Source organism: Clostridium sp. CM042, assembly GCF_055080995.1.
Genome location: NZ_CM143646.1, coordinates 806,231 through 1,267,603 on the forward strand (window position 1 = coordinate 806,231; position 461,373 = coordinate 1,267,603).

At 31.4% G+C, this 461,373-nt stretch carries 404 protein-coding genes, 2 tRNA genes, 4 rRNA genes, 11 pseudogenes, 1 CRISPR repeat array, 5 riboswitches and 3 other annotated features (2 of these 430 only partly in view); of the genes and pseudogenes, 111 read left to right on the top strand and 310 right to left on the bottom strand.

Annotated features, from left to right (window positions below; translation table 11 throughout):
* The 46 genes and pseudogenes from spoIIAB to ACWJJ7_RS04075 form a co-directional block, all read right to left on the bottom strand.
* Window positions 1-273 carry the 5' portion of an anti-sigma F factor gene (gene spoIIAB, locus ACWJJ7_RS03850; protein ID WP_462964021.1) on the bottom strand. The gene continues 156 nt to the left of window position 1, outside the view, so 273 of the gene's 429 nt are visible here — the first part of the coding sequence; the start codon lies at window positions 271-273; its stop codon lies beyond the left edge, outside the window.
* Window positions 274-286: 13 nt separating this feature from the next.
* A complete protein-coding gene (gene spoIIAA / locus ACWJJ7_RS03855) occupies window positions 287-622 on the bottom strand; it encodes an anti-sigma F factor antagonist (protein WP_165413394.1) in 336 nt (111 codons plus the stop codon).
* A 244-nt stretch (window positions 623-866) separates the two neighbouring features.
* Window positions 867-2,168 carry an acetyl-CoA hydrolase/transferase family protein gene (locus tag ACWJJ7_RS03860; RefSeq protein ID WP_462964022.1) on the bottom strand — a complete coding sequence of 434 codons (1,302 nt, stop codon included), beginning with the start codon at window positions 2,166-2,168 and terminating at the stop codon, window positions 867-869.
* 491 nt (window positions 2,169-2,659) lie between these two features.
* Window positions 2,660-3,298 carry a nitroreductase family protein gene (locus ACWJJ7_RS03865; RefSeq protein WP_462964023.1) on the bottom strand — a complete coding sequence of 213 codons (639 nt, stop codon included), beginning with the start codon at window positions 3,296-3,298 and terminating at the stop codon, window positions 2,660-2,662.
* 67 nt (window positions 3,299-3,365) lie between these two features.
* Complete coding sequence (locus ACWJJ7_RS03870) at window positions 3,366-4,484, bottom strand: 4-hydroxybutyrate dehydrogenase (protein WP_462964024.1); 1,119 nt, start codon at window positions 4,482-4,484, stop codon at window positions 3,366-3,368.
* A gap of 81 nt (window positions 4,485-4,565) precedes the next feature.
* On the bottom strand, window positions 4,566-5,936 hold the full coding sequence (locus ACWJJ7_RS03875) for an aldehyde dehydrogenase family protein (RefSeq protein WP_462964025.1): 1,371 nt from the start codon (window positions 5,934-5,936) through the stop codon (window positions 4,566-4,568).
* An 87-nt stretch (window positions 5,937-6,023) separates the two neighbouring features.
* Window positions 6,024-7,496: an acetyl-CoA hydrolase/transferase family protein gene (locus ACWJJ7_RS03880; protein ID WP_462964936.1), complete on the bottom strand. Its 1,473-nt coding sequence runs from the start codon at window positions 7,494-7,496 to the stop codon at window positions 6,024-6,026.
* Between the two features lie 83 nt (window positions 7,497-7,579).
* Window positions 7,580-8,506 (bottom strand): DMT family transporter, encoded by a 927-nt coding sequence (locus tag ACWJJ7_RS03885; RefSeq protein WP_462964026.1) that lies wholly within the window; start codon window positions 8,504-8,506, stop codon window positions 7,580-7,582.
* Window positions 8,507-8,556: 50 nt separating this feature from the next.
* Window positions 8,557-8,748 (bottom strand): annotated as a pseudogene (locus ACWJJ7_RS03890) (4-hydroxybutyrate CoA-transferase); the annotation flags it as partial.
* Window positions 8,749-8,788: 40 nt separating this feature from the next.
* Window positions 8,789-9,076: a NifU family protein gene (locus ACWJJ7_RS03895; protein WP_462964027.1), complete on the bottom strand. Its 288-nt coding sequence runs from the start codon at window positions 9,074-9,076 to the stop codon at window positions 8,789-8,791.
* Between the two features lie 83 nt (window positions 9,077-9,159).
* Window positions 9,160-10,614, bottom strand: coding sequence for a 4-hydroxyphenylacetate 3-hydroxylase family protein (locus ACWJJ7_RS03900; protein WP_462964028.1), 1,455 nt, complete (start codon window positions 10,612-10,614; stop codon window positions 9,160-9,162).
* A gap of 297 nt (window positions 10,615-10,911) precedes the next feature.
* On the bottom strand, window positions 10,912-12,693 hold the full coding sequence (locus ACWJJ7_RS03905; protein WP_462964029.1) for a sigma 54-interacting transcriptional regulator: 1,782 nt from the start codon (window positions 12,691-12,693) through the stop codon (window positions 10,912-10,914).
* A gap of 133 nt (window positions 12,694-12,826) precedes the next feature.
* The gene (locus tag ACWJJ7_RS03910) at window positions 12,827-14,131 is read right to left on the bottom strand and encodes an acyl-CoA reductase (protein ID WP_462964030.1); all 1,305 of its coding nucleotides are present in this window, start codon (window positions 14,129-14,131) and stop codon (window positions 12,827-12,829) included.
* Complete coding sequence (locus tag ACWJJ7_RS03915; protein WP_462964031.1) at window positions 14,128-15,240, bottom strand: LuxE/PaaK family acyltransferase; 1,113 nt, start codon at window positions 15,238-15,240, stop codon at window positions 14,128-14,130. The genes ACWJJ7_RS03910 and ACWJJ7_RS03915 overlap by 4 nt, the downstream gene beginning before the upstream one ends.
* Window positions 15,241-15,265: 25 nt before the next feature.
* Window positions 15,266-16,585: an AMP-binding protein gene (locus ACWJJ7_RS03920; RefSeq protein ID WP_462964032.1), complete on the bottom strand. Its 1,320-nt coding sequence runs from the start codon at window positions 16,583-16,585 to the stop codon at window positions 15,266-15,268.
* A 154-nt stretch (window positions 16,586-16,739) separates the two neighbouring features.
* The gene (locus ACWJJ7_RS03925) at window positions 16,740-16,982 is read right to left on the bottom strand and encodes an acyl carrier protein (RefSeq protein ID WP_462964033.1); all 243 of its coding nucleotides are present in this window, start codon (window positions 16,980-16,982) and stop codon (window positions 16,740-16,742) included.
* Window positions 16,983-17,069: 87 nt separating this feature from the next.
* Entirely contained in the window at window positions 17,070-18,824 is a 1,755-nt protein-coding gene (locus ACWJJ7_RS03930; RefSeq protein ID WP_462964034.1) for an Eco57I restriction-modification methylase domain-containing protein, read from the bottom strand.
* Between the two features lie 27 nt (window positions 18,825-18,851).
* A complete protein-coding gene (locus ACWJJ7_RS03935) occupies window positions 18,852-19,712 on the bottom strand; it encodes a DMT family transporter (RefSeq protein WP_462964035.1) in 861 nt (286 codons plus the stop codon).
* Window positions 19,713-19,924: 212 nt separating this feature from the next.
* Window positions 19,925-20,476 (bottom strand): nitroreductase family protein, encoded by a 552-nt coding sequence (locus ACWJJ7_RS03940; protein WP_462964036.1) that lies wholly within the window; start codon window positions 20,474-20,476, stop codon window positions 19,925-19,927.
* A gap of 98 nt (window positions 20,477-20,574) precedes the next feature.
* Window positions 20,575-21,663, bottom strand: a complete 1,089-nt coding sequence (locus tag ACWJJ7_RS03945) for a glycosyltransferase (protein WP_462964037.1) — start codon at window positions 21,661-21,663, stop codon at window positions 20,575-20,577.
* A 47-nt stretch (window positions 21,664-21,710) separates the two neighbouring features.
* Window positions 21,711-22,430 carry a WecB/TagA/CpsF family glycosyltransferase gene (locus tag ACWJJ7_RS03950; RefSeq protein WP_462964038.1) on the bottom strand — a complete coding sequence of 240 codons (720 nt, stop codon included), beginning with the start codon at window positions 22,428-22,430 and terminating at the stop codon, window positions 21,711-21,713.
* Between the two features lie 29 nt (window positions 22,431-22,459).
* Window positions 22,460-23,101, bottom strand: coding sequence for a sugar transferase (locus tag ACWJJ7_RS03955; protein ID WP_462964039.1), 642 nt, complete (start codon window positions 23,099-23,101; stop codon window positions 22,460-22,462).
* Window positions 23,102-23,170: 69 nt separating this feature from the next.
* Entirely contained in the window at window positions 23,171-24,427 is a 1,257-nt protein-coding gene (locus ACWJJ7_RS03960) for an O-antigen ligase family protein (protein ID WP_462964040.1), read from the bottom strand.
* 106 nt (window positions 24,428-24,533) lie between these two features.
* Window positions 24,534-25,751, bottom strand: coding sequence for a glycosyltransferase family 4 protein (locus tag ACWJJ7_RS03965; protein ID WP_462964041.1), 1,218 nt, complete (start codon window positions 25,749-25,751; stop codon window positions 24,534-24,536).
* 13 nt (window positions 25,752-25,764) lie between these two features.
* Window positions 25,765-26,817, bottom strand: a complete 1,053-nt coding sequence (gene wecB, locus ACWJJ7_RS03970) for a non-hydrolyzing UDP-N-acetylglucosamine 2-epimerase (RefSeq protein WP_462964042.1) — start codon at window positions 26,815-26,817, stop codon at window positions 25,765-25,767.
* A gap of 71 nt (window positions 26,818-26,888) precedes the next feature.
* A complete protein-coding gene (locus tag ACWJJ7_RS03975) occupies window positions 26,889-28,232 on the bottom strand; it encodes a glycosyltransferase (RefSeq protein WP_462964043.1) in 1,344 nt (447 codons plus the stop codon).
* Between the two features lie 27 nt (window positions 28,233-28,259).
* The gene (locus tag ACWJJ7_RS03980) at window positions 28,260-29,735 is read right to left on the bottom strand and encodes an O-antigen ligase family protein (protein WP_462964044.1); all 1,476 of its coding nucleotides are present in this window, start codon (window positions 29,733-29,735) and stop codon (window positions 28,260-28,262) included.
* Between the two features lie 69 nt (window positions 29,736-29,804).
* Window positions 29,805-30,884: a glycosyltransferase gene (locus ACWJJ7_RS03985; RefSeq protein ID WP_462964045.1), complete on the bottom strand. Its 1,080-nt coding sequence runs from the start codon at window positions 30,882-30,884 to the stop codon at window positions 29,805-29,807.
* A gap of 84 nt (window positions 30,885-30,968) precedes the next feature.
* Window positions 30,969-32,702 (bottom strand): CDP-glycerol glycerophosphotransferase family protein, encoded by a 1,734-nt coding sequence (locus ACWJJ7_RS03990; protein ID WP_462964046.1) that lies wholly within the window; start codon window positions 32,700-32,702, stop codon window positions 30,969-30,971.
* A gap of 110 nt (window positions 32,703-32,812) precedes the next feature.
* On the bottom strand, window positions 32,813-34,228 hold the full coding sequence (locus tag ACWJJ7_RS03995; RefSeq protein ID WP_462964047.1) for a lipopolysaccharide biosynthesis protein: 1,416 nt from the start codon (window positions 34,226-34,228) through the stop codon (window positions 32,813-32,815).
* 96 nt (window positions 34,229-34,324) lie between these two features.
* Window positions 34,325-35,428 carry a LegC family aminotransferase gene (locus tag ACWJJ7_RS04000; RefSeq protein ID WP_462964048.1) on the bottom strand — a complete coding sequence of 368 codons (1,104 nt, stop codon included), beginning with the start codon at window positions 35,426-35,428 and terminating at the stop codon, window positions 34,325-34,327.
* Window positions 35,429-35,466: 38 nt separating this feature from the next.
* Window positions 35,467-36,459 carry an NAD-dependent 4,6-dehydratase LegB gene (locus ACWJJ7_RS04005; protein ID WP_462964049.1) on the bottom strand — a complete coding sequence of 331 codons (993 nt, stop codon included), beginning with the start codon at window positions 36,457-36,459 and terminating at the stop codon, window positions 35,467-35,469.
* Window positions 36,460-36,476: 17 nt separating this feature from the next.
* On the bottom strand, window positions 36,477-37,532 hold the full coding sequence (locus ACWJJ7_RS04010) for a nucleotidyltransferase family protein (RefSeq protein WP_462964050.1): 1,056 nt from the start codon (window positions 37,530-37,532) through the stop codon (window positions 36,477-36,479).
* Between the two features lie 4 nt (window positions 37,533-37,536).
* Window positions 37,537-38,178, bottom strand: coding sequence for an acetyltransferase (locus tag ACWJJ7_RS04015; protein WP_462964051.1), 642 nt, complete (start codon window positions 38,176-38,178; stop codon window positions 37,537-37,539).
* Between the two features lie 21 nt (window positions 38,179-38,199).
* Window positions 38,200-39,348 (bottom strand): UDP-N-acetylglucosamine 2-epimerase, encoded by a 1,149-nt coding sequence (gene neuC, locus ACWJJ7_RS04020; protein ID WP_462964052.1) that lies wholly within the window; start codon window positions 39,346-39,348, stop codon window positions 38,200-38,202.
* A gap of 89 nt (window positions 39,349-39,437) precedes the next feature.
* The gene (gene neuB, locus ACWJJ7_RS04025; RefSeq protein ID WP_462964053.1) at window positions 39,438-40,481 is read right to left on the bottom strand and encodes an N-acetylneuraminate synthase; all 1,044 of its coding nucleotides are present in this window, start codon (window positions 40,479-40,481) and stop codon (window positions 39,438-39,440) included.
* Complete coding sequence (locus ACWJJ7_RS04030) at window positions 40,474-41,178, bottom strand: acylneuraminate cytidylyltransferase family protein (protein WP_462964054.1); 705 nt, start codon at window positions 41,176-41,178, stop codon at window positions 40,474-40,476. Before ACWJJ7_RS04030 ends, neuB begins: the two co-directional genes overlap by 8 nt.
* A gap of 22 nt (window positions 41,179-41,200) precedes the next feature.
* The gene (locus ACWJJ7_RS04035) at window positions 41,201-41,941 is read right to left on the bottom strand and encodes an acyltransferase (RefSeq protein WP_462964055.1); all 741 of its coding nucleotides are present in this window, start codon (window positions 41,939-41,941) and stop codon (window positions 41,201-41,203) included.
* Between the two features lie 28 nt (window positions 41,942-41,969).
* Entirely contained in the window at window positions 41,970-43,064 is a 1,095-nt protein-coding gene (locus ACWJJ7_RS04040; RefSeq protein ID WP_462964056.1) for a Gfo/Idh/MocA family protein, read from the bottom strand.
* Between the two features lie 93 nt (window positions 43,065-43,157).
* Window positions 43,158-44,474 carry a nucleotide sugar dehydrogenase gene (locus ACWJJ7_RS04045; protein WP_462964057.1) on the bottom strand — a complete coding sequence of 439 codons (1,317 nt, stop codon included), beginning with the start codon at window positions 44,472-44,474 and terminating at the stop codon, window positions 43,158-43,160.
* Window positions 44,475-44,795: 321 nt separating this feature from the next.
* Window positions 44,796-45,707, bottom strand: a complete 912-nt coding sequence (gene galU / locus ACWJJ7_RS04050) for a UTP--glucose-1-phosphate uridylyltransferase GalU (RefSeq protein ID WP_462964058.1) — start codon at window positions 45,705-45,707, stop codon at window positions 44,796-44,798.
* Window positions 45,708-45,762: 55 nt separating this feature from the next.
* The gene (locus tag ACWJJ7_RS04055) at window positions 45,763-46,539 is read right to left on the bottom strand and encodes a tyrosine-protein phosphatase (RefSeq protein WP_462964059.1); all 777 of its coding nucleotides are present in this window, start codon (window positions 46,537-46,539) and stop codon (window positions 45,763-45,765) included.
* Window positions 46,540-46,560: 21 nt separating this feature from the next.
* A complete protein-coding gene (locus ACWJJ7_RS04060) occupies window positions 46,561-47,244 on the bottom strand; it encodes a CpsD/CapB family tyrosine-protein kinase (protein ID WP_462964060.1) in 684 nt (227 codons plus the stop codon).
* A gap of 12 nt (window positions 47,245-47,256) precedes the next feature.
* Window positions 47,257-47,928, bottom strand: a complete 672-nt coding sequence (locus ACWJJ7_RS04065; protein ID WP_462964061.1) for a YveK family protein — start codon at window positions 47,926-47,928, stop codon at window positions 47,257-47,259.
* The gene (locus ACWJJ7_RS04070) at window positions 47,928-48,998 is read right to left on the bottom strand and encodes a tetratricopeptide repeat protein (protein ID WP_462964062.1); all 1,071 of its coding nucleotides are present in this window, start codon (window positions 48,996-48,998) and stop codon (window positions 47,928-47,930) included. The genes ACWJJ7_RS04065 and ACWJJ7_RS04070 overlap by 1 nt, the downstream gene beginning before the upstream one ends.
* A 180-nt stretch (window positions 48,999-49,178) precedes the next feature.
* A complete protein-coding gene (locus tag ACWJJ7_RS04075; protein ID WP_462964063.1) occupies window positions 49,179-50,912 on the bottom strand; it encodes a phospho-sugar mutase in 1,734 nt (577 codons plus the stop codon).
* 397 nt (window positions 50,913-51,309) lie between these two features.
* On the opposite strand from ACWJJ7_RS04075, the gene ACWJJ7_RS04080 reads away from it, so the two are divergent.
* Window positions 51,310-52,800 (top strand): aminotransferase class I/II-fold pyridoxal phosphate-dependent enzyme, encoded by a 1,491-nt coding sequence (locus tag ACWJJ7_RS04080; protein WP_462964064.1) that lies wholly within the window; start codon window positions 51,310-51,312, stop codon window positions 52,798-52,800.
* 19 nt (window positions 52,801-52,819) lie between these two features.
* On the opposite strand, the gene ACWJJ7_RS04085 is transcribed toward ACWJJ7_RS04080, so the two are convergent.
* The 8 genes from ACWJJ7_RS04085 to ACWJJ7_RS04120 form a co-directional block, all read right to left on the bottom strand.
* Window positions 52,820-53,665, bottom strand: coding sequence for a hypothetical protein (locus tag ACWJJ7_RS04085; protein WP_462964065.1), 846 nt, complete (start codon window positions 53,663-53,665; stop codon window positions 52,820-52,822).
* Window positions 53,666-53,904: 239 nt separating this feature from the next.
* Window positions 53,905-54,918: an alpha-hydroxy-acid oxidizing protein gene (locus ACWJJ7_RS04090; protein ID WP_462964066.1), complete on the bottom strand. Its 1,014-nt coding sequence runs from the start codon at window positions 54,916-54,918 to the stop codon at window positions 53,905-53,907.
* Between the two features lie 16 nt (window positions 54,919-54,934).
* The gene (locus ACWJJ7_RS04095) at window positions 54,935-55,393 is read right to left on the bottom strand and encodes a 2-thiouracil desulfurase family protein (RefSeq protein ID WP_462964067.1); all 459 of its coding nucleotides are present in this window, start codon (window positions 55,391-55,393) and stop codon (window positions 54,935-54,937) included.
* 14 nt (window positions 55,394-55,407) lie between these two features.
* Window positions 55,408-57,774: an endonuclease MutS2 gene (locus ACWJJ7_RS04100; protein WP_462964068.1), complete on the bottom strand. Its 2,367-nt coding sequence runs from the start codon at window positions 57,772-57,774 to the stop codon at window positions 55,408-55,410.
* 61 nt (window positions 57,775-57,835) lie between these two features.
* Complete coding sequence (locus tag ACWJJ7_RS04105) at window positions 57,836-60,214, bottom strand: U32 family peptidase (RefSeq protein WP_462964069.1); 2,379 nt, start codon at window positions 60,212-60,214, stop codon at window positions 57,836-57,838.
* Window positions 60,215-60,561: 347 nt separating this feature from the next.
* A complete protein-coding gene (locus ACWJJ7_RS04110) occupies window positions 60,562-61,551 on the bottom strand; it encodes a glycosyltransferase family 4 protein (protein ID WP_462964070.1) in 990 nt (329 codons plus the stop codon).
* 262 nt (window positions 61,552-61,813) lie between these two features.
* Window positions 61,814-62,827, bottom strand: coding sequence for a WG repeat-containing protein (locus ACWJJ7_RS04115; protein ID WP_462964071.1), 1,014 nt, complete (start codon window positions 62,825-62,827; stop codon window positions 61,814-61,816).
* A 27-nt stretch (window positions 62,828-62,854) separates the two neighbouring features.
* Window positions 62,855-63,613, bottom strand: a complete 759-nt coding sequence (locus ACWJJ7_RS04120) for an exodeoxyribonuclease III (protein ID WP_462964072.1) — start codon at window positions 63,611-63,613, stop codon at window positions 62,855-62,857.
* Between the two features lie 278 nt (window positions 63,614-63,891).
* Here ACWJJ7_RS04120 and ACWJJ7_RS04125 point away from each other — a divergent pair, with 278 nt between their 5' ends.
* Window positions 63,892-64,245 (top strand): hypothetical protein, encoded by a 354-nt coding sequence (locus ACWJJ7_RS04125; protein ID WP_462964073.1) that lies wholly within the window; start codon window positions 63,892-63,894, stop codon window positions 64,243-64,245.
* Window positions 64,246-64,417: 172 nt separating this feature from the next.
* On the opposite strand, the gene ACWJJ7_RS04130 is transcribed toward ACWJJ7_RS04125, so the two are convergent.
* Complete coding sequence (locus ACWJJ7_RS04130; protein ID WP_462964074.1) at window positions 64,418-65,908, bottom strand: Na+/H+ antiporter NhaC family protein; 1,491 nt, start codon at window positions 65,906-65,908, stop codon at window positions 64,418-64,420.
* 217 nt (window positions 65,909-66,125) lie between these two features.
* On the opposite strand from ACWJJ7_RS04130, the gene ACWJJ7_RS04135 reads away from it, so the two are divergent.
* Complete coding sequence (locus ACWJJ7_RS04135; protein WP_462964075.1) at window positions 66,126-66,950, top strand: MBL fold metallo-hydrolase; 825 nt, start codon at window positions 66,126-66,128, stop codon at window positions 66,948-66,950.
* 111 nt (window positions 66,951-67,061) lie between these two features.
* Here the strand turns inward: ACWJJ7_RS04135 and ACWJJ7_RS04140 are convergent, their stop codons facing one another.
* The 12 genes from ACWJJ7_RS04140 to ACWJJ7_RS04195 all read right to left on the bottom strand — a co-directional run bounded on the left by ACWJJ7_RS04140 (window position 67,062) and on the right by ACWJJ7_RS04195 (window position 78,733).
* On the bottom strand, window positions 67,062-68,459 hold the full coding sequence (locus tag ACWJJ7_RS04140) for an NCS2 family permease (RefSeq protein ID WP_462964076.1): 1,398 nt from the start codon (window positions 68,457-68,459) through the stop codon (window positions 67,062-67,064).
* 110 nt (window positions 68,460-68,569) lie between these two features.
* Window positions 68,570-68,671: riboswitch (purine riboswitch) on the bottom strand.
* A 138-nt stretch (window positions 68,672-68,809) separates the two neighbouring features.
* Window positions 68,810-72,076, bottom strand: a complete 3,267-nt coding sequence (locus ACWJJ7_RS04145) for an SNF2 helicase associated domain-containing protein (protein ID WP_462964937.1) — start codon at window positions 72,074-72,076, stop codon at window positions 68,810-68,812.
* A 199-nt stretch (window positions 72,077-72,275) separates the two neighbouring features.
* Complete coding sequence (locus ACWJJ7_RS04150) at window positions 72,276-72,479, bottom strand: cold-shock protein (RefSeq protein WP_462964077.1); 204 nt, start codon at window positions 72,477-72,479, stop codon at window positions 72,276-72,278.
* 217 nt (window positions 72,480-72,696) lie between these two features.
* Window positions 72,697-72,771 (bottom strand) — tRNA-Gln (locus tag ACWJJ7_RS04155).
* A 16-nt stretch (window positions 72,772-72,787) separates the two neighbouring features.
* Window positions 72,788-72,862, bottom strand: a tRNA-Glu gene (locus tag ACWJJ7_RS04160).
* Window positions 72,863-73,016: 154 nt separating this feature from the next.
* Window positions 73,017-73,199: an alpha/beta-type small acid-soluble spore protein gene (locus ACWJJ7_RS04165; protein WP_165413598.1), complete on the bottom strand. Its 183-nt coding sequence runs from the start codon at window positions 73,197-73,199 to the stop codon at window positions 73,017-73,019.
* A gap of 214 nt (window positions 73,200-73,413) precedes the next feature.
* Window positions 73,414-75,171 (bottom strand): helicase-related protein, encoded by a 1,758-nt coding sequence (locus ACWJJ7_RS04170; protein ID WP_462964078.1) that lies wholly within the window; start codon window positions 75,169-75,171, stop codon window positions 73,414-73,416.
* Between the two features lie 123 nt (window positions 75,172-75,294).
* Window positions 75,295-76,050, bottom strand: coding sequence for an ABC transporter ATP-binding protein (locus ACWJJ7_RS04175; RefSeq protein WP_462964079.1), 756 nt, complete (start codon window positions 76,048-76,050; stop codon window positions 75,295-75,297).
* Entirely contained in the window at window positions 76,031-77,035 is a 1,005-nt protein-coding gene (locus tag ACWJJ7_RS04180; protein ID WP_462964080.1) for an ABC transporter substrate-binding protein, read from the bottom strand. Before ACWJJ7_RS04180 ends, ACWJJ7_RS04175 begins: the two co-directional genes overlap by 20 nt.
* Window positions 77,036-77,074: 39 nt before the next feature.
* A complete protein-coding gene (locus tag ACWJJ7_RS04185) occupies window positions 77,075-77,851 on the bottom strand; it encodes an ABC transporter permease (protein WP_462964081.1) in 777 nt (258 codons plus the stop codon).
* Window positions 77,823-78,113 carry an MTH1187 family thiamine-binding protein gene (locus ACWJJ7_RS04190; RefSeq protein ID WP_165413594.1) on the bottom strand — a complete coding sequence of 97 codons (291 nt, stop codon included), beginning with the start codon at window positions 78,111-78,113 and terminating at the stop codon, window positions 77,823-77,825. Before ACWJJ7_RS04190 ends, ACWJJ7_RS04185 begins: the two co-directional genes overlap by 29 nt.
* 112 nt (window positions 78,114-78,225) lie before the next feature.
* A riboswitch (TPP riboswitch) is annotated at window positions 78,226-78,335 on the bottom strand.
* A gap of 86 nt (window positions 78,336-78,421) precedes the next feature.
* Window positions 78,422-78,733, bottom strand: coding sequence for a hypothetical protein (locus ACWJJ7_RS04195; protein WP_165413590.1), 312 nt, complete (start codon window positions 78,731-78,733; stop codon window positions 78,422-78,424).
* 135 nt (window positions 78,734-78,868) lie between these two features.
* Here ACWJJ7_RS04195 and ACWJJ7_RS04200 point away from each other — a divergent pair, with 135 nt between their 5' ends.
* From ACWJJ7_RS04200 to ACWJJ7_RS04210, 3 genes are read left to right on the top strand one after another with little or no spacing between them, the layout of a single operon-like run.
* Window positions 78,869-79,879 (top strand): patatin-like phospholipase family protein, encoded by a 1,011-nt coding sequence (locus ACWJJ7_RS04200; RefSeq protein ID WP_165413593.1) that lies wholly within the window; start codon window positions 78,869-78,871, stop codon window positions 79,877-79,879.
* A gap of 56 nt (window positions 79,880-79,935) precedes the next feature.
* Window positions 79,936-80,151, top strand: coding sequence for a ParA family protein (locus ACWJJ7_RS04205; protein ID WP_165413592.1), 216 nt, complete (start codon window positions 79,936-79,938; stop codon window positions 80,149-80,151).
* A complete protein-coding gene (locus ACWJJ7_RS04210) occupies window positions 80,138-80,485 on the top strand; it encodes a hypothetical protein (RefSeq protein WP_462964082.1) in 348 nt (115 codons plus the stop codon). Before ACWJJ7_RS04205 ends, ACWJJ7_RS04210 begins: the two co-directional genes overlap by 14 nt.
* A gap of 375 nt (window positions 80,486-80,860) precedes the next feature.
* On the opposite strand, the pseudogene ACWJJ7_RS04215 reads toward ACWJJ7_RS04210, so the two are convergent.
* Together ACWJJ7_RS04215 and ACWJJ7_RS04220 are read right to left on the bottom strand one after the other, a co-directional pair.
* A pseudogene (locus ACWJJ7_RS04215) lies at window positions 80,861-81,400 on the bottom strand (alpha/beta hydrolase); the annotation flags it as partial.
* 1,032 nt (window positions 81,401-82,432) lie between these two features.
* Complete coding sequence (locus ACWJJ7_RS04220) at window positions 82,433-82,648, bottom strand: hypothetical protein (RefSeq protein WP_462964083.1); 216 nt, start codon at window positions 82,646-82,648, stop codon at window positions 82,433-82,435.
* 817 nt (window positions 82,649-83,465) lie between these two features.
* Between ACWJJ7_RS04220 and ACWJJ7_RS04225 the strand changes: the two genes are divergently transcribed.
* From ACWJJ7_RS04225 to ACWJJ7_RS04235, 3 genes are all read left to right on the top strand, one after another.
* Complete coding sequence (locus tag ACWJJ7_RS04225) at window positions 83,466-83,933, top strand: transposase (protein WP_462964938.1); 468 nt, start codon at window positions 83,466-83,468, stop codon at window positions 83,931-83,933.
* Window positions 83,934-84,024: 91 nt separating this feature from the next.
* Entirely contained in the window at window positions 84,025-84,285 is a 261-nt protein-coding gene (locus ACWJJ7_RS04230) for a hypothetical protein (protein ID WP_462964084.1), read from the top strand.
* Between the two features lie 414 nt (window positions 84,286-84,699).
* Complete coding sequence (locus tag ACWJJ7_RS04235) at window positions 84,700-85,560, top strand: SDR family oxidoreductase (protein WP_462964085.1); 861 nt, start codon at window positions 84,700-84,702, stop codon at window positions 85,558-85,560.
* Window positions 85,561-85,703: 143 nt separating this feature from the next.
* Here ACWJJ7_RS04235 and argH read toward each other — a convergent pair whose 3' ends face one another.
* The 3 genes and pseudogenes from argH to ACWJJ7_RS04250 all read right to left on the bottom strand — a co-directional run.
* Complete coding sequence (argH, locus tag ACWJJ7_RS04240) at window positions 85,704-87,017, bottom strand: argininosuccinate lyase (RefSeq protein WP_462964086.1); 1,314 nt, start codon at window positions 87,015-87,017, stop codon at window positions 85,704-85,706.
* 41 nt (window positions 87,018-87,058) lie between these two features.
* Window positions 87,059-88,261, bottom strand: a complete 1,203-nt coding sequence (locus tag ACWJJ7_RS04245) for an argininosuccinate synthase (RefSeq protein WP_462964087.1) — start codon at window positions 88,259-88,261, stop codon at window positions 87,059-87,061.
* Between the two features lie 66 nt (window positions 88,262-88,327).
* Window positions 88,328-88,465: pseudogene (locus ACWJJ7_RS04250) on the bottom strand (polar amino acid ABC transporter ATP-binding protein); the annotation flags it as partial.
* A 102-nt stretch (window positions 88,466-88,567) separates the two neighbouring features.
* Between ACWJJ7_RS04250 and ACWJJ7_RS04255 the strand changes: the two are divergent.
* The gene (locus ACWJJ7_RS04255; protein ID WP_462962964.1) at window positions 88,568-90,010 is read left to right on the top strand and encodes an IS4 family transposase; all 1,443 of its coding nucleotides are present in this window, start codon (window positions 88,568-88,570) and stop codon (window positions 90,008-90,010) included.
* Between the two features lie 155 nt (window positions 90,011-90,165).
* Here ACWJJ7_RS04255 and ACWJJ7_RS04260 read toward each other — a convergent pair whose 3' ends face one another.
* The 5 genes from ACWJJ7_RS04260 to ACWJJ7_RS04280 all read right to left on the bottom strand — a co-directional run bounded on the left by ACWJJ7_RS04260 (window position 90,166) and on the right by ACWJJ7_RS04280 (window position 96,977).
* The gene (locus tag ACWJJ7_RS04260; protein WP_462964088.1) at window positions 90,166-90,804 is read right to left on the bottom strand and encodes an amino acid ABC transporter ATP-binding protein; all 639 of its coding nucleotides are present in this window, start codon (window positions 90,802-90,804) and stop codon (window positions 90,166-90,168) included.
* A gap of 15 nt (window positions 90,805-90,819) precedes the next feature.
* Window positions 90,820-91,467 carry an amino acid ABC transporter permease gene (locus ACWJJ7_RS04265; protein WP_165414198.1) on the bottom strand — a complete coding sequence of 216 codons (648 nt, stop codon included), beginning with the start codon at window positions 91,465-91,467 and terminating at the stop codon, window positions 90,820-90,822.
* 15 nt (window positions 91,468-91,482) lie between these two features.
* Window positions 91,483-92,274 (bottom strand): ABC transporter substrate-binding protein, encoded by a 792-nt coding sequence (locus ACWJJ7_RS04270; RefSeq protein ID WP_165414199.1) that lies wholly within the window; start codon window positions 92,272-92,274, stop codon window positions 91,483-91,485.
* Window positions 92,275-92,619: 345 nt separating this feature from the next.
* Window positions 92,620-95,826, bottom strand: coding sequence for a carbamoyl-phosphate synthase large subunit (carB, locus tag ACWJJ7_RS04275; protein ID WP_462964089.1), 3,207 nt, complete (start codon window positions 95,824-95,826; stop codon window positions 92,620-92,622).
* Window positions 95,827-95,930: 104 nt separating this feature from the next.
* The gene (locus ACWJJ7_RS04280) at window positions 95,931-96,977 is read right to left on the bottom strand and encodes a carbamoyl phosphate synthase small subunit (protein ID WP_462964090.1); all 1,047 of its coding nucleotides are present in this window, start codon (window positions 96,975-96,977) and stop codon (window positions 95,931-95,933) included.
* 475 nt (window positions 96,978-97,452) lie between these two features.
* Here ACWJJ7_RS04280 and ACWJJ7_RS04285 point away from each other — a divergent pair, with 475 nt between their 5' ends.
* Window positions 97,453-98,334, top strand: coding sequence for an FUSC family protein (locus tag ACWJJ7_RS04285; RefSeq protein WP_462964091.1), 882 nt, complete (start codon window positions 97,453-97,455; stop codon window positions 98,332-98,334).
* A 103-nt stretch (window positions 98,335-98,437) separates the two neighbouring features.
* Here the strand turns inward: ACWJJ7_RS04285 and ACWJJ7_RS04290 are convergent, their stop codons facing one another.
* Window positions 98,438-99,295, bottom strand: a complete 858-nt coding sequence (locus ACWJJ7_RS04290; protein ID WP_462964092.1) for a DegV family protein — start codon at window positions 99,293-99,295, stop codon at window positions 98,438-98,440.
* Window positions 99,296-99,736: 441 nt separating this feature from the next.
* Between ACWJJ7_RS04290 and ACWJJ7_RS04295 the strand changes: the two genes are divergently transcribed.
* Window positions 99,737-100,582, top strand: coding sequence for a hypothetical protein (locus tag ACWJJ7_RS04295; protein WP_462964093.1), 846 nt, complete (start codon window positions 99,737-99,739; stop codon window positions 100,580-100,582).
* A gap of 36 nt (window positions 100,583-100,618) precedes the next feature.
* Here ACWJJ7_RS04295 and yfcE read toward each other — a convergent pair whose 3' ends face one another.
* Complete coding sequence (gene yfcE / locus ACWJJ7_RS04300) at window positions 100,619-101,161, bottom strand: phosphodiesterase (protein WP_462964939.1); 543 nt, start codon at window positions 101,159-101,161, stop codon at window positions 100,619-100,621.
* A gap of 25 nt (window positions 101,162-101,186) precedes the next feature.
* The gene (locus ACWJJ7_RS04305; RefSeq protein WP_462964094.1) at window positions 101,187-102,689 is read right to left on the bottom strand and encodes a LexA family protein; all 1,503 of its coding nucleotides are present in this window, start codon (window positions 102,687-102,689) and stop codon (window positions 101,187-101,189) included.
* Window positions 102,690-102,936: 247 nt separating this feature from the next.
* Between ACWJJ7_RS04305 and pdaA the strand changes: the two genes are divergently transcribed.
* The gene (pdaA, locus tag ACWJJ7_RS04310) at window positions 102,937-103,830 is read left to right on the top strand and encodes a delta-lactam-biosynthetic de-N-acetylase (RefSeq protein ID WP_462964095.1); all 894 of its coding nucleotides are present in this window, start codon (window positions 102,937-102,939) and stop codon (window positions 103,828-103,830) included.
* A 108-nt stretch (window positions 103,831-103,938) separates the two neighbouring features.
* On the opposite strand, the gene ACWJJ7_RS04315 is transcribed toward pdaA, so the two are convergent.
* Together ACWJJ7_RS04315 and ACWJJ7_RS04320 are read right to left on the bottom strand one after the other, a co-directional pair.
* Window positions 103,939-104,385: a GNAT family N-acetyltransferase gene (locus ACWJJ7_RS04315; protein WP_165414206.1), complete on the bottom strand. Its 447-nt coding sequence runs from the start codon at window positions 104,383-104,385 to the stop codon at window positions 103,939-103,941.
* 79 nt (window positions 104,386-104,464) lie between these two features.
* On the bottom strand, window positions 104,465-105,196 hold the full coding sequence (locus tag ACWJJ7_RS04320; protein WP_462964096.1) for a TraX family protein: 732 nt from the start codon (window positions 105,194-105,196) through the stop codon (window positions 104,465-104,467).
* Between the two features lie 242 nt (window positions 105,197-105,438).
* On the opposite strand from ACWJJ7_RS04320, the gene sigY reads away from it, so the two are divergent.
* The 4 genes from sigY (at window position 105,439) to ACWJJ7_RS04340 (ending at window position 108,107) form a co-directional block, all read left to right on the top strand.
* A complete protein-coding gene (gene sigY, locus ACWJJ7_RS04325; protein ID WP_462964097.1) occupies window positions 105,439-105,969 on the top strand; it encodes an RNA polymerase sigma factor SigY in 531 nt (176 codons plus the stop codon).
* Window positions 105,970-106,377 (top strand): hypothetical protein, encoded by a 408-nt coding sequence (locus ACWJJ7_RS04330; RefSeq protein WP_462964098.1) that lies wholly within the window; start codon window positions 105,970-105,972, stop codon window positions 106,375-106,377.
* Window positions 106,378-106,379: 2 nt separating this feature from the next.
* Window positions 106,380-106,583 (top strand): hypothetical protein, encoded by a 204-nt coding sequence (locus ACWJJ7_RS04335; protein WP_462964099.1) that lies wholly within the window; start codon window positions 106,380-106,382, stop codon window positions 106,581-106,583.
* A gap of 187 nt (window positions 106,584-106,770) precedes the next feature.
* Window positions 106,771-108,107 (top strand): IS3 family transposase gene (locus tag ACWJJ7_RS04340; RefSeq protein WP_462962368.1). Its coding sequence is split into 2 segments (ribosomal slippage): window positions 106,771-107,152 and window positions 107,152-108,107, totalling 1,338 coding nucleotides; the frame shifts between segments, so codons are not numbered across the junction.
* A 195-nt stretch (window positions 108,108-108,302) separates the two neighbouring features.
* Here ACWJJ7_RS04340 and ACWJJ7_RS04345 read toward each other — a convergent pair.
* The 9 genes from ACWJJ7_RS04345 to ACWJJ7_RS04385 form a co-directional block, all read right to left on the bottom strand.
* Entirely contained in the window at window positions 108,303-112,715 is a 4,413-nt protein-coding gene (locus ACWJJ7_RS04345) for a hypothetical protein (protein WP_462964100.1), read from the bottom strand.
* The gene (locus ACWJJ7_RS04350; RefSeq protein WP_462964101.1) at window positions 112,708-113,424 is read right to left on the bottom strand and encodes a DUF6063 family protein; all 717 of its coding nucleotides are present in this window, start codon (window positions 113,422-113,424) and stop codon (window positions 112,708-112,710) included. Before ACWJJ7_RS04350 ends, ACWJJ7_RS04345 begins: the two co-directional genes overlap by 8 nt.
* A gap of 12 nt (window positions 113,425-113,436) precedes the next feature.
* Window positions 113,437-115,053, bottom strand: coding sequence for a hypothetical protein (locus ACWJJ7_RS04355; protein ID WP_462964102.1), 1,617 nt, complete (start codon window positions 115,051-115,053; stop codon window positions 113,437-113,439).
* Between the two features lie 26 nt (window positions 115,054-115,079).
* A complete protein-coding gene (locus ACWJJ7_RS04360) occupies window positions 115,080-116,087 on the bottom strand; it encodes a Wadjet anti-phage system protein JetD domain-containing protein (RefSeq protein WP_462964103.1) in 1,008 nt (335 codons plus the stop codon).
* Window positions 116,084-116,833, bottom strand: a complete 750-nt coding sequence (locus tag ACWJJ7_RS04365; RefSeq protein ID WP_462964104.1) for a PD-(D/E)XK nuclease family protein — start codon at window positions 116,831-116,833, stop codon at window positions 116,084-116,086. The genes ACWJJ7_RS04360 and ACWJJ7_RS04365 overlap by 4 nt, the downstream gene beginning before the upstream one ends.
* On the bottom strand, window positions 116,827-119,055 hold the full coding sequence (locus ACWJJ7_RS04370) for an ATP-dependent helicase (protein WP_462964105.1): 2,229 nt from the start codon (window positions 119,053-119,055) through the stop codon (window positions 116,827-116,829). The genes ACWJJ7_RS04365 and ACWJJ7_RS04370 overlap by 7 nt, the downstream gene beginning before the upstream one ends.
* Window positions 119,036-121,120, bottom strand: coding sequence for a UvrD-helicase domain-containing protein (locus ACWJJ7_RS04375; RefSeq protein ID WP_462964106.1), 2,085 nt, complete (start codon window positions 121,118-121,120; stop codon window positions 119,036-119,038). Before ACWJJ7_RS04375 ends, ACWJJ7_RS04370 begins: the two co-directional genes overlap by 20 nt.
* A gap of 106 nt (window positions 121,121-121,226) precedes the next feature.
* Window positions 121,227-121,595: a hypothetical protein gene (locus tag ACWJJ7_RS04380; protein ID WP_462964107.1), complete on the bottom strand. Its 369-nt coding sequence runs from the start codon at window positions 121,593-121,595 to the stop codon at window positions 121,227-121,229.
* Between the two features lie 216 nt (window positions 121,596-121,811).
* Window positions 121,812-122,183, bottom strand: coding sequence for a GntR family transcriptional regulator (locus ACWJJ7_RS04385; RefSeq protein ID WP_165413506.1), 372 nt, complete (start codon window positions 122,181-122,183; stop codon window positions 121,812-121,814).
* A 272-nt stretch (window positions 122,184-122,455) separates the two neighbouring features.
* Between ACWJJ7_RS04385 and ACWJJ7_RS04390 the strand changes: the two genes are divergently transcribed.
* Both ACWJJ7_RS04390 and ACWJJ7_RS04395 read left to right on the top strand, forming a co-directional pair.
* Complete coding sequence (locus ACWJJ7_RS04390) at window positions 122,456-122,797, top strand: PadR family transcriptional regulator (RefSeq protein ID WP_165413505.1); 342 nt, start codon at window positions 122,456-122,458, stop codon at window positions 122,795-122,797.
* The gene (locus tag ACWJJ7_RS04395) at window positions 122,788-124,083 is read left to right on the top strand and encodes an FtsW/RodA/SpoVE family cell cycle protein (protein ID WP_462964108.1); all 1,296 of its coding nucleotides are present in this window, start codon (window positions 122,788-122,790) and stop codon (window positions 124,081-124,083) included. The genes ACWJJ7_RS04390 and ACWJJ7_RS04395 overlap by 10 nt, the downstream gene beginning before the upstream one ends.
* 150 nt (window positions 124,084-124,233) lie before the next feature.
* On the opposite strand, the gene ACWJJ7_RS04400 is transcribed toward ACWJJ7_RS04395, so the two are convergent.
* The 7 genes from ACWJJ7_RS04400 to ACWJJ7_RS04430 all read right to left on the bottom strand — a co-directional run bounded on the left by ACWJJ7_RS04400 (window position 124,234) and on the right by ACWJJ7_RS04430 (window position 130,225).
* The gene (locus ACWJJ7_RS04400; protein ID WP_462964109.1) at window positions 124,234-125,187 is read right to left on the bottom strand and encodes a DUF4097 family beta strand repeat-containing protein; all 954 of its coding nucleotides are present in this window, start codon (window positions 125,185-125,187) and stop codon (window positions 124,234-124,236) included.
* On the bottom strand, window positions 125,174-125,767 hold the full coding sequence (locus tag ACWJJ7_RS04405) for an HAAS signaling domain-containing protein (protein WP_462964110.1): 594 nt from the start codon (window positions 125,765-125,767) through the stop codon (window positions 125,174-125,176). Before ACWJJ7_RS04405 ends, ACWJJ7_RS04400 begins: the two co-directional genes overlap by 14 nt.
* An 11-nt stretch (window positions 125,768-125,778) precedes the next feature.
* The gene (locus tag ACWJJ7_RS04410) at window positions 125,779-126,096 is read right to left on the bottom strand and encodes a PadR family transcriptional regulator (RefSeq protein WP_165413501.1); all 318 of its coding nucleotides are present in this window, start codon (window positions 126,094-126,096) and stop codon (window positions 125,779-125,781) included.
* A gap of 639 nt (window positions 126,097-126,735) precedes the next feature.
* Complete coding sequence (locus ACWJJ7_RS04415) at window positions 126,736-127,857, bottom strand: DegT/DnrJ/EryC1/StrS family aminotransferase (RefSeq protein ID WP_462964111.1); 1,122 nt, start codon at window positions 127,855-127,857, stop codon at window positions 126,736-126,738.
* A 48-nt stretch (window positions 127,858-127,905) separates the two neighbouring features.
* Window positions 127,906-129,081, bottom strand: coding sequence for a DegT/DnrJ/EryC1/StrS family aminotransferase (locus ACWJJ7_RS04420; RefSeq protein ID WP_462964940.1), 1,176 nt, complete (start codon window positions 129,079-129,081; stop codon window positions 127,906-127,908).
* A gap of 222 nt (window positions 129,082-129,303) precedes the next feature.
* A complete protein-coding gene (locus ACWJJ7_RS04425; RefSeq protein WP_462964112.1) occupies window positions 129,304-129,786 on the bottom strand; it encodes a DMT family transporter in 483 nt (160 codons plus the stop codon).
* Window positions 129,787-129,802: 16 nt separating this feature from the next.
* The gene (locus ACWJJ7_RS04430; RefSeq protein ID WP_462964113.1) at window positions 129,803-130,225 is read right to left on the bottom strand and encodes a DMT family transporter; all 423 of its coding nucleotides are present in this window, start codon (window positions 130,223-130,225) and stop codon (window positions 129,803-129,805) included.
* Window positions 130,226-130,470: 245 nt separating this feature from the next.
* On the opposite strand from ACWJJ7_RS04430, the gene ACWJJ7_RS04435 reads away from it, so the two are divergent.
* Window positions 130,471-131,169: a cyclic nucleotide-binding domain-containing protein gene (locus ACWJJ7_RS04435; protein ID WP_462964114.1), complete on the top strand. Its 699-nt coding sequence runs from the start codon at window positions 130,471-130,473 to the stop codon at window positions 131,167-131,169.
* A 237-nt stretch (window positions 131,170-131,406) separates the two neighbouring features.
* Here the strand turns inward: ACWJJ7_RS04435 and ACWJJ7_RS04440 are convergent, their stop codons facing one another.
* Complete coding sequence (locus ACWJJ7_RS04440) at window positions 131,407-131,733, bottom strand: hypothetical protein (RefSeq protein WP_165413495.1); 327 nt, start codon at window positions 131,731-131,733, stop codon at window positions 131,407-131,409.
* 350 nt (window positions 131,734-132,083) lie between these two features.
* Between ACWJJ7_RS04440 and ACWJJ7_RS04445 the strand changes: the two genes are divergently transcribed.
* Window positions 132,084-133,109: an IS1595 family transposase gene (locus tag ACWJJ7_RS04445; protein ID WP_462964115.1), complete on the top strand. Its 1,026-nt coding sequence runs from the start codon at window positions 132,084-132,086 to the stop codon at window positions 133,107-133,109.
* Between the two features lie 15 nt (window positions 133,110-133,124).
* Window positions 133,125-133,730, top strand: coding sequence for a hypothetical protein (locus ACWJJ7_RS04450; RefSeq protein WP_462964116.1), 606 nt, complete (start codon window positions 133,125-133,127; stop codon window positions 133,728-133,730).
* A 183-nt stretch (window positions 133,731-133,913) separates the two neighbouring features.
* Here ACWJJ7_RS04450 and ACWJJ7_RS04455 read toward each other — a convergent pair whose 3' ends face one another.
* The 5 genes from ACWJJ7_RS04455 to ACWJJ7_RS04475 form a co-directional block, all read right to left on the bottom strand.
* A complete protein-coding gene (locus ACWJJ7_RS04455) occupies window positions 133,914-135,359 on the bottom strand; it encodes a DEAD/DEAH box helicase (protein ID WP_462964117.1) in 1,446 nt (481 codons plus the stop codon).
* A 344-nt stretch (window positions 135,360-135,703) separates the two neighbouring features.
* Window positions 135,704-136,075: a hypothetical protein gene (locus tag ACWJJ7_RS04460; RefSeq protein WP_462964118.1), complete on the bottom strand. Its 372-nt coding sequence runs from the start codon at window positions 136,073-136,075 to the stop codon at window positions 135,704-135,706.
* 430 nt (window positions 136,076-136,505) lie between these two features.
* The gene (locus ACWJJ7_RS04465; protein WP_462964119.1) at window positions 136,506-137,639 is read right to left on the bottom strand and encodes a glycerate kinase; all 1,134 of its coding nucleotides are present in this window, start codon (window positions 137,637-137,639) and stop codon (window positions 136,506-136,508) included.
* Between the two features lie 88 nt (window positions 137,640-137,727).
* Window positions 137,728-138,978 carry a GntP family permease gene (locus tag ACWJJ7_RS04470; RefSeq protein ID WP_462964120.1) on the bottom strand — a complete coding sequence of 417 codons (1,251 nt, stop codon included), beginning with the start codon at window positions 138,976-138,978 and terminating at the stop codon, window positions 137,728-137,730.
* Window positions 138,979-139,086: 108 nt separating this feature from the next.
* A complete protein-coding gene (locus ACWJJ7_RS04475; RefSeq protein WP_462964121.1) occupies window positions 139,087-140,148 on the bottom strand; it encodes a CdaR family transcriptional regulator in 1,062 nt (353 codons plus the stop codon).
* Window positions 140,149-140,334: 186 nt separating this feature from the next.
* Between ACWJJ7_RS04475 and ACWJJ7_RS04480 the strand changes: the two genes are divergently transcribed.
* The 5 genes from ACWJJ7_RS04480 to ACWJJ7_RS04500 all read left to right on the top strand — a co-directional run bounded on the left by ACWJJ7_RS04480 (window position 140,335) and on the right by ACWJJ7_RS04500 (window position 146,055).
* Complete coding sequence (locus tag ACWJJ7_RS04480) at window positions 140,335-140,796, top strand: DUF4342 domain-containing protein (RefSeq protein WP_462964122.1); 462 nt, start codon at window positions 140,335-140,337, stop codon at window positions 140,794-140,796.
* A 148-nt stretch (window positions 140,797-140,944) separates the two neighbouring features.
* A complete protein-coding gene (locus ACWJJ7_RS04485) occupies window positions 140,945-141,628 on the top strand; it encodes a response regulator transcription factor (protein WP_462964123.1) in 684 nt (227 codons plus the stop codon).
* A gap of 229 nt (window positions 141,629-141,857) precedes the next feature.
* Window positions 141,858-143,102, top strand: a complete 1,245-nt coding sequence (locus tag ACWJJ7_RS04490; RefSeq protein ID WP_462964124.1) for a HAMP domain-containing sensor histidine kinase — start codon at window positions 141,858-141,860, stop codon at window positions 143,100-143,102.
* Between the two features lie 931 nt (window positions 143,103-144,033).
* Window positions 144,034-144,996, top strand: a complete 963-nt coding sequence (gene uvsE / locus ACWJJ7_RS04495; protein WP_165413486.1) for a UV DNA damage repair endonuclease UvsE — start codon at window positions 144,034-144,036, stop codon at window positions 144,994-144,996.
* 158 nt (window positions 144,997-145,154) lie between these two features.
* Window positions 145,155-145,406, top strand: a binding site (T-box leader).
* Window positions 145,407-145,542: 136 nt separating this feature from the next.
* On the top strand, window positions 145,543-146,055 hold the full coding sequence (locus ACWJJ7_RS04500) for a tryptophan transporter (protein WP_165413485.1): 513 nt from the start codon (window positions 145,543-145,545) through the stop codon (window positions 146,053-146,055).
* 157 nt (window positions 146,056-146,212) lie between these two features.
* Here the strand turns inward: ACWJJ7_RS04500 and ACWJJ7_RS04505 are convergent, their stop codons facing one another.
* Complete coding sequence (locus tag ACWJJ7_RS04505; protein ID WP_165413484.1) at window positions 146,213-146,353, bottom strand: hypothetical protein; 141 nt, start codon at window positions 146,351-146,353, stop codon at window positions 146,213-146,215.
* A 111-nt stretch (window positions 146,354-146,464) separates the two neighbouring features.
* Window positions 146,465-146,587: riboswitch (cyclic di-AMP (ydaO/yuaA leader) on the top strand.
* A gap of 153 nt (window positions 146,588-146,740) precedes the next feature.
* Between ACWJJ7_RS04505 and ACWJJ7_RS04510 the strand changes: the two genes are divergently transcribed.
* Window positions 146,741-146,899 carry a hypothetical protein gene (locus ACWJJ7_RS04510; protein ID WP_462964125.1) on the top strand — a complete coding sequence of 53 codons (159 nt, stop codon included), beginning with the start codon at window positions 146,741-146,743 and terminating at the stop codon, window positions 146,897-146,899.
* Between the two features lie 294 nt (window positions 146,900-147,193).
* On the opposite strand, the gene ACWJJ7_RS04515 is transcribed toward ACWJJ7_RS04510, so the two are convergent.
* Window positions 147,194-148,733: ribosomal RNA gene (locus ACWJJ7_RS04515) — 16S ribosomal RNA — on the bottom strand.
* Window positions 148,734-149,170: 437 nt separating this feature from the next.
* Complete coding sequence (locus ACWJJ7_RS04520; protein ID WP_462964126.1) at window positions 149,171-149,401, bottom strand: glutaredoxin family protein; 231 nt, start codon at window positions 149,399-149,401, stop codon at window positions 149,171-149,173.
* A 302-nt stretch (window positions 149,402-149,703) separates the two neighbouring features.
* Between ACWJJ7_RS04520 and hydE the strand changes: the two genes are divergently transcribed.
* The gene (gene hydE / locus ACWJJ7_RS04525; protein ID WP_462964127.1) at window positions 149,704-150,747 is read left to right on the top strand and encodes a [FeFe] hydrogenase H-cluster radical SAM maturase HydE; all 1,044 of its coding nucleotides are present in this window, start codon (window positions 149,704-149,706) and stop codon (window positions 150,745-150,747) included.
* Window positions 150,748-150,781: 34 nt separating this feature from the next.
* Here hydE and ACWJJ7_RS04530 read toward each other — a convergent pair whose 3' ends face one another.
* The 4 genes from ACWJJ7_RS04530 to ACWJJ7_RS04545 all read right to left on the bottom strand — a co-directional run bounded on the left by ACWJJ7_RS04530 (window position 150,782) and on the right by ACWJJ7_RS04545 (window position 154,040).
* Window positions 150,782-150,916 (bottom strand): hypothetical protein, encoded by a 135-nt coding sequence (locus ACWJJ7_RS04530; protein WP_263492348.1) that lies wholly within the window; start codon window positions 150,914-150,916, stop codon window positions 150,782-150,784.
* Between the two features lie 84 nt (window positions 150,917-151,000).
* Entirely contained in the window at window positions 151,001-152,776 is a 1,776-nt protein-coding gene (locus ACWJJ7_RS04535) for a methyl-accepting chemotaxis protein (protein WP_462964128.1), read from the bottom strand.
* A 289-nt stretch (window positions 152,777-153,065) separates the two neighbouring features.
* A complete protein-coding gene (locus tag ACWJJ7_RS04540) occupies window positions 153,066-153,701 on the bottom strand; it encodes a flavodoxin family protein (protein WP_462964129.1) in 636 nt (211 codons plus the stop codon).
* Between the two features lie 42 nt (window positions 153,702-153,743).
* Window positions 153,744-154,040 (bottom strand): putative quinol monooxygenase, encoded by a 297-nt coding sequence (locus ACWJJ7_RS04545; RefSeq protein WP_462964130.1) that lies wholly within the window; start codon window positions 154,038-154,040, stop codon window positions 153,744-153,746.
* A 235-nt stretch (window positions 154,041-154,275) separates the two neighbouring features.
* Here ACWJJ7_RS04545 and ACWJJ7_RS04550 point away from each other — a divergent pair, with 235 nt between their 5' ends.
* Window positions 154,276-154,605 carry a winged helix-turn-helix transcriptional regulator gene (locus ACWJJ7_RS04550; RefSeq protein ID WP_462964131.1) on the top strand — a complete coding sequence of 110 codons (330 nt, stop codon included), beginning with the start codon at window positions 154,276-154,278 and terminating at the stop codon, window positions 154,603-154,605.
* 187 nt (window positions 154,606-154,792) lie between these two features.
* On the opposite strand, the gene ACWJJ7_RS04555 is transcribed toward ACWJJ7_RS04550, so the two are convergent.
* The 14 genes from ACWJJ7_RS04555 to ACWJJ7_RS04620 form a co-directional block, all read right to left on the bottom strand.
* Window positions 154,793-155,176 (bottom strand): FMN-binding protein, encoded by a 384-nt coding sequence (locus ACWJJ7_RS04555; protein WP_462964132.1) that lies wholly within the window; start codon window positions 155,174-155,176, stop codon window positions 154,793-154,795.
* A gap of 21 nt (window positions 155,177-155,197) precedes the next feature.
* Complete coding sequence (locus tag ACWJJ7_RS04560; RefSeq protein WP_462964133.1) at window positions 155,198-155,677, bottom strand: flavodoxin domain-containing protein; 480 nt, start codon at window positions 155,675-155,677, stop codon at window positions 155,198-155,200.
* Between the two features lie 15 nt (window positions 155,678-155,692).
* The gene (locus ACWJJ7_RS04565; RefSeq protein ID WP_165414333.1) at window positions 155,693-156,307 is read right to left on the bottom strand and encodes a TetR/AcrR family transcriptional regulator; all 615 of its coding nucleotides are present in this window, start codon (window positions 156,305-156,307) and stop codon (window positions 155,693-155,695) included.
* A gap of 252 nt (window positions 156,308-156,559) precedes the next feature.
* Complete coding sequence (locus ACWJJ7_RS04570; protein WP_462964134.1) at window positions 156,560-157,342, bottom strand: HAD family hydrolase; 783 nt, start codon at window positions 157,340-157,342, stop codon at window positions 156,560-156,562.
* Window positions 157,343-157,463: 121 nt separating this feature from the next.
* Window positions 157,464-159,344 (bottom strand): molecular chaperone HtpG, encoded by a 1,881-nt coding sequence (gene htpG, locus ACWJJ7_RS04575; RefSeq protein WP_462964135.1) that lies wholly within the window; start codon window positions 159,342-159,344, stop codon window positions 157,464-157,466.
* 210 nt (window positions 159,345-159,554) lie between these two features.
* Window positions 159,555-159,947 carry a bacteriohemerythrin gene (locus ACWJJ7_RS04580; RefSeq protein ID WP_165414336.1) on the bottom strand — a complete coding sequence of 131 codons (393 nt, stop codon included), beginning with the start codon at window positions 159,945-159,947 and terminating at the stop codon, window positions 159,555-159,557.
* A 232-nt stretch (window positions 159,948-160,179) separates the two neighbouring features.
* Window positions 160,180-160,689, bottom strand: coding sequence for a shikimate kinase (locus tag ACWJJ7_RS04585; RefSeq protein WP_462964136.1), 510 nt, complete (start codon window positions 160,687-160,689; stop codon window positions 160,180-160,182).
* 3 nt (window positions 160,690-160,692) lie between these two features.
* Window positions 160,693-161,517 (bottom strand): shikimate dehydrogenase, encoded by an 825-nt coding sequence (gene aroE / locus ACWJJ7_RS04590; protein ID WP_462964137.1) that lies wholly within the window; start codon window positions 161,515-161,517, stop codon window positions 160,693-160,695.
* A gap of 40 nt (window positions 161,518-161,557) precedes the next feature.
* Window positions 161,558-162,697: a prephenate dehydratase gene (gene pheA, locus ACWJJ7_RS04595; protein ID WP_462964138.1), complete on the bottom strand. Its 1,140-nt coding sequence runs from the start codon at window positions 162,695-162,697 to the stop codon at window positions 161,558-161,560.
* 25 nt (window positions 162,698-162,722) lie between these two features.
* The gene (gene aroC / locus ACWJJ7_RS04600; RefSeq protein WP_462964139.1) at window positions 162,723-163,793 is read right to left on the bottom strand and encodes a chorismate synthase; all 1,071 of its coding nucleotides are present in this window, start codon (window positions 163,791-163,793) and stop codon (window positions 162,723-162,725) included.
* Window positions 163,774-165,066, bottom strand: coding sequence for a 3-phosphoshikimate 1-carboxyvinyltransferase (gene aroA / locus ACWJJ7_RS04605; protein ID WP_165414341.1), 1,293 nt, complete (start codon window positions 165,064-165,066; stop codon window positions 163,774-163,776). Before aroA ends, aroC begins: the two co-directional genes overlap by 20 nt.
* A 26-nt stretch (window positions 165,067-165,092) precedes the next feature.
* Window positions 165,093-166,169 (bottom strand): 3-dehydroquinate synthase, encoded by a 1,077-nt coding sequence (gene aroB / locus ACWJJ7_RS04610; protein WP_462964140.1) that lies wholly within the window; start codon window positions 166,167-166,169, stop codon window positions 165,093-165,095.
* Window positions 166,170-166,189: 20 nt separating this feature from the next.
* Entirely contained in the window at window positions 166,190-167,218 is a 1,029-nt protein-coding gene (gene aroF / locus ACWJJ7_RS04615) for a 3-deoxy-7-phosphoheptulonate synthase (RefSeq protein ID WP_462964141.1), read from the bottom strand.
* 497 nt (window positions 167,219-167,715) lie between these two features.
* The gene (locus tag ACWJJ7_RS04620; protein ID WP_462964142.1) at window positions 167,716-168,285 is read right to left on the bottom strand and encodes a glycerol-3-phosphate responsive antiterminator; all 570 of its coding nucleotides are present in this window, start codon (window positions 168,283-168,285) and stop codon (window positions 167,716-167,718) included.
* A gap of 266 nt (window positions 168,286-168,551) precedes the next feature.
* On the opposite strand from ACWJJ7_RS04620, the gene ACWJJ7_RS04625 reads away from it, so the two are divergent.
* The 5 genes from ACWJJ7_RS04625 (at window position 168,552) to ACWJJ7_RS04645 (ending at window position 174,084) form a co-directional block, all read left to right on the top strand.
* Window positions 168,552-169,991, top strand: coding sequence for an FAD-dependent oxidoreductase (locus ACWJJ7_RS04625; protein WP_462964143.1), 1,440 nt, complete (start codon window positions 168,552-168,554; stop codon window positions 169,989-169,991).
* A 15-nt stretch (window positions 169,992-170,006) separates the two neighbouring features.
* Window positions 170,007-171,266 (top strand): NAD(P)/FAD-dependent oxidoreductase, encoded by a 1,260-nt coding sequence (locus ACWJJ7_RS04630; protein WP_462964144.1) that lies wholly within the window; start codon window positions 170,007-170,009, stop codon window positions 171,264-171,266.
* 6 nt (window positions 171,267-171,272) lie between these two features.
* Window positions 171,273-171,638, top strand: coding sequence for a DUF1667 domain-containing protein (locus ACWJJ7_RS04635; RefSeq protein ID WP_462964145.1), 366 nt, complete (start codon window positions 171,273-171,275; stop codon window positions 171,636-171,638).
* 142 nt (window positions 171,639-171,780) lie between these two features.
* Window positions 171,781-173,271, top strand: coding sequence for a glycerol kinase GlpK (glpK, locus tag ACWJJ7_RS04640; RefSeq protein WP_462964146.1), 1,491 nt, complete (start codon window positions 171,781-171,783; stop codon window positions 173,269-173,271).
* 105 nt (window positions 173,272-173,376) lie between these two features.
* Entirely contained in the window at window positions 173,377-174,084 is a 708-nt protein-coding gene (locus tag ACWJJ7_RS04645) for an MIP/aquaporin family protein (RefSeq protein WP_462964147.1), read from the top strand.
* 124 nt (window positions 174,085-174,208) lie between these two features.
* On the opposite strand, the gene ACWJJ7_RS04650 is transcribed toward ACWJJ7_RS04645, so the two are convergent.
* The 7 genes from ACWJJ7_RS04650 to ACWJJ7_RS04680 form a co-directional block, all read right to left on the bottom strand.
* Window positions 174,209-175,330 (bottom strand): aminotransferase, encoded by a 1,122-nt coding sequence (locus ACWJJ7_RS04650; RefSeq protein ID WP_462964148.1) that lies wholly within the window; start codon window positions 175,328-175,330, stop codon window positions 174,209-174,211.
* A gap of 23 nt (window positions 175,331-175,353) precedes the next feature.
* Window positions 175,354-176,775: an arginine-ornithine antiporter gene (gene arcD, locus ACWJJ7_RS04655; RefSeq protein ID WP_462964149.1), complete on the bottom strand. Its 1,422-nt coding sequence runs from the start codon at window positions 176,773-176,775 to the stop codon at window positions 175,354-175,356.
* Between the two features lie 95 nt (window positions 176,776-176,870).
* Window positions 176,871-177,869: an ornithine carbamoyltransferase gene (gene argF / locus ACWJJ7_RS04660; protein ID WP_462962040.1), complete on the bottom strand. Its 999-nt coding sequence runs from the start codon at window positions 177,867-177,869 to the stop codon at window positions 176,871-176,873.
* Window positions 177,870-177,896: 27 nt separating this feature from the next.
* A complete protein-coding gene (arcA, locus tag ACWJJ7_RS04665; RefSeq protein ID WP_462964150.1) occupies window positions 177,897-179,120 on the bottom strand; it encodes an arginine deiminase in 1,224 nt (407 codons plus the stop codon).
* A 508-nt stretch (window positions 179,121-179,628) separates the two neighbouring features.
* Window positions 179,629-180,210, bottom strand: coding sequence for a manganese catalase family protein (locus ACWJJ7_RS04670; RefSeq protein WP_462964151.1), 582 nt, complete (start codon window positions 180,208-180,210; stop codon window positions 179,629-179,631).
* 3 nt (window positions 180,211-180,213) lie between these two features.
* On the bottom strand, window positions 180,214-180,489 hold the full coding sequence (locus ACWJJ7_RS04675) for a spore coat protein CotJB (protein WP_462964152.1): 276 nt from the start codon (window positions 180,487-180,489) through the stop codon (window positions 180,214-180,216).
* The gene (locus ACWJJ7_RS04680; RefSeq protein WP_253198299.1) at window positions 180,479-180,733 is read right to left on the bottom strand and encodes a spore coat associated protein CotJA; all 255 of its coding nucleotides are present in this window, start codon (window positions 180,731-180,733) and stop codon (window positions 180,479-180,481) included. The genes ACWJJ7_RS04675 and ACWJJ7_RS04680 overlap by 11 nt, the downstream gene beginning before the upstream one ends.
* Before the next feature lie 221 nt (window positions 180,734-180,954).
* Between ACWJJ7_RS04680 and ACWJJ7_RS04685 the strand changes: the two genes are divergently transcribed.
* From ACWJJ7_RS04685 to ACWJJ7_RS04695, 3 genes are read left to right on the top strand one after another with little or no spacing between them, the layout of a single operon-like run.
* Window positions 180,955-181,596 carry a pentapeptide repeat-containing protein gene (locus tag ACWJJ7_RS04685; RefSeq protein ID WP_462964153.1) on the top strand — a complete coding sequence of 214 codons (642 nt, stop codon included), beginning with the start codon at window positions 180,955-180,957 and terminating at the stop codon, window positions 181,594-181,596.
* Window positions 181,597-181,653: 57 nt separating this feature from the next.
* Window positions 181,654-182,676 carry a metal-dependent hydrolase gene (locus tag ACWJJ7_RS04690; RefSeq protein WP_462964154.1) on the top strand — a complete coding sequence of 341 codons (1,023 nt, stop codon included), beginning with the start codon at window positions 181,654-181,656 and terminating at the stop codon, window positions 182,674-182,676.
* Window positions 182,677-182,716: 40 nt separating this feature from the next.
* Window positions 182,717-183,439, top strand: a complete 723-nt coding sequence (locus tag ACWJJ7_RS04695; protein ID WP_462964155.1) for a phosphatase — start codon at window positions 182,717-182,719, stop codon at window positions 183,437-183,439.
* A 320-nt stretch (window positions 183,440-183,759) separates the two neighbouring features.
* On the opposite strand, the gene ACWJJ7_RS04700 is transcribed toward ACWJJ7_RS04695, so the two are convergent.
* Entirely contained in the window at window positions 183,760-184,101 is a 342-nt protein-coding gene (locus tag ACWJJ7_RS04700; protein ID WP_462964156.1) for a hypothetical protein, read from the bottom strand.
* Between the two features lie 137 nt (window positions 184,102-184,238).
* On the opposite strand from ACWJJ7_RS04700, the gene ACWJJ7_RS04705 reads away from it, so the two are divergent.
* A complete protein-coding gene (locus tag ACWJJ7_RS04705; RefSeq protein WP_462964157.1) occupies window positions 184,239-184,715 on the top strand; it encodes a DsrE/DsrF/DrsH-like family protein in 477 nt (158 codons plus the stop codon).
* A 140-nt stretch (window positions 184,716-184,855) separates the two neighbouring features.
* Here the strand turns inward: ACWJJ7_RS04705 and ACWJJ7_RS04710 are convergent, their stop codons facing one another.
* Window positions 184,856-186,148 (bottom strand): Na+/H+ antiporter NhaC family protein, encoded by a 1,293-nt coding sequence (locus tag ACWJJ7_RS04710; protein WP_462964158.1) that lies wholly within the window; start codon window positions 186,146-186,148, stop codon window positions 184,856-184,858.
* Window positions 186,149-186,582: 434 nt separating this feature from the next.
* Between ACWJJ7_RS04710 and ACWJJ7_RS04715 the strand changes: the two genes are divergently transcribed.
* Window positions 186,583-187,260 carry a tetratricopeptide repeat protein gene (locus ACWJJ7_RS04715; RefSeq protein WP_462964159.1) on the top strand — a complete coding sequence of 226 codons (678 nt, stop codon included), beginning with the start codon at window positions 186,583-186,585 and terminating at the stop codon, window positions 187,258-187,260.
* 101 nt (window positions 187,261-187,361) lie between these two features.
* Here ACWJJ7_RS04715 and ACWJJ7_RS04720 read toward each other — a convergent pair whose 3' ends face one another.
* The 11 genes from ACWJJ7_RS04720 to ACWJJ7_RS04770 form a co-directional block, all read right to left on the bottom strand.
* Complete coding sequence (locus ACWJJ7_RS04720) at window positions 187,362-189,461, bottom strand: sodium-translocating pyrophosphatase (RefSeq protein WP_462964160.1); 2,100 nt, start codon at window positions 189,459-189,461, stop codon at window positions 187,362-187,364.
* Window positions 189,462-189,768: 307 nt separating this feature from the next.
* Window positions 189,769-191,463, bottom strand: a complete 1,695-nt coding sequence (locus tag ACWJJ7_RS04725; protein ID WP_462964161.1) for a glycoside hydrolase family 13 protein — start codon at window positions 191,461-191,463, stop codon at window positions 189,769-189,771.
* A 414-nt stretch (window positions 191,464-191,877) separates the two neighbouring features.
* On the bottom strand, window positions 191,878-192,717 hold the full coding sequence (larE, locus tag ACWJJ7_RS04730; RefSeq protein WP_462964162.1) for an ATP-dependent sacrificial sulfur transferase LarE: 840 nt from the start codon (window positions 192,715-192,717) through the stop codon (window positions 191,878-191,880).
* A gap of 113 nt (window positions 192,718-192,830) precedes the next feature.
* Window positions 192,831-194,033, bottom strand: coding sequence for a dicarboxylate/amino acid:cation symporter (locus tag ACWJJ7_RS04735; protein ID WP_462964941.1), 1,203 nt, complete (start codon window positions 194,031-194,033; stop codon window positions 192,831-192,833).
* A gap of 99 nt (window positions 194,034-194,132) precedes the next feature.
* Window positions 194,133-195,275 carry an SNIPE associated domain-containing protein gene (locus ACWJJ7_RS04740; RefSeq protein ID WP_462964163.1) on the bottom strand — a complete coding sequence of 381 codons (1,143 nt, stop codon included), beginning with the start codon at window positions 195,273-195,275 and terminating at the stop codon, window positions 194,133-194,135.
* Window positions 195,276-195,506: 231 nt separating this feature from the next.
* The gene (locus ACWJJ7_RS04745) at window positions 195,507-196,340 is read right to left on the bottom strand and encodes a carbohydrate ABC transporter permease (protein ID WP_462964164.1); all 834 of its coding nucleotides are present in this window, start codon (window positions 196,338-196,340) and stop codon (window positions 195,507-195,509) included.
* Window positions 196,340-197,266 (bottom strand): carbohydrate ABC transporter permease, encoded by a 927-nt coding sequence (locus ACWJJ7_RS04750; RefSeq protein ID WP_462964165.1) that lies wholly within the window; start codon window positions 197,264-197,266, stop codon window positions 196,340-196,342. The genes ACWJJ7_RS04745 and ACWJJ7_RS04750 overlap by 1 nt, the downstream gene beginning before the upstream one ends.
* 59 nt (window positions 197,267-197,325) lie before the next feature.
* Window positions 197,326-198,603, bottom strand: a complete 1,278-nt coding sequence (locus ACWJJ7_RS04755; RefSeq protein ID WP_462964166.1) for an ABC transporter substrate-binding protein — start codon at window positions 198,601-198,603, stop codon at window positions 197,326-197,328.
* A 250-nt stretch (window positions 198,604-198,853) separates the two neighbouring features.
* On the bottom strand, window positions 198,854-202,282 hold the full coding sequence (locus ACWJJ7_RS04760) for a pyruvate carboxylase (RefSeq protein WP_462964167.1): 3,429 nt from the start codon (window positions 202,280-202,282) through the stop codon (window positions 198,854-198,856).
* A 284-nt stretch (window positions 202,283-202,566) separates the two neighbouring features.
* Window positions 202,567-204,267, bottom strand: coding sequence for an ABC-ATPase domain-containing protein (locus tag ACWJJ7_RS04765; protein WP_462964168.1), 1,701 nt, complete (start codon window positions 204,265-204,267; stop codon window positions 202,567-202,569).
* Window positions 204,268-204,489: 222 nt separating this feature from the next.
* Window positions 204,490-204,804: a hypothetical protein gene (locus ACWJJ7_RS04770; RefSeq protein ID WP_462964169.1), complete on the bottom strand. Its 315-nt coding sequence runs from the start codon at window positions 204,802-204,804 to the stop codon at window positions 204,490-204,492.
* A 182-nt stretch (window positions 204,805-204,986) separates the two neighbouring features.
* On the opposite strand from ACWJJ7_RS04770, the gene ACWJJ7_RS04775 reads away from it, so the two are divergent.
* Entirely contained in the window at window positions 204,987-205,313 is a 327-nt protein-coding gene (locus ACWJJ7_RS04775; protein WP_462964170.1) for a DUF3784 domain-containing protein, read from the top strand.
* Window positions 205,314-205,668: 355 nt separating this feature from the next.
* Here ACWJJ7_RS04775 and ACWJJ7_RS04780 read toward each other — a convergent pair whose 3' ends face one another.
* The 8 genes from ACWJJ7_RS04780 to ACWJJ7_RS04815 are packed head-to-tail and all read right to left on the bottom strand — an operon-like array spanning window position 205,669 to window position 213,421.
* Window positions 205,669-207,378, bottom strand: coding sequence for a sulfate adenylyltransferase subunit 1 (locus ACWJJ7_RS04780; protein ID WP_462964171.1), 1,710 nt, complete (start codon window positions 207,376-207,378; stop codon window positions 205,669-205,671).
* Between the two features lie 17 nt (window positions 207,379-207,395).
* Window positions 207,396-208,196 (bottom strand): sulfate adenylyltransferase subunit CysD, encoded by an 801-nt coding sequence (gene cysD / locus ACWJJ7_RS04785; RefSeq protein ID WP_462964172.1) that lies wholly within the window; start codon window positions 208,194-208,196, stop codon window positions 207,396-207,398.
* Window positions 208,197-208,208: 12 nt separating this feature from the next.
* Window positions 208,209-208,523: a 4Fe-4S dicluster domain-containing protein gene (locus ACWJJ7_RS04790; RefSeq protein WP_462964173.1), complete on the bottom strand. Its 315-nt coding sequence runs from the start codon at window positions 208,521-208,523 to the stop codon at window positions 208,209-208,211.
* On the bottom strand, window positions 208,513-210,192 hold the full coding sequence (locus ACWJJ7_RS04795; protein WP_462964174.1) for an adenylyl-sulfate reductase subunit alpha: 1,680 nt from the start codon (window positions 210,190-210,192) through the stop codon (window positions 208,513-208,515). The genes ACWJJ7_RS04790 and ACWJJ7_RS04795 overlap by 11 nt, the downstream gene beginning before the upstream one ends.
* 14 nt (window positions 210,193-210,206) lie before the next feature.
* Entirely contained in the window at window positions 210,207-210,788 is a 582-nt protein-coding gene (cysC, locus tag ACWJJ7_RS04800; RefSeq protein ID WP_462964175.1) for an adenylyl-sulfate kinase, read from the bottom strand.
* 29 nt (window positions 210,789-210,817) lie between these two features.
* A complete protein-coding gene (locus ACWJJ7_RS04805) occupies window positions 210,818-211,594 on the bottom strand; it encodes an ABC transporter permease (RefSeq protein ID WP_462964942.1) in 777 nt (258 codons plus the stop codon).
* On the bottom strand, window positions 211,524-212,363 hold the full coding sequence (locus tag ACWJJ7_RS04810) for an ABC transporter ATP-binding protein (RefSeq protein WP_462964176.1): 840 nt from the start codon (window positions 212,361-212,363) through the stop codon (window positions 211,524-211,526). Before ACWJJ7_RS04810 ends, ACWJJ7_RS04805 begins: the two co-directional genes overlap by 71 nt.
* 14 nt (window positions 212,364-212,377) lie before the next feature.
* Complete coding sequence (locus tag ACWJJ7_RS04815) at window positions 212,378-213,421, bottom strand: aliphatic sulfonate ABC transporter substrate-binding protein (RefSeq protein ID WP_462964177.1); 1,044 nt, start codon at window positions 213,419-213,421, stop codon at window positions 212,378-212,380.
* A gap of 471 nt (window positions 213,422-213,892) precedes the next feature.
* On the opposite strand from ACWJJ7_RS04815, the gene ACWJJ7_RS04820 reads away from it, so the two are divergent.
* The 3 genes from ACWJJ7_RS04820 (at window position 213,893) to ACWJJ7_RS04830 (ending at window position 220,852) form a co-directional block, all read left to right on the top strand.
* The gene (locus tag ACWJJ7_RS04820) at window positions 213,893-214,609 is read left to right on the top strand and encodes an SGNH/GDSL hydrolase family protein (protein ID WP_462964178.1); all 717 of its coding nucleotides are present in this window, start codon (window positions 213,893-213,895) and stop codon (window positions 214,607-214,609) included.
* A 222-nt stretch (window positions 214,610-214,831) separates the two neighbouring features.
* Complete coding sequence (gene gltB, locus ACWJJ7_RS04825; protein ID WP_462964179.1) at window positions 214,832-219,352, top strand: glutamate synthase large subunit; 4,521 nt, start codon at window positions 214,832-214,834, stop codon at window positions 219,350-219,352.
* A 63-nt stretch (window positions 219,353-219,415) separates the two neighbouring features.
* Entirely contained in the window at window positions 219,416-220,852 is a 1,437-nt protein-coding gene (locus ACWJJ7_RS04830) for a glutamate synthase subunit beta (protein WP_462964180.1), read from the top strand.
* A gap of 155 nt (window positions 220,853-221,007) precedes the next feature.
* Here ACWJJ7_RS04830 and ACWJJ7_RS04835 read toward each other — a convergent pair whose 3' ends face one another.
* From ACWJJ7_RS04835 to ACWJJ7_RS04865, 7 genes are all read right to left on the bottom strand, one after another.
* Window positions 221,008-223,029: an alpha-amylase family glycosyl hydrolase gene (locus ACWJJ7_RS04835; RefSeq protein ID WP_462964181.1), complete on the bottom strand. Its 2,022-nt coding sequence runs from the start codon at window positions 223,027-223,029 to the stop codon at window positions 221,008-221,010.
* Window positions 223,030-223,217: 188 nt separating this feature from the next.
* Window positions 223,218-224,357: an O-antigen ligase family protein gene (locus ACWJJ7_RS04840; RefSeq protein WP_462964182.1), complete on the bottom strand. Its 1,140-nt coding sequence runs from the start codon at window positions 224,355-224,357 to the stop codon at window positions 223,218-223,220.
* A gap of 323 nt (window positions 224,358-224,680) precedes the next feature.
* Window positions 224,681-225,445, bottom strand: coding sequence for a heme ABC transporter ATP-binding protein (locus tag ACWJJ7_RS04845; RefSeq protein WP_462964183.1), 765 nt, complete (start codon window positions 225,443-225,445; stop codon window positions 224,681-224,683).
* Window positions 225,446-226,498, bottom strand: a complete 1,053-nt coding sequence (locus ACWJJ7_RS04850; protein ID WP_462964184.1) for a FecCD family ABC transporter permease — start codon at window positions 226,496-226,498, stop codon at window positions 225,446-225,448.
* Window positions 226,499-226,514: 16 nt separating this feature from the next.
* Window positions 226,515-227,462 carry an ABC transporter substrate-binding protein gene (locus ACWJJ7_RS04855; protein WP_462964185.1) on the bottom strand — a complete coding sequence of 316 codons (948 nt, stop codon included), beginning with the start codon at window positions 227,460-227,462 and terminating at the stop codon, window positions 226,515-226,517.
* A 34-nt stretch (window positions 227,463-227,496) separates the two neighbouring features.
* Entirely contained in the window at window positions 227,497-228,057 is a 561-nt protein-coding gene (gene cobU / locus ACWJJ7_RS04860) for a bifunctional adenosylcobinamide kinase/adenosylcobinamide-phosphate guanylyltransferase (protein ID WP_462964186.1), read from the bottom strand.
* A gap of 162 nt (window positions 228,058-228,219) precedes the next feature.
* Window positions 228,220-228,399: riboswitch (cobalamin riboswitch) on the bottom strand.
* Between the two features lie 77 nt (window positions 228,400-228,476).
* Window positions 228,477-230,549 (bottom strand): penicillin-binding transpeptidase domain-containing protein, encoded by a 2,073-nt coding sequence (locus tag ACWJJ7_RS04865; protein ID WP_462964187.1) that lies wholly within the window; start codon window positions 230,547-230,549, stop codon window positions 228,477-228,479.
* 246 nt (window positions 230,550-230,795) lie between these two features.
* Between ACWJJ7_RS04865 and msrB the strand changes: the two genes are divergently transcribed.
* Window positions 230,796-231,251, top strand: a complete 456-nt coding sequence (gene msrB, locus ACWJJ7_RS04870; protein WP_462964188.1) for a peptide-methionine (R)-S-oxide reductase MsrB — start codon at window positions 230,796-230,798, stop codon at window positions 231,249-231,251.
* A 46-nt stretch (window positions 231,252-231,297) separates the two neighbouring features.
* On the opposite strand, the gene ACWJJ7_RS04875 is transcribed toward msrB, so the two are convergent.
* The 7 genes from ACWJJ7_RS04875 to ACWJJ7_RS04905 all read right to left on the bottom strand — a co-directional run bounded on the left by ACWJJ7_RS04875 (window position 231,298) and on the right by ACWJJ7_RS04905 (window position 236,606).
* The gene (locus ACWJJ7_RS04875) at window positions 231,298-232,014 is read right to left on the bottom strand and encodes an FG-GAP-like repeat-containing protein (protein WP_462964189.1); all 717 of its coding nucleotides are present in this window, start codon (window positions 232,012-232,014) and stop codon (window positions 231,298-231,300) included.
* Between the two features lie 64 nt (window positions 232,015-232,078).
* Window positions 232,079-233,629 (bottom strand): hypothetical protein, encoded by a 1,551-nt coding sequence (locus ACWJJ7_RS04880; RefSeq protein WP_462964190.1) that lies wholly within the window; start codon window positions 233,627-233,629, stop codon window positions 232,079-232,081.
* Between the two features lie 157 nt (window positions 233,630-233,786).
* Window positions 233,787-234,335 (bottom strand): ParB N-terminal domain-containing protein, encoded by a 549-nt coding sequence (locus ACWJJ7_RS04885; RefSeq protein WP_462964191.1) that lies wholly within the window; start codon window positions 234,333-234,335, stop codon window positions 233,787-233,789.
* A 494-nt stretch (window positions 234,336-234,829) separates the two neighbouring features.
* Complete coding sequence (locus ACWJJ7_RS04890) at window positions 234,830-235,135, bottom strand: LiaF transmembrane domain-containing protein (protein WP_462964192.1); 306 nt, start codon at window positions 235,133-235,135, stop codon at window positions 234,830-234,832.
* Entirely contained in the window at window positions 235,128-235,658 is a 531-nt protein-coding gene (locus ACWJJ7_RS04895) for a hypothetical protein (RefSeq protein WP_462964193.1), read from the bottom strand. The genes ACWJJ7_RS04890 and ACWJJ7_RS04895 overlap by 8 nt, the downstream gene beginning before the upstream one ends.
* The gene (locus tag ACWJJ7_RS04900; protein ID WP_462964194.1) at window positions 235,639-236,097 is read right to left on the bottom strand and encodes a hypothetical protein; all 459 of its coding nucleotides are present in this window, start codon (window positions 236,095-236,097) and stop codon (window positions 235,639-235,641) included. Before ACWJJ7_RS04900 ends, ACWJJ7_RS04895 begins: the two co-directional genes overlap by 20 nt.
* Window positions 236,094-236,606, bottom strand: a complete 513-nt coding sequence (locus tag ACWJJ7_RS04905; protein ID WP_462964195.1) for an RNA polymerase sigma factor — start codon at window positions 236,604-236,606, stop codon at window positions 236,094-236,096. The genes ACWJJ7_RS04900 and ACWJJ7_RS04905 overlap by 4 nt, the downstream gene beginning before the upstream one ends.
* Window positions 236,607-236,934: 328 nt before the next feature.
* Here ACWJJ7_RS04905 and ACWJJ7_RS04910 point away from each other — a divergent pair, with 328 nt between their 5' ends.
* On the top strand, window positions 236,935-237,261 hold the full coding sequence (locus tag ACWJJ7_RS04910; RefSeq protein WP_462964196.1) for a hypothetical protein: 327 nt from the start codon (window positions 236,935-236,937) through the stop codon (window positions 237,259-237,261).
* A gap of 108 nt (window positions 237,262-237,369) precedes the next feature.
* Here the strand turns inward: ACWJJ7_RS04910 and ACWJJ7_RS04915 are convergent, their stop codons facing one another.
* The 4 genes from ACWJJ7_RS04915 to ACWJJ7_RS04930 form a co-directional block, all read right to left on the bottom strand.
* The gene (locus ACWJJ7_RS04915; protein WP_462964197.1) at window positions 237,370-238,269 is read right to left on the bottom strand and encodes a glycine betaine ABC transporter substrate-binding protein; all 900 of its coding nucleotides are present in this window, start codon (window positions 238,267-238,269) and stop codon (window positions 237,370-237,372) included.
* Window positions 238,270-238,335: 66 nt separating this feature from the next.
* Window positions 238,336-239,178: an ABC transporter permease gene (locus ACWJJ7_RS04920; protein WP_462964198.1), complete on the bottom strand. Its 843-nt coding sequence runs from the start codon at window positions 239,176-239,178 to the stop codon at window positions 238,336-238,338.
* The gene (locus ACWJJ7_RS04925) at window positions 239,147-240,364 is read right to left on the bottom strand and encodes a quaternary amine ABC transporter ATP-binding protein (RefSeq protein ID WP_462964199.1); all 1,218 of its coding nucleotides are present in this window, start codon (window positions 240,362-240,364) and stop codon (window positions 239,147-239,149) included. The genes ACWJJ7_RS04920 and ACWJJ7_RS04925 overlap by 32 nt, the downstream gene beginning before the upstream one ends.
* Window positions 240,365-240,636: 272 nt before the next feature.
* Complete coding sequence (locus ACWJJ7_RS04930; protein WP_462964200.1) at window positions 240,637-241,998, bottom strand: MATE family efflux transporter; 1,362 nt, start codon at window positions 241,996-241,998, stop codon at window positions 240,637-240,639.
* Between the two features lie 434 nt (window positions 241,999-242,432).
* On the opposite strand from ACWJJ7_RS04930, the gene greA reads away from it, so the two are divergent.
* Window positions 242,433-242,897, top strand: coding sequence for a transcription elongation factor GreA (gene greA, locus ACWJJ7_RS04935; RefSeq protein ID WP_462964201.1), 465 nt, complete (start codon window positions 242,433-242,435; stop codon window positions 242,895-242,897).
* A gap of 75 nt (window positions 242,898-242,972) precedes the next feature.
* On the opposite strand, the gene ACWJJ7_RS04940 is transcribed toward greA, so the two are convergent.
* The 9 genes from ACWJJ7_RS04940 to ACWJJ7_RS04980 form a co-directional block, all read right to left on the bottom strand.
* Complete coding sequence (locus tag ACWJJ7_RS04940; protein ID WP_462964202.1) at window positions 242,973-243,197, bottom strand: small, acid-soluble spore protein, alpha/beta type; 225 nt, start codon at window positions 243,195-243,197, stop codon at window positions 242,973-242,975.
* Between the two features lie 164 nt (window positions 243,198-243,361).
* A complete protein-coding gene (locus tag ACWJJ7_RS04945) occupies window positions 243,362-244,108 on the bottom strand; it encodes a hypothetical protein (RefSeq protein WP_462964203.1) in 747 nt (248 codons plus the stop codon).
* A 442-nt stretch (window positions 244,109-244,550) separates the two neighbouring features.
* Window positions 244,551-246,554: an oxidoreductase gene (locus tag ACWJJ7_RS04950; RefSeq protein ID WP_462964204.1), complete on the bottom strand. Its 2,004-nt coding sequence runs from the start codon at window positions 246,552-246,554 to the stop codon at window positions 244,551-244,553.
* A gap of 346 nt (window positions 246,555-246,900) precedes the next feature.
* A complete protein-coding gene (gene speE / locus ACWJJ7_RS04955) occupies window positions 246,901-247,773 on the bottom strand; it encodes a polyamine aminopropyltransferase (RefSeq protein ID WP_462964205.1) in 873 nt (290 codons plus the stop codon).
* 258 nt (window positions 247,774-248,031) lie between these two features.
* A complete protein-coding gene (brnQ, locus tag ACWJJ7_RS04960; RefSeq protein ID WP_462964206.1) occupies window positions 248,032-249,327 on the bottom strand; it encodes a branched-chain amino acid transport system II carrier protein in 1,296 nt (431 codons plus the stop codon).
* A 259-nt stretch (window positions 249,328-249,586) separates the two neighbouring features.
* Entirely contained in the window at window positions 249,587-250,405 is an 819-nt protein-coding gene (locus ACWJJ7_RS04965) for a MerR family transcriptional regulator (protein WP_462964207.1), read from the bottom strand.
* 138 nt (window positions 250,406-250,543) lie between these two features.
* Entirely contained in the window at window positions 250,544-251,848 is a 1,305-nt protein-coding gene (locus tag ACWJJ7_RS04970) for an MATE family efflux transporter (protein WP_462964208.1), read from the bottom strand.
* A gap of 227 nt (window positions 251,849-252,075) precedes the next feature.
* Entirely contained in the window at window positions 252,076-252,267 is a 192-nt protein-coding gene (locus ACWJJ7_RS04975) for a hypothetical protein (protein ID WP_462964209.1), read from the bottom strand.
* Window positions 252,268-252,363: 96 nt separating this feature from the next.
* Window positions 252,364-252,618 (bottom strand): hypothetical protein, encoded by a 255-nt coding sequence (locus ACWJJ7_RS04980; protein WP_462964210.1) that lies wholly within the window; start codon window positions 252,616-252,618, stop codon window positions 252,364-252,366.
* A gap of 151 nt (window positions 252,619-252,769) precedes the next feature.
* Here ACWJJ7_RS04980 and ACWJJ7_RS04985 point away from each other — a divergent pair, with 151 nt between their 5' ends.
* Window positions 252,770-253,060: a DUF503 domain-containing protein gene (locus tag ACWJJ7_RS04985; RefSeq protein ID WP_462964211.1), complete on the top strand. Its 291-nt coding sequence runs from the start codon at window positions 252,770-252,772 to the stop codon at window positions 253,058-253,060.
* Between the two features lie 160 nt (window positions 253,061-253,220).
* On the opposite strand, the gene thrB is transcribed toward ACWJJ7_RS04985, so the two are convergent.
* From thrB to ACWJJ7_RS05025, 8 genes are all read right to left on the bottom strand, one after another.
* On the bottom strand, window positions 253,221-254,102 hold the full coding sequence (thrB, locus tag ACWJJ7_RS04990) for a homoserine kinase (protein ID WP_462964212.1): 882 nt from the start codon (window positions 254,100-254,102) through the stop codon (window positions 253,221-253,223).
* Between the two features lie 220 nt (window positions 254,103-254,322).
* Window positions 254,323-255,987: a hypothetical protein gene (locus ACWJJ7_RS04995; RefSeq protein ID WP_462964213.1), complete on the bottom strand. Its 1,665-nt coding sequence runs from the start codon at window positions 255,985-255,987 to the stop codon at window positions 254,323-254,325.
* A gap of 2 nt (window positions 255,988-255,989) precedes the next feature.
* Entirely contained in the window at window positions 255,990-256,775 is a 786-nt protein-coding gene (locus ACWJJ7_RS05000; RefSeq protein ID WP_462964214.1) for an ABC transporter ATP-binding protein, read from the bottom strand.
* A gap of 217 nt (window positions 256,776-256,992) precedes the next feature.
* The gene (asrC, locus tag ACWJJ7_RS05005) at window positions 256,993-257,940 is read right to left on the bottom strand and encodes a sulfite reductase subunit C (RefSeq protein ID WP_462964215.1); all 948 of its coding nucleotides are present in this window, start codon (window positions 257,938-257,940) and stop codon (window positions 256,993-256,995) included.
* A 13-nt stretch (window positions 257,941-257,953) separates the two neighbouring features.
* Window positions 257,954-258,745 (bottom strand): anaerobic sulfite reductase subunit AsrB, encoded by a 792-nt coding sequence (gene asrB, locus ACWJJ7_RS05010; RefSeq protein WP_462964216.1) that lies wholly within the window; start codon window positions 258,743-258,745, stop codon window positions 257,954-257,956.
* Window positions 258,746-259,753, bottom strand: coding sequence for an anaerobic sulfite reductase subunit AsrA (asrA, locus tag ACWJJ7_RS05015; RefSeq protein WP_462964217.1), 1,008 nt, complete (start codon window positions 259,751-259,753; stop codon window positions 258,746-258,748).
* 148 nt (window positions 259,754-259,901) lie between these two features.
* The gene (locus ACWJJ7_RS05020; RefSeq protein WP_462964218.1) at window positions 259,902-260,588 is read right to left on the bottom strand and encodes a Crp/Fnr family transcriptional regulator; all 687 of its coding nucleotides are present in this window, start codon (window positions 260,586-260,588) and stop codon (window positions 259,902-259,904) included.
* A gap of 157 nt (window positions 260,589-260,745) precedes the next feature.
* The gene (locus ACWJJ7_RS05025) at window positions 260,746-261,513 is read right to left on the bottom strand and encodes a formate/nitrite transporter family protein (protein WP_462964219.1); all 768 of its coding nucleotides are present in this window, start codon (window positions 261,511-261,513) and stop codon (window positions 260,746-260,748) included.
* 100 nt (window positions 261,514-261,613) lie between these two features.
* Here ACWJJ7_RS05025 and ACWJJ7_RS05030 point away from each other — a divergent pair, with 100 nt between their 5' ends.
* On the top strand, window positions 261,614-261,784 hold the full coding sequence (locus ACWJJ7_RS05030; protein WP_462964220.1) for a thioredoxin domain-containing protein: 171 nt from the start codon (window positions 261,614-261,616) through the stop codon (window positions 261,782-261,784).
* On the opposite strand, the gene ACWJJ7_RS05035 is transcribed toward ACWJJ7_RS05030, so the two are convergent.
* Window positions 261,781-263,781 (bottom strand): methyl-accepting chemotaxis protein, encoded by a 2,001-nt coding sequence (locus tag ACWJJ7_RS05035; protein ID WP_462964943.1) that lies wholly within the window; start codon window positions 263,779-263,781, stop codon window positions 261,781-261,783. The genes ACWJJ7_RS05030 and ACWJJ7_RS05035 overlap by 4 nt on opposite strands.
* 323 nt (window positions 263,782-264,104) lie before the next feature.
* The gene (gene glpQ / locus ACWJJ7_RS05040) at window positions 264,105-265,199 is read right to left on the bottom strand and encodes a glycerophosphodiester phosphodiesterase (RefSeq protein ID WP_462964221.1); all 1,095 of its coding nucleotides are present in this window, start codon (window positions 265,197-265,199) and stop codon (window positions 264,105-264,107) included.
* 393 nt (window positions 265,200-265,592) lie between these two features.
* Between glpQ and ACWJJ7_RS05045 the strand changes: the two genes are divergently transcribed.
* The 5 genes from ACWJJ7_RS05045 (at window position 265,593) to ACWJJ7_RS05065 (ending at window position 271,799) form a co-directional block, all read left to right on the top strand.
* Window positions 265,593-267,032 carry an FAD-dependent oxidoreductase gene (locus ACWJJ7_RS05045; protein ID WP_462964143.1) on the top strand — a complete coding sequence of 480 codons (1,440 nt, stop codon included), beginning with the start codon at window positions 265,593-265,595 and terminating at the stop codon, window positions 267,030-267,032.
* A 15-nt stretch (window positions 267,033-267,047) separates the two neighbouring features.
* Entirely contained in the window at window positions 267,048-268,307 is a 1,260-nt protein-coding gene (locus ACWJJ7_RS05050) for an NAD(P)/FAD-dependent oxidoreductase (RefSeq protein ID WP_462964144.1), read from the top strand.
* Between the two features lie 6 nt (window positions 268,308-268,313).
* Window positions 268,314-268,682, top strand: a complete 369-nt coding sequence (locus tag ACWJJ7_RS05055; protein ID WP_462964222.1) for a DUF1667 domain-containing protein — start codon at window positions 268,314-268,316, stop codon at window positions 268,680-268,682.
* Window positions 268,683-268,721: 39 nt separating this feature from the next.
* On the top strand, window positions 268,722-270,074 hold the full coding sequence (pgtP, locus tag ACWJJ7_RS05060) for a phosphoglycerate transporter protein PgtP (protein ID WP_462964223.1): 1,353 nt from the start codon (window positions 268,722-268,724) through the stop codon (window positions 270,072-270,074).
* A gap of 666 nt (window positions 270,075-270,740) precedes the next feature.
* Window positions 270,741-271,799, top strand: coding sequence for an HD-GYP domain-containing protein (locus ACWJJ7_RS05065; protein WP_462964224.1), 1,059 nt, complete (start codon window positions 270,741-270,743; stop codon window positions 271,797-271,799).
* A 200-nt stretch (window positions 271,800-271,999) separates the two neighbouring features.
* Here the strand turns inward: ACWJJ7_RS05065 and ACWJJ7_RS05070 are convergent, their stop codons facing one another.
* From ACWJJ7_RS05070 to ACWJJ7_RS05090, 5 genes are all read right to left on the bottom strand, one after another.
* On the bottom strand, window positions 272,000-272,641 hold the full coding sequence (locus tag ACWJJ7_RS05070; RefSeq protein WP_462964225.1) for a cyclase family protein: 642 nt from the start codon (window positions 272,639-272,641) through the stop codon (window positions 272,000-272,002).
* 188 nt (window positions 272,642-272,829) lie between these two features.
* Complete coding sequence (locus ACWJJ7_RS05075; RefSeq protein ID WP_462964226.1) at window positions 272,830-273,573, bottom strand: hypothetical protein; 744 nt, start codon at window positions 273,571-273,573, stop codon at window positions 272,830-272,832.
* Window positions 273,573-274,448 (bottom strand): ATP-binding cassette domain-containing protein, encoded by an 876-nt coding sequence (locus ACWJJ7_RS05080; RefSeq protein ID WP_462964227.1) that lies wholly within the window; start codon window positions 274,446-274,448, stop codon window positions 273,573-273,575. Before ACWJJ7_RS05080 ends, ACWJJ7_RS05075 begins: the two co-directional genes overlap by 1 nt.
* 1 nt (window position 274,449) lies before the next feature.
* Complete coding sequence (locus ACWJJ7_RS05085) at window positions 274,450-274,812, bottom strand: GntR family transcriptional regulator (protein WP_216304564.1); 363 nt, start codon at window positions 274,810-274,812, stop codon at window positions 274,450-274,452.
* Window positions 274,813-275,032: 220 nt separating this feature from the next.
* Window positions 275,033-275,740, bottom strand: a complete 708-nt coding sequence (locus ACWJJ7_RS05090) for an LbetaH domain-containing protein (RefSeq protein ID WP_462964228.1) — start codon at window positions 275,738-275,740, stop codon at window positions 275,033-275,035.
* A gap of 277 nt (window positions 275,741-276,017) precedes the next feature.
* Here ACWJJ7_RS05090 and ACWJJ7_RS05095 point away from each other — a divergent pair, with 277 nt between their 5' ends.
* Together ACWJJ7_RS05095 and ACWJJ7_RS05100 are read left to right on the top strand one after the other, a co-directional pair.
* Window positions 276,018-276,575, top strand: a complete 558-nt coding sequence (locus ACWJJ7_RS05095; RefSeq protein ID WP_462964229.1) for a TetR/AcrR family transcriptional regulator — start codon at window positions 276,018-276,020, stop codon at window positions 276,573-276,575.
* A 49-nt stretch (window positions 276,576-276,624) separates the two neighbouring features.
* Window positions 276,625-277,788 carry an iron-containing alcohol dehydrogenase gene (locus ACWJJ7_RS05100; protein WP_462964230.1) on the top strand — a complete coding sequence of 388 codons (1,164 nt, stop codon included), beginning with the start codon at window positions 276,625-276,627 and terminating at the stop codon, window positions 277,786-277,788.
* Window positions 277,789-277,809: 21 nt separating this feature from the next.
* Here the strand turns inward: ACWJJ7_RS05100 and ACWJJ7_RS05105 are convergent, their stop codons facing one another.
* The 6 genes from ACWJJ7_RS05105 to ACWJJ7_RS05130 all read right to left on the bottom strand — a co-directional run bounded on the left by ACWJJ7_RS05105 (window position 277,810) and on the right by ACWJJ7_RS05130 (window position 285,082).
* Complete coding sequence (locus tag ACWJJ7_RS05105; protein ID WP_462964231.1) at window positions 277,810-278,055, bottom strand: hypothetical protein; 246 nt, start codon at window positions 278,053-278,055, stop codon at window positions 277,810-277,812.
* A gap of 41 nt (window positions 278,056-278,096) precedes the next feature.
* Window positions 278,097-278,213, bottom strand: a 5S ribosomal RNA gene (gene rrf, locus ACWJJ7_RS05110).
* A gap of 173 nt (window positions 278,214-278,386) precedes the next feature.
* A 23S ribosomal RNA gene (locus ACWJJ7_RS05115) occupies window positions 278,387-281,329 on the bottom strand.
* Between the two features lie 265 nt (window positions 281,330-281,594).
* Window positions 281,595-283,134: ribosomal RNA gene (locus tag ACWJJ7_RS05120) — 16S ribosomal RNA — on the bottom strand.
* The 16S, 23S and 5S rRNA genes sit together here, the layout of an rRNA operon.
* A 580-nt stretch (window positions 283,135-283,714) precedes the next feature.
* Entirely contained in the window at window positions 283,715-284,659 is a 945-nt protein-coding gene (locus ACWJJ7_RS05125) for a ribonuclease Z (RefSeq protein ID WP_462964232.1), read from the bottom strand.
* A 30-nt stretch (window positions 284,660-284,689) separates the two neighbouring features.
* Window positions 284,690-285,082, bottom strand: a complete 393-nt coding sequence (locus ACWJJ7_RS05130) for a hypothetical protein (RefSeq protein WP_462964233.1) — start codon at window positions 285,080-285,082, stop codon at window positions 284,690-284,692.
* Window positions 285,083-285,173: 91 nt separating this feature from the next.
* Between ACWJJ7_RS05130 and ACWJJ7_RS05135 the strand changes: the two genes are divergently transcribed.
* The gene (locus tag ACWJJ7_RS05135) at window positions 285,174-285,320 is read left to right on the top strand and encodes a hypothetical protein (RefSeq protein WP_462964234.1); all 147 of its coding nucleotides are present in this window, start codon (window positions 285,174-285,176) and stop codon (window positions 285,318-285,320) included.
* An 81-nt stretch (window positions 285,321-285,401) separates the two neighbouring features.
* Here ACWJJ7_RS05135 and ACWJJ7_RS05140 read toward each other — a convergent pair whose 3' ends face one another.
* The 4 genes from ACWJJ7_RS05140 to ACWJJ7_RS05155 form a co-directional block, all read right to left on the bottom strand.
* Window positions 285,402-286,019, bottom strand: a complete 618-nt coding sequence (locus ACWJJ7_RS05140; RefSeq protein ID WP_462964235.1) for a nitroreductase family protein — start codon at window positions 286,017-286,019, stop codon at window positions 285,402-285,404.
* Between the two features lie 359 nt (window positions 286,020-286,378).
* Window positions 286,379-287,242, bottom strand: coding sequence for an SDR family NAD(P)-dependent oxidoreductase (locus tag ACWJJ7_RS05145; protein WP_462964236.1), 864 nt, complete (start codon window positions 287,240-287,242; stop codon window positions 286,379-286,381).
* Window positions 287,243-287,269: 27 nt separating this feature from the next.
* Entirely contained in the window at window positions 287,270-288,064 is a 795-nt protein-coding gene (locus tag ACWJJ7_RS05150; RefSeq protein ID WP_462964237.1) for an acetoacetate decarboxylase family protein, read from the bottom strand.
* Between the two features lie 344 nt (window positions 288,065-288,408).
* Window positions 288,409-288,627, bottom strand: coding sequence for a hypothetical protein (locus ACWJJ7_RS05155; protein ID WP_462964238.1), 219 nt, complete (start codon window positions 288,625-288,627; stop codon window positions 288,409-288,411).
* A 216-nt stretch (window positions 288,628-288,843) separates the two neighbouring features.
* Here ACWJJ7_RS05155 and brnQ (ACWJJ7_RS05160) point away from each other — a divergent pair, with 216 nt between their 5' ends.
* Entirely contained in the window at window positions 288,844-290,154 is a 1,311-nt protein-coding gene (brnQ, locus tag ACWJJ7_RS05160) for a branched-chain amino acid transport system II carrier protein (protein WP_462964239.1), read from the top strand.
* Window positions 290,155-290,356: 202 nt separating this feature from the next.
* Here the strand turns inward: brnQ (ACWJJ7_RS05160) and ACWJJ7_RS05165 are convergent, their stop codons facing one another.
* The gene (locus ACWJJ7_RS05165) at window positions 290,357-290,980 is read right to left on the bottom strand and encodes a class I SAM-dependent DNA methyltransferase (protein ID WP_462964240.1); all 624 of its coding nucleotides are present in this window, start codon (window positions 290,978-290,980) and stop codon (window positions 290,357-290,359) included.
* Window positions 290,981-291,113: 133 nt separating this feature from the next.
* Window positions 291,114-291,242 (bottom strand): hypothetical protein, encoded by a 129-nt coding sequence (locus tag ACWJJ7_RS05170; RefSeq protein WP_462964241.1) that lies wholly within the window; start codon window positions 291,240-291,242, stop codon window positions 291,114-291,116.
* A 415-nt stretch (window positions 291,243-291,657) separates the two neighbouring features.
* Between ACWJJ7_RS05170 and ACWJJ7_RS05175 the strand changes: the two genes are divergently transcribed.
* Window positions 291,658-292,056: a (deoxy)nucleoside triphosphate pyrophosphohydrolase gene (locus tag ACWJJ7_RS05175; RefSeq protein WP_462964242.1), complete on the top strand. Its 399-nt coding sequence runs from the start codon at window positions 291,658-291,660 to the stop codon at window positions 292,054-292,056.
* Between the two features lie 10 nt (window positions 292,057-292,066).
* On the opposite strand, the gene ACWJJ7_RS05180 is transcribed toward ACWJJ7_RS05175, so the two are convergent.
* From ACWJJ7_RS05180 to ACWJJ7_RS05220, 9 genes and pseudogenes are all read right to left on the bottom strand, one after another.
* Entirely contained in the window at window positions 292,067-294,967 is a 2,901-nt protein-coding gene (locus tag ACWJJ7_RS05180; protein WP_462964243.1) for a DEAD/DEAH box helicase, read from the bottom strand.
* 1,094 nt (window positions 294,968-296,061) lie between these two features.
* Window positions 296,062-296,820 carry an IS30 family transposase gene (locus ACWJJ7_RS05185; protein WP_462964244.1) on the bottom strand — a complete coding sequence of 253 codons (759 nt, stop codon included), beginning with the start codon at window positions 296,818-296,820 and terminating at the stop codon, window positions 296,062-296,064.
* Between the two features lie 406 nt (window positions 296,821-297,226).
* Window positions 297,227-298,309: pseudogene (locus ACWJJ7_RS05190) on the bottom strand (ISNCY family transposase); the annotation flags it as partial.
* 320 nt (window positions 298,310-298,629) lie between these two features.
* Window positions 298,630-301,209 carry a CRISPR-associated endonuclease Cas3'' gene (locus tag ACWJJ7_RS05195; RefSeq protein ID WP_462964245.1) on the bottom strand — a complete coding sequence of 860 codons (2,580 nt, stop codon included), beginning with the start codon at window positions 301,207-301,209 and terminating at the stop codon, window positions 298,630-298,632.
* A gap of 298 nt (window positions 301,210-301,507) precedes the next feature.
* A pseudogene (locus tag ACWJJ7_RS05200) lies at window positions 301,508-302,652 on the bottom strand (IS3 family transposase).
* Window positions 302,653-302,745: 93 nt separating this feature from the next.
* A CRISPR array of direct repeats spans window positions 302,746-304,874; the repeat unit is 30 nt; unit sequence GTTTAAAAACATTACATGTTATCTCATTAC.
* A gap of 149 nt (window positions 304,875-305,023) precedes the next feature.
* A complete protein-coding gene (cas5b, locus tag ACWJJ7_RS05205; protein WP_462964246.1) occupies window positions 305,024-305,767 on the bottom strand; it encodes a type I-B CRISPR-associated protein Cas5b in 744 nt (247 codons plus the stop codon).
* Entirely contained in the window at window positions 305,767-306,813 is a 1,047-nt protein-coding gene (locus tag ACWJJ7_RS05210; RefSeq protein WP_462964247.1) for a type I CRISPR-associated protein Cas7, read from the bottom strand. The genes cas5b and ACWJJ7_RS05210 overlap by 1 nt, the downstream gene beginning before the upstream one ends.
* Window positions 306,814-306,829: 16 nt before the next feature.
* Window positions 306,830-308,560: a hypothetical protein gene (locus ACWJJ7_RS05215; protein WP_462964248.1), complete on the bottom strand. Its 1,731-nt coding sequence runs from the start codon at window positions 308,558-308,560 to the stop codon at window positions 306,830-306,832.
* Window positions 308,561-308,574: 14 nt separating this feature from the next.
* Window positions 308,575-309,321 carry a CRISPR-associated endoribonuclease Cas6 gene (locus ACWJJ7_RS05220; RefSeq protein ID WP_462964249.1) on the bottom strand — a complete coding sequence of 249 codons (747 nt, stop codon included), beginning with the start codon at window positions 309,319-309,321 and terminating at the stop codon, window positions 308,575-308,577.
* Window positions 309,322-309,706: 385 nt separating this feature from the next.
* Between ACWJJ7_RS05220 and ACWJJ7_RS05225 the strand changes: the two genes are divergently transcribed.
* Window positions 309,707-310,003, top strand: coding sequence for a hypothetical protein (locus ACWJJ7_RS05225; protein ID WP_462964250.1), 297 nt, complete (start codon window positions 309,707-309,709; stop codon window positions 310,001-310,003).
* Between the two features lie 160 nt (window positions 310,004-310,163).
* On the opposite strand, the gene ACWJJ7_RS05230 is transcribed toward ACWJJ7_RS05225, so the two are convergent.
* From ACWJJ7_RS05230 to ACWJJ7_RS05250, 5 genes are all read right to left on the bottom strand, one after another.
* On the bottom strand, window positions 310,164-310,295 hold the full coding sequence (locus ACWJJ7_RS05230; RefSeq protein ID WP_462964251.1) for a hypothetical protein: 132 nt from the start codon (window positions 310,293-310,295) through the stop codon (window positions 310,164-310,166).
* Window positions 310,296-310,426: 131 nt separating this feature from the next.
* A complete protein-coding gene (locus ACWJJ7_RS05235) occupies window positions 310,427-310,600 on the bottom strand; it encodes a hypothetical protein (RefSeq protein WP_462964252.1) in 174 nt (57 codons plus the stop codon).
* A 143-nt stretch (window positions 310,601-310,743) separates the two neighbouring features.
* On the bottom strand, window positions 310,744-310,959 hold the full coding sequence (locus ACWJJ7_RS05240; RefSeq protein WP_462964253.1) for a hypothetical protein: 216 nt from the start codon (window positions 310,957-310,959) through the stop codon (window positions 310,744-310,746).
* A gap of 329 nt (window positions 310,960-311,288) precedes the next feature.
* Window positions 311,289-311,864 carry a GNAT family N-acetyltransferase gene (locus ACWJJ7_RS05245; RefSeq protein ID WP_462964254.1) on the bottom strand — a complete coding sequence of 192 codons (576 nt, stop codon included), beginning with the start codon at window positions 311,862-311,864 and terminating at the stop codon, window positions 311,289-311,291.
* Between the two features lie 279 nt (window positions 311,865-312,143).
* Window positions 312,144-313,034 carry a hypothetical protein gene (locus ACWJJ7_RS05250; RefSeq protein WP_462964255.1) on the bottom strand — a complete coding sequence of 297 codons (891 nt, stop codon included), beginning with the start codon at window positions 313,032-313,034 and terminating at the stop codon, window positions 312,144-312,146.
* Window positions 313,035-313,190: 156 nt separating this feature from the next.
* On the opposite strand from ACWJJ7_RS05250, the gene ACWJJ7_RS05255 reads away from it, so the two are divergent.
* The gene (locus tag ACWJJ7_RS05255; protein WP_462964256.1) at window positions 313,191-313,637 is read left to right on the top strand and encodes a hypothetical protein; all 447 of its coding nucleotides are present in this window, start codon (window positions 313,191-313,193) and stop codon (window positions 313,635-313,637) included.
* Between the two features lie 331 nt (window positions 313,638-313,968).
* Here the strand turns inward: ACWJJ7_RS05255 and ACWJJ7_RS05260 are convergent, their stop codons facing one another.
* Both ACWJJ7_RS05260 and ACWJJ7_RS05265 read right to left on the bottom strand, forming a co-directional pair.
* Complete coding sequence (locus ACWJJ7_RS05260) at window positions 313,969-314,232, bottom strand: DnaD domain-containing protein (RefSeq protein WP_462964257.1); 264 nt, start codon at window positions 314,230-314,232, stop codon at window positions 313,969-313,971.
* Window positions 314,233-315,012 carry a chromosomal replication initiator DnaA gene (locus tag ACWJJ7_RS05265; protein WP_462964258.1) on the bottom strand — a complete coding sequence of 260 codons (780 nt, stop codon included), beginning with the start codon at window positions 315,010-315,012 and terminating at the stop codon, window positions 314,233-314,235.
* A gap of 359 nt (window positions 315,013-315,371) precedes the next feature.
* Between ACWJJ7_RS05265 and ACWJJ7_RS05270 the strand changes: the two genes are divergently transcribed.
* Window positions 315,372-315,818 carry a staygreen family protein gene (locus ACWJJ7_RS05270; RefSeq protein ID WP_462964259.1) on the top strand — a complete coding sequence of 149 codons (447 nt, stop codon included), beginning with the start codon at window positions 315,372-315,374 and terminating at the stop codon, window positions 315,816-315,818.
* A 199-nt stretch (window positions 315,819-316,017) separates the two neighbouring features.
* On the opposite strand, the gene ACWJJ7_RS05275 is transcribed toward ACWJJ7_RS05270, so the two are convergent.
* From ACWJJ7_RS05275 to ACWJJ7_RS05285, 3 genes are all read right to left on the bottom strand, one after another.
* Window positions 316,018-317,526: a 4Fe-4S dicluster domain-containing protein gene (locus ACWJJ7_RS05275; protein WP_462964260.1), complete on the bottom strand. Its 1,509-nt coding sequence runs from the start codon at window positions 317,524-317,526 to the stop codon at window positions 316,018-316,020.
* A 198-nt stretch (window positions 317,527-317,724) separates the two neighbouring features.
* Complete coding sequence (locus ACWJJ7_RS05280; protein ID WP_462964261.1) at window positions 317,725-318,135, bottom strand: peptide deformylase; 411 nt, start codon at window positions 318,133-318,135, stop codon at window positions 317,725-317,727.
* Window positions 318,136-318,284: 149 nt separating this feature from the next.
* Window positions 318,285-319,658 (bottom strand): DUF4317 domain-containing protein, encoded by a 1,374-nt coding sequence (locus ACWJJ7_RS05285; RefSeq protein WP_462964262.1) that lies wholly within the window; start codon window positions 319,656-319,658, stop codon window positions 318,285-318,287.
* Between the two features lie 473 nt (window positions 319,659-320,131).
* Between ACWJJ7_RS05285 and ACWJJ7_RS05290 the strand changes: the two genes are divergently transcribed.
* On the top strand, window positions 320,132-321,292 hold the full coding sequence (locus tag ACWJJ7_RS05290; protein ID WP_462964263.1) for a metallophosphoesterase: 1,161 nt from the start codon (window positions 320,132-320,134) through the stop codon (window positions 321,290-321,292).
* Between the two features lie 219 nt (window positions 321,293-321,511).
* The gene (gene fliB, locus ACWJJ7_RS05295) at window positions 321,512-322,732 is read left to right on the top strand and encodes a flagellin lysine-N-methylase (RefSeq protein ID WP_462964264.1); all 1,221 of its coding nucleotides are present in this window, start codon (window positions 321,512-321,514) and stop codon (window positions 322,730-322,732) included.
* Between the two features lie 226 nt (window positions 322,733-322,958).
* Here fliB and ACWJJ7_RS05300 read toward each other — a convergent pair whose 3' ends face one another.
* Entirely contained in the window at window positions 322,959-324,698 is a 1,740-nt protein-coding gene (locus ACWJJ7_RS05300; RefSeq protein ID WP_462964265.1) for an ABC-F family ATP-binding cassette domain-containing protein, read from the bottom strand.
* Window positions 324,699-325,269: 571 nt separating this feature from the next.
* Here ACWJJ7_RS05300 and ACWJJ7_RS05305 point away from each other — a divergent pair.
* A complete protein-coding gene (locus tag ACWJJ7_RS05305) occupies window positions 325,270-326,169 on the top strand; it encodes a hypothetical protein (protein ID WP_462964266.1) in 900 nt (299 codons plus the stop codon).
* Between the two features lie 111 nt (window positions 326,170-326,280).
* Here the strand turns inward: ACWJJ7_RS05305 and ACWJJ7_RS05310 are convergent, their stop codons facing one another.
* From ACWJJ7_RS05310 to ACWJJ7_RS05330, 5 genes are all read right to left on the bottom strand, one after another.
* On the bottom strand, window positions 326,281-326,487 hold the full coding sequence (locus tag ACWJJ7_RS05310; RefSeq protein ID WP_462964267.1) for a hypothetical protein: 207 nt from the start codon (window positions 326,485-326,487) through the stop codon (window positions 326,281-326,283).
* Between the two features lie 190 nt (window positions 326,488-326,677).
* Entirely contained in the window at window positions 326,678-326,848 is a 171-nt protein-coding gene (locus tag ACWJJ7_RS05315) for a hypothetical protein (protein ID WP_462964268.1), read from the bottom strand.
* 198 nt (window positions 326,849-327,046) lie between these two features.
* Entirely contained in the window at window positions 327,047-327,433 is a 387-nt protein-coding gene (gene gloA2, locus ACWJJ7_RS05320; RefSeq protein ID WP_462964269.1) for an SMU1112c/YaeR family gloxylase I-like metalloprotein, read from the bottom strand.
* Between the two features lie 695 nt (window positions 327,434-328,128).
* Entirely contained in the window at window positions 328,129-329,289 is a 1,161-nt protein-coding gene (locus tag ACWJJ7_RS05325; protein ID WP_462964270.1) for a cell wall hydrolase, read from the bottom strand.
* Between the two features lie 137 nt (window positions 329,290-329,426).
* The gene (locus tag ACWJJ7_RS05330; RefSeq protein ID WP_462964271.1) at window positions 329,427-329,570 is read right to left on the bottom strand and encodes a hypothetical protein; all 144 of its coding nucleotides are present in this window, start codon (window positions 329,568-329,570) and stop codon (window positions 329,427-329,429) included.
* A gap of 474 nt (window positions 329,571-330,044) precedes the next feature.
* Here ACWJJ7_RS05330 and ACWJJ7_RS05335 point away from each other — a divergent pair, with 474 nt between their 5' ends.
* Complete coding sequence (locus ACWJJ7_RS05335; RefSeq protein ID WP_462964272.1) at window positions 330,045-330,953, top strand: endonuclease I family protein; 909 nt, start codon at window positions 330,045-330,047, stop codon at window positions 330,951-330,953.
* A 176-nt stretch (window positions 330,954-331,129) separates the two neighbouring features.
* Here the strand turns inward: ACWJJ7_RS05335 and ACWJJ7_RS05340 are convergent, their stop codons facing one another.
* The 3 genes from ACWJJ7_RS05340 to ACWJJ7_RS05350 all read right to left on the bottom strand — a co-directional run bounded on the left by ACWJJ7_RS05340 (window position 331,130) and on the right by ACWJJ7_RS05350 (window position 334,144).
* Entirely contained in the window at window positions 331,130-332,104 is a 975-nt protein-coding gene (locus tag ACWJJ7_RS05340) for a TDT family transporter (protein WP_462964273.1), read from the bottom strand.
* A gap of 12 nt (window positions 332,105-332,116) precedes the next feature.
* Window positions 332,117-332,581 (bottom strand): C-GCAxxG-C-C family (seleno)protein, encoded by a 465-nt coding sequence (locus ACWJJ7_RS05345; RefSeq protein WP_462964274.1) that lies wholly within the window; start codon window positions 332,579-332,581, stop codon window positions 332,117-332,119.
* A gap of 114 nt (window positions 332,582-332,695) precedes the next feature.
* Complete coding sequence (locus ACWJJ7_RS05350) at window positions 332,696-334,144, bottom strand: amino acid permease (RefSeq protein ID WP_462964275.1); 1,449 nt, start codon at window positions 334,142-334,144, stop codon at window positions 332,696-332,698.
* 307 nt (window positions 334,145-334,451) lie between these two features.
* On the opposite strand from ACWJJ7_RS05350, the gene ACWJJ7_RS05355 reads away from it, so the two are divergent.
* Window positions 334,452-334,850: a hypothetical protein gene (locus tag ACWJJ7_RS05355; protein WP_462964276.1), complete on the top strand. Its 399-nt coding sequence runs from the start codon at window positions 334,452-334,454 to the stop codon at window positions 334,848-334,850.
* 29 nt (window positions 334,851-334,879) lie between these two features.
* Window positions 334,880-335,371 carry a hypothetical protein gene (locus ACWJJ7_RS05360; protein WP_462964277.1) on the top strand — a complete coding sequence of 164 codons (492 nt, stop codon included), beginning with the start codon at window positions 334,880-334,882 and terminating at the stop codon, window positions 335,369-335,371.
* A 294-nt stretch (window positions 335,372-335,665) separates the two neighbouring features.
* Here ACWJJ7_RS05360 and ACWJJ7_RS05365 read toward each other — a convergent pair whose 3' ends face one another.
* Both ACWJJ7_RS05365 and ACWJJ7_RS05370 read right to left on the bottom strand, forming a co-directional pair.
* Window positions 335,666-337,210, bottom strand: coding sequence for a M4 family metallopeptidase (locus tag ACWJJ7_RS05365; RefSeq protein WP_462964278.1), 1,545 nt, complete (start codon window positions 337,208-337,210; stop codon window positions 335,666-335,668).
* 198 nt (window positions 337,211-337,408) lie between these two features.
* On the bottom strand, window positions 337,409-338,749 hold the full coding sequence (locus ACWJJ7_RS05370; protein ID WP_462964279.1) for a radical SAM protein: 1,341 nt from the start codon (window positions 338,747-338,749) through the stop codon (window positions 337,409-337,411).
* 618 nt (window positions 338,750-339,367) lie between these two features.
* Between ACWJJ7_RS05370 and ACWJJ7_RS05375 the strand changes: the two genes are divergently transcribed.
* Together ACWJJ7_RS05375 and ACWJJ7_RS05380 are read left to right on the top strand one after the other, a co-directional pair.
* Window positions 339,368-339,766 (top strand): response regulator, encoded by a 399-nt coding sequence (locus ACWJJ7_RS05375; RefSeq protein WP_462964280.1) that lies wholly within the window; start codon window positions 339,368-339,370, stop codon window positions 339,764-339,766.
* Window positions 339,767-339,817: 51 nt separating this feature from the next.
* Window positions 339,818-340,066, top strand: coding sequence for a LytTR family transcriptional regulator DNA-binding domain-containing protein (locus tag ACWJJ7_RS05380; protein WP_462964281.1), 249 nt, complete (start codon window positions 339,818-339,820; stop codon window positions 340,064-340,066).
* A gap of 1,308 nt (window positions 340,067-341,374) precedes the next feature.
* On the opposite strand, the gene ACWJJ7_RS05385 is transcribed toward ACWJJ7_RS05380, so the two are convergent.
* Window positions 341,375-341,524, bottom strand: coding sequence for an AgrD family cyclic lactone autoinducer peptide (locus tag ACWJJ7_RS05385; RefSeq protein WP_462964282.1), 150 nt, complete (start codon window positions 341,522-341,524; stop codon window positions 341,375-341,377).
* Window positions 341,499-342,110 (bottom strand): accessory gene regulator B family protein, encoded by a 612-nt coding sequence (locus tag ACWJJ7_RS05390; RefSeq protein WP_462964283.1) that lies wholly within the window; start codon window positions 342,108-342,110, stop codon window positions 341,499-341,501. Before ACWJJ7_RS05390 ends, ACWJJ7_RS05385 begins: the two co-directional genes overlap by 26 nt.
* A gap of 248 nt (window positions 342,111-342,358) precedes the next feature.
* Between ACWJJ7_RS05390 and ACWJJ7_RS05395 the strand changes: the two genes are divergently transcribed.
* Window positions 342,359-343,300 carry a papain-like cysteine protease family protein gene (locus ACWJJ7_RS05395; RefSeq protein ID WP_462964284.1) on the top strand — a complete coding sequence of 314 codons (942 nt, stop codon included), beginning with the start codon at window positions 342,359-342,361 and terminating at the stop codon, window positions 343,298-343,300.
* 70 nt (window positions 343,301-343,370) lie between these two features.
* Window positions 343,371-344,003, top strand: a complete 633-nt coding sequence (locus tag ACWJJ7_RS05400; RefSeq protein ID WP_462964285.1) for a hypothetical protein — start codon at window positions 343,371-343,373, stop codon at window positions 344,001-344,003.
* 146 nt (window positions 344,004-344,149) lie between these two features.
* Here ACWJJ7_RS05400 and ACWJJ7_RS05405 read toward each other — a convergent pair whose 3' ends face one another.
* From ACWJJ7_RS05405 to ACWJJ7_RS05415, 3 genes are all read right to left on the bottom strand, one after another.
* Entirely contained in the window at window positions 344,150-344,308 is a 159-nt protein-coding gene (locus tag ACWJJ7_RS05405; RefSeq protein WP_462964286.1) for a hypothetical protein, read from the bottom strand.
* A 276-nt stretch (window positions 344,309-344,584) separates the two neighbouring features.
* Window positions 344,585-346,060, bottom strand: coding sequence for a sodium/proline symporter PutP (gene putP, locus ACWJJ7_RS05410; RefSeq protein ID WP_462964287.1), 1,476 nt, complete (start codon window positions 346,058-346,060; stop codon window positions 344,585-344,587).
* Window positions 346,061-346,204: 144 nt separating this feature from the next.
* Window positions 346,205-346,360: a hypothetical protein gene (locus tag ACWJJ7_RS05415; protein WP_462964288.1), complete on the bottom strand. Its 156-nt coding sequence runs from the start codon at window positions 346,358-346,360 to the stop codon at window positions 346,205-346,207.
* A gap of 303 nt (window positions 346,361-346,663) precedes the next feature.
* Window positions 346,664-346,918 (top strand) — a binding site (T-box leader).
* A 111-nt stretch (window positions 346,919-347,029) separates the two neighbouring features.
* On the opposite strand from ACWJJ7_RS05415, the gene brnQ (ACWJJ7_RS05420) reads away from it, so the two are divergent.
* A complete protein-coding gene (brnQ, locus tag ACWJJ7_RS05420; protein ID WP_462964944.1) occupies window positions 347,030-348,367 on the top strand; it encodes a branched-chain amino acid transport system II carrier protein in 1,338 nt (445 codons plus the stop codon).
* Between the two features lie 466 nt (window positions 348,368-348,833).
* Complete coding sequence (locus ACWJJ7_RS05425; RefSeq protein ID WP_462964289.1) at window positions 348,834-350,222, top strand: L,D-transpeptidase family protein; 1,389 nt, start codon at window positions 348,834-348,836, stop codon at window positions 350,220-350,222.
* Window positions 350,223-350,358: 136 nt separating this feature from the next.
* Here the strand turns inward: ACWJJ7_RS05425 and ACWJJ7_RS05430 are convergent, their stop codons facing one another.
* The 5 genes from ACWJJ7_RS05430 to dltA all read right to left on the bottom strand — a co-directional run bounded on the left by ACWJJ7_RS05430 (window position 350,359) and on the right by dltA (window position 356,393).
* Window positions 350,359-351,771, bottom strand: coding sequence for an alanine/glycine:cation symporter family protein (locus ACWJJ7_RS05430; protein ID WP_462964945.1), 1,413 nt, complete (start codon window positions 351,769-351,771; stop codon window positions 350,359-350,361).
* 553 nt (window positions 351,772-352,324) lie between these two features.
* Window positions 352,325-353,518 (bottom strand): D-alanyl-lipoteichoic acid biosynthesis protein DltD, encoded by a 1,194-nt coding sequence (gene dltD / locus ACWJJ7_RS05435; RefSeq protein WP_462964290.1) that lies wholly within the window; start codon window positions 353,516-353,518, stop codon window positions 352,325-352,327.
* Window positions 353,518-353,757, bottom strand: coding sequence for a phosphopantetheine-binding protein (locus ACWJJ7_RS05440; RefSeq protein ID WP_462964291.1), 240 nt, complete (start codon window positions 353,755-353,757; stop codon window positions 353,518-353,520). The genes dltD and ACWJJ7_RS05440 overlap by 1 nt, the downstream gene beginning before the upstream one ends.
* A gap of 14 nt (window positions 353,758-353,771) precedes the next feature.
* Window positions 353,772-354,917, bottom strand: coding sequence for a D-alanyl-lipoteichoic acid biosynthesis protein DltB (gene dltB / locus ACWJJ7_RS05445; protein WP_462964292.1), 1,146 nt, complete (start codon window positions 354,915-354,917; stop codon window positions 353,772-353,774).
* Entirely contained in the window at window positions 354,918-356,393 is a 1,476-nt protein-coding gene (gene dltA / locus ACWJJ7_RS05450; RefSeq protein WP_462964293.1) for a D-alanine--poly(phosphoribitol) ligase subunit DltA, read from the bottom strand.
* Window positions 356,394-356,854: 461 nt separating this feature from the next.
* Between dltA and ACWJJ7_RS05455 the strand changes: the two genes are divergently transcribed.
* The gene (locus ACWJJ7_RS05455; protein ID WP_462961899.1) at window positions 356,855-358,177 is read left to right on the top strand and encodes an IS3 family transposase; all 1,323 of its coding nucleotides are present in this window, start codon (window positions 356,855-356,857) and stop codon (window positions 358,175-358,177) included.
* 108 nt (window positions 358,178-358,285) lie between these two features.
* On the opposite strand, the gene ACWJJ7_RS05460 is transcribed toward ACWJJ7_RS05455, so the two are convergent.
* The 7 genes from ACWJJ7_RS05460 to ACWJJ7_RS05490 all read right to left on the bottom strand — a co-directional run bounded on the left by ACWJJ7_RS05460 (window position 358,286) and on the right by ACWJJ7_RS05490 (window position 364,613).
* Complete coding sequence (locus tag ACWJJ7_RS05460; RefSeq protein WP_462964294.1) at window positions 358,286-359,659, bottom strand: sensor histidine kinase; 1,374 nt, start codon at window positions 359,657-359,659, stop codon at window positions 358,286-358,288.
* Window positions 359,650-360,309 carry a response regulator transcription factor gene (locus ACWJJ7_RS05465; RefSeq protein WP_462964295.1) on the bottom strand — a complete coding sequence of 220 codons (660 nt, stop codon included), beginning with the start codon at window positions 360,307-360,309 and terminating at the stop codon, window positions 359,650-359,652. Before ACWJJ7_RS05465 ends, ACWJJ7_RS05460 begins: the two co-directional genes overlap by 10 nt.
* Before the next feature lie 117 nt (window positions 360,310-360,426).
* The gene (locus ACWJJ7_RS05470; protein WP_462964296.1) at window positions 360,427-360,930 is read right to left on the bottom strand and encodes a NisI/SpaI family lantibiotic immunity lipoprotein; all 504 of its coding nucleotides are present in this window, start codon (window positions 360,928-360,930) and stop codon (window positions 360,427-360,429) included.
* A gap of 12 nt (window positions 360,931-360,942) precedes the next feature.
* Entirely contained in the window at window positions 360,943-361,686 is a 744-nt protein-coding gene (locus ACWJJ7_RS05475; protein ID WP_462964297.1) for a lantibiotic immunity ABC transporter MutG family permease subunit, read from the bottom strand.
* A 1-nt stretch (window position 361,687) separates the two neighbouring features.
* The gene (locus tag ACWJJ7_RS05480; RefSeq protein WP_462964298.1) at window positions 361,688-362,413 is read right to left on the bottom strand and encodes a lantibiotic immunity ABC transporter MutE/EpiE family permease subunit; all 726 of its coding nucleotides are present in this window, start codon (window positions 362,411-362,413) and stop codon (window positions 361,688-361,690) included.
* Window positions 362,413-363,120, bottom strand: a complete 708-nt coding sequence (locus tag ACWJJ7_RS05485; protein ID WP_462964299.1) for a lantibiotic protection ABC transporter ATP-binding protein — start codon at window positions 363,118-363,120, stop codon at window positions 362,413-362,415. Before ACWJJ7_RS05485 ends, ACWJJ7_RS05480 begins: the two co-directional genes overlap by 1 nt.
* 215 nt (window positions 363,121-363,335) lie before the next feature.
* The gene (locus ACWJJ7_RS05490; protein ID WP_462964300.1) at window positions 363,336-364,613 is read right to left on the bottom strand and encodes a D-alanyl-D-alanine carboxypeptidase family protein; all 1,278 of its coding nucleotides are present in this window, start codon (window positions 364,611-364,613) and stop codon (window positions 363,336-363,338) included.
* Between the two features lie 353 nt (window positions 364,614-364,966).
* Here ACWJJ7_RS05490 and ACWJJ7_RS05495 point away from each other — a divergent pair, with 353 nt between their 5' ends.
* A complete protein-coding gene (locus ACWJJ7_RS05495; RefSeq protein WP_462964301.1) occupies window positions 364,967-365,143 on the top strand; it encodes an aspartyl-phosphate phosphatase Spo0E family protein in 177 nt (58 codons plus the stop codon).
* 38 nt (window positions 365,144-365,181) lie between these two features.
* Here the strand turns inward: ACWJJ7_RS05495 and ACWJJ7_RS05500 are convergent, their stop codons facing one another.
* Window positions 365,182-366,348 (bottom strand): amidohydrolase, encoded by a 1,167-nt coding sequence (locus tag ACWJJ7_RS05500; RefSeq protein ID WP_462964302.1) that lies wholly within the window; start codon window positions 366,346-366,348, stop codon window positions 365,182-365,184.
* A gap of 280 nt (window positions 366,349-366,628) precedes the next feature.
* On the opposite strand from ACWJJ7_RS05500, the gene ACWJJ7_RS05505 reads away from it, so the two are divergent.
* On the top strand, window positions 366,629-366,946 hold the full coding sequence (locus ACWJJ7_RS05505; protein WP_462964303.1) for a hypothetical protein: 318 nt from the start codon (window positions 366,629-366,631) through the stop codon (window positions 366,944-366,946).
* Between the two features lie 174 nt (window positions 366,947-367,120).
* On the opposite strand, the gene tlp is transcribed toward ACWJJ7_RS05505, so the two are convergent.
* Entirely contained in the window at window positions 367,121-367,348 is a 228-nt protein-coding gene (tlp, locus tag ACWJJ7_RS05510) for a small acid-soluble spore protein Tlp (RefSeq protein ID WP_462964304.1), read from the bottom strand.
* A gap of 201 nt (window positions 367,349-367,549) precedes the next feature.
* On the opposite strand from tlp, the gene ACWJJ7_RS05515 reads away from it, so the two are divergent.
* Window positions 367,550-368,608: an AI-2E family transporter gene (locus ACWJJ7_RS05515; protein ID WP_462964305.1), complete on the top strand. Its 1,059-nt coding sequence runs from the start codon at window positions 367,550-367,552 to the stop codon at window positions 368,606-368,608.
* Window positions 368,609-368,825: 217 nt separating this feature from the next.
* Here the strand turns inward: ACWJJ7_RS05515 and ACWJJ7_RS05520 are convergent, their stop codons facing one another.
* Complete coding sequence (locus tag ACWJJ7_RS05520; protein WP_462964306.1) at window positions 368,826-369,950, bottom strand: LysM peptidoglycan-binding domain-containing protein; 1,125 nt, start codon at window positions 369,948-369,950, stop codon at window positions 368,826-368,828.
* 1 nt (window position 369,951) lies between these two features.
* Window positions 369,952-370,068: riboswitch (cyclic di-AMP (ydaO/yuaA leader) on the bottom strand.
* 194 nt (window positions 370,069-370,262) lie between these two features.
* On the opposite strand from ACWJJ7_RS05520, the gene ACWJJ7_RS05525 reads away from it, so the two are divergent.
* Genes ACWJJ7_RS05525 through ACWJJ7_RS05535 form a run of 3 tightly spaced genes read left to right on the top strand, consistent with a single transcriptional unit; the run spans window position 370,263 to window position 373,189 of the window.
* Window positions 370,263-371,201: an acyl-CoA dehydratase activase-related protein gene (locus tag ACWJJ7_RS05525; protein WP_462964307.1), complete on the top strand. Its 939-nt coding sequence runs from the start codon at window positions 370,263-370,265 to the stop codon at window positions 371,199-371,201.
* Complete coding sequence (locus ACWJJ7_RS05530) at window positions 371,155-372,252, top strand: acyl-CoA dehydratase activase-related protein (RefSeq protein WP_462964308.1); 1,098 nt, start codon at window positions 371,155-371,157, stop codon at window positions 372,250-372,252. The genes ACWJJ7_RS05525 and ACWJJ7_RS05530 overlap by 47 nt, the downstream gene beginning before the upstream one ends.
* Entirely contained in the window at window positions 372,233-373,189 is a 957-nt protein-coding gene (locus ACWJJ7_RS05535; RefSeq protein WP_462964309.1) for an acyl-CoA dehydratase activase, read from the top strand. The genes ACWJJ7_RS05530 and ACWJJ7_RS05535 overlap by 20 nt, the downstream gene beginning before the upstream one ends.
* Window positions 373,190-373,299: 110 nt before the next feature.
* Here ACWJJ7_RS05535 and ACWJJ7_RS05540 read toward each other — a convergent pair whose 3' ends face one another.
* Entirely contained in the window at window positions 373,300-373,452 is a 153-nt protein-coding gene (locus ACWJJ7_RS05540) for a hypothetical protein (RefSeq protein WP_462964310.1), read from the bottom strand.
* Between the two features lie 390 nt (window positions 373,453-373,842).
* Between ACWJJ7_RS05540 and ACWJJ7_RS05545 the strand changes: the two genes are divergently transcribed.
* Window positions 373,843-374,577: a polysaccharide deacetylase family protein gene (locus ACWJJ7_RS05545; RefSeq protein WP_462964311.1), complete on the top strand. Its 735-nt coding sequence runs from the start codon at window positions 373,843-373,845 to the stop codon at window positions 374,575-374,577.
* 155 nt (window positions 374,578-374,732) lie between these two features.
* On the opposite strand, the gene pcp is transcribed toward ACWJJ7_RS05545, so the two are convergent.
* Window positions 374,733-375,374, bottom strand: coding sequence for a pyroglutamyl-peptidase I (pcp, locus tag ACWJJ7_RS05550; protein WP_462964312.1), 642 nt, complete (start codon window positions 375,372-375,374; stop codon window positions 374,733-374,735).
* Window positions 375,375-375,789: 415 nt separating this feature from the next.
* Between pcp and ACWJJ7_RS05555 the strand changes: the two genes are divergently transcribed.
* Window positions 375,790-376,551, top strand: coding sequence for a DeoR/GlpR family DNA-binding transcription regulator (locus ACWJJ7_RS05555; protein ID WP_462964313.1), 762 nt, complete (start codon window positions 375,790-375,792; stop codon window positions 376,549-376,551).
* Window positions 376,552-376,587: 36 nt separating this feature from the next.
* Here ACWJJ7_RS05555 and ACWJJ7_RS05560 read toward each other — a convergent pair whose 3' ends face one another.
* Window positions 376,588-378,192 carry a S41 family peptidase gene (locus ACWJJ7_RS05560; RefSeq protein ID WP_462964314.1) on the bottom strand — a complete coding sequence of 535 codons (1,605 nt, stop codon included), beginning with the start codon at window positions 378,190-378,192 and terminating at the stop codon, window positions 376,588-376,590.
* Window positions 378,193-378,558: 366 nt separating this feature from the next.
* On the opposite strand from ACWJJ7_RS05560, the gene ACWJJ7_RS05565 reads away from it, so the two are divergent.
* The 3 genes from ACWJJ7_RS05565 to ACWJJ7_RS05575 all read left to right on the top strand — a co-directional run bounded on the left by ACWJJ7_RS05565 (window position 378,559) and on the right by ACWJJ7_RS05575 (window position 381,895).
* Window positions 378,559-378,942, top strand: coding sequence for a BlaI/MecI/CopY family transcriptional regulator (locus ACWJJ7_RS05565; protein WP_165413950.1), 384 nt, complete (start codon window positions 378,559-378,561; stop codon window positions 378,940-378,942).
* Between the two features lie 5 nt (window positions 378,943-378,947).
* The gene (locus ACWJJ7_RS05570) at window positions 378,948-380,702 is read left to right on the top strand and encodes a M56 family metallopeptidase (RefSeq protein ID WP_462964315.1); all 1,755 of its coding nucleotides are present in this window, start codon (window positions 378,948-378,950) and stop codon (window positions 380,700-380,702) included.
* Window positions 380,703-380,800: 98 nt separating this feature from the next.
* On the top strand, window positions 380,801-381,895 hold the full coding sequence (locus tag ACWJJ7_RS05575) for a stage II sporulation protein P (RefSeq protein WP_165413948.1): 1,095 nt from the start codon (window positions 380,801-380,803) through the stop codon (window positions 381,893-381,895).
* 55 nt (window positions 381,896-381,950) lie between these two features.
* Here the strand turns inward: ACWJJ7_RS05575 and ACWJJ7_RS05580 are convergent, their stop codons facing one another.
* Both ACWJJ7_RS05580 and ACWJJ7_RS05585 read right to left on the bottom strand, forming a co-directional pair.
* Complete coding sequence (locus ACWJJ7_RS05580; RefSeq protein WP_462964316.1) at window positions 381,951-383,078, bottom strand: aminopeptidase; 1,128 nt, start codon at window positions 383,076-383,078, stop codon at window positions 381,951-381,953.
* Entirely contained in the window at window positions 383,079-383,210 is a 132-nt protein-coding gene (locus ACWJJ7_RS05585) for a hypothetical protein (RefSeq protein ID WP_462964317.1), read from the bottom strand. It lies immediately after the preceding gene.
* Window positions 383,211-383,396: 186 nt separating this feature from the next.
* Between ACWJJ7_RS05585 and ACWJJ7_RS05590 the strand changes: the two genes are divergently transcribed.
* The 4 genes from ACWJJ7_RS05590 (at window position 383,397) to ACWJJ7_RS05605 (ending at window position 389,890) form a co-directional block, all read left to right on the top strand.
* A complete protein-coding gene (locus tag ACWJJ7_RS05590) occupies window positions 383,397-384,116 on the top strand; it encodes a response regulator transcription factor (RefSeq protein WP_165413946.1) in 720 nt (239 codons plus the stop codon).
* Window positions 384,113-385,516, top strand: coding sequence for a sensor histidine kinase (locus ACWJJ7_RS05595; protein ID WP_462964318.1), 1,404 nt, complete (start codon window positions 384,113-384,115; stop codon window positions 385,514-385,516). Before ACWJJ7_RS05590 ends, ACWJJ7_RS05595 begins: the two co-directional genes overlap by 4 nt.
* Before the next feature lie 207 nt (window positions 385,517-385,723).
* Window positions 385,724-387,811, top strand: coding sequence for an ABC transporter ATP-binding protein/permease (locus ACWJJ7_RS05600; protein ID WP_165413944.1), 2,088 nt, complete (start codon window positions 385,724-385,726; stop codon window positions 387,809-387,811).
* A gap of 12 nt (window positions 387,812-387,823) precedes the next feature.
* On the top strand, window positions 387,824-389,890 hold the full coding sequence (locus tag ACWJJ7_RS05605; protein WP_462964319.1) for an ABC transporter ATP-binding protein/permease: 2,067 nt from the start codon (window positions 387,824-387,826) through the stop codon (window positions 389,888-389,890).
* Window positions 389,891-389,968: 78 nt separating this feature from the next.
* Here ACWJJ7_RS05605 and ACWJJ7_RS05610 read toward each other — a convergent pair whose 3' ends face one another.
* The 12 genes from ACWJJ7_RS05610 to ACWJJ7_RS05665 form a co-directional block, all read right to left on the bottom strand.
* Window positions 389,969-390,976 (bottom strand): leucine-rich repeat domain-containing protein, encoded by a 1,008-nt coding sequence (locus ACWJJ7_RS05610; protein WP_462964320.1) that lies wholly within the window; start codon window positions 390,974-390,976, stop codon window positions 389,969-389,971.
* Between the two features lie 228 nt (window positions 390,977-391,204).
* Window positions 391,205-391,858, bottom strand: coding sequence for a (Fe-S)-binding protein (locus ACWJJ7_RS05615; protein ID WP_462964321.1), 654 nt, complete (start codon window positions 391,856-391,858; stop codon window positions 391,205-391,207).
* A 338-nt stretch (window positions 391,859-392,196) separates the two neighbouring features.
* On the bottom strand, window positions 392,197-392,931 hold the full coding sequence (locus ACWJJ7_RS05620; protein ID WP_462964322.1) for a polymer-forming cytoskeletal protein: 735 nt from the start codon (window positions 392,929-392,931) through the stop codon (window positions 392,197-392,199).
* A 25-nt stretch (window positions 392,932-392,956) separates the two neighbouring features.
* Window positions 392,957-393,577 carry a YhbD family protein gene (locus ACWJJ7_RS05625; RefSeq protein WP_462964323.1) on the bottom strand — a complete coding sequence of 207 codons (621 nt, stop codon included), beginning with the start codon at window positions 393,575-393,577 and terminating at the stop codon, window positions 392,957-392,959.
* Between the two features lie 773 nt (window positions 393,578-394,350).
* Window positions 394,351-394,992 carry an ABC-2 transporter permease gene (locus ACWJJ7_RS05630; RefSeq protein ID WP_462964324.1) on the bottom strand — a complete coding sequence of 214 codons (642 nt, stop codon included), beginning with the start codon at window positions 394,990-394,992 and terminating at the stop codon, window positions 394,351-394,353.
* Window positions 394,982-395,848 carry an ABC transporter ATP-binding protein gene (locus ACWJJ7_RS05635; protein WP_462964325.1) on the bottom strand — a complete coding sequence of 289 codons (867 nt, stop codon included), beginning with the start codon at window positions 395,846-395,848 and terminating at the stop codon, window positions 394,982-394,984. Before ACWJJ7_RS05635 ends, ACWJJ7_RS05630 begins: the two co-directional genes overlap by 11 nt.
* The gene (locus ACWJJ7_RS05640; RefSeq protein WP_462964326.1) at window positions 395,841-396,227 is read right to left on the bottom strand and encodes a GntR family transcriptional regulator; all 387 of its coding nucleotides are present in this window, start codon (window positions 396,225-396,227) and stop codon (window positions 395,841-395,843) included. Before ACWJJ7_RS05640 ends, ACWJJ7_RS05635 begins: the two co-directional genes overlap by 8 nt.
* Before the next feature lie 492 nt (window positions 396,228-396,719).
* A complete protein-coding gene (locus ACWJJ7_RS05645; RefSeq protein WP_462964327.1) occupies window positions 396,720-397,010 on the bottom strand; it encodes a YciI family protein in 291 nt (96 codons plus the stop codon).
* Window positions 397,011-397,585: 575 nt separating this feature from the next.
* The gene (locus tag ACWJJ7_RS05650; RefSeq protein ID WP_462962964.1) at window positions 397,586-399,028 is read right to left on the bottom strand and encodes an IS4 family transposase; all 1,443 of its coding nucleotides are present in this window, start codon (window positions 399,026-399,028) and stop codon (window positions 397,586-397,588) included.
* A gap of 144 nt (window positions 399,029-399,172) precedes the next feature.
* A complete protein-coding gene (locus ACWJJ7_RS05655; RefSeq protein WP_462964328.1) occupies window positions 399,173-399,319 on the bottom strand; it encodes an ATP-binding protein in 147 nt (48 codons plus the stop codon).
* Between the two features lie 377 nt (window positions 399,320-399,696).
* Window positions 399,697-400,935, bottom strand: a complete 1,239-nt coding sequence (gene preA / locus ACWJJ7_RS05660) for an NAD-dependent dihydropyrimidine dehydrogenase subunit PreA (RefSeq protein WP_462964329.1) — start codon at window positions 400,933-400,935, stop codon at window positions 399,697-399,699.
* A gap of 3 nt (window positions 400,936-400,938) precedes the next feature.
* Entirely contained in the window at window positions 400,939-402,246 is a 1,308-nt protein-coding gene (locus ACWJJ7_RS05665; protein ID WP_462964330.1) for an FAD-dependent oxidoreductase, read from the bottom strand.
* A gap of 305 nt (window positions 402,247-402,551) precedes the next feature.
* On the opposite strand from ACWJJ7_RS05665, the gene ACWJJ7_RS05670 reads away from it, so the two are divergent.
* Window positions 402,552-403,499: an L-lactate dehydrogenase gene (locus ACWJJ7_RS05670; protein WP_462964331.1), complete on the top strand. Its 948-nt coding sequence runs from the start codon at window positions 402,552-402,554 to the stop codon at window positions 403,497-403,499.
* Window positions 403,500-403,596: 97 nt separating this feature from the next.
* On the opposite strand, the gene ACWJJ7_RS05675 is transcribed toward ACWJJ7_RS05670, so the two are convergent.
* The 5 genes from ACWJJ7_RS05675 to ACWJJ7_RS05695 form a co-directional block, all read right to left on the bottom strand.
* Entirely contained in the window at window positions 403,597-405,507 is a 1,911-nt protein-coding gene (locus ACWJJ7_RS05675) for an FtsX-like permease family protein (RefSeq protein WP_462964332.1), read from the bottom strand.
* Window positions 405,494-406,267, bottom strand: a complete 774-nt coding sequence (locus ACWJJ7_RS05680) for an ABC transporter ATP-binding protein (RefSeq protein ID WP_462964333.1) — start codon at window positions 406,265-406,267, stop codon at window positions 405,494-405,496. The genes ACWJJ7_RS05675 and ACWJJ7_RS05680 overlap by 14 nt, the downstream gene beginning before the upstream one ends.
* A 158-nt stretch (window positions 406,268-406,425) precedes the next feature.
* Window positions 406,426-407,295 (bottom strand): sensor histidine kinase, encoded by an 870-nt coding sequence (locus ACWJJ7_RS05685; RefSeq protein WP_462964334.1) that lies wholly within the window; start codon window positions 407,293-407,295, stop codon window positions 406,426-406,428.
* A gap of 146 nt (window positions 407,296-407,441) precedes the next feature.
* Window positions 407,442-408,116, bottom strand: coding sequence for a response regulator transcription factor (locus ACWJJ7_RS05690; protein ID WP_462964335.1), 675 nt, complete (start codon window positions 408,114-408,116; stop codon window positions 407,442-407,444).
* Window positions 408,117-408,266: 150 nt separating this feature from the next.
* Window positions 408,267-409,001, bottom strand: coding sequence for a Fic family protein (locus ACWJJ7_RS05695; RefSeq protein WP_462964336.1), 735 nt, complete (start codon window positions 408,999-409,001; stop codon window positions 408,267-408,269).
* Window positions 409,002-409,222: 221 nt separating this feature from the next.
* Here ACWJJ7_RS05695 and ACWJJ7_RS05700 point away from each other — a divergent pair.
* Window positions 409,223-409,729, top strand: a pseudogene (locus ACWJJ7_RS05700) (flavin reductase).
* 319 nt (window positions 409,730-410,048) lie between these two features.
* Here the strand turns inward: ACWJJ7_RS05700 and ACWJJ7_RS05705 are convergent.
* The 8 genes from ACWJJ7_RS05705 to ACWJJ7_RS05740 form a co-directional block, all read right to left on the bottom strand.
* Entirely contained in the window at window positions 410,049-410,540 is a 492-nt protein-coding gene (locus ACWJJ7_RS05705; protein WP_462964337.1) for a nucleoside recognition domain-containing protein, read from the bottom strand.
* On the bottom strand, window positions 410,541-411,188 hold the full coding sequence (locus tag ACWJJ7_RS05710; RefSeq protein ID WP_462964338.1) for a nucleoside recognition domain-containing protein: 648 nt from the start codon (window positions 411,186-411,188) through the stop codon (window positions 410,541-410,543).
* A 33-nt stretch (window positions 411,189-411,221) separates the two neighbouring features.
* Window positions 411,222-412,385 carry a M20 family metallopeptidase gene (locus tag ACWJJ7_RS05715; RefSeq protein WP_462964339.1) on the bottom strand — a complete coding sequence of 388 codons (1,164 nt, stop codon included), beginning with the start codon at window positions 412,383-412,385 and terminating at the stop codon, window positions 411,222-411,224.
* 328 nt (window positions 412,386-412,713) lie between these two features.
* Window positions 412,714-414,069: a hypothetical protein gene (locus tag ACWJJ7_RS05720; RefSeq protein WP_462964340.1), complete on the bottom strand. Its 1,356-nt coding sequence runs from the start codon at window positions 414,067-414,069 to the stop codon at window positions 412,714-412,716.
* 362 nt (window positions 414,070-414,431) lie between these two features.
* A complete protein-coding gene (locus tag ACWJJ7_RS05725) occupies window positions 414,432-415,190 on the bottom strand; it encodes an ABC transporter ATP-binding protein (protein ID WP_462964341.1) in 759 nt (252 codons plus the stop codon).
* A 3-nt stretch (window positions 415,191-415,193) separates the two neighbouring features.
* A complete protein-coding gene (locus tag ACWJJ7_RS05730) occupies window positions 415,194-417,512 on the bottom strand; it encodes an ABC transporter permease (RefSeq protein ID WP_462964342.1) in 2,319 nt (772 codons plus the stop codon).
* On the bottom strand, window positions 417,487-418,797 hold the full coding sequence (locus tag ACWJJ7_RS05735) for an MFS transporter (RefSeq protein ID WP_462964343.1): 1,311 nt from the start codon (window positions 418,795-418,797) through the stop codon (window positions 417,487-417,489). Before ACWJJ7_RS05735 ends, ACWJJ7_RS05730 begins: the two co-directional genes overlap by 26 nt.
* On the bottom strand, window positions 418,790-419,437 hold the full coding sequence (locus ACWJJ7_RS05740; protein WP_462964344.1) for a TetR/AcrR family transcriptional regulator: 648 nt from the start codon (window positions 419,435-419,437) through the stop codon (window positions 418,790-418,792). Before ACWJJ7_RS05740 ends, ACWJJ7_RS05735 begins: the two co-directional genes overlap by 8 nt.
* A gap of 325 nt (window positions 419,438-419,762) precedes the next feature.
* On the opposite strand from ACWJJ7_RS05740, the gene ku reads away from it, so the two are divergent.
* Window positions 419,763-420,581 carry a non-homologous end joining protein Ku gene (gene ku, locus ACWJJ7_RS05745; protein ID WP_462964345.1) on the top strand — a complete coding sequence of 273 codons (819 nt, stop codon included), beginning with the start codon at window positions 419,763-419,765 and terminating at the stop codon, window positions 420,579-420,581.
* A 32-nt stretch (window positions 420,582-420,613) separates the two neighbouring features.
* Window positions 420,614-421,516 (top strand): ATP-dependent DNA ligase, encoded by a 903-nt coding sequence (locus ACWJJ7_RS05750; RefSeq protein ID WP_462964346.1) that lies wholly within the window; start codon window positions 420,614-420,616, stop codon window positions 421,514-421,516.
* A gap of 57 nt (window positions 421,517-421,573) precedes the next feature.
* Here the strand turns inward: ACWJJ7_RS05750 and ACWJJ7_RS05755 are convergent, their stop codons facing one another.
* Complete coding sequence (locus ACWJJ7_RS05755; RefSeq protein WP_462964347.1) at window positions 421,574-421,714, bottom strand: hypothetical protein; 141 nt, start codon at window positions 421,712-421,714, stop codon at window positions 421,574-421,576.
* 296 nt (window positions 421,715-422,010) lie between these two features.
* Between ACWJJ7_RS05755 and ACWJJ7_RS05760 the strand changes: the two genes are divergently transcribed.
* From ACWJJ7_RS05760 to ACWJJ7_RS05770, 3 genes and pseudogenes are all read left to right on the top strand, one after another.
* Entirely contained in the window at window positions 422,011-422,499 is a 489-nt protein-coding gene (locus ACWJJ7_RS05760; RefSeq protein WP_462964348.1) for a spore coat protein, read from the top strand.
* Between the two features lie 228 nt (window positions 422,500-422,727).
* Window positions 422,728-422,919: a helix-turn-helix domain-containing protein gene (locus ACWJJ7_RS05765; protein ID WP_462964349.1), complete on the top strand. Its 192-nt coding sequence runs from the start codon at window positions 422,728-422,730 to the stop codon at window positions 422,917-422,919.
* Between the two features lie 31 nt (window positions 422,920-422,950).
* Window positions 422,951-423,217, top strand: a pseudogene (locus tag ACWJJ7_RS05770) (transposase); the annotation flags it as partial.
* 160 nt (window positions 423,218-423,377) lie between these two features.
* Here ACWJJ7_RS05770 and ltrA read toward each other — a convergent pair.
* Window positions 423,378-424,745 (bottom strand): annotated as a pseudogene (gene ltrA, locus ACWJJ7_RS05775) (group II intron reverse transcriptase/maturase).
* A 513-nt stretch (window positions 424,746-425,258) separates the two neighbouring features.
* Between ltrA and ACWJJ7_RS05780 the strand changes: the two are divergent.
* Window positions 425,259-426,320: an IS30 family transposase gene (locus ACWJJ7_RS05780; protein ID WP_462963737.1), complete on the top strand. Its 1,062-nt coding sequence runs from the start codon at window positions 425,259-425,261 to the stop codon at window positions 426,318-426,320.
* A 242-nt stretch (window positions 426,321-426,562) separates the two neighbouring features.
* Here the strand turns inward: ACWJJ7_RS05780 and ACWJJ7_RS05785 are convergent, their stop codons facing one another.
* The 7 genes from ACWJJ7_RS05785 to ACWJJ7_RS05815 all read right to left on the bottom strand — a co-directional run bounded on the left by ACWJJ7_RS05785 (window position 426,563) and on the right by ACWJJ7_RS05815 (window position 434,220).
* Complete coding sequence (locus ACWJJ7_RS05785) at window positions 426,563-426,841, bottom strand: hypothetical protein (protein WP_462964350.1); 279 nt, start codon at window positions 426,839-426,841, stop codon at window positions 426,563-426,565.
* 519 nt (window positions 426,842-427,360) lie between these two features.
* Window positions 427,361-427,699, bottom strand: a complete 339-nt coding sequence (locus ACWJJ7_RS05790) for a hypothetical protein (RefSeq protein ID WP_462964351.1) — start codon at window positions 427,697-427,699, stop codon at window positions 427,361-427,363.
* A gap of 478 nt (window positions 427,700-428,177) precedes the next feature.
* The gene (locus ACWJJ7_RS05795; protein ID WP_462964352.1) at window positions 428,178-430,154 is read right to left on the bottom strand and encodes an FtsX-like permease family protein; all 1,977 of its coding nucleotides are present in this window, start codon (window positions 430,152-430,154) and stop codon (window positions 428,178-428,180) included.
* Complete coding sequence (locus ACWJJ7_RS05800) at window positions 430,144-430,911, bottom strand: ABC transporter ATP-binding protein (RefSeq protein WP_462964353.1); 768 nt, start codon at window positions 430,909-430,911, stop codon at window positions 430,144-430,146. The genes ACWJJ7_RS05795 and ACWJJ7_RS05800 overlap by 11 nt, the downstream gene beginning before the upstream one ends.
* Window positions 430,912-431,042: 131 nt before the next feature.
* Window positions 431,043-431,903, bottom strand: a complete 861-nt coding sequence (locus ACWJJ7_RS05805; protein WP_462964354.1) for a sensor histidine kinase — start codon at window positions 431,901-431,903, stop codon at window positions 431,043-431,045.
* A gap of 152 nt (window positions 431,904-432,055) precedes the next feature.
* A complete protein-coding gene (locus ACWJJ7_RS05810) occupies window positions 432,056-432,727 on the bottom strand; it encodes a response regulator transcription factor (RefSeq protein WP_462964355.1) in 672 nt (223 codons plus the stop codon).
* Window positions 432,728-433,056: 329 nt separating this feature from the next.
* Window positions 433,057-434,220, bottom strand: a complete 1,164-nt coding sequence (locus ACWJJ7_RS05815) for a dicarboxylate/amino acid:cation symporter (protein WP_462964356.1) — start codon at window positions 434,218-434,220, stop codon at window positions 433,057-433,059.
* Between the two features lie 510 nt (window positions 434,221-434,730).
* Between ACWJJ7_RS05815 and ACWJJ7_RS05820 the strand changes: the two genes are divergently transcribed.
* Entirely contained in the window at window positions 434,731-435,513 is a 783-nt protein-coding gene (locus tag ACWJJ7_RS05820; RefSeq protein WP_462964357.1) for an NAD(P)H-dependent oxidoreductase, read from the top strand.
* Window positions 435,514-435,728: 215 nt separating this feature from the next.
* On the opposite strand, the gene thrS is transcribed toward ACWJJ7_RS05820, so the two are convergent.
* The gene (thrS, locus tag ACWJJ7_RS05825) at window positions 435,729-437,498 is read right to left on the bottom strand and encodes a threonine--tRNA ligase (RefSeq protein ID WP_462964358.1); all 1,770 of its coding nucleotides are present in this window, start codon (window positions 437,496-437,498) and stop codon (window positions 435,729-435,731) included.
* Window positions 437,499-437,537: 39 nt separating this feature from the next.
* Window positions 437,538-437,764, bottom strand: a binding site (T-box leader).
* Between the two features lie 121 nt (window positions 437,765-437,885).
* Window positions 437,886-438,035 carry a zinc ribbon domain-containing protein gene (locus tag ACWJJ7_RS05830; RefSeq protein WP_462964946.1) on the bottom strand — a complete coding sequence of 50 codons (150 nt, stop codon included), beginning with the start codon at window positions 438,033-438,035 and terminating at the stop codon, window positions 437,886-437,888.
* A 179-nt stretch (window positions 438,036-438,214) separates the two neighbouring features.
* On the opposite strand from ACWJJ7_RS05830, the gene ACWJJ7_RS05835 reads away from it, so the two are divergent.
* From ACWJJ7_RS05835 to pknB, 6 genes are all read left to right on the top strand, one after another.
* Window positions 438,215-439,882 carry a PTS transporter subunit IIBC gene (locus ACWJJ7_RS05835; protein ID WP_462964359.1) on the top strand — a complete coding sequence of 556 codons (1,668 nt, stop codon included), beginning with the start codon at window positions 438,215-438,217 and terminating at the stop codon, window positions 439,880-439,882.
* A 1-nt stretch (window position 439,883) separates the two neighbouring features.
* Window positions 439,884-440,693: an endonuclease/exonuclease/phosphatase family protein gene (locus ACWJJ7_RS05840; RefSeq protein ID WP_462964360.1), complete on the top strand. Its 810-nt coding sequence runs from the start codon at window positions 439,884-439,886 to the stop codon at window positions 440,691-440,693.
* 18 nt (window positions 440,694-440,711) lie between these two features.
* Window positions 440,712-441,599, top strand: coding sequence for a DUF4380 domain-containing protein (locus tag ACWJJ7_RS05845; protein WP_462964361.1), 888 nt, complete (start codon window positions 440,712-440,714; stop codon window positions 441,597-441,599).
* A 67-nt stretch (window positions 441,600-441,666) separates the two neighbouring features.
* Entirely contained in the window at window positions 441,667-442,314 is a 648-nt protein-coding gene (pgmB, locus tag ACWJJ7_RS05850; RefSeq protein WP_462964362.1) for a beta-phosphoglucomutase, read from the top strand.
* Window positions 442,315-442,337: 23 nt separating this feature from the next.
* On the top strand, window positions 442,338-444,635 hold the full coding sequence (locus tag ACWJJ7_RS05855) for a glycoside hydrolase family 65 protein (RefSeq protein ID WP_462964363.1): 2,298 nt from the start codon (window positions 442,338-442,340) through the stop codon (window positions 444,633-444,635).
* Window positions 444,636-444,886: 251 nt separating this feature from the next.
* Window positions 444,887-446,563 (top strand): Stk1 family PASTA domain-containing Ser/Thr kinase, encoded by a 1,677-nt coding sequence (pknB, locus tag ACWJJ7_RS05860; protein WP_462964364.1) that lies wholly within the window; start codon window positions 444,887-444,889, stop codon window positions 446,561-446,563.
* 84 nt (window positions 446,564-446,647) lie between these two features.
* Here the strand turns inward: pknB and ACWJJ7_RS05865 are convergent, their stop codons facing one another.
* Both ACWJJ7_RS05865 and ACWJJ7_RS05870 read right to left on the bottom strand, forming a co-directional pair.
* Complete coding sequence (locus tag ACWJJ7_RS05865; protein WP_462964366.1) at window positions 446,648-446,815, bottom strand: hypothetical protein; 168 nt, start codon at window positions 446,813-446,815, stop codon at window positions 446,648-446,650.
* 39 nt (window positions 446,816-446,854) lie between these two features.
* Window positions 446,855-448,582, bottom strand: coding sequence for an oleate hydratase (locus ACWJJ7_RS05870; protein WP_462964367.1), 1,728 nt, complete (start codon window positions 448,580-448,582; stop codon window positions 446,855-446,857).
* A gap of 204 nt (window positions 448,583-448,786) precedes the next feature.
* On the opposite strand from ACWJJ7_RS05870, the gene dhaS reads away from it, so the two are divergent.
* Window positions 448,787-449,341, top strand: coding sequence for a dihydroxyacetone kinase transcriptional activator DhaS (dhaS, locus tag ACWJJ7_RS05875; RefSeq protein WP_462964368.1), 555 nt, complete (start codon window positions 448,787-448,789; stop codon window positions 449,339-449,341).
* 237 nt (window positions 449,342-449,578) lie between these two features.
* Here dhaS and ACWJJ7_RS05880 read toward each other — a convergent pair whose 3' ends face one another.
* Window positions 449,579-451,237 (bottom strand): oleate hydratase, encoded by a 1,659-nt coding sequence (locus ACWJJ7_RS05880; RefSeq protein ID WP_462964369.1) that lies wholly within the window; start codon window positions 451,235-451,237, stop codon window positions 449,579-449,581.
* A 327-nt stretch (window positions 451,238-451,564) separates the two neighbouring features.
* Window positions 451,565-452,671, bottom strand: a complete 1,107-nt coding sequence (tnpB, locus tag ACWJJ7_RS05885) for an IS200/IS605 family element RNA-guided endonuclease TnpB (RefSeq protein ID WP_462964370.1) — start codon at window positions 452,669-452,671, stop codon at window positions 451,565-451,567.
* Window positions 452,672-452,766: 95 nt separating this feature from the next.
* Between tnpB and ACWJJ7_RS05890 the strand changes: the two genes are divergently transcribed.
* Both ACWJJ7_RS05890 and tnpA read left to right on the top strand, forming a co-directional pair.
* A complete protein-coding gene (locus ACWJJ7_RS05890) occupies window positions 452,767-452,940 on the top strand; it encodes a hypothetical protein (protein WP_462964371.1) in 174 nt (57 codons plus the stop codon).
* Window positions 452,941-452,946: 6 nt separating this feature from the next.
* Window positions 452,947-453,327: pseudogene (tnpA, locus tag ACWJJ7_RS05895) on the top strand (IS200/IS605 family transposase).
* Between the two features lie 115 nt (window positions 453,328-453,442).
* Here the strand turns inward: tnpA and ACWJJ7_RS05900 are convergent.
* The 8 genes from ACWJJ7_RS05900 to ACWJJ7_RS05935 all read right to left on the bottom strand — a co-directional run bounded on the left by ACWJJ7_RS05900 (window position 453,443) and on the right by ACWJJ7_RS05935 (window position 458,758).
* The gene (locus ACWJJ7_RS05900; protein ID WP_462964372.1) at window positions 453,443-453,808 is read right to left on the bottom strand and encodes a hypothetical protein; all 366 of its coding nucleotides are present in this window, start codon (window positions 453,806-453,808) and stop codon (window positions 453,443-453,445) included.
* 47 nt (window positions 453,809-453,855) lie between these two features.
* Window positions 453,856-454,458, bottom strand: coding sequence for a DUF6241 domain-containing protein (locus ACWJJ7_RS05905; protein WP_462964373.1), 603 nt, complete (start codon window positions 454,456-454,458; stop codon window positions 453,856-453,858).
* A gap of 503 nt (window positions 454,459-454,961) precedes the next feature.
* Window positions 454,962-455,270, bottom strand: a complete 309-nt coding sequence (locus ACWJJ7_RS05910; protein ID WP_462964374.1) for a nucleotidyltransferase domain-containing protein — start codon at window positions 455,268-455,270, stop codon at window positions 454,962-454,964.
* A gap of 1 nt (window position 455,271) precedes the next feature.
* Entirely contained in the window at window positions 455,272-455,709 is a 438-nt protein-coding gene (locus ACWJJ7_RS05915; RefSeq protein ID WP_462964375.1) for an HI0074 family nucleotidyltransferase substrate-binding subunit, read from the bottom strand.
* 215 nt (window positions 455,710-455,924) lie between these two features.
* Window positions 455,925-456,737 (bottom strand): DUF4037 domain-containing protein, encoded by an 813-nt coding sequence (locus tag ACWJJ7_RS05920; RefSeq protein WP_462964376.1) that lies wholly within the window; start codon window positions 456,735-456,737, stop codon window positions 455,925-455,927.
* A gap of 109 nt (window positions 456,738-456,846) precedes the next feature.
* Window positions 456,847-457,944, bottom strand: a complete 1,098-nt coding sequence (locus tag ACWJJ7_RS05925) for a radical SAM protein (RefSeq protein ID WP_462964377.1) — start codon at window positions 457,942-457,944, stop codon at window positions 456,847-456,849.
* A 213-nt stretch (window positions 457,945-458,157) separates the two neighbouring features.
* Window positions 458,158-458,313, bottom strand: a complete 156-nt coding sequence (locus tag ACWJJ7_RS05930) for a hypothetical protein (RefSeq protein ID WP_462964378.1) — start codon at window positions 458,311-458,313, stop codon at window positions 458,158-458,160.
* Window positions 458,314-458,338: 25 nt separating this feature from the next.
* Window positions 458,339-458,758: a hypothetical protein gene (locus ACWJJ7_RS05935; protein ID WP_462964379.1), complete on the bottom strand. Its 420-nt coding sequence runs from the start codon at window positions 458,756-458,758 to the stop codon at window positions 458,339-458,341.
* Between the two features lie 158 nt (window positions 458,759-458,916).
* Here ACWJJ7_RS05935 and ACWJJ7_RS05940 point away from each other — a divergent pair.
* The 3 genes and pseudogenes from ACWJJ7_RS05940 to ACWJJ7_RS05950 all read left to right on the top strand — a co-directional run.
* Window positions 458,917-459,309 (top strand): annotated as a pseudogene (locus ACWJJ7_RS05940) (phosphodiester glycosidase family protein); the annotation flags it as partial.
* Window positions 459,310-459,359: 50 nt separating this feature from the next.
* Entirely contained in the window at window positions 459,360-460,388 is a 1,029-nt protein-coding gene (locus ACWJJ7_RS05945; protein WP_462964380.1) for a hypothetical protein, read from the top strand.
* A 676-nt stretch (window positions 460,389-461,064) separates the two neighbouring features.
* Window positions 461,065-461,373, top strand: a pseudogene (locus ACWJJ7_RS05950) (ATP-binding cassette domain-containing protein) (its annotated part continues 117 nt past the right edge of the window); the annotation flags it as partial.

Genomic DNA, 461,373 nt, shown 5'->3' on the forward strand with positions numbered 1-461,373 from the left:
GAGCTCTAAATTGTCAATACCTTTTCCTACATCTTCTATTATTACTGTTAGTTCAGTTCCATTAATAAAAGCTTCTATAGTAATCATTTCCTCCTCATTATCATATCCATGAATAATTGCATTAGTAACTGCTTCAGATACCGCTGTTTTAACGTCGGTAATTTCATCGATTGTAGGATCTAATTGTGAAGCGAATGCTGCTACTGCTACTCTTGCAAAACTTTCATTCTGCGATTTACTTAAAAATTCAACTTTAATTCTATTGTGACACATACTAATCCCCCCACTAAATGTTGTTTACAGCTTGTTCAACATCATCATATGACATAATAATCTTAAACATTCCTGACAATTCGAATACTCTTTTTACTGAAGATTTAATATTAGTTACACATACTTTCCCATTTTTCATATGTAACTTTTTGTATCTTCCAATGACCACTCCAATACCGGAGCTGTCCATGAACGTCACATCTTTGAAATCCATAATTAATTTGTTGTAGCTATCTCGTTCTAAACGATCATCTATAATGTTCCTTACTTCTTCAGCACTGTGATGGTCTAGTTCTCCAAACATGTAAACTATCAATTTATCCTCGCTATTTTCAAAATTCAAATGCATTTTCTTCCCTCCAAATCATTTTAAATTAAAACATTTTTTCAGTATTGTGTAAATAATATACCTTTATTCTATATTCTATAACTTACATGATTTTCCTTCTTTTTTATGTAATATTCTTTCATTTTTTTATATTATACCCATTTTCACTAGCTACTACACTAAAATATGAAAATAAAAAGAAGCAGGATGTCTAAATATAAAGTCGCCTGCCTCTTTTTATCTTTAGTGATTATTACATGCTTTACTAAAACTTACAGTTAAATCTTTTTTCCCATTCCACAATAAGTGAAGGTCTAAAGTCTGGATGAGCAATATTTATGAGCGCTCTTGCTCTGGCTCTTAATGTTTTGCCTTTTAGCTCCGCAATACCATATTCAGTAATTACGTATTCTATTTCGTTTCTCAAAGTTGTAACCGCTGCTCCTTCATCAAGCAAAGGCGTAATTCTTGAAATCTTTCCTTTGCTTGCTGTAGAAGGCATTGCAATGATAGATTTACCGTCCTTTGCCATACTTGCACCTCTAATAAAGTCAACCTGTCCACCAGTCCCACTAAACTGAGTTAATCCTATAGTCTCTGCATTTACCTGCCCCATAAGATCTACTTGAATAGCAGAATTTATACAGACCATTTTACTATTTTTTGCAATTATAACCGGATCATTTACATAATCTACAGAATACATTTCAACCATTGGATTATTATCAACAAAGTCATAAAGTCTTTTAGTTCCCATAAGGAAAGTTACTACTATTTTCCCTGGATGAAGTGTCTTAGCGTTATTTGTTATAACTCCTGTTTCAACAAGTTCAACTACTCCGTCTGAAATCATTTCCGAATGTATACCTAAGTCCTTTTTATCCTTTAAAAACAAAAGTACTGCATCTGGAATAGCTCCTATTCCAAGTTGAAGTGTGGAACCATCCTGAACTAAAGAAGCACAATACTCTCCAATAGCTTTCTCAATATCTCCAATTTTAGGAGGATTAAGCTCTATTATTTCATGACTTACTTCTACAATATAATCAATATCAGAAATATGTATAAAAGAGTCTCCCATAGTTCTTGGCATTTTATTATTTACTTCTGCAATTACCATTTTTGCACATTCTGTTGCAGTCTTTGTATAATCAACAGATACACCAAAACTACAATAACCATGCTCATCTGGTGCTGAAACTTGAACAATTGCCACATCTACTGGTAGATAACCCTTTTTAAATAGCTCAGGTATTTTAGAAAAAAAACAAGGTGTAAAATCTGCTCTTCCGCAAGCAATAGCTTCCCTAGTGGCACTACCTGCAAATAAAGCATTGTGCTTGAAATGATTTTCCATTCCAGTTTTAGTATACCCAGCTTTTCCCATAGGTACCATGTGTATAATTTCAACATTTTCATAAGCCTTACTGTTAGCTACCATTGCAGCTATAATCTCTGTTGGCTCCGCACAAGCATGTCCTGTAACTACGCTGTTTCCAGACTTTATTTTTCCTGCCGCTTGCTGCGCCGTAATCACCTTTGATTTATAAATTTCTTCTAAGTTCATACCAATCACTCTCCTAAATTATAAAATCTTTGTTTTGACTATATATTAAATAATTTAATATCATAGTTTCAGTCACTAAGAAAACGTTGTCAGTAATAAGTTTATATCAACACATTTGTTAGTATTCCAATGAATTATTGTGATTTTTTTCACAAATGTTAGAAAACAAATTTACAGAAATTTATAGACTCCTGCATAATATATATCTCAATATTTATTTGTTCTTTCTGCAAATTAGAACTTATTCATTTTTATATCGATTCTAATTTGCTTTTCTCGCCAATTCTTTCCACTTATTATTCTTTTAGTATACTCTAATTATCTTAACTTGTATACCTAAAATAATTTCTACAATTATATTTGTAACCATATTTTCTAAGTATTAATTAAAACATGAAAACAAATACAAGCAGGACAATTAAATACAAACTCACCCTGCTTCTATTCACTAATTTATAGTAAAAATCTTTGGTATCATCAATAAGAGTTATTTAGAGTATAACTGTAATAACTTCATCTACAGGCTTTCTACGAGGGCTTTTATTTTCATCTTCTAAAGGTAATCCAATAGGAGTTAATGCCATTAATGAATACCCTTCTTTTTTAAAATTAAGCACATCTCCAATTTCTTTTGCAGCATAATTTGGACCTGTCATCCAGCATGTGCCATAGCCAAGACTAGCTGCAGCAAGTAATAAGTTTTCCATTGCTGCAGATGCTCCCTGTATTCCTGGTGCAGTATTAAAAAGTTCTTGTATAACATCTGCGCTTTCATTAATAGCCTTAAATTCTTCAAATCCTGTTGGTTTATAATTTCCGGCATATACTAGAATTAAGCAAGGAGCATTCCTAAATGCAATATGGTATTTTAAAGATTTAGTGAAAATTGCCTTAATATTTTCATCTATAATTTTAGCTGCTATTTCTGAATTTTTATCTTCCACGACTTTTACAATTTCATTTATCTTTTCTTTATTCCTAATTATTACAAAGTGCCAATTCTGAACATTTTTACCCGATGGAGCGTGAATAGCAGCTTTAATAATCTCCTCTAAATCAATCATAGGAATAACTTCGTCTTTAAATTTTCGTATACTGTATCTTTTATAAATAAAATCTAAATTTGACATACGATACCTCCTAATTTTATATTATATGATATATAAGGAGGGAGGTTTGACCCTCTCTCCTTATATTTTAATACAAAATCTTATAAATATCTCTAATTTCCTCTCTACTTAAAGGTACATAATTATTATTTAAAAGTCTTTCTTGTCCTACAACAACGCTATCTGCAAAACCTTCAATTTCTTCTACCTTCATACCATAGTCTTTCAGCGGTTTTCTAACTAGTAATTTATCAAGTACTCCGGCAAGTGCTTCAAATACATCTTCTCCTACATTTACATTTAAAATATCTGCAAGTATTTTTTTAATATCTTTAACTTTACCATTTGGTTTTTTCTTGTTATAAGTTCTAAATACTTCAACAAACATCTGGTAGTTTGCTTCTCCATGAGGCACATGGTATGTTCCACCAAGCGGATATGAAAGTGCATGAACAGCACCAACTCCTGTGTTTCCAAAAGCAATACCAGCATAATTACTAGCTATAACAAAGTCTTCGATTATTTCTTTTCTATATTCTTCACCTTTTTCAATTATCTGAACGTATCCTTTTAAAATTAATTCCATTGCTTTAACACTAAATAATTCCGTGTACGTGTTAGATTTTGGAGATACATAAGACTCAATTGCATGAATTAAAGCATCTATTGAACTAGCAACAAAAAATCTGTATGGTAGTCCTTTAACTAATTCTGGGATAAGAACTGCATGATCAGCTAATAATTCATCTGTAGCAAGACCCATTTTTGTATGTTCAGATTTAATTTCAGCTATAGATAAATTTGTAACTTCTGAGCCTGTCCCAGCAGTTGTAGGAACTATTATAAGCTCTTTATCCTTTATAAGTGGAACTTTTTTTTCAAATAAATCTAAGGCTGTATTTTCGCCCTTTATTACAAGAAGTTTTGCTATGTCTATAACACTACCGCCACCTATAGCAAAAATTCTTTTAAAAGTCTTTCCCTTAATAGTAGCTAATATCGCATCAATTATCTCATCTGAAGGTTCTCCAATTCCATATTTTTCTAGAAAAACTATTTCAGACTTAAGTTTTAGGCTTCCGAAAAAAGGATTATATATAAATTCATTTGATAATACAAAATCTCCATCACCTATATTAAAGGTTTCTGCAAATTCATTTGCAGTATCAAACTTATGAATTTGTGACTTAATTGAAAATAATTTCATTATTTTACCTCCGATTTTATTAATTATTTTAATTAGGATAATAGGTTTCAACTTAAATCATTGAAACCTATTAATTCTATATTATTCAGCCCAGATTTCCTCTGCAGTTGGAACCTTAGCATCCTTATTGAAATATCCTATTCTTGATATATTTATTAAATGGTAATACGTAAAGTTTTCAGATATCGAATTGTTTCCCCATGATCCACACCCAAGAGTTGTAGTTGGATTGAAGCCATTATTGAAACTTCCGCCTGCTCCTGTAGATGATGGTTGATTAACAACTAATCTACTTATTGGTAATGCTGTCCCCGCGAATTCTATATGAGCATCGTCATTTGAATGAATAGCTGCAGTATGTCCTGCGCCCTCATATAAAAGATTAGTATTAGCTATTTCCACGCCTTCTTCAAACGTATTATAAGTTAATGTTATCATAATTGGGAACATTTTTTCCTTACAAAGTACATCTAATGTTCCTGCTCCTTTAGCCTTTAATATAACTACTTTTGTAGCGGAAGGAACTACAACTCCTGCTAAATCAGCAATAACTTGAACTGATTGGCCAACGAGTTTACCGTTTATTGATCCATTTATAAACATAATACTTCTGAATTTCTCAATTGTTGCTTCATCTTCAATGTAGTATGCGCCATTATTAACAAATGCCTGCATTATTTCAGCATGTTTTTCAATTGGCGCAATAATAGATTGTTCTCCAGAACAAATGATACCATTATCAAATTTTCTTCCAGCGATAATATCCTTAGCTGCTTTATCATAATCATAATCTCTATCAATAATAACCTGAACATTTCCTGCTCCAACTCCAAAAGCTGGTTTTCCGCTTGAATAAGCAGCCCTTACCATTCCCATTCCACCAGTAGCTACCACTACATCAACAGCTGCCATTAATTCTCCTGTTAATTCAACAGATGGTTCTTCTATTATTTGAATCAAGTTTTCTGGTGCTCCGAGTTTCCTTAATTCATCATTCATTAATTTAACAGCATGTGCTGAGCAATTTTTAGATCTTGGATGTGGTGCAACAATAATTGCATTTCTTCCTTTTAATGCAAACATAGCATTACACATAGGTGTAACTATTGGATTTGTTGTTGGAGTAATAGCTCCTATAATTCCCTTTGGCTTAGCCACTAGTAATATTCCGTCTTTTCCTTCTTCTGTTCCAATGATATCTACAGATTTTTTACCTTTTAAGCTGTTCCATATAGTTCTTGATTTACCCATGTTCTTAGCTACCTTATCTTCATAAACTCCCATTCTTGTTTCAGTTACTGCTTCTTTTGCAAGTACCTCTGCATTATCAAATATAACTTTACCAATAACTCTAACTAAAGCATCCACCTGTTCTTGATTGTAGTTTGCAATACCCGCTTGAGCTTTCTTTGCCTTAGCTATCATTTCATTTATACATGTCTTGTTATCCATTTTTATTTTCCTCCTATTGTTTTATATATTTTTTGTATTAATTTACTACTAGGTTATCATTATTATTATCATTAAAGCAAATACATTCTATAAATCTTTTTTCATTGTGCCTGTTTCCGTAAATCTTATATGCCATAATAGTGCATCACATAATAGATGAGGAGTATGTTTTCCACTACACGATTGTGCTTTTTCAAGGTATTCTAAAAGTTGTAGTCTATAGTCAGGATGAGCACAATTATTAATAATTGCAAGCGCTCTTTCCTTTGGACTCTTTCCTCTTAAATCTGCGGTGCCTTGTTCTGTAACAATTACCATCACATTATGCTCTGTATGGTCCACATGAGAAACTATTGGAACTATTGAAGATATATCACCTTTTTTAGCTATAGATTCTGTTGTAAATATAGTTAGTGAAGCATTCCCAGCAAAATCACCAGAGCCTCCTATTCCATTCATCATTTTTGTACCCATAACATGAGTTGAATTAACATTACCATAAACATCAACCTCTAAAGCTGTATTCATAGCGATAACTCCAAGTCTTCGAATCACTTCTGGATTATTACTTATTTCTTGAGGTCTCAATATGATTTTATCTTTCAAACTGTCTAAGTCTCTTCTAAAAGCTTCCATTCCAGCCGGTGAAGGGCTTAATGCAGTAGCAGAAACCATTTTTGCTTTACCACATCTTATAAGATCAAGCATAGAATCCTGTATTACTTCTGTATAGCAAGTAAGATTTTTTAAGTTAGTTTCACAAAGTCCTGCAAGTACTGCATTCGCTACACTACCAACTCCTGATTGAAGTGGTAATAAATTTTCAGGTAGTCTCCCTTCTTTAACTTCATTTTCAAGAAAATCAATTAGATTTTTTGAAATTGCCTTAGAAGTTTCATCTATAGCTCCGAGAGGCCTTGTTTTATCAGACGTATTTGTCATAACAACCGCAGCAATTTTTTCAAGTTCACAAGGTATATAAGTTGTTCCAATCCTATCTCCCGGATGTGTTATTGGAATTGGTTTCCTAAATGGAGGATTTTCCAAAGTATAAATATCGGCAATACCTTCTAATGATAATGGCTGATTCTCATTAACCTCAATTATAACCATATCTGCATTTGCAACAAAAGTAGCTGCATTTCCAACTGCTGTTGTTGGTATTATATTTCCATCTTCCGTAATTGCTAAAGCTTCTATGATTGCAATATTAACCTTAGGCAAGAATCCATAATTTACAAATTGAGGCATACAGCTTAAATTCATATCAATATACTCAGTAAGTCCTTTATTAATGTTGTTTCTTAAATCACTATTAGTCTGATAAGGCATTCTTTTTGATATTATACCCGCCTTAGTCCAAGCTCCATCGATTTCTGCACCAACAGAAGCACCTGTATATAATGTGAGTTTCATTTTTTCACTAGTGCTTTGCACTCTTTGCGCAAGAGCTAAAGGAACATCTTTCGGGTAACCTGATGGAGTAAAGCCACTTACTCCAACCACCATTCCATTTTTTATGAGACTAGCTGCTTCTTCAGCCGAAACTACTTTTTTCATGATTTCATGATTTCTTATTCTTTCACTTAGCAAGACTCCACCTCCAAATTTGAAATAAATGTAGAACATTTATTTCAAATTATTTATTTGGTAACTACCTGAGCCACCTGAGTCATCTCAGAAGCTCTCTTAGATTTAAAGGCAATATATGAACTTACAATAATAAATCCAATTCCTATAACTATATTTGCCTTAAGCTCTTCTCCAAGTATCATTACAGCAAGCATGGTTGCTAAAGCAGGCTTTATTAAAAATACTAAGGACGCTGTAACTGCTGATGTTAATCTTATTGCTCCAAGGTAACATACATATCCAAGTGCCTTTATAAAAAGACCCATGTAAATAAGTACTAAAATTGCACTCCCATCAATTCCTTTAAAAATAGGTCTTCCTGTAGCTAAAAGTATTATTAGTACAAAGAATGCTCCAATATAGAATGCTATACAGTTAAATACATAACCACCGTATTTATGTATTCTAATTTTGCTGATTACTGTAAATAGTGACCAAGATATAGCTGCACCTAATGCAAGTGTTACTCCCAATAAATCTGACGATCCACCATTCATTCCTGCTGCTATCTTGGCCGGATTGAAAATTATAATAACACCTATAATACCTACCAAAAGAGATATTAATGTTGCCTTATTAACCTTTTCTTTTAAAAGTAAATAAGCGAAGGGTACTGTAAAAATTGCATTTGAACTAAATATAACTGCTGAAGTTGAAGCTAGGGTATATTTACCTGCAAATGATAGAAGAGCCATTGATATAGGTATACATAATGCACCATTTAATGCAAAGTATCCAAAATCATTTACACCAAGCTTTAGATTTTTAGCTTTGATATCCTTTACTGCTAGTGGTGTTAATAATATAGCACCGATCATGAATATTAGAAATGTAATTTGAAATGAATCCAGTCCATTTTTAACTAGCATTTTATTTGCAATTTCCTGTGTACTATATAGTAGCGCTGTTAGAATTATATACACATACCCTTTATTCATTTATTTTCTCCCCCTATAATTTTAGAATTTGGCTTGAACTTTTTTTTCTCAAGTATAAGTGTGGATCCATCATCAACTAAAGAGGCACAATTCTCTCCAATAGCTTTCTCAATATCTCCGATTTTAGGAGGTTGAAGTTCTATTATTTGATGACTTACTTCTACAATATAATCGTTTTCAGAAACATCTATTAAAGAGTATCCCATAGTTCTTGGCATTTTATTATTTACTTCAGCAATTAATTTTTCTTTATATAGCTCCTTAAATTCAAAAGTTACCTTCTTATAGTATTTTTTCTTTATTTAATATTTTTTTTGCTAAATCCCACATTTCATCACTAATGGGGTCAGCTATTATTACTTTTTTAATGTCTGGTATCCTTTTCAAAGATGCATCTATAACATTTTCAATAGTATCCTTTGCTGATGGGCAATTTGCACAACTGCCTAGTAGCCTAACCTCTATTGTACCATCTTCAATTTTTATAAGCTCTATATTTCCTTTATGCTCTGCTAAATAAGGTCTTATCTCTTTATCTAATACTTCTTCAACCTTTTCTTTATTTACCAAATTCTCACTCTCCCTTGGAAAACACCTTTCTTTTTAGTTGTTTCCCCTACCAACTATATTAATAGTTACATTTTTTATATGGATTATTCTTTTATCTTTGCTATTTTTTTTGCCATAATCTTTTTGGAAGGTAAGTTCCCCTGTCTCGCTATCATTATTCTCTGAGCTTGTGGCGATCCTGCACCGTGCATTGATTCTGTTCTATAACCTACGGCTGCAGTTCCAAGTGTTATATTTTCAATTAACCTTAATATTCTCATTCTGTTTTCAGTTGATACACTTGCTACACCCTTTAGATATTTATCTATATAATGACCAATCTCAGGGCTCTTAAAATCTTTTTCTGAAGGCATTGTAACCATAACTCCTCCAGCTATATCTTCTGCAAGTCTTGCTATTTCATAAGGAAACCTTGTTATATTTTGTTTACATACATTAGCAAGTAATAGGTCAACCATATAGTTTCCTGATTCTGTCTTCCACCCCTGTGATGAACAGGCTATACCACAGCAGTAAAGTGTCTCATTTAAGTGGGTCATTTCTATTAATTTATCCTTTATATGTGTTGCTTTATTTGCTCCATTGTAGTCAGCTGCAACTGCACATGCTCCAATTAGTACATCACCAACACCAACTTTACATCCACCATAGCTTTGTCTGTGATAGCCTGCAAATCTTTCCACAAGCATTCCAGCAAAATCTGTTTCTCCATTTAAAAATAATCTGTCATTTGGTACGAATACATCTTCAAATATTGTCAAAGTTTCATGTCCACCAAATTGGCTATTACCAGTATCTATATCTGAACCTTCTTCTGATTTTCTTGTATCACAAGATTGTCTTCCATAAATATGAATTAGCCCTTTTGCATCTGTTGGGATTGCAAAAGCGATAGCCCAATCTTTATCTTGTGGTGTCATAGCTATAGTAGGCATAACCACCATTTCTTGAGAATTTAACATTCCTGTTTGATGAGCTTTTGCACCTCTAACTACTACTCCGTCAGGTCTTCTCTCAACTACTCTTAAATATAAGTCAGGATCAGCCTGTTTACTTGGTGAGAGTCCTCTATCTCCTTTTGGATCCGTCATGGCACCATCTACAGTCAAATCGTTTTCTTGAACATAAGTTAAGAACTTCTTGAAATTTTCATGGTAACTTGTCCCATAAGCTTTATCTAGTTCAAAAGTTGTACTGAAAGTTGCATTAAATGCATCCATTCCCACACATCTTTGAAAACAGGATGCAGTTTTTTGCCCAAGTAGCCTCTGCATCTTAACCTTTTTAATTAAATCCTCACTACTTTGGTGCAAATGTGTAAATCTATTTACCTTTTCACCAGTTAAATTTGAAGTTGCAAGCATTAGATCTTCATATTCTGGAAGCTGAGCTAATTCGTAAGTCATTGCAACAGAATTTATTGATGGGCGTATCATTGGATTATCCACCCAATTAGTTACCTTTTCACCAAACATCCATATATTTAGGTTTAAATTTCTAAGACTTTCTAAGTATTGTTCCTTATTCATAAGTGCCATATAAATCATTCCTTTCTTATATATATAATTTTATTTTTATTCTTATTTATTATATAAGCAATTAAGATGCCAACTTCATTATGAAAATAAACATGATAAAAATATTTTTAATGTGCTTTAAAATTGGTCATACCAGTGATTATTTTATCAATAAAAAAATAATGATTAATCTCTGTTGCAAAAACTCAACAAATATTAATCACTACTATTGAAAATGTGTCTGTCGCTGGTTGTCTATCCTCGCTTTGATTGTTAAATAAATAACTATGCATAAATGCAACATGTTGCATTTATGCATCACTGTTTAGATTTACTGATTTTAACCATATACCTTTTTCGTTTTCTTACAAAAGTTGAAGCATCTATGCCCAATTCTTTTGCCGCCCCCCTCACATTAGCATGCTTTTCAAAGGCCTTATTCATCATTTGCAATTCAATTCTCTCTATTACGTCTTTTAACTGCATACTTTCAGTAGCTATATCTATCCGATCCCCTTCCAAATTCCCTATAATACTTCTTGGTAAATCACTCTTTATTATTCTATCACCCGTACTCATAACTACAACTCTTTCAACTATATTCTTAAGTTGGCGTACATTACCCGGCCATGTATATTCATAAAGATAATCCAGGGTTTCTGAACTAAAAGATTTATTTAAATTATATTTCAAGTTTAATTCGTCTAAGAAATGTTTAGTGAGCGGCATAATGTCCTCTTTTCTTTCTCTAAGTGGTGGGATATATATAGGTACTACATTTAGACGATAATATAAATCCTCTCTAAATAACTTGTTTTTTACCATATTTACAATGTCCCTATTAGTTGCGGCTATTACCCTAACATCTATTTTTATAGGTTTTATTCCACCTACTTTTTCTATCTCTCTCTCTTGGAGCACTTGCAAAAGTTTTACTTGCATATCTAAAGGTAGTTCTCCAACTTCATCCAAAAATATTGTTCCTCCAGAAGCTAACTCAAATAGTCCAATTTTGCCTTCCTTGTTAGCTCCTGTAAATGCGCCACGCGCATACCCAAAAAGCTGAGATTCGATAAGATTTGGGGGTATTGCACCACAATTTACTTTAATGAAAGATTTATTATACCTAATACTATTTTTATGTATAAACTTTGCAATTTCTTCTTTACCTACACCTGTTTCCCCAAGTAACAGTGCAGTAGTATCTACCTTTGCAATTCTTTTAGCTATGCTTATAGTCTCCAACATGTTATTATCCTCAGCTATTAAATTTGATACACCAATAAGCTGCATTCTCATTTCTTCTATTTCTGTAAAGTATTTTTTGTTTAATTCTTTATTTTTTTGAAGCTGTTCCTCCAGCTCATACAATTGGGTTATTTCACGTATATTTGTAACCACTAGTATAATTTCTCTATTTTCATTAAAAACTGGTGTGCTAGTAACCATAATCTTCTTTCCTGTACTAAATTCCTGCTGTATGTTATTTGTCGTACCACTTTTCAAAACCATAAGTGTCCCTGATTGTGATATGAATCCTTCTTTTACAATGTCTATCATGTTTCTGCCTATCATTTCCTCTCTATTAAGACCTGTAATTTTTTCGTAAGATTTATTAATTCTCAGTGTATTTCCCTCACCATCAGTTATATAAATGCCGTCATAAGATGATTCAATTACAGCTTCCAGTTCCTGGTTAGTCATGGTATTTTTCTTCAGTTCAATTATTTCTTTATTTATTTTATTAACAAGATTTGAAGTTATATCTGTCCGTGTTAGCATACCAATTAGTTTACCTTTATTATTAATAACAGGAAGCCTACCAACTTTATGTCTCCAAGCACTCACAATATTCTCATCCTCATTAATTGTGAGCACATTTTTCTTAGGTAATTCCATAATACATTTTGCTAACGGGTCATTATTCATATAAGATTTCATAAAATCTGTCTTAGTAATAAGATTGTATATGGATCCATCATCATCTAATATAGGTACACTATCAATTTTGTATTTTATACACAGTTCTAGTGCTTCACCAAGAGTATTCGTTTTCTTCAAAGAAATTATTTGCCGTGTCATAATATCCTTAACCTTCATTTGTATACCTCCAATCAATAAATTTGCTCTTATTACATCACCAAATTAATAACATAGCGTTATAAAAGCTTTTAATATCTGGCATTTTCTTCTCCACTATAAAATAAAATTTAAAATTCATAGAATTACTTACTTATATCATTCCCTTTATATTAAGAGAACACCACCTAACTAATTCACACATTATTAAACTGCCGTCCCAAGGAGAATCATAGAAATTCATGTACCCAATTTTCACAACTCTATCTACTCCCAAAGTCGTTACTCTATCTGCAAAATCTAAAGTCTTCTTACTATTCTTTGAAGCTATCCCAATGGTTTGTATGTTTTTAGTAATTAAAGGGCATACCTCCAGTATATCATCCACCTCTTTTATAAATATAGTTCGTCCTGTAATGGCCTCCTCAAGCTTTAATTCACTATCAATTAATATTGTATATTGAAGTCCCTTAGCTATGTAAGCTAGCTTATTGAGGCTTAATAGATATTCGCCTCTTTTATTAATTATTTTAGCAGCTATAGCCTCCTCTAAATCTAATTTAGTATATCTTTTAGTAATCTTCTCGAATTTTCGACTTAACATTTGGGCTATTTCTTCTACAGGTAGTTTACTTTTCTCTAAAAACAATACCTGAGGTGAAGAACATGATTTTTGATTAAATGCAATTATATCTGTAACCAGATTTTCTAAGTATTCTTCAAAGTCATCACTTTCGATAGCTGATCTATCAAAAACTGCAAAAGAATACTTAGGTCCAAAAATTAAATCCTTACAAGTAGTTTTTTTAGGTAAAAGAGAAATAGTATCTACTGCTATTTTATTACCCCAAACTATTCGTGCATCTGCCTTTAAAGACATCTGAGAATTAAGATACTTATCTTCACTATTAAAATAAATAAGGGCAATATTTTTCAATATAACCTTAGAAGAGTAAGTATTCCCCTCATACTCAACCTCAATCTCGTCCAAAAGTTTTAATAATTCATACACCGTGCTAACACTTTCTTTAGACACTCTTAGAATATTACCATTTTTGCATATTATACTCTGAAGCACTGAATAAATACCTAGGGTAGGCACATTCCCAGCCATCCAATGACACACTAAACCCTTTGGCTGTGCTTTGATGTATTTTTCATCCCCTACTTGCACAAAATTATTTAGGTATTCAATATTTCCTAAGTTAAGCTTTAACTGTTTTCCCATATTTATTTTCTTTAAATAAAAGCATAAGAATGGAACACCTTCCATTCTTAATATTTCTCTGTTTATTGCAATCCTCTTGCTATATTCATTTATAATAAGCATTATAACTTGCACCGGAAATTCATGAAGTTTATTGAAATTCTTATTTAAGCAAGTTTCTATTTCATGAAAGTCTTCAAATTTTAGCTCCTTCTCATAAAATTCTCCATTTAGCTCGTAACAATTTATCATTTCCCTACCTCCCTTTCTGCAAAGGTATCTCCACAGCCTCTAATTTCAGCCTTCTCTACTCGTGACTTAAATCTAAAATACTTACCTCGCCTACCACAAGGGCAATCATCTATGCCTATAAATTCTCCAATATCCTCAGTTAAAATAGCCTGTGATGGATAGCTAGATCCTAGAACACTCATAACCTCTATAATCCCTTCTTCACCAAATTTCACCTCTTCTAAAGTCTGTGTATTCCTTATAATAACCTCTGCAAAATTTGGTACATGTTTATGTCCATACTTACAATCAATAAAAACTACTCCTGACTGTTCCACCATTCCATAAAAATCTATAATGTTATCTGTACTTGTGTTAAATATCCGCGCAGCAGTCTCTGAAAACACTTCCTTTTCTACCTTTTCAGAAATAAGTTTTTTCCACCCCCCGCTATGTAACAGCTTTAACTTTGGCATGTCTAATTTTATTCCTTCCTGCTTTAATACTTTTAAAAATTTCGACCACAATATATAAGTAAATCCATAAACTAAAATTTCCTCATCTTTATATTTTTTTTCAAAGTCGCGAAGTCTATCTATATTTAATTTAAGTTCCTCTTTTTCTTTATCCATAATATAAAACATCTTACTAGCAAAAGTGCTTACCCCTCTAATAGCAGCACCACGTGCAGTCATACTATCTCCTCTTTTATTGCAGTCTTCATTATCTACAATAAGCATTGGTCTTCTCATTCTTCCTAGAAAACTTGTTAACGTACTTATTAACCCTTGCGTTTGTCTTGTTGAAGTCTTTTTATCTAAATATATTTTACTAGGAATTCCTGTGGTGGTAGCACTAGATTGTAACACCCTTATCACTTGCTCCACCTTACATATTCTGAGCTGAAAAGATTTAAACATATTTACAGGTATATATGGAACCTGTTCTAATGTTTTAATTTTATTGATGTCTACATTTAATTTATCATACATAGCTTTTATATTTAAATTTTTCGTGTTGCGGTTTATTTGAGATAATATAATCTTTAAAAGTAACTTTTCCTTCTTCACTTGCTCTATATTAAACTGCTCTCCAAGCACTAGTTCATCTATTAAATCTAAATCCTCCATTTATTTCACCCTCTTACTCTTTCTTTTACTTAAGTTCCTTGAGCTTTTTTATTAAAATCTTACCAGAAGAATTTTTGGGAAGTTCTTTTAAAAATTCTATATACCTTGGAGTTTTATATGATGGCAACTGATTTCTACAAAAATCTAATATGTGTTTAAAGTCAATATAATGGTTGTCTTCTATTAATACTACAAAGGCCTTTACTGCTTCTCCTAAAATATCATCTTCTACTCCAATAACTGCACATTCCACTACCTCTGTAATCTGTAATATTATGTCTTCTATTTCCTTAGGACTTATTCTAATACCACCACTTTTAATAATATTTTTATCTCTTGAAACTATATATATATATCCCTCATCATCAACTTTTGCTAAGTCTCCCGTATATAAGTATCCCTGCATTATAACTTTATCCGTTTCTTCCTTATCATTGAAATATCCTTTCATTATGTTTCCACCCTTAGCAACAACCTCACCCGTTTCTCCAGATTTGACTCGCTTTCCTTCACTATTTAAAACCAAAAGCTCCGTTCCTTTAATTCCACGTCCTATGGAATTCATCTTTTCATTAATTAAATCTGGCGGTAAATATGATAACCTCGCCGTAGCCTCAGTCTGACCATACATTATAAAAATGTCTACTCCTTTTAGAATATCTATAAGCTGTTTTATAAAATTCTCTGATAACATACCTCCAGCTTGAGTTATGTACCTTAATGTTGGAATCTTAGTATTCTTTATATCAGTCATTCTAAGCAGTATTTGGTAAGTGCTAGGGACCCCTGAAAAGCCTGTACAACTATACTTATTTATATCCTCAACAACCGTTTGCGGAAACATAAATTTATTGTTAATTACAAGGCTTCCGCCTACCCTAAAGTGTGTATGCAAAATTGAAGTCCCATAACAATAATAAAAAGGAAGTACCGTTTCCACTCTATCTCTCTCTGTAAGTTTCAGATATTCTATTATAGAATTTGTGTTATACATAAGATTATAATGAGTAAGCATTACTCCCTTAGCATTTCCTGTGGAACCAGAAGTAAAAAGTATTACAGCCACGTCTTCTTCTATATCTATATCATGACTGTAATTGTTTTCATGTTCGTAAGTAAAATCACACTCATTGCTATCTGTATAAATCTCAACATCTTTATAACCCAATTGCTGTATTTTTTCACTGAATTTATTTTGAGTGAAAATTAATTTAATATTAAGAGAATCTATAATATACTTTATCTCATTGCTACTTAAAGCTGGGTTTATAGGAACACAAATAGCTCCACATTTAATTATGCCAAAATAATTTTCAATAAAAAAATAAGAATTCTCTGAAACCAAAAGTACAGCATCCTTTTTAGAAAATTTCTTGTTTTTTATAAAAGAAGCTTTTTTTTTACATTTTCAAAAGTTTCCTTATAACTTATTTCATTTTTAAAAATTACAGAGGTTTTATTCAGTTTTGAGGAAAATTCAAAAATATAATCTGTGAATGTCATATCTGAACACCATATTTCCCAACTATCTTCTTAATATCACCTACGGTATACATTCTAGAGATATCCACTACATTTAAAGCTATGTCAAAAGATTCCTCTAAACTTGTTATAAGTTCTACATGACCTAAAGAATCCCAAAATTCTATTTCATCTGGTCCCAAATCATCATTTATATCATTAACATTTTTCAAATCAAATACATCACATAACACCTTGTTTAGTTTTTCCAAATTTGTCACAATAATTCCTCCTAAGTATTAATAAATTATTTAATATATATTAAATAAGCTTTACTATATTTATAGCAACTTTCATGCCAAAAAAGATTATACGTCGCCAAGTATAATCTTTTTTTCTTCTTCACTAAAGTGAAAATAATCATATAAATAATTTTCATCTTTTCCCTTAAAATCTATAATAATTGGAACACATAATTTCATTAAATTATTTGGATAATATTCATAAGCATCTTCGCCTAGTTTTTTTGCATAGGTCTTAAAATAAAATTCATAGATTTTACTATTTAATATATATAATAAAAAATCATAGGTAAACGGAACGTTTTCTTTTAATATCAATGCATATACATCTGCACTAAAATAACTTCCCTTGTCAAACGCAAATCTATTACTGCTTGCCTTAAAGGGAAAAACTATCTTTTCTCCTTCGAATATGTTTTGATTTCTGCCCCATTGAAGTTCATACCATTTTCTAATACCTCTTTGGCATTCTCTTCTTTTTAGTAGCTTTTCCTTCTGCAATTCAATATAAGATATAGCATTATTATAATCATGTGCGTTATGGATTAAATCTGAATATATTATGTAACTGTCTTGTCTTGAAACTTTATTTTTTTCTATGTAACTGCTCTTAATCCAAGGTTTTATTATATTTTTTTCAATATTTTCTCTTAGAGCAATATCATCGCTGACTACAAATGCTTTGTCACACCCAGTTATTACTCCCTGGTAACTATTACATATATTACTTAGGTGAGTAAAACTTCTTTGCTCAATTTTATTTATTATATTTCTATCTTTTTCATCTATTAGAATCCAACCTTTATCATTTAGTTGCCTTTTATTAAGAAGAAAACTACTAAATTCATTCCCACTTTTTAGAAATACACTGTTGTAAAATTCTTTTTTATGTTTATTTTTTACATTTGAAGGTTTTATAATTTCAATTTCACTATCCTCATTTTGATAATTCGTTATAAACATTATTACAGGGTCTATCCCTACGTTTTTAAATGGTCTTATCCCGTAAAAATCTATGATTTTGTCTATAGTGCATAGCTCTTTTAAAACCTTCCTCAAATCCTCACCACTAGGTGATTCTAAAAAGTATCTTGAAGTAATAAAAGTAAGCTTTCCATTCTCGCTTAGGTCTTCTAGTGCTTTTTTGAAAAAACAATAGGATAGATCCCCTTTATCTCTATATACTTCTTTATATCTAATTTTTAAATAAGATGCGTATTCGTTATCTATAGATTTTTTACCCACATAGGGTGGATTTCCTATGAATACGTCATATTTATGTTCACTTTCATATAATAAAAAATCCTTGTTAAAAACATTACTGGGTATGCTCCCCTGACTTAAATCATATAAATCTATAATCAGAATTTTCACAGCTATATCATCAATATCAAAGCCATACAAATTATGTGTTATTATATGTTCATCAATGCATTGAATATTTAAATTCAACCCATTTTTCTCATTTATTAATTTTAAATTATCCTTATATAAATTTCTAAGAAATTTAAAACAGCAAATTAATATATTGCCAGTTCCACAAGAGGGATCCACAATTTTTATGTACGGATTCTTTATTATCTGTTCTGCTTTTATGGTGTTTTCTACCATATAAGAAGTTATAGGTTCTGGAGTGTATACTGTGCCTTTTTCTTTATTATTTTTAATAAACTCATAATAAATTTCACCAAAACTTTTTTGCTGTATTCCTTCTATTTCCCTTTTATAATTTTTTAAAGCAGTTATTTTGAACATATCATCTATTGGACTTAAAATAATATTATGTAATTCACATATTTTCTGTTTTAACAAGTCAAGCATTTATTATCTCCATTCTATATAATTAAATTATTCTTTTGTTAATATCACGACCGACATAATAATCAATATACTTCCAATTACAATTCTAACTGATATAGATTCTCCTAAAATTAGTATTCCTAGTATTAACCCAACTATAGGCTCAATAGTACTAAAAATTGAAGCATTAGAAGGTCCTACTATTCTAACACCTTCTAAGAATGCCATTAAAGCCACCACTGTGGATATGAATGCTAATAATAAAATTGCCACAAGTGCATAAAAAGAAATATGCATGTTAAAATTACCAGTAGTGATTGCTGCTATAAACATAATAACAGCAGCTGAACACGATATATAAAAAGTTAAAACGTAACTGTTGATAGCTTTAATTTCTTTAAGAGATACTCCTAGCACATATATTGAATATAGCAGCGAAGCCATAGCTGCCAATATTATTCCTTTTAAATTAAAACTAACACTTCCCTTATCAATTAAAATATAAATACCTATTAAGGAAATAATTAAAGAGATGATTTTTCTAGCGTTTATTTTTTCTTTATAAAACATATAGGACAATAAAGTAATAATAGCAGGGTGCGTATATAAAATCATACTCGCCAATCCAACACTTATATAATTGTATGACATAAATAAACTACAAGACGTAAGTGAATATCCAAACATGCCTATGGTTAATACTAAAAATAATTGTTTTTTAGTTAATTTTAAAGATATGCCTTTATATTTTAAATAATATAATAGCATAATTGATGCAAAAAAAAATCTAAGCGCTAATGTGGTATATGTATTAGCCCCTCCTCTATATGACAATTTTGCGAGTATTGGCATAAACCCAAAAGCAATTGCAGATAAAACAATATATAAAATTCCTTTTGTTTTTTCCATGGTAATCCTCCTTGGTATGGTAAATCATCTTCTGCGAAGCTATGGTCTTAACATAAATAACAATTTAATAGCTACTAAAATTGTACCATCTTTATGTTAATTTTTCATCATTTAAATAATTTTTTTATAAATAATCGAAATATAACAAAATAAAAGCCCTATGTCTGCATTTGCAGGCATAGGGTAATTAAAAAAATCATCTAAATCATAATTTATTTAGTGTTTTCAGCATAAGCATTATCCCAAGTATTCAAGAATACAAAATCTTTTGCATCTTTTTTATCGTTATGATCTTTACACTCTGCAATTTCTCCGATAGGAGTCATTGCAACTACTTTGTAATTTTGTGGAATGGATAATGCTTTTTTTATAATATCTTCATCAATTGCAGCAATCCAACAAGTTCCATAACCCTCATTAGTAGCTGACAAAATAAAATGCTCCATAGCTATGGCACTATCCACTAAATAATACTCTCTGTTTTCAACTTCTCCTGAAGCATCTGGATCTGCTACTATAACCGCTGTCATTGGAGCATCTAATATTGATTGTGTTGCTGAATTGTCCTTATTCATTATAGATTTAGAAATTTGTTCTAGCTTGTTTTTTTCATCAACTAAAATAAATTTGTATGAAGTATTATTTTTCCATGAAGGCGACATCATAGCTGAATCAATCATTTTTGTTAACTTTTCTGTATTTACTGGGGTGTTCTTAAATTTTTTAATACTTTTTCTACTTTTAACTACATCATAAAATTCCATATAACACACTCCTTTAATTATAGTATGTGTAATCACTTCATAAATAATGTAGTTGTTTCACCTAAAGTTTTAAGGATAGAACTTGAAAAATATACTTATTATTTTTTTAGTATATTCTTATAAATTTCAAAATAATTTTCCCAAAACATCTCTATAGTAAAATTATTCACAACAAAGTTATATATCTTTTCACCCTTTACATTTAAATTACTCTTATCTAAATATGCTTCTTTCATAGCTTTATAAATATTTTCATTGTTTTGATTTTTTACTTTATACCCGCTATCTTTGCCTAGTATACTTTGTAAGTCTCCAACTTCGGTATAAATCATAGGTTTCTTTACAATTGCTGATTCTAAAACAGTTAATGGTGGTGCTCCGCCCTCGCTTAAAGAAGCTAAAACACTAACATCAGAGGCATTTATATAATCTATTGGATTAGAAACATTTCCGGTCATTATAACTTTATTTTCTAGTTTTAGTTCCACTATTAACTTCTCTAGTTCGGATTGTAGCTCACCATCACCAACTAAAAGCAATTTTACATCATGAAATTCAATAGTAAGTTTTCTAAACCCCACTATAACTTCTCTATGATTTTTTATAGGATGTAATCTCGCAACCATAACATATACAAAATCATTCTTCTTTAATTTCAAATTATTTCGTATATCTTCTGTTGGCGTCACAATACTAATTTTTTTTATATCTATACCATTGTTTACAACTGCTTTACTTCCTTGAATTTTTTTTTCTTCTAATAAAACCTTCAAATTATTTGATACACAAATATAATTATTAAAGCTCTTTAAACCCTTAATGCTCAGGGGAGTAAAAATAAAATATTTCACTTTATTATTAAGAAAATCATATCTAAAATCACTGTGAACTACAGCTACTGTAGGTACGTTTAATTTGCTTTTTAAAATCAAATGCATTAGGAATGGCTTTGCTCCATGGAAATTTACTAAACTTATCGAATTGCATCTTATAAAATTCACTAGCTCAATATTATTAAGCTTCTTACTAAAAAGTTTATAGCTAACATCCGTAACTCTAACCTTTGAGTAAAGTGGACCTTCTCCCAGGCAACCGACTATATTCTCAAATTTGTTATTGTATTTACTGCATATGTTTAATACGTGTTTTCCACCACCACCATTATCATTCCCTGATATGATATGCAAAACTTTAATATGGATCCTCTCCTTTACTTCTCTGATGTTAATAACAATTATTTACGTTTATACTTGTCCTTTATTACCATTAAAATAAATTTAGGTATAGATGATAATCTTTTAATTCTAAATGGTTCTTTCGCAACTCTGTATAACCATTCCATTCCTATATTTATCATCCATTTAGGTGCACGTTTAACATTACCAGCTATAATATCAAAACTTCCTCCAACTCCCATAAATACTTTACAAGGAAGTCTGTCCATATATTTTGCTATAAATACTTCTTGCCTTGGACATCCCATAGCAACAAATAAGACTTGTGGACTAACTTTTTCTATTTCTTTTAATAGTTCTTCACAATTGTCCATTTCGAAATATCCATCATGACTCCCTAAAATATTTAATTTGCAATATTTAGTTCGTAAATTAATATTGCACATATTCACTGTTTCTTGGGTGGATCCTAACAAATATATTCCTTGGTTTTCTTTTTCACATTTTTTTACTATACGATCCATTAGTTCTACACCAGCAATTTTTTCTTTCACTGGTTGCCTTACAATTTTAGAACATATTACTGTACCAATTCCGTCTGGAATAATGATTGAATTTTCACTAGTGAAATTTTCTAACAATAAATCATTTTGTAGCCCACTAAAAAGCACTTGTGGATTTCCTGAAACAATATGTACTTTTTCAAAATTGTTTATGTTTTTAAACAATTCCTCTATGGTATCATTAAAAATTTCGTATTGAAAAATTCTTGTTATCATAAATAAAACCCCTCCAAATTAACGACTTCTTAATAAGCCCCTTCTTTTTTAAACACAGATATCACTGTTAAGAAGATAATTTTTATGTCTAGTGCAACTGAAAAATTTTTAATGTAATCCAAATCATAAGTAACTGTTTTCCCTAGTTCAATTTCTCCTCTTCCACTAATCTGTGCAAGTCCAGTGATTCCTGGCAAAATCAGAAGTCTTTGATAGTAGCTTTCGGGATAATACTTAACTATCTCTGGTATTTCAGGCCTCGGACCTACAATGCTCATTTGTCCAAATAAAACATTAAAAAATTGTGGAATCTCATCTAAGCTGTTGCACCTTAAAAATTTTCCGACCTTTGTTATTCTAATGTCCGCCTTGTCTTGAAATATAAAATTCTCCAAATCATTCGGATCTATATTAAGTTCCACTTTGCTTTCAGCTTGAGCTATCATAGTTCTAAATTTATAAATATTAAAGTTTTTTCCATCTTTACCTACTCTGACTTGCTTAAATACAGTTGCTCCTTTTGACTCTAGTTTAATAGCAATAATGATAATTAAATATATAGGCAATAATATAATTATACCTATAAAAGATAATGTAATATCCATTAATCTCTTAAGTCCAAATTTAAGCTTCTTATTCTCAATATGTGCTTTTTTATCTATAGTTATCATATTGCGTTAACTCCTACTTTCTGATGAATATTTAAGCGTCCCCCTGTATTTCTAAATTTCTTCACCAACTTATATATTCAAATTATTTGTTGATGCATTTAATAAACTTTCAGCTGTAGCTACTATAAACCAAAAATATGTTGTAACTTTAGGTACAAAAAATAGATTGTCTGATAAATTCATAAAATAAAATGCTACCATCGATGCCAATGCACCCATATAAAATGCTTGTAAAAATTTGTCATCCGTTATGGTAATTAATTTTTTCAATCTAATAAGTACTGTTATTAAAATCACTAAAAAAGATGTTATTCCTATTATGCCCAATTCACTTTGAGTTTTTAAATAAGAACTATGTGTAGTATATCTCGTATACGAGTTGTAGCTTAAGCCTTTATACTTATTAATATATTCATTATATCTACTGATATAATTACCATTACCAACTCCTAGAATTGGATGCTCCTTAATCATCATTAGAGCCGTTTTCCACAATTTAATTCTAGCCACATTTTGTCCATTATTTGTTAAATCCTTAACTGTGCCAAGAACCGCCGGACTAAATAAAGCCAAAATACCTACCCCACCAAAAACTAGAATTAATTTTAAGCTATATAGCACACATAAAACCGCTGCACCGATACAAACTCCTAATAAAACATTTCTAGAATAAGTCATAAGTATATTAAGAAATATTAGAATTGATATTATTCCATACATACTCTTCAATTTTTTATTTTTTTCATAAATTGTTAGCATTACTACTGGAAAAATAATCAAAATAAGAAAGCCCGCATATGCATTAGGATTTTGCATTGTCGCAGCAATTTTACCTGCTCTATATCCATAAGAGTATTTCACAATAAATCTTTTATCTAATCCAATTATTGTAAAGTATTGTATTATACCAAAAATACTTAAGATTCCTGATGTGAATACATAGCATCTCAATAAGTTTTTCACTAATTTTTTTGTGTTAAATTCATACTTAATTATAAAAAATATAAATACATATGTTAAAAATCTTGCGCTTTCGCTTAATGCTAATCCCTTTTCTAATGCATAAAAGGTTGATAATAACATTATGCCTAATAATATCGCTATGCTAATACTTAAAGTACTACTAAAGAAGTCTCTAATTCCATAAAGAAACCTTCCCCTCGTATCCTTATTAAAAATCAACTTTATGAGATATAAGCACATAATTATTCCTAATAAAATATCTGAAACAGATATTCCTTTTAAATTTGTTCCCTCTTGAATCAGAGGCATTATCACTATATAAGCACACATTAAATAATATAAAATACTATACTTAGCTTTCATTTTTACACCTCTTTATAGACTAATAATATTATTTTTACACGATATTTCCCTCACTTCAAAAAATTCTTGTATTTGTAAGTAAGTGAAAGATTGTGTATTATAATTTTTATAAATTAATCAATATTTTTTCTAATTTTCTTGTTATATTCTCTCTAGCATAATTCTCCATAACATAAGCCCTTCCATTTTCACCTAACCTATTTCTAAGTTCCATGTTATTATATAACTTTAACACCGCTTCTGCAATTTCTTTTGAATTTTCTGGTTCCACTACAATTCCTGCATTTGCACTTTTTATTAGTTTCGCAGCTTCACCCTGTACTGGTAAAATAATAGGTATTTCTGAAGCTAAGGTCTCAAACATTTTTGAAGGTAGAGCACCTTTAAAAAGTTCTAACTTCTTTAAAGGAATTATTGCAGCATCCATAGACGCTACTATTTTAGGCATATTTACCTTTGGCTGAAGAGGTAAAAAGGTAACATTTTTTAATCCTTTTTCTTTTGCCATATTTACAAGGTCTTGTTTTTCTGGACCATCACCTACAAAAACAAATTGAATATTTTTTTCCTCTTTTACTATCTCTGCTGTATTTATTATAACTTGAAGTCCTTGTGCAAGTCCATGAATACCAGCGTAACATAGTGCAAATTTATTTTCTACTCCAATTTCACATCTAAAGCTTTCATCCCTATTTTCTTTTTTAAATAACTTTGTATCAACTCCATTAGTTAGCAGATGTACTTTGTTTTTATCAAACCCTCTACTGACTATATCATCAACTATTCCTTCCGTTTGACAAGTAACAGCTGATGAGCGTCTATAACAAAATTCTTCTAACCATACAGACATTTTAATGAATAACTTATTATGAAGTACACCTAATTTTATAGCTGATTCTGGCCATAAATCAGATATGTTAAAAACAAATTTAGCTTTTTTAAGCTTAGCTATTACATACCCTGAAAAGCCTAAAAACAGTGGTGGCGATTCCGTTATTACTACATCCTGCTTATCTATATGAATAGCTCCTTGAAATACAGAAGAAAAAGTAAAAGATAAATAATTTCTTAATTTTTCAGTAAAACTCTTAGATTTTGTAGCATAAATACTAGTTCTAATTATCTTTATACCTTCAATTTCTTCTAAAACTACCTTCTTACCTTTATACTCATCAAAAATCTCTCCTCTAGGGTAGTTAGGCATTGCTGTTAATATTGTAACTTCATGGCCAAATTCCTGTAACTTTTTAGCAAACTCAAAAATTCTATTTTGAGGTGCCCCCACCTCTGGGGGACAATATTGAGTTAAAAATAAAATACGCATGTTTTCCCCTCTATTATCTGTTTATAATTTTCAAAATTTTTTCTGCAGCATGACCATCTCCAAAAATATTTTGCTGAGATTTATTTGGAATAAAATTAATTATGCCCTCAAGAATCTTAGTTTTATCAGTTCCAACAATAATATTCCAACCATTTTCTACTGTTTCTACCCATTCTGTTTCTTCTCTCATAGTAATACAAGGCTTATTCATAAAGAAAGCTTCCTTTTGAACTCCACCACTATCTGTAACAATCTTTTTGCAGTGCATTTCTAAACTGATCATATCTAAATACCCAACTGGGTATATTATCTTTATATTATTATTAAAGTTCAAACCATAATCATCCATATATTTTTTTGTTCTTGGATGTAATGGTAATATTATTTTTTTGCCACTCTCATTTAATGCCTCCATAATATTCCTTAATCTATTTATATCATTAGTATTTTCCGCTCTATGTATTGTAGCTAAAATAAATTCTTCCTGGTATAAATTAAGTTTCTTCATAATCTTAGATTTCTCTTTTGAAATTTCAGAAAAATTAAGAGTCGCATCATACATTACATCCCCTACATTATGAACACCCTTAGTTATGCCCTCAACACTTAGGTTTTTAATGGCTGAAGTTGTAGGTGCAAACAGATATTTTGAAATATGATCTGTTAAGATTCTATTTTGTTCCTCCGGCATATTCATGTTAAAGCTTCTAAGTCCCGCTTCTATATGTGATACTGGAATAAGTAATTTACTTGCACAAAGTGCTCCAGCAAATGTTGAGTTCGTGTCCCCATAAACTAAAACCATATCTGGTTTTTCTTTTATATAAATTTCTTCAAGCTCTATTAACATCGTACCAGTTTGCATGCCGTGTCCACCTGAACCTACTTCTAAATTATAATTAGGCTTAGGTATTTTAAGTTCTTCAAAGAAAATTTTCGACATATTTTCATCATAATGTTGACCTGTATTTACTAAAATTTCCTCATGCTCATTTCTAATAATATTCGATACTGCAGCTGCTTTTATAAACTGTGGTCTTGCTCCTACGACTGTTAATATTTTCATATATACTCCTAACTTTTAATAAAGTTTTTTTAATAAAAGTTAGAATTCTCACTTCCTTTTCAAGGCATCATTTATAAACTTTCTATGATATTCATCAGTTCTCTAGTTAAATTTTCTCTGTTGTACTTTTTAACTTTTTCCCAATGAATACCTAACTTTTCCTGCGTACCTTTCCAAATGCCATAGGATTTATATATAACCTCTTTAATTTCATCTATATTTTCAGGATTACAACAAAATCCTGTGTTCGTATCAAGAATTAAATCTTTAGCAACACCATCCGGTACAATACTGATAACAACTCTTCCACTTCTTATGTATTCAAATATCTTTCCTGTATATACGCCTTTGCTACCTTCAAAAGCTCCTATAATTAGAAGCGCTGCTGAAGAGTTTTCTAATTCCTTTAAACTTTCTTTATGGGGCAAATATGATATAAATTCAATAACTTTATCATATTTTGCAATAAAAAGCATAATCTCTTCCTGGGCATCCTTGCCTATTTGTCCAACAAATCTAATGATAAGCTCTTCCTGTTTTATTTTTTTATCCTCAATAAGCCTATCTATAGCTATTAAGAAATTCTTTGGTGATATCTTCCCATATAGAGTTCCATTATAAGTTATAATATATTTGGGCGGTGTCCTATCTATATTATAATCATTAAAATCATCCTCATCATATCCATTAGTAATTATTTTAAATTTATCTGCTCTCTGATTTTTATATCTATCAATAAAATCATCTATTATAGGTTTACTTACAGATATTACAACATTCGCTTTTTCAATAACTGTCTTCTCCATCTTTTCATTTTTTCTCTTAGCATAGGTCGTGTAATCTGCGAATGGGTTAGTTACCCATTGGTCACGAAAGTCAGCAATCCATGCTATGTTAGATTTCTGCTTTAATTCACAAGCAATTAAATGATCAGTATATGGTGCTGAGGTAGAATATATTATATCAATTTTTTCTTCCTTAATTATTTTAAGCCCTAATTCTACCGCATCTTTTTTCCATGAAATTTTATCATCCGGTATGTACATATTTCTATAAATATTTAATAAGATTTTTTTTATTTTTCTCTTAACTTTAGATTTAAGTGTAATTTCAGAGGTTTTTTTTATTATATCCTCTTTATTTTCAACCTTCACAGTTTTGACATGGGTTATATTCCTATTAGCAATAGTATTGACAATAAAATTATCTCTTTGCATAGCCCTAAATACCTTTATTCCGTCCGTTGATTCAGCTTTCAAAGACTCATCCTTTATAGTGCTCTTTTCATTATTTACAGTAAGCACGTTTACGTTGTATCCAAATTTCTTTAGAAACTTAGCAAATTTTAAAGTTCTCTGAACCCCTGCACCTCCTAGTGGTGGGTAAACATAAGCTACAATTAATATGTTTTTCATTATTAACACCTCTCATTGTCCTAACTCTTAACTAACAGATTTCCCTTCTGAATATATCATTAATATCATCACTACAGTAAAAACAAAAGCAGGCACTACACTTATTGGATCTTTTGAGGCCATAAAGGATTGACCTGTAATATTCCCATAAACAAAGAGACATAAAAGCCCAATAATTCCTGGCCATTTAAATTCCTTGAAATCTTTCTTTTTATTTTTAATTATACCCAATACTGACTTTATTAAGCTACTTAGCCAAGCTAACATAAAAGTAAAAGTAAATACAACTCCAAATTCTGTAATTAAATTAAGAATTATATTATGAGCATCTATGTACATTTTTTTAGGATTCCCACCATATTGTAAATAGTAATATTTAAAGTGCCCTGGTCCCACACCAAAATAAAAGTGGTCATTTATCATTTCAAAAGCTAAAGCCCATATTGGTCTTCGACTTTTAGTTTGCTCTATTAATCTTTTAAGCACTCTGGCATTGTTGCTAACAAGGTCTTCTATACTGTTTATCTTTATGCCTGTTGCAATTTCTTCCACCTCCCACCTATGCATAACATTAAATGTCATGCAAGAAATCACAACTATAGAAATTAGTATATATTTTTTCCAATTCTTTATATCAACTATAATTACAATAAAAAAACACATAGCTAATGTTAGGAGAATGCCTCTTGATTTTTGAGTACTAAAATTAATTATTTGAATTAATAATAAGAATATATATATTTTATTATGTCTCCCTGATAGCTCTTTATTTATAGCATACAATAATATAAAAGGCATTACTATTATAGTATATCCAAGCATGAAATTGCTACCTAATACCCCATAGAGATGCTGATTATTGCCACGTACAATTAAATTATATAAAGTTACTATTATATCTGGTATTGATGATAACGTAACTCCCACACATAAATAGCGCAATATATCTTTGTAAAACTCTCTATCGCTTTTCTTATAGCAAAGCATACCTACGCTATAGATCATCATTGAAACTATGTTAAGTAGCACTAGCTTAAATGATTCTAAAACATGAATACTTCGCATAGAAGATATAGTCGCTAATAATAACAATATAATATAGAGTACACTTAGCCTGGTGTATTTAACCGTAAGCCTTGAAAAATCAAATCCTCCATCTTTAAATTCGCGAGCAATATTTGTTAAATATATAGCGAAGTAAGCGAAATATACCCCTTCACCTATCCCAGCTATATTTAACCTATTCATAATATACAATGCCATAGGTATTATGGGTATTGCTACCGCGTAAATTAAACTTGCGGTAACAAAATCTTTAAACATTAAAATCAAACTACAAATTACGAACAAGGTTACAAATATGCTACTTACGAACATGAGCACATTTGATGTACCCATTTTTATAAATAACCCTATTTCTATAACTGCATATAACCCTAGAATTATGTGAATATATTTCTTTAGATAATAGTAATACTCTTTAATCTCTTGCATTAATTGCATTTTTATCCTCCTACATAATTTCTGATATTTTCAAATGACAAGTACATTGCAAGCTAGAATATACCATTACTATCTACTAACCTTTTTAAGTGTTTTATATATATCATTCATAATTTTTGCATTGTCAAACCAATTATACTTCTCCTTGACTAATCTTCTTGCATTTTTTGAAAATTCCTTCATTTGCTCTTCATTTTCAATGATTTTCATAAGTTTTAACGTTATATCATGACTACTTTTTTGCTTGATTACAAAACCGTTATAGTTATTAAAAATTATCTCTTTTAACCCACCTACATTTGTAGCTATTATTGGCCGTCCACAAGCACAGGCCTCGACAGCTGAAACTCCAAAACTTTCACTTAAGGATGGCAGACATACTATATCCATCTTATTTATATATTCAGGTACTTTTTCATTATCTATTTTACCTGTAAATGTAACTTTAGAATTTAAATTTAATTTCTTTACTAAAGTTTCAAGCTCTAATTTTTGGGTACCATCTCCAACAATTAAAAGCCTTAACTCTTTGGTTCCGCTGTATTTACATATAAGCTCTGAAAATCCCTCAATAAGATAATTTAGTCCGTATATTTTTTCTAGGCCCTTAATAGCACCTATGGTAATATAACTACTATTTAATATGGGTGGGCTACATTTAAATTTATCTAAATCTACACCAAATGGGGTTACTACTACCTCTTTGTTGTAGTATTTTTTTGTTTCCTCAGCCATATTATAACTTGTAGAGCAAACTTTGTCCGCTCCTTTCAATATGTACTTAAGTAGCAATTCTTTAGCTTTATTATTTTTAGGGAACTCATACACATCGCTACCCCAAACAGATATTACAAATGGATGGAAATTGCACATTCTCCCATAAAGTCCATAGCTAGTAGCGTAGTGACTGTGTAATATATCTGGATTTATGTCTTTCACTAATTTTTTAATAGCTTTAATTAATAAAAAATAACTTAACTTATTTGTACCTATACTTCTTAACACATGCAAATTTACATTGTTTTCATACACATAATCTGTTTCTCTCATAGAAATTATATGAATCTCGCCTCCAAGTCTCGCAAAATATTGAACCCATTTTCTTGTATGTATACTATGCGCATCTGCTAAAAAACAAATTTTTCTCATAAATTCCCTCCTGTTCTTTTACACTATTTAAGTATAATTAAGAATCTTAGAAAGTTATCTTTAATTACTCATTCTTTATTGTTTCTAAAAATTTACATGAGAGTTTACTATAATATTTATTATTCTCTCTGTTACTTTTCCATCCAACTTATAGAAATTTTCATGGATATAATTTTGCATGTCGTGGTTTAGTGTCATATCCCCTATATTTATTTTAATCATACATTCTAAAAGCTCATTTTCATCCTTAACTCCAAAGGATACCCCCTCTTTAACAAACCCACCAGCATCATTATATTTAGGGAGTAATATACATATAGAAGGTTTATTCATAAGTGCAGCTTCTACAACTACTGTAGAATGTACGCTCACTACCAAACCACTCCATTTAATTAATTCATACAAATCTCCATCCTTCATTATTTTACAGTTTTTAATGTGGAACTTTTCCACCATATCTTCATAAAATTCAAAATTCAAATCTACAGGATGAAGTTTTATAATTAATTCATAATCTTCCTTCATTAAATTTAGTGCCTTAAATAGCATTAAAGTAGCCGGTTCAAGTAAATCCCTAAAATATTGAGTGGCATAAAGTATTTTCAGTGTTCCATTTTTTTTAGACTTTTTCAAATATCCATTTTGAACTAAATTGTCCGTTCTTACTTGCCCAACTACATTAACATTTTCCTTATTATATACATTTGTATGAGATATCAATAATTCTTTATACTTCCCCCCCCAGACAAATGTATTCCGTGGCACCAACAACTCTTTATACTTTGAATTAATTATGTAAGTAGATGAGGTTTCATTTATTATTCCATGTTGCACAGCATAAGCATCTATATTTAACTTATTTCCTGCGACTATAAAGCACCTTCCTCTGTCGCCCTCTCCTGCTACTAAACATTTTTTAATTTTCAACTTTTTAATAGTTTTTCCTGCCATTAATAGTTCATATAAATAAGAAAGATAACTCTTTCTTAAATCCTTCATCACAAACCCTAAAAGTATATTTTTAAGATCAAGTTCATTTAAGTGAAAATCTAACTTATCTAAATAACTTAAATTATCTACCAATAAGTTATTATTTACATTTTTCTTAGCTTTAAGCCTTTTGTATAAAATAAATAATTCAAATGGCACAAAATTTTCATGAAAATTTAGGGTCTTATCTATGATGTATTTATTGTTTAAGAGTTGAAAATTTAAAATATTATAAGTTTCTTTTAATTTATCTATAACTTTCCCTAATTGAGTGTCATAATAACCATTGGTATTGCCTTTAACTAAGTTTAAACTTGAAGCATGCGAAATAATTAAAAATGGCTCTTTATAATTTCTCTTATTCGTTAAAAAGTTTTTAAATATGAATTTGATATAACTCCCTATTCCCCTAATAAAACGTCTAGTTAACTTAGCTTTACTTATAGCTTGAATGTTTTTTTCACGAAGAATCCTCTCACATTTAAGGTTGAATACCTCTGCACAAACTTTTTCCATATAGTCATCATCTGTTTTCACTTCTAATTCTTCATTTGTTTTATACTGAGTATTTCTTATAACCATAATACAGAAAATCAAACCATTTAATTTTCTATAAATAGTGGGTCTACTAAATATATATAATGGTATATCATCATATAAATATAATTCTTCAAGCTTTAACCCGTTAACCTTTTGGTTTTCTAAATAAGTTAAATACTCAAAAGCTTCCTTTTCTACGTTTATATTTCCTATATATTCAAATAAATTCACAACTTTTCTACCTATTACTAGTTCTTTTTTTTGTGCTGTATAGATTAATTTAACCATTAAATCATCTCCTGCGGAGCTGCAATATCAACGACTTCAGAAGGAGATTTATACTCCCACTGAAGTGGGAGACTTTCCTTCTGAAATGTCGTTGAATCATCTCTTTTAACTTATTTTTGCATTAACTTTCCACTAATTTTTTTCATCTGATATCCTAGTACAATTAATGTTGCTATTAATATTCCATATCTCAAAACCCAATTGTTTTTCACTATAAAAAATATTATACTACTAAGTACTATGTATAAAATGCCATATGCAAAAGGTTTAAACGTATAAATCCTTACGTCTAATATGCGTAAAGATATATAATAATGATATAAAAACAATAAGATATACGATATTATTGTTGTCCATGCCCCTGCAACTGCACCGTATCTTGGAATTAAAATATAATTTAATACACCATTTGTTAAAGCTGCAATGAGGGTTCCTAAAGAAAGGAACTTTGTGTTTTTAGTATAGAATTCAATATTAGCTGGTATACTGTATAGAAATTGAAAATAATATCCTATTATGATTAATGGAACGTAATCTAACCCTTTGTAAAATTTTTTTGTACCCATTAGCTTTCCTATTTCAGGAGATATAAATATAAGTATGAAACCCATGACAGAAAATAACATAATATAATATTTAATTTTCAGCTTTATATCATCGTATTTTTTTTCTTTCATATTCTCATAAAACCAAGGTACCCAAGCCTTATTACACGCCAACCATACAATATACATTATCATTCCAATTTTATATGCAAAGGTATATATTCCTGCAGCGCTAGATCCTATCATACTATTTATCATAACCGTATCCACAGACTGCAAAATTACACCTGATAAAAGATGTACAATTGCTGGTATAGATATGGCTAAGCCATACTTCCAGTATTCGAAACTAATTAGTTTTTTCCCTTTTTTCATAGCAACTACATATAGAACTGCACCGTAAACTAAAGCTACAATAATTAAAGAACCAATCCTACCATAATACTTATCACTTTTAATATTACTTATGAGTATTATAGCCAGAATTGTGTTTATAATAGCACTACTTATTGATATAAGTAAATATTTCTTATATTTATATTCAGCATTTAATTTGGCATTAGAAAAATCTACGATAAATCCAAAAAAACCTTGGATAATAAGGAACATGACTAATATAGAATTTAAATTTATAATAGAAGATATTTGCTTTTTAAAAACAAATCCAATTATAAGCCACATAATAGCAAATAGTGTGACTAAAAAAAGTATAGATGAAGCATACTCATCATATCTTTCCTTAAAATCCACTTTAGCATTATTAACTGTAGCCAATAGCCCTAATGTAATTATAGTTGTAAAAACAGAAAGCCATGTGGTATATACCCCCGTTATTCCATAATCACTAGTACTAAGTAAACGCGTAAAAATAGGCATAGTTACAAAAGAAATGCCTTGAACAAAAAAGGTCCCTATAGTAAACCAAATTCCACTTTTCACCAATCTGCTTTTGTACAATTTCTTTATAAAATCTATATTCATATTAATCTCCTATCCACCTTAACAATATATCATAAACCTCCACTAAAGTGGCTTAATTATTGACTTTCACCCTTAAATTTAAATAAATAACAGCGTTTATTTATTTAATTCTTTTATTGTTTCACATACCTTTGCAATGTCTTCTTTTTTAAGTCCCACAGAACTTGGAAGATTTATTCCACGCTGATAAAGCTCATTTGTAACACTTAAATCCCCATGTGTACAAGTTTTATATGGAATCATAGCATGTATAGGCATAAAGAAGGGTCTTGCCTCTATTTTTGCCTCATTCAATTTTTGTATAAGCGCGTCGCGAGTTATACCATACTTTTCTTCAACTAGGATTGAGTATAGCCAGAAACAATTTTCTGCCTTCTCTTTTTCTATAGGTAAGGTAATTCCTTTAATTTCACTTAATAGTTCATTGTAATATGCTGCATTTTCTCTTTTAATTTTTAAATATTCTTTAATATTTTCAAGTTGAGCCACTCCAAATGCAGCCAAAAGATTTGGCATTCTAAAGTTATATCCTATCTCTGAATGATAGAATGCATTATTTTCAGTAACTACTTTTGTTTGAGTAGATAAAAATTTTGCTCGTGCGCCATGTTCTGAATTATTAGTTACAAGCATTCCACCTGCTCCAGTAGTTATAATTTTGTTCCCATTAAAACTAAAACATCCTATATCCCCTATGGTACCTGTCATTTTGCCATTAAAAGTAGAACCTAATGATTCAGTTGCATCTTCTATAACAAATAGATTATGTTTTTTAGCTATTTGCATTACCCTATCCATATCTACAGGATGGCCATAAATATGTACTGGCATTATAGCCTTTGTTTTAGGTGTTATTAATTCCTCTATCTTTTCTGCATCCATGACAAAGGTATCTCTACATACATCTACAAATACAGGCTGTGCTCCTACGTATTTTATAGTGTTAACTGGAGATATAAAAGTTAAAGATGGAACTATAACTTTATCTGCGTATCCTATTCCAAGGGTTACTAACGCTAATTGAAGTGCTGCTGTACCATTATTTGTAACAACTGCACTTTTGCTACCTACATATTCACTAAATTTTTCTTCAAATAAATTAACATAACTGCCTACTGAAGATACCCAATTGGTATCTATACAGTCCTTAACATATTTAAGTTCATTTCCTCTAATTTCTGGTATACATAAAGGTATCATAACAAAACCCTCCCACTTTTTTAAACATTATTCTTTCGCTAAACATTATATATGTCTGTCTTAAAGTATTGCATATTATCTTTTATCCAATCTACTGTCACTTCAAGACCTCTGTCTATAGTGTAATTAGGCTTCCAGAGCGTTAATTCCTTTATTTTAGTATTATCAGCCCATAATCTATTAACTTCACTGTTTTCAGGTCTTAACCTTTCATCATCACAAATAATTTTTACATCCTTACCTATTATACTTATTATTTTTTTAACTGTTTCTCCTATAGTAATCTCGTGATTTGAACCAGCATTTATAACCTCACCAATAGTTTTTTCACTTTCTGCTATTTTTATGAATGCCTCGGCAGTGTCTTTAACAAAGTTAAAGTCTCTAGTTGGAGTTAAGCTTCCAAGCTTAATTTCTGTTTTCCCTGCGAGTATCTGAGATATTATTGTTGGAATTACAGCCCTTGCAGATTGTCTTGGTCCATAAGTATTAAAGGGTCTAATAGTCGCTATAGGCATATTAAAACTTTTATAGTAACTTTCCGCCATTTTGTCTGCTCCTATTTTTGATGCTGAATATGGAGATTGACCCTGCATTGGGTGTTTTTCATCAATTGGTACATAAAGTGCTGTTCCATAGGTTTCACTAGTAGATGTGTGTACAATTTTTTCTACCCCATATTCTCTACAAGCTTCTAAAACATTAGTAGTACCTTCCACATTTGTTCTTACATAGGCCATAGGCGATAAATAAGAATACGGGATTGCAATGAGAGCTGCAAGATGAAATACTACTTCTTGTCCTTTGATAATTCTTTTCATTCCATCATATTCTCTTATGTCTCCAGTAACAACTTTAATACTTTCTTTTACTGACTTATCAAAAGTATCAATCCACCCCCAGTTATTAAATGAATTATATTGAGCAAGGGCCGTAACATCTGCTCCAAGTTCCACTAATCTTTCTGTTAAATGGCTTCCTATAAAACCTTCTGCACCTGTAACTAAAACTTTTTTCCCTTGCCAGTTCATTTCATCTACTCCTTTTATTATAGTTTAAAATATTTGTGAATATCTGTGTTGGCCTTTTTATAGTCTTCCATTCTCCCTATATCTTTCCAATATTCAGTTATCTCATAAATACCTGACGTGCAATTATTGTTAATTGCATCTCCTATTAAATCAGTCATATTATAGACTTCGTCTTCCTGTATGTATTTTATAATTTCAGGATTAACAGCATATACTCCACCATTAATGTGAAATTTATATGTAGGTTTCTCTTGTACAGCCTCTATAAGCATATTATCAGTAACTAAGACTCCATAAGGAACATTAATTTCATAATTTCTAACACCTACAGTTATATTAAAGTTGTTTTTCATATGATGATTTAAGAATTTTTCAAAATCGATTCCTGTTAATATATCTCCATTTATAACTATAAAAGGTTGGGTGAATTTTTCTTTAACTAATGCTATTGAGCCCGCTGTACCTAGTTTTTTAGTTTCTCTAATATATTCTATATTTACATCGAATTCTTTTCCATCTTTAAAGTATTCCTCTATTATTTTCCCTTTATAATTAAGAGAAATAATAAAGTTCATAAATCCATATTCTTTAAATTGCTCTATTATAAGCTCCAAGATAGGTTTGTCACCAACTGTTAGCATAGGTTTAGGCAATGTTTCGGTTAAGGGTTTTAACCGTGTTCCCACCCCTCCTGCTAAAATAAAAACATAATTTTGCTTTTTATCATAAGATAATATATCATCTAAAAAATATAAGTCTATGAGTTTTTTATTTTTATCAATAACAGGTACCTGTCTTATATTTTTCTTAAGCATATATTCTTTTGCTTTCTTTTTACTATACTCTTCTGTAACAAATTTAAAATCCTTAAAATATGTATTCTCTATATCCTCATTTATACTGTGGCCTTTAAGTATAGCACGACGTATATCTCCATCTGTAATAGTTCCCACTAATTCATTATTTCCATTTACAACTAAAGCTCCCCCAGTTAAGTTTTTATCTATAACCTTCATAGCTTCTTTTATAGTAGAATTCACTCCTATACAATAATTATCAATTGGAAATTTCATAATATCACCTGCACTTTATAATTTTCGATGGAATTCCTACAGCAACTACATTATCTACTATATTTTCAATAACCACAGCTCCTGCTCCAATAATTACATTATTCCCTATATGCACTGATTGAATTATAGAACTCCCCATACCTATATGGGTATTGCGCCCTATGCTAACCCCGCCAGCTAAACAAGCCTTAGGTGAAATATGTGTATTCCTTTGTAGCTTGCAATCATGTTCTATTACTGCACCGGTGTTTACTATGCAATTTTCTTCTATGTAAGCTCCCGGATTAATTATGGCTCCAGGCATTATACAAGTTCCTCCTGCAACATTTGCATAAGGTGAAACCATTGCATCCTTATGTATAAGTACCGGTATGTTAAACCCTATATCTTTTAAGTTATTATATATTTTTTCGCGAGCTATAATGTTTTCGAGTGCACCAACACATACAAAGGCATTTTTTACCCCAGTATTATATAATTCCTCTAAAATGCTATCATCACCTATTATAGGTATATCCAATACAAATTTCTCACCAATATAATCTTTATCAGTTACACCTACAATATCATATTTAGAAGCACTTTTTATAATGTCTATAATAACCTTACAATGGCCACCTGCACCTACAAGTACGATTTTCTCCATAACCTCACCCCTAACTATCAACTAATAAGTTATCATTTTTTGTATAAGTTCCCTATCTATCTTTATCTCACTTAAAATTTGTGCTATTTTACCACTTGCATTACCATCACCATAAGGGTTTGTGCAGTTTTCTAATTGCTTCTTAAAGTTCTCATCGTCTATTGATTTTTTAATGCCCGCTTTTACAGCTTCCTTTCCATAAGGTACGTCTATTATATTGAGGGCTCTTAGTCTTCCATCCTGCCTTGACCCTATGTTTACTACAGGCAGTTTAAAGCTAGGTGCTTCAATTATACCTGACGATGAATTTCCTATCATTACCTCCGCTATACTTAAAAAACTTAGGTATTCTACTTGACTTAAATTTCTAAATACTTTTAAAAATGGATATTTCGCTCTATACTCCTCAATAACCCTTATAATTTCGCGTCCTCCATTATCACTGTTAGGATATGAAACTATAGTTTGATATCCAAGTTCTACAACAGCATCTAATGTTTCTCTTACTTGCCATTCCACCATGTCCCTTTCTGTAGTTACTGGGTGCTGAGTCATTAAAAATATCTTATCATCTTTTAATTTAAATTTTTCTAGCATTTCTTCCCTTGATAAATATTGTGCTTTCACAATATAATCAAGTCCCGGCGCTCCTACTACAAAAATATTTTTTTCCTTTTCACCCAATTTAAGGATTCTTTGCATGCTGTCCTCATTTGCTGGAAAATGAATATGAGAAAGTTTAGTTATAGCGTGCCTTACAGATTCATCTACTGTTCCCGTTACTTCACCTCCATGAATGTGAGCCACAGGAATATTCATATGAATAGCTGCAGTTGCTGCCGCCAGCATTTCTCCTCTATCACCTAGTATTAATACTATATCCGGTTTTATTTTATCAAAGCTTTGAGCCATACCTATAATTGAAAGTCCTATAGATTTAGCCATTGCCGACCCTGTATCAGAAGCTAAAACAGTTTCAAATTTATCTGATACTACAAAGCCATCTTTTTCTATTTCATTTATAGTCATGCCAAATTCAGGACATAAATGCATTCCACAAACGATAAGCTTAAGATCCAGTGCTTCATGTTTTTCAATTTCTTTAAGAACATGATAAAATATACCATAATCTGCTCTCGTACCTGTTATAACTGCTATTCTTCTTTTCATATTTAATCCCCTATTCTATAAGTTCATATTCTATGTACGCATATTCTATGTACTCATGTTCCATGTGCTCGAAATGATTTAGCTAATTTTTATTCCACCATATTTAAGGCTATTTGCTCATCAATTTTTATATCTCTATTAGTTTTTCGCCCAATAATATCAATGTAGAATTTAGGCGAAAGTCCAGTTCCTGGTCTTTTGTAATCTAAGTCCGAGAATCCTATACTCTCCCCTGCTTTTATATATCTAACTGCAACTATACTTTTTCTCGCTGCCTTCATGGTATCTACTTCACTAAAATTATACATCTTAATTCCAGTTCCAAGTGCCATTTCTACATCTCTAATCGCTTTAACCATCTCTTTTAGCTCTATAGGGCTCAGAGATGCTTTATGATCAGGACCTTCCATGTTTTTATCTATTGTAAAATGCTTTTCTATTATATTTGCCCCCATAGCCACTGCTGCTATAGGCACTGTTATTCCTTTAGTGTGATCGGAGTATCCTGACACAATTTCAAAAGAATTTTTTATGGTATTCATTGCATTCAAGTTAACACTTTCTAATTTAGCTGGATAATTTGAAGTACAATGAAGCACTGCTATTTCTTTATTTCCCAGGAAATTTATTACATTTATTGCTTCTTCAATTTCTGAAAGTGTTGCCATGCCAGAAGACAAAATTATAGGTTTATTAAATCTTGCTATATGATCTAAAAATGGACTATTAGTTAAATCTCCCGAACTAATCTTAAAAGCCTCCACGCCTATAGATGCTAAAAAATCAGCACTTTCAAAATCAAAAGGTGTAGATAAAAACATAATTTCCTTATCTATACAGTATTCTTGTATTTCTATGAAACTTTCGTGCGATAGTTCTAGTTTCTTTAACATATTAAACTGTGAGTCAATTTTGCCTATGTTGTCCTTTTGATATTCAGCCATTTCTGCATATCCAGTAACTAATTTTTCTGTAATAAATGTTTGAAATTTTATGGCATCAGCCCCTGCAAATACAGCTTTATCCACCATCTCTTTTGCTATATTTACGTCTCCATTATGATTAACTCCAGCCTCTGCTATAATAAAAGTTGAATTTCCATCACCTATAACCTTTTTTCCTATCTTAAACATGTATACTCTCCTCTATTATCAGTTCTACAAGTCTTGCATCGAGCATTGTGTCAATATCTATAGAGCTTTCCTTGTTCATTACATAAGGGATTGTATTTTCATCAACAAACTTTTTTTTGTTAACTAACATATCATTTGAATTTATATATAGTGCACCATTAAATATATAAAAAGTAGGTAAGTCTTGCCTTCTTAGATTCGTCCCTTCAAAACTTATGACTTCTTTTAGCTTTTCATTCTCTATACTTCTCATAAGTACAGGATTTTCGTGGGCTTCACATACACTTACTAAAGAAGTACTATTGCTCTCAATAAGTTTTTCTATAGCTTCATCCATGTGCTTAAATGTTCTTAATGGAGACGTAGGTTGCAATAATATTACATAATCAAAACTTATATTATTTTTTTTGTAAAAATCTATTGAATGTATAACTACGTCTATCGATTTTGAAGTATCATTTGATAGTTCTTCTGGTCTTAGAAAAGGCACCTTAGCTCCATATTGCTGTGCTATCACCCTAATAACCTCACTATCTGTTGATACAATTATTTCATCTATATATTTAGATTTTTTTCCTGCGTCAATTGTATAAGCTATAAGTGGTTTACCACTTATATCCATAATATTTTTATTTGGTATACCTTTCGAACCACCTCTTGCTGGAATAATAGCTAGAAACTTCTTATTCTTATACATAATTATCACCTTTTACTTCCTCTTATTGATTTTTAAGCAATTGATCCTCTGGTACAGATCGAAGCACTTTAGCTGGATTACCAACTACAATTTTACCTGCTTCCACGTCTTTTGTAACCACACTACCTGCTGCCACAAAACCATCTTCATATATAGTAATACCTGGCAGGATAACTGCTCCTGCTCCAATTCTACCACCTTTTTTTATAGTTACCCCTTTGAATTTTCCAAATCTTTCTTTTGATCTGGCTGCATAATTATCATTAGAGGTTGTAACACAAGGCGCAATAAATACATAATCCTCAACTTCTGAATAAGCTGTTAAATATACATTAGTTTGTATTTTGCAACTAGAACCAACCTTGCAGAAATTTTCAATAGTCGCTGCACGGCCAATAATTGTTTTTGAACCTACAGTTACATTTTCTCTTATTACAGCAGTGTCAGCAATAAGTGTTTTCTCTCCAATTGCGCATCCACAATAAATAATCACTCCTGCCCCTATAATGCAACCTTCACTTATTTTAGCTGGAAGCAATTTTTCTTCACTTTTGAATATACTGTTTACTGATCTCATAGGTTGTTTACCTATTACCGTATTATCATCTATTCTAACATTGTCTGCTATAACAGTTCCTATGCAAATAACTACATTGCTTCCTACAACACAATTGTCTCCTAATAATACATTATCCTCTACTACCACAAAATGTCCCATTTTTACATTATTGCCAATTTTGCTTTTTTCTGAAACATAATTCATAAAAATACCCTCTTTTCATATAATATCTTCAAAAATATTTTTTCATTTCGAGTGTTGAGAAATCTCCCATTGGAAATTTAACTGGAAGACCTGTAAGTCTTGATTTATAAGCTGCAAGTATAATAGACATACCTTTTTTTCCTTCTTCGCCATTTATGAGCGGTTCCCTATGCATATTTATAGCATCTATCATATCTTTAAATAAGGGGGTATGTCCGAAGCCATATACTGAATCTGGATCTCCCTTTTGCTGCGTTAATATTTCCTGCTCAGTATCCTTATTATCAGCAAATCTCCAAGTTTCTATTGAATTAACTGCAATTCCTCCGATAGAAACAGTACCAGTTTCACCAAAGATGCTCAGTGTCTCTTCCAAGTTTTTAGGATATACACAAGCCGATCCTTCAACTATACCTATGGTTCCATTAATAAATCTTATAATTATTGCTCCAAAATCCTCACCTTCTATATCTCGAATGAAAGTCCCACACTGAGCATAAACCGTATCTATTTCTCCACCCATCATCCATTGTAATAAATCAATATTGTGAATACATTGATTCATTAAAGTACCACCATCCAGGTTCCATGTTCCTCTCCAAGGTGCTTGCGCGTAATATCCCATATTTCTATTCCAAAGAATTCTTGCTGTTACATTAACTAATTTTCCAAACCTGTTTTCTTCGACTGCAGCTCGTAGTTTTCTTATTGGCTCATTAAACCTATTTTGGTGACTAACACAAAGCTTTACATTATTTTCTCTTGAGCATTTAATCATTCTATCTGCATCTTGAGTAGATAATGCCATTGGTTTTTCAACAATTACATGTTTCCCAGTATTCATGCAATATATAGCTATTTCTGGATGATACCCACTTTCAGTAGCTATAGAAACCATATCAATATCAGCTTTCTCAAGCATTTCTTTATAATCTATATAAACTTTTACATCTGCATTTTCACCTATTGCTTCTATATACTCATCTCTTTTGGAATTAGCATTAACTTCTAACACATCGCAAACTGCTACAAGTTCAATTTCTGCTTTATTTTGTATTATAGCCTGCACGTGTTTATAGGCTATTCTTCCACATCCTATTATTGCAATTTTTAATTTTTTCATTTAAATCCCTCCTTGTAATGCCTCTTAAAGGTGACTTCCTAGAATTTTGGCATGCAATATTATAAAATAATTTACAATGCTTGCATGCCTTATTTAGAGTTTATTTATCTTTTCTCTATTATTTACAACATGCTTTGTAGCATTTCTAGTATCATATAGTAAACTAGCTTCTTCCACAATTTTTTCATAATTATAACAGCTATGATCTGTGGTTATTATTACTATATCCGCATTTTTTATTTCATATTCCCAAGTTACAGATACATATTCTTTACACTTGTGTATGAATTTTGGGATAAATGGATCATTTATAATTATATCAGCACCATTTTTTTCTAATTGATCAATAACCTTTAGTGTTGGTGATTCTCTCATATCATCTATGTCTTTCTTGTAAGCTGCACCCATAAGGAGAACTTTTGCTCCGTTTAGTGCCTTTTTCTTACCATTTAAAAGTTTCATAACATTTTCAAGCACAAATTCAGGCATATAATCGTTAATTATACCCGATGCTTCTATTAATTTTGTATGATAATCATACTCTTTTGCTTTCCACTCTAGATAGAATGGATCAAGTGGTATACAGTGTCCACCAATCCCTGGGCCTGGGTAGAATGCCATAAATCCATAAGGCTTAGTTTTAGCTGCATCTATTACTTCCCAAATATCTATATTCATCCTTTTACACAGAATAGCCATTTCATTAGCTAGAGCTATATTTACATTTCTAAAAGTATTTTCAAGGATTTTTTCCATTTCAGCCACTGCTGGAGAAGACACTTCCAATATTTCTCCCTCTAGCACACTTCTGTATAACATTCCTGCTACTTCAGTACAATTAGGAGTACATCCTCCAACTACCTTTGGGGTGTTTTTTGTATTAAACTGTTTATTCCCTGGATCAATTCTCTCTGGAGAAAATGCTAAGAAAAAATCTACTCCACATTCTAAACCTGATTCTTCAAGTATTGGTTTTAGTACTTCCTGCGTTGTTCCTGGGTATGTAGTACTTTCGAGTACTACTAACATCCCCCTATGTAAATACTTAGCTACATTTCTAGTTGATTCCACTACATATGATAAATCCGGTTGCTTATATAAATCTAGTGGCGTAGGGACTGCAATACACACTGTATCAACATCCTTAACAAAGCTAAAGTCTGTGGTAGCTTTAAGTTTTCCCTCGCATACTAATCTAACTAAATCTGACTCTACAATATCACCAATGTAATTATGTCCCTCATTTACCATTTGTACCTTTTGATCTTGAATATCAAACCCTATTACTTCATATCCTACTTTAGCCTTTTCTACAGCTAATGGCAATCCTACATAACCCAGGCCTACTACACCAAGTTTAGCTGTTCTATTTTTCAATTTTAATAATAACTCCTCTTTAAATTGAAACATTTTTTACCTCCTATAGCCTTAGATCATCTGACTTTGACAAATCTCTTATCAACAGCCTATGGCTACATTTTACCACATTATAAGTCCTACCCGAAATCTCTCAATATATTTTTTATAATAGTATATACTATATTTCATCATATAATATTTTACACCAAATATTTCTATTTGTTCAATTTATGAAAGTTTATTAACTATTTATTTATAATTTTTTTAAAATTAAATATTCTATATCTTAATAAATTTATTTGATGTATCTCCCATGCTGTATGTACAAAATAAAAAAAAGCCAGTTTACACTTGGCTTTTTACTAATATTCTCTATTTTAGATTATTACTACATTCATTGTAAATTTCTTTAAAAGTATCGTTATCCTTAATAGTTAGGAGATACTTCATAAATGCTTCTTTAAGATCATCTCTTTTAAGTGCATATTCTACATTTGCTTCTAAGAATCCTTCTTTATCTCCTACATCATATCTTCTACCCTGAAAATTATAAGCATACATATCTTCCTCTGATATTAATGTCTTTAGAGCATCTGTAAGTTGAATCTCTCCACCCTTACCAGGCTTTGTATTTTCTAAAATATCAAATATTCTAGGTGTTATGATATATCTTCCGAGTATTGCTATGTTTGATGGAGCTTCGGATGCGTTAGGCTTTTCAATAACATCTTTAACCCTATAAACTCTATCTTCTACTGAAGTTCCATTTACAATGCCATATTTGCAAACTTCACTTAATGGAACCTTTTGGACTCCTAAAATTGAAGTTTCATATTTGCCGTAGCAATCTATGAGTTGTTTTAGGCATGGCACTTCGCTATCCACCACATCATCGCCGAGCATTACAGCAAAAGGTTCATTCCCAACAAAAGTTTTTGCACAACCTATAGCATGGCCTAGTCCTTTAGGTTCTTTCTGACGTATGTAATAAATGTTTGCCATATTAGATATATCTCTAACCATTGTTAAGGTATCTTCCTTACCGTTCTTATCTAATTGTTGTTCAAGTTCAATCGACTTATCAAAATGATCTTCGATTGCTCTTTTATTTCTTCCTGTTATAATTAATATTTCCTCAATCCCAGACGCTACTGCTTCCTCTATAATATACTGTATTGTTGGCTTATCAACAATTGGCAACATCTCTTTAGGTTGTGCCTTTGTTGCTGGCAAAAATCTTGTGCCAAGTCCTGCTGCTGGAATTATAGCTTTTTTAACTCTCATAGTTTTTCTCCCCTCTAATAATATATTTCTATATTGCAATCTTATTTTTCAAAATTTATTTGAAAATATTGAAAAATGAAATTCTGCCTTTTCCTTTTTTAAGTTTTAATTCTAAGACCTCCAACGAGGAAACATTATTAATAATATTAGTTTGATTTTCAGTAATCCAGTTATATACAGCTTGATTCTTATGTTTTACAATTGCATAAGCTTCTTTTATCTTAGTTTTTCTACTAGTAATATTATGTCCGTCACTACCCATCACATGTATCATGTTCCTTTTTACAAATTCTTCAGCTGTTTTTTTAACTTCTTTACCATAATCACCTAATAAACTACCAGAATTTATTTGCATCAATACCCCTTGATTAATTAAATTAATAATCAAATCATGATTTTTCATTATCTTAAGATTTCTCTCTGGATGCGCTAAAATGGGCTTCGCCCCAAGTAACATTAATTCATAAAATACATCTTCAGTGTACAGAGGAAATTGCCCCATAGGGAGCTCAATAAGTAGATATTCTGAGTCGTTAATTCCCCAAATTTTCTTTTCTTTATAGAGTTTTGGCAAATTGGGATGCATATAAATTTCTAGTCCTGATAAAATTTTAATATTAAGATTTTCTTCTTTAGAGGCTAAAACTAATCTATCTATTTTTTCAATATATTCCTCGTGACTAAATTGAAATTCTTCAGTTATAAAATGAGGAGTAGCACAAATATATTCTACACCTTCACTATCTGCCGTTTTCAACATTTCAAGAGACATGTTGAGGCTCTTTGATCCATCATCAATAGCATACATTATATGACTATGAAAATCTATCATAAATTTACACCTTCTAAACCTTTAGTTTTCATTTCCATAATAGCCCTTATAATATTTTCCGTAATAACCACTTACAGATTGAGGAACTTTATTAAATACAACTCCCAGTATCTTTCCACCAACCTTATCAATCAATTGTTTTGCATCTACCAATGCATTTTTTTGAGCTTCACCATATGAAGCTACCAAAATCACACCATCTACTATTGTAGATATAATTTGTGCATCAGTTACTGCAAGAACTGGTGGCGCATCAATAAGAACCAAATCAAATTCACTTTTTAGCCCTTCAATAAAATCTCGCATTTTTTTACTTCCTAATAACTCTGCTGGATTTGGGGGAACCGGACCACTAGTTAATATAAAAAGATTATTAACAGTTGACTTAACAACACATTCCTCTTTTTTCACACCTTGAACTAATATATTTGTTAATCCTACAGAATTTGTAATTCCCATTTTCTTGTGAATTGAGGGTTTTCTAAAATCACAATCTACAAGGACAACATTTTTACCACTTTCAGCCATAGTTATAGCTAAATTTGACATTACTGTACTTTTACCTTCTCCAGCGCCAGATGAAGTAACTGCAATAACTTTATATTCTTTATCCAAGGAAGAGAATTGAATATTTGTTCTTAATGTTCTAAAAGCTTCTGATGTTCTGGATTTTGGATTTCTTAATGTTACTAATTTTTTTAACATATTCTCATCCTCCTATTTTTTATCTTGAGTTAAAGGAATAATACCTATAACTGGTAATCCCGTTAATTTTTCTATGTCCTCTTGACTTTTTACAGTGTTATCTAAATATTCAAATAAAAATGCTATTCCCAGTGACCCCATGAGTCCAATGAAAAATGCAATTGCCATATTTAACTTTGGATTAGGATTATCTGGCCTTGTAGGTTCTAATGCTTCATCTAAAAGTTGTACATTATCTGATTTTTTAACATCGTTACTTATAAATTTTAATGATTTAGCTAACTGATTAGCAATATTCATAGCTTCTTTGGGATCCTTAGATTTAACTTTTATAGTTAAAAATTCAGTATCTCCTTTAGGTTCTACTGCTACCATTTTTTGAAGCTCATCAGGTTCTATTTTTAAATTAAGTGATTTAATAACATGTTCTGAAACCTTTCTTGATTTAGCAAACTCACTATATGTTTTAACTAATTTTTGATACATAATTACATCATTATAATTATCCTGTGACGCCACAGATTTACTTTCTATTTTCCCAATTATTACCGATATATCAGCTTTATAAGTAGGCGTAATAACAAAATAGCTTAAAACTCCACTAAGCACCGTTGCTCCTATTGTAACTAGAATTACTAACCGTAACCTTTTTTTTATAATATTAAAATATTCCACTAACTCCATTATTTACCCTCCGCGAATTGATTTTCTAATTGCATTACAATTTCATCTTGTGGATCTATTTTTTTAGCTATATCTAAATGTATTCTTGCCTGCTGAAAGTTTTTAACATTTAAATAACACATAACAAGATTTGTACATATCTCTATAGACTTTGTAACCTCAAATGCTTTCCTAAAGTATTGGATAGCTACTTCGTAATTTTCAAGACAAGCATAGTTAATACCAAATTCATTTACTACCTCTATTAAATCATTATCAATTGCTTGTGCTTCGTTTAAATAATATATAGCCTTTTCATAATTTTGTAAATTCCTGTAAGCTACGGCAGTGTGATAAAATATATCTGCTCTATCGCCTAATTGTTCCATTAAAGGAATAAAAATTTCAAGTGCACCTTTAGGGTTAGTGGGCACTAACTCTTTTGCTTTTTGAAAATTTGTTATGGTCTCTAAATCGTTTTTAAGTTCAATAACCGCTTCCGTTTGTTCTCCACCATTAATAGCATAATTGCTTAGTGCTATTAATGCTAATTCATATTTACTTTCACTATTTAAAACTAGCGCCTCATATAAATATGGATTGCTGTAATTAGCGATTTGTTTAGCTTTTTCTACAAGTTTTAGTTGTTCATCCTTGAATACAATATTGGTAGATCTTAATTTATCAACTAACAAAAAAATCTTATCGTAATTATCGACATTTTCTTCTATAGTTAACAACCCTTTTAAGAAGATAAATGCTTCTTCATAATTTTCATTCTGAATTTCTTTAAATATAATGCCCTTAATAAATCCTATTGAATTTGGAATAGCATTTATAATTTGTTTATACTCTTTATTATATCTAAAAAGCTCATCTGCTCCTAAAACATAGAACATCCCTTCTATAAATAGATTAACTGGTATATCATCAAAATCTTCTTTATTCTTTACTTTTTGAATTATCTCATTAGTTCTCACTGGGAAATATATATCATCCAAAATCACAAAATCATTAATTTTGCTGTCCTTTTTTATTTCTAGAAAAAGAAGAACTGATAATTTTTCAGAAAAATATGTTTTAATATCCATGCTTACACCATCCTACTGATTTAAAAATTTATGCTACAAGTATTACTATTAATAATAATATACTGAGGTTGATTTGTAAACCATATAAAATCATAATAATGAAAATTATGGTTAAATATGAATTTAATTGTCACCTGTGATGATATAATATTAACGACTTTGAAATGTCGTTAAATCATTTTAATTTATGCCTGCTTCATCAACTATTGACATAACATTTTCTTTTAACTCAGTTATTTTTTTAGATGTATTCTCTAAGGAATTTCCTTTAACAGATAAATAAATTTTCATTTTTGGTTCAGTTCCAGAAGGCCTAACTACAAACCAAGAACCATCCTCTAAGACAAACTTTAATACATTTGATTTTGGCAATTCAATTATTTTCTCTTTATTTGTGATTAAATCCACTTCTAAACCAGTTCTATAATCCATTTTTTTTATAATTTTGTTATTACCTATTAAGCCGTTCATTGAATGTCTTAAATGTTCTATTATATTACCTATTTTTTCTGCGCCATCTTTTCCTGCAAGTTCTATTGAAACTAAACCTTCCTCGTAGTATCCATGTTCTTTATAAATATCCATCAAAGCATCATATAAACTCATACCTTTGTTTTTGTAGTAGAGTGTCATTTCACAAATTAGCATTGCAGCTATTACTGCATCTTTATCACGCACAAAATTTCCTGCTAAATAACCAAAGCTTTCTTCAAAACCAAATATAAATTCTTTTTCACCCGCATTTTCAAACTCTTTAATTTTTTCTCCAATATACTTAAATCCTGTGAGTACATCTAACACTTCAACATTATATTTTTTCCCAATACCCTCTACCATATTCGTAGTTACAATAGTTTTTATTACTACACCATTTTTAGGCAAACCATTAGTTTCACTTAATGATTTTAAAATATAATTACTTAATAATACACCTGTCTGATTCCCTGTAAGAACCTTATATTTTCCCTCTTTGTCTTTAACTACTACTCCAATCCTATCACAGTCAGGGTCTGTACCAAAAATAATGTCTGGATTAATGTCTTTTGCCATAATAAGCGCCAATCCAAATACCGTTGGTTCTTCTGGATTAGGATATGGTGCCGTGGGAAAATTTCCATCTGGCATTTCCTGTTCTTTTACAACAAATACATTATCATATCCTAATTCTTTTAAAACTCTTCTCACAGGCACGTTTCCAGAGCCATGAATAGGAGTATAAATTATTTTTAAATCCTTGGCATATTCCTTAACTAGGTCTTTTCTCATAGTTAAATTTTTAACCTTATCAATGTATGATAAATAAAGATTCTCTCCAATTATTGTTAGCATTCCATTGGTTTTTGCTTTATGAAAATCCATAGTTTTAACCTTAGAAAAATCTTTTATGCTGGCCGCACAATTTATAATTTGGCTTGCAGCTTCATCAGTGACTTGTCCACCATCATCCCCATAAACCTTATATCCATTGTACTCTTTAGGATTATGTGATGCTGTAATAACAATACCCGCTTTACTTTTTAGTGCTCGTACAGCATAAGATAAAATTGGAGTTGGTGTTAATGCTTCAAATAAATTAACAAAAATACCATTACCACAAAGAGTTTCTGCGGCAGCTGTTGCAAATTCCTTAGACATATTTCTTGAATCATACGCTATGCTAACTGATATATTTTCCTTATATCTTGAGTTCAAATAATCTGCTAACCCTTGAGTAGCTTTACCTATGGTATGTATATTCATTCTGTTTGTTCCCGCTCCAATTACACCTCTTAGTCCCCCTGTACCAAACTCTAAATCCTTGTAAAATCTATCTTCAATTTCTTTTTCATCTACTAACTGCATTAGCTCTTTCTTTAATTTCAAATCTATCAAATTAGAATTAATCCAACTTTTATATTTTTCTTTGTACGTCATATATTACCCTCCTTATATTCCTCTGAGGAAGAAAACAATTATTATCTTCCTTGCTACTCCTCCTAATCTATCTTTAGTCTATCACATTATACTATCAATACATTACAAATAAAAGGCATTTTTTACAAATAACCCACTGTTACATATTCTCAATAACTTTATTTTCTACTAAAAAGCTTAATTGCCTAGCATTTACGACATGATTATCTTTTATTTGAAGATTATAATTGCAATTATATATCTAATCATTTATAATTATAAATTGGCTGAATGAATATACTATAAAGAACCGTTTTAAAAATTTGGAACATTTAAATAAATAGACTATGCTAACATACTGACTCATTATTTATTTAAATGTTTTCTAATATAAATTCTTTTGAAAGGGGTGTATAGATTGTATAGATTAAATCAAAATGAAACTCCACTATTTGATGCTCTAATGGAATATGTAGACAGAGAAACCTTACCTTTTCACGTGCCTGGGCATAAAAAAGGAATAGGCGCTGATGAACAATTTAGAAATTTTATGGGGGAAAACCCTTTTAAAATTGACGTTACGGTTTTTAAACTTGTTGATAGTTTTCACCACCCAACTGGACCTATTAAAAAGGCGCAAGAATTAGCAGCGGATGCTTATGGTGCTGATGCATCATTTTTCTCAGTACATGGAACTTCTGGTGCTATTCAAGCTATGATTATGTCTGTAGTTGGATCTGGTGATAAAATAATTGTACCTAGAAATGTGCATAAATCCATAACCGGTGGTATCATTTTATCAGGTGCAGTGCCAGTTTATATGCAACCAGAACTAGATAAAAAAATAGGTGTTGCTCATGGGGTTTCTCCAGAGACAGTGAAAGAAACCTTAAAGAATAATCCTGATGCAAAAGCTGTGCTTATAATTAATCCAACATATTATGGAGTTTCCACTGATATTAAGAAAATTGCAGATATTGTTCATGAATACGATATTCCTTTTATAGTTGATGAAGCTCATGGCCCTCATCTTAATTTTAATAGCAAATTACCAATGTCAGCAATGGAAGCTGGTGCAGACATCTGTGCTCAAAGCACTCATAAAATTATAGGTTCATTAACTCAAAGTTCAATGCTACATGTTAATTCAAAGCGTGTTAACCCTGCTAGAGTTAAACAACTAATAAACTTAATGCACACAACGTCACCTTCCTACATACTAATGGCATCACTGGATTGTGCTAGGAGACAAATTGCATTAGAGGGAACTCAGCTTTTAGAAAAAACTATTGATTTATGTAATTATGTAAGAAGTGAAGTAAATAAAATCCCAGGATTTTATTGTTTTGGCGAAGAGGTCTTAGATGGTTTTGGTGCTTACGCTTTCGATCCAACTAAAATCACAATGACTTGTAGAGATTTAGGTATAACTGGTTATGACTTAGATATGATTCTCTCTAACAAATATCATATCCAAATGGAATTATCTGATCTTTATAACATATTAGCCGTTGGTTCCTTTGGAGATACAAAAGATGGAATGGATAAGTTATTACAAGCTCTAGTAGAAATAAGCAATGAATACTATGGCAAAGGCACACCAAAATCCGATTTTATTGATATTCCTAGTATTCCAGAGCAAGTTCAAATTCCACGTGAGGCTTTCAACAGTATAAATACTGCTGTAGAAATTAAAAATAGTGTTGGTATGATAAGCGGAGAATTCTTACTGGCTTATCCACCTGGTATTCCAGTGCTTTGCCCCGGTGAGAGAATAACTCAAGAGATTTTAGATTATGTTGAAAAATTAAAAAACACTGGATTGTATGTTCAAGGAACTGAAGACCCTGAAGTTGAATATATAAAAGTTGTCCGCGAAGAAGATGCTGTTTATATAACTGTTGACTAGAAGCAAAAAGAACTCCTAATTAGGAGTTCTTTTTGCTTCTATTGAATTTTACTCTATAATCAACATTTGCTTTTTCAATAGTGCCTAAGTACTTAAAATATTGAGTGTCTTGCATTTCACTTATTGTTTCACAGGTATTAACCAATTTAATAAAATACTCCATAACATGGCTTATCTTATTTAATTGTTGGGCTAATTTATGATTAAATCTAGTGAACATTTGTTTTCTCTTCTTTTCGGAAGTCCTTTTAATATTTGCATAGCATTCTCTTGCAGAATATACCAATCTTATCTTTTGTAAATTTATACTTAAGGCATCTCTATATGTTGGTAATAATTCTTCCAACATGTGTGCATTAAAATATCCTTTTTCTTTTTTAAATTCCTGAGCTTTACCAATAAGTTGTTTTAAAGCTTCATTATTTTTTTTTCTAATACCAGGCAATTCAATAACAATTTGTTTTACCTTTTCTGAGTCCACAATACCTTCTTTAGTTAACAAATCTAAACCCTCAGCCACTAACTTATAGTCCTTCCTATCCTTTTCAATTGTAGATTCATCTTGAAATGAATTTACTATGCAAGCTCTGTTTTCTACATTATAAAATATTTCTGAAAAATAAGCTAATTTCGCTAGTCTTTCTTGTAAAGATCTTTCAGTAGCAATTTCATTTTTTTCATTAATATAAAGATATCCCAAATTTTCTTTACGAAAACTTTTAAACAATTTCTTTGAAAATGTAATCTCTCTATATAATATATTATTATATTCTAGCGGGGTAGAGATCCTAACTACTTCACCTTTCTTTGTATATTGCTTTATATGCTCTAATATTTCTTTAGATGCTAGTGTGTATATTGGCATTTTTATTCCTCCTTTGTTTTCTCATTTACGATTCTAAGAGCTTTTACACATGTTTTTGCCAATTTAACGACATTTCAGAAGGAAAGTCTCCTACTTCTATAAGTGGGAGTATAAATCTCCTTCTGAAGTCGTCAATTCATCTTCTTCGAAGCTGTGCAGCTCCGCAGGAGATGATTTAATCTACTAATAGAAGTAGGGAATTAAAAAAGTCACAATATTTCAGTGACCTTTTAATAAATTTAATATAAAATTCTATTATTAACATTTTGTATGGATCTACACCCCGTGAGCACCATAGCTGATTTTAATTCACCTTTAAGGTAATCAATATAAGATTTTACACCTTCAGTCTTACCTCCAAATGATGCGCTCACAAATGGCCTACCAATAAGTACAGCATCTGCACCTAGTGCTAACATTTTAAGTATATCTGCTCCACTTCGAACTCCACCATCAGCTAAAATAATTACTTTACCCTTAACTTCCTCCGCAATTTCCGTAAGAACATCTGCTACACCCGGAGTTTGGTCTAATACTCTCCCACCATGGTTTGACACTACAATTGCGGCCACCCCTGCATCCACCGCAAGCTTTGCTTCGTCTGCTGTCATTATTCCCTTTAAAATAAATGGAAGCTTCGTTGATTCAACAATTTCTTTAATCTCTTCTACGGTTTTAGGCATAACTGGCTTGCCATGAAGCGCTAACGTAATAAGACCGCAAGCATCTATATCCATACCTATAGCAAATGCGCCTGCTTTTTCTGCTAATTTAATTTTTTCTATAACGTTTGCATTTTCCCAAGGTTTTATTATTGCAATGCCGTTTCCACCCTGTTTCTCTAATTCACAAAGATTAGTCGTGAAAAAAGAATCTACAGCAGTATCTCCCACCATTGGGATTATACCCCCCTTAAGGCATCCACTAATAACCCAAGATATATATTCTTCTTCACTAAATTTACCACCCATATTTAAAGTAGTTCCAGATACGGGAGCTGCGAATACAGGCATATCCATTTTTCTTCCAAATAGTTCTATAGAAGTATCAGGATTTTTTGCATCATGTATAGTTCTCATATTAAGTTTATAAGCTGCTAGTGACTCTATATTAATTTTAAAAGCATCTCCTGTTCCTTTTCCGCCCATTCCAGGTACTTCTCCAGCACAGGCAACTCCATTACATATAGGACAAACTCTACAGCTTTTGTTTAAATTTCCTCTAGCTTCTTTTAAAACATCTTTATAATTCATTTTATTTCCCCCTTAATTATAATTCTAAATCATCTAAATTTTCTTCTGTAAAAACTTTTATTCCCTTAGATATTAATAACTGTGCAGTAACTCCATTGCCGTTTCTTTTGGTTCCACTGAAAGTTCCATCGTATATTTTGTGAGTCCCACAAGAAGGACTTCGCGCTTTTAAAATAGCAATACTAGCTCCAACTGTTTGTGCAATTTCAAGAGTTTCATAAGCCCCTTTTATAAACTTTGCGGTTACATCATCATCTTCTGGTCCAAGAATTCTAGCTTTGCCTTCCAACACATCTCTACCATCGCCATTTACAATTTCATGAGGAGCCCTAGGGGTTTCTTGTCCCCCTAGTTGCTCTGGACAAACAGGTATTGCTTTTCCTTCTTTTAAGAGTTTAAGCACCCTTACATCTAAATTATTTCCGCCGTCATACTTACAATTAATGCCACATAAACAAGCACTTACAATAATCACGCCATAACCATCCTTTATTTTAGTTCTACTACAGTAACTCCACTACCGCCTTCACCATAATTCCCTAATCTATATGTTTTAACATGTCCATGTCTCTTTAACATATCTGTAATAGCTTTTCTTAAAACTCCCGTTCCCTTACCATGGATAATTGTTGCTTCTTTAAGTCCTCCTAAACAAGCTTCATCTAAATATTTATCAACAGTATAAATAGCCTCCTCCGAATCCATACCTCTTAAATCTACAGAGGTTGATACACTTCTTATATTTAGCTTCATCTCTCTCTTAATTATCTTTGCCTTTTTCTTATCTTCCTCGGTAAGCTTTGATTCTCGCAGATCACCCACTTTAACATTTATCTTCATAATACCAGCTTGAACCTGTACCTCACCTTTTTTATCAGGTTTTGAGATTACAATAACCTTTTGGTTAAGAGATGGTAGGTATACCTCCTGACCTTGCTTTACATTTTTTAATTTTTCTCCTAGTTCGTCATTGCTTTTTTCTACATGTCTCTCTAAGGTTTCAAGCTTATTTTTGATTTTCATTCTTTCCTCTTCAAGCTTTTGCCTTGCTTCAGACGAATATCCAAGTTTCTCCAGTTGTCTCATGTTTTTAAGAATTACATCTGATTCTTCCTTGGCATCTTTTATAAGTCTCTTTGCTTCCCTTTGAGCTTCATACATTGCATTTTCTCTAATGTTTTCAAGTTTATATAATTTTTCCTGATATTTATCTTTTAACTTACTAGCTTCTAGTTTCAGAGCTTCAGATTCCCTAGCATCGCGCTCTGCCTTTATGCTCTTTTCTTGCAAACTTTGAACTAATTCTTCAAACTCCAATGTATCTTTGGAAATATTCTCTTTTGCATTTTTAATAATATAATCTGGAAGACCTAGTCTCTTAGATATTTCAAAAGCATTTGATTTACCTGGCACTCCAATTATCAGTCTATAGGTTGGGCTTAACGTATCTACATTAAATTCTACAGAGGCATTTTCAACCCCTGTGGTTTTTAAAGCATATCCTTTTAATTCACTATAATGGGTAGTCGCAACTACTTTTGTACCTCTTGCTCTTAAATTTTCGAGAATTGAAACAGCAAGTGCTGCTCCCTCTGTAGGATCTGTTCCGGCCCCTAATTCATCAAATAGAGCTAGAGATTTTTTATCTGCTTTTTCAATTATATTTACTATATTTGTCATATGAGAAGAAAATGTAGATAAGCTTTGCTCTATGCTTTGCTCATCACCTATATCTGCGAAAATCTCATGAAAAAAGCTTACTATGGAACCTTCTCTAGCTGGAATTAAAATCCCACTCATAGCCATTAACTGAATTAAGCCTACAGTTTTTAAAGTTACTGTTTTACCCCCTGTATTAGGTCCCGTTATTACAAGTGAAGTAAATTCTCCTCCTAAATAAATATTACTAGGTACTACAACCGACGGATCTATCAAAGGGTGCCTTGCTTCAATTATATCTATTGCTCCCTCTTCATTAACCCTTGGAATAATAGCATTAATTTCTATTGCATACGCTGCCTTTGCAAAAATAAAATCTAATTCCCATACTATATTTGCATTGTTACCAACAATATTTATATTTTCATATATCTTATAGGATAATTCAGCCAAAATCCTCTCAACCTCAGCCTTTTCCTTTAACATAATTTCCTTAATTTCATTATTTAGATTCACTAAACTCATTGGCTCAATAAATAGTGTAGCCCCTGAGGAACTCTGGTCATGCACAATTCCTGGAACACTACCTTTATGTTCTGTTTTAACGGGAATTACGTATCTATCCCCTCTTATAGTATAAATACTTTCTTGAAGATATTTTGCATTTGATCTAACTAATGAAGTTACCTTATCTTTTACTGAAGCATTTTTCTCTTTTAGCGATTTTCTTAAGCTAAAAAGCAAACTACTAGCCCTATCAGAAATTTCTTCATCACTTATTATAGCTATAAAAATTTCATCTTCTAATTTTTTTATTGGAACAATTCCAATACATATATCTTCTAAAACTCTATAGGACCGCTCATCTGCTTCGTTACCAACATAATTTTGAAATAATCTAGCACACCTAAGCATTTGCGCTATACGCAAAAGTTGCGTTGGCATAAGTGACGCTGCTTTTGATGCCCTGATTATTGCAGATCGAACATCATATATGCCTTCAAACGGTGCACTTCCTTTTTTTGATAAAAGCAGGAGTGCCTCATTAGTTTCCTGTAAGTGTTCTTTTACTTCATAAATATTACTGTACGGCTCCAAAGCCTCTATAAGGTCTTTACCTGCCGTAGTGTGCGTGTATGCTTTAATTTTCTCTTTGATTTTATAGTATTCTAAAACCTTTAATGATTTTGTATTCATGCTTCACCGTCTTTCCTTTTTTAAAAAATTTAGAGTTCATTTTTATATTATATATCACTATTTATTCAACGCCTCTTTTATAGTGGCCTCTAGTATAGTTTTTAAATTCTCCTTGCCATTCTCTGTTAATATAATTTCTAAGAACCTCAATAGTTTCCTCATAATTTTCATGGATAAAATCTAATCTAAAAGATGAAATTTTGTTTTTTACAATTTCGTCCATGTTAGAAATCAAATTCACAGGCACATTATTATAAATATAACTTCTACAATATTTGTCAGTATTAATACTAAACTCTTCGCCTTTTCTATCCTTAAGTGTATAAGATCCTTTAATGCATTTCTCTGTGCAAGTTTTATTTTCGCTCTTTTTACCAAAAACACTTCCTATAGCACAGTATTCGCTTACCATAAGTTCATATTTTCCGTAAACCATAATTTGCAGTGGCAGTGAACTTTTAGATGCTATTTCTTTTATTTCTTTTTGGTTCAATTCAACACTAATACACGTTCCGCCCAAGTAATCCTTGTAAAAATCACTTGCATACCTATTAAAAATATTTAATTTATAATCTCCAATTATAGTGATTTTTTTATTAAATCTACTAATTATTCCTAAATTAGCGGTAATAATACCTTTAACTTTATTTGAATTATTTTCAATAAACTCACAAATAGTTTCAAACTCTTCCCTTATGATATTAGGGATTTTCAGATAAATATTTACATCATGCTTATTAAAGTCAATGTTACACCCTCTCATAAAAGGGTTTACAGCAATATTATCAAAACCCATTTCAACTACTGCTCTTAATTGCTCCTCACTGGTTACATATATAAGTGTCTCTGGTATAATGTTATCTTTCTTATTATTAGGATCTATATAATTCTTTTCACCCAGAAGGCTGATTTTTCTATCATAATTAATCTGTGCAGATTTCTTTTCTCTTTTATACTTTCCTATTATATAATTTTGAATACCACTCGTTAACTCTCGCCTCACTAAATTTAATGCAGCCATTGGCACAAAACCATCTTCAAAGCTTTCAAAATTCACTTCATTTATTTTGAAAGGCGTGTCTCCTGTTTTAGAAATATTTTGAATAATACGTTCTCTATCCAGTGGTTTATTTATTGCTTCTTGGACGAGCTCTCCCTTAATATAAAAGTTTTTCTTCATGTAACTAGCACTTATTTTTAGAGGCTTATTTACTCTAAAATCTATTGAAAGATTTAGTTCTAATTTTCGCTTAAATACATCTCTGTAGCTCTTTGAAAGCTCATTCATTAATTCCTCATCAGAAATCTTATATAAAAGGTCCCCAGCTTTAAATTTAGTTGGTTTTAATAAAACCCTATCGCCGATTACTGCATTTTGAATCTCCATTCCATCTTTAATAATTTTTGATATAGCAAACCCATCATCAAGGAACATTACACCATCTTTTAAGGCTACATTTTCTAAAAGAATTATTGACAAATCAGAAGCGACTTTTCCAATTGGAAGTCCAGAGTTTTTAGGAATGTTATATGCCATCATATCTTTTCCTGTATTACCATATAAATAAGCTTTTGAAAACCCTTCTCTATTAAATAATTGTGTTAAAACTTTAGTATCCTTATCTAACTTTTGTATTTTATTATTATAAATATTGTCGAGCACTCGTCTATATATTTCCACTGTGCCTGCAACATATTCTGGTTTTTTCATTCTTCCTTCTATTTTTAGTGAAGATGTTCCGCTTTGAGCTATATCTTTTAAGTTGTCTATTGTACAAGTATCTTTAGGACTTAAAATGTATGCTCTGCCTGACTCTTTAGAACTTTTATCTATCAGTGTATAAGGTAACCTACAAGGTTGAGCACATCTACCTCTATTTCCGCTCCTACCTCCAATAATGCTACTCATAAGACACTGTCCTGAATAACATATACATAAAGCTCCATGAACAAAAACTTCTGTTTCCACCTTTAATGTATTAGATATGTAATCAATTTCTTTTAAACTAAGCTCTCTTGAGAGAACTATCCTTTTGAATCCAATTTCTTTTAAAAATAAGGCACCTTCACCATTGTGAATTGTCATCTGCGTTGAAGCATGGAGCTCAAAATCTGGAAAATTATTTTTTATTAAATATATTAATCCTAAATCTTGAACAATTAAAGCATCTACTCCTACACTATATAAAAACCCTACATACTCCAAAATTTCTTTTAATTCATTATCTTTTACTAATGTATTTAACGTAACATATACTTTAACTCCATAAATATGGCAATAGTCTACTGCAAGAGCCATATTCTCATTATCAAAATTAAAAGCATTTGCTCTTGCTGAGAACTTACTTCCTCCTATATAAACTGCATCTGCCTGCATTTGTACTGCTGCGTATACGCTTTCCATACTTCCAGCAGGGGCTAGTAATTCAATCTTTTCCATTTGCATCTCTCCTAATAAGTGTTCTAAGTCTTATTATACAGTAAATGTTGTCATAAATTAAGAGATTTTAATATTTACATCGTTGCACCAAAACCTCCACTAGATTTTCAGTAGAGGTTTCAATACTTATTTAATTATTTTGAGATTTCAATTTGTGTATTATTATTAACTAATGATTTACTTTTCATTATAAATATAAATCCATATTGGATTAATGATTGCTTTAATAATTTTTATTGTTTAAGAAATTCAAAACCCTCTTAGAAAATAAATTTTAGAATTACTTAGCGATGTGAACGCATTGGAGTAATATATACTTTTCGTTATAGAATATTTAAGAAAAAATTTTAATCAAGAATTTCTAAATAGGTTTTATATAAATCATTTATTGATTTTTCAAAGTTATAATTTTCATGAACATAATTTTTCAGCATACTATCCTTACGTTTTTCAAATCCACTCTTTACTGCTTTTAATATACTGTTATTATCATATGGATCACAATATAGAGCCATATCTTTAAAATATTCTTTTGCACAACCTTCTTGCGACGATACTATATTACAACCACTTGCTGCTGCCTCCAGGGATGATAAGCCCGGCATTTCTGCAAAACCTGAGTTCACATGTACCCTTGCAAATCTATAGGCATTGTATACATTATAGCTATCCATAAAGCCTAAATGTATTACATTTTTAAAGTCAGTACATCGCTTAAGATACTCACCGTCATTTGCACTTCCTATTAAAACTAACTGCTTTCCGAGTTTATCACATATAGTGCATAAAGCTAGTTGATTTTTACTCGCGCATATTCTCCCCACACATAAAACATAATTATTTAAATTATATCTCTCTGTAAAATTATATAAAGGTATATCTTCGTTTTCAACTTCTACACCATTGTAGATAACTCTATATTCCGTATTCACATTAAATTCTTTCTGAATAAGATTCTTTTCTAATTCACTATTGCATAATACAACTTTACACTTTTTTAGAATTTCCTCCTTATAACTACTACACTTTTCGTATAGCTTCATACTTTCAATTTTGTTGTTTATCAAATGATATTTTTTCATATCCCAGTGCATGGGAGATATCACTAAGTTTTTTTTGTAAAAATGTGCAATTTTATAGTATCTGTATGTTTCCCCTGCAGTATCAATATTAAATAAATGTACTATATCATAATCGGAATAGTCATATATGCCACCATCATTTATATCTACGGTTACCCCTAATTTGCGTAGGTATTTCGCTGTTTTAATTACATTCATAGAATCACCTGCAAAATTTCTGTAATAATCTTGTCTAACACACAGTAGAACTTTCATTATGCATTTCCCCCTATAACTTGCTACTTTTCCATATAACTATGCTATATTATGTTTATTTATCACATTTCACTAAACATAATATAAACTTATATTTTCTATTCTTTTATTTATATACTATTAATTTATACAGTAAAAGTTCTATATAATTGTTTAAAATTTATTATTAAATTTATATAAAATAAATTCACTGAAAAGCAAATAGATGTGCTTAATATAATTAAGGCACCTATAATATCTATAGATGCCTCATCTTAAAATTTTATGATTGTAATTTCCAAACATATTCTCCTAATTTATTAATATATCCAATTCTTTTTCCTAATTCAACCCTTGCAATTCCACCAATAAATTCATATGCTTCTTCAAAACTTGGCTCTATAACTATTTCCCCTATGCAATCTATGTAACCCCACTTTTCTCCTATTTGAGCTGCCATTAACCCTTCACTCATAATATCTACATCTTCAAACTTAGTGGGTATTATAATGCTTCCATTTTTATCAATGCAACCATATTTTTCATTCTCACAAATTACAGCTATGCCTTCATAGAAACTATCTGCCCATTGAAACTTGGGTTTTATAATAAGCTCGCCGCCGCAATCTATATAGCCATATTTTTCTCTCATTTCAACTGGCGCTAATCCATCATTGAACTCTCCACAAACATTATATCGAAGAGGTATAATTATTTCTCCCTTATTGTTTATATAGCCATACTTCCCCTTAGTGCAAACAGGTGCCATCCCACCGTTAAATGCATGGGCATACTCATAAATTGCATCTATTATAACTTTGCCATCTTTATCAATATAAGCTATTCTACCGCCTATTTGCACTGCTGCCAATCCTTCACTAAAGTTGCCTGCATCTAAAAAGTTTACCGGCACTATTTCTGTACCTTCAGCATCTATATATCCCCACATATATCCATTCTTTACTGCAGCTCTTCCCTCCATAAAGAAGTTAGCTTCATCATATTTAGGCTCAACTATAATTTCACCGCTTAAATTAATATAGCCTTTCTTTCCTTCTAACTTTATTACTGCAAATCCTTCGCTAAACTGCTGAACTTCATCATACTTAGGTTCTATTACAACCTCTCCAGCCTTATTAATAAAGCCATACTTTTCCTCTATTCCAATTATCGCCAATTCGCCTTCAAACTCCTCAGCATAATTAAATTTACACTCTATAACTACATTGCCTTCCTTATCTATATACCCATATCTTTTTTTTGATTTCACAGGATATAATGTTTTCTCATTCTTCATAACTATAACTTCCTTTCTTATATATATCTACAAAATAATGCTTACAGGACAATGATCCGATCCTACAACATCATTTAAAATATCAGCTTCTTTTAATTCACTTAGTAACTCTTCAGTTACAAAAAAATAGTCAATTCTCCATCCTACATTTTTTTCTCTAGCCTTAAATCTATAACTCCACCAAGAATATTTGATTTCTGCCCCATGGAGATATCTAAAAGTATCAACATAACCATATGATATGAATTTATCCATCCAAGCTCTCTCTATCGGTAAGAACCCTGAATATTTTTCGTTTGCTTTTGGATTTTTAAGATCTATTTCTTTGTGTGCAGTATTGTAATCTCCACAAATAATTAACTTTTTTCCTTTTAGTTTAAGCGTCTCACAGTATGCGAGTAGTGCATCATAAAAGTCCATTTTATAATTTAATCTTTCTTCGTCTCTTTGTCCATTAGGAAAATATATGTTAAATAGAGTAAACTTTTCAAACTCAGTTATTAATATTCTACCTTCACTATCAAATCTTTCTATTCCAATACCGTACGTAACAGATATTGGTTTTTGCTTAGTATATGTAGCTACGCCACTATACCCCTTTTTCTCTGCACACGAAAAATATGAATAATAACCCTCTATATTTTTAAGCTCCTCAACTATTTGGTTTTCTTGGATTTTTGTTTCTTGAACACATAAAATATCTGGCTGTTCTTCATTAATCCATTCAATAAATCCTTTGTTTTTTATAGCTCTTATGCCATTTACATTCCATGAATAAATTTTCATAAAAACACCTTCCTTTCTACAGTTATTTCATACAAGTGCATTATCTATATAATTTTCACATATTCTATATTTAATATATCATATTATTGAATATTATTGAATTATTTATTTAGATATGCCTATCACAAGTATTATATCCTACATGGTAAAGGAGTCCAATTAAATTAATTGCTTCTACAAATTAAATTTCACTATATTTAAAAATTATCTTTTAGTAAAATTACTATCACCCTTATGGTTAAATTTGAATATTATTATATTGAAAGGGGGTTTTATACATGAATTCCAGAGAAAAATATGTTGGAAATAAAGAGGATTTTTACTTTTTCTTAAAGGATGAAGTTATAAGATTATTCAAGGACAAACTCAAAATAGAAGGAAACCGTGTTTTAATACCAGATAATGAAGACTTAGATTATGAATTTAAATTTGTTAGCAACGAAAATTATGGTGATTTCTCAATTAACGTTAAATGGGGACAAAAACCAGAAGAAAATAAAAGTTTTCTAAAAGATTTTCTAGAAGATCTTCAAGAAGATTCTCAAGAAGATTTTCAAGAAGCTCTTCAAGAAGATTCTCAAGGAGATTCAAACATGGTTATAGATAAATTTTTGACCATGAATGACTATTAAATTATGTATTAACTAATATGTTTTTACAAAACTTTCTTTTCCTCACTTTAACGACATTTCAGCTCTGCAGGAGATGATTTAAGCAATTTCATTATTTTTTTGATATATAATAAAGCACTATATTGTAAATTTACAATATAGTGCTTTATTATATATTATTTAAACTTTACATTTAAACAGATAATTTACCTTTATTTTCTGCCTTAATATTTTTCTTTAATCTAACATTGGGTTCAGTTGGCAATTTAAATAATGGTATAAATCTGTCTAGTCCTGTTAAAGTAAGTAGTAATAATGAACCTACTGCTACCATTGCCATAAAGTTATATTTTATTATGTCAAAAGGTACAAATTTGTGAAGTGGATAAACCGCTGAAGCTATACCCACATAAAAAGCTATATATACATGCCATGGGATAAGCTGTGACCCAAATACACCAAGTGCATCCCCGAAAGTAGCATTTCTTAAACGTAATGTATACATATCTTCTTCGCTACCCTCTACGTTATCTTCAAGTAAATTTTTAATTATTGGTCCAACTGTTACTATTTGTGCCATTTCATCTGCTAATGCAGCATTACCTAAAATTGACAACATTCCATTCCAAAACATAAGTTGGCGTACATTTTTTGAAATTTTAGAAACTAATCTTGATAACGGAGCAAATGCATCCATTTTACCCATGATACCTCCAAAGGCACCAACCCACATCATCATGACAATAACCCATGAACCTGCATCTGCGAAACCTATTTTCATTAATCCTAAAAATTGAGGTACAGATTCTACTGTTCCTGCTGTCAATCCAAGGATTAAAGATGTTATTATTCCAAGCCCTAAACATGCAAGTGTTGGAAGTCCTTTAATTGCTACTACAAGTACAACCAATAATGGAATTACCATATAATATGGAACCCCGGTTTTAACTTGATTTAAAAGTTCAACTGCTGAAGGTCTAGCTTTTTCAAGTGATACCCATACATCTTTTGGAATTTTATCTATTGCATCCGCTGCATTACCAATTACTGTTGGAAGTCCAAATCCAACGCTTACAGCATAGAAAATAATTGCAGTTATTCCTAAACATAAAAGTGACCAAACACCTTGATGTCTTATTCTGTCAATAACTTCAACTTTTTGAATACCTGAACTTACGACAGTTGTATCAGAAATAAGCCCTATATTGTCTCCAAAACAAGCTCCACCAGCAATTGCTGCTGTAGTAAGTAATATATTGCCTCCTACTATATGGTTTAGCCATAGAAAAATCGGAGCACAAGCTGCAAAAGTTCCCCATGAACTACCAGTTGCAACTGAAAGCACTGCTGTTACCAAAAATCCTGTTACAGCTACAGTTCTAGCTGTTAATCCAAGTGTTAATGAAAAATTAATTATTGATGCACCCACTCCTGTTGACATAAAAGCCTCTGCCATTGCATAAGCTGCCATCAATATAAAGAAAACCAATTGCATTTCTTTTACGTTATCCACCGCACCATCAACAATGTCATTAAATTTAAATTTACATACTAATGATGCTATTATAGCTGCGTAAATAGTTGCTATTGGTGCTGCAAGTAATGCATCCATTTTAGACATCATGAGTCCTGCCATTAAAAATACTGGTGATAATTTTAATAATGCCTTTAAAAAGTTCCTCATGTATAAGTCCCCCATTCAAATTTTGATTTCGTTTACACACATATGTATTCCTATTGCATGTACACACCTTCTTGTGTACATGCAACATTATATATTAAATATTATAATAATTCAATTATTTTTTACAATTTATTATCTTTCTATAAATCATAACCTATTATGGTATAATTGAGATAGAATTTTCTTAAATTCACTATAAAAAATTAAGAGGTATAAAATGAGCTTTAATAAATCCCCAAAAATCTTTAAATATATGTATGAATTACATCGTAGAAACTTTAAATTGTACTTTAGTCCCATTAGCGCGCCATTATATGAGCCTGTCCTAACAAATTCTATTCATTGGGTAGGTCACGCTACTGTAGTTATTAATTTAAATGGTAAGGTGTTAGTAACTGACCCCGTAACTAGTGTATATCTTGGTCAATTAAAAAGATTAGTTAAACCATCTTTAAACTTAGCCTCCATTAATATTGATTATATACTGCTGTCCCATGGTCATATGGATCATATGAATTACTCTACCCTAATGAGAATAAATAAAAGCGCTATAGTTATAGCTCCTAAAAATTTAAACACTCCTTTAAAAATTATAGGGTTTAAAAATATAATTCTTCTAAACAATAATGAAACATATAATGATAAACACATAAAAATAAGGGCTTTAAAAGCAAATCATGATGGTAGACGTTATCCTTGGGGAGCCGCAGCTGAGAGTAATTCCTATATAATTGAAAGTAGTTCAAAAAAGATTTTTTTTGCTGGTGATACTGCCTATACTGACACATATAAAAATTTAATAGCAGATGTTGCTATCATGCCTGTAGGCTGCTATAAACCTGATGAGTTTCAAGAAATGCATTGTACTCCGCAGCAAAGCTTTAAAATGTTTAAAATGACAAAAGCTAAAGTAATGATTCCAATTCATTATAAAACCTATATTTTAGCTCAGGATGAAGATGAGGTTACCTGTGATACTTTAAAAAGAATAAATGATGGAAGCATAAAAATTATTGATATCGGTCAAACTGTGAAATTATAATGATTTAAATAAAATAAATAACAGGCACTAGAACTTTCAAATAAGTCTAGACCTGTTATTTATATACAAGAAGTTATATTTATGATGATTTAATTAATTAACTATAATTTCTTAATCCGGGAGCAAGATAAATCTTAAAATAAATAACGCTGCAAGCACATAAACTATTGGATGAACTTCTTTCCTTCTTCCTGTACTAACCTTAAGTATAGGATAAAATATTATTCCCGCTGCTATACCATTAGCTATGCTATAGCTAAAAGGCATTATAGCCATAGTAAAAAAGGCTGGAAGTGCTTCTGTAAAATCATCAAAATCTAGTTTTGTAACTGCACCCATCATAAGGACTCCAACCATTATAAGTGCAGGTGCTGTTGCTTCTGGCGGCACTATACCAACTATACCTGCAAAGAATAAAGAGCATAGAAATAAAACCCCTACCACGCAAGATGTTAACCCAGTTCTTCCTCCTTCAGCTATGCCTGCAGTAGATTCAACATAAGTTGCCATAGTAGGTGTACCAATACATGCGCTTATAGTTGTTGCGATAGCATCTGATAACAGCGCTTTTTTCATATTTCTAACCTTTCCATTTTCATCTATCATCTGAGCTTTTTCTGCAGTTCCAACCAAAGTACCAATTGTATCAAATAAATCTACTAAACTAAAAGTTAAAACCACCATAATTATGCTAGTTATTGCCCCTATAACACCTGTTCCTCCAGCTCCTAAAAGACCCTTAAAATCAAAAGCCATAAAAGTTGGAGCAATTGACGGTGGTGTACTTAAAAGCTTTATTCCAGCTAAATTTGTTATACCCATAGGTATTCCAATTATTGTCGTTGCAACTATTCCAATAAGCATAGCTCCTCTTATATTTCTAGCCATTAAAATAGCCGTTATAGTTATACCAATAATTGTAAGAGCGGCATGTGGATTTGTGAATTTACCAAAACTTATAAGGGTTCCTGGGTTCGGAACTACTATGCTTCCAGTTTTAAACCCTATCAATGCAATAAATAATCCTATACCACCGCAAATAGCTATCTTGAGATTTACTGGTAGAGCATCTACTATTTTTTCACGTATAGAAGTAACCGTAATTATTATAAATAAAATTCCAGAAATAAATACAGCGGCTAAAGCCTGATTCCAAGTATAGCCGAGTGTTAAACATACACTATATGTAAAAAAAGCACATAACCCCATGCCCGGTGCAATTGCAAACGGTAAATTTGCATAAGCACCTATTAAAATAGTACCTATTCCAGAGCCTACACATACTGCTGTAAAAATTGCTCCTACCACAGGGTCATTTGTTGCTGTAAATGCTGCAGCACCATCACCCTTTATTCCAGGAAGATTCATACCACTAAACTTTAAAATATTAGGAATTACTAATATAGTATATGCCATAGTAATAAAGGTAGTAACACCCGCTAATATTTCAGTCCTAACGTTTGAATTATTTTCTTTGAGTTTAAAAAATGATTGCAAAAATGATTTCATGCCATTTCCTCCTATGTAAAATATAATATTGGAATTTATAAATCCTTATTAAGCAAAAAAAAATTGCCCATGGATAGGATTAATCCACGGGCATAATTTCAGTAAAATCTTTACTTATAGGATTAATCCATAGTTAGAAGGTTAATGGCCTTCTAGTAGAAACTCTTGAACCTTATTATCAAGATTATACGGATTATTATTATTATTCATTTTTCAAAAGAATAACATTTATTTCTACATAAGTCAACATTTTTTTCGTTTTTTCACTAAAAATCCCAATATTATTTTCCCATAGCAATATACTACTTAATAAATTTATTCAGTTAAAATACATTGCATGAGCTACATTATTAAACAAATAAATCTTCAATTTCATTTTGGCTCATCTGAGAAAGAAATAATTCTGCTCCTGTTTCATCATTAATAACGCTTTCAACAATTTCTTTTTTCTTTTGTTGCAACTCAAATATTTTTTCTTCTATAGTTCCTCTTGCTATTAATTTTATCACCTCTACTGTTTTCTTTTGCCCAATTCTATGAGCTCTATCTGTAGCTTGAGATTCCACAGCTGGGTTCCACCAAGGGTCAAAGTGTATTACCATATCTGCACCTGTAAGGTTTATACCTGTACCCCCTGCTTTTAGAGAAATTAAGAATACCTGTGTGTCTCCTTCATTAAAGGTTTTTACCATTTCTACTCTTTTTTCTGCCTTAGTAGAGCCATCTAAATACATGTACTTTATCTCTTTAGGCTCTAACCGCTTAGAAATGTTTTTAAGCACCCTAGTAAATTGAGAAAATATTAATATTCTATGACCTTCTTCTAAGCTATTTTCTAAAATTTCATCTAGAGCTTCCATTTTGCCGCTACCTCCAGTATAGCCCTCTATAAAAGTAGAAGGGTCGCAACATATCTGTCTTAGCCTTGTTAAAATTGACAATACTTTAAACTTGCTTTTATTAAACCCTTTCGCCTTAATATCTTCTTCTAGTTCTCCCTTTGCATCCTTTAAATAGGCTAAATACACCTTCTTCTGCTGCTCCGTCATTTCTACTGAAATTCTATGTTCTATTTTAGAAGGCAAATCTTTTGCAACCTCTAATTTAGTCCTTCTAAGTATAAATGGTTTTACATGATTATTTAGTTCTTGTAGCGCTTCATGACTTCCATCCTTCACAATTGGCGCTTCATATTTTTTTGAAAAAGCACTGTGATTTAAAAGATACCCTGGCATTATAAAGTCAAAGATTGACCAAAGCTCCGTAAGTGAATTTTCAATAGGCGTCCCTGTAAGTGCGAATTTACTTAGGGCATTTATACCTTTCACAGAATGTGCATTTTGCGAATTAAAATTTTTAATATACTGTGCCTCATCTAAAAAGCAATATCTAAATTTTATTTTTTGGTAGTCTTCAAGGTCACGCCGTATAAGTGCATATGATGTAATAACCACATCTGCATCATAAATGTTTTGCTTTTGCTGCTCCCTCTGACTTTTACTTCCTGTTACTACTATGCAATTTAGTGTTGGTGCAAATTTTTCTATTTCATCCTTCCAGTTGTATACAACCGACGTAGGGCATACTACCAGGGATGGTTGTTTATTTTCATTTTCTTCCACTTCTGATTGAATAAATGCTATGGCCTCAAGTGTTTTGCCGAGTCCCATTTCATCTGCTAGTATTCCTCCAAATCCACAACTTGCTAGCGTTTTTAACCACTTAAACCCTGCCTTTTGATAATCTCTCATTATACTATCTAAGGTTTTAGGAACTATTGCTTTCAATTCTTTAATATCTTTAACATTATTAACTAGTTCCCTAAATTTCTTATTTGTATCTACAAAATCCATTTGTTCTCGTTTTAATTTTTCTTCTATATATATAGCATTATATTTTGAAAGTAAAATCTTATTCTTTGAAATATCACTATCCTTTATATTTAGGTACTCTATCATTTGAGCAACCTTCAGTAAATTATTTGAATCTAACAATACAAAGCTGCCATTTTTAAGCCTATAATACTTTCTTTTTTCTCTTAAAGCTGAGAAAACATTACTAAGTTCAGTATTGTCTACCCCCTCAATGCTAAAGCTGAATTCTAAAAGATTATCCTTATTAAGCTTTATATTTGACTTATATCCAGCGTTTCCATGCACCTTAATCTTCTTAAATTCTTCAGAATAATAAACCTCTGCCACTTGCTGAAGCTTTTCCAGTCCTAAAACTAAAAACTCTAGGAGCTTTGCTTCATCTCGCATCTCAAACCCCTTATTTGTACTAACAAAACCAAATTCAAGAAATTGATTTATGATACCCATTTCCTTCTCTATGTCTCTTATAAGTACTCTTCCCTCTTGTGCTTTGTTTTCTTTACTATCAAAAGGATTTATCTCAACCTCTCCATACTTGAAAGTTATTAACACTTCTACATTTTTAGACTTTTTTTCAAAATGAACAAATGCCTTAAGCTCTTCTATATAAAATTCTTTTTGTAATGATGTGACTATGTCAACTCTATCACTTATCTTGTTTAAAGTTGGAAGTACAAATGACGCTATATCATCTTTTTCTTCCTCATAAAATTCTATACAATTATTATCCTCTTCTTTAAACCTATTATAAAAAGGTAAATATGCGTCCCTTTGAGCAATAGGTGGCTCATATATTTCACCTTTATAGAAAAAGAATTCCCCATCATTGCTTATTGCAATAGGCATATGTTCTTTTTGATGAAGTATAAATTTACTATGTTCTCTATTGATTTCGAATTCTAAGGGCATGGTTTTCTGCTTTATGTGTACATTAATAAACGTTTCTCCTTTTATTACCACAGTTAGATTTCTATTGTATAAGCATTTAAATAACCTTTTAACCATACTATCTGTAAAATAAGCTTTTTTACCAGATAGAAACTTTACCGCATTTCCCCTATATGTATTTGCAGCCCCAGCCACCGCTTCAAGTTCACTTGCCTCTTTGAAAAGTTCTATGATATTTAAATCATCTTCTTTAAATGAATGCAAATAGGGATTGTATGTAAATTTTTTTCCAAACTCCATAGACTCAAAACTTTTATTATAGCAAATAAAAAATTCTTTTATGTTTTTAACTACGTATTGCTTATCCTCTCCAACCTTTAGACTCACAAAAGATTTTCTATTATCACTATTAGAATCATGCTCATATTTTATATCCACATTTAGATATGATTTTGTCCTTTGATCACCATTTATACTTTTAGTTATTTGTTTAATTAAACCATTTGTTTTAGCCATTTTTTTCACTTTAATAATTTCGTCTTTCTCATAAAAATACTTTAATAATGTAGCCACTACATGCTTACACATGCTCGACTCACCATAATAACTATAACAATCATTACATTGACAATGATAACTTATAAAAGAATTAACATTATTAAAACTTATGTCTGCTTTATACTGAGTGAAATTTGTTGACTCCACATTTGAAGTTATCTTAGTTTCCTTGTAATCTTCTCGCTTCTTTATTTCTATATCAATATGCTTAACCTTATTACCTAAATAATACTTTCTTCCACTTTTATAAGAATCTTTATCACTGTATTCTCGTATAATCTCTTCATTAATATCAATCAAAAGTTTCACCCCATCGAGTTTTTTCTATTTTTTATATATTATAAATCCCAGAATGTGTTACCATTATATACTATACTCACGCCCATATTTTTAAAACAAATAAATTCAAAATACATTATTAAAAAAGCACACTCAAAGGATTAAATGAGTGTGCCGAAATATTTTCATTTATATTATTTCAAAATGATAAATTTTCTTAAAATTTTTGAACATTAATAGCTTGAGGGCCTTTAGGTGCATCTACAACATCAAATTGCACTTCTTCACCCTCATGTAAATCCTTTTTTGGCCCTTGTTCTTTTATTGCTAAATGATGAACAAATACATCCGCGCCTTCTTGAGCGGATATAAATCCATATCCTCTTTCAACATCATACCACTTTACTATACCTGTTTTCATATATTTTCCTCCTTGTCCTTCTCTGAAGTACAAAACAATTCAAAGTTTAAATATAGTATTAACTATAAATGTCTAACTAATACTTTTTAATATGACTAACTTCTTTATCTAACAATATAATTATTAATAGTATTTCAAGAAAAAAAATATACAAAAAATAACCCTAGCAAAATAAACTTTATGCTAGAATTATTCATATTCATCATTATAAAATATTTGGCTGAGATGGCAGGATTTGAACCTGCGGATGCCAGAGTCAGAGTCTAGTGCCTTACCGCTTGGCTACATCCCAATAAAAAAAGTGTTAATGGTGACTCCTAGGGGAATTGAACCCCTGATCCCACCGTGAGAGGGTGGTGTCTTAACCGCTTGACCAAGGAGCCTTATTAGTAATTAACACTACGAGATATAGTATACTTCATTATGTAGTATAAGTCAACTATATATATAATAAATTTCTAATTAATTATTTATTTGGATATGACTTAATAAAATATAGGGTATACAGCTTTGCTGCACACCCTATCTAATTTTAAATTATAAGTTTTTTTCGTATTGTTCTACCATTAATTTAACCATTTGTCCACCAACTGAACCACATTGTCTCGAAGTTAAATCTCCATTATAGTCCGTAAAGTTTACTCCTAATTGGTTTGCTGTTTCCATTTTGAATTTGTTTAATCCTGCTTTTGCTTCTGGTACTAAGCTCCTGTATGCCATACTATGTGCCTCCTTTAAGTTGATTTTTTTGTTGTACTAATATAATGTACATATTTAATATATTTTATAACAGCGTTTTGATGGGAACGAAGTAAAAAAGCACCTATAGTCCAAACACTTTTTTTAAAGTGTCCTGTCTATAGGTACCATTATAAATAATTGCTATACTTTTTTTTACTATTTTCTATAAGAATCATTGAGGTTATCATTTGTTTTATATACTTTTCAAAATTTTATTAATATCTTCACTGACTTTTATTCTATTCTCATATACCCATTGTTCATCAAAATTCAACTTAAAAACTTTTGAGAAGGAATAATAAATATTTATTTTTTGGTAGTAAAGCTCTAATTCATAAAGATCTTCTAATAGACGCAGTGGTTTTGAGATAACCTCTCTTTTAGCTATAAACAATTCATCCACATAGTTTAAAAATGCATTCATCATCTTATCATTAGATACATCAAAAGGAATTTTTAGCAGTCTCCACTGAACTTCTTCTTCCAATTTATAACTTTTTAAATTATCTAATACCACCAAATACTCGCTTATATCCATTTTTCTATAAAAAGGTGTTTTTTCTTCTTTTGTACTCCATAACGCTAATTTTTCTCTAAGAGAAAGAGAACTGATTTTTAATATAGCTTCACTTGGACCTATTACTCCTTCTTCTATAATTACATCACGCGCTTCTAAACTTTCTCTTATAAAATCCTGAGTATTGCCATAAGATGCTACATATCCAACCTCATATATCCCTTTTCTACCTGCCCTTCCCGCAATCTGTTTCACTTCTTGAGAAGTTAAATACCTTATCTCATTACCATCGAATTTTTTAATTTCCATAAATATTATTCTTTTTATAGGAAGATTAACTCCCATACCTATTGCATCAGTGGATATTAAAATTGTGCTTTCCTTGTTAATAAACTGATTGTACTGTTTTTTTCTAACTTCTGGCGGTAAATCTCCATAGATTAAACTTACTTTTATACCTAGGTTTGAGTAATGATAAGCTAGTTCTAACACTTTCTTCTTCGAGAATGTAACAAGTGCATCACCTTCCTCAATACTTTTATATACAAAAGATTTATCTTCCATCACAAGAGGAAGATCTCTTTTATACTCTATAATCTCGTACTCCTCATCGCAATCCTCTATTATTTTTACAAGTAGTTCTTTTGCATTCGTTGCGCCACAAATGTGTACCTCTTTACTTTTCAATCCTAAAACAGCTCTTGTCCAAGCATCTCCCCTCTGGTCGTTATCTATCATTTGAATTTCGTCTATAATACCAACTTCATATTCCTCATTTATATTTAATTTTTCTATAGTACAGCATACATGAGCCGCATCTTCAATGATTATCTCTTCTTCTCCAGTTGCAAGATTACATTTTACACCTTCTCTATTTAATCTCTCAAAATTCTCAAGTGCTAATATTCTTAAGGGAGAAAGATAAATTCCTTTTGTTGCCTCTTTGAGCCGCATCATTGCATTATAGGTTTTCCCAGTATTAGTTTCACCTAAATGGAGATAAAATTTTCTCTTAAATTTCCTTGATCCCTCATATTCATTTTTAGGATTAGATGGAAACACGCGATCAAACTCACTAGATATAATCTCAGGAATATGCTCCGTTATTAACACACTTATAATTCCTGATTTTAAATAGCTTTCACCCTTATTCTTTAAGATGTTCTCAAAATTAAAATTTGTATTATTTTTCTTGTTGTAGTCCTCAACAAGCCTTATTGATATATATTTAAGTAATGCTGAATAATTTTCATGAACTCTTTTATAGTCTTTAAAATTTTCTTTTTTAAACTCATTTAATTCCTTTAGTTTCTTTCTTACCGCAGCTTCATGTTCCCATAGTGCATTTGACTTAGTATGCTTTACTATTTCTTGAATCTGAGCAAACTGACTTTTTACTTTTTTAAAATTCCTGTCTAGTGCTCCCTGTTTCATTTTGTATCCTCCAATATTGAGTCGTTATCATAGTATTTTCTCACAACTACGCATTTCTCATACGTTCCTTAGGTACATAAAAATAAAACACCCAACTTAATTACTTTTAAGCTGGGTATTTTACTATAATGTTTGTAAAATGACTTTCTTTATTTCATTGAATTTTACTGATGTGACTATATCTTTTGTCTTATTTTTAGGTAAATCAACAATTATTTCTTTCTTTATAGTTGCTGGTTTATCTGATAATACATATATTCTATCAGATAAGAATATCGCTTCTTCAATATCATGAGTAATAAATATTATGGTAACTTTTAGCTCTTTAATCACGTCTATTAGCCAATAGTGCATCTTTGCCCTAGTAATTGCATCAAGTGCACCAAAAGGTTCATCCAATAGCATAATATCAGATGAAGACATATATGTTCTAAGTAATGCAGCCCTCTGCCTCATTCCTCCTGAAAGCTGAAAAGGATATTTATATTCGAAGCCAGCAAGTCCAAATGTTTTAAAATGACTAAGCGCCTGAGCTCTTGCCTCTTTTTTAGATTTTCCTTTTATAACAAGAGGTAGCGTAGTGTTATCTACAATATTTTTCCAGGTAAGTAGTAAGTCCTTCTGATGCATATAACTTACTTTTTTAAATCTACCACAGCATTCCTCTCCGTCAATTATAATTTTACCCGCATCTTGATGTAAAAGACCTGATATAATATTAAAAATTGTACTTTTACCACTTCCACTTGGGCCCAGTAAACTTATAAATTCATTCTCTCTTGCATAAAAAGAAACATCCTTTATTATATTCATACTTCCAAAAGTTTTTTTAATATTTTCTACTCTTAATTTTTCATTATTAGTTTGGTAAGTACTCATTAGTAAATGCCTCACTCGCCTTCATATCTTTTCCTATAAGCTTTTTATCTAAAAGAAATTTTGTGTAATTATTCCAAACTGATTCTTTCATTATGCCCCATTTTTGAGCTTCAGCTTTATATTGATCCTTTAAATATTTTTGACTTGCGACGGCAAGATCTTCATCTGTCTCCGGTGCATTTTTCAGTAAAACCTTAGCACTTTCCTCAGGTTTTTCCATGCTGTATTCATATCCTTTTGTAACTGCTTTTAAAAATTTCTTTGCCGTTTCGGGATCCGCTTTTAATTTGTTCTCATTAGCTATAATTACTGGAGTATAATAATCTAAATCTTTATTTAATTTTCCAATATCAATATAGTCAATAGGAATATTTTTAAGCTTTGCTTCTATTCCTGTCCATCCATAAAATACCCATTCAATATCAATATTTTTCTTAGTTACAGCAAAGAAATCTTCTGATCCTGCATCCACCATCTTTAGTTTCGAAAAATCTGCATTATCTTTTTCCATAACTGCCTTTAATATTGCATTTTCAGAAGGAGATCCCCATCCGCCATAGGTTTTGCCTTCAAAATCCTTAGGAGATTTAATGTTTTTTTCCTTAGGTGCCGCAAACCCAGAAGTATTATGCTGAATAATAGTGGCTATAGCTTTTATCGGAAGTGGATCTTTAGCAGTTCTAGCATAAGTTACATCTTCTTGATAGCTTACGCCAAAATCTCCTTTGCCCGCTGCAATTAAACTTGCAGTACTCCCCTGCGCTGGCTGAATAATTTGAACGTCAAGTCCTTCTTCTTTAAAATATCCATTATCTTTCGCTACATATAATCCAGTATGATTAGTGTTTGGTATCCAATCTAAAATAACAGTAACCTTTTTTAAAGTTTCTTCCTTCTTTACATCTTCTTTTTTCGCAGCACAACCCACAAATAAAACCGTAGTCATTGAAACTGTTAATAATAATGAAATTACTTTCTTTAGCATAATTTTACCTCCAAATAAAATAATATGTCCTATATAAATTTAGTCATTGTTATCCGCTTTATTTCTAGTCCAAGGAGTAAAAAAATATTGTATTAAGTATAAGAGTCCAAATAGTCCCATGCTTAGCATTACAATAATTATAATTACTGCAAGAACTTTATCAAGTGCATATGAATTTTTAGCTCTAATCATATATACCCCAAGACCCTTATCTCCTCCAAGCCATTCTCCAATAACTGCCCCCATAATACTATAGGTTGCTGCTATTCTAAGGCCCGAAAAAAAATTCACAGTAGAGGCTGGTAGCTTCACCATGGTGAAAATTTGAAACTTACTAGCCCCCATAGTCTTTAAAAGGTTTACCATATCCGCGTCTACTGACTCTAATCCATCAATCAAACTAACAACTATAGGGAAAAAGCACACTAACACTACTACAATAATCTTAGGTAATATTCCAAAACCAAACCATATTATGAAAAGTGGCGCTAGGGCAATAATTGGAACAGTCTGAGATACTACTAAAATTGGATATATGCATTTTTTAATAATTTTTACATTATCCATTAAGATAGCTAAAATTAGTGCAATCAAAATTGATATTGCGAATCCAATCAATGCTTCATATAAAGTCGCATAAATATGCTTAGTAATGCTTGGAACTATATTCACCAAGGTAATAATAATATCTTTTGGTGAAGGCAATATGTATTGTGGAACCTTCCACCTATCTACAGATATCTGCCATATAAAAAGAAATATCAATTGAAAAACTATAGGAATAAGCTTATTTTCTATATTTATATACTTTTTCATTCATAGTCACGCCTTCAGCTTTATAATCGATTTTCACTATAGAAACAACCCTAGATGCTCCATGCTCTACACAAATCTCTTGAGCCTTTTTTACTATATCTAAAAGCTCATCCATTTCGCCTTCCATAGTAGTTTCCATTGGCCCTACCTCATATTTCACTCCGCTAGCCTGAATATACTCTATAACCTTGTCCACTACCGGGTAAATCCTTTCCTCTGCCACCACTGGTATAACTTGAAGACTTACATTTACAACTGACATTTCAATTCCTCCTTAGAATATTATTAAAGTAAAATAAACCCTTTGCTCATATTTAAGCGAAGGGTTCTATAATCGTACAACTTTGCACCATTTATATAGTCATATTTGAAACTAAATTCAAATCATATTTTCCCTCCGCTGGCATTATCCAATTCAGGTTATAAGGGTCGAAACTTAACTGTTTCTTCTCAGACAAAAATATTGACTCCCCTAGTTTTTAATATTAAATTACTTTACACATATATATTACCTAAAATTTCTTATAATGTCAAACCATTAAAAAACGCATCTTTTAATCAGTGCGTTTTTCAATTCGTATTATCCTCAAACTTTTTAATATATTCCTTAAGTTCATCTATCTGTTTTTGCAAATCCTTATTACTATTCTTCGAATTACTATTCTTCGAATTACTATTTCCATTATCTCCAGATTGATTTCCATCCTGCGATTCAAGATTTTGAGTCTGAGCTGCAATTATCAAAATGCTTTGCGCCAAACCGGTTAAAAAATTGCCTAATGCATTTTGTTGGTTAACATTAAACTTAGAAGCAATTATAATCCCTATTATTGTTGCTAATATAGCCAATTCAGAAGGTGTGAATTCTTCTAACTTTTTCATACATTGCCTCTTTTATAAAATCACTATAATATATAGTATTCTTTTCATAGAAAAAAGTGTAACTAAATATTATTTTTTAAATCTATGACGTGAAGATATATTTATTCATATATTACTCATAAAGGAGTGGTATATATGAATATTTACAATAATAGAAAATTTGCAGATATTGTGTTCGAAGGTGGCGGAGTTAAGGGCATCGGTCTTGTAGGCGCCTTAAAAACATTTGAGAATGATGGATATAATTGGAAAAATATTTCAGGAAACTCTGCTGGATCTATTATAGCTGCACTAGTTGCAGTAGGGTACTCTGCTGATGAGATAAAAAAATTAATGCTACAGCTAGACTATACAAAAATTACTGATAAAAGTCATTTTAATATGCCTATATTCTCTGATGCTTACAATCTACTTTTAAAAAAAGGCATTTATAAAGGTGACTATATAAAAAATTGGATTGATGAAGTTTTATCGTATAAACTTAAGCTTGCAAATAGAAAAAAAGTAACCTTTGGAGATTTGATTATTCCAGGGGAAAAAGGTATTCTTCTAAATAATAACAAGTATAAAAGAAAATACAAACTGCATATTATAGCAACGGATATAAGCCGTGGAAAGATGCTAATACTACCAGAAGACATTGCGGAATACGGGATAAATCCTGATGAACTTGAAGTAAGTCTGGCAATAAGAATGAGCATCTCTATTCCCTATTTTTTTCACCCTGTAAACTTATATAATATAAATACTAATAAAAAGTCTCTCATTGTTGATGGCGGTGTTTTAAGCAATTACCCAGTTTGGCTTTTTGATGTGAATGGCGTTCCTCTCTGGCCAACCATCGGTTTTAAACTCGGAGGAAACAAAGAAATACGGGAACATAAAATCACAAATATCTTAAATTTCACTAGCTCAATTATTGAGACCATGCTAGAAGCACAAGATGATATTCATATAAGAGAAATGGATTTCTTGCGTACTGTAAAAATCGATACTCTTGATATTAAAACCACAGATTTTAATATTGGAAATAAAAAAATTATGGAGTTATATAATTCTGGTGAAGTTTGCGCAAAAGAATTTCTTAAAGATTGGGAAGATAATTATAAAAAGCATAGAATCTTTAGAAGTAATTCTTTCAAATAACAATCGTTGATAAAAACACTAATGGAAAACTTGAAATTATGGGAGTACTAATAACTATGTTTAACAGCAGAAAAACCATTGCTAAAAATATCAGAGGAAGTCTTATAGAAGTGTTTGGAGATAAGGTTTTTGATAGTGTTATTAGAGTTGATAGTAAAATAGAGTACAGTCAAGATGCTCAGTCACCAGTAATTTATTTTAATAATAAATGCGATTCTTTCAATGATTACATGAGCTTAAGTAAGGAGATTTTAAATTATGAGCAAAAATAATAACAGTGGAAGCAAAGGGATTTTAAGTGGGCTTAAAAATATTAATTCTAAAGAAGTTAAGAATGAAAATTCTTTAGAACTTAAGAATTTATATTCTTCGGAGGATAATAATGAGGAAGATACTTTATCTGTAAAAAGAAGCTTCGCACAAAAACCATCAACAGTAAGAAAGATTCAAGGATTAAAACCTATGTATGATAATATCAACATAACTTTTAATCAAATAGTAGATGAAGCAATTAACAAATCAATGGAGTTATTTCTTAAAAAACTCCATAAGGGTACAATGTTTATTAAGACGGTTTGTAATACGATAAATCAAATAATGTATTAAGGCACTGGAATGTTTATTTTTATATTCAATCGCAGTCAAAGGATAGTACACATTAGTTTTTCTCTTTAATGATTCACATGAAAACCTGATGTGGCACAAGCTCGTTCGCTGCTCCTAATATAGGTTTAAATAAAATGGAATTAGTAGCCAGTAATCTAGTCTAAATAAACTAACTTACCCAGATTATTAAGTTTTTTTGCTATTTTTCTGTGATATATTTATAATGAAAACGTGGTTTTTTTAATATTAGTATTATTTATAATACATTGAACGTAACAAATCAATATATTATGTTACATTCACTTTGATTTTCATAATTAAGGTTAGTAGGTAATTTAAGAATATTATGAATCTATAGAGAGTGATTTATTATAATTAACAACCATAAAATTTTAGATATTTTTCGATATTTGATTTTATATATTCGACATTGTGATGACCAGGGAATATATTGTTTTGAGATTTTATTCCTTTTTCTTTCAATACTTTATGTAAAATTGAACAGCCTTCATAAAATTCACCTTCATCCTTATCACCAGCATCAAGATAAATATCAATACTAGAAGAAATATTGTTGTTTTTTACAATGTATATTGGATCATATTTCTCCCATGCACCAATGTTTTTATAATATAGTTTAGCATCTTCTTCAAGTTTCAGTTCCAAAGCAGGCATATGTCCGCCTACTTTGGAAAACATATCTTGATGCCGGAATATATTATGAAGAGCTACATAACCACCAGCAGATGCCCCTCCTATGTATCTTCCTTTTCTATTTTTTATAGTGTTGAAAGTTTTATCGGTTAAGGGTATTATCTCTTTTATAAAGTAATCTTCGTACATCCCTAAATTTGTGATTCTATTATTATCTTCAGGATTAGGTACTTCTTTACATATTAAGGATGAATTTACCCCACCCCTCTTAGACGCCAATATATTCATTATTCATTATACTATTAATAATGAATATTCCATATAAAAAGTTGCTCAGCTTTAAACGATCAAAGGGCATTCAATATAATATATAATTATCTTGAATGCCCTTCTGTTACCGGCAAAGTCATATGGAGAAATTTCGGCAAACATCTTTACTAAATTTTTACTTACCGAAATATCTCCATTTGCGATTGTCGGTCACACCTTATCTTTTATTATGTAGTTAAAGAAGATTACGAATTAAGTCAACGATTAATTACTATATACAACCATATATATTTGCAATTAAAGTAACACATAACACACCGATGACATAAGTGAACTTTCTATAGGGGAACCAATTCAATAATAGAATAATAATATTACTGATTGTTAAAATTCTAATCTTTTTAATGCTCATTTTTTTAAACAATATTTTTTCAATGCTCATTTCAATCCCCTTTTAATAAACTCTCAATTTCCAACTATATACATTAGAATGTTTCTTAAGTTCTCTTTTGGTAATTTAGAATTATTAATTTTATTATTTTAAATACACAAAGCAGCAAAATTTCTATTAAACATATTATGATCACTCGTATAAAAAAGCCCAAAATATCGCCATGACTTAAATCAGCGAATATTCCCCAAATAATTGGAAATATAATTATGTTCCAATGTTCCTTCCATAATTTCATGTTTATCCCCCTACCATATATTTATTTAAGTATACCATTATTACCTTAAATTGGATATAAATAAAAATTAAAAATCATTTAATATAATTAGGATAGAAAGAAGTAAATGTCGTGAAATGGAAATCTTCACGACATTTTTCTACGCCTCTATAACTAGCCTATACCCTCATTGTTACATTTATGTATACAAGTATTTACTGTTTTCATGCTATTCGGGGTGTCTAATTGAGAATATACACTGCTTTTATGCATGATTTACAGCTTTATCCACGCTCCAAATTCCTTACGATCACCCTAATTATTTAGTCCCTAGTTTTAGAAAATTATGTACCAATTAAATGTTTTTTTTAGAATTGTTGTCTTTATTTTTATGTGATTTATATCTTGGAATATTAATACAAAACATGCTAATACAACAAAATAATATAATGCCCTGAGTCCAACTAGGCATTCCTTTACTCCTAGCATATACAAAGGATATTGAAGCAATAATAACTGCAACTACAGAAATAATTATTCCTGTTTTTGAACTTTTCGTAGTATTTTTCATTTGAATCCCTCCCTATACATAAAATGTAAATAAGCCTCTTAAATAGTTTAATACAAGTTATAATTTACTTATTTGCTTAATTATAACATATAAAATTTTTCAGGTTTTAAACCATAAAACCCATACAACATAATAAATGTTATATGGTATGGTCGTATATTTACAACCTAGGCTAACACCCTTAATACTTCTTTAGGGTCATTTAGTGATTGGGTATGAAGTTCATATCTCCTTTACTTTATTCTCATCTTAAAACGCTCTATATGGCGTATATTTGCTATTCTATTTTAGAATTTCTTAAGGAGAATTATTTAGTTAAATCATCTCCTGCGGAGCTGTAACATCTTCATAGAAGATGAATTAACGACTTCAGAAGGAGATTTAAACTTCCACTAAAGTTTTATTTTTGCTAGGGTAATTAACTTCAACTTATAGAAGTGGGAGACTTTCCTTCTGAAATGTCGTTAAATTTAACTTGATTGATTAACAATCCATATGAATCAACGGTTTACTTAGTAAACTGAATGTACATAACAATTAGGGTTAGCGCTAATATTTTCGATAAAATTCACGTTAAGGAATTGTTGGATCTAACCCAATATAATTCGTCGCAGTCAAAGGCTAGTCCACATCAGTTTTTCTCCTTCATGCTTCATACGAAAACCTGATGTGGCACAAGCTCTTTCTGGTGTTAGTATAATATTGTAGACACGGAAAGCCGAACACATTAAAATATAAATAAGATAAGGATGTGTTTATAAATAAATCACTAAATGCACTGGGGATAACTATTAGTTTAAAAAGAACACAAAGATTGATGAAAAAATTGGGGATAAGATCTTTAATAGTAAAAAAATATAGACCAACTTCATCTAAAGATAAAATAATAGGTCATGCTATGTCTAAATTCATTGATACTACATTAGCCCTACAGGCTGTTAAAAATGGTATACAGCTACAAAAACCAACTAAGCATCTAATACTTCATAGCGATTTGGGATGCCAATATACAAGCTCCGCTTTTAAAGAATATATAGAGAGCACTAAAATTATTAAACACTCATTTAGTGCCAAAGTTTGCCCATATGATAATGCTTGCATTGAATCATTTCATGCCTCATTGAAAAAAGAAGAAGTTTACCATGTTAAATATTTTGATTATGACGCTGCAAGATTAGGAATATTTGAATATATAGAAGCTTGGTACAATATAAAAAGGATACATAGTAGTATTGGATATATTACTCCTCAACAGTGTGAAGATTGGGCTAAAAAGGCTTCATAAAAAGTTCGACTTTTTATGTCTAAGATATTGACATAGATCCAATAAAATACCTAAAGAAAATGTCGGAACAGATGACTATAGCAACCTAATATTGCTGAACCATCACGTACATAAACTTGTTCATGTAGTTGTAGAAGACACAATTAATAAGTATATGGTAAATCTCACTCTTGATGAAAAGGCTCTTAATAAGATTAATTCACTTAGACATAAAGTCGGAAATTCTAAAATTCTTGATGGAACGCCGTATGAAGTGAAAGTTTCACGTACGGTGTGGACTGGGGAAAAGGTAGCGATAATTTCAAAGCCTTACCTATCAGTATCTTACTCACTGCATATTAATATTGTTTAAACAAAGTATAATTAGCAGTCAGTAAACTAGTCCAAAGCAAAAAAATATAATCCCCTATCCCAAGGGGTAACAAGTCCTGCGGTGATTCCGCAGGACTTGTTTTTTTCTTCAGCATATCATTAGTGTATAGGTTTCATTAACCAGCTAACGGTTTTCTCATAAAATAGCTAATCGTAAGTTTTTGACCAATGCTTAAATTTTTAATTCACTGTTTTAATAAAAACACGAGCTTTGTTATATAGAACACTATCGCATTTATTTTATTGAACAATACTAGGAATCTAAAAGTGCGCTAAGCTTAATAATAATAATTATCGTTTTTAAGCTTAGTTGTTTTTTTCTTTGTTCATAAATTTAGTCACAGTTCAAATTATGTGATATTATAATTATGAAGAAAAAAACGAGGTGAGTTCAATGAAAAAAGTATTATTAACCGGCTCTAATGGTTTCTTAGCATCAAGATATTATACATATTATAAAGATAAATACGATATAATTCCATTAGGACATACAGACTTAGATATAACAGACGAGAGGAAATCCTTAGAAATTATCCAGAAATTCAAACCTGATTACGTGATACATACTGCTGCCATCGCTGATACAGGTTTGTGTGAAAGAAATCCAGAACTTTCTTATGAAATAAATGTAAAAGGTTCAATTAACATTGCTAAAGCCTGTAGTTTAACAAAATCTAAATTAATATATTTAAGTTCCGAACAAATTTTTAATGGTAATTTTGAATCTGGACCATATAATGAAAATCACACTCCAACTCCAAATACCATTTATGGGAAACATAAACTTGAAGCTGAAAATGAATTAAAAGGAATTATTGATGAACTATGGATTTTAAGACTTACTTGGCTATTTGGATTCCCAGAAAAAAATTGCAGGGTAAATTCTAATATACTATGGAATGTTGTATCTGCTATTTTAAAGGATAAAAAAATGAAATTACCCTCAAATGAATTTAGAGGAATGACCTATGTTTATGATATAATAGCAAATTTTGATAAGATTTTTACTCTTCCATACGGAACTTATCACACTGGAAGCGAAAATAACTTAAGCACTTATGATATAGCTTTTCTCATATTAAAAGAAATTGGCTTAAATCATAAAGCAGGTAATTATTTAGAAAAAGATACCGAAAAATACAAAGAACATCCAAGGGACTTGCGAATAAGTAATAGTAAATTGAAGAATTATGATATTGTTATGCCTAAAACTGAAGATGGCATTAAAAAGTGCCTTAAAGATTTCAACTATTAATTATCTACTTTAGTAGCTTTATCTACTTTAGTAGCTTTATCTACTAAAGTAGATGACTCCACTAAAAAACACGTAACAGGTGGGATTCACCTGTTACGTGCCTTATATTTAAAAGGGGTATTTTATCACCTCTAAGGTGGTCCTTACATTTCTTTTTTTATACCTCGGCTTAATGTCTTTTCATAATCTATAAATTCATATACATCATTTTGGAATAAATCACTAAAACTTTTAAGTTCTTCTAAACTTAAATCTTCTATAGCCTTATGTTTTTTTTCACAATTTATAACTATAGCACCTATAACTCCATGGGCATCTCTAAAGGCTGCTCCTTTGCTTACAAGATAATCTGCAGCTTCCGTAGCATTTAGAAAACCTCTTTTAACTGCGTTATACATATTGTCTTTTTTAATTTTTAAAGTACTCAGCATTTCATTCATAACCTTTAGGCATTTTAAAACTGTGTCAACTGCATCAAAGAAAGGTTCTTTATCTTCCTGCATATCTTTATTATAGGCAAGTGGTATCCCTTTCATAGTGGTAAGGAGACTCATTAAATCTCCATATACTCTTCCAGTTTTCCCTCTTATTAGTTCTGCTGCATCTGGATTTCTTTTCTGTGGCATTATACTACTACCTGTGGAGAATTCATCGCTAATTTCAATAAAATTAAATTCTTTAGTACTCCATAAAATCAACTCTTCACTTAATCTACTAAGATGCATCATTATTATAGAAAAATGGGATAAAAGTTCTAATAAATAATCTCTATCACTTACTCCATCCATAAAATTATCTGCAGGTTTTTTAAACCCTAGCTCGCTTGTTGTAAAATTCCTATCTGTATCATAGGTTGTTCCTGCTAGCGCACAGCATCCAAGAGGATTTTCATCCATAATCTCTGTAGCACTTATAATTCTTTTCTTATCTCTACTTAGCATATTAAAGTACGCCATAATGTGCTGTTTAAAGGTTACCACCTGAGCTCTTTGCATATGTGTATAACCTGGCATTATAACCGCATTATCATTTCCAACTTTTTCAATAGTGTTTAAAATAAGGTCTAAATTATCAATAACTTCTAATGCTTTATATTTTGAATATAACCTCATATCCACTGCAACTTGATCATTTCGACTTCTAGCTGTATGGATCTTTTTACCTACATCCCCTACAAGTTTTGTAAGCTGTATTTCCATAAAACTGTGAATATCCTCATAATCACCTTCAATTTTTAGTTTTCCTTCTTGAATATCTGAAAGAATAGAATTCAGACCATTAACTATAGTCACGCTTTCCTCATTTGTTAAAATACTACATTTAGCAAGCATTTTAACATGAGCTATGCTGCCCATAATATCTTCATAATATAATCTTTTATCAAAGCTTAGAGAACTATTAAAGTCCTCCATAAGCTTGCTTTCTTTTTCCTTAAATCTTCCACCCCAAAGTTTCATATATTTCACCCACTCTTCCTTCGTAAATTTTGTAATTTTTCTTAGATACTATTTAAATTTTTATATGCTTTAATTTTGCTTGGTAATGAAAATAAGTTTATAAATCCCTCTGCATCCTTATGATCATATAAATCACTTGCTCCAAAGGAAGATATACCCGCGTCGTAAAGAGCATTAGGTGATTCTTTACCCGCTGACATGATATTTCCCTTATAAAGTTTTAGTTTAACAGTCCCTGTCACCGTTTCTTGAGTCTTATCTACAAATGCATCAAGGGCCTCCCTCATAGTACTAAACCAAAGACCATTATATACTAATTCCCCATATTTTTGTGATACTAAGTATTTAAAGTGGAGTGTATCCTTGTCTAAAGTTATTTCCTCTAGTTCTTTGTGTGCCGCATAAAGTACAGTACCACCAGGAGTTTCATATATGCCTCTTGATTTCATTCCCACAAGTCTATTCTCGACTATATCTATAACTCCTATTCCATTTTCTCCACCAATTTTATTTAATGTTGAAACAACATCTATTGGCTCGAGTTCAATGCCGTTAATTTTGGTCGCAATTCCCTTTTCAAAATATATCTCTACATAAGTAGGTTCATCTTTAGCTTTTTCTGGAGGTGTAACCATAAGATACATATCTCTTTTATGCTCATTATTTAATTCTTCAATATCTCCACCTTCATGACTTGCATGCCATAAGTTCTGATCTACTGAATAGATTTTTTCCTTGGTAACTGATATTTCTATGCCTCTAGCATTAGCATAATCTATAGCATCTTCTCTTGATTTTATATCCCAGATTCTCCAAGGAGCAATAACCTTTATAGAAGGATCAATAGCTGCTATCCCAACTTCAAATCTAACTTGATCATTTCCCTTTCCGGTACATCCGTGACATATATATTTTGCCCCTTCTTTATGAGCGATTTCAACAAGTTTTTTAGCTATTAATGGTCTTGCAAATGCTGTGCCCAACAAATATGTTCCTTCGTATGCAGCATTCGCTTTAACTCCTTTAAACACGTATTCTTTTATGAATTCATCTGTTACGTTCTCAATATATATTTTTTGCGCTCCTGAACTTAAAGCCTTTTTCTCAATTGCCTTCATATCATCTTCTTGCCCAACATTAATGCAAGCTGCTACAACGTCCATATCATAGTTTTCCTTAAGCCAAGCTATTATTATAGAAGTATCTAATCCTCCTGAATACGCTAAAACCACTTTTTCTTTCATTTTAATATCCCCTTTCGATTTTGTTTCTTTTATGTTTTAATATATTTTTTATTAAATAGGTTATGCCTAAAGTATTTTATTTAAAAATTCCTTAGTCCGTTGCTCTTTAGGATTATTAAAAAATTCTTTTGGCGTTCCCTCTTCTACTATTTTTCCTCCATCCATGAAAATTACTCTATCTGCCACTTCCTGGGCAAACCCCATAGCCATCAAGCTAAGAAAATCCTATAAAAATAAAGCCCCCCATTTGTAAAAATGTTATTATTTGAAAGATAATAAAAACACATCAATGGGGGTAAATTACAAATGATAAAAGAAAACTTAAAATTGGATAAAGATATAAAGCTTTTTGCAGATGAACTTAAAAGATGCTTTTCAAAAGAGGAGCTTGAAGAAATAGCGAGAGAAACGGGGTTTGTGAAAAGAAAAGGTAAAATTGAAGCATGGGAATTCGTTTGCTTATGCTGTTTTATGGATGCAGAGGTTGCAAATAACACACTTGTTACCTTATGTACAAAACTTAGTGCAAAAATAGGAATAGTTATTTCTAATCAAGCATTAGATCAACGTTTAAATGAAAGATGTGTAGAATTTTTAAAGAAGATTTTTGAGAACCTATTGCGCCAAACAATAACAAATAATACTTGTATACCAAGTGTATGGGATGAACATTTCAAACGAATAAGAATACTTGATTCTACTGCTTTTCAAGTGCCAGAAAGCTATAAAGATATTTATCCTGGATCTGGTGGCTGTTCTCAAGCTTCTGGTGTAAAAATACAACTAGAATATGAATTGAAATCTGGAAATCTGCTTAATATACAAGTAGGAGCGGGATCAGGAAGTGACAATACTTTTGGGAGCAAAATAAGAGATACTGTCAAAGCTGGCGATCTTATTTTAAGAGATCTTGGGTATTTCAACTTTGAAGATTTTTTGGATATAGAAGATAGAGAAGCTTTTTTCATATCAAGACTCAAACCTAATATAGCAGTATATATAGAAAATAAGGATATAGAGTACTATAAGAATGGCTCTCCTAAAAAATCAAGCCTTTTTAAAAGAATCTATATTTCTGACATAATGAAACAGATGGGCGAGGGAGACCGTTATGAAATTAAGGATGTTTATGTAGGTAAGGAAAAGAGCCTAAATACAAGGCTTATTTTGTATAAACTAACAAATGAGCAATTGAAAAAAAGAACAGAAAAATCTGTGAAGACTGCTAAAAAGAAGGGTATAGAAAAAAGTGATAATACTATTGAATTATTAGGGATATCTATTTATATAACGAATATTACAGAAGAAGTTTTAAGTGCAAAGCAGGTTCATGAGTTTTACAGTTTAAGGTGGCAGATCGAAATAATATTTAAAACTTGGAAATCCATATTTAGTATACAAGTTGTAAAGTTAGTTAAAATAGAACGGTTTCAATGTCAGCTTTATGGAAAACTTATTTTGCTACTCATAAGCTCTGCTGTAATGTTTAAAATGAGGACTTTATCTTTAGAAAATAACGGGCTTGAAGCTAGTGAAATTAAAACTTGTGAAATAGTTCATGAATATATTGATAGTCTATACTTTGAGCTTATCAAATTCCCTAATAAAATTTTCAACACCTTAAAATTCATATTTGAAAATGTAGTTAGGAATGGTATGAAATCTCATAAAAAAGATAAGAAAACCGTTTTTGATATCCTTGGAATTTGTTATAAACGAACATCAGCGCAGGCTAAAGTTGCAGCATAAACCAACTTAAAAAAATTGCGAATATTCCCACTATATAGTGGTTTTTTTGGCATGCCATGAAATTATTTGAATACTAATATGAACTTAAAATACACCATTCAAATTCACGAAAGAAAAATTAATGGTAAAATATTGTAGCTGGTGATAGTCCGATATTATTTAATGTGGCTTAGCTTGATGGCTATGTGGGCAAACCCCATTTCATGAGTTACGACAACCATAGTCATGCCTTCTTTTGCAAGTCCCTTCATTACTCCTAAAACCTCTCCAACGAGCTCTGGGTCTAAAGATGATGTAGGTTCATCAAAGAGCATTATGTCAGGTCTCATAGCTAACGCTCTCGCTATAGCCACTCTCTGTTTTTGTCCTCCTGATAACTTCGATGGGTAATCATCTACTTTTTCTTTAAGACCTACCTTTTCTATAATTCCCGTCGCTCTCTTTAAAACTTCTTCTCTCGCCTCATGCTTAACGGTAATTGGAGCCTCTATAACATTTTGTAATACAGTCATATGATGGAACAAATTAAAGTTTTGGAATACCATTCCTACTTTTTCAATGGTGTTTCTCATATGCCTTTTATTTTTAATATCCAGCTTTTCTCCTTCAATGAAAACTTCTCCCATATTAGGCTGTTCGAGATGATTTAAACACCTTAAAAATGTGCTTTTCCCTGAACCAGAAGGCCCTAGTATAACTAGTACTTCTCCTTTTTTAACTGTTACATTTAAATTTTCAAATACTGTTAACGAGCCAAATTTCTTAGTTAAATTTTTAGTTTCTATCATATACATTCTGTATCACCTCTACTAATATACTGACAGTCTTTTTTCATAATATGAAAATACTGTAGTGAAAATTGTTGTCATTAAAAGATACAAGCATCCTGTTATAAAGAAAGCTTCCATAGGTCTAAAGCTCGAAGCATATAAAAGCTGTGCTGATCTCATAATTTCAACCATTGCTATAGTTGACACTAAGGAGGTATCCTTAAGCATTGTTATAAACTCATTACCTACAGATGGAATAATTATTTTAAAGGTTTGAGGTAACACCACTCTTTTCATAGTATCAAAATAAGTGAACCCGAGTGACCTGCAGGCTTCAAATTGGCCCTTATCAATTGAAAGTATTCCACCCCTTATTATTTCTGCCATGTATGCTCCTGCATTTAAGCTAAGTCCTATTAACGCTGCCTGAAAAGATGTAAATTTGATACCTAAATAGGGCAAACCATAATAGAAAACAAATAATTGAAGCAGCATCGGTGTCCCTCTAAAGATCCAAGTATAAAAACCTGCTACAGTAGCCATTAACTTATTTTTTGAAAGCTTTAGTAGTGCTGTACCCATACCTATTAAACTTCCAAATACTAATGATATAAGAGTTAATTCCATAGTCATTAAACTTCCTTGTAATAATACCGGAAACATATCCTTTAAAACATTTATATCCATTCTTGTTCCTCCTAGCTATTTCTTATATGCGTCAAATCCAAACCATTTTTGCGAAAGCTTAGATAATGTTCCATCTGCTTCAAGTTCATTAAGTGCCTTTTGCACAGCTGTTCTTAATTCTTTATCTTCCTTTTTAAATCCAATTCCAATAGGTTCTTCACTAATTTTGTCAGTTAAAACCTCATACTCACCTGATTTTTTTGACACATAATATCCACCGACTTGAGCATCCATAATTACTGCATCTACTCTTCCTGATGATAATTCTTGGAAGGCTTCTGTAATTTTGTCATACTTTTTAACTTCTTTTAACCCTTTCATTGCAGAAGCTGCAGTATCTCCTGTAGACCCTAATTGACAAGCTGCCACCTTACCCTTTAAATCTTCCAATTTCTTTATTTTTGTATTTCCTTGTTTTATAGCCGCAACTTGTCCACCCATTACATAACTGTCTGAAAAATCTATACTTTCTTTTCTCTTATCCGTGATACTCATAGCTGAGAGTATTACATTAAATTTTGATGATGTAAGTGCCAAAAGTATTCCATTAAAATCTGTAGTAGTATACTCTGTTTCCACCCCTAATTTTTTCCCTATTTCATTTCCTAAATCCACATCAAATCCCACTAAATTATTTTTAGAATCTCTAAACTCCATCGGAGGATAAGAATCATCTAATCCTATAGTTAATTTGCCCGCTTTCTTAACCGCTTCTAAAGAATTAAGTTTTTCCTGTTTTTGACCACATCCCACAAGTAATACACCCGCTATAGTAACCGTTAATATAATTGACACGATCTTTTTCACTTTATCACTCCCCCATTTATAATTGCACTTATGAATATTTATGCATATACATGTATATCATTTATTTTTTCTTATTTTTTATTGTTTAGTTGTTTTTAACTCTTATTATTGGTTTTACTGGTTTGTTTTTATTTATTATATGTTAATTCTCATAATAATGCAATACTTTTTTCTTATTATTTTATTCATTTTATATAATATTTATACAAGATATAGAATAAACCCTTGCCAAACTAATTGATACTACTCATTTTTAGCAATATACACTTTTCGTTATAGCACAAACTAAAAAAACACGTAACAGGTGGTATTACCTGTTACGTGTTTTTTTATAACTATTTTTTTCTAATCTACAATATTAAATACTCCTAAATCTGCACACACAATATCTTTCTTCATAAGTTCTACAACTGCCTTTGCAGTATCCAATGAAGTAATAACCGAGATATTACTTTCAATAGCTGTTCTTCTAATTCTAAAACCATCTGTTTTCGAATCATTACCTTTAGTAGGGGTATTTATTACTAAATCAACCTGTCTGTCCTTTATTACATTAATGATATTAGGGGTTCCCTCTTTAATTTTTTTAACCTCTAAGGCATCAATTCCGTTGTCTTTTAATAACTTAGCTGTACCCTGCGTTGCTATAAATTTATAATTTAATTCACTAAATGCCTTTGCTACATACAAAAACTCTCCGTAATCCTGTGGATTTATTGTTGCCAAGATAACTCCTTTTTCTTTTTTAACCTTCATTCCAGATGCTACAAGCCCTTTATAGAGAGCTTCTTCGAAACTTCTTCCTATTCCAAGTACCTCTCCTGTGGATCTCATTTCTGGTCCAAGGCACACTTCAACCTCCGGAAGTTTTTGAGTTGAGAATACCGGGACCTTAACTGACACTAATTCTGGCTGCGTGTAAACTCCACTACCATACCCTAAATTTTTCAATTTTTCTCCTAGCATTACTCTTGTGGCAAGTTCTACTATTGGCACTTTACTAACCTTACTAATATACGGAACTGTACGGCTAGCTCTTGGATTAACCTCTATTATGTATAATTCATCTTTAAATTCTATAAACTGAATATTAATCATGCCTATTACTCCGAGTCCTATTGCTATCTTCCTCGTGTATTCTACTATTTTTTCTTTTATAGCAAGTGATATATTTTGGCTTGGATATATTGTAATACTATCTCCAGAGTGTACCCCTGCTCTCTCTAGATGCTCCATAATACCTGGTATTAATATTTCCTCACCGTCACAAATAGCATCAACTTCTATTTCTCTGCCCAATAAATATCTATCTATTAAAACAGGATTTTTCTTATCTTTCTCAAATGCATTCTTTAAATAATGCTCCAGTTCTTTTTCTGCATAAGTTATTTCCATTCCCTGTCCACCTAATACATATGATGGCCTAACCAAAGCCGGATAACCTATGTTTTCAGCCTCTTCTAATCCTTGTTTTAAATTCCAAACAGCTTTTCCCTTTGGTCTATTTATATTTAGTTCTTCAAGCAGTGCATCAAATTTTTCTCTATCCTCGGCTACATCCATCTGTTCAGGCTTAGTTCCATATATAGATATGTTTTTTTCCTTTAAGAATTTAGCAAGTTTAATAGCAGTTTGACCTCCAAATTGAAGTATAACCCCATCCGGATTTTCTTTTTCAACAATATTAAACACTTCTTCTTCTGTTAATGGTTCAAAATATAATTTATCCGAAATATTAAAGTCCGTACTAACCGTTTCCGGATTATTATTTACAATTATAGTTTCAATTCCTAGCTTTTTAAGAGCAATTACACTATGAACAGATGCGTAATCAAACTCAATACCCTGCCCTATTCTTATAGGGCCTGAACCTATTACCATAACCTTCTTTCTATTACTTACCTCAACTTCATCATATTCATCATAAGTTGAGTAATAATATGGTGATAAAGCCTCAAATTCTCCTCCACATGTATCTACCATCTTATAGACAGGTTTAACATTCCATATATTCCTCAGTTCGTAAATCACATTCGGATTCACCTCTAATAAATCCGCAATACCTTTATCCGAAAATCCCTTTTTCTTTAATAAAAGCAACCATTCTTTATTCATATCTTGCACTGACGTTTTTTTTATTTTTTCCTCTTCATCCACTATCCACTTAATTTTATTTACAAAGAATTTATCTATTCCTGTAATTTCCGAAACCTTTTCCACCATATAATCACGCCTAAGCATTTCAGCTAAATGAAATATTCTCTCATCATCAGGAGCCATCACTCTTTTCTTTAATTCTTTTAAACTTTTTTGCGCAAGGCCGTCGTATTGTAATGAATACTTTCCTATTTCTAAAGAGCGGATCCCTTTTAATAGAGCCGCTTCAAAATTGCTTCCAATTGACATTATTTCACCTGTAGCCATCATCTTTGTACCTAAAACTCTATCTGCACCCTGAAACTTATCAAAAGGCCACTTAGGAATTTTTACCACCACATAATCTAGTGAAGGTTCAAAACAAGCATATGTTTTTTGTGTTACTGCATTTTTTATCTCATCTAGTGCATATCCCAGCGCTATTTTCGCCGCCACTTTGGCAATGGGATATCCCGTAGCCTTTGAAGCTAGTGCAGAAGATCTACTTACCCTTGGATTAATTTCTATAACTGCATACTCAAAGCTCTTGGGATCAAGGGCAAGTTGCACATTGCAGCCGCCTTCTATACCTACGCTGTTTATAATATTTACGGATGCACTTCTAAGCATTTGGTATTCTTTATCCGAAAGGGTTTGACTTGGTGCTACAACAATACTATCTCCAGTGTGTATTCCCACAGGATCTATATTTTCCATATTACATATGGTAATGCAATTGCCATAGCTATCTCTCATAACTTCATATTCTATCTCTTTCCAACCTTTAATACTCTTTTCTAAAAGAACCTGCCCGATAGTACTTAATTGTAATCCCAATTCTAAAATTTCAATTAGTTCCTCCTCAGACTCAGCAATTCCACCTCCACTTCCTCCTAGAGTATATGCTGGTCTTACAATCACAGGATAATCTATTTCACTCGCAAAACTTACTCCACCTGCTATATCTGTAACAATTGCACTTTCTACAACCGGCTGATCAATTTTCTGCATAAGATTTCTAAAAAGTTCTCTATCTTCGCCTTTTTTTATTGCTCCTATCGAGGTTCCAATTACTCTCACATTATATTTTTCTAAAATTCCATTATCAAATAGTTCAACCGCTAAATTAAGTCCCGTTTGTCCCCCCATACCCGCAAGTAAACTGTCTGGCCTTTCCTTATCAATAACCTTTTCCAAAAATTCTATAGTTAAAGGTTCTATATAAACAATGTCCGCAACCTCTTTATCAGTCATTATAGTTGCCGGATTGCTATTGACAAGTACAACTTCTATGCCTTCCTCTTTTAATGCTTGACAAGCTTGTGTTCCAGAATAATCAAATTCCGCAGCTTGCCCTATTATTATCGGCCCTGACCCAACTACTAGTACTTTTTTAATTCTTTTATCTAATGGCATATAAATCCTCCTATACGTTATCTCGTCTTAGACTCTATTTATGTATCCTAATTTTCATCAATTCTTAACTTTTTCTTCTCAACTTTCACCTTTAAATATCTACCCTATATCAGTGACAGAAATTTATCAAAAATAATATCTATATCTTTAGGCCCCGGACAAGCCTCCGGATGGAACTGCACACTAAGTATTGGCAGCTTTTTATGTCTCATTCCTTCTATTGTTCCATCATTTACACTTACATGTGTAACCTCCATATCTTCTGGCAGTTCACTCACATAATATCCGTGGTTTTGCGATGTAATATAAACCTTATTTTCTTCTATATCTTTAACCGGATGATTGCACCCTCTATGACCAAACTTAAGTTTTTCAGTTTTCCCACCAAGAGCTAACGCCAAAAGTTGATGCCCTAGGCAAATTCCAGCTACAGGTTTTTTACCTATAATCTCTCCCAATGTCTTAATCACCTCTTGCAATTCCTCTGGATCCCCAGGTCCATTTGATAAAAATACTAGATCAGGGTTAACCTTTAATATTTCTTCCAGCTTAACGAAAGCAGGGAATATTGTTAATTTGCAATTTCTCGCAATAAACGAGCGAAGTATATTTTCCTTTATTCCAAAATCTATAATAGCCACATGTCGTCCTGTACCGTAAGTCGTGTAACACTCTTTCGTCGTAACTTTCATCACCGCATCGCTATTATTAAAACTCGCAAGTTTTTGATTTATTTCGCTTTTTGTAAGTTCCTTTGTAGCAATAATACCTTTCATATTTCCGTTATTTCTAAGTATTTTTGTTAATGCCCTTGTATCAATGCCTTCAAGTCCTATTATTTTGTTTTGTTTAAAGTATCCTTCCAAATCCATTTCGCATCTAAAGTTATTAGGATAATCACATTTTTCTCTAACAATGAACCCCTTTACCTTAGGAGACTTTGACTCTACATCTTCCAAATTAATTCCATAATTCCCGATGAGCGGATATGTCATAGTCACTATTTGTCCATAATAAGATGGGTCCGTTAAAATTTCTTCATATCCAGTCATACCCGTATTAAAAACCACTTCCCCAACACTTTCTTCTAAATACCCAAATATATTGCCTTCAAATATTATTCCATTCTCTAAAATCAACTTACCCTTCATTCTAAATCCTCCTACGTCAAATAAAAATATTTTTTCTAACAAAATAAAGGATAATAGAGAGATTATTTAAATAATCTCTCTATTATCCTTTTTAATATGTTAATGACATTTTTTAACGAAATAAAAAACATACTTACAGTTTTATTGTTAAAATCAATAACTGCATTACATCTAACTGAATTACATTTAATGGTATTAAATTCAAAATTGACAGAACAAAAAACACATGCCATAATTATCTATACTCCTTCCTAGCCTCACAGGACTAATTTAAAAGTGTACTTTACTTTTATTTGTAATTTTTATGATTTATAATTTCTTTCTATCTTAATTTAAATTTCATTATTTGTCAATGTATAAATGTAATTTTAAGTTGCAAGTTTATTCATACTTTATAATTTATTCTATATATCTATCACTATTTCTAATTCACTAAATTATATCTACCCTACAGAATAAAATAGGAGGCAACAATGTGCAAAAAATAGGAATGAGAAATATAAAAACTGCGATTTCAGTTTTTTTATGTATAATTATACTAAGAGCTTTTCATAATACATTTCCCTTTTATGCATGTATAGCTGCGGTAATAACAATGCAAAGCGCTGTACATGATTCCTTTACTACTGGCAAAAACAGAATGATTGGTACTATTGTAGGTGCAATTTGGGGATTAATATTCACACTTATAAGTCCTAACGATGTATTTCTTACTAGCATTGGAATAGTATTTGTAATTTATTCTTTGAATCTTCTTAATAGAAAAAAGTCTATTACCATTGCATGCGTGGTTTTTTTAGCTATAATGACGAATCTTAAACAAGGCACTCCTCTATTTTATAGTTTAAATAGAGTTGTAGAAACTTTTATCGGTATTTTTGTATCAGTTTCAGTAAACTATCTTATATTCCATCGTAAATACTTAGATAACTTACATAGGGATGCAGAAAATTTAACCCATAATATTTTTTTAATTTCTAAAGAGATGATTAATTTCAATACAGATATTAATCTTTCTAGTTTAAACATCCAAATATCCAAATTGGAAAAATCACTAGACTCATACTTAAGTGAAATACAAAGTGAGGATGTTAAAAACCACCATATACTTAAAATTAACAAAGTCATAGATACTTCGAAAACTGCTTATAATCACCTAGTTATACTAAAATCTTTAACCTTTACGCATTCTCATTCTAATTGCTATATCAACGAGAGTAACTGTATTAGAATAAATGAATTATTTAATGAAAATATATTTAGTTACCCGTACATTAGTAATGATATAAACATAGTATTTAACTTTCACCTTCAAAATTTAATTGAAACTTTAACTATTTCAAGAAAAATATACTAAAAAGACTACTTAAAAACATAACTTACTGAGTGTATTTCGTGTTTTATTCAAATTATTTTATAAGCAAAGTCGTACTACACATCACAATACGGCTTTACTTAATTTATAAATCTGTCTTTGTATAGTACACAATACCTAATGCACCAGGTCCAACATGAGTTCCTATTACAGGTCCAATTGGAGCTATGTCTATTTTTTTTCCTATACATTCTTCGACTTTTTTTGCAAAAGCCAGTGCTCCTTCAACATCATTTATGTGATGAATCATTACCTCTCCAAGTCCATGTTTTGTTATGTCCTCAGTGAATTTATCAATCATAGTTTGTATTGCACGTTTTTTAGTCCTTACTTTATTAAATAATTCTGTTTTTCCATCTACTACGGTAAGAATAGGTTTGATTTGAAAAATAGTACCTAACAGTGCACTTGCACCACCTATTCTGCCTCCTTTTTTTAGATACTCTAAATTATCAGGAATAAACAGAAACCTGCTTCTTTTTATATTGTTTTTTACTATATCAACTACTTCATTTATTGATTTTCCTTGTTGCGACGCAATCGCTGCTGTTAAGACTGCAAATCCTAATTGCATGCAATTGGATCTAGAATCAATAATCTCAATTAATGCATTTGGATAGTTTTCAAGAATCATACTCTTTGCAAGGCATGCATTTGAATAAGTTCCACTCATATCTGAAGAAAGGAAAACACCAACTACTTCATTATTATCTCTTACCTGATTTTCTATCATATTATACATTTCCACAAGCGATGGTTGTGATGAAGTAGGAATACTTAAGTTCTTATCTAGTTTTTCGTAAAAACTTTCATTTTCAATAAGAATTTCTTTGAATTCCTTATCTTCAAAAATAACACTTAATGAAACTATAGAAATATCATATTTCCTCAATAAATCCTCACTTATATATGAGGTACTATCAGTGACTATTTTTACCGCCATTATACATCCCTCACTTATTAATTGCTAATTGCTACTTGCTAATTGCTAATTGCTAATTGCTACTTGCTAATTGCTAATTGCTAATTGCTACTTGCTAATTGCTAATTGCTAATTGCTAATTGCTAATTGCTAATTATATTATACTACAGTCTTGCGCTAAACAAAATCAATCTTTATATTACATTTATAAACACAAATATTGTAATATATTTCACAAAATATTAAATTATTTTAAATTCCTACAAATAGCACTCAAATACCTCTTAATATGTTATAATTATAATGTAAAAAGTAGGTGGTGTAATTATTTAGTAAATTGTGTTAGTTGAAATAAATAATTTTTAAAATTAAAGCTTGAATTAATCAATATAAAATAAAGGGAGGTGCTGCAAAAATATAGGTTAACTGTGAATTTCCACCTATATTTGCAAGCGGGAAAATATGAATAAAGATGACCTAAAAAATAATGACAATAATAAAATTATAAATAATTTGTATTCAAACAAAAATATTCCAGAAAAACCTGACTCTAAAACCGACAATAGTGATGTGACTAAGTTAAAAGATGATGAGGAAAGTGAAAAATACATAAAAGAAATGCATGAGTTAGCAGACAAAAACGAGTTTAAGAACAATGTGGTTGTTTTAGGACTTGGTATAGTTATAGTATCTATAATTATATTTTCTATTTTTATGAACACTTCATTCATGAAACCCAAAACAGATGTAGCTACCATTAAATCAGTCCAAAAAAATCCCACTGCTACCCCCTCCACTAAAGCACCTGAAACTACTAAAGATGTTGAAACTACTAAAACAGAACCCATTAAACCTATCATAGCTTCAACAAAAATTTATGAATATTTAAATATAGAAGCAAATAGAACATCTGTCCTAAAAAAAGCAATTACTTTAAATAGTGGAAATCAAAAGGGTGTTACTGTATGTCTCTTATCAGAGATTTTGAGAATTAATTCCATCGCTATCCCTGCGAAAACAACAACTGTAAAGTCATTAATGGAGTCTTTAACTTCTATGGACTGGAAAAAGAATACTGACTTCACTAAATTAGAAAAAGGTGATATATGTTTCACTACAGATATGCCAGATAGTCCTGGTACGCCTTCCCATGCCTATGTATTTATGGGTTGGGTAAAAGATGGTAAAACTGATTATGCCTATGTATGTGATGGTCAACTTGAAGTATTTGATAGTATACTTCATAAACGAAATCTATCTGTTACAACTACAACAAAGGATCAATTTAGCTTTTTTCTTAGAAAATAAAAAATAATACCTCAGGGTGCCCTGAGGTATTATTTTTTATAATTTTATTTCTTTTATAACAGTGCCATCTAAATCTTTTATTTGAAATAAATCATCTTTGAGTATTGCATAAGAATTAGGGTTATTTTCCTTAGGTAAAGATACCGAGCCAGGATTTAAAATATATATTTTATTGTATTTTTTAGCTACAGGGACATGCGTGTGTCCAAATACCAAAACATCATTTTCGCTTAATTTGGGTAAATTATCCTCATTATATATGTGCCCATGAGTCAAAAATAATCTTCTATTATTGCATAATATTATAGAATAATCAGACATCATAGGATACTCTATAATCATTTGATCCACCTCACTATCACAGTTCCCTCTAACAGCTATTATTTTATCTTTATACTCATTCAAGAGGCTAGCTACTAATTGTGGATTGTAATCCTTTGGCAATTGATTTCTTGGGCCATGATATAACACATCTCCTAAAAGCACTATATAACTCGCTCCCTCTTCTTTATATCGCTCTATAGCCTTTTTAAGATAGTATAAAGAACCATGGATATCGGAAATAAAAAATATCTTCATCATAACTTAGCTCCTTTCAAATAGATTAATATTCATGCTTTATAATTCCTATAGCTACTCCTAAAATGTATGTATCTTCACTATCTACTACAATAGGCTGATATTTTTCATTCTCTGGCATAAGTAATATTCTATCTTTGTTTATAGAAAGTCTCTTTAAAGTTGCATTTCCTCCTATGTCAACTGCTACGATATCCTTATTATTTGCAGCTTGTTCCTGCCGTATTACTACATAATCTCCATTATTAATGTGAGCCCCAATCATACTGTCACCTTTAACCTTTAAAATGAATGGGTTTTTTACTCCCTTTAACCAATATTTTGGGATATAAAATTTACCTTCCATTTCAGAATTAATAAGCATAGGTTCGCCTGCCGCTATATCACTATACACGGGTAGCTCCAATAATTCTTCATTTATATACTCATAGTTGCCTTTTTCATCATTTACTATAATATCTGATATTCTACTATAATCCCGAATAAACTCATATGCTCTGTTATGTCTTATATCACAATACTTAAAGTTCTCCAACGAATTAATGTCCATGTTTTTGCTTGTTATATCATCACACTTTTTTTGGATCTTTTCTTGTGTTTTATAGTATTTTTTGAATGAATAGGACTTTACTTTTTCTCCTAGCGGTTTAGTATTAACTCTTTTGCCTTTCACCATCCATGAGTTAGTATTGTGCGGTCTATCCACATCAAGAAGAAACACCATGTTCGAATAAGATTTTTCATTAAATAATGCATTAATAAAATCCACTTGTATCTTAGTTAAATTATTACTTTTGTCAATTATTATATGAGAATACCTGCCAACTGTAGTAGTTTGTGCCATTCGCAGAGCATATATATTAATATCTTCATTGTCAACTAAATCCTCTGATTTAAGCTTTTCATTATACGTGATCATTAGTTCAAATATCGCTTTCCTAGCAGTTGAATTTTTAAGAATTCTTTGAGGTCCTTGTCCTTTTTCGCATTTTCTTCCTATTCTATTTACTTGCAAATACAAATCAGCTTTTAAGTAATTGCAACTTTTTATCCACTTTACTTCTTCTATAAAAAATTGAGCATAATCTGTATGTAATATTCTTAGTCTTGGATAAATATTTTTAATTTGTAATATACAATCTTTCATAATGCTATTTTTTTTATCATTATCGACAATTATTTTATTTTTTAATTTATGTTTGTTTTTATATTTAATAAAATATCTATGTAAAATACTTTCTAATGTAACCACATGAAAGTTTCTTTCACTATTAGAAAATAGACTTAAATAATCTAACCTAGTTTCTTCTTCTGCTCTGTTATATATTTTTTCAATATAATTTATGTCTTCATCCTTAGATGCCAACATTAATATTTTATCCTCTTCATATAAACAATAGTTATTTTTTAAATAAAGGCTTCTATAAATGGCTGCAGTCGTTTTACCGGAACCTTGAATTCCTCTAATTAAGCTATATCTTGAGGGTTTGCTATGAATCATTTTTTGTTGCTCTAAACTTAATTCCATTTAATCACCTCCACTGTGGACATACTAATAGTATACAATAATAATAACCTGAAAGTAAAATTTTTATGAAATTGTAAATTTAAAATGTCGTGCAAATATATTTATGGGAATATCAATAAAAATTACTAATTATGTACCTTTAGATTCAGGAATATCTACACACATTTACTGAGCATACTAAGTTATATATTAATTTATTAATTTATCTAAATAAAATAAACTAGAGGTGATTGTTCTGAAAGGAAAGATGTTAAGTATTATTGTTTCTTCAATGCTTTTTGTTAGTAGTTTTTCAAGTGTTGCTTATAGCAAAGATTTAAGCAATATTTCAATTAAAGACTCAAACAATGGATATTATAATAATCAAGATTCAAAAACACCTACCATAGTAAATTTTTTCAAAAGCGTCTTTAGTAATACTAAGCCCTCTACCGGATTAAGCACTAAAGAATATAATTGGTATTTCCAACCGCGTAATGACAATAATCCACCTGAAGGACCTAAAGAAACCAAAGAATTTATATCAAAGTATGGTTCTTATTATTTAGGCGATACATCAAAAAAGATATTATATTTAACTTTTGATGAGGGTTATGAGGCTGGATATACCGCTCCAATTTTAGATGTTTTAAAAAAGCATAATGTAAAAGCAGCATTTTTCGTTGTAAAACCTTATGTTACTTCTAACCCAGAATTAATTAAAAGAATGGTAGATGAAGGTCACTTAGTATGCAACCACAGTAATCACCATCCCTCAATGGCTTCTATAAAGGATGAAAAAAAATTCGATAAAGAATTATCTGATGTAGAAGAAGCATTCGAAAATATTACTCATAAAAAGATGTCTAAGTATTTTAGACCTCCAATGGGGAAATATAGTGAATTATCCTTACAATATACTCAAAACTACGGATATAAAACTGTATTTTGGAGTTTTGCTTATATGGATTGGCTTACTGGCAATCAACCATCACATGAAAGTGCAAAAAAACGTATTATGCAAAGAACCCACAACGGTGGAATTATGTTACTACATGCAGTGTCAAAAACCAATGCTGAAATATTAGATGATGTGATTACCGAATGGGAAAGCAAAGGCTATAAACTAAAAAGCTTAGATGAATTACCTGCTAAACATTAAAAACTTATATATTTTCTATAACTTAAATTAAACCCTATATATATAGATAGGGTTTAATTTATTTTTTATAAAAAGGACTATTAAGATGAGGCTGATGCTGAAATGTCGTTAAAGCTTTTTATATAACATTTCTATATGTGGAATGTTATCTTCCAAATATACCTCAGAAACCCTCACAAACCCTAAACTCGAATAAAAATTTATTAAATACTCTTGTGCTCCAATCCTAATTGCCTTCTCATTTAAATTATTCTCGATAAATCCTATTGCTCTTAGCATCATTTGTTTTGCTAAACCTTTACCACGATATTTTTTATCAGTTAAGACCCTTCCTATAGATATCTCATTATAAGAAACACCTTTTTCTAAAATCCTTAGGTAAACAATGATTTGTCCGTTTTCTTTTGCAAATAAATGATAAGATTTATTATCTTTACCATCACACTCCTCATAAATGCATTGCTGCTCTATAACAAAGACTTCACTTCTAAGTTTTAAAATTTCATATACTTCTTCACCACTTAGTTCATTAAATTTTTTTATTTCCCAGTTCATACTTCTTAACCCTCCTTTTCTTCATGTTATCTTTCTAATAATTTCTTTGTGTATTCATTATTGATATTATAATAATGTTTTACGCAAAGATTTTTATTAATCCTATTACTAATAAATGTACTGGATAAAAAGCATAAAAAAAGTATTTTAAATCTTTACCCTTCTTATCATTATACATAAATATAAAAATTAATGCTAATAGGGATAATGCTTGATTAAACCAAACTAGCTCTATTGTTGTTACTGAAAATTCGTACATATAGAATAATATTTGTGATGCATTAAATAATACATATACACCAATCTGAGATATAATTGTTTTAATCTTACTATCTCTAAAAACGTAAAATGCAAGAATCATAGCAACTCCATAAATTCCGTAATCCGCATGAAAAATTTCAGTTGTTAGTCCCATTGTTACTGCAAATATTATTTTACCAAATTTCGACTCATTTTTATCCCATTTATGGATTACTAGTAATCCATATGCTAATGTAAAGAAAATATTTAAATGTGGATCTGGACTTCCTATAAAAAATCTTACAAAATCAGAGAAACTATTTATACTAAACTGTTCCCCAAAAGCTAATGAAAATGGTATTTGTGATACAACTGCAAATATTAATAATCTTCGTAAATATTCAGAAAATGATTTTGTTTTAGAATATCCTACAACAATTAAATAAGCGAATATAGGAAATGATAATCTCCCTATCATTCTTAGAATTATAACCTCTGGGAAAAGTGCCGCCCCTACGTGGTCAATTAACATTAATAAAATTGCAATAACTTTTAACATGCTGGTTGTCATCAATACCTCCCATAATTAGGTTTTCATTTAATTGTATTTATAATATGATACCATTTATTTTATGTTTTTGCATTACTATGTTTTTAACACCAATAGTATTATTACTGTTAAAAAATCCTGAACTCTTTGAGCTCAGGATTTTTTACTTTTTAGGTCCTTTACTTAATCTTTATAGATTATAATAAATATAGTGAACTTATTAATCAATAATTGCGTTAAAGGATTGCTAGGAGTGATTATTATTGGATGAACTAGAACTTATTAATAAAGCTAAGGATGGAAATAAAAGCGCACTAAATTCTCTTTTAAAAGATAATTACAATATTTTAAAAGGTTATGTTATTAAAATGGTAGGCGATCCACACTTAGCACAGGATATTATTCAGGATGCATTGCTTAAAGCTGTGATTAATATAAACAAATTTGAGCCTAAAGCAAAGTTTTCTACTTGGCTCATAAAAATAGCTACTAATGTTTACAGAGATTATTTAAGAAAGAATAAATCATTTAAACTAGTAAAGGAAAGTTTGGCTGATAGATGCAAACAGGTGGAGGATATTGTAATATCAAATTATGAATATAAAGAGATAATGAAAATAATTTTAAAGTTACCCTATGAGAAAAGGGCTGTATTTATTTTAAAGCATTATTATGGTTACAAATATGAGGAAATATCAGAAATTTTAGGATGTCCCCTTGGAACAGTTAGGTCAAGGCTTCATAATACAGTGAAATATATAATAAGTGAAATTGAAAGGAAGGAGATTATGTAAATGAAGGATTCTGATAAAATTAAAAACTCTTTGATTGATGAATTTTATAATGAAGCTCATGAAAAGGTTGATAAAAATATAAAGTATAGTGACGAATATAAAGAATTTAAAAACGTCCTTAATTCCACAGCTAATAAAATGGATGTTTTAAATGAAGATATATTTGATTTTGATATAGATACCTTAAGCATAATAGAACAAGGAGAGTATATAAAAGAAACTAGAAATGCTAAAAAAGAATTCATACTGTTTATATTATCATCTTTTTTAATTCTTTCTGTATATGCTATAGCCATCATTTTCTTAGGTTATAAGATACTAATTATTTCACAGATCCTTATTATTACCATTGCCCCTTGGATAATAATACCTGCTTTGATAACTAAAAAAAGAGGAAGTGAAGGTTAATAGTGATTTTAAATAATAAACTAACTATAGTGCTTGCAATAGCTATTCCTATATTATTAATTCAAGGAGCTTGGGTATTTTGTGATGCAAGAAGGCGTAAAGAAAAATACTATTGGATTTGGGGGATTTTTGCACTTATTAATACTCCAGGTAATCTTCTTATTTATCTATTAGTAACACGAGTAATATTAAAAAATAAAAAATAAAAAATAAAAAAGTATATATTACTATTAATGCATTCACTTCGCTAAGAACTATTAATTTTATTTTTAATTAATCTGCTAAAAAACATAAACTCGCTGTAAAATGTACCCTATAGAGTAGACGATTTTAAAAAAACTACCCTATGGGGTTTTTCTATGTATAATGGAATAAAGGATTAGGGGTGAATAAATGAGCATTAAGAATTTTACAGAAAAAGAAGTGAAAGTGTTATCCAAAAATAAATATGTAACAAATGTTAGTATTAAAGGTATAACTTACACTGATGAATATAAACGCATTTTTGTAACAGAGAATGAAAAGGGCAAATCTATAAAAGAAATATTTAAAGAATATGGTTTTGATATAGACGTTCTTGGAAATGATCGAATTAGATCAGCAGCTTACAGATGGCGGACTGCATATAGAAAAAAAGGTGTAATAGGACTGAATGATACAAGGAAATCAATGTGCGGAAGATCAAGAGGGAAAGATCTTCCCATAGAAGAAAGATATAAACGTCTTAAGGTCCAAGTTAATTTACTTAAAGCTGAGAATGAATTACTAAAAAAAATCGACATCCTAGAAAGAAGGCTGGTAAAGAAAAAATAATATTAGTAGCAGAAGAAAAATATATTCTTATCAATTCACAAATTAAAAAATATAAACTCAGAAATATGCTTAGCCATTTATGCAGTGTGTCGGGGGTATCCCGTTCAGGCTACTACAACTATTTCTCAGTTAGTTCACAAGGAGTTAGGAATCAACGTGACGATCATGATCAAATAGTGCGAGATACTATCTTAAAAGCATATAACTTTAAAGGCCGCAAAAAAGGAGCTAGACAAATTAAAATGACGTTAGAAGGCGAATTTGGTATCGTTTACAATTTGAAACGTATCCGTAGGATAATGAAGAAATACCAAATTGTATGTCCTATTAGAAAAGCAAATCCTTATAAAAGGATGATGAAAGCCACCCTCGAACATGCTGTTTTACCAAATCTATTAAATAGAAACTTCAAGCAAAATATACCTGGCAAGGTATTGCTTACAGATATAACTTATTTGTTTTATGGAAAGGGTCATAGGGCGTATTTATCAACGATTAAGGATTCCTCTACAAATGAAATACTGGCATATAATGTGTCAGCTAATATTAAGATGGATATAGTCACTGATACTATACTAAAGCTAAAAAAGAATAGAAATATTAAAATATCTAAAGATGCATTTATTCACTCAGATCAAGGTTGTCATTATACAAGTCCAATCCTTCAAAATCTCGTTAAAAGTTGTGGACTAGGACAATCTATGTCAAGACGTGGAAACTGTTGGGATAACGCTCCACAGGAATCATTCTTCGGTCATTTCAAAGATGAGGCAAACATAAAAGAGTGTCAAACATTAGTAGAGTTAAAGAAAGAAATTAAAAAATATATGATCTATTATAATAGATATAGATATCAATGGGATTTGAAAAAGATGACTCCTGTTCAATACAGAAATCATCTTTATAATTCAATATAGTTTTTTCTAATTGTCCTTGACAAAGGGTACAGATTACTGTCGCTCAAACATATGTTTTTCTTAACGCATCTTAATTAAAAATAAAATAAGGAGTTCTAAAGCTTGCTTCAATGCATTATACGTAATATATACTTTTTTTGCGCATAAAAATCGGAATAAAAATAAAATGAACTTTTTGATATTGATTACGTTTCTTTAAAAAAGTTCCATTTGATCAATTTCTTCTGCATCAATTGCTACTTCTTCTAATTTAAACCTTGAAGCAACTATAGTTTCTATGTATTCTTCCCCTTTTATATGCTCTGATTTTAAATACTTTAACCCACTTTTAAGCTTTGATGGTACTAAATCCAGCACATATATATTGTCAAACCTATTTAATACAGATTCTCCTCCTAATCCAGACAAACAAATAAGTTGTGTATTACTCTTTTTAGCTATATCCATAAGAGGTTTTAATAAATGTTCTGCATTAGTTTGTGCAAAAGGGTTATCCATTATGATAACTTTTCCGTCTTCGTTTCTTGAAAATATATCTGTTTCATCTCTTCTCATGTAAGATAGCAGGCTTGATAATATTACAAATGCTGAAAGGAATCCTTCTCCCCCTGAGTTTAGTGCAATTTCATTCCACCCTAATTGAATTTGTCTATCCTCTTCTATTTTATACAGTTTAACTTCTATATTACTTATGGATACAACTTCATTGTAAAGATCACGGGTGTTAATGCTCTTTGATATTAAATCTTCTATATTTTCATTGTTTTGAAGTCTTTCTATTGCTTTTCTAGTAAGACCTTCTAAAAAGTCATTAACTCTTAATCTATAAAGCTCGCAGCTTGCATCCCACTCTGGAAGCTTTATACTGAGCATTTTCACATATTTATCTCTTATTTTTATTGAAGAGTTATTATCAATTTTACCTAAATTAGTATGTACTTCTAGCACATATTCATAAATACTTTGGGCTACATTATCTTTTTCTCTAGTTATTAAATCAATATCTGCTTGGAGTTTTGCCATTAATGCCATATGCGCATCTAGTGTTATATTTAAATTTTCTATTACTATATCTGGCTTATCTATACTTTTTTCAAAAGTTTCTAATGACTTTTTAAAGAAATCATCATTTAAAAATACTGGTTTTCGTGATACCCTGTTTATTTCATTACTGAGGGTAAGACTTTTCTTTGCTTCTTCTTCTAATGAATATCTATAGTCTCTTTGAAGCTCTCCTCTATATTTGTTAAGTCCTTGAATTTCAATATCAACTGCGAGCTCCTCTGTTATAACAAAATCCTTAAACTCTTCTAAAGTAGATAAATTGCTTTCAAGCTTTTCTACAGTTTTTACTGATAATATTTTCTCCTTTTTAACCTCTTCTAATTCATGACCTTTTTCAAAGGTTCTTTTATTAAAATCTCTATCCAATATTTCTTCTCTTGCCTTTGGATTTTCTTTGTTAAATTCATCTTTAATTCTTTTATAAAGATTTTCTATGTTAGTATCAATTTTAACAAAAGCTTTTTCTAATGTCTGGATGTTATAATTAATTTTATCTAAATCACCCTTAAGATTCTTTAATTCTCTTTTTATTTCTTCTTCTTTAAATCTATCATAAGTCACTTCTCTATATTCAATTTCATTTATAGAATATTCTTTACCTTTAGCTATTAGATCTTCTTCTTTTACTTTAAATCTTTCATTTGCATCTCGGAGACTTTCTTCTAAAAGCTGAATATCCGTGGATATTTCCCTGGTTAAGCTATCATATCTAGCTTCTAAGTCTTCTATATCCTTTTGCAAAATTTCACCTTGATTATATTGATTGTACTTATTGAAATTTTCATGAATTTTTTTAAGTTTTCCTAATAAATCTCTAAATCCATCTTGAAGATTTGACAGTGAACCTTCTAAGTCGATTTTATTTTTTTCTTTAATTTGTTTATCATTGTTAAGTCGTGCTATATTTTCAGAAAGCTCATCCAACTTTTTCTTATCAAAAGCATATTTTTCATAGCTTTTTACCAATAAATTAAAATCTTCTATTTCCCTTTTTAGCTTGGGTAATTCACATTCTTCTATATTTATTATTTTGTTTGTTTTTTGTAAAATTTTATTTGTATCAGTTATAGTATCGCGAAGCTTATTAAAAGTGTTTTCCTTTGAAATTAATTCTTCGCTTTTTAAACCTAAGTTCTTTTCTGTATTTTCATAAATTTCTTTATCCAAAACAGAAAACTGAACCGCACTTCTATTTGTTTCATAAAACTCAATATCACTTGTTTTTCGATCTAATATTCCCTCTAATGAAGTTATTTCACCTTGTTTTTCACTTAATAATTTTTTTAGTTCTTGCTCATTTATAAGATTATTATTAAAAGATACATAAAAAGTGATATCATTTAAATTGCATAAGCTATTAACTTTTTCACTAGACTTATTAGTTAAACTCTCCCTTTTTACTATAGGAATAGGATTTGACGTAAACACTCCAATATCTTCCTTATGAAGCTTTATTAAATCCTCCTTTTCCATAATTAAAGAATATGGAAGAAATGGATTATCCTCTATGAATTTTATATTTTCTGCTTCACTATAATTGTTTTTCTTAAGCCAATCCATACCATATATAATGTTTATATCTCTTTGGCGAAGCTTTTCTTCCATGTCCCTTGGAATTTCTAGAGTTCTCCCGGTTTGAAGTTTTTTCTCCTCTTGCTTTCGTTTGTTTAATTTAATAATGAATTTATTTTCTTCTTCTTTTAAAACTCTAATTTTACTATTAAACTCATTTATTATATATTCTTTATCAAAAAGCTTCATCTCATCTACATCTATGTATCTTATAATTTTCTTTCTATTTTCTATTTCTTTAAGCAACTTATTTTTCTCGATTTTCATATTGGATATTTCATTAATAATATTACTTATTTTTTTTGAAATATCATCTTTTTCTCTTTCTTTAATCTTAACCTCAATAGATTTCTCCTCATGTAACCTTTTACTCTTAGCAATATCCTTTTCTTTTTTATTTAAACTTTCACTATATAATAGCGTTTCCTTATTTATAAAATCATCATTACAATATCCCATTAAGTTTCTTTTAAAAGCTCTTTTATATCTGTTGTTGAAATTTTCTTCCTCGATAGAAAATGAATTTATATTACTTTGAAGCCCTCCCTTTACTATGCTCTCTTGTTGAAGCTCCTTATTAATTTCATCTATTCGCTTTTTTGATTCATCTATATTTATTTTTGTATTCTTTATATTTTCCTCGTTTTCTCCTAAAATTTTTGAAGTCGCCTTTTCTTTACCTTCATAATATTTCTTTAAAGTGAATCCTGTATTGTCTCTTTCTGGTTGTAAATCCTTACTCTTTTCCTTTGAAACTTCTATTTGATTTTCATATTTTTGAACATCTCTTGAGGCTTTAACATACTCCCCATATATCTTTGAGCACTCGAGTATCCTCTGCTCCTTTTGAAGAAAATTTGTTTTTTCATTAATATTTGAACCTTCTTCTGTAGCTATTTCTTTATCTACATTTATTTCCTTAGCCTTACCGCAAAGTTCATAAACCTCTGACGATATCTTTTCATATTTGATTTCCACAATATATGATTCTATTTGCGATATTTTAAACTCTAGTCCGTCTTTTTTATGCTCTGCAATGCTTAAACTATCTTCTAAATATTTTATAAGATTAGCTATTTTGTTTTCTAAACTTTTACTATGAGATCTATTGTCCATAAAATCTTCTGCCGCAACTAATATTTCCCTTGCACATAACTTAAACTCTTCTATAGCTTCTTTTTTTTCTATTTTAGACTGATTATATCCATACTGATATATGTACTTTTTAACTATTTCACTAAAATTCTTTATTTTATCCTCATCTTTATTAATCTTATCTTCTACAGCTTTAATAAACCACTTCTCCACAAGCCCTGATACATTTTTTGCTTCTTGAAAAAGTTCTGATAACCCTGATTCTTTCGTATTAATTTTTTTTATTATGCTTTCCCATTCTTTATTATTTATCTTATACTGCCTTAAATTATCAAAATATTTTTTACTCTGCACATGGGCAGTCATATCAAAGTAATTAAAGTTTATATTCTTATCTTTTTTGAGCTCCTCAAGTAACCCTTTAGTCGAAGTAAAACTCTTGATTTTCTTAATATTCTTTTCAATTTCAACTGCTGGAAAATTATAAATATCATATTTACTATTACCCCTATACTCGTGTATAAAAGTTATTATATCTAAATCCTCACCTGAATCGTCATCAGACGAAACCAATCTTTTTCTAATCATCATACCAATAAGCACATACCCCACACCGCCATCGAGCATCCACTCTGTTAAAATATAGCTTGGTGATGTTTTAGTAAAATAGCTTTTAAATGTTCTATCTTTTAAATCCCTATACCTCTTATTCACAAAAGGAGCCATCATTAGTTGAACCATTACAGACTTTCCCCCGCCATTTCTAAGACTCAAAAGGGTACTCTCTCCACCTAGTTCAAATATTTCATCATCTATCTTCATTGAGTTGTTATTATAACTAAAGTTTACAATCCTAAGGGCATTTATTTTACTCATTAATTTCACCCCCAAAAGCTTTAACTACTCTTTCATAGTTATTTTTATTTAATATGTTCCAATCCATAAAGTTATCAAGCTTTGCAGTTGTAATTATCATGTCATCCGCCTGCACATAATTTATAAGTCCTTGATTTTCTAAAAAATTAAGTATGGTGTATATAAACCCTTCCTTAGTAGTTTTAGAAGTAGTTTGCTTATCGGAACTTTTAAGTGCTTCAAAACGTTCTGAAATATTAGTATAGGCAATACCCGTTTTGCTTTGAAACTCTTCTAAATTTTCTTTTTCGGTACTCTCTTTTAATCTATTGCTTATTATATTCAATAACTCTCCACCCTTTAAAAAATCTCTACATTTACTTGTTCTACCCTTAGAACCATAGAACTCAACTAGCATAGTAAGTATTACAAACTGTGATAGGTAGTAGTCCTTGTCATTGCAATTAGACTTACAAAGTTCTTTTTTAAGCACACCCTTAGAGTATCCTAAAAAATCATTTTCCTCACTCGGTATAAGATATATAACTCCACTGTACTTTTCCACCCTGCAGTCACAATTTTCTCCTTGTCTTTTCACTAAATTCATTACCTGCTCACTTTCAGAATACATTCTAAAAAGATCTTTTTCCTTTTCTTCTGAAAGTTCTCCCATTTGAATTAAATAGTAAAATATTTTGTTACTAGTATTTATATCATCTATATTGTACATAACCTTACCTCACTACCTTTCTATCTCAAAACACACATCTGAGCATTTAACAGTTTTAACTATACCTTTATCACTTGGAAGTCCATAAAATTTAATTTTTTCTTTACTATTAATTATTTTGGAAATATAAATATTTTTAATATCTCTAAGCTCAATATTCTCGTACATTAAGTCTAAAATAGTTTCATTTAACTCAAATTCGAACTTTTCTTTTTCTGATATTGTTTCTTCTTTTTCTTGTTTTAGCTCTGCTATATCAATATGCTTATATTTTAAAAGTTCAATTATTATTTCCCTAAATATCTCAACGGTTGGTATTAAAACTTCTTTACTGCTAGGATCCTTTTTAATCTTTTCTGATATTTCTTTAAGGGATACTTCACCTTTTTCAGATGTAAATTCTAAAATAACTTTTAAGGAGCTTTTGTATTTCGCAAGTTTTAGTCTTGCTTTTTCTCTTTTTTCCTTAAGCCAATGACCTTCCTCAAAAGATAGCACTTCATCTTCTTCAATTTCTTTTACCTTTATAGTTTTCTGGTACTGTAAACACTTGTTAATGTTATAAAATTTATTAATCGGTGCTCTATATAGTGGTCTTAAAATAGAATCAATAGCCTCTAGCTTTGAACTGTCGCAAATAATCTTGTCATATATATCCGTTTCTATATTAAATCTCTTTATAAGTGACATAGAGGCCATTTCCTCTAGTTCTTTTGAGTAAACACTTTTAAAATCAAAATGAGTGTTTAATATCTTTTGCTGCTCCTCAATTGCGCGACCAAGATACTGCTCAATTATTCCTAAGAATTTTAGATTTTCAAGTTCCTTAACACTAAGCTTTTTAACGTTTATATCCCATTCTCTAATCTCTTGTATTTTAAGGTTAACCATATTTCTATATTCATTAAATTTCTTTCTTGTTGCATTTAAGGAATCCATATTACCTTCTAATAATTGTCTATATTCTTCCACAGAATAGTTAAGAGCATTTTGTCTAATTCTCCGCGTCGCATCATACATCTTCTGAAGCTGTATTCTAAGAAGATTAAATATATTTTTAATATCATCTACAGCCTTATCATAACTAGCTTTTTCAAGATGAATCTTAAATATCATTTCATGTATGGTGAGCTTCATATAGCTTTCAATTTCTAAAGTAGATAAAAGAAGTGAATACCCATCATCCGTTAAATAATATGAAGTTCTTTTTACTACATCATCAACATAAACTATCTTATTCCCAACAAAACTTATGTATATATCCGTATATTCCCCTTTTTCAAAGTCAAAACCTTTAAAATACATTGCCTTTCCTTCATCACACAACACTATGTTTACTATGAATTCGCCCAAGCCCTTACATTCTTCATAGCTTAGAGCTTTTTTAAAGCACTGCATATTGACATCATCAATAAAACTGCCTATACTATCCATAGTACAGTATTCATCCTTTAAGGACTCCTCCATTATATAAAGCATAACTGCAAAAATTAAATTTATGTACTCATGAGTTTCCTCAAACCCATAATTCTTCCATGCATTTTTAAACATACTGTTTTTACAAATAAGAGCATAAGCTCCAACTTTCTTCATTCTTATATCAAAATCTTTAAGAAAATCTACCCGCATTTTTAAAATTCCTCCTATTCACACTTCTAAAAATCCCCAATATTCAATATTTCCTGAGGAATATATTTATTTGAGCTAAGTATATTCATTATAACATCTCTATACTGCTGCGTAAATTCACTTAAAAATACTTCTCCTATATTTCTATTTTGACCTTCTTTTGTATTTGGTAAATTTATATTTTCTTTAATAAATTTATCTAGTATAAATTCATATCCTTTAACAAAAGGTTTTATATTAAAATCGTCTTTGAAAATTTCATATAATCCCTCATAGATTATTATTCCCTCATAATCCAAATCTCCAAGATATAAAATTTTATTATCCTTATGCAAAAGATAGGGCTCTACACATAATTCAAAGTCTTTAAATGTTTTATATATATTTTTTCCTCCACCATATATTAATGTAAAGATTTCCTCACTAAATATTGTGTTATTCCCTTTTATAAGGTGTTTTCTCATGCTATAAAATGTATCTTTGTTTTCAATTATTAAAATCTTTTGTGGTGAATTTTTGCTATAAGAATAATAGGGAAGAGGCTGCGTAGTGTCGTAAATGTTTAAAAACTCCTCCGCTAAGTTAAGATTTCTGAGTATCCTTTTTCCACCTTCTCTATTAAGGAATTTTTCTCTTCCCCAAATTTGAAAGCTTCTTTCATTAGCTGCTACTTCTGTACTTAATAAATATATTCGCTCATCAAGAAATCTACTCAAAGAAAGAATGAAGTTCCTATCTTCTTTATATTTATCAATGTTTTTCATATAATAAGTTTTATCGAGCTTAATATTAATGCCATATGATAATTCCTGTGTATACCTCGAATTATCTTGTTTCTCTTCTATAATGGTATATCTATTATATAGAGCTGGTTTCTTACCATTTAGTTTACTGCTTTTTATAGGTAGTATTACTGCTTCATTAATTAAGTTTGTTACTACATTTACTAGTTTTATATAATCTTCTATATTAAGATATTGTTGCAACTCATCAATACCTATTCTTTTTTTGTTAATCTCCCTTAAATTCTTCATTGTTTTCTCCCTACCTCATCGCAAATTTGGTTGCATCCACCAAATTCACAATATTTGCACTGCGTGCTATATAGTTCACTATTAAAATCCGAATTAAAATTATAATTATCCAATAAACGTGCTAGCTTCATAATTTTTTCTTCGTGAATTCTATGATTACTCTCTGAATAATTAATAGTAATGATATCATCTTTAAACTGAGGTTGCCAAAAATTCATACTTATATTTTCTAGGGGTATATCTTTATCAAATATTTTCAAAGAACTCTCACCTAATATATACATATAAACAATAGTTTGCATTCTTTTACATACTTCTTTATAGTCAAGTTTTCTATTTTCGGTCTTCCAGTCCCATATTTCTATTTTGTTATTCGGTTTAATAATTATCAAATCATACTTTGCCTGAATCTTTATGTTTTCTTTTCTCATTTTTATTTCATATTCAGTAAAATATGTATTTTCATCTAAAACAGCAAATTTTTCTTTTAAGGAATTGAACCAATTCATTAAATCCGTATTACTATTATCTATACCAACAGGGATATTTGAAAAATATCTTTCACAGATAAGATGAAAATCGAGTCCCATGTTCATATTTTCATAATAATCCTCATTATCTATTGAATCCTTTTTCCACCTAACATTATCTAAATACTTGATTTTGAATTTTAAAGGGCATTTATCAAAAGTGTTTAATAAATTTTGACTATAGTAAACGTGATTTAATTTTCTAATATCTAACATTTACCATCACCCCTTTGGCTGTTTATGTAGTTTTGAAGCACATAAAAGTACTCTGAAGGTTTACTTTCATTCCATTTACCTTCATTACACTTAGCTGCCATTAAAATCAAATATTCTTTAGCTCTTGTTATTCCTACGTATAAGAGCCTTATTTTTTCATTTATTATCTGTATTTTGGCTTCCCCAATTGGATCTTCGCAAATATTATTACCAAGAATTTTTGCAATTTCAGCTTTACAAAGAACTGTGGGATTTTTAAATTGTTGTTTTAAGTAATAGTACTCCCTAAATTTATCTGTTGTCATATATGGGTATTGGTAAGATGTGATGCTTAATATAAATACACAATCCCATTCCAGTCCTTTAGCCTTATGACAAGTAGAAACTGTTATTCTATCTGAGGAAGGTTCATATCCTTCTAGGTCATAAATAATGCCTGAAATATGATTTAATATACCGTTTTTTTCATCTAGCAACTGATCCACTATATACTTTAAGCAAAATTCACTATCATCTTTTGATAGAAGTCTAATATACGCTGCAACTGCATCTGCCATCGCTCTATCCTCAAGACTAAAATTTAAAACATCGCTAATATGCAAAATCAGTCTATCTAAATGTGTTTGTGGATATTGAAATATTATTTTAATCTGCTGCATGCACTTTATAAATTCTTGATACACCTTTGAATCTAATATTTCGCGAGGAATATCTTTCTGATCTATGACTCCACCACCTGGGTACATTAGCTTTTCTACTTTATAATCTTGTATGAAATCAAACAACCTTTCACTTTCTTCGTTGTTATCTTCTATAAAGACATTCTTCACTAAATCTTTGAATTTAAAACTATCATGTGGCTCTGAAATAAACTGCAATATATAACCTAATGTAAATGCAGCCTTACATCTTTTATCTGATTTATTTGACAATTCATCACACTCTATATTTATCTCTCTGAGTTTATCCGCTATTTCTTTAACTTGATTATTATACGGAACTAATATTGCACAGGTTTTATTAGGATATTTTTCTTTGAATTTCATTGTTAGCATAGTAGCTTTATTAATTTCATCCTGATTTGAACTACAAATTATAGTGCTTATTCCGTAATTGTCAACATCATGCTTTTTTATTTTAAAAAACTCTGGTACAGCTTTAATTTCTTGCTTTACTAATGCACACCTACATTTTTCTTCTCCATGATGATTATTGGTATGCTGAACTAATTCGTTTGCTAAATCAATAATATGTTTTGTACTACGGCCCGCCATATACATGTCAAACTTTTTATTTGCATTATCACAAAATTCTCTGAAAAATTTTGGATCCGAAGATGTAAATGTGCCTGTTATACTTTGATTAACATCCCCTACCCTAACTAAGTTTCCGTTTTTTTCAGAAATCAAACCCAATATTTTTCCCTGAATTAAATTAGAGTCTTGGCACTCATCTTCAAATACAAAGGTATATTTCACATTTAATTTTTCACGAAGCACATTATCAGTTTTTAAAAGCTTATATGCAAGAATTAACAAATCGTTATAATCTATATATCCCTCTTTTTTTAGAGTTTTAGTGTATGAATCATAAATTTCAGCTATATGCTTTAAAATACTGTCTTGGTTTAAATTTTTTACTTCATCTTTTAACTTTTCTGGAGAAATATCATTTATCTTTAACTCCCCAATAATTGTATCCACCGTCATGAAAAAATCATTCCACCAATCATTTTGCTTTCCTGCGTATTTATTTAGGGATTTATCTAATATCATAGCCTTAAATATATTTTCTCCACCGTTTCTTCTCCAATGCATAATGCACTTATTTAAATATAAGCTTTTATTTACATCATCTAATATTTTAAATTCTTCATTAACTCCCACTACATCTGGTCTATCTTTTAAAATCTTTAGCGCTAAACTATGAATAGTCATAACTTCATAATCATTACTTGCTGTTATCCCCTTATTTTGTAAAACCATTGAAATTCTATGTTTAAAGTTATTCACTGCACTATTCATAAAAGTAACTATAAGTATTTTCCCAGGTTTATGAATTTTATCTTTTATAAGTTCACATACTAGATTACATATTATGAAAGTTTTCCCTGCTCCTGGAACCGCTGGAACTGCCATGGTTCCTCCTCTATATTCCATTATAGGCAATTGATCATCCCTATAACTTATTTTTACCTCTTCATTACTCATATCCCCTATCATAATTTTCACCTCTTCCGCTTAAGATTTCTACAAGGATATCCGCAAATATACTTTGTTGTTCATATCCATTTAGAGAATACTCACTGCCATATATGTATAATTCACCCCTACATTTTCTTAAAAGGCCATCAACAACGGACATTAAAATTCTATATATATTATTGTTTTCTGTTTCCTGCGTATAGATATCATTAATATCCCAATTACTTCTTAACACATAATAATTTGATAATCCCTTTACATTTCTTGAGCACCACATATTACTGTTAATATCTGCCCATATCTGAACAACGCTACTTAAATTTGAAGTTAAATATGTATATGGTGATGTGAAAACTATACTATTCTCTTGTAATAGCATTTCTTGAATATCATTCAACGAATAAAAATCTTTTCCATCACGCCTTATAAATTCTATAAATCTCTCTTCGGATGACTTCCCTTTAAATTGTAATTTATCTAAAGTATTTACGAAGCTTTCGCAGTTTTCATATATACTTATATAGTCCCCTACATGTTGTTTAACTTTTGGTATAATTATAAACACTTCTAAGAATGCTTTTCTAAAAAATTCTCCTAGTGGTATATTGCGTTCCAACTTACTTTCTTTATAATCACCTATCCATTTTTTTAATTCATTATAATTACTTGCGACCTCACTGCCTACTCTATCTTGGACCGCTTTATTAATATCTTGCATCTCTCCACTCGCATTTACTAAATCAGAAAATAGCGAGCTCCTAATTATATCTAGCTGTAACATAAAAGAAAAAAAGTTTTTATAATCTTCACTTGTTAATCTTATGCTTGTATAAGAATTGCATAATACTGCTAATATAATTAATGGATGTAAATATTCATTGTCAATAAATCTATATTTTTTAGAAGTTTCCATGACTGATATACCTAATTCTTTTGTTTTTTTCTGTAGTTCATGAGAAATAACAAAATCATTAAATGGACATATTACAGCTATATCCTTAGGTTTAACTCCCTGATTTACTAGTTCTTCAATTTTAAATGATATTTTTTCAACCATTTCGCATCGAAGCTGTGAAGTCAAATCTATATAAACTGGTAGGTTGTCACTTATTTTCTCCTCTTCGTAATTATTATGTGCCCTGTTTTTTATTGCCCTCGAAAAATCAATAAATTCATCATTACAGCAAAAATGCTCATCTAAAGTAACTTCATCATATTCAATATTTAATTTTTCCTTTAGATAATCGTAATTAGCCCCATAATAACTACAAAATCCACCATTTGGGTTGTAAAACAAGTATGCCTTGTCTACGTTATTAATAAGCTTAAATATCAGCTGCATCTCTGCTGGTGAAGCCTGATCTATATCGTCTACTATAAGATATTTTATATTATTCATATTAAAGTATCTTGCATCTTTAAGTAAATACTTATTATACAGATAAAAACACAATCCATAATCTACAACACCACTTACCAATAATTTTGAGATATAATATTGAATTACTTCATCCAATTGATTATATGTTTCTTTTGCACAAAAGTCCTTTACCTCTAGTGAATTATATAGCCTAGTTCCTATTTCATTAAAAGGCACTAATGATAGTGCAGCATTATTTATGTTAGAAATCAGATCTGAGGCTATTTTAGAAGAAGTTGATGTAATATCTATAAAGTACCCTTTAGATGTTCTAAAATGCTCCACTAGTGCTTTCATAGCATAATTTGTAGCATCAAAAGATGCGAATTCAGGTTTCAACAAACTAATTTTTAATTCCTTGCAATTTTCTACTACATATGGCCAATAAAGTGATAGCTCTTTTCTAATAAATCCATAATAAGAGTTTTTTCGAGTCTCACTGGTCATATTAAAATCCATCTCTCTTGTCCATGTTATATTTTGATATTTATTCATAAATAAGCATAATATATTTGAACTTTTTATATTTTCATTTTCTATCATATTCTTATATTTAGAAACTGCCATAGTTGTTTTACCACTAGCAGATTTCCCTTTAACTAGGATGCATCGGTGGATAAAATTATTTTCATTTATTTTGTCGTAGGCTTCTGCATATTTCATAGTATCACCTCCATATAATCCATATTTTATATTTTACCATATTTATTATGAATTAAACAAAAGCAAAAATAAAAGAGAACATTTCTGTTCTCAATGTTTAATCTTTTTAATTTTTTGTAATAATAGACCAATCTCCATTATTGTCTTTTGAAATATTTATATTTACTATGTCATCTTTATTAAAATTAGACGTAAATTCTTTGCTACAAGTACTCTTGTTGTTTTTATCTTCAAATTCCACTTTATAAGTACAATTTTCTTGTACACCCATATCGAAATAACAATGCTGGTTAGTCTTAAGATGACTACCTATTATATTAGTTTTATCAACTCTATGAATTACTATATCACTAATAATTTCTGAACTTTTATTTCCTATAATTAGATTGTTTTTTGTGTCTTTTTCACCGCAAGCAGATATTGAGATTGTGATAATTATGCAACCCAGTAAGATTAAATGTGGTATTTTTTTCAATTTAAAACACTCCTTAAATTAAAATTAGAAACATCTCCACCATCTATTAATATATTTTTTCTGACATGTCGTTAAATCATCTCCTGCGGAGCTGCTCATCTTCGAAGAAGATAAATTAACGACTTCAGAAGGAGATTTATCTTCTTCGAAGTTTTCTCTTTGTTATATTATGTAACTTCCACCTATAGAAGTGGGAGACTTTCCTTCTGAAATGTGTTAAAACTGGCTATAAATTTCATTTAGTATATCTATTAACGTATCCTTATCAACACCTATATAATGTGCTTCTATAATTATTTTCTTCATATTTTCTTTTATTTCTCTCATCTTTTCTTCACTCATGATGGGTTTAAAATTTTCTACTACAAAGGTTCCCTTTCCTCTTAAAACTTCAATTGCCTTCATTCTTTCCAGCTCATTATACGCTTTGCTTATAGTATTAGGGTTAATTGTTATAAGCGATGCAAGTTCGCGTACAGAAGGTAGCTTATCTCCTGGTTTTAATATTCCTTTTATTATATTTTCCTTTATTCTCTCAATAATCTGTTCATAAATAGGTTTACCACTTCTGCTATCGATATTTATCAAGGTTTCACCTTCTCTCGGATAATTAACTCTTCACTGTGCGTACTTCGTGTACTATTTATTATAGTGTACTATTTGTTGTAGTGCAATATAAATATAATACTATATACTTATATTGTCAAGTACGAATAAAACTAAAGTAAAAAACAGTAAATAAAAATTTCAATACATATTGACATTTTGTAAATTAATGTTATTATTATACCTAGAGTAACTATGTATAGATTTGCTAGGTATAAATTATGCCATTAGCTCGATATAAAGGAGGCAGAAAAATGTCAATAAACAAGGAACTTTTAAAAGGAAGTACGGTAATTCTTATTCTAAAATTAATTAATAAAAAACCAATGTATGGCTATGAGATGATAAAAGAAATGGAAGAAAAATCAAAGGGTGTATTTACATTAAAGGAGGGGACACTTTATCCAATTCTTCATACCTTAGAGACAAAAGGATTGGTAGAATCATATTGGAGTGAGGGTTCTGGAAACCGCCCTAGAAAATACTACAGGATAATGGATGAAGGTAGATTATCTTTAAAGGAAAAAGAAGAGGAATGGGCAACTTTCCGTTCTACAGTTGATAAAATATTACAGGGGGCTATCTTATGGGCGTAGGAGATAATTCTAAAATTAGCGAATATATAGATTATGTATGTTCTTTTGTAAAATATAAAGAAGCTCATAAAGAAATACAAGAGGAGTTATCATCACACATTGAGGATATCGTAGATGAATATTCTGAAAAGGGAATATCACAAGAAGAATCAGTAAATAAAGCTGTTAATCGAATGGGGGATGGCATAACCGTAGGTAAACAGCTAAATATAGCACATAAGGGAACGCCAGATTGGATTACATTAATTTTAACTATATTACTCGTAAATACAGGCGTTGCATTGATGTATCTTATGCAATATAAAAGTTCATACAGAAGTAGTGATTATCTATTTAATCACAGCTTATTATATGCTGCTATTGGTACCATATGTATAGTAGTATTATATTTCTTTGACTATAGAAAACTTCAAAAGTATTCGAAACATATCTTTGTAGGCATGTGCTTATTATTTATCTTATCATTTTTTATAAGCAACCCTATAAATGGAAGTCTTTTTATTAGTGTAGGAAGATTCACATTTGATATTAAAGCAATTAGTTTATATGTATTTATAATTGCACTAGCAGGTATATTCAATAACTATGACTGGAATAAAAAAATGAATTTAATTAAAGCTGTAGGGTATTTAATTATTCCAATGCTTTTAATGCTGGCTGCTCTAGGATTAGGTTACTGTGGAATTTATTTTATTGCATTTATAGCTTTAGCACTTAAATCTAATATGAAAAAAAGATATGCAATTTACATTTTTGCATTTAATACTATTTGTTTACTATTTTTTTTTGTATCAGAACCATACAGAATAGCTAGATTTATGTGCTTTTTAAAACCCTTCTCTGACCCAGAAGGAGCTGGATACTTAGGTGTACAAATGTATAAGATAACACATACGTCTGGAATTTTTGGGCATGGATTTTCTGCAAATAAAGCACTATTACAACTACCTGTTATGGAATCAGATTTGGTGTTTAGTTATATAGTACACACCTTTGGTTGGCTAGGAGCTGCGGTTATTATTTCTATTATTGTTTCCTTCATATGTAGAATTCTACATATTTCAAAATATGTAAGAGATAATTATGGCAGATTACTTATTAGCGGACTAATTAGTATATTTATAGTTCAATTTGCAGCAAATATATTAATGAATGTAAATTTATTTCCTGTTATAGGAATTGCACTTCCTTTTATAAGCTATGGAGGTTCTTTATGCCTTGTTAATATGATGTCTATAGGTATCATTATGAGTGTGTATAGAAGGAGAAGTTTATCTAATTTATAAGTTCCCATTTTATAAATAGGATAAAAACTAATGAATGTAATTCAACTACTGTAAACTGCTCCCTGTCAAGTAGGCAGGGAGCAGTTCACTATTTGTATTACATTCATTAATTGTTATAACAAACATAATACATTGTTTATATCCATAGTTTTATTGACCCGAAGCATTAATAGTAGCATTACTTGAAGTTGTATTTATTTTTATTGTTTTATTTCCATTACCTATAGTACCTTTTATTTCATGTTTGTCAGCTTCTCCTGTTACCGTTATAGGAAAATCATTTTTAAGATTACCTGATGTACTGTCAAAATCTAATTTAAATTCCGACTTTTTAGGAAGTTTTAATTCTACATCTCCTGAAATAGTATCTATATTAATACCATTATCAAAGTTTTTATAATCAAGCTTGAAACAACCTGAAACTGATTTACCTAATATATCGCCTGTAATATTTTCTATTTTTGTATCCCCTGAAGTTGTCTTAAATTCATTCTTCTTACTTAATAAAGATTTTACATATACTTTACCAGAAGTACCTTGGAAATTTGTTTCATTAGCTGTTAATAAGTTTATCTTAGCATCTCCTGATACTGTATCAAATTTAAATTTATCCAACTGTATATTTCCTATAATAGCATTTCCTGATGTTGTATTTATTTTCAAATCCTTTTTATAGTTTTCTGGAACATATATATCCAAATATGTTTTTGTGTTTATATTTATAGACAAAATATTAACTGGATATTTAATTGAAACATCTAGATCATCCCCATTTAAATTTGCCTCTAAATATAGTGCTGATTTCTTTGAATTTGAATTACCATAAAAATGAACTTTTATTTTATCTTCTTTGGTAGTGATAATGTTAACGTCTGTGCTTACTGTTCCTACATTTATGGTTTTAATATTTCCTTTACTAAATTCCTTTGTAGCATCTATATTAAACTTATCATTAGATTTACTGTTCCCTTGTGTTATATCATTGTTAGATTTTATAACACCTACTTTATACTCAAGTACGTACCCTACTCCTCCTAGTATTATTGAACACATAACTACAATTATCAACCATTTTATAACCTTTTTTTCATTAAACTTTCTCATAGTCTTGCTCCTTTTTACCATTAATTAATTTAATATTTGTTTTCAAATATTTAATAGTCACTTTATATAGCCATTTGGTTAGATGTTTACAGCCTATAAACATTAAAGATCCTAAAGCACTAAGGCCTATACCAATTGCAATACTTATTATCCAATTTACATCCATGGATATATACTGTGGAAATATTGGTTTAAGAAATGTCCCTAAAACTACCCCCATTCCACTCATTGCGAACCCAAAAGCTGTTGCATACAATCCTATGAGCACTCCAACAATACCTATAAATGGCCCTAACAATATTATATTAAAAAAGCCTAATCCAACTGCTGCAATTACAGCTCTGCCAATGTCCCCTGAAGATTTTGTATTTTGCGCTTTCTCAATCATATAGTTTGCTCTTAACTGTTTTGCAATAGTTCTAATCTCTCCAAGAGATAGGGCTATGTCTTCTTCACTTCTTCCTTGTTCTGTGCCTATAGTAAAATATTCATCATAATCAGTTAAAATATCTTGTTTTTCTTCTTCAGGAACTTTAGGTAAATTTCTTGAAAGTTCTTTCATAAATTGATTTTTATTCATATACTCATCTCCTATTTCTGTTCTATTTTTAAAACTTTGCTCACTGTGATTACAAAATCTAACCACTCATCTTTTAGCTCTTCTTTTGTATTCTTACCAAGTGTTGTAATGCTATAATACTTCCTTGGTGGGCCTTCTTGTGATTCCTGAAGATAAGTAGTTACAAATCCATCACTTTTTAATCTCCTAAGCAAAGGATATATGGTTCCTTCAGATATATCTATATCTTGTGAAATTTCATTTACAAGCTCATATCCGTAGCAATCTCTACCATCAAGTACAGATAACACACATAATTCAAGAACGCCTTTTTTAAATTGTACATTCATTAATTCACCTTCTCTTAGATTATTTTCCTTTATTATATACTAGCACACACTATTATACATTGCAAGATACCGATTAAAGTTTGTTACCGTTTTATACTTAGTACATATTAAATTGTCTCATGCCTATATCACTTACCCATAAGTTCCATATACTATAATTAGTATATATAGTTTTTAAGGGGGTTATTATTATATTTAAAACAATAAATTTATGTCACCCCAGAAAAGCCTTAGTAGATAGAATTAATAATGCTATCTTCAAAGCAAAACTAAAAGATATTAAATTTAACACATATCCAGCCATAATAGGTTGTATAGTAGGATGTATATTGCTAAAACCAGATTACGTATATGCTAAAGACACTGTACAGGAAAGTACAGAAGTCATTAATTTTTTATCTAAACTAGGACCACCGACATTATTTACAGCAGTAGAAATTTATAAGGTAAGATCTTACATTAAAAATTTAAAATCACACTTACATGAACCGTCCACATCACCATAATTATTTAAAACAAAAGAACATTCCATAATTAGTCCAACTAATTATGGAATGTTCTCTTTACTCTATTTCAACCAAACTTTATTTATATTTTTGGTTTATGTAATGATTGATACTAAAGTGATAGGAGATTCCTTTACTTTTTATAGAATTTCTTAATAGTTTCACAAACAAATTCTACTTCTTCCTCAGTTATCTCTGGGTATATAGGAAGTGCAATGATATCATTTGCTATTCTTTCAGATACTGGGAAATCACCTTTTTTATATCCTAAGTATTCAAAACATTTTTGAAGATGAAGTGGTATTGGATAATAAATACTATTTCCTATTTCATTAACTTTTAGATATTCGCAAAGTTCATCTCTTCTTTCGGCTAATATGTTAAATACATAATACACCGGCTTTTGATTTCCTTTAATTTTAGGTATTTTAATAAACTCACAATCTTGTAATCTATCTATATATAATTTTGCAATATGATTTCTCTTCTGAATTGCTTCATTTATGTATTTCATTTTCACTTGTAATATAGCTGCTTGAATTGAATCTAGTCTTGAATTATATCCAATGTAATCATAATGATACTTCTTAGAAGCTCCATGAACCCTGTACATTTTAGTAATACGTGCTAAGTTTTCATCATTAGTTACTATCATACCAGCGTCGCCATAAGCTCCTAAAGTTTTGGTAGGAAAGAATGAGAAAACGCCAAAGTCTCCTATTGTACCTGCATGTCTAAATTCTGATCCATTCCCTTTCCATCTCATACCAAAAGATTCCGCGGAGTCTTCTAAAACCTTCAAATTATTTCTACTGGCTATATCCATAATTTTATCCATATTACTCATTTGTGAAAATAAATGAATTGGGATAATTCCTACAGTATCTTTCGTTATTTTTTCTTCTATTTTGCAATCATCTATACTAAAAGTTTCTTCATCAATATCTACAAATACCGGCTTTGCTTTATGCTTTGCAATGCAAGATGCAGAAGCTAAGAAAGTAAAAGGTGATGTTATTACTTCTTTTCCATCTTTAAGACCTAGTATGTCAGCAGCCATTACTAATGCATCTGTACCTGATGCAACACCAATTGCATATTTAGCTCCAGTAAATTCTTGAACTGCTTTCTCAAAGTCAGTTACCTCTGTTCCCAGCATTGATATTCCTCTTTCCATAACTCCTAGAACCGCATTGTCAAATTCCGACTTTTTATTAGTATATTCTCTTGTAGATGTATAAAATTTAACCTTCATAATAGGACCTCCTTTTATATAGTTGGCAATGTCAGTTAAATTTGAGCTTTATCCCATTATCTCTTCTACGCATCTTATTACTTTTTGCACCACATACTCTGCATCTTCTAACTTAAGTGTTGAGTATACTGGAAGTGTTATTTCATTTGCATATTGATTATATGCATTTGGATAATCCTTTATAGAATACCCAAGATTTTTATAAAGTGTAAACATTGGCAAAGGCGTAAAGTGAACATTTGTAGCTATGCTTATATCTGCAAGTTTTTGGATTACCTCATCTCTTTGCATCTCATTAATTCCTTTTACTCTTAAAGGATATAGATGATATGATGTCTCTCTATTTTCATCCTTTATAAAAGGAATAATCGCCCACTGTTTAGTTTCAAGAGCTTTGGTATACACATTAAAAATATCTCTTCTTTGCGCAAGCATTCCTTCATATCTTTGAAGTTGTGAAATCCCTATAGCTGCACTAATATCTGTCATATTACATTTCATCCCATCTGTTATGATATCATATTTCCAAGCTCCTGCTTTCATCTTAGCCAATGCATCCTTTGACTGACCTTGAAAAGACGTTATTTTAAACTCTCGCAATAAATCTTCCTTCCCTTTAAAATTATTATCATTGAAAACAATTGCTCCCCCTTCTGATGTTGTTAAATTCTTCACTGCATGGAACGAAAAAACATTAAAATCAGCTTGTGTGCCAACTTTGTTTCCTTTGTATATCGCTCCAAATGAGTGAGCTGAATCTGATATAAATATAATATCTTCTCTGTTTTTTCCCTTAAGCACTTCTTTTATAGCATCATAATCTACAGGAACCCCTGCAAAATCAACAGTGATTATAGCTTTCGTTTTAGGTGTAATTGTCATACCTAATTTTTGCTCATCTATTAAAAAGCTGCCTTCTTTAACATCTACAAAAGTTGGCTTAATTCCCCTATGGATTATTACACTAGCTGTAGCTGTATATGTATAAGGCGTTGTAATAACTTCGTCACCTTCGCAAATGTTATAAACCTTTAATATAAGTTCTAAGCCTGCACTTGCACTTGAAATTGCTACTGCATTATTAGAACCGCAATACTTAGCAACTTTATCTTCAAATTCCATAGCCTTAGTCCCACTTGTAATCCACCCTGAATCTAGAACCTCCATTACAAGCTTTTTTTCTGTATCAGTTATGTCTGGCGGTGAAAAAGGAATTTTCCTCATTTTCATGCATATCCTACCTTTCAAAATAAATTTTATTTTACTGTGATCACTTCTATATACCGAACTCATATGGTAAAAATTTACTAATTAATCTTTCTATAATTATACTATCATTACGTTACGTTATACACTAATTTTTTAAATATTATAACGACCTTTTAAAAATTATTATACATTACTACCAACAAAAAAACTAAGTGATTATGAATTTATCTTCCATAATCACTTAGTTTTCATTAAATCATCACTTTCGCAGCTACAATATTCAATCAATTCTTTCCTGTCAACATTAGAATTATATATTAATCCTAATAGAATTAATAACCCACCAATAATTTTCCCTTTTGAAATAAAACCCATTCTGAAATAATCAATAAGTATACCTGTAAAAAGCTGACCCACAAATATCAGCAGAGTAGTGTAAATAGTAGGAATTTTAGGAATTACAATGTTAGAACTTGCAACAACTATTACTCCTAGTAACCCACCTAAATAAGCCCATACTGGTATTTTAGTGTAATTACTAAATGATGTATTTACAGAGGTTTTCACTATAACTATAAGTAATATGGTACTTAATAAGCCTACAATATAGTTTATAAGAGTTCCTTGAAAAACCCCTATTTCTTTAGCTAGATGTGAATTTACAATCATGGATATTATAGTAATACAACCACATAAAATTGCTAAAATTATATATAACATATTTACCATCCCCCATTTAATATATTATCATTGTGACTAGCCCTAAAAATATTATAAAAAATCCGATAACTTTTTTCTTTTTAAACTTATAAATATTTAAACCAAATAGGCCATAATGGTCTATAAAGCAGGCTAATACTAATTGTCCAAAGATACCTAATGATAAAGTTAGAGAAGCCCCAAGTAAATTGAAACATAAATTATTTAAAAACACCATAAAAACTCCTATGAATCCACCACTGAACAAATATAATGGAATGTTTTTTGGCATCTTAAACTTTTCTTTTTTAAATATTAAAACAGTAATAACAGCAATAAGTCCAACTATGTGAATTATTAATATTGATACATATTGATCTGTATAATTTGCCAAAACCCCATTAAAAGTCACCATTATAGCAATTAATATACCTATAAATACCGCAGATGCTTTATACATTTAATTTCCTCCAATCTTTAATTTGTTCTTATGTACATTTTATAAGATTACCATAGAAATTCAGAGTTATATATGACAAATGGCATATTTTCATTAAATTTATTTATGCAAAATTAAAATAAACAATTATAATAATACTTATAAAAACTAAATAATAAATAATTATTTTCTCTAATAGAGCATTTTAAAACGATAACAAGTAATAATTGCTATTTCTCTTAGAGAACTTAAGGGAGGTACATTAAATGAAACGTATAAATAATCAAACTAAATTAGATAATTATATAAAAAAATATAATATTGAAAATTTCTTCGGAATAGATATGAAAAAATATATGGAGCTTCATGTTTTTGATAAAGGAAGCCACCTTGTCAAAACTAATGAACCAATAAATTATTTTTATTTTTTTGTAGAAGGAAAAGTAAAGGTATATACCATTCTAAAGAACGGTAAATCTCTACTTTTCAGATTAAATAAACCTTTAAATATAATTGGAGATGTGGAATTTATTGATTGTAATACAGCTAATTCAAATATTGAGGCAATAAATGAATGTTTGTGCATTGGAATATCTATGATTAATATAAGAAAATATGCTATTAATGATCCAATTTTTCTTAAGTGTATGTGTACAAGCCTTGGCAAAAAATTTATTAGCGCCTCTATTTCCAGTTCAATAAACATCCTCTATCCCCTAGAAAACAGATTGTCAAGTTATCTCCTCGCTATTGCGCCAGAAAACAATCAACATTCTAATTTAGATGCTGGGATAATAACTGATAAGTTTACAGAAATGGCAGATTTGCTTGGAACAAGCTATAGACATTTAATTAGAACCATAAATAAATTATGCAATGCAAAAATAATAAAGAAAGAAAAAAACACCATTTCCATTCTAAATATAAGTGCATTAGAAAAACTTGCAGGAGATTTATACGAATAAAGGGTATATATTTCTATAAGCTTGTTTACTTATATAAATATATACCCTTCTTGCATATATTCCTATAAGCTTATTTACTTATACAAATATATACCTTCTATTCCCGAATGGAGCTACACTGCTATAAATTATCAGCATCGAAGATGATGAACAGCTGTGCAGCAGATGATTAACAGCTGTGCAGCAGATGATTAACCTAACTTCAATTAGTTCATTATTATTTATAAAATAGCAATGCTATCTATTCCCATTCATTTTACCTTTTAGTGCTTTAACTCTCCCATTTACATAATTAATAAGCTCACGCATATTGTCTTTTATTTCAGTTGGGGCACTAGTAACCATGGTAATTATATCTAATTTATTACCTTTTATTTCTTTGGCAACTTCATAGGCTAAGCACTTATTTTTCATTTTCCAATAGGTAATGTTAAATTGATCTGCTTGGCGTTTATTATAATATCCTTTTTCAATACCAAACTGAAATAAGTCTGCTGCTGATTCTAATTCCTCTAAATCCTGAACATCTAAAGTCTCATTTACTAAATCTTGAAATGTTTTCATTATAGCTCTCCTTTTTAACAAGTAATATTATTGATTATTTATATAATACTTAATATCACCTAATTGTTTGTTTTTTAAAAGTCACCTTGACCAAATCTTTCCCACAACTTTTATATTTTAACACATATTAAAGAGTATTTAAATTGTATTTAAAAACAATTTTATAACTCTATGTTTAATCTATAACATTAAGATGTATATTATCGCTTCAAAAGATACCATTGTTTTATATATCTTTTTTATTTAAATGTTTTTAATATAAGGCTATGTTTTAAATCAATGTTGAAAATAGATATTTATTAGAAAAATAGGTTATAATATAGATAGAATAATGTTTAGGAGGTTGAATTATGCCAAATGTGAAGTCTATATTAAATGATATTGAAAAGTTGCCATTGCATCAGAAAGAACAAATACTTTCAACTTTAGAAGAAATTCTTGTCTTAGGTTCACAAGCAAGTCAAGTAGAAGAAGAAGTTAAAGAATTTAGATTTTCTAAGGGAAAAGTGTGTCCTCTTTGTGGCTCTGAAACTATATCAAGAAACGGTAGGTATAACTGTAAACAAAGATATATATGCAAATCTTGTAAGAAAACTTTTACTGACTTCACTAATTCTGCAACCTATAAAAGTAAGAAAACATTGGATAAGTGGCTTAAATACGCTAAGTGCATGGTTAATGGATATTCTATTAGAAAGAGTGCTAAAATCGTAGAAATTAACATAGCAACAAGTTTCTTTTGGAGACATAAAATTCTTGATTGTATAAGCACGTTTTTAGGCAAAGGACATGTTGAAGGTGTTGTTGAAGCAGATGAAGTATTCTTTGCTGAAAGTTTTAAGGGTACGAAACCTTCTAATATGCCAAGACACTCTCGTAAAAGAGGTAAACAAGTTAAGAAAAGGGGTATATCAAAGGAACAAGTCTGCATTGCTACTGCTATTGACAGACAAGGTAATTTAATCATGGAATTAGCATGTAAAGGTAGGATTACCTCTAAGGAATTAGAAAAATTATATGATGGATGTATAAGCAATGAGTCTATACTTTGTACTGATAGTCATAAAAGTTATATACAATTTGCAAATGATTTATCATTAGAACACAAACGTATAAAAAGAGGTAAGCATAAAGAAGGATTATACCATATTCAACATATCAATTCTTTACATAGTAATTTAAAGAAATGGATGAATAGGTTTAATGGTGTTGCAACAAAATACATCAGTAACTATATTAAGTGGTTCAAATGGCTTCAATTATTCGATACAGATAAAGAAATAATAAAGGCTAAAAACTTTATAGTTCAAAGTAATGTAACACATTCATATATCAAAGTAAAAGATTTAAAAAATAGAGAACCAATATATGTATAATGGGTGGTGTAAAAAATGGGAATAATTCTGTCACTTCAAGGTTGTATGGCTGTTGGCAAAACTACTGCTGTGAATTATATCAGAGAAAACGTTCCATATGCAAATGTAAACTATGAGTTGAATAGGGGTGTTATTGATGAAATTAAAAGGAGGAATTTAGATAAAAATAAATTCTCAGACTATATTGAAATTCAAAAATTATGGATAGATAAAGAAATAGTTCGTTGGGAAAACTCTCAAAAATATGAATGTTCACTAATGGATTTTGGTGCTGAGGAAATCGAGTTTTATACACTAAATTATCCAAAATCAATGGGGTTTGATTGGGATGTAGCCACTGATTTGAAAAGTGAATTAAATAAATTACATCAATGTTTGCCTAATCGTATATTATTCTTAGACGCAAGTAAAGATGTGCTAAGAACCCATAAAGAAAATGATACTACAAGAAATAGAAATTTTTTTGAACATCATTTAGCACATCTTTTACCATTGAAAAAGCAATGGTTTCAAAATAAAGAAAATGTGGATTTTTTGAATGTTAGTAATTTGAGTTCCGAAGAAGTTGCAATTGCAGTTAAAAAGTGGATTGATGATTATTTAAAACTGTTCAATTTCTAATATTATGAGCATAATCTGTAATTACAAAGAGTTCTAAATATATTTATACAAAAAATTATAGATGGACAATCCTATCTATAATTTTTTATCATATTTCAACACTATATTAAAACATAGCCTAATATAAAAATGAGGTGGATAATTATATTATCTGCCTCACTTTGTATCCTATGGTATTAATTACTATTTATTTGCTTTTTCCACCCTAATAGTTTTTCCCTTTATTGTCCCGTTTTTAAGGGCTTCTAATACTAACTTGCCTTTTCCACCCATGATATCTACATGAGAGAAACTATCTTGAATATCTATAATACCTATATCCTCAACACTAACACCCTCAATATTGCAAATAGTTCCTACAATATCTACATTTCTTATTTTTTTCCTTTTACCTGCACTGATATATATTTTCATTATATCGCTACTAAAATTAGATGCTTTAGTCTTTTTAATAATAGGTTTAGCATCATTTTTTTCATAAAATGCTTCCCTATACGGCTCAGACTCTTCCTTTGATGGAATTGGTTTTTTAGGTATCTCCATACCGATATAGTTTTCTATGTTTTGTAAAAATCTTTTCTCATGACGCGTTGTAAAAGTTATAGCTTTTCCCTTTTTGCCTGCACGTCCTGTTCTTCCTATTCTATGCACGTAATTTTCTTTTTCTAAGGGTAAATCATAATTTATAATATGAGTTATATCTTCCACATCAATACCTCTAGCAGCAACATCTGTAGCCACTAAAAATCTAAATTCACCTTTTTTAAATCTTTCCATAGCATCTAATCTATCATTTTGAAGCAACCCTCCATGTATCTTAATACATGAATAATGCCGATTTTTCATTTGATTAGTTATTGCATCAACATTTTCTTTTGTTCTACAAAATACTATACATGAATCTGGATTTTCAACATAAAGCGTTCTCTTAAGCAAACTGAGCTTCTTATCTTCCTCTACTTCATAGCAAACTTGATCAATTTTTTCAACGGTTAATTTTTCAGGGTTTATTTCTATATTAACAGGATTCACCATGTATTTCATGCAAATTGCTTCAATAGATTCTGGTATTGTAGCTGAAAATAACATAGTAACTCTATTTTTAGGAACAGCCTTAATAACCGCTTCTACTTGTTCTATAAATCCCATGCTAAGCATTTCATCTGCTTCGTCTAATATTAAATATTTTATCTTATCTAAGTTAATAGTTCCTCTTTCAATATGATCTAATGTTCGTCCTGGCGTACCTACTACTACGTGCACTCTTTGCTTTAACTGTTTCTTTTGCATTTCTATAGGTTGTTTACCAAAAACAGCTACCGCTCTAATTTTCTTATATCTACCTATTTGTGTTATATCCTGGCTCAATTGAAGAGCTAGTTCTCTAGTAGGTGTTAATACTAACGCTTGAGGCTCTGTTTCCTCTATATCTGCACTTTCACAAAGTGGAATAGCAAAAGCAGCTGTTTTTCCACTACCTGTTTGTGATTTTACTATGATATCATTACCTTTTAGGGCTATAGGTATTACTGCAGCTTGAACCTCTGAAGGATTTTTATATCCTAAATTATTAATTGCTTTTAATATTTCTTCACTAATATTAAATTCCTCAAATTTTATGTTACTCATTTTAACTTCCTCTCTTTTGTTTATATATAATTTTTAAGTATAACTTAAATACATTTTCAACTCATAAGTTTATATTATACCATGTTTAAGCTTATAATTTCTATTATAAGTTTTAATATTCGACAAATTTATTTATTTGCATACGACTAGTTTTAATGACATTTCAGAAGGAAAGCCTCCCACTTCTATAAGTGTGATTTCCGCGTTATAACAAAAATAAAACTTAGTGGTAGTATAAATCTCCTTCTGAAGTCGTTAATACTGCAGCTTCGCAGAAGATGATTTAATGAAAAAAAGAGATAATGAATTTCTTCATTATCTCTTTTTCTAATTACATAATTATTTTACTCACATGGATATATATAATTGGCTGCAGCACGAACATCTAATTCTTCAATGTCAATATCTTCTGGAAGTACAAACACTAGTTTACGTTTAATAATACCACATGCATTTTTATCACATTCATCGTCTTTACATAGCATTGTAATAAAACCTCTAAAAGCAAGTATTCTGTGACACTTATCATATATTATGCATGCAACAGCTACTTTTTTGCCAAAACATACGCCATTTACTTGTATTCTTACAGTTAATAATTTAGCACCATGTCTTTCCATATCTATTGGTTCTACATTAATAGAATGACATAGATCACATGAACAACTTTGGTCATTATTATTTATTGAACAATTTACTCTTTCATCTCTACTCATTTAATAAAACTCCTTTTTTGTATAAATTTCAAATGAGACGATACTCACTAATACCGATTTATAAGTTATCCATAATTTTTATGAATACATATATCACTAAAATATATTGTGTATATAAGTTTTGTGCGTTGATATATGTACTAATAAATCAGATTCATAGTTGAAATTGTCTTATTATAAATTTATAATTTGTTTTATCAATAAGCTAAATATAATCTATAACTCATATTTTATACTATACTATACTATATTCAATGGTGTAGCTATTTGTTAATCAAAGTCACAAATTTTTAAGGAAATTTTTTAAAAAAAATAACAAAATAGTAATTAATAAGCCCTTAAGGACTTATTAATTACTATTTTGTTATGGCAAAGCTTACTTATTAAGCAAAGCTTACTTATTAAGCAAAGCTTACTTGTTAAGATTAGCTTACTTATTAAGCAAAATAATTCTAGCTATATTTTCACTAGCTCTTTCAATATTTTTCGGACCTTTTTCAAGTGCCTTATCAATTGTTTCAGCTTCTGATAATATGCCTATTATTGAATTTATTCCATGTTCATATAAAGCCTCTGTTCCATCACCTATTCGTCCTGCAAATGCAATAACAGGTATATTATATCCTTTAGCTATTAAAGCCACTCCAAGAGGTGCTTTCCCATAAAGTGTTTGTCCATCTATGCTTCCTTCTCCAGTAAATACATAATCTGCATCTTGCATTTTCCCTTTGAGATTAGTATGCTCCATAACTAAATCTATCCCTCTTTTAAGTTCTGCGTAGAAGAAAGCAAGAAGTCCTGCACCTAGTCCCCCTGCCGCTCCTGCTCCAGGAATACTTTCAATATCTAAGCCTAACTGTTCTTTTATAATTTTTGCATAATGACTTAAATTATCATCTAAAATTTTAACCATTTCGCCTGTTGCACCCTTTTGTGGTCCAAAAATATAAGAAGCCCCATTTTTGCCTGTTAAAGGATTAGTAACATCACAGGCTACTTCGATCTTAGTACCTTTTAGTCTCTTATCTAGTCCATTTAAATCTATCTTATGAAGAAGATTTAAATATCCACCGCCTAAATTAATCTCTTCATTATCCTTTGTTAAGAGCCTTCCACCAAGTGCTTGTATCATTCCCGCACCGCCGTCATTTGTGGCACTACCGCCTATTCCTATAATCAGATGGTTAACTCCTGCATCAAGAGCCGCTTTAATTAATTCTCCCGTACCATAAGTTGTAGTCAAAAGAGGGTTTCTTTTTTTACTAGGCACAAGATGCAACCCACTGGCGCTAGCCATCTCAATTACTGCTGTTTTTTTATCTCCAAGTACTCCAAATGTAGCTAGAACTTCATCACCAAGTGGCCCTTTAACCAGCTTTTTGTATAGTTCACCTTCTGTTGCATCTACAAGAGACTGCACCGTTCCTTCTCCACCGTCAGCCATTGGAACCTTCACACATTCTGCATGTGGAATGATTTTTTTGATTCCTCTCTCCATTGCTTTTGCTGCTTCTTTTGCTGTCATACTTTCCTTAAATGAATCTGGTGCTAACACAAATTTCATATATATCTATCCTTTCCAAAGTGAATTACTAATTTAAGCCTGTGAGATATTCTTTATTATTAATTGTTACGATCAATTACTTAGAGTTCTATTTCATTATTCCAAATATTATAGTTGACACTAAAGTCATAGTTAACCCTACTAATGATTCATATGGTATAAGTTTTAATCTTTCCTTCATATCAATAAATATACTTCCACCTGTTGCATGAAAGAAACTTCCGTGTGGAAGATGATCTAAAACCGTTGCTCCACTATGAATCATTGCTGCCGCTGAAAGAGGTGAAATTCCCAGTTCTAATATAGTTCCACCAAATACTGTGCTTGCTACTGCAGTACCAGATGTAGTTGATGCTGTAGCCGCAGACATTAATATTCCCGCTATTGGCGCTAATGCATATGCAGGAAGGCCCGAAGCATTAAGTCCTTGAACAATTACGTCTTTTAACCCAGAATTAGCTATAATTCCTGCAAGAGTTCCTGTACCAATAAGTAAAATAGCTACTCCACTCATTTTTGTTAACCCAACAATTGAGTATTTATTTAAGTTTTTTATTTTTCCCATAGCAAGAGCACCGACGGCCCCTCCGATTGGTAATGCTATTAGTGGATCTATACTAATTTTGAATAAAGGTCTAAGAGAAAGTAATACTATAGCAACTAGTGGTCCAACAATTGCTGATGAAAAGCTTGGCTTTTGCTCAACTTCACTATCAACTTCACCTTTTCCAACAAAACTTCCTTTTTTAATTAGCTTTTTCGCTATTAAGCATGTAACAATAAGCCCAAATACTGCTGGCACTATACCTGCTGCCATAACTGATGTTAATGGCACTTTAAATGCATCCGCTGCTGCTATAGCATTAGGATTAGGAGACATAATATTTCCTGCTTTTCCCCCACCTATCATAGCAATAAGAATCGATGATTTAGATAAATTAGCACGAATGGCAATAGACATCGCTATTGGTGCTACTGTAATAACTGCTACATCTACAAAAACTCCTACAGATGTCAGTACTAAAGTTGCGAGTGCTAGTGCTACTAGAGAATTATTTTCTCCTATTTTATCTACAATAGTTTCTGCAATCTTTGCAGCAGCGCCAGATTCTATAAGGACTCCTGCTAAAACTCCGGCAGTAAGTATTCTAAGGATTGCTGGCATGATACCTTTTGCACCATCAATCATAAATACTACAGTGTTTGTTAGTCCTGCTCCACCCACTAGACCACCTATTAGTGCACCTAATATAAGGGCATATGCTGGATGAACTTTTTTAATTATTAAAAAAATTGCTAATATAAGTGCAATAATTGCGCCTAATGCGGTTACTTGCATATAAATTCCTCCTCTGTTGTTCTCTATCTATATAGTAAACGAATTCAAAAAAATAAACATTAGGCATTTGTTTAATAATCAAACTATAATTTTTATGCATCTGAACAATTATAGTTTGGATAAGATATATGCAGTATATAATTGGAACAAATCAATAAAATTTTTTGGGTTTTTTCCAGTAACTTCCTCGACCTTCTCTAACCTATAATTCAATGTATTTCTATGAATATGAAGTTCCTCAGAAATTTTATTTACTTGTCCATTCATATTTATATAAGTACTTAATGTTGAGAATAAGTTTAATTGATTCTCAGCTTCTAAATTCTCAATTATTTTTTGCATATCATTATTTCCTTTAAAACTTGATAACAATGAAATAAAGGCTATATCTTTGTATAAATAAATTTTTCTTTTGCTTTCAAGTTTTTTCCCAATTCCAAGTGCCTTCGTTGCTTGCTTAAATGATGTACCGAAAATATTTTCACTATATCCTACTCCTATTTGAAAGCAACACTCCTCTTCTTTGCATAAGAACCTTTCTAATCTCTTAGTAACAAACCTATCGTAATACATAAAAGTTACTATAGTTGATGGATTTAATTTCAAATAAAATTCATCATTTCTTAAAAAATTCATTAGTTTACTTTTTACTTTCCCAATGGAGTCCTCCCTAAAAGTTAAAACCACAGCTACCCGGGGAATAGATACATCAATTCCCAAAGAATCTCCTCTTTCTTTAAAATCCTGAGTATAGTCATCGTTTAGATAAATTAATTCATATAAAAACTCCTCTTTTAGCTGTTCATTAATTTTTCTTTGAAATAAAACATACTCCTGATTTACTAAAAGTTCCGCAGTTATTCTAACCAACTCAACAAAAGGGCGAACCTCCTTTGGCACACCTGAAATCCCTATAACGCCAATGATTTTGTCTTGAAAAATTATTGGCGTATTTACTCCTGGTTTTGTACATAATCCACCTTCTGAAATTTCAATCATCTTTTTATTAGAAATAGCTTCCATAGCTCCCTCATGCAACTCATAAAGTCTATTTTTATCTCCACTTCCAATAATCATTCCCTTATCATTCATTATATTTACGTTATATGGTATTACATTCATCATTCTATCCACTATACTTTGTGCTTGTTGCTCTGTCAGCGTAATCATATGTTTATCACTCCTTTCTTAAAATATACTGATATTAATATTTTACACCAATTTTCAATGTTATTCTAAAATTAAGATCTAAAATTTAAATTTCTAATGTAATTTTAATGTTCTACTAATAAATCTTTAATCCTCCAATCTTATAATGAAAACACAGAAAAGAAATAAAAACGAGGAGGAATTAAAATGTCAATAAATTTAGAACAAATTGATGAATTAAGAAAAAGAGCTAATGTAAGTTATGAGGAAGCTAAAAATGCTTTGGAGCAAAGTGCCGGAGACCTTATTGAAGCTTTAGTATATCTTGAAAATCAAAACAAGATTAGGTCGGAGGATACCCCTTGCAGTGAAAGCATTTTGTTTAAAGAGGTAAAAAAACTTATTAAAAAAGCCAATGAAACGAAATTAATAGTTAAAAAAAATGATGCTGTAGTATTAAATATATGTGTAACACTAGCCATTATATTAACTATAGCAGCTTTCCCCATAGTAATTGGAGCATTAATATTAGCCTTAGCAACTAATCATAAAATAAGAATTCAAAAGAAAAACAATGAAGATTCAGAAGCAAACAAGATTTTTGATAAGATGTCTGTTGCTGTTAATAAGGTAACTACAAAAATTACCGAAGAAATGAAAACTGAATAAGGAACACAAAAATAGCCTACGTTTTATCAATGTAGGTTATTTTTTAAATAGTAAAATTTAAAATATGGAGTTAATTGCCTGTAATTATATATGAAATAATATATAATAAAGCTATTAATATAATATATTTTGGAGGTAAAGTCTATATATGAGCGGGCAAAAGATTTTAATAATTGAGGATGAAATAAAAATAGCTCGGTTTCTTGAGTTAGAATTAAAATATGAGGGTTATATTGTTGAGCAATGTCATGACGGACGTGAGGGTTTAGATAAGGCCACTAATGAATTTTTTGATCTCGTAATCCTTGATGTTATGTTGCCTTCCTTAAATGGCCTTGAGGTATTAAGAAGACTTAGACAAGTGTCAGCAGTTCCTATTATAATGCTTACTGCGAAAGATGAAATAATGGATAAAGTTATGGGCCTTGACACAGGTGCCGATGACTATATGACTAAGCCTTTCGCTATTGAAGAATTACTTGCAAGAATAAGAACTGCATTAAAAAAGACACTTGTGTTCAATGAAAGCACAAATATATTATCTATTGGAGAATTGACCATAGACTTAGATCAACATATGGTTACCTTTAAAGATAACTCTATAGAACTAACTAAGACAGAATTTGATTTACTTAAATACCTAATTGAAAATAAAAATATTGTCCTTACAAGAAATAAGATTATAGATATCGTATGGGGATATGAATATATGGGTGATACTAATGTAGTAGATGTATACATTAGCTATTTAAGAAGTAAAATAGATGATAGATTCAGTAAGAAATTCATTTATACAGTGCGAGGGGTGGGATATCTTTTAAAAGATGAATAATTTGAAATTTATCTTTAAGGTTATATTACAATGTTTCCGATTTTTCTTCAACATAATAACAGTAATACTCAGTTTTATACCAGGGCTATTAAAAAAACTAACTTACAAAATTCATAAACGGTTAAGATTTTCAATTAGTTTTAAAATGACCGCAGTATATACTCTTATTTTTTCTGTTACGATGTTCCTGTTAAGTGTTGGTTTAATTATAGGCTTTAGATTCTATCTATTGAATGAATCTAAGGGTGAGCTTACTAAATATAGTACAATAGCCATTAATTATGCTAAATTAGGCAAAGGTCTTCAGGACATCAATGTTGATATTTTTTCTAATCTAAAATATGTAACGTTCAGTGTTTTTGATGAAAGTGAAACTCTTCTTTATTCTACTGAAAAAGATAAAAAGAATCTTTCTTTTCATGAAGATAGCTCAACTTTTCCTTTTACTAATAATTTAAATCAACAATTTGTTTCTGTTACTACTAAACTAGATCTTAATAATGAAATTATTTTCCTTCAGTTTTCTAAAAATCTAGATAAGGAAAATGAATACGGGGGCATTTTTACTTCAATTATTTTCATCATAAATATATTTTCTTTAATTATTACATTAGGTGTTGGCTCTAAAGAAAGTAAAAAAATGCTTCTCCCCATAAAAAACATGACAAAAACTACAAAAGCAATTTCAATTAATGCCTTGGAAACGAGACTAAATGTTAGCAATTCTCACGATGAGTTAAAGCAGCTAGCCGAAAACTTTAATGAAATGCTGGATCGTATTCAAAATTCCTATGAAATACAAAATCAATTTGTTTCAGATGCCTCCCATGAACTCCGAACTCCCATAGCCGTTATAAAAGGCTATGCAAATATGTTATACCGTTGGGGAAAAGATGACAAAGCGATATTGGAAGAATCTATAACAGCTATTAAGGGTGAATCTGAAAATATGCAACAATTAGTAGAAAAGCTTCTCTTCCTTGCAAGAAGTGATAAGAATACTCAAAAAGTTTCCAAAGAAGAATTTTATATCAATCAATTAGTAGATGAAATTATAAAAGAAACAAAGCTAATTGACGACTATCATGAAATCTCAACTAATATTAATGAGGAGACATATATTTATGCTGATAAAAATTTATTAAAACAAGCATTACGAATTTTCATTGATAATAGCATAAAGTATACCCAAAGTGGTGGTAGTATAAAGTTAAATAGCTACGTTAGAAAAAATAAATTAATAATTGAAATTATTGATACGGGAATAGGTATTTTTAAAGAGGATCTCCCCTACATTTTTAATAGATTTTATAGATGTGATAAATCAAGAGCAAAAGAAAGTGGCGGAACAGGCCTTGGCTTATCTATTGCGAAATGGATTATCGGTGAGCATAACGGCTCCATTGTAGTAGAAAGCAAACCTAAAATGGGAACAACTATAAGAATTGGACTTCCAATAAAAAATAAATTATAACATAAAAAAGAGATGATACTCACATTACTACAATTAATTGTATAATTCAAAAAGCAGCAGTTCACTTTCATGTACTGCTGCTTTTTTTGTATATTAGTTGTAATAAACTTCTCAAGATTGGCTTTTAAAGTTTATCTGATTAATTAATTAAATTTTTAATGAGTTATCGTAGCTATCTCCACAAATTTCATAGCTAAATCTTCGAATCTTACTTATAAATGTTTGAGCTCTTGTTTGTATGTTAATTATATCACAATTTTATGATAGTTGTAAATAGTTTTTATGATTTTTTTTACATATTCTATTATGTAGTGATAACAACCAACCTCTTACAATTCTTTAAGATCCTCTGAAAACGATTATATACTCCGGGTTTATTCTCATTAACATCGAATTTTTTTCATCATTATTAATTTATGCCAAAACGAAAGTATGTTATCTTTTAAACAAAGTATTCTCTTTTTTCATTTAGCTTAATGTGTGTTATATTTCTTTTACAAAAAACCATATTTCTAAAATTTTATAAAATAAAGCCCTTTATATTTGTATTTTTTCTTTTTTTGTAATGAAATCCTCTAAAACATGCAAATATTTATTCAATTGTATGTATATTGTTTTACATACACTATGATTATGTGATATGATTAAATTTGAGTTTATTATAAAATCTATTCAGATATTATATTTATTTAATAAGATGTTTTTAAGGAACGTTTAAATATTGTTTATAACTTTTGAAATATGGGGATTTATCTCATTAGCAAATTTTTATACCTTTACTTAATACGTTTTTACAATAGTAAATATCTTCGCTATTGTACTATTATTGCTATAAAATTATGCTTATTACAATATATTAAAAAATATCAGATAGTAGAGATGTCTTAATTTATATTCAAATTTATAACTATATTATATGAGGAGTGATATTATGCAAATAAGATTAGGCTACGTGGCTACTGCCTTAAAGTCAGCAAAGATAACTTCTGCTAGCACAGTAACTTTTTCTACATATACCAAACAATCGACGGCTAGAGATAAGCTTGAAAAGCTACAAAAGGTAGCTGTATCAAACGTTAATGATTTGCATAAAATTCTAGAATACGTTGTAAAAAACAATGTCCACTTTTATAGAATAACTTCTGCTTTAATCCCTTTAGCAACTCATCCTGAAGTTACAGATTGGGAGTTTAGAAGAATTTTAAAAATGGATTTTGAATGGCTTGGAAATTTTATTAACGACAACAATTTAAGAGTAGATACTCATCCTGATGAATCTAATGTCATAAATAGTTCTAAGGAAGAAGTAATAAAAACTACTGCAAAAAACCTACAGTTCCACGCTAATCTTTTTAAGGATATTAACTATCCATTAGGAAAAATGGTATTACACATTGGTGGTAAAGAAGGCGGAAAGCTCGCTGCTACAGAAAGATTCTTTAAGAATTTTAATAACTTACCAAAGGAAATAACACAGTTATTAGTATTTGAAAATGATGATAAAAGCTTTACTACTAAAGAAGTATTAAACATATGCAAAGAAATAAATGTACCTATGGTACTAGATGTACATCATCATAACTGCAACAACGGTGGTGATGAACTAGAACCTATGTTGAAAGATATATTTTCTACTTGGGAAGGTGAACCTTTACCACCAAAAATACATTTTTCGAGCCCAAAAACTAGTGAAAAAGATAAAAAGCATGCTGATAATATTGATGCAGCATCATTCATCGAGTTTATTGAAAAATGTATTCCTTTAGGAATAGACTTAGATATACTAATAGAGGCAAAACAAGCAGATTTGGCCTTCGATCAACTTTTAGAGGATGTAAGGGTTTTTAAACCTGAGTGGACTTGGCTTGATAATAGTACCTTAGAATTTCAATAAAATAGATTTATAAAAGAGAAGATTTTAACAATAGAAATATTGTTGAAGTCTTCTCTTTATGTAAAATTATTTACATATCTTAGTGGGCTTTTATTTATAAAAACAATTCTTAATGAAAATAATTGTTTACATATAATAATTTTAATGCTATTATTATAATAAATTCGTTGAACAGGAAGAGTAGTTAAAGCCATGCAAATTCAGAGAGCTGAGGATAGTGTAATCTCAGTATTGATAACTTTAGTGAATGGACCTGCTAGAAGTAACCCGAAATCAAATTTTGAGAGTAGTAGTTACCGGATGCCCACTGTTAAAAGGGCTAGAGCATTTCAGTGCTCGAATTATAAGATATGCTTAGTTTTTTTTGTAGCATAATTTAGGTGGTACAGCGAATATCCTTCGCCCTAATACAGGGCGAGGGTTTTTTTTATTTTAAATAATAAAGTAAAGGTGGTGGTTAATTTGATGTGCTGAAAGATATTTGCTTTTAAAATAATAATAATAAAGCCTTTAACTCTAAATTATTTTGACAAGGAGCTGTTTTTTATGAAAACAAATAAACTAATAATAACTTCTCTATTACTTGCAATAGGTCTTATATTGCATCAAATTATACCAGGTATCTTTTTAGGAATGAAACCAGATCTTTTATTAGTATTTATGATTTTGTCCCTAACATTAACTAAAGATTTTAAGATCACCATTATTACAGGAATAGTAGCAGGTATTTTAGGTGCCTTAACTACTACTTTTCCAGGTGGCCAACTTCCTAACATTATAGATAAGGTTATAACTTCAATAGTTGTATACGGATTATATAAGAATCTCAATCCTAATTCTCCACTTAAATTAGGGTGTATTTATTTTCTCGGAACTATAATAAGTGGAAGCATTTTTCTTGGTTCAGCTCTTATCCTATTTGGCTTACCTGCACCCTTTTTAATACTCTTCGTATCTATAGTGCTTCCTACTTCAGCGATTAATTCTTTCATTGGATTTTCCCTACATAAACTTATTATAACTAACCCAGCAATTAAGAGTTTATTTATAAACTTTTAAATCATCTCCTGCGGAGCTACAACATCTCCGTAGGAGATGTATTAAAGAATTCAGAAGGATACTTTCCTTCTGAATTCTTTAATACAAAATATAGATTGTTTTATTTCACCTTAAAAATTTATTTTCTATTTTATTACAACTATAAAGATACTAGGACTTATTTTTGTTTTGGATAGTATTCTTTAAAAGCATCTTCATAATCCTCTGGTTTATGGAATTCTTGAACTTCACTTGTAAAAGTTTTTTTATCTCCATTTTGCTTTTCTTTTCTCACTTCTCTATTCTTATCATTACCCAAAATAACATCTCCTTTTGCTTATTTTGATATCGAAACACTTATTGTATTTTCTAACTATTCTTCATATAGTATTTACAAAAATAAATTAATTATATGTTTTTAAGTGAATTTTTTTTTGAAACGCTCCTAAATGGAGAACGGGAGATTTCCTTATGGGGTGAATCTCTTATCTAGAGTAGGGTGCCTTTAACCCGAATCCGTCAACTAACCTCGTAGGCATACAAAGGAGGACTCGTTATTATTAAATTAAATTTAAAAACTACACTATTAGCGTTAACCTTAGCTTTAGTAAGTAGCAGCTCTGTATATGCTGCTTCATATACAGTTAAATCAGGTGATACATTATATAGTGTCAGCAAGACTTATAACACAACTACGAATATTTTAATGAAAGATAATGGACTTTCAAATAGCACCATATATTCTGGACAAGTACTAGATGTAACTAAAGGAGCCTTATATTTTTTTGATGATTCTGTAACAAATGAGTGGTTAACTTCAAAGACAGTAGCTACTTCCGTAGGCAATTTAACTTTTGCTTACTAATGAATGTATTTTGAGTATTTATTAAATATAGAAAAACAAACTTCCACTATCTTGTGGAAGTTTGTTTTTTATCATGCACATACTCTTTATATATTTTAGTTATATATATGCTCTATAAATATTGTTAAAGTAATCAAAAAATGTAATGAACAACAATAAACACCAAATAGTGCTTTTATAATTGCTCATTACATTTTTTAGACTATTAGTCTCTCAAAATTAAACAGAGAATTAGGTACGATTAATTACAATAGATATTGTGCATCGACCGAAGTCAATACATCTACTCCCTAGAAAGGAGGTGATCCAGCCGCAGGTTCTCCTACGGCTACCTTGTTACGACTTCACCCCAATCATCAATCCCACCTTCGGCCGCTGGCTCCATAAACACCTAAGTGTTAGGTTACCTCACGGACTTCGGGTGTTACCAACTCTCATGGTGTGACGGGCGGTGTGTACAAGGCCCGGGAACGTATTCACCGCGACATGCTGATTCGCGATTACTAGCAACTCCGGCTTCATGTAGGCGAGTTGCAGCCTACAATCCGAACTGGGATGAGTTTTTGAGTTTGGCTCCACCTTGCGGTCTTGCATCTCTTTGTACTCACCATTGTAGCACGTGTGTAGCCCTAGACATAAGGGGCATGATGATTTGACGTCATCCCCACCTTCCTCCCGGTTAACCCGGGCAGTCTCACTAGAGTGCTCAACTTAATGGTAGCAACTAATGATAAGGGTTGCGCTCGTTGCGGGACTTAACCCAACATCTCACGACACGAGCTGACGACAACCATGCACCACCTGTCACCCTGTCCCGAAGGACTTCACCCATCTCTGGGTTATGCAGGGGATGTCAAGTCTAGGTAAGGTTCTTCGCGTTGCTTCGAATTAAACCACATGCTCCGCTGCTTGTGCGGGCCCCCGTCAATTCCTTTGAGTTTTAATCTTGCGATCGTACTCCCCAGGCGGAATACTTAATGTGTTAACGGCGGCACCGAGGTTCGACCCCCGACACCTAGTATTCATCGTTTACGGCGTGGACTACCAGGGTATCTAATCCTGTTTGCTCCCCACGCTTTCATGCCTCAGCGTCAGTTACAGTCCAGTAAGTCGCCTTCGCCACTGGTGTTCTTCCTAATCTCTACGCATTTCACCGCTACACTAGGAATTCCACTTACCTCTCCTGCACTCTAGACACCCAGTTTCAAATGCAGCACCCAAGTTAAGCTCGGGTATTTCACATCTGACTTAAATGTCCGCCTACGCATCCTTTACGCCCAGTAAATCCGGACAACGCTTGCCACCTACGTATTACCGCGGCTGCTGGCACGTAGTTAGCCGTGGCTTCCTCCTCTGGTACCGTCATTATCGTCCCAGAAGACAGAACTTTACAACCCGAAGGCCTTCATCATTCACGCGGCGTTGCTGCGTCAGGGTTTCCCCCATTGCGCAATATTCCCCACTGCTGCCTCCCGTAGGAGTCTGGACCGTGTCTCAGTTCCAATGTGGCCGATCACCCTCTCAGGTCGGCTACGCATCGTCGCCTTGGTGAGCCGTTACCTCACCAACTAGCTAATGCGCCGCGGGTCCATCTCAAAGTGGAATTTTCCGAAGAAAAATCCTTTGATGTTTCGATCATGCGACCAAAACATATTATGCGGTATTAATCTCCCTTTCGGGAGGCTATTCCCCTCTTTGAGGCAGGTTACCCACGTGTTACTCACCCGTCCGCCGCTAATCAACGTCTCCCGAAGGAGACGAATCATCGCTCGACTTGCATGTGTTAGGCACGCCGCCAGCGTTCGTCCTGAGCCAGGATCAAACTCTCAATTTAAAAGTTTACACTTTTTTAGTTGAAATGATTAATCTGCGACAACTGTTAAGTCGTTTCATCAACAATTAAGTTGATTCGCAAGCTCATTACATACTTTTAGTCTTACGACTAAATTTTACTTTATACTAAAGTAATTAACTGGTTTAACGAAATATTATTTCGCTATCTTTACCTATTTCTCTGTTTAATTTTCAAAGACCAATTTACGTTATACATTCGTCAACAAGTGACTACTTTTACTATTCTACCAGTTAAAATTGTACATGTCAACACTTTTATTTGTTTTTAGATATTTAGCAACATTTTATAAACAAATCCCCTACTTTTATAAGTGAAGATGACAATTGTTAATTGTCATCTTCACTAGAGGTGATTGCTACCAAAAAGAAAAAGAAGCTTATAAAAGCTTCTTTTGTAACATATATATTTTATTACTTTTATAGACCTAGTTTAGCAACTACTTTTTCCTTATCAAACCCAATCATTTCTTCTCCATTTATATCTATTATCGGTACTGATCTATAGCCTTTTTTTATAAGTGCTTTTTTTGCTTCTAAATTTTCAGAAATATTATGCTCTATATATACAATATTATTTTCTTCAAAAAACTCCTTAGCCATATGACAAAATCCACAAGCATTACTTGTATAAATCTCAACTTTATTCATAAATAACCTCTCCTTTATTCTTGTTCTTTAACTTAAAATTCATATAATTAAACTTATTTTTATAGTAGCACCTTTGTTTTCTTAAGTCAATAATATTAGATGCTAATATTTACAAGAATTACTAATATATATTAATAATATTATTTAATTTATTAATATGTTTTCTTTATTTTATATTTACATATATTATTTATAATATTATGATAGTCTTAACACTATATGTTAGTGACAAAATAATTTATAATTATTTTATATTTTAGTAACTACAATAATAAATAATAAATAATAGGAGGTAACCGATAATGATGAAATTGTTAGAAATAATAAACATGGCAAAAACAGAACATAAATTGTGCAAAGAAGAAATCATCTCTCTTTTAAGTTGCAATGATGTAGACCAAGAACTATTTGATGCAGCTGATGAAGTTCGGAAAAAATATTTAGGTGATGACGTTCATCTTAGAGGTCTTATTGAATTTACCAATATATGCAAAAGAAATTGCCATTACTGCGGACTCAGACGGGATAATAAAAATTTAGTTAGGTATAGATTAACGCAGGAACAAATTTTAGACTTTGCCACTAAAGCTAAGTCTTTTGGCTATAAAACAATAGTGCTCCAAGGTGGTGAAGACGATTATTACACAAGTGATAGACTTATCAAAATAATAAAGGGCATAAAGGCTTTAGATTTAGCTCTAACTTTAAGTGTAGGTGAAAAAACTTATGATGAATATAAAGCTTTTAGAGACGCTGGTGCTGATAGGTATCTTTTAAGAATTGAGACAACGGATAAAAACCTATATGAAGATATAGATCCAGGCATGAGCCACGAAAACAGACTGAATTGCTTAATGACTTTAAAAGAATTAGGCTATGAAGTTGGTACTGGTGTTATGGTTGGTCTCCCAAACCAAACTATAGAGTCATATGCGGATGATATATTATTTTTCAAAGAAATAAATGCTGACATGCTAGGTATAGGTCCTTTTATTCCAAATGAAGACACACCACTTGCAAATGCCAAGGGTAAGGAGCTAACTATGGCACTTAAAGTTATGGCTATAACCCGTTTACTCCTACCAGACATTAATATACCTGCAACAACTGCTATGGAGTCCTTAAACAAAAACGGAAGACTAATGGCCCTTAAAAGCGGCGCCAACGTAGTTATGCCTAATGTTACAGAAGGAGAATACAGAAAACATTATGCACTGTACCCAGGTAAAATATGTACTGGGGATACTCCCGCTCATTGTCGTGGATGCATAACAGGTAAGATTAATAGTATTGGAAGAACCATTTCAACTAATTATGGATTTAGAGGAGATCAACCTACTAAGTAATTTTACAATATAAAAAGAGCCCTAGGGCTCTTTTTTAACGAAATGTTTTTTTAGCTTCTTTTATTGCTTTGTTATTAACTGGTTCCCCTTCCGCATCCACGATTCCAGGCTTATTATGTTTTTTATTTAAATCATGCTGTATATTCATTTTCGTAGCTTTATTTGGCATTAAATCATCTCCCCTTTCTAAGATTATATTATCCTAGAAAGATAGTTTTTATTCTATACTTTTAATATTTGAAATTTCAATATATTAAAGTATGAACTTCTGTACTATTCCATCTAATTTAGCTACAATCTTCTCAAGATTTTCAGCAGTGTTTGATATTTCTTCCATAGCACTAGTTTGCTCTTCCATAGATGCAGATATCTCCTCCGTTGAAGCGGCAGATTGTTCTGATATTGCTGACATTCCTTCTATAGATTGTAATACTCTATCTTTATTTTTATCAACATTATTGATATTAGAACCCAATGTGTCAATTTGAGCAATCATATTAGTAATAGCTTCTTCTATGCTATTAAAAGATTTTTGAGATAGCGTCATAGCTAAATTTGATTCTTTATTAACACTTGCCCCCTTATTTATGTTCATTGTTACTTTAGTGATTTCTCCTTGAATTTCACCAATCATATTTGTAATTTCATTAGTAGCTTCTGCGGTTTTTTCTGCAAGTTTCCTTACTTCCTCAGCTACTACTGCAAATCCTTTTCCAGCTTCCCCAGCTCTGGCTGCCTCTATAGCCGCATTTAACGCCAAAAGATTTGTTTGTTCTGCTACCGACTGTATAGTGCTTATTATTTTTCCGATAGAATTTGATTTATTCTCAAGCAAAGATATATTTTCAACTACTTCTTCATTGGACTTGTTACTTTCCCTAAATTTTTCAGTAAGTACCTTCATAGATTGTAATCCTTCTGTATTTACTAATTTAGTTTCATTAGAATAATCTTTTAACAGCGCTGAACTATTTACGGCAGTATTAATTTCTTCTGCAAGATTTGACAATTCACTAGCACCACTTTGCGCATCATGTACTTGATTTGTTGCACCCTTTGCTAGCTCCTCAATTGCTACTGATACCGCTTCTATAGATTGCACAGTTTCATCCGTAGCAACAGCCATATCTTTTGAAGACTTAAAAACCTCCTGAGAATTTTCTTGCAAATTAATAGTGATCTCCCTCAATGAACTTCTTAAATCAACAACTGATTGTGCAATAACTCCTGTTTCATCTTTATATTTTAAAATTCTTTCATAATCCTTATCATCAGTTAAATCAAGTTTTGCTGTTTTATCCAATAATTTGCTTATAATTAAAATAGGATTGGAAATCTTTTTGCTAAAATAAAATGCAACAATTACAGATAATGTAATAACCGCAACAGCTAAAATTATAAAATTAATTACACTTTCATAAAAAGCTTTGCTTGAAACAGTTTTTTCATTTGCAACAAATTTGTCTATATCATCAATATAATTTCCTGTGCCAATAACCCAACCAAAATCTTTAAATTCCTTACTATATGATCTCTTTGGTAATGGTTTGTCTTCCCCGTCCTTAGTAAACCAATAATCTGAGTATCCCCCTTCTTCTTTTAATCCATTTGCAATAATTTCTTTTATTAAGTATTTTCCTTTTACATCCTTTAAATCATATCTACTTTTACCTTCAATCTCTCCACCAAGGAGTACCACATTTACTCCTTCAACAGTATCTATCCAAAAATAACCACCTTCACCATATTTCATTTCACGTGTTAAATCAGCTCCAAGTTTCTTAGCCTGCTCTAAAGTCATCTCTCCACCTTGATATTTTTTATTAATTCCCTCGAGCATAGTTATAACATTTTCTACTTGATTTTTGATTTTTTCATCATAACCTGTCCTAACAGTGGTATCAATTGTTATAATAGCATTGTTACTAAGCACTGACATTCTATACATTGCCATGCCTCCAATTAATAGAGCTGTCAATAGTACAACTAAAACATTTAAAGCTATTATTTTTGCACTTATTTTTTTCACCGAATATCACTCCCTTATCTTTAATTTATTTTTTAATTTGTTCATATCTTTTTATAATTGTAGCTGTTACATTAATTATCGTAATTCTTTTGCAACCCTTTAGGCATATTATTTGCAACCTTGCGCTAGCTTAAGTCATCACCTGCGAAGCTGCAATATCTTCGTAGAAAATGCATTACCAACTTCAGAATTAGTAAATGGAGTAATAGATGTAATTCTGTAAACAAAATGGAAAAGAACTGCTCAAGTTAAACTTAAGCAGTTCTTTTCAATCTTATAAAATACCCTATTATCGAATAAAGTTCATGAATATTTTTTCTTCTCTTTCTGGTGCTTTAATATTTTCTTTTCCATTTTCAACTAATTTCATAATCCATGCCATATTCTTCCCAAGCACTCTCATAATTTGCACACCTTCTTCATCTTGTAATGCCTCACCGGTGCTTGTACCATGAATAACATTCCAGTAATTTGAAGTTGGCATTAACATTTCTGAATAATTAATATAATTATTCAGCTGATTAAAAGTTGGAATCCCACCAGAACGCCTAACAGCAACAACAGATACGCCAACCTTATGTCTTAACATCCCCTCATTATTACCCGCAACATAGAAAGCTCTATCTAGAAATGATTTCATAGTTCCTCCCATTGATGCGTAATGCACAGGCGAGCCTAAAATTATTCCATCTGCTCCATTCATTTTTTGAATCCACTCGTTGACATCATCACCTGGAAGCACACATTTTTCATTTTTGTTTTTTGCACATTGATTACAAGCAATACATCCTCTAATTGACTTGTTACCTACATGAACGATTTCCGTTTCTATTCCTTCTTTTTCAAGTTCATTTGCAACCATTTTTATTGCATGATAAGTATTTCCTTCTTTATTGGGACTACCATTAAAAGCTACAACTTTCATTTATGCTACCTCCTAATTTCATTTTCCGAATAAAATATTTTGTTATATCAATTTATATAAATTAACCTCTGACTGACTTTCTTGTAAATCTTCAAATTGGGGAACAATACTAGTGAAATGTTCTGAGTTATTATGACTCTTAATTACATCTTCATTTTCCCACTCTTCTATAAATGTTAATACATTACATTTGTTAGCGTCTTGATATAAATTGTACGATATATTTCCCTTTTCTTTTCTGCTTTCTTTTATAAGTTTTTCTGCTAAACCCTTGAATTCTTCTACTTTGGCTTGTTTAATTGAATTTTTTGCGACTATAGTAATCATTAAAATTTTCACACTCCTTAGCATTAAATTAAATACATTTCTACTTGAAAGTATACGCCATTAAAAAACATAGAACAAGTACGCACTTTTTTGTAAGATAACTTACCAAAAGGTATGAATTGCTGCATTTCAAGTGCTCTTCACCATATTTATTTCCATGTGAATTGATACTAAAACTCAAATAGTATATAATAATATTTATTTATTATGTTTTCATTTGATTGATTTATATAAGGTGGGTGTAAAAATGATTAGCTATAATGGTAAGCAATACGTTTGTAATATAGATCTTGGAATGGAATTAATTAGAGGAAAATGGAAAGCTGTAATCTTATGCCATCTAAATGATGGTCCAAAGAGATTTTTAGAACTTCAAAGAATAACCTGCGGTGTTAGTCAAAAAGTTCTTAATGAAAAATTACAGGAACTTCAGAGGGATGGTTTAATAAAAAAAATTATTTACCCCGAAGTTCCACCTAAGGTAGAATTTCTACTAACAGAAATTGGGAAAGACCTTTTTCCAGCATTAGAAATGATACAAAATTGGTCAATTAAGTATTCTCCTAATACAAATTAATTGTTGTAATTTAGAAACTGTATTAAAATAGTATAGCCTCTTACATTACTAGGAAAGGCTATACTTTCTTTTAAATTCATCAATTAATTGTATAAAAAAGTATTGATTTCTACAGCCACCTAAAAAAAATGTATTCACTTTAGATATAAATGTTATTAAACATATTCTGTGCATGTCTGTTGTTTTATTACTTTAATGAATTTTCAATAGCCTTTAAATATGCTTTTGAAGTTACTGTTGCCCCTGAAATAACATCTACATTAGTATTTTGTTTTTCTAGAACCTTACTTAGCAGGGCTTCCGTAACCTCTGGTTTTGAGAAAAGAACATCCTTCACCACATCTATTTTAATAATTTTATGTTCTTTAATTGTTATATTCATCTCATTAGACCATCTTCCAGCATTATATTTCCCATTGTACACTCCATCACTTAATGATGACAAATTCACATCATTAACGACTAGATTGATGCCCGATTCGAGTCCACGAGTAATAAAAAGCACTCCGACTATAGCAATTAAAAATAGGAGAATGGATATAGATACTGTAACTTTTAAAATTTTCTTCATTTAATTCCACCATCCCTCAACTTAACCATTGTTTATTAACTGTGCAAATTTATTAATATTTTCTTGCGAAAGCGTTGATGTATCCTTATTAGTTTTACTAATCTTCTTAATAATAAATCTTTCAAGGACATTCATTTTTTTAAATATGAACTCTCCTCCGAAGTATTGTGTTGCAATTGCATCTGTTAACAATTCTTCGGGAAAAGATGTGTGTATCTGTTTTTCTGCAATCTCATTTTCACTCATACAACAAATAAAAAATCCAAGTTTCTTCTTTTTTAATGCACTGATATTTTTTAAACAAAACGCATTTACTTCCTTTTGAATTCTTCCCATGTAGATTGACCCGCCGATAATAATGTTATCAAACAAAATTATTTCCGGCATACTTTCCTTTTTTATGTCTACAATTTTCACTTCACCATGTAGCTTATCCTTTAAAAGATTGCTACATTTTTCTGTGCAACCATGTTTAGATGCATAAATAATAACTGTTTTCATACTTGCATCTCCCCCTTATTTTAATAATCCATTAATAAGAATTTCAAAATGATGATTTATAAGTCTCTCTTTTTGTTGCTTAGTAATATTTTTTTCTAATATTAATCTAGAAACAAGACCATGAGTCGATGTCCATATTATTTGTGCAGTAAGTTCAATATCCATTTTTCTGAAAATGTTTTTTTTAATCGCCAATTCTACTAACTTACAAAGCCCTTGTATACTTTTTCTTTCCTTTGAAATACCTTCCTGCAGCATATTTACTTTCTCTTGTATAGTTTCAATATCATTCATTAAAACAACCCTAAATTGCTGTGGATTTTCTAGCATAAGTTCAATATAAGACCTCATCCCATTTACTATTGTCTTATCTGGGTTTTCAGTATCTATAGGAATCTCACTTATAATTTTTAATATGTTTCCATACCCTTCCGCTACAACAAAAGATACTATTTCAGCCTTATCCTTAAAATAGTGATAAATAATCCCTGGAGAATACTCAATTCTACTAGCAATCTTACGAATAGATAAATTTTCATAGCCTTCTTCCACTAATATATCATTTGTGGCATCTATTATTTTTTTTCTTATGATCTCCTTTTCTAATTGTCTTCTTTCTGTTATTCCCATAACCCCTCCAATAATTAATGTTTTATTAATCACTGTAATTATATTAAACAGCGTTTAATATAATTTTACCATTGTCTTGATTACAAGTAAATAGATTGAAACATATAATTTTTGCGTAATGACGATCCAAAGATGTTTGTAGAACTTCAACGAATAACCTACAGAATCAGCCAAAAATAGCCTCTCCCATTATTAGGAAAGGCTATACTTTGTTTTAAATTCATTACCTAATTGTATAAAAAGCATTTATTTCTACAAAGAAGCTATTACATTGTACACCCCATCTTCATTATTGCTTCCTGCAATAAAGTTAGCATGTTTTTTCACATCTTCTGGAGCATTCTTCATTGCATAACTATAATGCGCTGCTTTAAACATGGTCAAATCATTATAATAATCCCCAAAAACCATTGTGTTCTTTTGGTTTATTTTAAATTTTTCTTGAATCATATTTATGGCCTTTCCTTTGCTTATACCTTTATTCATTATATCTATCCATTTGTCCCCGGATACAACAAATTCAAGCTTATCACTCAAATTTCCCTTTATATAATCCACTATAGATGGTTTAACTCCATCAGTCATATAATAAGTAATCTTATAAATAGGATTTTTTATTTCGTTAATAGATTTTAATATTACCACAGGCACTTCAAAAGATGTAAAGTTATTCAACATATCTTCTGATGGATTTACTATATATGCCTCATTTTCTCCAGCTAAAAATAATTCTTCTCCTAGATTTGGATGTAAATTCACCACAGACTCTATTTCTTTTTTATCAATACTGTTGGAATACAACGTCTTACCCTTGTTATTATACTTAACAAGAGCTCCATTATGAGCAATAAATATCATATCAGTATTGACCTTTTCAAAATTTTTGCTCAGTTGAGAATAAAATCTGCCACTCGCTGCTGCAAATTTTATATCCTTATCATTAAACGCATGTATTAAATCAAATATTTTTTCATTTATATTTCCATTGTCATTTAATAAGGTGCCATCCATATCTGTTGCGATGAGTTTTACCATAAGCTCTTCCTCCTTTGTAATATTCAAATTATTCTTTAATAGTAAAAATGAGCTATAAACGAACTAATGTCCATTTATAGCTCATAAATATGCTTAAATTTTCATTAAAAGCGTATTTTCATTATATCATCACTTTGCATATATTGTTTGTGAATTCTACCGGATCATTAATCGGTAATCCTTCAATAAGTAGTGCCTGATTATATAATATATTGGTGTATAAATCTAACTTAACTTTATCTTTATCGAAAGACTCTTTAAGTACTTTAAACATATCATTATTTATATTTATTTCTAAAACCTTATCTGCTTTTATGTTTTCATTGTTAGGCATAGAATTTAATGTTTTTTCCATTTCTATTGTAAGGTCACCATCATTTGATAAACATACTGGGTAGTTCTTAAGTCTTTTTGATGCCCTAACATCCTTAACTCTACCTGCTAAAATACTTTTCATATGTTCAAATAATTCTTTATTGTCTTTTTCATCAGTGCTAGAAGGATTTTCTTTTTCATCTACTTCTATACCTAAGTCACCACTTGATACAGATTTAAACTCCTTTTCTTTGTACTTCATTATCATTTTCACAGCGAATTCGTCTACCTCATCCGTGAAATATAAAATTTCGAATCCTTTATCTGATACCATTTCAATTTGTGGTAATTTTTCGATTCGCGCGTTTGATTCTCCAGAAGCATAATAAATATATTTTTGATCTTCTGGCATTCTAGAAACATATTCATCTAAAGTAACATTCTTTTTCTCCTTTGATGAATAAAACAACAATAAGTCTTGCAAAACATCTTTATTACTTCCAAAATCGCTATAAATGCCATACTTCAATTGTCTTCCAAATGCTTTATAGAATTCTTCATATTTTTCTCTTTCGTTTTTAAGTAAACCATCTAACTCATTTTTAATTTTAGTTTTAATGTTTTTAGCTATAAGTTTAAGTTGTCTATCATGTTGCAGTACTTCTCTAGATATATTAAGTGACAAGTCTTCTGAATCAACTATTCCTTTTACAAAACTAAAATAGTCAGGCAATAAATCTGCACACTTATCCATAATTAAAACGCCACTTGAATATAATTCTAAGCCTTTTTCATATTCTTTTGTATAGAAATCATAAGGCGTTTTTTCTGGAATATACAAAATTGAATTATAACTTACAACACCATCAACACTAATATGAATGTGCCTTGCTGGTTTATCAAATCCATAGTGCTTTTCAGCGTAGAAATTGTTATAATCTTCATCAGTAAGTTCACTTTTGTTTTTTCTCCATATAGGAACCATACTGTTTACAGTCTTTTCCTCAACAAAGTCCTCGTACTCTGTTTCACTACCTTCTTTGAGTCTTGACTGACTTATATCCATTTTAATTGGGTACCTAATAAAATCCGAGTATTTCTTTATAATAGATTTTAGTGAGTTTTCATCAAGATATTCATCAAAATTATTATCTTCTGTATTCTCTTTTATTTTAAGTGTAATTTCTGTTCCAACAGTATCTTTTACGCAAGTTTCTATAGTATAACCCTCTGCACCATTAGATTCCCACTTGTAAGCTTTATCACTACCAAAAACTCTACTTATAACAGTAATATTATCTGCTACCATAAATGCAGAATAAAATCCCACTCCAAATTGTCCAATTATGTCATACCCATCTTTTATTTCATTTTCTTTTTTGAATGCTAAAGAGCCACTTTTAGCTATAACTCCTAGGTTATCACTAAGTTCAGCTTCTGTCATTCCAATTCCTGTATCAGAAATTTTTACTGTTCTGGTTAACTTATCACTGGCTATTGTAATGTAATAGTTATCTTTATCAAAAGTCAATGAATTATCTGCTAGTGTCTTATAATAAATTTTATCAATAGCATCACTAGCATTAGAGATAAGTTCTCTTAAAAAAATATCCCTATGAGTATATATGGAATTTACCATCATATCTAGAATTCTCTTAGACTCCGTTTTAAACTGCTTTTTTTCCAATTAAAATTTCCCCTTTCGTACCAACTATTCTTATTTTTTATTTTGTTAGCACTCTATGTTATCGAGTGCTAATGTTAGTTATAAAATACACCTTTTTTTATAATTTGTCAATGTACATAATGTATTGTTATACATATTATATTATTATCTAACTTGCTGCATCTAGTATTCTGTTCATTTGTACTTATAATGGTTTATTAAAAAGAAATCTTATTTTTGTGGTATAAGTAAGTCTTTCTCTAATATATGATTAATGAGCCAATCATTTAAAAAAGTTAATATTCCCATTATAGCTTCATCTTGGTTTTCATCAATTTTATTTAAATTTACCTCCTCTATTTTTTTAATAAAAAATGCATGGTCGATTTTTTGGGTAAATAATCTTTTATAATTTATACTCATCATATATTCCTCTTCATCGTTAAAATGATAAACTGTATACTCTTTTAATTCTTCAATTACTCCAACTATTTTATCATATTTATCCGTATCATATTTATCTTTCAGTAACTGATAAGCTCTTTCTCCTATTTCAAAAAGTTTTTCATGTTCTACATCGATATGCTCAATACCCGTTTTATATTTTTCTTTCATCTCAAACATTTATTAATTTCCTCCTAATTTGACTCTCCATTTTAAATATAGATAATTTGTTGTTTTGAATTTAATCTTATATATCTATATTACTTTATTTGAATTCATTTCACAATAATAATTTCCATATTATCCAATTCTAAATGATAAAATACTTTTTTTATTTTTTTGTGGCTAATTAACTAATATAGGCTGAATAAATAAACTGTTGAGTAATCAACAGCTTTTATTCTGTGTTAAATTATTTGGTTAGCGACATCTCATTTGTATATATTTCTATAATATTGTTTACTACATCGTCAATTTCTCTAATATTCATGACCTCATGGTCACAATATTTTTTATAAAATTGCCCTCGTTCCTCAAACAATGTGTAAATCTTAGATGGATCCTTTGCAAGTAATGGACGAACCTCAGTCTCTATACCTGTAGCTATTAGCTCAATAGGACGGTTGATGTAAATTATAATTCCATTTTTCTTTAGATTTAAAATATTTTCATGTCTTTTAATCACTCCACCACCAGTTGAAATAATTACGGAATCTTTTTTAGATAACTCCTCAACTGCTATAGCTTCTATGTCTCTAAATCCAGCCTCACCATTTTTAAATATTTCAGTAATAGTAAGCTTTGTACTAGCTTCAATATATGTATCTATGTCTATAAATGCCATTTCTATCTTTTCTGCAATCATTTCTCCAATAACACTTTTACCACAACCGGGCATTCCAATTAAAACTATATTTTTCATCTTCTAATTTTCTACTCCCTTTTCTAGTTCATCATAAATTTCATCAATTATAATCTTTGGAATTTTAATATCATTCCAGATTTCCTGGGCAGCAATTGCCTGACCAACTAGCATATAAAGACCATTAACTGCTTTTAACCCCGTCTCCTTCGCATAATTTAGAAATAGAGTTTTCTTAGGATTGTAGATCATATCCACAGCGGTTCCAAATTTACCGATATGTTTCTTTTCAATTGGGGAATTGTCCAAATTAGGATACATTCCAAGTGGTGTACAGTTTACCACTATATCTGACTCTTTAAGTCCTTGAATTTCATTATAAGAAATCAATTTACAATCGCTAAATTTGCTGTTTTCCTTAAGCCTTGGTATATCCCTTGTAACTACAGTAATTTCAGTTATTCCCTTATTTAATAAATACGTAGCCATAGTAACTGCTACTCCACCATTACCAAGTATTGTTGCTTTTTTGTTTTTCACCTCAATATCATACTTATTGAAAAGCATTCCAATTCCAAAGTAATCCGTATTGTATCCAATAGTTTTGTTTTCCTCAAACTTTAGGGTGTTTACAGCTCCTATCGCTTTTGCTTCTATGCTAACCTCATCAAGAAATTCCATAACTTTAATTTTATAAGGAATAGTTACATTAATACCTCTGGGTTTAATAACATTAAACCCAGCCATTGCTGCTTTAAGATCTTTGCTTTTAAATTCGAAGAGATGATAGTAACCCTTCATATTCAATTTATTAAATACCCTTGAATGTATTTGTGGAGAAACACTATGTGCTAGTTTTTCTCCAAGTAAACCATATAACTCTGACATAACTCTCCCTCATTTCTTAAATAAAAGTTACTAACATAATTTATTCAATATCAAGCATTCCACTTTTATAACTGCCCAATATCTTAAAATAACGACTATTCTTTTTAATTAACTTAATTGAAGATATAATTTTATCTTCATCTATACCCCCCTGGAAATCTATGTAAAAGAAATATTCCCATGGTTTATCCTTTATTGGTCTAGATTCAATTTTTAAAAGATTTATATCGTTTTCTGCAAAATGCTCTAAAACATGATAGAGTGAACCCGCCTTGTGGGTAGTAGATAAAACTAAGCTTGTTTTATTGCTTTCGCTAGTTGACTCCATCTCTTTGCCAATAACAACAAACCTAGTCATATTTGTTGCATCTGAATTTACATTTTTCTGCAAAATCTCAAGATTGTATATTTCTGCTGCCTTAGTGCTAGCTATGGCTGCCAAGGTTTTATCCTGTCTATCTTTAACTAACTGCGCACTTTTTGCAGTACTGTTATAAGGAACTAACCTCCACTGCTTGTAGCCTTTTAAAAATTCCATACTTTGCTCTAATCCCTGAGGGTGAGAATAAACCTCTTTGATATCATCTAATGTTGAGCCTCTAATTCCCATTAAGTTTTGACTTATTTTAAGATATTTTTCCCCTGTTATATAAAAATTATATTTATTTAGAAGGTCATAAACCTCAGATATTGCCCCTGTGGAAGAATTTTCTATAGGGATAACGGCATAACTTATTTTCCCATATTTCAATTGCAAAAATATATCTTCAAACTCGCTTATTGCTTTTGCATGCACATTTTTACCGAAATATACCTTTAAAGCTTGTTCGCTAAAGGAACCTGTTACGCCATAAAACCCAACAGTTTGCTTTTTATCAGTAGCCAAAGCTCCATCACTGTTTAAATTTTTGTTTTGAAACCCTCTACTTATTTCCATAACGGATTTTAAAAATTCTTCTACCTCTAAAAACAAATTTTGATTTTTAACTAAGTCTAAATTCTTCTTTATAACTATTTCTTCTCTAGCCTTATTTAAAACTTCCATATGATTATTTTTTTTATATTCAGCTATCTTTAAAACTACTTCCATACGATTTTCAAATAACGAAACAAGGCTAGAGTCAATTTTATCAATTTCATTTCTTAAATTATCTATATCAAAATTATCTAATTTACTCATTAAAACACATCCTTCTGAAATATACTTAAATAAAATCTAAAATACTCATTGCAGCGCAAGCTTCAATTACTGGTAGTGCTCGCAAGACTATGCAAGGGTCATGCCTGCCTGTAACAGATACTTCTGAATTTTCACAAGTCACCATATCAATGGTATCTTGAGGTTTTGCAATAGAAGGTGTTGGTTTCATTGCTACTCTAAAAACTATAGGCATTCCATTAGAAATACCCCCATTAATTCCACCATTATTGTTAGTTTTCGTCGCAACACTACCATTTTTCATGTAAGGTACATCATTTGCTACGCCTCCCCGAAGTTTTGTTATTTCAAATCCCATTCCAAATTCTACACCCTTAACTGCAGGCACAGAAAATAGTAATTGAGCTAAATTACTCTCTATAGAATCAAAGAATGGTTCCCCCAGTCCACAATGCACATTTAATATAGTAGCTTCAATTATACCTCCAACCGAATCTGTTTCGTCCTTCGCCTTTAATATAATGTTCTTCATTTCTTTTCCCTTTGGATCATCAAGTACAGGGAAATCTTTCTTTAGAATATCTGCTAATATATGTTTCTTTAAATTAACACCATCAAAATAACTATCAAACACATTCCCAATACTTAAAACGTGACTTCCTATTTCGATTCCCTTACCTGCAAGTATTTGTTTCGCAACAGCACCTGCAAAAACAAGTGGTGCTGTAATTCTTCCTGAGAAATGACCTCCACCTCTATAATCGTTAAAGCCTGAATATTTAACCTTTCCTGTGAAATCTGCATGACCCGGTCTCGCTAAATCCTTTAACTTATCATAATCCTTCGAATTTTGATTTTCATTAAAAATAACGCTGCAAAGAGGTGTCCCTGTGGTATATCCATTAAAATATCCACTTAGTATTTCAAATTTATCTCCTTCTTTTCTTTTAGTTGAAAATTCATCGCGTCCTGGAGCGCGTCTTTGCATTTCACTATTAATAAAATCCATATCAAGCTTTATACCTGGCGGTAATCCATCAATAATTATTCCTATCCCTCTTCCATGAGATTCTCCAAAGATAGAATACTTTACTTTTTTACCCCATTGTCCGCTCATTAACTTTTCCTCCTAACCTCTTAAAATCATCATAAAACTCTGGATAGGATTTTTTCACTGCCCCACTATCCTCGATTGTGAGCTTCTGCGTGCATCTAATTGAAGCAATTGCCATAGCCATAGCTATCCTATGATCATTCCAACTGTTTACAATTCCGCCCTTTAGCCATGGTTTACCATGAATTAGAAGTGAATCCTCTCTTTCAATAACCTCTGCTCCAATTTTATTTAGCTCTGTTGCTATAGCTTTTAATCTATCAGATTCTTTTATTCTAACTCTAGCAGCATTAATGATTTCTGTTGTGCCATCGCTTAAAGCGCCAAGCACCGCAGCTATTGGTACAAGGTCAGGGCATTGTGATGCATCAATAACGGTGCCTTTTAAATCTGATTTTGAAGCACTTATAATACCATCTTCAATAGTAATCTTTCCGCCCATTTTTTTAATTATGTCCAATATTACTCTGTCCCCTTGAAGTGATTCCATATTTAAATCAATGCATTCAATTTCTCCACCTAAAACACCAGCGGCAAGGTAAAATGCAGCTTGAGAAAAATCGCCTTCAATTCTATAATCTCTTTTCACGAAGTGTTGATTTCCTTTTATTTTAAATTCTCTATAATTATTATTTTCTACCTTTATCCCAAATTTATCTAATACATCTAAAGTTAAATCTATGTACCCGATAGATTCTATTGACCTAGTAATTTTAATCGTTGAATCTCCATTTAATAGAGGCAGTGCATAAATAAGACCAGTAATAAACTGAGAGCTTACATCTCCTCTAAGTTCAAAAATTCCAGGTTTAAGGGTCCCGTCTATGGTTAAAGGAAGACAACCATTGTTAGTTGTGTACTTTATATTCTGCTTATCAAAAATTTCATAATAAGGTTTAAGTGTTCTTTGTACTAGTTTAGACTTTCCTTTAAAAATTATTTTTTCTCCAGTTAGCATGGCTATAGGAATTAAAAACCGTAGTGTTGATCCACTTTCATTGCATTGTAGCTCACTTCCCAAAGTTCCACCGCATGCAATCTGAATCTTACCTTTTCCACATACCACAAGATTGTTTGGGAATTGCCTAATCTTAACTCCAAGTTTCTCCATTATTTCACAAGTAGCTATTATATCCTCAGACATACTAATATTATCAATCTCACATTCACCGCCACTTAATCCTGCGGCTATAACTGCTCTATGAGATAGGGATTTTGAAGGCGGAATTTTGACTTTTCCATTTAAAGAAAAAGGTTGGATCATAACTGACTTCATCACTAAACACCTCAATTCAATATAGTTTATTCAAGAATTTTTTGCAGATAGCCCTTTATCTTAGCTTCATTAATTTTTTCAATAAAACTATTACCGATGGATTCTATTAATATGAAATTCATAGATTCTCCAATATTTTTCTTATCATGACTAATAGTCTCAATTATATCTTCACTTTTTATTTCAGGCAACATCCAAGGCAAATTATACTTAATTAAAATCTCTTTTATAGCACTTGCTGTTCCAGTTTTAGTCACTCCTAGCTCTTCTCCTAGTTTTGTTATAGAATACATTCCCATCGCCACTGCTTCTCCATGGGAGTACACTTCAAAATTAAAGAATTGCTCAATTGCGTGACCGATGGTATGACCATAGTTTAATAACATTCTACCGCAAGTATCCTTCTCATCATCTTCAACAATAGCGGCCTTAATACTAAGGCAAGTATAAATGATTTTATCTATCTCTTTTAAAAGGGCTTCTTTGTTTTCACAATTCATTAATGTATAAAATAGCTCACTATCTTTTATTGCTCCATATTTTATAACTTCACCCATTCCATCACTTAAAAACCTGTCATTAAGTGTTCCAAGCAGTAATGGATCAATAAAAACTGCTTTAGGGCTATAAAAGCTTCCAACAAGGTTCTTTCCACGAGGAAGGTCTACTGCAACCTTACCACCTACGCTACTATCTACCTGTGAAAGTAGTGTAGTTGGAATTTGTATGAGTGGAATCCCTCTTAAAAAAGTTGCGGCTGCAAAACCAGTCATATCTCCCACAACTCCACCACCTAAGGCAACTATAATATCTCCTCTGTTTATCTTAAAATCTAAAAGTTTGTCATACACCTCTAAAAGAGTTTCAAATGACTTGCTTTCTTCACCAGCTTTTACAACAATTTTAAAAGTTTCAAATCCCGACCCTTTTAATGAGCTAATGACCTGTTGCCCATAGAATTCATTAACATTAGAATCTGTTACTACAGCTATTTTTCTTCCTTTATATATCTTCTTAACTTCTGCTCCAATTTCCCCTAGTAATCCATTCTTAATGTATATTGGATAACTTCCGCTAGAAGCTTTAACTTCTATACTATACACCTTGGCCTATCTCCTTTCTCTTATTCGTTGCATCCTAAAATTATTCTATTTTGTGTTTTTGCAACTGCTCTTAAGGAATTTACAAGAGCCTCAAATTTCTCTGGTAATAATGATTGTTGTCCATCACTCAATGCATTAGTAGGATCGTTATGAACCTCAATTTCAAGGCCATCTGCTCCAACTGCTATAGCTGCTTTTGCAAGTGACTCTACTAACCACCATTTACCAGCGGCATGACTTGGATCCACTATAACTGGCAAGTGACTAAGCCTCTTAAGCACTGGAATTGCACTTAAATCTAAGGTGTTTCTTGTGAACGTTTCAAAGGTTCTAATTCCTCTTTCACATAAAACTACATTTTGATTTCCTTCAGACATTATGTACTCCGCAGACATAAGCAGTTCTTCAATTGTTGCACTCATACCTCTCTTTAAAAGTATTGTCTTATTACATCTCCCTACTTCCTTTAAAAGATCGAAATTTTGCATATTTCTAGCTCCAATTTGAAGCACATCAGCATATTGCGATATTTTCTCAACTAATTCAACACTCATAACTTCAGTTACTATTGGAAGCCCCGTTATTTTTTTTGCTTCTAATAATATCTTTAGACCTTCTTCCTCCATTCCTTGGAAACTGTATGGAGAAGTTCTTGGCTTGTAAGCACCTCCTCTTAGAAAATTAGCTCCTGCTATTTTTACATCTTTTGCAATAGTTATCAATTGCTCTTCACTTTCAACAGCGCAAGGCCCTGCAATTATCGCTAGTTCTTTTCCACCTATTGTTCTGTTTTCTACCTTTATTAATGAATCATCAGGATGAAAAAGTCTATTAGCTCTTTTGTAAGGAGCTTGAACTCTCATAACATTATCAACACATTCCTCTGCTTCAATCTGACCTGCGTTTATTACACTTGTGTCTCCAACAATTCCTAAAATACAACAATTCTCTCCCAGTGTAAGAAAGACGGCACAACCTAACCCCTCAATCTTTTTCTTAATATTCATAATCTGATCTTGTTTTGCATTTGATTTCATTACGATTACCATTTAAAATTCCTCCTAAAATATTATTTTGAACTTAGTCTTAATAAATCATTTAACTTATAAATGATTATAAAAAAAGGAAGACCCCTTATAATGGGTCTTCCCTAAAAAAAAAGAAGGACCCTTATAATGAGTCCTCCTTGCGTACAGACTTAGTTTACTTTCTATAAATCAGTATACGCTGGTATCATAGTTTTATTACTAAACTCATTATTAAAAAAAACCATATATTTTTTTTGGCACAAAAAGTAACTAACGCTAAAATAACGATAGCCCCAGCTAAAATAAAAATATACTTTTTTATTAATTTCCTTAATAATGATATTTTTCATAAAATAACACCTCTCAAAAGTTTAAATTAATACCTGTAAATTCTTTAATGTTTAAATGATATAACATGTTAACATATTTGTCAATGGTCTATTACTCAAAAATTATAGGAACATAAGTTGATAACTAATTACCAACTTATGTTCCTATAAAAAATTTTCTCTTTACTATTACTCAGATAAAATCCATAATTCTTGTTTTGACGTTGAAATAGCCATTGCTCCTGCGCTAATTGATTCCATTATATCCTTCTTGCTTTGAATCAATCCCCCTGCGATAATTGGTACTCTCACTGCATTTCCTATATTTTTAATAATCTTACTTGCAACTCCAGGCATAACCTCTACAGCATCTGGAAATACAGATTGTATGTTTCTTATTCCTGTTTCTAAAGCCAAAGAATCTACTGCAAATATCCTCTGTATAGCGCAGAATCCTAGTTTTTTTCCATTTTTTATATTGGTTGCCCTTGTAGTTATAATTCCATAGGGTTCTGCACATTGTTTTAGAAAAAGCAGCCCTGTATAATCTGCCTTTAATCCTTCAATTAAATCCACATGAACAAATACTACTTTGCCCGCATTTTTAAGATCCTCACATATTTTTTTTAGATTTATTATGCTTCCATATAAGACAAACACAATAAGAACATTGCTAAGAATTACTTTTTCTAAATCCTGCTCATTTCTTATGGCTGCAATAACCGGGTTTTCTATTAATAATTGTTCTAGGTTTTCCAATAATATGGCCTCCAAAAATTTATTTGAGTTTATATGATATAATTATTTTTATTTTATCACAGTCTTATTTTCCATTCAAGCAAATTTATATTATTATATTGTTATTTGAAATTTATGAATTTTCTAATTGGTACTTGTACTTATTTAATTATTATGTTACTATGTATTTAAATAAGTAAAGGCGGAGAAAAGAGAGCCTTGATGTATGGGTATTTTATACCTATTAATCAAGGTTCTCTTTTTATTTGCATTTAGGAGGTAAAATGATGTTTGACGTAACTATTATTGGTGCTGGTATTGTGGGATGCTCAGTATCAAGAGAACTATCCAAGTATAATTTAAAAACATGTGTAATTGAAAAATCTAGTGATATTGCTTCTGGTACAACAAAAGCAAACAGCGCGATTGTACATGCAGGGTATGATGCTAATCCAAGTACTATTAAGGGAAAATTAAACGCAAAAGGTAATGAAATGTATACAAAGCTTGCAAAGGAATTAGATTTCCCATTTAAGAGGAATGGATCATTGGTTTTGTGCTTTGACAAGAAACACATGGATGATCTTAAAAAATTACTAGAACAAGGTGAAAAAAATGGAGTGCCTGATTTAGTTATTCTTGATGGAGATCAAGTTAGAGAAATGGAACCTAATGTAACACTGAGCTGTGTCGGTGCATTATATGCTCCAACAGGAGGAATTGTTTGCCCATATGAAATGACTATCGCTATGGCTGAAAACGCATACACCAATGGTGTGGAATTTCAATTTGAAACTGAGGTCCTTAATATAGAAAAAAAACCAAGTAATTACGTTATAAAAACTAATAAAGGCGACATTGAAACAAAAGTAATAATAAATGCAGCCGGTTTATTTTCAGATGAAATTAATAATATGGTAAGCAATAACAAATTTAAAATACTTCCCAAGCTAGGCGAATATGTCTTATTTGATAAAGCTTGCGGAGATTTAGTTACAAAAACTATTTTTCAACTTCCAACTAAACTTGGAAAAGGAGTTTTAGTTACCCCTACTGTTGATGGTAATCTTCTGATTGGACCTAATGCTGTAGATCAAGATAACAAAACTGATCTTCGTACAACTCGCGAAGGCATCGATGATATCGTTTTAAATGCTCAATTAAGTATTCAAATGCCACTTCCTATGAATATGGTTATAACTTCTTTTGCAGGGAATAGAGCAAAATGCGCGGGAAATGATTTTATAATTGAGGAAGCAGAAGACGCTAAGAACTTTATTAATGTAGCAGCAATTGATTCTCCAGGTTTAACTAGTGCTCCAAGTATTGCTGTAATGGTAGCTGATATAGTAACAGAAAAATTAGCACCAAAGAAAAATGTGAAATTCAACCCTATAAGAAAAGGTATAAGAAAGTTTAGAGAAATGTCAAACGATGAGCGAAAAGAAATAATCAATGAAATACCTGAATATGGAACAATTATTTGTAGGTGTGAAACTGTAACAGAAGGTGAAATTATAGATTCTATAAGAAGACCTCTTGGAGCAAAAACACTTGATGGAGTTAAAAGAAGGACAAGAGCTGGAATGGGGAGATGCCAATCGGGCTTTTGTGCAACAAAAGTTGTAGATATTCTTTCAAGAGAACTTAATATACCACGATGCGCCATTACAAAATCAGGCGAAAATTCTATACTGCTCACCGGAAAAAATAAACAATATTTATAAATTGGAGGAATATATATGCAAGAATATGATTTAATCATAATTGGTGGAGGTCCAGCAGGACTTGCAGCTGCAGTTTCTGCAAAGGATCAAGGAATAAACAGCATTTTAATTATAGAAAGAGATAATCAATTAGGTGGTATTCTCAATCAATGTATTCATAATGGTTTCGGCCTTCACACCTTTAAAGAAGAGCTTACTGGTCCTGAGTATTCACAACGATTTATTGACAAGGTTATTGCACTTGATATCGAGTATAAGCTAAATACCATGGTTCTAGATGTAAATAATAATAAACAAGTTACTGCTGTAAATACAAAAGATGGTATCTTGGAGCTCCAGGCAAAAGCAATTATACTTGCAATGGGATGCAGAGAAAGACCAAGAGGAGCTTTAAACATACCAGGTGCAAGATGCGCAGGTATTTATACAGCTGGAACAGCTCAAAAATATGTTAATGTTGAGGGTCTAATGCCAGGAAAAGAAGTAGTAATACTTGGTTCTGGAGATATCGGACTTATAATGGCAAGACGAATGACCCTCGAAGGTGCAAATGTAAAGGCTTGTGTAGAACTAATGCCTCATTCAAGTGGACTTAAGAGAAATATTGTACAATGCTTAGATGATTTTAATATTCCTTTAAAACTAAGCCACACTATAACAAATATACATGGGAATGATAGACTCGAAGGCGTTACTATAGCTCAAGTTGATGACCACAGAAAGCCGATTAAGGGTACTGATGAGTATATTGCTTGTGATACATTGCTCTTATCTGTTGGCCTTCTACCCGAAAATGAACTTTCTAGAAAAGCAAATGTTAAACTTTCTAGAGTTACTGGGGGCCCTGAGGTAGATGAAAGCATGCAGACGAGCATTTCTGGAATATTTACCTGTGGCAATGTGCTTCACGTTCATGATTTAGTAGATAATGTAACCACTGAAAGCTACACTGCTGGTAGAAATGCTTCTGATTATATAAAAGGAATTTACCATGCCGGAAAGAGTATCGAGGTTTTCGCAACAGATGGAGTTAGGTATACAGTACCAAGTACTATCAATCCTGAAAATATCGGTAACATAATAGATGTTAGATTTAGGGTTGGCGAGGTCCATAAAGCTGCTTATATATCTGTTTATTTTGATGATGTCCGCGAAATGCATTTAAAGAAGAAGATTCTTACACCAGGTGAAATGGAAAGTGTTAAATTAACTAAAGCAGTTTTTGATAAATATAGTGATTGCACTAAGATTACCATAAAAGTAGAAAAGGAGTAGTTAACTATGAGTACAAGGGAATTAACATGCATAGGCTGTCCAGTAGGCTGTGCTCTTATAGTAGAGCTTGAGGGCAAAGAAGTTATTAGTGTTAAAGGAAATACCTGTAAGATTGGTGAAACCTACGGCAAGAAAGAATGCACTAATCCAACAAGAGTTGTTACCTCCTCTGTTTTAGTTTCAGGTGGAGAAAATTCAATACTTCCTGTGAAAACTGAGAAAGATATTCCAAAGGATATGATTTATGACTGCGTAAGAGCGTTAAAAAATATTACAATAAAAGCACCTATTTATATAGGCGATGTGGTACTCAAAAATGTACTTAACACAGGAGTAAATATTATAGCAACTAAGAATGTTAAAGTGATATAATCTTAATAAGTTAAGAATATAATCTTATTAAGTTAGAACAACTAAATAAAAAGAATTCACGATATTATATTATTTAATATCGTGTTTCCATAAATTATCAAGTAAACGATTACTAATAAATCGAAAAAGGAGTGTACAAATTATGTCTAAGTATGTAATGTCACTAGACCAAGGAACAACAAGTTCACGCTGCATTTTATTTAATAAAGAAGGACTTATTGCAAGCGTAGCCCAAAAGGAATTTACTCAAATATTTCCGAGCCCAGGTTGGGTTGAGCATGATCCTATGGAAATTTGGGCTACTCAATTAGGTATGGCACAAGAAGCTATGGCTAAAATTGGTATAACAGCAAAAGATATCTCTGCTATTGGTATTACTAATCAAAGAGAAACTACAGTAGTTTGGAATAAAAATACTGGAGTTCCTGTATACAATGCCATTGTTTGGCAATGTAGAAGAACAGCTGGTATGTGTGATGAATTAAAGACTATAGGCTTTGATAAAGTAGTGCGCGACAAAACGGGCCTTATACTCGATGCTTATTTTTCTGGAACAAAGGTTAAATGGATACTTGATAATGTCGCTGGTGCTAGAGACGAGGCTGAAAAAGGTAATTTAATATTTGGTACTATTGATACATGGTTAATCTGGAAATTAACAAATGGAAAGGTTCATGTAACCGATTATACAAATGCTTCAAGAACACTTCTATACAACATTCATGAATTGAAATGGGACGATGAAATACTTAGTACTTTAGATATACCTAAATCAATGCTTGCAGAAGTAAAACCATCAAGCTGTGTTTATGGATACACCGATAATTCAATATTTGGTTCTCCAATTGCAATAGCTGGTGCAGCCGGTGATCAGCAAGCTGCATTATTTGGACAAACTTGTTATCAAGCTGGAACGGCAAAAAATACTTATGGTACTGGTTGCTTCTTATTAATGAACACTGGTGAAAAAGCAGTTGATTCCCACAATGGTTTGCTTACAACTATAGCTTACGGCATTAATGGCAAAGTTAACTACGCTCTTGAAGGCAGTGTATTCGTTGCAGGAGCAACTATTCAATGGCTAAGAGATGAATTAAGAATGATAAGGACCGCACCTGAATCAGAAGAATATGCCTGCGCTGTTGAAGATACCGATGGTGTATATATGGTACCAGCATTCGTTGGACTTGGTGCACCATATTGGGATCCATATGCAAGAGGTACAATAGTTGGTTTAACTCGAGGAACTAAGAAAGAACACTTTATAAGAGCAGCACTTGAATCCTTAGCTTATCAGACAAATGATGTGTTAAAAGCTATGCAAGAAGATTCAGGTATTACACTTAAAGCATTAAAGGTGGATGGTGGTGCATGTGCTAATAACTTCTTAATGCAGTTTCAGTCAGATATATTAGATGTTCAAGTTGACAGACCAGAAGTAATTGAAACAACAGCTTTAGGTGCTGCCTATTTAGCAGGCCTGGCAGTTGGATATTGGAAAGATCAAGAGGAAATTGCGAAAAATTGGGCACTATCAAGATCCTTTGAACCAAAAATGGGAGAAGAAAAGAGAGTAGAACTTTTAAAAGGATGGCATAAAGCTATTGGAAGATCAAGAGACTGGGCAAAATAAAGAAAATAAAGAAAATAAAGTTATGATATGATATGATATGTATTGAGATATAAAGACATTACATTTCTATTAATAGAAACATCGTAAAATTAGGGGGAAAATAAAATGTCAACAAAACTATTAGCTGAATTTTTTGGTACTATGATACTTATTCTTTTAGGAGACGGTGTAGTTGCAGGCAGTGTATTAAATAAAAGTAAGTCTCAAAATAGCGGATGGATTGTAATTGCATCTGGTTGGGCAATGGCCGTTATGTTGCCAGCGTTCATTTTTGGGGCAATAAGTGGTGCTCACTTTAACCCAGCACTTACTATTGCTTTAGCTGTTGCTGGAAAATTTCCCTGGGCGCAGGTGCCTGGTTATGTTATAGCTCAAATGTTAGGAGCAATGGCTGGAGCTACACTAGTATGGCTCGCATACTTAGATCACTGGAAGGCAACAGATGACAAGGCAGGAAAACTCGCAGTATTTTGTACAGGACCAGCGATTAGAAAGTATTCATCAAATTTTTTAACCGAAGTAATCGGAACATTTGTATTGGTTTTCGTCATATTAGGTATAGGTGGTGTTACAGCAGCTGCAGGATTACCAACATTTGTTGTTGGAGGATTAATTTTGGGTTTAGGACTTTCTTTAGGTGGCCCAACGGGATATGCAATCAATCCAGCAAGAGATTTAGGACCAAGAATTGCTCATGCAATATTACCAATAGCCGGTAAAGGAGATTCTGATTGGGAGTATTCATGGATTCCAGTACTTGCCCCAATAGTTGGCGCAGTACTTGCAGCATTAGTTTGGGTAGCTGTATTTTAGTAAATCAGGTAGTCGTTAAAAGTTTACATGGAAGCCGTAAGTATTTTCATCTTATGACTTCCATGTAAACTTTTTTATTTATAAAATATATTAACTTTATAAGTATAAATTATTTTAGATTAGATTATTTATCAAACTTTGTTAAATAAGCAGATAGCTCTTTTAATCCACTTATTAATATATCTGAATGCGAACAGTATCCTAACCTAGCATGCCCCGGAACATCAAAACGATTGCCTGGAACTAAAAGAACTCCTTTTTCTTTTAAAATATCTATGCAGAATTGTTCAATATCAACCGGTATATCTAATTTTATAAATGATGTAGAAACATATTTCGGAAATACTAATGAAACACGAGGTTCATTTTTAATCCATTCTTTAACAATTTCTAAGTTCGTATGTATAATTTTTTTATTTCTATCGTAAACTAATTCTTTATTTTTTAATACATGAACAGCTAGATAATCATCAAAAACACCTGCGCAAATCATAGTGTAATCACGATACTTTCTAAATGAATCTGCTAATTCACTATTGCTAGCAATCCAACCAACACGTATTCCTGGAACTGAATATGTTTTTGATAGACTGTTTGTAGAAATTCCTTTATCATATAAGTCTACTATTGATGAAACAGAAATAGCAGAATCAAAAGGTTTATATACTTCATCAACTAAAATGTAAGCACCCACAGCATCTGCGATCTTAACTATTTCTTTTAAAAAGTCGTCATCAAAAATAGTTCCCGTAGGATTATTTGCATTGTTCAAGCAAATTAATTTTGTATTTGGACGTATTAATTTTTTTAATTCGTCTAACTTAGGTAGCCAATCATTGTCTTCATAAATTTCCCAAAAATCCACTTCAGCACCAAAAGACTTTGGAATCTCATATAATTGCTGATAGCTAGGGTGCATAGCAATTACATGGTCATTAGGTTCAACTAATGAATATAATGCTAATAAATTTGCGCCAGTTGCTCCATTAGTTTGTAGAATATTTTCAGGTGAAACATTTTTATATAATTTACTAACCTCTTTTTTAAACTCTGGAGAACCTTCTATCCATCCATAGTTCATTTTTGTTTTTAATAGTCCACGGAAAAATTCCTCTGGAGTTGTACCATCTATAGATATTATTTCTTCTAATGAAAATGAAGCTATTGAGCTTCCTGCTATATCATAGATAGCATCATTTTCCCAAACATTTAACCATTCTTCAACGCCAAAATTTGCAATTTTCATATTAAAGACCTCTTTTCAATAATTTAGATAGTAATTTTACCTATTGCTAATAGGTAAATAACATATATTGATCCACTAATAATTAAAGCAGTTAATATAAATTGGTTTTTCGTTAATAATTTTTTTTCACCATTTTCTTTTCTAGCCATTACGAAAAACGCAATTCCAGGAATATAAGCCAAAAGACAAAGCAGAGTATAGTTTAGTCCTGAAGCTAGAATTCCCCAAATTTCAAAAATCACTGTAATTAAACCTATGATTATTTGTTTTATTTCACCTTTTTTATGTCTGTCTATATAAGATATTTTAAATTGATACATTCCAACGAATAAATAACATATTAATATTGCAGCAGTACCCATGGAATAAGCAAACTGATATGCCTTATCTGTAAATAATAAAGTGAAAATAAATAATTGAGTTAAAGCCGCCGTGATAATTAAAGAAAAAGTAGGCGCACCAGCTTTATTTACTTCACCAAATTTTTTTGGCAGTAAGTTTGCACGAGCCATTAAAAGGGTTGTTTCAGCTGGTAACATCGTCCATGATAACCATGAGCCTAAAATTGAGATTATTAAACCTATGTTTATGAAGGTAGCTCCCCATGGGCCAACAATATCTTTTAAAATATAAGCCATTGAAGGCGTTGGTATGTTTACTAGTTGCTCTTTACTCATAAGACCATAAGGAATCATAGAAGCTAAAACATAAATAGTTAATAATCCTACTAGTCCAAGAACAGTTGCCCTTCCCGCTTCTGATTTTTTATTAGCACGAGAAGATAACATAGATGCCCCTTCTATACCAACAAAAACCCACATCATTACCATCATACAACTTTTAACTTGTACGAATATATCTGATAGTTTAAAATTAGTAGATATGTTTCCCCAAAAATGATATGTAAATAAATCTACCTTAAAAGCTATAATACCTATTACTATGAATAAGAAAATTGGTATTAATTTAAATAGTGTAACCAGTGTATTTATAACAGCGGCTTCCTCAACTCCTCTATTAACTATGAAAGTAAGTAACCATATAAAAATACTAGCACCGATAATTGATGGTATATTATTACCATTTCCAAAGACAGGAAAGAAGTAAGAAAGTATACTCATAAGCATTGTAGCAAAAGCTACATTACCAAGCCAAGATGATAACCAGTATCCCCATCCACTAATGAAACCTCCAAATTTTCCAAAACCATCTTCTGCATAGCTGAATATACCATTTAATTCAGGCTTTTTTAATAATAAATTGTTAAAAGATAACGATAACATTAAAACACCAAAACCAACAATTATCCATGCAATAATTGCAGGTCCTGCAGCAGCACCAGATGCTAAATCACTAGATATACTAAATATTCCAGCACCTATTGAGGACGTAATAACTAGTGCTGTTAGTGAAAACAAACCTAGTTTTTTTGATTTATCAGCCATTTTGTAATCTCCTTTTGATTTATGTATTAGCCATATTTAAAATTGGTGAGAGCAATAATATTGCCCTCACCAATTAATTTTTTAATTATTTTAGGCTAGTTCCCAAGTGTAGCAACCATAACTGCTTTGATTGTATGCATTCTGTTTTCTGCTTCATCAAATACAATAGAATGGTTACTTTCAAATACTTCATCTGTAACTTCTAAACCTTCAAGACCATATTTTTCAAATATATCTTTACCAACAAGTGTCTTTAAATCATGGAAAGCTGGCAAACAGTGCATGAATTTAACGTTTTTATTACCGGTCTTATTAAGCATTTCCATATTAACTTGGTATGGTCTTAATAGTTCTATTCTTGATGCCCAAACTTCGTCTGCTTCGCCCATAGAAACCCATACGTCTGTGTAGATTACATCTGCATTTTTAACTCCTGCATCAACGCTGTCTGTAATAGTAATTTTTGCTCCTGTTTCTTTAGCAATTTCATTACATTTTGCAACTAATGATGTTTCTGGGAATAAGCTCTTTGGTGATACAATTCTAAAGTCCATACCCATTTTAGCAGCACCTATCATCAATGCATTTGCCATGTTGTTTCTTCCGTCTCCAGCATATACAAATGAAATGCTGCTTAATGGTTTGTCAAAGTGTTCTTTTATAGTTAGAAAATCTGCAAGAATTTGTGTTGGATGGTCTTCAGTTGTTAATCCGTTCCATACAGGCACTCCTGCATATTTTGCTAGTTCTTCAACTATTTCTTGGCCATATCCTCTATATTCTATCCCATCATACATTCTTCCAAGAACTCTAGCTGTATCTGCTACAGATTCCTTTTTACCAATTTGAGTTCCTGTAGGTCCAAGGTACGTTACATGGGCTCCTTGGTCTAGTGCGCCTACTTCAAACGCACATCTTGTTCTTGTAGAACTCTTTTCAAATATTAGCGCAATGTTTTTACCTTTTAAGTTCTGTTGTTCTGTACCTGCATACTTAGCTTTTTTTAAATCCATAGCTAAATCTAAAAAGTAGTTTATTTCCTTTGGAGTAAAGTCCATCAAAGTTAAAAAGCTTCTGTTTCTTAAGTTAAACATAATAATTTCCTCCTAATATTGTTGTTTTTATAAGTTATCTCTATTTAGTGGCATACTCATACATCTTGGGCCGCCTCTTCCTCTTGAAAGTTCAGAACTTGGCATTGTGATCACTGTTACACCACGTTTTGATAAAATTTCATTAGTAACATAATTTCTCTCATAAGTTATAACTTTTCCTGGTGCAATAGCTAGAGTGTTTGATCCATCATTCCATTGTTCTCTCGCCGCTACAATAGCGTCACCACCGCCGCATCTTATTAAATCAACTGAAGGCACTTTTAATGCAGATTTTAATACATTTTGTAATATATCTTTTTCTTGCTTAATATTTAATTCTCCATTGACACCTTTTGTAATTTCAAAAACATTAAGTGGTCCTTCTATCTCTGGGTGTATTGTAAATTTATCATAATCAACCATAGTAAATACAGTATCAAGATGCATAAATGCTCTACTAGATGGGATTTCTAATACTAATACTTTTTCAAAAGTAGTATGTTTTTCAAACAAATTTCTTGCTACCACTTCTATAGCTTCAGGTGAAGTTCTTTGACTACATCCTATTGCAAGAGTTGTGGCAGATAATATAAGCTCGTCCCCACCTTCGATATTATTAGGAAGGCTTCTATCATACCAAAGTGGCACTTCATTTTGTTTGAAAGAACTATGATATTCATGAATAAATTCTAGGAACAACGTCTCACGTCTTCTAGCTTCAGTTTGCATAGTATTTATAGTAATGCCATTTCCAATTGAAGCACCTGGATCGCGAGTAAAGTAAAGATTAGGCATAGGATCTAAGTAGAATGGATACTGATTTCCTATCAATCCTCTTAGAGACTGCATTTCCTTAACATCAATCTCATTTTTTCTAACTCCAGCCATAAGAGTATCAATCATTTCTCTTGTAGGTTTTGACATTAAATAATCATAAAGAGATTTATATATTTCTTTGCTACTAATGTGGCTTTCTTGTAAAAACTGTTGTAAGAATGTTTTTTTTATTTTGTCTTCATTTAAAGCCTCTGTCGCAAGTTCTTCTAAATAAAGAACTTCCACATCGTTTTCTTTTAATATTTGTGCAAATCTATCATGCTCTTTTCTCGCTACTTCTAAATAGGGAATATCATCGAAAAGTAATCTTTCAAGAAGATTTGGCACTAAATTCTCTATTTCTCTACCAGGTCTATGTAGCATTACTTTATTAAGTTTTCCTATTTCAGAAGTTACATTTATAAATGATTTCATTTAATTTTTTCCTCCTATTCATTTTTGTTTATATCATCATTATAAAGTGTACGATTTCATAATGGGAACCCCATTATTTTACTGTAATTGCATATATACCTTGACTATTAGCTTTGCTATTGAATTATCACTATATGCTTATGATAATCTCTATTTTACTCAAAAAACTACATACGTATCTCCTTGAAAAGTGAAAACATTAGATTATTCGTATATACATTCACAATCTTCTAATTTATTATGTATAATAGCAAAAATAAGGTATAAATATTCACACACCTTATTTTTCGTTATTTATACTTATAAATGTATAATAATATTTGAGTAAGAGCTACATATCTTATATATTGTTAGTTATTATGTTCATAATTATACATATAACCCTATTTTATTGCACCAAAATCATTAATAATATTTTTTTATTAACATTTCGTTCATAAATTAAAAGCTTAGGATTGTTTTCACAATCCTAAGCTTTATTAGCATTTATATGTGTACTTATAATTCATTATTTCATTGTAAACAGACGAGGTTCTTGTAAGTAATCTTGAACAATTCTAAGACTTTCACCAAATCTTTGAAAATGAACAACTTCTCTTTCACGTAGAAACTTTAAGGGCTCTATTATATCAGGATCATCAGCCATATTTATTAGATATTCATAAGTTGCCCTTGCTTTTTGTTCTGCGGCTAAGTTTTCAGTAAGATCTACAATTGGATCACCTTTTGATTGAAGATATGAAGCAGTAAAGGGAACACCTGCAGCACCTAGAGGGTATACTCCTCTACCATGGTCTACATAATAACCACTCATGCCTCCTTTTTCAATTTCTTCAAGACTAGCACCTTTCATTAACTGCCTAACCATAGCACCAACCATTTCTAAATGAGCCAATTCTTCCGTACCAATATCAGTACATGTTGTTATAGCTTGAGGCGTAATCATTGAAAAGCGCTGACTTAGGTATCTTAATGATGCACCTAATTCACCATCCGGTCCGCCATATTGAGTAATAATAATTTTCGCCATTGCAGGATTTGGATTTTTAATTTTCACTGGATACTGTAAAAACTTATCGTATGTCCACATAAATTACATATCCCCCCTTTCAAGTTTGAAATTAGCATCAGTTTCCCAAGGCCATGGATTATTTATCCACTGCCATGGATAAGGGCTCAGCGAGTTGTCAGACAACATTCCGTAATTCATCTCAAAAGTTTCTCTTAATCCTCTTGATTCCATCACATAAAAATTATATTTTGCAAGAGCCTCTTGATCCATTGGATGGGTATTAAGAAACAAACCTAGGTCATCTTTCATAAATTCTGAAGCAACAATTAGTTTTAAAAGTTCCATTTTAGTCTTCATAAGTTCTCCCCTTTTTACTTGATGCAAATGGACTATTTTTTTTGTTTTCCCCCTCAAACGGACTATAAAGTTCTGGGAAAGCAGTTCCTCTTTTAAGTGCTTCTAAAGGCGCAAAAATCGTGCAAAGTTTTTGGTACGGAACGTAAGCTGCGGCTAATCTAACATTTTCTATTATAGTTTCTTGTGGAATACAATTACTCATTGTTGGGCAGTTTGTTTTTTTTCTCATTTCATTCTGTTCCAATTTAATCCTCCATATAATATTGTTGAGTACATAATATTATATTCACGTATTTAAAAATGTGATAATTTTCTTTTAATAAATTATTGACTTTTATTGAAATTGTGTATACTATTTAAAATGAATGTAAAAACTTCTAGCCACCTTTAAAATTGGTTAGAAGTTTTTTTAAAGTATACTAATATTAAGAACGGCAAATAAATGTATTTGCCATGGAGGTAAAAATGGGTAAAAATCAAAGTGTTAAAGGTAATTTCATTTACAATAACATAGAGAAAATAGGTAAGAATTTTATGTATAAAAATCTTGAGAGAAGCAATTGCTATAATAGTGATTTTTCAAACTCAAATTTTAATTTTGTAAATTTTAGAGGTGCGCATTTTAAATCATGTGTGTTTTTTGAGTGTACCTTTAAGTGGGCTGAATTTATTGGAACAAATCTCAAAGGCAGTGATTTCAAAAATACTATATTTGAAAATACTATATTTGATTCTGTGAATCTAGACGGTGTTGATTTTAAAGATGCAGAATTTAAAAATACTATATTTTTGTCGACTGATGTTACAAAAGCTAAGAATCTTAGCATTAAAAACTCAGATATCAAAGTTTTTGATGAAATGCCGCAATTTGAAATTAGTGAGGATCTTAGAATAGCTATTCTTGATGCAATGAAAAATAAACATGTAAAAGCTGCAAGGGTTCTAGATACAAAAGATGGTGGCATTAACATGATAAATTTAACGATATTATTAGAGAACTTTGATGAGGACACCTTAATTAAAGGGTTAAATATCATTAAATCCGATTTAGATTGTGATTTTCACACATTAAGTTATATAATTAAGTTTTTAAAAAATAATATGTAATGTAATGTAATTTATAAAAATTTACAGTGACATCAATGGAAGTAAGGAGTACATAAGATGAATGGTCGATCACACCAAAAAATAGCGATATTATCATATGCTATAGTAGCAACAATCCCTTTAATTAATTCAATGCCAATATTCAACAATAAATATATACATGTTCCAATGGGAATAAGCATTATTGGCCTTGGGACTGCCTCTCTGGCAGGATTACTTGTTGATGCAGATAGTCAAAATAGTAAGATAAACCGCATGAACCCACTTACAGGCACAAGCACTAAAGTAATAAATAATATGGAAAAATCATTAAAGTTATTATTAAAATTATTGTTAGGTGTTGGACTCGGGGTGCTAATTTTATGGTATTCAAAAACTATTGCACAAGAGTTAAAACTGATAAAATATATAGGTAAGTATGCCGATATATTCACATATTTTATGTCTTTTGTTTTTATAGTTTTAGGAGTCACAAATGATAGGTATTATAAAAAGATTCCTATAATTGGTTTAATTTATAAGAAATCATCAGCCACAATAAGTAAGGGAGCAAATAATTTTAAAAAATCAGCCATGTTTATAACTTATATTGGTTCAAGTGCAATTTTAGCAATTTATAACGTTACTAATTTAAACGATGCATCTATTTATCTTATTTGTATTTTATTAATTTGTATAGCAATATTCCCCCACAGAACATTTTTGCACTCAATAGAAGGCGTTACTATTTTTACTATTTCATCTTCATATGTATTTAATAAATTAGGCTATGAATATTTAACGGGATGTTTTTTCGTTGGATATATGAGTCATATTTATTGGGCTGATATATTTACTAAAGAAGGAGTTCCTATACTTTCACTGCCCAGGTTTATTGCGCAGTTATTGAAAAAATTAGGTATTCATAATAAATTTGTTAATATATTAGAAAAAATAGGTAAGTTTAAACTTAAATTCCCACCACATATTACCACAGGCTCTGATACTGGAAATTTATTTGAAGTAATATATATTTTAGTATTATTTGTAGTAGTTGTAATAGGCTTCAATGTTTATGGTGGAGAATTCAGAGTAATTTAAGTAGAATATATACAAAAGGAAAAGTGAAAGGAGATATTTTATGAATTTTATTGCTGATTTACACACCCATACTATAGTTAGTGGCCATGCATATAGTACCTTAATGGAGAATGCAAAATATGCTAGTGAGATAGGTCTTGAGATATTAGGAGTTACAGATCACGGTCCTAATATGCCAGGTGCTCCTGACCCTTGGTATTTTGAAAATTTTAAAGTGCTGCCAAGAGAATTATACGGTGTTAAAATGCTTTACGGATGTGAGGCTAATATAATTGATTATGAAGGTAATCTTGATATACCAGTAAAACTGCAAAATGGTATCGACATAATGATAGCAAGCATGCATGAACCTCTAATGGAAGGTGAAAAAAGTGCAGACTTAAATACAGCTACTATTTTAAAAGCTATGGATAATCCTTTTGTGAATATTTTAGGACATATGGGAAATCCTAAATTTCCTATCCATGAGGAAGAAATCGTAAAAAAAGCAAAAGAAAAAAATATACTAATAGAAATAAATAATAGTTCTTTTGTAACTTCAAGAAAAGGTAGTGACAAAAACTGTCTTAAAATAGTAAAACTTTGCAAAGAATTTGGAGTAAGGATTATTGTAAACAGTGATGCTCATTTTTGTTTTTCTATAGGAAATTTTAATGTTGTTAAAAAGATACTTAAAGAGATAGATATGCCTGAAGAACTTATTATTAATACTAATAAAGAAATGCTATTATCATTTCTTAAAGAAAAAGGTAAAAATATATAATACAGTAGCTAAGAGCATTAAATCATCTCCTGCGGAGCTGCAACATCTTCACAGAAGATGCATTAACGACTTCAGAAGGAGATTTATACTCCCACAGAAGTTTTCTCTTTGTTATAGTATGTAACTCCCACTTATCGAAGTGGGAGACTCTCCTTCTGAAATGTCGTTAAACGGACATAAATAAGACTGTTGAAAGAGTCTTGCCACTTATAGAGATTGGAAGCTAATAGTTAAGCTACCAATCTCTATTGTTTTCAATCCCTTTCTTAACTATTAGCGTATAATCACTTTTCATAATCTCAAAGTTTAATATATACATATTATTTGACAACTTCATCCTCGTTTTGTTTCTCATCTTCCAAGTCTTCAAAGGCCCTCTCCATTGCAATGCCTACGTCACCTATAGACTCGTCAAGTGCCTTATCCAATGTTTGCTTAATTTCATCTCTTTTAATTTTTGTATCTTCATCAATATCTTCTTCAATATCTTTTGCATTGCTAATAATACTTTTTTTTATTTCACCACAACAACTTCGAACGAGTAAACCTGCAATAGCTCCTCCAATTGCAACTCCTATTACTGCAAAACTGTTAATGGCACGAACATTTTGTTTTCTTTTTTTTAATTTGATGTTTTTTGCTAATTTGTCTAAACAATTCATAATAACCCTCCTAAATATAATAAATATTTTTGCAATTTCCATTACATTATTTCCACATTATTATAAAAAAATTCAGCTAATGAATAAGAATAAATATGTAAATATATACACACACTAAAAAAAAACGAGGTGATATAATGGATAAAAAACTAAGCCTTATAATGTTTAGTGGAGAATATGACAAAGCTTTGGCTGGATTAATACTGGCAAATTCAGCTAAAGAATTAGGTATGGAAGTATCTATGTTTTTTGCCTTTTGGGGTCTACTTTTATTGAGAGATCCAGATATAAATACAAGCGAGGATAAGTCTTCACTTGAGAAACTTATGGGTGCAATGACTCCAAAAGGTCCAGATGAATTACCTCTTTCTAACATGAATTTCAGTGGTATCGGAAAAAAAATGCTTGAGGCTATGATGAAGGAAGATGGAACACCGACTCTTTCTAAATTTCTAGAAGGTGCTGTAAAAAAAGGTGTTAAGTTTTATGGATGTAAGCTTTCAATGGAAGTTATGGGCTTTAAAAAAGAAGAACTCATTCCAGAACTTGAGGTAATTGAAGCTAAGGACTATCTAAAGGATGCTCTTCAATCAGATATACAACTATTCATATAAGGGTAAGTGCAGAAATAAACTGGTACTTATAGGGTAATCACATAAAAAGTGCTTACTCTATAGGTACCAGTTTACTTAGGCTTTACTTCTTTATTGCTAGAATAAAACTCCACTAAGGCCATCCCCATGATTGCCTCTATTTATTTAGAACTTTTCGCTTTTGGCCAATCTAAAAATATTGAAAGTATTCCGCAAACTATCATTAAATAAGAATATATTGAAAAAGGAATAATTTGAATAGGTGATATCTTACCGATTGTTGCTGCTAATAGCATTTGCCCTGCATAAGGACTTATGCCTTGAAACCCAGCCGAAAATATATCTAAAATACTTGCTGTTCTTATTGGACTAACCCCATATTTATCTGACAATTCCTTTGCGAGTGGTCCTGCTGTAATAATAGATATTGTATTATTCGTTGTAGTTATATCTATCACGCTTACTAGCGCAGCTATTCCTATTTCTGCTCCTTTTTTTGTTTTAACTTTAGACGCTAATTTTTCTAGTAGATACTCAATCCCACCATAATAATGCATAAGGCCAACCAATCCGCCTACTATAATAGAGATTAATGCTAAATCTTCCATCCAGCCCATCCCTCTTTGCAATATTGCAAACATCTCAACTATATTAAAACTACCCATTGCAAGTCCTATTATTGATCCAGTAGCTATACCTATTCCTAAAACAACCATAACATTTAGGCCAATTACCGCACTAGAAATAATTGATATATATGGAATTATTCTAATTAACGAGTATTCATGTGCTTGCAACTGAACATTTCCACCAGATAGAAAAGTCAATATTATTACAGTAATAGCAAAAGCCGGTAAAATAATTAAACCGTTTGATTTAAATTTATCTCTCATTTTTACTCCTTGCGTTCTTGTAGCTGCAATTGTTGTATCTGAAATAAAAGATAGATTATCCCCAAACATTGCACCGCCAACTACAGTTCCTAACACCAAAGGTAATCCCATACCCGTTTGCGATGCTATACCAACGCCTATTGGCGCTAAAGCTGTTATAGTTCCCATTGAAGTGCCCATAGAAAATGATAAAATAGAACAAACTATAAATAAACCTGGTAACATCATATTGGCTGGTAAAATACTTAATCCCATATTTACTATGGAAGTAACAGCCCCCATTGAATCTGCAATGGAATAAAAAGCGCCTGCCAATATGAATATAACTACCATTAACATAATAGTAGGTTCTCCCGCAGCTTTCGCAAATATATCAATCTTGTCAGACAACGATGTTTTTTCTCCTTTTTTATCCAATAATAAGGCAAAAGCAGTAGCAAAAACAAATGCTACCAATAATGGCATATTAGAGAAATTTCCTGTTAAAATACCAACCCCCATAAACAATATTAAGAAAAACACCAAAGGTAATAACCCTATAAAATTAGTTCTTTTTTCCATTTCATTTTCCTCCTAAGTATAATAATAATAATTATTATTATTTCATATTAAAATATCCATATACATAACCATTTTCTTTATATACCTTATACTCCGCTGAATGAATTAGTTTTCTAATTTATTCAGTGGACTATAATATATACCATTTTATTATTCTATCATTTAATTTCATTTATTTCGATATATTTTGATGTTTTTTTTACATTTTATTTAACTAGAAACAACCCCTAGAACTTTTACTATATTAAATATTCATATATTGCTATTATATAAGTATATCTTTTATATAAGTATATGTATCATATACTTATATAAAACAAACAAAAATCATATTAGGATAATTAAAAAACTACTTATACATACAAATTCAATTTAACATATTCAGTTGTTTACGTTTAAGCTTAAAATATTATAGTAAAGGAGTAGTTGAAAATATGAAATCACAATCATTTAAATTCAGGGTAATAGTCTTAGTTATTTTTTCTGCTATAGGGATAGGGATAATAGTTAATGCTACAATGAAAAATAACAGTGTGATTGCATCGAACAATAAAAATGAAGAAATAAAAAAGCAACAATTAAAAGAAAAAGAAATAAAAAAACAGCAACAGATAAATCAAAAACAAGAAAATTTAGAAAAAATATGGAAGAAAGGGTATGATGAATTTTTCGATAAGAAATATAAGCAAGCTATTGAAACGGAAAGACAAGTCATAAAAGAAGATCCTACTTTTTATAAAGCATATGCTGTAGAAGGAATTGCCTTAGCTTACAGTGGAAATTTTGAGAAAGGTATGCATCAAATCGATCAATCATTAAAACTTAACCATAATTATGGATATGCAAGATTTAATAAAGCGCTAGCTAATGAATTATACGAACATTACGATGAAGCTATCAAATGGTATAAAAAAGATTTAGAAGTGGAAAAGTTTGAATGGAGCTATTATGGTATAGCAAGTATCTATGGAAGAAAAGGTGATGTTAATAATACCGTAAAATATTTAAAACTAGCTATTGATATTAATCCAAGTGTAAAAAATAATGCAAAGAATGAGGAAGATTTTGATAATGTACGTAACCATATGGAATTTAAGGAATTAATAGAATAACTTTTCTTTGCTATAATATTTATGAGACAATCAGAATCTCTATAATTTCTGATTGTCTCATGAAAAGTTTAATGTATAATATACAGTTGATTTTGTAATATCTAAAACATTGAGAACTTCAAAATAAATGCTGCAAATACTATTGATACCATTGAAAGTAATTTAATCAATATGTTTATGGATGGACCTGAGGTATCCTTAAATGGATCTCCTACAGTGTCACCAACAACGGCAGCTTTATGACAATCTGATCCTTTTCCGCCTAGGTTTCCAGCTTCAATATGCTTTTTAGCATTATCCCAAGCTCCACCTGAATTTGCCATCATAATAGCAAGTACAAAACCTGTTGCAGTTGCTCCTGCCAGCAATCCTACCACGCCATTTACACCTAAAAGTAAACCAACTACTATTGGAATAGTAATAGCGAGTAGTGCCGGCATAATCATTTCCTTTTGAGCTGATTTTGTACAGATATCAACACACTGTGCATAGTCAGCTTCTGCTTTACCTTCCATAAGACCCACTATCTCTTTAAATTGTCTTCTAACTTCTACCACTATAAGTTGCGCTGCCGTGCCGACTGCATCCATGGTGAGTGCTGCAAATATGAAAGGTACCATTCCACCTATAAATAACCCTATAAGAACCTGGGGATTTAATACCGACAGATTAAAAACAAAATCCAAATTTCCTTTTTTTATAATAATTTCCACTTGATCTCTATATGCCGCGATAAGCGCAAGAGCAGTTAGTGCTGCAGAACCTATAGCAAAACCTTTGCCTGTAGCTGCCGTAGTATTTCCTAAAGAATCAAGAGCATCTGTTCTTTCTCGTACTATAGGCTCTTGATGAGTCATTTCTGCAATACCACCAGCGTTATCTGCCACAGGACCATAAGCATCCGTAGCAAGTGTTATACCTAGTGTACTAAGCATACCTACTGCAGCTATTCCTACACCATATAACCCCATATTGTAATCTACTGATCCTCCAGCAAAATAAAAACTAGTTGCTATAGCCACAGCTACTATTACAACAGGAAGAAAAGTAGACATCATTCCAAGTGAAAGACCACCTATTATAACTGTTGCTGCACCAGTTTTTGTTGTTTGTGCTAGCTTTTGGGTAGGCTTGTATGTGTCTGAAGTAAAGTACTCTGTACAAAACCCAATTAAGTTACCTGCTATAAGTCCACTTAATATTGCAAAGTAAACTCCAATGTGATCCCATCCAAGTACATTCCAAACTAGGAAGAAGGTAGCTATTGCAATTATTGCAGAACTAACGTAAACACCTCTCCTGAGAGCCGCTAAAAGACTTTTTTGCTCAGCTTTCTCACCTGATTTAACAAAGAAGGTTCCAATAATAGATGCAACTATACCTATAGCTGCTATAATCATAGGAATTGTAACACCTGAAACTCCAAGTCCAGCTGCTACGGCAAGAGCAGCAGTAGCTACTATTGACCCAACATAGGATTCATATAAATCTGCACCCATACCAGCTACATCTCCAACATTGTCTCCAACGTTATCCGCTATAACTGCAGGATTTCTTGGATCATCCTCAGGAATCCCTGCTTCAAGCTTACCAACAAGATCTGCACCTACATCTGCAGCTTTAGTAAATATACCTCCGCCAACACGTGCAAATAATGCCATGGCACTAGCTCCCATTCCACATGTAATCATTGCACTTGTTATATTTTGAATTCTTATACCCGCTTCTAAATCTCTATAGAAAAAATCCAATAAATAATAAAATAGACTAACATGAAGAAGTCCAAGACCTACAACGGTAAGTCCCATTACTGCACCACTTGAAAAAGCGACATTTAAAGCGCTATTAAGACTTTTTCCAGCTGCATGTGTAGTTCTAACATTTGCACGGGTGGCGATTTTCATCCCTATAAAGCCTGATAGACCTGAGAAGAACCCTCCACTTATAAATGCAAAAGGTGCAAATATGGTAATAAACCCAAATGCTGCAAGTATTCCTAGTATTACAAACATAGCTGCAAAGAAAATAATCACTCCTGTATACTGTCTTTTTAAATATGCATCTGCACCATTTCTAATAGCAGTCGCAATTTTTTTCATCTGCTCGGTTCCTTCGTCTTCTTTTAATACTTTAGCTGCAAGATATCCAGCAAAAGCAAGGGCTAATATGGAACAAGCTGGGGCTAAAATCAATAAATTCATAATAATTCCCTCCTAAGTATTTTAGTAATAGGATTTTCACCAATCTTACAATATTGTCTTATTATACCATGTTATAAGCTCAGTTGGAAGCTTTAAGATATCATCAAATTTTTTTCTTCTACTTTCCACCAAAATTAAATGCTCTAGCAGTTTTGCTAGAGCATTTTTACACACTATCTTTTATATAAAAGTAAATTTAGTGGAGAACCCCCTATCCTGATTTATATGCGACTTCTGTAATAGAATCTCTTTCCTCCATAAGATGCCACTCTGCTTTAGTTAATTCTACTTATATAGTTCACTTATTTTAACGACCCAGGATATGATTTAATAGATATACTCTTGCTTCATAAGGTTTAAGGTTAATTTCATCTATAGGCTCAATCTCTACAATATAATTTGAAATTAGAAGATCTTTATGCTCATATTTTATATTATTAGGAAGAGCAAACTTAGCAATATTCTCACAGAAATTACATATTACTAAAAGGGTCTCATTTTTTAATTCTCTTGTATATGCATAAATATCTTTGTTATCCCCCAAAATTAAAGTATATTTTCCATATACTATTATTTCATTATTCTTTCTTAGTCTTATAAGTTTTTTATAATAATTAAAAATAGAGTTTTCATCTTCGAGTTGCGATTGTGCATTAACATATTTGTAATTTGGGTTTACCTTGATCCAAGGAGTTCCATCAGTAAAACCTGCATTTTTTCTGTTGTTCCACTGAAATGGTGTTCTTGCGTTATCTCTACCCCTTTTATAAATAGAATCCATAATTTCATCATGACTTTTTTTACCACTTCCAGTAAAATCTCTATATGCATTTAGGGTTTCAATATCTTTGTAATCATTAATGCTATCAAATTTCACATTTGTCATACCTATTTCCTCACCTTGATAAATGTAGGGAGTGCCTTGCATCATATGAAGAAAGGTTGCTAACATTTTTGCAGATTCAATTCTATATTTATTATCATTTCCAAAACGTGAAACCATTCTTGGTTGATCATGGTTATTTAAATAAAGACTATTCCATCCTTTAGCTTCAAGTTCATTTTGCCATTTTGACATAATAGTTTTAAATTCACTCAGGTCAAATTTTGTTTTGCCCCATTTCCCTTCTGGCCCATCTCCTACACTCATATGTTCAAATTGAAACACCATATTTAATTCATTTCTATTTTCACCTACGTATTCAATCGCTTGTGCAGGTGTTACATCTGGCGTTTCGCCAACAGTTATAATATCATAATTACTTAATACTTCTTTATTCATTTCTTGTAAATAATCATGAACCTTTGGATGATTTTTGCTGGAATTACCTGGATCTGCATAGGTATTAGTTTCATTAAGAATGCCGTTAGGATAGCTTTGATCTTTTCCAATCATATTAATAACATCCATACGGAAACCATCAATTCCTTTTTCTAGCCACCATTTCATCATACCAAATATTTCTTTTCTTAAATTTTCGTTTTCCCAATTTAAATCTGGTTGTTTTTTCGAAAATAAGTGTAAATAATACATTTGTGATTGTGGGTCTAATTCCCAAGCAGAACCACTAAAGCACGATCCCCAATTATTTGGAGGCAAACTATCTTTTCCGTCTCTCCAAATGTAATAATCCCTATATTTATTTGTTTTAGATTTCTTACTCTCAATAAACCATTTATGCTCATCAGAACTATGATTTACAACAAGATCCATCATTATCTTAATTTTTCTATTATGAGCTTGTGATAGCAATAAATCAAAATCCTCTATGGTTCCAAATTCTTTCATTATTCCCTGGTAATTACTTATATCGTAGCCATTATCATCATTAGGAGATTCATAAACAGGAGATAACCATATTACATCAATTCCAAGTTCTTTAAGATAATCAAGTTTTTCTATTATTCCTCTTAAGTCTCCGATTCCGTCTCCATTACTATCTTTAAAACTTCTTGGGTAAATCTGATAAACTACACTTTCTTTCCACCAATATTTATTCATAAAATCTCCTTCTTTCTATTGTTTTATAGCTTCCTTAGCAACTCCACTGTTGATGTCGTTATATACCATTCACTACGATTTAGTTAATCGTTTACGTAAACAGCATAGAAAACTGTCAAAGTTTTATAAGGCTTTCATTAATGGTAATATTGTGTTCTATTAGAGCTCGTCTATATCCTTCTAAACGAGGTATACCTACAATTGGATCCTCTTTTTCTCCACCTAGCATTGCTATTTTAGTATGACCATTTTCTATTAAATGACTAGCAAATTAAGTTTACCATATAAATGTAAATTAGTATATATTTTTTATTTACCATAAAAATATTTCATGAAAATTTAATTTATTTAGGTAAAACAAGTTTTGATACGCCAGTAACTATTAATAAAAAAAATAAAAAAAAGCTCTTGATTTTAATCAAGAACTTTTACTGAATTTTTTTCTGCTACGCTAAGTACTTCGTTCATACTTCCAGTTCTATAGCCTAACAAATCAAGAGTTACATATTTAAAACCAATACTTTTTAATTCATTTCCAACTTTATCCATGATTTCAATATTGAAAAATTTATTTCTTTCTTCAACATTAACCTCTACTCTTGCTATATCTCCATGGTGCCTTACTCTTATCTGTCTGAACCCTAAATCCAATAAAAACTGTTCTGCTCTTTCAACCATACTTAATTTTTCCACCGTTATCTCATTACCATATGGGAATCTTGAGGATAGACACGCAAAGGCTGGCTTATTCCAAGTAGGTACACCCAATCTCTTTGACAGTACTCTTATATCATTTTTCGTAAACCCAGCATCCTTTAATGGACTAATAACTTTTAATTCCTTAGCTGCCTTCATTCCTGGTCTGTAATCGGAAGTGTCATCAGCATTAGACCCATCCAAAACCGCATTAATGTTATTATCATCAGCAACTTTTCTAATCTTTGAGAAAAGTTCTTTTTTACAAAAATAGCATCTATTAACAGGATTTTTAGCAAATCCGTCAATTTCTAATTCTTCCGAAATTATGACTATATGCTTTGCTCCGATACCTTCAATATATTTAACAGCTTCCTTAAATTCTCTTTCCGGGTATGTTGATGACTTTGCCGTAATTGCTATAACTCTATTTCCCAAGACATCAGCTGCTACCTTTAAAAGAAATGTGCTATCAACACCCCCTGAATATGCTACCGCTACACTTTCTAAATCTTGAAGAATATCCTTTAATTTTTGAAACTTCAAATCTAATTCCATATTTCACCCTCCTCATCTTAAAATGCTATTATTATGTTACATTAAATCTTACAACATATTTAATGTAACATAATATTCAATTTTTGAACATAATAATATGTTTGAAAATATCCTTAAATCATAACATCTTTTTCTTTTGGAGTTTCAAGTTCATGTCCTGAAATTTTATTTATTATTATAGCAATTGCTCCATCCCCAGTTATGTTGCAAGCAGTACCGAAGCTATCTTGAGCTACATATAGAGCTATCATAAGCGATGTCAATGTTTCATTGAATCCGAGCATACTTTGAAGAAGTCCAAGTGATGCCATAACAGCTCCACCGGGAACACCAGGAGCAGCTACCATTGTAACTCCTAATGCTAAAATAAATCCAAAGAAAGTTCCAAAACTATAATTCATACCATTTAACATCATTATTGCAAGAGAACAACTTACCAAAGTTATTGTACTACCTGAAAGATGTATAGTTGCACAAAGTGGAACTACAAAGTCAGCTACTCCATCACTTACTCCATTTTTTTTAGTTTGAGCAAGAGTAACAGGAATAGTTGCTGCAGATGATTGAGTTCCTATAGCTGTTAAATATGCAGGAATCATTTTTTTAATTAATCTGAATGGATTAGCACCTGCTATGCTCCCGGCAAGTACATATTGAAGAACAATTACTGTAATGTGAAGTAAAATAACTAAAATGAATACTTTTGAGAATACTTTTAGTATAGATTCTACTTGACCAGCATAAGTCATATTTGCGAAAGTACCCATAATGTATATAGGTAGTAGTGGAATAATTATTCCAGTAATCAGTTTAGTTATAATTTGTTGAAATTCCTTCATAACACTCTTTATGGCAGTAGATTTTATTGCAGCGATTCCTATACCTATTGTAAAGGCAAGAACTAAAGCAGTCATTACATCCATTAAAGGTGTTATTTTAAATTCAATAAAGGCTTTAGCAATGCCACTTTCACTACTACCAAAATTTGCTCCTAGTGCTCCAGGTTTTAAAAACATTGGAAGAATAGTAATATTTGCAAAGTATGCTATCGATCCGGCAATTATAGTAGAGGCATACGCTATTCCTGCAGTTAAAGCTAGAATTTTACCGGCCCCACTACCAAGATCACCTATACCAGGTACTATAAATCCTATAATTATAAGCGGTATAGCAAAACCTAAAAATTGACCGAATAATCCATTGAATGTTGCAAAAATCCTGATCCCTGTTCCTGGAAGTATTTTCCCTAAAATGATACCTAATATGATAGCGATAATAAGTTTAGGAAGCAATCCTATTTTTTTCTTTTTTACCATTTTTTTCATTTATATTCCTCCTTATAAAAAAACGCCTTAATTTAACGTTTATTCTTACATTCATTATATTTGTTCTATGCTTATCGTACAACCACTATTTTACTTTTCTTCCTGTTTTTTAAGTTTATATTCATAAGAAAGATAAAGTTCTTCTAGTTTAGTACTCAAATATTTAGGAGCTATTTTAACTTGTGTTATGTTCCCAAGCTTATTTAAATCCTCAAAGAATTTTTTGATTCTATTTTCTATCAATTCTATATTACTAAATTTCACCTTTTCAATTATAGAATCACACTCATCATTAAAAATCCTAAGGACTAATTTAATCATATCCTCTGTCATATCCCCAACTAGTTTATTGCCTTCTTTTATACTCCCATTAACAATCCACTGCTTAAATTCTATAGCTTCCTTAGATTTGATCATCTCAATTTGCTTTTCTCTTATATCCTGAAGCATTGTAGAACATTTTTCTGAATTCATTAAATTATATTCAGATTTATAAACTCCAAAACTTTGCATTAAAATATCATCATCTAAATTTATTATTTGAGACCTTAAGCTATCCACACATGTTTTTAAATCGTTATATTCTGTATTAAGTTCCTCAATGGATTTTGTTTTAGTTTCAATTAAAACTCCATATTCATTTGATTTCTGTTCAATTTCATTAGCTTTTAGTTTCAAAATATCCTCATATTCTTTACTTTTCATTTCAATAAAGTCATCATATTCTGTTGATTTATCTTCAAGTTCTTTACCTTTTAACTGAATTAAATCATCATACTCTTTACTTTTGTTTTCAATTAAGCCATCGTATTCTGTTGTTTTATCTTCAAGTTCTTTACCTTTTAGCTGGATTAGATCATCATATTCTTTACTTTTGTTTTCAATTATTCCATCGTATTCTGTTGATTTATCTTCAATCTCTTTACATTTCAGCTTAATTAAATCATCATATTCATTCGATTTTTGTTCAAATTCTCTAGACTGATACACCGCTTGATCATTATATTCTGTTTTAAGTTTTTGTATGTCATTTGTTTTTGTTTTAATTATATTATCATATCCTTCGAGCTCTGCTTCAAGTTCTTTAGTTTTAGATAAAATTTGACTCATTCCCATTTGAGTTGGAGTTAATTTTATATATTTTAAATTTTTATTTTCCTCGATTAGTTTTTCAACCTCAGATTTATATTGCTTCGCATTTAAAGCATCTTTAATAGACGTAAGTATTGCCATTGAAAACCCTCCTATTTCTTTATTAATTTACATTATACCACAAAAAATTCACTCATAAATATAGTAATAAGTCAGAAACCAGCTCAATAATTACCAAACTATTAATATTTTTCTAATTTTATCCTTATGTATACTGTATCTCACTATTCTAAATATAAAAAATGCACCTATATCTAGGTGCATTTTTTATATAATCTATAACTTGACTATACCCAACCATAGATAAAATTATCATCCTTTGACAGCACCGTCAGTAAGACCCCCTACCAGATACTTTTGGATAACACCAAACATAATAAATATAGGTATTAAAGCAATAACAGAACCCGCTGTCATCATTCCCCAATCTATATCATATTTCCCGATAAAAGCATTAATCCCCGTTGGCAGAGTTTTAAGACCTTCTCGACTTATAAATAGCGTGTTGAAGAATAATTCATTCCAGGCTCCCATAAAAGCAAAAACAAAAGTCGCAATAATACCTGGTTTCATTACAGGAAGTATTATTTTTATCAATGCTTGTATTCTTGAACATCCATCAATCATTGCAGCTTCTTCCAAAGTATAAGGTATTTTTTCAAAAAAGCCCCTTATCATCATAGTGCAAAAAGGAATGTTCAGAACTATATAAATTATTATTAATCCTAGCAGATTATTTATAAGTCCTAATTTTGAAAAAAGCATAAATATAGGCACTATAATTGCCGCTACAGGAACCATCTGCGTTGCAAGGAATAGAAATAGGGTAAGTTTTTTACCTGCAAATTTAAACCTTGCTAGAGAATACCCTGCAAATAGTGATATAATCAAAGTCCCTATTGAAGCAGTAGTACCTACAATCACACTATTTTTAAAGTATACTGGAAAGTTTGTAGTTTTTAATATATTTTCATAATTTTCTAAAGTAAAATGTTTTGGAAAGTATGTTATAGGTATGGTCACTATCTCCTTAACTGACTTTACCGATGTAATAAATATCCAGATGATAGGAAAAGTCATAAAAATAAAGAATACTACCATTAAAGAGTATCTCAATGCTTTGATTAATTTATCTTCCTTGTTCATTAAAAATCACCTGCTTTTTCAAATTTCGTAATTGATAGATAAAGTATAGTATATATGAGTAGTATTACTAAAAATATGACACTTAGAGCTGATGCCTGCCCAAAATCAAGGGCTTTATATGCTTTAAAAATAATATAAGAAGCCAGATTATTTGATGAATTCAAAGGCCCACCATTTGTCATTATATATATTATATCTGCAAAGCTAAATATCCATATGACTCTAAGCAGCAAAGTTGTAATGATAGTGGGTTTTATGTATGGCAAAGTTATTTTGAAAAATTTTGCTACTTTTCCTGCACCATCTATTTCTGCAGATTCGTATAAAGTCAACGGTATTGACTGAAGTGCAGCCAAAATCATTATGGTAAAAAACGGTATACCATACCAAATATTTGCCACTATTGTGCTTGGAAGTGCAGTATTTAATTGTGCCAAGAATGAAATAGGCTCTTTTATTAAATGTAATTTAATAAATATATCATTTATAACTCCATATTGCCCATTAAGTAACCATTTCCATATAAGTCCTATTAAAAATCCAGGTACTGCCCAAGGAGCAAGGACTAAGGCTTGATATAAGCTCCTAAATTTAAATTTTCTATTTAGTAGCAGCGCCAAAATTAACCCAAATGTAAACTGGAGGCTTACCGAACCTGCAACCCACCAGAATGAATTTTTCAAAATCTTCCAAAAATCTTTTTCTGCCAGTATTGCTTTGTAATTTTCAAGGCCATTAAAATATATGTTGGGATCATTTAGTCTGTAATGATAGAAGGAGGTTGCTATCCCCTTTGCAATTGGATACCCAATAAAAACAAACATTAATACTAATCCCGGCATTATATATAAATAAGGCTCAATATTCTTTTTCTTAACACTGTTTATAACTCGTTTTTTTGGTGTTAATGATTTTCTAATATCCAAACTACTGCCTCCTATAAAGAAGAATGGAGAATTTCTCCATTCCTATTGATTTAATACTATTATTTTTTATTGTATTTTGCATTTGCATTTTCTAAATACGTAGATATATTGTTCATAGTTTTTTCTGCAGTTTGCTTTTTCAAGAGATATGACTGAAGTTCTTGCCCAGCAATCTTTCCTGTAAATTCTCCCCATTCTGGCAAATATTCAGGAGCACTGAACAATACTGTATTCGAATCTTCTAAAGTATTTGTATATGCAGAAATATAACCTTTTTTAAAATCAGCGCTATCAGCAGGTACTTTTGTTGCAGGAATAACTGAGTTTTTAACACCCCATTTAAGGTTAACTTCAGGGCTCATCATATAAGAAATAAATTTCCAAGAAGCTTCTTTCTTATTTGAAGCAGATGTCATTGAGAACCCAATGTATCCTCCTTGTAAATATCTCTTGCCATTAGGACCTACAGGACATAATCCTGTTTCAAATGTTCCTTTGTCCATTTTTGTTTCACATGATTTTATTACTTCAGAGTCCTGTATGATTAGGGCTGTGTTACCTGATGTGAATGCATCAACTGTTTCTGCATATCCCCAGTTAAGAGCATCCTTTGGGGCAGCCTTTAGATACATATCAGTGAATTTCTTAAATGTTTCAACGGATTCAGGTTTTCTAAATACACATTTACCGTTTTCATCAAAGTAATTTGTGAATCCTCCATTAGTCATAATGAAGTTCGACATAAGGGTCCAGCTTCCCGCTCCTCCTCTGAAGGAATATCCATACCTGTTTTTTGATTTATCCGTGATTTTTTCTGCAGTATTAAAGAAATCCTCTGTTGTTTTTGGAACATCAACACCTGCAGCTTTAAACCAATCGTTCCTATAATACATTGACTGGAAATATAAACTATGTGGAATGACATACAATGTGTCTTTGTATGCTTTACCAAGCTTAAGGCTTTTCTCTGTCAAGGTATCTTTTTTGTCCCATTTATTATAATATGGTCCTAAATCCTCAAGCTTTCCGGTTGCACCGATTTCAGAAACCCAATTTGCAGCCATTTCCATCACATCTGGCAGTTGATTTGCAGCTGACATTGTAATGATTTTATCATGGGCTTGTTCCCATGGCTCAGAGATTAGTTCCACTTTTACATCTTTATTCTTTAATTCAAAATCAGATATAAGCTCTTTTACAAATTTAGTCCTCTCAGGACTGGTTAGGGTCTCCATAAACTGAATAGTTGTTACTTTTGGCTCAGTAGATTTACTGCATCCGAAAAAAGACATGGAAGCAATCATAACAAACGCTAAGGTTATTGATAACTTTTTCATTATTCTTCATCCTCTCTTTTCATAGATTTCGATTTCTCCCTCATCATATTAACTCATGTCTTATAATCTATATTCGACCACAATAACCAATATCATCTTTTATGTAAATATTTTCCTAAAGTACATAAATTAGTTTGCTGCGGATTAAACTCTAATCAACAAAAAAATAAGAATAGGAAAAACACTAAGGCTTAATAACTTTAGTGTTTTTCTTACTCTTATTTGAATTTTATTTGCTAATTTTTCTAAGCTATTTTAAATTTATTAAAAGTTCTCCAGCCTTTACCTGTTGTCCTTCTATAACATTAATTGACTCAACCACACCTGTTACACTGGTGCTTACCCTTGTCTCCATCTTCATAGCCTCCACTGTCATTAATGGTTGATTTTCAGTTACTGTATCTCCTTCTGCTACAAGAATGGCTAAAACAGTTCCTGGTATAGGTGCTCCGATTTCTAAAGGATTTGATGAATCTGCCATTTGTGGTCCTTGGAAATCTTGCAACGCTTTATTGTTTCTATCTTTTATTTTTATTTCGCGTCTATTTCCATCCACCTCGAAAACAAGAACTTTGTTACCTTCTAAATCCAATCTACCAATGTGAAGCAACTTTATCATATAAGTTTTCCCATCAGCAATTTCGACTTCGCAGGTTTCACCCTCATTGAGCCCGTGGAAATACACATCACTTCCGATTCTACTTAAATCTCCAAACTCCTTAACATATTTTATGTAGCCATCGAATACCTCAGGGTATAATGAATAGCTTAATATATCTTTTTTATCTGGAGCAATATTAAATTTCTCTATTAAATGTTTCTCTATCTTGCTAAAATCCTCATCAGGAAGTAATTCACCCGGTCTACATGTAATTGGTTTCTCACCCTTTAAAACTAATATCTGAAGTTTTTCTGGAAATCCTCCCATTGGTTGACCCATCATTCCTTTAAAGTATGATACAACTGAATCTGGGAAAGACATATTGGTTGCTTTTTCATATATATTTTCTGGTGTAAGGTCATTTTGAACCATAAATATTGCAAAGTCTCCAACCATCTTAGAGGATGGAGTTACCTTTACAATATCCCCTACCATTTCATTTACTTCTTTGTACATTTCTTTAATTTCATTAAATTTATGTGAAAGTCCAAAACTTTCTACTTGTGGTTTAAGATTAGAGTATTGACCTCCTGGAATTTCATATCGATAAATTTCAGCGGAACCAGAATTCAACTCTGATTTAAATTGGTCATAAACTGGTCTTACTGCATCCCAATAATCTGAAATTTCCTGAATTCCTTTGAGTTCTATCCCAGTATCCCTGTCGGTATTCTTAAGCGCTGCAACAACTGAGTTTAAAGCTGGTTGACTTGTAAGCCCTGACATACTGTTAAAAGCAGTATCTACAATGTCAACGCCTGCTTGAGCCGCCATCAAAACTGTAGCAACTCCATTTCCTGTAGTATCATGGGTATGAAGATGAATAGGCATTCCTACTTCTTGCTTTAGTGCACTTATTAGCTTAAACGCAGCATGAGGTTTAAGCAGTGCTGACATATCTTTTATTCCTAAAATATGAGCTCCTGTTTTCTCAATTTCCTTTGCTAGCTTAATATAATAATCCAAATTATATTTATCTTTTTTATCATTTAAGATGTCTCCTGTGTAACAAATACAAGCTTCTGCAACCTTACCACTTTTAATAACTTCATCTATTGAAACTTCCATTCCTTTTAACCAATTTAGAGAATCGAAAATTCTAAAAACATCAATGCCTGTAGCTGCAGATTCTTTAATAAATTCACGAATTATATTATCCGGATAATTCTTATAGCCTACCGCATTTGCTCCACGTAACAGCATCTGGAAAAGCACATTAGGAATTTTCGATCGTAGTTCTGTTAATCTTTCCCAAGGAGATTCATTTAAAAAGCGATATGCTACATCAAAAGTAGCTCCTCCCCACATCTCAAGAGAAAACAAATCTCCTCCATAAACAGAGGTAGCACTTGCTATCTTTAACATATCCTTTGTTCGCATTCTAGTTGCCATTAAAGATTGATGAGCATCTCTCATTGTGGTGTCTGTTAATAGTAATTTATTTTGATTTTTAATCCATTTTAAAAGACCCTCTGTACCCTGCATATCTAAAATCTGTTTTGTCCCACTAAGTTTATTCGGCATTATGATTTTAGGAACTACCGGCACATCATAAAGCTTTTTAATGCCACTTACTTCATTCACCATTTTATCTCCAATGAATTTTAGCACTCTACCTTCTTCATCTTCCTTAGGTGCAATGGATATTAATTCTGGATTTTCTTCAATAAAATTTGTATTACATTCGCCCCTCAAAAAAGTAGGATGATTTAATACATTAATTAGAAAACCTATATTAGTCCTTACTCCTGTAATTCTAGTTTCCTCCACGGCTCTTATAGATTTCCTTATAGCATCTTGAAAAGTTCTAGACCATGATATGTTTTTTACCAAAAGACTATCATAGTAAGGGCTAATTACCGCCCCAGCAAACCCATTACCACCATCTAGCCTTATTCCAAAGCCAGAACCTGTTCTATATTCTTCTATTTTCCCAGTATCCGGCGAAAAATTATTTGAAGGATCCTCTGTTGTTATCCTGCACTGAATAGAATATCCGCGAAGCACAACATCTTCTTGAGACGAAATTCCTATTTTAGAGGAATTTAAAGCGTAATCTTCTGCTATAAGTATTTGGCTTTGAACTATATCAATACCTGTTACCATTTCTGTAACGGTATGCTCAACTTGAATTCTAGGGTTCATTTCTATAAAATAATGATTTCCATTAGTATCTACTAAGAACTCCAAAGTTCCAGCACTTCTATAACTTACTGATTTAGCTATTTTTAAGGCATCATTGCAGATTTCATTTCTTTTTTCTTCTGATATTGAAAAAGCGGGGGTGTACTCTACAACCTTTTGATGTCTTCTTTGAATAGAACAATCTCTTTCAAATAAATGAACAATATTACCAAACTTGTCTCCAAGAACCTGTACTTCTATATGTTTAGACTTTTCAAAATATTTTTCTATAAATAAATGATCAATACCAAAAGCTTTCTTTGCTTCACTTTTAGCGCTTCTATAAGCAGAAGCTAATTCGCCTTCATTTCTTACAATTCTCATGCCTCGTCCGCCGCCACCAGCAACTGCCTTTAACATAACAGGATATCCACATTTCCCTGCGAGTTTCTTTGCAATGTCTACTGTTTCAATTTCTTTTTCATAACCAGGTATCGTAGGAACTCCTAGTGATTTTGCCACAATTTTGCATTTAATCTTGTCACCCAGCTTATCCATCATTTCCGCTGTAGGTCCAATAAATTCAATACCGGCTTTGGCACACTTTTTCGCAAATTCAGGGTTCTCTGATAAGAATCCATACCCTGGATGAATTGCATCTACACCTTTTTTAAGTGCAATGCTGATTATCTCCTCAATATTTAGATATGCCTCAACAGGACTTCTGCTTTTTCCAATTAAATAAGCCTCATCTGCCTTAGTTTTAAAAAGTGAATATTTATCTTCATTTGAATAAATTGCTACCGTACGAATTCCAAGTTCATTACAAGCTCTAAAAATTCTTATAGCAATTTCGCCTCTGTTTGCTACTAGTACTCGTTTAAATTTTTTCACGTTTGTTACCCCCTGTTTTAGCCTTTAATCCTTAATCTATAATTTAAAATTCCTTTTATTATTCATAAGAATACAGGATTTTCAAAAAAAATGCAATAAAATAAATATTATATTGCAATATTCTCCCCTATCCACTCAATTACTTACAGATGACACCTGTAAGTTATCTCCATCCTAATCTAAATATTAACTAATCTTAATACTTCAATAAATGACTTAACAGCGTCTTCATTTGTAGCCCATGATGTTACTAAACGGATTGCAGAATTATCCGCATCAATTTTTTATATTTTTAAGTTTCTGTATCTATTATATGCTGCCATTATTTCTTGCTTTCGCGCCATGGCTAAGTTTCCACTTCCACCTTTTAATTTATCCATGGATATTAACCCATTTTTCTCTATTTTACAAATTATATCATCAACCATACTTTCAAAACTTAATCCCTTATTCATAATATTTACCTCTGCCCATTTCATAATTGTGCCTATAGCATTTACTTGTTCACTATCAACTATTTGCTCTACAGCTCTTAAATCTATATCATCTCTGTTTATACATAATATATCGAGTCCTATTGTTTTTATTTTAACGCCTTTTTCTCCCTGCGCAATAGTTCCCTCTTTAACTACTCTGTTAAATGCGATATCTATTTTTAAATTTCTTTTCTTAATTCTTTTTGTAATATTACCAATACTTATCTTTTTAGCCTCTCTTGTGACGTCCTTGGCCTCATAATTATCCAATTGCACTACAGAATCTGCTATATCAAAGAAATCTCCGCTACTTCCTACTACCATTATTGTTGAAATACCTTTTTGGTTATATAAAGGTCCTACTATTTCAATAAACGGTGTGATTGGCTCCTTTTCTGTGCAAACTAATTTTTGCATTAAATCATCTCTCATCATGAAATTAGTAGCCGAAGTATCTTCATCTATTAAAAGTACCTTAGCACTGCTTTCTATCCCTTCAATGATACTCGCTGCTTGTGATGTACTACCGCTTGCATTCTCCGTGCAGAATTCTACAGTATCTTTCCCATTAGGTAAGTTACTTATAAATAGTGATATATCCGTTTTAGTGATGCATCTATTATCCTCTGCCCTTACTTTTAAAGCTGATTCATCTGTTATAACAAGCTCGCGACCATCACCTTCAATATGATTATAAACTCCAAGTTCTATTGCTTTTAATAATGTAGATTTACCATGATATCCTCCACCTACTATAAGCGTTATACCCTTTTTAATACCCATACCGCAAATTTTGCCACTACTCTTTGTGTTAAACTCTACTTCTAATTCCTTTGGTGAAACAAATACTTTGCCACCTCTTAATGCTTTTGTAGATATGCCGCTTTCTCTAGGCAGCATTGATCCATTAGCTACAAATGCGACTAGTCCTCTACTTTCCAGCGACCTTCTTATATGTTCTTGATCTTCTACTAGCATTACTCTGCTTATTAATTTTTCACTATTAATATTTTTATATATTAAAGTTTTCTCTACAATATTTGGTATAACATTATATAAAATTTTCTCAAGTTCTCTTGATAAAACACTTCGTCCCCTTGCTGGAAATCCAACATAAAATCTTGCTTCTATTTTATCCTCATCTATAATTATTGAAGTTCTGTTTAGTATCTCTTGTGGACATTTGCTTATAGCTATTAATCCGCTCTTCCCAGATCCAAAAACTTTTTGAGAGCACTTATTTATATTAAAATAAAATTCTCTTGTTAAGTAATCTGCTACTGCAATATTTTTGATTTTATTATCAAAAGTCTCCTTTGGAAATTCAGCAACCTTCTGATTTACTATTACCCTAACTCTTGATGGTGATGCAAAAGGATCGCCTTGAACATGATCTATACAAAGCGCAAAATCCCCAAAATCATACTCTCCCTCTAACTCCTTGTACAACCTATAACTTTTCCCATCAATTCTAGCTAGTTCTTTTTTTAACATTTCTGAACTTTTCATTTAACTCTCCCCTTATTCTTTTGATATAATAGCATACATATTAGCATCACAATTAACACTACCTTTTCTTATTCCATAAGTTTATGGAGTAGGTATTCTTCCTATTTATTTGATGTGTTAATAAAGGAACCCCAATGAGGTCCCTTTATTCCATATTTTATGAATATTATTCACTTATGAAACGTTCAAACCCATAAGCATATTTTGTAATGAATAATATTTTTATGTTAATTTAATTTTAATATGGCTTTCAGCCTTTTTTCCTGTAATTTCAATCTTTACATTTTCACTATCCTCATTTGAAACCGTTATAGTTTTATTCGTAGTTCCATTTTTTTCAAACAATATTTTTTTATCATTATAAATCTTGATTTTTACTTCACCCTTATCAACAGTAGAATCAATTTTCATAGTATAAGTAGATTTGGAAGATTTTATCTCTTTTAAATCCGTACCATCTAATATTTGAAATTTAATATCATACATATTATTTTTAGTGTTATCGGTCCAGTTTTTCGCTTCAGCATCCCAGTCCACGTTAGTTATCTTAAAGTCATTCTTTTGATTAAGTTAATTCTTCACCATAATCTACAATTATGAATTAACTTTACTGATTAATTATAACATAATTTCCTATTTATATAACATTTTATTGTATATTTTAGTATAATTGAATAAGGGCACAGTTATAAAATATTTTGATAAAGGAGGACGTAATTATGATTATTCTTTGGATAACGATACTTCTTTTTTTAATTATGGGTATTGCTCTTATCTACGGAAAAGGTAGTTGGATGGTTGCAGGTTACAATACTATGAGTAAAGAAGAAAAAGCGAATTGTGATATAAAGAAAGTTTGTCGTGCGGTAGGAATATTTCTATTAATTATTGCGTTTCTTATGGGCATTATGTCCTTTATTGCCCAATATGCTATTAAAAATGCTGTTAAAAATATTATTAGTTATGCAGCATGGGCTTTTTTTTCTGTAGTTGTTGTGGGTAGCATTATCTTGGTTATATATTGCCAAAAGTGTAATAAAAAATAAAAAAGTATATATTACTATTAATGCATTCACTTCTCTAAGAACTACTAATTTTATTTTTAATTAATCTGCTAAAAAACATAAATTCGCTGTGTCGCTCAAACATATGTTTTTCTTAACGCATCTTAATTAAAAATGAAATAAGAGGTTCTAAAGCTCGCTTCAATGCATTATACGTAATATATATTTTTTTTTGCGCATAAAAACATTTTAAGAATTCAAGGTTAGCCGCCAGACCATTTCGTTTCACGGTCGCGCAAGAGCTACATACAAATAAATTTTTGGGTCAGTGGCTTGAAATAATAAGCGCAGAAACACTAGAATTTCTTAATCAAATTTCACGTTTCAAACCCTTATTTTAAATCTCGTATTCTACTATTTCTTCTACAATATCTCTAAACTTTATAGTTCTATATTTAGTAAAATCAAGCCATTTATTTGCAAAAATATCGTTAATACCTTTTTCATAATCAGCGATATAATCCAATAAATCTTTATTAGAGCCTATATTAATACCAAAACCATTTTCATTAATAGTGACTACGTCCTCATAAGAATACTTATATATTGAGATAACATCCATTAACTTACCAGCTCTTATTTTAGCAACAATGCTAGCATTTAATGCTATTACATCGAAGCTTTCTTTAAAATCATAACTTTCTCCAAGGAAAGGTACATTATCGCAAATATTATATTGCGCAACCTTTGACAAGTTCTTTTTAACTTCCAATGTTTTAATATCATAATAATATTCATCAAAACAATTTATTGGAAGGCTTATTTCATCTTTAATAAAGCTAGTCACCGTTACTTCATCATGCTCAATAGCGCCTGAAATAATTCCACCACCACTTACATCATAACCATCCACTATTACAAATCTACCAGTGTTTTGGTTATCTGAAAATTTATCAAAACATATATTTTCCTTTGTTTTTATAGTAACTTCAGCTACATCATTAGTTTTTGCCTCAAGTGCATTTTCGTAAGTAGCTAAGGTAGTTGCATCTATAACTTTATTAAATGATACAATTTCACATTCCACTTCTTGAGTTACAAGCTTTATCTTATATTTCCTACCTTTTACAAAATTGTTTTTCCCCATCCAAAATATATTGGTCTTAAAAAGATTGGAAATAATAGGTGTATTTTTTTTATGGGAGATTATTTCTCCTCTTTTATTAAAAAATTCATCTTCAAAAGTAATACCTACAGACATACCTGCACTTACAGTTTTTACATTGTCTTTTTCTACAAAATATTCAATAGTCTTAACTTTTGTAGTTTTATTTTCTGGTGAAATAAGAATCTCATCTCCAATATTAAGTGTACCTGCCTCTACTCTTCCTGCAATTATTCTCCTATTGTCAAACTTGTATACGTCTTGTATAGGTAATCTTAGAGGTTTTGCTTCGAGGCCTGTTTCTTGGGTAAATAAATCTAATGCTTCAAGCACAGTTTCTCCCTTATACCAAGATAATTTATCGGATTTTGAAGTTAAATTTTCACCGTAAAATGCTGATATAGGAATATAACTCATAGGGTGTACATTTAGATTATTTAAAAAAGCATTCATTTCATTTTTTATAACATTAAACTTTTCCTGGCTATAACCAATAAGATCCATTTTATTAACTACAACGCACACCTGCTTAATCCCTAAAAGAGAAAGTATATAACCATGTCTTTTAGATTGTTCTTGAATTCCTTCTTCCGCATCAATTATTAAAAGTGCAGCTTCAGCGCTAGCTGCCCCTGTGATCATGTTTTTAAGAAATTCTACATGTCCTGGAGCATCTATAATTACATAATCCCGCATATCCGTATGAAATTGAAGAGAAGTTGTATCGATTGTTATCCCTTGTTTTTGTTCTTCTTCAAAAGCATCTAATAGATATGCATATTCAAATGGTTTACCTTTTTCTTTAGCAATTTTTTTAACTCTGTCTATTGCACCTTCTGGCAATGATTTTGTATCATAAAGCAATCTTCCAATTACTGTAGACTTGCCGTGATCTACGTGTCCTACCGTAACTATTCTTAATACTTCTCTTGTATTTTCCATTTGTAATAAACCCTCCCTTACATATACCCATCTTTACGAAGTTTTTGCATTGCGTAAGCATCCTCTTGATCTTGAGCTCTACCTGCGCGTTCACCTGTTGTAGTGTTTTTTAATTCTTCAATAATTTCATCAATAGTCGTAGCCGTAGAATCTATCTTACCAGTACACTCAGCGCAACCAAGACTTCTATATCTTTTGCCGTCTTTAGCAAAATACAAATCTATAATTGGTATTTTTTCTCTCTGTATATAAGCCCATATGTCAATTTCACTCCAATGAAGTATTGGATGAACTCTAATATGATTGCCCTTTGGAAAATCAGTTTTAAATTGGTCCCAAAGTTCTGGTGCTTGATTAGTATAATCCCATTCTGAATCCTTATTTCTTTCACTAAATACTCTTTCCTTTGACCGCGAACCTTCCTCATCACTTCTAATTCCTAGAATTAATCCATCAAATTCATACTTTGTAACCACCTGTTGAAGGCCATCTGTTTTTAGTGCCTTGCAGCAATTAAGTCTTCCACAATGTGGCCCCATACCATTCTTTATAGCTTCCTCATTTGTGTGTACTATAAGGTCAAGATTAAACTCTTTAGCAATTTTGTCTCTATATTCAATCATTGCAGGTATTTTATGTTTGGTATCTACATGAATAAAAGGGAAAGGACAATGTCCAAAAAAAGCCTTCTTAGCGAGCCACAACAGTACTGTTGAATCCTTTCCAATTGACCATAACATTCCAAGTCTACCTAATTTTTTATAGGATTCTCTTAATATAAAAATACTTTCTGCTTCTAATGTATCTAAATGATCCATAATTTTACCTCCCTAATATTTGTTAGCCTCTGTTTCATTTGTTGTAATAATGATTTCTTCACTATTTGGTTTAAATATGTGCCAATGGAGAAGATTTTTTTCTTTTTTTGTGTTTAAGTAAGTTCCTTTGCCTCCAATATCTGCTCCAAGATAATAATTTATAGCCGCAGCAGGGCATTCTTTAACGCATCCACAACATCCCCAACACTCCTGCGGATATTTTATAAAGGCTTTTGAGTCATTCTTTTTAAATATAAGATTTCCCGGGCAAACGTCCATACATTTTCCGCAACCCACACATTTTTGTGGATCTATTTTAATGCTCATAAACTTCATCTCGCTTTATTAAATTTCTAAAAACAACTTTGACCTTTCCATTTTTATATATTGTGTTGACATATTTAAGTAAACCATCATCTTTATGGGGATAATCTGCATTCTCTCCATAGCATTTCCAGCGGGTTTCTTTCCTTTTTAGAAGATGAACTATTAAAACTTTGCAAACATATAACCTATCTATGACTTCAAATATTTGCAAAAGCTCTCTCATATCCTTGGCCCTCAAATCCTTTGAAAGCACTAAAAGCTCATCTATTTTGCCACTCGCAATTCGCAATTTTGAAGAATTAAAAACATAGTTTTTAGATATACCACCTGCATATTCATCCATTACCTTTTGCATAGCCTCTTCAACGCCATTTATAGAAAACAAACTATCATTATCTTCAAGAAAAGTTTCTAAGAATTTAGCTTTAGAGAAAATTCTCTCTTCCTCTATTAACTTATTTTTCTTGTTTTTTATAAACTCCGTTGCGGCATCAGCTGCAATTTCACCTTCGACAAAACAACCAGTTACATATTTTTTAGGGCTTCCCCCTGCCACATCCCCAGCTGCATATAATCCTGGGATAGTAGTAGCCCGTTTTGTATCCACCCAATAACCGCTTACAGAGTGACCACCTACTATATAAGGTTCTGTACCTTCTATCTCCAAATTTTCTGTACTAGGCCCCAAGCCATCTTCAATCCATTTTAAAGTCTGTGCTGGAGCCATATTAAGATATGCCTTATAAAGTTCTACTTCTACTCCCTTTGAAATGCCCTTAGTTTTCAAATAACAAGGTCCTAAGCCTTTTTTATTTTCCTCTACAGTTGCAAATAATCGTGTAATAGTTAAAGGTCTACCATAGCTTTGTACATACTCCGTATCGTAGGCATTAATTTGCATAGCACCAATACCTTGAGCCACAGTGCCTGTAGGTGCTATGGTGTCCTTACATCTAAGCGCAATAAACCTCATTTCAAAAGATGTCATCTCAGCCCCTGCTCTTATTCCCATTGCATAACCTGCTCCGGTATTAAAAGGTGAATACCACATCTTATGTTTAGAAAATCCAGGATTATTAGGTTTATAAAGGCCTGAAGCTCCACCGGTGCTGCAAATAACTGCCTTTGCATATATAACATAAAAAATATTTTCTTCTATATGGAAGCCATAAGCACCTATAACAACTTCATCTTTAACAATGTAATCTATTATATTTACCTTGTTTAAAACCTTTATGTTTTTCTTTGAATTAACCTCATTTGCAAGAAGAGGTTTTATATTTTCCCCATTGATTTTAATACTTCTTTTTCCACGAGTAACATATTGACCCTGTGAATCCTTTAATATTGTAAGCCCTAGGCTTTCCATATTTTTTGTAACCTTATTTAAATTTTTCGCAATAGAATATACCAGATCTTCCCTTATTATTCCCTCTGCTTCCTTTTTAACATAATCTACGAAGTCGACCGGGGTATATCCTTTATTAATATAGGCATTGATTGCATTGACTCCTGCCGCTAGACATCCGCTTCTTTTTATATTAGCTTTGTCTACTACTATAATGCTTATGCCTTCTTGCTTAGTTAAAGTAAGTGCTGCATAACATCCAGCTGTGCCTCCACCAACAACTAATATATCTGCTACCAAAGTTTTCGTTTCTAGCTTCATCGTAACCTCCTAAACTATAGCTTTAAATAATCTAATATTTCATCTACACATTGATCTATATTTTGCTCTTTTGTATTTATAACAACTTCTGGATTTTCTGGTTTTTCGTAAGGTGATGATATTCCTGTAAATTCTTTAATTTCACCTAGTCTTGCCTTTTTATATAAATTTTTAGGATCTCTTTTCTCACATTCGCCAAGTGGACAGTCTACAAATATTTCAATGAAATCTTCACCAAGAGCGGCTCTTACCATTTCACGGTTTACTTTAAGTGGGGATATAAAACAAGCAATAGTTATTAGTCCTGCATCTACAAATAGCTTCCCAATTTCACTAACTCGCCGTATATTTTCATTTCTATCTTGCACAGAAAATCCAAGATCTGAATTTATGCCAAGGCGAATATTATCACCATCTAATAGATAAGTTGCCTTACCACCTTCATTTAATTTTATCTCTAAAGCGTTCGCCACTGTAGACTTACCAGAACCTGATAACCCAGTAAACCATAATAACTTAGATTTTTGTGTAAGTGTAGTTTCTCTATGCCTGCGACTTACAAACGTATCATGCCAGGTAAGATTTTCTGTACTCATTTACCTTCACCTCCATCAATTTTAAAAAACTAGGCCCTATCAAGACCCCAAATATGTCTCATATTTTTCTCTAATCTTGAAAAAACAAGTTTATCAACTAATAACCCAAGAATTATTATTACTATCATTACCGCTACAACTTGGCTAATGTCTGCTAAATCTCTTCCTACCATTAGTACTTGACCGAGCCCCTTTGTAGACGAAAGCATTTCCCCCGCCATTAGAGCCCTCCATGCAAAGGACCATCCCTGTTTTAATCCACTAACTATATCCGGCAACGCTGCCGGCAGGATTACCTGAGTATAGATCTTACTACCCTTAGCTCCCATCGTTCTTGCAGCTCTTATATATAAGGGATTAACATTTTTTATTGCATACTTAACTGATATAGCCACCGCAAATGCGGAACCAATTGCAATTACAAAAATAATCGAACTCTCACTAAGTCCAAACCATAAAATTGCAAATGGCAACCAGCAAATACTCGGTAATGTCTGAAGGCCTAAAATTAATGGGCCTAGGTTCTCTCCTAAATATTTAAATTTAGCAATTGTGAGCCCAAGAGTAACTCCTATTACTACTGAAATAAAGTATCCCACTAGTATTCTCTTTAAACTTGCAACAATGGCTATCCCTATTGTGTTATCTTTTATTAGAACTGCCAAAGTCCCAAAAACATCTATAGGTGATGGAAAAGTAAAAGGCCTCCAAATTCTTAGAATATCAACTCCTAGTTTATAAATCCCCTCCCATATTAGTATTAGAAGAATATAGAACAGAATTTTCTTCAATATTCCAATCACCATCGTATTCTGCTTTTGCAACCTTCTCCACCTCCTCTTTTAATGCTTTCATTATTTTAGATGTGTAATAAGCAATATCACAACTTTCCATCTGTCTAGGCCTTGCAAGCTCTATAATAAATTCCTGCTTTATTCTACCTGGATTTGCTGCCATCACTACAACTCTATTGGCCAAATAAACTGCCTCTTCTGCGTTGTGAGTAATAAAAATGATGGTTTTTTTGGTATTTACCCAAATCCGTTGCAATTCTTGTTGTAACATCATTTTAGTCTGACTATCAAGAGCCGCAAAAGGTTCATCCATTAAAAGTATTTCGCAGTCAAGAGATAGTGCGCGAGCGAGTGCTACTCTCTGCTTCATTCCCCCTGATAGCTCATAAACGTAGGAATTCTGGAACTTTGAAAGATGAACCATTTTCAAATAATGTAGTGCCTTCTCGTATCTAACTTCCTTAGTCACACCTGCCATTTTCATTCCAAACTCTACGTTATCAATTACCTTAAGCCATGGAAATAATGCGGCTTCCTGAAACATCACTGTCCTATCTGGTCCCGGCCCAGCTATCTCATTACCATTAAGTATAACCACGCCCTTAGTGGCCTTTTCAAGTCCTGCCAAAATATTTAGTAGTGTAGATTTCCCGCAACCAGACGGTCCTAGTATACATACGAAGTCGCCCTTTTTTATCTCTAAATTAAAATTTTCAAGTGTGCTTGTTTTTTTATGTTTTGAAACAAATTCTTTGCTTACGCCCTTAACAATAAGACTCAAATTTATCACCTCTTTTATTTGATTTGATCTTGCCCTTTTTCTTTTAAAACTTTATTCAAAATACTAAGATTAAACAACTCCTTAGTATCTGGTTCTAATTTTAAGAAGCCTGAATGGAGTGAATATTTAACAAAATCAATTACTGAGTCTTTTTCCGGATTATTTGTAATTGTTAATCTCTTAAAAGCAGCATCTAAAACATCATTTGGTATTCCTTTTTTAGTTAATTCAGTAATTTGTTTATTTACTATTTTCTTAGCCTTATCTGGATTTTTATTAATATAATCAGTTACTTCTACATGATTTCTTATAAAATTTTCAACAATTTGTGGATGCTGCTTTAAAAATTCAGTTCTAACAACTACTACAGCAGTAGTATATTTTCCTTTTCTAAATATATCTTTATAATCTAAAATAATATTTGCTTTCGCCTCTTTAATAAATCTTGAACCCCATGGTTCTGGCACTAAGGCTGCATCTATATCCCCTTTTTGCATCAGAGATAAAATATCCGCATTTGCTGCTTGCCTTACTTCCACGGTTCCACCCTTTGTTGTGTCTTTAAGCCCATTCACAGATAATATATTTCGAAGTATTAAATCTTGTGTATTACCAAACTGTGGAACTGCGATTTTCTTGCCACTTAAATCTTTTAGATTCTTAATAACTGTTCCTTTTTTAGATATAAATATTGCTCCTGCGTCAGTTGCCCCTGCAATAATCTGAATGTCGCCTTTGGATTTTGCATATCCATTAATAGCTGGACCAGGTCCTATATATGCTATATCAATATCTTCTGCAAAAAGTGCTTCTATTTCTGCTGGCCCTGCATTAAATAATTTCCAATCTATCTTGTTTTTTTCACCGACGGCCTTTTGAAAACTTTCCTGTGCGCGCCCTACAAGAGCTTGTGAATGAGTTATGTTTGGAAAATATCCAACTCTAACATTAACATTATCATTTTCTACTTTTTTAGATGAGCATCCTGCTAATCCCCCGAGTATTAAAATACCTACGAATAATACCATTGAAAATTTAAAACTCTTTGAATTTTTCATTTTAACTCTCCTTTTTAAGTCGTCAATTCATCTTCTTCGAAGATGTGTAGCACCGCAGGTGATTATTTAATGATAATATTTTTTTGAATATCACCTAAATCATCCTCCCAACTTACATTTTATATAAGTATATATTCCATTCCTTATAATGTCAATAGGATTACTATGTTTTATTAAAAAGTCTCCCACTTCTTTAAGTGGAGGGAGACAAATTAGATACATATTATAACAAAGAAGATACATACTATAACAAATAGAAAACTTCAGTAGGAATGGAAATCTCCTTCTGAAGTTGTTAATACATCTTCTTCGAAGCTGTGCAGGTGATAATTTAATTGCTATCAAAGTTTTTGTACAATACATAGTTTTAATAACTATATATTGCATCGTTTATACTCATGTGATATATTATTTATATATATAAATCAATTAGCTGAATCAATTTATAATTTAATTTCATGGAGGTATATTATGGAAATAAAAGATAGTTATATTTTTATAGCATTTGGTGATTCTATTACAAAGGGAATCATTTATGATGATGAAAGATCTAAATACGCAACTTTAAAAGAAAACTTTACTAGCATCATTGAAAATAAAATAAAAGGACCAGTATACAATGCTGGTAAATTTGGTAGTACTATTATGAGAGGCGCACGTAAGATGTATAATGATGTCATCAAAAAATCTCCTGATGTAGTTTTAATAGAATTTGGTGGAAATGACTGTGACTATAACTGGAATGATATCGCTAAAAATCCTGATATGGAATACAGCCCAAATACTGATATTTTTACTTTTCGTGAAACACTACTTACAATGATAGACACATTGAAAACTAATCACATATTCCCTATACTTATGACGCTGCCACCACTAGACCCTTTAAAATATTTTAAATGGATAACAAAAGAAGATTCTACCTCTGAAAAAAATATCTTACAGTGGTTAGGCACAAAGGATAGACTTTTTAACTGGCATAATTCATATAGTAAAATGATCACCGAGGTGGCCGATGAAACTAGCACTGTGCTGATAGATGTACGCGCAGAGTTTTTAAAATACAGCAACTACAGTCAATTTTTATGCAAAGATGGGATACATCCAAATATCGAAGGTCAATCATTAATAGCAAATGTTATATTAAAATTTTTAAAAGAAAACTACAATTTTCTATTACAACATTAAAATCGTCGAAACTCTCACAATAGCATACCTTAAAGCATACAATTCCTTAGCAACAAAAATTGGAAATTAACTTTCAATTTTTGTTGCTTTTGTTATTTTTTGAATACAATTTATTAAGTATAATTTGTTAAATATGATTTTTTTTAAAATGGAACTTGCATATTCATAAAATCATGGTACAATTTATATAATTCATTTATAAAATAAAAAGGGGGTAATATTGTGAATAATAGCATTGGTTATCCTGAACAGCAAGGATTGTACGATCCTGCTTTTGAAAAAGATAATTGTGGCGTTGGCTTTGTAGCGAATATCAGAGGTGAGAAAACCAACGGTATTATAAAAAAAGGACTAAAGGTTCTTGTGAATTTAACACATAGAGGTGCAGTGGGCGCAGATCCTAAAACTGGAGATGGTGCAGGTATCCTGTTACAAATTCCTGATGAATTTTTTAGGATTAGCTGTGACAACCTAGGCCTGGAATTACCAATGATAGGAAAATACGCCGTAGGAATGATATTTCTACCAAAGGAACCGGCCTTAAGATTTCAATGCGAAGGAATATTTGAAAGAATTGCAGAAGAAGAAGGACAAAAAATATTAGGTTGGAGATCCGTTCCTATAGATAATAGAAACATTGGAGACACGGCCAAAGGAACAGAACCAATAATTAGACAGATTTTTTTAGGATCAAATTTAAAAGATGAGGCTCTAACAGACGAGCAGCTTCAAGAAGAATTTGAAAGAAGACTTTATATTATAAGAAAAAGAGCAGAAAGAGAAGTAATCAAATTGGTTAATAGAAGCACAGAATATTTCTATATCTGCAGTCTTTCTAGCAGAACAATTGTTTACAAGGGACTTTTACTTGCCGACCAAATAAAAGGATTTTACATTGATTTACAGGATATAAATTTTAAGAGTGCGCTTTGCCTTGTTCATCAAAGATATAGTACAAACACCTTTCCAACTTGGGATTTAGCACAGCCCTTTAGATATTTGGCCCATAATGGCGAAATAAATACAATTAGAGGAAATAGAAACTGGATGAATGCTCGCGAAGGAGTTTTAAAGTCTAATGTATTCGGAAAAAACTTAAAGAAATTATTTCCAATTATTAACCCTAATGGTAGCGATTCAGCTTCCCTGGATAATATGTTAGAACTTTTAAAAATGGATGGAAGATCTCTACCTCATAGCATAATGATGTTGATTCCTGAAGTTTGGATGTCAAATAATGATATGGAAGATTATAAAAAATCTTTTTATGAGTACCATGGTTCGTTAATTGAACCTTGGGACGGTCCTGCTGTTGTTGCATTTACAGATGGTATTCGAATAGGTGCAACACTTGATAGAAATGGACTTCGGCCCGCAAGATATGTAATAACAAAGGATGGCTTTGCTGTTCTTGCATCTGAAGCTGGAGTACTTAAGTTTAAACCAGAAAATATTGAAGAAAAAGGCAAACTTCAACCAGGAAAAATGTTTTTAATTGATACAAATGAAGGTAGAATAATTAAAGATGAAGAAGTAAAAAAAACAGTTTGCACAAACAAGCCTTATGGTGAAATGATTTTAAAAAACAAACTTTACCTAAAAGATTTTGATGCTGTAATTGATGACGTTAAAATAGATAAAGATATTTTAAAGGAAAGGCAACAAGCCTTTGGCTATTCACTAGAAGATTTAAGGATTATACTATCTCCTATGGCAAGAGATGGTAAAGAACCAATTGGTTCTATGGGAAATGATACACCACTTGCTGTATTATCTAATAGGCCTCAGCTCTTATTTGCTTATTTCAAGCAACTTTTTGCTCAGGTTACCAATCCACCAATAGATTCAATTAGAGAAAAAATGGTAATGTCACTTATGAACTATGTAGGATCTCAATATAATGTTTTAAATCAAGATCTTAATGATAATCCATTTATAGAAATAAATAGACCTATCTTAACTAATTTAGAAGTAGCTAAGATTAAAAACTTAAAAGATAATGCTTTTAAAACTACAACAATTCCCATAACTTTTAAAGCGGACACTGGAATTGAAGGTTTTAAAGATGCCCTTGATAAACTTTGCGAAAGAGCATCTGCAAGAATTGAAGAAGGCTATAATATTATCGTTCTTAGTGATAAATCAGTAGATTCTTATGATGCTGCAATCCCAAGCTTACTTGCATTATCTGCTGTTCAGCAGCACTTAACTCGTGAAAAGACCAGAACTTCTGTTTCTATTATAGTCGAAACAGGAGAAGCAAGAGAAACAATGCATTTTGCCTTATTAATTGGCTATGGTGCAACAGGTGTTAATCCATATCTTGCATTTAAGTCCATTGATAATATTATAAATGAGGGCGATATTGAAAATGTTTCTATAGAAAAAGCCCATGAAAACTATATACATGCAATATCACAAGGACTTCTGAAAATATTATCAAAAATGGGAATTTCAACTATACAGAGTTATCACGGAGCACAAATTTTTGATGCAGTTGGCTTAAGTTCTGATTTACTCAAAAAATATTTTGGTGGAACTCCTTCTAGAATTGGCGGAATCGGTGTAGATACCGTAGCAAGGGAAGTATTAATTAGACATAAAAATGCTTTCAACAAGTTAAGAAAACCTATAGCTGAACTTGATGTAGGAGGATCATATTCTTGGAGAAAAGGTGGAGAATACCACTTATTTAACCCGGATACAATCTTTAAACTTCAAGTTGCTACAAAATCAAATGATTATAATTTATATAAAGAATATGCGAAAGTGATAAATGAGCAGGACAAGAACTTATGTACAATTAGAGGTTTATTTGAACTTAATTATGGAAACGGAATTCCAATAGAAAGTGTTGAACCAGTTAGTGAAATTGTAAAAAGATTTTGCTCAGGTGCAATGTCATTTGGGTCCATCAGCAAGGAAGCCCATGAAACTATGGCTATTGCTATGAATAGGCTCGGTGGAAAGAGTAACACTGGTGAAGGCGGAGAGGATGCTGAAAGATTCAAAGTTGATGAAAATGGTGATTTAAGAAGAAGTGCAATTAAACAGATAGCTTCTGGTAGATTTGGTGTAACTGCTGAATATCTTGTAAATGCAGATGAATTGCAAATAAAAATAGCTCAAGGAGCAAAACCTGGTGAAGGCGGCCAACTACCCGGCAAAAAAGTTGATGCAAATATAGCTAGGCTAAGGCATTCAACCCCTGGGATTGATTTAATATCCCCACCACCTCATCACGATATATATTCTATTGAAGATTTAGCTCAGCTTATTTATGATCTAAAGAGTGTAAACCCTGGGGCCCGGATAAGTACAAAATTGGTTTCAGAATTGGGTGTTGGTACCATAGCCGCTGGAGTTGTTAAAGCACATTCAGATGCTATAGTAATAAGTGGTCATGATGGAGGAACAGGTGCTTCCCCACTTTCTTCAATAAAACATGCGGGGTTACCTTGGGAGCTTGGACTTGCTGAAACCCAACAGGTATTGCTTTTAAATAATTTAAGAAGCAGAGTAACAGTTCAAACTGATGGTCAGCTTAAAACAGGCCGTGATGTTGTTATCGCAGCACTTCTTGGAGCAGAAGAATTTGGATTTGCAACTACAGCTCTTGTAGTACTCGGTTGTACTATGCTAAGAAATTGTCATTTGAATACTTGTGATATGGGCATCGCAACGCAAGATCCAGAACTTCGTAAGAATTTCAAGGGAAAACCTGAATACGTGGTAAATTTCTTTACATTTATTGCCAAGGAAATAAGAGAGCATATGGCGAGACTTGGTTTTAGAACTATGAATGAAATGATAGGTAGAGTAGATAAAATTAATCAGAAAAAGGCTATAGACCACTGGAAAGCAAAGGAACTAGATTTATCAAATATTCTATATAAACCTGATATGCCCAAAAGAATTAAGCGTTACTGTGTAATATCTCAAGATCACGGATTAGATAATTCTTTAGATTTCAAGCTTATTGAAATGGCAAAAACATCCCTAGAAAATGGAATGAAAAGCATCTCTAATTTAGAAATTGAAAATGTTAATCGTTCTGTTGGTGCAATGTTAAGTGGAAGAATTGCTATGAAATATGGTGCTGCTGGATTACCAGACGATACAATAACATTAAATTTTGTTGGAGCAGCAGGTCAAAGTTTTGGAGCCTTTGGTGCTAATGGATTAACATTAAGATTAGTAGGAGATGCAAATGACTATGTTGGCAAGGGCTTATCGGGTGCTAAAATAATTGTAAAGACACCAGAAAATTGCAGTTTTATTCAAGATGAAAACTTCATCGCAGGTAATACAATTCTTTATGGAGCAACTTCTGGTAAGTTATTTATAAATGGACTAGTAGGCGAACGCTTCGCAGTAAGAAATTCAGGAGCCCAAGCTGTAGTTGAAGGAATTGGAGACCACGGTTGTGAGTATATGACAGGTGGAATTGTAGTTATTATAGGGAAAACAGGCAGAAACTTTGCAGCTGGAATGAGCGGTGGTATAGCATACGTTATCGACGAAGATGAAACCTTAAAATCAAAATGTAATATGGAAATGATTGAAGTAGAATTAATAACTTCAGAACCAGATTTATTACAACTCCATTCAATAATAAAAGAACATTTTGAAGCGACTAACAGCCATAAAGCAAGTAAAATTCTAAATAGCTGGAATGAATACAAATTAAAGTTCAAAAGAGTAATACCAACCGCTTACAAAGCAATATTAGAAGGTAAATAGAAGCTATAGAACTGTCTCTCTTTTGGGACGGTTCTCAGTTTTCAATTTTTGGAGGTGTTAAATTTGGGGAAATTGCATGGTTTCAAAGAATTCAAAAGAGAAACTGCAAATAAACGTCCTATAAAGGATAGAATTAAGGACTCTAAAGAATTATTTATAAAATTTCCAGTGGAAAAATTACGTCAGCAAGGTGCAAGGTGCATGGAATGTGGTGTTCCTTTTTGTAACTGGAGTTGCCCTCTAGGAAACTTAATTCCAGATTGGAATGACATGGTATATAAAGAAAAATGGGAAAAAGCATATAACAGGTTAACTCTTACAAATAATTTCCCAGAGTTTACTGGCAGGATTTGTCCCGCCCCTTGTGAAGGTTCATGCACGTTAGGAGTTAATGGAGATCCTGTTGCAATAAAGGAAATAGAATTAAATATTATAGAAAAAGCATTTTCACAAGGATGGACAAAAGCTTTAGAGCCTAGAGTACGGACTGGTAAAAAGGTTGCTATAGTTGGCTCAGGTCCATCTGGCCTTGCGGCGGCAGCTGAACTTAATTCAGTAGGCCATAATGTAACTGTTTTTGAAAGGGACGATGAAATAGGTGGACTTTTGAGATATGGCATACCAGATTTCAAATTGGATAAAAGCATAGTTCAAAGAAGAGTGAATTTTATGAAGGAGACAGGTGTTAACTTTGAGACTAATGTAAATGTCGGAGTTGATTATTCTGTAGACACTCTTTTATCTGAATTTGATGCAGTTGCTTTAACTGGTGGAAGTACAATTCCTAGAGATTTATCAGTTGAAGGCAGAGAATTAAAAGGCGTACATTTTGCTATGGATTATCTAAAACAACAAAATAGAAGAGTTTCAGGTAAAACAATAGAATCTAGTGAAATAAATGCTAAAGGCAAAGTCGTACTAGTTTTAGGAGGCGGAGATACTGGCTCGGATTGTATTGGAACTGCAATAAGACAAGGAGCTAAGAGCGTATATCAATATGAAATTATGCCAAAGCCCCCTGTAGATAGAGACGATACAATGCCATGGCCTTCATATCCTAGAACACTAAAGACTACTACTTCTCATGAAGAAGGCTGTAATCGCGATTGGAATATTACTACAAGAAAATTCACTGGTGAAGATGGCAAAGTTACTACACTCCATGCATCGAAAGTTGAGTGGACACGTAATGAAAAAGGCATGCAACAAATGAGTGAAATACCAGGGTCAGAATTTGAGCTCAAAGTTGACTTGGTTATTTTAGCTATGGGTTTCTTGCGTCCGCAACATGAAGGTATGCTTACAGACTTAGCTTTAGACTTTGACAATCGCGGAAATGTCATTGTAGATGATAATTATATGACTAAAATAAAAGGTGTTTTTGCAGCTGGAGATATGAAAAAGGGCCAATCATTAGTTGTTTGGGCAATATATGAAGGTCGCGCAGTTACTAAAAATATTGACAAGTATTTAATGGGGGAAACTTCATTAAGGGGATAATAAAAAAGAAAAAGCAGAAGGTTTAACACAGCCTTCTGCTTATCTTTTACATTTTGCAACCTTTAAGAGAATCCCCAAAATCTTGAGTCTCCCTTAATTCAGATTATATGAAAACTCCGAATTAACTCCCTGATAATAAGCTAAGTTTATTTTCATTACCTAACTTTCTTTAAAACTAGCACAGTTCTACTAGGTGAATACACTATAATCCCAGGTTTATTTTCCTTATTTAATAATGTTTCCGCGCTGTATATATAATCTGTTGCAATTCTGTGCTGACCACCAAATATTGTCTCATCACTGTTAAATATAATCTTATATTCACCCATTTCGCCAGTAGGAAGTTCATATTCTGAGAAAGAAGCCGATGGATTAAAATTAAATAAAAATACCAGCCCACCTTTTCTAAAAGCAATCATATTGTGCTTCTCATCAGTCCAAAGATTTTGTAGGTCTGTTGCACTTAAAACATTATATGTTTTTAATAAATCCAACATTTCTTTATCAAAATTTGACAAGTATTCATACTTAAGATCTTTATTTTCCATTAGACTCCATTGTCTTCTCGCATAATTATAACTCCAATTATTACCTTCTCTTGGAAAGTCAATCCATTCCGGGTGACCAAATTCATTTCCCATAAAATTTAAATAGCCTTCGCCGCCTAAAGTTATAGTAATAAATCTAATAAGTTTATGAAGTTCTACTGCTCTATTTATTATTAAATTGTCATCACTTTTTAGCATGTGAGTATACATTTCCTTTCCGCCTAAACGGAACATTAAGGTCTTGTCACCTACAAGGGCCTGATCATGTGATTCAGAATACCCTATATTCTTTTCCTTAGGCCGCCTACCAGTTAACTCGTGCCACAGCTGATACATACTCCATTTTTCATCTGGTAGCTCTTTTAACAATTTCACCCAAAGATCAGGCACTCCCATAGACAAACGATAATCAAAGCCAATGCCACCAAAATCAACAGGCAGACACATTCCAGGCATTCCGCTCATATCCTCTGCAATAGTTACTGCATTAGGTTTTACTTGTCTTACTAAATCATTAGCAAACTGAAGATAAGTAATTGCTTCTATATCCGTATCCATACTAAAGTATTTGCTGTAATCCGAGAATACTACTCCAAGTCCTTGGTGATGATATAACATCGATGACACACCATCAAATCGATAACCATCAAAATGGTATTCCTCTAGCCAAAACTTAATGTTGGACAAAAGGAAATGAAGAACTTCTGGTTTTCCATAATTAAAAAGTTTTGTACCCCACGCTGGATGATTCCCCTTAACCCCAGCATGGAAGAATTGATAATCAGTTCCGTCAAACTCATTAATCCCCTCAGCTATATTCTTACTTGAATGAGAGTGTACTAAATCAAGTAATACCGCAATACCCATAAGGTGAGCAGCATTAACCAACATTTTAAGCTCTTCAGGGGTTCCAAACCAAGATGAAACGGCGAAAAAATTAGATACTTGATAACCAAAAGAGGCATAATAAGGATGTTGCATTACCGCCATAAGCTGCACAGTATTATAACCGGCAGCCTTTATCCTTGGAAGAATATTTTCTCTAAACTCGTTAAAAGTACCCATTCCTTCTTTTTCCTGGGCCATACCTACATGAGCCTCATATATAAACAATGGCAATGCGCTATCAACATGAAATTCACTATCCTGCCACTTAAATTCAAAATCTGGTTGCCATATTTGTCCTACAAAACCGTGAGTAATAGGATTCTGAATGGTCCTCTTAATATAAAGAGGTATTCTATCTCTTGATTCACCTTTAGCCACTACTCTTACCTTAACATATGACAAATGTTTTAGGGCTTGTACTCCTGGTAAAAAAATTTCCCAATTTCCATTTTCTTTTTTTTGTAATGGGTGTGTATGCGGATTCCAATAATTAAAATCGCCAATTAAATAAAGAGCATCCGCCCCAGGAGCCCATTCTCTATAAAACCATCCATCTGGTGTTAAATGAAATCCGTAAAATAAGTCACCACTCGCAAAAGACTCCAAGCTTTTATTATTACCAAGTAATTCTTTTTTACAAGATGTATAACGTTCCACTCTAAGCCTAATATCACTTTCAAACGGCTTGAGATATGGATCAATCTCTATTATTTTGATGTTTTTATTTTTATAAACCTCCATAAAAAAATTCCTTTCGTATTTGAAATTATTGCAAACCAAAATATTTATTACTAATATATCTAATTCGACTAAATATTATCAATTCCTTTGTTCTTTAAATAAATAAATAAATAATAAACTCAAAAATAATTATAACGGCTTAAATTTAATCCATTAGTAATGAAATTATTATAGCTATTATATTTTTCTCACTTGATATTATGTTGTTTTATAAGGGCATTTATTATAGCTGAACTAGCAATAAATAATAACCCAGTTTGTGGTGCAATCATTGTAAAGTCGACCAGTCCATGCCCAATTATTACAGCTTGAATGCCCGCTAGCATTGGAACCAATCTACAATTTTGTGCATGAAGTATCTTTAAATTTCTGAATAAAATAATTTTCATATAGGTATATATGAAAAGCCCGATAGCTCCAAGTGTTGTCATAATAGTAATCCAGATATTATGACCGTGGTATAATGTTGCATAATAGTACCCTTTCATGAAGTTTGCCCCATGGTCAGTTATCCCCATAATTCCCCAACCCGTAAAAGGCTTAAGTTTTATCATTTTTAAACATCCATTCCATATTCCAAAACGACTACTAAATGAGGTATCAAAATCATGTCCGGTTACATTTTTTAACATTTGTGGTGGTACAAAAGAAATTACAGCAGTAAGTATAAATATTGTGATAAACAACCACCTATCTTTTTTATTACCTTTAAGTAGATAAAATATAAAAATACCAAATAATAGCCCTATAAAAGCACCACGAGATCCCGTTAAACACAATGCAATAACAAAGAGGGCTGTTGCTATCTCATAAAATAATTTTGTAGTTTTAGAATTTATGCTACAAAAATAAATACCTACAAGAATCATTATAGCAAACCAGTTCCCCGCTACATTAGGATTTCCAAAGGTGCTATATATTCTACCATTAACTGCTGGCTGAATTGTGCTTTGAAGAAATTCCCCCCAAATATTAAAATTAAAATACTCATATAACACTTTCTCAATAATTCCAAAAATTGCGGAGAACAGAGAAAAAAACACTAAATACATATATATCTTTTCCACCATATTTTCATTTTCACAATAATTTTGCAAAAAAATACTAACACATAGATATATAAAGAGAGCAAAAGATGCAACAATTGATGTAAAACTATAATTTATAACTCCTACTATCAAAGACCAAATAAATAGTAAACAAAGCCCTATATTCCAATGATTTTTATCTATCCTAATTTTTTTAAATAATACCATATATGTAATATATAATAATGGTATTATGGTCGTATAAGGAGAAATGATTGTTAATAAAACTAAAATGCCCATAATAAAGCCACCTTCATCTCTAGTAAATTTTTTTAAGTAAACATAATGATAAGTGCCTAAGAGAATTACCTTATCATTCTGTAAACTGCAATTCCATTAAGTACTAATATACACCTTGTCCCTCTTTCTATTATATACTAGCCTTTGTATTATTGCTTCATTTATTAAAAGAGTATATTATTATTCTACTACATATATGTCTTAAAGCTACACCGACTAAAACATCGTTAGGGTATCATTTTTATTATCTCCCTTCCTCCATTATATCTATTTTCCCACATTGTTTCAAAAAAAACAAATGTAGCAAAGAATTACCTTTGCTACTAAAATGGCATAATAAAAGTCTTTCCCGTTTTAGGATTTTTAGTTATATATACATCTAATCCATAAACTTCTTTAATTATATCTTCTGTTAATACTTCCTCCGGAGTTCCATCTTTGTAGACTCCGCAATCATGCATTAGTATCATATGATTTCCATACGCAGCTGCTATGTTCAAATCATGCAGCACAGCAATAATTGTTATGTTTTTATTTTCATTTAATTGTTTTAATTGTTTCATTATCTCAATTTGCTGATGAATATCTAGGTGAGAAATAGGCTCATCTAAAAGGATTATTCCTGTTTCTTGGGCAATCGCTCTTGCCACTACCACTCGTTGTCTTTCTCCGCCACTTAATGCATTTATGCTTTTATTTCTAAGAGCCCAAGTATTTGTCATTTTCATAGCTTTTTTAGCTATACCCATATCTTTTTCACTTTCTGAGCAGAATCTAGAAATATGGGGGGTCCTTCCCATAAGAACTATATCTTGTACTGAAAAATCGAATTCAATTTCTGTGCTTTGCGGCACCACGGCCATTTTTTTTGCTAAAACCTTTGATTTTATTTGGGTTAAGTCCTTTTCATCAATAAAAACTTCACCTTTTTCAGTTTGGAGTGATTTTGATAATATCCTTAGAAGAGTAGTTTTACCTGATCCATTTGGTCCTAGGATAGTGTGAAATTTCCCTCTTTCTATATTTATGTTAATATTCTTTAATACTTCCTGTTCAAATGAAAAACTTACATTATTTATCTCTATCAATTACATCGCCTTCTTCTTTGTTCTATATAATAAATATATAAAAAATGGCACTCCAAAAATTGAAGTAATAATTCCAACTGGTATTTCTGACGGAGGCACAATTGTTCTTGCAAGAGTATCGCAAATCATTAAAAATATAGCTCCCCCAAGTGCGGAAAATGGTACAACCACCCTGTTGTCTGATCCAAAGATCATTCTAATAGAATGCGGCACTATAAGGCCTACAAAGCCAATTATTCCACTTACAGATACGACTGCTGCCACCATCAAGGTACTTATTACAAGTATATACTTTTTTAATCCATTTACATCTACACCAAGACTTCTAGCACTCTCTTCCCCAAGTAGCATGATATTCAAATCTCTTGAAAATGTAAATATAAATAAAATTGAGGGGACTATTATTATAAATAGTAAAATTACCTCGTTAAAGCCAGCTGTTGAAAAACTTCCCATAGTCCACATAACTATTTTTTCAATATTATCTCTATTAAATGTCATCATTAATGAAATAATAGATGATAACAGATAATTTATAGCAACACCCGATAGTAAAAGTGTGGTAACTGGAACTTTTGTACCGACTCTCGCAATATTATAAACCAAAAAAGTAGTTATTATAGCCCCTATAAAAGCATTGCATGCTACCATGCTCATTCCTAAAAAATTGATTTCATTAAGAAAAACCATGGTTATAGTGGCACCCAGTGCGGCTCCAGACGAAACTCCGAGAATAAAGGGGTCTGCCATTGGATTCTTAAAAATTCCCTGAAAAGAAGTACCAACCACTGAGAGTGCCGCTCCTACTAAACAAGATAAAAGTATTCTAGGAAGTCTTAAATTTAGCAATATGATTGCAGATGTAGGATTAATTCCGTCTAAGGATACAATGTTATTTAATATTGGAATCTTACTTATTATAATTAGGGCTGTCTGTTTTAAAGAAATATCTGCCACCCCAAAATTTGTTGCTACAATTATTACAATTAGGAGTAAAAATATCCCTACTGCAAAAACTCTTCGATAATAACTCTTATTTTCTATAAACGTCATGGTTGTTTAACCCCTTTTATTTGAAAAGTTCAGGATGAACTAATTTAGCAATTGCTTCAAGCCCTTCTGCAAGTCTCGGTCCCTGCCTAACAATAATATTTTCATCAATCTCCAATAATTTACCGTTCTTAACTGCTTTCAAATCTTTGTAACCATTGGTAGCTTTTATACCTTTCTTTGAATCATAGAACTTAGAACAAATTAGCACATCAGGATTTTTTTCTACAAGCTTTTCTACACTGTAGTTCCAACCAACTACGTCACCCGCAGCGTTTTTCCCGCCAGCCATTTCTATTATATCACCTATAAATGTATCTTTTCCTGCTGTGAAATCACCACTCTTGCCGAATCCTGCTACATAATACACTGTTGGCTTCTTAGCATCCTTAACCTTATCAGTTATTTCTGCAACTTTCTTTTTCATGTCTGATATTACTGTCTTTGCTTCTTCATTGGCATTTACAATCTGCCCAAGCTTTGACATTGTATTATATACACCAGTAAAATTCTCTTCGCCATAAAGCACTATAACTTTTATATTAAGATCTTCTAATTTTTTAATAACATCCTTATCAAAATGAGTTGATGCAATAACTACATCAGGTTTTAGTTCAACAATTTTTTCTATACTTGGTTGTAATAAGTCACCAACAGATGCAACCTTAAGTGCCTGAGCTGGGTAATCATCGTAATCACTTCTACCAACTATACTGGACCCTTTACCAAGTGCATACATTCCCTCTGTTATATTTGGTGCAATCGTAATAATCCTTTTAGGTTCTTTTTCAATGGTAACCGTTCTATTATATGAATCAACTACCTTTAGAGGATATACTACAGCATTTGTTTCCTTTTTAGTAGTATTAAGAGACTCTTTATTCTCACCCTTGCTACCACACGCACTAAATACAACACAAACAAAAACAGCTAAAACTAGACCTATTATACTTTTTCTTTTAAACATAAGTTGCCTCCATAAATTTTTATTTTTTAATTACTTATTTAATTTTAATTGGTATACCACAAACCACCATGTGAACTTCCTGAGCCCTTGATGCAATATACTGATTAACTCTACCTGCAATATCTCTAAAAACCCTTGCCATCTTGTATTCTGGTACAATTCCAGAGCCAATTTCGTTAGTTACAAGAATTATTGTTTTTAAGTTTTTTTCTGCTTCGTCAAGAAATACTTCTACCTCTTGTAAAATCCCTTTTTCCATTGCATTTATATCTTGATTATTAAGATCATCAAAATTATCCCCTGCTTCATCAAACATAAGATTTGTAGTCATTATTGTAATACAATCTAATAAAATCGTATCAAACTGCATTTCTTCGTTATAGAATACCTGTTTTAAATTCTTATAGCCTTCAAATGTATACCAAGAAGCTGGTCTTCTTTCTTTATGTTTCTTTACTCTGTCCTTCATTTCATCATCAAACGGGATTGAAGTTGCAATATAAAGTACGCCACCCTTCTCTTCTTTAGCTAGCTTCTCAGCATATGTACTTTTCCCACTCCTTGCGCCACCTGTTATAATTATAATTTTTTTCATAGTATACTCCTTATTATTTTAATAATATATTATTATGTTAAAAAATCAGCAAATAAAAAAACCACACCTCAAGGATGTGGAATAATGCAATTGAATTTTTCACATATTGGATAACCCAATATTATTGTTAAATCACGCATTTTTCATCCTCCCTCCGAAGACTAAAATTTTAAGCATTAGGCAGGTTTACTGGCTTTAGCATCATCTTACTCTCCAACCTTCTCAGTTTCCCAATGGTCCTTTGGATTTCATCCTCTAATACAGTAGCGGTGGGCTGCAGTGGTTTTTTAATCACTTTCCCTTTTAACCCTTGTTACGGGCACCTAAAACAATATTTAATTTTTATTAATTTTACTATGGTTATTGTAACATCAAAAAAATATTAAAGCAATATTAATCATTCTACCTACTTGCTATCACTATTTTGGTGTTTTATTTAAGTAATATTCCATTACTCCTTTTACAATAGGTACCACATGATGACTGCCACCTTTATCTTTAACATTTTCCATTAACATTGATACTACTATTTTAGGACTCGCAGTATCCATACATATAAACCATCCATTTTCTTCTGCTGTTTTATCATTGTCATCTTTCTTAAGTTCTGCTGTTCCAGTTTTACCCGCAAGAGCTTGCCCATCAACTTTTGCCTCATGACCTGTACCATTCGGGTTTTCTATAACTGCAGAAAGATCATCTTTTAGGGTTCCTATATTATTCACAGAAATTACATTAGCTTTCCAAACCTTAGCCTTTACCTTTTCATTCAAGACCTCTAAAGTTGGAGACATAATATTTCCATCGTTAACAACTGTGCTATACGATAGTGCAAGGTGAAGTGGACTCATAAGAACCTCCCCCTGACCATAACCAGTATCTGCTAACGCTACATCATTTTTAATGTTGTTACCATTGGCTACTTGTGAATTAGCTATTGGATAATCTATTGGAAGCTTTTGCCCTATTCCAAAATTGTCACATCCTTTTATAAATTCTTCTTTGCCTATATTAAGAGCTGCCTTTGCAAAATATATGTTATCAGAATATACAAATGCATCCTGCAAATTCACTGACTCTCTCGGTTCACCAACCCTAGTAACCTTATTGAGTCCCCATGATGTATCTGGTTGCCATTCGTTTCCCGGTATGTTAATAAGTTCACTAGGTTTTATCTTCCCTTGATCTAAGCCAACCGCAGCCGTTATCAGTTTAAATGTAGACCCTGGAGAATATACAGCCGTAAATCTATTTTTAAATGGATCCCCTGTTTTTTCCCACTCTGCCTTTTGGGTATTAGAAACATAGGTGGTAATTGCATTTGAATCATATGACGGGGAGCTTACTAAAGCCAATACTTCTCCAGTTTTGGGATTTATTGCCGAACTGGCTCCTGCCTCTTTATTCATTCCTTCATATATTTTCTTCTGTAGTTCACTATCTACTGATAATGTTATATTTTCACCTGCTTTTGATTCTTTTTTAAGAATTACAACCTTATCGTTATTATTTTGTTTTGATATATATATTGTTGCTCCATTTTCACCCTTAAGCCTGTCTTCATAAACCTGTTCAAGACCTGCCTTTCCTATTAAACTAAATGAGTTATACCCCTTACTAGCATTCTTTTGTAGTTCCTCAGCAGTTATCGGCTTAATGTATCCTATAAGCGACCCCAAAGCTTCACCACCTGGATATACTCTACCTTTAGGCTTGTTCTGGATTACCCCATCAAGCTTCATAACTCCATCTATTTTTACTTTTTCAGTGCGTAGTATGTTAATAATCGGTATAAATTGATCAGAATTTTCATTATCCTTTAGTTTATTTTCTATAACTGAAGCATCAATATCTAGTATCTTAGCCATCTGCGATATATTATCATCCTTATTTTTAATAAATGTAATAGGTTTTATTCCAATCGTAACAATTAAATCATTTATTGTATTTATTGCAAGTGGTTTTTTACTCCTATCATAAATTTCTCCACGTATAGCCACTTCTGGCTCTACCCTAACCTTATCTCCCGCTTCCATACTAGGAAATATCATTTTCTCATTCCAGACTAATGTCCACTGCTTTTTGTTGTTAACCTCTTCCTTCACCATAGTTGCCTGGTAGCCTGGCATTTTTAATTGCCCTGCTGCAGTATCCATAACTATAGAAAATGGTATATTTATAGCTTTTTTATTTCCATCCTTAATTTTATCTTCATTGTCCACTTTAATAGATATATTTTTAGCCTCTATTCCACTATAAATAGCATTGTATTTATCTACGAATTCCTTTTCAGTTATTGTTTCCTTAGTTTTAACTGAAAGCATGCTATACATTGTTTTGAAATCCTGCTTTACCCACTTATTCTTATATGTATCAAATGTTTTTGTTGCACTATCCATCTTTGTAAAAAAATTAAACATAAATACTGCCATTACTATTAATATAATCCCTATCGTTGTAAAAAGAATTACTTTTAAGTTTTTTTTCGACATTTTTTTACCACCCCTTACTTATTATAACACTTGAACCGTATAATTAAATAGTACGATTTCTAAAAGTTTATTTTTTTACATATTAAACAAATATATTATAAAATAAATTATCTCAACTAGAGAATTAATATCCTTAGGATACTATTTCCAACACATGTTTACCCCTGTTGCTTATAATGTATTTAGTATATAATAACTATTAATTGATGCAATAAATATTATTCTTATTTTTAAGGAGGCATTATTATGGATAAAAAAGTTTATACTAAAAAAAGTAAAGAAGAACTAAAGAAGATCTTAACTCCAATTCAGTTTGAAGTAAGCCAGGAAGGTAGCACGGAAAAATCTTTTGATAATGAATTTTGGAATAATAAAGCAGAAGGCATTTATGTAGATATTAATAGTGGAGAGCCCTTATTTACATCTCTTGATAAATTTGATTCAGGTTGTGGGTGGCCTAGTTTTACAAAGCCTGTTGAGGATACTAATGTTAAAGAAAATAAGGATGCAACCCATGGTATGATGAGAACAGAAGTAAGGAGCAAATATGGTGACAGTCATTTAGGACATTTATTCAACGATGGTCCGATTTCCCAGGGTGGATTAAGATATTGCATAAATAGTGCTTCACTAAAGTTTATACCAATTCATAAGCTCTGCGATGAAGGGTATGGAGATTACTTAGAATTATTCAAAAAATAAGGAGAGCGTTTCTCGCTCTCCTTCTGAAATGTCGTTAAAAGTATACCTATACTTGTGATCCATTAATAGCTATCTGCTGATTATCCAAAACAAATATCTTATCTTTCCATTTTAAAGTATTTAAAACATATCCTAAGGAGTCTGCATGGTATCTTCCAGCTATTTTTTGATAACCCAATAGCTCATATACTTTATTTGAATCAAAATCCACAGGATATAAGCCGCTTATAGGATCCACGAATCCGTTAATTGGATCCTTTAGCTTTCCGTTTTCGTCGTATATTTCATTTAAATAATCGGCGTCCTTGTTGGATATATCTATAATGTATTTTTGGTTATTTTTCTTACTGATAACTTCAACCTTGTAATTGGCTTTATAAGTAACATCGTATTTATATTGCTCATTATATACATTAAAGTCAAATTGTAATTTTGCTTCATTGTTAATGAACGAATAAATGTAATAGTACATTATTCCACCACTACCACCTGTTGCAATACTTATTAAAATATCATCTACACCATCTCCTGTAAAATCCCCCAAAAATAGTGTAGGATTATATCCTGAATTTTCACTAAGTGGTATACTAGCAAACCCACCTGTCATTCCATCTTGAATTACAAGGGTGATATTTTGAGTATATGGACTACCTGGTGTCTTTATACCGGTTAAGTACACATTATCAAGTATTCCATCACCATTTACATCTCCACTTGCATAACTAACAATGCTCGGATTTATCCTATTATATCTATTATCCATAACTGCTCCTTTGCATTATAAGATTTATAAAATATCTTATGAGCTAGGCAGTAAATTGTTCCCTCTATTGATTTTTATATGATTTGTAATTGGGCGAATCTTCGCCAACTAATTTATCTAATTTCCAATTATATCCATTGTAAGCATCGTAAACAAGAAAATATAGTGCTACAAAAGAAACGTTTTTGTTTTCATTCTTTTTCTCATCTTTATAAGTAATACTTCCATAAACATATTTTATATTATCTAATCCCTTCTTAGACAATATTTCATTAGATTTAAAGGTCTTCGCTTCTTCTGTTGTTATTTTATGGTTATTAGACCACCAGAAAAATAAATTACTCCCCTCAATTTCAGCATTGGTAATAGAGGGTACTATTACCTCTGTAGGGACATTGTTTATTGTCCCACTATCAACGGTAGTTTTTGACCTGTTTAAAAAAGATATATTGGAGAAAGATATTGAGAAAGTATAATTAGTTGATAATACCAACTTTATTTCTCCTACTATACTTTCCCTCTTAACAGTAACAATTAATGTTCCATTTTGTACATCAAACTTTTTATCAGATATATTAATACTCTTAGTAAATCTATCATTTATAGCAAACCCTTTGCCACCAAAAAAACTTGAATATGATACTGTTTCTCCCACTCCCTGCTCTTTTATAGTTTCAATAACCTTTTCATCGGAAAAAGTTGGTGATAAGACTAATTTAGAGCCCTCAGCGCTGTTTTCTTCAATGGTATCAATTCTCCAAGTTTCATTTTCAAAAATAAGCTTACACTTTATCTTTCCTGTAGAAACCAGAAGTCCACTGTCTATAGAAGCTGTCACCAAAATTTCTTCTTTATTGTTTTCTAAATCCGTTGTTCTTGAAACTATGCCAAGATTTGTGACATCTTGTCCACCTAATGCTTTTGGTGTATCTGCAATATTAATACTTAATTTTTTTAATCCAACCCAAAACTTCTTTTCATTCATACCTACCAACGGTTTCAATGAATTAACGCTCTCAACTACAATTTTAGGGCTAATCTTCCATTGATTTTTCCCTTCATCATTATATACTAGGGCCAAAGAAGTCTTTGCCTCAATATCGCCATTGTTTAAAGTTAAATATACTTTTATGTCATCCTTGCCCTTATATGTATTCCTACTATTTATCTTAAAGCTCTTCATATCATTTTTGCTTATTTTTATTACTGTTCCTTTAGGAAGAGTTACTACTTTTCCTAGCAAGTCTTCTTTTATTCTCACTTCATCCACCGGTTTAACAATAAAAAATGTGTATGCGAACACTGCTACTGAAGTAACAACTAATAATGCTATTATAGGTATAATTACTTTCCTGTGCACAAATGTTTTCTTAAAACAAGCTAAAAACTTATCCCTTTTATCCTTTTTTATATTTTCCTCCGTTATTGCAGGCATCGCTAAAGTATCCTCATGTTTTTTCTCTTTTTTGTCCGCTTCAACTGTCTTTTCTTTATCCCTGCTATTAATTTTATTAGGAATCTGTTCATCTTCTAAAACTATTTTCTCTCCACAATATGGGCAAAATTTTAATCCATTAATATTAGCAAATTCATCCTTACAGCTGTTGCAAACCATTTGTTCCCTCCAAACATTTATATAAAATAAACAATTATGTTGTATTTAATATATTATAGCCTGTTTGCATACTATGTTCAAACATATTCACATCACTGACTGTAGATAATATTAAAAACTAATATAAATAGTAAAATAAAAATATAATTTTCACTTGCTAATTTTGTTCATATGAAACCGGCACGTTATTTATTCCAAGTTCTTGCGCTGCTGCATATTGATCATGGCCCGATACAATTACAAAGCTTCCTTTTTTAATAACAATAGGTTTGTTAAACTTTTTATTATTCTTCATATAATTTATTGCTTTGTTTTTTGAACGTTTTATTGACAAATCTTCATTTTCATTTACTAACTTTGAAATATCCATTATTTCGTCTGTTCCAATTGGCATTTCGTAATTTAAGTCTATTTGACCATTCGCATCTTTTAACAAATTGAATATTTTAATTGATGATGCTTCTACTGAAATAAAAGGGGTGCCTTTGCTATTTACGCATGCTTTTAATTCACCTTTAATTACAAAATAATTTACATCCTTCATACCTATTACTGCATCTCTCCAATAATCTTTTTTAACAATTACTCTATAAATTGAATTCATATCATCATAAGTGCCTATTTTAAATAGTAAATTAACATCTCCATTCTCTAGCCTATTTGTTTTTACAGGTAATCCCTTAATTATAATCTCACTCTTATTCATATTTAAATTCTCCTTTTAATTGTATATATTTTTTTAGTTAATTAACATACTGAATAGTTATTTTTTGAATATATCTTACTTCTTAAATCCCAAAAATAAAACACCTAGAAAGCTCATATCCCTTTCTAGGTGTTTTTAACTATATTATAATTTAACTTCATATTAGTTTTCACGCAAGTAAATTTACCTATGACTATGTTAGACGTTTTTAGATATATTTTAACTGTAGAAATTTTATTATTATAAGCTAACACAGACTTCACCCCATTCGTTAATTTAAAAATATTTATTTATGAATCTTAACTATTATTTATCATTATCTTTACTTATACATCTATTATATCATTTTATGCATAAAGTTACAATTTAAACTCTATAATTGCAGCAAACACCATACTTCTAGGTTAAAAACTATTTTTTGATGATAATTATTTGCCACTTACTTAATTAAAAATTCCAGTACTTAGATATATTTAAGCACTGGAATTTTCGACTTAAAACACAGTTCTAAACTGTTCAATATGAGTAATTGTATACTCCATACATCCCATACCCATTGCAAAGAATGATAACATTATTATCAGGATTATTGCGCCGAAATCGTATTTCATTATTTCTTCTTTGTTTATTAAATAGGCTACAATAATTTCAATTCCCAGTAAAACTAAAACTAGGGGCCACATTGATGCTATTAGTAAATATTTAATACTTGGATTTATTAATCGTAGTAAAAACATTATTCCAAACATAACTAAAACTATTCCGGTAGTGAAGGTTCCTACTCTACGTCCCTTAATCATTCATATCACACTCTTTTTTCTTACCTATAATAAGTTTTGCACCCACAACAATTATTACAACACCTATAATTATCTGAGGGACCATATCTGTTACATCATTAATAAGATTATATAGTTCGCCGGACATATCCATACGTCTAAGTAAGCTGTTTATGATATTATTACATATTAAATAACCGCCAAGAAGTATTAGTAGCATTCCTGTAATCAAGCCGTGTTTCTTAAACATACCTTTATCTATTTTTACTAATTCATCAAGAGAAAATAAATACTTATCCTCTAAAAGTAAAAATTCTTCATCCGTTGAATAGCGTTTATTCATACAATCGAAAAACGAATAAAACCATATTAATGGTAGAACGAAGAGCAGTGGCCCTATTCTAAGCCAGCTCGAAAGAAATATTAAAAAAAAGAACGCTGCCATAAGTGATAGACCCATCTTCATAAAGCCCATATACATGTGTCCTGCGCCAGGTAACATTGAAAAACCAAAGGTTAAAAATTTACTTTTTTCCTTTTTCATTATTAAAAACCTCCAAGTTAATTATTTTTTGCGAGAAATTATTAAGACTTTCATTAATTGCATTTATGGTACTTAAACTCATTGGGTTTATATCCAGTGTTTCACTTTTAGCATTGGCCACAAAATTTATTGGATTTGAAAAAACAAGCATTAATGCTATACTTGCTGCCATTACTACCCTAAGAGAATAAAAGATAAACTGAGTATTGCTTTCTTTTTTCTTTTTTATTTTGTTTAGTATTTCCTGCTCGAATCCTAAAGGAGCATCAGTAAGTTCATTATCATCGAAACTATTAGCTAAAGCATCAGCACAGCCTTCACAATGGCAAATATGTTCTGATAATAAAACTAGTTCATTATCACTTAGAGAACCCTCTTTAAACCCTTTTATTGATATTTTAGTTAAGTGTCCATTTTCTTTAAATAATGTACCACTCACATAAACTCCTCCTTCCATAAAACTTTCAACATCTTTTTGGATCTATAAAGATGTGTTTGCAATGTTTTCAAACTTTGACCTGTGTTTTTTGCCATATCAGAAAGTTTAATATCTTTACAAAAATAGTTTACTGACACCGCCCTATAAGGCTCTTTTAACTTCTTACATAAACTATATATTTTTTCCGTGCTATGTTTTTTTAAAAGCGACTCCTCAGGTGTTTCCCCCTTATCCTTTATACACTCAAAATCTTCATCAGGTATGCTATGAATTTTTCTTGCAGGGCTTTTAAGAAAATCTTTACATTTATTTACTGCAATTGTTGTAAGCCAAGCTTTAAAATTTACCCCATCAAATTTACCAAAGCTTGTATAGGCAGACAAAAAAGTTTGTTGTGCCAAATCTTCTGCATCAAAGTAATTTTTTGTAAAGGATAGACAAATAGTAATGATTAAACGTTCATATTGTTTTATATAGTTTGCAAACTGTTCCTTTTGAATAACCATCACCCCTTTTTTTGTCCTTACACTTAATATAACGATTAAGAAATAAAAAACACTTCAATAATAAAGCTTATTCATGTAATTAGCATGGATAAGCCTTATTTCGTCATATGAATAGGTTTAGGTTCAGATGTTGAACTGATAAAAACTATCTTCCTGCTACACTCATCCGAACTATTCAATTGTAAATTATTGTTTCTATTTTATCAGTTTTACTAACTAATTTCAGCATGTTATATTAAATTATCAAGCAATATTCGATGCAAAGTGTGCACTAATTATAATAACCTTCATATTATATTAGTAGATATTAATACTATAGGAGTTAGTAATAATGAGTAAAAAAGTATCAATTAATCTGCCAGATCATGTGTATAAATTAGCACTGCGAAAGTCTAAATTAACTCATGGAGAAAATAATTTTTCAGGTTATTTACGTGAGTTAGTATGCAAGGAATTTACAGATGATGAACTTGAACATGAACTTTTAAAGCTTAATGAACCCCTATGGTTAGGGATTACAAAGACAGCTGAGTATAACTCTACTTGTCAGGTATGTACTAATTCCATTTCTCCTGGAGAATTAATTTGTTATACTGACTTAGGATTTCAAGAAGACTATAAAAATTGGGTTCACAAGAATTGCTGCAGAAATGATTAATAAGTACAACCAGAGATAATAAATTAACCTCACCCTAACTTGCTACATACACTGAATTTAATAAAGTAAAAAAATAGGCCTTTTAAAGGCCTATTTTTAATAAATAATCTATTTAGCTAAATCTTCTATAGAATTAATGTTCATATATTTAGGAACAACTAACCCTATTTTAGCTCCCTCTAGGTTTGGACCTAGATCTTCAACTTTACCTTTGTAGTCAGCCATATATTTAGCGTGTGTTCCTGGCAACCATGCTGCAACAATAGCATCTACATCTCCTGTAGATACAGCCGCCCACATAGGACCTGATTCTACTTGCGTAAGTCTAACTTTGTATCCCATATCTTCAAGTACTAATGCAATTACATTAGTAGATGCAATTTCTGTATCCCAAGAAACATAAGCAAGCTTGACTTCCTTACCATCCACTTTTTTTGCACCCGCTGTCCACTTACTTACTTTATCTTTATTGTCAGTAATCCATTGTCTTGCAACTTTCTTTACATCTTCACCCTCGTTAACTTTAAGCATAACAGCTTCCATATCATCAGCTGTCCATGAAAATTGGTCTAAAATTTTATAAGCATCTGGCTTATCTTTTTTTAATCCTAAGCGTGCAATTGTATTTATATTTTCAGCACCACCGAAAGATCCTTTAGGGTCCTCTAAGTATTTCAAATCATATTTACTAAACATCCAATGAGGTGACCAACCGGTAATTATAATTGGTTCCTTATTTTTAATTGCATCTGAAAGTGCTTGTGTCATAGCCGCACCTGTACTAGTTTGCACTTTATAATCTAATTTATAGTCTTTAACAGCTTTTTCGGCAGCTTGCACTACGCCTGCACCCGCATCTATACCTGTAATCTTATAATTTAATTGCTTTTCAATACTTGAATCATCAGTCTTTTTTACTTCGCTACTTTTACTACTACATCCTACAAAAGTTAGAGCTATTAGACTAAATGTTACTATTCCAATTTTTTTCCAATTATTTTTAATCATTAATCTGTCTCCTCCTTTTATTTTATTTTGCAATGTCGTTAAATCATCTTCTAGGTCGTTAAAACTTTAGGCAATATTTTTTTTATTTAGCGCCTGAGTAATACGATCCAATATCATCGCTAATATAACAATAGCTAAACCTGAAGCAAATCCTTGTCCGGCTTCATTTCTTGTAACCGCTCTAAAGACTTCAACACCTAACCCGTCAGCACCAATCATAGAAGCTATAACAACCATAGATAATGCTAACATAATTGTTTGGTTAACACCTGCCATAATTGTATTTTTTGCAATCGGAAGTTGAACCTTAAACAATTTTTGTGCAGGAGTTGAACCAAAGGCATCCGCTGCCTCAATAAGTTCTGTTGAAACTTGACGAATACCAAAATTGGTTAACCTTACAACTGGAGGCATTGCAAATATAACAGATGCAATAATTCCAGGTACCATTCCTATCCCAAAGAAAGAAACAGCTGGTATTAAATAAACAAAAGCAGGCATAGTCTGCATAATATCTAATATAGGCGTTACTATATCTTGCACCATTTTGCTTTTTGACATCCAAACTCCAAGAGGAATACCAATTAAAATCGATATTGAACTAGATGTTAAAATCAATGAAAGGGTAAGCATTGTTTGTTCCCAAAATCCAAGATTCAGGATTAATAGTAACCCCAATAATGCAAATATAGATAAACCCCATTTTTTCCTGGTTATAAATATAGTTAATGCTACGATAATCAAAATAAAAACCACTGGAGGGATAGCTATTAATGCGTCACTTAACCCATTTACAACAGCATTTAGAGTATCTTTAATTGGTTCAAAAAACCACTGAGCGTTATCTCTTAACCATGCTACAAGCATATCAGCCCATTTAACTATTGGTATCGTTGGTATTTGTTTCATCGTTATTCACCTCATTCCCTGCAAGAGCCGCGAGTACCGCACCTCGAACTATAATTCCTTTTAATATTTTTTCTTCAACAACAGCTACTGGTACAGGGGAATCGTGTATTATCTCAAACAAATCATTTAATGATAAATCTGGAAGAACCACCGGAACATCTGTAATCATAACATCATAAATATTTTTAGTTCCATTTCTCACTGCTTCAGCTGCTGCATCTGCAGTTACAACTCCTAAGAACTCTTTGTTTTTATTAATAACATAGATACTTGAAATTCCAGCCTGTCTCATCCGTTGCAATGCAACTCGTGGACCATGTTTTTCTACATCTATAGTTTCTGGACGTTTCATAACATGTTGTGCAGAAAAAACCTTGGATCTATCTACATCCTCAACAAACTTTCTAACATATTCATCAGCAGGGTTTGTCATAATTTCTTCTGGGGTACCAACCTGCACAATTAATCCATTTTTCATAATTGCTATTCTGTCTCCAATTTTAAGTGCTTCATCTAGGTCATGCGTAATAAATATAATTGTTTTATGCATAGTTGCTTGTAAATCTATAAGCTCATCTTGCATCTCTTTACGATTTAAAGGATCCAGCGCTGAAAAGGCTTCATCCATTAATAAAATATCTGGATTATTGGCTAGAGCCCTCGCAAGACCTACTCTTTGTTTCATTCCTCCTGATAATTGACAAGGATATTGATCCTCGTATCCTTTAAGTCCTACCATTTGTAATGATTCAAGAGCTTTTTCTTTTATTTCCTTTTTATCCATACCTTGTATTTCTAATCCGAATCCAGCATTCTCCCAAACAGTACGATGTGGAAATAATCCAAATCCTTGAAAAACCATGCTTAGTTTCTTTCTTCTAGTTTCTCTTAATTTATGTTTATCCATTTTCGCCAAATCCTCACCATCTACTAACACGCTACCTGCATTGGGCTCGATTAGGCGATTAATTAATCTAACAAGAGTAGACTTTCCGCTTCCTGATAATCCCATAATGACAAAAATTTCTCCAGAGCGTACATCAAACGATACCCTATTTACACCTACCGTCATCCCTGTTTCTTTTAAGATTTCTGGCTTTGTTTTTCCTTCTTGTAAAAGTTTTATTCCTTGTTTAGGGTTTTTACCAAAAATCTTGGTCAAACCTTTAACTTCAATTTTTAACATTTATTCACCTCTTTGATTATTTAATCTCTGTATTAATTGTAAGGACATCCCTTTAGATTTAAGCGATGTCCTTACAGTATACTAAACTTCGCAATTAAATACAAGTTTCGACAATTCCCGCCCCTATTATATTACATATATGCTGTAAATAAGGTAGTTACATGCTTATATAACCCCCCTGAATTATTAAATAATTAAAATAAAAAGGTGTTCTTTATAAACACCTTTTTTCAATGGAGCTATTTTGTTATTGTGCTACATTTGTTGTTTTTCTATACAATGTTTTTACATTTAAGTCTCTTAATACTTTTCCATAAAAAGAACGCGGTTAGTGCAGTTGCAATCAAATCTGCACAAGGTTGTGAAAGCCATAATCCATCCAATTTAAAAAATAATGGAAGTATAAGAATAAGTGGAATTAGTACTATGACTTGTCTTAATATGCTTAAAATCATTGAGGTTTTTGCCTCATTTATTGCTTGAAAATAACTTGCTCCTAAAATTTGAAACCCTAAAATAGGTAAAAAGATTAAGTCAATTCTAATTCCACGTGCACCTAGATTTATTAGATCAGTATTATTACCCACAAACACGCCAATAAGCTGCTTCGCAAATACTTGTACTCCGATAAATCCAATTATAGCAATGCAAGTACCAAAAGTTATTGCAAGCTTTAAAACCTTTAAAACTCTCGGATACAATTTAGCCCCATAATTATATCCTATTATAGGCTGAATTCCTTGACTTATACCAAATATAGGCATAAAAATAAGCATTGATATACTATTTAATATTCCCATTGCAGCTATTGCAAGATCCCCTCCGTAAGAATAAAGACCTTTATTATATAAAATAATTACAAAACTTGATGCAATTTGCATAGAAAAAGGCGCCATGCCAATAGCAAAAATGTCTTTTATAATATGTTTATGCAGCTTTAAATTGGCTTTCTTTATTTTTAGTACGCTTCCACTGTTTTTAGATGTAAAATATCTCAATACCAATATAGTATTAAAAGCTTGAGAAATTATGGTTGCTATTGCAGCACCTTGAATTCCCATATCAAAAACGAATATGAATATTGGATCCAATATAATATTAATAATTGCACCAAATACCATTGTAAGCATTGCCATTTTGGGATTACCCTCAGCCCTAATTATATTGTTAATACCAAAGCCTATATTTTGAAAAACAGCTCCCATAAGTATAATTTGTATATATGCTTTTGCATAGGGGATACTATTTTCACTCGCCCCAAATAAGATTAGAAGTTTATTTAAAAACAAAATTCCAAGTATGCCAATCACTAATGATATTATCGTTATAAGTATAAAAGCGTTCCCCAGGATATTATCTGCCGTTTCCTTGTTCTTTTCTCCTAGTTTTATTGATATAACTGCGCTAGCACCTATCCCAACAAGCATTCCAAAAGCCATTATAATAACTGATATGGGAAACGTTATAGCAAGTCCTGAAAGTGCATAGGATCCTACCCCTTTAATATGCCCTATATACATTCGATCTACAATGTTATATAGGGCGTTTACAATCATTCCGGTTATAGCCGGCACCGAAAACTTAACAAGTAGTTTACCTATACTTTCTGTTCCTAATTCTTTTGTTTGATTCATAAAAACATTCCTCCATGCGAGAATTATAAATTTAAAATGTCAGCAAAAAACTTTTACAGTTTCCAGTGATTTTATATTATTTCATTTAAGTAATTGTATGTTTATATATGCGACATCAGCCATTGCTATACCTACTTTCTAGTATAACACATGTTTTATATTTTTTCTTATCCTATAAGCCTAAATTATTTAACCTACTTCAGATCTCATTAACAACAAAAATATTACAGTTTTTATAAATATAGTTTTTAATGTTTATTAGAATATATTTAAATAAGCATTAACTTCATAATAACATTTAATATGTTGTCCAAAAATGTGATATAATAATTCTTTATTGTCTTCTCTATATTTAAAAAAATTTGATATGTCTAATTTATTTAAAAATAGAAGACAGAATCATATACGCAAAAATTGTTAGGAGTGACAAAACTATGAAAAATACAATATTAACACCTAGTGGAGTAATAAAATTAGAGGAAGAATTAACCCTTCGCACAGGTGAAAAAAGAAGAGAAATAACAGCATCAATTAAAGAAGCAAAGGGCCATGGCGATTTAAGTGAGAATGCAGAGTATGATGCAGCTAAAGATGAGGAAGCAACCAACAATGATAGAATAATTGCAATTCAAGAATTGCTTCGGAACTCTACAGTCGTTGATGATTACAGTAGTGATGACCAATTAGGTCTTGGAGGTCAGGCTGATATTAAATTTCTTGACACTGGTGATATTGAGAACATACACCTGGTATCCACAGTAGAGACCAACCCAGACTTAATGAATATAAGTATTGAATCCCCTCTGGGAATGGCAATATATAAAAAGGCACTTGGAGAAACGTGCACTGTTATATCTCCTGAAGGTAATTATGAAGTAAGTATAGAAAAAATTTACTAGTAGAAAAAAAAGTTTAAGCAGAGATCACTCTCTGCTTAAACTTTTTTTAGTAATTCTTGTTTTGCGAATGCAAAATTACTTATTATCCACCATATTTTTTTCTGCTGCCTCTACCATTCTCTTTACCATTTCTCCACCGACATTACCTGAATTTTTTATTTTATTTACAATGTTACTTGGCACATCTCCCATATCTACATTTCTGCTTTCAATATTGTCTATTGCCATATCTTCTGCTACTTCCATCTTAAATTTTTGAAGTTTTCCCGCTGCTTCTGGTACTAATGTCCTTTTAGTCATTTTATTACCTCCATATAATTTTATATTGTAAATACCCAAGATATATTGTAATCATTTTGATATCTACCTTGTATATCTACAACTAGTATTTTTTAAAACGAACTTTTTATTCATTAATTCATATTTATAATAGTTATCTATTTTTTTATGTAGCTTAATTAACATTAATGATTTTTATCAGTAGAAGATGTTTTGAAACTTTTTTCAAGCTTATCCACAACTTCAGTATACTTGTCCTTTTGATTGGCTGGAAATTTAAAAATAAAAGTATTAGTCGAAGCTTTTCCTACCACTTTTTTTTGATATACTATTTCATCACCTTCAGTATAAGAAATTACAAACCAATTACCACCTTTAGCTTTATAATACATATTATTATTTTTAATTGCTTTATTGTATATTGAATCAATAGTATCATTTGGTGCATTATTAGTTCCATATACCTGCAAAGAAACCTTTTCATCGTCAGATTTAAGTATATTCCCATTAGCAGTGTTATCAACTACTTTAAGATTACTAGGATACATAATTGAATATGAAAATTTTTCATTACTATAATTTTTATATTCACCTTCTTTAAGTTGATTACTCTGAGACTTTGCCGCTAATATTTTTTTAGTCTCAATTGCTTTTAAATCTGATGTTTTTTTGGCCTCCGCGGCTTTTGCATCTGCTACTATTTTTGCATCTGCTATTAATTTATCTGCTACGATTTTTGCATCTGCTATTTTTTTATCTGCTACTATTTTCGCATCTGAAATTCTTTTATCCGCTATTTGCTCTGGTGTTCCTGTTGTAGCTTCTGATGGTACTTGTGATGGTGGGGTTGAGACTATTCTGTATATACTTACTACTATAACTAATAGTACTATGAGTGATAAGCTTATAAGTGCTTTTAATGACTTTTTCATTTGTTTTTTCTCCTCGCATATGCTTTTATAGTGATAACTTTATGGTATAATTTTTCATTTTTATACATATAATTGACATCCTCATTGCCACTGTTATGTCTAGTACCAAAATTAATACGTCTTTCTGAATCTCAGTATACATTATTCTTTAGTCTTTACCAAGACAATAAGTTACATTTTAACTAAAGCTTCTTTTTTTGTTCATATTCCACTTCCCTGATTGACCTAACAAGTCACCGTTATCCTGACCAACTTGCTACTTACTATCTATTAGAACTTAATTTTATCTCAAAAAAAATATAAGTAGATTTGTGTAAACAAATCTACTTATATTTTCGAATTTTTTTGTCTAAATAAAGTTTTTAACCCTTTCTTAAATACCATATCCGCTGGAATTGTGTATCTGCATACGGCATCATACATGGAATAACTTTAATTGTATTTATATGTTTCTAGCTACTTCAAAAGCATCCCAAATAGCACTCATAATATTTTGTACTTGTTTTGCATCTCCTAATAAATACGTTTCTTTATCATTAAATTTTAACCCATCATATAATTCTTTTTCAGAATTATATCCAACAGCTAAAATTATAGATTCACCAAGTATTGTTAATTCTTTATTATCTTGTTTTAGTACAGCACCTTCATTAGTTACTTTAGATACTAAAGCTTTAGTTTTAATATCTACTTTGTAAAGTTTTAGAAGATCCTTTAGCATTTGGCTATTTGCATGGCATATAGCCGGTCCAGAGGTTAATATGTTATCAAGAGTTTCAACAATAGTAACTTTTTTACCTTGTTTTACAAGCCAAAGCGCTGTTTCACATCCTACTAAGCCACCACCTATAATAATTGATGAATTCCCAGCAGATTTATTTCCGAGTAGTACATCTTGAGCAGTATAGACTTTGTCCATATTCCCATCTAACTTTAACATTTTAGGTGTTGAACCTGTAGCAACAATAATTACATCAAAGTTTGTTTTATTAGTTAAATCTTCTGTAACTTTAGCATTAAAATGAATATCAACGTTATTTTCTTTTAATTCATTGTAATACCACTTTACAAGAGCTCTATCATCTTCTTTAAAATCGGGAACCCCTCCAGAAACAATATTTCCCCCTAATTTATCAGTTTTTTCATATAGCGAAACTTTATGGCCACGGATAGCGCAAACCCTTGCAGCTTCGCATCCAGCAACTCCTCCCCCTATAATCATTACATTTTTAATTTTGTTAGCAGGTTGTAATTCAAAATCTTTTTCTCTACATGCGGATGGATTTACAGCACAAGAAATTCCACCGCCTGTCGCTAATCTTCCCATACATCCATCATGACAAGATAAGCACGGGCGAATATTTTCTAGCTTCCCTAATTTTATTTTTTGTGGAATATATGCATCTGCTAAAAGTGGTCTACCTAAAGCTATCATATCTGTTTTGCCTTCTGAGATAGCATCACTCGACATGTCAGGGTTGTCCATCCTTCCAGCAGTGATTACAGGAACTTTTAGAACCTTCTTTAATTGTTCATTTAATGATAGGTACATACCTTTTTTAAAATACATAGGTGGGTGATTCCAATACCATGAATCATAAGTACCTGCATCTGAATTAAATGCATCATATCCAGCTTCTTCTAGTATTTTAGCAACTTCAAGGCCTTCTTCAAGATCACGTCCTTTTTCTTCAAATTCTTCTCCAGGTAAAGCACCTTCATTTAAGTCTTTTACGAAACTTTTCACACTAAAGCGAAGAGATACAGGGAAATCTTTACCACATTTTTGCTTAACTGCTTCAAGAATTTCTATTGGAAATCTTAACCTATCCCTTAAACTGCCGCCATATTTATCTGTTCTTTTGTTGAATAATGTCATAGTAAATTGATCAAGAAGATATCCTTCATGAACAGCATGAATCTCAACTCCATCAAATCCTGCATCCTTTGCTATAGCCGCTGCCTCACCAAATTTTCTTACATAAGTCTCAATTTCTTTTATTGTAAGTTCTCTACATATTACATTAGGAATCCATTTATGAGGTATAGGAGAGGGCCCTATTGGCGTAACATCTCCAACTATACCAGGGAGACTAACACGTCCAAATCCTGCCGTTAACTGGAGAAATATTTTTGAATTATAAGCATGAACTCTTTCAGTAAGAACCTTTGATGTTTTTACAAAATTACCAGGATTAATTGTTGCACAAGGCATAGAAGGCATAACACATTTTTCAATGTCATTTTCAACATAAGTAATACCCGTTATAATTAAGCCAGTACCGCCTTTTGCTCTTTCAACATAATATTCAATTCCCTTTTCATTAAAACTACCATCTTCAGAGCATAGTCCACCAGGTCCCATAGGAGCCATTACAAATCTGTTTTTTATTTCAATATTTCCAATTTTTATTGGTTCAAATAGGTTTGAGTATTTGCTATTCATAAAAAAACCTCCTTTTGTAGAAAATGTGTATAAGATCCTTGGTTGAATTAATTCATTAATCATCCTCAATATAACACTTCGTCATATATTTGTCAAAATTTTCATAATAAAGAAATTAGTTCAAAAATAAATGACCCACCCGAGAAGGCGAATCATAATTATTTAAAAGTTATTTATTTTTTTTAATAAAAATGCTAAATACGCTTGCTATAATAAACCCAATTAAAAATGACACCCAGATTGGCATAATTTAATACCTCCTTAACCATCACACTTAAAAAGGATACAGACTTAACGTCTATACCCTAATCAATTGTAGTCTCTAAACTTTTAAGCTCAGCTTATTCTATTTTAAATCACTTATGAAATTTGGAAGATCGAAGCAAGATTTTGCAATCTCCTTTGTTAAATAACGAGTTTCAAAAGGCAGTTTATTTACGTCCATGTTACTAGGATCATAAACATCTGAAGCCATTGTAAAACTCCATAATCCGCCTGGATAAGTTGGAACAAACGCTATATAGGTTTTTACAATTTTAAAGTTATTCTTTAATATCTTTCTTGTATTCTCAATTATGTTACGATGAAGCATTGGAGATTCACTTTGACATACCATTACTCCATCAGTTTTTAATGTTCTTTTTACATTCTTATAAAATTCTTCTCCAAACAAATCCTTAGCAGGACCCTCGGGATCTGGTGAATCGACCATTACTATATCATACTTAATATCAGTCTTCTTTACATATTCAACTCCATCTCCGAATTTAAAATTGATTCTTTTATCAAAACCTGCGCCTCCGCTTATTTCCGGAAGAAATTTTATGCTTTCTTTTGTTACTACTTCGTCGAGCTCAACCATGTCAATTGTCTCAAGTTCTTTATACTTTGATAATTCTCGTACCGCTCCACAGTCTCCTCCACCAATTACCAATACGTTTTGTGGGTTTTTATGTGTGATTACTGGAATATGAGTAATCATTTCATTATATATAAAACCATCTGCTGAAGTAGTCTGCATTGACCCATCGAGCACAAGACATGGACCAAATGCCACAGTATCAATCAAAGCTACCTCTTGATAGGGCGATTTACTATAGGAAAAACACTTATTAATTTTGTAAGTAATTTTCAAACTTTTTTTCTCAACTTCAACTTCCTCAAACCACAGTTCATTATCAATTTTTTTAAAATACTTTGGCAATTCATCCATTTTCATAATAATTCCTCCATTATAATAAATATATCTATCTTTTCAATTTATCAACAACTTTTATATATACTACTTTATGGTTTTGGTTCCTTCAATGATAAAACCGATTCCTTTTTATTGTTGATTTGAAAGTTACCACTACAAGTATATCATACATCTTCGAAAACTCAACTTGAATATGCTTCGCAACCACCTTTATAAAGGTGGCTTTTGTACTATAAATGTTAATTATTTATATTGCTGAAACTTCAATTGCTTTGTTTTTCACGCCTCAAAAATTGAAGTATCTCCCTCTTCATTTATAGCATCTTCTTTTGGTTTTATTAAAATATTGGAAATTACAAAAGCTAATAAAGCAGGTACAAGCCATGAGAATCCTGCACTTGCTAGCGGAATAAATTTAATAAATCCGATGTTCACAGTATCTAAAATGCTTATTATTAAAGCCGTGTATACAGTTATAGCAACAATCTTATCATTTTTAACTTTATCACCAAGAAAGGTAATAGCTATTAGAATAATTACAATTGGATATAAAACTTGTAAAATAGGAACTGCCAATATAACTATATTATCAACGCCTTTTGTAGCTATTACTCCACTTACTAAAGCCATAGCAATAGCATTAGTCTTGTAGGATAGTTTACCATTTGAAAGTTTAGCAAAGTATTTTGCTCCACTTGAAAGTAATCCTATAGAAGTTGTTAAGCATGCAAGACTCACAGATAAACTAAGAATAACGCTACCAATACTGCCTAAGTCTAACTTTGCAATTTGTGTAACTAGATTAGTTCTAGCTATATCTGCTGGGAACAAAGTAGTTGTTTGAGATCCAAGATACATAAGTCCAGCATATACAAAGCCTAAGCCCACTGCAGCCACCATAGCTGCCTTTATAGTCATATTCATTATATCTTTTGGATTTTCATAACCTTTTGCTCTAACAGCTGAAAGAATTATTGATGCCACTATAACAGAACCCATACCATCCATCGTTTGATAACCTTCTAATAAAGATTTTGAAAATGCACCTTGGTAATATGTATTTACAATTGGTCCAATAGGAAATATTATCCCTTTAAATATAATTATAGCTAACATTAATAAAAGTGTTGGTGTAAGTATTTTACCTATATTATCAATTATTGAAGAAGGTTTAAGCACAAATGCAAGTGTTATTGCAAAATACAATATAATAGTTATGTTTTGCCCCACAAATGGAAATAAAGGCTGTATTCCAAGTTCGAAAGTTGTTGCAGCTGTTCTTGGAACTGCAAATAAAGGTCCTATAACAAGAATTAAAGCTACACCTGTTATTATTGCAAATTTTGAACCTACTCTATTTGCCATTTTATCGAAAGAACCATTAATTTTAGCACAGGCAATTATTCCGATTAGAGGAAGACCAACTCCTGTAATGAGGAAGCCTATAATAGCTATAATAAATTTGCTTCCTACCGCTTTCCCTAAGTATGGTGGAAAAATTAGGTTTCCTGCACCGAAAAACATTGCAAATAGTGCAAACCCTATAACCAAGGAATGTTTTGTTGAAGTTTTCATTTGAGTATACCTCCAGATGGATTAATTATGTAATTTCTGCTATTGATTCCGCTAAAAACACTGAATTCATGACAAAATCTCCTTATTAAATTATTCGAATAATAGCATTGTATAACAATGCGTGAATAATAACAACTATGGAACCTATTTATGTATCCAAATTTTGAATAGTAATGAATAAGCTTCTCTTTGCAAGTTAGAATAACCCCTTTGCGCCCCGCTACTCCCTGATTACGATCATCCTTTCATAAAAATGCCTTTACTTTTTCTTTAATATTTGAATTTGTCCCAAAGATCTTTCCTTCCCATCATTCCCAACTCTAGTCATTATGTATATTTCATAAAAATCTCCACTTACTTCAATATTATTTTTATCTATATACTCAATAAGATTTTTATAATACTTGCTGGTATCATTATAATCATCATCAAAATTTAATGTTATATATTCCCCCTTTGGCAAAGTTATTAAATTATCATCATTTGTAACACACTCGAAAGCATTAATTAGCATATTATTATATATTAGTTCATCATATTTTTTTATATCTTCGTATGATACAGCAAAAGCAAGTTCTTTATTTAAACTACTATACTTCTGTTCCATAGATACTAATATTTCACTTAGATTTATTTCAAATTCTTCTGTATATCTCTTTGTATTATTATATTTAATAAATTTTCTTTCCTGGTTATATTTAATAAATACATCATTAATACCTTCTTCTAAAGAATTTTTTATACGTTTCTCAAGAAAACTAATATTATTTTTTACTGTGTTTAATTCTTTTATTTTGGTATCTATCATTTCCTTTTGCTTACTTATTATATTAAGTATGGAATCAAATGAAGTATAATTTTTTATTAATTCCTTTATTTCATCTAAAGATAACCCCATAGCCTTACATTGTTTTATTGAATTAAGTATTACAAAGTGTTTTGCGCAGTAATATCTGTATCTGCTCTTCTCGTCTATATATGAAGGCTTTAGTAGTCCAATTTTATCATAATATCGTAATGTCTGAACTGATATATTTTGTAACTTTGACATTTCTCCTATTGAAAAGTTTGTCCCCATATTCTCACCTCATTTGTATTTAATATTTTCAAATAATAATGCTATGCCTAAGATACTTTAGGCATAGCATTATTATACTACTATTTTTTATTTTTATAATGTATCTTCAAACTATTATTTTCTTTTAAATTCCAAATTCTATTCGGTTAAGACCGCTTGTGTAGAAGTTTTTATGTTTGCAATTAATTTTATAGTTATAAATGTTAAACTTTCGGATACCATTGCGCTTATCCATATTCCATTTATTCCAAACGCACTTCCAAATAAAGTTAAACATATTGGCAAGAAAATAACTGATCTACATACGCAACTTATATTTGCATACTTTGGTTTTTCTATAGCTTGATAATACACAAGAGTATTTAGATTTAATCCTACTACAAAATAGCCAAAACTTGCTATTCGAAGGGCCTTATATGCTAATTGTGCTATGTATGGATCTGTTGTAAATATCCCTATAATCTTCTGTCCAAAGATAAAACTTGTTATAACAAAAAAACCACTTATTAAAATTGATGCTACGCATGTTATTTTAAAGAATCCTATCAATTTCTCAGCATCTTTTCTTCCATAGCTATAACTTAAAAGTGGTTGTACTCCTAGTGTTATTCCATAAAGAACCATATATATATTTGTAGTTAAATAATTTATTATACTATATGCAGAAATTCCTACCTCCCCTACATATTTTGCTAAAGCTATATTATGCAATAACACAATTATTGAATAACTTGCTTGTGCAAAGAATGATGGGAAACCAATAAGTGAAAACTCTTTAATAATTTCCTTACTAATCTTCACATTTCCAAAAGTTAATAGACCTTCTCCTTTTAAGAAATGAGGTAATAACATACATACTGTGACTATTTGACCAAGTCCTGTAGCTATAGCCGCTCCTTTTATTCCAAGTCCAAATTGAAAAATAAATATATAATCCAATATTACATTAGTTATTGCACCACTTATTGTAGATACCATTGCAAGTTTTGGCCTTCCATCGTTTCTAACAAAACTACTAAGAACTATTCCTGTTAAATTAGGAATACAAAATATTGCAAAGAACCTTAAATAATCTACTGCCAAACCCTGTAGCCGATCTGTTGCTCCTAGTAACTTTACTATTGGTTCTGTAAATATAGCACCAATTACGCTTATCCCAATACTAATTATTAGTAGAAATTTAAATACTTGTCTAAATATATTCACTGCCTTTTCAGTATTATTTGCTCCAAAATTTTTAGAGACTAGAGCTCCTCCACCTATTGCAAACATAGAAGCTAATCCAAATAACATAACTGTAAATGGTAGCACTATGTTAACTGCTGCTAATGCTGAATCCCCAACACCTTGTCCTACGAACATTCCATCAACAACTGTATATAAAGATGAAATAAACATAGCAAGTGCTGATGGAATAGCATATTTCAAAAATTTCTTTGTCATATATATCCACCTTTTTTTATTATTTTCACACCTTCCTTATTGTAAACTGTATTGTTACTATAGAGTCAACTTCTTTCTATTAATAAACAAAAGTGTTATTAAAAAATAGAGCCCGCAGATAAATATTTATCCGCGTGCTCTATTTTTTTATTTTTATATAACACATTACAGAAATAATGTTACAAAGTCTAATTTAGTAATCGCATTGTCCATTTAGAAAAATGTATTTAAATAAATTTTTCAGCGCTCTTCCAATGTTTTGAAGCTAAATCATACTTTTTAAAATCGGGTATAGTTCCATCGGTTTCAACTAAAGCTTTTGCTACTTTTTTAAAATCCCTTCTTGTTTCACATTTAAAAGAATTTGATTTTTCTATTGATTCCATTACATCTGCAACTTTTTGCTGAAAGCTATTCATTCGTAAACCTCCTTCTATTTTGATGTGATAGATAATAACCTTGAATTTTATCTTACTTCAGCTTTATTTCCCTACTGGAGCGTCATTTAATAAACGCTAATGCCTTGATTGCGTAGAACTTTCACTTGATTTTATTTTTTCTTCTAAATCGACATCAGTAATGTCACTAGTCATATTAGATATATTATACATAATAGACATCTCAGTGTCTGAAACGCCACTACTTCCTTTATTAGCATCTAATTGGTTAATTGATTTTTTTGCTTTTCCTAACTTATTTTTATTCATTAGTATCTCCCTTCGAATATAGAAATCACACTGCATATATATTACACTATATAGTTTAACCATTTTGTTATAAAGTATAACTGGAAACTAATGAACTCTATTTTTAAAAGTTTACTAAGTATGAGTCAGATATAAATAAATATGGTGCAGCAATAAGTATAAATAGTTTTTTTACACATACTATATTTATAGTAAAATTGGCGGTGGAGGATATATGAAAATTTTATTTATGACAGTTACCCTAAGAGCATCATGGTCACATTCATTAAAAGAAAAGAGAATGGTTGTAAAAAGCATAGTTCAAAAACTAAAAAATAGGTTTAATATATCAGTAGCAGAAGTAGCTGAGCAGGATATTCATCAAACAATAGTTATCGGTATTGTAGGAATATGTGGAACTTCATCACAGCTAGATTCTACAATGGAGCATATTATAACTTTTATAGAATGTAATACTGATGCAGAATTAATTAATATTCAAAAAGAGGATATCCAAAGTATGTAGACTTTCTATTGATACTATAATTGGTCTTGTTACAAAAAAACATATAAAAAATAACTTTTTTATCGAGTGCATATAATAGCAAAAACACCTACATAAAATATTCAACAACTCTTCATATTGAATATGTTATGCAAGTGTTTTTTGTCTAATGGGTAAACATCTAGTAAATTTTTAGACCTTCTTCATCAATTTCTAAATTCACAGCTTCCCAATTTCCTGATAGGCCTTTCAAGAATTTTTTTAACTTTTCTTCAGTATTATTATCGTCCTTTTTAAGCATCACCATCATTGTTGGTCCAGCGCCACTAAGAAATACCCCTAGCGCTTCACTGTCTTGAACAAACCTATTAATCTCACTGTAATTTTTAATTAAACCCATTCTATATGGCTGATGAAGCTTATCTTTGCAAGCAAGCCTCACGCTTTTATAGTCACCATTAACAAGCGCTGCAATAAGCATCGAAACCCTACCTATATTATAGACCCCATCTTTAAGAAGTATTTTTTCTGGAAGCACTGCCCTTGAAGCCTCAGTTGATAGCTGAAATTTCGGAATTAGTGCACAAAATTTTATTCCTCCACTAATTGGAATTTTATTATAAGAAACAACTCCATCATTCAGAATTGAAACATTCATGCCTCCAACCAATGCAGGGGTAACATTATCCGAATGCCCTTCAATTTCACAGGCAAAATTTAAAATCTCTTGTTTTGTTAAAACATCTCCATATAGCCTATTGGCAGCTGTAATTCCTGCTAATATACATGTAGCACTACTTCCAAGGCCTCCACTAACAGGTATTTCTGTTTTAAATGTTAATCTAACACCTTTTGGATCTTTCTTAAGCTTTTTAAAAGTTTTTAACATTGAACTATATACCAAGTTATCATTATTTGCAAATTTTTCATCACAACCGAAAATCTCAAGTCCAGTTTCTATCTCTTCAACTATAAATCTATTATATAGTTTAAAAGCAACTCCAAGAGTATCTAGTCCAGGTCCCATATTTGCACTTGTAGCTGGTACTTTAATCTCAAACATAACTATTTACAACCGTTTCTTTACCTTTTGTACTAAAATAATTCATATAGTAGCCTCCTAATACAACAAAATTTATTAATTATATCATATATATTATACTGCCTAGCCTATAAATTCAAGCCCCAAATAGTCCATTCTAATATTAGTCATGAATTATTTACTGTGTCCGGTTCCCATAAACATAAATGAAAGCAAACAAAAACTCCTCTAAAAAATTTTCTTATATTTCTATATCCTTCCAACATACCTTAAAACTAGTTTTCCAAAGAATTACATTAACTATCAAAAGCACGACCGCATAAACACCAATAAATGTCACATTATTTCTAATAACTATATGGATTCCAGCAAATACTAGAAGCAGCATAATTGTAATTACTGATGGTAGTATAAGTTTACCGCTATCTGCTGTAGCAAACTTTACACTAAAGGGCATTTCCTTATTTGATGATTTAAAATACACCAATGATAATATTAAAAGAACTAAAAACATTACTATTAAGTCTAAAATTATAGACGGTCCTTTAAATATTGTGAACACTATAGATTCTAATATATAGAGTGGTAGTATTAGTTTGAATATAGTTCCTTTTACTGCCCCTTTTAATATTACTCCTGGATTTTCTATTGGCAATACCTTGTATATAAAGGCCCCCTTATAATTATCACTATTATTTATAAACGCTGTACAAAAGCATAATAGGAATATAGTTATATACATTAATAAATGAATTTTCCCACCATATCCTGTTTTAATATTAGCCATGAAGGATTTATCTTGTCCGCTACCCATAAACATAAATAGAACTGGCATAAATACTGCCATTGCAAGTGATGGATACACCTTAAGCTTCAAGTTTCTTTCTGTAGCTATCATATTTTGAGTAAATTTAAACATACTCTTTTCAATCTTGTCCTTGCAAACAAGTCCTGCTATAAATTCTTTTCTAGTTTCACTTTTGCGACTTACGGCTCCCCCTCTATCATTTAATTTTTGGAGGTTCTTTTCAAAATAAGGTACTACGCTTTTAATATAAAGCGTCATTAACATAATCGGACCTAATATTGCGAGTGTACATAAAAATATTAGAAAAGGTTGTTTATTCCCATCTATTAGTATACCAAATGGAGATGCAAGCCACATAGATGGAAGTAATGCATGCCACAACTTGGGTATATATTCACTGTTCATATTTGTAGCATCAAAGACTCTTGCAACTAGTTGATATCCAAAAGCAAATACAAATGCTAATAATATTTGAAAATAGTTTATTATATCCTTTAATTTTTCTCCATCAAAAAAATTCAAAACTAAAGTATATAATAAAGATGTTAAAGCTATAACTAAGAACACTACAAGTATATTGTCTATAAAAAATATCGCAGAAAATAAAGCTCCATATTTTACGCTGCCAATAACTAGTGGAATCAAATTTAATGACAGTGATAAACCTATTAAATATATACATATATGAGTAGTCTTTGCCGCATTAAATGTCTTACTATCGATTGGCTTAGGTAGTAATATATTTTTCTCTTTTACATCTAGTAATACTGCCGAAAAATCAGATATCATAAGTGATACCATCATAAATAAATTTATACCTATTACAATATTTGCAGCTTTCATAGATGACATATCACCCGTCATTATTAACCCAATAAAAATACTCATAAATGCATTGAACATCAATAAGGATAGATAGTTATTCTTGTCCTTGCTTTCATCTCTCTTTTTATTATTCCCCATAACAGTACTTACTCTACGACCATCCGTGGTTAGTTTTATCTGCAGAATCATTCTCATAGTCTTATAGTTAACGCCTAATTTTTCATATAATGATTGAAATTTATCCAATATCGCGAGTACGGTGAAATTCTTCATAATTACACCTCGCAAACCAAAGAAACAAATTCTTTAGCAACCTCTGCATGCTCATTAAAGCCTGTTAGCTGATTGAATATTTCTTCAAGTGTTCCTTCCTTCTTATTATTCTTAAGTTCTTCGAAACTTCCATCAGCAACTATCTGCCCCTCATTTAAAAGTAATATTCTGTCGCTTACCTTCTCTACAACATCCATTATATGTGAAGAATAAAATATGGTTTTTCCACTCTTTGCAAGAGTCTTCATAACCTCTTTAAACACCATTACACTATTAGCATCTAGTCCACCTAAAGGCTCGTCAAAAAATAATATATCAGGATTATGAATTAAACTACATATTATAATTAACTTTTGCTTCATGCCTTTTGAATATGAAGATATTCTAGAATCTATAGCTCCCTCAATCCCAAATAAGCCCATTAACTTCGTTGCTCTCTCAATGAGTTTTTTCTCTTCTAATCCATATATCCCACCTAAAAAGCTTATATACTCATAAGCAGTTAAGTTTTCATATATATCTGCAAGCTCTGGTACATACCCGATCTTCTTTTTATACTCTATGCTTCCATTACTTATATCTTGTCCTAATATTTCTACTTTTCCCGTGTATCCTTCTAATATCCCAAGCATTATTTTTATAGTTGTGCTTTTACCAGCACCATTAGTCCCTATATATCCTATTATCTGACCTCTAGGAATTTCTAAATTAATTCCATTAAGCACCTTTTTACTCCCATAGCTCATTTGTAAATCTTTAATTGATATTATACTGTCTAAATTTTCCATAGCACCATCCCCCTAAATGTATTTTTTATCTGTCTGTATAATTGATTATACTGCTTAATTTGGTAATTTCAACAAGTTTTTACTTATTGGTTGCATGTAAACCTTTTAATGACATTTCAGAAGGAAAGTCTCCCACTTCTATAAGTAAGAGTTCCACCTAAAAAAAATAGCACCAGCCTAAGCAGGTGCCAACACTTCATTCAGTTACTTTTTATTATTACCAATTAATATATTGCTTAACCTCTGCTTTCTCCCCCAAAGTCACGTCTTTCAAAACCCATTCCTTAAACACTGGATATCCTGTTCTATCAACAATATAACCTATGTGTTCTTTTCCTCCTGGAGCATTTCCATCCATATACTTATCGATATATGAATAAGTGTTTTTTATTATTTTAATTATACTTTCCTCGTCCACCCAAGTTATAAAATCCTGAGCAAGTCTAGGATTTTTCTTGCCAGTCCTACCCATTATCACAAGTTTATAATATTTCTCATAACTTCTGCTCCAACAACTAGTTGGGCATTTCCCTATGCATTCTCCACATCCAATACACTTGTCATGGTCGCGAACTACTTTAAAGTTCTCCATTTTAAGTGCACCAGCAACTCTTTTTTTACAGTTAGTTACGCAGGATTTGCAACTGATACATCTATAAGATTCATATTGGGGCTCTGTCATTCCTATGATCCCAAAATCTTGTATTCTAGCCTTTATACAATCATTAGGACAACCTGTTAAAGCTACCTTCACATGGTAATCATTAGGGAATATTTCTTTTTCAATTCTTTTTGCAAAGTCTGTAGTATTATAATTTGCAAAAGGACAGACATTTGCCCCTATACAAGCTGACACATTTCTAGTACCTGCGGCCAAGTATCCTGTATTTTCTGAAATCTGATTTATATCAAGCCCTTCTATGACTGATTGAATCATCTTATTAACTTCCGGTATTTTATCTATATCAATATTTGGTATTTCAAAACCCTGTCTTATAGTTATATGAATATTTCCATCTCCGTAAGTTTCTGCTACTCTTTGCAAAACTTCTAAATGTTTGGCTTCTATATGCCCACCAGGTACCCTTATTCTTATAGCTGTTTTACCTCTTTTTTTAGTTATTCTGTATGCATTTTTCTTGAGCAATTTGGTATTTATATCCATTACGTTTTCCCCCTTAATCTACTAGATGAACTGCATCCAAATAGTTAAAAACAGGTCCATCTAAACATATATACGTATCATCAATTTTGCAGTGCCCACATTTCCCAACTCCACAACACATCTTTCGCTCATAAGATACCCATATATTCTTTTCTTTTACTCCTTTTTTTATAAATCCAGCTACGGTAAACTTAAGCATCATCGGTGGTCCTACTACAATAACTTGTACTTCATCCATATTCACAACTTGAATATCTGCAATGTATTTTGTTATGAGTCCTACAGTTCCAGTGTAGCCGTCATCAGCACTGTCTACAGTTAATGTCACACTAATACTCTTTTCCCAAACTTTGAAATTTTCTTTAAATAAGATGTCACTAGGCGACTTAAAACCTGCCATTAAATTAAAGCTCTTGCATTCCTTTGGATTTTTCGCAAAATAATCTACTATCCCTTTTACTGGTGCCAGTCCAGTTCCCCCAGCGGCTACAATAACTTCTTTATTTTTATAAAGATTAACATCAAATCCATTTCCATAAGGCCCTCTTAAAAACAAGGTTCCTCCTACAAAAAAGCTATGGATTACATCTGTAACAGTGCCGACACGTCTTATTGTAAAATCTACATAACCCTCACCTATCTCACTAACTGATATAGGTGATTCTCCAAATTTCGGTATGGATACTTCAAAAAATTGACCCGGCTTTACAACACCTGCGAACTCCATTCTAAATGTATAATCCGTTTCTGTATGCTTACTTATATTAAGTATTTTAGATTTGAAAGGCATGTATATATTTTTCATTTATTCCACCTCATCCATTGCTTTATTTAATTTGTTTACACAATTTGAGAAAGATATATATTCAGGGCATATATCATCACATCTACCACAACCTATACACATATGATATCCGGCTCTCTTTTTAAAATCATATACCTTGTGCATAATTTTGAATCTCATTCTGTCTTTTTTATCCTGTCTAAAGCCATGTCCGCCTGCCATGTCGCTGTATCCGTCTACATGACAAGATGCCCAAACACGCCTTCTTTCTCCTACGTTTTTATTTTCTTTATAGAAAATGTCCTGCATAGTAAAACAAGAACAAGTACCACAGACAAAATTACACCTACCACAAGCAATGCATCTTGAAGAATATTCATCCCACATTTTTGATTTAAAAATTCTTTGATCTAAGTTTTCAGGTATAGTAACCTTTACTTCATTAGTCAAAACAAATTCAGGCTCTACCACGAGGTTACTAGGTTTATCTATGTTAAAGTAATTCATTAGTTCTTCGGATTTACAATTCACAAAGACCTCATCATCTTGAATTTTAGTGTACATATCATACTCTTCTGTCTTATTTGATCCCATACTAGCGCAAAAACAATTTTCGAAACTTTCACTACAACCCATAAGTACAAATTTAATTTTATCTCTTAAAACCTTATAATAATAATCCTCATTTCCATTTCTTAGGTAAACTTCATCTAATCTCTTTATAGCATGAATATCACAGCTTCTTAAGAATATTAATGTTTTCTTCTCATCGCATTTTGGCTCTACGCAATCATTTTCAGTAAAGTAAAATAATGTTTGAGTAATTGGCAATATTATTTCTTTAGGAGAAAAACTAGATTTTAAATCAAACTCTACTTCCCTTATACTCTTTATTTCCTTATACCTATTAGTATCTGTGTCCGCAAAAGTTCCTTTTCCCTTGATCATTACTGGTGCATACACCTTATATTCACGTCGCAATGTTTCAAGATACTCATCAAACTTCTCTATTGTAAGCTTAAATCCCATAAATGCACACCTTCCATTATAATAAATTTTACTTAACCTCTAAATATTGTTAATTAATTAACTTTATTAGTCAGTTCCTATAAAAATTAAATTTATAACTAACTATGCATATTGTATTTTAAACGACAAAAAAAGTATGTGATTTTCATCACACACCTTTAAAGTATCGGCTTAACTTTTCTCTATTAACTATGAATTTTCTATATTTTATTTTAACCATATCCATGTTTTCAAGCTCTTTTACTGCCCTTGAAATAGTTTCGCGAGAGCTACCTAACATATCTGCTAAATAAGTTATGTTTATTTTAATATCTATTAGGACGCCCTCTTCTGTTTCTACACCATAATCTTTAGACAGCTTCCAAAGCTTGGCGGCTACCCTTTTGTCCATTTTAGTAGGAACTGTGTTCTTAATTTGTCTATACACTCTTCTTATTTTTTTACTCATAGAGTATAATATAATTTCTGTAAGCTTAAAATCCTGTTTCATAATATTTAATAGGTCTACTTTTGATATACTTATAATTTCACTATCTTCAAACCCTTCACAATTAATAGACGTCGTAAAATTGTCAAAATTCACCTCGTTTATAATCTCACCTTTGTTTAGGATATAAATAACTCTCTTTTGACCCTTTTCCGATATTCTGTACATAGTTACCCTTCCCTCTAGCACTATATAAATATTATTTGTAATTTCTCTTTCAGCAAACAACATTTGTGATTTTTTAAGATTTTTTATTATAACACTCTCTCTTATCAAATCCAAAGTTTTATCATCAACACATTTAAATAAAGGAAGGTCTTTTAATTGCCTAAGCGTTATTTGTGGCATCTTAACTTCTCCTTATGCTTTCATTTTAGAATCTCATTATTATAAAAATACTAATATTCTTATTATATAGCAATGCCTCTAAAATTAAACAAAAAAAGAAGTCATACATTACTTACCTTTATTAATCCTAGCTTTAATAATATATATTTTTATTGTTTTATTTCTCTTTTGATACGTACCAATATGCTGCTCCAATAAATACAGCTCCACCTACAAAGTTACCTAAGGTAACCCAAATTAAGTTGTGCGTTAATCCTCCTATAGAAATCGCTGCGGTATGAGGAATCATTAGTGCCGTTGTAAGCAAAGTCATATTCGCAACACTATGTTCGAACCCTGTAGTTATAAATGCAAATAGACACCAAAAAATCATTATAAGTTTAGCCGTTTCTTCCTTTAATTTAATAGCACACCATACTGCTAAACAGACTAACATATTACAAAGTAACCCTTTTAAAAATAATTCTATGCTTGGCGTTGCCATTTTCCCTTGTGATGTTTTTAAAATAAATGTTGCTGTGCTTCCCTTTGCAAGCCCCGAACCTACAAATATTGCTGCTAGCACTGCTGACCCTACAAAGTTTCCTATAAAACTGTATATCCAAATATTTATTGAATCAATTAAAGGAACTTTCTTTTCTAGAGACCCTATGGTCATAATCATGTTATTTCCTGTAAAAAGTTCGGAGCCCGCCATTATTACAAGACTTAAGGCAATCCCAAAGGAAGCTCCCATAATAGTTTTTGTTGCCGGTGACTCAGCTGCTGCAAATGATCCTCCAATAGTAAATATCAATAAAATTCCAAATCCCACATAAGCACCCGCTAGTGCCGCTGCAGTGAGGTACCTCATTTTACTTTTCTTTAAAAGTTCAGATTTTTTTACCGCTGATGCAGAAACTTTGTTAATTTCTTCACTAAACAATATATACTACCTCCTTCTATAAATCATACCCACATTTTATCATTACAACAAAAGAAAGTATGTGACTAATATCACATATTTTTCATCGGATGGATGCACTGTGTGTGATGATATTTTACCCATGATTGAAGATTTACTTAAAAAACATTCTAAAGTTGTAAGTGGCCATGTAAAAGTTCAAGACCTGCCATCCGTAGCTAGTATTTTTGGTATATTTAATTTTGAAAGGAGCAAATGTACTCCTACATTTGCTCCTTTATACGTATATTAATTAATTTTAAATTTATTTATTTCAGTCCCTAATTGCTCTGCTACTATATGAAGCTCACTTGAATGTTTTGTGAACTCTTCCATAGTAGCCGTTATTTCTTCCGTTGAAGCGGTAACCTCTTCTGAAGAGGATGCTGTTTCTTCTGATATAGATGATATATTTTCAATTTCTGATACTGTGGATCGTTTTTTCTCATTTATATCAACAATAGATATTTTTACTTCATCAACTTTAGTAATCATTATTTCAATTGATTTTAAGATTTCACTAAATATCTCCTTAGTTTGACCTACCGCCAAGTCCTGCTGATTTACTACGATTTCAGTAGTTGCAATAGCCTTTACTGCTGTATCTGATTTTTTTTGTATACTTGCTATAATTACCTTTATTTCTTCTGTTGAAGTTTTTGACTGGTCAGCAAGTTTTCTTATCTCCTCTGCCACTACAGCAAATCCTTTACCTGCTTCACCTGCGCGGGCAGATTCTATACTTGCATTTAATGATAAAAGATTAGTTTGTTCTGTTATATTGGCTATTTTTTCTGATATTGCATTTATTTGCTTAGTACTTTCATTCATATCTTTAACTATGTTGTTAACTTCTGTAGTGGATGTCTTAGTTTTATTAGATTTTTCAATTAAGGTATTTATCATAGATAGTCCTTTTGAGCCTAAATCTTTAGTATCACTTGAAATTTTATCCATTTCATTAGAATTAACACTAATTTTATCTAATCTGTTTGATAAGTCATCCATTTGAGAAGCACCCTTTTGAGCATTTTGAGATTGCTCAGTTGCTCCAATGGAGACTTGTTCTATTGCACTTGCCACTTCATTTATAGAAGCTGTTACCTCTTCTGACATACTCGCAAGACTTGTTGATGTTCCGAGTACAGTATTAGAGGACCTCATAACACTATTCATAAGTTCTGCTATGTTTTTTATCATTGAGTTAAATGATATAGCTAATTCATTAAATTCATCCTTTGTTGAAGCAGTCATAGCCACCGTCAGGTCTCCATTTGAAGCCTTAGCAAATACTTGTTTTAATTTTTTGATATTGTAATCTATTCCCTTACTTAATAATAATGACAGAACTATTGAAATTAATACCATTACTAATATTATTGAGAAAGTTATTTGTAATATAGAATTTGTATCGCTGGTCAGTTCACTTTCATTTAATGCAGCCACTAATTTCCAACCTGTTAATTCATTTGTTTGATAAACTCCAAATCTTTTATTACCATTATAATCGTACTCAACAAATCCATTTTTCTCTGATTTTGCTTTATCCCAAAAGGATAGCTTAGATGCCGCATCTGTACCGATAAGATCTTTTTGAGGATGAGCTAAAACATTGCCTGTTACATCAGAAATAAACACATATCCTGTATTCCCTACCTTCTTTGTAGATATTCGCGTCGCAAGTGCAGCTAGTGTACAATCCATTCCCACAACACCAACTACATTTCCGTTTTTTTCTACTGTTTGTGCAAGTGTAACAACATTATTTCCAGTTCCAGCATCTTTATAATGAGGAGTTATTATAACTTCACCTTTATGTTCTAAAGCTTGTTTATACCACGGCGTTGTAGTTGGGTCATATCCCTTAGGCATTTCATCATTAGGATATGTAACGAATTTTTTAGATGCAGTCCCATAAGACATACATAGTATATCTTTGTTAATTTCGTTTTCTACTTTTAATATATCCATTACAATTCCAGGTTTATTAGATGTATCAAGGTTTACAATATCAGGGTCCTTTGCGGCAATAGACACTATATCTGATAATCCCTCAAAGTAATCTGATAAACCGTTGTTTATTTCCACAAGTGTTTGTGTACTTGTAAGAGTTAACTTATCACTAAGGATTGACTTTGATTTATTATATGAGCCCACTCCCATTATAATTAATGGAATCACACAAATTGCTACCATTCCAGCAACTAATTTATTACGAATACTGTTAAATTTAAAATTTTTGAATTTCATTTTTTCTCCCCCTTTTACTTTATTAGTGTACTTACTATTAAGACTTAAAATATCATATTTAGCACAATCAGTTGATATTAATTTAATTAATTCTACTTGCTTGTGTAAATCGCTTTTCAAAATACACTACCTTTTTTTAGCATACAATATTATAATTCTACATTTATTCCAAATTACCTCTTTCGTGTGATTTAAAAGCAATGGACTTTTGTTGAATTTAAGATTAATCTAGCAATTCTATAACTAAAAAAAGTTAAAAAGGAGGATATTAAAAAGAGCACTTAAGGTAACCAATCCTTATGTGCTCTCATTTTAGCATAGAATTATTTTTTGGGTCCTTTTGCTAATACTTTTACTGCAAGATCAGAAAAATCAGTAAATAAACCATCTACATCAACTTCAAAATAGAATTTCTGCATTAACTCTTCTACACTAGTTACATATTTAGGGATTTCATCTTTTCTAAATGTATAAGGATGAACAACAAGATTATGTTTATGTGCATCTTTTACTAAATTAGGATTAATAACTGGTTCTTTGTCGTTCTTCCCATTTTCATCTATTATTTGTTGGTACCAAGGTCCAATACCGTTTGCATATTCAGCTACTTTTGCTAGTCCTTCATCTGACATCATTTTTTTATAATTTGCCCCTGGACAATCTGCTTCTTCACCAATTAGCTGGACCATTTTCATTTTTGCGCCCATTTCTGTCCTAACTTTTCTTAAGTAAGTTGGATCAAAACATTGTAAATAAATTTTTGATTCAGGAGTATCATATCCATATTTTCTAAGAACTCTTAATACGACAGTTCCAATGTCTTGTCCATTATCCGTATGGAATTTAGGCTCTTTTAATTCAGGGTAAATTCCTTTTTCTTGACCTGTACTTTTATTCAGCCCTTGTACAAGTTGTATCATTTCTTCTAATGTTGGAACTTCAAAATGAGCACTATTTAAAGGAAATCTATCAGGGAAAACCGGATCCTTAGACCCTTCTTTTGTACGTTCGTGCACGTTAAGTGTTTTAATTTCTCTTAGTGTAAAATCGATTACATAATAATGTCCATCCCTACGTTTTCTATTTGGATAACGTTCTGCTACATCTGTAGTCGTATCTAACATATTATCATGCATTATTACTGGAACACCATCTTTAGATAAACAAACATCACTCTCTATGTAATCTGCGCCTAGTCCATAAGCTAAAGCATAAGCCTCTAAAGTATGTTCGGGTAAGTATCCAGAAGCCCCTCTATGTCCAATCACTATTTTGTTACTTTTATTTTCTGTTGGAACAGTTGTATTATTGCTCGCTACTGAATTCGGCTGTTTAGCCTTCTGTCCACATCCTGCAAATAATCCTGTCGTTAGGGCAAGTGTACATGTTAGTGCAATTAATTTTTTTTTATTTTTCATGTTATAGCCTCCTTGTACAATCTGTTATAAGTTTTCAATTTTTATAAGTATGATAACGTTTTCTAATGGTTACCAAATTGATTATAACTAAACCAAACGAAGAATTCAAGAAAAAAAACAGAAAATATTTTTACCATTATCATATTTGATCACTAACTTTAAATTAATAGCTTATTTTACATAAATGTAAAAACAAGTTACCCAGCGAATATTTACGAGTGAAGAAGAACTGAATTCGCTACATCATCCATTATTTTGCTTTGCATTAATTTGGTTATTATGGTAATATAACATTAAATAATTTAAGGGCGGAGAAAAGAGAGCCTTGATGTATGGGTATTTTATACCTATTAATCAAGGTTCTCTTTTTATTTGCATTTAGGAGGTAAAATGATGTTTGACGTAACTATTATTGGTGCTGGTATTGTGGGATGCTCAGTATCAAGAGAACTATCCAAGTATAATTTAAAAACATGTGTAATTGAAAAATCTAGTGATATTGCTTCTGGTACAACAAAAGCAAACAGCGCGATTGTACATGCAGGGTATGATGCTAATCCAAGTACTATTAAGGGAAAATTAAACGCAAAAGGTAATGAAATGTATACAAAGCTTGCAAAGGAATTAGATTTCCCATTTAAGAGGAATGGATCATTGGTTTTGTGCTTTGACAAGAAACACATGGATGATCTTAAAAAATTACTAGAACAAGGTGAAAAAAATGGAGTGCCTGATTTAGTTATTCTTGATGGAGATCAAGTTAGAGAAATGGAACCTAATGTAACACTGAGCTGTGTCGGTGCATTATATGCTCCAACAGGAGGAATTGTTTGCCCATATGAAATGACTATCGCTATGGCTGAAAACGCATACACCAATGGTGTGGAATTTCAATTTGAAACTGAGGTCCTTAATATAGAAAAAAAACCAAGTAATTACGTTATAAAAACTAATAAAGGCGACATTGAAACAAAAGTAATAATAAATGCAGCCGGTTTATTTTCAGATGAAATTAATAATATGGTAAGCAATAACAAATTTAAAATACTTCCCAAGCTAGGCGAATATGTCTTATTTGATAAAGCTTGCGGAGATTTAGTTACAAAAACTATTTTTCAACTTCCAACTAAACTTGGAAAAGGAGTTTTAGTTACCCCTACTGTTGATGGTAATCTTCTGATTGGACCTAATGCTGTAGATCAAGATAACAAAACTGATCTTCGTACAACTCGCGAAGGCATCGATGATATCGTTTTAAATGCTCAATTAAGTATTCAAATGCCACTTCCTATGAATATGGTTATAACTTCTTTTGCAGGGAATAGAGCAAAATGCGCGGGAAATGATTTTATAATTGAGGAAGCAGAAGACGCTAAGAACTTTATTAATGTAGCAGCAATTGATTCTCCAGGTTTAACTAGTGCTCCAAGTATTGCTGTAATGGTAGCTGATATAGTAACAGAAAAATTAGCACCAAAGAAAAATGTGAAATTCAACCCTATAAGAAAAGGTATAAGAAAGTTTAGAGAAATGTCAAACGATGAGCGAAAAGAAATAATCAATGAAATACCTGAATATGGAACAATTATTTGTAGGTGTGAAACTGTAACAGAAGGTGAAATTATAGATTCTATAAGAAGACCTCTTGGAGCAAAAACACTTGATGGAGTTAAAAGAAGGACAAGAGCTGGAATGGGGAGATGCCAATCGGGCTTTTGTGCAACAAAAGTTGTAGATATTCTTTCAAGAGAACTTAATATACCACGATGCGCCATTACAAAATCAGGCGAAAATTCTATACTGCTCACCGGAAAAAATAAACAATATTTATAAATTGGAGGAATATATATGCAAGAATATGATTTAATCATAATTGGTGGAGGTCCAGCAGGACTTGCAGCTGCAGTTTCTGCAAAGGATCAAGGAATAAACAGCATTTTAATTATAGAAAGAGATAATCAATTAGGTGGTATTCTCAATCAATGTATTCATAATGGTTTCGGCCTTCACACCTTTAAAGAAGAGCTTACTGGTCCTGAGTATTCACAACGATTTATTGACAAGGTTATTGCACTTGATATCGAGTATAAGCTAAATACCATGGTTCTAGATGTAAATAATAATAAACAAGTTACTGCTGTAAATACAAAAGATGGTATCTTGGAGCTCCAGGCAAAAGCAATTATACTTGCAATGGGATGCAGAGAAAGACCAAGAGGAGCTTTAAACATACCAGGTGCAAGATGCGCAGGTATTTATACAGCTGGAACAGCTCAAAAATATGTTAATGTTGAGGGTCTAATGCCAGGAAAAGAAGTAGTAATACTTGGTTCTGGAGATATCGGACTTATAATGGCAAGACGAATGACCCTCGAAGGTGCAAATGTAAAGGCTTGTGTAGAACTAATGCCTCATTCAAGTGGACTTAAGAGAAATATTGTACAATGCTTAGATGATTTTAATATTCCTTTAAAACTAAGCCACACTATAACAAATATACATGGGAATGATAGACTCGAAGGCGTTACTATAGCTCAAGTTGATGACCACAGAAAGCCGATTAAGGGTACTGATGAGTATATTGCTTGTGATACATTGCTCTTATCTGTTGGCCTTCTACCCGAAAATGAACTTTCTAGAAAAGCAAATGTTAAACTTTCTAGAGTTACTGGGGGCCCTGAGGTAGATGAAAGCATGCAGACGAGCATTTCTGGAATATTTACCTGTGGCAATGTGCTTCACGTTCATGATTTAGTAGATAATGTAACCACTGAAAGCTACACTGCTGGTAGAAATGCTTCTGATTATATAAAAGGAATTTACCATGCCGGAAAGAGTATCGAGGTTTTCGCAACAGATGGAGTTAGGTATACAGTACCAAGTACTATCAATCCTGAAAATATCGGTAACATAATAGATGTTAGATTTAGGGTTGGCGAGGTCCATAAAGCTGCTTATATATCTGTTTATTTTGATGATGTCCGCGAAATGCATTTAAAGAAGAAGATTCTTACACCAGGTGAAATGGAAAGTGTTAAATTAACTAAAGCAGTTTTTGATAAATATAGTGATTGCACTAAGATTACCATAAAAGTAGAAAAGGAGTAGTTAACTATGAGTACAAGGGAATTAACATGCATAGGCTGTCCAGTAGGCTGTGCTCTTATAGTAGAGCTTGAGGGCAAAGAAGTTATTAGTGTTAAAGGAAATACCTGTAAGATTGGTGAAACCTACGGCAAGAAAGAATGCACTAATCCAACAAGAGTTGTTACCTCCTCTGTTTTAGTTTCAGGTGGAGAAAATTCAATACTTCCTGTGAAAACTGAGAAAGATATTCCAAAGGATATGATTTATGACTGCGTAAGAGCGTTAAAAAATATTGTAGTAAAAGCACCTATTTATATAGGCGATGTAATTCTAGAAAACGTACTTGACACCGGAGTAAATATTATAGCAACTAAGGATATTGAAGCTACATACTAATGTATTTTAATAACAAAGAATGAAAGGATGATGAAAGACATGGGAAATTTATTTAATTTTTTAAAACCCGCTCTACCTATTGAGCGATTACCAAAAGAAAAAATTGATCCAGCTTACAAAAAATATCGTTTACAAGTATTTATAAGTATATATATTGGTTACATGGGTTACTACTTTGTTAGAAGTAACTTCTCACTAGCTAAGATATACCTCATTCAAGAAGGATTTACAAAAACACAACTTGGTTTCGTTGCATCTGCATTAGGACTAGCTTATGGTATCAGTAAATTTGTTATGGGTAACGTATCAGATCGATCCAATGCGAGGTATTTTTTAGGTATCGGTTTAATTTTGTCCGGTGTTACAAATCTATTTTTCCCACTTACCTCAAGTCTTACAGTAATGTTTATATTGATGCTTGTGAATGGATGGGTTCAAGGTATGGGCTGGCCACCATGTGGAAGAATCATAACACACTGGTTCTCAGATAAAGAACGTGGCGTTAAAATGTCTATTTGGAATACTGCACACAATGTGGGTGGTGGATTTATAGCTATCGTTGCTCTTCTTGGTGTTCAGATATTCGGAAGTTGGAAAGGAATTTTTTATTTACCAGCTATTATTGCAATCGTAATTGGAACACTGTATATGGTTTTTGCAAAAGATACACCTCAATCTGTAGGACTTCCTCCTATAGAAGAATATAAAAATGATTACCCTGCTGTAAAAGTAGAAAATAGAGAAAGAGAAATGACTGGAAAAGAAATATTATTTAAATATGTACTCAATAATAAATATCTATGGTATATCGCTCTTGCAAACGGTTTTGTATACATGGTAAGATATGGTATTATCAATTGGGCTCCAGTATACTTACAAGAAATAAAAGGTTTTAATGTTACAGAGTCAGCGGTTGCATTTTCTTTATTTGAATATGCCGCTATTCCTGGCACTATACTCATAGGATGGATAAGCGATAAAATATTCCATGGTCGTCGTGCACCAGTAGGTGTAGCTTGCATGGTAGGTGTTACAGCTGGTGTGTTCATTTATTGGCAATCTTCAAGTATTTTAGCGATAAACATTACCTTAGCTTTAATAGGTGCCTTAATATATGGACCCGTTATGCTTATTGGAGTAAGTGCCTTAGATTTAGTTCCTAAAAAAGCCGCTGGAACTGCTGCTGGATTTACAGGACTATTCGGATATCTTATTGGACAAGTTTCAGCTGAAATTGTAATGGGAATGGTTGTAGATAAATTCAACTGGGATGGGGGATTCACGCTTCTTATGATTTCTTCTGTACTTGCTATTGTATTTCTATCCCTTACTTGGAACGTACATGATAGATCAAAACCAGAATCTGAAGATATTCCTACTGTTACAAGTTAATATTATTATGGCTATAAATATTTGCGCAATAGCAAATAAATTTAAATCTTACAGAAAAAAACTATTGATTCGCTAGCCTTCTTATATTATGCAATTAAGATTGTATTTAATTAAACTGATACCAGTTTAACTAAATACAGTCTTTTGTTATGTAATGTTGAGTTAATCGTCTATATAAAAAGTTCTCAAGCTTTTTTGTATTCTGTGAATCTATTCTTGTATAATATAACATAATCATGTCAAAATAGGCAATTTTACATAAGGCTATGCTAGCAAAGCTTATTTAATAAAAGACAAAAAGTTATTATCTATAGATAATAACTTTTCTTATAATAATGTGGAGGAATTTAAATGAAGAGCAAATATCCTTAAGGATGTAGGTGTGTTCTTTATAATTATATTAACTGTCACTGTTATTTTATGCATAAAAATATCCAAAACTAAATATATATAATATAAAGTTTTTTTGTTTTCACCATTTTGGCTAATTTCAATACAAAATTCAGTATAAATAGAAAAAACATGAAAAAGTTATTTTTTTTGTAATAATCTACTTTAGAAATATAAAATTAACACGATAATATATACATAAATGTCATATGTTTAATAATATTATGAAGAGGTTTAATATATTATCCAGAAAAATCGTATGTGAGGTGAAGTAGTATGTTATCGCAAAAAAAAACATTACCTATTAATGAACTGCAAACAGGAATGATATCTGCCATGGATGTAACCTTTGAAGGCAAAATATTGCTAGGTAAAGGTATTTCGATTACAGATTCAATCATACTCAAGCTAAAGAACAACTATATTATTGATAATCTGGACGTTTATTTAGATGATAGTTCTAATAAGCCTTTGACGCTTAAACTGAAAACTGTAAAAGACATTGAAAATACCTTTAATGAATTTTCTTCTAATTTAGAAAATATATTTGATAATATATCTACTTTAAAAGTTCCTGAAATGACCGAAATGAGAATTTTCTCACAAAAAATTCAAAAGGAATTTACAGCAACGGGAATAGTTATTAGAAATATAATATTCTATGGTAGTGGAAGTGATTCAATTTATAGACACAGCGTAAATGTAGCAGCTATTAGTTTTATACTAGGCAAATGGTTAGGCCTTGATGAAAAAGAACTCAGTTTATTGACCTATTCGGCAATATTTCATGATTTTGGTAAACTTGAAATAAGTAAGGATATACTAACCAAAAGAGAGAATCTAACCTCTGACGAATCTGATACTTTTAAGACACATCCTGTCATAGGGTATCATTTTGTTAAGCAGATTCCATATTTAGATGCTTCTGTTGGCCTTGCAGTACTGATGCACCATGAAAGAATGGATGGATCTGGGTACCCACTACATATTAGTAAAGAAAAAATACCCAAATTTGCTAGAATAATAACTATTGCAGATTTATTTGACGAACTTAACTCCAACAGATATTCAAAAAAAATCAAAGGTCCTTTGGATGCTCTAAAAGTGATTCAAGATGAGAGTATTACAAAACTTGATTCTACTTATTGCAATATGTTTTTAAATCATATAGTAAATTACTACATGGGTGAAAATGCACAACTAAACGATAAACGTTCCTGCAAGATTATCCAAGTTCATCTAAATGATTTGACAAATCCGATTTTGCTTGATGACAATGGATTCCTAGACTTAAAAAAAGAGAAAGATTTGTATGTTGAAAAATTGCTTATCTGATAATCAATTATAGCTCATTCTTCACTACTTTGATAAAGTAACAGAACTATTTATGTAAGTTAGAAACATGATAATATACTTCCCGTAAAAGTTATATTTTTACGGGAAGTATATTTTTACTAAAAGGAGCTAATAGAGGCTACGGACTTTATAATATAATAGAAATAGCTGAGTTATTTAGGGTAATAGAAATAAGTTTGCTATATATTTTCTATAGAAATAGCGCGGACTGGTGAACCATCAGCATTTTTATTTTTAAGTGGCATAATACTTAAAATAAAATGCTCACTGCTAATTGAATCTAAATTTGCTAGGTTCTCAATAATTATAATGTTCTTTGGCATTAATATTTTATGAACTGCAAATGTGGTTGAGTTTATATCATCAATTGAAATTGCATCAATACCAATGCCCTTCAAATTAAATTTTGACAACCATTTGGCTGATTCTTCACTTAAAGAAGGAAAATCTTCAAAGTATTTTTTATGACCCCAGTATTTACTCCATCCTGTTTTGATTATAATGAACTCAACATTTTTTATCTTTTCCTCATAGAACTTTAAGCTATCAACATCTATTATTTTCATATTTTCATTTGAAAAATCAAGAATAGTAGCATTTCCAATAAAATGTTCTATATCTAAATCATTTAAATAAGGACCATTACTCAACATATGTGCAGGTGCATCTATATGTGTACCTGTATGTGAGTACATAGTGATTTTAGCCTCTTGAAAACCATCCTTTTCCAATGTACTTGCCTTTTCAAAAATCGGTTGCTTGGTTCCTGGAAAAACTGGCATATCTGAACAAATAAAATGTGTTAAATCAGTAACTTTCATAATAAGTCTCCCATAATATTATTTTCCTTCTAAAATGTAGTTAAATCATCACCTGCGGAGCTGTTCATCTTCTACGAAGATGCATTAACGACTTGAGAAGGAGATTTAGATTTCCACTAAAGTTTTTTCTTTGTTGTAGCATGCTACTTCCGCTTATAGAAGTAGGAGACTTTCCTTCTAAAATGTCGTTAAGCTCTTTTAACCACAGCTTTTCTAACAAGCAAATAAACAAAAAACATTGTTGTTATAAATAAACATGTGAATGTTATTACAGCCATATAAGAGTTTCTTGTGTTTTTCCCCAGTAGACTAACAATAAAATATTTTACCTTTCCCACCAACTCAGGACTATAGTGTACAATTCCTCCATATATATCCTTAATAGCTAAAGGACTTAAAAATACTAAAATTTTCATTATTTTATTACACTTATAATATATCATAGTTATTAATAATCCTATTGCAAACGCTGCAATGTAACCAGCAAATAAAAAGGTAACTGTCCCAAATAGTGTTTGTATATTATTTCTTTGTATCCATACTGTGCCTACACTATAAGACTCGTTATAGGCCATATCATACATTGTTGGACTTAACATAAATATATTATACACTCTATTTATTATGACATCTAATATAGACATAGCGAGTCCTATTGATAAAATAGCTATTTCTGCAGCTTTAAAATAATCTACCCTAGTAATATTATTAGCTTGGGCAAAATAAAAATTTTCTTTAAAAAAGTTTAACCCTATCACAAATAAAAATACTACAGATGAAAATTCTAATCCATTTGTATGACCACTTCCTCCATTTGAAAATCTATTTGTCATTTCTATACATGTTAATGCACCTATGAAAATAGTGTAATAAATTATTATCGATTTTAGGCTGCTTTTAATATTGTATTTGGCAAGTTTAAAACTTTTCATTATTTTATCCTCCTGTCACTAGTCAAATTAATAAATAGTTTTTGTAGTTCAACCTTTGAAACTTCTAAATCTAGTTTTTTCTGTTGCCTTTTTTCATCATCTTCATTTTCCCCTATTATAATAGCTGATTTAAAAGCTGCCATTCCCTCTACACTTATACAATTTTTATCTTTAATATAAGCATCTATATTTTTATTTAATCCAGAAATGCAGTAGCACCCTTTTAATAATTCATCTACACTTTCGTCCTTAATTAATTTCCCATCTTTAATAATAACTACGCGCTCTATTAGTTGTGCAACTTCTTCTATAATATGAGTAGATAATATAATAGTCTTGGGATTTTCTATATAACTTTCCATAAGTTCTTTATAAAACAGCTCCCTATGATTAGCATCTAATCCTAAAACTGGCTCATCGAATATTAATATTTCAGCACCTGATGCCATGGTATTTATAATTTTACATATTGATGAATACCCCGTTGAAAGTTCCTTAATCCTTTTATTTATATTTAATTCAAACTTTTTACAAAGCTCTAATGCGTACTCCATATCAAAGTTTGGATAAAATTCTTTAGTCCAATTAAATAGCTCTTTTACTTTCATAGCCTGTGGATATAAGTTTTGCTCCGCCATAAAATGAATTTTCCCTAGACCATTTTCATCCGAGGGCGAGCTATTATTATCTATAGAAATAGTCCCCTCATTCAAGAAAATTCTTTTGTTTATAACGTTTAAAAGAGTTGTCTTACCTGCACCATTTCTTCCTAATAATCCATAAATTTTATTTTCTTCTAATGTTAATGTAATATTATCTAATGCAAAGGTATCCCCATATTTTTTACTTGCATTTAAAACCTTTATTGTGCCCATATTAAATCCCCCCATCAATCATTTTAATAATATCCGTACTTGAAATATCTAATTTTTTAGCTTCCTCTATTAAGACTAATATATAGCTTTCATAAAAATTTTCTTTTCTTTTTTTCATTAACTTTTCTTTACTTCCAGTTACAACAAACATACCAACGCCCCTTTTTTTATATATAATGCCTTCATCTACAAGTAAATTAAATCCTTTTGCTACTGTAGCTGGATTTATTTTATACTTAACAGATATTTCTGTTGTAGATGGAATTGCAGTTTCTTCCTCAAATACGCCCTTAAGAACATTGTTCTCAATAGCTTTAGCAATCTGCATATATATAGGTAGCTCATTATTAAAATCTAATTTCATATTATCACCTTCTTTACTTGCTTGGTCAATTACTTATGTAACTAACTATATAACCAAATAACTCCATTGTCAATAGTAAATTGGTTTATTTTAGGTTAAAGCTAATAAGCTCACTTAGAAGATCCCCGAGGATATTAATAAATTACGAATATAATTTGTTTTGCTAATAATACATAAAAGACACAACAATACAGCTTCGTATTATTGTGTCTTTTATGTATTATTCATTTTCTAAATTCTTAAAAGTATCACTATTACAGCAAATACCACAACTACATCTAGTGTCACCGAATTGTAGAGAATAAGCTTGTGAAAGTTCGATATTGGATTTAATTACTCCTTTAGCAAAATCCTCATTACTTTGTGATACCATTGCTAGAGCATTGGCTTTTTCTTGAGTATTTATTATGGCTCCAGCAGGAACATATCTATTAGCAGGAATTCTTACTCCCGCTGTAACAATAGCCGCCAAATCAATGTAACAGCCATCTTCCACAATAGAATTAAAAACAATAGCGTTAAATCCAACAAAAGTATTGTTTCCAATTATACATGGACCATGAACTAAAGCTCCATGAGCAATACTAACTTCATTTCCTATAAAAATAGAATATTCTTTTTTATTTACAGAGAATTTCATATTTTTCAACCCATGTAATATTACCCCATCTTGGATATTAGTTTTAGCTCCAATATAAAATGGTGTACCTTCATCCGCTCTAAGGGTTGCATTACATCCAATAAATACTTCTTTGCAGATTCTTATATCGCCTATAATGCTCGAGAAAGGACCTATGAAAGCAGTTTTATCAATACTAGGATATATACTAATAGGATTAAAAGACGTAGGTGGATTACTACTAACAAAATATGAATATACATTAGTTGGCCCTACAGGATTATATCTAACAATTTTATATTTACTCATAATATTTCTCCTAAATGTTTGATACTATAATATACGTATGCTTTAGAATAATTATGATAAAAGTATTTAATAATGTCCAATATTATTACTATTCACTGTTACCCTACTTTAATAAATACTCTCATCTGCATTATCCTCTATATGTATACCATAACCCTGAAAATCTTGTGCGAAAGTTTAGTTAATTTACATTTAAGAGTATTGACATATCATTAATTATAATATAGTCTAAGAGTATGGAATGAACGTTCATCCCTGAGGAGGAAATTTAAATTTAATGGATAAAAGAACTTTAATTTTACAAAGCACTCTAAAGCTTATAACTGAAAATGGTTTTCATGGTGCACCCATATCAATGATAGCTAAAGAGTCAAGCGTTGCAGCTGGAACAATATACAGATGTTTTAAAAATAAAGAAGATATTATTAATGAATTATATACTTATGTAAAAACAGACTTTAATAATGCTATTCTAAAAGGAATATACGATGGTATTAGTGTACGTGATGAATATTATTTAAAATGGAGAAACATGGTTGACTATCATATCCATAATACATTAGAAGCAAAATTCATGGATCAGTATGCTGCCTCTCCATATATAGATCAAGATGTAGTTAAAAGTAATTTAGAGAAATACTCTCACTTAAGGGATCTTTATAATAGAGCTGTTAATTCTAGTATAATAATAGAAATTTCATACGAAGCTGTTACAATATTAATGCTTGGGACTGTAACTCAATTATATAGAATCTACAATTCAAAAATGCTTACTGTAAATGAAAAGATTATAAATGAAGTTTTCGAAGGCTTTTGGAATGGAATAAAACAATAGTTAATTTAAAATTCAATGATACCAATTTAAAAATAAAGGAGAACACACAATGTTAAATTTTAATTATTCAATACAGACAAAAATATTTTTTGGAAAAGATAAAATAGATGTACTTGCAGACAATATAAAAAATTATGGTTCTAATGTTCTGCTTGTTTACGGTGGTGGTAGCATAAGGAAAAGTGGATTATATGATAAGATAACAGATATTTTCAACAAAAATGAAATAAACTTCTGTGAATTATCAGGTGTAGAGCCTAACCCAAGAATATCAAGCGTAAGAAAAGGAATTGAACTCTGCCGCAAGAATAAAGTAGACATAATACTTGCTGTAGGCGGAGGAAGTGTAATTGACTGTTCTAAAGTTATTGGGGCAGGTTATTACTATAAAGGTGATGCATGGGATATCGTACTTGATTCAAGTAAAATTAATAATGTTCTCCCAATTGCAACTATATTAACATTAGCAGCCACTGGTTCAGAAATGGATGCAGGCGCAGTAATTACGAATATAGAAACAAGTGAAAAATTAGCAACTTCTAATGCAGGTATGGCCCCAAGATTTTCAATACTAGACCCTACTAATACATTTTCAGTTCCTAAAAATCAAACAGCAGCTGGTACAGCTGATATAATGAGTCATATTTTTGAGGTATACTTTAGTAATACAAATGAAGCTTATATGCAAAATAGAATGGCAGAAGCGCTTCTTAAAACTTGCATAAATTATGGTGAAAAAGCTATGGCAGATCCTACGAATTATGAAGCTAGATCAAATTTAATGTGGACTTCAAGCCTTGCCATAAATGGTCTTTTAAGTTATGGAAAAGTAACAGAGTGGAGTGTTCATGCAATGGAGCATGAGTTAAGTGCATTTTATGATATTACTCATGGAGTTGGCCTTGCAATTTTAACACCACATTGGATGGAATATGCGTTAAATGCTAATACAATAAACAAATTTGTTGAATACGGAGTTAACGTTTGGGGACTTGACCCTGCTGGTAACAAATACGAAATAGCGCATAATGCTATTAAAATAACAAGAGAATATTTCTTAAAACTAGGAATACCCTCCTCATTAAGCGAAATAGGAATTGGGGAAGAAAAATTAGAAGAAATGGCAAAACAAGCTACCGTACGAGGGACTCTTGGAAATTTCAATCCACTTGGTGCACAAGATGTACTAAATATATTTAAATCCTCTCTATAATAAGGAGTGTTATAAATGGAGTTAATTGAAACAATAAAATCTAGAAGCTAGAACTAAGCTCGCTGAATGTACTCCATTACCTTTTGTAACAAGGGCACCAGTAATTATAGCGTGTTGCATAGACAAACAAGTTTTAAATACAGCAAATGCTCGAACAAAGGAATTAATTGAATCAAATGCTTTTGTAGAGACACCACTTGCTAAAGTAATATCTTTTCTTGTGAATTCTGTATATAAACATACTGGTGGTTCTAAAGAAAAAATCAACAAATAAAAAACACTAAGTTATAACTTAGTGTTTTTTTCTTACCTGGCGACAACCTACTCTTCCACAAGGTCACCCCTGCAGTACCATCGGCGCATTGAAGCTTAACCTTCGTGTTCGGTATGGGAACGGGTGTTACCTTCATGCCATAATCACCAGATTTATAAGGTATTAACCTTACAATTAAAGTATACCAAGCTATTGTTAACTTGTCTATATACCTTATGAGATATTCTCTCAAAATTGCACAGTGAATTAGTCTTTTCGCTCACGCTCAAAGCCTTGCTTCTTTCTTACGAAAGAAGTATATCGCATTACTTTTAATTATATATTTAGGTCAAGCCCTCGACTTATTAGTATTAGTCAGCTGAACATGTTACCATGCTTACACCTCTAACCTATCAACCTGGTGGTCTTCCAGGAGTCTTACTAACTTGTGTTAAAAACACGCGTTATGGGAAATCTCATCTTAGGGTGGGCTTCACGCTTAGATGCTTTCAGCGTTTATCCCTTCCAAACATAGCTACCCAGCGATGCCACTGGCGTGACAACTGGTGCACCAGAGGTTTGTCCATCCCGGTCCTCTCGTACTAAGGACAGCTCCCTTCAAATTTCCTACGCCCGCGACGGATAGGGACCGAACTGTCTCACGACGTTCTGAACCCAGCTCGCGTGCCGCTTTAATGGGCGAACAGCCCAACCCTTGGGACCTACTTCAGCCCCAGGATGCGACGAGCCGACATCGAGGTGCCAAACCTCCCCGTCGATGTGGACTCTTGGGGGAGATCAGCCTGTTATCCCCGAGGTAGCTTTTATCCGTTGAGCGATGGCCCTCCCACGAGGTACCACCGGATCACTAAGCCCGACTTTCGTCCCTGCTCCACTTGTAAGTGTCGCAGTCAGGCTCCCTTCTGCCTTTGCACTCTTCGCGCGATTTCCAACCGCGCTGAGGGAACCTTTGGGCGCCTCCGTTACTTTTTTGGAGGCGACCGCCCCAGTCAAACTGCCCACCTAACAATGTCCTGTGACCAGATTCATGGCCTCCAGTTAGAACCTCAGTACTGTCAGGGTGGTATCCCAAGGATGACTCCACACAGGCTGACGCCCATGTTTCTCAGTCTCCCACCTATCCTGTACAGACAATACCGAAATTCAATGCTAAGCTACAGTAAAGCTCTACGGGGTCTTTCCGTCCAATCGCGGGTAGCAAGCATCTTCACTTGCACTACAATTTCGCCGGATGTGTTGTTGAGACAGTGCCCAAATCATTACGCCATTCGTGCGGGTCGGAACTTACCCGACAAGGAATTTCGCTACCTTAGGACCGTTATAGTTACGGCCGCCGTTTACTGGGGCTTAAGTTCATACCTTCGCTTGCGCTAAGTAATCCCCTTAACCTTCCAGCACCGGGCAGGCGTCAGCCCCTATACATCAGCTTTCGCTTTAGCAGAGACCTGTGTTTTTGCTAAACAGTTGCTTGGGCCTATTCTCTGCGACCTACTTACGTAGGCACCCCTTCTCCCGAAGTTACGGGGTCAATTTGCCGAGTTCCTTAACAACAATTCTTCCGATGGTCTTAGGATTCTCTCCTCACCTACCTGTGTCGGTTTGCGGTACGGGCACCAATATCCTCGATAGAGACTTTTCTTGGCAGCGTGGAATCAGATACTTCGGGAATAAATTCCCTTCCCCATCACATCTCAGCGTTAAGAGCAAACGGATTTGCCTGCTTGCTCCGCCTAAATGCTTAGACACACATCCAATAGTGTGCACATCTTATCCTCCTGCGTCATCCCATTTCTAATAACGTCCATTGGTGGTATCGGAATATCAACCGATTGTCCATCACCTACGCCTTTCGGCCTCGGCTTAGGTCCCGACTAACCCTGAGAGGACGAGCCTTCCTCAGGAAACCTTAGGTTTTCGACCGTTAAGATTCTCACTTAACTCTCGCTACTCATGCCAACATTCTCACTTCTGTACCGTCCACCACTCCTTACGGTATGACTTCAGCCAGTACAGAAAGCTCCTCTACCGCGTACACAATTGTGTACACCCATAGCTTCGGTGGTAAGTTTTAGCCCCGGACATCTTCGGCGCAGGATCTCTTGACTAGTGAGCTATTACGCACTCTTTAAATGAGTGGCTGCTTCTGAGCCAACATCCTAGTTGTCTTAGAAATCCCACATCCTTTTCCACTTAACTTACACTTTGGGACCTTAGCTGATGGTCTGGGCTGTTTCCCTTTTGACTACGGATCTTATCATTCGCAGTCTGACTGCCGAAATAAAAGTATATGGCATTCGGAGTTTGATAGGGTTCAGTAACTGTTGTCAGCCCCTAGCCCATTCAGTGCTCTACCTCCATTACTCAATTAATCGACGCTAGCCCTAAAGCTATTTCGAGGAGAACCAGCTATCTCCGAGTTCGATTGGAATTTCTCCGCTATCCACAGCTCATCCCATGGTTTTTCAACACCAACGTGGTTCGGACCTCCACGGAATTTTACTTCCGCTTCATCCTGGCCATGGATAGGTCACCCGGTTTCGGGTCTACGACATGCAACTTCGTGAACTTGCGTTCACAACGCCCTATTCAGACTTGGTTTCCCTTCGGCTCCGTACCTTAAGTACTTAACCTTGCTACATATCGTAACTCGTTGGCTCGTTCTACAAAAAGCACGCCGTCACACATATAAAGTGCTTCGACCGGTTGTAGGCACACGGTTTCAGGTTCTATTTCACTCCCCTTCCGGGGTTCTTTTCACCTTTCCCTCACGGTACTTCTTCACTATCGGTCACTAGGTAGTATTTAGCCTTGGGAGGTGGTCCTCCCAGCTTCCCACAAGGTTTCACGTGTCTCGTGGTACTCTGGATTAGATCTGACTGTTTTTCCTTTTCATTTACAGGCCTATTACCTTCTGCGGAGCAGCTTTCCAGCTATCTTCAATTAAGGAATTGCAGTATTTATGATCTATCCTCAACCCCCAGGTCAAAGACCTGGGTTTGGGCTCTTTCCCTTTCGCTCGCCGCTACTTAGGAAATCGATATTTCTTTCTCTTCCTCCGGGTACTTAGATGTTTCAGTTCCCCGGGTCTACCTCTGCATACCTATTTATTCAGTATGCAGTACATAGTTGTTACTATGTGGGTTCCCCCATTCGGAAATCTTTGGATCACAGGCTATTTGCGCCTACCCAAAGCTTATCGCAGCTTAACGCGTCCTTCTTCGGCTCCTAGTGCCAAGGCATTCGCCATGCGCCCTTTGTAGCTTGACCTTGATTCTGTCTATTTACATAGACGGTTATATTAATTTTGCGAAATTGTATTAAATCAATTCATAAACTATTTTCATAGTTTTAATTTTTTTAAAACAACTTTTTTCACTGTGCAATTTTCAAAGAACATTTTAAGAAAAACTATTAATTAGCTAACTCCTAAGAGTTAACTAAAATTAGTCTCTCAAAATTAAACAGAGAACTAGGTACGATTAATTACAATAGATATTGTGCATCGACCGAAGTCAATACATCTACTCCCTAGAAAGGAGGTGATCCAGCCGCAGGTTCTCCTACGGCTACCTTGTTACGACTTCACCCCAATCATCAATCCCACCTTCGGCCGCTGGCTCCATAAACACCTAAGTGTTAGGTTACCTCACGGACTTCGGGTGTTACCAACTCTCATGGTGTGACGGGCGGTGTGTACAAGGCCCGGGAACGTATTCACCGCGACATGCTGATTCGCGATTACTAGCAACTCCGGCTTCATGTAGGCGAGTTGCAGCCTACAATCCGAACTGGGATGAGTTTTTGAGTTTGGCTCCACCTTGCGGTCTTGCATCTCTTTGTACTCACCATTGTAGCACGTGTGTAGCCCTAGACATAAGGGGCATGATGATTTGACGTCATCCCCACCTTCCTCCCGGTTAACCCGGGCAGTCTCACTAGAGTGCTCAACTTAATGGTAGCAACTAATGATAAGGGTTGCGCTCGTTGCGGGACTTAACCCAACATCTCACGACACGAGCTGACGACAACCATGCACCACCTGTCACCCTGTCCCGAAGGACTTCACCCATCTCTGGGTTATGCAGGGGATGTCAAGTCTAGGTAAGGTTCTTCGCGTTGCTTCGAATTAAACCACATGCTCCGCTGCTTGTGCGGGCCCCCGTCAATTCCTTTGAGTTTTAATCTTGCGATCGTACTCCCCAGGCGGAATACTTAATGTGTTAACGGCGGCACCGAGGTTCGACCCCCGACACCTAGTATTCATCGTTTACGGCGTGGACTACCAGGGTATCTAATCCTGTTTGCTCCCCACGCTTTCATGCCTCAGCGTCAGTTACAGTCCAGTAAGTCGCCTTCGCCACTGGTGTTCTTCCTAATCTCTACGCATTTCACCGCTACACTAGGAATTCCACTTACCTCTCCTGCACTCTAGACACCCAGTTTCAAATGCAGCACCCAAGTTAAGCTCGGGTATTTCACATCTGACTTAAATGTCCGCCTACGCATCCTTTACGCCCAGTAAATCCGGACAACGCTTGCCACCTACGTATTACCGCGGCTGCTGGCACGTAGTTAGCCGTGGCTTCCTCCTCTGGTACCGTCATTATCGTCCCAGAAGACAGAACTTTACAACCCGAAGGCCTTCATCATTCACGCGGCGTTGCTGCGTCAGGGTTTCCCCCATTGCGCAATATTCCCCACTGCTGCCTCCCGTAGGAGTCTGGACCGTGTCTCAGTTCCAATGTGGCCGATCACCCTCTCAGGTCGGCTACGCATCGTCGCCTTGGTGAGCCGTTACCTCACCAACTAGCTAATGCGCCGCGGGTCCATCTCAAAGTGGAATTTTCCGAAGAAAAATCCTTTGATGTTTCGATCATGCGACCAAAACATATTATGCGGTATTAATCTCCCTTTCGGGAGGCTATTCCCCTCTTTGAGGCAGGTTACCCACGTGTTACTCACCCGTCCGCCGCTAATCAACGTCTCCCGAAGGAAACGAATCATCGCTCGACTTGCATGTGTTAGGCACGCCGCCAGCGTTCGTCCTGAGCCAGGATCAAACTCTCAATTTAAAAGTTTACACCTTTTTAGTTGAAATGATTAATCTGCGCCAACTGTTAAGTTGGTTAAGCAACCGTTAGGTTGATTCGCAAGCTCATTACATACTTTTAGTCTTACGACTAAATTTTACTTCATACTAAAGTAATTAACTGGTTTAACGAAATATTATTTCGCTATCTTTACCTATTTCTCTGTTTAATTTTCAAAGACCAATTTGTTTTGTCATCATGTGACGACTTCTACTATATTACTAGGTATTTCTTGTTTTGTCAACATTTTTTTAATTTATTTTCATTAAAAAATTTATTAAAAAGTTATTAACATTTAGCTTATTGTCCACTCGTTTGTGACGACAAGGAGTATTCTATCACATAAATAAGAGCATAATTTCACAACATAGGTACTCTAGCTAGATTACATTCATTTTTCTACATATTAGTCTAAATAATTCAATATTTCGCATCTTGATACGCATGGCTAAGTACTAGAACTACCTCCTTATCTACCATTTAAAAACCCTCTGCCATTTATAGTACTAGCTAAAGAAAAAACCACTACTCCTAGTAGTGGTTACATTAAAGAATATTTTTTCTAATCTTTAAAAGACATAGTCCGTACAATTCTATCAAAACCAATAATAGTGTTTTTAAAAATGCCTTCTGCTCTATCTTTATACTCTTCCGGATTAAGCATTGAAGGGCTAAAATGTGTTAATAAAAGTTCTTGTACGTCTCCACTTAAAGCAAGTTCTGCTGCCTCACTAAAAGTCATATGCTTGTTCCTTATAGCTTTCTCAATATCATTTTCATTGCCATAAGTGCCTTCGCAAATGAACAAGTCACTTCCCTTAATAAAACCTTTTATTTTAGGAATTGGTCTTGTATCCGTTATTAAACTAATCTTTATTCCGCTTCTTTCTTGTCCCATCACCATACTTGGCAAATATGTTTTCCCATGTTCATTTATAATCTCATTCTTTTGCAGTCTACTCCAAAATTTCTTTGGTATTTCATTTTTAGTTGCACTTTCTACATTAAATTTTGGTTTTCTATTAAAATAGAGGCTATAACCCAAACAATTAGTTGAGTGCTCAAGTTCCAGTGTTGAAATTATCAAATCATTAAATTCTCCTACTGATGTATTAATACACTTTAATGAAGCTTGTATTTTAACAGGTTCTTGAGGATTTTCCAAGATGTTAAGTTCGTATGGAAGGTAAGGTGCTACAACCCTTAGCCCTTTCACAATATCAGTAATACCCTTAGGCCCAATTATAGTAATAGGATCAGTTCTACCACTATTACCAATAGTTGCAAGAATACCTGGAAGTCCCAAAATGTGATCCGCATGTCCGTGAGTTATACAAATCACATCTATCGACTTAAACCCCCAACCAAGTATTTTCATGGATACCTGGGTACCTTCTCCGCAGTCAATAAGTATTTTTCTTCCTTTATAGTTTATAAGAAATGAGGATAAATATCTTTCGGGAATTGGCATTCCCCCTCCACATCCTAGAAGTGCTAAATCAACCAATTAAATCATCTCCTTCGGAGCTGCATATTACTATCTGTATATATCAACAGCATTAAACCCATTATGCTTTATTTCTTGCACTGTTATATTTTTATCAAGATGCATACAATACACCTTATTTCTGAATTCCTGTGGAACTTTATCACAAAGTTTCCTTAATGATAAGTGATTATTACCTTCATACTCTAATCCACATGTATCTTGATAAATTCTAGAAATTTCTCCACTCTTGACCCTGTCAATTACATTGTTACTTATGTTATTTGAATCTCCACTATAATAACATAATTGTGCGTTTATTTTTAATGTAAATCCATATGCCGGTATTGTATCAACATGAGCAACAGGCACAAAATCTATACTAAAATCTCCAAGTTGCATATCATATATATCTACTATATTACAACTATTAAGATTGTACATTTCAGTATAATTATATATTATTATAGTCTTCTCATATTCACGGACCTTCATCCAAACTCTTTTATTCTAAACTTATTTAAAGGTGTTATGCATGAAGAGATTAATAAAAGTCGTAAAAACTATTATTGAAAATAAAAAGAAAATTTATCAAGAAAGGTGTTTCCTATATAATAAAAAACACATCCAAGCTGTAGAATTACAAAACTACAATTGGATGTGTTTTTCTGGTCTAGAATAAGCAAATACAATTTATTCAATACCCTGAGGGTTTTTATGAACTAATCTAATTTACTATTAACTTATAAAAACGATTTTAAAGCTAAACTTCTTTAACTATCTCATCGTAGCCTCTTCTATATGCTCTTGGATAAAGTGTCTTACTTTCATCTAAGTATCCAAGCGAGATTAGCATTACTACTGTCTTATTTTCATCAAGTCCAAATTCTTTTCTCACACCTTCAAAATCCATGCCACTCATTGGATGAGAATCTACTCCAAGATTCTTAGCTGCATACATTATAGACATTGCTAGCAGTCCTGCATTACTTTCAGCGAACTTTAATTTATTTTCCTCTGATGTACCATATAAACTCTGTGCAAAACCTTGTGTACCTGCTAATTTTTCTTTATCACCACCAAATAGCTTTAACATATCCTGCCATGTAGGATTTGATTCATCATATCCAGTTTTATTACCTACAATTATTAGGGTAACTGGAGCCTCTAATATCTTAGGCTGACTACTTGAAAGTTTATACAATTTCTCTTTAGCTTCTTTAGATTTCACTGCTACAATTTCCCAAGGTTGAAGGTTAAATGCTGATGGAGCTAATACCGCAAGGTTAATTATATCCTTAAGTATTCCCTCTTCAAGTCCTTTATTTATATCAAAAAAATTAATAGCTCTTCTCTCTTCAAAAACGTCTTTTAAATTCATTTAAATACGCCCCTTAATTTCCTATTTTTTTATAATTATTCATTACTAATAATTATTACTTAATTTATATTATTATACCGGTAGTTTACTGATCATGTCAAGCATACATTGAAATTATTAATATCTTTAACGATATTACTCACAAATATGATAAAAAAACAAGATTTGCTCAAAAATCGTTGAAGATTCGATATTATGCCAGTCCCCCTTCGTATATCCTTTGAGTCAGTAAAAAGTACCTATAGCTATTTCGCTATAGGTACCAGTTTATTTAATCTACTTAGGCATCTTTGACATATTGTTTTGTTTCAGATGCTTTAAATATATTCAAGGCCTCATATCATATTACTGTCTTAAAATTACTTAACGCCTTTTATTACATTCATAGATGGACTTCCACCTTCAAACATATTTTTTACTCTCAAACCTATAAGTGGATTTAACTCTAAATGTGTCAAGATATAAAATTTTTCTTCTTCAATTGCCTTGAATATAGTTGCTCCAATTGTATCAATTGGTATCCCGCCCTTTATAACCTTATGTTTCTTTTGCTCTTCTTCTTTATACAAATCACTTTGATAATAAGGCTGACTCATGTCATTTTCATAAATATCTGGTCTGTGCCTCTCACAATTATCAAGGTCTGTTTGAATAAATCCTGGACAGAATACTGACATTTTTATTTTGTCCGTTTCGCACTGAAGATCTAAGTAGGTAGATTCAGAAAGACCAACCGCTGCAAATTTCGAAGTATGGTAAGCTGACATTCCATTCAAATCCAAAAGTCCAGCTACAGAAGAAGTATTAACAATATGGCACTCAGTATCCTGTTTTAACATTATTGGAATGAACACTTTTTCCCCATGGATAATACCCCAGACATTAGCTTTCATAACCCATTCCCAATCATTTAAAGATAGTAACCAAGCTGGCCCTGCAACCACAACTCCTGCATTATTAAACAATAAATCTATATGTTGAAATTTTTCAAGAGCAATCTTCGCTAGCATCTCCATGTCTTCAAATTTCATGACATCCATTTCAACAGCTAATACTTCAGCTCCCTCTGCCTTAAGTTGTTCTTCTGCTCTTTTTAAGTCCTTTCCATCAATATCTGCTATCACTATTTTGATCCCTCTTCTTGTGCATTCCTTAGCTACTGCAAAGCCTATTCCATTTGCAGCCCCTGTAATAACTGCTACCTTACCTTTAAACTCTTTCATAATATAAATCCTCCTTTTTATACTGTTTTATAGAGTATCTTCCCACCAATCCCATTTTGAATTAGAATAAGGTAAATACGCAATTGGATCTACTTCTGCCAAAACCTTACCCCTTAAAAGTACTGAAGTTCCTACAGTGTAAGTGCAACCTAGCATCTTTACAACTTCTAATTCTGCCCAAGGGTCATGTGGTGAGTCTTTCAGATTCATCTCAAATTCTCCAGTTTTAAACACTTTATTATCCATAGTTGCACCTTGCTCTATAAGTAGTGGGCTTAAGTCGAATCCACTGCCATCTGGTGACTTAGAATATTTGAAATTAAATATAGGTAACCCCTTTCCATAATTATCAGCAATTATTTTCTGTCCATCTTTTGCATTACATTTTCCATTAAGATTTGCTTTTACACTAAAGAAGTTTATTCCATTTCGAGATACACTTCCGTAAACAGAGTCTCCGTCTTTCTTAAGTTCAATTTCTGCCATCTTCTTTGGAAAACCATAAATTTCTCTGCCAAGCCCCATAGCCATGCCATCACTTATAGGCATCGAAAGACAATACATTCCAATTTGACCATTAAAATCTGCTGGTATAAATAAAGCTGCTTCCTTGTATGGTGGGCAAAAATTTGTTCTAGGATAATTAGCTACAAACGCATGTACCAAAGGTATTTTAAGAGGTTTTAGAGGTGGTGGAAGTATACGTGCAATAATTTCGGGCTTTGTTTCCCAATAAGCTGTAAGCATCTGCGCATCGTAAAAAGTTGTAGGTTTACTAGCATATTTTTTAATATCACTTGGATTTTTTATAAAACTATTCATTAATGATACCTCCCTATATTTTATATTTCAGAGTTTTTACTAATATCTACATCATCGACATCCTTTCTTTAAATTTATATTTTTATACAAGAATTCTATGTTTATAATATAACTCTAATGCAAAAGGGGTTAAATAATCAATTTCCATAATTTGTCTAAAAAACATACACTCTACTGAAAGTGTATGTTTTTTAGCAAAAATAAAAACTGCAGAACAGCTTTCATCAGAAAAGGTATATCAAAATGAGAGAAACTTTACTTTTCCACTATGTTCTCAATTTCTATTTGCCAATTCTAGATTTCGAAGCCATCTATTAATTCAATAGTCACACCATTTGGATCTTTTATAAATAACATTTAATTCCTGCAGGAGTTTCAATTAATTCTCCAAGAAACTCAACAGCATTTTCCTTAAGAGAACTGACAAGACCATTTAAGTTTCCAACCTCTATCCCAACTGCCTTCAATGCATGAGTTCCCGTCATAGCTTCTTTTACATCATTAGTATCTTTAGCAAGCTGAATAATTCCGCCACTTTCCCCTTGAACAAATACAAATATCAATGCTGGATGTGGGCTAAATCTCTTAGACTGTTACACTCACCCCTTTTATGTATAGGCACATTTATATATAGCACTCAGATAGTTTGTCAACAACATTTTTTGGCTTTAGTAGAAACTAAAAATTCATTTTTCCTTGCTTTATTAAAAAAAATAGCTATAATAGAACTAATTTAATTTTTAAACTACATATATCAATTAATCTGGAGGTATGCATAAATGAAAGATTCAACAAAACATTCCGTTATTATAGGTTTTGCACTATTTGCAATGTTTTTCGGTGCAGGAAACCTTATTTTCCCACCATTCTTAGGCAAAACTGCAGGCAGCGCATTTTTTTCATCCATAATAGGCTTTCTCATTACCGGCGTTGGTCTTCCACTAACTGGAGTAATTGCCTGTGCCAAAATTAATGGTACTTACGACAAAATGGCCAATAGAGTAGGTTCAAAGTTTGCTATAATAACCGGTGTAGCTTTAATTCTTGTTATAGGACCGTTATTTGCAATTCCAAGAACCGCTGCAACAACTTTCGAGCTTGGAATACATCCTATATTTCCATCTGTGTCACAAAACATAGTCGTTATATTGTATTTTGCAATAGCACTTGTGTTTGTGCTTAAACCTTCTTCAATAATTGATAATATAGGTAAAATACTTACACCCGCACTTTTATTAATGCTCGCTATAATTATATTTAAAGGAATAATAGATCCTATTGGACCAATTGTAGCTACATCTTACAAAGGTGGATTCTCAAAAGCTTTAATAGAAGGTTATCAAACAATGGATGCTATGGCTTCTGTTATATTTGCAGGGATAATTATTTCATCTGTTAGAGCAAAAGGTTATAAAAATGCAAATGATATAATGAAGATGACTATAAAATCAGCACTAGTTGCTGTAGCGGGTTTAACCTTTGTATATGCTGGACTTATGTATCTTGGAACACAAACAAGTACTTTGTTCCCAGCAGATATATCTAGAACTAAGCTAGTTACCGAGCTTGTTAAGTTAGATCTAGGCAGCGTTGGTTCAGTTGTTCTTAGTTTATGTGTTTCTCTTGCATGCTTAACAACTGCTATAGGATTACTCGCAAGCGGAGCAACATTCTTTGCTAATCTTTCAAATAATAAAGTGTCTTACAAAACTGCCGCTGTTATTATGACTGTAGTAAGTGGATTAATAGCTACGAAAAACGTTGATAGTATAATTACATTGGCAGGGCCTGTTTTACAAATTTTATATCCAATTGTAATTGTTCTAATAGTTATTACATTGCTTGGAGATATTGTGAAGAGTAATACGGTTGTTGCTATAACTACATACACAGCGCTAATTATAAGTATTTTAGATACTATAAATGGTATCTATGCAAATAGCATTGGATTTATTAAATTTATTCCTCTAGCAAGTTCAGGATTCTCATGGCTTATACCTGCTTTACTAGCTTTTATAATTTCTAATATTTTAATAAAACCAAAAGAAGTTATAAATGAAGATGAAACTACTTCAATTTTTGAAGGGTAAGATAATGTAACACTGTTTATTAAGAATTAATATGGTTACATAGAGAGAATTTACTTTCTATAAAGTAGGTTCCAGCAGATATACAAGCCTTAGGACAGCTTCTATCAGAAAAGGTATAGCAAAATTAAATCTTGCTATACCTTTTTTCATTTTATATTACCGTTACTCCACTTTTAATTACAACGGCGCTCTAAATCCCCAATTAAGGATTTGTATACTTCCTTGCCTTCATTAGGAAGAGCGAATAGTTAATTTTATTACCTTCTATAATTTTTTCTCCATAAAAAAAGGAATTCGATTCTATGTCGTTAAACCCAGCACTAATTAATATGCTTTTTAAGTTTTCTTGATTAAACCCATTATGACCATCAAAATCTGGATGTTCTTTATGAAAACTGCCGTCTTCTTCATCCAAATCTACAATACATAAATAACCATTTTCATTAAGTAATTCGTAAAAGCTCTTTATTATTGATGCAGTATTATGAATATGATGCAATACCATAGAATTATAAATAACATCAAAATTCATATCTAATGAATTCTTATCAGATATATCTACATAATTAGTAAACATATTATTTACTTTATACTTATTGATTTTAAAGTTGAGTATATCTATCATTCCTTTTGATGAATCAACAAGATTAATTCTTTTAAATTTATCATAAAGATTAAAACTTACAAGACCAGTTCCACACCCAAACTCCATAGCAGAATAATTCTTATCAATATCAATTGATTTACTTATTTCATCTGCTACTATTTTTGCTCTATTAATTCTTTCATCGGTATCCCAATTTTTAGCATAGTCATCAAAACTCATTTTTAAGTTCCCTCCCTAAATTTAGTTTTTATTACGATAGTGCATCAATCATATATCTAAGTCTGAGTCCAATTCTAAATGGCGAAAATCTTCTGTTTGTTGCCGATGAAACCGTACACTAAAAAACTTCTAATTATTGATTTACCATAGGATTTAAAATGTTCTCTTCTAATTTTCTTAAATCAGTTTTATCACCATTCACCTTTATCATAATTCCATCTACTATTTCTACAATCGCATTTCCTATAATATATTCTTTCACTTTATCTTTCTTATTAGTTTTAGTATCCTTGTCTTTATCAATTTTCTTGATTTTAACGCCCTTCTCTTTAGCTACTTTTTTTAGTATTTTATATACCTACATCCCTTAACTAAACCGTCTGAAGTTTTCATTTACTACATTTTCCTAAATTATTGATATCACTAATAATATATTGGTATCCTATCTATTATATTCTGACAAAATTATATATTACGGTTATTTTGTCTATGCTAAAATTGCTTATTCTTTGGCTACTGTATTATCAAATACAAGTTGTATACTGCGTTATCAATTTTTTTAATATATGGACCTCTCTACTCGATGATTATTGTTATGTTTGATACGTTTAATTAAATCTACCACCTCACTTTTACATTTACCCCTTTTATGCTAAACTTATTTAGAGGTGTTTTGTATGAAGAAATTAATAAAAGTCGTAGGAGCTATTATCGAAAATAAAAATAATGAAATCCTGTGTGCTCTTCGCTCTCCAAGAATGACCATTCCAAACCATTGGGAGTTCCCTGGTGGTAAAATTGAAGATGGTGAAACTTTAAAAGAAGCTATTGAAAGAGAAATACAAGAAGAGCTATCATGTGATGTTGAATTTATTAATATATTTAATGAAAATACTCACGAATATGATAAATTCATAGTAAATTTAATTACTGTTAGGTGTCGCATAGCATCTGGTACTCCTACCGCATGTGAACATTCAAAATTAATATGGTTACATAGAGAAAATTTACTTTCACTAAAATGGGCTCCAGCAGATATACAGGCTGTAAAGCAACTTGCACTAGAAAAGGTATAGCAAAATTTTGCTATACCTTTTTAGTGAATTCTGTATATTTATCTGTAGGCATTTCATTCTTTAATTTTATCTTAACCGTTATAGGCTTTTCACCTTCATACTCTATTACATCACCCTTACCTATGTAAATATAAGGTTCAGATGCTCCATCGATTTGCTTGTATTTCCTTACAAAAATATGTAGGTTAATCTCTCTTTGTTTATTGAAAATTATATTTTGTCCTCTGTCTGAACTTTGAGAAGTACTATTTGGACTTTGCCATTGAAAGTATTTGGTATCTATAAATTTATCTTTATAATTTATACTTTCTTTAACATCGTCTTCCTTATGTAAATCTACAAAAAGAAAATATTCATTTCCATTTGTTATAAGTCCACTTCCCCTAAAGGAGCTATGAATTTTAGTATAATTAGAAAGTAATGCTGCATCTATCATTTGGTACTGCTCATATAACTTAAAGAATGGCACTCCATAATACTTACTCTCAAACTCTTTTTCATATCTTATAAGAGCATAGTTTACAACATCATCAATGTACATTCTATATTTTTTATTATGTATTACCGTCTTAAAATCCCATGTACTACTTAAAATACCACCATTAAGATCAAAGCATTTAATATTGTTTTTAACTTGAGCTGAATCATAATAGTCTTGATTTAAACACTGAAAGGCGTGCATAATGCTATTATCCTCTACAAACTCAATATACTTTAATATTTCATTTTTAGCCTGCACTAAGCTTATTTCTTCATGACTTAGTAAATATTTAATTATACTAACTTCATACACTCTTTTTATAGGTAGTCTTGCTGAAAACTCTTTAATAATTTTGAAGAAAACTTCCTCTTCCAATAGTTTTTTTAAAGCTTCATCATTCTCCATTTTAGCCACAAACCCAATATAAGTTTTTTCCTTATTTAAAAATCTTAAAGGATTTGGAGCTCCATCATACTTTATATAATCCATAAGAAAATAAGGAGTTTTTCCACAATTCATCACCTTAAACTCTAAATATTCTTCCTTTAAGTATTTCATGGAATTAAAATTTTCTTCAGTTAACTGCTCTAATATTCTTTCCTGAGCAATTCTATCCATTTGAATATTTGAACATCCAGGTATATTACCAAACTGAGTTGCAACAGCTACCTTTAAGCTATCTTTATCATAATATCTTGCACCATTTAGAGCTAATGCTATTAAAAATACTTTTTTATGATTTCCTATAAAATCTAGTACAGTTAAAAAAGATTTTTCTTTATGATTTCTAAGCCCTCTGCCCAGCTGTTGTATAAATATTATAGGAGAATTTGTTGGTCTAAGCATTAAAACTAAATTAATAGCTGGAATATCCACACCTTCATTAAAAATATCTACAGTAAATATAACTTCTAAGTCATCCGCATCTGATTCTAGTTTTTTTATATTATGTTCTCTTTCATCAGCAGAATTTTCTCCTGTTAAACATATACTTCTTATCCCTCTTTTAGTAAATTCAGCTGCCATATACTGCGCATGATCAATACTCGCACAGAAGCCTATTCCTTTACGTTTCTCTCCATCATAACCGTAAAATTCCATCTTATCGATTATGAAATCAACTCTTTCATTAACCTTTAATCTTTTAACTACTTCATCTATATCCTGAAGATTTACATTACTTAAATCAATACCCTCAATATCAGAAATACCAAAATAGTGAAAAGGAATAACTAGTTCTAACTCCAAAGCTTCCCTAAGTCTTACTTCTAAAGCCACATTATTATCAAAAATATCGAATATATTTCCTCCATCACATCTTTCTGGGGTTGCAGTCATACCAAGTAAAAACTTTGGTTTAAAATACTCCATAACTCTTTCATAAGATGAACTCGAAGCATGGTGAGCCTCATCTATAATCATATATTCAAACTCATCGCACTTAAAATTCTCAAGATTATTATTCATTGATTGTATAGTTGAAAATAAATAATCTGCATCTAAATCCTTACTTGTACCAGTTAGAAGCCCTGTAGATATATCTTTATTCTTAACGAGCTTTTTAAAAGCACTCTCTGCACCTCTTAATATTTCTTCCCTATGAGCCAAGAAGAGTAACTTTTCAGGTTTATAGCTAATAGCATCAAATGCTGACATATAAGTTTTCCCTGTACCTGTAGCCGCAATAACCAATGCTTTATCTTCACCAGAAGCTCTTAATCTATATAAATTATCCATAGCTTTCTTTTGCATAAGATTAGGCTTAATTAATTCATAGCTGCTAAACTCTAAGTTGTTATTTTGTAGAGTTTTCTTTATTTGCTTTAGAAAGTCACTGTATCTATTAATAAATTCATCATCCACAATAGAAGCTACTTTCCACAAACTTAAATACTCCTCCAAAACCTCACGGGTAAAGCTATCATCTTTTTTAGAAATAACTTTAACATTCCACTCTACATTACTTTTTAAAGCTCTTTGAGTTATATTGGAAGATCCTATAATTATTTTATATTCCTCTTTATTTTCAAAAATATAGGCTTTAGTATGAAAACCCTTTTTATTAGTAGCAATAAAAATCTTTAAATCAATATTATTAAACTTATTTATCCTCTCAAGTGCCTTTGGTTCAGTAAAATTAAGGTATGTAGATGTTAATATTTTACCCTCCACGCCTTTTTCCTCAAGTTCCTTAAAAGTGTCTAATAAAAGCTGAAGTCCACTAAAATTAATAAATGCTACACTAAAATAAAACTTTTCACACTCACTTAAGCATCTCTTAAGCTCATCTAATAGATTTCCTTTTTCCGAATTCACTATTAACTTATTATTTACTAGAAATTCATTTTTTTCTATTTCTTTATGTTTAACATCAACAATATTAAGTTGCTGATGTTCTTTAATATCTATGTTATCTAGTATTGAATTCATCTTATCCCCCGATTTGGTATGTATATTCAAAAATGTACATCGTGCCTTCTGCTCATATTTTTCAAGTGTCTAACTTCATATACCACTAAGTTACTATTACTCCATTTATAAAAACTCTTGTAATTATAAAATTGATTCATGTAAATATACTTAACTGTTTTGGCTATATTTATAGCACTTATTTTAATATGTATATGAGATGTTCTATTTCTATATAACATTTTTTTAATTTAATGTACTATGCACATTGGATCTTATTCTCCACTCTCAAGTTTACCACCTTTTCATTCCTCTACATATGTAATTATTCTTCAAGAGTTAAAAAACTCCTTTATTTACGGAATGAATTGAATAAGAGTTGAAAAATCGTCAATAATTTAAATACACCAATTTTATTATTAGATTGATAATCAATACTGCATTGGGATCCCCCCTAAGTGCAGTATTTTTTTAAAAATTTCAATTCATTTACGATTCTTTCGTGGCAATTTAAATTCTAAACTTTAAACAAACCACATCTAATAGTCGGTGCTTATATACAATCACTTAACACTTAATTATTCCTTTAGTCACCATTTTAATTTTCAAATCCCAATTTACTAAATCACCAATAGTATTAATATTTAAACTATTAAGCTCTGGAGCTGTAGCTCTCCCTACCATGCACAACAATTCTAGAAAGCTTTCTTGCACACTAAATTTTAAAATTTGTGAATTATATTATAGTAATATTTGATGGTCTTCTTCATTTGTATTTTTATTCTCTTAATATGACATTATAAATGTCCATTAATCCTGCAAAAAAATAAAAAATCCCTCATCCCTAATAGTAAATATAGTACCTTCATTTATTCTACATAAAGCATAAAATACCTTTTATTAGGAAAAAAAATTCATAAATATAGGTATACATATAAAAATATTCTGTAATAATATTGTCCTTATTTAAATTATACAAAAAAAAGCACCTATAGTCCAAACACTTTTTTTTAAGTGTCCTGTCTACTGGTACCATTATACTCAAGAAATAGTTTCTTTTTTATTTTTGTAGATTGCAATATAAAATGTCCGAAATTTTCAAGAAAAATATAATGTTAAGTTATAATGGTTTTCTGTTCCATCATATTAGCAGATAGACCGTTAAAAATCCTTCTTGGATAATTGTTGATCCAGTGCTGTATTTGCATAATTTGTTTTTTAGAGAATGCTGAAATATCCACACCTTTTGGGATAAATCGTCGTATCATTTTATTGATATTCTCGTTTGTGCCTCGTTCCCATGAACTATATGGATGGGCATAATATACTTTAGTTCTCTTTCGTTTATTCCTTACTGAGGTCTCAATACCCTCGAAATCAAGGTTCTCACAGCCGTTATCACAGGTGATTGTTTTAAATGTTTTTGAGAATGCCATTCCCATTTTACGCTCCAATTTGTCCAATTCCTTCACAACAGCGACCTGTGATTTAGAAGGTATTTTAAAGATTAACTCCTTGCGAGTTACTCTTTCGCTTAACACCATTAATACAGTCTTTGTACCCTGCTTTCCTACTACGGTGTCCATTTCCCAGTGCCCTATCTCATCACGTGCAGCTACCGCTGTAGGTCTTTCTGATATGCTTGTCCCTTTGGTATTGTTATACGCCGGCCTTATTTTTTTATAGTTTCTCTTTTTGGCATTCTTTTTAACAGGCAGATCTTTGTTACTTATGTTTAAGAATAAATTATTATCCAAATAGTTATACACAGTTTTGAAGCAAATGGTTGTTTCGAATTGTAGATCTTTATTTGTTATATTTTGAATAGCTGCATACGGAGATTCGCCATATTTACCAATGGCTTTTTCTGTCAAGCATTTTTGAAAATGTCCCCCAATATTTAAAACATTAGCACCAGTTTTTCTGGTGCTTTTATTAATTTCGGTTACTTAATGAAGGTTGCACAAAGTGGATATAAGATTATTTAGTCGCTTTGAAGTTTTCCTAAAATCTTTTCTAAATATCTTTTAGCCGTAGGCTTATAATTGTGGGTAAATTAAAGCTTAAAGGTCATTTTTGAAAATGTGTATGAATCCTTCCATTTATATTAGCGTAGCTAATGGATGACAATGCATTTCTTTTTATTAATTAGATTTTATTATTTATGACTTCCATTAATCGGTTTCTTAATTTATTATCAAAGTATGTTTTTGGTTCACTTAATAAACCTTAGAAGATTGTCTTTTTCAAAGATCTAAAATGAGTAGATTTTTAGTGTTCCTATGCTACATTATTCTTCCTGTGAGCCTGTTTCTTTAGATACCGCTCAAATGAATCTCGTTTCCAAGGATGACTCATTGGTGGTATGTAGTGTTTTTGGGGTTGGTCATTTGGAACAACTAAATCAAAGTTCTTAGAGGAAAGTTTATGCCCTGGTAATAAATCTAGCGCATAAACTTTTTCGTCTACACACAAAAAAAGCTCGTTACTAAATGCCTGAATTACCATTCCAACAGTTCCTTTGCGATAATGTACAGGATGTCCATTGCAATCTATAGGTAAATAGTAATTCTTTTTAAATTTGATACAACTTCCGTTATCTACTTTCCTACTAGTCAATACGGCAAGAGTTAAGTTAATTTTTTCAATATCTGGTTGCATTTCAAAGACAGATTTGATATTATCAACAGGTAATGCAAACTGAGCATTGAATTCTTTTATGTAGGAGTTTAAGAATTCGTTTGCTTGCTCAATTGTGTTTATACCAGCTAGTCGCATTTCCAAGGGGAGGCGTGATTGTAACGTCTGAAACATTCTTTCTATGCGCCCCTTGGCTTGTGCAACACTACTGGTCCTAATTTCTATACCCAATTGTTTACACGCATAGCTAAACTGTGTAAATGTGTCCTCTTCAACTGAAGGGGAATTTTTTTGTTTATATTCAAATACAGTACGTCTATCAGTGAATAACATGTAGGGTATACCATAGTAAGTAAGCACTTGGTGTAGTACATGATAGTAGCCATTTAAAGTTTCCTGTGGATCAAAATAAGCCCCCATAATAGCGCCAGTGGCATCATCTACAGCGATATGCAACTGACTTTTTTCATTGCCGAACCAAAGATGTACCGAAGCATCCATTTGAAGCATTTCACCTGTATAAGCACATCTTGGACGTCTAGGATGTGCATCCTCGGCAGCAATTATGGAACTTTGAATTTCAGCAATTTCTTTAATAGAATTAGTTGTCTTTTGTAGTTCTTTTAATTCTGCCTTGATCCTTTTTCTGGTAGCACGCTTCGCCTTAGGGGACAGTATGAAATCCTGTATAAGGATAGAGTGAATAGTACTAGTAGAAACCGTGTAAGACATTATCATAAACGGATCATACTTTTTTGTTCTCTGTGATAAAATTTGATTGACTCATTTGAAATCCTCCTGTACTTGTGTTGGTTTAGTCACTTAACATTGTACAAGATTTTTTCTCTTGAGTCTTTATTTTTTGTTCTATGGTCATTTCATTTTACAACTTACCTTTCTTTTTTATTTTATAAATTCAAGTAGAATATTTTTGCTTTTGATGCTATAATCTTTATCGCCTTTATCTCGCATATCAAATATTTTTTAGGTGTTCAGTGAGCCTTAGGGTTATCAGTAGTTTGATAGTAATTTCGGTTGGTAAATTAATTAGTGGTATTACTTTCACATCTTTCTTTATATTTATCAACATCAAAGATACTCTTATTTGTTATAAAATTATCTTCATCTAAATCTATATATTCCTTGATATAGCTTATTTTATAATATCCTATATCATATTCATCGTATATAGTGGGTTTTTTGTTGTTATATATATTGAAATTATAAGTAAATAAATCTAAATCTTTTTTTAGTTTACTAAGGGCTATCATTTTATCAGAAAATTTTATAATTTTATTATTTAACAGCTCTTTGTACCTATTAAAAATCTCTTCGCTATCAATAACAGAGCCATCTTCTTCTTTATACTTTGTTATAAGAAATAAACTACAATTCTCAGTATCTATCAGTTTCATTATTTTATATACTTCTTCAAACTGCAACTTTTTTAGATTAGTTTTGTAATTAATATAATTTTTATATTCTTCTTCTAATAATCGTTTATAACATAAATCATAAAAATCATCGAAATTTTTATTAATTAACATATCTTTATAAGTTTGATTTAATAAATTATTTTCCACCCTATAATCGTCTTTATATATAAAACTAGCTTTATCCAAATTAAAAAAATAAACAAAACCTTGATTCTTGAAATTACGTGCTATTCTACCCGCAAATTGCTCTTCAGAATCCAATATAGATATATCTTTAAATCCGACTTCCATATCTATATCAACACCTGCTTCAATGGTTTGTGTGCATACAAGTATAATTTTCTTGTTTTTAAAAGTATCATCATCACTTTTCCCATTTATATAATTAAATGCCCATTTTTTATAAAGACTATTACTATTACTAGTTAATTTAATAACCTCAAAACCCTGTTTTTCATATGTTCCTTTAAAGTATTCATAAGCTTCGGATGTACTTTTTGTTGTTATGAATTCTATAAGAATTCTATGTTTTAAAGAGGTCTCTATGATTGTATTAACAGTTGAATATATCTTATTTATTATAAATTCTCTAAGTAATTTATTTTTGAGAGTTTTATCTGTGATTTTATCGGCTTTAGCACATACTTCAGTTGTTTTATTTTGACCATATTTTAACAAGTCAAAATTAAAAATAACACGTTTTTTGAAATAGTCATAATAATGACTTCTGTTAGTAATTAAATCGGGGATAGCAAATTGTTTATCTTCTAATAGAATATCCATTTTAGGTAATGTCGCACTCATTATTATCATTTTAAAATTCAGAATTTCTGAAAATTCCTTAAATGAATTTATTATATGAATCCATAACTTATTTTTATAAGCCTGTATTTCATCTAATATATAGACACTGTTAATTATGTTACATAACATCATTGCATGTTTTCTTTTATTACTAAATAAAATATCAAAGAGTTTCACACTGGATATAATTGATACTGGATAATTTAAAGTCTGGTTGTCTAATAAATCTTTATCATAATTAAAATCACTATCTTCTTCTTCATTAGAAGTAACAATTTCGGATTTAGAATTTATTATAACTACATCTTTTGGGTCTACTCCTATACTATCTTTTATATAAGTGTAAGTTTGTTCATTTATACTCAAGAACGGGGCAACATATACTATTTTTTTATATTCTATGTTATTTTTAATCATAGCTAAGACTAAATTTAGACTTGTGTTACTTTTACCTGAACCAGTAGGTGCCTCTAAATATAATAGTACTTTATCAAAATTATTTTTTAGATTCTTTTCAGATTCTAAATGCATTTCACTTCTATATTTATTTATTTGTTTAATGTTTATAATGTTTTTATCTTTCTCATAATTTCTTATTGATTTTACAACAGCGGTTTTATTATATTTTTCTAAAAAACTATCAATTTTTACACTGTCAATCAAAGTATATTCAAATTCTTTTTCATTATAAAATTCATATACACTTAAAAAGTCGCATGTTATAAGTGTTGAATATGCCACCTTTGTAAATATATATATAATAAATGGATTTTTATATTCGACATTATTAAAAAGTAACTTAGCAACATTATATATATTATCATTATTGTTGCATTCATCAATATAATGCTCATCTTTTAATTCTAAAACATCATTTAAAAATTCAGTATAATTTATATCTTTTAAATCTGAATGATGCCTACTTATTACATAAGCCAAAATAACCATTAAATGTTTTATATATAATTTGATTTTCTTATCTTTTTTCCTGTCTTCAGAAAATGAATTGTTGCTTATTTTACTAGCATATATATTAATAAATCCTTTTGATGACATTAAGCTATGCCTTTTATTTACATTATCCCAAATATATTTCTTGTATAAGTGGTTCCCTACATAGCTTTGAAAATATGGATTGGTTTTGCCAATATCGTGTAAGTACAACATATCTTTAAACATTTTATAAATAAATTGTGAGGATTTTTTTTTCGCATGTTCGGTTATACTAACATTTGTTAGTATTTTATCTATTATGTTTTTAATTATTTTATCTATATTATTATTTTCACACAACTTCTCATATTGTTTTATCATTAATTTTAAATGATTTTCTAATAATTCACCTGGTCTGCTATTAATATTTTTAAACATTTCACAATCCATTTTTAATTCTCCTTTACTTAATAAATTTTGGTTGATTACAATTCTTAAAAAGATTACATGTTATCTCATTACTGAGTTTTTAAGGAATTAAAGGCTAAATCCAATGTTGTTTAAAAACATTACATGTTATCTCATTACTGAGTTTTTAAGGAATTAAAGGCTAAATCCAATGTTGTTTAAAAACATTACATGTTATCTCATTACCCTTTACTTTAGATATTATATGTAGTGGTGCAAGTTTAAAAACATTACATGTTTGGATCTATGTCAATATCTTAGACATAAAAAGTCGAACTTTTTATGAAGCCTTTTTAGCCAAATCTTCACACTGTTGAGGAGTAATATATCCAATACTACTATGTATCCTTTTTAGATTCTACTAAGCTTCTATATATTCAAATATTCCTAATCTTGCAGCGTCATAATCAAAATATTTAACATGGTAAACTTCTTCTTTTTTCAATGAGGCATGAAATGATTCAATGCAAGCATTATCATATGGGCAACCTTTGGCACTAAATGAGTGTTTAATAATTTTAGTGTTCTCTATATATTCTTTAAAAGCGGAGCTTGTATATTGGCATCCCAAATCGCTATGAAGTATTAGAGGCTTAGTTGGTTTTTGTAGCTGTATACCATTTTTAACAGCCTGTAGAACTAATGTAGTATCAATGAATTTAGACATAGCGTGACCTATTATTTTTCTGCTATAAAGATCCATGACTGATGCTAAATAGCACCAACCATCTTTAATAGTATGGATGTAAGTGATATCTGTTACCCACTTTTCATTAACTGTAGTAGCTGTAAAATCTCTCTTTAAAATGTTTTCCTGCTCTATTATTTTATTTTTAGATGAAGTTGGTCTATATTTTTTTACTATTAAAGATCTTATCCCCAATTTTTTCATCAATCTTTGTGTTCTTTTTAAACTAATAGTTATCCCCAGTGCATTTAGTGATTTATTTATTTTAGGAGCCCCATATCGATTTTTGCTTGTGCTGTGGATATTTATAATTTCTTTTTCTATATTCTTGTTTTCAATTTCTCGCTTGCTTGGTTTCTTGTGTAAATGATTGTAATAAGAGCTTCGTACAACACCTAAAACCTCACACATTAGTTTGATATCATGATATTTTTTGTTGTTAGTAATGAATTCAAATACAGTAGTTATTTCCTTGCGAATATACCCATTGCTTTTTTTAATATTTCAACTTCTTCTTCAAGCTTAGCATTTTTCTTTAATAAGTTTTTGTATCCTTCTGCTGTTAAAGTTATATTTTTATCCACAGCTATTGGCTTATTTTTATTTATCCAACCTGTTACCGTTGATTTTGAAAGGGCATATTCACTGCTTAACTCTGCTAAGCTTTTTCCAGAGTTATATAGCTCTACTATTGTGTTCTTAAATTCATCTGTATATTGTTTTTGACCTCTTACCATTATAAACACATCCTTATCTTATTTATATTTTAATGTGTTCGGCTTTCCGTGTCTACAATATTATACTAATACCACTTGCAACTCTGTTTCAGCGTTTAAAAACATTACATGTTATCTCATTACCAGCTTAAAACATATCCTTGTTCAAGGTTGCTCCTGTTTAAAAACATTACATGTTATCTCATTACGGATTGCCAACTAACCTACAGACTGGCTATTTTGGGTTTAAAAACATTACATGTTATCTCATTACCGTACATTATTTTCATGGAAAGCTATCAGCATTTTGGTTTAAAAACATTACATGTTATCTCATTACACGCACACACCTTTATAAAATCTGTTTTTTATTTACGTTTAAAAACATTACATGTTATCTCATTACTTATAGGGAGTTAAGGTATAAAAGGAGTTTTTAAAAGTTTAAAAACATTACATGTTATCTCATTACCAAATAGATGGTGCAACTACTAGGATTAAGTCAACGTTTAAAAACATTACATGTTATCTCATTACCTATTAGCCATTATTTTCGCCCCTCATATTTTCACGTTTAAAAACATTACATGTTATCTCATTACTTATAGGGAAAAATGTAAAGGAAAGCATATAGAATGGTTTAAAAACATTACATGTTATCTCATTACTAATTGATTTTTTTAATGTCAAAGTATTCCAATATAGTTTAAAAACATTACATGTTATCTCATTACGGGAAATCCATATGCTATGCTTTTACATAGTGTCCAGTTTAAAAACATTACATGTTATCTCATTACACTTATCTCTTGCTCTGTACCATCTTCTAGTGTCTGCGTTTAAAAACATTACATGTTATCTCATTACCCAATAGACTTGTCTTCTCCACCAACAATCATTTGTTTAAAAACATTACATGTTATCTCATTACAATATTAGCGTTAACGTCTATTTTACTATCATCTACGTTTAAAAACATTACATGTTATCTCATTACGGAATTCCGATGTTAGGTATGGGTTTGATGAATTGTAGTTTAAAAACATTACATGTTATCTCATTACCTATTACTATTTCACCTTCTATAAAATCTTCACCTGTTTAAAAACATTACATGTTATCTCATTACCTTATAACAAATTTAATGGTAAAGAATTTTGATGTGTTTAAAAACATTACATGTTATCTCATTACGAACTATATTAAAATACACTAATGAATATGATAAATGTTTAAAAACATTACATGTTATCTCATTACAAAGTTTTAATTGCTATACAAGAAAATAAAATATCTGTTTAAAAACATTACATGTTATCTCATTACTTCTTGGTATTTTGAATATGTTTTAAACTCACACTTGTTTAAAAACATTACATGTTATCTCATTACTAGCGACAGGAAGTGGAAAGACAATTATAATGTCGTTTAAAAACATTACATGTTATCTCATTACTAAAATGACATTTGCAAAAGATAAAGCAACTATCATGTTTAAAAACATTACATGTTATCTCATTACCTTCACGCTTGGATTTTTAGACCCTGATTCTAATTCGTTTAAAAACATTACATGTTATCTCATTACCATAATATCTATTACACCTAATAAATTGTTTAAAGGTGTTTAAAAACATTACATGTTATCTCATTACTGAATCTTAAAACCGAACCTGTCTTAATGTTCCTTAGTTTAAAAACATTACATGTTATCTCATTACATTACTTATTTTACTCTTTCTAAATTATTGCCATACGTTTAAAAACATTACATGTTATCTCATTACTTAATAAAAGACGTTCGTCTGCATTAAATAATATAGAGTTTAAAAACATTACATGTTATCTCATTACTGCTTTATTAACAGCATTATTAGTTTCAAGCACACGTTTAAAAACATTACATGTTATCTCATTACTAATTACTTACCTAACTTTCTTACTTCATTAAAGGCGTTTAAAAACATTACATGTTATCTCATTACGGAAAAACAAAGGATAGCTAAAATCATAGAATATCCGTTTAAAAACATTACATGTTATCTCATTACCCTTGCGTTCGCTTGATAATGGAGAAAGATATTTGTTTAAAAACATTACATGTTATCTCATTACCCTTTTGTTATAGCTGTTTAATAATGACACATGCGTTTAAAAACATTACATGTTATCTCATTACTTGAGGCAAGATACTTTTAAGACTTGTTAGCCACGTTTAAAAACATTACATGTTATCTCATTACCTTATAAGTTAAGCCATTCCTATTATTGTCAATGTTGTCGTAGCCCTTTACATTAGTAGTTTTCTTATTTTTTACCAACTGATAGCTATTTTTAACATTCCTTATTTAAAGGCATTTATGAAAATCGGTTGGTAAAATAAAATTTAAAGCTACATGAAATATAAAATAATATTTTCATATTTATAGAAATTATCTATATTCTTAACTTTGAAAATTTCAAAGTTAGTGAAGACAGTTTTCTCTAATTCATACAAACTGTTGTCATTTAATTTTAGTGGTAGATATTCTTTTAATAAAAAGCCCATGTCTTTACATCCATCATAGATTTGACTATCCATATCTAAAATTTCCTCGGCTAAGCAAATACTATCTATTTTATATATTTCATTTGCATCTGTAACTTTAGTCTCTATAATTTCAACATTTTCTATGTTGGCAAAATGGTCGTTACTACCTAGATAGGGATTGAAAACACATTTATTTTCCGATAAATATTCTTTGATTTTATTCCATAGATTTATATCTACATCACCTTGTTGTAAATATATCTCCCAATTAGGGTTAGTCAGCCATTGCTGCCTTATTAATTGTGTTACATTACGCCCTTCTTGTTTGTTAGAGTAGCCTGTGGCATTATTGAAATCTACGATAGTTTTTGGCCAATAGTTATTTTTAGGAACTATACCAATTTTTAACTCTTTTAAAGATTCATAATAAATTATTTTACCTTTGTTTTTTAAATATTGTTGCCTTCCATCTAGTCCTATAATCGCACCTATAATGCCAAGTAAAGCTATTTTGTGTATGTTTCCAAATGTCAAATTGATATTATTTATTTCTGGATTTTTAAAGAAAGCAGTTTTACCTTTCAAATTAAATTTAACGCACTCCACTATTTTATTTCCTCTCTCGTTATAATGTTAAATATCTTCATCTTAGACTTCACATTTGAATTCTTCTCTTCTCCCTTTAAAGTTAAAGTGTATGGATTGTAATATATCTCTACAGATTTTAAATCTTTTTCTACATTTTTACTATTTAATATTTCTATAATTTGAGTTATGTCATAAATTCTTTTACTATTACCTCCTTCATCGTCATAGACACTTACATATTGACCGAGTTCATTCAAATTGAATTTACCATCTATATTGTCATTTGATTCTACGAATAAAGCAAATTCATTTTGGCATCCAACTTTAGATGCACTATTATAGTTAGAAACTGCAATCAAGGAACTCTCTTTAAATAAATCATAAGCTTCCTCGGGATATCCATTAAAACCTTCAATTACACCCTTATATTTATTGTATTCCATAGGATTTAAAGAAAAACTATAAGCATAATGTGCTTCATTAACAAAAACTGTTTCTCCTATGCTAGATTGATTCTTACTAGCATCAGATTGAAAAGTACTTAATATACTGTGAGCTTCAACAATTGTATTGCTGTATTTATTATCACCGTTGTTTATTTGTAGAGCTCCTGTTATATTAAAATTTTTCTTTTCTTTAGATTCTTTATTTTTAGTTTTTTTCTTTTTACCATCAGTTGCTGGTACTTCATCTATATTTTCGGCAGGTTCATCATTTTCTGCATTACCTTTTGTTGCAAATACAATCCCGTGGTTAATTACATCAGTACAGGTCATTATATTTTTTCTTATTAAAGATATATTGTCTTTGTTATAATCTGTGTCAAACAATTTATTATAACGTTCTCCAATAGATATTACGCCATGTTCATTTTCTGATTTCAAATAAAATATCTTTACACCTTTCTCATTCAAATAAAATCTTTCTACATACTTCAAAGCTTGATGTGAGCCAAATATGATTCCATCTTGTGTACTTTTAGGACCCTTGTCAAATCCTGCATTCCAGTTAGCTCTTCTTGCACTTATACCTATTATTCCATTTACTCTGTTATTTTTTATCATATTAATACACCCCTTATTATTTGATTTCTTTTAATTTTTTACTGAAAAATATATTGTTAGATAACAAACCTGCCATCAACAAATTTTTATGTTTTCCTATAATGCTATTACTGCATTTATATAACATAATAGCGCCAATTAAATTTTTTAAATTAGTCTTTTGCATATGAATTTTATGAAGTCTTTTATTAAAGTCATTTGTGATTATTATTATTAACATTTCTGTGTTATTACAATTTACATAATTTCTTAGAAGATTGCAGTTCCTATTTTCTATTTTTGATTCAGTTAATGCTGACAAGAAATATCCTACTTGACCGCAAGCGTATAAAAATTCAGAATCATCTTCAAAACTGTATCCATTTTGTATTTCTTTCATTTTAGTTTCAAATTTTTCTTTAACATCCATCATCTTTCCTCCAATATTAGTAGTTGTAAATTTATCGGTTACAGCTATCATTAAATTAAATGCTTCCTTAATATCTTTAAGGTTTTCGGTTTTAATGCTAAATTTAAATAATATTTCCATTATTTTATTTATATTTTGCTTGAATCCCTGCTCTACACCTAATTTGAAATAATCATTTATTAAGCCACTATAAGTCTCTTTATAAATTTTTTTATTGTTATATTGATTCACAGGTATGTTTCTATTTTCCGTAAGTTTATATAAAATAACCCTTAATTGCTCTCTTGATTCTATTTCAAATACATTTAACTTGGAATTTGTATAGTCTTTTACAATAAAATTATTGTAATTCTCTATAGCTTGGAAAGGTATAGAATCAAAATATGTTATCTTCCCATCATTTTGCTCTATTTTGTAGCCTTCAATTTCATTATTATTCCTTAAGTATATGTTTAAGTCTCTTAATTTAAGGGCTTGCTCTGCATTTACGGTGTAGGGTATGCTTGTTCTATTTGAATTTAAAGTTAACAGCGGTTTTTTACTATCTAAGGCATAGTTTACGGCTGGCAGACTATAAATTTCATTATTTACTATGGTATTATATTTATTACTATTAAAAATCCTGGGTATTATATATAATGCATTTTCTTCTTTGTATTTTGAAACTGGAGCATTTATAAATATTTTTATTTTAGCATTTGTACTACGTGTAATAAAATTCGCAATATCATCTGCATTTTTTAATAAACATGTACGCACATTATCTATATCCATTTTTCTACCTACGTTATTTAAGGTTTCAAATAATTTTGCATAAGTTTTCTTTATAAATTCTTCGACACTTACACCACTATTGTCAATACATTTTTTTGCTGATTTCGACTCATTTACTAAACTATAAATATTTTTTTCTGAATTATCTTCTATTGCTTTAAGATAATCTTCAATGGCAGCAATAAAATATTGTTTTGGACTTAAACCATTTTTTTCAGAGTTAGCCATTATTATTTTTATGTTAAAGAAAAAAGATAGATAATTACAACTTGTTATAACTTTACTCGTTATTCCACCTATATTTACTGCTTTATTACTGTTTAGATAATTGCTATAGTAGTTACGCTTCTTAAAAAAATTGATATCTTCTATTTTTTCTATACTACCTTTTGATTTATTATTGATTACTAAAATATCATCTTCATCAAATTTTTTGTCAAGGTCTAACTTTAGATATATTCCATTTTCAAGTTCTATTCCCGTTTCTATATATTTTGTTATTTTATCTTTGCTAACTCTGCCTAGTTCATCTTCATTAATTGCGTCTATTATTTCTTTATACATTTTATCACCTCACCTTAATCTAAATATATTCCTTTACAAAAGCCAAACCCTAAACTGTTTTTTTCTAAGATCCCTTCCACAATTGATAAGTTTGCTAGTTCTTGAGCTTGGTTACTTAAGGAGAAACCTACTTTTATTTTATTTCCTACTAATACTGAATTTTTATAATCTACTACGATAGGGGTATGGTTTAATATTTCTATATATTCTATAACATTGCATGTATTTAAAATCTTATTACCTGTTAAATCTTCATATTTTCTTTTTAAATTATTTTCAATTCTATTAATTAATAACATATGATTACACCCGCTTACCCAATATTTTTGTTTGGTTTTTATTTCCATCAAATCAGCAGGTATTTCATCATCTTTGAGCATACATATAGCGGGAGTATATGTTATAATTTCCTTAATACTTCTATACTTCCATGTCCTCATATTTATTGTTATAGTCACAAATTCTTTAGCTCGCAGCTTTCCTAATTCTTCTTTGAATAGATTTATAACAGTATAGTCGTGACTTCTTACTAAAAATCTATATACATTATCTTTTTTATATTCCATATCTTTTTCAACAGGATATAAAGTCGAGATGGAATAGTGTTTAAACCCAGTCTTCAGATGTAAATCTTTTAACTTTTCTTTATTTAACATAACGTAATTTATTGCATTTGATAATTTTTCATTTATATTTTTTATGTGTATATTTTCTAATAAGTATATTTTTATCTCTAATTCAAAATATTCTTTTTTATTCATCTTAAGCAGCTCCCTTAACATTTAAAATTATAATGAAATTTTTAGTTGTATTTTAATGACCATAGTTATATATAACATTTTTTACTTCAATTAGATACTAATTCTATAACTTTAAATTAAAACCTCCTTTTTCTAATTTTTTGTATGTTTTAACATATTGATTTAAAAATAATATTTAATTAACCTTGTTCAAAAAATTAGCAACAGAGAAAATTCGCGTTCTTCAAAACCTTCATCAAGTAGTGAATTAGTTAAACTTGATAAGAATGCTATCCCCCACGGAACTGTTTGTGGACATCAGCTTCGCAATTGGAGAATTATTACTAAACAATATAGACATAAATGGTTATTCCCAGTTCAATGTGAAAACTGTGAAAAATGTCCTATGAAAAGCAACAAAACTTATTACACTAAAACATTAGACAATCCAAGGTATTTCACTCCAATATTAAGAGGTTCAAAACAATGGAAATCTCTTTATAAAAGACGTTCAACTACTGAAAGATGTTGGGATAGAATAAATAACAATTTTCATGCTGAAGATGCAATTATTTATTCTGTTGGGTGTAGAATAACAAGGGTATTTCTTGGTGCATTTTGCAGTTTCATAGATGCTTGGGCTTCAGAAAAATTAATAGCCCTTGCTGATATTTTCCCAACTCTTAAAAATATAGCTGCGTAATTTAAAATAAATTTCAATTCAATAACCAGCCTACGGCTTTTTTAAAATAGTGTATAAAAAAGTCTTTTTGTCATGTCCGTAATTAATTCAAATATAACTTTTCATTCAAATAAGCACTTTTAATACTTAAATATGGAAATTGTTAATTATTGTTTTCCGACTATACTATTTTCAAACATTCCGGGCAGCTTTTTTTATTGCTACCAAAGAACTTTGTTCCATCAATATCGACAACATTATATCCGTCAATTGTTCCATTTTCAAACACCTTATTCGCAGCTGCCTTTTTCACAATGTGTTGGTTTATTTATTTTAATCCGTTTACATCAATTACTTTAAGTGTAACTCTAATTGCATCAACTTGAGGAATCTTTGTCCCTCGAGGAAATACTTTACTAAACTCATTATTTTTTATTATCAAATTTAGTCCATTAAGCTTCTTATTCTAAGCAAAAAACCTAAAAGCACAGGTAATATAACTTGACCTGTGCTATAAGTTGGGTTGAATCTACCATTAGATAGTTTATACAAACCGCTTTCAATGTGGTAACCATTCTTCATATATCTTACTAATTTTGCAAAATAGTTATTTCTCATTTTCCATCTCTTTTTCTGATTTTACCAGAAAGAAAGAGAATAAGAAAGTCAGAATTTGATACACTTTTTGTATCGGTAAAAATGTAAGTGAAATGAATGGTTTGACTATGGTATTAGCTAAAGTGCTGGTCAATGGGTGCCAGCTATTGTTCTAAATCATCATAGTTTTCTATGGCTGCAAACAGTTCATTATAAAATCTATCTGCAATATAATTTGTCAATGAACATCTTTGAGCCATGCAATTCCTCCCTATGTTCTTTAGTTGGATAAATTTTCTATACTTCCCATAATTTAAGAATTGTTTACCTTCATTAGCTAATAGTTTATTCTTATCATTTACAGTTAATCTCATCGGCAAGGCAACTACCTTCTTTTATACTATTAGCATGCCCTCATATAGGAACATATATTCTATTGATATATTATAAAAATGTTTTACTAGCATAAAAGAATCATTATCTCACGACTGAAATCAAGAGTGTGAGTGGTTCAGTTATCAAGACCTGATTGTAGTGCGTCACAATATAGCTTTATGGAACTGAATTCCTAAGTCAAATTAGCAAATTCGCTTCGCTCATAAAAACCACCGGGGTACGTGAACAAATTGTAAACACAATTTGTTTTGCTAAATGTCTTACAATGTGTACCTTATAATACTTTTAGTTTTATTGTTATAGCTAATATATGTCACCTTTCATTCATATCATATATCATTTGTTGTGCATAAGACCAATGCATTAGCTTATTCTTTATATCATCAACATTTGCATTTCTAAAACCTATTGAAGTCCAAAATCTTTCAGCTTCTAATCCTTTTGGGTGTAGACAAATCATTTTAATTTTATCTATTGCTTTTATCCTATTAATAAAAGCTTTTACTAACTGTGTGCCAATACCTTGCCCCTGTGGACTGACTCCAACATATTCAATATAAATATAATTTATATCTCTCCTTTTATCTAAAACAATATCCAATTCTTCATCACTCAAATTTGAACGTAGTTCTTCATTAGTTAAAATATCATCACGTTTCAGATAATTAATAGTAAACTTAAATTCAATATTATTGTTAGCCTCTTTCGAACATATATTAGCATAAATTGAATAATGATTTTTTTCCATGCTTCCATAAAACTTAAACATTGGATTACATCCTATAATATTATAAAAATCCAAATCTAGCTGATAACAAAGCTTTCTTATTATAGCTTTATTTCTTATTTCTTTCAGAACAAAATCATTATTACTGATACACTCACTCATATAAGCACCTCATAAAAATAATTTAACTTATATAATAATATTCATTTATTATAATAATATTCAATCATTAGAGTACTACTATAGCAAAACAGACAACCATTTATACAATACTATCTATTATACAAAGATGGCCTTGTATACAACGGTAACACAATAAGCATCATAAAAATAGTTACTATAAAAAAGAATGTCTAATAGACCCTGCATAAATTTCGCTGGTCTATTATATAAGTTTAAATATTAGAAATGGAATCCTTATACTGAATTGCTAATTAAAGTTTACATTTGTTTTAAAAAGAAATTGTGGAAATTAATATTTGGAGGATTAGTAGATATATCTTCATTATTTTCGTGTTTAAGTTTAGATAATAGTTTTTGAATTGGCTTCTTTCTAAATCTATTTTTAAATAGTTGTTTTTTAAATTCTATTGCCTCTTCTCCCTTAATTTTTACATGGCAATAAGTACAAGGGTCATCATCCGAGGTCATGTCAGAAATTTCCACTGGAAGTTGTAGGTTAGATATAGACGCTATACATACTCTATGTTGGCCGTCATCAATGCCATAATGGTTACATTTATGGTGACTAATATAACTAGGTGATTTGAAACCATCATCCTTAATAGATTCCGCTAAATTTCTGCAATACAAAATACTATCTTCTTTTTCTTTAGCATATTTAATGAATTTTTCATAATTATCAGAAAAGAAATCAGTCTCCTCAAATTCTATCTTTAGTAAATTATTAAATTCCTTTTCACTTATCTTAAGAGAGCATACCCCTTTTGCAATACTATAACATGAGCCTTTATCTAAATTAAGAACAAACTCTTTTCCTTTTACAGAGAAATCTTTAACATATTGTTCATCATACATAAATGAAGAACTCATGTACTGGTAATCTGCAAAAATGCTATTAATGATTTTCGTGTAATCTTCTTCAGATATTTTCTTACAATTTTTTTCTTGCTCGAAGTCACCCATATATAGATGAAGCAATATAGAACCTAATTTTTCATGAAGTAATTCAATTTCAAATAGAACATTTTTATCTAAATTATGAGGAATAGATTGATTATGGTATACTCTAGCAATATTATCCAAGTCATTTAATGTCGATTGATTATTTCTCAATTTCTCAATTAACTGTTGGCTATCTTCTTTACTCATATAACACACTCCAATATAAACTTTATACTGTAAGTATACTTATCCAACCCTTAAAATATTATAAGTTTCCTTCATTTCATCAATATTTATATCATATACATATAGAATAGAAATAATTTAATCAAATATATATAATGATATTTTAGGAGGTTTAGTATGAGGTGGCATGGTGAAGGTTTCAATTTCCATAGTAGGATTTATGATATAAAATGCCCATTAACAAGTAGCAGTTTTATTAAAACAAATAATGAAAATAGTGTTTACTATTATAATGCTAAAATAATTGTAGGTGGTAATGAAAAATTTGGTGATGATTTAGTAAATGTTATCCTGTCACCATGTAAAGAAGATAATTCATTTATGTACGAGCGTCAAATAGAAATTGCCACAACATTTATTAAAAATGGCGTTATTCCTATGTTATTTTTACCGAGTATGCTTGAGAGAGTAACCGACGAGGATATTAAATGGTACCTTGAACCTGTACCAGAATATAATCATATGAGAACATTTAAAGAAGTGAAATTAAAATGGAATAAGAAGGATTTAGAGTATGAAAATCCACAGTGGATAGATACTAATATTAAAATATCCAATCTTTAAAAGGGTATTTTATACAAAATTTATATATATATGCCATGACTCCCACTACATCAAAAGTGTGGTGGGAAACTACAAAGTTTAGCAAGTGGTTCCAGCAAAGCATGTCCCCACAAAGGGGTCAGACCCTTGGGATAAAAAGGTAATATAAAACTTGTTAAAAACAGTAAATAAGTTCTAATCTATTGGACATAGCGTACTTCTTATTTCATGTTTTGCCAAACGCCTCTGTTTCACCACTCTCTTTATTTTTAGCCTTTCCAACTAGTTTTCCCATGATAAAAACACAGCCTTTTTAAATTTTTATATAGAATATATTCAAAATCATTTACTGCTATGCTAGTCCCAATAACTGTTTTTCTAGGATATCAAAATCATATGTTCTCTGTTCATAGTCACAGAACCCACCACTCTTAACGTTTTGATGTGTCCTGCTACTTTTTTTATTAGCCCATTGTTTTTGATAGACTATTACCTGCTCATCAGTTTTTATGCCATTACTTATCCAGTTATTTAGTATTTTTGCAATGTATTTAATGGTCTTGGCATTGTAGTTCACGGCCTCATAGATGGCCATAATGATGACTTTGCTACTCACCTATTTTGTAAAATCTAATATTTTTTCATACACGAAAGGAGTTATGGCATGTATGTTCTCTTCGAATACTTTAATGATTTTTTTTAGGCCTTCTGAAGTAGCCGCAGATTTATTTTTATAGTCTATTGCCACTGTTTCTTTACTCTTTACTTCTTCTTCTTTATTACTTAATCCTTGTTCTTTATTTATTACTTCTTGTTCTTTACTTCTTATTCTATTACTTGGTAGCCTCATGTAAGGGGCTTGTAAGGTGCTATCAAGTGGCCTATTAATTGAAAATTCACTGACTTGTCCAATTTCTTCCTCTTCTATATCATCATCTGAATTGCTCTCTAAAAAAAAATCGTCATCTATTAATTCCTCTACAATAATATTTTCGAAAATTTTCTTCACGTCGAGTTGAGCCGTCTTGCATTTTCCAAACAAAACTTTAAGAAATTCTTTGTTTTTAACCTTTTTTAATTCTTTTTGAACACCTAAAATTGCATTAATATTATTAGGAATATTGTATTTTATCCAATTTAGCACCATAATCTCTTTTGTCTCTTCACAGTATAAGATTTTGTTGTACTCACAGAATTTTTCAATTAATTCATCTACAGTTTCCCTGTTAATTCCTGTTTCCCTCTCTATAAACCTTTTGGAAATTTCATAAATACCACTTTGCGTTGTTTTAGTATTTGTTAAAAGATATAAATAAAAAAACTTTTCCTGTGAAGTAAGTTCAAGAACGAAGCTATCACTCCAAAATTCTGTATAAAGCTGTCTATATTTAGCCATTATTTGTTCCTCCTAATGTTTTATCTAAGACTTTTAATTAGTCCCTCTACTATATAGCCACGAGAATAACAAAACCGCCCCCCCTATTATCGCTATACTGTCTATACTTTCTCTTCCTATTTATGATAATTTAATATATTTATTAATGTGATGCATATATAGTTCTGTGGAACTTATCCTTTTACAATACATATATGCTTTTGTTTACAGTTTTGACGCATATATCAAAGTATTTTAAAAATAATTTATAAAGTGGATCAGTATCAATGAATAAAGAATTGAAGAAAGCAGCTTCATTTAACTCAACAACAGTTAACTTCATAATATATATAATGTATTTATATTATGGAGGGAATGCTTTGAGTAAATTTAATACGGAAATGTTACACGTTAATTTTGGCATGGGAACAGGTGAAACAAAACCAATTATTCCTAGGAAATATACCCTTACTCATTCAGACGTTACCGGAGAATTATTTTTGACTATTGCAGCAAAGTATGATTATGATAAAATCACTGACATGAGGGATGAAATGCTGGCAGAATGGATCATGGTTAATAGTGAGTACTCACTGATGGTTAATGTTATGGTAGATAAAGAAAAGAACCCAATAATGTCAGCTGTACGTAATAGCATTTTCACAAAAGAATTACCGCTAGCATTGCAGGCGCTTAGATATGGAGATAGAGAATTTTTTAGAGAAAATCCCTCTTTAGATAAAGCACCTATTTATGTGAAATTTAATTCTGTTTATCCTATGTTTAATCGTTTAGAACTATGGGGAACTCCTTCAGATTATAAATAAAAATTCTTAATTTAGTATCCATATAACATAGGTTAAAACTCCAATGAGAGTATAATAGAAGTAACAGGGTGAATATTTTTCACTCCAGTTTCTTCCCTTGATCTCTCTAATATAATTAAATTAAAATGTAAGAAAACCCACAACTAATTAAATAGTTGTGGGTTTTACTGTATAATAAATACGATTTTCTATTCTTCCTCTAGATTTTTCCATCTAACAAGTAAAGTTTATCAGCATATTTAGACTCATCTGAAATCTTCAGCTCAGAATTTTTAGCCGCTTGTTTAACCTGAGAACCAGCTATGTTAGGTTTGACAATACACCCAGCTCCAGCAACGCATCCACCCGGACACGCCATTCCTTCAATGAGATATCCATCATACTTTCCTTTTGCGGCATCATTACACATCTCCCTACATTCTCTCAGTCCATTCGCAGCTTTAATCTTCACTTCTCGCCCTGGATGTTCTTTTTTTATCAAATCAGCTACAGCCTTAGCGACTCCACCTGCAACCGCAAAGCCTCTTCCTGAACCAGTTGCTTCATTACTCAAGCTCATATCTGTACCAATTATTTCTACTTCTTTGGCTTCAAGCATTCCAGATAACTCCTCATATGTAATTACAAAATCAACTTCACTTTTTACGCTTTTTCTGGAAGCTTCTAATTTTTTCGCGCTACATGGCCCAACAAAAACAATCATTGCATCTTTATATTTTTCTCTCACAAGTCGAGCAGCAAAAACCATTGGAGTCAAAGTCATTGAAATATTTTCAGCATACTGCGGATATAATTTTTTAGCCATAACAGACCATGAAGGGCAACATGAAGTACCCATAAAGGAAAGTTTTTCAGGTACATTTTCTATAAAATCTTTTGCCTCATCAATTGTACAAATATCTGCACCAATCGCAACTTCAACAACATCTTTAAATCCAATTGTAATCATCGCTCTTTTAAAATCATTAAATCCAACATTTTTACCAAACTGCCCCACATATGATGGAGCTACAATTGCAATTACTTTTTTCTTTTGATTAATTGCCTGAATTAGTTGAAATATTTGGCTTTTATCAGATATTGCTCCAAAAGGACAATTTACCAAACACATTCCACAGCTAACACATTTATCATAATCTATTGATGCTCTGCCATATTCATCCGTATATATTGCATCCACTCCGCATGCCATGGCACATGGGCGCCCATGTTTTATTATTGCTGAATACGGACACACTTTAGCACATAAACCACACTTTATACATTTTTCCTGATCAATAACACTTTTCTCATTAGCTATACTAACTGCGCCTTTAGGACAAACTTCTACACAAGGGTGTGCTAGGCAGCCACGGCACATATTTGTAACTTCATAGCTATTTGTTGGACAAGAATTACAAGCAAATTTTATAATATTTACAAGTGGCGGTTCATAATATTTTGAAGGTTTTGTTGCCCCCTCTAATCCCTCCGTAATTGCTCTTGGTTTATCACTTGGTCTTAAATTTAGTCCCATTGCCAAACGGATTCGCTCACTAACTATTGCTCTTTCAAGAAATGTACTTTCTCTATACTTACCCACATCTCCACGAATGATTTCATATGGAATATTCTCTATATCTTTTAAATTGTCTTCAAAGGCCATCTTACTTACGGCCGTAAAAACTTTGTGTCTAATATCAGTAAGTGTTTTATATTCGTATTTCATTATTACTCCTTTTATGCTTTGATATTTATAAAAACTACATATATATATTCTTCGTTAGAGTATCATATAGCAATAATTTAGTCAATTTTGTTTGTGTATTTATTTTACTTATAGCTTTTTATATTATAACTGGTTAATTATCATGAATTTTTATTTAATTGCTGTGATTGTACCTTGAACAGCGCTCTTACCATTTTTCTATATGACTATCCCATTACAATGGTCTACTTCATGTTGAATAATTTGAGCAATCCATCCTGAGTATTTTCCCCTTCGCTTCCTAAATCGCGAATCAAAATACTCTACTTCTATCTCTTTGAATCTATTAGTTTTTCTAACACCTATAAGTGAAAGACATCCTTCTTCTGTTTCATATTGAACCGATTTATTCACTATCACAGGATTAATCATCGGAACGTTCATATCGCCCATACTGATCACAATAATTCTTTTTTTGACACCAATCATATTAGCTGCCATTCCTACACAGCCTTCTTTATTTGCTTTAAGCGTATCAAGCAAATCCTGTATCACCTGAGCATCTGCTTTTGTAGCAAGTTCTGATTTTTGATTAAGAAAGAATATGTCTTTCATAATTGATCTAACCATATGTATACTCCTTTAATATTTGTCTTTTTTATTATGTTCTGTTCTATAACTGCTGACATATTAATACGTGGTCGTAGTAAAAGCTATAAGTTTTTACTTGTACTATATAATAAAAAATGCCACCAGATAAAATAGTTAATAAAGTTATTTTAAATCAAATTATCTATACCATTAACCGTAGTTTGTTCATTGTCATTAATAGGAATAACTATGCATTTTTGGCCATTAATTATTTGAGATTTTATTTGAGATACTTTTTCGGGTTTTACTTGTAGTATAACATCATAATGAGGGGTAACATTATTATCTTCTGAATATGCATCTGGAACTTTCTCTAAATTAGTTTCTAAAGTTTCTTCTAAGTCAGTTTCTGAAACTTCTTCTAAAATCACATTGTCATCGTTAACTTCTGTAGACAGGTGAGTTTCAGTATCTATAGTATTCTCTTTTTTAACTTGATCAAGTCTAGCTTGAAGTATTTCTACTTGTTTGTAAAGGCGTTCTTCCTTTTTTCTTTGCACATTTGCCTTAAGAGCCTTTGCGTCAATTAAATTTTTAGCTATTGTGGTATCATCACCAAAGTTCTCTACATAGGAATTTTCAATCTTAGTAGTAATTTCCTGCGGAACTTCACTTTCTCTTAAAAGGTTTTGTATATCCTTCTTTGTTAAGCTTATAGGTTCACAATCTGCATCATCATTTAGATCATTGTATTCTTCTATCATAGTGCTTAGGTTTTCTTGTATATCCATAAAAATTTTATCAGCTTTATTTTCATCTAAGCTAAAAGAATCTTTAATAATTGATTGGAATGTTTCCTTTTGCATCGTAGCCGTTTGTTTTGAAGGGCAACCTAGAACACTTTCCATTAATTCAGTATGTGTATCCTTTGCATTTTTTGTGTAATACATAATAGAGTTAACATCTGAACTACGATCAATAAAAGCAGGAAACACAAAGCCATTAGTTGGGGACTCCACTACCCAATCTCTAATACGTGCTTTTATTTCGTTTTGCTCTTCAAAGTATCTAAGACCAGGCTCTGAAAGTGAAACTGGACATATTGCACATAACACATATTCATATACTTCTTCAGATTCATCTATCCGTGTGTTATCTTTGGTTTTGCTAATAACATCATAAGCATCATGAAAAAAGAGTATTAAAAAATTACCAGTGTAATCATAATTACCTATAATCAAATCATAAAGATTATCGAGTAGAGCATCATCTTTTAATTGACTGTTTTTAAGCTGCATAAGCGAAATCTGTCTTTCACTTGTAAAATCTTCATTAGTTGAAAAGTTAAGTTCTAAAATATTATTCCCAATAGTCCCAGACAGTACTTTTTTAGCAATTTCTAAATATTTAAAGTATTCATCCTCATCTAAATTTAGAAAGCTTTCTCTAAATTTTAAAATAGTATGTTTTTCTCCATTAACATAGCAGCCACATATTTTAGTGAAGGTGCATTGTTCTTTTTTAAAACGTCTTTTTAACTCAAGTATATCTTTTCTTCTCATGTATAAACTCCTCAATTTATAGACAAACCTTACGTAAATTTATAGTTGAAATGGTTTGTCTTTAGTATTTTTTATTTGTAGCTATAATTAATATATTATCGTTATTAATTATAGTATTTTTTTTACAAAAAATAAAGGATTTATATACTAATCAATTTTTCAAATGATTCCTATTGAGAATAGAATAGCAACACAGCTTGTCCGCTTCACTTCCAATTTATGTAAGGTGCCAGGCCCTTGTCAGAAACTGGAACAGTTTTTGTTGCTAATTTGGAAGAGATATCAATTAAAACCCTTATTTTTAAATTATTTTAAATTTATGGTATTTGTTTTGCTAACTTTGCAGTATGAATTATTGGTAATTAATCTTTGCAATCTCACCAATAGACTGTGCGAAAACACAGCATCATGGTATAATTTTATATATGGGTATAGAATTTTATAATGAAAAAACAATATGAAGGAGCAAAAAAATGAATGGATTAATGATACTTATTGCTATTTTATTTATCTGCTTGTATGGAAGCATAAATTATTATATAGGTTTAAGGGTGTGGCAGAACCTATTTCGCCATATTCCTTTTATAAATCCCAAAATATATTGGATACTGTTTTCAATAATAGCATCGTCATATATTGTAACAACGCTTATACCTTCTTTCATACCAGCAATAATATCAACTAAATTAAATATTATAGGATCATATTGGATGGCAATAATGTTTTATCTTATTTTAATATTGCCTATAATAGATTTAATGAGAGTTATAAATAGAAAAATTATAATTATCCCAAGAAGTTTATCTGGCGATACTAATGTTTCGTTAATAGTAATGGGACTAGTAGTTGCCTTTATATTTGGTGTAATGATATATGGTACTTGGAGTGCTCGTAGCGTAAAAGTAACAAAGTATGATCTAAATGTTGATAAAGTTGCGGGTAATCTAGATACCTTGAAAGTTATTATGGTCTCGGACATTCATCTTGGGATTATGGTAGATAATAATAGGCTTACAGGTATGGTAAATAAAATCAATGATTTAAAACCTGACATTGTGTTAATAGCTGGAGACATTATTGATAGTAGCATTGACCCTTTTGTAAAAGAAAACATGAGTGATAACTTTAGGCGGATTAAAAGCAAATATGGAGTGTATGCCTCCCTTGGTAATCATGATGGAATGGGAAGTAATGTAGATGATGTAGTTAAAAATTTTGAGAATGCAGGTATAACTGTGCTGCGTGATAATTCAGTTTTGGTAAGTGATAGCTTTTATGTTATAGGTAGACAAGACCCATCCTTAGAGCGTGTTACAAAAATTAAAAGAAAAGATTTGTCATCCTTAGTAAAGGATTTAGATAAGTCAAAACCATTTTTGCTTATGGATCATCAGCCAGTAAATTTAAGTGAACCTGAAAACCAGGGGATTGATTTACAACTATCAGGTCACACCCATAGAGGTCAGATATTTCCTGCAAATATTATAACCAATGGAATTTTTGAAATAGACTATGGGTATTTGAAAAAGAACAATTCTCAATTTATTGTATCTTCAGGTTATGGAACATGGGGACCTCCAATTAGGATAGGTAGCCGCTCGGAAATTGTTGAAATAAATCTTAAACTCAAATAATAAATAGTTATTTATAATGTAGACGAAGCTACTATATTTCTTAGTTTAAAGTAATGTAGTAGCTTATAGTTTAATTAGTAAGTGCGTCCAGCAAAGCATGTCCCCACAACGGAGTCAGACCCTTGGCAATAAAAATACATCTGACAAACTTAAAATACTATAGTAAAATAAATATGAAACAGAAAACTTGAAATAATTTATATACAAAGGAAGTATACAATGGAAAAAAACATAAAAATGAGATATCCGAGCTATCTTAAAGAATTTAAATGTATAGGTGGAAAATGTACAGACAGCTGTTGTATTGGATGGGATATAGATATCGATAAGGTTACCTTTAGGCAATATTATAAGGTTCAAGACAAAGAAATGAAGCGAATGTTTCAAAAAAATGTACATAATAATTATGAATACCTAAGTGCTGATATAGATTATGGAAAAATAGAATTAAAAACTGGAAAAAGGTGTGCTTTTTTAGATGACGAAAATTATTGTATTATTTATTCCAAAATTGGAGAAGAGTATCTTTCAAATGTTTGCACATCTTTTCCTAGAATAATTAATAAAGTAGATACATTTTATGAAATATCACTTGATGTTGCCTGCCCGGAAGCTGCAAGAATTATTTTACTAAAAGAAGAAGGAATTAGATTTAAAGAAAGTGAAGAAACTTTAGGCAAACATATACTATCAGGTGATATTGAAACCAGCTCTAAAGAATATGATAATTCACCTTTTAAGTATTTTAAAGAAATTAGAAATCTAAGTGTTGAAATAATACAAAACAGAAAGTTCGACTTAAGTAAAAGACTTTATATATTAGGTGATTTTATAAAAACATTAGAAGAAGAACTTAAATATAAGTATAGTAATGTACCTAAATTTATTAGTGAATATGATATGAACTTAGTTAGTGACGCTTATGAAAGAGATCAATTAAGTTATAATGTTCAGATAGATTTTTTCAAAAAGATGATAGGCTTCTTAAATGTATCTAAAGAAGTGGATAGTCTTTATTTTAAGGAATATACTAAGCAAATTATAGCTGGATTCAAGTTTGATGAAGGTGGCGACATTAGTAAATATTCAGAAATGTACATAAAAGCATTTGAAGATTATACTGAAAATTTTATGAATAATAATAGTTATATTTTCGAAAATTATTTGGTGAATTTTATGTATAACTATATGTTTCCATTTTCTGAATCAGAATCAATATTCGATGGATATATTATGCTTTTATTAAGATATTCATTTATTAGATTTTATTTAGTTGGTAAATATCTATATAATAAACATGATAACAAAGAAAATATAGTTGAATTTATTCAATCTTTCTCGAAGACCATAGAACATCACAGAACTTTTTTAATTGATTCAATAAATTATATGAAAGAAAATAAACTTGATAATATACAATTTAGTAAAACACTTTTATAAAAATAAAAAATATTGAGTTCTCAATGTATATACAAGAGAACTCAATATTTCCAATATTAAAAAGAAAATCTCATCTCCATACAAATACTTTTATTACCTTTTATGCAATATATGTTAGTCACAAACGTATATTGCATAAAACAACAAAAATTCATATTAAGAATTTTATATCTGTTAAAACCTAACCTATAGAAAAAACAGAAAATCTATTGACTACTCACTAAATTTAGAATAACTTAATCAGCTCTTCTAACTCCTCAGATAAAACTTTTGCAAGCGTAAAATCAGTATCTTTTAAAGCCAATTCTATTTTTCTTTCAACTAATTTTTTCTTTTGCTCAATTTCTAAATAGTCTTTGTCAAAATGATTAGCATAAATCATCTTTCTAAATTTTCGCATACTCATTTTTCTAATTGTCTTATCTTCAATCATTAAAACAAAATCCATACAGTTTACTATAGAATAGAAATCATGAGAAATCATGAGAATCGCACCTTTATAGTTTTCTATGGCTTTTTCCAGTGCTATTTGTGAATATGTGTCTAAATGACTTGTCGGTTCATCAAGAAGCAACATGTTTGCTTTACTAGCAGAAACTTTAGCCAGTTGAAGCATATTTTTTTCTCCACCAGATAAAGCCCCTATCTTTTGATTAATGGCTTCTTCTTCGAAACCATAACCAGAAATATATGCTCTAACCTCTTGATTAGTTTTAAAACCAGAATCTAAGAACTCTTCAAGTATCGTATTAGACTCATTTAGTGTTTTGCCTTGAAGTTGAGACAAATAAGCCACTTCAACATCTTCATTTATCTCAATAGAATCATGATTGTTTTTAAATATTTCTCGAATTAAAGTCGTTTTCCCGGCACCATTTGAACCAATAAGAGCTACTTTATCAGTAGATTTAATCTCAAAGTTAACATTTTCTAGAAGCATATCATCAAAGGCAACACTGTAATCATTAACTTTTAAAACAATGGTTTCTTCGATTTCATTATCTGTAACTAAACTGATATTCGGTTGTTTAATATCTACAAATGGCGATTTAATTCTACTTTTTTCTAATCTTTCTTGAATTTTAACTCTAGCATTTAGAGCTTTCCCTTTAGAAGATTGATTATACTCAGTTGCGAGAAATCTTAACTTCTTTATTAAGATCTCGTTTCTCTCAAGTTCTTCATTATCAGCAGCAGCCAGTTCTTGTAACTCAATTTTCGTTTGAAGTAATGAGAAGTTATACTCAATATAGTTTCCATCAAACTCTTGGATCTCCATGTTTTCAAGGTGTAGAATTTTATTAAAACAATGATTCAATATATATCTGTTGTGCGTAATAATTAACATTGTTCCAATGTGCGAATTAATTAGATCTTTAAGCGAATTAAGGTTTTCAAAGTCTAAAAACACATCGGGTTCATCCATAATCATTAAGTCTGGACTATTTAGCATTTCCTTAATTACTTGAATAAGCTTGAATTCCCCACCACTAAGTTCAGATATCATTAGATCTTTATACATGCTTAAGTTTGCAAGATTTAAGTTTTTATTAATGATGTTTTCGAAATCATCCCCATTAATTGCATCAAATGCGTCTAAAGTTTGTTGATACTTTTCTAGTAAAGAATCAATATCCGAAGATGTTTCCATTTCACTGCAAATAGATGTTATTTCATTTTGTAGTTTAATAAATTTTTCCCCAATATATTCAAAGACTGTAATTTCTTTTATTTCGCCCTGTTGTGAGAATTGGCTTACATACCCAATTCTACAATTTGGGTCCATCTCTAACTTACCATCGAACATATATTTTTCCGGATCCATAATTATATCTATCAGTGTACTTTTTCCGCTGCCATTTGTTCCTATAAAAGCACAATGTTGACCATCTTCTAATGTAAATGAAATGTTATTATATAGATCTTTTTGCGGAAATGAGTAGGACAAGTTATCAACTTTTATCATATTATTACCTCTCTTTATCACTAAAAAAGAGCCTATAAAAATAAGCTCTTCAATATATTGTATTTTTAATTGCAATTTTACATTTGATTTTTATGTAGTAAGGACATTCTACTGAGTTTACCATTGATAGCATAACACTTTTTACGACTAAGTTCAATCATTTCATATTAAATCATCTCCTGCGGAGCTGCAACAGCTTCGCAGAAGCTGCATTGACGACTTCAGAAGGAGATTTATACTCCCACTGAAGTTTTCTATTTGTTAGGGTAAGTAACTCCTACTTATAGTAGGTACTCCCACTTATAGAAGTGGGAGACTTTCCTTCTGAAATGTCGTTAAAGCTTCTCATGATATCCGTTAATTCTAAAAAACCTTTGCGTGCCAGGTACCCACAGTCTAATTAATGTGCAAAAGGCCAATATATTTGTAGTACTAAACAAATGCAAAACTTAATATATTATTGTATAATGGTAATACATAGTAATTTTGTTAATTTTTTATGCATGTGCTATAACGAAAGCAAACATTTATATTTCAGTTTACAGTAAATCATAAGGGGGATTATTATTTTATGAATGTTAAAAATAAAGTGCTAATATCTTCAGAAATTATTTTAGTTATTATATTAGTAGTAGTTTCTAATTTCTATTTAAATAGAATTAGACCATATAATCAGCTTTTTAATAATGCAAACCAAGCTATGGCTAAAGAAGAATATGATAAAGCTGTAACTTTGTACGGTGAAGCTCTAAGTTACAAAAACAATCCAGATGTAAATAAAAAAATAGATTTTGCTAAACTTTTAAAGAATTCAAAAGAAACATATTCTATTGCGGTAAAGCAAATGGGGAGTAAAGATTATTTAGCAGCAATTGATAGCTTTACAAAAACAGACAAACAAGATACTAAACGGTACTCTGATTCACAAAATAGTATTAGTGAGTGTAAGGAGTTATATATAGCTGATAATTCAAAGAATGCAAAAGATGCTATCGCAGGCAAGAAATTTGATGAAGCTAATAAGTATATAGGCAATATACTAAAGCTTGATGCTAAAAATACAGATGTCAAGAAATTAAAGGCAGATATTGTTACAGCTTTGCAAAAACAGAAGAATGATTCTACTAAATTAAAAAACGATATTGCAAAAGCTGAGCAGAAACAAAAGGATGATGATCAGTCGGCAGCAAAAGTTAACGCAAGTAAACAAACACAAAATTTAACATTTCAACAGGCAATTGATTTAGTTAAATCAAAAGTAAAGTTAAATACTAACGAATTTTTTTATACAACTAATCAAAAATTTCAGAGAACAGGTATTTATAATGGTGATGACTATTACGCGATAGGAAAATCTTACAAAGATCCTATTAATCCTGAACAAGAATGTGACCTATGTTTATATTTAGTAAACATTCATACTGGCGCAATTACGCAATTTACACAAGGAATATGTACGCCAATAAATTAACTTTTGTATTAATTAATTCAGCATCTTATATAAATATATAAAAAACACAGTAGAGAAAGTATAACTCTACTGTGTTTTCACATTTTAAGATTTTCAAGTAAATTAATTCATCTAGTTTTTGTTTCTAGTTCCTTGATTAGCAGCTTGTACGCTAGCATTTCCATTAACCTTATATCCATTTTTAGCATTTTCACTATTTGAACTATTAGCCATAAGACTTTGATCTTTTTGTTTTATGCTCATATTTTGACTCAGACTATTTTCACTATTAGGTATAATATTTTGATTATTTTCAGCTATGGTTTTATTTTGACTCATAAAAAGCATCTCCTTTACTAATCATTTTATATTATAATGCCCCTAACTTAATGATAATATAATATTAAAAAGAAAATCTCATTTCCAAATAAAGATTTTTATTACTTTTTTATACAAATGTCGCGTTAAAAATTACAAACATATGTTGAATTAGCAACGTAGGCTGTACATTTCTAACAGGGTAATTTGTTTACTGTCCCCTATTATTTTTACCAACTAAACCTCCGCCATTACCTGATGATGGGCTTTGTGATCCATGGATTGATGCTCTCTTATTATTTTTTTGTGCGGAAGATTTTGCTTTTTTTTCTTCAATAATTTTTTTCATTAATTCCATGTTTTTGTTTATATCATTTTTCATATTTTTACCCTCTTTTTTTTATTTTTCACAGCTTTAAAAAACTTCATAACTGATACCTTCTAAATTAATATTCACAACAAATATTTTCAAGGTAGTTCTTGTTATTTTACTGATTTATTATACCCTACAAACACCCCTTTGAGCAACACAGATTGTACTTATACAAAATCAGCGAGCTGACGCATTCAGAATACAACTCTATTTTTCATATAATTCTATAGGTAAATCATCTGGATCACTAAAAAAAGTAAATTTTTTCCGCGTAATCTCATCAATTCTAACAGGCTCAGTAATTACATTCTTATCAGCCAGTTCTTTTATTGCTTCATCAATGTTATCCACCTCAAAAGCAAGATGCCTTAGTCCTCTTGCTTCAGGATAACTTGACCTTTTAGGTGATTGTGGAAAAGAAAACAATTCTATTTGATAATTCTCTGAAACACCTAAGTCGAGCTTAAATGATTCTCTATCTTTTCTGTATATTTCTTTAATGATTTTCAAATCTAAAACATTAACGTAAAATTCTTTAGATCTTTCATAATTTGAACAAATAATTGCTATATGATGAATCTTATTTAACTTCATTATTATATCTCCTTGTTTTCTATTAATATATATATGATATTTTAATAATAACATATATACTCTACTTAAATCACTAGTTTGCAATTTTTTTACACCACCACATCCTTAATATAGGGGAAGTAAATGTATATATTTTTCCCTCATCATTATTGTTTATATATCCATCCTCCACTAACATTCATTATTTTTTTCTTAGATAATATTTATTATTAATTGAAAATAATTGTTTACAAATATCTGTTACTATGATATTATTAATTTATAAACAAAACAACAGAATTTAATTAGTACAAGAGATGGAAGTGATTCCAGAAAGATATTAACCTACATTAGATAAACTAAAAGAATTGCTAATAGAAAGGGGATAGTCCAATGTTTCAAATTAAGTTGTTAAAGTTTTTAGAGGTTAGTACACTTTTATAAATAAGAGGTCTTTAAGATATGTGATAAGACAAAGAAAAATACTTTAGTAAAAAAATTACTAATCTCTACTTAGTTAAAAATTAAATATTTGTATATATATAAGGGGAGTTCACAAAGTGAACTCCCCTTTATTCATAATAATCCTCTGTACCATCCCAATAACAATATTTGAGTTTAAGATGCTTAATAATTATGTAGTCCTAAGCAATAAATACATATCATTGTATTAAAATTAAATCTTCAGTTAAGAAATTATCAAAAATACCCTATATTTAGTCTTCTAGCTTTTTAATAAATGTTAAATCGTCTATTCTTATGGAAACTGGTTGTGGTAAAGTCAATCCCTTAGGAACACTACCACTATAAAAAAACAGCGCATTATTTGTTGGATCATTTCCACCGAGTGCTTCATTTGCAGCCTTCACAGAACTTGCCTGTGCAGGTCTATTAATGTTACCATTTAGTATTGGTGTAAATTGATAAAACCCATTTGTTTTTTCATTAATAACAGCACTGATTGAATTTGGAAAACTGCTGCTCTTAACTCTGTTTAAAACTACAGCGCCTACAGCAACCTGAGCATTATAAGATGCTCCTCCTGCTTCGGCAGTTATTAATCTTGATAGCAAGTCCAAATCACTTGCGTCATTTTTGATTGCTATAGGTTTAGTTTGCTCTGTAGTAGAACTAACTGTTTCAGGAGTTTTTACAACTTGTTTAGGAGATTCATTCCGTTTGTTATTAGCTTTTTTTAAATCATTTAATGCTTGTTTTTCTTCTGTAGCTCGTCTTGCTTCAGTGGCTTGATCTATTACTAGTTGCGCACCATATTGATTTTCTAGAGCATTCAATTTTGATGCTAATGCAATTTGGTCTGATTTTTGTTTTGTTAAAATAGCTAAATTCTTTTTATTATCAACTCTTAAAGATAGCAACTTTGTATTCTCTGTATCTAGCGCTACCTTCTTTAAATTAATTGCTGCTTCTTTTGTTTTCATATTATTCATAACCTTTTGATCAAAGGTTACTATTCTTTTAATATTTTCTACTCTGGATATAAAATCATCTATACCATTTGAGCCTAGCATAATGTTTATATAGCTTGATGACCCATTCATATACATTACTCTCATTCTTTTATTAAAAATAATCTGTTCTGCTTTGATATCAACCTCTGCTTTTGCAATATTTATTTTTGTTTGCTTAATATCCTTTTGTGTTATAGTTATATTGCTTTCATTACTATTGATTTTAGACATAATTGTTTCACGCTGATTGTTCATAATCTCGACTTTATTTTCAAGGTCGTTTCTTTGAGTTTGAACCTGATGAATTTTTGCCTTATCTGACGCAGTATCTGCATATACGTTAGTAGAACTAACGCCCATAATTACGCCAAGTGCCATTACGGCTGAAATTAATTTTTTGTTCAATTCTCCATCCCCCTACATAATATTTAATTTTTTAATATATTATGTTTAAAAGTTTTTATCATCTGAACATAATAACATACAGAGATATGTTTAGCAAATATTGGCTTTTAAATTATTTGTAATATGACCACCAGTTGTCAATTTTTAAATGCTATACTTATATCAGTATAAATTATATAAGTTCCAACATCTATTACAAACCCATTCATAGTATATTTAACTCTATTCTTTTCATTATGTATATTTACTTCTATTTTATTTAAAAGACTCATATATTCCATTATTATCCAATACATCTTTTATTTGAGGTGTCCCCAATGCTTCTATTTTATTTAATTCCATAAAATCCTCCTAAATTATTTTATATTCTCGATTCTATATGTTTATTTATTAATTAAAGCTAGACTATTATTTAACAAACAAAAAAAATTTAGTTGAAGATTATAGACTTATTCCATTATTAAATGAGAAGAGAATTAAAAAATGAGCACGTTTAGTTTTGTTTTTACGTTCGTATGAGGGTAATAATTCCAATTGTAACATGTTATTTGTAAAAATGTTGAAAACCTTTCATTTATTTAGAGATTAAGGCATACTAATAATAATAATTATCACTAATTTATATATGTTTTTATATGTAATTTCAATTTTATTATATTAAATTAGGTTGCATCATGATATTTAGAAAGAAGGAATTAGAGAATGCATGCAATAAAGCGACCTTATTTATAAAAAATTATTAGGGGGTGTTAATTTTGAACAAGAAAACTTTGAAAAAGGGAAGGTTCATATTTAGTTTTGCGATTATTTTATCCTTTATTCTTTCGTCTTTTTTATCTAACTTATCATTTGCAGTTACCAGAGATAGATCATGGCAAAATCTTTACTCAGTGGATATAGGAAACAAAATGCAGACCGTTGCTCCAGTAAATACAACAAATAATGTAACGGTAACCCCAAGTGGTTCATCACCATACGACGGCACATACTATGCACGTGCGATTGGAAAAACAGGCATAAGTCTTAAATCAACATTAAATGATATCATTGACAATCACACTAAGCTTTCTTATAATGCGGTTTGGGATGCATTAAGAAATACAGATGAAGACCCAAACAATACAAATAACGTTATTTTGCTTTACACCGGACGTTCTCAAGGAAAGTTGACAAATGGAGGTGGAGCAGATAATTGGAATAGAGAGCATGTGTTTGCAAAATCACATGGTAATTTTGGAACTGCAGCAGGAGCTGGAACAGATTTACATCACCTTAGACCAGCAGATGTATCCGTAAATAGCGCAAGAGGAAATTTAGACTTCGATATGGGCGGTACACCTAATTCAGAAGCAACACAATGTAAATATGATAAAGATTCTTGGGAACCAAGAGATAGCGTAAAAGGTGATATTGCTAGAATGTTATTTTATATGGCAGTACGATATGAGGGAGAGCATGGAGAATTAAATTTAGAGTTAAACAATTTAACCAATAATACTACAGCCTCTTACATGGGAAAATTATCTGTATTATTACAATGGAATGCCCAAGATCCAGTTGATAATTTTGAGAAAAACAGAAATAATGTGATCTACAACAATTATCAACATAACAGAAATCCATTTATAGATCATCCAGAATGGGCAAATTTGATCTGGAACTAATTTAGATTTTTAAATAGAAATGCTATCCGAATTCAACTATATTGGGGTAGCATTTCTATTTAGGCTAGTAATACCATATAAAAAGCACAAAAAAATAAAGAGGACTCCTCAAAAGTCTCGTTTTGGGGCAGCCTCTTTATAGTTTAAATTCTAAATTAGTCTTACTTATTATATATTTAGATAGCTTTGTCTATTTTAGGATTTTTGGAGATTTTATCCTCAAGAAAAAGAAATTTAAAGTATCTTGCTAAAACATAAATAACGATTAAAACAGCTAGCACTTCTTGGAATTTAGCCAAATATTTTAACATATATATTGGTTCTTTAATATGCAGCCCCGTAGGAGATGATTTAACTAGATACCCATTAAGTTGCTTCATGGCAACTGCGCTTATCACCAGTGGAAAAGTAAAAGCGGAATAACTTGGGTAAAATTTAGTTTTAAGTAGCTTTGGTAAACACAAAATCACTCCTAAGAACATTATAAATGCTAGACCTCCTAAAAAGCCTACTATGAAATTACTTTTCACTGGAAAACATGCTAAATATCCAGCTAAACATAAACTAGCTGGAGCTGCGAATATCGAAATAGTTGGTAGTGCTGGCTCTTGAATTCCCTTAATAAAGAATGTCCTATAAATCACAATAGGCAACAAGCATAAATATGATATAAGACCAAACCAGAAAATACCTTTTCCAAGACTATTTAAATTATATGTAGGTGCAGTCATACTTGCTATCACAATACCAACATAAACTACAAAATAGCTTGGAAAAACTTTTTTTATATCAAAGTCAAAAATAAATTTTGTCGTAAAACAAATTATCAAAAAACAATGCATTAATAAACCAAAAGACCACACTCCAAAGGATATTGAATGAGCATATGGATTTATGTAAGTTGCCAGAGTCATTAAACCCATAGTAAAAGTAGGCATTACGCTTGCAACAACGGGGTTTTTAAAAGACTCTACTACACTTTTTGTATCAAAAGATATTTTAAATATAAGGAGTAATAATATTAATGCAGATACAACTCCAAAGATGTTCCTGTATATAGCACCATGAGATAATAATAGATTGCCAGTTGCTGCTAAAGCTAACATTAACCCTGCAATTGGTACAGGAGTTTTTTCTATCAGGCTTTTCATCTTTTTACCACCTTACTCATCAATATTTACAAGGCCGAGCTCTCTAACTATAATTTGTGCAGCTTTTTCCGCTATTTCCCCAGTAAAGGAAATGCATTGTGCTTGATGTTCTCCAGAAGTCATGTCCATCCCGTGAGTAAGGACTTTACAACATAACACCTTATGGTTATTTTTAAAGCTTTCTTGTAATTCATTAGCAAGCTTAAGAGCATTTTGCACCTTAGGATCTCCAGCTGTTGTTCTACCAAAGAAATAACCTATGCACATTACTCCCCCTGATACAGCCCCACAAATGCATTTTGATTTTCCTATTCCGACAGGAAATCCTGAAGCCATTGCAATCATCTCATCTGGCATTGGGATTTCAAAATTGTTTTTTATTGAGCTAACAATAGCTTCGGAACAAAAAAAATCACCTTTTCTAAATGACTCTTCTGCATCTCTTCTGATCTTTTTAATACTAACTTCATTTTTCATTTAATTGCCCCCTTTTAATATAATAATACATATATTATTATATATGTATTATTACAGCAAGTCCAATAGTTAATTGAAATATATTCCAATGGTCGCGAACACAATTAATATATCTTAAGATTTATTTATAGTATTTCGTTTATTTGATATTTTTACAATTAAAGGCAATATCAATCCTAAGCATAAAAGTACAAATGGTGTTAATAAATTAAGCATAAGTTGGAAAGTATACTCTGGTGAGTTTGGTTTTACTTTTGGGAACATTCCCATAATACATGCAAATGCAGTAAATACAAAACACCATGAACCAATTATGAATGCTATCTTATCATTTTTTATAAATTTATATTCAGAAGAAAATTTCTTTTTAGCAAAGCCTCTTAAAGCCATGTATGCTAGGAATACCCATAAATATCTTATTGGCATAACAATTGAATTTAGGTCTAATAACCAGTTGTACAATGTATTCATATCTCCAATGCCTAAGGCTGGTACAATTATTAAAATTCCAACTAAAACAGCCGTCATTTTGTATCCATTAATTGGAGCCCCATGTTTATTTGTTTTCATTAGACTCGCAGGAATATATTTTTTATCTCCTTCTGCAAATAATATTTTTAAAGGAGCATCAATGGAGAATGCTAATGCAGAAATTTGAGCAAGCATATTCGCAATTGCATATAAAATTAAAAATATGTTTCCTACTCCATAGTAATTACCCAATGTTTTAAATGCGTAGTACTGTCCATTCATTTTTAAATCTACTGGAATATTATTTCCATCAAACATCATTCCCATTGCAACTGAACCTAGTAATGCTGACATTGCAACCATTATAGCAAGTACAATCATTCCCTTTGGGAAGTTTTTTGATGGCTCTTTTGTATCGTTAACATAAGGTGCTATTTTTTCACAGCCACCTACTGCAAACACTAGCATAGATATTGTAGTAAAATATGAAAAGTTAAAATCTGGAATAAAAGATTTTAGTGTTATGTGTGCTGTTGCAATTTTTACTCCTGTAATTGAAGGTGCTGCAATCATCATAACTATATATAACATTGACATTACGAATACTGATACTCCTGCTATGGTTCCTATTTTTTTCAATGAATTAACACCTCTTGAAGCAAACCATATGAAAAAGAAAAATAGTACTAATGTTACTGATTGTAGCACTAATGGGCTAAAACCATTAATGAATTTTCCATTTTGTGTTACTACCCAGCCTAATGCTATTAAAATTGACTGGGGTTTTTGTGCTAAATATGGTACATGCACTACCCAATAAGTCCAACCTGCTAAATAAGCTAATTTTGGACCCATTGTAGATTTTATCCATGTACTAACTCCTGCTTTACCATACTTAAATGTAGAACCTAATTCCCCTACTATTAATGCATAAGGTATAAAATACAATACAATAATAATTATCCATGATCCAACAACTTTTAACCCTTGATTTGCAAAGTTATTAACAACATTTCCAAATCCCCACACCATAACAAAAGCCATCAGTGCCAGATTTTGCCAGGTAAGTTTTTTAACCCCTGTCTCGTTCATATTATGAACCCCCTCCAATTAATTAATATTCCAAGAATCGTTTACAAAGCTTTGATTCAGATTCCCCAATATTTTCTATAAATCCTCTTCATACTAACATTATTCACACTTTATTTCAATATTTTATATCACTTTATATATTATATAAAATATAATATATCATTATTAAATTTCAGTTATAAAGCGTAGAATTAAACCCTAATTGTGAACTCAATTTGTTTTGCAAATTCAATCACCTAAAATTAAAAATAACAAAACCTAAAAGTAATCATATACTATATTGTAAATACTTTAAGGAGTTAGTTAAATGTATATTGATGAAGATACCATTAGATTTTATAATCCAACGTATAACTATGAACTAGAAACTCAAGATTTTCCTTTAATGTATCCATACAGGCAAATGGATGATTTTACATCCTTCGCACAAGGACCTCAGGGTGGACCGTCTTCCGCACCTCCAAACTTTATACCATCTCAGCCTCAATCACAACAATTTGGTGCTACCCCTCTAGCTATAGACCCAGGTGCAATTAGACCTTGCCTCTATAGATTTGTATATATATGGCCGAGGAGAGAAAGAGGCTTCTGGGCATGGCTTACATTTGTCGGCCCTAGATCTATATCAGGTTTCCGCTGGAATAGAAATAGATGGAGGTTTTTCGGAATGGATTTGAGAAATATTAGTAGTTTCCAATGTTTTTAAAATATTAATTAAAGAATCGAGGAATAAAAATGGAAAAATTTCAACCTTTTCATGGTACGATTACCATGATTAATGACTTTTGGATAGGGTCAAATGAAGAAGGCGCGGGATGTTATAAATTAATGTCTGTAGAAAACGCCAATGGAACTTTAGTTAATTTCGTGGTGACGCCAACTACTTACTTTGTAGACCATGTAATGGTGATACCTGGAGATATGGTAACTGGCTTTTATGATGCAAATGCACCTGTCCCTCTCATTTTCCCGCCACAATTTAGAGCAATTGTTATGGCAAGAGATAAACAATATCAAAATGTGAAAGTAGACTATTTTAACGATAAGTTGGTGAGTAGCGATACTAATTTAAGATTAAACATTGCCCCCTATACTCAGATAGTTTTAGAAAATGGGCAATCATTTAGCAATAACCCTGCAAATCGAAATCTAATTATTGTCTATGGCGCTACCACAAAGAGTATACCAGCTCAGACCACACCATATAAAATTATTGTTATGTGTTAGATATTTTTTTGCATTTTTAATATCGATGAAAAATCCACTTTGGCTCTCATAACTATATTAACATAGATTGTCCGTTTCACTTACATTCCTTGTTTCTAAAAGATTGGTGATTTGGCGGACAATTTCTTATAGTTTTTATCAACACAACAGAAATCCATTTATAGATCATTCAGAATGGGCAGATTTGATTTGGAACTAATAAATAAAAAAACTAACTCACAAATAAAAATTTGAGTTAGTTTTTTTAATCTTAATCTATTAAATTATCACAATCAGCATCAAATGCCCCATTTTTTACTTTACTCCTACTGCATCCCAAGCTGCATTTACCGCAGCAACTTCTGATCCATTTGCACCGTAAAGATCTGTTGCGGATTGAACAAGTGCAACTCTTGCATCGTGGAAGTTAGAAGTAGAAATTAAATAATTAGATAAAGCACTGTAATAAATTTGTTCTGCTTTAGCTATCCCTACGTTAGCATTAGAAGCTATAAGATAACAAGCTTTGTTTGGAATTCCACTGTTTGTATGAACTCCACCCCAATCTCCCTCTTGCGTATTAGGACTAACTACAAATTTACTCATATTATCTGGATCGCCATATTTAGTTGGATTGGACATATCTCTTAATGCATCACCATCTACTTTAGGTGTCCAAACATCTTCACCCATTAACCAGTCAAATTTGTCAGCTTGTCCATAATTTTCGATGAATGTACCAAAGGCATCTGACATAGATTCATTTAATGCTCCAGATTGTAATTCGTAATCAAGATTTGCTGTTTTTTCATCTACTGCATGTGTCATTTCGTGACCCACTACATCTAAAGCTCCAGATAATTCAATAGCATCAATACCATCGCCATCTCCATAAATCATTCGAGTTCCATTCCAAAAAGCATTAACATAATTTTTAGCGTAGTGAACTGTAGATTTAATTTCCATATCCTTTCCATCAAAACCATTTCTATTGAATTTAGATTTATAATAATCATATACAACTCCTGCATAGTAATGCGCATCTACAGCAGCTTTATCATTAATTACGTTTGTAGTTGAATAGACGATAGAACCAGTTTTGTTAGTAGTATTAGCCGCTGAAGTAGTAGTTATACCATTACCTCTTGTGGTATCTCTTAATTGATATTGAACCTTGTTACTTACAGTAACCTTGTCAAGATTTAATGATTTAGTATCGTTAAGTACACCTAAACCTGTCCCTGTAGTAGCAACCTTAGATATTTTATTGCCTTTTTTTACTATATTTCCATTTTCAGCATTTACAAAGAACTTCCAATTTCCTGGTGTTGGTGATAGAAAGCTTAATGAAACTACATAAACTGGAACATATTTATCATTTATATTGTATAGGTAAAGTTTAGTAGTTGGATCTGCCTCAAGCTTATCAAATTTAACTTGCGTTTTTGCAATTTCGAGAGCTTTATTTTCACCTATTAACTGTTCTTTATTTATTTTAGCATTTTTTGCGTTAGCATCATATTTACCATTCACAGCATATACTTCACCCTTTTGATTAAAATGAACGATATATTCATTACCATAAACTGGAATTCCTTTTACCATTTGTTGAGTTTTGATATGTTTAAAACCCAATTTATCATCATTTGATTTTACTTCTTCCAACTTATTCACTGAATCTTCAACTACGGTTTTATTTTCTTTAAAGAATTTATGCACACCTTTCATGTCTTTTGATAATTTTTCTGATGATTGTACCTTCACAAAATTTGCTGGCCTTCCTTGTGATGCATTTGCATTAACTGGACTAATTAATGCCACCATTGCCATTGCAGTTAGAATTGAAATTGCTTTTTTCATAAATTTCCCCCTCCATAATTTGTATATACAGTGTTTTTATGTATATAACTAATTATAATAATAATGAGAATAGTCTTTATAGTCAACTAATTTTGTAATACAATATATGACATTTTTTTTATTAATATTACCCGGACCGTTTTCGTTAATAAAACTTAGAAAACCAGCAGTCAAAATAAAACTGCTGGTTTTTACTTATTAATGTGGTTTTGCCCAAAGCTCCTCTGCCATAACTGCCCATTGCTTTGATTTATCTTCACATTTTGCAGTTAACTCATCCACATTCTCTTCATCTTCTGGTTGAGTTGAATGTGAATTTGAATCATGCACCATTCCTCTTAGTTTTTCAGGATTATCAAGAAGCGGACAAGGCCTTAAGTGGTTATCATTAAATGGCTGATTCTTATTAAATTGCTGAAAAATAGGAGATTTTAGTGCCTCTAAAAGGCTTGTTTCATTTATATTGACATTGGCATAGTGAATGAAAGCGCAAGGTTCTACATCACCATTTGCATTTATGTGAAGGTAACGTCTGCCACCAGCTATACAGCCTCCAACATATTCACCATCATTCCAAAAATCCATTAGAAAGAGAGGTTTTTCTTTTCTGTAAGCTCGTACACGGTCATACATAAACTTTCTTTGCTCAGGGCTAACCATTAGTTCTTGTACAGCGTTTTTTCCAAGAGGCATATATGTAAACAACCACCCAAAAAGACAGCCTTTATTAATCATAAAATCCATATATTCTTCAGAACCTATGGAAAGGTAATTTTCACTAGTATAGCAAGATGAAAATCCGAAACCAATACCACGTTCTTTAAGTATGTCCATTGCTACAATAACTCTCTGATACGTACTTTCACCTCTTCTCATATCAGTTTCTTTTTCAAAGCCCTCTACACTTATAGCAAACGCCAAGTTTCCTGCTTCTGCTACTTCATCTGCAAACTTTTCATCGATTAATGTAGCGTTGGTAAATGAAAGGAACATGCAATCACTGTGTTTTTTAATGATTTTTAAAATATCTTCTTTTCTAACCAGTGGTTCCCCACCAGAGAGGATATACATATGAATTCCGAGATCTTTGCCTTCCATTATTATCCTATCAATAGTTTCATAGGAAAGAGAATCACCTTTGTTATATTCTGCTGCCCAGCATCCAATGCATTTTAAATTGCATGCTGCAGTAGGATCTAATAGTATAGCCCAAGGAATATTGCATTTTTCTTTTTCTTGAATTTTAGCACTTTCTGGCATACCGACTATTCCAGAATTTATAAAAAAATTAACTAAAAACTTTTTCCTTACTTCTGGGTTTAGTTCTGTTAAAACCCTTTCAATAAATTTATATGTGACAGTAGTAGGGTCTTTTATCTTTTTTGCTATGTCATCCATTTCCATCCTATGGTCTTCACGTGATGCAAATTTTTTACCCCATTTTAATAGTTTAGGGAAATTCTTCATAGGATTTTTTTCAACATAATTTATGCCCTCTTTAAGAGCCATAGATTGAGCTAATTGTTTTACAGATAACATCGTTATTCCTCCTATTCATTAAATACTTAGTAAATTACATAACTTTGTAATTAGGTTTCTGCAAGGCTTTGCAATTATATATATACAGAAATTCCCCCAACTTTTTTAGGGTTTATATTCATCATGACTAAATTAACCGCTGGGAGACAATTCCATGCAATCAAAGTTAATAAAACATTTTGACCAACATATTTATTTATCAGAATTGGTTTCCCAAAACTTCATTAATCATTATTATGCTTCATTAATTATTTTTATGCTTCAACTAGTCACCCTAGAGATTATAATCTTTCTTCTAATCTTGCAAAAAAACAAGCAGGCTTATCCTATCATTATTCAACAATTTCACCTTCATACCTCTCCGTATAATTGTCAATTTTTGAAGGTATTCCAATATATCTGTAGAATATATCTATAATAGAGAAAACAAATTAGAATTCAATCCTCTATCAACATATCAATTGGTATCCTGCTGCCAAGTATATAATACTTAAACTACAGTGGATCACCCATCATTACCATAGCTCAATTTCAACGTATTAAAGACTCTAATTAAGCATATTATTCACTCTAATATCTTAATTGCATACTAGACATATAACAAAAGGAGGTTAAATAATGATTAATATACTTATATGTGATGATTGTCCCAAAACAGTGAGTCTGCTAAAAAATATAGTTGTGGAAACTTACGAAGAAGAAATGGATTTCAAAGATTTCACTGTGTTAACTTTTAATAATTCCACTGATGTTATATCATATGTTAAAAATAATGTTGAAAATAACATATACATATTGGATATCGATTTAAATGAAGAAAAAACCGGGTTAACCCTAGGAAGAGAGATTAGAAAATTAGATAAGTATTCAGGTGAAATGATTTTTGTTACCAATCATGTTGAATTAAGTTTTAAAGTGTTTCAATACAAACTACGTGTGGTAACATTCATAAATAAAAGCATACATCTTGAAAATCAGTTAAGTGTTTTTAATTGCTGCTACCCAAATACTGAATAAGGGAAAAAAGATGAAGAGCCAAAGAAATTAGTAATTAAAATAGGTACAGAAATGTTTAATATACTGCTTCAAGATATTTATATTGAAACTATAAAAAATAGCCGCAAAGTGACTCTTCATAGTAACACTATCGTTGAATTTTACAGCACGTTAAAAGAATTAATGAATTCACTAGATAATAATTTTATTCAAACCCATAAAACAAATATAGTGAATAAGAAATATATAAAAATCAAGCGTAAAATTCTAATAATCCAAGTATGTGGAAATGGTGACAGGAGACAGATGCCCTATTTCTAGGACAGGTTTAAAAGAGGTGAACAATGCGTGTGGATAATAAATATAGCTCTTTTTATTTATTATGTTTTATGTTCAATTATATATTACAAATTAAAAAAATATAAATTTACTATCAATATAAACAATTTCATAATAATACTAAGTGTCTCTATATTGTACTATTATGTGCTTAAGTTTAATTATTTGAAAATGGTTATAAGGTTATCATTACCACTATATTTCTTATGATAATTTTAGCAGTATTACTTGAACGCAATATCTTATCTTTGATTCAAACTACATTTTTTATAACCCTAATAATGACATTATCTGAATCTTTAACAATGCAATTTTTTACTAATATCTAGAGATTTTATCTACAAACAAATAATATTTATTTTATTTTAATATTGTAATATTTTTCATTTAACTGTTTTATGATATATGGAAAATATATTATATATAAGTATAACTTTAAAAAATATTTACTATACTTTAATTTCTAAATATAAATTAAAGATAATGATTTTATGGTAAATACTATATTTATTACAAATTTAATGATTGTATTTATTATTATCTATTTTTTATCATATAAGTCCTTCAATAATTATACCGTTGTTATTGTACTTCTAATTTCTATTTGCATAATTTCTGATTTGTGATCTTTCCCATAAAAATTATATGTTAAAAGCAAAGCAACAAAAATTTATGAAAATTAAAAACACCTGCTAGTATTATAGAAAATTTAGTAGATGATGTATCTAAGTTTAAACATGATTGTAATAATATTCTTTTTGTATTTGAGATATTTAGAAGACAATAATATTGAAAATTAAAAAAGAATTTTTAATGTAGAGTTAATTAATGAATGTGAAAACAATAAAATACTTAAGCTAAAAAAATAAAAGATGCTGGTTTAAAGGGATTATTATTTAAATAGTAAAATTTCAATTAGATAATATAACTCTATCAGTAGAGATTTTAGATACAATAGATACTTTCATATAGATATTATGAATCTGTAAAGAATTGTGGTATATTGATAGACAAGTACATATGAAGCGGCAAAAGATAGCAAAGAGAAAGTTGTATCTATATCTTTCATTCCAAGATGAATGTTTTAAATACAACTATTGCTAATTCTTATAATAACCAATGTAATGTAACCAAGATATACAAAAAAACTATTCCACAAAAGGTCAAAATCGTGGAATAGGTTTAAATAATGTAAGAAATTGTAAATAACAAATATCCTAATGTTTTATTAAAAACATCTGTTAAAAAAAAATTTTATTCAAGATTTGTATATAAACTAGGTAGATAAGACTACTTAGCTTTTCTTAATAATGATTTTGGCATTTTAGGTTCATCTAAAGCATAACCAATGCAAGCTTTGGTGGATGTATGCGCTATATTTGTAGCTATATTGCTTATTTTAATTGCTAAAATTTCAGATACTTTCTCTGTAATATTCATAATTGTTATACCTCCTGTTTAATATTTTATATGTAATCGGACATATAAGAATGGCTTCTACCAATAGTATATACATAAAGATATTAGAAAAAAATGGGTTCTTTATATATATAGAAAAAAGAAAATAAACAATAGCTGTAATTATACTTTTTATTTTCAGATTTTGCCTAACATTTTTATCTAAATAAGGTTTTTCCTCTGTATCTGCTGGTGCATATTTAAAAAATATACATACAACAACTATAAAAATAAACGCTTTTACAATAATGGTAAGTTGAGATGCTAAAGAAATATATATGGCACCCAATATTATAAGTCCTGTAGAGATTAAGCATGTAATACTTTTTCTAGCATGGATTCCTCCTACAAAGCGACGCAAAATCCCAAAGATTATTACGGTGTACAGCGTATACCAGAATAAATCCAATACGTATCCTACAGCTAAAATAATCGGAAGTTTTGTGATATTCATGAACAAAACTTCTATCCCATACCTTATAATTTCTAAGTCCTCTTCTGTCTTATTAGGCACTTTTCTTTTTATATAATTTGATAATTTCATACTAAACTCTTCTGATAATCTCATGCAAGTACTTCCTTAATAAAAACAATTTCTTATATGTCAAATTTAACAAGTAAATAGCTAATTGTCAATGAAATTGTATTGAATGACACGAAAATTGCATTGAATGACATTTAAACATACTTTATACCAAATAATGCAATTATTATACTATACAATTAAGGATTATACATGTATTTCAACATAAATGATATTGTTGTGTAGGGATGTTCATCCCAAATTCATTAATTATATAAAGGGGGAAAATAAAATTGTTAAAACAAAAAAAGGGCTCAAAAATGAAACTAATTTATTCTAAACTAAGTCTCTATGGGGTTATATTTGTTAGTACGCTTCTAATCACTTGGCAACCCGCATTTGCAGCAAGAGCAATAAATAAGCCGATAGAGGCGAAAACACCTACCGAGCACTCTATTAAGGTGAAAGCTTTAGGTAGCTCAACCCAGGAGCATTATGTAAATTTTTCAGGTGTTACTGGATCAAAGTGTAATGTTCGAAGCGGTCCAACCCTTACATCAAGACAAACAGATAGTATTCCTGGAAATACAAGAGTCAATTTTAATGGATGGGTAGAAGGAGATTCAGTTCGAGATTATTGGTCAGGAATACCAGATACTAAATGGTTCTTTTATACAGATAGAAATAATCAAAAAGCTTATGTTACTTCTGCTATAGTATATGGTAATCCTCCGGAAGATACGAACACAAACCCACCGGAAGACCCTAATACAAACACAAGTGCAACAGTTCCAAACATTAAACAAAGAATGGACCAATGGTGTTGGGCAACTACAACAAGTGCTATTTTACAACACTATGGTTATAATGTGACACAAGAACAGGTAGTTACTTCCGTTAAAGGGAGCTTAGTCAACGAAGCAGGCTATCCAAATGAAATGCTTAACGGCTTAAGAAATTTCGGATTAAATGCCAATTACAGCCAGTCTATTCCCTCTTATACACGCATTCAAAGTGAAATTAATGCAGGTAATCCAATGGAAACAATGATTTCATGGACTAGTGGTGGTGGACATGCACAAGTTTTAGATGGCTGTTATAGCAATAATGGAACAAACTATGTGAAAATTATGGACCCTTGGTATGGAGAGCACTCTGACTATGAAGTTAATAGTTACAAAAACAGTTCAAAACAAACATGGGTGGGTTACATAAATAATTTCAGTAAAAGATAAAATGTAAAAAGATTAGCTAATTACAGTCAATAATCGTTTGAAAAATTCAAAATTCATAGGAGGAACAAAAATGCTAAAAGGAACAAAAATTTTAGTCTGCATAGTAGCCGTGGCAGGTTGTATTACCATTGGATCAATGGTTACAAATGCAGCAGATAAATCAAAAGATACCATTGCAAATAAAGCATTAAATGATTATGTGGTAGGACAAGGACAGAGTACAGATAAATCCCTTCAAATGGGACAAGGACAAAAAGGTGGAGTAGACGGAGTGAAACTTTCTAAATTTTCTATTCCAATTTATGATATTGCTCAAAGCAAGGATGTTTTAGATTTTAATGGAAAGACAATTTCAGGGATTTTGAAAGGAACAGACGAAAGACTTTGGTTTATGATGAATCAAGATCAGCCAAAGGGAATTGTAGTTGCAACTAATGTTAAGCCAGTAAAAATGGGTGGAGAGAATCGAAGTAAAGATTTAATGAAACTGTACTCAAGTATAAAACAAACTTTAAAAGTTAAAGAAGAAATAAGATATTTTGAATTTCAAGGACAAGGAATTTTCTATGTTACCGGCGGCACTGAAGAACGAGTGTATTTAAGCAAATCAGCCTCACAAATATTGAAAATACCTTCTGGAAAAGAGATTTCTCCACAGAGCTTATTAGAAAAATTAAAAGGTATAATACAAGAAAATAAATAAATTTGTGTTAATTTATTATTTGAAATACTTTATAACTGGAAATTTAATTTCCAGTTATATTTTTAGGATTTTTTTGTATACTATTTATTTTCATGTATTTTAATTTGATCTTTTAAATTATGCAAAGAACTCAACCCCACATTCTTCTATAATAATTTTTTAAGTCTATCTCCCTCATTACTAAATAATATTGCGTCGTCTAAACACTCAATATCTTTATTATTTAGTTTATATAATTCAACTCCTAATTCAGATAATATTTCATTTTTATATATTTCAAGTTTTATTTCATCAATTGTAGTCATAATAATTTGTTCCTCCTTTATCATTCACATTCATTTTTTAATTTACCTGACTTAGTTCTCAATACGTGTAATTACATATCTATATTATTTTCCATCATTCCTTGTATTTTTATACCCTTATTTCTATATTTAAAATTCCAGAAAGAAAATCTCCCACTCCTATAAGTGATAATTACCTGCTATAAAGCATATTAAAGCGACTATAAAAATAAAATTTACTTTAACAAATAAAAAAATATTGAGTTCTCAATGTATATACAAGAGAACTCAATATTTTCACTTAAAATTTGCTAATATTTCTTCCATTTCTTTAAATTCCTTATTTATAGACTCTTCTGGTTTTTTAGTTATAACGCTAACAACTATAACGGCTATGAGCGATAGTATAAATCCTGGAACCATTTCATACATATAAGTAGATAATTCAGTAACAATCCACACAATAACTGTTAGACCTCCTACAACCATCCCTGATAGAGCACCCCATTTAGTCATTCTCTTCCAATAAAGACTTAGTAAAAGAACAGGTCCAAAGGATGAACCAAAACCAGCCCACGCTTGCCCAACTATATTAAGAATAGTTTTGTTTGGCAAATATGCAAAGAATGTGGCAATAGCTGAAACTATAAGTATAGATATTTTTCCTATCTTCATTTGCTGCTTGTCTGATGCCTCTTTGTTTAAGAATGTTAAATAAAAGTCCCTTGTTATAGAACTTGAACAAACTAATAGTTGAGAAGAAATAGTACTCATAATAGCTGATAGCACTGCTGCTAATATAATGCCAGTAATAAATGGATGGAATAAAATATCTCCAAGACGAAGGAAAACTGTTTCTGGATCCTTAAGCGGCATGTTATTTTGTGTAAAGTATACAAGTCCTATAAGTCCACTTGCTACAGCACCTAAAAGACCTATGGTCATCCAGGCAATCCCTATTCTTCTTGCTGACTTTAATTCCCCCGCAGATTTAATTGCCATAAAGCGGACAATAATGTGTGGTTGTCCGAAGTACCCAAGTCCCCATGCCAAAAGTCCAATAATAGTTGCAACACTTGTGCCCCTAAACATATCAAATAAAGCTGGGTCAATAGCTTTTATTTTATTAACAAATGTACCAGCATCTACTCCTATATTCATATATGCTACAGCTGGCACTACAACCAGTACAACAAACATCAGTGAGCCTTGGAAAAAGTCTGTAAGACTTACTGCTAAAAATCCTCCAAAATATGTATATAGTACAACTACAGATAATGTAACAACTACACCAGCTGTATATGTAGAGTTAAATATACTTTCAAATAATTTCCCCCCTGCTACAATTCCAGATGAAACATATAGCACAAAGAACACAAGTATTATTATCCCAGAAACAAGTCTAAGCATATTAGACTTATCTTTAAAGCGATTTTCTAAATAATCTGGAACAGTTAATGAATCATTTGAAACCTCTGTATAAATTCTAAATCTTGGAGCAAGTAGAAGGTAATTAAAGTAAGCTCCTACTATTAACCCGATTCCAAGCCAAATGCTAGATATTCCTTTTGCATAAACTGCACCAGGAAGCCCCATTAGCATCCAGCCACTCATATCGCTTGCACCAGCAGATAGTGCTGTTACCATAGGCCCAAGCCCTCTGCCCCCTATCATGTAGTCTGAAATATCATTTGTTTTCCTGTAAGAATAGTAGCCTATTGAAAGTAAAATAAGCATATATACCCCAATAGCCGCGACTGATTCTATTTCCATATTAATTCTCCTTTCAATGCTATAATGTCATTCGTAATTTTCATAAAGTTTGTAGTAATCTTTGGTGTGAAGGCACTCTTCATATTAAACATATCTTAATATGGTATTTGTTAATTATGATAATTTCCAATCTATACTTATAGATTATTTACCAACTAATCCTCCACCATTACCTGATGCCGGGCTTTGTGGTCCGTAAATTGGTGGTCTCTTAGCATTCTTTTGCTTTGAAGACTTCGCTTTTTTTTCTTCAATAATTTTTTTCATCATTTCCATGTTTTTACTTATATCATTTTTCATATGTTTTACCTTCTTTTTCTTTATTTTTTTGCATTTATTACATTTTAAAAAACTAACTTCTACCTTCTAATTTAATATTAGCATTGAATATTTACAAGGTATGATTTGTTATTTTATTAATCTATTATACCCTAAAAACACTCCTTCGGGCGACATCAATTAACTAATATATCTTTTAGACAGTTACAATTATCAATTATTAAAACAGTTTTTGTTGCTAATAAGTTCAATTGTATTAAATTCTGGCAATATTTTTATTGACAATTCCTTTGTAATATGATACATTCTTTTACAAGATAAATAATAAATTTGATGACGAGAAAGAGTACGTTTTAGTATCTGTTCTAAAGAGAGTTGACATTTGGTGAGAGTCAGCGTTCAGTCTATAACCGAAAATCATCTCTGAGAAGTAAACCTGAAATATAATAAGGTTTAATGGTCGTCCACCATTACAAGGAACAGATATCGATTGGTATCTTGCTAAGTGCTATTAAAGTTATTTATTATAATTTTAATAGATTTAGGGTGGTAACACGTGCATACTTGCTCGTCCCTTTTATAGGGACGGGCTTTTTTTATTTTAAAGGGGGTGGTTTAGTGGATAGCGACATTGACATTAGCGATATAATACCAAAACTTAAAAAAAATAATATTTTTGGAGGAATTACTATGAATAAATTATCAAGAAAAAGTTTAATGCTAGTTAGTTTAATGCTATTTTCAATGTTTTTTGGAGCTGGAAACTTAATCTTCCCTCCTGTACTTGGACAAATGTCAGGTACAAATCTTTTATTTTCGTTATCTGGCTTCCTTGCCTCTGCAGTAGGTCTACCAATCCTAGCTGTAGCTGTTGTTGCAAAAGCTGATGGTCTTCAAAATTTAGCCGGTAGAATTAATAAACCCTTTGCGTTTATTTTTACATTATTAATATATTTATCAATAGGACCATTTTTAGGCATACCTCGTGCTGCTAGTTTATCTTTTGAAACAAGCATTGCACCATTTTTACCACCATCAGTTATTGGTGGAGCTTTACCTCTTTTTCTATATACATTGTGCTTCTTTGGTTTAGCTTTTTGGCTAAGTATGAATCCTAATAAATTAATAGATCGTTTTGGGAAGGTACTAACCCCTACTATCTTACTACTTATATTTATAGTATTTATAGGTAGTTTAGTAAAACCTATTGGTAGCTTTAATTCTCCAATTGGAGATTATGCTAACTTTCCTGTGTTAAAAGGATTCCTGGATGGATACATGACTATGGATGCCATCGCTGCACTTAATTTTGGAATAGTTGTTGCATTAGTTTTAAAGAAACAAGGAATTACAGATAAAAAAGCTTTAAGCTCCTATACAATAAAAGCTGGACTTATAGCTGGTCTTGTTTTAACTGTAATATATCTAATGCTTTCATGCCTAGGCGCTGCTGCTCAAACTAGATTTGGTGCTACAAAAAATGGAGCGCAAACATTAACAAATGTAGTATCTTATCTTTTTGATGCAAATGGTCTTATAATACTTGGTTTAACTTTTGGACTTGCTTGCCTTACAACTTGCGTTGGTCTTATAACATCATGTAGTGAATACTTCTCAAGGATGGTTCCAAAGGTTCACTATAAAATTTGGGTTACTACAATAACACTATCTAGTATGCTATTTGCAAATGTAGGCTTAACTAAACTGCTAAGTATATCTGTACCTGTTTTAACAGCTATATATCCTATGGCAATAGTACTTATTGTACTTGCATTCTCCCATAACCTATTTAAAGGTTATAGCTCTGTATATTCTTTCAGTATGCTATTTACTGCTGTTTTTAGTATATCTGATTCATTAAATCAAGTTGGACTTAAAATGTCATTTTTGAGTTCTATGCCTTTATCAAAACAGGGTCTTGTTTGGGTAGTTCCATCGTTAGTTGGTGCTCTAGTAGGATTGTTGTTTAGCATGATAAAACATTCTTCTTTTTCAAAAGAACCCTCTTTAAATGAATATAATAAATAACAAGATTTAGGGGGATGCCACAACTGTGTGCATTCCTTTAATTTTTGTCTAGTACAGCTTTTCCTTTTACTTCATAACTCGCTAATAGACACTTGTTGTGATATAATTAATCTATATGGTAGATCATTGCAAAGATACTATTTTAATTTCATATTGTTTAATTAACGGAGCGCCAACTAATTTTAATGTCGCATTAAATAATTAGTTAAGGGGTCTTTTTTATTATGATAAATAACAGTATTAGTCTTACAACTGAAAATTTAAGCGAATTACTTTAGCGACATTTCAGAAGGAAAGTCCTCCACTACTGTAAGTGGGGCGTTAGAGCATCATTCGTTAATCTCTGCTTTTATTAACGGATATTTTTACATGAATGTAAAAATATTCGCTAAGGTTACTTTACATTTCCTACATATTGGAATATGATTAATATACAATACTAAATTTACATTAAAAGAGGTGCCTCATGGAAATACAAACAATAAAACGCAAAAAATCTATTCGCATTAGTATAATATCTTTTTCTATTATCTTTGTTCTATATTTAGGTATGTCAATATATTTTAATAACCATTTTTATTTTGGTTCTGTAATTAATGGCATTAATGCTTCTGGTAAAACAGTAGATGAATTAGATAAAGCCTTATTATTAAAATGCAAAACATATACACTGACCCTTCAAGAACGAAACGGTGTGAATGAACAACTTAAAGCTGCTGACATTGGACTTAAATATAATGCAAAGGATAAAATTCAAGTTTTAAAAGACAGTCAGAATTCTTTTGCGTGGATTTATGAGGTTTTTAATTCAAATGCTTCTGAACTACGTGACATAGTGACCTATGATGAAAAACTATTAAAAAAACATTTTGATAAACTCTCTTGTTTTGATAGCAAGAAAGCAATTAAACCTAAAAATCCTAGCTTTAAATACTCGGATACCGGCTATGTGATTGTAAAAGAAATTATGGGAAACAAAATCAATAGCAAGCAAATGTATGCAACTGTAGCAAATGCAATTCTCAAGGGAGAAACTACAATAAATTTAGATAAAACAAATCAATATATTAATCCAAAATATACTTCAAGTTCCAAAGAAGTTAAAAACACTAAAATTTTGCTTGATAAATATGTAGCCTCAAAAATCACTTATACCTTTACTGGAGGTAAGAAAGTTTTAGATGGTTCTATAATACACAACTGGCTAGTAGTTAATGATAACCTTGCAATTTCATTTGATGAAAATAAAATGAAAGATTATGTAAGCGAACTGAGCAATAATTATAATACCTATGGTAATGAAAGAAATTTTGCTACATCATACGGAACAACTGTAAATGTAGGTGGGGGCGATTATGGATGGTTAGTTGATCGCACAGGAGAAGTCAATGATTTAATTGTTTCTATAAAAGGTGGACAAACCATAACAAAACAGCCCAAGTATGCCCAAACCGCAGCATCTCATGATGCAAATGATATCGGGAATACCTATGTGGAAATCAATTTGACAAACCAACATATGTGGTTTTATAAGCATGGTACTCTTATTGTAGAAGGAGATGTTGTTACTGGTAATGCAAGCAGCAATAAAACTGCAACACCATCAGGTGTTTATGCATTAAAATGGAAAGCAAAAAATACCAGCTTAAAGGGAGAAGGTTACAATACACCTGTTAATTGCTTTATGCCATTTAATGGGGGCATTGGGATACATGGTGCACCGTGGAGAAAATCCTTTGGTGGAAGTATATATTTGGCAAATGGTTCTCATGGTTGTATAAATGCACCAGACGATTTTGCAATGACGATATATAATAATATTGAAACTAATACTCCTGTTATTTGTTATTTTTAGTGATTTAATAAGGTCTTAATTATAATTCTGCTTTCACAAAAAAATAAACTGCGATCCAAATCATGGATTGCAGTTTATTTTAATTTCCATCTTTTTTATTAGCACACATAATAAGAGTTATTTAAATTGAGGTAAATTATTCTTCATCCCAACATTCCACGTTTTTTAATCCTTCAATAGAGTTCTTTGTGAATACAGGATTCTTTCCTTGCTTTTTCTGGAAGGTGTAGTCTTTTAACGCTGCAAAAGCAGTTTTACTAAGTAGGAATATAGCGATTAAATTAATTATTGCCATTAAGCCCATGAATAAATCTGCTAAATCCCAAACTATTTGAATCTTTACTACAGAACCAACGAAAACCATACCTACAACAGCAATTCTATATAATAAAACATATATTTTATTTGAGTTAATAAATTCTATATTTGTTTCGCCATAATAGTAATTTCCTACAATTGAGCTAAATGCAAATAAGAATATACATACAGCAATAAAAATACTTCCCCAATCCCCAACTTGTGAGCTTAAAGCATTTTGCGTAAGCTGTATTCCAGTTAATCCTTTAGTTGTATAAGTTCCAGACAATAATATTATAAATGCTGTTGCACTACATATCAAAATTGTGTCTGTAAATACTCCTAAAGTTTGAATCAGTCCTTGTTTTACAGGATGAGTTACTTCTGCTGTTGCTGCCGCATTAGGAGCACTTCCCATTCCAGCTTCGTTTGAGAAAAGTCCTCGTTTAATTCCCATCATCATTGCCGCACCTACACCACCGCCTAAAGCTTGTTCAAAACCAAACGCACTTCTAAATATAAGTTCGAACACTGATGGTATAGAAGAAATATTTTTAATAATAACAAATATAGCTACTAACAGGTATGCAACAGCCATTATAGGAACAATGATTTCTGTAACCTTAGCCACTCTTTGAACTCCACCAAAAATTATAATTGCTGTAGATATTGATAAAATTAAACCAATAATTATAGTTTTAACACCAAAAGCTTCTTGAAAAGCAAGTGATATAGTGTTTGATTGAACAGAGTTAAATACAAGACCAAAACATACAGTAATTAATATAGAAAAAACAACTCCCATCCATCTTTTATTAAGTGCTTTTTCCATATAGTATGCAGGCCCACCTCTATAGCCATGTTTATCTTTAACTTTATAAATTTGAGCTAGAGTGCTTTCAACAAAGCTAGAAGCACCGCCTATCAAAGCAATTAACCACATCCAAAATATTGCACCAGGACCACCAAGCGCTATAGCAATAGCAACTCCAGCAAGATTTCCAGTTCCAACTCTAGAAGCAGTACTTATGCAAAATGCTTGAAATGAAGATGTACCTTTCTTTTTATCAGATTTAGAAATAGATTTCCCCACACTTTCAGTTAAAAGAGAAATCATTTCTTTTAAATATCTAAATTGAACAAATTTTGTTTTAAAAGAAAAATATAGCCCCATAAAAATAAGTAGTGCAATAAGTACATAGGACCATAGAATATCATTTGTTTTTCCGATAATTGCTTGTAAAAAGTTCATCATTTTATCCTCACCTTCTTTTGTAAATTTAATATTTTATAGATATGTATGAGTTAAATCCAATGTTATTGTACCATAGAAAATCGTAAAACTCAAAAATTAGAATATTCCAAAAATAACGTTTTTAGAATTATGTTAGATAATATAGCTTCAAACTGCTTATATACAATAAATAATCTTTTTAAAAACCTTTTAAACCTTTTTTCTTATTATCAAAAATATGAATATATTATCTATGCAAAATTCAAATTCTTATTAATAGAATTCAGAAAACCAGCAGTCAAAATAAGGCTGTTGGTTCAAGATTCCATTGCGGTTTCCTATAATACAAAAAACTCTCTGTAGCTACAGAGAGTTTTTTGCATTATTTAGAATGTTACATATAGATAGTACTGCACGCATAATTGTATGCTTCAATAATTTTTTTATTTTAATCGTTCTGTAAGTTTAAAACTGATTATATATATAAGAAATTTTCACATCCGGCTGAAATAAAAATATATAACTGCAGCCTAAAATGACAATGGTATAAATAGTTGTCATAAAAATTATATTAGTTTTCATTTTCGTTATAATATTTATCAATAGTTTCATTAACATATACCCAACCTTTCCAGCCTAAATGGGAACTATCCATTAGAAAGTAATTTTCATTTTCATATTTCGAAAAATCAGCAACTTCAAATCCATAAGAATCAACCATAGTATTTATTTTTTTATAATAAGCGAGCCTATCACTTTTATTAAATCCGGCATAGTCATACCACTTTCCATTTACAGGAATATTTAGAACTAGTGGTTTAATTCCTTCCGCCTTACAAACATCTAACAGTAATTTGAAATCCTCATATTCTGGAGATACTTTATAAGAGTCCTTCTTCATAGATCCCTTTATTTTGTGAAGGTTTCCTATAATCGCGTGTTTATACGCATTATTGTCCATACCAAATTTATTATTATTAGACTTTGACTCTGCAATTTCCGTGGCTTTTTTAAATTCCGCATTCCAGTTAATATTTGCCTGCTGCTCCTTATTATATTTTTCAAGTTTAGGCTTAAGATATTTAATGCTATTTATATTGTCCTTTAAACTTAATTGCTCATATCTCATCCAGTAATAAGGAGTCATTAAATACCTCTTAGATGTACTTAATAAGTCCTTATTACTATAAAGAGAGCAGTAGTCCCTCATAATATCAAAGTGTTTATTGGCCTTTTTGCCAGTAATTGATATTATTCTTTTAGAAAACTCTTGTTTTGTTATTAAACTTATATCCTTATTAAACAAAAATCCATATACCTGTAGTTCAGAAGAATTGGCTTCGAACTCATTTTCATTAATGCCGCTCTTTAAAAACCATTGTGGAGAAAGTACAAAAACTACTTTTTTCCCCGTAAGTTCCTTACCAATTGCACCAAAATTAGCAGCATGTACTAAGGATTTATACCCTCCTTGTCCTATAAGATTTATTTGGAAACCATTTTTCTTACCATTAAAAACTTTAATTGGATGAGTAGAATATGCTGCAGTCTTTACAAATTCAGAGGAACCAAACATCAAAAGATTATCACCTTGTCTTGCTCCCATGCTTTGAAGTGCTACGCTTTTAAATTTATATGTAGATAAATTTTCTCCGAATTTATCATAATATTTTTTTGAAATAAGACCTTCACAATAGCTTTGATAACAAAATAAAAATCCAATACTAATAATAATAGAACAAGCAAACGCTATGACCTTTTTCATTACATTCTACATTCAGAGAGAGTTTGAAGGTATTCAATAAGTTTGTTTGGTGTTTCTATATCTTCTCTTTCAACAATTGCAGGATCAAGTTTGATTTTAGCTTTATCCTCTAATTCTACAATCAGTTCAATAATTCCTAATGAATCCAATCTTCCGCTTTCAAATAAATTCACATCACTTTCGTTATGTAAATCCTCACCAGTAATTTCTTCTAATATACTATAAATTAATTCTTGCATATAAATTCCTCCTTCTATTTAAATAAATATCCTGAAAATATTAAAAAACTAAAACATATCAAATTAAAAGTTACAAAAGTTGAAGCAATTTTAAAATAACCCTTTCCTTTGATTTTTTTGTAGAGTACTTTTCTCTGAAAACAATCTGTAACTATGAGCAAAATCCCATGAAAGGCACCGTAAACAACATAATTCAACTGAATTCCATGCCATAGACCCATGGTTATCATGTTTATCATGAAACCAATATAGGAAGCTGTATATCTACTCTTGAACCACTTTTTCTTAATGGCAGTCATTACGAATCTATTATAAATAAAATCTCTAAACCAAAAAGATAAGCTCATGTGCCATCTGTTCCAAAATTCTTTTATATCTTTACTTATAAATGGGAGATTAAAGTTTTCGGGTGTTTTTATTCCCATTATGTAGCTTACGCCTATGGCAATTAAACTGTAACCGGCAAAATCAAAAAACAAATAAAAGCTATAAGAGTACATATATTTAATTGAATTTATTAAAGTGTGTGGTCTTAACGATATTACATTAATAAAATGTTGTTGTATGTAATATCCTATTAAGAATTTGTAGCCTATTCCCTGTAGAATCTTAAATATTCCATCACCTAAATATTCAACATATTGTCTGGGCTTTATAACCTTATTGCTTTCCTCCGTAAATCTAAGTGAACGGTCAATGGGTCCAGCACTTAAGGTTGGGAAAAACAATATAAAATAAGCAAGATCAAAAATATTTATTTTGGTAATATACCCATCATAAATTTGTATTAACATCTGAATAACTTTGAAAGTTAAATAAGAAATCCCTAGAAATCCAAGCTCTTTGTGTATAAGTATATTGCTAAACTTTGAGTAGATTAAAGGTGACAGACCTATAAATATCATTATCCAAAGTAACCATCTTTGTTTAAACTTTTTCACTATAAAGCTGTAAATAATAATTAATAAAAATTCTATTATAAAAAATATAATTAAATATTTAATTTGCTGTTTTGATTTACCAAAAATTAAATACATCATAAATAAGCTTGCCGGTAGTCCATACCATTTTATTCTTTTGCCAAGTAAACCAACAACAATTGCCGGAATTAGCACTACAATCATTATATAGAAATACAAAAAATCTCCATAAGGAAGCATTTAAAATTCCTCCATTATCTTTTTTCTATCAATTTTTCCATTTCCATTTATCGGTAAAACTTCTATTACCTTTACTTTACGAGGTATCATATATGAAGGCAATAAATCCTTCAAGGAATTTTTAACTGAGGTAATTATATTTCCTTCAAATTTATCATTTAGCACTACAGCTGTTGCTAAATATTTAATTTTACCTCTTTCTATAATAGGTACTACAACTGCATTTTTAATGAAAGGAAGTATTCTTATATTGTTTTCAATATCTTCAATTTCCACTCTATAACCATGAAGTTTAATTTGATTATCTATTCGCCCCTCATAATATAATAGACCATCAACTGTGTAACCCGTATCTCCTGTCCTGTATCCCCTTTTTTTAACATCTGAAATTTCCTTTTCAAAAAATAATTTTTCTGTTAACATAGGATCAGCAAAATAGCCTATACTTACACTGTCACCTACTATTAATATTTCATTTGTATTTTCTTCTATGATTATTTCACAGTCTTTTTTTACGTACCCAACTGGAAGTTTTTCATTACTTAAAAGCATTTCTTTTTTTATTTCAATTGCAGTTACTGCGACTGTTGCCTCTGTTGGCCCATAGAAATTTATTATTTTAATTTTAGGAAATCTTTCGAATAATTTATTTACGCATTCCTTAGAAAGTGTTTCTCCACAGAATAACAGTTGTCTCAATTTGGGTAATAAATTTTCATTAAATTGCTCACTTTGTAAACACATTTCTGCGAAGGACGGAGTGGAAACCCAAGTTGTAATTCTCGAAGACTTAAAATTCATAAAAAGCTCAGGTAAATTAGCAATCATCTCTTTATCAATACTATATAGTATTGAACCAGAAACCAATGATAAATAAGTATCCATAACAGATAAATCAAAAGAAAAAGGTGCTTGATTCATAAATATTTTATCTTTTTTATCAGTTAAATCCATACTCCAATCGATGAAGCTTTGAATACAATTCTTAGTTATCTGCACTCCCTTTGGATTTCCAGTACTTCCTGAAGTATATATAATGTAATAAACTTCTTCATCCTTAATTCTATAACCCCTACTTGGTATTTTATTCTCGTATTGTAATAAATGTTCTTCTATTTCACTCTTATTCAATATTGTATCTGCAGGAATATCAATTAAATCATCTGATGTGTTTATAATTAGTTTAGCATCCGAAATAAATAAAATATCCTTAATCCTTGTAGTTGGTGTTGAGCTATCCACTGGAATATATGCATGTCCACTTTTTACACAAGCTAAAAAACATATAAGCATTAAATGATCTTTATGTCCAAAAACTATTATTGGAGTTTTATCTTTTCCAAATAAATCTATAATATTTACAGCAAGTGAATCAGATTTTGTTTTTAATTCCCTATAAGTTAAATTACTATTCCTATAAATATGAGCTACTTTATCAACAGTACAATAACTTTCAATTGTATCAATAAAATCCATAAATGTGCCTCCTCTCTCTATTTCGAAAATCTATTTTCTTCTTTTAATTCTTATTCGCAATCAATAGTTATGTTCATTAAATAACCTAAATATGTTAATAACTCTAAAACATTCTATTTAACATAATTCAACGTTTTATTTACACACATTCATCCGTTTTTGCTTAATTATCCACTTCCCTTAACTCCATTTATATGCTTTACAATTTATGGTCTGAAACTAATTTTTCTAAAACTTCCCATGTCATTATAAGGCATATTAGGTACAAATGTATATATAAAAGTTAAAATAAAAGTAAAATACTCTGTAATATCGCTAATTTTTGTAGAATGTTACTAATTTATGCTTATTAAAAAAAGCCCTCAAATGATTTAAAATGGATCCTATATGATAGACACTAAAAAAGTCTATTCATATGGGATTTTTTTTTGTACAATTAAATTAGAAAGGTTGTGAGCATTATGAGTAAAAAAGTATTTACTAATGAACAAATTTTAGCGCTCTCAAAAAACAGATATATTAAACGAGTTAGTGAAAAAGGAATTACATATACAGATGAGTTCAAATCCTTATTTGTAGCTGAGCATATAATGGGGAAATTATCGTCTCAGATTTTTCAAGATGCAGGGTTCGATATAGAAACACTTGGTAATACTAGAATCAAGTCTTCTAGTAAGAGGTGGCGCAAGGCTTATAAGGAATCTGGCGAATTAGGCCTTAGAGATACTAGAAAATTCAGCAGTGGACGCCCACTTAAACGTGAATTAACCCTAGAAGAAATAATCACAAGAAAAGATGCTGAGATTGAATACTGGAAGGCAGAAGCAGAACTATTAAAAAAAATCGAGCTGCAAGAAAGGCAGGTGAAAAACGGTAGTTTAAGGATCTCTTCAATTTTTGCACTTATTCAGAACATTCTCTCTAAATCTAAATATAAAAATATGATTAGACATCTATGTGGTGTAATTGGAGTATCAAGATCAGGTTATTATAATTACCTAAAATCAGAATCTACACGTAATATTCGAGAACAAAGAGATTTACAATTAAGGAAAATAGTTCTTAAGGCATTTGAACATAGGGGTTACAAGAAGGGTTCACGTTCTATTAAGATGGTACTCGAGCAAGAGTTCAATTTAATTATTAATAGAAAATGTATTCAAAGAATTATGCGTAAATATAATATCAAATGTCCAATTAGGAAAGCAAATCCTTATCGTAGGATGATGAAAGCAACTCGAGAACATACTGTTGTACCAAATCTTTTAAATAGAAAATTCAAACAGGACATAGCTGGAAAGGTTTTGTTAACGGATATCACTTATATGCCATATGGAGCTTCTTGTATGGCTTATTTATCAACAATTAAAGATGCTTCTACAAACGAAATACTTTCATACCACCTGTCTAAGCGCATTACATTAGATATTGCAACGGAAACGATTGAAAGATTAATTAGACGTCATAAGAAATTATTGACTTCAGAATCGTTTATACATTCTGATCAAGGGGCTCATTATACCAGTCCCAAATTTCAAAAACTACTTAAAAAATATAAACTTGGACAGTCAATGTCTAGAAGAGGAAACTGTTGGGACAATGCCCCACAAGAATCATTTTTTGGTCATATGAAGGATGAGATTGACTATAAAAGTTGTGATACATTTACTGATTTACAGAATCTAATTGATAATTATATGGATTATTATAACAACTATAGATATCAATGGGGATTAAAAAAGTTGACTCCTGTACAATACAGAAATCAACTTTTAGTTGCATAGTCTTTTTTAAATGTCCTTGACATAGGATCCATTTTAATTGGTTTTCAATCGCTTGAGGACTTAATTATTATATTTTCTGAACTTACTGTCAAAAAAATTTCCATTCCCCTATTTGCAAATTGGAATCTCTATTGTTACCTGTGCGCCATAAGTTACAGGTGAGTTAGCGATATAGATGGTTCCCCCATGCAGATTTACAAATGATTGGGTAATGTACAGCCCTATCCCATAATGACTTTTCGATGTGCGACTACAATCACCCATATAAAATTGTTTTGTTGCTGATTTGATATCCCCCTTTGAAAAGCCCTTTCCACTGTCTGTTGTAATAAATCTTATTTTATTATCCAGTGATTTTACCTTAAAATATATTTTTCCATGATTTGGGGAGTAATCCACTGCATTTGAAATAACATTCATAATGGCACGTTGAAGTAATGACTTATCAATTAGAATTGACTTAGGAATATAAGTTTTAGTAAACTCAACTTTAAGTCCCTTAGTATTTGCAATGGCCTCAAGCTGCTCATGAATTGTGTCGATAAAATTTTCAAAGTCTATTCTTTCCAGTTGTAGAAAAAGAGTTTTTTCTGAATTTGAAATATCAATTAGTGTTTTGATATATTGATCAATCTGCCCCGCATTTTTTGTAATATAATCAATATATTCCTCCTGATCCTTATCTAATGTTGAATCAGACAGTAATTCAGCATTTCCTTTGATAATGGTTAATGGAGTTTTAAGGTCGTGGGCAAGAGCGGAAATCTGCTCTTTCTTTGCCTGTTCAATATTCCATTGCTGCTCTAAAGACTTTTTTAATTCTGTTTTCATGTCTGATATTGATAAAAGTACATCATTGAATTCTTTAATTCCTGAATATTTTATGTCAAAGTCCAAATCCTGCTTCTTGATTTTTTCAGTAGCTTGCAGGAGGGGCCTTAAATGTTTATTTAATTTTTTTGCATAAATAGTGGTAATAATTAAAACAATAGAAAAATATAAGATAACAAATATTATAATCATAATTATTTCGGGATCTGGTAAATGTTGATTTAAAAACTCAGATTGGTAGCTCATTTGAACATAGTACTGTAAAACACAAAACCCATCTTGCCTTTCAATAAAATAGTAGTACTTTTTACTTCCATTTTTCGGGTAAGTACCTTTAGCATATTCTGTTGCGTTCAGTAAGTCCTGACCCTCTAAATTTGTTTTTTCAATTTTATATTTTTTATCAAAAACAGCGAACTTACATCCATAGGGTATCATATCCTCTGTGATTTTAGGTGTTGATGCAAGTAATGATTTGGATTGTCTAGCCAAATCCTCGCTATAACTCGGTATAAGAATCACACCATATCTTACGCCTAGATTATAAATTCCCATATTTAGTCCGGCGAAAACAATAAATGCAAGTCCTAAAGTTAATAGATATTTTAAAAAAACTGTCTTTAAAGTAAAAGCTTTTTTCTTTACTTCCATTTGTAACCTATCCCCCATACAGTCTCAATTGGTGACAGTTCAAAAACAGCCAGCTTTGCCCGTATATTTTTAACATGCTCAGTAATAGCTGAGCTGTCACTTTCACCATCATACCCATAAACGGCGTCGTATATTTTATCCTTTGAAAAAACCTGGCCTTGATTTCTGGCAAGAAATTCACAGATGTTATATTCACTTTTGGTAAAGGGAATTTTTTTATCATTCACTAAAATTTCCTTACCGGATAAATCAAACTTCACCCCGGATACACAAAGAGTACTGCGCCTTTCACGGTTTTCTCGCCTAAGGTAAGCATTCACTCTAGCCCTCAGTTCCCCCATTCCAAATGGTTTCGTAATGTAATCATCCGCGCCAAGCCCTAAACCATACATAATATCTATTTCCATAGTTTTTGCTGTAAGAAAAATAATAGGACAGTCCACAATACCACGAATTTCCTTGCAAAAGGTAAATCCATCCATACCCGGCATCATGACATCCAGTAAAATTAAATCAAAGTTTGAAAATTCACTAGTTAAAATTTTTTCAGGATTTACAACTGTAGTTACCAAATGATTATCTTTCTGAAGAATATTTTTAATTAAAGCCAGGATATCGGGTTCATCATCGATAACCAGAATTTTTGCCATGTTCCTCACTCCTCGTATGTTCTCTATAAATAGTATAAAGGCAAAATATCATCAAATCAAATTATATTATCCATAAATTCCAAATCATAGCGAATCTTATTATAAGCACTTTTATTTTTACTCCACAGGGGATAATTTTATGACTGTTTTATCAGTAGACGTGCTTCCTACCGGAATCGCTTTGTAAAAGTTATTATCCACTTGGACGGCAATGGCGTCTTTAGTATCCACATCTTTTATTGAACAAACATTTTGAAAAGAGACAACAAACTTTGTATCTTTAGGAAGATTCTTAACTACATCCTCTATCGTTAATTGGGCAGACGAATCAATTTCCTTTTCTTCAAGTATACAATATTTTTTGTCAATAGCTGCCACTCGGTCAATAATTCCGTTCCATCCCCCAATTTTAGACTTATCCAATGAAACATTTGAAATTTGATAGGTTACTTCCTTATACCTAATTTGAGTAGCATTTTTAGCATTGACCTTGCAAACAATTTTATCTTTAAGTGCATAATTCCTTGCTTTTTTAATTATTATATCTTTTGCAAAATACCCTGTTGCTAGTGTACAAAACAAAACTATGAACAAAAGTACAAATCTTCTTTTTATCTTCATAATAATTTCTCCTTATTCATATGACTTTCTTCCTTCCCACTTTCTGAACCAAAATAGGCTAGCGGCGAATGAAATACATACGGCAAATAACATGATAAATACTCCTTGCTTTGTATCAATCGCTAATGCATTACCGGCGGAAGGATAGACCAATTCGAAAATGAAATAATCGCAAAACCTCACGCCCCATGCCCATGGAAGAAAGTGCCATATGTTATTTCCAAGACCTGTGAGCATCAGAGCAGAAACCAGACTTCCGGAAACTCCAAGCCCTGTGGAGGCACCCTTTCCGAATTGAAGACTAATGAACACATGCAGTATATAAAGAAATATGTTTCCAAGCACTAATGCTCCTGCGGCTTTCAAGTAAAATATATTGGGCATTGTTTGGAATCCAAGTGCAAATGTTCCTACAGCAAATGTTATAGAAAAGGTTCCCAATAAAAGCAAAATAATTAGCTTACTCAAATACGTGGTGCATTTTGATTTTGTACTGCACAGTAGTGTTTGAAAATTTCCAGCTTGCTCTTCCTGCTCAATTACTATCCCACTGATTATTCCTATCAGCAAAGGAAATGCAATTGCTAGGACCTCCAGATACCCGCTTATTTTTTTTAATGTGTCAAATGAAGATAATCTATAATACGCCAAAAACATGAATGCTCCCGCTAGTGGAATAAGTAAATGAATCCACAAGATAGAAGTATGTCTTAATTTGTAAAGATCCGATTTTATACATCTAAGTAAAGCAATCATATTAATTAACCTCCTGTTTTTCAAACCAATTAGCGGTAACCATCAGTAGCAAAGCAAACAGAATAAGGGACAGAATAATTCCAATTGGAATCACGATAGGATTTAGCATTGGAGATCCGGTTTCTGCCATAAGCCCATTTGGAAGATGTCCAAGAACTGGACACATAATACGAGCTGTCCAGCTATAAGGATAAATCCACCACATTGATGTTATTGCAGTCAAAGCACCTAATATAAAACTACCGCCAACATTAATCAAAACAGTCCCTAGCATTCCCAGTTTCTTCGCTAAAAACATACAAAATGGAATCTGCCACAAAAATGTAATTGCAATCAACGCTGCTGCAACAAGTACCCGAAGAAATGGTACGGTAATGGAGAACTGATAGCCCCCTAAAATAATTCCTACTAACAAAACCATACATGAGAGAGTCATATAAACCCCATTTAACAAAACTTTTGAAATCCATAATTTTTTTAGTGAAATTGGCAGACCAAATACAGCTCTATAGCGTAATTTTTTTTCTTCCCTTTCATTAGTCATCACTGCCATTATTGAAATATATCCTGGTAGTATCATCATGTACCACCAATTGAAGCTATTAGCTTGAAACCATTTCCAAGATGAAAGTGCAACGAGAAACGTAACCATCGGTGAGATAAAAATCATTTTTTTTATAAATGTTCCCTTGCATTTTAAATTTTCAGCCTGTAAATATTTAAGCATTATAGTCCCTCCTTCCTATTTTTTTTCACAACCTCTGTGAAAAGTACTTCCAAATCTTCACCAGGATTAATTTTGCCATTATACCCAAGTACCCCATTGCTGATGATACCAATGTGATCTGCAATAAGTTCAACCTCACTTAATATATGGCTAGATAGAATAACTGTCATTCCCTGCTCTGGGAAAGAACGTATTAACTCTCTTAAATCTTGTATTCCAAGAGGGTCAAGACCGTTTGTAGGCTCATCTAAAATTAGCAATTTAGGTTTATTCAGGAGTGCAATTGCAATTCCAAGCCTTTGCTTCATTCCCATAGAAAACTGTCCTGCCTGCTTTTTTCCTGTATTCGTCAAATCCACAATTTCCAGTACTTCCTTAATACGAGAATCTGGAAGTCCTAAAAGAATAGTTCGTACTTTAAGGTTTTCTACCGCCGTCAAATTTTCATAAAGAGGTGGAGATTCAATCAAAACTCCTATATTAGAAAGATCATTCCTGCTCCATTCATGACCTTCGAAAATAATTTCTCCTGATGTTGGATGAAGCATTCCCGTAACCATTTTTAATAGAGTTGATTTTCCTGCACCATTCGGGCCTAGCAATCCATAGACAGAATTTTTCTCAATGGACAGGGAAATATTGTTTACTGCACATTGTTTTTTAAAAGTCTTGCAAAGATTTTTTGTTTGTAAAATATAATTATTCATAATCATCTTCCTTTCATTTACTATAGTTTTATAATACTAAATAATTCTAAGGATTCCATAAGGATTTCCATTTTTTCTGCTATTAATTAAATTCTTAGAGTGAATCCTTATTCTTGATGACAATGAAAGTACAGGTACATCTGCCCATCCACGTAAAAAAAGGCCTATATCATGGATTTAATATCCATAATACAGCCTTTTCCCTACTTTCACTTTTAAAAATTCCTTTTAAATTTATGGGTTCTTCTTTTTCTCTTATTTAAATTAATAATTCTTATTATAACCGCTATTCCTATTAAAAACAAAATAAATATCCCAGTAGCCATAAGATATATAGGCATATTATTTTTTAGTAAAGGTCCTTTCGAAACCGTTGAATACAGCTTGTAATTTTTGACTTTCCCTCTTTCAGTTAATGTCAAAGTTCCAACGCTCTTATTCCCTTTAAGACTAGAAACAGACATACTGGTTAAGTTTATATTTTCCTTCAACTCTTTTTTGTTTGCTTCGTTGTTATAATAGCTAATGTCTTCTTTAGCTACCAGTGGTACACTAATAGTTTTCTCTGGGCCAAAGAATCCAAGGGGTTTATATTTTAGTGTTTCAGTTCTTATAACAGAATTATTTGTATGTAATACTTCTTTCTGTAAATTATAGCTATAGTTAATTATGGTTTCCATATCATTGAAAACATAAGTGTCTTTGGCATCCATAACTGATCCCATAACAACTCCCATAACCTCTCTACCATTTCTTTCATAAAAGGCTACAAGACATCTTCCGGCTTGTGAAGTATATCCTGTTTTTCCACCAATACACCCATCGACGCCAAGGAGTTTGTTGCTATTTTCAATTTTAAATATTGTACCTTTTGATGTTGATATGGTACTTTTCTTTTTAGTCATTGACTCTTTTACCCATGGATTTAAAAATGCGGCTCTAGCTAATACACTCATATCATAAGGCGTAGTATAATGATTGGGACGAGAAAGCCCATTAGGAGTTACAAAATGAGTTCCTGTCATGTTCAATTCGGCTGCCTTATCATTCATCATTTTCTCAAAGTTTGTAGCATTTCCTGAAACGTCGTCTGCAATCATATAGGCAAGATCATTCGCTGAATACAGTGACAGTCCATCCATTACGTCAGCACCTGACATAGTTTCATCAAGTCCAATTGGATGAAAATTAACATTTAATGAATCTGCAGGCTGGATTTTTGCACTTTGCGTATATTTTATTTCATCAGTTTTTTCCCTGTTCTCAGCGAGCAATAGCGCGGTCATTAACTTTGTTGTACTTGCTGGGTACGTTAGCTTGTCAACATTTTTCGCGTAAATTACTTCGCCAGTTGCAACATCTACAGTGATGGCTGCTTTCCCGTATATTGTTGGTAAACTAGTAGTGTCATTACTACTTGCTGCGAACACATTTAAGTTCATAGAAAATACTAGAAATAAAACAATCAGAATAAATTTTTTTTTATATTTCAACTTTCATCTCTCCATTACTTTAATTTATTTGCATGCATTATAAAATACAATTGAAAATAAGACTTTTCAACAGATAATATTCAAATGTTATAAAGGAATATTATAGCACATATATGCTTATTCGCACATTGCCATTTTAATCTTATTTGCAAATTTAAACATTAATTATCAAAAAATCAGTAAAAGAAACACATTTTATGCATTTTACATGCATTTATTATGCATGTTTATACATTTTTATACAAAGTTTAAATTAATTTCAAAAAAAATCCTTGAAAATAATTTCCTCACAATGTATAATATAACTCATGCAAGAACTTAGTTCTTATTTTAAAGATAAGGAGAGTACGATTATGATTAGTGATAAGATTGAGAATTTAAGAAACAGACTAAATTCAATAATTTTTCAAAATGAAGAATATGATAAGATATTAAAAACAAGCCAGGAGCTTGATGAATTAATAGTACAGTACATGTATCAAAATAATAATCAAAGACAACCTAAAAAACAACATTCCTGTTTTGACTAAGGATGTTGTTTTTTAGTTTGCTTTAACTTCGATCAACTTTATTTTTCTGTTAAAATAACCAATGCGCGCCTAGCGAGTTTCGCAAAATAATTTGCACTTGGCAGAATTGCCGCATCATCTACTGTAAATTTAGGATGATGAAGTGAATATGACACACCTGTACCAATATTTACAAATGCACCCGATATTTGCTCCTGATAATAAGCAAAGTCTTCACCAATTAGGGTTTGTGGAAGTTCCTTAATAACATATCCCTGTTCTTTTGCTACGTCTAATGCAACAGACGTCCACTTCGCTGTGTTATTTGTTGCTGGTGGTCCACAGTACCATTTAAACTCAGCAGTTGCACCAAATGAATCAGCCATTCCTTTAACTATTTGTAGCATTTTTTTAGGAACAAACTCACGGGTTTCAGCCTTAACCGTTCTCACAGTTCCTTCAAGATAAGCTGTAGGCGGAATTACATTCCATGTATTACCACTTTTTAATTGGGTAACACTAATGAGTACTTGGTCAAATGCACTAACATTACGACTAACAATTGTTTGTAATGCTGTTATTATGTGAGCTGCAACAATAATCGGATCTATTCCCTTTTCCGGTGATGACGCATGTGTCCCAGCACCTACAATTTCAATTTCAAAACGATCAACTGCCGCAGTCAAAGGTCCCACATTTGTTCCTAAACTACCTACTTCTAAATCTGGTGCGCTATGCAATCCAAAAATTGCATCAACGCCTGATAGAGCGACCGTTTCCAAAATCTCTTTTGCCCCCTTTCCTATTTCTTCAGCTGGTTGAAATATAACCCGTACCGTTCCAGATAATGTTGATTCTTGTTCTTTTAATAAATAAGCTGCACCTAAAATAACAGTTGTATGAAAATCGTGGCCACAAGCATGCATTTTGCCAAAAACTTCGGACTTATAATCTAAATCTGTTTCTTCAATAATAGGCAACGCATCAATATCGCAGCGAATTGCAATAATAGGTCCTTCCTTAAATCCTTTTATTTCTGCAACTAATCCTGTTACGAGTGGTAGATCAAGTACACGAATTTGAGCTTCATTTAACAGTTTACGTAAAGTCTGCGTTGTTTTAAACTCCTCTTTAGATAACTCTGGATGCTTATGAAAATTATGACGTATCTCTATAAGTTTTTCTTCCAAATTATCAACAATTTTTAATAATATCTCATTCCCCATAAAATTATACCCCTTAAATTTATTTGAACGCACCTACAATTTGAGGGTGTGCCTCTCTTTTTTTTATAATCCCTAGTATTAATGGAAAGCATAACATAGCTTTATCTACCTTTTCTAATATTCTTACCATAATTCTATTATATTAATAAAGAAAATGAGATACAACCACTCCCAAATTTTTATATGCTAATAATAGGAAGATAAAAAACCGAATATTTTTAATGAATATAATCAATTCTATACAATATATAATAATTTAAAATTAGTGAGGAGGTATCCTATGATAACAAAAACTGATTTAACTTGCTTAACCTGGAATGAAATTTTAATAAAAAAAGGAATTAATCCAGAAATGTCAAAATCCTTAATTGGATTTACATCATGGAACCAGGAAGAAATCCCTGATAAACTTGGAAAACATATTACAGATATTTTACAAGAATATAGTGGGAAAGTAATTGTAAAAGATGTTATCGGTACTAGATATAACGATATAGGATTATTATTTTTAAATAATGATATGCCAGAGGATGTAGCAACTAAGGTTTTTGATACAATTATGAACTATGAGCAAGAAGAAGTTTATGATATTTTATAAATAAATTATGTAACTTAGGCACATGAAAATATAGTAATAATTGTAATTATCAAATTAAAGATATCTAATATATATTGAGAAAGAAAATGAAATACCAATATGTTTATATATAAAACTCATAAAAACGGTATAGCTAAGTATTGCTATACCGTTTCTGATTATTGTATTCTTACTCTATCTATATCCGTTTCTTTTATCCATTGCCTCATCTCTAATTTCTGTTTTCATGCCTGAAATAGCTTCTTTTCTTCTCTCATTCTTTTCCTCTAGTGGTTTTATAATTTTTTCATCATCTGTTTTTTCAATAGCTTCTTCCGCAAGGTTAAAATTTTCAATAGAATTATCAATATTCTCCTGAATTTTATCTACATTATCTCTTCTGTCATCTGGTTTGTTTTTCATAATTTCCTCTCCCCTTTTTTTGATTTAATAAACTTTCCATTAATATTATATCTACAAAAATATTTATTATACGGCAAACCATTAAAAGAAAAAATACAAAAAAGTTACTGTTTAAATATATCTATTTGTTAGCAATGAATAAGTGCATAGCTACATGCTCAAACTATATTGTATGGAGTAAATCGAAGGAAGTGTACGACTATGTTTAAAGATAACCTAATAAAAAATTTACTTATTATTAATTTAGTTTTTCTGAGCATACTTCTTTTCAGTAAGATGTTCTTTGTTCATAAGATTATAATCATACTTTTTAAATCATTTTTAACTCCTTTTATATTTTCTGTATTTTTGTTTTATATTATAAAACCATTAAATACAATTTTCATAAAAAATGGTTTAAAACCAAGTACCTCAGCTCTATTAACATTAATCCTTGGAGTATCCATTGGCATAGGTGCTATAACTTTTTTTAGTAATTATATTGCAATTCAGTTTAATGGAACAATAGAAGAACTAACCAATATTGTGAAGAGCCAAGACTCTATTAATCAAATAATGAGTAAAATTAATAACTATATACCTCATGAGGTTTATAAAATATTTTCCAATATAGCTAATACTTATACGCAGAACTTGGTTCATAACCTTATGCTTGCAGTAAAGTATACAATGCACACATTTTCAACTCTATTTCTTGTGTTAATAATATTATTTTTTTTGCTTAAAGATGGTTCTAAATTTAGAGATAAAATCATCTGCATAATCCCTAAAAAATATGAAAAACTTGTTTTAAAAACTCTTTCTGAGAGCAATAAGGTATTGGATGCTTATGTTACAGGCCAAGCAAAAGTAGCTCTTTCTTTATCCATTATGATATTTGTTGCCTACAAAATCATAGGTATTCCCAATGCTCTGCTTTTCTCCTCAATAACTTTTATTTTGGCTTTTATTCCTTTTATAGGTTTTTTTATTTCCATGATTATTCCCTCAATTATTGCTTTAGGCATGGGATTTCTCATGATAGGAAAACTTATAATTGTATTCATTACTGTACAAACTTTAAAAGGAAGAGTTGTTGTGCCTGCAATTATGTCTCACGCAATGAAAATCCACCCTTTAACTGACATCTTCTTAGTAATAGGTGCTGTTGCAGTAGGCGGACCTTTAGCTGCCTTTGTTGTTGTTCCTATTTATGCTATTATTAAAACAATATTATCTAACTTGTATGAATGTGGCATAATTAAAAAATTTAATAAATAATTCCATTAAAATAAGGATTTTTAATTAAGTTTTAAAATGTAATGATTATGCACTTATAGGCTTTTTAATAACTGTGTAATCCATAAGAATTAATAGCTCCATTATTAGCCATTAGAAAAGCACCTGTAAATTTTCTACAAGTGCCAATGAATTATATTACCTATTATGTACTGCTGTATTATACTTTTATTTTACACATTTCACAAAAACTAATACTTTATTTTTTTATCAATTGTACAAATGTCATATTACCTATTGTTCTGGAAACTGGTTGTGGCTCAGTCAATCCTTTGGGAGTAGCCCCACTGTAAAAAAACAAAGCTTTATTTGTTGGATCATTTCCATTAAGTGCTTCCATTGCAGCTTTCATATCACTTGCCTGTGCAGGTCTATTAATGTTACCATTTAATACTGGGGTAAATTGATAACGCCCATTTGTATTTTCATTAATAACAGCCTTGATTGAATTTGGAAAATAACTACTCTTAACCCTATTTACAACTATTGCGCCTACAGCAACCTGAGCCTCATAGCTTTCTCCTCCTGCTTCAGCAGTTATTAATCTAGCTAGCAAGTTCAAATCGCTATCTGTATATTTTATCGCCGTAGATTTTGTTTGCGCTGTTTTTTCTGTTTTTGTTGTTTGCACTGCAGTAGAACTAGTACCTCCTGAAATCTTAAGAACTTGTCCTGGGAAAATGGAATCATTCCATTTGTTATTAGCTTTCCTTAAATCATTTAATGATTGTCCACACTTTTTCGCTATTGAAGATAAGCAATCCCCACTTTTAACAGTATAAGTTTTAAGTGAATTGCTCTTCGTTTCTGTGGTTTGTGTAGGTTTTGTTGTTTGTGTTGTTTGTTTCACCGTAGCACTAGTTCCTCCTGAAACCTTAAGAACTTGCCCTGGGAAAATGGAATCATTCCATTTGTTATTAGCTTTCCTTAAATCATTTAATGATTGTCCACACTTTTTCGCTATTGAAGATAAGCAATCCCCACTTTTAACAGTATAAGTTTTAAGTGAATTGCTCTTCGTTTCTGTGGTTTGTGTAGGTTTTGTTGTTTGTGTTGTTTGTTTCACCGTAGCACTAGTTCCTCCTGAAACCTTAAGAACTTGCCCTGGGAAAATGGAATCATTCCATTTGTTATTAGCTTTCCTTAAATCATTTAATGATTGTCCACACTTTTTCGCTATTGAAGATAAGCAATCCCCACTTTTAACAGTATAAGTTTTAGTTGTTGCGGTAGCTGCAAATACATTTTGTGATGTAAGCATTGAAACACCCATTGTTAATGTTGTTGTTAATAAAATAGATTTGAGACTTTTAAATTTGGTCATTATTTCCCCTCCTTTTTCCTCCCAGGTTAGTTGACGGGTTAGGGTGTATGCACCTTAATTTCACCTAAAGCTTCACCCCAAATTAAATCCCCCCTGCTTCCTTTGGAATATTATTCTATTATACCATACTAGGTTCATGCAGCTCAAATTCCAGTACTTCTTATGATGTATTTTTGTATAATAATAAAATAGAATATAAATCGTATTAAAAACTGGATACTAAATCCAGTTTTTTTATATTTTAGGAATACTTTTCAGCTTAATAGTTCAGAATAAAAAAGTAATAGTAAAAAAGGATGTGAGGAGGAAATTATGAAAGTTGGTATTCCTAAAGGCTTATTATATTATAAATACTTTCCTTTTATAGAAAGGTTTTTAATTGAATTAGGCGCAGAAGTAATTACATCTTCTGATACAAATAAAAATATTTTAAATGGAGGGGTTAAATACTGTGTAGACGAGGCATGTCTACCCATAAAGATATTTCATGGACACATACTAGATATAAAGGACAGATGTGATTTATTAATAATACCTAGAATTATGAGAGTCCGCGCACGCGAATTTATATGCCCAAAGTTTTGTGGACTCCCTGAAATGATAATGTATAGCATACCCAATTTGCCAAAGGTAATGACAGAACCTGTATATGCAACTAATGAGAAAGAATTATATTGTTGGTGCAAAAAACTAGCTCGAATGATTACGAAAGATAATAGTATGGTAAGCGTTGCATTTAACAAAGCCTTAGAAACACAGCGGAATTTTAAATTTGGGATTAAAGATGAAGGCTTTAAAAAAAATGTTGCTTTAGTAGGACATCCATATAATCTTTACGATACTTTCATTAATATGAATATAGTAAAAAAATTAAACAAACTGGGAGTGGGAGTTATAACAGAGGAATATATGGCGGAAGAACAAATTAAGTCAGAAGTAAAAACTCTTTTTAAAAGGCCCTTTTGGACTTTTGCTACAAATTCTTATGGATTTACAACTAGTATAGCCAAAAATAATGAAATAGATGGAGCAATATACATATCCTCCTTCGCTTGTGGAATAGACTCTGTTGTACTAGAACTTATTAAAGAAAAAATTGGAGATTTCCCCCTTTTAGTTTTGAAAGTTGATGAACATACTGGTGAAGGCGGCCTAGACACAAGGATTGAGGCCTTTATTGATATGATTGAAAGGAAAAATAATAATGAAGATAACATTTCCACATTTAGGCAACACATATCTTGCAGCTAAAGCACTATTTGATGGACTTGGCATAGAATGCATAGTTCCACCATTTAGTAGTAACGAGGCGTTAGAGCTCGGTTCGAAATTTTCTCCAGAAGAAATGTGCTTACCTTATAAAATTATGATGGGCAATTTTTTGCAGAGTATAGAGCTGGGAGCGGATACCATAATTATACCTGGAAGCTGTGGTCCCTGTAGATTTGGTGAGTACTGTGAATTACAGATGAATGCGCTAAAGAAATTAGGACACGATTTGACTTTTATCGTAGTTGATAGCCCTTTTGACATAGGTAAAGAAGAATTCTTAAATCGACTATCCAAGATCACGGGTAATCCCACATTAGGTAAAGTTCAAAAAATTAGCGCGCTAAAGGTAGCCTATAATGTAATTGAGCTAATAGAAAAAATTGAGAGTAAAGCGCATTATTTAACAGGATTCGAAGTAAACAAAGGAGAATTTAAGAGACTTTTAAAAGAATGTACCCTTAATGCTTCGAAAGCAAATTCGCCATCACAGATGGTGAATATTCTAAAAGAATATAAGAATAAAATAAGCGAGATTCCTATTAATAAACATAAGTCCCCAGTAAAAATTGCAATTATCGGTGAAATTTATACTATAATTGAACCCTTTTCTAATCTTTATATAGAAGATAAGCTTATGGATTATGGGGTCGCCACTAAACGAATGCTTACTCCTAGTTGGTGGATTAAAGATACAGCACTTCGCCCTTTAAAGCTTAACTCAATTGATATAAGAAAAGCCTCTAAAGAATATCTTCCATATTATATCGGTGGGCACGCTAGAGAGTGCATAGGAGAAGTGCTACTTGCTGAAAAAGAAAATTTTGATGGAGCCATTCAAATTTTTCCTATGGGATGTATGCCAGAAATTGTATCAAAAGCAATTTTGACTGCAATTTCAAATGATAAAGATTTTCCGATAATGACTTTGATAGTAGATGAAATGACTGGAGAGGCAGGATATATTACTAGAATTGAAGCATTTGTAGATATGTTAGAGAGGAGGAAAAACAATGTACTATATGGGAGTTGATGTGGGATCTGTAAGTACTAACATTGTACTATTGGATAATACATTAAAAGTTATTGAAAAACTATATTTTAGAACAAAAGGTAAACCTATAAAAGCAATCCAAGATGGACTTAAGATTCTAAGTGAAAAATACGATACTAAGCAAATAACCTCAGTTGGAACTACAGGTAGCGGAAGACATATGGCTTCTTTTTTAATAGGTGCTGACATCGTAAAAAATGAAATTACTGCTCATGCAGTGGCAGCACTCGAAATCGATAAAGATGTAAATACCATATTAGAAATTGGAGGGCAAGATTCAAAAATAATACTGTTAAAAAACGGCATAGTAACAGATTTTGCAATGAATACTGTATGTGCAGCAGGAACAGGGTCTTTTCTTGATAGACAGGCAGAAAGGCTGGAGATACCTATTGAAAATTTTGGAGAGTATGCATTAAAGTCAAAATCTCCTGTAAGAATAGCTGGGAGGTGTGCTGTCTTTGCGGAATCCGACATGATACATAAACAGCAGCTTGGATATAATGAGGAAGACATAATAGGAGGTCTTTGTGAAGCAATGGTTAGGAATTATCTAAGCAATGTAGGGAAAGGCAAACAAATTCACTCAAAAATATTTTTCCAAGGTGGAGTTGCAGCGAATATAGGTATTAAAGTAGCTTTTGAAAAAGCCTTAGGCACTGAGATTCATGTTCCAGAGTACTACGATGTAATGGGTGCTATAGGAGCGGCAGTACTCGCAAATGAAGAAGTTATGAAGACAGGCAAAACAAATTTCAAAGGTTTTGAAGTAGCATTTAATGATTTTGTACCTAGAAATATCGAGTGCAATGGTTGTGGTAATAATTGTGAAGTAATTGAAATAAAAGATGGTGAAAAAACTGTAGGCTGTTTTGGAGATAGGTGTGGTAAATGGAGCAGTAAGATGGTGATATAATTTTTTTCCTTTAAGTAGACACCACCATTATTTAAATAGAAATAAGAAATCAGTTAACCAATTAATTGGTTAACTGATTTCTTATATTAAATATCTTTATTTACATTATGCTATTTTCTTAATTCCTGTTTTCCGGTCACTTTACTTTTGGTATTTAATATTAGATGATGAATTTGAGGCGTTGTGAGATAAAGAGTTATTTTTAATTCAATTAAAAATTTGTATATTGCCGATGATTTTGTTACAATTGAGTTGTTAAACATTTATGTTTTCTCCTTAGTTATGTTTTGTGTCGTGACTTAATTATAACAGGAAAATGCATAGATGTTTCTCTTTTTTTGATATATGGAAATCGATGGAATCATTTTCGCTCATTTATAGATAGTTTAACTAATATACCTAATTTAATTCATTTAGTTTAAATTTATCTCCACGCTATTTAAATCAAAAAAATAAGTGTTAACTTAGTTAACACTTTAATAAGATTTCTTTCACAAATAAAATAACATCTAAAACAATTGGGAAATATGACTATCGATGGTTATTAGTCCGTAATAATTCCTAAAATATTGCATTAAATTCCACTCATTATACAGCTTGTTTTAGCTAATAATAAATAGTAAGTTTAATAGTATTTAAGAAGGAGAAAAAATATGAGAAAAAAAAGTTTACTTATATCTATGGTTTTATTATTTATGTTTTTTTTATTAGATAGCCAAATAGCATCAGCCTACTCTACTCTAAGCAAAAGCGATGAAAATGTAATATATTTAACCTTTGATGATGGACCTAGTGTTATGACAGATAAAGTGTTAGATATACTTAAAAAGAATGATGTAAAAGCTACTTTTTTTCTTATTGGTAATCAACTTAAAGGTCAAGAAGCTGTGGTAAAAAGAATAAATACTGAAGGGCATAGTATAGGATTGCATTCTTATACGCACACATATAAGAAATTATACTCCAATAGACAAGAGTTTATATCTGAGATGTTAAAATCTCAGAATGAAATTAATTCTATTACAGGAATTAAGCCGACAATAATAAGATTTCCTTTTGGCAGTAGAAATCATTTAACTAAGGATTTTTTAGAACAACTTCACAGCTATAATTTTAAAATATTTGATTGGAATGCTGCCATGTCTGATGGAGTTAATTGTAATACACCTGTTGATAAGTTGTATAGAGAAGCTACAAAAACTACAGTTACAGGGCATCCTATAATATTGCTTATGCATTGTGACTATGTGCATAAAAATACTTGTAAGGCACTACCTAGTGTAATAAAATATTATAAGGATAACGGATATGAATTTAAAATTATTGATGATGAAACTCCTGAAAATTACTTTCCTATTAAATCATCTCCTGCGAAGCTGAAACATTAACGACTTCAGAAGGAGATTTATATTCATGCTTAAACTTTCTCTTTGTTACAGTATTGAACCCTCACTTATAGAAGTGGAAGAATAAATGCTAATTTCAGAATCTGAAATTAGCATTTATTTTTCCACGATAAGATCAATATGTGTTTTTAACACTTTTAGCATATTTGACCAAGTACAGTTTTTAAATCTCCTTTATTTTCAATTGCCGCTTTTATTGCTAATGTTAACCCTTCTGTAATTTTCTCGAGCTCCATATAAGGAGTATTGGGTTTACTCATTACTTGTGCTGGAATGAATGGAACATGTATAAAAGTTCCCCTTACTATTGGGTATTTTGTGTGAATTAAATGAAGCAATCCATACATTAAATGATTACATACAAATGTACCTGCACTATTAGAAAGTGACGCTGGGATGCCGTTTTTCCTTATTTCTTCTACCATTGCTTTAACCGGAAGGCTTGAAAAATAAGCATTTTGACCGTTTTCAAAAATTACGCTATCGATAGGTTGATTTCCCTCATTATCTGGAATCCTCGCATCATCCACATTAATTGCAACTCTTTCCATTGTTAAATCAAATCTACCGCCCGCTTGTCCAACACAAATCACTATATCTGGATTTTCATTAATTATTGCTTTTTCTAGTTCTATAATCGATTTATTAAATACCGTTGGTATTTCGACTTTCACAATTTTAGACCCAGCAATAGTATCTTCTAATTTCCTTACCGCTTCGAAAGATGGGTTAATTTTTTCTCCTCCAAATGGATTAAATCCTGTTATTAATACTTTCATATTGTCACCTCATTATTATATTTTAACCTTGCGTCGTTAAAATGCCTAAAAATACATTAAAACGATATGACTCTTATCAAAATTCACTTCAAGTCAATAACTGTTACAGACAATGATGCTTGTATAATTTAAACAAATAAAAAAGCTAACTATTTTATTATTATAATGGCTAGCCTTTTTTTAAATGTCTTAATATATAAAATATCACGCTAAGCATTACCCTATCACGCTAAGTTATAACATTTTTCAAATATTTCCTCTGATTAATTAAGATTGTTTGTTATTGTTTTTTATTCGTTATTATCATTGTATAGTATTTCAGGTTTTTTTTCAAGATGTTTTGTAAATTCAGATAATAATGTTATAATATTAATCAACAACAATACTAAATGATAATGATTGATGAGGTGCTTAAATGTTTACTGAAGAAAGACTAGAACAAATCTTAAGTATACTTAATGAAACTGGTAGAATAAAAGTAAAAGAACTAAGTGAACGATTTAATGTTTCAGAAGGTATGATAAGAAAGGATCTACAAAGACTAGAAAAATCTGAGGCTCTTCAAAGGACCTATGGTGGGGCTATCCTAAATAGAAAGATTTCTAAAAACAGCTCTATAACTACTAGAATGAACTTAAACTTAAATAGCAAAGAGTTAATATCTCAAAAAGCTTTTGCCCTTATAGAGGATGGAGATGTGGTTTTTTTAGATACCTCAAGTATCAACTTTTTGTTAGCTAAATTAATATCTAATAGTACTAAAAATTTAACTTTAATAACCAATATGTCACTAATACCACCCCTTTTTAATGATAATGAAACCGTTAAGCTAATATGTATAGGCGGAGTATATAATAATAAATCTGGTGGAGTTTTTGGTTCAGAGGTAACTAAGAGTATATCTAAATATACCTTTAATAAGGGTTTTGTTGGAAGTTCCGGCATAAATTTAATTACAAATAGCGTAGGTACTGTTACCTTAGAAGATGGTAATGTTAAAGAAATTATAGTCTCTAATAGTAAAGAAGTATTTTTACTTGTAGAAAAAGAAAAATTTAATGTAGATGGTACCTATAGATTTGCTACTTTAGATGATATAGATGTTATAATTACGAGTTCAGACCTTACTGATGAGATTATAGAAAAACTGTCTAAATCAACTATAAAGTTAATCTAGACAGTTTTATATTAATATTATTGGTCTGATTTCCGCTTATTTCTGCACATCCTTTTTGATACTGCCTTCTGAGTAATTCTTTATGAATTTAAGTAATCTATATTCCTCATCTTTAGAATTAACCCAGAAGTCAGGTAAAACTCCTAATCCATCTCTCCATTCTAAATCATTATCTACAAAAAGAGTATTTCCAAAAAAAATATCGATCTTAGAATTTGGTAGAACATAATATCCCACATTCCCTATATTTGACATTCCGCTTGTGTTTGTACCTATAAAAAATGTGTTACTACAACTTTTTAATGCCTTTACAAAGCTTTCACCTGCTGAAGCTGTATTCTTATCCATTAAAACAAAAATTGGCTTTTCATTATTAATATGAGTTGAATCATCATGTCCTACTTCTGACCAACCGATATATTTAGGATCACTTTTATTATTTTTATACATATCATTAAGTTGCTGTTCAAATTTAGGATAATCCTTTGGTCCCACCATTTTTTTACCGTTGTAAAGCAATGCATCTTTTGAATTTTTAGTAAGTAGCGTTGAACTAAAGACCGGTGATTTGTACTCTTGATTTGTAAAATTTTTAATCCAATCGAAAGCATATAGTTCATTCCCACCGAAATTACCTCTTAAATCAATTATAACCAAATCTTTCTTGAATATTTTTTTACCATCTTCCACAAATTTTTCAAGTTTTTTAGATGGTTCAAAAGAATTTAAATCAATTACCGGTATGTTATAAATTTCTTCATATTTATAACTATTATTACTCCCTTTATGAACGTAATTTTTTGATGTGTTCTCTAAGTTAATACTTATACTATTGTCCTTATTAGCATCTTTAAATTTTAGGTCAATTGGTAACATATCTTCGTTACTCTTATATAATCTACATAATCTATATACAATATTTCCATTTTCATCTATAGAAGGCTTAATGTATTTTTCAGGCTCCTCCTTATTTATAGTAACAATACATTTCATATCATTATTCAATTTCAGAAAATAAGAGTTATCCTTTTTTGTAACTTCATATTTTTCAGTAGTGTACATAATAGACTCCTTACATGGTCTGCCACCACCTATAGAAAAATGTCCATCTTGAATAAAATCTAAATTATCACACATAACTTTTTCCAATTCGTTACATTCAATTCTACCATTCTCTTTCTGTAACTTCTTAAATTCTATTAAAATATTTCCTTTTGCTTTTAGAAATTTTTCATCTCCTCCAAAATATTGATAACCAGCATATCCGTATTTCAATTCTTTAAAAATGTATTCTACATCTTCTACAACCTTTTCTCCTTCTACTGTAATTCCTTTTTTTTCTTCATCTACTTCTATATAATCTGGGACACTTTTTAAGTTTTCATATTTATAAAGAAACTCTTTTTTAAAGTCATTAACTGTCCCTATATTTTGATCTCCTTCATTCGTTGCATCCCTGCTTTCATCAATACTCTCCAAAATATCTTTAGGAATATTATTTTTTATATTCTTAGCTTTTCCAACGTCAATATCTAAGAATTTTTTTACATATATCTTATTAGGTATATCAAACTTAAAAAGTATAGCAGCAATAACTAATAGTATACTAACGCTGACAAAAACTTTTTTCATTTTATGCATTACATTCACTCCCCCTACTATTTATCCCCCCAAGGATATAAGCTTTCATAACTACCAATATTTCAATCATAGTATTCAAAAAAATTGGTAAGTTTTAATTTGTTATCTTATTAAGTATATTCCACATATTATCTTAAATCCCTTTGTTATGAAAATAGATATAACTTTAAATGATTGAGAATAACTCAATAATATCCTTGAGTAAATTATAGAATTCTAAAGAATAGTTAACTATTCTTTAGAATGAGTTTTGTTGAAAATATTATCCTTAATCTATTTAAATAGGAATGTAATAATTACCATTTGGAGGAATATAGTATAGAATAATACAAATTACAGTTGTAATTGAAATGAGGTGGTATGGCAATGTATAAAATCCCCAAGATATCAAATGCTGAATGGGAAATAATGAAAATAATATGGATTAATTCTGAAATTTCATCAATCAATATTATACAAGAATTAAAGGATAAATCCGATTGGAAACCGGCTACAGTTAAAAGTTTGATAAACAGATTATTAACTAAAAATGCAATTGGATTTAATAAATTAGGTTATGAATATTTATATTTTCCTTTAATATCAGAAGCTGACTGTATAAAATCTGAAAGCCACTCCTTTATTAATAGGGTATTCAATGGCTCTATTAAATCTATGCTCTTAACTTTTGCCCAATCAGAAGAAATATCTGAAACAGATATAGAGGAATTAAAAAATATACTAAACCAATCAAGTAAAACGGAAGGTTGATGATTGTGGATTTTTTAAATGTTTTTGAGCTGATTGTACTTTCATCTTTAATTGGTAGCGTAATTGTACTAATGATATTAATTATTAAAGGGATATTTAGAAATAAACTAAATTTTACTTTTCACTATTATATATGGTTAATATTAATTATAAAATTAATAATTCCATTTGGGCCACAAAATCCTTTAAATATTTCTAATTTATATGAAAATTTTCATGTACAGAGTACTACAAATAACACTACACAAACTACTTCTTCAAAAGAACTTACAAATGCAACCCTAAGCGATCCAATATCAATAAGTGCGATGCATCCTTCAAATAAAAGTGGAATTAGTAAGGCTAACAGTATACCTTTAAAACACAACGTTAATATTGAAAAAGTGCTTTGCTTTATATGGATATTTGGATCCTCATTATCAATAGGGATATTAGTTATAGGATATAAAAAATTAAAGGATATTGTTAGAACTTCTATAAAAAATATAAACAGCACACATAGAGAAATTTTAAATAAATGCAGGTCAGCTATGAATATAAGCACTGAGGTCAAATTATCATATTCACAAAAAATAATTAGTCCTTCTTTATGTGGACTAATTAAACCAAAGATATTAATTCCAGTCAGAATAGCCGACAATATTGGTGATGAAGAATTTAAATATATTATAATGCATGAATTAACCCATTTGAAAAACAAGGACATATTTATAAATTGGGCTATTACTTTATTGTCCATGATTTACTGGTTTAATCCAATCTTGCTCTATGCTTTTCATAAAATGAGACAAGATTGTGAAATTTCCTGCGATGGTCAAGTTCTTTCTTATTTAGGAGCTAGCGAAAACCTGCAATATGGAAATACAATAATAAAGGTATTGGAGCTCGCTGGCAAAAGCAATAGACTTATCGGCACTACTTCAATGGTTTTAAATAATTTGGAAATAAAAAGGAGAATTATTATGATTTCAAAATATAAGAAGCTAAATTTCAAAGGTATATTACTTGGGACTGTCGCTTTCATTACTATAGGAAGCCTCGGTATTGCATTAAACACTTCAAACATAAACTCAGATAAAAATGTTGCTAGAGCTACACCCTTACAAGTAGAAACACCAGTAACAACTTCTAAAAGTACAGTTAAAAATACATCAAATGCAGCCGCATCAGCCATTTTCAAAAAATCAACAAGTGATAACACTGATTCTATAGTACCATTTTCATCAGATATAGTAATTTACAATAGTCATCCTGATGAAGATTATCCCTCTGGAATGAAGGTAACTGATGTAGGTGCTTTATTGAGTAATAAACTTGTTAAAGAAGGTTTTAATAGCCAATTTGTAAAGTGTGACCCACCGACAGACTATAATAAATCATATCAAGCTGCACGTGAAATAATAACAAAAAATGTAAAGGCCTATTCAAATACTATTTTAATAGACATACATCGGGATATAAAAGAAAAAAGCAAATCTGACACGAGAAAAATCCAATTTATACTTACTAAAAGAAACCCACGTTACGAAGCAAATAAAAAATTTGTTGACAGTCTATTAGGAAATATTAAATATTCAAATGGAATTGAATCAGATATCGACTTTTATCAATATGGAATATCTTATTTCAATCAAGATTTATCTAACAATTCGTCATCTATTGAGCTTGGGAATAACATGTCCAGCGACAGCGATATTGAAGCTTGTGTAAATGCACTGGTTTTAGCATTAAAGAATACTCAAAATACTTCATCTAACTAAAGGATAAACCCTAATGGAACCCCACTACAGTTAAATCATCACATGCGGTGCTATTCTAAAATATATTATCAAATAAAATGTAGTGGGGGGGGATGAAGATGAGGCGTATAGTTGTTAAAAAAGATGTTAATGAAAGAATGTTTTTAAGTATTTCCACGTTTCTCATTATTTTTTTATTAGGCCTAATTTTTCCTAAAAATGTTAATGCAGGCAATGAAAGAAAATCTCAAAATTACTTTTATGTTAAAGCTATTAGTAATACATTGACTTTAATTAATTCATCAAATAATGGAGAGCAGAATGTTAACAGTGAAATTAAATATACAGTCTTATCGTTTTTAGGAATAGATGTTTTGAATCCTATATCAATAGTGGTAAACGAGATTCCATACTTGGATAAAATTGAAAATAGTAGTGCTGTAAAGAATGATAGCAATAAAGAAGAAACAATATTTAATCTTACTCCCTTTAACTTAAATGATAAGCAGGTAAGTAAAAGTGAAACCCCTAATGTAATTGCAAACCTTTATAATCCTGCTTTAAAACAAACACCAAATAATGTCAAGCCTCGAGTACTTATTTACCATTCTCATGCAACTGAAGCTTATCGGACCTCAGACAAGGATACGTCCAAAAAGGGCTTTAATTTAGATTTAACAAAGAATGTATGTGCTGTAGGAGATGTAATAGAGAATGAACTTCAAAAAAATTATGGGATTACAGTTATACACGATGAGACTTTGCATAATGTAGGAGATTATAATTCGTCCTACAAAAAATCTAGAATTACCTTACAGAAGTATTTAAAGGCATATGGAAATTTCGATTTAATTATTGATTTACATAGAGATGGTGTTTCTGTAAAAAATAACAGAGTATCAAAATCTAATATAAATGGAGAAGATGTTGCTAAGTTTATGTTTGTAGTGACGCGGAAAAATCCTAGGTATGCCAAACAGAAAAAACTAGTAGACTCTATGATAGGAATATCAAATAAATTATTTCCAAGTTTTATAGACAGCAGAGAAATCTATTATCATGATTGGGGAATGAGTGGCTTTTATAATCAGAATGAAAGCGATACTGCTGTGCTAATTGAGGTTGGCGATAATAATAATACTATTGAACAAGTAAAAAATACTGGTAAGTATTTATCAAGAATTATTGCAGAGCAATTAAATGGAAAGAAGTAAATAATTATTTTATACTTTTTAACGTAAAAAAAGATAGGAAATCCTATCTTTTTTTTTATAAGTTATACTTTTCTAGTATGCCTTCAATAAACCTTCCATTTTCATAGAATAATTCACCATCCGCATAAATTTTCCCACCATTTCTCATATTACAAAGCATATCCCAGTGAATAGTAGATTTGTTTAGTCCCCCTGCTTCAGGCATTGAATCGCCAATAGCCATATGCACTGTTCCACCAATTTTTTCATCAAAAAGCATGTTTTTTGTAAAATCCACAATACCGTAGTTGGTGCCTATAGCTACCTCACCAAAGCTACACGCTCCTTCATCATTTTCAAGAAGTGCCTTAAGTAGGTCCTCTCCTTTCGTGGCTGATGCTTTAACTACCTTTCCTTTTTCAACCTCTAAAACTATTCCTTCAATTTCTTTACCCATATATATTCCTGGAAAACTAAAGGTAATTACTCCATCCACTCCATCTTCAACAGGTGAGGTAAATATCTCTCCGTCCGGGAAATTTTCTTTTCCATCGCAGTTTATCCACTTTCTCCCTGCTATATTTACTTTGATATCCGTTCCCTCAGAAATAAACTGTAATCCTTTTTTAGTATCAAGGTATCTAACCCATCTTTCTTGCTCTGCGCTTATCCTTTTCCATTCTGCTACTGGATCTTTCTCATCAAGTAGTCCTGCACCATAAACAAAGTCCTCGTAATCGCTAAAGCTCATTGAAGCTTCCTGAGCATCTGCATAAGTAGGAAATTGTGTACCACACCATCTTAACGACCCATTTCCCATCTTTTCGGAATATATTTTCCTCCAGCTTGCTTCCCCTTGTGCATATATTTTAAATTTATCTGCGTCAATTCTTGAATTTGTCTTTGTGTTTCTACTTCCCCAAGCAGAAATCCATACATCTGCTTTTTCAAGCATAGTTTTAAAAATCACATTTTCTTGAAGAAGCTGATCTTCACTGCTGTATTTAAGTTTTATTTCTGATACCTCCTGTGAAGTTAATACAGTTTCCACATGAGCACCTGCCTTCACAGCTTCCTTTACTACCTCTACCATCCAAGGTTTTGCCACCTCATCACAGGATACAAACACAAAATCACCCCGTTTAACCTTGGTGGAATAATTCACAAGTAACTTTGCAAGTTTATTAAGTCTTTGATCAGCCATTTATAATCTCCCCTTGCTCTTAGCTTTGTGGGATAAGTTGCCCTTTAAAGTATTAAGTCCGGCTATTGAAGAAAAATCGAGTTTGTTGTCAAAGTTCAGTTTTGCTGAATTGAGAAATACTGTATTTTCCATATGTCCCTCCTAAAATCTATATACTACTATTATTTTATCATATATAATCTTATTTAAAACTATTATACTGATAATTCTAAATTATTTGCACAACAGCTTTCTGATTGAGACAATTAATATTAATTGATAATTTCTACACCCTAGTGCATAATAAAAGAGTGAATTTTAGACAGGGAGGTGGAAATTTTGAATATTTTAATAGCAGAGGATGACCAGGACTTAAGGCAACTATTGGAATTACACCTAATAAAAGAAGGCTTTACGGTATATGCTGCAGAAACCGGATTAAAAGCTTTGGAGATATTTAAGAATAACGAAATCAATTTAGCTATTCTTGACGTAATGATGCCAGGACTTGATGGTTTCAATTTGCTGAGAAAGATAAGAGAAACAAGTGAGATTCCTGTAATGTTTTTAACTGCAAGAGGTGAAGATCCCGATAAAATATTAGGGCTAGGACTAGGTGCTGATGACTATATGGTCAAACCCTTTAATCCCATTGAACTAATCGCAAGAGTCAATGCACAACTAAGAAGATCCTATAAGTACATAGCGGCGTTAAAAACTCCTGATAAGTTACTTATTCAAATAGGAGATTTAACTTTTGATAAAAATAGTTACAGTATATATAAAGATAATAAACAGTTAGAATGTAATGCAAAGGAGCTAAAGTTGCTTCAGATTTTTATGGAAAACGTAGGAAAAGTATATACAAAAAAGCAACTTTATGAAGCGGTATGGGAAGATGCTTATTTTTGCGATTGTGATGATAATACAATTATGGTACATATTAGCCATTTAAGAGACAAGATTGAAGATAATCCAAAGTCTCCTCAGTATTTAAAAACTATAAGAGGAATTGGTTATAAGCTGGAAAATAACTTAGGAATAAGGAATAAGGTATGAAGAAAAAGAAAGTTGCAAACATGCTTTTGCTAAATTATTTATTACTATTTATTTTTTCTACAATAATTTTCATTGTTGTATCTTTAATTATTTCATTAAGCTTTAAGGGATTAATAAAACATGATGAAATACCAGAACTATCAGCTTCTCAAATTATGAGAGATGACTATAAAAATATAGATTTTTCTCAGGTTTTAAAATATAAAGGTGGAGTTCAGGTAATTGACAAGAATTATAAGGTTGTTCTTTCAAGAGGAATAAATCCGAAGAATATAGAACAATATACTAAGAGTGAGTTTAGTGAATTCTTAATTAATATTAACAAGCATCAAGAAGAGTATTATTATAGTGTTCGTTATAATAGCAACGGTGATTTTTGGTTGAAAATAGTTATTCCTTATAAAACTCAATTCGTTAATGGTATTTTTTTCGATAAAAATGGAATTCCCAGAGTCATAGATAATTTTATATTTCTTCTAATTTTAGGCGGTTTAATTAATATTACTTCTTTTATCCTTGGGCTTATTATTTACTCACGGTTAACCTCTAATAATTTTGTAAAACCTTTAAAAAAATTATTAAGTGGAGTTACAACAATTGCAGGCGGTGATTATTCTGCCAGGGTTGATTTGAGGTCTACGAATGAATTTGGAGAACTTAAAGATGCTTTCAACATAATGGCAGAAAAAATTGAAAGTGAGAAAAATTTAAAAGAAAAATCTGAAGATAATAGGAGAAAGCTGATACTAGATATATCTCATGATTTAAAAACTCCCCTTTCTAATATAATGGGATACTCTGATCTACTAATGAATACCAAGGATATATCGAACTACGACAGAGAGAAATTTTTAGTAATAATCATAAATAATAGTTCAAGAGCCAATAATTTAATAGGCGATTTATTTGAACTATCTAAGATGGAGAGCTCAGATTTTAAGTTAAAGCTTAAAAGCGTAGATATTTGTGAATATTTAAGGGAGCTTATAGCCTCATTAATACCTCAAATAGAAGAGGCTGGTTTCAAATATTCTTTTGAGATACCATTCGATAAAAAGATTGTTCTTATTGATGTGAAACAAATGGATAGAGCCCTCATTAACATTCTTAATAATGCTTTAAAATATAACAAGCCAGGTACAGAAATAAAAATATTATTGAAGAGTTCTTTTAACAAAGTAGCAATAGAAATTCAGGATAATGGGATTGGAATCCCTCTTAAAATGTCTGAGGAAATATTTGAGCCCTTTAAAAGAGTGGATAGCGCAAGAAGCTCTCAAACTGGAGGCACAGGCCTAGGACTTGCAATTACTAAGACCATAATTGAAAAACATAATGGGCAAATATACCTTGAAACTGATATAGGAAAAGGCTGCAAATTTATCATTGAATTAGAATAACTAAAGGAACTTTCTCACTTTAGAATTTGTTTCTATTTTGAGAGAGTTCCTTTGATATTTAACGACATTTAAGGTAGAAAGTCTCAAAATGAGATGATTTAAGGTAGATTTAAGATTAACACAGGGCTTATTTAAGATTCAGTTGTTATTATAAATATATAAGATCTAAAAATAGAAACACACTAATGGATTCGAAAGGAGTTATTTATGCTTTTATCATTAAACAATCTTTCAAAGGAATATATTATTGAAAAAAAGAAAAGTTTTAGCGCTCTTCGCTCTGTAAATCTTAATTTTGAAAAGGGAGAATTTATTTCAATACTAGGCCCTTCAGGCTGTGGAAAATCTACCCTTCTAAATATAATTGCTGGCCTTGATGGGCCAACTTCAGGCGATTTAATTATTGAGGGAAAATCAACTAAAAAATACAAAAAGAAGGATTGGGATTTATATCGTAAAAACAATATAGGCTTTGTTTTTCAATCCTTTAATTTAATTGAGCATTTATCCGCGCTTGAAAATGTTGAAATTGTTATGAATTTAATCGGTCTATCAAAAAAGGATCGTATAAAGCGTGCAGAAAGCTTACTTAAACAGGTAGGCCTCGAAAAACATATGGATCATAAGCCAGGTGAATTATCTGGAGGTCAAAAACAACGTGTATCTATAGCAAGAGCCCTTGCAAATGATCCAGATATAATACTAGCAGATGAGCCAACAGGTGCGCTTGATAAAAAAACAGGGATTCAGATTATGCAGCTTATTAAAGAAGTTGCTAGCGATAAGTTAATTATTATGGTTACTCACAACCGAGAACTCGCATATGAATACTCTACCCGCGTTGTAGCTATTCTAGATGGAAAAATTCAAAAGGATGAGAAAATTAATGAATCTGAAACAAATAGTTTAAAATCAGAACTTAAAAAGAAAGATGGTAGTATGTCTTTTGGAAATGCCATAAAACTATCCCTTAGAAATATTAAAGAGAAAATGGGACGAATAGTCGTAACCACTATTGCTGGCTCCATTGGAATAGCAGGTATTCTATTAGTTATCGGACTTAGCAATGGGGCAACTAATTACATAGATCTTCAAACAAATTCTTTTGCTAGTGCTAACATAATACAAGCTTCTATGAAGTTTAAAGATGCGGCGCTACAAAAGACTGATTATCCAAAGAATATAAATGTCTATGATAGCATTAAGAAAAACCCTGATGTATTAAAGATTAGAGAAGACTTAAATATTAAAGGCATTACTTCCTTTGAAGCAAATAATAAAGAATTAAAAGATATTCCATTTAATTCCTTAGCTGGTGAAAATCATCTTTCAAACATTGAACATGCACTAAAAGGTAGTGTACCAAAGGACAATAAGAATGAATTATTAGTAAATAAGGATATGGCTAAAAATGTAATTGAAATGTATGGCATGAACCCAGATAAAGATGATTACACAAAAGCCATTGGTAAGAAACTCAAGGTAATAATTCAGGAGAAAACCATAAATCCAATCACAGGAGATGAAATTTTAGGTAAAAAATATACACAAGATTTTAAAGTTGTCGGAGTTGTGGATGAAATAGCCTTAAGCTCAGCCTCTGCATATTATTCTTATGATGCAGTTAATACATGGCTTAAAAATGATGGCTATTTTATAGGAAAAGAAAACCGCGACGTCACTGCAGAAGTGGTTATAAAAGACGTTCATAACAATGAAGCTGTACTCAATTACATTAATGCTAAGGAAAATGGCGGTATTGGTGGAAATAAAATGACGGAAACAAAAGGCTTTTCTGCAACCTCACAAATTGTTATGGTTAAAACTGCTATTAAGACTTTAATTAATTTGGCCCAGGCAGTTATGATTGTATTTATATCACTAGCACTCGTAGTTTCAACAATTTTAATAGGTATTGTAATTTTCTCAAGTGTACTTGAACGTAAAAAGGAAATAGGTATTTTAAAAGCTGTGGGAGCAAGGAATAAAGATATTGCTCGTATTTTCCAAGCTGAGTCTGCCTTAATCGGTCTTTTTGCAGGAGTCACTGGAGTCCTAGTAGCTTTTATAATACAGCCAATTGCAAATAGAATAATCAATAATGTATTAAATATTAATGCAGATAATATCGTAAATATTCCATTAACTGGTATACCATTTACAGATATTAAAATTCCCTTTGTAACTATTGCCGGTATAATTGTTATAAGCATCTTAGTTGCAGTTTTAGCGGGACACTTTCCATCTAAAAGAGCAACTAAAATTCAAGTTATCGACGCATTGCGTGATGAATAGGAGGAATAATAAATGTTACAAATTAAAAATTTAAGAAAAACATATAAAATTGGTAAACACCAAGTTATGGCATTAGATGATGTTTCTTTTGATTTACCTAATGGTAAACTCGTGGCAATTGTTGGACCTTCTGGTTGTGGAAAAACAACAATGATGAACTTAATAGGAGCTTTGGATAAGGATTTTCAAGGCGATGTTATTGTTAACGGAAAATCTTTAAAAAAGGCCGGAGAAAAAGATTTAGACACTTATAGAAAAAATACAGTGGGCTTTATTTTTCAACAGTTTAACTTGCTTAATTCACTAACATCAATCCAAAATATAGAACTCGCCTTAGATTTATCAGGAATATCTAAGCAAAATAAAATAAAAAAGGCACGTAGCCTCTTAGAGCGAGTTGGACTAACAAATCAAATGAAAAAGAAAGTAAACCTTCTGTCAGGTGGACAGCGTCAACGTGTTGCTATTGCTCGTGCTCTTGCTAATGATCCAGAAATAATTTTAGCTGATGAACCAACTGGAGCCTTAGACGTTAAAACTGGTGAGCAAGTTATGGAACTATTAAAAGAAATTTCAAAAGAAAAACTAGTACTCATGGTTACCCATGCACCGGACCTTGCTAAATCTTATGCAGATTTAATTGTTAAAATGGAAGATGGTAAGTTAATTTCTATTGAAGAAAATATGCCTTCCATGTCAACTGCTGCTACCAAAATCGAAAAAATAGAAACAAAATCAAAAATGCCCTTTTTGTCAGCCTTAAAAATATCACTTCGTAACGCATGGCTTAAAAAAGGTAGAACCTTAGCAACAGCCATTGGTACCTCTATAGGTATTTGTGGAATTGCCTTAGCTATATCTATTACTTCAGGTACTACTAATGCAGTTGATACTCAGGTTAAAGGTATCTTTCCAACAAATGCAATAACTGTAGGGTTAAAAGAAAATACTGATAAGTCTCTAAAAAATATTAAGCCTCTAAAATATAGTGATATAAACTCAGTTATGTCCTTAGATAAAAGTATATATGCTTATAACTTTCAAATTGGAGGCAAAGGAATTCCTGTTGCACAATTTTATTCTTTAGATCAAAGCATAATTAAAGATGAAAAATTGATGAGTAAACTGTCAGACCAAGCTACTAGAGAAAAATTGGTTATGATGATGGCTCCAGGAGTGCTAGAAGATGTTAAAAATGACATTCAATATGGCAACCTTCCAAAAGCAGGTTCCACAAATGAAATTGTTATTTCACTTTCCACCGCTAAGGATTTAGAGAAAAACGGTGGTGATCTAAAGGACTTAATTGGTAAAAATATGTACGTTCGCTATTTAAAACAAGACGCTAACCCACGTAATGGGCAAAGTGGTATTCCTGAAGCACCCATTGTTAAAACTTGGAAAATTGCCGGGATTGCCAATACTACAACTTTAATTGATACCTATTATGCAACGAGTGATTGGGCAATTAATTTTTATGAGAAAGAGTTTAAAATAGATAAAACAACTTTGGAAAGCCCTTCCTTAGTTCTATATTCTAGTAATACTAAAGACTTAGATTCAGAACTCCAAAAATTAAATAATTCCCAAGATAAATACAAATTTGAATTAACCGGTAAAACTATATCAGCGCAAGTTGATGGCGCAATGAAACAAGTGCGTTATGCACTTATGGGATTTTCCGGAATATCCATTCTTGTAGCAGCTCTAATGATATCAATAGTTGTTTATATTTCTGTACTTGAAAGAATTAAGGAAATAGGTATTCTCCGTGCCGTGGGTGCACGAAAAAAAGATATCTTGAATATTTTCGTTGCAGAATCATTCATTATTGGTGTGTTGTCAGCAGGCATAGGATTGATATTTACTTTAGGTGCATCTAAACTCATCAATTCAGCAGTTTATGGTTTCTTAAAGAATATTTCTGCAAATGCTCCTTATATGGAAGTAGCTAAATTGCCACTTGCAGACGCTGGTTTAATTTTATTGTTCTGCGTAGTGTTAAGTATGATTTCAGGTTTCTATCCATCTTTAAAAGCTTCAAAAATGGATCCGATAGACGCATTACGTAGTAGATAACACAAAAACTCATTGATTAGGATACTATAAATAGTATCCTAATTTTTTTATTGGAGGAATTTTAAGTAATGTAATATCTTACTCGTGTCGTTTAATTATTTCTATATTTTCTTTTTCTATTGGGGTTAATATTTGTGTTTGTATATTAAAACTTGGATTTGGTGAGTACCATGATTTTGACGTAAAGTAATCCCTGAATTTAGACATACTAAATACGTATCCATATCTTGCATATATTTCATTTCTTGCATATGCTCGCAAATTATAATCTAAACCATTTATTTCTGAATCACTTATAAGTCTACTATCACTAAAACTAAAAATATAGTCTGACTGTACTACATATGTTGGTATCTGCCCTTGTGGTTGAACAATATACTCTTTTTGAAGAATAACCTCTTTTGACTTTGGTACTTTTGTTTCATCTTCTAACTTAAAGTCTTTGTTTTTAATCTTATTATAAATACCTTTTATTCCACTGAAGTTTGTAATTGAATTATTCTCTAAATATAAGGAATTTAAATTTTCTAAGTTATTTAACTTATCAATATTGCTAATTTTATTACTACTTAAATTAATGTACTTTAAATATTGCATTTCCCCTAAAGGGCTTATATCCATAATCTCATTTTTATCTAGATTTAGCTTCTCAATATTTTTTAAATTTTTCAGCTTACTTATATCTTGAATTCTATTTGAACTTAAGCTAAGGATCTCTATACTTGTAATGTTTTCAAGTGCATTTATATCTTTAATATCATTATTATCAAGGCAAACTTCTTCTAAGTTAGTAAGTTTTTTTAAAGGTTCAATATTGCTTATACTATTTTTTTCTAAGTTAATCCTTTTCAAATTCACTAAATTTTCTATTCCCGAAAGCTCTTTAATGTTTTTTCCCGTAGCATCTAATACTGTAATATCCTTAACATCACTTTTGTATATTTTTCCTTTTGGTTTATCTATCATTTTTCTTACAACATTTTCTAGATTTGCATCCTGAATGTTTATGCTCGCTTCTCTTTTGCATCCTACTGTAAACATCATAATAATGCAAATAAGGCTCAATACACCTTTTTTATACAACACCAAAATTCCTCCCCCTTATTAATCACAAAATAACCCCACATAGAACTAGCATATTAACCACTCACAGTAAACGTGATACATTTTATTACTTCTTCCTCTAAATTTTTTGTATTTAAATTTTGTGTGTAAAAATATAAGCCTATCTAAAAAGCAAAAAACATTTCATTAAATTTTACTCTAATGAAATGCTTGCACTTGATAATTTAGGTGTTGACATGAAATTCCCTTCTAATGTTCATTTATAAAATTATTAAGTTGCCCATGCCAATCATCTGGTTCAAATGTCCCCGGTATTGTATCCTCTCCAAATAAAAGGTCTACTAAGTACCTCGGTTTTTTACCACCTATATACATTGATTTAGAACAAGAAACACAATAAACAACAACATCGCTAGCAGGCATCTCGTGAGCACGTTTTTTCATTTGCTCCTTAACCTGCTCCACAGAAAGAACACCATAAAAGCTATCTCCACAACAAGTACCATTTGTTCTCGTTTTTTCTGGCTCTACCAAAATGATATTCATTTTTTTCAATAGCACTCTTACTGCATTATGTACTCTTTCCTGATCTCGAGTAGGGCATGGATCAAGTATAGTCATTTCCATTCCCTTATAATCTGGGAATGGAAATGTTTTTATCTCAGCTAATACCTCCCAAAGTGAAATTGTCGTTACTTCTTCATAAAGTTCCCTATACCGTCTATCACAACCAGCACAGACATTTATTATTTGTGTTCCATTTTCCAAATTAGGTTTATGATTACAACAAATTAAATATTCATCTATATCTCCTAACTCACTATTTAAAAAATCCAGTACTTTTTTCCCTAACTCTGGTTTATAAATCATTAATGCACATCCCGGTGCAAATACTCTTTTCATAACACTCGCCTACCAATCTTCTAAATTTTTTCATAAACTAATTTTCTAATCCTCGTCGATTGATTAACCCTACATATTATACAAACATAACTTTGCTTAATATTTTCTTGATTTATAATAGAAATCATTGTAACTTTACCTACAAAATTCTTTAAATCTCACCCAAAAAATATTTTGTTATATTAATAATATATTTCTGATGATATATATTATCATATTTAGAAAAGCTAAACTCATAATTTCTCCTTTTATACTTTATGACAATATCCTATGATTATACAATAAATACATACTTTTAAACACCTTCAATAGATAATTAAGTTTTACTTTAATTACATTTATATCTTCTTTATCTCTTTAACTATGGATGCATCTGAAATATTAATCTCTCCCTTATATTCTAAAAGACCTATATTACAACCTTCACCTACCGTAATATTATCTCCTCTTACTATTTTTGCATTGGTATTTTGGATATATATATCATCCCCTTCTATTAGCTCTGTAGTTAACTCACTTCTTGAATTAAACATTTTATCAATTACTTTTCTAACCAAAGAATTGTCAAAGAAATTAATTTTTATTTCAATATGCTCGCCACCAATTTCTTTTACAATGCACTTCCCACCTAGTTTAATATTTACTTGTCCTGCATTTAATGATCCTTGTATTTTAAAACCACCACTAGCCTTAAAGCATTCCGTTTCACAATTTTTCCCTATATTCACTGAGCCCGCTACACTAACTTCTTCTCCGCAAAGGCTTCCTTCTATATGAGTTGATCCACTTATTTTTATGCTTTTGCTTTTTACATTTCCTACGATATGAGACGATCCACTTATCTTTATGTCTCCTACTTCTACATCACCCTCAATTTTTGCAGACCCGCTGATTTTTATACTTTCTGCTTTTAAATTACCTGCAACTTTTGATGAACCACTAGTTTTAAAGTCTATGCACTCTAAATCACCGTTAATTTTTCCTGACCCACTAATAATTACACTATTATATTTTCCACCACCTGAACTTCCTGACCCGTTTATTTTTATATCATTATTATTCATCTTTTCCATATTAAACCTCCCATATTTTTTTATATTAAATTTTAATTTTAAGTTCTTCAATGCACTGTGAAATATTAAGCCTTAATATTATTCTTGCATCTTTTTCTATATAAACCTCATTAGGCACAGTAATTAAAAAACATAGCGACATTCCAAGTTTTCTCAAAAAAATCATCTCGCAATTTTTACCTTCTAACGACTTATAATTTTCTTCTAAAGTCTCTATTATAAGTTTACTTTCTTCTAAGGATACATTCCCAGATACTACGCTCTTCTCTAATAATGAAATATATAAGATTTTTTTAAAAGGAAATGTTTTTATCTCCCCATAAATATTTTTATACATCATTAATGTCTTCTGCGTAACAATTCTCTTTTCCAATAACTCATCCTCACTTAAAAATACATCCGCTAACTGTGGTGAAAACATTTGTGCTAGATCATCTAATGATGCATCCCCTTTCATATTAATAATTTTTTCTATTCTATCTAATATTTTCTCCCTTGGGAAATAGGTTTCTTGACCGGTATAGCTAGATTTTTTTATGAACCATTCTTCTGGTATAAGCTTTTTCCTTTTCCATCTATACAACTGCCCATAGGAAACATTCGTAACTTCTAGCAACTCTTTTTTCGTTATTAACTCCTTATCCACATTGCCACTCCTTTTACTATTTGGGCTTATTTAACAATATTGTTTTTTATTATATATGTAGTGTAACATAACATTGTTACGTTGTAAATAATAATTGAGGTAATAGATACATTTATACGCAATAATATTTTAATCCGTAGTTGATATTCAATGCCTCCTTATATATGTTTTTTTATTTCCTGATTGATATAAACAAAAAAGCATTTCATTAAATTTCACTCTAATGAAATGCTTGTACCTGATGTATCTATAATAGTTCTCACCCCTTTAGCCGTAAAATACTACTCTCAAAATTAACATAATTACTTGATAATCTCAAAACTGCCACACTAATTTCCTAATCACCTTCCATTATTATAAGATTTTCAACTATTTATTATAATCAGTAATTACATTGATTTTTATACTTATATTAAATTCTACCTTAGTAAATACTATTATTCTCTACATTAATTTAGCCCCTTCATCACCTTAATAACCTCAAGAATGAATTATAAAGAAGGCATCAAAATTTACAAGGATTATTATAGTAATAAACCTGAAATTTAATGCAAAAAAAATAACACCGGTATCTATCCGGCGTTATTTGTATATATCTATTTTATAGGGGGATCCTATTCATTAATATTAGTCCTTTTATGTGACAGTAACATGACAAATATGATAATAATTTATGAACAATACTATATTGCATTAAACAATCAGTAGTTTATACTCCTTGTTAACATCGTCCCCTCTTTTTATTGTATAATTTTTGCTAACTAATATAATTATTATAGATCCTTTTTAGAATAAATATGTGTAGATACAATCATAGAAATAAACCCAACAATCAAAGCTAGAAAACATGGCAAAAAACTTTGAATAACTTGCGGTATTACAATTTGAAGGCTAATATCTTTAAAATCTAACCACTTTACTATATTAGGAGCTGCAAAAATTGATATTAAAATAGCGACAATTGATATATACCTTGTTTTCTCATACCCAAACTGATATTGAGTCGGTATAATAAATCCCCAAATTATAGTTATAATTAAAAGTGACATTCCAAAAGTAAAAATATTTAACTTCTCTATACCCATAGGAACTACAAATGCTGTGATTGTGTATATTATAAATGTGAAAATAAAAATTACTAAGCTAGATATATACTTTGCTTTTACTAATGTGTTTCGTGTATATGGAGTTGCACAAAGCAGTGCAGATCCTTTGTATTTATCCTCTGCCACTGATACCGTACCGAATAAAAAATATTCCATATAAAGTGCAGCAATAAAAAACCCCAAAAAACCTCCACTACTAGAAGTCACACTAGCGGTCACAAAAATTGGTACACCAACTGCAATAATAATTAAAAATACGAAATACTTTTTTGCTAATATAAAATCTTTTAATACAAGATTAAATAACATCTTCACTACCCCCTATATAAGTAAGCATGATATCTTCAATAGTTGGTCTTTCAATTAGAACACCATTCATTTGCTCACGTACAGCAGTTTTATTATTTGTCACACCTTCAAAGCTATATTCGGTTTCATTAAGTGATAAAAATAGTTTCCGTGTATGTGCATTAAGCAGCGTTTTATCTCCCTTAACTAATCCGTGTGTGTCTAATAGCATGTCTTTTTCTTCACTAAAGATGATTTTGCCTTCATCAATTAAAAGCAATACATCAGCTACTTTATCGAGGTCAGATGTAATATGGGTAGAAAATAATATACTTTTACCCTTTTCTTTCATGAACTCTAAAAGTATATCCATAAGCTCACTTCTCACTAATGGATCAAGTCCACTTGTAGGCTCATCCATAATTAACAGGTCCGCATGATGGGAAAGTGCTAAAGCAATAGAGTATTTCATTCGCATACCTTTAGACAATGTAGAAATTTTTTGATTTAGTTTTAGCTTAAAACGACCAATATATCCCTTAAAAACTGATTCGTCCCAATTTGAATATGAAGCAGCAATAACTCTTTTCATTTCCCTCATTGTCATATCTTCATAGAAATACCCCTCATCTAATACAACCCCTATATGGTTTTTCATTTCTCGTTCATTTTCAGCAATTTCTTTACCAAATAATTTAATACTTCCAGCATCCTTTAGCACAAGCCCAAGGATTGATTTTATAGTTGTAGTTTTCCCAGCACCATTAATACCAATAAAACCAGTAATGCACCCTTCTTGTAATGAAAAGCTGACATTATCTAAGCAAAAAGTACCATAATCTTTTTTTAGTCCATTTACCTCTAAAATATTATTCATTGCCATCCTCCTCCTCAAATATTAAATCCATCATGGAATACAGTTCACTTTTAGAAATTCTAAGAGAACGGGCAGTCTTCCACGCATCTGCCAGTTTTACCTCTACCATATGCCGTTTTGATTCCTGCAAAAGCTCAAGGTTTTCTGATGCTACAAAGGAACCTTTTCCTACTTTAGTTATAATAAAACCTTCTGATTGAAGCTCATCATATACTCTTCTGGTAGTAAGAACACTAACACGTAGGTCATTTGCTAACACCCTAATTGACGGAAGGATTTCTCCCTCTTTTAATTCACTACGAAATATTGCATCCTTAATTTGATCTTTTATTTGTTGATATAAGGGCTGGTCAGATACATTTGCGATAATAATTTTCATTTGAACTCCTTCTCTGTTTTCATAACTGTTAATGTATTAAATACACACAATACACTTCATGTACACTAACCATATTATATGTAAATATCCCACTATTGTCAATATTAATTTTAAGAAGGAAAGTCTCCCACTTCTATAAGTGGGAGACTTTCCTTCTTAAGTAGGCACAAACTTTTTACCTAAAGTTAACGAAAATACAAGGGCGGTGTTTCAATTGGAGGAGCTTCTCTTTGGATAATGGATAAACAAGATGCAACAAAGCAAAAACAGCAAATTCTGCAATTTATAAATATAATAGAACTAATAAGTAGCTCAATAATATACAATTATTGTTTCTTTGGGAATGCTTAAATAATCGGCAATATTTGTTGTATCTGTGAAAATCACCGTCCACTTAGCTAAAAACGAGCCACATTCTGGATATCAGTTCCAATATGTGACTTTTCTTATTTCGATTATTATTTTTAGTAGTTGATGAACCATTTGTGAAAATTATTCACTTATGAAATGTTCAAACCCATCAGCATATTTTGTAGGTAAAAACTCTGTTATTTCGTATTCTGCAATTTTACTAATATAAAATGGGTCTTCTTTAATTATTGTTTTAACCTCTTCCATATTCTTTGCATTACAAAGAATTACTCCACCTACCCTCGGATTTCTTCTGCCTGAACAAATAAATTTTTGTAATGAATAATATTTCTCTAAATGTTTTATATGCGACTTTAATTCTTTTTCAACTTCCTCAAGTGGCTTTATGTACTTCAATACTAAGATAAACATTATTATTCCCCTCCTAAAAACTATTTTTAATCAACCTTATTATACGATTATGGCCTAACTTTGAAAAATATTATAACATTAATTACAATTTTTACAACCTTATAAATTCTACTAATATGAGCTATATATGAAAACTATCGCAATGAGGTACACCCTAATGAGACTATCGGAATATGTTTCACTGGAGTTATAAAAAGGATATATGAAATATTTCAAATAAAAACAGGCTTAATTCAACGCCTATAAGACACCATATAGCCGCATGTTGAATATTTGTTCCAGCATGTGGCCTATATTTACCCGTATGTCGACTGTACCCGATTAAATCCAAGTAACATCTAATGGGTTACGATCTACCAGTCGATTATAACTATATTGGGGATACCCAACATAGCCATCAAGCTAAGCCACATTAAATAATATCGGACTATCACCAGCTACAATATTTTACCATTAATTTTTCTTTCGTGAATTTGAATGGTGTATTTTAAGTTCATATTAGTATTCAAATAATTTCATGGCATGCCAAAAAAACCACTATATAGTGGGAATATTCGCAATTTTTTTAAGTTGGTTTATGCTGCAACTTTAGCCTGCGCTGATGTTCGTTTATAACAAATTCCAAGGATATCAAAAACGGTTTTCTTATCTTTTTTATGAGATTTCATACCATTCCTAACTACATTTTCAAATATGAATTTTAAGGTGTTGAAAATTTTATTAGGGAATTTGATAAGCTCAAAGTATAGACTATCAATATATTCATGAACTATTTCACAAGTTTTAATTTCACTAGCTTCAAGCCCGTTATTTTCTAAAGATAAAGTCCTCATTTTAAACATTACAGCAGAGCTTATGAGTAGCAAAATAAGTTTTCCATAAAGCTGACATTGAAACCGTTCTATTTTAACTAACTTTACAACTTGTATACTAAATATGGATTTCCAAGTTTTAAATATTATTTCGATCTGCCACCTTAAACTGTAAAACTCATGAACCTGCTTTGCACTTAAAACTTCTTCTGTAATATTCGTTATATAAATAGATATCCCTAATAATTCAATAGTATTATCACTTTTTTCTATACCCTTCTTTTTAGCAGTCTTCACAGATTTTTCTGTTCTTTTTTTCAATTGCTCATTTGTTAGTTTATACAAAATAAGCCTTGTATTTAGGCTCTTTTCCTTACCTACATAAACATCCTTAATTTCATAACGGTCTCCCTCGCCCATCTGTTTCATTATGTCAGAAATATAGATTCTTTTAAAAAGGCTTGATTTTTTAGGAGAGCCATTCTTATAGTACTCTATATCCTTATTTTCTATATATACTGCTATATTAGGTTTGAGTCTTGATATGAAAAAAGCTTCTCTATCTTCTATATCCAAAAAATCTTCAAAGTTGAAATACCCAAGATCTCTTAAAATAAGATCGCCAGCTTTGACAGTATCTCTTATTTTGCTCCCAAAAGTATTGTCACTTCCTGATCCCGCTCCTACTTGTATATTAAGCAGATTTCCAGATTTCAATTCATATTCTAGTTGTATTTTTACACCAGAAGCTTGAGAACAGCCACCAGATCCAGGATAAATATCTTTATAGCTTTCTGGCACTTGAAAAGCAGTAGAATCAAGTATTCTTATTCGTTTGAAATGTTCATCCCATACACTTGGTATACAAGTATTATTTGTTATTGTTTGGCGCAATAGGTTCTCAAAAATCTTCTTTAAAAATTCTACACATCTTTCATTTAAACGTTGATCTAATGCTTGATTAGAAATAACTATTCCTATTTTTGCACTAAGTTTTGTACATAAGGTAACAAGTGTGTTATTTGCAACCTCTGCATCCATAAAACAGCATAAGCAAACGAATTCCCATGCTTCAATTTTACCTTTTCTTTTCACAAACCCCGTTTCTCTCGCTATTTCTTCAAGCTCCTCTTTTGAAAAGCATCTTTTAAGTTCATCTGCAAAAAGCTTTATATCTTTATCCAATTTTAAGTTTTCTTTTATCATTTGTAATTTACCCCCATTGATGTGTTTTTATTATCTTTCAAATAATAACATTTTTACAAATGGGGGGCTTTATTTTTATAGGATTTTCTTAGCTTGATGGCTATGGGGATACCCAACCATAACTGCACCTGTTAACACCTTATTTTAAACACACTGACCACAGGCTATACATGCATGTGGCTCAATTGTTATAGGACCATTTTCTCCCATACCCAAAACTTTTGATGGGCATACTTTCATACAAATTCCACATTTAATACACTTTGATTGGTTTACTTTAATTAATTCCATTGGTGTTCACCCCTATTTTGTATATTCATAATTTCCAGAATCTACTTCTATGGTATAATAATAGATGATAACGTTATTCTTTGCAAGTACACACATATTAGTATCATAGTATCAATTTATATACCACGCATTTAAAATCAATCAAATTTAATGTGAAATATACGAGGCAAATTATAGCTGGATTCAAATTTGATGAAGGAGAGGACATTAGTAAACATTCCGAATTGTACATAAAAGCATTTGAAGATTACAATGAAAAATTTATGAATGAAAATAACTATATCAGATTTTTATTTTTTAATCTGCCTACTTTAAGGGAGCATCACAATTGTGTTATATTGAATCTATTTAGCGACATATATATAAGGCACAAATTGTTACAAATTAATTTTTCTTTCTTTTTCTCCATCTTTAAACTTTATCTCACCTTTAGTTATACACTCATCTACTGGACATACTAAAGAACATAAGTGACATCCTACACATTTTTCCTTATCAAGTGAAGGCCTTCTCGCATCTTCATCCCATATAATTGCTTGATGACCCCCATCAAAGCAAGACACGTAACATCTTCCACATCCTACACAGTTTTCATGTTTAAAGTTAGGGTATACTATGTATCCACGATCTAATTCTTCTGCTGGGATTGTGTTTCCAAGAGCTACTCCTACTAAATCTTCTAATCTATCAATTCCCTTTTCTTCCATATAGTAAGAAATTCCACTTATTAAATCTTCAACTATTCTATAACCATACTGCATAATTGCTGTAGTCACTTGAAGATTAGAAGATCCAAGCATTATAAATTCTAATGCATCCTCCCAAGTTTCTATGCCTCCAATACCGCTTATAGGAATATTTTTAAGTTTTGGTTCTTTTGAAAGCTGGGCTATAAACCTTAGTGCTATAGGTTTTACAGCTTTTCCTGAATATCCCGATATAGATGATTTACCATTTATTATTGGTAATGCGATTCGCTTGTCAAAATCTATTCCAGTTATACATTTTATTGTATTTATAGCTGAAATTGCTGTCGCTCCACCTTCAATAGCTGCTATCGCAGGGATTTCCATATTACTTATATTAGGAGTCATCTTTGCAATTATTGGAAGATGAGTCCCTTTTCTTACTGCTGCTGAATATGACTTAACTAACTCAGGACTTTGTCCAACATCTGAACCCATAGCATGAGATGTCATCTGTGGGCAAGAGAAGTTACATTCAATAATGTCTGCACCTATCTCTGTAACACGTTTTGCAAGCATAGTCCATTCTGCTTCATTACTTCCCATTATTGAAGCAATAAGCACCTTCTTGGGGTAGTTTTCTTTTAACCTTTTCATCTGCTGAAGGTTCCACTCAAGTGGGTGCTCCGCTATCTGTTCCATATTCTTAAATCCTGTAAAAGGAGTTGTCTCCTTTCTTAGAGCATCAAAACGTGGTGATACTTCTTTTGGAATAAAAACTCCGATTGTTTTAAATACTATACCACCCCAGCCCGACTCTAATGCTTTTGCACACATTTCATAATTATTTCCAACTGGTGATGATGCTAAGAAAAATGGATTTTCACACTTTACTCCACAAAATTCTATTGAAAGATCTTTTTTTCTCATAACCTAAACCTCCTTAGTTGATGCTACCTGTCTGTTTAGTTCCATAGACTCTTTTTTTGCAATTAAATATCTTTCAATTTCTTCTGCAGCTAATTTACCAGACGCAACAGCCTGTACAACCGTCTTATCACCTTCAACGATATCCCCTGCTGCAAATATATCTTCAATACTTGTTCTACAGTTTTTTGTAACAACTACCCCTTTTCCATCAACTTTTACATCTGCAATCATTTTTACATCCTCTGATTCCTGTCCTACTGCAAATATAACCATATCTGCTGCAAGTTCTAATAGAGATGAATCAAACATTCCTTCAGCCTTAAAAACAGAAACCTTGCCATTCTCACCTTTAATCTCTAATGGTTTGAACCCTGTAAATATCGGGATATTCAATGATTGTATATATTCTCTTTCTGCCACATCTGCAGGCATTTTTTCTATAGTTCTTCTATACACTATTTTTACATCTTCGCATCCAAGTAATTTAGCAGTTGATGCACAGTCTAAAGCGACATCTCCACCACCTATAACTATCACATGGCTACCTATCTTAATATTTCCGTCATTAGTTTTAGCTTGGGAAAGGAAATCCACTCCATTTAAAACATCTTCTAGTTCTGCACCTTTAACGTCTATTACTTTTCCCTTTTGCAGTCCACATGAAACTAAGAATGCTTCATATCCTAGCAATCTAAGATCTTCTATTTTAATATCTTTTCCTATATTACAATTTGTCTTAAACTCCACCCCTAAGTCTTTTACATAATTCATCTCTGTTTCTACAACTGCTTTTGACAATCTTTGAGGTGGTATTCCATAATTTAACCATCCGCCTAATATGCTTTTTTCTTCAAATACAGTTACTTTATATCCTTTTGATGCAAGTGATGCTGCTGCTGCAATTCCACTTGGACCGGAGCCTATAACCGCTATTTTTTCATTTATAGCTTCTACTTTATCTAAAACTTTCATATTTATGTTTTTTTCATAATCAGTTATATATCTCTGTAACTCACCTATTCTTATTGGCTTATCTATACCGCATCTATTACATGCCCCTTCACAATATTGAGATGAAGGACATACTCTAGCACATATTCCACCTAAAATATTGTTTGTTCTAATGGTTTCTACCGCACCCTTTATATTTTTAAAACGAAGTGAGCGAATAAATTTTGCTGGTTCTGTACCAGCAGGGCATGCCTTACTGCAAGGTGCATCATAGCATAAGAGACATCTTGATGCCTCTTCCATTGCTAAAAGAGGTGTTAACTGTGTTTTTGTTTCTTCTAAGTATTTCTTATTTTCCATTTAAGTAGTTATCCCCTTTCAAAGTTCTCTATATTTACTAATTCGTCAATACTATAACATGTTTGATAGTATTTTGACAGTGAATATATTCCTTTTTTGTTTCTATTGTCAATCATATACATTTAATGGTTTTATTTAGTTTATATGTATTATTAATTTTAATTTTAATTTTAATAATAATTTTAATAATAATTTTAATAATAATAGTAATACTAATAGTAATAGGGTTATTTCATTTACATATTAATAACAATTATTAATATATAAATGTTTACGTGATTTTAACAACGAAGGGAAGTTTTTATATGAGAACAAAAGGAAATAAAATATCTATAATTGGAGCAGGCTTTGTAGGTTCTACTACAGCCTTTGCTATAATGACTAGTGGATTGGCATCTGAAATTGTAATTGTAGATATAAATAAGGAAAAAGCTGAAGGGGAGGCGATGGATTTATCACATGGCGCTTCCTTCGTAAAGCCTATAGATATAACTTCTGGAGAATATGCCGATACAAAAGATTCAGATATAGTAATCATTACAGCAGGAATTAGTCTGAAACTAGGAGAAACAAGGCTTAATTGTATTGCGAGTAATTTTAAAGTATTCCAAAGTATAATTCCGGAGGTTGTAAAATACAGCCCCCATTCTATATTAGTGATAGTGTCAAACCCTGTGGATATATTGACTTATATAGCTTATAAGCTTTCAGGCTTTCCAAGCAATAGAGTAATTGGGTCGGGGACGGTTCTCGATACTTCCAGACTTAAATACATTCTTAGTCAGCGTTTTGAAGTTGACGCTAGGAATATACATACCTATATAATGGGTGAACATGGTGACTCAGAAATTGCTACTTGGAGTTTAACTAATGTTGCAGGTATGAATGTTGATGAGTACTGTGATATTTGTTCTAAAAAATGTGATGAAGATATGAAGACTAATATACATAATGACGTAAAAAGAGCAGGATATAATGTCCTTGAAAAAAAGGGTGCAACCTATTATGCTATTGCTCTAGCCATAAAAAGGATAGTAGAAGCAATATTAAACAATGAAAACTCTATCCTTACAGTATCCTCTCTACTTAAAGGTGAATATGGAATTCAAGACGTTTATATGGGAGTTCCAACAATTCTAGGTAGAGAAGGAGCAAAGAAAATATTACAAGTTAATCTGAGTGAAGATGAAAACAATCAACTTGTTGAATCTTCCAAGGTACTTAAGGCCATTATAAAAGATTCAAAAATATAAGCTTTAGGCATTTCATTAATAGCAGGACATAATAAAAGACATGTTCATCCCTCTATTTAGAGGCTTTGACCATGTCCTTATATTTTAACATTCCATATTAATATGAGCCACTTACGGTTTTAATATAGGACCTTAAAGTTATTAAATAATATATACTATAAAGCACGGCATAAACCAAAATTATAATAATGAATTCTTTAGTAATATTAAATCCCAGCATTTTCCCAAGTGTAATTGATGCTACAAAAGTATTTAGTGTTGCCACAATGAAGGGTGCTCCAAATAAAATCATAAGTTCCTTTGAAACAGCCTTTTTTATTTCAGCTTTACTAACCCCTATTTTTCTAAGAATTACAAATTTGTTTTTATCCTCCGCAGCTTCCATGGACATTTTAAAATATATAATGCTCCCCGTAGCTGTAAGAAATAGTAATCCAATGAATAACCCGATAAAGGCCATCATACCCATTAATTTCAGCCCATCCGTGAAATGTTCATAGAATGTTAAAAGATTATTTTCAGAAGGCATTTTATTTTTCAAATCCACAATAAAATTTTGTGAAAGGAAATCATTATTAAGTGTATAACCCGTTACTTTACAGGTATTCTCTTTAGAAATCGTACTTTTAATTTTAGAGTATACACTATCCTTCACAACAAAAATTTGTTTAGCGTGCTCTAATGATATAACGTATTTCATATCAGTATCAGTTATTTTTAGATTATAGTCACTACCTCCCACCGCTAATTTAACATCTTTACCAATTACACTTTTATCTGTAGCAAAGCCGGTTAATTGAAAGAAATAGCAATCCCTATCATTTTTTAAATTTATTTTTGTACCTGCTTTTTCATGACTATTAATTTCATTAAATTTACTTTCATTTAAAACTAAAAATGTACCATAAGTACCAAACAGCGGATCTTTAGTTTTCACCCGAAGAAACTCCATAGTGTCCTTATATACAACTGAAATCTCTTTATGATTTTTAATAGTATCCTCAAATATTGTATCTGTGTTATTAGTACCATTTATGTACTCTATAGAAAATGGTCTCATATTTCTTGAGTTTTCTTCCGTTTTATTAAAAAGTCCAAAGCAGACCATCATAGCACAAAGAGCTACGGTAGTTGTAACCGCTATCACACTTATGGTACCTACATTACCTTTATATCTATAGTAAAGTTGTGAAATGTGTATAAGCTTTGTTCCTTTAAAAAGACTTTTTTCATTCTTTTTACTAATGTATATAATTAAAGAAGTAAAGCTTGTAAAAAATAATATAGTGCCTATAACAACTAACAATACTACTATGGGAGCCATAAGAATATTAGCGGCAATCTTTCTAATAGCCATATAATATCCGTAGCCTAAGAAAACTATAGAAAGAATCCCTATTATCAATGTTAAAAATGATACTTTTAAACCTTTTTCAGCTTTTTTTGATGAATTAAAAAGATCTATAAGGTTATCCCTGTATATAAGCAAAGAACTGTGAATACTAATTATTATAAACATAGCTCCAAATACTATAGCACAAACTTTTAAAGCTTCTAAACTAATCTGAAAAGACACATCACCTGTAGCTCTTATCATTACATATAATAACATTATAAAAAATTTATTGAAAATCAGACCTAAAGCAATCCCGCTGCAAAATGCGAAAGCTATAGTTATCAAATTTTCTATAAAGTTCAATGTTGCGGTCTGTTTTTTAGACATACCTAGCAACATATATGTTGCAAATTCTTTCTTCCTTGATTTTATAATGAAAGTATTAGAATACCACATAAAAAATGCAGAAAAGGCTGCAATCATATAGGAACCTATGACAAATAAAGTCATAAAGCTTTTCATATTTCCTAGTTGGATTTTTACATCTTTATTATTTACAATAGACATAAAAAGATATAATGCAAAAACACTGAATGTGGAACTTAGAAAAAATGCCCAGTAATTTTTAAAGTTTTTCTTTATATTGTTTACAGCCATTCTAATTAAGGTCATCTGTGGCACCTCCTATGACTGATAGAATCTTTAATATATTTTGATAGAAATCCTTTCTTGATTTATCCCCTTTATAAATTTCATTAAATAGTTTACCATCTTTAATAAAGATAATTCTCTTACAATAGGATGCTGCAAAGGCATCATGAGTAACCATAAGGATTGTAGCTTTATTTTTATTATTTAAATTCTCAAGTAAGCCTAGCAATTCTTTGGAAGATTTGGAATCTAAAGCACCTGTAGGTTCATCTGCAAGCACTAGAGAAGGCTCAGTAATCATTGCTCTTGCAGCAGCCGCTCTTTGTTTTTGTCCTCCTGATACCTCATAAGGATATTTGCTTAATATATCATTAATGCCAAGTTTAATACTTATTTCTTGTAACTTTATCTTTATATTATTATAAGGAGTTTTCGAAAGAGCCAATGGCAGTACAATGTTTTCCTTTAGAGTCATAGTATCAAGCAAATTAAAATCCTGGAAAATAAATCCGAGTTTTTCCCTCCTAAATTTAGACAAATTAGGCTCCTTTAGCTTGGTTATGTCATCACCATGAATTATTACACTTCCTGAAGTTGGTTTATCAATAGTTGATATTACATTTAGAAAGGTTGTTTTTCCTGAACCAGATGGTCCCATTATTGCTACAAATTCACCATTTTCTACTTTTAAATTTATATTATCAAGTGCTGTATATTTTACACCACCAAATTTTGATCCGTAAACTTTTCTTAGATTTTCTATCTTTAATACTTCTGTCATTATAAATACCCCCCGTTAAATTATCTTCTGCGAAGCTATAACATAAACGACTTCTGAAAGTCGTTTATATTAATTATTTTGAATATGTTTTACACTCTTAGTATACAAAAAAGCAAAATATACCGCCATTGATTCGGCTTACATTTTGCTCTTTCACCTTACATTTTTGTAACATCATAATAATTATCCCATTCTAGGAAATGAATAATTACTTTTGTGCCTTTACCATATTCTGACTCTAGGGTAATATAGTGACCAAGTTTTTTAGCAATCTTTTGTGAAAGATACAGTCCCATTCCACTGGCTTTTAAGTTTTCACGTCTTCCGTTAAAACCTGTAAAGGACTTTTTAAACATTCTATTTATATCTTCACTTTTAATGCCTATTCCAGTATCTTCTACTATTAATAAAACTTCTTTTTCAACTTTAATATGTTTAAATATTATGCTTCCACCATTGCTGGTATATTTTAATGAGTTTGTAGCGAGCTGATCAATTATGAAGAGCAACCACTTTTTATCGGTATCTATAATAAGGTTTTCAGGGACTTTATTTATTAATTTAATATGTTTTTTTATAAATATAATTGAATGTTTTTTAATACTTTCTTTAATTAATTTGTTAATATTCACTTCTGAAAGAATATAATCCTCAGAAAAATTATTACTTCTTGAATAATAAAGTACCTTTTCAACATAATCCTCAATCTTTTCAAGTTCTTCTTTTAAGGATGAAGAGGCAACGCCTGTACTCTCAAGCAATAGCTTTGATGTAGTAATTGGCGTTTTAATTTCATGAACCCAAGCAGTCATAAACTCTGCATTTTCTTTGAAATCTGTTTCCGTGCCTCTTGTAACTTTCAGAAAATCTTCATAAAGCATCTGAATTATTTGAGCATATATTTCATCTTTATAATCTATTGGACCCGGTAAAATAGGAGTTTTATCTTCTGAATCTCTAACGAATAACAGCTTTTTAATTTGTTGAGCCTTTGCATAATAATCTATACTAATATAAATTATTAACATGAAAAAAGAAACAAATATAATATAAAGAACATTAGAAGTAAGTACGCGATTTTTTCTGTCAAAACATATAGTTAATAAAATAAAAGCCATGAGAAGAAAGTAAAATACTAAGAGCCTAAGATTTTCCTTTAAATATTTAATAAAGCTCATTTAATAACATATCCTTGATTTATAATGGTTTTAATAAAATCTATAAGGCCAATTCCCTTTAGCTTTTTCCTCAGTCTGTTTATATTAACTGTTAGTGTATTGTCGTCGATGAAGTTTTCATCCTGCCAAAGCTCCTGCATTATATCCTCGCGGCTTACTATGTTTTCATGTTTTTTCATTAATATGTATAGTATTTTAAATTCATTTTTAGTTAGTTCAATTGATTTTTCGTCATAATAAAGGGTGTTATCCCTTAGTGATAGCACAACTCCCTTATAATCAATGGTATCCAAACTTGTATCTCCATAAGAATAGGTTCTACGTAAAATTGCATTTATTTTTGCCATAAGTATATCCAGAGAAAAAGGTTTTGTGATGTAATCATCCGCGCCCATATTCACTGCCATAATAACATCCATATTTGTACTTCTTGAAGATAAAAAAATTACTGGCACCTTAGAAACACTTCTAATCTTATTACACCAATAAAAACCATCAAAAGCAGGCAGATTTACATCCATTAGTACAAGTTGAGGCTTTATCTGTACAAATTCTTCAAATACATTATTGAAGTTACTAACTGCATAGGCTTCAAAACCCCATTTACAAAGGGATTCTTTTATTATATCTCTAATTTTCTCTTCATCTTCAATTACCAATATTTTATACATAATATCCCCCTTAGTGATTTTACATATTATCGTTCATACTCCTATAATCCACCTATAATATATCATATTCTATAGATGAAATTAAATCTAAATTAAAATAACCATGAGTACTTCATAAAACAGAAGTAACCATGGCTTTTTATTCCTAAATTATTTTGTTATATATAGATATGTATCCAAGCTTCTATCTACAGCTTCTGAAATGATTTTTATAAATCCCTCTAACTTCCCCTCTAAACTAGCCAATTCTAATACTTTCATATATTCCTCTCTATTTTCAGTCCTTATCACTGTTATAGGGTATCCATTTCTCATTAATATAAGATTCATAAGAAGCCTTGCGGTTCTTCCATTCCCATCAGTAAAAGGATGAATATACACATACCTAAAGTGGAACTCTGCTGCCAATTCTATTGGATGTTTTTTATTCTTGCTGCAGTTATACCACTCTATTAGTTCTGTCATTTTCTCTTTCACTAAAAAATGCTCTACAGGTATATGCCTGCTACCACTGATAATTACATTGTTTTGTCTATATTCTCCAGCATACTTATTATCTATACTTTTCAATATTAAATAATGTAAGTCTTTAATAACTCTTTCTGATATATCTGTATCTTTACTTACAATATCTTCCACATAATCAATTGCTTCCTTGTGGTTAATTACTTCTAAATGTTCTTTTAAGCTCTTACCTCTTCCTATAGTTAAGCCATCCTCCAAGATTACTTTAGTTTCAGTTATTGTCAGAGTATTTCCTTCTATTGCATTAGAGTTATATGTTAGTTCCACATCAAAATATTTTTTTAAATTTTCTGCAGCAATTCTACCTAAGGGTCTCTTTCCATCTAGTGATTCCTTTTTACTATCTATGATTTCAAACATAATTTTCACTCCTATTCGTATAGTATATCGCTTCCCACCTTTACCACTTGTTCAATTATACGATATACCACTATAATTATTCAAGCAATCACCATAATTATATATAAATTGTATAATAAAGGTTTTAGGAGTTGGTCTGCATGTTTGTATATGTTAATATGGTTATATAATGCATAAGTTAATTATTTGTTATAATCTATAAAAAAATTTACAGGAGGACAATTATGTTTAAAGAAATTAAAGTCGAGGAATTACAGTTCAACCCTTTCACAAAAATCGGGAAAGAATGGATGCTAATTACAGCAGGAAATAAGGAAAAATTTAATACAATGACTGCCAGTTGGGGTGGAGTTGGTGTGTATTGGGGAATGAATGTTGTTACAACATACATAAGGCCTCAGAGATATACGAAATAATTTGTCGATGCTAATGACATGTTTACGATTGCTTTTTTTGATGAAACGTATAGGAAAGCCCTAAATATATGTGGTAGCATTTCAGGAAGAGACACAGATAAGGTAAAAGAAGCTGGACTCACTCCTTATTTTGTTGATGGTACCGCATCCTTTGAAGAAGCAAGCATGATAATGGTTTGTAGAAAGGTATATCATGATACCATGCCGCCTGAAAATTTCGAGTCCCAAGATAATGATACAAAATGGTATCCAAACAAGGATTATCATACAATGTACATCTCTGAAATTACAAAAGTGCTCGTAAAAGCCTAACCTTTTCTTCTGTATAAAAAAAACTGCTTACAAATTATAATGCAACTATAGACAGGACACTTTGAAAAAAAAGTGTCCTGTCTATAGTTGTTTTTTGGTATATTTTAAATAAGGATGGGTAACAATTAAGGACTCTTCAACAAAGGAGATATTAGCATATCAAACTTCTTATAGAATAATAATATGAGAAGCGGCCATTTTTTTGAGGGTTTCCCTGACATCTTCATCTAATTTAAGACTCTATATTCACAATATCATTTTTCATGCGATTTTAACTTTAAATCAACTTGTTATCATAGTCTTAAATGTAATATGAAGATTACATTTTTCCGGCAAATACCAATATAATTCTAGTTAAAAACATAACTATAGCCGCATCGATTAAAGGGATTGCAATTAAAAGACGATGCCATTTCTTATTTGTATTAGCAACAATAACTATTCTTACATAGTGTCCAAGAAGAGTTCCCATCACTATACAAGCTGGAAACAATATAGTAGCTTGTGCGGCGGTTATAACTCCTTGAGAGTATAACATAGCGGCAGCAGCCCCTCCTCCTGCTTTAGCAAAGAATGCGGCTATTAATACAACAATCGCTTGACCCGGAAGTCCAAATACTGCCATCACCGGTCCTACTGCTTTACCTATAATGTCTAAAAGTCCTGTAATATTGAGAAATTGTATTAAAACATAAGCCATTACCATTGCTGGAGCAATCAATTCTACAGCAATGTAAAATCCTTCTTTTGCTCCCTTCATAAAATCTTCTACAATATTAGTTTTTTTAACTTCACCATCTACTTCTGGCATCTATTTCACCTCCACAGGCAGGTTTATTTTTTTTGTATTTTTTCTATTTATTATAAATCTTACTATGTTAGCTCCTATTATTTTAACTAATATCACCAAGCCTAGTATCGCACCAATAGGAAGAAGTGTTATTGCCATTAATGGTGCTCCAGCAGATATAGTGTTTGTTATTGCAGCAGAGCCTGCATATTGATAAGCTACAAAGATAGTTCTTTCATCATCAGTTATTAATTCCTTTTCGTAAAGTTCTCTGGTCAATACGGAAGCAACATCTGAGCTTGTAAAGCTACTAGTGAAAGCTATTCCAGTAATACCTGGAATACCCATCAAAGGTTTAAGTATAGGCATGAATAATTTTTCAGCAGCTGTTAATGCGCCCAATGATTCGCATACATTAACAAGCCCTAAAGCTAGCATAGTTGTTGGAAGAAGTGTTAAAGCATATATAAAACCCTCTCTAGCTCCAACTCCACCAGTTCCATGAAAATTAACACCGCCAGCGATAACACCAAAGTTTCCCACTAAAGTTTGAAAATCAAATGCTCTTAAAAATGTATTGGAGTGTTCGAAAACACCTGACAAAGTTACTATCATAAAAGTTAGTGCAAGCCAACCTTTTATGCTTACTTTATGGTTTTTATATTTCATAAACTTCACCTCATTATAAAATAAATTTTTAATTTAATTTAAATTCAAAACAGAAGCAACTATTAACTTTACTCTTTCAAATAAAGAATCTACTACAGCATATTCTTGAGGACTGTGGTTCCATAAACCTTTAACTCCAACTGCGCATATAGTAGGAACCCCCGCACCTATGGTAAAAGATGCATCAGATCCTCCGCCCACTTTTTTAGGATAAGGCTCTTTTAATCCAAGTTCTAATGAAGTATCTTTTACTAGTTGGAAAAGCTTCATTACTCCCTCTGTAGTCTCCATTGGTATAAAGCCCACTCCGACTGCAGTCAATGATGTAGTTGTACCTTCAACATAAGTTCTTGCGGCTATGTCTTTTAATTGCTTATTTATTATTTCAAGTTTGTCTTTAGTTAAAAATCTAACGTCTATAACTGCTTTAGCATTGTCTGGAATTGCATTTGAAACTGTACCACCAGCAACAGTACCTACATTGAAAGTTGTACCTTCTTCAAAGTTATTTAATGCTTGTACATCAATAATTTTGTGAGAAAGTTCTAGTATAGCACTTCTTCCTTTTTCTGGTGAATTTCCAGCATGGGCGGCAATTCCTTTAACTTCTAGCTCGAAGTCAGCACTTCCTTTTCTACCAACTACGATTCCATCATCTGTGTATCCAGTTTCGAAACAAAAGGTGGCTGCAAAACCCTTTGATTCATTTGTTATTATTTCGATAGCATTAGAGTTTAAGTGTCCATTTTCTTCGTCGCCAGCTAAAATGACTTTGATAGGTCTTTCTGTATAACCAATATGATTTAAGGCTTTAATAGCATAGATTAGTGTAACTAATCCACCCTTCATATCAAGAACTCCAGGACCATAGGCTTTGCCATCCTCTATTTTAAAAGGTCTTTTAGCAACTGTACCTAATGGAAAAACAGTGTCCATATGGCCTAAAAAGATAATTCCATTCGTATTTCTTTCCTGTCCTAAGTTTCCAATAACCATATTTCCAGAAGTCTCAAAAGAATGGATCCTAGTATCTACTCCTTCCTCAATTAAAACTTCTCTAAGTTTTTCAGCTACTGTGTCAACTCCTTCTTTATAGCCAGAGCCACTTTCAGTATTCACTAGATCTTCCCACAATTCTAATATTTCATATTTTTTTTCATCGATAAACGCATATGCTTTTTCTTTCTTATGTTCCATTTACATATCATCTCCTTTATAAATTTAGAAAATATTCACAAAATAATTAGAGACATGTCTTTATATTCATTATATTCTGCTTATTGTAGATTGTCAATATTCAGAATTTTAATTTTTTTTAAATTACCAATTAGATGAAAGGTGGTTCTGAAGGGTATATCTTGTATTATTCTCCATTCCAATTTTTAACTTGGTAAAAGAAAACCTGTATTGCATTTAATAACATAGCAATACAGGTTCTTAAGCAATTGATACAATATAATAACAAATCTTTTCTATTTATTCTCATATTATTCCCACTAACTTATTTCATTACTTATAAATAGAATTATTTAATAGCACTAAAATCAATTTTATATATCTTCCTTGGCCTTCCCCTCTCCTTATCATTACCTTTATTAACAAGAAAAGCAACTCCTCCATCTTTAAGCTTATTTAATATCCTATTAACGCTTCGTATAGTTATTCCCATTTCCTTAGATAGCACTTCTGAAGATAACTCATTTGTACCAAGCTTTTTAATTATAGAATTAATCCTTTTTATGTTAGCAGTTGATAATGATAACCTATGACTCATCTCATTAACAATTGAATTATCACCAACATCGTAATCAGTGAAAGTTTCTTTTACAATAGGTCCAATGGTTTTTTCATCTTCTGTTATTATAAATGTACAACTTTCGCTTAAATTCCCACATTCTTTATTTGCTCTTTGGGCATTTATTTTAGCTTCTTTAATAGTATTACCTATTCCCCAGCCTACATTAATTTTATCAGAAACAGTGTTATTAACAGAATAAATAATTGGACATGACCTAAAATCGTTAGTTAAATCTATTAATTCTCCTTTAGAAGCAAATAATTCCAGCTTCAATCCATCTTGTTGTGCTGGTATATAGTGTTCCTGGATTTTATATAAAATATTTAACACAGTATTGTACAACTTAGCCTGTTTATATTCAATCATATTAAAAAAATCCTCTGTTTGATACTCAGATTTTTTTAATGTTATATAACAGATTGCAGGTTTATTATTGTCATACCTTAACATATCAATTCGCATAATTAATTCATTATAAGTATTTATTATGGATTCTGTTGATGGCACTATATAATAGCACTTATGCCCCCTTTTTTTAAGTTCTTCAATTGTATAAATATCTCTTGAAATGGAAATATCTATTTTATTTTCTTCCCATAACTTTATATGCATTTCTTTACATTTACTATGATAGCCTTCATAGTCCTCATGGTCTAAATAACTATAAAAATCAAAATCACTAGTGGTATATGGATTACTATTTCTATCACTAATTAATTTATATATCCCATAATAATCATTATTCTCTCTAAGAAAATCAATAAATATTCTGGACATATCGATATTTTTATTCTCTATTAATATTTTGAACAACTGTTTATAAAAATCTCTTTCATCAACCTTTAAATAGGTTATGGGGATTTTTATTTCCCCAACCTCTCTCATTAAGGTAGTATAAGGAACAATTCCACTTAATATAATGCCATCTAAAAACATATATTTTCTTTTATAAAGATCTAAAAATTCATCTAGATCTTTATAAAAGAAGATTTTAAGTTCAAATTCTGAATGAAGTTGTTTCAATGAAGTCCTGATTTTATCATCAATAAAACCAGGAACTATACAAGCTACATTGCGCTTCAATATATTTCCCTCCTTACTTGATGTATTTTTAAATATACAATCTCTTTTCTATATTGTATATCACAGACCTAATATACGTAAAGGTTCTATAAAAATAATTTGTGTCAAGTTTAGGTTGGCAAATTTTTAAACTGGCAAAACAATATAGATACAAGAAAGGATAAGGAAGAAGAAAACAAAATAGATTTTGAACTGATTTTAGAAGCATACAAATTTCGTGGTTATGTTAAGGGTTCACGTGGAATACATATGTGCCTTTTGAATCAAGAAATTCGAATGAACCGCAAGAGGATACACCCCTCATTACTTGCTCCATCTGGTAGTAACATCATCAGTAAAAATTGTGACGGTGAAATAACAAATCATATTCCTATTTCCCTCATTTTCACCGTTACTTCTTCGACCCTGCCATCAATATCCGTCCCGTCAAACTTCCCAAGCTTCAGCTCGCTCACGATTTTTCCGTCGTGCATAAACATAATACGCTCCGTCCGCGCCGCAACCTTTGCATCGTGAGTTACAAGCATAACCGCAGTACCGTCCGCGTTAATTTCGGAAAAGATGTTCATAATCTCCTGCGCGGATTTTGAGTTAAGCGCGCCCGTAGGCTCGTCGCCGAAGATGATTTTCGGGCTGTTCATAAGCGCGCGGCATATTCCCGCACGCTGAAGCTGACCTCCCGAAACCTGTGTAATGTTGCGCTTTTCAAGATCCGCAATACCTGTCCTTTTCATAAGTGCTCCTGCCTTCTTCAAAATTTTTGCAGCGTTTTTTCTGTTGCCGCGCATTGACGGAAGAATGATGTTGTCGAGGATATTCAGATTTTTCAGCAAAGTCGGCTGCTGAAAAACAAATCCCATTTTTGTTCTAAGTATGTCTGCAAGCTCATTTTCCCTGAGTGCCGATAAATCCCTGCCGTCAAAATCAACCTTTCCAGCCTCAACGCCATCCATTCCGCTTAGCGCAAACATCAGCGTCGATTTTCCTGAGCCCGAAGGTCCCATAACCGAAACGAACTCGCCCTCCTTTATTTCAACGGACACTCCGTCGAGAACATTGCGCTTTTCATTGCCCTCGCCGAAAGATTTTACTATATTTTCACCGATAATAATCTTCTTCATAATCTACTCCTTTATATTTTCAGATATTTTTATTTGTCCTGCGCCCGATGTGCCGATAATTGTTGCGATAAATGCCGAGCATACCATCATCAGCGGACAAAGCAGATACGCAGAAAGCGGATTGATCGCAAACTTAAACGATGACGCTCCAAACAAGGAAATAACCTTGCCCGCAAGTGCCTCTCCGAGAGTGTTTGCCAGAAGTGTGCCGAGAACAATTGAGGCAATCAGAACGAATACCGAACGCGAAACATACTGCACCGTAATATCCGAGCTTGTAAAACCGAAGGCTTTCATTACGGCAATGGAATATCTGTCCTTTGCGACAAGCATTTTCATAAACAACAGTGTAACCAGTACCGTTATAATCAGCGCAACGGCAATTGAGGCACAGGCGGCCTTTCCGACGGAGCTTATTGTCGGGCCGAATGTCTGTGTAATATATTCATTAATTCCCGAAATCTTTGCAAAATCAAACTTGTCCGCATATTCCGAAACCTTTAAGCCGACAAGAGAATTATCCGAAAGCTCCGCGCAGATAACGCACCACATAATGTCCGCCGAATTGTCGGTGAAAACAGCCTTTGCGGTTTTGCCGCCGTTAGTGATGTCGGAATAAATTCCGCATACCGTGAGATTTTTCTCATTCCCCTCAATCACCAGCGTCATGACATCTCCGACCTTTTTGCCCAGCTCATCGGCGTTCATCGCCGAAATCGCAATTTCGTCTTCTGCGGTGGGTGTTCTGCCCTTGGAATATTTTACGGGGAATACCGAATGCTCGCCTAGCTCAATTTTTATACGTTCCTCCGAGCCGTTATCATTCTTTGCTTTGAATGTTTTGGTCGCAAGCACGACATATTTGGATATGGATCTGTCGCTCTCCATCACCTTTGCAATTTCCGCTGATTTTTCGGAAATATTGTCGGTCTGCTGAATGTCGATGCGCATATCACATTTTCCTATTCCCATATATGTGATGAAGCCTTTTGAGGAAATTGTGTTGTATAAATTCAGCGGAACAATTATGATAAACGCCGAAATCACAAGCACCGCAAGCATTGTGGCGTAAAGCCTTTTCCTTGCAAGAACATCTTTGACGCCGAGAAAAATATTCGTATCAAGTAGTCTGTTTTTGCTCAGGCAGAAATGCTTTGATCTGGAGTATTTTTCCTGTGATGTTCCGAAGCGGATAGCCTCCGCGGCGGATATTTTCCGAAAGCGCTTCAGCACAACCTTCACATAAGCTATAATCGCAAGGAACACAAGCAGTACGCCAATTATCCCGAAAAGCAAGGCAAAAGAAGAATTTTCGCTTTCACCCATATAAAGCCGTATATTTTCAAGAAGCATGCCTCTGAACACAAACGAAAGTGCAAATCCGAGAATACAGCCCGCCGCCGCAATCGCCGCGTATTTTGCAAGGTATATTTTCTTTATGTCGGAAACGCGCAGCCCTATTGCTTTCATAACACCTATTTCGCGGTAGTCGTCCTCGATTTTCGCAAGAAGCGTAAAGCGTATGCACATAAATGCGATTGCAACGACGAGCGCGCTTACAAGAAGTATAACCGCAATCATAAGCCCGTCGGAAATTGCGTTAAGCAATTTGAAAAGCGGATATGTAATCGTCGGTCCGTTTGCTTCAAGTCCCGCGGAGGTGTAGGCGGTTTCAAATGCGCCAAGCGCAGACAACTCCTTTAATCTGAACTCAATCAGATACTCCGTACTTCCGAGGCTTTTTATTTCCGCGTAATCATTTTCGCTTACAAGAAACCTCTTTGACGATGCGAGCAACGAATTCATCTGTGAATCGCGGAGAAATCCCGCAACGGTGAATTTCTTTCCGCATATCACAGCCTTGTCACCGACCTTTGCGGTGCCGTCCTTCATATAGCATATCGGAACATAAATCTCCCCATCGGATACATTTATAACGTTTCCGTCAATGTCAAGAAGATAATCGAATTTTTTGCTCTGCATGCAGAAACCGTTATCCTGAACATTGTCCGTAAGCGAGGTTCCGTCAATTACAATCCGCGCACCGTCCACATTGAGAAATTCAAGCACCTGAAATTCATCGACATTGTCGTTCTGCTCCGCGAAAGCCGTAAGCTGCGCAGTATCAATTTCCCCCGAGTGCATCTGCATAAAATGCGGGGTTTTTGCTTGCGTCATTAACGTATCTATCGCACCGGATAAATTTACGACAAGCACTACTGAGAGAGAAACAAGCATAGCCGCGGCAGCGACAAATATCATTGTTGTCAGCGTTATCGCCTTGCTCTTTAAAATGTCATTGCGGATTATTCTGGAATACATATAAGTCACCTCTGGTTTCAAGCTTTTTAACAGATTTTATGTTACACAGAATTACCGAAGTCACACATAACAGCACTCCCGCGATTAAAATGAGAAATCCCGTTCCTCTGCCGCTGCCCGTGCCGATGATCTTTCCCACACTGTCAGCAAGCACTCCGCCGTCAAGCAGCAAAGGAGTGAACACATAATCCGCAAGCACGCCCGAAAGCGCATACGAGGCAACAAATCCAAGCTGAGAAATTACACCGATAAGTCCCCACGCTCTGCCCTGAACGGAATTTTCAATATTGGTGCGGATAAGAAAATCTAGACTTGTGTTTGCAAATGGGAGCATTGCAAAAAACAGAAATCCCGAAACGCACATAAGCACAATATTTTCGCGCAGTCCGAACGCCGCCATAAATATTCCAGCACAAAACCACGAACCCGAAAGCATTTTCACATAGCCTTTTTTTATGGTCATCATTCCTATAACTACACTTGAAACAAGCATTCCCGAAGCGACAATTGTTTCACTCGTTCCTGCTACGGAGCTGTCCGAAAAAGCAAGTATCATCGGCATGGAAAGTGTTTGTATGAAGCCGAGGAAAAATGTCATAACCGATGTCATTATAACAAGAACAAGCACGCCCCTGTTTTCAGAAACGGCACCCCAGCCGTCTTTGAATTCGCCGATAAACGATTTTGCCTGTTCGCATTTCTTTGAAGCAAGACCGCTGCGTACAGCAAAAGTTGATGCAACGGCTACTAAAAATGTGCAGATGTCGATTACAAGCAGCAGCTTTATATCCGAAACGTGGAGCAGAAATCCCGCAATTACGGGCGAAATCAGATATTTTGCCGAGCCTGCCACCTGAACAAGACCGCTTGCCTTTGTATACTGCTCCTCGGTAAGCAAATCCGTAACCGTAGCTTTATATGCGGGTTCAAGCAGCGATGAAAACACCGAGCTTATTGTAACTCCCATGCAAATCTGCCATAGCTGTACTTCTCCGCGAAGCATACAAATTAGAATGAATACAAGTCCCACCCCGGAAAGACTATCGCCCAGCACCATTAGAAGCCTGCGGTCATAGCGGTCCGCAAGCACTCCCGCCACGGGACTTAAAAGAATCGACGGCATAAACGCAAGCAACATTACAAGTGCCATTAACGATGCCTTTCCCGTCTGCTCAAAAACATAAACCCCAAGCCCAAACGCCGTAAGCCCGCTTCCTATCGCTGAAATAAGCTCTCCCGACCACAGAAGAAGAAATTTTCTGAAGGATTTTCCCGAATTATTCATTGCTGCCTCCATTTCCGCTGCCAAACATCTGCATAACGTTCATAAAACTTCCGCTTTCGGCGCCGAGCAGCCTTTCAACGTTGAAAACAAACGCCTGTATGCGTGAAGCGCGCTCCTCGTTCGTCATTTTAACCATATCATCATCAAAAACAGTATTCGTATATGCCAAAACCATTTCCATGCATTCATACGGGAACGGCGTGTTAAACACTCCCTGCTCAATGCCGTCGCGGATTATTCCCGTCAGTATCGGCGTAACGCCGCTTAATATGACCTTTTGTATTTTCTGATGCATAAGCGCGTTCTGCGGCTTGTGAATTTGCTCTATAATTGCCTTGCCGCTTCCGCCACTTATGTTCAGTGCCATTACAACGCGGATAATGCGCTCGTTTACGGGTATGCTCTTCTCTGCGGCATTTTCCTGCGCCGCGCCTAAAATACGGACATTATACCGCTCAATAAGCGCGTCCAAAATATCCTCCTTCGACTTGAAGTGATAATACAGCGTTCCCCGTGCAATTCCGACTTTTTCGATAATATCGTTTGTACTTGTGCCGTCAAAGCCCTTCTGACCGAAAAGCTCATCCGCCGCGTCGAGTATTTCGTTCCTGCGTTCTTCAGCTTCTTTTACTATCCTCATTTTTACATCTCCTTATAATTGACCGACTGTCTGTCTAGTAATATAATGTCATATTTGTTTTGAGTTGTCAAGAGGGCGTGCTAAATTTCTTCAAAAACTGAAAAAAGCCATGGTACTTTTTGAAACGTCCCCCCGGGCTTCAGGCACAGATTGACTGGAAAGAGGAAATGACCATTATAGTCAATATTTGTTAAAATACTTTTATTTTTTAAGAATTTCAATTTATTGCGGCCCTTACATATTAATTTAGAATCTGAATTTTGATTAAAACAATAGTAAATAGATTATGTTATGGTTATACTATTAAAAAAGTGAGGTGTTAAAAATGGCTATAGCCCATAAAACAGTTATTTCATTCGGCCTAGTTGCTATACCAATATCTATGTATACTGCTACTCAAGATAATGACATACATTTTAACCAACTCCACAAAGAGGATAATTCTAGAATAAAATACAAGAAGACTTGCGGTCATTGCGGCGAGGAGGTTATAACAAAAGATCTTATTAAAGGGTATGAATACGATAAAGATCATTATGTTGTTGTAACAGATGATGATCTTGAAAAAATCAAGACTGAAAAAGAAAAATCCATACAGATACTGCACTTTGCACAACTAAATCAAATATCCCCCATTTTTTATGATAAAACATATCAAGCCATCCCTGAAGCTGGTGGTGATAAAGCTTTTGAGCTTCTGCGTGCAGCCCTTATGTCCGAGCAAAAGATTGCAATTGGCAAAACTGTCATGGGTACAAGAGAGACTTTACTTGCTATAATCCCACGAGAGGATGGGATATTAATTTCAAAGATGTACTATGAAGATGAAATTAAAGACCTTCCCAAATCCTATAATAAACCAGAATTGACTGAGGCTGAGCTTACAATGGCGAATGCACTCATTAACTCCATGGTTACTCCTTTTAATCCAGCTGAATATAAGGATGAGTATCAGCTAAAGTTACGTGAGCTACTCGAAACAAAAATATCCGGTCAAGAAATTGTTACCCCTAAGTCTGAGGCTCCAACCAATATAATTAATCTTATGGATGCATTAAAGGCGAGCATTGAACAAAATAAAGTTAAAGCAACTCCAAATCCTAAGGCTAATGTAAAACGTAAAACTACACCAAAAGGCGCATAATGGATCTATTTGAGAGTAAAAAGATTAAGCCTATGCTTATTGGTGAGATGCAAGAATCATTTGACAGTCCTGATTATATCTATGAGTTAAAGCTAGATGGCGAACGATGTATCGCCTATTTGGATAAAGATACCACAGAACTGCGCAACAAAAGAGATATGAAGATGCTTGTAAAAGTACCAGAACTATCAAACATACACAAGCAAGCCAAACGTCGTTGCATTTTAGATGGTGAGTTGATCGTTATTAAGGATGGCAAACCAGATTTTTTTGAGATTCAACGACGGTCACTGATGTCAAATACTTTCAAAATTCAACTTGCATCATCTAAATTACCGGCCAGCTTTACCGCATTTGATATTCTCTACTATGATGATCACCAAGTTATGGATTTGCCATTGATGCAGCGTAAAATATTGCTTCAAAAAGTTATTAAAGAGAATGAGCGTATAGCTATTTCTCGGTATATCGAGGATAGAGGAATTGAATTTTATCAGCTCGCTAAGCAAAACCAATTGGAAGGCATAGTGGCCAAGAGAAAAGAGAGCAAGTATTACTTAGACAAACGCACCAAAGACTGGATTAAAATTAAAAACCTCCTGGATGATGATTTCGTTGTGTGTGGATATATTTTTAAGGATAACGGTGTCATCAGCATTGTTCTTGGTCAATATTTAGGCAAAGAATTGGTATACAAAGGACATGTTACACTGGGAATATCCACAGAAGATTTTCAATTAATAAAATCAACTCAAAGAATAAGTACACAACCCTTTAATGATTTGCCTTCTGGAAATGATAATGCGATATGGATAGATCCTAGCCTTGTATGCATCGTAAAATATATGATGAAAACAGCAAATGGCTCCTTACGTCAACCTGTATTTAAAGGCCTGAGGGATGATAAAGCACCTAAAGATTGTATCGTAAAATAATCCCATAAATAATATTATGGGATTATTTTTGTTTAAACTGGTTTTAATACTATACCCCTAACAAATATATTTCTTTCTCTTAATCCTGCGGAGTAGACCGTCATTTTTGTTGTAGAATTTAGCAAAGTTACTAACGTAATTAATATGGTTTTTTATGGTCACTGGGCTATATCCCCTTAGTTCCATATCCATTTTCATTCTTTCTCTTAATTCTTACATAAATAATAACACTCCCTTATTTTTTATTTCAACAATAAAAGTTTATAGGAAGTGTGCATTATAATAAAGAAGTATCTTAGTTAAATAGGACACTTCTTTCTATTTTATTTAAGTAAAAATTAAATTAATGTGATTAGCACTCTTCTGCCACTAATCTCTAAGAATATTATACCATTTGTTTATGCAAGATGTTACAAAGCTATGGATTTTATATTTTGTGACATATATGTATAAAATAATAAAATCGACACAAAATAAGATTGGAGGTGTATATTATGGAAATAACGTTATCACAAAAAGAAAGGATGTTACTAGAGGATCAAAAAAGCCACGAACAAATTTGTATAGAAAAGTATACAAATTATGCAAATCAAACTAAAGACAACCAATTGAAACAAATATTTAATGCTAATGGGCAAGTAGAAAGAACACATCTTGATAGCATTAATCAATTGTTAAGCGGTAAAATTCCTCAAATGAACCAGCAGCAAAATCAAAGTTCAGGGCAAACTATGGGATATCAAGGCTCGACCACCAATATGAATAATACACAACCTAGTGGAGTTAATTTATCAGATGCTAATATGTGTACAGATTTATTAATGACAGAAAAATATGTTTCCGGAGCTTACGATACTACAATTTTTGAGTTTAGAGACACTAGAGTTCGTGATGTATTAAATCATATACAAAAGGAAGAACAAAAGCACGGAGAAGCTATATTTCAATATATGGAAAGCAAAGGAATGTATAATGTTCAATAACCTTAATGAGTATACATACCGTATGTCACCAGGGTTAAAGTAACTTGCATATGATAATTATCATATGCAGCCAATAATAAAAAAGGCGTATCACACTAAACTGGTGCCTATACGGGTACAGCCGACATACATGTAAAAATGAGCCACATCATGGAACTATTGATATGCTCCCCTTAAAGTGGACAGATTAAAAAATTAAAATCTGTTACTTAAAAGGGGAGCATTTTTGTGTCTAGAATATCTAAATATACAGCAGAAAAAAAGTATGAAATATTAAGGTCATATGATAATGGAATTGGAACGATACTAGAAATTGCCACCATGTATAAAATTAGTAAGGATGCTTTTTATAAATGGAAATACAACTATAGTAAATATGGATTAGATGGATTAGATGGATTAAGAAAATCAAGAACATGAAAGAGATATTCAAAGGAGCTAAATGAGTTAGCAGTATACTTCCCATGGATTTAAGAGGAAATTGGATGCTGCAGGAATGACGCGAAGCATGTCGCGAGTAGGCAAATGTATCGACAATGGACCAATGGAAGGCTTTTGGGAAATTCTTAAGTGTGAAAAGTACTACTTGCACAAATATAATACATACGAGGAAATCTCTAATGCAATTGATGAGTATATCATTTTTTACAATACCAAGAGATTGCAAAAAAGATTAAACGGCCTTAGCCCTTCGGAATTTAGGGCTTTAGCCGTTTAAGTAAATTTTATTATTTCCACTGTCTACTTGACAGGGAGCAGTTCATTTATTCCAGCATGTGGCCCATTTTCAGGTAAGTAGACGGTAATCTTCACAGATACCGCCCCTTTCAGAACCGGACGTGCCCAATTTAGGCATCCGGCTCCCCATATGAACCTCTTTACACATAAGCAGGATTTAGATTAACTAAAGATTTTGGTTTAGGATTTTCTAAAGGATAATGTTTTAAAAGTTTACTCATTTTATCCCAGTTTAAGCTAGTTCGCTGACTTCTCTTTTGAAGCCAATAGAGCATACTTTTTACAATTTGCCTTTTATATTTTACTAGATTGTACCAGTTATCACTAACGCCGTAATAATTATAATGACCTCTTAGTTTTAGATTCACCTTTTTCCATATTAAACCTAGTGGTAGATTACGATTTTCTTTTATCCACTTATTAAAATCATTTACTTTAGCATGAAATTTCTTTGATGCTGTTTTCCATTTTAATTTAAAGATTCCATTTCTACTTTTACTGCAATAGTGTGTAAATCCAAGAAAATCAAAGGTTTCCGGTTTCTTTCTTCCTTTTCGGTTTAATCGTTCTTTAGCATAGCGTCCAAATTCTATAGTTTTAGTCTTTTCTTCTGCTATACTTAATCCGAATTTTGCTAGTCTACTTTTCAGTGCTTCATTATATCTTTTTGCATCATTTTCATATTGAAAACAGGTTACACTATCATCCGCATATCTTGTTATGTAACATTCACCTTTACAATGTTTAGCTACTACTTTTGTGAACCACAAGTCAAGAGTGTAATGCTAGTATATATTTTCCAAAAGTGGGGACAAGCTACCGCCTTGAGGAACACCTTTTGTTGTTTCTTTAAAGTTACCCTTTTCCATTGTACCTGCTTTTAAAAATCTTTTAATCAAAGCAAGTATTTTACTATCACTTATTCTAAGTTTGATAAATTTCATCATCCATTCATGGTTAACATGGTCAAAGATACCACTTATATCAGCATCTACTACGTAGTTAACTTTCTTTGTCATTATATTATCACTTAAATTCTTTAGTGCATCATGACAACTTTTCTCTGGTCTGAAACCAAATGATATTGGTAGAAAGTCCTCTTCGTAAATGCTCTGTAAAATAATAACTAAAGCACCTTGTACTATTTTATCTTCTAGTATAGGTATACCAAGCGGTCTCATTTTATTACTACCTACTTTTGTGATATATAAACGTTTTACTGGTTGAGGTCTGAAAGAACCTTTCTTTAATTTGATTACTAAGTTATTCAAATTTTCATCTAGGTTTTTCCTATAACTTTCTTTAGTTTCCTTATCTATACCCGCAGAGGCCGAGCCATTCAGTCTATTGAATGATTCTGTTAAAGTATTCTTGTTCATTAAATAAGCCAATGAACAGAATTTTGCTTCTTTATTTCTGCGAGCTACTTGTGCTATGCTTACAAGTTTTGTTCTCACTGTTATTCCAGTTCTAAGCCTGGGCAGTGTTTCTCTTTTAAGCAGTTTCATATGTTACTTTCCTTCCTTCCTCCGGAATTACCCGTTATCCCTAGTACTATGAAAGTATCCGACTTCCTACTGGCATTTGCGTTCCTTACTTCTTCAGTTTGTACTGCATACTTTTCATTTTGAAAAGACCAAGTAGGATCTCCCCGAGTTTCCGTATATTCTCAATGTTTAGCTAGGTAGGGTCTCTGACTACGGATGCGTTTATTTGCACTCGCTTTAACGCACAAATAAATGTTGCTTTCCACGTACATGAACGTTTCTGCCACATCGTCTACCGATTTTCGAAGCTCAATACCATTCACTGCTGGGTTACCACCCAGTCAATTCTACCTCGCTAACTTTCTGTCTACGCTTAAAATGTTACGTTACCGCAACATCTCTAAGACTCGATACAAAGCGATTTGCGGTAAGTTGTAAAATGAAATGACCATAGAACAAAAAATAAAGACTCAAGAGAAAAAATCTTGTACAATGTTAAGTGACTAAACCAACACAAGTACAGGAGGATTTCAAATGAGTCAATTAAATTTTATCACAGAAAACAAAAAAGGTAAACACCTAACATATGAGGATCGTATAAAGATAGAGACATTATACAAAATGGGGCTAAATTCAAGCTGTATTGCGGAGCAAATAGGTGGACGTTCAGAGCGTACAATAAGGCGTGAAATTGCTAAAGGAATAGTAGAATTATTGAATAGTGATTTAACCACTCGAATGGAATATAGCGCAGAAATTGGGCAGTCAGAACATGACAGACAAGGCACAGCAAAAGGGCCTGCATTGAAAATAGGGAAAGATCACAAATTGGTGAAGTACTTAGAAAAAGCCATTGGTAAATATGGCGAATCTCCGTATGCAGCTATTCAAAATATAATAAATAAAGATCTACAATTCGAAACAACTATTTGCTTCAAAACTGTGTATAACTATTTGGATAATAATTTATTCTTAAACATAAGTAACAAAGATCTGCCTGTTAAAAAGAATGCCAAAAAGAGAAACTATAAAAAAATAAGGCCGGCGTATAACAATACCAAAGGGACAAGCATATCAGAAAGACCTACAGCGGTAGCTGCACGTGATGAGATAGGGCACTGGGAAATGGACACCGTAGTAGGAAAGCAGGGTACAAAGACTGTATTAATGGTGTTAAGCGAAAGAGTAACTCGCAAGGAGTTAATCTTTAAAATACCTTCTAAATCACAGGTCGCTGTTGTGAAGGAATTGGACAAATTGGAGCGTAAAATGGGAATGGCATTCTCAAAAACATTTAAAACAATCACCTGTGATAACGGCTGTGAGAACCTTGATTTCGAGGGTATTGAGACCTCAGTAAGGAATAAACGAAAGAGAACTAAAGTATATTATGCCCATCCATATAGTTCATGGGAACGAGGCACAAACGAGAATATCAATAAAATGATACGACGATTTATCCCAAAAGGTGTGGATATTTCAGCATTCTCTAAAAAACAAATTATGCAAATACAGCACTGGATCAACAATTATCCAAGAAGGATTTTTAACGGTCTATCTGCTAATATGATGGAACAGAAAACCATTATAACTTAACATTATATTTTTCTTGAAAATTTCGGACATTTTATATTGCAATCTACATACAAAGCGATTTGCTAAATCTTACCTTGACAGGATTCCCACCTGCTAGAATATACGCCCTGTCGGGACGCACCACGTATGTCGGCTGTACCCGATAATGGAACGTATAAAAGTGGACAAATCAACGTGTCCACTTTACTTCTAAATCGTAATAGTTTAAAATTGCTAATCCAATCCATTTTAAAAATTTGATTTTATCTTATTACAAATTTAAAAATTGAAACCCCAAAAGCAAGTATCGCAGCAAATAAACTAACTTTAGCAACCTCTTTATTTTTCTTCCAATTCTGAATGGATTGAATTAACATTGACACACCCAACAATGGCTCAAATACATTTGTTCCAATTTTCCAAACACCTAAAATCTGCATACATACAAATATTATTATGCTTATAGAACAAATACTACTAAGTACAGACAGCACTTTTTCATCTGTTTGTTTTTGACTCCATCTACCTCTCACTTTTCCCATTGTACCTCCTATATATTCAATTTACGGCTTACAGTTTAAAACGATTGTTTAATACCATATATTCTTATTATACATAATTTATGGATTAAGATTCCAGTAATTATGTATAATGAATATTTTTGCCCAACCCATCCAAAAGGGGGAATAAGGACTATTTCACAAAGTGTACTTTGTGAAATAGTCCTTATTCGTTGTTTTTGTGTGTCATAAGTACATCTTATTTATTTCTGACATATGTCAAATTGATAGTACATGTTTTGAAATATAAATATAGGCAATTAGTTTGAGAATAGCTATATTTCAGAGAATATCGAATTAGTGATTTGCCTATTCCCCCTTTCCGGGGGGATGGGCAAAAATACCCATAATAAAATTAAATTTATACAAATATCGGTTGTCTTGTATTAAAATCCTTAACCATAGTATAACTATGGGGTATGTTACTGTGAACTATCAAATTTTTAGTTCGGATTGTTCACTTATTTCGGGACATTTTCAAAAATGCTTGACACTAAAATCCTATTTGGAATAAGTAATGTGAAAAGACTCAGGGATAACTGAACCTCCAATAATAGGTGGTGAAAAAAAACCTCTATCTGAAAAAGCTGTAACGGTATAGCCATCTGGCAATGAGTCTATTATATTCGCAGATGCTAATGTAGAATCCATTACATTAAGAGTATTAATAGAAGCATCTAATTTTACTTTACCACTCGAAACTCCAAACGGTGAAAAAAAATCCAATAGGTTAAGTGATATGTATTTTGATGATACATATCCACCATGAATCGTAGCTGCTTTAACTTTTGTGGGACTGATTGTAGTTAAGGTAAAACCAACCATCAATACTAATGACAATAAAAATACTGATATTTTTTTCAATATATTTGCACCTCAATTCTTATACCCTTTTATAATAGTTTTCAAAAATATGATTAAATTCTTCTTCTTTACATAATTCTTCTGTAACTTCTTTTTTATATGAAATATCACACAATGCAAGTTGCTTCATCTTTTTAAAGCCCTCCTTTCTTTGTTTTTTTACCCGGCCAAGTAATCTCATATGTTAATACGTAAAATTTTTCATTTCATTACATAAATTTCACTTTTTTAATAGCAACCTCTATCACAAATTATTGTTACAATAATATATTCTTATGTTATATTTTAAAAGCTCAATAAAATACTAATCTAAAAAAACAGATATTACATTATAGAATACTATATTGCCTACCTATTTTTTCAGATTAGTTAAGTGTTTTCTGTATTCATCTAAGGTTACTAAATATCTAAGTTGACCTCATTCAATCAGCAGCCATAGTTGCACATTCCCATACTACTTATTCATTTTTTTAGCACCTGCATAAGTTAGCAGTAAATATACTCCATATATACAACATACAATGGCAGAAACAATAATAATATTTGTCATCATATTCGTTGTGCCCATCTGTTTAATAAGCTTACTGATAACTTTTAATGCGATACATGAATGTAATAATGCCATTGCAAATGGCACTAAGAAGTAAACTAAAATCTGTGATAATATACTCTTATTAACCTCTTTTCTTCCAACCCCAAGTTTTCGAAGCATTTCATATCTTCTTTTGCTATCACTCGCTTCTGACAACTCCTGAATTGCAAGTATGGCGCCGCTTGACACTAAAAAGATTATGCCTACATATATTCCCACAAAAGAAGCCAACATTGATGTTGTTAAATTTCCAATCTGTCTCATTACACGACATGCAGCAATGTAATTACCGTAATTTAATAATTCATTATCATATTTGTCAATAACAGGAATATCTAAATCCTTAAAAGTATTAATTACAAGGCCACCCATGCTCGCATTAAAGTTTTTCACCTGATCATCTGTTAAAATAATGATTGCTGTTGAGGCTGGATCATTTATATTACTAAAATTGCGATATAAACAATCTTCTTTTTCTGCCTGAAACTGTTTTCCATTTATTGAGAGAGCATTAGCTTTTCCTTTTAACCCATTCACAACAATTTTATTGTTAGAACAGATTGCGTAAGATTTATCATCAATCTGTAATTTTTCTCTGCCTTCCATGCCTATCAAATTATTATAATCTGACAGTTTCATAACTGCAATCTGCTGCTGTGTGTTTAATAATTTCATGTCATTTTTAGTAATGTCTGATAAATATTCATCACTCATTAAACTTTTAATCTGAATTCCACTTTCATAAAGTTCATATGCATAGGTTTCCTTTATGTCGTCTTTAATAACTGTGTCTTTATTATTCATTATTTCTAATGCTGCTTTTTTATCAGCTAATCCATATATTGTAACCTCAAAAGGCTGGTTAAATTTAGCATTTCCAATAATAGCTTTATTCACGCCCAGTCCACTTGATAAAATCGTAATTGTTAAAAATAGCATGAGTGTAATAATTGTCAATGAAATCACATTTTTACTTACTTTATTTCCAATTTGCCTTATTGTAAATAAATTTATGTTTTTAAGATATAGATTATCTACTTTACGTAAGCATTCTGTTATAAAACTTCCCATTGATAAAAAGAATAAATATGTTCCGCTTATACCACAAACCAAACTTACAAAGAACAATTTATTTTTTGGGTTAAGCCCTATATTCAAAATAATTGCATAGGAAATGACTAACATAATAAGCGATAATGTAAAAGCTACGAAACCTGCTTTCACGGACATAAATCTTGTTTTATCGCTTTTTGTCTCATATAATAAATTAATAAGCTTATTCTTTTTAATTATCTTAATATTAAATATGGAAACACATGCAAAAATACTTGCAAAACATATAGCAGTTTTACGTAATGCACTCCAGGAAAAAACGAACTTATATTTTGATAAATCTAGCGATTTATCTCCTCTAAACATCTCTATTGTCACTACCTGTAGCCCTTTTGAAGCAAATATCCCTAAAATAATACCGAAAACCATTGCTATTATTCCAATTAATAAAGTTTCCATTAAAAGCATCTTTGAAATATCATTACGTCCCATTCCTAGGCTCCCATAGATACCAAACTCATTTTTTCTTCGTTTAATCAGAAAATTATTTGCATATATAACTAAAAAACCGATGATTATTGATATAAATACCGAAATGATACCTAGCATATTTTCCAAAATACTAAGTATTTCTTGCTGACCGCTTTGGATTTGCGAAAATCCAGCCTGTGAATCCAATAAATTAAATGTAAAAAACATGGCAACCGAAAATGTCAGTGTAATAAAATAAATAAGGTAATCCCCAAAACTTTTTTTAACGTTTTTATATGCCAGCTTAAAATACATGGTTGGTTTCACCTCCCATTTCTATTATTACTTGAATAACTCTGTCAAAAAATTCTTTTCTACTATCTGCGCCTCTTTTTATCTCTGTAAAGAGTTTGCCATCTTTTATAAAAAGAATTCTTTTTGCATAGCTTGCCGTAAATGCATCATGCGTAACCATTAGTATGGTTGCCTGCATATCCTGGTTCAGATATTCTAATGAATCTAAAAAATGAGCAGCTGATTTAGAATCCAAAGCTCCAGTGGGTTCATGAGCTAAAAGAAGGGATGGTCTTGAAATGATTGCTCTTGCACATGCTATACGCTGTTTTTGCCCGCCCGACATCTGACACGGATATTTATTTAGTATCGCTCTTATTCCTAATTTATCTGCGATATCCTCTACCATTTGTGCTATTTCTTTTGGGTTTTTCTTTTGGATTGTTAGTGCAAGTGCTATATTTTCATATGCTGTTAATGTATCTAGGAGATTTAAATCCTGAAATATAAAACCTAACTCTTCTCTTCTAAACTTCTCTAATTTATGCTCGGACATTCCATCTATTCTTGTTCCATTAATCTCTATTTCACCACCTGTAATATCATCAATCGTTGATATACAATTAAGCAGCGTTGTTTTTCCACTTCCAGAGGGTCCCATAATTCCAACAAATTCTCCTCCATTAACAGTAAATGAAATTCTATCTAACGCCTTTGTCAGCATTCCTTTTGCACCATAATATTTTTCTATATGACTAACTTTTAATATTTCTTTCATTTTTTATTTCCTCCTCGTCTAACACTCTATGTACTAAGTATAATACGTATTTACATAATCTTATATTGATTTACATTTCAGTAATCTTTCATTTTTGAAAGATTACTGAGCAAAAAAATGAGTCATGATTATCATGACTCAAAACACATTGTTCCGCCTACGGGGAATACTATATTAAATTTTGTACCTTCGCCTCCGGTTGACTCTACGCTAAGAGCTATATTTAACTTATTTGATAATTTTTTACATATATATAGCCCCATGCCTGTAGATTGACCGTAAACTCTTCCATTCTCACCAGTAAATCCATGATTAAAGACCTGTTCAATATCCGATTCTGATATACCAATTCCATTATCTTCAATCGTAAGTATTATTTGATTATCTCTCTTTTTTGCTGTAACCCTAATGATTTTCTCGGCCTTATCTAAATATTTAATAGCATTTGTTATAATCTGCTGCAAAATAAAATTAAGCCATTTTTCATCCGAATATACAAAAACATCAAGATTGTCAAATTCTAAACGTATTCTACTGTAAATAAACGATTTTGCAAAGGTCTTAAAACATTTTTTGACAACGTGCTCTAATGAAAGCCTTTTAATTAAATAATCATTCTCAGCATACTCGCTCTTTGAATAATACAATACTTGATTCAGTAAACGTTCTAGCTGCTTTAATTCAGTTTTGATATTCTTTGTCACCTGTGACGGATTATTATCAATAATAAGTTCAGCGGATGCTAATGGTGTTTTTATTTCATGTAGCCATATTTCTAAATATTCTTTATAATTATCTGTCACCTGCTGGTATTCACAAATTTTATCAACAACACTTTTTTCAATTTTTCCAAATGTATTATATATAATATTTCCTTCGAGAAATTCAGGCTCATCAAGGGTCTCTTTAATCAGATATAATTCATTTACTTTTTCTGTACTTTCTATAATAGAGTCATAAAATTCCTTTTTCTTCACGTAATCAATTGTCATAAATAAAAGAATTGGGAAATACCAGATTATTAAAATGCCTAATAAACAGATACTCTCTATATTAATATAAATCAAAAACAGTATTAACAAAAGGCTAAGTAGTGTATTACAACACAGGAATAGCTTCTTATCATTCAAATATTTTCTAATATTCATTCTACTATGTACCCCTGTCCTCTTTTTGTTTTAATAAACTCTTTAAGGCCTATTTCATCTAATTTTTTTCTAAGTCTTGTCATATTTATAGAAAGGCTATTATCATCAGCAAAATATTCTGCAGACCATAACTCTTCCATTAATTCTTCTCTTGACACAATTTCATTTTTTCTTTTTATAAGGCTTGTCAATAAAATTAGTTCATTTTTCGTAATGTCAATCTTTACTCCATTTGCTGCCATTGAACTGTTACATAAATTTATGGTAAGTCCACTACATTCCATCCCCTCTTTAGATTTATTCCCTGCCTCGCTCCGTTTTAGTACTGCATTTACTCTAGCTAATAGTATCTCTGTGTTATATGGCTTTGTTATAAAATCATCTGCACCTAATTTTATGCTCAGAAGTTCATCCATGTCACTGTCACGGCTGGTTACTATAATAATTGGAACTTCTGAAAATTTTCGCACTTCTCTGCAGATATAATAACCGTCATATACTGGTAGGTTAATATCTAGCATCAGAAGTTCTGGCTGCAGCATTTTAATAACATCTATAATATTGTCAAATGTTTCAGGAGCTGTAACTTCATATCCATAACGCTCCAATAACACTTTTAATTCCGCTCTAAGCCTTTGTGTATCTTCAACAATTAGTATTTTACTCATATTAAATTCCTCTTTATATATTTTTATTTTGTGCTTTATACTTTGCCAATACAGCAGGCTTTTGGCGCATCCACTGGTTACTATATTTTTTACAAAAAATATTACTACCATATATTTATGCGACAACTTCTAGTGTTTGTTTATTATCTTCGGTATATTTTACCAATAAAAAGCACTATTAGCAATCAGATTTTTGCTAATAAAGAAGGAGAGGTTTCCCTCTCCAAATTTCTATTAGTGTCCTTATATGAATATTAAAAACTACAATATGTAAAAACCAGGCACATCATAGATAATAATTCCATGATGTGCCTGGCTTTTTAATATATTTATAATTTATGTTTATTTGCATATCCTGTAAGCATCAGTGTTAACGCACCATCCCCAGTAACATTACATGCAGTACCAAAGCTATCTTGCAACGCAAAAATTGTAATCATTAGTGCAGTACCCGTTTCATTGAAACCTAAAACGCTTACGATAAGACCTAACGAAGCCAAAACAGTTCCTCCAGGAACACCAGGAGCACCGATTGCAAAAATGCCGAGTAGAATAACGAATACTACCATGGATGTAGGATTAGGCAGCTTTCCGTAAAGAATTTGTGAAACAGTCATAACAAAAAAAACTTCAGTTAGAACAGAACCACAAAGGTGAATATTTGCAAATAGAGGAACACCAAAGTCTACCATATCTGGTCTCAGTGAATCTGATTTTTTTGCACATGATAATGCAACAGGTAGAGTAGCTGCTGAAGACATTGTCCCAACTGCTGTTAAGTATGCAGGTCCATAGTGCTTTAAAACAGACATAGGGTTTTTACCTGAGTATATACCTGCAATGCCGTATAAAACAGTAAGCCAGATAATATGACCAACAATTGCTATTAAAACGACACCTAAGAAAATAGGAAGTTGTTTAGTAACTGATCCCTCATAAGCAAGAGTCGCAAATGTTGAAGTTATAAAAATAGGAAGAATAGGAATAACTATTCTTGTAACAATTTCTAAAACCATGTTTTGAAATTCATCTAAAGCGGTTTCAATTGTTTTAGCACTTGTCCATGTTGCGGCTAACCCTATTACCATAGAAAATACTAATGCACTCATAACTGGCATAATTTGAGGAATATCAAGCTTGAAAATTAATGCAGGTAGCTCTTTTAATCCCTCAGTAGCAGGTGTTATTGAAAGACTTGGGATAATTGCATATCCAGCAATTGCTGACATAGTTGCAGCACCGATTGAGGATACATAGGCTATAAGAACAGCAATACCCAACATTTTTGTAGCATTGTTTTTTAGCTTAGTGATAGATGGTGCTATAAATCCAATGATGATAAGTGGTACAGCAAAGAAGATGATTTGTCCTAGTATATATTTTATGGTAACAATTACAACCATTAAGCCTTTAGGACATACTAAACCAATACCTAACCCTAGTGCTACACCAATAATTAGTTTGATAATTAAGTTATTAGATTTTTTTTTCATAGTTCCCCCCACGCCGTAATTACGGCTAAAAAAAATGTATTTTCATTTCTATTTCCATTTTTTAATATATCATCAAGTATAACATTAAATCATCACCTGCGGTGCTACAATATTAACGACTTCAGAAGGATATTTATACTCACACTGAAGTTTTCTCTTTGTTAATGTATATAACTCCCACTTATAGTAGTGGGAGACTTGACTTCTGAAATATCGTTATAATTAAAATTAATTCAAAATGATGGTAATTTATTTGATTTACGATATAATAAAGATACTAGTAATGCAATTGCATTGTATAAATATAACAATATCATGGAAATATAAGCCGTTTGCAACAAGGAATGAATGTAATATTGGAATGACTTAGAGTAAAACCACTTTAAGTATTTCTGTTTATTTTAAAATAAATGAGTGAAAGTAGAGGGACTTTATGAAAACTTCTATAAGTGAGAGTATAAACTCCCTTCTGAAGTCGTTAATCTTTCAGCTCCGCAGGAGATGATTTAATTGAAGATACTAATTATTAATGGGAGTGCACATAAAGGAAATACCTGGGCACTTGTGGAAATAGTAAAAAAACATATGCAAGAACTTTCAGATAGCAATATAGATTTCGAAGAGGTACATTTGAAAGAAATAGGACTCCCCTTTTGTACCGGATGTAGTTCGTGTTTTATTAGAGGAAATAAAAGTTGCCCTCATCACTTGGAAGTGCAAAAACTTATTGATAAAATTGAAGAAAATGACGCGACAATTATTGCGAGTCCTTGCTATAGCAATAATGTGACTGCATTGCTGAAGAATTTTATAGATCATTTGGCTTTTAACACTCATAGACCAAGCTTTTTCAGAAAGAAAATGCTCGCAGTATCCACTGCGGGTGGAAATGGCGCTAAAAACTGTACCAACTACTTAAGAGAAACATTTATGTGTTGGGGATTTAATCGTGGATATGAACTTCCAGTTATATCGAATAGTTACGGAGAGTATGATCCTCCGAAAAAAGTTACTAAAAGATGCGAAAGAGTGGCTGAGAAATTCTACAGGGACGTTGCTAGTTGTAAGTTATACTCTCCAACATTTGTAAATTTGTTGGTTTATAATATTTTTCGTGGGATGAGCCATGCTGGAACTGAGGGTGAGTTTTATGACAATAAATATTGGAAAGAGACTGGCCTTGTTGATGTTGCATATGCGACAAAAATACCCCTTCCTTTGTACAAACGTTTTTTGGGAAATATCATATATTCATTTGCGAAGAGGATGGGAGCAAAGAAAAACTTGAAGTAGAAGTTAAAAAACAATCTGTCCAAAGTGCAAAAAGTATGATGGAATGCTTAGTAACACTACTCCAATTGCAGTAGGAATATATTTGATAACCACAAGTGCGTTCAACTTTTTAGAAGAACTTGTTTTTAGAATATATATGAGAAATTTAAAAACTGAAAATTAATAAATATTAGAAAAATCCTGCTAACTTATTTTATTAGCAGGTTTTTTTACTATTAATCATCTAGCCTTTTACTATCGACCTCCTGTATGATTCTTGAAATAAAGTCCTCCAGTAAGCAATTGCCCTCATCACCATTCTTTCTACTTCTAAGGGATATACTCGCTGAGTTTTGTTCTTTTTCACCAACAACAATAATATATGGCAATCTTTCGCTTCGGGCCTCTCTAATTTTATAGCCTATTTTTTCTGCTCTACCATCTAAACTAACCCTGATATTATTTTCTTCCAGTTTATTTACTACAGCTTTTGCATAATTATTATACTGCTCCGATATAGGTAGTATTTTAACTTGAACAGGTGATAGCCATGTTGGAAACTTTCCTGCAAAATGTTCTATCAAAATGCCAATAAATCTTTCTATACTACCAAAAATTACTCTGTGTATAACAATTGGTCTGTGCTTTTCTCCGTCACTGCCAATATATTGAAGATTAAATCTTTGAGGAAGCTGCAAATCTAGTTGTATAGTTCCACATTGCCATTCCCTTCCTATACTATCTTCTAAGTGAAAATCTATTTTAGGCCCGTAGAATGCTCCGTCCCCTTCATTTATCTTAAATTCCATGTTCATTTCCGTGAGCGCGCCCTGAAGTGAGCTTTCTGCTAATTGCCACTCTTCATCACTTCCCATAGAATTTTCAGGTCTTGTTGAAAGTTCTACTCTATATTTAAATCCAAACCTTCCATAAACTTCATTTATAAGTTTAACTACACCCTTTATCTCTTCTTTTATCTGCTCCGGCAGCATGAATATGTGAGCATCATCCTGTGTAAATGCTCTAACCCTCATAAGCCCATGCAAAGCTCCAGATAGTTCATGTCTATGCACCTTTCCTAGTTCTCCAGCTCTTATTGGTAGATCCCTGTAAGAGTGAGCTTCTGATTTATATACAAGCATTCCTCCTGGACAGTTCATTGGTTTTATAGCGAATTCTTCTTCGTCTATATTGACAGTATACATATTTTCTTTATAGTGAGACCAATGCCCAGATGTTTCCCAAAGTTCCTTGTTTAATATCATAGGTGTTTCTATCTCAACATACCCAGCCTTATTATGAAGTTCTCTCCAGTACTCAATTAACTTATTTTTTAAAACTACGCCATTAGGGAGAAAGAATGGAAAACCTGGTCCTTCATCCATTAAAGCAAATAACTTTAGCTCTTTCCCGAGTTTTCTATGATCCCTTTTCTTCGCTTCTTCAAGCATATTCAAATATTCATCAAGTTCGCTTTTCCTCGCAAATGCCGTTCCGTATATTCTTTGAAGCATTTTATTTTTTTCACTACCCCTAAAGTAGGCCCCTGCAACTGATAATAGTTTGAAGGCTTTTACCTTTGAAGTTGATAATACATGAGGCCCTGCACAGAGTTCTATAAAATCTCCTTGCTTAAAGAAAACTAATTCTTCCCCTTCTGGCAAATCATTAATGAGTTCTATTTTATAAATTTCTCCCTTATCTTCCATAAGCTTTAAAGCTTCTCCCCTAGAAATCACTGATCTCTCGAGTCTTAAGTCTTCCTTAACTATTTTTCTCATTTCTTCTTCTATTTTCTCAAGCATATCCATAGTAAAGGGTTCTTCCACATCAAAGTCATAATAAAATCCATTATCTATTGCAGGCCCTATAGCCAATTTAACATTCGGATACAATCTTTTTACCGCCTGAGCAAGTATATGAGATGTGGTGTGCCTAAGTGCCCTTTTTCCTTCTTCTTCATTAGAATTTATTACACTGCCGTCTTTTATTACAACTTTTAACATGAATATTCCTCCTTCAAAAAATAATAAACCCGTCCCAAAATAAGGGACGAGTTTTATCGCGATTCCACCCAAATTACAGAAGGCTTAGTTTAAAATCACCTCTGTCACTCAATACCGCTAACGCCGGTCTGCGGAATTACCTACTTAAGTTCAATAATCAACTCGGAGGTGGTTTTCAATAGTGCTCGCTTAAGAAACTTTTCAGCCGGTGAGTTTCTCTCTCTTTGAACAGTATACTATCTACTTTTCCTCTTCACAGTTTTTAATTTAAAATTAGTATATTCCAAAGCGTCTTCATTGTCAATATGTGTTATAATTATTATAATATGTGTATTTCATATACAAGTGATTATTTATATATTATATCCTAAAATTTTAACAACATTCTTACGATCCCAAATCTTTTAAACCTTGTTTAAGTATGTTTTCACTCGCATTTTCATCTCTTTGATGTACAACTCCACATTCTACACATACCCATTTTTTTATACTTAAATTCTTAATTTCTTTATTTTTATATCCACAATCGCTACATATTTGACATAACCTATTTTGAAATTTATTTTAATATTTCATTGACAATATTTTCACTATGAAATATACTCTAATAAAGAGGGCAAACGTTTGCACAAACTAAGATTAATATAAAGATACAATTGTGTATTGAAATTTTTATAAATACATACGTATTAAATCAATAATGGAGGTAATTGGATATGGTTAAGAACAAATCAAAAATAATTTCATTCGATTTCTGGCAAAAATTTGGTAAGGTATTATTAGTGGTGGTTGCAGTTATGCCTGCAGGTGGCCTAATGATTTCATTAGGCGTAGTTATAGGATTAATGGCACCTAATGTCTCATTTGTGCAAACGTTATCTCAAGTCGTGGGAGGTATAGGTTGGGCAATAATCGGTAATTTAGGGATATTATTTGCTATAGCTATTGGTGGATCTTGGGCTAAGGAACGTGCCGGTGGAGCATTTGCAGCACTTATTGCATTTATTTTAATAAATAAAATTACTGGTAATGTATTTAATATTACCAATGAGATGCTCACTGATGCACATGCAACAGTAACTTCCTTAACAGGTCAGCATCTTTTGGTTAAAGATTACTTTATTTCTGTTCTTGGATCCCCAGCATTGAATATGGGAGTATTTGTTGGTATTATATCAGGTTTTCTTGGAGCAGTTTTATTTAATAAGTATTATAACTATAATAAATTACCAAATGCACTTGCATTCTTTAATGGTAAACGATTTGTACCATTCGTTGTTATAGCAGGCTCCAGTGTTGTTGCACTTATATTTGTTATAGTTTGGCCATTTGCTCAATCAGTTATAAATGGATTTGGCAAATGGATTGCAACATCACAAAATACTGCACCATTTATCTCACCCTTTATATATGGTACACTTGAGCGTCTATTACTACCTTTTGGACTTCATCATATGATTACAATACCAATAAATTATACAGATCTTGGTGGAGCATATAAAGTATTAACTGGAGCTAATGCAGGTAATCTTATACTTGGGCAAGATCCGCTTTGGCTTGCATGGGTTACTGACTTAGGTAACTTAAAATCATCTGGAGATATGGGTGCATACAATAACTTACTTGCAACAGTTCATCCAGCACGTTTTAAAGTTGGCCAAATGATTGGCGGAGCTGGCTCCTTAATGGGTGTTGCGCTTGCTATGTATAAAAGTGTAGCTAAGGAAAAACGAGCAAAATATAAATCAGTATTTTTTTCAGCAGCCATTGCAGTTTTCTTAACAGGTGTTACTGAACCATTAGAATTCATGTTTATGTTTGTTTCACCAATATTATATGGTACTTATGCAGTTATGCAAGGATTTGCATTTATGTGTGCGGACATATTTAATCTTCGAGTTCACAGTTTTGGTGTTATAGAGCTTGTAGCACGTATACCGATGATTGTAAAGGCAGGAATTATAGGTGATCTTATAAGATATGTACTAGTGACGGTCGTATTTTTCTGCATAAATTATGTTGTATCTAAATTTATGATCGAGAAATTTAATATAGCAACTCCAGGCCGTAACGGAAATGAAATTGATATGGAATCTAGTTCGATAGATTCTACTGTAAATCAAAAAGTTGATGTTAGTAAGAAAGGAAGTCAAGCTGAAGCTATTATTGGATTACTTGGAGGAAATGAAAATATTGTAGATGTGGACGCATGTATGACCCGTCTTCGTGTAACAGTTAAAGATAATTTATTAGTTGCAGAAGAAAAGGAATGGAAAAAAAATAAGGCTTTAGCCTTAATAATTAAAGGTAAAGGGATACAGGCTATATATGGACCAAAGGCAGATGTTTTAAAATCGGATATTATAGATATATTAGGAGTTTAAAATGAAATTATTAACTTTAAATTGTCATTCTTGGATGGAAGAAAGCCAAAAAGAAAAGATAAGCATTATTGCAAATACTATAAAAGAAAAGAATTTTGATGTAATTGCCCTGCAAGAAGTAAGTCAATCTATAAACGAAAATATAACTTTTAATAACATAAAACAAGATAATTTTGCTTTAGTTTTATTAAAAGAATTAGAGAACTTAGGATGCAAAGAATACTCAATGCTGTGGGATTTTTCTCATATAGGTTATGGAATATATGAAGAAGGGGTAAGTATTATAACTAAACATAAAATAATAGAAGAAGATTCTTACTCATTTTTCATAAGTAACAGCAAGGACATGGATTTTTGGAAAACTAGAAAGGTCGTAAAAGCTTCAATTAGAATAAATAAGGAAATTATAGATTTCTACTCTTGTCATTTAGGCTGGTGGCAAGACGAAGAAGAACCTTTCAGTCAGCAAGTAGATAAGTTACTTAATAATATGAAAAAGGACAGATTAACATTCTTTATGGGAGATTTTAATAATAACGCTTTTGCATCAGATGAAGGCTATGATTATTTAATGAAAAAAGGAATAAAGGATACTTATGCCCTCTCTAAAGAAAAAGATTGTGGTATAACTGTAAAGGGTAAAATAGATGGATGGGATTTAAATAAAAATGATTTAAGGCTGGATCTAATTTTAACAAATAAATGTGTAGATGTTAAATATTCTAAAGTAATATTTAATGGCAAAAACGACTTCGTGGTGTCAGACCATTATGGAGTAGAAATAGATACAAGTTTGGGGTTATTCCCCTAAAACGGAAGGGTTTTGAGTATGCTAAATTATTCAATAGTAAAGTGTAAAAACACACAAGAGATAATACTTGAAAACGGGATAATAAAAGTAATTATAGTACCAGAGCAGGGTGGCAGGATTTTAGAGTTTTCAACAGAAAATTTAAATGTGCTATATAGAAATGAGAATCTTATAGGAATTAAAGGTGATATAAATGCTGTTTGCATTCCGGAAAACTGGCTCAATTTTGGAGGATATAAAGGTTGGCCTGCGCCACAAACAAAATGGGCTTGGCCTCCAATATTTGATATTGATTTGAATGTTTTTGAATACGACATAGCTAAGTTAGAAAATTCATTAGTAGTCACATTAAGTAGTCCTATATCAAACATTGTGGGTCTTAAATTTATAAGGGAAATCGTATTTGAAGATAAATGTAATCATATAGCTATAAAAGAAACCATGGTTAACTTAAATGAAGAACCAGTACAATGGGCAGTTTGGGGTAATACTCAAGCATTATCTCCTGGATATATAGATATAAAACTAAATTCTGACGTATTTATAGGCGGAATAACATTTTATCAAGATTTTGATATGCCTTCAAATAATGCTTATTCTTTGAGAAAAGAAGATAAAAAAATTTTAAGATTGAATTGTAACAATGAAGAGAAGTTTAAAGTAGGTGTAGTAACAGATGATGCAATATTAAGATATTATTGCAGTGCATATAAGAATAAAACTCTCTTACTTACGCAGAAATTTCAGTATGAAGGACAAGTTGTATATCCACATGGAAGTAATGTTGAAGTTTATGTGGATGATAAGCTAGCCTACACTGAACTTGAAATTCTTGGAGGTATGAGCAGCATAATGCCAGGTGAGCGTAAAAGTATCCAAATGGTTTGGCAATTAGAATTAGTATAAATAATATAGCTTTTTTAGATATAAGTATTAAAAGTTTTTAATAATAAATACACGGAGGTAAAAAGCAATGACAAAGATTAAGGCTTGTTTGTTTGATTTAGATGGGGTGATTGTAGATACTGCTAAATATCATTATTTAGCATGGAGAAGACTAGCTAAGGAATTAGGGTTTGATTTTACCAATGATCAAAATGAAAGCTTAAAAGGTATAAGTAGAATGGAATCTCTTAAAATACTTTTAAATATAGGCGGTTTAACTTTAGCTGAAGCAGAAAAACTGACTCTTGCAGAGAAAAAGAATAATTGGTATCGTGAGTATATTTTAAAGATGACCCCTGATGAAATTTTACCTGGTACAGTGGAATTTTTAGAAGAATTAAGGAATAATGGGATTAAAATCGCACTAGGTTCTGCAAGTAAAAATGCCATGACCATATTAAATAATATAAAATTAGTTAATCACTTTGATGCAATAATCGATGGAACTAAAACAAGCAATGCAAAGCCCGATCCAGAAGTTTTCTTATTGGGTGCAAAGGAACTTGGTGTATCCCCTTCTGAATGTGTAGTTTTCGAAGATGCCAAGGCAGGTATTGAATCCGCAATAAATGCTGGAATGTATAGTGTTGGAATTGGCGATCCATTGGTTTTAAATAAAGCAAATATCGTTGTTTCTTCTTTGAAAGAAATGACACTTGAAAAATTAAATTATTAAATTTATTGTAAAGGAGACTCAATATGAAACAATATTTAAAATTAGATGAATGGAATATTATAGAGGAAGGTTTTAACCAAGATAATCATGAAGTATCTGAAGGAATATTTAGTATAGGAAATGGGTATATGGGACAAAGAGCTAACTTCGAAGAAACATACAGCGGAAAGTCTCTTCAGGGAAGTTATATGGCAGGGGTATACTATCCAGATAAAACTAGAGTTGGCTGGTGGAAAAATGGATACCCTGAATATTTTGCAAAGGTATTAAATTCTATTAATTGGATTGGAATAGATGTTAGTATTGATGGAGAAACACTAGACCTTTCAAAATGTGAAGTAAAAGATTTTGTAAGAATTTTGAATATGAAAGAAGGATATCTTCGCAGAAGCTTTACCGCAAAGCTTGCTAGCGGAAAGGAAGTAAATGTAGATGCAAAGAGATTTGTAAGTATTGCTACAAAAGAAATAGGCGCAATTAGATATTCTATCACACCAGTTAATTTTGAAGGTACATTGTGTATATCAGCTTACTTAGATGGCGATATAAAAAACGAGGATTCTAATTATGATGAAAAATTTTGGAATGAAATCTCAAAGCAATGCAATAAAGAACAATCATCTTTAATAATAAAAACAAAAAAACTTGATTTTTATGTGTGTTCTTCAATGAAATTAGATATTTTTCGAGCAGATAAAAAAGTAGATTTTAATGCAGAATTTATAGAATCAGAAAAATTTGTAGGTAATATAGTTAATTTAAATGTAAAACAAAATGAAGAGATCGTAGTATATAAGTATGTTTGCAATGTAACTTCAAGAGATTACGCTGTAGAAGAATTATTGACTGTTGATAGAAAAATTTTAGATAAAGCTTATGAAAGTGGTTTTGAATTATTGCTTAAAGATCAAGCAGCAGCTTGGGGTGAAAAATGGAAACAAAGCGATATTGTTATAAAAGGAGATGTTTCGGCACAACAAGCTATTAGATTCAATATTTTCCAATTAAATCAGACATATACTGGAGAAGATGATAGATTAAACATAGGACCAAAAGGTTTTACAGGAGAAAAATATGGCGGAAGTACTTATTGGGATACAGAAGCATATTGTATACCATTTTATTTAAGTACTGCTGATCCAAGTATATCTAGAAATCTTTTGCTTTATAGATATAAGCAATTAGAAAAAGCTAAGGAAAATGCAAGAAAGTTAGGTTTTTCAAAAGGTGCACTATATCCAATGGTTACTATGAATGGAGAAGAGTGTCACAATGAATGGGAAATTACTTTTGAAGAAATTCATAGAAATGGTGCTATAGCATATGGTATCTATAATTATGTTAATTATACTGGGGATAAATGTTATTTAGGTCAATATGGATTAGAAGTACTAGTGGAGATCTCAAGATTCTGGGAAGAAAGAGTTAGTTTTGCCTCAAATAAAGGAAAATATGTAATACTTGGAGTTACCGGCCCTAATGAATATGAAAATAATTCAAATAATAACTGGTATACTAATAGAATTGCTACTTGGACACTAGAATATACTACTTGTGCAATTAATTATATAAAAAATAATGAACCTGAAAGATATTCAGAGTTAGTAAATAAATTAGCTTTAAAAGAAGAAGAAGTTAGCAAATGGCAGGATATCATTAAAAATATGTATTATCCAGTGGATGAAGAACTAGGGATATTCATGCAACAAGACGGTTATATGGATAAGCAGCAGATTCTTGTAAAAGACTTGGATCGCAAAAATTTACCATTAAATCAAAAATGGTCTTGGGATAGAATTCTTAGATCTTGCTTTATAAAACAAGCAGATGTATTGCAAGGAATATATTTTCTGCAAGATAGATATGATTTAGATACCATAAGAAGAAATTTTGAATTTTATGAGTCAAGAACAGTACATGAGTCATCTTTATCTCCGTGTGTGCATACCATCCTTGCTGCAAAATTAGGAAAACATGAAAAGGCTTATGAAATGTATCTTAGAACTGCAAGACTAGATTTAGATAATTACAATAATGATACAAAAGATGGATGTCATATTACTAGTATGGCTGGAACTTGGATGTCCATAGTTGAAGGCTTTGGCGGGATGAGAGTAAGAGATGGCAAACTTATTTTAAATCCTTTTATACCAAAAAATTGGAGTTCATTCTCTTTTAAGATTTTGTTTAGAGGATCATTACTTAAAATAAATATTAAAACACATAAAGTTATTATTACCAGCGAAAGTAAGCAACAAATAACTTTATGCGTTAACGGTAAAGATTATACAATAAACGGAGAAATTGAAATTTCCTCTTAAAAATAAAAAACAGAAGGCTATTTTACTTTTAAAAAGTAAAATAGCCTTCTGTTTTTATTTTTTATTGATAAAATTATGTTGAAAATCAGATGCGGACATTGGTTTTCCAATTAAATATCCTTGAATACACTCACATCCTAGTTGCTTTAACAAACAAAGAAAAACCTTAATAGTTTAATTAGAGATAAATGTCTCATAAGTGTTCACTATGTTATAATAAATACATTGCCGTTTTTCATGGGAGGCTAAATATGATAGGAACATTACTTTTAAATAGATATGAGTTATTAGAGAAGATTGGCGAAGGTGGTATGGGAACTGTCTATAAAGCAAAGTGCCACTTATTAAATAGATTTGTCGCTGTAAAGATATTAAAAGCAGAGTTAAGCAATGATGAAGAGTTTGTTGTAAGATTTAAACGAGAAGCTACTTCAATCGCAAGATTATCACATCCAAATATAGTGAATATTCATGATGTTGGTGCAGAAAACCATATTAATTTTATAGTTATGGAATATATTAATGGAAAAACATTAAAGCAATTAATAAAGGAAAATGCTAGACTTACTTCGCAAAAGACTTTAGATATCTCACTCCAAATAGCCAAAGCACTTCAATGTGCACATATTAACAATATAATTCATAGAGATATAAAACCTGATAATCTCATGATAACAGAAGATAATATAGTTAAGGTTATGGATTTTGGAATAGCTAAAGTTACAGGTTCAAGAACCGTAACCAATTCTAGTAAAGTTATGGGTACCGTACACTATTTTTCTCCAGAACAAGCAAAAGGAAATTTTATAGATTGTAGAACAGACATATATTCCTTAGGTATTGTGATGTATGAAATGATTACTGGACAAGTACCTTATAATGCGGAAAGCTCTATTTCCATAGCTATGATGCATATTCATGAACCCGTTACTGCGCCCAAAGAAATCATTACAGATATTCCTGAAAATATAAACCAGGTAATTTTGAAGGCAATGCAAAAAGAGCCTGTTAAAAGATACCAAACGGCTAAAGAAATGGCAGAGATAATAAGTGCAATTAAAGAAGATTCTAATTATGAAGTTAAATCATCTCCTGCGGAGCTGCATAATAACCTAGATGATGCTACAAATCTTATGGGTGCAACTATATTTTCTGATATAAAAGATGATTTCGCAACGGTTATGATTGGATCATCCAGCGCTGAAAAAACAGTAAATAAAAAAGATAAAGAAGTAATAACTGGAAATAAGAAAACCAACAATAATAAAAAGGCAATAATAATTATTGCATCAATTATTTTAGTTATGATTGCTTCCATTTTAGGTAAATTTATATCCAACGGGACCCCTATTGATACATCAGCTTCTATTTTAGAAACTACAGCTCCAAAAACAAATGAAAACTCACCGTCAGATGAGATACAGCAGGTTGATAAAAAACAACAGGCAGAAGAACAACTACCTGTTGTTGAAAATAAATTTGTGCCATCACTTATTGGAAGGACCCAAGATATTGCAAATCAGACTGTAGTTAATAATGGCTTTTTGCTTGGCAATATTTCAAATGAATATAGTGATAGTATTGCTCAGGGTTTAGTTATTAGTCAATCACCTGAGGTAAATACATCCTATGAAAAAGATGGAAAAGTAGATTTAGTTATAAGCCAAGGAAAAAAAGTTGAACAGGTTACTGTCCCACAATTAAATGGAAAAACCTTGAATGATGCTGAAAAAATTCTAGATAATATTCAATTGGGGCTCGGGGAGAAAACACCTGTAAATATGGATGACAAACCCAATAAGAGCAATCATTCCAAAAATAACAATAAGAAAATATTCATGCAAAGTGCTCAGGCCGGTACACTTGTAGATATAGGAACAAAAATAAATGTTTCTTATTATGGAAGTAAAAAAGATTTATCTAAGTAAATCAAAGGATTAGTAATGAGGAATTCCATGTAAAATCCTCCTTACTAATCCTTTTAAATTCCTTTCTGAAATGTCATTAACTAATTAATCATTTTTATCATTATATACAAAGTTGCAAGGTTTTCCTTCACAATTTAAAACCTCTTCATCATCTTTGCCAGTATAAATTTCTTTATTGTCTACGTCAACTTCTGATTTGTCAATTTCAGGTATATCATTCTCCGCTAATAATTTTTCAATATCTGTTGACATAGCTGACGGTTAAACAAATCTACTTATTTTATCGAATTTTTATCTAAATGAAGTTTTTAATGCTTCTTTTAATATCCTAGGATTCTTTCTATAAGGCGTTACTGGTCGAATCTTTTTATCTTTTACATCAAATAGTGTATATATCGCAATTCTTGCTGCGCGTACAGAATACTCTTCTGTAAATACCATATCATCTGGGATTTCAACGAACTGGCTAATCATAGCGAAATTTGTTGAGTCTTTTGGTACAACATTTGGACGATCAGTCATCTTACGAGGCTGGAACTGTGCATCTACATATGGCATCATACATGGAATAACATTAATTATTGTGTCCATAATTTCCTCTTGCTTGTCTTCCATATGCATATGGTGTAAAAGTTCTATTAGCATTTCCTCACCTGTACAATCACGCATTGATTTCTTTACAAAATCACCAACTTTATCAGTATATATGCTATAGCCCCAGAACATAGTTGTATCAATTGGCTGATTTTTAAAGTGTGGTTGAGCTGCAACAACTATGCTCATTAACCAATTAGAATCCTTAAATGTCATTAATGCACCACTACCTGGAATATTAGTGGAGAATTTTTCAATCAGGTTTAAGAATTTATTACCCTTACAAGTCACGGTAAAGCTTTCCCAGTTAGTTTCATTTGCATGTCCAAAGAATGGTTCTGGATTTCCAAGACCTCTTTTCTTTTTAGCTATTTTTGCCCAAAGTTCACCAGATATTGGTTTGCTTGGATTATATTCTGCAGGTGTGTACATATCACCAAGAGTTGCACAGTCAGTCATGCAGCCATTTGTCATAATACAAACGTCTCTAGGGTTTAACTGAATAACCCTCTCACCTTCATTTTCTTCTATATGCATAGCCGTTACTGTAATTTCATCTCCTGATTTGAAATCTAAATCAGTTACAGTTGCATTTATACTAAAATCAACTCCAAAGTTTTCTAAGTAAGCTTTTAATGGAAGAATAACAGACTCATATTGATTGTACTGAGTACGTGTAACACCCTCTAAAGTTTCAATACGAGAAAATTCAAAAATCATACGTTCCATGTAACGCTTAAACTCAAAAAGACTGGACCATTTTTGGAAAGCAAATGTTGTTTGCCACATGTACCAAAAATTAGTTTCAAAGAAATGTGGTGTATGACTAAACCATTCCTCAATAGTCTTATTATCTAATTTTTCTCCCGGTGTAATCATCAGTTTTCCAAGAGCCATACGATCGACATTATTAAATCCCATACTAGTCACATCTAGAATTACTCCATCTTTATCAATTAAACGTGCCTGTGCATGTGTTGGGTGCAAATGATCAAAATTAAGAATTTCTTCCTTAACGCTTTTACCTGGCATATCTAAAGATGGTATATCTGAAAATAATTCCCAAAAATTCTCATAGGTCTCTTCATTTAACATTCTACCACCACGGCATACATAACCATTTATGGCATCTCCTGCACCATCATTACTGCCTCCTAGAATTTTCATTCCTTCAATAATATGAATATTTTCTCCTTTAAAGTTACAATCTCGTACAAGATAAGCAGCACCAGCTAAGGAAGCTAACCCTCCACCAATAAAGTAAACTTGTCTATCTTCATTATTTCTATTTTCTGATAAATCTATCGATGTTTTAGAATTATTTTCAAACTTCTTTGCACTAATAGTCGCTATAGTAGCTGCACCAGCTATTGCACCTAAAGTAAGTAACACGTTCATACCATTTTTGCTTGATTTTTTACTCATAAAATTTCCCTCCATTTTCTGTTTCATTAGTAATAAATATCTTATCTATTATTGTAACTCAAGTAAGGTTAAATGTATTTACACACTTTTGAGTGTTTGTCTAAAAACACGTGAGATTTAATTTTCTATTATAGGATTATCTACAAAAAATCCATATTTATGGTGTATAATTACTATTGAAACTAATTTTTGTAGGTGATTATTATGTCTGAATCAATAATAACAGAAAAGGCTCTTGCTTTATCCTTAAAACAGTTAATGAAAACAGTTCCTCTATCAAAAATTTCCATACAAAACATTGTGGGCAATTGTAACCTTAATAGACAAACATTTTATTATCATTTTAAAGATAAATTCGACCTTGTGAATTGGATTTATCACACTGAAGTTACAGAATGTATCGCTAACTGCAATCGTTATGAAAATTGGACTGATGGTATGTATAGAACCTTGTGCTACCTAATGAATAATAATTCCTTTTATATTAATGCGCTTAACACACCTGGTCAAAATGCTTTTAATGGATATTTCTTTGACTTTAGTTGCGAACTTATTATGGGGATTGTAAATGATTTATCCTTAGGCATGAATGTTCCTGATATGGACAAAAAGTTTATTGCGGATTTTTATACCCATGCTTTTGTGGGTGTAATCGTTCAGTGGATTAAAACCGGCATGAAAGACTCACCACAAATCATGGTAGAAAAGATGAAAAATGTGGTTGAAGGTAGCATGCTTGGTGCTTTATCTAGATATTAACGAGGACGGTTGTCCAATTTTCTTTTTATAGAAAACTGGACAACCGTCCCATTAATTATCACCTACGGTGCTGTTTATCACCTTCGGTGCTGAAATGTCGTTAAATCATCTCCTGCGGAGCTGCAGTATTAACGACTTCAGAAGGAGATTTATACTCCCACTTAAGTTTTCTTTTTGTTACAGTATAGAACTCCCACTTATAAAAGTGGGAGACTTTCCTTCTGAAATGTCGTTAAATTATTTCAATATCATAGATTTAAGTGCATTTATTTCTTCACTTAAGTTATCATCCTTCATCATTTCAAGGGCAGAATTAATTAGTACACGAACATCATGCTGTCCTTTATAAATAGGGGTAATTCTTTTATTTAGATTTAGGAATTTATAAACAGCGGTTTGTGCGCCTCTTACAGAATAATCCATAGTAAATACTACATCATCTTCTATTTCACAAAACTGTCCAAGTAATGCTAAATTAGTTGAACCTTCTGGAATAACTTGTGGTCTATCACCCTTTTCTCTAGTTAAAAATTGTGCCGTTGTAAAAGGTAATATACATGGTATACAAATAGACGTTTTAAGAATCTTCTCCATATCTTCTTTAAAGTTTAGGTGATATAATACCTCAGTTAATATTTCCTCACCAGTACAATCCACCATCCTCTTCTTTATGAAATCACCTTTTGCATATGGGAACAAAGAATAACCCCAGAAAGTTTGTATGTTATCAGGTTGATTAAGAAAATGTGGTTGATTGTGTACAACTATTGTCATGAGCCATGCAGAATCTTTAAATGTCATATGAGCACCAGTTCCTGGTTGATTTCCTGAGAATTCTATTATTCTTTTATACATTGTTGGGTCTTTAAGAGTAACTGTGAAAGACTGCCACATTGATTCTTCAACACGTTCATCAAAGACTTGAGGTTTACCAAACTCAGGACGACCGCTCGCAATTTTCTCCCAAAGATCCCATGCTCCACCTACACTTTTGTCGTTAATCTTTGCTGGTGTAGTCATTGATCCAAGGCTGGTACCAGCTGTTAAAGAACCGATAGTAGCAAAGGCAAGGTCCCCCTCTCCCACTTCTATTCTAATTTCTTTTCCGTTTTTTTCGCATTTGAATGCTGTAACCGTAGTTTCAGTATCTGATGGTTTAAATTCAAAATCAGTTACTCTGCAATCTAATTCAAAATTAACACCTTGTGCTTCTAACCATTTTGTCATAGGTAATAACATTGAATCATATTGATTATATGGTGTACGACGTATTCCAGATAAATCACTTAGACGTGGTAATTCTTGAATAAATCTATGAAGATATCTCTTTAATTCTTTAGCACTGTGCCAAGTTTCAAATGCAAAGAGTGTAGTCCACTGAAGCCAGAAGTTTGATTTAAAAAATGGTTCTGGGAAACATTCTCTAATAGTTTTTGTTCCCAAAGAATCTTCAGAATTAATCATTATATCCATTAATGCCATTCTATCAGCGCGAACAAGTCCCAAAGTTGATACATCAGTTATTTTAGCATCATTATCTATTAATCTAGCTTTTGCATGGGTATGAATTTTTTTATTAAAAGCATTAAATTCATCAAGTATTGAAACTTTAGGATCAGTTAATGAAGGAATACTTTCCATTACTCCAAAAGTACAAGCATAAGCTTCCCTATCAAACATTCTTCCACCACGAATTACATAACCATTCTCAGCATCACCACTTCCATCCATGCTGCCACCTGTGACGCCTAATTCTTCATATATATGAATGTTTTTTCCTGGAACATGTCCATCTCTAATTAAAAATACCGCAGCAGAAAGTGATGCGAGTCCAGCACCAACCATATAAGCATTGGTTTTTTCTACATCAATAGTTTGATCAAAATTAAATCTCATTTAAAACCCCTCCATTTGAAAAATTATGCCATAAGCTATAAGCCTAGGTCAATTTTGTATTTACCAAGTTAAGCACTTGCATGCATTTGCAAGCACTTGCTATAGGTACAATATAAATTCAAACGAAAGGATTGTATATAATCAAATTTGTATAACTGTCTAAAAAACATACATATGTCTTATAGTGTATAGTAAGTGAACTTACCCCACCCACAAGGGGAATGGGGCTTCCTGTTTCTTCGACCTCGTAACCTACTATCTCCACAGGCTTAATTCCGATAGTTCCTACCGTATTTATCTATAGGCTTACTAACTAACTATGTTAGTTTACGCCGCTAATATTTTTAGTTCTTTTAGTCCTTGTTTGAGAATGTTTTTACTTGCATTGATGTCCCTATCATGTTTGCTACCGCATTTAGGACATATCCATTCTCTTATATTTAAGTTTTTTACTTCTGCATTTTGGTAGCCACAAGCGAAGCATAATTGACTTGAAGGGTAGAAAGTATTTACTTTATGTACCGTTCTACCATACCATTCAGCCTTATATTCTAATAGTCTTGTGAACTTAGGCCAACTGCAATCACTTATTCTCTGTGCTAAATTTTCATTCTTCATCATGTCTTTTAGATTTAAATCTTTAAGAATTATAACTTGATTTTCATTTATAATTCTTAAAGATAATTTATGCAAAAAGTCTATTCGTTGATTGGCAATTTGTTCATGGACTTTAGCAAATTTAACCCTTGCTTTATGATAATTCCTACTTCCTTTAGTTTTACTGCTTAATCTTCTTTGAGCCTTAATTAACTTTTCATAAGATTTTTGAAGATATTTAGGATTCTCTATATTTTCCTCATTAGACATAACACAAAAAGACTTTATACCAACATATATTCCTACCATATTAGCGTTTTGAGGTAGTTTCTCAATCTCTACATTAGTGCAACAAATCGAAACAAAGCACTTGTTGGAAAGAGTTTTACTGACAGTAACATTTAGTATTCTGCCTTCAACTACCCTATGATTTTTAAACTCTACCCAACCAATTTTAGGTAGTTTAATTTTGTTGCCCTTAATTTTGATATTATCATTAACCATTTGAGTTCTATAGCTTTGGTTATGATTGTGCTTACTCTTGAATTTAGGGAAACCACTACCTTTAAAGAAATTCTTATAGGCTTTATCTAAATCCCTCAAACTCTGTTGAAGTGATATTGCGTCTATTTCCTTTAGCCACTCATATTCATCTTTAAGAGTTTTCATAGCATTGGCACACTCAACATAAGACATAGATTTTTCTTCACTTTTGTATAGGTCAATCTTTTTTCCAAGGTAGTGATTGTATACAAACCTACAAGAGCCAAAAGTCTTGTTTAACAGTGTTTCCTGTTCTTTTGTTGGCATTAATCTAAATTTAAAAGCCTTTTCCACAACATCACCTCGTTTTTCATATAGTTCATATAGTTATCATACAACGTCATTGAATCATTGTCAACTATATGATATAGTTGACATGAGGTGATAACATGACAAGAAAAAGTATTAATACCACTTTAGACAATGATTTATATTCTAAAATTCAATTACTTGCCCTTAAAGTAAGTGCAGAAAAACAAGTTAGAATTAATGCTAATGATTTAATCGAGGAAGGAATGAAACTTATAATTGACAAGTACGAAGATAATGAAAACAAAGCATAGCATAGCATTTATAATATCAACTATCATATCGTATTTTGCCCTAAATATCGTCATAGCATTTTCAAAAATGAGGTAGAGCAACAAATTAAGGATGTGTTTGGGATGATTTGTTTCAACTATGGCTATGAGTTATTGGAAATGGAAATAATGCCCGACCATTGCCACCTATTCATCTCTGCACCTCCAACTATTGCACCAATAGATATAGTTAAGACTTTGAAAAGTGTATCAGCATTGCATATTTTTAGAACTTTTCCCGATTTGAAACGTCAAAAGTTTTGAGGCAGTGGACTATGGAGCAAAGGCTATTATGTTGGTACAGCAGGGTCAGTTTCGACTAAAACAATTCAAAGGTACATTCAGAATCAGAAGTTAGTATCATGTTAAGTTAGGGAGTATCGAACTCCCTAACTTAAAGCCCTTACATTCCCGACCACAATGGTACGGGGTTTTACGGGCAGTATTATAAAAATTAACAAACAATATAACATATAGAATTAATTTATTTTATAACTTTAATACTTGATAGTGGCATTGCAATTACTTCTTTATATTTTTTGGGAGCTCCACGCGCATATTTTAAATCTACATTATCACCAACCTTAAGTTTTAAAACTTCCTTTGCAACAGCCATACCCGTGCTTGTATAATAAACTGTTTCTTTACTATCTTTACTTACAACTATAAAAACAATGTTTTCAATAGTTTCAATACTTTTTACAACGCCACTAAAAGTCTCTACCCCAGTAGTTTTAGGCAGTATAGTTTTAGCATTTTTAGTCTTAGAATTTACAGTACCATACATAAAAATAATTCCTACTAAAACTAAACTTACAATAATCAAAGCATATTTAGGTTTAAATGACAAATCATTCACCTCTTATTTCATATTTACTATTTATCATAATTCAGATTTTATTTCTTTGCCCATATTGGTAGTTTGCTAGTGTTGACTCCCGTCGCCCTTCCTGTGGTTCCACCAAGTTTATCCCATAAATAGTTATGGTCGCTATCTCCTTGTGTAAAGTCACCGTCTTTCCATCGGTTAAGTATTTCAAGTAGTTTTTCATCGTTATATTTCGAATTTTTCACCTCCGTAATTAGTGCGGCGACGTTCTCTTTTGTGATTAATTTTTTTTCCCATACATCATCTGCAATAACTACACTGTTTATCATTGTATGCATTTCTTCATATACTACAGCCACGGGACGCCCTACTCGGTATATTTCCGCATTTGATTTTACTACTTGTGCTTCTTCTTCGGCTGCTTTGGTGGCTGCCAATGCTTTCGCATCAGCTAATGCTTTCGCTTCTGCGTCTGCCTTTTGCTTGGCATATGCTTCCCTTTTCTTGTTAATTTCCGCAACTTCTTTAGCAGCTTTGGTCGCTGCAACCTTTGCAGCTACTTTTGCTTTATATACCCTTTGACCAATTAGCCCACCTATCGCTACTACAATTACAACGCCGAAAATAATTGCCACTTTTCTACTGTTTGTTAGTTCTTTTATTTTATTCATCCTTATAATTAACCCCTTTCGTTTGTACAATTATCTTAAAGAATTTACTGACATTAATTCAGCACCTTCTCCTGTAAGTTTTACCCATATATAATTATGTTCTTACGATGATTTCTTAATAGCTTTATTTCTTTTGGTATTTTTCATACAATACCACTTTCACTATAAATTTGTCATATTACGCCAATTATATCGTAAATGCATATCGATTACAATAGTTAGCTAAAACCCCACTCTATGGGATTTTCAAAACAATGGTATTTCACTTTCAATATTGATTCGTCGAAGGGGTAGTTAATATGGGCATCTCTTACTATCTTATATATTCTTATTATGCTGTAATTTTATTAAAAAGAATATTTTTTCTAAAACTTTCTAATTTTATGAGCGGATTGCATAACCATTGAATAAACTTAGATAGATTAATTTATTATTACTTAAAAACAAATCGTTTACAATTAAAAGTGGCTATAATATTTTATAGCCACTGTACAAATCATTTATTAAATTACTTTGTTTTTGAATTTTTCACAATAAATTTCAATACCATCTCTATCTATCTGTTTTTTTATATTTTCATTTAATAAATCTATAAAAACAATGTCACAAGAATATACTCCTATTATATCATTTATTTCTTCTACAATACTTCCTTTACTTTTCCCTTTATAACCTATACATAAATCTATATCAGAATTTATATTTTCAGTCCCTTTTGCTCTTGACCCAAAAATTATTACTTTTTCTATTGTACTACTATTCTCAAAATAATTAATTAATTTTTTATAGACTTTTTCATTTATTCCATACATTTTATATTACCTCTTTTGAAACATTATTTAATAGAGTTTCTATGGCATCAATATACTCATATACTATCTTATTTTTAATTTGTTCATAATCCTGCTCATCATAAATATGTGACGTAGAGTTTCTTGATACTAAAATATCATTCCAAATTTCTATATCATTGATTAATCCCTCTTTGAATGCTTGTTTGTAACACGCTCTTGGATTGTTTATTTCTAAACCAGAAGCCTTAAATATCTTAGATAATAACTTCCAAGTTAAATCTTCTAATGTTTCATACTTTTTTATAATAGAATCTCTATATACTTCTATTGTTATATCATCTGGTTTTTGTAATTTATTAAAATTATCTGTGATGTTTTTTAGATGAACTAACATTCTATACGCGTAATTGTATGTTAGTTTTATTGATTCATCATATTTATCTAATATTCCACTCATCTTTACTCTCCCTTTCTAAATTATATATATTTTCTCTTATTATTTTACCATATATAATGTTATTTAAATCTAAAGCACAAATAAATATATTAAATCATCTCCTGCGGAAAACCAAGAAGGCAAATAATATTAAAATGAAGAAAACTTTCTTCCATTAAGAAAGAAAGTTTATTATCTCTTTTCTAATATAATATTTAACTTAACATCATCATTAATTAAATTCTCTTCCTATTTGTCTTTAGTAGTATATCTAATTTACCAATCAATAAATCTATTTCTAATAATATTGTTATATCATTTACTGCTGAATACTTTAAAATATTATTAACGTTTGTTTCCATATCTGTAGGCACCCTCAAATTATTATCTTTTATGATTTTAAGAATTTTTTTCTCACCTGGATGCGGCATTTCATTTATAGCAAATATAATATCAAAATAACTTGCAAACAAGGCTGCTACTCTATGATTTACACTAATAAAATCATTTCTTTTTAAAGCCTTCTCTATTTGGTAATAATATGAAGGCATTTGAAGCTTTAATAGTGGATAGTTCTTTTTTATTATGTTTTCCTTTAATTCATAAGGGTAGCTTATCTCATATTTCTGTTTAAGCTTATTTAAATCACCATTTTTATCGTACAATATAATTGAATTTATGAAGTTAGCCCAAAAGCAAGTTGTATATCCTGTATCTGCTTCACATTTTACTAAGGTTCTATTTAATAAACCGTCAATCCAATCTAAGTCCCTATATATAATTTCCACTGGAATATTACCTTCTTTTAGAAATCCATCATCTTCGGTTTCCCAAAAGGTATTATTTAGTTCCATGTAACTACAATATTTGTCAGTAATTAACTCTCTCTTTTCTAGTGGTATTTCCTTAGCTGTATAAATGTATATATCATAATCTGAATCTTTATCACTAGTTTTTGTTGCGTGTGATCCAGCTAATAAGATGCCCTCCACTTCTTCTAGTTTTGAGAAATCATTAACTAGCGACCTCACATTTGCATTAATATTCATAAAAAAGACACTCCTTTCTATATGTATTTGACTTTATACATAAACTATAAATATTTTATGTAGTTGTTTCTCATAATCCTGCTATTTAAAATCATTATAATGTCTAAATTTATCTACTGCTACTAATTAATTCTTTAACTTCCTTTTCTTTTTCAAAAAGAAGGCAACCACCCGCATGTTCTCCAATCAGCATTCCTGTTTCATTAAGTTTTGTAAATAGTGGTGACTTAAGAGCCTCTCTTAAAGTACAGTCTTTTAGGTTTGTATCAGAATAAGGTGAGAAAGGACATGGCTCTGCGGAACCATCTACATTAATGTGGAAGAAGCCTCTTCCAGCTGCAAGACATCCCCCTGAGTATTTCTCATCACCAGGAAAGGATAGAAAAATAGCATCTTCATACTGCTTTCTAAGTTTTTGCTGCTCACATTCCAATTTTTTGCGCTCATTCTCAGTAGGTGCAAGCTTCCATGTTTCTTTTATCACGGGCACGTATTCTACAAAAACTAATGCCCTACAGCCTTTATTGTATAGCTTGTCGAAAAAAGCTTTACTAGAGACAGTCATGAAATTTTCAGTTGTCACCGTAGCAGAAACGCCAAACAAAATACCTTTTTCCTTAAGTTTGTCCATTACATTCATTAAAACCTCATAAGTTCCTTCTCCTCGCCTACCATCTGTCTGCTCCATATCTCCTTCAATGCTAAGTATAGGTACAAGATTTCTATTTTCATGGAATAATTTTATATACTCTTCCTGGAGCATTATACCATTGGTGAATATAGGAAACATAATCTCTTTCACCTTTGCTGCTTTTTCTATAACATCTTTTCTCATTAAAGGTTCTCCACCTGCAAGTAGTATAAAAGAAATTCCAATCTCCCTAGCTTCCATAAAGATACTTTCCCATCTTTCGGTAGACAACTGTTGTTTTTGTACTCCTTCTCCACAGGAGTTAAATTCCCTTGCATAGCAACCTTTACAAAACAGGTTACATCTACTGGTTATACTGGAAATCAAAAATGCAGGAACATTTTCTCCTTTTCTTTCAAATCTCCCCCTCTTCTTTTTTGCTTCCTTACTTGATAAGACATATTTTAATACAAATGCTGTTTCTTTTGGATTTTTAAAGGATGCCTTTAATATCCCCCTTACAACATTTTCAATCCCATTGTTCACATATACAGATAAATTGAAATCACTATTCATTCTTTCATCTCCTACATCTATACTTACTTTGTAATTTCTCTATCAAACTATTTTACTATCTTTGTGTAATCGTCATTTTCACCATTACGACACAAATATTTATTTAACGACATTTCATAAGGAAAGTCTCACTCTTGTATAAGTGGGAGTTCCGTGTTATAACAAAAATAAAATTTCAGTGGGAGTATAAATCTCCTTCTGAAGTCGTTAATATTACAGCTTCGCAGAAGATGATTTAATTATACCATTATTACCGAAAATTGGTAACTCAGCAAGCAATTTTTGTTTGTTACTAACTTGAGTTAAAATCAAAAAAACATGAGCTAAGCTATTCTGCTTATTTCCTAAGGTTGCTAAAAGAGCATCCAAGCGGATGCTCTTAATTAATTGCTTCTTAATTCATAGTTATTACCTCTTCGTTTAGTTCAAATAAATCTTGAAAAATTCCATCAATAGTATTTTCATCAATAAATGCTCGCAATTTTGGGTTACGTTCTTCCGTATTAATATATTGAATGAAATAACCCCCTACTTTTTCAGCAATACTCAATTTAATAGATATATTTTCCTGAATCCTGTCTTTATTAAATAAAATAAAAGTAACGTTTTTATCAGTACATTTTATTTCAATTTTTTTATAATACGTTATATCTATATATTCATTTGAATCTGTTGTCGCTCGAATATTCTTTATTTTGTATTTGTCTATATTACTATTAAACGCCTCAACAAAGTTTTGCATTGCTCTACTAATAATGTTTTTATCAATAGTCAGATTTCTTAACTGTAAAACTAATTCTTCTTTCCAATTCATCCCATTCACCGCCCCTATAAAACATAATTTCATTTAAAGAAAGGTAATTTCTTATTTTTTTATTATCTTTAGATATATATAAGTATTTACATTATATATCCTACTATTAAACTATTCCAGAAACTAAAAAAGATACCAATTTCTCAGTAATGTAATCAGGGGAATTATTAGTTGGTCCTCATAGTCTTTCCTATATGAAAACAGCTGGAGTTACTGATGCAGTATCTTTTGGACCAGCACTTATAGTTAATGGAAAAAAAACTATTACTAAAGGTGATGGTGGTTGGGGTATTGCACCTAGAACATGTGTAGCTCAAAGAAAAGATGGAGCAATAATATTTTTAGTGATTGACGGTAGGCAGTTAGGGAGTTTAGGGGCTACTTTAAGGGAAGCACAAGATGTATTATATGATTATGGAGCTGTTAATGCTACTAATTTAGATGGGGGTTCTTCTTCTACATTATTTTATGATGATGAAATAATAAATAGTCCATCAGATAGTTTGGGAGAAAGATCTGTACCTTCAATTATGTATATAAAGAGTAGGTAATAAGCTAAAATCTAAGAATAGGATATTTTAAAGCTAAAGGAGAAAAAAATATGAGTTGGACGAAAAGAATAAGCATATGGATAGTAGTTTCTTTATCTTTGCAATGTTTAGGGCTCTTTTACATTGATCATCATTTTTTAGCTAATGATTCGAAAGCAGTTTCGAAAAACGTAGTTGAAAATGCAAGTACAAAGCCCAAAAACATTGATATTACTGTACCAACAGACGCTACAAAGATATTGGTATCCTATGATGCTAAATATTTATCTTATTACGAAGATGATAAATTGGTAATTGTTAATTGTTCGAATGGAAAAACTAAAAACATAAAGTCGGCAGATGGATGTAACTTTTCTTTTGCTTCATGGATTCCAGATAGAAATAGAATGCTTTTAGTAGAAAAAGAAAGTGATGATGTATCTAGTAACTTACTATTATATTCTTATGATGTAGTAAAAGGTGAAAAAGTTAAGAAGAAAAAATTAGAGTGGAGTAATACTAACACTGTAGTTGAAGATATTCAAACAGCACCTTTAACAGGAGTTACTTGCATAAAGGTTTCGAATAGTAATAAGAAAACTAGCATATATAGAATTGATAGAATGCTTGAGATGACAAAAATTAATACAATACCTAATCTCGTGGGCAATATCGCATTGACTCGTCATGAAGATAAATTAGTCTACGAAGGCTCAGTTTATAATAAAATGTATGTTGCTGGTCAAAGCGATGCTATAAGTGTTAGTGGTGTTGATAAGCTTACATTGGTTGGCACTGATGATGATGATAATATATACCTTGCAGAAATGAAAGATAATTTAACAAGTAAAATTTATTATGGTAAAACATCACAAGATACCAGTACATGGAAAACTATTGATTTACAAACACCTTGTGCTAAAGAAAATTTATTTGTATCAACTAATGGTAAAATATATCAAATCGATCCACTAAAAGGTGTTATGAAAGATACAAATTCTGGAACTCAAACTAGCTATAAAGGTAAATTTGTCCAATTATATAATAAGGGAGTAGCATCTCTTGTAAATAACAAAATATCTTTTGTTCCTTTCAAGTAATCAGTGAATCCAAACTATGCAAGGGGTCTGTGTAGTAACGGAACGAAAAACCGGAACCTTAAATGAAATTTATCATCTAATTTTCATTTAAGGTTCCTAAAGGGGTAGTAACGGGTACAGCCGACATACGTGGTGCGTCCCGACAGGGCGTATATTCTAGCAGGTGGGAATCCTGTCAAGGTAAGATTTAGCAAATCGCTTTGTATCGAGTCTTAGAGATGTTGCGGTAACGTAACATTTTAAGCGTAGACAGAAAGTTAGCGAGGTAGAATTGAATGGGTGGTAACCCAGCAGTGAATGGTATTGAGCTTCGAAAATCGGTAGACGATGTGGCAGAAACGTTCATGTACGTGGAAAGCAATATTTATTTGTGCGTTAAAGCGAGTGCAAATAAACATATCCGTAGTCAGAGACCCTACCTAGCTAAACATTAAGAATATACGGAAACTCGGGGAGATCCTACTTGGTCTTTTCAAATGAAAAGTATGCAGTACAAACTGAAGAAGTAAGGAACGCAAATGCCAGTAGGAAGTCGGATACTTTCATAGTACTGAAGATAACGGGTAATTCCGGAGGAAGGAGAGTAACATATGGAACTGCTTAAAAGAGAAACACTGACCGGACTTAGAACTGGAATAACAGTGAGAACAAAACTTGTAAGCATAGCACAAGTACTGATATTCCAAAGAATGTTGGTATCATTATAGAGACTCCAGGTTTTTTACCAAACTACAGCGGTTATAAAAATTTAAAATTTTTGGCATCTATTAATAAGAGTATTTCAAAAGAGAAAATTAAAGCTACTATGAAGCGAGTTGGTTTAGATCCTGAGACCCAAAAATGGGTAGGTAAATATTCATTAGGAATGAGGCAAAGGCTTGGCGTATCACAGGCTATAATGGAAGAACCATCTATTTTATTACTTGATGAACCTATGAATGGTATTGATAAACATGGCATTCAAGATATGCGTGATCTTTTGCTA

Excerpts from the sequence above, each read along its gene's own strand:
- ACWJJ7_RS04855 (WP_462964185.1), bottom strand. The coding sequence starts at position 227,462 with ATGTTTAAAAGAAAAAGTATAATAGGTCTAGTTTTAGCTGTTTTTGTT.
- ACWJJ7_RS04060 (WP_462964060.1), bottom strand. The coding sequence starts at position 47,244 with ATGTTAAAAAAATTAGTAACATTAAGAAATCCAAAATCCAGAACATCA.
- ACWJJ7_RS05890 (WP_462964371.1), top strand. The coding sequence starts at position 452,767 with ATGACAAGAAAAAGTATTAATACCACTTTAGACAATGATTTATATTCT.
- ACWJJ7_RS04520 (WP_462964126.1), bottom strand. The coding sequence starts at position 149,401 with ATGAATAAAGTTGAGATTTATACAAGTAATGCTTGTGGATTTTGTCAT.
- ACWJJ7_RS05285 (WP_462964262.1), bottom strand. The coding sequence starts at position 319,658 with ATGAGAAGAAAAGATATACTTGAGTTAAAAAGACGTTTTAAAAAAGAA.
- ACWJJ7_RS03955 (WP_462964039.1), bottom strand. The coding sequence starts at position 23,101 with ATGATAACTATAGATAAAAAAGCACATATTGAGAATAAGAAGCTTAAA.
- glpQ (WP_462964221.1), bottom strand. The coding sequence starts at position 265,199 with ATGAAAAATAAAAAAAAATTAATTGCACTAACATGTACACTTGCCCTA.
- asrB (WP_462964216.1), bottom strand. The coding sequence starts at position 258,745 with ATGAAAAATATATACATGCCTTTCAAATCTAAAATACTTAATATAAGT.
- ACWJJ7_RS04125 (WP_462964073.1), top strand. The coding sequence starts at position 63,892 with ATGAATTCCAGAGAAAAATATGTTGGAAATAAAGAGGATTTTTACTTT.
- preA (WP_462964329.1), bottom strand. The coding sequence starts at position 400,935 with ATGAGAAAAAAAGATCTTTCAATAGAATTTTGTGGAGTAAAGTGTGAA.
- ACWJJ7_RS04740 (WP_462964163.1), bottom strand. The coding sequence starts at position 195,275 with ATGGCAATACTTACGTCTATTAAAGATGCTTTAAATGCGAAGCAATAT.
- ACWJJ7_RS05645 (WP_462964327.1), bottom strand. The coding sequence starts at position 397,010 with ATGTTTATCTTAGTATTGAAGTACATAAAGCCACTTGAGGAAGTTGAA.
- aroA (WP_165414341.1), bottom strand. The coding sequence starts at position 165,066 with ATGAAGTCAGTTATGATCCAACCTTTTTCTTTAAATGGAAAAGTCAAA.
- ACWJJ7_RS05365 (WP_462964278.1), bottom strand. The coding sequence starts at position 337,210 with ATGAAAAAAGCAATTTCAATTCTAACTGCAATGGCAATGGTGGCATTA.
- ACWJJ7_RS05785 (WP_462964350.1), bottom strand. The coding sequence starts at position 426,841 with ATGGGAAAAGTGAGAGGTAGATGGAGTCAAAAACAAACAGATGAAAAA.
- ACWJJ7_RS04010 (WP_462964050.1), bottom strand. The coding sequence starts at position 37,532 with ATGAAATTTCCAATTGATAATTATTGTATAGGAGTGAATTCTACTATA.
- ACWJJ7_RS04265 (WP_165414198.1), bottom strand. The coding sequence starts at position 91,467 with ATGGATATAAATGTTTTAAAGGATATGTTTCCGGTATTATTACAAGGA.
- ACWJJ7_RS05800 (WP_462964353.1), bottom strand. The coding sequence starts at position 430,911 with ATGAAAGAAATATTAAAAGTTAGTCATATAGAAAAATATTATGGTGCA.
- ACWJJ7_RS04035 (WP_462964055.1), bottom strand. The coding sequence starts at position 41,941 with ATGAATTATGTTTCAGAAAAAAGCAAAATTGGCAATAATGTAAAAATG.
- ACWJJ7_RS04530 (WP_263492348.1), bottom strand. The coding sequence starts at position 150,916 with ATGCCAAATAAAGCTACGAAAATGAATATACAGCATGATTTAAATAAA.
- ACWJJ7_RS04415 (WP_462964111.1), bottom strand. The coding sequence starts at position 127,857 with ATGAAGGTTAAATTTTATACATCTACAAGAGAATATACTAATAAAAAG.
- ACWJJ7_RS04355 (WP_462964102.1), bottom strand. The coding sequence starts at position 115,053 with ATGCGGGTAGATTTTCTTAAAGATTTTGATATAAGAATGAAGAAAGTT.
- ACWJJ7_RS04115 (WP_462964071.1), bottom strand. The coding sequence starts at position 62,827 with ATGAAGAATGAGAAAACATTATATCCTGTGAAATCAAAAAAAAGATAT.
- ACWJJ7_RS03950 (WP_462964038.1), bottom strand. The coding sequence starts at position 22,430 with ATGATAACAAGAATTTTTCAATACGAAATTTTTAATGATACCATAGAG.
- ACWJJ7_RS04775 (WP_462964170.1), top strand. The coding sequence starts at position 204,987 with ATGATTATTCTTTGGATAACGATACTTCTTTTTTTAATTATGGGTATT.
- ACWJJ7_RS05520 (WP_462964306.1), bottom strand. The coding sequence starts at position 369,950 with ATGACCAAATTTAAAAGTCTCAAATCTATTTTATTAACAACAACATTA.
- ACWJJ7_RS04890 (WP_462964192.1), bottom strand. The coding sequence starts at position 235,135 with ATGATTAAGGGACGTAGAGTAGGAACCTTCACTACCGGAATAGTTTTA.
- ACWJJ7_RS05735 (WP_462964343.1), bottom strand. The coding sequence starts at position 418,797 with ATGAATAATTCGGGAAAATCCTTCAGAAAATTTCTTCTTCTGTGGTCG.
- ACWJJ7_RS04210 (WP_462964082.1), top strand. The coding sequence starts at position 80,138 with ATGAGCAAAAATAATAACAGTGGAAGCAAAGGGATTTTAAGTGGGCTT.
- ACWJJ7_RS04315 (WP_165414206.1), bottom strand. The coding sequence starts at position 104,385 with ATGAACTGGGAAATAAAAAAATTTAATGAACTAAGTGGTGAAGAAGTA.
- ACWJJ7_RS04185 (WP_462964081.1), bottom strand. The coding sequence starts at position 77,851 with ATGAAAAAGTATATAAATATAGAAAATAAGCTTATTCCTATAGTTTTT.
- pknB (WP_462964364.1), top strand. The coding sequence starts at position 444,887 with ATGATAGGAACATTACTTTTAAATAGATATGAGTTATTAGAGAAGATT.
- ACWJJ7_RS05695 (WP_462964336.1), bottom strand. The coding sequence starts at position 409,001 with ATGTTTGAAATCATAGATAGTAAAAAGGAATCACTAGATGGAAAGAGA.
- ACWJJ7_RS04255 (WP_462962964.1), top strand. The coding sequence starts at position 88,568 with ATGATAAAAGAAAACTTAAAATTGGATAAAGATATAAAGCTTTTTGCA.
- ACWJJ7_RS05620 (WP_462964322.1), bottom strand. The coding sequence starts at position 392,931 with ATGGAAAAGATGAATAATAATGATATAAAAATAAACGGGTCAGGAAGT.
- argH (WP_462964086.1), bottom strand. The coding sequence starts at position 87,017 with ATGAAACTTTGGGGTGGAAGATTTAAGGAAAAAGAAAGCAAGCTTATG.
- ACWJJ7_RS05235 (WP_462964252.1), bottom strand. The coding sequence starts at position 310,600 with ATGAGAAATAACTATTTTGCAAAATTAGTAAGATATATGAAGAATGGT.
- ACWJJ7_RS04705 (WP_462964157.1), top strand. The coding sequence starts at position 184,239 with ATGGATAAAAAACTAAGCCTTATAATGTTTAGTGGAGAATATGACAAA.
- ACWJJ7_RS05455 (WP_462961899.1), top strand. The coding sequence starts at position 356,855 with ATGAGTAAAAAAGTATTTACTAATGAACAAATTTTAGCGCTCTCAAAA.
- ACWJJ7_RS05350 (WP_462964275.1), bottom strand. The coding sequence starts at position 334,144 with ATGAACGAGACAGGGGTTAAAAAACTTACCTGGCAAAATCTGGCACTG.
- ACWJJ7_RS05855 (WP_462964363.1), top strand. The coding sequence starts at position 442,338 with ATGAAACAATATTTAAAATTAGATGAATGGAATATTATAGAGGAAGGT.
- glpK (WP_462964146.1), top strand. The coding sequence starts at position 171,781 with ATGTCTAAGTATGTAATGTCACTAGACCAAGGAACAACAAGTTCACGC.
- ACWJJ7_RS05405 (WP_462964286.1), bottom strand. The coding sequence starts at position 344,308 with ATGACTACAATTGATGAAATAAAACTTGAAATATATAAAAATGAAATA.
- ACWJJ7_RS04945 (WP_462964203.1), bottom strand. The coding sequence starts at position 244,108 with ATGAAAAAGTCATTAAAAGCACTTATAAGCTTATCACTCATAGTACTA.
- ACWJJ7_RS05310 (WP_462964267.1), bottom strand. The coding sequence starts at position 326,487 with ATGAGTCAAAATAAAACCATAGCTGAAAATAATCAAAATATTATACCT.
- ACWJJ7_RS04980 (WP_462964210.1), bottom strand. The coding sequence starts at position 252,618 with ATGGTTAAACTATATAGTGTAATATATATGCAGTGTGATTTCTATATT.
- greA (WP_462964201.1), top strand. The coding sequence starts at position 242,433 with ATGAAAAATACAATATTAACACCTAGTGGAGTAATAAAATTAGAGGAA.
- ACWJJ7_RS05380 (WP_462964281.1), top strand. The coding sequence starts at position 339,818 with ATGTTTAATATACTGCTTCAAGATATTTATATTGAAACTATAAAAAAT.
- ACWJJ7_RS05910 (WP_462964374.1), bottom strand. The coding sequence starts at position 455,270 with ATGTATGGAATAAATGAAAAAGTCTATAAAAAATTAATTAATTATTTT.
- ACWJJ7_RS05605 (WP_462964319.1), top strand. The coding sequence starts at position 387,824 with ATGTTACAAATTAAAAATTTAAGAAAAACATATAAAATTGGTAAACAC.
- ACWJJ7_RS05725 (WP_462964341.1), bottom strand. The coding sequence starts at position 415,190 with ATGAAGAAGATTATTATCGGTGAAAATATAGTAAAATCTTTCGGCGAG.
- ACWJJ7_RS05370 (WP_462964279.1), bottom strand. The coding sequence starts at position 338,749 with ATGTTATCTGTAAAACAATTAGCTCAATCTATGGCTCTTAAAGAGGGC.
- ACWJJ7_RS05220 (WP_462964249.1), bottom strand. The coding sequence starts at position 309,321 with ATGAATAAAAAAGAATATTTTGAATTAGAGATAAAAATATACTTATTA.
- ACWJJ7_RS05715 (WP_462964339.1), bottom strand. The coding sequence starts at position 412,385 with ATGGAACATAAGAAAGAAAAAGCATATGCGTTTATCGATGAAAAAAAA.
- ACWJJ7_RS04500 (WP_165413485.1), top strand. The coding sequence starts at position 145,543 with ATGAAAACAAATAAACTAATAATAACTTCTCTATTACTTGCAATAGGT.
- ACWJJ7_RS05290 (WP_462964263.1), top strand. The coding sequence starts at position 320,132 with ATGAATGGATTAATGATACTTATTGCTATTTTATTTATCTGCTTGTAT.
- ACWJJ7_RS03915 (WP_462964031.1), bottom strand. The coding sequence starts at position 15,240 with ATGGAGGATTTAGATTTAATAGATGAACTAGTGCTTGGAGAGCAGTTT.
- pcp (WP_462964312.1), bottom strand. The coding sequence starts at position 375,374 with ATGAAAGTATTAATAACAGGATTTAATCCATTTGGAGGAGAAAAAATT.
- ACWJJ7_RS03875 (WP_462964025.1), bottom strand. The coding sequence starts at position 5,936 with ATGGATAACAAGACATGTATAAATGAAATGATAGCTAAGGCAAAGAAA.
- ACWJJ7_RS05575 (WP_165413948.1), top strand. The coding sequence starts at position 380,801 with ATGAGGCGTATAGTTGTTAAAAAAGATGTTAATGAAAGAATGTTTTTA.
- ACWJJ7_RS05880 (WP_462964369.1), bottom strand. The coding sequence starts at position 451,237 with ATGAGATTTAATTTTGATCAAACTATTGATGTAGAAAAAACCAATGCT.
- ACWJJ7_RS05400 (WP_462964285.1), top strand. The coding sequence starts at position 343,371 with ATGCTAAAAGGAACAAAAATTTTAGTCTGCATAGTAGCCGTGGCAGGT.
- ACWJJ7_RS04670 (WP_462964151.1), bottom strand. The coding sequence starts at position 180,210 with ATGTGGACATACGATAAGTTTTTACAGTATCCAGTGAAAATTAAAAAT.
- ACWJJ7_RS05340 (WP_462964273.1), bottom strand. The coding sequence starts at position 332,104 with ATGAAAAGCCTGATAGAAAAAACTCCTGTACCAATTGCAGGGTTAATG.
- ACWJJ7_RS04045 (WP_462964057.1), bottom strand. The coding sequence starts at position 44,474 with ATGTTTCAATTTAAAGAGGAGTTATTATTAAAATTGAAAAATAGAACA.
- ACWJJ7_RS03995 (WP_462964047.1), bottom strand. The coding sequence starts at position 34,228 with ATGAATATAGATTTTATAAAGAAATTGTACAAAAGCAGATTGGTGAAA.
- ACWJJ7_RS05815 (WP_462964356.1), bottom strand. The coding sequence starts at position 434,220 with ATGAAAAAAAAATCTAATAACTTAATTATCAAACTAATTATTGGTGTA.
- ACWJJ7_RS05670 (WP_462964331.1), top strand. The coding sequence starts at position 402,552 with ATGAGAACAAAAGGAAATAAAATATCTATAATTGGAGCAGGCTTTGTA.
- dltB (WP_462964292.1), bottom strand. The coding sequence starts at position 354,917 with ATGCTTCCTTATGGAGATTTTTTGTATTTCTATATAATGATTGTAGTG.
- cysC (WP_462964175.1), bottom strand. The coding sequence starts at position 210,788 with ATGAGTACAGAAAATCTTACCTGGCATGATACGTTTGTAAGTCGCAGG.
- ACWJJ7_RS04585 (WP_462964136.1), bottom strand. The coding sequence starts at position 160,689 with ATGAAAAATATAGTTTTAATTGGAATGCCCGGTTGTGGTAAAAGTGTT.
- ACWJJ7_RS05100 (WP_462964230.1), top strand. The coding sequence starts at position 276,625 with ATGTTAAATTTTAATTATTCAATACAGACAAAAATATTTTTTGGAAAA.
- ACWJJ7_RS05635 (WP_462964325.1), bottom strand. The coding sequence starts at position 395,848 with ATGAATAATATTTTAGAGGTAAATGGACTAAAAAAAGATTATGGTACT.
- ACWJJ7_RS05465 (WP_462964295.1), bottom strand. The coding sequence starts at position 360,309 with ATGGCAAAAATTCTGGTTATCGATGATGAACCCGATATCCTGGCTTTA.
- ACWJJ7_RS04280 (WP_462964090.1), bottom strand. The coding sequence starts at position 96,977 with ATGAAGGGTAAGTTGATTTTAGAGAATGGAATAATATTTGAAGGCAAT.
- ACWJJ7_RS05180 (WP_462964243.1), bottom strand. The coding sequence starts at position 294,967 with ATGAATTCAATACTAGATAACATAGATATTAAAGAACATCAGCAACTT.
- ACWJJ7_RS04675 (WP_462964152.1), bottom strand. The coding sequence starts at position 180,489 with ATGAAGACTAAAATGGAACTTTTAAAACTAATTGTTGCTTCAGAATTT.
- ACWJJ7_RS05630 (WP_462964324.1), bottom strand. The coding sequence starts at position 394,992 with ATGTTATTTAATCTTGTATTAAAAGATTTTATATTAGCAAAAAAGTAT.
- ACWJJ7_RS04780 (WP_462964171.1), bottom strand. The coding sequence starts at position 207,378 with ATGGAAAATACAAGAGAAGTATTAAGAATAGTTACGGTAGGACACGTA.
- ACWJJ7_RS04805 (WP_462964942.1), bottom strand. The coding sequence starts at position 211,594 with ATGGTGATTGGAATATTGAAGAAAATTCTGTTCTATATTCTTCTAATA.
- brnQ (WP_462964239.1), top strand. The coding sequence starts at position 288,844 with ATGAAAGATTCAACAAAACATTCCGTTATTATAGGTTTTGCACTATTT.
- ACWJJ7_RS04245 (WP_462964087.1), bottom strand. The coding sequence starts at position 88,261 with ATGAAAGAAAAAGTGGTTTTAGCGTATTCAGGAGGATTAGATACTTCT.
- ACWJJ7_RS05460 (WP_462964294.1), bottom strand. The coding sequence starts at position 359,659 with ATGGAAGTAAAGAAAAAAGCTTTTACTTTAAAGACAGTTTTTTTAAAA.
- ACWJJ7_RS04965 (WP_462964207.1), bottom strand. The coding sequence starts at position 250,405 with ATGGGGACAAACTTTTCAATAGGAGAAATGTCAAAGTTACAAAATATA.
- dltD (WP_462964290.1), bottom strand. The coding sequence starts at position 353,518 with ATGAAAAAGGTCATAGCGTTTGCTTGTTCTATTATTATTAGTATTGGA.
- ACWJJ7_RS04435 (WP_462964114.1), top strand. The coding sequence starts at position 130,471 with ATGAAACGTATAAATAATCAAACTAAATTAGATAATTATATAAAAAAA.
- ACWJJ7_RS04170 (WP_462964078.1), bottom strand. The coding sequence starts at position 75,171 with ATGAAACAGGGAGCACTAGACAGGAATTTTAAAAAAGTAAAAAGTCAG.
- ACWJJ7_RS04735 (WP_462964941.1), bottom strand. The coding sequence starts at position 194,033 with ATGGTAAAAAAGAAAAAAATAGGATTGCTTCCTAAACTTATTATCGCT.
- ACWJJ7_RS04755 (WP_462964166.1), bottom strand. The coding sequence starts at position 198,603 with ATGAAAAAGTTATCAATAACCTTAGCGTTTGTTATGATTGCTTCCATG.
- ku (WP_462964345.1), top strand. The coding sequence starts at position 419,763 with ATGGCTATAGCCCATAAAACAGTTATTTCATTCGGCCTAGTTGCTATA.
- ACWJJ7_RS04470 (WP_462964120.1), bottom strand. The coding sequence starts at position 138,978 with ATGCAAGTAACCGCATTAGGCGCAATTATTGCACTTATATTAGCAATT.
- ACWJJ7_RS04445 (WP_462964115.1), top strand. The coding sequence starts at position 132,084 with ATGCCAAATGTGAAGTCTATATTAAATGATATTGAAAAGTTGCCATTG.
- ACWJJ7_RS04570 (WP_462964134.1), bottom strand. The coding sequence starts at position 157,342 with ATGGTAAAACTCATCGCAACAGATATGGATGGCACCTTATTAAATGAC.
- ACWJJ7_RS05805 (WP_462964354.1), bottom strand. The coding sequence starts at position 431,903 with ATGACAATTGATTACGTGAAGAAAAAGGAATTTTATGACTCTATTATA.
- ACWJJ7_RS04565 (WP_165414333.1), bottom strand. The coding sequence starts at position 156,307 with ATGGGAATAACAGAAAGAAGACAATTAGAAAAGGAGATCATAAGAAAA.
- ACWJJ7_RS05045 (WP_462964143.1), top strand. The coding sequence starts at position 265,593 with ATGTTTGACGTAACTATTATTGGTGCTGGTATTGTGGGATGCTCAGTA.
- ACWJJ7_RS04940 (WP_462964202.1), bottom strand. The coding sequence starts at position 243,197 with ATGACTAAAAGGACATTAGTACCAGAAGCAGCGGGAAAACTTCAAAAA.
- ACWJJ7_RS05595 (WP_462964318.1), top strand. The coding sequence starts at position 384,113 with ATGAAGAAAAAGAAAGTTGCAAACATGCTTTTGCTAAATTATTTATTA.
- ACWJJ7_RS04205 (WP_165413592.1), top strand. The coding sequence starts at position 79,936 with ATGTTTAACAGCAGAAAAACCATTGCTAAAAATATCAGAGGAAGTCTT.
- ACWJJ7_RS05905 (WP_462964373.1), bottom strand. The coding sequence starts at position 454,458 with ATGAATAAAATAAAAGAACTAACAAACAGTAGAAAAGTGGCAATTATT.
- cobU (WP_462964186.1), bottom strand. The coding sequence starts at position 228,057 with ATGAAAAAAATTATAATTATAACAGGTGGCGCAAGGAGTGGGAAAAGT.
- ACWJJ7_RS04425 (WP_462964112.1), bottom strand. The coding sequence starts at position 129,786 with ATGTTATATATAATTTTAGCAATTTTATGTGGTTGTATTACTATAATA.
- wecB (WP_462964042.1), bottom strand. The coding sequence starts at position 26,817 with ATGAAAATATTAACAGTCGTAGGAGCAAGACCACAGTTTATAAAAGCA.
- ACWJJ7_RS05195 (WP_462964245.1), bottom strand. The coding sequence starts at position 301,209 with ATGGATTGTGAAATGTTTAAAAATATTAATAGCAGACCAGGTGAATTA.
- ACWJJ7_RS05495 (WP_462964301.1), top strand. The coding sequence starts at position 364,967 with ATGATTAGTGATAAGATTGAGAATTTAAGAAACAGACTAAATTCAATA.
- ACWJJ7_RS05730 (WP_462964342.1), bottom strand. The coding sequence starts at position 417,512 with ATGTATTCCAGAATAATCCGCAATGACATTTTAAAGAGCAAGGCGATA.
- ACWJJ7_RS05390 (WP_462964283.1), bottom strand. The coding sequence starts at position 342,110 with ATGAGATTATCAGAAGAGTTTAGTATGAAATTATCAAATTATATAAAA.
- ACWJJ7_RS05065 (WP_462964224.1), top strand. The coding sequence starts at position 270,741 with ATGTTATCGCAAAAAAAAACATTACCTATTAATGAACTGCAAACAGGA.
- ACWJJ7_RS04295 (WP_462964093.1), top strand. The coding sequence starts at position 99,737 with ATGAATAAAGATGACCTAAAAAATAATGACAATAATAAAATTATAAAT.
- ACWJJ7_RS05275 (WP_462964260.1), bottom strand. The coding sequence starts at position 317,526 with ATGAAATACGAATATAAAACACTTACTGATATTAGACACAAAGTTTTT.
- ACWJJ7_RS04925 (WP_462964199.1), bottom strand. The coding sequence starts at position 240,364 with ATGTTAAAAATTGAAGTTAAAGGTTTGACCAAGATTTTTGGTAAAAAC.
- ACWJJ7_RS04975 (WP_462964209.1), bottom strand. The coding sequence starts at position 252,267 with ATGAATAGCTTTCAGCAAAAAGTTGCAGATGTAATGGAATCAATAGAA.
- ACWJJ7_RS04135 (WP_462964075.1), top strand. The coding sequence starts at position 66,126 with ATGAGCTTTAATAAATCCCCAAAAATCTTTAAATATATGTATGAATTA.
- ACWJJ7_RS05935 (WP_462964379.1), bottom strand. The coding sequence starts at position 458,758 with ATGAATTGGAAAGAAGAATTAGTTTTACAGTTAAGAAATCTGACTATT.
- ACWJJ7_RS05710 (WP_462964338.1), bottom strand. The coding sequence starts at position 411,188 with ATGAAATATAAAAACCATAAAGTAAGCATAAAAGGTTGGCTTGCACTA.
- ACWJJ7_RS04390 (WP_165413505.1), top strand. The coding sequence starts at position 122,456 with ATGTCAATAAACAAGGAACTTTTAAAAGGAAGTACGGTAATTCTTATT.
- ACWJJ7_RS05760 (WP_462964348.1), top strand. The coding sequence starts at position 422,011 with ATGGAAATAACGTTATCACAAAAAGAAAGGATGTTACTAGAGGATCAA.
- ACWJJ7_RS04085 (WP_462964065.1), bottom strand. The coding sequence starts at position 53,665 with ATGCCAATATACACACTAGCATCTAAAGAAATATTAGAGCATATAAAG.
- ACWJJ7_RS04765 (WP_462964168.1), bottom strand. The coding sequence starts at position 204,267 with ATGAAAAGTTCAGAAATGTTAAAAAAAGAACTAGCTAGAATTGATGGG.
- ACWJJ7_RS05545 (WP_462964311.1), top strand. The coding sequence starts at position 373,843 with ATGAGAAAAAAAAGTTTACTTATATCTATGGTTTTATTATTTATGTTT.
- ACWJJ7_RS04420 (WP_462964940.1), bottom strand. The coding sequence starts at position 129,081 with ATGAGGAAAATTCCTTTTTCACCGCCAGACATAACTGATACAGAAAAA.
- ACWJJ7_RS05485 (WP_462964299.1), bottom strand. The coding sequence starts at position 363,120 with ATGAATAATTATATTTTACAAACAAAAAATCTTTGCAAGACTTTTAAA.
- arcD (WP_462964149.1), bottom strand. The coding sequence starts at position 176,775 with ATGGCTGATAAATCAAAAAAACTAGGTTTGTTTTCACTAACAGCACTA.
- ACWJJ7_RS04685 (WP_462964153.1), top strand. The coding sequence starts at position 180,955 with ATGGGTAAAAATCAAAGTGTTAAAGGTAATTTCATTTACAATAACATA.
- ACWJJ7_RS04715 (WP_462964159.1), top strand. The coding sequence starts at position 186,583 with ATGAAATCACAATCATTTAAATTCAGGGTAATAGTCTTAGTTATTTTT.
- ACWJJ7_RS04485 (WP_462964123.1), top strand. The coding sequence starts at position 140,945 with ATGAGCGGGCAAAAGATTTTAATAATTGAGGATGAAATAAAAATAGCT.
- ACWJJ7_RS05375 (WP_462964280.1), top strand. The coding sequence starts at position 339,368 with ATGATTAATATACTTATATGTGATGATTGTCCCAAAACAGTGAGTCTG.
- ACWJJ7_RS04320 (WP_462964096.1), bottom strand. The coding sequence starts at position 105,196 with ATGACAACCAGCATGTTAAAAGTTATTGCAATTTTATTAATGTTAATT.
- ACWJJ7_RS04225 (WP_462964938.1), top strand. The coding sequence starts at position 83,466 with ATGAAAAAATTGGGGATAAGATCTTTAATAGTAAAAAAATATAGACCA.
- ACWJJ7_RS05920 (WP_462964376.1), bottom strand. The coding sequence starts at position 456,737 with ATGAATATTAATGCAAATGTGAGGTCGCTAGTTAATGATTTCTCAAAA.
- ACWJJ7_RS04630 (WP_462964144.1), top strand. The coding sequence starts at position 170,007 with ATGCAAGAATATGATTTAATCATAATTGGTGGAGGTCCAGCAGGACTT.
- pdaA (WP_462964095.1), top strand. The coding sequence starts at position 102,937 with ATGTTAAGTATTATTGTTTCTTCAATGCTTTTTGTTAGTAGTTTTTCA.
- ACWJJ7_RS05035 (WP_462964943.1), bottom strand. The coding sequence starts at position 263,781 with ATGAAATTCAAAAATTTTAAATTTAACAGTATTCGTAATAAATTAGTT.
- ACWJJ7_RS04360 (WP_462964103.1), bottom strand. The coding sequence starts at position 116,087 with ATGAAGAATTTAAGGGAGATTAACAAAAAAAGAATAGGTATTGATGAG.
- ACWJJ7_RS05870 (WP_462964367.1), bottom strand. The coding sequence starts at position 448,582 with ATGAGTAAAAAATCAAGCAAAAATGGTATGAACGTGTTACTTACTTTA.
- ACWJJ7_RS04105 (WP_462964069.1), bottom strand. The coding sequence starts at position 60,214 with ATGGAAAAGATTGAATTACTAGCCCCTGCTGGAAGTATGGAAAGCGTA.
- ACWJJ7_RS05835 (WP_462964359.1), top strand. The coding sequence starts at position 438,215 with ATGGTTAAGAACAAATCAAAAATAATTTCATTCGATTTCTGGCAAAAA.
- ACWJJ7_RS05135 (WP_462964234.1), top strand. The coding sequence starts at position 285,174 with ATGAAGAGATTAATAAAAGTCGTAAAAACTATTATTGAAAATAAAAAG.
- ACWJJ7_RS05355 (WP_462964276.1), top strand. The coding sequence starts at position 334,452 with ATGTATATTGATGAAGATACCATTAGATTTTATAATCCAACGTATAAC.
- ACWJJ7_RS04130 (WP_462964074.1), bottom strand. The coding sequence starts at position 65,908 with ATGAGGAACTTTTTAAAGGCATTATTAAAATTATCACCAGTATTTTTA.
- ACWJJ7_RS05525 (WP_462964307.1), top strand. The coding sequence starts at position 370,263 with ATGAAAGTTGGTATTCCTAAAGGCTTATTATATTATAAATACTTTCCT.
- ACWJJ7_RS04745 (WP_462964164.1), bottom strand. The coding sequence starts at position 196,340 with ATGAACAAGGAAGATAAATTAATCAAAGCATTGAGATACTCTTTAATG.
- ACWJJ7_RS03885 (WP_462964026.1), bottom strand. The coding sequence starts at position 8,506 with ATGAATAAAGGGTATGTGTATATAATTCTAACAGCGCTACTATATAGT.
- ACWJJ7_RS03980 (WP_462964044.1), bottom strand. The coding sequence starts at position 29,735 with ATGCAATTAATGCAAGAGATTAAAGAGTATTACTATTATCTAAAGAAA.
- ACWJJ7_RS03960 (WP_462964040.1), bottom strand. The coding sequence starts at position 24,427 with ATGAAAGCTAAGTATAGTATTTTATATTATTTAATGTGTGCTTATATA.
- ACWJJ7_RS05705 (WP_462964337.1), bottom strand. The coding sequence starts at position 410,540 with ATGCCAGAAGTAGATGGTGAAGTTAAAAAAACTAATATTGTAGAAGAT.
- aroE (WP_462964137.1), bottom strand. The coding sequence starts at position 161,517 with ATGTCAGAGTTATATGGTTTACTTGGAGAAAAACTAGCACATAGTGTT.
- ACWJJ7_RS03965 (WP_462964041.1), bottom strand. The coding sequence starts at position 25,751 with ATGCGTATTTTATTTTTAACTCAATATTGTCCCCCAGAGGTGGGGGCA.
- ACWJJ7_RS04375 (WP_462964106.1), bottom strand. The coding sequence starts at position 121,120 with ATGAAATATGCAGAAGCCTACGACAAAATAAATGAAAATAATTTTATC.
- ACWJJ7_RS03990 (WP_462964046.1), bottom strand. The coding sequence starts at position 32,702 with ATGGTTAAATTAATCTATACAGCACAAAAAAAAGAACTAGTAATAGGT.
- ACWJJ7_RS04100 (WP_462964068.1), bottom strand. The coding sequence starts at position 57,774 with ATGAATACAAAATCATTAAAGGTTTTAGAATACTATAAAATCAAAGAG.
- ACWJJ7_RS05540 (WP_462964310.1), bottom strand. The coding sequence starts at position 373,452 with ATGTTTAACAACTCAATTGTAACAAAATCATCGGCAATATACAAATTT.
- pheA (WP_462964138.1), bottom strand. The coding sequence starts at position 162,697 with ATGAGTAAATTAGATAATTTTGATATAGATAATTTAAGAAATGAAATT.
- ACWJJ7_RS05685 (WP_462964334.1), bottom strand. The coding sequence starts at position 407,295 with ATGTTAATAATTTATATTAGTATAGATTATTATGCAAAGGCTCAACAA.
- ACWJJ7_RS05360 (WP_462964277.1), top strand. The coding sequence starts at position 334,880 with ATGGAAAAATTTCAACCTTTTCATGGTACGATTACCATGATTAATGAC.
- galU (WP_462964058.1), bottom strand. The coding sequence starts at position 45,707 with ATGAGAGTTAAAAAAGCTATAATTCCAGCAGCAGGACTTGGCACAAGA.
- tlp (WP_462964304.1), bottom strand. The coding sequence starts at position 367,348 with ATGAAAAACAAACCAGATGACAGAAGAGATAATGTAGATAAAATTCAG.
- uvsE (WP_165413486.1), top strand. The coding sequence starts at position 144,034 with ATGCAAATAAGATTAGGCTACGTGGCTACTGCCTTAAAGTCAGCAAAG.
- ACWJJ7_RS05415 (WP_462964288.1), bottom strand. The coding sequence starts at position 346,360 with ATGAAAAATGATATAAGTAAAAACATGGAAATGATGAAAAAAATTATT.
- ACWJJ7_RS04865 (WP_462964187.1), bottom strand. The coding sequence starts at position 230,549 with ATGTCGAAAAAAAACTTAAAAGTAATTCTTTTTACAACGATAGGGATT.
- ACWJJ7_RS04365 (WP_462964104.1), bottom strand. The coding sequence starts at position 116,833 with ATGTTAGATATTAGAAAATTAAATCACGTTTACTATAGTCAAAATTTA.
- ACWJJ7_RS05655 (WP_462964328.1), bottom strand. The coding sequence starts at position 399,319 with ATGGAATTAATTAAAGTAAACCAATCAAAGTGTATTAAATGTGGAATT.
- ACWJJ7_RS04790 (WP_462964173.1), bottom strand. The coding sequence starts at position 208,523 with ATGAGCATTAAAATAGATCCACAAAAATGTGTGGGTTGCGGAAAATGT.
- ACWJJ7_RS04430 (WP_462964113.1), bottom strand. The coding sequence starts at position 130,225 with ATGTATAAAGCATCTGCGGTATTTATAGGTATATTAATTGCTATAATG.
- ACWJJ7_RS04650 (WP_462964148.1), bottom strand. The coding sequence starts at position 175,330 with ATGAAAATTGCAAATTTTGGCGTTGAAGAATGGTTAAATGTTTGGGAA.
- carB (WP_462964089.1), bottom strand. The coding sequence starts at position 95,826 with ATGCCATTAGATAAAAGAATTAAAAAAGTACTAGTAGTTGGGTCAGGG.
- ACWJJ7_RS04645 (WP_462964147.1), top strand. The coding sequence starts at position 173,377 with ATGTCAACAAAACTATTAGCTGAATTTTTTGGTACTATGATACTTATT.
- ACWJJ7_RS05305 (WP_462964266.1), top strand. The coding sequence starts at position 325,270 with ATGAATGTTAAAAATAAAGTGCTAATATCTTCAGAAATTATTTTAGTT.
- asrA (WP_462964217.1), bottom strand. The coding sequence starts at position 259,753 with ATGGGATTTAAGCTTACAATAGAGAAGTTTGATGAGTATCTTGAAACA.
- ACWJJ7_RS05165 (WP_462964240.1), bottom strand. The coding sequence starts at position 290,980 with ATGAGTTTTGATGACTATGCTAAAAATTGGGATACCGATGAAAGAATT.
- ACWJJ7_RS05090 (WP_462964228.1), bottom strand. The coding sequence starts at position 275,740 with ATGAGTAAATATAAAATTGTTAGATATAATCCTGTAGGGCCAACTAAT.
- ACWJJ7_RS04995 (WP_462964213.1), bottom strand. The coding sequence starts at position 255,987 with ATGAAGAATTTCACCGTACTCGCGATATTGGATAAATTTCAATCATTA.
- ACWJJ7_RS04970 (WP_462964208.1), bottom strand. The coding sequence starts at position 251,848 with ATGACAAAGAAATTTTTGAAATATGCTATTCCATCAGCACTTGCTATG.
- aroF (WP_462964141.1), bottom strand. The coding sequence starts at position 167,218 with ATGGTAATCGTAATGAAATCAAATGCAAAACAAGATCAGATTATGAAT.
- ACWJJ7_RS03935 (WP_462964035.1), bottom strand. The coding sequence starts at position 19,712 with ATGGAAAAAACAAAAGGAATTTTATATATTGTTTTATCTGCAATTGCT.
- aroC (WP_462964139.1), bottom strand. The coding sequence starts at position 163,793 with ATGAGCGGACAATGGGGTAAAAAAGTAAAGTATTCTATCTTTGGAGAA.
- ACWJJ7_RS03940 (WP_462964036.1), bottom strand. The coding sequence starts at position 20,476 with ATGGAATTTTATGATGTAGTTAAAAGTAGAAAAAGTATTAAAAAATTT.
- spoIIAA (WP_165413394.1), bottom strand. The coding sequence starts at position 622 with ATGCATTTGAATTTTGAAAATAGCGAGGATAAATTGATAGTTTACATG.
- ACWJJ7_RS05080 (WP_462964227.1), bottom strand. The coding sequence starts at position 274,448 with ATGGGCACAATAAAGGTTTTAAATGCAAGTAAAAAATATGGGGATACC.
- ACWJJ7_RS03905 (WP_462964029.1), bottom strand. The coding sequence starts at position 12,693 with ATGAAGGTTAAGGATATTATGACACGGCAAATAATTTCTTTGAAGAAA.
- neuC (WP_462964052.1), bottom strand. The coding sequence starts at position 39,348 with ATGAAAAGAAGAATAGCAGTTATAACAGGTACGAGAGCAGATTATGGT.
- ACWJJ7_RS05515 (WP_462964305.1), top strand. The coding sequence starts at position 367,550 with ATGTTTAAAGATAACCTAATAAAAAATTTACTTATTATTAATTTAGTT.
- arcA (WP_462964150.1), bottom strand. The coding sequence starts at position 179,120 with ATGAAATCATTTATAAATGTAACTTCTGAAATAGGAAAACTTAATAAA.
- ACWJJ7_RS04040 (WP_462964056.1), bottom strand. The coding sequence starts at position 43,064 with ATGAAAAAATTAAAAATTGCAATAATAGGATGTGGAAGAATAGCCTAT.
- neuB (WP_462964053.1), bottom strand. The coding sequence starts at position 40,481 with ATGTTTAAGATAGGAAAAAAGGTTATAGGTGATGGAAATTCAACTTTT.
- ACWJJ7_RS04850 (WP_462964184.1), bottom strand. The coding sequence starts at position 226,498 with ATGACGTTTATAGAAAATAAGAGTTATTATCGAAGAGTTTTTGCAGTA.
- ACWJJ7_RS04350 (WP_462964101.1), bottom strand. The coding sequence starts at position 113,424 with ATGTACAATATAGATGATATAAATACTAGTAACAAAATATTTTACTAT.
- ACWJJ7_RS05215 (WP_462964248.1), bottom strand. The coding sequence starts at position 308,560 with ATGTATAAAGAAATAATAGACGCAATTAATGAAGATGAACTAGGCAGA.
- cysD (WP_462964172.1), bottom strand. The coding sequence starts at position 208,196 with ATGGATCATTTAGATACATTAGAAGCAGAAAGTATTTTTATATTAAGA.
- ACWJJ7_RS04700 (WP_462964156.1), bottom strand. The coding sequence starts at position 184,101 with ATGAATTGTTTAGACAAATTAGCAAAAAACATCAAATTAAAAAAAAGA.
- ACWJJ7_RS04235 (WP_462964085.1), top strand. The coding sequence starts at position 84,700 with ATGAAAAAAGTATTATTAACCGGCTCTAATGGTTTCTTAGCATCAAGA.
- ACWJJ7_RS04910 (WP_462964196.1), top strand. The coding sequence starts at position 236,935 with ATGAGTAAAAAAGTATCAATTAATCTGCCAGATCATGTGTATAAATTA.
- ACWJJ7_RS05915 (WP_462964375.1), bottom strand. The coding sequence starts at position 455,709 with ATGAGTGGAATATTAGATAAATATGATGAATCAATAAAACTAACATAC.
- ACWJJ7_RS05130 (WP_462964233.1), bottom strand. The coding sequence starts at position 285,082 with ATGTACAATCTTAATAGTTGTAATATAGTAGATATATATGATATGCAA.
- ACWJJ7_RS05050 (WP_462964144.1), top strand. The coding sequence starts at position 267,048 with ATGCAAGAATATGATTTAATCATAATTGGTGGAGGTCCAGCAGGACTT.
- ACWJJ7_RS05865 (WP_462964366.1), bottom strand. The coding sequence starts at position 446,815 with ATGTCAACAGATATTGAAAAATTATTAGCGGAGAATGATATACCTGAA.
- ACWJJ7_RS05150 (WP_462964237.1), bottom strand. The coding sequence starts at position 288,064 with ATGAATAGTTTTATAAAAAATCCAAGTGATATTAAAAAATATGCTAGT.
- ACWJJ7_RS04305 (WP_462964094.1), bottom strand. The coding sequence starts at position 102,689 with ATGGAATTAAGTTTAGAGCAACAAAAAATGATTCATAGCAAACCCTCA.
- larE (WP_462964162.1), bottom strand. The coding sequence starts at position 192,717 with ATGGAATTAGATTTGAAGTTTCAAAAATTAAAGGATATTCTTCAAGAT.
- ACWJJ7_RS04840 (WP_462964182.1), bottom strand. The coding sequence starts at position 224,357 with ATGGGCATTTTAGTTTTATTAACAATCATTTCTCCTTATACGACCATA.
- ACWJJ7_RS05615 (WP_462964321.1), bottom strand. The coding sequence starts at position 391,858 with ATGAAAAGAGTATTTGCACCGGGATGTGCATTAATGATTTATAAACCA.
- thrB (WP_462964212.1), bottom strand. The coding sequence starts at position 254,102 with ATGTTTGAGATTAAAGTACCAGCTACAAGTGCAAATATGGGACCTGGA.
- ACWJJ7_RS04510 (WP_462964125.1), top strand. The coding sequence starts at position 146,741 with ATGAAAGATAATGGACTTTCAAATAGCACCATATATTCTGGACAAGTA.
- ACWJJ7_RS04400 (WP_462964109.1), bottom strand. The coding sequence starts at position 125,187 with ATGAGAAAGTTTAATGAAAAAAAGGTTATAAAATGGTTGATAATTGTA.
- ACWJJ7_RS05345 (WP_462964274.1), bottom strand. The coding sequence starts at position 332,581 with ATGAAAAATGAAGTTAGTATTAAAAAGATCAGAAGAGATGCAGAAGAG.
- ACWJJ7_RS04815 (WP_462964177.1), bottom strand. The coding sequence starts at position 213,421 with ATGAAAAATTCAAAGAGTTTTAAATTTTCAATGGTATTATTCGTAGGT.
- ACWJJ7_RS04695 (WP_462964155.1), top strand. The coding sequence starts at position 182,717 with ATGAATTTTATTGCTGATTTACACACCCATACTATAGTTAGTGGCCAT.
- ACWJJ7_RS04625 (WP_462964143.1), top strand. The coding sequence starts at position 168,552 with ATGTTTGACGTAACTATTATTGGTGCTGGTATTGTGGGATGCTCAGTA.
- ACWJJ7_RS05265 (WP_462964258.1), bottom strand. The coding sequence starts at position 315,012 with ATGGCTAAATATAGACAGCTTTATACAGAATTTTGGAGTGATAGCTTC.
- ACWJJ7_RS04405 (WP_462964110.1), bottom strand. The coding sequence starts at position 125,767 with ATGAATAAAAATCAATTTATGAAAGAACTTTCAAGAAATTTACCTAAA.
- ACWJJ7_RS05145 (WP_462964236.1), bottom strand. The coding sequence starts at position 287,242 with ATGAAAGAGTTTAAAGGTAAGGTAGCAGTTATTACAGGGGCTGCAAAT.
- ACWJJ7_RS05665 (WP_462964330.1), bottom strand. The coding sequence starts at position 402,246 with ATGGAAAATAAGAAATACTTAGAAGAAACAAAAACACAGTTAACACCT.
- ACWJJ7_RS05555 (WP_462964313.1), top strand. The coding sequence starts at position 375,790 with ATGTTTACTGAAGAAAGACTAGAACAAATCTTAAGTATACTTAATGAA.
- ACWJJ7_RS04690 (WP_462964154.1), top strand. The coding sequence starts at position 181,654 with ATGAATGGTCGATCACACCAAAAAATAGCGATATTATCATATGCTATA.
- ACWJJ7_RS04795 (WP_462964174.1), bottom strand. The coding sequence starts at position 210,192 with ATGAAGCTAGAAACGAAAACTTTGGTAGCAGATATATTAGTTGTTGGT.
- ACWJJ7_RS03985 (WP_462964045.1), bottom strand. The coding sequence starts at position 30,884 with ATGAGAAAAATTTGTTTTTTAGCAGATGCGCATAGTATACATACAAGA.
- ACWJJ7_RS04915 (WP_462964197.1), bottom strand. The coding sequence starts at position 238,269 with ATGATTAAAAATAATTGGAAAAAAATTGGAATAGTAACATTTAGTCTA.
- ACWJJ7_RS05070 (WP_462964225.1), bottom strand. The coding sequence starts at position 272,641 with ATGAAAGTTACTGATTTAACACATTTTATTTGTTCAGATATGCCAGTT.
- ACWJJ7_RS05440 (WP_462964291.1), bottom strand. The coding sequence starts at position 353,757 with ATGCAAGAATTAATTTATAGTATATTAGAAGAAATTACTGGTGAGGAT.
- ACWJJ7_RS04465 (WP_462964119.1), bottom strand. The coding sequence starts at position 137,639 with ATGAAATTTGTGTTAGCACCAGATTCATTTAAGGAAAGTATGACAGCA.
- ACWJJ7_RS04220 (WP_462964083.1), bottom strand. The coding sequence starts at position 82,648 with ATGAAAAATACTACGAAAAGTTCAAAAACAGGAATAATTATTTCTGTA.
- dltA (WP_462964293.1), bottom strand. The coding sequence starts at position 356,393 with ATGGATTTTATTGATACAATTGAAAGTTATTGTACTGTTGATAAAGTA.
- ACWJJ7_RS04000 (WP_462964048.1), bottom strand. The coding sequence starts at position 35,428 with ATGATACCTTTATGTATACCAGAAATTAGAGGAAATGAACTTAAATAT.
- ACWJJ7_RS04055 (WP_462964059.1), bottom strand. The coding sequence starts at position 46,539 with ATGATAGATTTTCATAGTCATATAATGTATGCTATTGATGATGGATCA.
- ACWJJ7_RS03900 (WP_462964028.1), bottom strand. The coding sequence starts at position 10,614 with ATGGCACTTATGAATAAGGAACAATACTTAGAAAGTCTTAGAAATTTA.
- ACWJJ7_RS05945 (WP_462964380.1), top strand. The coding sequence starts at position 459,360 with ATGAGTTGGACGAAAAGAATAAGCATATGGATAGTAGTTTCTTTATCT.
- ACWJJ7_RS05475 (WP_462964297.1), bottom strand. The coding sequence starts at position 361,686 with ATGATTGCTTTACTTAGATGTATAAAATCGGATCTTTACAAATTAAGA.
- ACWJJ7_RS05470 (WP_462964296.1), bottom strand. The coding sequence starts at position 360,930 with ATGAAGATAAAAAGAAGATTTGTACTTTTGTTCATAGTTTTGTTTTGT.
- ACWJJ7_RS05640 (WP_462964326.1), bottom strand. The coding sequence starts at position 396,227 with ATGAAAATTATTATCGCAAATGTATCTGACCAGCCCTTATATCAACAA.
- ACWJJ7_RS04720 (WP_462964160.1), bottom strand. The coding sequence starts at position 189,461 with ATGAATTTATTGATTTTAGCCCCAGCTTGTTCCATATTAGCCCTTGCT.
- ACWJJ7_RS05740 (WP_462964344.1), bottom strand. The coding sequence starts at position 419,437 with ATGAGGATAGTAAAAGAAGCTGAAGAACGCAGGAACGAAATACTCGAC.
- ACWJJ7_RS05795 (WP_462964352.1), bottom strand. The coding sequence starts at position 430,154 with ATGTATTTTAAGCTGGCATATAAAAACGTTAAAAAAAGTTTTGGGGAT.
- ACWJJ7_RS04580 (WP_165414336.1), bottom strand. The coding sequence starts at position 159,947 with ATGTTTGAGATGAAAGAAAAATATAAAACGGGTATTGAGCATATCGAT.
- ACWJJ7_RS05500 (WP_462964302.1), bottom strand. The coding sequence starts at position 366,348 with ATGGGGAATGAGATATTATTAAAAATTGTTGATAATTTGGAAGAAAAA.
- ACWJJ7_RS05585 (WP_462964317.1), bottom strand. The coding sequence starts at position 383,210 with ATGGAAAATACAGTATTTCTCAATTCAGCAAAACTGAACTTTGACAAC.
- ACWJJ7_RS05565 (WP_165413950.1), top strand. The coding sequence starts at position 378,559 with ATGTATAAAATCCCCAAGATATCAAATGCTGAATGGGAAATAATGAAA.
- ACWJJ7_RS05315 (WP_462964268.1), bottom strand. The coding sequence starts at position 326,848 with ATGAAAAATGATATAAACAAAAACATGGAATTAATGAAAAAAATTATT.
- ACWJJ7_RS05580 (WP_462964316.1), bottom strand. The coding sequence starts at position 383,078 with ATGGCTGATCAAAGACTTAATAAACTTGCAAAGTTACTTGTGAATTAT.
- yfcE (WP_462964939.1), bottom strand. The coding sequence starts at position 101,161 with ATGAAGATATTTTTTATTTCCGATATCCATGGTTCTTTATACTATCTT.
- ACWJJ7_RS04460 (WP_462964118.1), bottom strand. The coding sequence starts at position 136,075 with ATGAGTAGAGATGAAAGAGTAAATTGTTCAATAAATAATAATGACCAA.
- ACWJJ7_RS05075 (WP_462964226.1), bottom strand. The coding sequence starts at position 273,573 with ATGAAAAGTTTTAAACTTGCCAAATACAATATTAAAAGCAGCCTAAAA.
- ACWJJ7_RS04540 (WP_462964129.1), bottom strand. The coding sequence starts at position 153,701 with ATGAAAGTTGTAGCTTTTAATGGTAGTCCCAATAAAGAAGGAAATACT.
- ACWJJ7_RS04895 (WP_462964193.1), bottom strand. The coding sequence starts at position 235,658 with ATGAAAAAGGAAAAAAGTAAATTTTTAACCTTTGGTTTTTCAATGTTA.
- asrC (WP_462964215.1), bottom strand. The coding sequence starts at position 257,940 with ATGGATATAAATACCAAATTGCTCAAGAAAAATGCATACAGAATAACT.
- ACWJJ7_RS05425 (WP_462964289.1), top strand. The coding sequence starts at position 348,834 with ATGGAAATACAAACAATAAAACGCAAAAAATCTATTCGCATTAGTATA.
- ACWJJ7_RS04450 (WP_462964116.1), top strand. The coding sequence starts at position 133,125 with ATGGGAATAATTCTGTCACTTCAAGGTTGTATGGCTGTTGGCAAAACT.
- ACWJJ7_RS05255 (WP_462964256.1), top strand. The coding sequence starts at position 313,191 with ATGAGGTGGCATGGTGAAGGTTTCAATTTCCATAGTAGGATTTATGAT.
- ACWJJ7_RS04345 (WP_462964100.1), bottom strand. The coding sequence starts at position 112,715 with ATGAGTAAAATAAATGCCCTTAGGATTGTAAACTTTAGTTATAATAAC.
- ACWJJ7_RS05020 (WP_462964218.1), bottom strand. The coding sequence starts at position 260,588 with ATGCCACAAATAACGCTTAGGCAATTAAAAGACCTTCCTTTATTTAAA.
- gloA2 (WP_462964269.1), bottom strand. The coding sequence starts at position 327,433 with ATGAAGTTAAATAAGATTCATCATATAGCAATTATTTGTTCAAATTAT.
- dhaS (WP_462964368.1), top strand. The coding sequence starts at position 448,787 with ATGTCTGAATCAATAATAACAGAAAAGGCTCTTGCTTTATCCTTAAAA.
- ACWJJ7_RS04260 (WP_462964088.1), bottom strand. The coding sequence starts at position 90,804 with ATGTATATGATAGAAACTAAAAATTTAACTAAGAAATTTGGCTCGTTA.
- ACWJJ7_RS05535 (WP_462964309.1), top strand. The coding sequence starts at position 372,233 with ATGTACTATATGGGAGTTGATGTGGGATCTGTAAGTACTAACATTGTA.
- ACWJJ7_RS04480 (WP_462964122.1), top strand. The coding sequence starts at position 140,335 with ATGTCAATAAATTTAGAACAAATTGATGAATTAAGAAAAAGAGCTAAT.
- ACWJJ7_RS04550 (WP_462964131.1), top strand. The coding sequence starts at position 154,276 with ATGATTAGCTATAATGGTAAGCAATACGTTTGTAATATAGATCTTGGA.
- ACWJJ7_RS05780 (WP_462963737.1), top strand. The coding sequence starts at position 425,259 with ATGAGTCAATTAAATTTTATCACAGAAAACAAAAAAGGTAAACACCTA.
- ACWJJ7_RS05560 (WP_462964314.1), bottom strand. The coding sequence starts at position 378,192 with ATGCATAAAATGAAAAAAGTTTTTGTCAGCGTTAGTATACTATTAGTT.
- brnQ (WP_462964944.1), top strand. The coding sequence starts at position 347,030 with ATGAATAAATTATCAAGAAAAAGTTTAATGCTAGTTAGTTTAATGCTA.
- ACWJJ7_RS04065 (WP_462964061.1), bottom strand. The coding sequence starts at position 47,928 with ATGGAGTTAGTGGAATATTTTAATATTATAAAAAAAAGGTTACGGTTA.
- ACWJJ7_RS03870 (WP_462964024.1), bottom strand. The coding sequence starts at position 4,484 with ATGAAATTATTTTCAATTAAGTCACAAATTCATAAGTTTGATACTGCA.
- ACWJJ7_RS04950 (WP_462964204.1), bottom strand. The coding sequence starts at position 246,554 with ATGAATAGCAAATACTCAAACCTATTTGAACCAATAAAAATTGGAAAT.
- ACWJJ7_RS05925 (WP_462964377.1), bottom strand. The coding sequence starts at position 457,944 with ATGAATAGTGATTTCAATTTATCTGTATATGTGAACAATGGGATTGAA.
- ACWJJ7_RS04195 (WP_165413590.1), bottom strand. The coding sequence starts at position 78,733 with ATGAAAAAGTTAGAAGAATTCACACCTTCTGAATTGGCTATATTAGCA.
- ACWJJ7_RS05845 (WP_462964361.1), top strand. The coding sequence starts at position 440,712 with ATGCTAAATTATTCAATAGTAAAGTGTAAAAACACACAAGAGATAATA.
- ACWJJ7_RS04165 (WP_165413598.1), bottom strand. The coding sequence starts at position 73,199 with ATGGCATACAGGAGCTTAGTACCAGAAGCAAAAGCAGGATTAAACAAA.
- ACWJJ7_RS03880 (WP_462964936.1), bottom strand. The coding sequence starts at position 7,496 with ATGAAAAAAGTAGTTTCGGCTGAAGAAGCAGCTAGTCTCATAAAAAAT.
- ACWJJ7_RS05810 (WP_462964355.1), bottom strand. The coding sequence starts at position 432,727 with ATGAGTAAAATACTAATTGTTGAAGATACACAAAGGCTTAGAGCGGAA.
- ACWJJ7_RS04005 (WP_462964049.1), bottom strand. The coding sequence starts at position 36,459 with ATGAACTGGCAAGGGAAAAAAGTTTTAGTTACAGGTGCAGAAGGTTTT.
- ACWJJ7_RS05140 (WP_462964235.1), bottom strand. The coding sequence starts at position 286,019 with ATGAATTTAAAAGACGTTTTTGAAGAGAGAAGAGCTATTAATTTTTTT.
- ACWJJ7_RS04090 (WP_462964066.1), bottom strand. The coding sequence starts at position 54,918 with ATGAATTATAAAGATGTTTTAAAAGAAGCTAGAGGAAATTTAAACAAA.
- ACWJJ7_RS05755 (WP_462964347.1), bottom strand. The coding sequence starts at position 421,714 with ATGAAAATGGATATGGAACTAAGGGGATATAGCCCAGTGACCATAAAA.
- ACWJJ7_RS04075 (WP_462964063.1), bottom strand. The coding sequence starts at position 50,912 with ATGACGTACAAAGAAAAATATAAAAGTTGGATTAATTCTAATTTGATA.
- ACWJJ7_RS05385 (WP_462964282.1), bottom strand. The coding sequence starts at position 341,524 with ATGAATATTACAGAGAAAGTATCTGAAATTTTAGCAATTAAAATAAGC.
- fliB (WP_462964264.1), top strand. The coding sequence starts at position 321,512 with ATGGAAAAAAACATAAAAATGAGATATCCGAGCTATCTTAAAGAATTT.
- ACWJJ7_RS05840 (WP_462964360.1), top strand. The coding sequence starts at position 439,884 with ATGAAATTATTAACTTTAAATTGTCATTCTTGGATGGAAGAAAGCCAA.
- ACWJJ7_RS04200 (WP_165413593.1), top strand. The coding sequence starts at position 78,869 with ATGAATATTTACAATAATAGAAAATTTGCAGATATTGTGTTCGAAGGT.
- msrB (WP_462964188.1), top strand. The coding sequence starts at position 230,796 with ATGGATAAAAAAGTTTATACTAAAAAAAGTAAAGAAGAACTAAAGAAG.
- ACWJJ7_RS04110 (WP_462964070.1), bottom strand. The coding sequence starts at position 61,551 with ATGAAAGTTCTACTGTGTGTTAGACAAGATTATTACAGAAATTTTGCA.
- ACWJJ7_RS05055 (WP_462964222.1), top strand. The coding sequence starts at position 268,314 with ATGAGTACAAGGGAATTAACATGCATAGGCTGTCCAGTAGGCTGTGCT.
- ACWJJ7_RS05505 (WP_462964303.1), top strand. The coding sequence starts at position 366,629 with ATGATAACAAAAACTGATTTAACTTGCTTAACCTGGAATGAAATTTTA.
- ACWJJ7_RS04070 (WP_462964062.1), bottom strand. The coding sequence starts at position 48,998 with ATGGATATTAAAACATATTTTTCTGAAAAATTATCAGTTCTTCTTTTT.
- ACWJJ7_RS04560 (WP_462964133.1), bottom strand. The coding sequence starts at position 155,677 with ATGAAAACAGTTATTATTTATGCATCTAAACATGGTTGCACAGAAAAA.
- ACWJJ7_RS04410 (WP_165413501.1), bottom strand. The coding sequence starts at position 126,096 with ATGAATGTACAATTTAAAAAAGGCGTTCTTGAATTATGTGTGTTATCT.
- ACWJJ7_RS04555 (WP_462964132.1), bottom strand. The coding sequence starts at position 155,176 with ATGAAGAAAATTTTAAAAGTTACAGTATCTATATCCATTCTCCTATTT.
- ACWJJ7_RS05600 (WP_165413944.1), top strand. The coding sequence starts at position 385,724 with ATGCTTTTATCATTAAACAATCTTTCAAAGGAATATATTATTGAAAAA.
- ACWJJ7_RS05680 (WP_462964333.1), bottom strand. The coding sequence starts at position 406,267 with ATGACAGAAGTATTAAAGATAGAAAATCTAAGAAAAGTTTACGGATCA.
- ACWJJ7_RS05175 (WP_462964242.1), top strand. The coding sequence starts at position 291,658 with ATGAAGAAATTAATAAAAGTCGTAGGAGCTATTATCGAAAATAAAAAT.
- thrS (WP_462964358.1), bottom strand. The coding sequence starts at position 437,498 with ATGTTAAAAGTTGTAATAAAAGACGGCAGTGTAATAAATTCTAATGAA.
- ACWJJ7_RS03865 (WP_462964023.1), bottom strand. The coding sequence starts at position 3,298 with ATGTCAAATTTAGATTTTATTTATAAAAGATACAGTATACGAAAATTT.
- ACWJJ7_RS05530 (WP_462964308.1), top strand. The coding sequence starts at position 371,155 with ATGAAGATAACATTTCCACATTTAGGCAACACATATCTTGCAGCTAAA.
- ACWJJ7_RS04290 (WP_462964092.1), bottom strand. The coding sequence starts at position 99,295 with ATGGCGGTAAAAATAGTCACTGATAGTACCTCATATATAAGTGAGGAT.
- hydE (WP_462964127.1), top strand. The coding sequence starts at position 149,704 with ATGATGAAATTGTTAGAAATAATAAACATGGCAAAAACAGAACATAAA.
- ACWJJ7_RS04120 (WP_462964072.1), bottom strand. The coding sequence starts at position 63,613 with ATGAAAATTTATTCATGGAATGTAAATGGCATAAGAGCTATAAAAAAC.
- ACWJJ7_RS05750 (WP_462964346.1), top strand. The coding sequence starts at position 420,614 with ATGCTTATTGGTGAGATGCAAGAATCATTTGACAGTCCTGATTATATC.
- ACWJJ7_RS04635 (WP_462964145.1), top strand. The coding sequence starts at position 171,273 with ATGAGTACAAGGGAATTAACATGCATAGGCTGTCCAGTAGGCTGTGCT.
- ACWJJ7_RS05480 (WP_462964298.1), bottom strand. The coding sequence starts at position 362,413 with ATGCTTAAATATTTACAGGCTGAAAATTTAAAATGCAAGGGAACATTT.
- ACWJJ7_RS04475 (WP_462964121.1), bottom strand. The coding sequence starts at position 140,148 with ATGATTACGCTGACAGAGCAACAAGCACAAAGTATAGTGGATAGAATG.
- ACWJJ7_RS04710 (WP_462964158.1), bottom strand. The coding sequence starts at position 186,148 with ATGGAAAAAAGAACTAATTTTATAGGGTTATTACCTTTGGTGTTTTTC.
- ACWJJ7_RS05690 (WP_462964335.1), bottom strand. The coding sequence starts at position 408,116 with ATGTATAAAATATTGGTAATTGAAGATGAAGAGAAAATTAGAGATATA.
- ACWJJ7_RS05210 (WP_462964247.1), bottom strand. The coding sequence starts at position 306,813 with ATGATAAAAAATAACAGAGTAAATGGAATAATAGGTATAAGTGCAAGA.
- ACWJJ7_RS04180 (WP_462964080.1), bottom strand. The coding sequence starts at position 77,035 with ATGCTAAAGAAAGTAATTTCATTATTATTAACAGTTTCAATGACTACG.
- ACWJJ7_RS04175 (WP_462964079.1), bottom strand. The coding sequence starts at position 76,050 with ATGAGTACTTACCAAACTAATAATGAAAAATTAAGAGTAGAAAATATT.
- ACWJJ7_RS05245 (WP_462964254.1), bottom strand. The coding sequence starts at position 311,864 with ATGAGTGAGTGTATCAGTAATAATGATTTTGTTCTGAAAGAAATAAGA.
- ACWJJ7_RS04150 (WP_462964077.1), bottom strand. The coding sequence starts at position 72,479 with ATGAAAACAGGTATAGTAAAGTGGTATGATGTTGAAAGAGGATATGGA.
- putP (WP_462964287.1), bottom strand. The coding sequence starts at position 346,060 with ATGGAAATAGAATCAGTCGCGGCTATTGGGGTATATATGCTTATTTTA.
- ACWJJ7_RS04455 (WP_462964117.1), bottom strand. The coding sequence starts at position 135,359 with ATGAGTAACATAAAATTTGAGGAATTTAATATTAGTGAAGAAATATTA.
- ACWJJ7_RS05650 (WP_462962964.1), bottom strand. The coding sequence starts at position 399,028 with ATGATAAAAGAAAACTTAAAATTGGATAAAGATATAAAGCTTTTTGCA.
- ACWJJ7_RS04015 (WP_462964051.1), bottom strand. The coding sequence starts at position 38,178 with ATGGAGAAAATCGTACTTGTAGGTGCAGGTGGCCATTGTAAGGTTATT.
- ACWJJ7_RS04820 (WP_462964178.1), top strand. The coding sequence starts at position 213,893 with ATGGAAATAAAAGATAGTTATATTTTTATAGCATTTGGTGATTCTATT.
- ACWJJ7_RS05085 (WP_216304564.1), bottom strand. The coding sequence starts at position 274,812 with ATGAAATTAGATTTTAATAATGAGCTACCTATATATATGCAGATTGCT.
- ACWJJ7_RS05225 (WP_462964250.1), top strand. The coding sequence starts at position 309,707 with ATGAAAAGCAACAAAACTTATTACACTAAAACATTAGACAATCCAAGG.
- ACWJJ7_RS05280 (WP_462964261.1), bottom strand. The coding sequence starts at position 318,135 with ATGGTTAGATCAATTATGAAAGACATATTCTTTCTTAATCAAAAATCA.
- ACWJJ7_RS04885 (WP_462964191.1), bottom strand. The coding sequence starts at position 234,335 with ATGAATAAGAGTGAGATTATAATTAAGGGATTACCTGTAAAAACAAAT.
- pgtP (WP_462964223.1), top strand. The coding sequence starts at position 268,722 with ATGGGAAATTTATTTAATTTTTTAAAACCCGCTCTACCTATTGAGCGA.
- ACWJJ7_RS04395 (WP_462964108.1), top strand. The coding sequence starts at position 122,788 with ATGGGCGTAGGAGATAATTCTAAAATTAGCGAATATATAGATTATGTA.
- ACWJJ7_RS04190 (WP_165413594.1), bottom strand. The coding sequence starts at position 78,113 with ATGTCAGTTGTAAATGTAAGTCTTCAAGTTATACCAGTGGTGGCAGAG.
- ACWJJ7_RS05000 (WP_462964214.1), bottom strand. The coding sequence starts at position 256,775 with ATGGAAAATTTAGACAGTATAATATCAATTAAAGATTTACAAATGAGC.
- ACWJJ7_RS05430 (WP_462964945.1), bottom strand. The coding sequence starts at position 351,771 with ATGAACTTTTTACAAGCAATTATCGGAAAAACAAATGATATTCTATGG.
- ACWJJ7_RS04725 (WP_462964161.1), bottom strand. The coding sequence starts at position 191,463 with ATGAATAAATATTGGTGGAAAGAAAGTGTAGTTTATCAGATTTACCCA.
- ACWJJ7_RS04920 (WP_462964198.1), bottom strand. The coding sequence starts at position 239,178 with ATGAAACAAATACCAACGATACCAATAGTTAAATGGGCTGATATGCTT.
- ACWJJ7_RS05250 (WP_462964255.1), bottom strand. The coding sequence starts at position 313,034 with ATGAGTAAAGAAGATAGCCAACAGTTAATTGAGAAATTGAGAAATAAT.
- ACWJJ7_RS04440 (WP_165413495.1), bottom strand. The coding sequence starts at position 131,733 with ATGAAAACATTTCAAGATTTAGTAAATGAGACTTTAGATGTTCAGGAT.
- pgmB (WP_462964362.1), top strand. The coding sequence starts at position 441,667 with ATGACAAAGATTAAGGCTTGTTTGTTTGATTTAGATGGGGTGATTGTA.
- ACWJJ7_RS03910 (WP_462964030.1), bottom strand. The coding sequence starts at position 14,131 with ATGATAAATTGTTACGAGCTAAATGGAGAATTTTATGAGAAGGAGCTA.
- ACWJJ7_RS04875 (WP_462964189.1), bottom strand. The coding sequence starts at position 232,014 with ATGGATAATAGATATAATAGGATAAATCCGAGCATTGTTAGTTATGCA.
- ACWJJ7_RS04835 (WP_462964181.1), bottom strand. The coding sequence starts at position 223,029 with ATGGAGGTTTATAAAAATAAAAACATCAAAATAATAGAGATTGATCCA.
- ACWJJ7_RS05675 (WP_462964332.1), bottom strand. The coding sequence starts at position 405,507 with ATGACCTTAATTAGAATGGCTGTAAACAATATAAAGAAAAACTTTAAA.
- ACWJJ7_RS04370 (WP_462964105.1), bottom strand. The coding sequence starts at position 119,055 with ATGATAGGGGATATGAGTAATGAAGAGGTAAAAATAAGTTATAGGGAT.
- ACWJJ7_RS03975 (WP_462964043.1), bottom strand. The coding sequence starts at position 28,232 with ATGAAAAACATATTAATTGTAGCTTATGTTTACCCACCACTAGGAGGT.
- ACWJJ7_RS05330 (WP_462964271.1), bottom strand. The coding sequence starts at position 329,570 with ATGGAATATATGAGTCTTTTAAATAAAATAGAAGTAAATATACATAAT.
- ACWJJ7_RS04140 (WP_462964076.1), bottom strand. The coding sequence starts at position 68,459 with ATGAAATCATTTTTGCAATCATTTTTTAAACTCAAAGAAAATAATTCA.
- ACWJJ7_RS04330 (WP_462964098.1), top strand. The coding sequence starts at position 105,970 with ATGAAGGATTCTGATAAAATTAAAAACTCTTTGATTGATGAATTTTAT.
- brnQ (WP_462964206.1), bottom strand. The coding sequence starts at position 249,327 with ATGAAAACTTCAACAAAACATTCCTTGGTTATAGGGTTTGCACTATTT.
- ACWJJ7_RS04930 (WP_462964200.1), bottom strand. The coding sequence starts at position 241,998 with ATGAATCAAACAAAAGAATTAGGAACAGAAAGTATAGGTAAACTACTT.
- ACWJJ7_RS03930 (WP_462964034.1), bottom strand. The coding sequence starts at position 18,824 with ATGCTTGACTTGTTAAAACAGAAAATATGTGAATTACATAATATTATT.
- ACWJJ7_RS05095 (WP_462964229.1), top strand. The coding sequence starts at position 276,018 with ATGGATAAAAGAACTTTAATTTTACAAAGCACTCTAAAGCTTATAACT.
- speE (WP_462964205.1), bottom strand. The coding sequence starts at position 247,773 with ATGAAAATGGATGAATTGCCAAAGTATTTTAAAAAAATTGATAATGAA.
- argF (WP_462962040.1), bottom strand. The coding sequence starts at position 177,869 with ATGTTTAACTTAAGAAACAGAAGCTTTTTAACTTTGATGGACTTTACT.
- ACWJJ7_RS05300 (WP_462964265.1), bottom strand. The coding sequence starts at position 324,698 with ATGATAAAAGTTGATAACTTGTCCTACTCATTTCCGCAAAAAGATCTA.
- ACWJJ7_RS04985 (WP_462964211.1), top strand. The coding sequence starts at position 252,770 with ATGAAAATTTTATTTATGACAGTTACCCTAAGAGCATCATGGTCACAT.
- ACWJJ7_RS04880 (WP_462964190.1), bottom strand. The coding sequence starts at position 233,629 with ATGGTTTGCAACAGCTGTAAGGATGAATTTGCTAATATTAATGGATTA.
- ACWJJ7_RS04030 (WP_462964054.1), bottom strand. The coding sequence starts at position 41,178 with ATGTATAAGAATAAGAAGTTTCTAGCTATTATTCCAGCAAGAGGTGGT.
- ACWJJ7_RS03860 (WP_462964022.1), bottom strand. The coding sequence starts at position 2,168 with ATGAACTTAGAAGAAATTTATAAATCAAAGGTGATTACGGCGCAGCAA.